The sequence below is a fragment of the Candidatus Planktophila vernalis genome (genome assembly GCF_002288185.1).
GTDB lineage: Bacteria > Actinomycetota > Actinomycetes > Nanopelagicales > Nanopelagicaceae > Planktophila > Planktophila vernalis.
Map to the genome: position 1 here is coordinate 57,056 of NZ_CP016776.1, position 458,439 is coordinate 515,494.

Here is a 458,439-nt window from a genome sequence, read left to right on the forward strand (position 1 = left end):
CTAGTAAATGAAGTGCGACATCAGGATTTTCGCGAAGCCAAGGAAGAAGCTTTGCTTGTCCAAGACTTAAAAGTTTTGCATCGGTAACTGCAGTTGCAGTTGATGTGCGTGGGCCTGGATCAAAGAGGCTGAGTTCGCCAAACATTTCGCCAGGTCCAAGAATTGATAGAAGATTTTCACGTCCATCACCACTTGAAGTTCCAAGCTTGAGCTTTCCTTCAACAATTACGTATAGGTGATCACCATCTGCGCCTTCGGCAAATAATACGCTTCCCTTGGATATCTTCACTAAATCCATCTGTGCGCGAAGAGAAGCCGAAGCGGCTTCATCAAGGGCGGTAAAGAGCGGTGCTCTGTGTACGGCATCTAAATCTATGGTCACGGGTAGTACTTTAGCCTCATGCCCGCAGATAGCGAAACCCGAAAAGAGGCTCGGGCTGTGTATCGTATTTTGAGCAAGACATACCCAGAGATCCGCTGTGAACTAGATTTTAAGAATCCACTGGAGTTAATAGTTGCTACCGTCTTGAGCGCACAGTGCACAGATAAGAGAGTTAACACCATTACCCCGGCTCTGTTTAAGAAGTATAAAACTGCAAAAGCATATGCAGGAGCAGATATTCATCAACTCGAAGAACTGGTGTTTCAAACTGGTTTTTATCGTGCAAAGGCCCGTCATATAAAGGGAATTGGTATCAAATTACTCGAGGATTTCAATGGAGAAGTTCCCAGCACTCTTGAAGAGTTAATTACTCTGCCAGGAGTTGGTCGCAAAACTGCAAACGTTGTTTTAGGTCATGCTTTTGATATTCCTGGAATCACAGTTGACACACATTTTGGTCGCTTATCTCGTCGCTTTGGTTGGACTAAAGAGATGGATCCAGTAAAGGTAGAACGCATAGTTGGTGAGTTAATTCCTCAAAAGGAATGGACAAACTTGTCACAGCGAATGATTTGGCATGGTCGACGTATCTGCCATTCACGCAAGCCTGCTTGCGGTGCATGCCCCGTTGCAAAGATGTGCCCAAGTGTTGGTATTGGTGAAATGGATGTTGCCAAGGCAAAGTTGTTAGTTAAGACGGATAAGGACTTTCGATGAAGAGAGTAGCTATTGCAGTTGCAGTGTTACTGCTTGCTGGATGCTCTTCTCCTTCAGAAAAAGTTGCCGGTCAAGTTGTTTCCTGTGAAAGTATTTTAAGTAGCACAACAGAAAACTCACTGGTTCTTAATTGTTTAGATGGTGGTGCTGGTGCCTCAATAGATTCAATCAAGGGTCCAGCAATTATTAATGTGTGGGGATCATGGTGTGGTCCATGTGAAGAGGAGATGCCTATATTGCGATCTTTCTATGAAAAAGCTCAAGGTAAAGTCTTGTTAATAGGTGTTGATGTTGAAGAGGCTTCAATTGAAGATGGCCGTGAGTTTGTAGAAAACAATGGAATTACTTGGCCCAATCTTTTTGATGCAGATGGCAAATCCCGTGCTTACTTTGGAATGGGAGTTCCGGTTACATGGTTTATTGCACCCGATGGAAGCGTGGCCTATAAACATATTGGTGTGCTGAAAAATGAAATTGAATTGATTTCACTTACATCTAAGCACTTAGGCGTGAAGCTTTAATCCTCAGATTTTGCGCTCTGTAAGCCCTCTGAAATCAACTTCATAACATTTGGATCAGCCAATGTTGTGGCATCTCCTACTACTCGGTTTTCAGCGACATCTTTGAGAAGTCTGCGCATGATTTTGCCACTTCGAGTCTTGGGAAGCTCATTCACAATCAAAATCTGACGAGGCTTAGCAATTGCACCAATTTCCTTAGTAACGTGATTACGTAGCGCTTTATTGAGTTCTTCTCCATCGGCATGTTCAATGCCTCCACGCAATATCACGAACGCAACAATTCCTTGGCCCGTCATTGCATCTGCAGCGCCAACAACGGCAGCTTCTGCAACTGCTTCATGCGAAACGAGTGCAGACTCAACTTCAGTAGTTGAAATGCGGTGACCGGAAACATTCATAACATCATCGACTCGGCCTAATAGCCAGATAGCACCGTCATTATCAAGCTTTGCACCGTCACCGGCAAAGTAAATTCCTTCAAAGCGAGACCAATACGTCTCTTTATATCGTTCATTCTCACCCCAAATACCGCGCAGCATTGATGGCCAGGGTTGATCAAGAATTAAGTAACCACCATGTCCTTTACCAACTGGCACTGCATTGTCATCGACTACTTTGGCACTTATTCCAGGAAGGGCAGTCATTGCTGAACCTGGTTTAGTTGCAGTTACTCCAGGCAATGGTGAAATCATGATTGCACCAGTTTCAGTTTGCCACCATGTGTCAACAATTGGACAACGGTTTCCACCAATAACTTCTCGGTACCACATCCACGCTTCAGGATTAATTGGTTCACCAACAGAGCCCAGTAAGCGAAGTGATGAAAGATCATGTGCTTGAGGAAATTCATCGCCCCACTTCATCCATGTGCGAATAAGAGTTGGTGCTGTATACAAAATAGTGACGCCATATTTAGCGATTAATTCAAAGATTCGTCCTTTGTGCGGAGTATCTGGAGTTCCTTCATACATCACTTGTGTTGCACCGTTAATTAGTGGCCCATAAACAATGTATGAATGACCAGTTACCCAGCCAACATCTGCTGTGCACCAATAAACATCGGTTTCAGGTTTAATGTCGAAAACCATTTTGTGGGTGTATGCCACCTGCGTTAGGTAGCCGCCGGTAGTGTGAAAAATACCTTTTGGCTTAGCCGTGGTGCCTGATGTATACAAAATGAAGAGCGGGTGCTCAGAATCAAAGCTTTCTGCCACATGTTCACTTGATTGGCGGCCAACAATTTCATGCCACCAAACATCGCGCTCAGTCCAAGCAGTTTCTTGCTTTGTGCGTTGCACAACTAAAACCTTTTCAACATTATGTTTACCTTTGAGCGCCTCATCAACTGCAGGCTTTAATGCAAAAGCTGCACCTTTTCTAAATCCACCATCGGCAGTAATAACAATTTTTGCATCTGCATCTTGAATACGTGACAACAGCGCATCTGCAGAAAAACCGCCAAAGACAACAGAGTGCGGTGCACCCATGCGTGCACAAGCCAACATTGCAACTGCGGCCTCTGGAATCATTGGCATATAAATTGCGACGCGATCTCCAGCTTTAACTCCAAGTTCAATCAATGCATTAGCTGTTTTCTTAACGTCAGTTAATAACTCGGCATAAGTGATTGTGCGTGTGTCTCCAGGTTCGCCTTCAAAATGAAAAGCAACACGGCTTCCGCGACCTTCACTCACATGTCGGTCAAGTGCATTCACTGAGGCGTTTAATTTTCCACCGATAAACCATTTGGCATACGGTGGTTGCCAATCCAAAGTTTTATTCCAAGGCGTATCCCACTGCAATGACTTTGCTTGTTCATCCCAAAAAGCTAGACGATCTTTTTCAGCACGAGCATAAAGATCAGGCTGCGCATTTGCAGCTGCAGCAAACTGGGCACTTGCAGGAAATGTGCGATCTTCGCTCAATAAGTTTTCTAAGGACTCATGGTCTTGGCTCATAAATAGAGAGATTACCTTTCATAGCCAGTTATCAACAGAGTTTTGGTTGGGGTAGTTCTCACAGTTTTGGGGCATCGAGAATGCCAAACACGAAAGGAGGTCTCACACATGGGAATAACGTCTATCTTCTTGTTGATATTTAAGTTCTTCGGCAATGCCACATTGGTCTCAGCCCTGTTCCGTTTTGCGGGCTCGGTCTTTAAGACCTACATCTAGGTAGGTCAATGAACTAAGCCCCTGGTCCACCCGAGCCAGGGGCTTTTTCGCGCCTCTTTTGTGGGATTCGGGCCAAAGTGAGAGGATTGGCCGTAAGCCTCTAGACGGTTCAAAGATGCACTCGCTTATAGGGATTACACCAAGTAACTAGGAGTCATCGTGCCAATTGCAACCCCAGAAATTTATGCGGATATGTTGGATCGCGCCAAGAAAGGCGCTTTTGCATACCCAGCAATTAACGTTTCATCATCACAAACACTCATCGCTGCTATTCGTGGTTTCGCCGAAGCAGAATCAGATGGAATCATTCAATTTTCGTGGGGCGGGGCTGAATACGCTTCAGGTTCAACAGTTAAGAACATGGTTGATGGCGCAGTTGCTCTTGCTGAGTTCGCACATGTTGTTGCAAAGAACTACAAAGTAAACATTGGTATTCACACAGATCACTGCCCAGCAGAAAAGCTTGATGGCTTCATGCGTCCACTTCTAGCATTTGGTGCAGATCGTCTTAAGTCAGGCAAGGCTCCACTGTTTAACTCGCACATGTGGGATGGCTCTGCAGTTGATATGAAAGAAAACATGCGCATCGCAAAGGAAATGTTGACGATGTCTGTTGCTGCAAAGACAATTCTTGAAATTGAAATCGGTGTTGTTGGCGGAGAAGAAGATGGCATTGAAGCAAAACATGATGCCAAGCTCTACTCAACTCCTGAAGATGCACTACTAACAGTTGAAACTCTTGGAACGGATGTAAATGCACGCTACTTAGTAGCTGCAACATTTGGAAATGTTCACGGCGTATACAAGCCAGGAAACGTTGTTTTGCAACCAAAGATCTTGGCAACACTGCAAGAGGCAGTATCAAAGAAACTAGGTCTTGCCGCTGGAAGTAAGCCAATGGACTTGGTTTTCCACGGTGGTTCTGGCTCACTACTTTCAGAGATCCGCGAATCCCTTGATTACGGCGTTATTAAGATGAATGTTGATACAGATACCCAATACGCCTTTACTCGCCCAGTTGTTGATCACATGCTCAAGAACTACGACGGTGTGTTAAAGATTGACGGCGAAGTTGGTAACAAGAAGGCTTATGACCCACGTGCGTGGGGTAAGGCTGCTGAAGCTGGCATGGCCGCTCGTGTTGCACATGCGTGTGAAGATCTACGTTCGACCGGAACTTCATCACTTAAGTAATTACCCTACGTAATCGGAGAGGCTTTACCAATGCCAGCACTTGTTTTGCTTGGAGCTCAATGGGGCGACGAAGGCAAGGGTAAAGCTACCGATTTACTGGGAGATCGCGTTGATTATGTTGTTCGCTATCAAGGCGGAAACAACGCAGGTCACACAGTTGTAATTGGCGATCAAAAGTATGCACTTCACTTATTACCTTCAGGAATCCTTTCACCGAATGTAATTCCAGTAATTGGTAACGGTGTAGTTATTGATCCAGGTGTTCTACTTCAAGAAATCGCTGGATTAACTGAGCGCGGTATTGATTGCAGCAAGTTGTTAATTTCAACTAATGCGCACTTGATTACTCCTTATCACCGCACCATCGATAAAGTTTCAGAGCGCTTCTTAGGTAAATCAAAGATTGGAACAACTGGTCGCGGAATTGGTCCGGCTTATGCCGACAAGATCAACCGCATTGGAATTCGCGTTCAAGATCTCTTTGATCCATCCATCTTGCGTCAAAAGATTGAAAGTGCGTTGCGCGATAAGAACCAAGTTCTGATTAAGGTTTTCAACCGCAAGAACATTGAAGTAGATGAAGTTCTTGAAGAGTATTTGGCATATGCCGAGATTCTTCGCCCATATGTTGCCGATACTGTTTTGATTCTCAATGAGGCGTTAAAGGCTGGAAAGCGCGTGCTTTTAGAGGGTTCCCAGGGCACCTTGCTAGATGTTGATCATGGTACTTATCCATTCGTAACATCAAGTAATCCAACAGCTGGCGGTGCATGTACTGGCTCTGGAATTGGACCAACAAAGATTGATCGCGTCATTGGAATCATTAAGGCCTACACAACCCGCGTTGGTAGCGGGCCTTTCCCAACTGAGCTCTTTGATGAAGATGGAGAAGCACTGCGACGCATCGGAGGCGAAGTTGGTGTTACTACTGGCCGTGCACGTCGTTGCGGTTGGTTTGATGCACCGATTGCTCGTTATGCAGTGCGCGTTAATGGTTTAACAGATTTCTTCTTAACCAAGTTAGATGTGTTAACTGGTTGGGAAAAGATTCCAGTGTGCGTGGCTTATGAAATTGATGGAAAGCGCGTGGAAGAACTTCCAGCATCCCAAACTGATTTCCACCATGCAAAGCCAATTTACGAATACATGCCAGGTTGGAGTGAAGACATTACTGGTGCTCGCAAACTCAGTGATCTTCCACAAGCTGCGCAAAACTACGTTGCATTCTTGGAGAAAATCTCGGGAGCACCGATGAGTGCCATCGGAGTAGGACCCGGGCGCGATGAAACAATTGTCGTAAAGGATTTCATCTAAGAAATGAAAATCCTCCTAGTCGGAAGCGGCGGTCGTGAACACGCCTTAGGACTAGGACTACACGCAGATCCAGAGTGCACAGAACTACATGCTGCACCAGGTAATCCAGGGATTGCACAGTTTGCAACATGTCATCCATTAGTAATAAGTGATAACCAAGCGATTCTAGATTTGGCACAAAAACTTGATGTCGAATTAGTAGTTATTGGCCCTGAAGTTCCTTTAGTAAACGGTGCTGCAGACCTATTGCGGGCCGCTGGAATATCAGTCTTTGGCCCATCTAAAGCTGCAGCTCAGTTAGAAGGCTCTAAAAACTTTGCAAAAGAGGTGATGGCAGATGCTGGTGTGCCAACTGCCCATAGTTTTACTTGCACAAATCAAGCCGAGATTGAAAAAGCACTCGATACATTTGGTGCGCCATATGTAGTTAAAGATGATGGCTTAGCTGCAGGTAAAGGCGTTGTTGTTACAAGAGATCGCCAAGAAGCCTTAGATCACGCATTATCTTGCAAGCGAGTGGTTATTGAAGAGTTCTTAGATGGTCCAGAAGTTTCACTCTTTGGAATAAGCGATGGCAAAACAGTTATTCCAATGCAACCAGCGCAAGATTTTAAACGCGCACTCAATGGTGATCAGGGACCAAATACTGGGGGAATGGGTGCTTACTCACCACTTCCTTGGGCGCCATCAGACATTATTGAAGATACATACATAAAAGTTCTAGCTCCGATGATTGCTGAAATGGCAGCACGTGGCACACCATTTGTTGGTTTGCTCTATGCAGGTCTTGCATTAACAGATCACGGAACACGAGTGATTGAATTCAATGCGCGCTTTGGAGATCCAGAAACTCAAGTGTTAATTCCCCTTTTGAAAACTCCATTGGCACAACTTCTCTATAAAGCGGCAACGAGAAATCTAGAGGGCGTTACTTTGCAGTGGAGTGATGAATCTGCCGTGACTGTTGTATTAGCAAGCGGTGGATATCCAACATCTCCTGCAGTAGGTGGCGTAATTGGAGAGTTCCCAACGATTGAAAAGGTTTCAATTTTTCATGCAGGCACAACTGATAGTGAAAAAGGCTTAGTTTCATCAGGTGGTCGAGTTCTCACTGTTACCGGCACGGGCAGTGACTTAACTGAAGCTCGCGATCGTGCTTACCGGGCAATCAGCCACATCTCACTTGATGGATCCTTCTATCGCACCGATATCGCGCTCAATGCGTCGGTGGCAGAGAAGGGCAATTAAATGAAGGATAATTCGGGCGTGAGCCTTCTCGCTAATCGATATGCATCAGCTGCGATGCGTGAAATCTTCGCACCTGAAGCAAAAATCATCGCTGAAAGAAAGCTCTGGATCGCAGTAATGCGTGCTCAATCAACGTTGGGTCATGCAATATCCAAGGATGTAATTACAGATTACGAGAAGGTAATTACACAGGTGGATTTAGCTTCTATTGATGCGCGTGAAAAGAAGACGCGTCACGATGTGAAAGCCCGCATTGAAGAGTTCAATGCGCTAGCTGGCCATGAAGCAATCCATGCAGGTATGACAAGCCGAGATTTAACTGAAAACATTGAAGCGCTACAAATCCGCAATGGTCTTGATGTTGTTCATGACAAAGTTGTCACTGTGCTTGCACGATTAGCAGAGCGCGCAACGCAGTATGCAGACCAACCAGTTGCAGGACGTTCACATAATGTTCCAGCACAGATCACAACTCTTGGAAAAAGATTTGCTTCAGCTGCAGAAGAATTACTTTTTGCTTATGAGCGCTTAACTGCTTTGCAAGATCGTTACCCAATGCGTGGCATAAAGGGTCCAGTTGGAACTGCCCAAGATTCAATTGACTTACTGGGATCAACAGATGCTCATGCAAAATTAGAAAGCACAATTGCAAAAGAGCTGGGCTTTAACCGTGTTCTAGATTCAACCGGTCAGATCTATCCTCGCTCCTTTGATTATGATGTTGTAACAACACTTGTTCAGCTCGCTTCATCACCTTCATCTCTTGCCACATCAATTCGTTTGATGGCAGGCGCCGAACTTGTCACTGAAGGTTTCAAGGCCGGCCAAGTTGGAAGCAGCGCAATGCCACACAAGATGAACACACGCTCGTGTGAGCGAGTAAATGGTTTAGCCGTTGTGCTTCGCGGATATGCATCAATGGTCAGTGAACTAGCTGGGGATCAATGGAATGAAGGCGATGTTTCTTGTTCTGTAGTTCGCCGTGTGGCAATGCCTGATGCTTTCTATGCAATTGATGGCCTTCTAGAAACCATGCTCACAGTTCTAGATGAGTTCGGAGCATTCCCAGCCGTTATTGCTGCTGAATTAGAGCGTTATCTGCCTTTCTTGGCCACAACAAAGATTTTGATGGCAGCAGTTAAGGCCGGTGTTGGCCGCGAAGTTGCCCATGAAGTTATTAAAGAACATGCAGTTAAAGCAGCACTGGGAATGCGTGAAGGTAAGAAGAACTCGCTCCTTGATGATTTAGCTGCAGATAATCGCTTGCCACTTGATCGTGCGGCTTTGGATGTATTGATTAGTACCCCACTTGAATTTACTGGCGAAGCTCGCCAACAAGTTGCTCGAGTTGTTAGTCGCATTGGCGCGATTACTTCCGCGCACCCTGCCGCAGTGCAGTACAAGCCCGGCTCTATTAGGTGAGCGGCTTCGGCTTAGCTGGTCCACCGCCAGCGCCTTCAATACCTGGGTGGACACATCTGCGCACCGGAAAAGTACGTGACCTCTACACAAATGATTTAGGAGATATCTTACTTGTTGCATCTGATCGCATCTCTGCTTATGACTGGGTAATGCCGACAGAGATTCCAGGTAAGGGCGCAGTACTCACGCAACTATCTCTATTTTGGTTTGATCTACTAGAAGACATAATTCCTAACCATATTGTTTCAACTGATGTTCCAGAAATTGTGGAAGATCGCGCAATTATTGTTCAACCACTAGAAATGTTTGCAATTGAATGTGTTGCACGTGGGTATTTAACTGGAAGTGGCTGGAGTGAATACAAGGAAAATAGTGCGGTATGTGGAAATGTTCTACCGGCAGGATTACTAGATGGATCAGAGCTTCCTAACAGCATTTTCACACCAGCAACAAAGGCAGAGATTGGTGATCACGACATAAACATTGATTTTGAGGCGGCATCAAAGATTGTTGGTGCAAAGGATGCAGCCGAGCTGCGCGATTTAACTTTAAAGCTCTATGACACTGCAGCAGATTTTGCCAAGAGCCGAGGCATTATTTTGGCTGATACTAAATTCGAATTTGGACGAAATTCAGATGGGGCAATTGTCTTGGGCGATGAGGCTCTAACCCCTGATTCATCTAGGTTTTGGGATCAATCCATATGGGTGCCAGGTGGCACACAGCCCTCATTTGATAAGCAGTTTTTACGTGACTACCTCGTAGCCAGCGGATGGGATAGAAATAGCCCACCACCCGAGCTACCAGTAGAGATCGTAGAAAAAACTGCAGAGCGTTATGAAGAAGCTTTTTATCGTTTAACTGGCAGCAAGTTCTAACTAAGGGAGAATATGACAATGGCAAAGATTGTGGTTGATGTGATGTTGAAGCCAGAGATTCTTGACCCACAAGGTAACGCGGTTGCATCTGCCCTACCTCGTCTTGGATTCTCCTTTGCTAAATCAGTGCGCCAAGGAAAGCGATTTGAAATTGAAGTTGAAGGCGAGCCAACGGCTGCTCAGTTAGCTGAAGTTGAAAAAGCTGCTGAAGTTCTACTTTCTAATCCAGTGATTGAAAACTATGTTGTGAGAGTTGAAAAGTAATGCGCGTTGGAGTCATAACTTTTCCGGGCACACTCGATGATCGAGATGCTGCACGGGCTGTTGTTGCCGGAGGATCAGAGGCAGTTTCACTCTGGCATGCAGATGCCGATTTAAAGAACGTGGATGCAGTTATTTTGCCGGGTGGATTTTCATACGGTGACTATCTGCGCTGCGGTGCTATTTCTCGCTTTGCACCAGTAATGCAATTAGTAATTGAAGCTGCAGGTAAAGGAATGCCAGTTCTTGGTATCTGTAATGGTTTTCAAGTTCTTTGTGAATCACATTTGCTTCCAGGTGCGCTTACACGCAACTCAGACCTCCATTTCCTTTGCAGAGATCAAGAGATAGAAATAGTAAACAATTCAACACCTTGGACTTCTTCTTATAAGGCTGGCGAGAAGATTGTTATTCCACTTAAAAACGGTGAGGGATCATTCCAATGTGATGATAAAACCCTTGCTGAACTAGAAGGTGAAGGAAGAGTCATTGCCAGGTATGTGGGTCAAAACCCTAACGGGTCAAGGAATTTGATCGCAGGAATCACTAATGCACGCGGAAACGTTGTGGGGCTTATGCCTCACCCAGAGCATGCAATTGACGAGTTAACTGGGCCGTCTGCTCTAGGTCTTGGTTTCTTCACTTCAATCCTTAATGCGATGGTGAAGTAATGGCTCTAGATACTGTTGTCATTGCACAATCAACTCCAGATACAGTCCAACCATTTGCTGAACTGGGGTTGAAACCTGATGAGTATGCACGTATCAAAGAAATCTTAGGTCGTCGCCCAACATCATCTGAATTGGCCATGTATTCCGTGATGTGGTCAGAACACTGTTCTTATAAATCATCAAAAGTACATTTGAAGCAGTTTGGAGAAAAAGCACCAAAGTCTGATGCATTGTTAGTTGGTATTGGTGAAAATGCTGGCGTTGTTGATGTTGGTCAAGGTTATGCAGTTACTTTCAAAATTGAATCACACAACCACCCTTCATTTATCGAGCCGTATCAAGGTGCAGCAACTGGCGTTGGCGGAATTGTGAGAGATATTTTGACAATGGGTGCACGACCAATTGCAGTGATGGATCCTTTGCGATTTGGTCCAGCAGATGCTGCGGATACTCGCAGAGTTCTGCCGGGCATCGTTGCCGGTGTTGGTGGATACGGAAACTGCTTAGGGCTACCAAATATTGGTGGTGAAGTTGTCTTTGATGAGACTTATATTGGTAATCCGTTAGTTAACGCCTTATGTGTTGGCGTGATGAAACACAGCGATATTAAGTTAGCGAAAGCTGCTGGTGCTGGAAATCTTGTTGTTCTCTATGGCGCTAAGACTGGCGGAGATGGAATTGGTGGAGTTTCAGTTTTAGCTTCTGAAACCTTTGGCGCTGGTGGTTCTACTAAGCGCCCAAGTGTTCAAGTGGGCGATCCATTTGTTGAAAAGGTTTTAATTGAATGTTCTCTTGAAATCTTTGCAGAAGACTTAGTGCTTGGCATCCAAGACCTTGGCGGGGCAGGCTTATCGTGTGCAACGAGTGAATTAGCCTCAGGTGGCAGTGGGGGTATGAAAGTAGCCCTGGACAAGGTTCCTTTGCGCGATCCATCCCTTTCTCCTGAAGAGATTTTGATGTCAGAGTCACAAGAGCGCATGTGTGCCATCGTTGAACCCAGCAAGATCAATCGATTCTTAGAAATCTGTAAGAAGTGGGATGTCACAGTTACTGTTATTGGTGAAGTAACTGATGGGGATAGATTAGAAATCACGTGGAATGGTGAAGTAATTGTCAATGTTCCACCACGCACGGTCGCTCATGAGGGTCCGGTTTATAACCGCCCTCTTGCACAGCCTGCATACATCGATCAAGTGAATTCACAAAAAGTAAATGTTCCTATGCCAAGTGGCGCAGCTGAAATCAAAGCTGCAGTTCTCAAACTTGCAGGAGCGCCAAACTTGGCAGATAAATCCTGGGTTACCGCCCAATACGATAAATATGTTCAAGGAAATACTATTCAAGCCCAACCCGATGATTCAGGAATGGTTCGACTTGATGAGAGCACGCATTTAGGCGTTGCAATTTCAACGGATGCAAATGCGAATTGGTCATATTTAAATCCTTATCAAGGAGCAAAGCTTGCGTTAGCCGAGGCTGCGCGAAATATTGCAACAGCTGGTGCTAGACCACTTGCAGTTACTAACTGTCTTAACTTTGGATCTCCCGAAGATCCAGGAGTGATGTGGCAGTTTGCTGAATCCGTTCGCGGTTTAGCCGATGGCTGTTTAGAGATGGGTTTGCCTGTTACGGGCGGCAATGTTTCTTTCTACAACCAGACCGGCGCAGTTGCTATCTTGCCAACACCAGTCATTGGTGTTTTGGGAGTAATTCAAGATGTTCGCAAGCGAACACCGATGAGTTATAAGACAAGCGGCCTGGAACTATTCTTGCTGGGAGAGACAAAAGAAGATCTAGCGGGAAGTGAATGGGCTTTCTTGCATGGTCAGCGAGTTGGCCAGTCACCAGATGCTGATTTAGCCCGTGAAATGCGCCTTATTGAGCTGCTTCTAGAGGGGAATGCTTTCTTTAGCGCTGCTCATGATTTGAGCCAAGGCGGACTATCGGCCGGATTAACTGAAATGGTTTTGCGCCATAGCGTTGGTGCCACTATTTCTCTTTCAAATCCAGCCGTTGATCTCTTGAGTGAAACTCCAGGACGAGTAATCGTGGCGATAGAGACAAGTAAAGTTTCGCAGTTGCAGGCCCTTGCTACCAAGTACTCGATAGCAATTTCAAAGCTGGGAACTACTGGTGGGGATTCACTGACGATTAATGACTCTGTCATTTCATTAGATGAACTTCGCACAGAACACACTTCGACATTCCCACGGTTGTTTGGATAGAAGATATGCGCGATCAAGAGGTCCTAGAAGAAGTTAAGAGCACACTTGCGCTGTTGACTGCCAAGGCCCCCGGTCGTGCAATTGAAGTTCGAGTTCCACCATATGCCGCCGTGCAATGTGGTGATGGACCAACTCACACCCGTGGAACTCCAGCAAATGTTATTGAGATGAACGCCCCAACGTGGTTGGCGTTAGCAAAAGGTGAAATCAATTGGGCCGATGCGCTAATTAATGGCGACATTATCGCTTCAGGAGTCCGTGCAGATCTTTCAGAGTACTTACCACTTAGGATTCAATCATGAGACGCCCAGATGGATTACTCAATCACAACGTCTTGGGAGAAGACAAAGGCCCACAAGATGCCTGTGGAGTTTTTGGTGTGTGGGCACCGGGTGAAGAAGTTGCAAAGCTAACTTTCTATGGTCTCTATGCCTTGCAACACCGCGGAACCGAATCTGCTGGAATTGCAACAAGTGATGGAAGCAGAATTCTTGTCTATAAAGATATGGGATTAGTATCTCAAGTCTTTACTGAAAGTGATCTAGCTACTCTTCCTGGAGATTTAGCAATTGGTCACTGCCGATACAGCACCACTGGATCAAGTACTTGGGTCAATGCCCAGCCAACGCTGCGCCCAACTAAGTACGGCACACTGGCTTTAGCCCACAACGGCAACCTGACTAATACCGGCGATTTAGCTGAATTAGTACAAAAGCTTGAGCCAAGCAATGGCCGTGAGCGCGGAGCCACGACAGATACTGAAATTATGACTGCGCTCATCTCACTGCAAAATGAGAAAAATGTTGAAGCAAGTGCGATGTCAGTTTTGCCACAACTAGAAGGTGCTTTTTCTTTAGTGTTTATGGATGAGCACACGCTATATGCAGCCCGTGATCGCCACGGTGTTCGCCCATTAGTACTAGGTAAATTAGAAAATGGTTGGGTAGTTGCATCTGAGTCTGCAGCCTTAGACATTGTTGGCGCAGCTTTTGTTCGGGAGATTGAACCAGGAGAATTTGTAGCAATTAATGCAACTGGCGTTCGTTCAGAGCGCTGGGCGCCTGCAGAACCTAAGGGTTGTTTATTTGAATACGTTTATCTAGCTCGACCTGACACAACAATTGCAGGACAGGGAATTCATGCAACGCGCGTTCGCATTGGTGAGCGCTTAGCAAAAGAAGCACCCGTGGAGGCAGATCTTGTCATTCCAGTTCCTGAATCAGGAACACCTGCAGCAATTGGATATGCAAAAGGTTCAGGAATTCCTTTTGGAATGGGATTAGTAAAGAACTCATACGTCGGGCGTACATTTATCCAACCTTCACAAACCATTCGCCAATTAGGTATTCGTTTGAAGCTCAACCCACTGCGTGAAATTATTGAAGGCAAGCGCATTGTGGTTGTCGATGACTCTATTGTGCGCGGAAATACCCAACGGGCAATTGTTCGCATGCTGCGCGAAGCCGGAGCACGTGAGATTCACGTTCGAATCTCTTCACCACCAGTTAAATGGCCATGCTTCTATGGAATTGATTTTGCTACTCGCGCTGAACTAGTGGCGAGTGGTTTAGAAGTTGAAGAGATTAGACGCTCTATCGGTGCAGATTCTCTGGGCTATGTCTCACTTGAAGGTCTCATTGAATCCACCCAGGTGGAGGAAAATAAGCTATGCGGGGCATGCTTTACGGGCCAATACCCAATCCGTATTCCTGCCGATATGTCTGAAGGCAAGATGCGCCTTGAAATCACAGAAGTACATGGCCATTAAATGAGTACATACAAAGATGCTGGCGTTGATATCGATGCAGGAGATCGCGCCGTTGAATTGATGAAGGCATCAATTGCCAAAGCTTCACGCCCAGAAGTAATGGGCGGTATCGGTGGCTTTGCCGGTTTATTTGATGCAAGTGCGCTCAAGAATATGAAAAAGCCATTGCTTGCTACTTCAACTGATGGTGTGGGAACGAAGACTGAAATTGCACGCGCAATTGGTAAATACGACACCATTGGTGAAGATTTAGTAGCGATGGTTGTTGATGACTTAGTTGTGTGCGGAGCAGAACCATTATTTATGACTGATTACATCGCAGTTGGAAAAGTTATCCCAGAGCGCATTGCTGAGATTGTTTCTGGAATTGCACGTGGTTGTGAAAAAGCAGGCACAGCATTAATTGGGGGAGAGACTGCTGAACACCCAGGGCTACTTGCTGATGATGAGTTTGATGTTGCCGGTGCTGCAACAGGAGTTGTTGATGCAGATCTACAACTTGGCGCACACCTTGTTCAAAAAGGTGATGTGTTAATTGCAATGCCATCAAGTGGTTTCCATGCTAATGGCTTTTCATTAGTGCGACACATTATTAAAACTGCCAAGCTCTCACTTGATGCCCACGTCAGTGAGTATGGCAAAACATCTGGGGAGGTCTTTTTAACACCCACTGAAATCTATGCTTTAGATTGCTTAGCTTTGATTAGATCTATGCAAGGAAAGCTGCGCGGATTTTCACATATTACTGGTGGTGGAATTGCAGAAAATACTGCTCGCGTTATTCCAGAACACTTGAGTGCAATTTATGATCGCTCGACATGGTCGATTCCAGTTGAGATGGAGTACTTATCTAAAGTTGGCGGCGTGCCCCAGGCAGACATGGAACGAACATGGAACTGCGGCATCGGAATGAGCGCGATAGTTTCGCCTGATTCAGCCGATTTAGCCCTTCGATCCCTGGCTGCCCGGGGAATGAAAGCATGGGTCGCAGGCGTTGTAGAGGAGCGGGAGCCCTCCCAAGCACGCTCAACTTTGGAAGGCACCTACAGAGCGCGATAACCTACGCCTCTGACGAACACGTACTTAGTTAAGGAGCTCGCATATGGGTCGCGGCCGAGCCAAAGCAAAACAAACCAAAGTTGCACGTGATTTGAAATATAACTCACAAGATATGGATTTAGATCGTCTTGCGAAAGAACTTCATGGCGACGTTGAACCTTCACGTAATCGGGATGACGATGATCCCTTTGCTGAAGGCAATTACATTCCACGTGCGTGAGACCTACACCGTACGTAGCATCCCTGAGAGTTTACGAACCTCTTTCTGCATTTGAACCTGCCGACCGTTTGCGTTGGCAGTCAATTGATATCAGTGAACAGAGTTATGTAAACGAAGAAGCCTTTGCTCTGCATCGCACCGTAGTTCCAGAACCACCTGCTGGTCGCCCCGATGGTGTTCATATTTTAGATATTGAAGGCGAACGCTATGTTGCACCGTGGTCAACTGCAACACGTTGCTGGGCAGCACTAGATAACTTTAAAGATTCACTACCAAGTAGTGTCGTTCCATATTTTGTTTCACCTGCAATGGAAGATGTCATTACAGCAGGTGTTGATTTGTTAGACGATAAAGTGCCACATATTTTAAATGAGACGTGGGTCATTCCACCACGTTGGTTCCTACTGTTTATGCCAGAAGAGCGAACTCGTGGTGAGAATAAGGATGGGCTTTTCACAATTGCACGTGCAACTATTGCAAATGCAAAAGCTCGTGCAGAAGTTGCACACACCACCGTTGTTAATGCTTTTGGTGAAGGTCCTGTAGAACAAGATCTAGAAAACTTACTGGCTTGGTTAGAAATGTTTCACCCAAAGTCATATGTTGAATTAGATTACGGCGGTCTTGCACAGTATTTAAATAAAGCGCTGCGAGATAACAATGAAGATGGATTACTCTCGGACACATCTATTGAAGATGTCTTGCAATCTCTCTCTGGTCTTGCTGCAGCAGATGGTTCATTAGCTGGTCAGGGATATGAGCGTTTGATGTCACGCTGGCGCAGGGTTCAAGCCCTTGAATCAGCCAATTAATTCATCTTTGACGTATTGCATCCCAACGACTTAATCGGAATACTTCACCACAATACGGAGCAATTCGGACATACTCACTAGCTCTTAAGGAGATCACAATGGCACGTTTGCCTGATGCTGAAGTTCTCCTGACTCCCAAAGAGGTCGCAGCCCGTTTCCACGTTAATCCAAAGACTGTGACTAGATGGGCAAAGGCCGGCAAGCTAACTGCAATCCGCACCCTTGGTGGGCATCGTCGATACCGTGAATCTGAAGTTCTTGAGCGTCTGCGTGAGTACAAAGAGAGTTCAAGTTAACTAGTAAGGTTGTCTCATGAGCGAAAAGAATGATGACATGAAAGCAAGAATGCTTGCTGCCCTTGAAGCTAAGAAAAACAAACCAGGTGCACCAGGTACTCAGACACATGCTGAAACTGGATCAAAGATTCGCGGCGGACAACGCAGTGGAGGAGCTCCACAGGTACAGCGCAAAGCCGGTCCGTCAGGTTCTGGCTCTGCTGGCTAAGTGTCAGATCAACTCTTAATTGAAATTAGAGTTCGTCCAAATTCTTCACGAAACAAAGTTGGTGGAATCGCTGGCGACCCTCCACGATTAGTTGTTGCAGTCCAAGCACCTGCAGTTGATGGCAAAGCAAATGATGCAGTCGTAAAAGAGTTAGCGAAAGCTTTTGATTGTCGCGCTCGCGATTTCACCATTGTTTATGGCGAATTAGGTCGCGACAAACGTTTACTTATTACCGGTGATGTTGCAGCTCTAGAAAAGAAGTATCTAGAACTACAGCAGACCGCGACGCTTCAACAGCGGCTCGATCTTTGAATCACGCCCGCGGAAATTGCGGAACATCTGCATTGAATCAATAGATCCACCACGTCCAAGCAAAGTGTTTCTAAAGTGCTCACCGTTCTTGCGTTGTAATCCACCGTTTTCTTTAAACCAATCAACAGTGTCAGCATCTAGTACTTCTGACCAGATGTAGCCGTAGTAGCCAGCAGAGTATCCGCCAGCAAAGATGTGTGAGAAATAGGTAGAGCGGTAACGAGTTGGAACCGGGGCAAAATCAAGTCCATAGTCCTTAATTGCTTGGGCTTCAAAGGCCTCTACATCAGTAACTTTTGCTGCCTCTTCACTATCTAATGAGTGCCAGGCAAGATCCAAAATAGCTGCAGCTAAGTAACTTGTTGTTGCATGCCCTTCGTTAAAAGTTGATGCAGCATCAAGGTTATCAATCCACTCTTGTGGCAATTTCTCACCAGTTTCAAAGTGACGGGCGTAGTTCTCAACAACTTCAGGCCATAAAATCCACATCTCATTAACTTGAGAAGGGAATTCAACAAAGTCACGCTGAACACTTGTTCCTGAAACACGTGGGTACTTAACTTGTGAGAGAAGACCATGCAAAGCATGACCGAATTCATGGAACAGGGTTGTTGTTTCAGAGAAAGTCAGCAATGTTGGTTTTCCAGCTGGAGGCTTTGGGATATTGAGGTTGTTAACCACCACAGGAAGTTGATTGCACAGGAAATTCTGATCAACCAAAGTATTCATCCAAGCACCACCACGCTTTGAATCACGTGTGTAGAAATCACCTATGAAGAGTCCTAGCTTTGAGCCGTCTTCATTGAATACTTCAAAAGCACGGGCCTCTGGGTGATAAGTAACTAAATCAGGACGCTCTTTAAAAGTGATACCAAAGAGTTTGTTTGCAGCAAAGAAGATTCCATTGGCAAGCACTGATTCAAGTTCAAAGTAAGGACGCATCTTGCTGGTATCAATATTGTATTTTTCAAGGCGAACTTGTTCTGTATAAAAGCCCCAGTCCCAACTTTCAATCTCAGTGCCTGCAGATTTTTTGAGGTCTTGTGCTTCTGCCTGTGCATTTCGCACAGCAGCAGGCGCGATCTTTCGGAGCATGGCATGGACGTTGTCTGGATGCTCTGCAGTTTGCACGGCGATTACATGCTCAGCATGTGTATTTTTACCAAACAACTTGGCACGCTCTGCACGTAGCTTTACTACTTTTAGAATGACCGGCTTGTTGTCATTTTCGTTAGCACGATTACCTTTTAGAAGAGAATCTTGCATAATTTTCTTGCGAAGAGCCCTGTTAGTTAGAGAATCCAGGACAGGGTTTCCAGAGAAATTCACCATTCCGATAAGCCACTTACCTTCATGACCGCGATCTTTTGCGGCAGCTGCAGCTGATGCGATTTCATTCTCACTCAAACCATCTAGCTCATCGATTGTGTCAACTAAAACAGCCAAGTCATTTGTGTCAGCTAAAACATTTTTAGAGAACTGTGTTTCTAGCTTTGAGAGTTCTTCATTGAGCTCTTTTAGGCGATCGCGTTGAGATTCGGATAGGTGAGCACCGGCGTGGATGAGATCTTTGTAGTAGCGCTCAAGTAGCCAAGCATCTTCAGTGTTTAGGCCGATAGATTCACGGTTGTCATATAGTGATTTGATGCGGGCATAGAGAGCAGGATTTAGATTGATTGCATCCTGATGAGCGGCAAGCTTGGGTGCCATCTCTTCTTCAATTTTATCCATTGCATCGTTGGTATCACTCGATGACTTGTTAAAGAAAACTAAAAGTGTGCGCATTAGCATCTGGCCACTTTTTTCCAAAGCAACAATCGTGTTTTCAAAAGTCGCAGCACCTGGTGTGTCCAGGATTGCCTGAACTTCTGCTAATTGTTGTGTGCAGCCTTCATAGAAAGCAGGGAGGTAGTGCTCTTCTTTTATAAGTGCAAAAGGTGGCAGCTCAAAATCTAGGTCACTTCTTTGGGCAAATGGGTTCGCGATTGTCATGGCGCAAACCCTATCGAGAATTTCTAGTTAACGAGGACGGCGGCGACGCTGACTTGAGTTCGGACGAGGGCGCTTATTGCCACCACTGCGTACTGACTTTTCAACGATTGGCTGGATGTATGGAACACCAGAAGGCTCCTGTGCACCAGTGATCTTCATTAACTCAGTACTCAAAGGGGTGACACCAACAAATTTTGGAGTAACGCCAGCACGTGAAGTAAGTCCACCAATTGATTTCTGCTGCTTGGTTGTAGCAATTGTTACAACAGTTCCAGCTTCACCAGCACGGGCTGTTCGGCCTGCGCGGTGTAGATAATCCTTGTGATCTGTAGGTGCATCAACGTGTACAACAAGTGAGATTCCATCAACGTGGATACCACGTGCAGCAACATCTGTTGCTACAAGTGCTGCATTAGCTGAATCCTTGAACAGTGCAAGTGTGCGAGTACGAACGGCTTGTGACTTACCACCGTGCAAAGCACCAACTGCAACACCTGCATGGGCAAGTTTGTCAGCTAAGCGATCAGCGCCGCGTTGAGTCTTAACGAACATAATCGTTTTACCGTTACGAGCAGCGATTTGGCTTGTGATGTCATCTTTATCGCCTGGGTTCATAACAAGAACAAAGTGCTCCATAGTTGAAACAGATGCACGGTCATTTTGAAGTGAGTGAGTCTTTGGGTTCTTCAAGTACTGACGAACCAATGAATCAACACCACGATCAAGAGTTGCTGAGAACAACAGACGCTGCCCATCGAGCTTTGCTTGATCCAAGATTTCCTTTACAACTGGCAAGAAGCCCATGTCAGCCATTTGATCAGCTTCATCTAGAACAGTGATCTGTAGGTGATCGAGTTGAACTTCACCCTTATTAAGAAGATCAATTAAACGTCCAGGAGTTGCAACTAAGATTGCTGTGCCACGGCGCATTGCAGTGATCTGCTTTGCATATGACATTCCACCGGCAACAACAACTGATTCATGACCAATTGAGCGAGCAAGTGGCATTAATACTTCATGAATTTGCTGAGCAAGCTCACGTGTTGGTGTTAATACCAAAGCAAGTGGCTTGTGTGGCTTTGCAACCTTGCCGTTGAGGTTATTAAGAAGTGCTAAACCAAAAGCAAGAGTCTTACCTGAACCAGTTTGTCCACGGCCCAAGATGTCATGGCCAGCTAGTGCATCTGGCAATGTTGCAATCTGAATTGGGAATGGATGCATGATTCCCTGCTTTGCAAGGGCATTTACCAAAGGTGCTGCAATTCCAAGATCACTGAAAGTCGTTGTGATTTCAGTGAGTGGAGTTGCATCAACCAAGTTGGCATCAGCTAAATTTGTTGAGATGTAGTTATCGTCAGCGCCAAAGTCGATGGCAGCATTGGTGTGAGTCTTTGATGAGTGCTTGAAATCATCACGAGCATAAGCAGGTGAATCATTACGGCGATCACGAACTGGACGCTCTGTACGGAAGTTAGCTGCGCGAGTATCGGGTGCTTCGCTGCGCTTCTTTGGACGTGTTGGATCAAACTTTTCTACCTTACGTGGAACAAAGTTTGGACGACCATCATCATTACGTGAAACCTTTGCTTTGGCTGCATCACGGCGATTGGTTGGGCGAGTATCTGAAGTCTTGTATTCGCTCTTTTTGAACGCTGGCTTCTTGTATTCAGACTTCTTATTTTCTGGCTTAACAAACTCTTTTTTCTTATCAAAGGCACGCTTAGTGCGATCATCGCGCTGTGCTACAAACTTCTTAGCGCGACTTTCTGGGCGCTGTGATTGTTCAATGCGTGCTGCGCGCTCTTCTGGAGCCTCAATTGGACGTGGCTTTGAGGCAGTCTTTTCTTGGAAGCGCTTTGCACGAAGCTTTGAGCGATCAGTTAAACGTTCTTGCTTCTTTGATTGTGATGATGAATCAACATCTGAATAGCGACGAGTTGAAGCAGGCTTACCTGTTTTAGAAGTAGTTGCAGCGCTTTTACGTGCATTCTTTTGTGCAGTTGTATGACGAGCTTTTGGATCAGCTGCTTTAAATGCAGCTTTCTTCGCTCGCTTAGGCTTACCAACTGATGCTGCGCGACGGGCTTTTCCGGGCGCTGAAGTACGAGGTGTTAATGACATAGAAATACATACCAATCGAGACGACAAGCGCGTCTCGGGTGTGATCGGCGCTCAATGGCCGTCAGGGTGGTGATAAGACTCGCATGTAGTGCTGCGTGTGCAGCACTTGGGGGAAGTTCTTTGATGCGGTTGCATCAACGGGTTAATTCTACCGTGGATTATTCCTTCTCTTTACCATCGGCTAAAGCAGCCGCTATCAATGCTTATGCCATCATTACCGGGTGCATTCACACTCGGCTACTCAAAAAAACAGTTCAAGTTGGATCGGCGTGTATATCGCTTTGGGCATTGTTTGGGGATGCTCATTTATCTTCATCAAATTGGGTCTTGAGTTCCTAACCCCTATCGGCGTGGCTTTTGGCCGTGTTTCCCTAGGCGCACTCACCTTGGTTTTTTGGGCTCGCTATAAGGGAATTGAGCTTCCTAAAGATAAGAAGTTGTGGCTGCACCTATGGGTTGTGGCGTTGTTATTAAATGTAATTCCAGGATTCCTCTTTGCTTTTGCTGAAACAAAAGTCACTTCTATTTTGGCTGGAATTATCAATGCCGTCACACCATTAATGACTTTGCTAGCAATCATGATTGCATTTCGTGAAGAAAAACCTAAGAACTACCAAGTTGTAGGTCTACTACTCGGTTTTGTTGGCGTTCTAACGGTTCTTGGTGCCTGGAATGGCTTAGGTGCCAACCCAATCATTGCCGTCGTTGCTCTTCTCTTTGCAGTTACTTGCTATGGAGTTTCATTTCCTTATTCACGCAAATATGTTTTGCCACACAAATTACAACCTGAAGCAATCGCAGCGGCACAAGTTTCTGCAGGTGCTCTCACGCTACTTCCCTTCTATCTCATTGATGGAATTGCAAAAAATGAATATCGTCCTGGCCCGGTCTTAGCAATGATTGCACTAGGAGTCTTTGGAAGCGGTTTTGCCTATATCTGGAACTTTAGAATTATGGAAGCAGCAGGTAGTGCTATTGCAAGCACTGTTACTTATGTGACGCCGGTAGTTGCCGTAATCGTTGGAATTATCTTCCTAGGTGAATCTATTGTTTGGAACGAACCAGTCGGAGCTTTGATTGTTTTACTCGGCGCAGCTATTGGCCAGCAGCGAATCAAATTGTTTAGATAACAAATCCCACGGGTAGTTCAAGACGATTTGCAGCTAAAAGGGCTGTGTTTGTAAGAATTGATTTAGTTGGTCCATCGGCAACAATGATGCCGCCATTTAAAATAACTGAGCGAGCACAAATCTCATGAGCATATGGAAGATCATGGGTAACCATGACAATCGTGATGTCGAGTGAGCGCAAAATATCCGCTAATTCACGCCGGCTAGCTGGATCAAGATTTGATGATGGCTCATCTAAAACAAGGATTTCTGGCTTCATGGCAAGCACGGTTGCTACTGCAACTCTGCGTCGTTGCCCAAATGAAAGGTGATGCGGTGGTCGATCGCGAAATTCGAGCATTCCAACGAGCTCTAGCGCTTCATTAACTACTGCATTGAGTTCATCTGCCCGCAGCCCCATGTTGTAAGGACCAAATGCAACATCCTCTGCAACTGTTGGCATGAACAGCTGGTCATCAGGATCTTGAAAAACGATTCCAACTTTCGAACGAATCTCTTTGATTGACTCTTTGTTCTTAGAATCAACTAACTGTCCCGCAACATGAATTGAGCCATGAGATGTTGGGTGGATGCCATTCATATGCATTACAAGAGTTGTTTTACCAGCACCATTTGGCCCAAGAAGTGCAACACGTTCTCCCTTTTGGATGGAGAGGTTTACACCGAAAAGAGCTTGATTGCCATCAGGATATGCAAAGGCGAGCTCTTTGATTTCTAGGCTAGGCGTGTTCATTACATTTTTCCAATCAGTAATTGAGCGATAAAAATAGTTGCAGCAACAATCGGATACATCATTGCTTTGAGCCAGACTGTGGCTTTATGTTCAATCTGCTCTTCATGGGGCAAAACCCCTTCATATCCACGAGACAACATAGAAAGGTGAACTCTTTCTCCTCGCTCATAAGAGCGAATGAATAATGCACTAGCAGCTGTTGCCAAGACTTTCCAGTGCTTAACTCCGGTTGCTTCAAAACCACGTGACTCGCGCGCAACCTTCATGCGCTCCATTTCATCGTTTACAACATTTACATAGCGCAACATGAAAGAAGCGATCTGCACCATTAGAACCGGTAGTCGCAAGCGCTCAAGGCCCCGAAGAATTTCTCGGGCTGTTGTTGATGTAGACAAAATAATTGCAGTCATAACACCGAGAGTTCCCTTAGCAACGATTCCAGAGCCGGCAATTAAACCTTCGCGATATAGATCAAAAGGACCGACTTGAATCTTTTCTCCCGTCCCAAAAAATGGCATCAGTATTGCGAAGAAGATAAAGGGAATTTCAATCAATGCGCGCTTAAAAAGAAGAGGAAAAGGAATTTTTGCAATAAAGACCACTGTTAGTAGCCACAGGAAGTAGGCGATGAATGCCCCCCATTGAGTAATGGGGGTAGAGACAACGATCAAAATAAATGCAATAGCAGCAATGATTTTAAGGTGAGATGGAAGGGAGTGAACTAAAGAGTGGCGATGTAGGTAGAGCCGCTCACCCACATCATGACCGTGGTGATGGCTCTCCTGCTCGACTCTAATTTCTATCCTTTTTTTGGTTTACGCGCAAGCAACCTAAATCCAAAACCAGCAACAATTGCAGTTCCTACTACACCGATAACGCCAGCAACTCCCACGGATGCGCGCTCATTTTCAATTCCCTTAACTCCGTAATCTGCCAGAGTTCCCTTTGAATTTGTGTGCTCTTTAGCTGTTTGAATAAAGCCAATGTCCTCGGCGACTTTTTCTAAGCCATCAGGAGAAGATGAGGCATAAAAAGATATAACGCCTGCAAGAAAAAGAGAAACGACTAATCCAGAGAGATAAAATTTTCTATTAGTTAGCACTTCGGATCTCCAACTTCTGAACACTGTTCTTCCATCCATAAACCAAATCACTTCTACTTGCTAAGACCGCACTCACTGTTAAGCCGGTAATAAAAGCTTCGCCAATACCAATCAAGATGTGTGTTCCAACCATTGCACCTAATACAGTGGATACCGAAAAAGTTGCAGTCGCGCCCATTGCATATTGGATTGTGAATCCAACGGCTGCTGCTGGAACTGATAACAATCCACCAATTGCTGCAGCTAAAGAGATTGAAGATTTATTCTTTGGCAAAATCTTGCGCAGCACTAGGAAGATTCCATAGCCAGCCCACACACCAATTACTCCCATGTTAAAAACATTTAATCCAATTGCAGTTAATCCGCCGTCAGCAAATAAGAACCCCTGCATGATCAGTACAACAGCTAATGCCAATGTTGCAGCCCACGGCCCCACCAAAACGGCGGCAAGTGCGCCTCCGAGTAAGTGACCACTTGTTCCTGCAGCAACAGGGAAGTTGAGCATTTGAACAGCGAAGATAAAGACTGCGGTTAATCCGGCTAGAGGCGCGGTTTTTTCATCAAGTTGGGTGCGAGCGCCTTTGAGCGCAGTTGCAACTCCTGCGGCAGCTAAGCCTGCAAAGATTGCTGAAGTTTGGACATCAATAAAGCCATCAGGGATATGCATGCTTAGATCTTAACCTAGATGCAAACCATTCGCATCTGGAAAACAGCTATCCGGCTCTGTCCAAGCCTGCCCTTCTAGCTCAGCCCAGAGGGCCATCTATTTGAAACGAGTTTAAGGTTGGCGGATGCGCCTTGCCTTGGTTTCTCTCTTAGTCCTAGGGCTGATGGCACCGGTTTCTGCGCCGGCGCAAGAATGCAACTGGCAAGCCGGTTGGGTAAAGGCTGAGAATGCAAAGGCCGGAAACAAAAACTGGGATTCAGATGTCGTGATGCGCTTTAGCGCAGATTTCACTCGGCGCAAAGAAGTCAAACGGGTTGAAGGTTATTTCGATCAGGCAAGCATTGGTTGTGGCCAGAGTGCATCCTTGAAAATTATGGGTGCTAGATCAGTAGAAGTCTCGCTCTATCGCATTGGATATTACAAAGGAGCTGGCGCTCGCTTAATCACAACAATTAAAAATGCAAAGCAAATTACAGCAACGCAATCAACCCCACCGGGTCAGTATCTAGTCAAATTAAAATCTTTAGGTTACCGATCTACATTTGTCCCACTTGTTATTACAGGACAAGTGCCAAGTGATGTGACTTTTGTTTCTTCAGTTCTCACGTGGCAGGCATATAACCAGTGGGGTGGAGAGTCGCTCTATAAAGGTGCTGATGGACAGAGAGAAACCAGAGCCATTTCGGTTTCACTTGATCGTCCCTATGACGGTGATGGCTCTGGGCAATTTAGATATATGGAGCAACCTCTTGTTCAGTTGATGGAACAACTCAACTTAGATATCAATTACCTAACGGATATTGATTTAGATAAAACACCTGAGATTAACTCTGCCTCAATTGTGCTGGGTGGACATAGCGAGTATTGGACTCAGGCGATGCGCGATGTGGTTGAGAGAGAAATCTATGAGGGCACGAACTTATTAGTCTTTGGTGGCAATACGGCGTATGCAAAAACATTTCTAATTGACCGAACAATGAATGAGAGAATTCCTTATCGTGACATTAATCAACCGGAATCTTTGTTTATGGGATCACAGTTTTTTGCAGTTGGAATTAAAAAAGATTTAGAAGTGCAGGGCGCACAAAGTTGGCCATTTGATACTCTCGGTAAAGCCGGCAAAATTAAGGGAATTTACGGCTACGAAGCCGATACGGCGATGGGAACGAGCGGTCCTGGCGTTGAAGTCTTGGCACGATCAACTATTAGCCCCACAGAGAAGGGCTTTGTTGCGATGAGCACCTACTACGCAGCACCTAGCGGGGCAGGAGTGTTAAACCTGGGCACTAATGCCTGGGTGTGCGCAATGGCCAATCGCTGCCCGTGGGGCCACAGCTTTGATGCAAAGACTGTGCAACAAATTCGAAAAGTAACCACAGCAATTATTGAGCAAGCCGGGCGAGAAAAGATTGGGAATTGGCGTGTGCCACAGATCGATATTCCCACTCGTCCCTAAGAGTTAGCGTATAGAGTCACACTCGTGAGTGAAGATGACGACATGGAAGAACTCATCACCGAGGAAATGCTTTGGGATCGTATTCCTGAAGTAGATGGCGAAGAACGTGCCAGCACATATTATGAATTAAGTGCTCGAATTTATGCACGTGGACAATACGACGAAGCATTAGCGTTAGCTGAAACTGCGCGCGATATTTACTCAACACTTGGAGACAGTGCGCCAAGTGAAGGCTTAGCTCAGGCATATTCTGCAATTGGTTATAACTTAAATCAATTAAAGCGTATGGATGAAGCTGCAACTGCAATGAGTAAAGCAGTTGAAATTTTGCGCGAGAACAAGTCACCGATTGCACTAGAACTTGCTTGCACATTAGGTGAGTGGTGGTACACCTCAAAGCAGTATGACAAAGTTGTTGAAACAATGAATGAGTGCGCCCAAGAGCATTTAGTAGATGGAAATGAAATTGGTGCAGCAAACGATCTACACCTCATAGGTTGCGCTGAGCGTGAACTGAAAAACTATGAAAGATCTATTGACGCATTTAAAGAGGCCCGCGCGCTATTTAAGCGCAATAAAGAAGTCATTCATGTTGCTCGCTGTGATCAAAAAATCGCATCATGCTTAATTGAATTAGGTGAGGGTGAATTAGCCCTTGAAACTGCCCGTAAAGCAGTTGATGTCTTTGAAACTGGGCATGATCATCGTCGTGAGACTTTTGCTCAATTTGAATACGGCAAAGCACAGATTTTGCTCGAGAAATTCGATGACGCATTAGCCACTTTGGAGCAGGTGCTCTCAGTGGTGAGTGAAGATGAGCCTAAAGACTTTGAATTTATCGTTGATGTTGAGACAAGAATTGCAAAGATTATTCGCATGCAGGGCCGTACTGATGAGGCCGATGAGATTGAACGTCGCCTGAAGTCAGTGCAGGAGACGCTAGATGAAGAGCCGCAGGCTTGATTGAGCATCTAAAAACCCTGTCTGAAATCCGTATAACGATGGTTTGTATGGGAAATATCTGTCGCTCACCTATGGCTGCAGCTGTTCTATCAAATCGCACAGCACAGTGGAGCTCACCCGAGATCATTGTTGATAGTTCTGGAACAAGTGCTTGGCATATCGGTCAAGGCGCACACCCAACTTCGCAAAAAACCTGGGAGAGAGCTGGATACAAATACTCCCACTCTGCGCGCCAATTTAAGTCAAGTGATTTCTTTGAATCAGATTTAATTTTGGTGATGGATTCAAATAACTATAAGAAGGTAATTGAACTTGCACCAGATAATGACTCTCGGAGCAAAGTTTTCTATTTACGTTGCTTTGATCCAGCTCTATCGGCAATTGATCCTGCGTCAGCGCAATTCAATGAATTAGAAGTTCCAGATCCGTATGACCAATCCAGTGAAGTCTATGAAGAGACGCTCGTTATGATCGAGCGCGCCGTAGATGGATTGTTGCAAGAACTATCGCACTAATAAGTGCTGTAACGCCCAGTGATACATAGCAATTGCTCCGGCAGCAGATGCGTTCATTGATCTTGTTGAGCCATATTGGTTAATTTCATAAAGCACTTCACAGATGGCTATTCCTTCATCTGACATTCCTGCACCTTCTTGCCCAAACAAAAGGACGCATTTTTCAGGAAGCTGCGCGGATTCAAGTTGTTTAGAACCAGGAACGTTATCTATCCCAATAATTGGTAACTCATTTTCTTTACACCACACTGCAAAATCTTCAACAGTTGGGTGATGGTGCACAGTTAAATACCTATCTGTGACCATTGCGCCGCGCTTGTTCCAGTCGCGCTTTCCAACGATATGAACACCAGAGACGTTGAATGCATTTGCTGTTCTCACAACTGAACCAATATTCAAATCGTGTTGCCAATTTTCAATAGCAATTTGCAGTTTATGTCGCTTAGAATCTAAATCTGCAACTATGGCTTCAACAGTCCAATACCTGTAGTGATCTAAAACATTTCTGCGATCACCATTGAGTAATAACTCAGGATCAAACTGTGGACCTTCTGGCCATGGTTTTTCATGAGGCCCAACACCGACTACTGGGAAAAATTCACCTGGGCCAATTGAGGCTGGGGTAGTTGGATTAGACATGTATGCACTCTAAACTGAATGCATGTCACCTATCAATATGGTCCTTGTCGCCTCAATTGGCACTAATAGATAGATGCGTGCTCCTAGATTCATAGTTCTACTTGCACTAGCTATGGTTGTTGCCGCAGCGCCTGCAAGTGCCGTGCTATCCCCAGCTTCGATTCCAGCGGCTTTTGAAGAACTCTTAAGTAAGCCGTCTCTTTCCAATCCGGCGATGGTTTTGATTGATGGCACAAGCGGTGAAGTAATTTATGAAAAAAACTCATATTCACAACGCAAACCAGCATCAGTTATGAAAATCTTTTCCGGAGCCGTTGCAATTAAATATTTGGATATGCAATCACGCTTTACTACCAATGTTTTCTTGGGTTTAGAAGAAAAAACTTTGGTAATTCAGGGGAGTAATGACCCTTGGATTAGTTTGAGCCATAGCGTTGCAAATAAAATGGACCGCACCTCCTTACCTTATTTAGCATTCAATACGCTAACTGCCGTCAAAAAGAGTAATAAGGGTTCGCTCAAAGGGATGACAATTTTGTATTCAAATCTATATTCTCAAGATGTCTCAAACCTGAAAGCATTTTGGGCAAAACGTGGTTTTAAACCAGTCATGAAAGCAGTGACTAATGATGAGACCTTACTTAATGCAAATGAGTTCATAGTCGGGGACCAGTCCCCAGAGGTATCCAAAATTTTGGATTACATGATGTTATGGAGTGACAATAATTTGGCTGAGAGATTGGCTCGATTAGCTTCACGGGCCGCGGGAAATTCTTTTAATGACAAAGGTATAGCTGAAGAATTTGAGGCCTTACTAGTTGAATATGGAATCGACTCAAGCAAATTAGTAACTAAAGATGCCAGTGGGTTGTCTAAAGAAAACCGGGTAACTGCGACCATGATGGGTCAACTTCTCTATCAACTGCGCAAAGATCCAAAGTACGCACCTCTCTATGATTCACTTCCCATTGGAGGAATTTCTGGGACTCTACGTTCGCGTTTTCTCACTACAGCGCCAAATGCGGTGGGGTTAGTTCGAGCGAAGACCGGGACATTAAATGGGACTGTGACCTTGGCGGGATATGTTGAGTCAACCGATCGCGAATACATCTTTGTCACTTTGGCTGATGACATCTCTCGTGGAAATGCTGCTAGCGATAAGGCACGAGCAGCCATTGACAGAATATTAGGAAGAATTGCTGCTCCGAATATTCCTGCAGAGATTTCTGCTGTGCCAGCTACACCTTAATTATTTATTATCAAAAATCTTTATTGCGCCACCATAGCAAGCAACCCATGTGCGCGAGGTTGGTGAGTCATAGGTAATACCAATTGGTTCATTACACACTTTTATATTTTGTAAGACTTTCATATCGCTTGTGCGCACTTTTGACATAGTGTCACTTACAAAATTGACTACAAAGAGCGCGGTGCCATCGCTAGAAATGGCAAGGCTTCGCGCAGCTTTTCCAGTTTTCACGCTCTTACCGGCTTTGTTATTAATTAGATCCCACGAAGCAACTTTACCCGATAAATTCATCGTCACGTACATCATTGCGTTATCTGGAGATAAAACAATTGCACGGGGATTACTACCAATTGGAATATAGGAGACAGAGAAATCTTCTAAGTTAATTACATGAATTCGGCTGCCACCCATTTCGGCAACGTAAGCAAACTTGGAATCATTGCTCACTGCAACACCCCGCGGATATCGCCCGATTTTGATCGTCTTAACAACTTTTTGTGAGGCTACGGATATGACGTTGAGGTCATAAGAACACCAGTTCGAAACAAGCACAAACTTGTTATCAGGAGTTGTTTCAACAACTTTAGGGACTGAACCAACTGGATAAACATTATCTATTTCGTAGCTAGCTAGATTAATTCGGTAAAGAAAGCTTGAGTCATATTTAGATGCAGGTGAGCAAGTGTCGTGGCCTTCACGGTTAAAACCTTTGCCATACATCGCGTAGTTGGTTACATATAAATACTTGCCATCAGGTGAATAAGCGCCCTCTACAGGTGACCCTTTATAAATTGATGTGTACTTGGAATACCCATATTGAGAGAGTTGAACAGAGTCTGGCACCGTCTTAACAAGCTCAAAAGTATTTGCGTCATAAATCGTGACGCTGTGTCTATACATCATGTTATGGGCACTTACTAGGCCGCTGCCGGATGATCGAACCGACTTAGGTGAGATATCACCTGTAATAGTCTTAACAAGTATCATCTTGGTATCAGCAGAAACAACCTCACTTTGTGCTGGTGTTGCAATGACACATAGTGAAGTTATCAATAGAACTGCTAAAAAGCTGCGGCGCATTCGCTAACTGTAATGGTAATCACTTAGTCGTCATCGCCTTCATCTCCACTACCCAGAGGCTCACTTGCGAGTGGATTAGTAACCCCAGGAGGAGTTGCTGAGGCTGAGAAGAAACTGGGAAGAATGCACGAGGTTGCTGAGTTAATCTAAGGCAGTGAGCACAGTTATGCGGGGCTACCTCGATCTAATGAAGCTTCGAGTGGTTGAACTGCTCCTAGTCTCTACTTTACCCGCCATGATTTTGGCTGCCAAAGGCCTTCCATCATTTTCACTGGTTGCAGCCACAATTATTGCTGGAACGTTTGCTGCTGGAAGTGCAAATGCTTTTAATATGGTTATTGAAAGCGATATCGACAAATTAATGGAGCGTACTTCAAAGCGACCAATTGTCACCGGTGTCATCACAAAAACAAATGCAGCGATATTCGCAACCATAATCGGAGTTATTTCATTATTGATGTTTTGGTTTCTCACAACTTCACTCGCAACATTATTAGCATTTATCGCAATAGTTTTCTATGTTGTTGTTTACACAATGGCACTGAAGCAGAGAACCTCACAGAATATTGTTTGGGGCGGAGCGGCAGGATGTATGCCTGTTCTTATTGGTTGGGCTGCTGTTACAAACTCACTCTCAATGACTGCACTTGCATTCTTTATGGTTATCTTTTTTTGGACGCCGCCACACTTTTGGGCGCTAGCAATTAAATACAAAGATGATTATTCAGCCGCTGGTATTCCAATGCTTCCTGTTGTTGCAACCAAGGCTCGAGTCCATAAAGAGATGTGGTTCCACACAATCATGATGATTGCTAGTTCGATCTGGCTAATTATTTCTGCCGATCTTTCATTATGGTCAATGGTTGTCACGATCTTGTTAGGTCTTGTTTTTGCCCGTGAATTAATTGCATTAAAAGAAGGATCTGAAAACTACACAAAGACTGCTGCCAAGATATTTCAGTGGTCGATCACTTACTTAAGTTTGCTATCAGTGGTCCTTGTGGCTGCTCAGCTCACCGTTTGAGCATATGTGGAAAATGTGGCTCCTAATCTCAATTTTAGGCTCGTTGATAAAGTATTAACAAGTAATTAACTGTGCCTTGATTGATATGGCAGGATTGCACCCATGTCCAATACGGCAATCTCAGTTACAGACCTAAGCAAGAAATATGGAGATCAAGTGGCGGTTTCCCATGCCACATTCGAAGTTCCCCTTGGAACTATCTGCGGCTTTGTCGGGCCTAATGGCTCAGGTAAAACAACGACGATGCGGATGCTCTTAGGGCTCATTACTCCAACAGGTGGCACCGGTGAAATCTTGGGTGAATCAATTAAGCATCCAGAGAAGTATTTGCCCCGAGTTGGAGCAATGATTGAAGGACCTGCCTTCTATCCGGCGTTAAGTGGAAAAGAAAATTTAAATGTTTTAGCCACCCTCGGCGGATTCTCAACAGATCGTGTCCAAGGATTGTTAGAACAAGTTGGTTTGGGTGATCGCGGGAAATCTAAATTTAAGACATATTCACTTGGAATGAAACAGCGTTTAGGTATTGCGGCAGCATTGTTGCCCAATCCAAAGTTGTTGATGCTAGATGAACCAACAAACGGATTAGATCCAGAAGGAATCCAAGAAGTACGCGCGCTACTTCGCTCTCTAGCTAATGATGGAACATCCGTATTCGTTTCTTCTCACTTGCTTTCAGAGCTTGAATTGATAAGTGATTACCTAGTCATGCTTCGCAAGGGTGAAGTTGTTTTCACTGGGAAAATGAGTGATTTAATGCTGAGCCAACAGCCAGTGATTATCGCTAAAGGTGAAAATGAGAATGACTTAACTTTGTTATTAGCAATTGCGCAGCAAGCAGGACACCATGCAACTATTCGAGATGGAGCCGTTCATGTTCAGGGTCCGGCTGATTGGGCTATTGAGTTTAATCGCGCAGCCTTTAATGCTGGAATTACTCTTTCTCAGCTCACACCACAGTTACCAAACCTTGAAGAAACTTTCTTTGAAATGACAGGTGACAAATAATGTGGAATGTAGCTTTTGCAGAACTACGCAAACTCCGTCGCCCTACTTTGTTTTTTGGCACCATGGGAGCAGTTGTATTCTTCAGCGCACTCTTTTCATCACTCTTATTTCTACTCATTGATTCACCACAGGGAAACTCTGATCGTGGACGCACAGTTGGTCGCGAAGTACTAGGTCTTGCAACAGGTGGGGTTCAGGGATTTAGCAATGTGGGTGGATTTTTAGGAATCATCGCCCTCTGTGTCTTTGCCGCGCAAACTGCTCAGGAATATACCTATGGAACTCTACGTAATTTATTAGTTCGACAACCTGGACGTCTGCGCATATTGCTTGGCAAATTCGTTGCGATGAAGTTGTTTGCATTGCTCATGATTGTTTTATCAGCCATTGTGAGTATCGGTGCTTCTGTGATTTTGGCCCCAGGGGCCGAAGTTTCAACTGATCTTTGGTTTGGCGCAGATGGTCGCCATGCAATCTTTACAACCTTTATAAACGTCACAATTTCAGTCATTGGCTTTGGAACCATTGGAATGGTGCTTGGTTTGCTACTTCGCTCACCTATCAGTGCGATTTCATTTGGTGTTTTATGGTTACTGATCGTTGAAAACCTATTGATCGCAGTTAAAAACTCTTGGGAAAAGTGGCTACCAGGTGCACAGCTCAATGCAATCGCAACTGGCGGAGGCCCAACTGGACGTTCAGAGGGAATCGAATTTTCACAGGCACTTCTAGTTGGTGGAATCTATGTTGCTATTGGGGCAACGGTTGCATCATTCCTATTTGTGCGCCGTGATGTAGCTAATTAGAGACACCAGCACCTAAACACACGGTTTTCTAAAGAACACCATTTATTATTAAGGCCTTCCCCCGGAGGTCTTAACTTGAAAAAATACCGAGCGATTTCACTCGCTCTTGCCCTTGGTCTGACGCTCACAACAGCGCCGGCTTTGGCAAAGACCCCCAAACCAACATTGGCTGAAATTGAAGCTGCAAAAAAAGTTGAAGCTGCAAAGAAAAAAGCTGCTGATGCCCAGGCGGCAAAATTGGCTAAAGCCAATCAAAGTCTTAGAACTCTAACTGCGAAAGCAAATGCAGCTACTGCTCTTTATGTGAAAGCTCAAAGAGAGTTGGCGGTGGCCGTAGCAGCTGCGCGCGCTGCAGCTCAATATGCAGCAGAAACTGCCGCCTCAGTTTCAGAAGCGCATCAAGTTATTGGACGGCTTGCAACAAATGCTTACATTATGGGTGGAAGCATGACCGACATTGAACCGTTACTTAGTTCCAATGGACCACAGGATTTAATAGATCAATTAAGCACACTCAGTAACTTAGGAACTAAGAATTCAATTGCACTCGATCGCTTTAAAGCCGCAGAAGTAATTGCGCGAGCCGCGAAAAAGGCAGCAGATGAAGCAAAGGCTGTGCAGGAAACTGCAACCGAAAAGGTGGAAGCTGCAAAGAAAGTTGCAGATGATGCAAAAGCTGAACAGGCAAAAGAAGTTGCAAAATTACAAAAGGTGCAAGATGCTTTAATGAAAGAGTTGATGAGTGCTAGAAAAGTTAGAACAACTCTAGAACAGCAGAGACAGTTGGCTTTGCTTGAAGAATCTCAAGCTAATCAAGCGACACAAACTGTTGGGCAAAAGAATGTGTGGCCAAATATTGGCTTCAAGGGGCGTTCGACAATTAGAACTACACAAGCAGAGCGAGATAAAGCTGTGGCATTTGCTAAGACTCAAGTTCTTGCGCGAAAGCCATATGTTTGGGGCTCTGAGGGGCCAAATACTTTTGACTGCTCTGGTTTGGTTTATGCCGCATATAAATATGCAGGACTCGGATGGCCTAACTGGGATCGCCTGAACTCTGCGTTGTATTCGGGCTATACAAAGCATGTTTCACTCAATGAGTTGGTGCCAGGAGATCTTCTGTTCTATTCCTACAAGGGAACAATTTCAACGATTCACCACATCACCATTTACGCTGGAAACGGCATGATGTGGGAGGCCAACTCCAAGGGCAAGGGCCTTTTGTACTCAAATATCTACAGCATTAAGGGCTTAATGCCATTTGGTGGTCGGGTCTAGTCTTAAGGCATGAGTTCACAGCTGCCAGCTATTCGCAGTGCAGTTCGCCTCTTCCTAGAGAAAATGGAAGCCGGTGATCGCACTGTTGTTGCTGTATCAGGTGGTGCAGATTCATTAGCTCTTGCTTATGCACTTTCTATGGAAGTCAAGAAGCTAGCGATTCAACTCTCTGCAGTAACAATAGATCACCAACTTCAAAGTAATTCTGGTGAACAAGCAAACCAAGTTGTTGTCCAAATGAAAGAACTTGGCATTGAGTGCAACGTTGTGAAAGTTAATGTTGAAATTACAGATGGTTTAGAAGCATCTGCGCGCAAGGCGCGATATGTTGCATTAGATGAGTTGCAGGCCGATGCAGTTTTCTTGGGTCACACTCACAACGATCAGGCTGAGAGTGTGTTGCTAGGACTTGCACGAGGCTCGGGTACACGATCACTTTCAGGTATGGCAGAGGTAAATGGAAAATACATCAGACCTTTTCTTGCTATTACTCGTGAGCAAACCGAAAGCGCTTGCAGTGAAATTGGTTTAACTCCATGGAATGATCCACACAACAACGATTCACAATTTGCCAGAGTGCGAGTGCGCACGCAGGCACTTCCAGTTTTAGAAGAAACAATTGGTCCAGGAATTTCAGATGCATTAGTTCGTAGCTCGCACTTACTCAGAGATGATGCAGATGCACTTGATCAATGGGCAGAAGAAGAGATTGTTGGATCAGATCTCCATGATTTAGATTGTTCCTACTTACAGGGCCTACCTAGAGCCATCCGATCTCGAATTATCCGCCGAGCCATCTATGACACTGGCGCCCCAGCAGGATCTCTCACAGCTGAGCATGTGGGCGCAGTTGAGGCCCTGATTTGTGCGTGGAATGGCCAAGGTCCCGCTCATTTACCCGGCGGTGTGAAGGTTGAGCGTTTTTCGGGCAGACTTTCGCTCTCACGCCACCAACCATAGGGAGCACCGTGGATTTAGCAGCAATCTCAGGCGATATCGAACGCGTCATCGTCACCGAAGAAGCTTTGCAAGCACGCATTAAAGAACTTGCTGCACAGGTTGATAAAGATTACGAAGGCAAAGACCTTCTACTTGTCGGCGTATTAAAAGGTGCAGTAATGGCTGTTGCCGATCTTTCACGTGCACTTCAACGTCACGTTGAAATGGATTGGATGGCAGTTTCTTCATATGGCTCTGGAACCAAATCAAGTGGAGTCGTTCGAATCTTGAAGGATTTAGATCGCGACATCACTGGCCGCAATGTTTTAATTGTTGAAGACATTGTTGATTCAGGCTTAACGCTTTCTTGGCTTAAATCAAATCTTGAATCACGTGGTGTAGGAAGCGTTGAAATTCTTTCAATCTTGAGAAAACCAGAAGCCGCAAAGGTCCATGTAGATGTTAAATATGTGGGATTTGAAATTCCACCTGATTTCGTAATCGGTTACGGACTAGATTTTGATGAGAAATATCGCAACCTTCCATTTATTGCTGTGCTTGCCAAGCATATGTATTCATAAGAATTCATTCCCCACGAAACGAGACTATTAAGTTATGACTGACGCTAAGAAATCAAAGAAGAAGAGCCCTGTAAAAAAGAGCTTTTCGGGCAAAGCACCGTCTAAGAAGCCAACAACTCGTTCTGGCCGTATTCTTCGTGGACCATTGTTTTGGATTCTTGTCGCAATACTTGGTGTTTCAGTCTTTGGTCAGATCAGTGCTGCAGGAAATCGCTATACACAAATCGAAACTTCACAAGCACTTGATGCAATTGCACGCTCTTCAGTGGAGTCAGCAGTCATTGTTGATAAAGATCAAAAGATTCGCTTGATACTTAAGCCAAGTTCTCCAATTAACGGTGCAACAAAGGTAGAAGCCTCATATGTGGCTCGCCAAGAACCCACGATTATCGATGCTTTAACGGGGAATCCACCTACAAAAGGCTGGAATGTAAAGGTCCCATCACAGTCATTATTAGTTTCATTCTTGATGTCAATCGTTCCTTTCTTACTTATCGGATTCCTGTTCTTCTGGATGATGAGCCAGGCTCAAGGTGGAAATAAGGTATTCCAATTTGGAAGATCGAGAGCAAAACTTCAAAGTAACGATGTTCCAAAAACAACATTTAAAGATGTAGCTGGCGCTGAAGAAGCTATTGCTGAACTTGATGAGATCAAGGATTTTCTGGCTAACCCAGATAAGTACGGCGCGCTAGGTGCGAAAATTCCAAAGGGTGTTCTGCTCTTTGGTCCTCCAGGAACAGGAAAGACTCTTCTTGCTCGCGCAGTTGCCGGTGAAGCAAATGTTCCTTTCTATTCAATCTCAGGTTCTGATTTCGTAGAAATGTTTGTTGGTGTTGGAGCCGCACGTGTTCGCGATCTATTTAATCAAGCCAAAGAGAATGCACCTGCAATTGTCTTTGTAGATGAAATCGATGCCGTTGGTCGCCAGCGTGGTGCAGGCATGGGTGGCGGTCATGATGAGCGCGAACAAACTCTTAACCAGTTACTAGTTGAGATGGATGGCTTTGAAGAAAATACTAAAGTTATTTTGATTGCCGCAACTAACCGACCAGATGTTTTGGATCCAGCTCTGCTTCGTCCAGGACGCTTTGATCGCCAAATTGCTGTTGATCGCCCAGATCTTAAAGGACGTGAAGCAATTCTTGCTGTGCACGCGAAGGGCAAACCATTAAGTGATGATGTCAAGCTTTTGGATTACGCACGTCGTACACCAGGATTTACAGGAGCAGATCTAGCTAACGTTCTAAACGAAGCCGCTTTGCTCACAGCGCGTGAAGAGAAGAAGTTAATTACTAACAAAGAACTTGATGAGTCAATTGACCGCGTTATGGCTGGACCGCAGCGTAAATCAAGGATTATGAGTGATTCTGAGCGCCGAGTAACGGCTTATCACGAGGCAGGCCATGCACTTGTCGCACATGCCTTGCCACATACTGATCCAGTTCACAAAATTACAATCATGCCTCGCGGTCGCGCACTTGGTTACACCATGGTGCTACCTGATGAAGATAAGTACTCAACCACTCGCAATGAACTATTAGACCAATTGGCATATTCATTAGGTGGTCGCGCAGCAGAAGAATTGATTTTCCATGATCCATCAACTGGTGCATCAAATGATATTGAAAAGGCAACTGCGCTTGCCCGTAACATGGTCACTCAATATGGAATGACTGAAGCAATTGGTGCAATCAAACTTGGTGGTGGAAGTACTGAGCCGTTCATGGGTCGTGACTACGGACATCAACGTGACTATTCAGAAAACATTGCAGCTGTTGTTGACCGCGAAGTTCGCACACTTATTGAAAATGCTCATCAAGAAGCATTTGATATCTTGGTTGCAAATCGAAAGATTCTTGATGAGATGGTCTTAGAACTACTTGAAAAGGAAACTCTCAACAAGGACGATATTGCCGTTATCTTTAAAAAGGTTCGTGCAGTCACACCACGTCCAGCCTGGACTGGTTCACCTACTCGAATTCCTTCAACACAACCTCCGGTTGATGTTCCCGAAAGAATTGTTGAAGAAGTAACTGAAACAAAGAAGCCAACACGTCGAAAGAAGTCTGCAAGTGACGATAAGTAAAGTCTCAGTGACCGATGGTCGCGCTTCAGGTCCTTATGACCAAGCGCGCGCAGAAAAAGCTGTGCGCGAACTACTTCTTGCTTTGGGTGAAGATCCAGATCGTGAAGGCCTAAAAGAAACTCCTGCGCGCGTAGCAAGGGCGATGAAAGAAAACTTTGAAGGCCTATGGCAATCACCAGAAGATGTTTTAACTACAACTTTTGATATTGGCCATGAAGAGCTAGTAATTGTGCGCGATATTGAGGTCTTTTCACACTGTGAGCACCACCTAACGCCTTTCCATGGTGTTGCACATGTTGGTTACATCCCAAGTGGGAAAATCACTGGGCTTTCCAAGATTGCCCGTTTAGTAGATATGTATTCACGCAGACCACAAGTGCAAGAGCGTCTGACTACTCAGATTGCTGATGCAATGGTTGAAATCTTGAACCCACTGGGTGTAATTGTGATTATTGATTGCGAGCATTTGTGTATGTCAATGCGCGGAGTTAAGAAGTCCAATGCACGCACAACAACAAGTGCTGTGCGCGGAGTATTACAAAACACGGCAACTCGTGCTGAAGCGATTAGCTTAATTACAACTCGGTAAACACCATGATTGTCATGGGCATTTTAAATGTCACACCAGATTCTTTTGCTGACGGCGGACGTCATAATGATTTAGAAGCAGCAGTAAATCGTGGACACGAAATGTTGGCTGAGGGCGTTGACATCATTGATATCGGTGGTGAATCAACTAAGCCAGGTGTTGATCGCGTGTCAGAGGAAGAAGAACTCGCTCGAGTAATCCCAGTAATAAAAGAGTTAGCAAAAGTTGGTGCACGAATTAGCATCGACACAATGCGAGCAAGTACGGCAAGAGCTGCAATTGAAGCTGGCGCTCAAATCATTAATGATGTCAGCGGTGGATTAGCCGATCCGGATATGTTGCCAACAGCAGCGAAATTAGGCGTGCCATACATAGCGATGCATTGGCGCGGGCACTCTAAAGATATGAATTCACGGGCAGTGTATGGCGATGTAGTTAGAGATGTTATTTCAGAGATGCAGGAGAGAGTCAGTGCAGCTTTAGATGCTGGAATTACTAAAGAGAATTTGATTATTGATCCAGGCATAGGCTTTGCCAAAGATGCCCATCACAACTGGGAAATCATTGATTCCATTGATGAATTCGTGGCCCTTGGCTATCCGGTGCTAATCGGGGCATCGCGTAAGCGCTTTCTTGGTGGAGACAATCCCGATGAGCGCGAAGCAGCAACTATCGAGCTAACTAAACGCCTATCCACATCAGGCATCTGGGGAGTTAGAGTTCACTCTGTGAAACCTCACAAGGAAGTTCTTAACTCATGAGTGATCAGATATTTCTAACTGGTATTGCAGGTTTTGGATATCACGGCCTCTTTGATCATGAGCGCCAAAATGGTCAGGATTTCTTTGTTGATATCGCATTGACGGTGGATTTAACCTCTGCCTCTAAAAGCGATGAAATTAGTGACACCGTGAATTATGCAGAGATTACGAACTTAGTTGTAGCTCACATAACCACTCAACCAGTTAACTTGATTGAGAAATTAGCTGGTCGCATTGCAGATCACATTCTTAAAGACCACACTAAAGTTTTAGAAGCTACGGTTACTGTTCATAAGCCACAAGCCCCAGTAGATGCAGTGCTTAAAGATATTGCCGTGCAGGTTACACGTAAGCGATGAAGGCAGTTATTGCACTCGGTGCAAATATTGGAAATCCAAAAGAAAATCTAGATATCGCTGTTGCTCTATTGAAAGAGGCAACTAATTTTCAAAGCCTCTCTTCTTATTACTCCACAGCACCGGTGGGTGGGCCAGAGCAGCCTGACTATCTCAATGCCGTGTGTATTGTTGAAAGTGAATTACCAGCAACAGATTTGCTTTCACTTTTGCATGGTATTGAAAAATCTATGGGGCGAGAGAGAATTGAACACTGGGGACCAAGAACTATTGATTTAGATCTTATTCAATACGGTTCACTATTAAGTAAAAGTGAAGAGCTAGAACTTCCACATCCACGGGCGCATGAGCGTCGCTTTGTTTTAGAGCCTTGGTTTGAAATAGAACCCGATGCCATCCTGCTTACACATGGGAAAATAAGCCAGCTTTTGGAACAATTGCCTAAGTAAGCGTAAACTTTTCACATCTTGCCCGGTACCTGAAAGGACTGGAGCCACACGATGACTGTATTAGTGCCAACTATGGGCGCCTTGCATAAAGGCCACCAAGCGTTGATTAAGCGTGCTCGCAGCATGAGCAAAGAAGTTGTTGTGAGTATTTTTGTTAACCCACTTCAATTTGAAAATACAGATGATCTTAGAAATTATCCACGAAGTCCTGAAAGAGATATCCAGTTAGCAACTTTGGCTGGTGCTACAGAAGTGTGGATGCCTGAGTATGAAGAGATTTATCCAGCTGAGATTAAGAAGTTAAGTGCAGGCCCATTAGGTGCGCTCTATGAGGGCCAATCTCGTCCTGATCACTTTGATGGTGTTGTAACAGTTGTTAATCGCTTATTTGAAATTGTTAAACCAGAATCAGCAGTCTTTGGAGAAAAAGACTTTCAGCAATTAGCAATCATTAAAGCCATGAAGAGTAAAGTGGAGATTATTGGAGTGCCAACCGTTCGCGAATTTGATGGCCTTGCCCTTTCTTCTCGCAATGTTCGCTTGAGTGAACAAGGACGAGTAAGTGCAAATGTCATTCAAAGAGCTTTAGCTGCAGCCCATTTGGCACCAAGTGTTGTCATTGCTCAAGAGATCATTGATTCAACACTTGCTACTGAGACTGGATTTAAAAAGGACTATGCAGCAATTATCGATGAAGATTCATTTGAAATAGCAAGGGATGAAACACGTAATAAACGGGCAATTATCGCGGGCTGGATAGATGGAGTTCGATTGATTGACAACATGAAAATGGGAGAGGGGCGTTAAGTGTTACTAACAATTGATGTGGGTAATACCAATACCGTACTGGGAGTTTTCAAAGGGGATGAATTAGTGCGCTCATGGCGCGTTAAAACAGATCCACGCAGCACAGCTGATGAACTCTGGTTGCAATACCGCTCACTTGTGGATGGCTATGAAATTACTGGCTTATCAGTGTGTTCAACTGTTCCAGCTACTTTGCGAGAACTACGCTCCATGATTGATGATTATTTCTCAGACATCAGAGTGACAATTGTTGAACCTGGAATCAAAACAGGTGTGCCACTTCTAGTTGATAACCCAAAAGAGATTGGCGCTGACAGAATTGTTAATACATTAGCTGCACACACCCTTTTTGGTGGTCCAGCAATTGTGGTTGATTTTGGTACTTCTACTAATTTGGATGTTGTTTCACCTAAAGGTGAATTCCTAGGAGGTGCACTTGCCCCAGGAATTGAGATCTCTGTTGATGCCCTAGCTGCTCGCGCTGCTCAACTTCGTAAAGTTGAATTAGTTCGCCCAAAGAATGTAATTGGTAAGAACACAGTTGAAGCTCTTCAATCCGGAACAATCTTTGGATTTGCCGGACAAGTAGATGGATTAGTCGATCGTATTTCAGCTGAACTTCTTGAAAGCTATTCACAAGCGCCAACAGTCATCGCCACAGGTGGCTTAGCCCCGCTGATAATTGGTGTTTCTGAAACTATCGACCATCATGAGCCAGATTTAACGCTCATTGGCCTTCGTTTGATTCACGAACGAAATGCCTAACTCGGTAGACTTCGCCTCATTATGAGCACAGAGAACGCACCTATTGAAGAGGATCTGCCAGAGCAGCTTCGCATCCGCCGTGAAAAGCGTGCATCGCTACTAGAGGGTGGAATTGAGCCATATCCAGTCTCTGTGCCAAGAACTAAAACTTTAAAAGAAGTTCGTGAAAAGTATTCAGCCCTTGAAATCGATGTTGCAACGGGTGATATCGAATCCTTAACGGGTCGCATTATCTTCAAGCGCGACACAGGAAAGCTTTGTTTTGCAACCCTTCGCGAAGGCGATGGAACTGAACTACAAGCAATGTTTTCACTGGACAAAATTGGTCAAGAATCAATTGACTCCTGGAAATCAGATATTGATTTAGGTGACATTGTTTCTGTTACTGGTGAAATCATTACATCAAAGCGCGGGGAACTTTCTATTCTTGCTAACTCATGGAAGTTAGCTTCTAAATCTCTTCGCCCACTTCCAAATGATCACAAGCCAATGTCTGAAGAGACTCGTGTTCGCATGCGTTATGTGGATTTGATTGTTCGCCCTGAAGCTCGCAGTAATGCACGTTTGCGTCCGCAGGTCATGCGCTCACTTCGCGAAACTTTCCATGACCAAAACTTCATTGAGGTAGAAACACCGATGCTGCAGGTTATGCATGGTGGGGCTGCTGCTCGACCATTTAAATCTTTCTCTAACGCCTATGACATGGATCTTTACCTACGTATTGCTCCAGAGCTCTTTCTTAAGCGCTGTGTTGTTGGTGGGATAGAGCGCGTATTTGAAATTAACCGAAATTTCCGCAATGAAGGTGCTGACTCTTCTCACTCACCAGAGTTTGCAATGATCGAGAGCTATCAGGCATATGGTGATTGGCGCAGCATTGCTGACTTAACTCGTGAACTTGTTCAAAACGCTGCAATGGCAGTTGCTGGTTCACACGTTGTTACCCACCATGATGGTCGCCAAGCAGATCTAGGTGGAAAGTGGCGCGAAATATCCTTATACGACGCTATCTCTGAAGGCGTTGGCCAGAGCGTTACCGCGCTTACCCCTATTGCCGAACTAAAAACAATTGCCACAAAGCTAGGAATGAAGATTGATCCAAAGTGGATAACAGGCAAGTTAGCTGAAGAAATATTTGAGCACGTTGCTAAAGATCAGTTGATTGCACCTACTTTTGTGATGGGTTTCCCAGTTGATACTTCTCCACTGGTTCGTGCACATCGTGATATTCCTGGTGTAGCTGAAAAATGGGATCTCTATGTTGATGGTTTTGAATTAGCAACTGGTTACTCAGAGTTAATTGATCCAGTTATTCAGAGAGATCGCTTAGTTGAGCAGGCAACACTTGGTGCTAAGGGAGATCTTGAAGCAATGCAAGTAGATGAAGATTTCTTGCGCGCTATGGAGTTTGGAATGCCACCTATGGGTGGAATGGGAATGGGCGTTGATCGTTTGTTAATGGCACTAACTGGACTTGGAATTCGCGAGACTATTTTGTTCCCATTAGTAAAGCCTGAGGTTGAGTAAGAATGGTTCTTGTTCGCCCTGCAAAAACTAATGACGTGAAAGCTATTCGCGCACTTGTTGATTCCTATGCAGCCCCTGGGCAAATGCTCTCTAAGGAAACAGTTACATTGTATGAAAGCGTTCAAGAATTTATCGTTGCTGAAGTAGATGGTGTAGTTGTTGGTTGCGGAGCACTTCACATTCTTTGGGAAGATCTTGCAGAAGTTCGCACCATGGCTGTTAAGAAAGAGCTCAATCGCCAAGGTGTTGGTCATAAAATTTTGGAAGCGATTATTAAACGTGCTGGTGAAGTAGGCGTAGAAAAGCTTTTCTGCCTAACTTTCCAAACTGAGTTCTTTGGGGCCCATGGCTTTGAAGTCATTGAGGGAACCCCGGTTAACCCAACGGTCTATGCCGAGCTTCTGCGCTCCTATGACGCCGGTGTGGCTGAGTTCTTAGATCTTGAATCAGTGAAGCCAAATACCCTGGGCAACACCCGAATGCTCAAGAAACTGGCCTAGATATAGCCTCATCCGGGCATAAATGACCCAGTTATTGGGTTGTAAAAGACAGTAGCAATCCACCTCGCGAGCGTAAGCCTGTAGGTATTAGGCTAAAGATAAGAGACAAAGGAAGAGAGCCCCGCCCATGTTTGAGCGCTTTACAGATCGAGCCCGCCGAGTTGTTGTGCTGGCTCAAGAAGAAGCACGCATGCTCAATCACAACTACATCGGCACAGAGCACATCTTGCTCGGACTCATCCATGAAGGCGAAGGCGTTGCTGCAAAGGGCCTTGAGTCATTAGGTATTTCACTTGAAGGCGTTCGCGCGCAAGTAGAAGAAATCATTGGTCAAGGTCAGCAAGCACCAAGTGGTCATATTCCTTTCACACCTCGTGCAAAGAAAGTTCTAGAGCTTTCACTTCGTGAAGCTTTGCAACTTGGACACAACTACATTGGCACAGAACATATCTTGCTTGGTCTTATTCGCGAAGGTGAAGGCGTTGCCGCCCAGGTTCTCGTAAAGCTTGGCGCAGATTTGAATCGTGTTCGCCAACAAGTTATTCAATTACTTTCTGGTTACCAAGGAAAAGAAGCTGTACAAACTGGTGGACCTGCAGAGGGCACACCATCAACATCATTAGTTCTTGATCAATTCGGTCGCAACCTCACACAAGCTGCCCGTGAAGGAAAGCTTGATCCAGTTATTGGTCGCGAAAATGAAATCGAACGTGTGATGCAAGTTCTTTCACGTCGCACAAAAAATAACCCAGTACTAATCGGTGAACCAGGTGTTGGTAAGACTGCAGTTGTTGAAGGTCTTGCACAAGCAATCTATAAGAACGATGTTCCAGAGACTTTGAAAGATAAGCAGCTCTACTCTCTCGATCTTGGTGCACTTGTCGCCGGTAGCCGCTACCGCGGTGATTTCGAAGAGCGCTTGAAGAAAGTACTAAAAGAGATTAAAACTCGTGGAGACATCATTCTTTTCATCGATGAAATCCACACACTTGTAGGCGCTGGAGCTGCAGAAGGTGCAATTGATGCTGCCAGCATCTTGAAGCCAATGCTTGCTCGCGGTGAATTACAGACAATCGGTGCAACAACACTTGATGAGTATCGCAAGCATGTTGAAAAGGATGCAGCCCTTGAGCGCCGCTTCCAACCAATTCAAGTAAAAGAGCCATCAGTTGCTCACACCATTGAAATCTTGAAGGGTCTTCGCGATCGCTACGAAACTCACCACCGCGTTTCAATTACAGATGGTGCGCTAGCTGCGGCAGCAAACCTTGCTGATCGTTATGTTTCAGACCGTTTCTTGCCGGATAAAGCAATCGATTTAATCGATGAAGCAGGTTCACGTCTTCGCATTAAGCGTATGACCGCTCCAGCTGAACTGCGTGAATTTGATGACAAAATCGCAAGTGCACGCAAGGAAAAAGAGTCTGCAATTGATGGTCAAGATTTTGAATTAGCAGCATCTCTTCGCGATAAGGAAAAAACCCTCATCACTGAAAAGCATGAAGCTGAAAAGAATTGGAAAGCAACTGACCTAGATAAGGTAACTGAAGTTGATGAAGAACTCATTGCTCAGGTGCTTTCAATCTCAACCGGTATTCCAGTCTTTAAACTTACAGAAGAAGAAACTGCACGACTTCTTCGCATGGAAGATGAACTACACAACCGTGTGATTGGACAAGACCAAGCTATTAAGGCGCTATCACAAGCCATTCGCCGCACACGCGCAGGTCTAAAGGATCCACGCCGTCCAGGTGGATCATTTATCTTCGCCGGTCCTTCAGGTGTTGGTAAGACTGAACTCTCTCGCACACTTGCATCATTCTTATTTGGTGATCAAGATGCATTGATTCAACTTGATATGTCTGAATACTCAGAGCGTCACACCGCATCTCGTTTGTTCGGTGCACCTCCAGGATATGTTGGATATGACGAGGGTGGACAGTTAACTGAAAAGGTTCGCCGTCGCCCATTCTCTGTTGTTCTTTTCGATGAAATCGAAAAAGCACACCCAGATATCTTTAACTCACTTCTTCAGGTTCTTGAAGATGGTCGCTTAACAGATGCGCAAGGTCGCACCGTTGACTTCAAAAACACTGTCATCATCATGACTACAAACCTTGGAACACGCGATATTTCAAAGAGCTTGGGCCTTGGTTTTGCTAACAGCGATGATGACCAAACAAACTATGAGCGCATGAAGGGCAAGGTAAGTGATGAACTTAAGTCTCACTTCCGTCCTGAGTTCCTCAACCGTATTGATGATGTCATCGTCTTCCACCAGTTGACTAAGGATCAGATTATTCAAATCGTTGATTTGATGATTAAGAACCTTGATGATCGTCTGCAAGCAAAGGACATGGGAATTGAATTAACTCCTGCAGCTAAGGATCTTCTTGCTGCACGTGGTTATGACCCACTTCTTGGTGCACGTCCACTTCGTCGCACAATTCAACGTGAAATCGAAGATGCTCTTTCAGAGCGCATCTTGTTCGGTGAACTCAAGGCCGGGGAAATCATCGTTGTTGATGTTGAGGGAGTAGATGCAGAAGCAGTCTTCACATTTAAGGGTGCTACTAAGGCGCAAATGCCTGATTCACCTGAAGATCTTGCTGAAGCACCAACTGCTTAGTAACTAAATGACTAAGAGGCAAGAGTTCACGGTTTTAAAAACCTATCCAGGGTTTGAACTCCGTGAATATAAGCCCTGTGTAATTGCCGAAGTCAAAAGTTCTGCTAATTACTCCGATGCTGGAAGTTCTGCTTTTGGTTCACTCTTTGGTTACATCTCTAAAGGCAATAAAGCTGAGCAGGCAATAGCTATGACTGCCCCTGTGATTACTGCGAAAAGAAACGACAATCTCACTGAGGATCAATGGTTTGTCTCATTTGTGATGCCAGCAGGAAGCACGCTTGCCGATATGCCTCTCCCAATTAATTCTAAAGTTGTCTTGCGCGAACTTGCTGCAGAGATGTGTGTTGTTGCTTCATTTCGTGGCAAAGCAACTTCTGCCTTATCTGCGCAGAAAATCGCTGCACTTCGTGCTGCTGCCGAAAAGCAAAACGTGGCACTTTCTGCCGAGACTAGAGTCGCTCGCTTTGATCCACCCTTTAAACCTAGTTTCCTTCAGTACAACGAGATTGTTATTCCAACTATTTAAGCGTTACCAGCAAAATTCTTTAATGAATCTCCACTAAGTCTAAATACCGTCCATTCATCCATAGCCACTGCGCCTATGGATTTGTAGAGCTCAATTGATGGTTCGTTCCAATCTAGAACCCACCACTGGAATCTTTCATACTCGCGTTCAACACAAATCTTTGCAAGAGTTTTTAGAAAACCCATTCCTAAACCTTTACCGCGATGGGCAGGATCAACATAGAGATCTTCTAAATACAGACCTGGCTTTCCAAGCCATGTTGAGTAATTCAAGAACCAAATTGCAATACCAATTACTTCACCATCAACTTCGGCAACATGGCAGAAAGCGCTTGGCTTGTCACCAAAGATTGTTTCTTCAATTTGTTGCAACGTTGCCTTTGCCTCCAGTGGGGCTTTTTCATACTCAGCTAAATCTTTAATGAGTTGCAGGATGCGTGGAGCATCTTGCTTTATAGCAACGCGGATCATGCGGGCAGTCTATATCGCTTGCGGGGGATAGCTTCTATAAGTAAATCAGCCTGCAGAGTTTTAAGGGCTTTCTCTACTTGTGACTCATCTGGCCAGAGTTTTTTGATTGCGTTCTCAGTTAACGATTCATTCTCACGCAGAGCTTGAACGATTGTGCCACGGCACTTTCTATCGGTGCCATGCCAGTCTTGAGATTTACGCACTAGATCAGTTTTTGGATAACCATTCTTGCGCCAATTACATTGGCCAATAACTGGGCACTGCTCACAGATAGGGTTTTTAGATGTGCAGACGAGTGCACCAAGTTCCATTGTTGCAGCAGCCCATATGTGAGCATTCTTTGGAGGTTGAAGAGCAAGGCGCGAAGCTCTCTCTCTAGTTGTTGGTGCAGGCTTTGGATGTTCATTTCCATCAACGATGCGGGTTAACAACCGTCTGATGTTCACATCCATCACAAGAGTTTGTTTTTCAAAAGCAAAAGCACCAATTGCAGCCGCGGTGTATTCACCGATGCCAGGAAGTGTCTGCAGAATGGCAGGATCTTCTGGTACTTCATTATTAAAATCTTCGGCAATGATTTGTGCTGCAGCATGTAGTCGAAGAGCGCGACGTGGATAGCCAAGACGCCCCCACGCTGTAATAACTTCGGCCGGTGATGCCTTAGCTAAATCTTTTGGTGTTGGCCAGCGCTTCATCCATTCATCCCATTTAGGAAGAACACGATTGACTGGAGTTTGTTGCAACATGTATTCACTGACCATGACACCCCAAGGCGTGGTGTTTCGCCAAGGCAGATTGCGTTTGTTTTTCTTAAACCAGGAAACTATCGGTTTTTCTAACTGGTTCATTCGCCAGTGATTTTTACCCGTTTGAGTGCTTGATCAAGACGTGAAACTTCAACAATCTCCATACCTGCAATCTTTGTCTCTGAACCCGTAGGAACTAACGCTCGCTTGAAACCTAGACGAAATGCTTCCTGCAGACGGCGATCAACGCCGCTCACCTTACGAATTTCACCAGCTAGACCAACTTCACCGATTGCAACTAAATCAGAGGGAAGAGCTAAACCTTTAGCTGCAGATGCAACGGCTAAGGCCAACGCTAAATCAGCGGCCGGCTCTGACATTTTCATGCCACCAACTGTTGCTGCATAAACATCACGGCCACCCACTCGCACTCCTGCGCGAAGTTCTAGAACAGCTAAAGTCATTGATGTGCGGGCAGAATCAAGGCCAGAGACAACACGACGTGCATTTCCAAAATCATTCTCACGTCCCTGGCTAACAAGGGCTTGAATCTCTGCAAGTAATGGGCGGCGACCTTCAAGAGTTACAGTCACACACGTTCCAGGAACTGGTTCTGCATGGCGGGATGTAAAGAGTCCAGTTGGGTCAAGCACGGATTCAATTCCTGAATCACTTAAATCAAAACAACCGACTTCATCAGATGCACCGAAGCGGTTTTTTATTGCACGAATAAGGCGAAGGCGTGAGTGACGCTCTCCTTCAAACTGCAAAACAACATCAACGATGTGTTCAAGAAGTCTAGGACCTGCGATAGAGCCATCTTTTGTTACATGGCCAACTAGAAGCAAAGTAATGTCGCGATCTTTACAGATTCGAATAAGTGCTCCTGCAACTTCGCGTACTTGTGTCACACCACCAGGTGAACCATCTGCTGTGCTGCTACCTATTGTTTGTACTGAGTCAATAATGAGTAACTGCGGTTTAACGGCGTCAATGTGAGCAATGACTGCGCCAAGATCTGTCTCTGATGCTAGAAATAACTGTGGATCAATTGCTTTAATGCGCTCTGCACGTAGTCGAACTTGTGATGCTGATTCTTCACCGCTGACATAGAGGGCAGGAATTCCTTTAGCTGCAGTTTGCGCCGCAACTGAGAGAAGTAGTGTTGATTTACCAACTCCAGGTTCACCTGCTAACAAGATTGCAGCACCTGGAACTAATCCGCCACCAAGTACGCGATCGAGCTCTGATACGCCCGTAGGACGTGCATGTGCTGCAGATAGATCAACATCTCCAATAGGAGTTGCTTTACTTGTGACATTTCCAGGAACAAGTGAGAGTTTCTTAGGCGCAGCTAACTCTTCAACTGAGCCCCATGCTTGGCATTCACCGCAGCGGCCAACCCATTTTTGCGAGCTCCAACCGCATTCACTACAGCGGAATGGATCTTTCTCAACTTTGGCCATGGGTAGAGCCTAGAACGAAGGACTGACTATTTCTTCTGGGCAGCAAGTGTTGCTGGATGTTGGATAACAAAGAGGGGAAGTGAACGGGACTGAGCATCCTTAATACCTGCAATTCGGATGTCACACAGGCGTGCCAGCTCGGCGTAAGCCTCTTCACCCATAAGTTTTTGGAGTTCATACTTATTGGAGATATACACCGGCTCGGTTCCTATGTGTGCATCAGGATTACTTGTGCAGTACCAATCGAAATCTTCTCCGCCATCGCCCCATGCAAGGCGCTCGTATTCACCGATAACAGTAATTGAATATTCGCGCTCGCCGACTTCGCGAGTTTCAAAACTACGACGCAATGGCAACTGCCAGCAAACATCTGGCTTGGTATCTACAAAGTGTTTCTTTTCCTTGATTGCTAAGTGGTGCAATACGCAACCAAAGGAACCAGTGAAACCTTCTGCTTCATATCCTTTGCGGTTTAAGAAAATACATCCATCTTCAACGCGACGGGTTTTGCGATCGCCATCTTCATCTTTTTCAGAAATACGTAAAGCTCCACCAGGCTTCTTTGGACGAGCCTCTGAATAAAACTGCCACATATCTGGAGTTAAGTAAGCGGCTGCTTTATCTGTGCGCTTCTCATCATCTTCATCTGTATACATCGCACCTTCAGTGCAGCAACCACTAAATGGTTGGCTCTTAAATACTCCTTGGCAACCATCGCCATAAATACAGGTCCAATATGAGGTCAACCATGTGAGGTCGCACTTGAAGATTTCTTCTTCGTCATTGGGGTCGCTAAATTCAACCCAATCACGCGCAAACCCAGGTTTTAATTCAGACATAGTCGCAGAGCCTACAGGCATAAAGGTAGGCTTGTTACATGAATCAAGTTGGAGTAATCGGGGCAGGAGTAATGGGCGAAGCCCTTATCGCTGCGCTGATTTCTTATGGCACTGCGCCAGGTTCCATCACTATCTCTGAAAAGCGCAAAGACCGCGCCGATGAACTACGCACGCGCTATGGAATCAAGGTTGAAGATGTTGCAACCAATGTTTCAAAAGCTGATGCGCTCCTTCTTGTCGTTAAGCCACAAGATATGGCTACAGTCCTTGATGAAATCAAGGGATCAATCAATAAATCAGCCGTAGTCATAACATTTGCAGCAGGCAAGAAGATCTCATTTATCGAACAGGGACTTGGAACGGGTAATCCAGTTGTTCGCGTAATGCCAAATACCCCAACTTTGGTTGGCGCGGGAATGGCTGCAATCTCACTTGGAGCAGGCGTAAGTGCAGATCAATCTAAATTTGTCTCAGGCTTTCTAGCTGCAACTGGCAAAGTGATTGAAGTAAGTGAAGATCTACAAGATGCTGTCACTGCAACAAGTGGCTCAGGCCCTGCCTATTTCTTTAGATTCGTCGAAGCGATGGTTGATGGCGCTAAAGCCCTTGGTTTATCTGATGCTGATGCAACAACTCTTACGGTGCAAACAATTGTTGGCGCAGCTAAATTGCTCGATGAATCAGGAAAGAGTGCAACAACACTTCGCGAAAATGTCACAAGCCCAAATGGAACAACTGCTGCAGCACTGGCCTCTTTTGAATCACACCAACTGGGAGATGTTGTTGCCCAAGCTATGAAAGCCGCGCGCGATCGCTCGCAGGAATTAGCGTGAAACGCTTACTTTCACTCGTTGTAATTTCCACTCTTTTCTTCACACCACTAGCGAACGCGGCACCTAAAAAACCTCTTGTTAAGTCGCTGAAATTACTCACAACAATTGCATCCGTTGATGAGTTTTCTGGAGTGGTTGCTTCAGGGCGAACCATCATTGTTTATGGCAACAAAGGCGATAAGTCATTTGCTAAAGCCCTAGATATAGCTGGAAAAGAGCTCTGGACTGTGGAGCTGGATAAAGCTTCACCATCAGTAGTAACAGCGGCGGCAGTTGATAGCACTGGAGTTATTTGGCTTGCAGGTTCGACTTCTTTGGCGCGAGCAACGCCCGCACCTTCTCCTACAGTGACTGCACTTAATCCAGATAAAACCATTCCTGTTGCCGATATTTTTAGCGCTGACTTGGATGCTTATTCACTGTGGTCACTTAATCCAACTACTCAATTACTCACTCAGTACATATTGCAGTTAAGTGCACCGATTTTGATTAATTCCGTAGCGGTAGATAAAAATGGAATCACTGCCGTTGGAAGTTCAGGCACCATTATTACTTCAGATTTAGCAGGAAAAATTGCTAAGCCCATTAACGTTGGCACAGAAGCAACTGTTTTCGAGTCAGTTATTAAGCATGCCGATGGATCTATAACGGTAGTTGGATCAAGTAGTGAAACTTTAGGCGGTAAAAAACTTGTAGGAAAAGTTGATGGAGTGATTATCAAGTTTTCAAAAGTGGGCAAAGTTGTTTCAGTGGTGCGAAGTAGCGCACCTAATGCTTCAAGAAACTGGTTAAGTGCAACTAATTCCCTTTTACTTGGCGGGGAAGTAATTACTGGGCCAAAGGTTGAAAGCGCAATCACCAAGTTTTCAAGTACCTATGTTCCATCGTGGACATATAGGTTTGCTTCATCAGGTAAGACATTTACTGCAGGATCAACGTTTGTATTTTTTCAATCAAAAGGTGCCATTACACAGCTAGCTAATTGGGCACCTAAGAGCGCGCAAGCCTTAGTTCTAGCCTTTGATGCCAAAGGTGTCATTACCGCCGCTCACAGCGCCCCAGCCGAGCAAAAAGAAGTACTAGGACTCTACCTTTCCAAGGATTTGGGTCCTTTGTGTATCACTTCAAGCGCAGAAACCGTTTCGATTTTTACCCTCAACTAGAGGTAACCTAATTCCCTAAGCAATAACGATCTAGAGATGAGAGCGTGACATATGGGTTCCGTAATTAAAAAGCGACGCAAGCGCATGGCGAAGAAGAAGCATAAGAAACTTCTCAAGAAGACTCGCATTCAGCGCCGTAACGCTAAATAGTAATTACGGTTTTAGTAAGGCCAGCTTTCCATTAACCGTGGCAAGCACATACTTAATTTTGTTAACGATCACCCAGGTGCTCTGAGTAGGTTCAGAGCCTTGGGTGCTTCTAATTAAGCTGATTGCAGATTGGCCAAGATCTTTCTTGGTTGTATCAACTGAACACAGACGCTCTTGGCAGTTAAACAAAATTGTTTTTCCATCGGTAGATAAGTACTCACCTGGTATTCCAAAGTTCTCAGTAGTTATCTTTGAAATCTCAAGTGGCTTGCTCAGCATCGCCCAGCGCAGTTGGTTGGGCTTTGGGAATGTGGCTGCTGAGGTTGCAAGCCAGGTAATCAATACATCCCCGTTTACCTTAGACATTGCAACGTCATAACCAAAAACCGATGCTTCATCAGTTGCGATATCAAGAGTTTGATAGCTCCAAGTGTTTGCATCACTTCCGGTTCGAGTTGCCACACGAATTGCCCCAGAAGTTATCTCTTTCTTTTGATTCATTGTTACTACAGAATCATAAGCAACGTAAGTTTTAACTCCATCAAAGATTGCTTGGAGGTGGAAACCCACATCACCAGTTGTGCGACCGTCAGTTTTGCGATCCCCATCAACCATTTCATAAGTCCAGCCTGGTGCTTTGGTTTTTACTGCTCCCAACAAGACGCCTTGGCTTTCATCACGATAGAAAACTTGAATAGCTGAAGCTGTTGCGACACAAGCATTTGAAACGCTCACATCACTTGATGTGCGAACACGATTGGAATCCAAATAATCATTAACTGATGGCCCATCACCATCCACCACATTAAATGTAAAGCTCTTGCCGTTATAGGCGGCATAGCGCAGATCTTTATCTGTTGAGTCACTATAGAAAAGGTGCAATGTCTGCTTCTTACCACTTCCATTAACACACATGGAAATTTCTCCTGATATTGGATGTGTAGTTCGACCGCTTGTTCCACCAGCGCCATCCACAGTGAGCTTCTTCCAAACTTTGCCATCGTATGTGGCAAGTTTTAAATCACCGCTCTTTGTGTCGGTGTATGCAACAGTTGGTTGGCCATTGAATACCGTGCTCGATACCGATTTACCATCAGCAGTTGAATCTAGGACTGAGCTTCTCCAGCCCGCTTGTGGAGTTACGCTCTTGCTTGTTGCTGGCGCAGAAAGACCTAAAGAGTTCTTTGCAACAACAGAAAATGTGTAGGAAGTACCATTCTTTAATCCAGTAATTACAACTGGGCTAGAAAGAGATTTCTTCTCAACTCCAGTTTTTAGGTTCTTAACAATGTATTCACTTACTTGGGCAGTACGGATATTTACTGGCGGATCAAATGAAACAAGCACAGAAGTATCACCGATAAATGCTTGAACGTTACGTGGTGATTCAGGCAAACCAGTAGCAATACCGGCTGGAGGTTTATTGCGCATATCTTCCATCATCGCCAACAACAATGGCCCTGGTTCTTTAAAGATCTCACCTGGATCTAAATTAGGAGTCATTACCGAATCCAAACCAGTTTTAGAAAATGTTGCCTCATCTAAGTGACTAGTTGATGATCCAGATTGATAACGAGAAGGTGTGTAGAGCTTTGGCTTCACACCGTTATTGGCTTTAATTCCAAGAGGTCCTGACCAAACAAGTGAGGATGTAAGGGCTCTACCAAGTTCAAGTGATGGTGAAGGTAAATCGGCTAGGCGTCGACCATCTTCAGTTTGTGCATAGGCATCAAATGGAGTTGGTTGATCCAAGCTGGCAATTCCATAGAAAGCGTCATAAGCATCATTAGATAAAAAACCCAAGCCGTGTGCGATTTCGTGCAAGAAAACTGATTCTAAGTCGTATTCATTATTGCTGGGCATTCCATCCCCACGAGTATTCCAAGCCGCACTTGAGTTAACTTGAATAATCATTTCTGGGTTAGCTTTATCTAAATCTTTACCAGCAAGAGCATTTGCTAATGCCGAGGTATACCAAAGAGATGGATCAGGTGCACCAGAAAAACCTGAGTAAAAACTTCCTGGTCGCGCACTCCCCAGAATTCCCCAAGAACTTGAGCGACCCCATGAAGCATCAATTTTGATTGTCACGGTAGATGCAAAATTAGCTGCCCAGACATCAACGGCTGCTTGTACTTCTTCTTTTGCCCAATCTGGGAAATTGTTGTATTTAACTTCAATTTTAGATTTTGCTTGCAGATTCTTAGCAGGAGCTCGCTGCTCAGGTTTTGCAAGTGTTGCAGTGCCCGCATAGATATGACCCCATTGAGTTGCTGGGATAACTTTATAGAGAGCTTCTGCAGATGGCGCAGAAAAAATCGAAGCAAGAAGGACAAGGGCAACAACGCTGACCCGCGCCTTTTTCAAGAGGATTTTTCGCACAGGGGCACACTATCAAGGTGAGATGATTGCTTCATAGCCCGAGGGTTGGATTAAGCATTCTCTAAGGAAACTGACAGGAAAGGCGAGGGCAATGACAGTAATAACCGTATTCGGTAGACATAGTTGTCATTTGTGTGAGGTTGCAGTAGAAGTTCTTGAAGGTATGCAAACCGAACTTAATTTTGAAATAGAAAAGATTTATATTGAGGGAAACACTGAATTAGAAAAACTCTATAGTGAACAAGTTCCTGTAATTCATATCGATGGAATTCACCATGATTTCTTTAGAGTTGATCCTGAACGGTTTAAATCTTCCCTTGAAAAACATCGTCAGCGTCAATAATTTTGTAAGAGTAACCCTGCTCGGCTAAAAAGCGTTGGCGGTTCTGTGCAAAGTCTTGATCAATAGTGTCTCTGGAAACTACAGAATAAAACGTTGCTGTTCGCCCATCTGATTTAGGTCGCAAGATGCGTCCCAAACGCTGTGCTTCTTCCTGGCGACTTCCAAAAGCACCGCTGACTTGAATAGCAATAGTTGCATCAGGCAAGTCAATTGAAAAGTTCGCGACCTTTGAAACAACAAGAGTTGTTAGTTCGCCAGTTCTAAATTTATTGAACAGGATTTCGCGTTCCTTAACAGGAGTTTCACCTTTAATCACTGGCACGCCTAGAACTTCAGAGAGCTCATCTAGTTGATCAATATATTGTCCAATAACCAATATCTGCTCGCCTTGATGTTTCTTAACTAGTGCCTCAACGACATCGCGCTTTGTGCGAGTGGTTGCGCAATAGCGATAGCGATTTTCAACTTCAGCAGTTGCATAGGTCAAGCGCTCGGTTTCAGTCAGGTTCACTCTTACTTCAATGCACTCAGCAGGTGCGATATATCCCTGGGATTCAATTTCTTTCCAAGGAACATCAAAGCGCTTAGGACCAATGAGTGAGAAAACTTCACCTTCCATTCCATCTTCGCGCACCAATGTGGCAGTTAAACCTAAGCGGCGGCGAGACTGGATATCTGCAGTAAAGCGAAAGATTGGTGCAGGTAGTAGGTGAACTTCATCGTAAATAATCAAACCCCAGTCATATGAATCAAAGAGATCCAGGTGGGCATAAACGCCGTTCTTTTTCTTTGTCATCACTTGGTATGTAGCAATAGTTACAGGGCGAATCTCTTTCTTAGCACCTGAATATTCACCAATTTCATCTTCATTTAAAGTTGTGCGCTTCAATAGCTCTTCACGCCACTGTCTTGCAGCCACAGTGTTTGTAACCAAAATTAAGGTTGTGGCCTTGGCATGTGCCATAGCTGCAGCGCCAACGATTGTCTTTCCGGCACCGCACGGCAAAACAACCACACCAGAGCCGCCATGCCAAAAACCTTCAGCGGCTAACTCTTGATATGGACGAATCTTCCAATCCTCTTGCTTGAGTGCAATCTCATGTGCTTGTCCATCAACGTAACCGGCAAAGTCTTCTGCGGGCCAACCAAGGCGAAGTAGTGATTGTTTAATCTGTCCGCGCTGACTTGGCAACACTGCAATAGTTTCTTTATCAATGCGAGCACCTAGCAACGGTTGAATCTTCTTAGCGCGAATTACTTCTTCCAAAACCGCTGAATCAGTTGTTACAAGAATTAATCCGTGGACTGGATCTGCTTCAAGGCGCAGGCGTCCGTAGCGAGACATCGTTTCTGCAACGTCAATCAAAATTGAATGTGGAACTGCATAGCGCGAATACTTAATTAAAGTATCAATTACTTGCTCAGCATCATGGCCTGCAGCACGTGCATTCCATAAACCAAGTGGAGTTAGGCGGTAGGTATGAATATGTTCAGGGGAGCGCTCTAATTCAGCGAAAGGTGCAATTGCACGTCGGCACTCTGTAGAAAGCGGGTGATCGATATCTAACAGCAGCGTTTTATCGCTTTGGACGATTAACGGGCCATCAGTCATCTAATAGATCCTTAATCAAGGCATTAAGTAACTTGCTTCTAATCTCAAGAGTGCTGATATCAACCCATTCATGGGCAGCATGGGCACCATCACCGATTGCGCCTAAGCCATCTAGAACTTGAGCACCGGCAGCTGCTGCAAAGTTGCCATCGCTAGCACCGCCAACGGAGGCGTGGCCAAGATGAGGCATTCCTAACTCTTTAGCAACTTTTTCTGCACGCTCATAGAGGGCCATAGTTGAAGAAGTCTCAAGTGGTGGTCGGTTAAATCCACCAGTGATTTCATAACGCGCATCGGCATTAACAGCCTTTAGATTTCTAATAGCTGCATCTACGCGCTTTAGATCATCCATTGAATATGAGCGGATATCTATATCTAGAACAGCTAAATCTGGAACAGTGTTTGTTGAGTTTCCAGCGCGCAACATTGTTGGAACAACGGTGGTTCCATGCTCTTTATTTTCAAGAGCTGCAACAGCGATAATTGCATGGGCCATCTCAACTGTGGAGTTGATTCCCTTTTCTGGTTCAAGGCCAGCATGTGATGCTTTGCCGTGAATCTTTATTTGATACATCGCCGTGCCCTTGCGGCCAGTCTTAACCATTCCGTTAAGTGATGCCTCTAAAACTAAAACTGCTTTAGCTTTCGCTGAAATCTCTTTGATGAATTCTCTACTTGTTGCACTACCAGTTTCTTCATCTGTAGTTGCAACTAATGCTGCAGAACCAGTGATGCCCTTCATTGCATAGAGGGCTTGAATAAATCCTGCCTTCATATCGAAAATTCCAGGACCAGTTGCTTTGTTTCCTTCTACTTTCCACAGTGGAGTAAAAGAGCCTTTTGGCCAAACTGTATCTAAGTGAGCCAACACAACTACGTCAGGATTTTCTGCGCCCCACCAAAAAACTGGACGACCGTTCACGTCACGGATTTGTGCAGGTGTTCCTAGAATTGTTGTTGCAAGTTCACTTGCTAATCGCACTACGTCTTGGCATGCCGCTAGATCTTCAGTTGGTGATTCCAACTTCACTAGAGCTTCAAGGGCGGCCAACATGGGTTAATCCTATAGTGGCGCAACGCCGGTGATGCGGGGGATTCTGAAGGATTGGACTTCACCGGTTGCGTGATCGCGAGCAATTAAGGCACCTGCGCTTACACGTATTGGATCAATGATGCGGTGAGTAACCGCGCCATTGTTATCGGCATATCCAATAGAAAGTGATTTTTCCTCCAGGATGTATTTATTCACTAAATCCATAGTTTCATTTGCTGTGGTGCGAGGCAGGGCACCCAAAGCTTCATTGGCAGCTTGACGTAAATGAGTTTGCTTGTGAGTTGATTTTTCACCTGTTCGGATTGCTCGAATTGCTGCATTCAAATTCTCTTCGGTTGGTATTTCAATTTCACCAATTACTCGAGGAGGTCGAGGTTTAGTCAGTGCACGATTTGATCGTGGACCAGTAAGCATAATTCCTGTTGCTGATTCACCTGCAGGTAGATAACCAGCCTCACGCAGAATTCGCATTGTGTCTGTTGCATCATGATCACAGATGACAACTTCAGGTGCAATGCGGCGCAGTTCAAGAATCTCTAATCTTTTATCATTCATAATCTGAGAAATAAGAGCAGTGTCTTCGCAGCGAATGAAGGCCGAAGTATTTCCAACACGTAACTTGCCATGTTTTTTAGAAACATCGGCAATGAGATATTCCAAGGGTTGTGGCATGGGAGTCTTTGAGGTTTTAGTTAAGAAGACCTTAATCTCATCACCAGTTTTGCCATGATCAAGTGCGCGGCGAATCGTTGCTTCGCTAAAGCGATAAACCGTTGCACCTCCACGGCTTTCAATGTCGGCCATCATGGCAAGTTGCTGTGAAATTTCATGTTCTAGTGGACCGGGTGCAATTGCAGTGTTATCGCTTTGAATCAAAATATGGTCAACAGTTTTAGGTAGGTCTTCATTAATGATTGCTAAATCTTCACCGCCCAAAAACTCAATACCGTATTTAGAGATTGCACCTTGCCCAGTAATTCCAAGCCATTCAGCCTCTCGCAGAGTCCAACTAGCTAGCTCTTCTTGCAGGGAAGAGTTGCGGCGCACAGGAGCACGCCAAGCAATGACTTCATTAAAGGATGCAAGCTCTGGTGCAATTCCCTGATTCTCATTGAGAATGGCCAGAGTTAATGCACGCACTTTCGATGCATTTACTCGGTCTAGCTCAGGACCAAGGGCTGCAACGTTTTTAGATTCAGCACGGCCAACTAATCCGCTAACGCGCGAAGTAATAAGCCATTGGGAGGCAAGAACTTGCCAACGATCTGCTGGAGTTTGCATCAACCAGATATCAAATTTATTACTTGGCATTATTCGATCTTGTGCATCAAAACTAATAAGTGAAGCAAGATAAGCAAGCTCAGTGATGAAGGCTGTGCAGGATTCATCTACACCTAAGTGAGTAGAAAGAATCTTTAAATCACGAACCCCTAACCCACCTGCACGGAGTGCATCTGAAGGTTCATCTGCCCAGAAATTAAGAAGTTCCTCTACCCAACGCAAAACCGTGGAGATATTCGCAATGGCTGCAAGGTTGACTTGTTGTTCATTGCGCTTAGCACCGGCTAGCTTTGGTTGAACAATAAAGTTCTCTTTATGAACTTTGCCACCACGTAGATGTATTGCTACCTCGCGAGGCAAGATAACTGTTCGCTGATCAAGTGGAACAAGGAATTTTTGTTCTAACAACCACGCAACTCCTGGACCAGGATTCTTAATATCTCCAACACTTCCGCGCGGAGGTCCCCAAATTAATCTTTCTAAGACTTTTTTGGACTCTGGTGGGGCTTTTTCAACTTCAGCTACTTTAATTTTTGCAACTGATGCAGGTCCAAGACCGGCAGGCTCGTTACCAATGACATCGCGCAGTTGTGAAGGTAAACGCATTCCATCATCAGATGGATAGATCAGACCAATAGAAATCAAGTGATCTAACGCTGAGGATGCAGCTTTATCTGTTATCGCAACAATACTTTTTAATGAAAAAGGCTCATTAAGTGCAGCAGCAGCTTCTAATACCTGGAACTGCCACTGATTCAGTGAATCAATTGCACGAGCCAAACTAGGAGCAGAGCATGCACGAACGGCAAGGGATGCGATGTCAGGAGGAACAGGAGTTATTAGATCGGGGCGAGCAGAAAATAGATTGAGGAAGGCAGCATCATCGACACTACGTAAGTAGTCGGAGAAGGAGCGCATTTCCATAACTTGCCTACATTACTGGCATTTAGCGTTTAGGGGTTAATCAACGTCGCTTTCTGCGCGGGGTCAACCATGTTCCAAGGGCTGCAAGTCGCACAACAACAGGAGAGACGATCTTGCCTAAATAACGGGCACGGCGGAAATCATGGATTGGCCAACCTTCTGCCATTGCGCGCAAGGACAAGATTGCATCTGGATTAATCGCTGATGGGTGTCCCACGCATTGCAGTAATGGAAAGTCATTGTGGCTATCTGAATATGAATAACACTGGCTTAGATCTAAATTCTTTTTCTGTGCAAGTTCACGAACTGCAACTGCTTTTTCTTTTCCATGCAAGAGAAGTCCCAGCATTGCACCGGTGTATTTGCCATCTTTAGTTTCAGCTTTACTGCCAAGTGCTCCAGTAAAACCTAATCGCTTAGCCATGAGCACTGCCATATCTTCTGGCGCTGCAGTAACTAACCAAACTTCTTCACCTGCTGCTAAATGTTTTTGAGCAATATCAATTGTTCCTTGCCAAAGAGCAGGTGAGACATATTGATCATAAATCTCTTGAGCAATCTCTAATATGTCTTCAACACTGTGGCCACCAATAAAATCTGTAGCAGCATCTTGAAAGCGTTGAATCTCTTCTCTATTTTCTTTACCTGTTAGACGAAATCTAAGGTTGGCCAAAACGAAGCGCGAAATATCCTTCTTTGTGAAATAACCACGCTGATACATGCCCTTACCCAGGAAGTAGAGGGTTGAGCCACGAATCAGGGTGTTATCTACATCAAAAAAGGCTGCCCGCTGAGCTGTGAGTGCCATGTCACTACCTTAACGAACTTGCATCAATTGGGACGCTTTATGCTTTACCAATGAGTTCAACAGTCCATGTCGTCCGCCACGGTGAAGTAGAAAATCCCAACAAGATTCTCTATGGCCGCCAACCTGGTTGGGGTCTTTCTGCCCGCGGGCAAGAAATGGCACAAACATTGGGTGATTGGTCTCGAACTATTGATCTAGGCGCTCTCCATGTTTCCCCACTGCAACGAGCACAAGAAACTGCTGCTCCAATTGCTGCCGCACATAAGATTGCAATTACTACGGATGAGCGTTTAATTGAAGCTGCAAATGTTTTTGAAGGAAAACCTTTTGGCGTGGGAGATGGTGTTTTGAAGCATCCATCTTCATGGCGTCACTTATGGAATCCATGGAAACCATCATGGGGTGAACCCTATGATCAACAAATCAACCGAATGCTGGCTGCAGTATTTGCTGCCCGAGATGCAGCTAATGGCAAAGATGCAATCGTTGTTTCACATCAACTTCCAATTTGGATTCTAAGAAGTGCAATCGAGAATCGACGATTGCTCCATGATCCTCGCCGTCGTGAGTGTTCATTAGCTTCAGTTACTAGCGTTCATTTTGATGATGAAGGTTTTATCTCAGGTCTTACCTACTCTGAACCAGCACGTCATTTGTTGCCAAAGAAGAATTGATGAAATCTGGAATTAAGGCCGTAGCTCTTATAGCTACTGCGCTTTTGCTCACTTCTTGTGGAGGTGGTGGAACTTCTAGTTCGCAAGAATCCTTTGTTTCTGGAAATGGTTCTGTAACTTTTATTAAGCCAGAGAAAAGAATTGAAGCACCGGCTTTGTCTGGAATGACTTTATCTGGGACCAACTACACGTATTCAGTAGGCAAGGTCGCTGTGGTAAATGTCTGGGCTTCTTGGTGTTCACCATGCAGAGCAGAGGCTCCAACTCTTGCAGCACTTGCCAATAAATATAGCGATGTTGCATTTATAGGAATTTTGACGCGTGATAACCCTGCAACTGCTGAAGCATTCCAGAGACGTTTTTCACTTCCATATCCCACACTTATTGATGATTCACTATTAATTGGCTTTAAAGGATCACTTCCAGCAAATGCCATCCCTTCAACAGTACTTATTGATAAGTCTGGCAAAGTCGCGGCTCGCATATCTGGCGTAGTAACTGTTGCCTCTCTTTCAGATTTGATTGAGCGGGTGAGCGGGGAATGAAAGATTTCTTTGTAGAGCAAATCATGAGTGGCTTCCTCATTACAGCACTGCCTGTGGCATTTATCGCTGGTGTGATTTCTTTTCTATCTCCATGTATTTTGCCTCTTGTTCCTGGCTACTTATCATTTGCCGCAGGGTTTTCTGCAAGTCGTGGCAAAGTATTTCTGGGTTCAATTTTGTTCGTCCTCGGTTTTAGCATTGTATTTGTCTCATTTGGTGCAATCTTTGGTGGGCTCGGAAATCAATTAGTTGCTAACGAGGGATTAATCTCAATAGTTCTGGGTGTAATTACGATATTTCTCGGTTTTGTTTTTCTAGGAAAATTTCCATTTGCTCCAACATTTCGCCCCAGAATGAAAACAACAGGTGGCTTAATTGGTGCACCGATTTTAGGTTTTCTCTTTGGCGTGGGATGGACACCTTGTATTGGTCCAGCGTTAGCAGCGGTTCAAACATTAGCTTTTCAAGAATCAAGTGCGCTGCGTGGAGCGTTATTGTCTGTGGGTTATTGCTTTGGTTTAGGCCTTCCGTTTATAGCATCGGGTGTGTTCTTGGATCGCTCAGAGAAGTTGCGCAAGTATCTAGTCAAGCGCGGAGACTTGATTACAAAAATTGGTGGTGTTTTTTTAATTGCTCTGGGTCTATTACAAGTTACGGGCTTATGGGGTCAAATAATGAACTCACTGCGCTCTCTTATTTCAGATTTCATTCCGGTGGTTTAAATGAGCAAAGAGATAGAAGTCCCAGAGCTCGGTAGCGTTGGTTTATTGCGCTATGGCTGGCGCCAATTAACAAGTATGCGCACAGCGCTCATTTTGTTGTTATTACTTGGTGTTGCATCTATTCCTGGATCACTAGTTCCTCAGCGCACACAGAATCCCATTCAAGTAGGCGAATACTTCAAGAATTCACCAGAGCTATCTAAATGGATGGATCGTCTTTCACTCTTTGATGTCTATGGATCACCATGGTTTAGCGCGATCTATATCTTGCTTTTCATCTCACTTATCGGCTGTGTTCTACCTAGAACATTCGAGCATTTTCACGCAGCACGTGCGCTCCCGCCGGTCACACCAAAGAACCTTGATCGCATGGAGCATTTCTCCTCTTGGAGTTCACAAGGCGATGAATTGGACAAAGCCCGGGCTTGGTTTAAATCAAAGCGATTTAGAGTTCTAGAAAAAGATGGCTCTATTTCTGCTGAAAAAGGATTTATGCGAGAGACAGGAAATCTCTTTTTCCACTTGGCTCTCATTCTAGTTTTACTAGGAATCTCCTTTAGTTCTCTATTTGGTATGCGAGGAATGGCAATTGTAAATGTGGGTGAGCGCTTCGTGAACACCACAACTAGTTACGATTCTTTGAGCTTCGGCAAGTTGTTTAATGAGAATAATCTTCCTGATTTTGCACTCACTGTTGATAAATTTACTGCCAAATATAACGTGGTAACGAGTGCACCTGAGGACTACACCCTCGATATTACTTTTGCTAAGCAAGATTTGAATAAAACAGAGAAGCGCACAATAAAAGTAAACTCACCATTGAAATTAGGTAATACCAGCATTTACTTACAGGCAAATGGTTATTCACCAGTTGTGACTGTGAGGGATTCAAAGGGCAATGTTGCAATGCAAGGTCCAGTGCCGTTCTTGCCACAGGATGGAAACCTACGATCTATCGGTGCTATTAAGGTTCCAGATGCAGATCCGCAGATCGGTTTTGTGGGTTCATTTGTGCCAACATATTCGCGCAGTGGCGCAGATGGTGCAGTGAGTGTTTTTCCTGAAGCTCTAGATCCACGGCTTTTGTTAGCAGCATGGTTGGGTGATTTAGGTCTCGATAGTGGAGTTCCACAATCTGTGTATCGCATTGACACATCAAAGATGAATCAAGTTGGTCTTAAGTCATTAAAGCCAGGTGAGACTTTTACATACCCACAAGGTTCTTTAACCTTCGAGGGATATCTGCAGTGGGTCAATATTGAGATAGTCAATGATCCTGGGAAGAACTATGCCCTCCTCGGCAGTATTGTTGCCATCCTGGGCTTGCTTGCATCACTGTTTACAAGACGCCGCCGAATCTGGATTCGTGTTGGTAAGTCTGTAGAAGTTGCAGGTTTAGCTAAAAATGCAGCACCAGGTTTAGAGAATGAAATGGCGGAATTTGTAGCGATGTTAAAGGGAGAGAAATAGATGTCACGCACTTGGGCTTATCTCTCTAACTACCTTGTGTATTCATCAATGGCCGTTTACACCCTTTCATTTTTTGCACATGCGATTGAAACAGCGTGGGCTGTTCGAGTAACGACCGAAGATTCAAAGAAGAACATGGATTACAAGCGCACGGAGAAAGTTGCTCGTATTGCAACTGCGATGATGATTTTAGGATTCGTTTTGCTCTTTGCTGGTGTTGTTGCTCGCGGAGTCTCTGCTGGTCGTGTTCCTTGGGGCAACATGTATGAGTTCTCAATTACAGGTGCTCTTGCATTTTCTGGTGCATACCTTGTCGCACTGCGTAAATATGATCTGCGTTGGTTGGGATTATTAGTCTCAATCGCAGTATTACTTACTCTTGGAACTGCTGTTGCAGTTCTCTATCGCCCAAGTGCACCCCTAGTGCCTGCACTTAAGTCAACATGGTTAGTTATTCACGTATCTGCAGCGATTATCTCCGGTGGTGTTTTCTTACTGGCAAATGCGATTGCCGCTGCATATCTGTATTTAGATGCAATGGAGTCTCGCGGAGAAAGAACAGCTTGGGCAAAACGTTTGCCATCACTTGAAGTTCTAGATCAACTCTCATATCGCTTAGTTGCATTTGTATTTCCACTATGGACATTTGCAGTTATTGCAGGTGCTATTTGGGCAGAAAGTGCTTGGGGCCGCTATTGGGGCTGGGATCCAAAAGAGACGTGGGCATTTATTACCTGGGTGGCATATGCGGCATATCTGCATGCACGTGTAACTGTTGGCTGGCGAGGACGAAAAGCTGCGTGGTTGTGCTTGTTTGCAGGTTCAACATTCCTATTTAACTATGTATACATAAACATCTGGGGCACAGGAAAGCACACCTACTCAGGTTTATAGAGGTTAAAGCTTCCTCAAGAAATCTGGATCATCATCTGGCGGCAAGATACGACGCTTAGGTTTGCGTCCACCACTCTTGCGATTTCTTCCAGCAATCAAATAAGCAATTGGGCCAATAGCAAGTGCCTGTGGACCAATCAAAATAATTACGAGTAACCAACCCCATTTTGGCAAAGTCTTAATCTCTGACTCATCTTTACGTGCACAATCTATTAACGCATAGATAGTGATTCCAAAGACTAGAAAAAGAAGAATGAATCTGCCCATGGGATTATTGTATCGCTAGAGCGAGTGCAAAGAGCGCCCCAAAAAACATCTGAAGTTTGCCGGTCTTGCCCAGCAACGGAATGAGGTTAGGCCCACTTGCACCGGACAAAACTGCGCGCGATAGTGAGATTGTTAATGGAAGAACGGCCAGAGTCAGTAAAGAGCTAGGAACCAAAGTTGCAAGTGCGCTTATATGTGCGATGGCTAGCAATGCCACAAAACCTTTGCGAGCTTTTGAATCACCTAGTCTTACGGCAAGAGTTCGCTTTCCGACTAACTCATCTTGAGCACGATCACGTAAATTGTTAACTGCCAAGATCGCACAAGACAGAGCGCCCATAGGTATGGCACACAAAACACTCAGGGCGGTGACACGACCAGTTTGTGCATAGAACGTACCAACTGTTGCAGTCAAACCGAAAAAGACAAATACTGAAACTTCACCCAAACCGCTATAGCCATATGGATTCTTTCCGCCGGTGTAACCCCATGCTGCAGCAATAGCTGCAATACCCACAACTATTAACCATGGTGAACTAAGTAGCGATAGCCAGATTCCGGCGATAGAGGCGATACCAAAAGATATGAATGCTGCCCGTTTTACTTGCGCAGCTGTTGCTAAACCACTTGCAACTAAACGTGTTGGCCCAATGCGATTGTCATCGCTTCCCTTAACGCCATCTGAATAATCGTTGGCATAGTTAACGCCGATCTGAAGCCAAACTCCCACCTTTAGAGCAAGAGCTGCTCGAAACCAGTTCCAATCACTACCTGCTAGAGCAGTTGCAACAAATACTGGTGCGATTGCTGCGGGCAGTGTGCGCGGGCGCGCACCGAGAATCCATTTATTCATGTCCCACCATTTTCGCAAGGGCTATGCGATCGACTTTGCCGATACCGAGCAAGGGTAACTGTTCTAAGTGATGAATTCCTTTTGGCTTTGATGCAGCCCCTAACGCTGCCTCTAAATAATGCGCAATTTCACTCTCACCGATTTCACCAACGACAGCTAGGTGCAAAGCATGTCCCCACTGAATGTCATTGACTGCAAAGGCAGCAAATTCAATCTCTGGATAACGAATTGAAAGCGTTGCTTCTATGGCAGTGAGTGAGACATTCTCTCCACCTGAAATGATTACATCATCGGCTCGTCCCAAGATATGAAGCTTGCCATTTATGATTTCACCAAGATCATTTGTAACAAACCATCCATCGCTAAGAATATAGAGCTCTGGAGCGTTCAGGTAAGTCTCTGACATTACCGAACCACGGATTTGAACTAAAGATTTTTCATTGAGGCAATATTCAACACCTTCAATTGCTTGACCGTTATAAATACAGCCACCAGAAGTTTCAGTCATTCCGTAGGTTTCAACAACATTGATTCCAGCATCTTTCGCTTGCTGGCTAAGAGCTGGTGATATTGCTGCGCCTCCCACTAATACTGCTTGTGCACTTTGTAGATGGCGCAGTAAACGCTCATCACTATTGAGAGCTCTAAATAACTGTGTCGGAACAATTGACGTGAAATCAACTTTTGGATATTTACCTTGGTGTTCACGCAAATCAATAGGAAGTGTTCCAAGTTCCATTGATCGAATAATTACATTAACCGCGGCAATATGTGTTAACGGTAAGAACAAAGACCACTGCTGGCCAGACTTTGCTTCTAAGAACTTATTTGATGCCCGCGCAGATGCAAGTAATGCCGAAGCTGTGAAAGCAACCTCTTTACTCATTCCAGTAGTGCCACTAGTGCCAATAACTAATGCGATACGTGAAGGGGCGCTAGTTGATCGAACTTCGCCAAGACCTAAGGCTGGGCCAGTACCAGCCAGGGCTGCTGTGATTTCTCCCGCTAAATCAGGGATTGCGCACGCAGGGCTGACCCGGTGAATATCTCGTTGTGACGTCATCTCCATTGCACCCGTAGGGTATCCCTTGTAAAGACAATGGAGGAAATGTGAGCAAGCCCTTTAAGCGTGATTTTGGTAGCCGTGAGATACCTCATTGGATAACTGCGCCCGGCGGTGAAGAGTTCGTTGATATTAAATATCAAATGGGTGATGGCATTGCCAAGATCACAATTAATCGACCTCAAGTTCGTAATGCATTTCGTCCTCAAACAATTATTGAATTAATTGAAGCTTTTCATTTAGCGCGAGATAACGAAGAAGTTGGCGTCATTATCTTTACTGGCGAAGGTACTGAAGCTTTTTGTTCAGGTGGCGATATAAATGTGCGCGGTGACGACGGATATCTTGGCGATGACAAATTAGCTAAAAAGGGTATTGGCCGTCTTAATGTTTTAGATTTACAGGTACAAATCCGTCGCACACCAAAACCAGTTGTTGCAATGGTTGCAGGCTGGGCAGTTGGCGGGGGACATGTATTACATGTTGTCTGTGATTTAACAGTTGCTGCAGATAATGCAAAGTTTGGCCAAACGGGTCCAATGGTTGGTTCATTTGATGGCGGATATGGTGCAGGTCTACTTGCAGCACATGTTGGTCAAAAGAAAGCCCGTGAAATTTGGTTTATGACTCGCCAATACAACGCCCAAGAAGCCCTCGATATGGGACTTGTAAACACTGTTGTTCCAATCGCAGAGCTAGAAGCAGAAACTGTTTCTTGGTGTCGCGAGATGCTACGTAACTCTCCACTTGCACTGCGCTTACTTAAAGCAAGTTTAAATGCAGCAGATGATGGATTAGCCGGTGTTCAGCAGTTAGCAGGGGATGCAACCTTGTTGTTCTATATGACTGAAGAAGGTCAAGAAGGACGCGATGCATATATGGAAAAACGAGATCCTGATTTCGGGAAATTTCCAAAGCGCCCTTAAGCGATGCTTGATTTGATTCTCGACTCTTTAAGAGTCATTAGCCTTCCCATGAAGACCAATTTTCGTGGAATCAATCACCGTGAAGTTGCTTTCTTTGAAGGCCCACAAGGTTGGGCAGAGTTTTCACCTTTTCTTGAATACTCAGATGAAGAATCTTCACGCTGGTTAGCCTGTGCAATAGAGGCTGCAACACAGCCAAGACCAAAGCTTTTTCGCACATCGGTTACGGTTAATGGAACAATTCCTGCCACCAACGACAAAAAAGTCGTGGATGATCTAGTCGCCTCCTATCCAGGTGTAAAAACCTACAAAGTTAAGGTTGGCGATAACCTCAGCGAAGATATTGTCCGATTGGCAAGAATTCGTTCACTTGGTCGCAAAGTAAATATTCGTATCGACGTCAACGGCCTTTGGAGCGTTGAGCAAGCGCTTACCAATCTCTATGCCTTCTACGAAAATGTTGGACCATTTGAATATGTTGAACAACCCTGTGCAACTCTGGATGAATTAAGGGAACTCAAGAGCAAGATCCGTATTCCGCTGAAAATCGCAGTGGATGAGGTAATCCGAAAGTCAGCAGATCCATTTTCGCTGGAGTTACAAGGCGCGGCCGATATTGTGATGCTAAAAGTTCAACCTCTAGGTGGAATAAGAAATGCACATGCCTTAGCAGCTCACCACAAATTACCTGTCGTTGTTTCAAGCGCCCTTGAAAGTGCCGTGGGAATTAATTACGGACTAATTTTGGCCGCCTCCTTTGAAGAGATGAGTTATGACTGCGGCCTTGGCACAGGCTCACTGCTAGCAAAGAACGTTGCAGAGATTCCAATTGTTGATGGAAAAATGCAGATTCAGCGCTTTGAGCCCAACTTTGATGGGTTGGAAGTGTCGGCTGAGCGCTTTGATTGGTGGAAGAATCGAATCATGAGAACAGCGGCGCTACTGGGATGAACAACTCAACCAGCCTTGCGCGCGTGATGGTTCGCCAGATTATTGAAGCGGGAATCACTGACGTAGTTGTTTCTCCAGGTTCTCGAAATGCCCCACTCTCACTTGCATTCTTTGCTGCATCAAAGCGTGGATTAATTAAGTTGCACATGCGAATTGATGAACGCACAGCAGCTTTCTTTGCATTAGGAATCATTAAAGCAACTGGTCGCCCGGTTCCAATTGTTTGCACAAGTGGAACGGCAGTTGCTAATTACCATCCAGCAGTACTAGAGGCCAGCCACACCAATGCTCCGCTATTAGTTTTAACTGCTGATCGCCCTGCCATCTTGCGCAAAACTGGTGCAAATCAAACGACCGAACAAGCAAGAATTTATGGAAAAGCAGTTCGCTACTTTGCAGATATCGACGGACCAGTATTTCCGATGGATCTGCCTTTTGATAGTTTGCGAAATGGTCCAGTGCATTTAAACGTTCAATTCGATGAACCGATGCTTCCAGATGATTCTGATCAGTGGCTAGATGAAATTAAAGTCTCTGCCAAGGCTTTCGAAACTAGAACTAAGCCAACAACTCTCAAGAGTGATGCCAACAGAGGTGTTCTGGTTATTGGTCATGATCGAGGCGGATTAAGCGTTGAGAGCGTTAGAAAGTTTGCTAGAGAATTAGGTTGGCCGATCATTGCCGAAGATCCACTCACATTTGCCGATGCAGTAGCTCATGCCGCTATCTTCTTAACATCAGCTCAAATTCGCGCAGCGTTGATTCCACAAACAGTAATTGTGATAGGTCGCACGACTTTGTCGCGCTCAATTAATACCTTCTTAAAACTTGCGCCCACTCAGATTGTTATCGATCCACGCATGGCCACTGTAGATAGTGACAGGCATGCAGATAAGCGCTTTATGCAGATTCCAGAGCTCAACACAAAAAAAGCATCACCTGAGTGGAGTGAGCAGTGGGAGAAATATGCAGATCGCGCTGCCAAGAGTATTGACGCGCTAACTGGATTTAGCGAAGCTGTGATTTCCAGAGAAGTAGCAGCTAATTTGCCTGAGGGTTCCACCCTCTTTGTTTCATCATCTAGACCCATTAGAGACTTAGAAGGTTTTGCAGCTCCACGTAGTGGTGTGACAACACACGCAAACCGTGGACTAGCAGGCATCGATGGCAATATCTCAACTGCACTAGGAATTGCTTCAGCAAGCAAGCAAACTTTTGCAGTACTGGGTGATTTATCTTTCTTGCATGATTTGACTGGATTAATTCATCGTGAAGATATCAATTGCTGCTTCATTGTGATTAACAACGATGGAGGCGGCATTTTTTCTACTTTGCCACAGCGCGGTGTGGATGGCTTTGAAAGCGTCTTTGGCACACCACATGGCCTTGACCCAGCTGCAATTGCCGGCGCAATGGGGATTAGCGCATCAACAATTTCATCTACTGATGAGCTGAAGAAGGTATTGAAATCAGCAGTTAAAGGAATTTCAATTGTTGTGGCAAATGTTGCATCCAGAGACGAGAATGCAGATTCACTTAAAGCTATCTATGAATCGATGAACTCTATTTAAAGCAAGGCGCTTCGCATTGGAATGAACTTTGCTTCACTTTCAGCTAACTCTTTTACCGGATCTGATCCAACAACAATGCCGCACCCAGCAAAGATTCGAATTGAATCACCTTTAATCTGACCACAACGAAGAGCAATACCTAATTCACCATCTCCTGCAGCATCAATCCAACCAACAGGGCCTGCATAGCGGCCACGAGAGATTGCTTCAATTTCATTAATAAGGGCGGCAGCTTTATCTCTAGGAGTTCCACAGACCGCAGCCGATGGATGAAGTTGTTCCAAGATTGTGAATGCATCAACATGGGCCAAAGTTTCAGCAAGAGCCCCAGTCACATCAGTTGCAAGGTGCATGACGTTTGCTAAGTGCAAAACAAAAGGAGATTCTGGAACGTTGATGGATGTGCAGAAAGGCTCAATGGCATCTGCAACCGAGCGCACTGCATATTCATGTTCTTCTAAATCCTTTGATGAACGCGCAAGTGATGCAGCAAGTGCTAAATCTCGCTCATCATCACCGGTCTTGCTAATAGTTCCGGCCAAGACTCGGGATGTGACCATGCTCTTTGTTAAACGCAAAAGAAGTTCAGGCGTTGCTCCTACTAATCCAGCAACTGAGAAATTCCAAGTGGAAGGGTATTCAGCAGCCAAGGTCTTTAAAATAGAGCGTGCATCGATTGCACTCTCTGAAGTTCCAACAACATCGCGAGCCAATACAACTTTGTCCAATCCATTATTGTGAATACGATCAACTGCGGTTTTCACACCTGATTTCCAGGCTTCATCACTACTTTCACTCACTTCCCAGGTCACAGAAGTCTTAGGCAAATCTGCTCTTTCTGAATTAAGAATTGGTTGTGGATCAGAGCCAACCCAGGTAATCCATGATTTATCGCCCTTTTTACCCACTATTACTTTAGGAATAACAAGGACAGAGACATCATCGGGTGAGAAAGAAAATGAAGAGAACAGAACTGGTCCGGTGCCGTTTCCGTGAACGGTATTAGTAACTGCAAATGTCTCTAACTGCTTCTGCCACCAGTGTCTGGCATCGGCAAATCTATGTGGCCCGCTAACAGTTGTTGTCGCATGAACACCCCAACCAACTAAACCTTCACCGCCTCGCACCCACGCAGTTGGTGCTGAATCTGGAAGCAAATCCAATAAGGGTAGATGATCGCCAAGGCGGGTGGTTGTAACAGGAATGAGGGAAGTCATAAGTGAAGTTCTACTTAATTGTGCTTTCGATTTACTATCCGCCAAATAATTGGAAGTGAGGTTCCGGCAATTGCAATCTTTAGTACTTCACCAACTATAAATGGAGTTAATCCTGCATTTATTGTCCAACTCCAACTTTGGCTAGTGAACTGATGGAGCCAGAGCAAACCGAATGTAAATGTTGTTAGTGTTCCAAGTAGCATTGAAGGCAGAGCTGTTGCAAACTTTTGATCTAAACGCTTCTGTGCAAGTAAACCTAAAAGAAATGTTGAAACAAGCATTCCCACTAAATAGCCACCAGTTGCCCCAACGACTTTTTCAATTCCATAACTTTGTCCAGCAAATACTGGAGCACCAGCTATTCCTGCTAAGAGGTATATGGCAAAGGTTGTAAAGCCAAGTGATGCGCCATAGGTGGTTCCAACTAAGAGAACACCAAGAGTTTGCCCAGTAACCGGAACAGGTGAACCTGGAACTGGAATCGCAATTTGGGCGAGGGCAGCTAAGAAAAACACGCCCCCAACAATTAACACCGCATTGCTCAGAGCACTTGCTCGAGGCAGCACGATTGTTCGAAGGGATGTGGCTGGAAATGACATATTCGAGTCCTCTCGTGTTGGCTGAGTTGTGGATGAGCCTACTTCAAGGGAGAATACGGCTATGTCGCGCGCTAATTTGAGCAAAGATCCTGATGAAGTAGCAGCGATGTTTGATGGCGTGGCCAAGCGCTATGACCTGGTCAATGATTTACTCAGTTTGGGTCGCACCAAGGCCTGGCGCAAAGCTGCAACGAAGATAATCGCCCCAAAGGCAGGAATGCAGATTCTCGATTTAGCCGCTGGCCCGGGCTCATCCTCTGAACCCCTCCATAAAGCAGGGGCAACGGTCTTTGCTACAGATTTCTCTGAGGGAATGCTGGCCGTGGGCCGCAAAAGCCGCCCTTATCTGAACTTCTCAAAGGCAGATGCCCTCAATCTGCCCTTTGAAGCCAATCGCTTTGATGTTGTGACCATCTCCTATGGCCTTCGAAACACTGTGGATTACCCCAAGGCGCTCGCAGAAGCCCTTCGAGTCACCAAACCAGGCGGTCGCATGGTCGTGGTCGAGTTCAGCCATCCCACCTGGCGCCCCTTTCGCACCATCTATACCGAGTATTTGATGAAGGCCCTGCCAGCCATTGCCCGCAAGACCTCCTCTAACCCAGATGCCTATGTCTATTTGGCTGAATCCATTAGGGCATGGCCGGATCAAAAGGGTTTGGCTGCAGCCATGGAAAAGGCGGGGTGGGGCAAGGTGAGCTGGAAAAACCTTACAGGCGGGGTTGTTGCAGTTCACAGCGGGATAAAGGGCTAGCGGTCATTGGCATTAGCCAATGAACTCTAAGATTTCATCCGTGCCAGCTACATCAAATCCATACGTGCCAATTTTGGTACTAGGGGCTATTGGCTTTGGTTTTGCGGTCTTTTCAATAGTTGCAGGCGCTCTGACAGGTCCAAAGCGCTACAACCGTGCGAAGTTAGATGCTTATGAGTGTGGAATTGAACCTTCACCACAAGCTGCTGAAGGTGGACGTTTTCCAGTTAAGTATTTTTTAACGGCAATGCTTTTCATTATCTTTGATATTGAAATTGTTTTCCTTTACCCATGGGCAGTCTCATTTGATGCACTTGGACTATTTGGCTTAATCGAAATGGCTATCTTCATTGGAACAGTCTTTGTTGCATATGCATATGTGTGGCGACGCGGTGGATTGGAATGGGATTAAAAAATGGGTCTTGAAGAGAAAATCCCAAGCGGTTTTGTTCTAACCACTGTTGAAAAGCTAGCCGGCTACATGCGCAAGAACTCATTGTGGCCAGCAACATTTGGTCTTGCTTGCTGTGCTATTGAAATGATGGCAGTGGGTTCAGCAGCTAAATACGATATTTCACGTTTTGGTATGGAAGTTTTCCGTGCATCCCCACGTCAAGCAGATTTAATGATTGTTGCTGGACGTGTTTCAAACAAGATGGCCCCAGTGCTTCGCCAGATTTATGATCAAATGGCAGCGCCAAAGTGGGTAATTGCAATGGGTGCTTGTGCATCTTCAGGTGGAATGTTTAACAACTACGCAATTGTGCAAGGTGTTGATCACGTAGTTCCAGTTGATATCTATCTTCCAGGTTGCCCACCACGTCCTGAGATGTTGCTTGATGCAATCTTGAAACTACATTCAAAGATTTATGATGAAAAATTAGGCTCAAATCGCGCACAAATCATCAAGGAAGTTGAACTTGCTGCAATGAATGCAAAGCCAACTATTGAGATGAAGGGCCTGTTGGCTTAAATGAGTGAACAAGGAATGTTTGGTGCTCAGGGCACCGGCGACACATCAGGATATGGCGGGCTAGCCCGCACAGCTGCTTCTACAGGCTCATCCGAGCGTCCTTATGGCAGTTATTTTGATGAAGTTGCTGATGATTTAGAGCGCGCATATCCAATGTTTTCAGATGCAATTGAACGCGTAGTTGTTGATCGCGGTGAATTAACTTTGCATGTGAAGCGTGAAAAACTGGTGGAAGTTTCTAAGATTTTGCGTGATTCATTAAAGTTTGAAATGTGCATGGGTGTCTCTGGAGTTAACTATCCAGCAGATGCAGGACGTGAATTACACGCCGTTTATCCATTGCTGTCACTAACAAATAATCGACGCATTCGCCTTGAAGTATCAGTGCCTGATGCAGATGCTCACATTCCATCAGTTGTTGAAGTGTGGGCAGGAAATAACTGGCATGAGCGCGAGACTTTTGACATGTTTGGAATCATCTTTGATGGCCACCCAGGTCTTACTCGTATTTTGATGCCAGATGATTGGCAAGGACATCCACAACGTAAAGATTATGCACTCGGTGGAATTCCAGTTGAGTACAAGGGCGCAACAACTCCTCCTCCTAATGAGAGAAGGAGCTACAAGTGACAACTTTTGATCCATATGCACCGTCTCGAGATACCACTGAAGGAACTGTTTATTCAGTAACTGGTGGCGATTGGGATTCACTCGTTCAAGAGATTGGTTCAACTAAAGAAGAGCGCGTTGTTGTGAACATGGGTCCACAGCACCCATCTACTCACGGAGTTCTGCGTTTAGTTCTAGAGCTAGAGGGCGAAACAGTTACTGAAGCTCGTGCTGGAATTGGCTACCTACACACAGGTATTGAAAAGAACATGGAATACCGCAGCTGGACTCAGGGCACGACTTTCGTAACGCGTATGGATTATTTAGCTCCACTATTTAATGAAACTGCTTACTGCTTAGCTGTTGAAAAGCTTTTGGGAATTACACAGGATGTTCCAGAGCGCGCCAGCGTTATTCGCGTGATGATGATGGAGCTCAACCGAATCTCTTCTCATATGGTTGCACTTGGCACAGGAGCCCTTGAATTAGGCGCTATTTCACCTATGTTCTTTGCCTTCCGTGAGCGCGAAACTGTTCTAGATATCTTTGAAATGATTTCTGGTCTTCGCATGAATATGGCTTATGTGCGCCCAGGTGGAGTTCAGCAAGATCTTCCAGCAGGTGCGATTCCAAAGATTCGCGATGCTGTAAAGCTGATGCGCAAGAACTTTAAAGACAACACAACGTTGCTCGTTGGTAATTCAATTTGGATGAAGCGCACACAAGGCATTGGTTACCTAGATCTTGCCGGTTGCACCACTCTTGGAATCACAGGCCCGGTTCTTCGTTCAACTGGATTGCCTTGGGATCTACGCAAGGTGCAACCGTATTGTGGTTATGAGGATTACAACTTTGATGTGATCACTGCAGATACTTGCGATGTTTATGGACGTTTCTTAATTCGCATGAATGAACTTGAGCAGTCACTTCGCATTATTGAGCAAGCACTTGATAAGTTGGAAAAACTAGAAGGTGCACCTGTCATGGTTGCTGATAAGAAGATCGCTTGGCCAGCACAGTTGGCAATGGGCGGTGATGGACTGGGTAACTCTCTCAATCACATCCGCGAAATCATGGGAACATCAATGGAGTCATTGATTCACCACTTCAAGTTAGTTACAGAAGGTTTCCATGTTCCTGCAGGCCAGGTCTATGTGGCAATTGAATCTCCACGAGGTGAGCTTGGTGCCCAGGTTGTCTCTGACGGTGGAACTAAGCCTTATCGCATGCACTTTCGCGAACCATCTTTTAATAACTTGCAAGCAACTTCTGCGATGAGTGAAGGTGGCATGGTTGCCGACATCATTGGCGCTGTTGCCTCTATCGATCCAGTTATGGGAGGCGTTGACCGCTAATGGCATTCTCACAAGAAGATCTAGCAATCATGGAAACGATTATTAAGCGTTATCCACGTCCTCGTTCTGCAATCATGCCGTTGCTCCACTTTGTTCAATCACGTGCGGGCTATGTGACTAATGAGGGAATTGAAATCATTGCCCAGCAGCTAGAGCTTGCAGCTGCTGAAGTCACTGCTGTGTCTACGTTTTATACCCAATATAAGCCAACGCCAGTGGGCGAATACCACGTGGGTGTGTGCACAAATACTTTGTGCGCCATCATGGGTGGGGATGAAATCATGGGTGCGCTTAAAGATCACCTTGGAATTGAAAACGATGGTGTTACAGCAGATGGCAAAGTTTCACTTGAGCATATTGAGTGCAATGCTGCATGTGATTACGCACCAGTTGTTATGGCTAATTGGGAGTTCTATGACAACCAGACTGTTCAATCTGCAAAAGATTTAGTTGATTCAATGCGTGCTGGAAATCCAAAGCCTCCAACACGTGGACCAAATACTTTGGTTACATGGAAGCAAGCATCAGAAGTTCTTGCAGGATTAAATGATGGAAGAGCAAATGAAGGTGTTCAAGCCGGCGGACCAACACTTCTTGGTTTGAAAATTGCAAAGGGAGAAACTAAGTAAATGACTAAGTTAACTCCAGTTCTTTCTGCCCATTGGGATGAAAAAGATTCATTCACAATTGAAGGCTATAAGCGTCACGGTGGTTACACCGCATCAGCTAAAGCACTTGCAATGGATCCAGATGCAATTATTCAACTTGTAAAAGACTCTGGGCTACGCGGTCGTGGCGGAGCAGGTTTCCCAACAGGCATGAAGTGGGGATTTATTCCACAGGGTGATAACAGAGAGCATTACTTAGTTGTTAATGCTGATGAATCAGAGCCAGGAACATGCAAAGACACACCGCTATTGATGGCAAACCCACATGTTCTTATTGAAGGCTGCATCATCGCCTGCCATGCAATTCGTGCAAAGCATGCATTTATCTATATTCGAGGCGAAGTAACACATGTTGTTCGTCGAGTGAATCAAGCAATCGAAGATGCTTACAAAGCAGGATTACTTGGAAATGGCATTGATGTTGTTTTACATATCGGTGCTGGTGCATATATCTGCGGTGAAGAAACCGCACTCCTTGATTCACTAGAAGGCTTCCGTGGACAACCACGTTTGCGCCCACCATTTCCAGCTATTGCAGGCCTTTATGCCCGCCCAACAGTTGTAAATAACGTTGAATCCATTGCTTCAGTTCCAGCAATTATTGCTAATGGCGCTGAGTGGTATCAGAGCATGGGAACTGAGAAGAGCAAAGGCGCAACGCTTTATTCACTCTCAGGCCACGTGAATAACCCTGGACAGTTTGAAGCACCACTTGGAATTACTCTTCGCGAGATTCTTGAACTATCAGGTGGAATTCGCACTGGTCACACATTGAAGTTCTGGACACCTGGTGGATCTTCAACTCCACTATTTACAGCTGAGCATCTAGATGTTCCATTGGATTACGAAGGTGTGTCAGCTGCCGGTTCAATGCTTGGAACTAAGGCTCTACAAATCTTTGATGAAACAACATGTGTTGTTCGCGCAGTATTGCGATGGACTGAGTTCTATAAGCATGAGTCATGCGGTAAGTGCACACCTTGTCGTGAGGGCACATGGTGGTTAGTACAACTTCTACGCGATCTTGAAGCAGGTAAAGGTACTGAAGCAGATCTTGCTAAGTTGCTCGATCTTTGCGACAACATCATGGGCCGCTCATTTTGTGCTCTAGGTGATGGTGCAACAAGTCCAATCACATCATCTATTAAGTATTTCCGCGATGAATACATCGCTCACATCACTCATGGTGGATGTCCATTTGATCCAGTTGCATCAACTCTCTTTGCAGGGGCAGGTGCATAAATGACTACTGAAGTTGTAGACATGATCACTGTCGTTGTTGATGGATTTGAAGTGAGCGTTCCTAAGGGAACATTAGTAATTCGCGCCGCAGAACAACTTGGAATTCAGATTCCACGTTTTTGTGATCACCCACTTCTCGATCCAGTTGGTGCATGTCGCCAATGTTTGGTCGATATTGAAATTAATGGCCGTGCTTTTCCAAAGCCACAGGCTTCTTGCACGATTCCAGTTGAGCCAGGAATGATTGTTAAAACTCAACTCACTTCACCAGTTGCTGAAAAGGCACAGCGCGGTGTTATGGAGCTACTACTTATTAACCACCCACTTGATTGCCCAGTGTGTGACAAGGGTGGCGAGTGCCCACTGCAAAACCAGGCAATGAGCAATGGCCAGGGTGAAACTCGCTTTGAAGGCGTGAAGCGCACATTCCAAAAGCCAATCAACATCTCTTCTCAAGTTTTACTTGATCGCGAGCGTTGTGTTCTCTGTGCTCGTTGCACACGTTTTTCTGAGCAGATCGCATCTGACCCATTTATTACATTGAATGAACGTGGTGCTTTGCAACAAGTTGGTATCTATGAAAACAAACCTTTCGAATCTTATTTCTCAGGTAACACAGTTCAAATCTGTCCGGTGGGAGCACTTACTGGTGCTGCATACCGATTCCGTGCACGTCCCTTTGATTTAGTTTCAACACCATCTGCTTGTGAGCACTGTGCATCTGGTTGCGATATGCGCACAGATGTTCGCCGTGGAAAGACTTTGCGTCGCCTTGCTGGTGATGATTCAACTGTGAATGAAGAGTGGAACTGCGATAAGGGACGTTGGGCATTTAAATATGTCACTTCAGTTGATCGTCTCACAACTCCAATGGTTCGAAATGCATCTGGAGAATTAGTTGCAGCATCGTGGCCAGAGGCTTTAGCTGCAGCAGCAAAGGGATTGAAAGCTTCAAAGGCTGCAGTTCTTGTTGGTGGTCGTGCAACGTATGAAGATGCATATGGCTATAGCAAGTTTGCACGTGTTGCACTTGGCACAAACGATATTGATTTCCGTTCACGTCTTTCATCAAATGAAGAGCGTGAATTCCTTGCAGCACGCGTAGTTGGTTCAACTACAACGTATTTGGATATCGATCGCGCAGATCACGTTCTACTCGTTGGCTTTGAGCCAGAAGAAGAATCACCGATTGTTTTCTTGCGTTTGAATAAGCAAGTACGAAAGCGCGCGCTCAAGGTCACAGCAATTGCAACCAAGCTTTCAATTGGAGTGGAAAAACTCAAGGGTGAGTTTGTAAAGGTTGCTCCAGGGGCTGAAGCTGCTGCTATTGCCTCACAATCACTTACTTCAAAATCAGTGATTTTGGTGGGGGAGCGAGCTGCTGAAAGTGCTGGAGTATTAAGCGCAGTTGCAGCTCTTGCGGATTCAAGCAGTGCCAAGATTGCATGGATTCCACGTCGTGCTGGAGAGCGCGGTGCACTTGAAGCTGGTGCGATCGGAAACGTATTGCCAGGTGGACGCCCAGTTACTGATGCATCAGGACGTGTTGATATAGCAGCGGTGTGGGGAACGGATTCATTACCAAGTGCAGAAGGTAAGAGCACGCAAGAGATTTATGCAGCAGTTAATGCTGGTGAAATCGGTGCATTAGTTGTTGGCGGCGTTGATCCACTTGATGGTGAAAATAGCCAAAGCGCACTTGCAGCACTTGATAAGGCTTTTGTAGTTTCTCTAGAAATTGCTAGCAGCGCGGTTACACAACATGCAGATATTGTATTGCCAGTTGCTGCAGTTACTGAAAAGAGCGGTTCATTTTTGAACTGGGAAGGCCGACCACGTTCATTTGATGCTGCAGTGCAAGATTCACTTAATCGCAGCGATCTTCGTATTCTTTCCATGATTGCCCAAGAGATGGGTACATCAATAAATCTTGGAACTGTTACAGCCGCTATTAAGGAAATTGCTTCCCTTGGTAAGTGGGAGGGTGCTCGCGTATCAATGAGCAAAGTTTCTGCAGCTGCGCAGCCAGCAGTGTCTGGAGATCAATTCATTCTCACATCATGGCGCCGCTTGCTCGATCTTGGAACTTTGCAACAAGGTGAAGAACACCTTGCAGGAACAGCCAGAAAAACTGTTGCAGTTATTTCACCTACGCGCGCTGGCGCTCTTGGCGTGGTCGATGGCGACAAACTTAAGATTTCAACTTCTCTAGGTTCAGTAACTTTGAGGGCACTTGTTGAAGATATTCATGACGATGCTATCTGGGCACCACGTAATTCACGTGGTTCTCAATTACTAGTAAATCTAGGCGTTGCACATGGCGCAGTAGTGAGTGTGGTGAAGGTATGACAACAGCAGAGCTCATTGCCGCAGATTCAGGGACAACCATTCTCATAAAGGCACTCCTTGTCTTTATTTTCTGTGTTGTTCTCACACTTATGTCGGTATGGGGAGAGCGTCGCCTTGTTGGTCGCATGCAAGAGCGTCCAGGCCCAAACCGTGTTGGTCCATTTGGTTTAATTCAAGCTTTAGCTGATGGCGTGAAGTTAGCGCTCAAAGAGGATTTGATTCCAGCGGCCGCAGACAAGATTGTCTTCGTTCTTGCACCAATTATTAGTGCAACAACATGCTTTATGTCTTTTGCTGTCATTCCTATTACTGGTGAAGTTTCACTCTTTGGCAAGACCACTGCGATGCAATTAACTGATCTTCCAGTCGGGGTTTTGTATGTATTAGCAATTGCATCAGTGGGTGTCTATGGAATTGTGTTGGCTGGTTGGTCATCTGGTTCTACATATCCACTCCTTGGCGGATTGCGCTCAAGTGCCCAAGTGATTTCTTATGAAGTTGCAATGGGACTTTCTCTCGTTGCTGTCTTTATTTATGCAGGTTCAATGTCAACTTCTGACATCGTGGCTGCGCAATCAACGTGGTGGTATGGCGTTGTGCTGTTCCCATCATTTGCAATCTATGCAATCTCAATGGTGGGTGAAACTAACCGTGCACCATTCGATTTAGCTGAAGCAGAAGGTGAATTAGTTGGTGGTTTCCACACTGAGTATTCATCACTTAAGTTCGCACTCTTCTTCTTGGCTGAGTATGTAAACATCATCGCAGTTTCAGCTCTTGCCACAACTCTCTTCCTTGGCGGGTATCACGCACCTCCAGGACTTGGCTTTACTGAAGCCTGGTTAGGCGGATGGTTTACCGGCATCTGGTTCTTCTCAAAGGTGCTTGTTTTCTTCTTCGTATTCGTTTGGCTACGCGGCACACTCCCACGCCTTCGCTATGACCAATTTATGCAGTTTGGTTGGAAGATCTTGATTCCAGTATCAATTCTCTGGATCTTGGTTGTTGCAACCCTTCGCACACTCTCACTTGAAGGTGCTCCACGCATTGTTGTCATTGGCTTTGCAAGCTTTGTAGTTCTTCTAGTTATGGCTGCAAACATCGGCTTTGAAAATGCTAAGAAGAAAAAGCTGGAATCACTTGAGGTTGAAGTCAGTGAGCCATCTTTTGCTGTTCCAACTGTTCCAATGAATGTTTCAAACATCAATGTGTCACAAAGTAGCAAGGGAGGCGATCATGTCTGAGCAACTCGAACCGCTAAAGAAGAGTGAGATTTCAGTTAACGATATCGCCTACACAAAGATGGAAACAGGTGAATCAGTAGGACTACTTGGACACCTGAAAGGTTTCTGGATTCCATTTTCTAAGATTTTTAAGAAGACTCTTACAGTTGAATACCCAGAAGTAAAAGCACCAACAGCTGAGCGCTTCCATGGTCGTCACCAACTTAACCGTCACCCAGATGGTTTAGAAAAATGTATTGGTTGCGAACTTTGTGCTTGGGCATGTCCAGCAGATGCAATTTATGTTGAAGGTGCAAATAACACTCCAGAGAATCAAATGTCTCCAGGAGAGCGCTACGGCAAGGTTTATCAAATTAACTATCTGCGTTGTGTGTTCTGCGGACTGTGTATTGAAGCTTGCCCAACACGTGCTTTAACTATGACAAATGAATATGAATTAGCTGATGAATCACGTGAAAAGTTAATCTTTGAAAAGGAAGATTTATTGGCACCACTTCGCCAGGGAATGTTGATGCCTCCGCATCCAATGTATCCAGATATGGATGACAGCAATTACTACAAGGGTGATGTGAAGCAATCACACCCATCTCAGGATGTGAAGTAGATGGTTGATTTAGCTATTTCAGTGGGTCAAACACAGACTCCAGAAGCTGTTTTGTTCTGGGTTCTTGCCCCATTGACTGTTGCTGCAGCGTTAGGGATGTTGCTTGTTAAGAAAGCTGTGCACTCTGCAATTTTGATGGCATCTGTCATGGTCAACTTGGCAGTTTTCTATATTGCTCAAGATGCACTCTTCCTTGGAATCGTGCAGATTGTTGTTTATACCGGCGCAGTAATGATGCTCTTCCTCTTTATTCTTATGCTTGTCGGTGTTGATTCATCTGATTCACTCACTGAAACAATCCCAGGTCTTCGACCAATTGCGATAGTTGCAGCGGTTGGCTTTGGTGGCTTGATGGTTTCCTTAATTGGTCGTGCAACTCTTGGTCGAAACGCAATTGGATTAGAGGCAGCCAATTCACTGGGAAATGTTCAAGGCATCGCACAGCTTCTATTTTCAAGATATGTCTGGCCATTTGAAGTTGTTTCAGCGCTTTTGATCACTGCAGCGCTGGGTGCAATGGTTCTTGCACATCACCAAAGTATTCAAGTGCGACCAACTCAGCGCCAACTTTCAACCCAACGCTTCCGCGGGAAATCACTTGCTAACGCTGCAGGTCTTCCAGCGCCAGGTGTGTTTGCTCGTCACAACGCTGTAGATGTTCCAGCTCTTTTGCCAGATGGCACGCCAGCTGCGAACTCAATTAACGCCACTTTGCAAGCACGTGGAGACATGTTGACTTCAGGAACCTTTGAACTCGGCAAGGTCGACACCAGTAAGGGAGAGGAGAAGTAAATGGATGCAGCTAACTATCTCTATCTATCCGCACTTCTCTTCACTATTGGAGCTGTTGGAGTGGTTGTTCGACGCAATGCAATCGTTGTTTTCATGTGTGTTGAACTCATGCTCAACGCTGCAAACCTAGCTTTTGTGACTTTTTCCAGAATCAACGGAGATCTCAACGGACAAGTAGTGGCCTTCTTTACGATGGTTGTTGCCGCATGTGAGGTTGTAGTTGGTCTTGCAATTATCGTGACGATTTATCGCTCACGCCGTTCAGCATCAGTTGATGATGCTAGTTTGTTGAAGCGATAGCCATGACGACTTCAAACAGCCTCGTTTATTTAATTGCACTGCCATTACTTGGCGCAACCATTCTTTTACTTGCAGGTCGACGTGCTGATAAGTGGGGCCACATTCTCGGAACTCTTATGCCGGCATCATCATTTGCTGTTGGTCTCTACCAACTCTCATTGATGCTCGGCCGATCTACAGAAGAGCGCCCAGTGGGTCAAAAGCTATTTGAGTGGATCTCGGTTGGAAGTTTTAAGGTTGATGCGGGATTACTCCTCGATCAACTTTCAATCTGCTTCGTGCTACTCATTACCGGCGTTGGAACGTTAATCCACATTTATTCAATTTCTTATATGTCACACGATAAAGATCGCAGACGCTTCTTTGCATATCTGAACCTCTTTATTGCAGCGATGCTCTTGTTGGTGCTCGGTGATAGCTACCTCAACCTTTATGTTGGTTGGGAAGGCGTGGGTCTTGCTTCTTATCTATTGATTGGCTTCTGGAATCAAAAGCCTGCTTATGCAACTGCATCAAAGAAGGCATTTGTTATGAACCGTGTTGGTGACATGGGGCTCTCTTTTGCAATCATGATTGCCTTTGCAACAGTAGGAACTGTTTCATTTGCGGGAATCAAAGAGCAGGTCGATCAGACATCAACTGGGGCACTGACTGCCATTGGAATTATGTTGCTAGTTGCAGCAGCTGGTAAATCAGCTCAATTCCCATTACAGGCATGGCTCGGCGATGCGATGGCTGGCCCAACCCCTGTTTCAGCACTTATTCACGCAGCGACAATGGTTACAGCAGGCGTTTATCTCATTACTCGCTCCAACTTCATTTTCGATGCTGCGCCAACTGCCCAACTACTAGTTGTCATTGTTGGTGCGATTACATTGTTATTTGGTGCACTCATTGGTACTGCAAAAGATGACATCAAGAAAGCACTCGCTGCTTCAACAATGTCTCAAATTGGATACATGACTCTTGCAGCTGGATTAGGTCCAGTTGGTTATGCATTCGCAATCATGCATTTGCTAACACACGGCTTCTTTAAAGCTGGAATGTTCCTTGGTGCAGGTTCAGTGATGCATGGAATGAATGATCAAGTAAATATGCGCAGGTACGGCGCACTTCGAAAGTTCATGCCAATTACATTTGTGACATTTGGACTTGGGTATTTAGCAATCCTTGGTGTGCCACCATTTGCAGGTTTCTATTCCAAGGACATGATTATTGAAACCGCATTTAACGCCGGTGGTATTAAGGGATTTCTTCTAGGCTCAATTACATTGTTAGGTGCAGGAATTACTGCCTTCTACATGACTCGCGTCATGATTCTTACTTTCACCGGAACAAAGCGCTGGGATGAGGATGCTCATCCTCATGAATCCCCATGGTTGATGTGGCTACCAATGGCAATTCTTGCAATTGGTTCAGTCTCATCTGGATTCTTGCTATCTCGTGGTGATGCACTCGTTAACTGGCTACATCCACTCTTTGATCATCATGAAGAGCACGAGCATCACCTGCTCGAACCAATTGTTGTTTCAGCACTTGCCTTAACAATGGTTGCCATTGGTGTTGCGATTGCATTCTTTAAGTATTCACGCCAAGAAGTTGCTGCGATCGCGCCAGAAAATGTCTCAGTATTAACAAAGATTGCGCGCCAAGATCTCATGCAGGATCGCTTCAATGAGGCCGTCTTTATGCGCCCAGGTGCGCAGTTAACGCAGGCTTTGGTTAAAACAGATGAAGCGGTTATCGATGGTGCAGTGCGCGGAGTGGGCCAATTGGCGATGAACTCAGGTTCAGCTCTACGCGGGGTGCAAAGCGGATTTGTTCGTAGTTATGCAGCGCTGATCTTTGTTGGCGCGGCCCTTTTGATTGGTGCGATTTGGGTGGTGGTTCAATAATGAATTCATTAACGTTATTGATGTTATTACCAATCATTGGCTCAATTGCCGTAGCAGCTACACCTAAGACAAAAGAGGTTTTGAGTAAGCAAGTTGCACTTGCAACCACTGTAATTGTTGCAGGAGCAACTATTGCAATGGCTATGAACTTCCAGCGCGATAACGTGGATCTTCAGTTTGTCGAGAAGTATTCATGGATTCCAACTTTTGGTATTAACTTTGCTGTTGGTATTGATGGTTTAGCCCTTGTCTTGATTTTGATGTCAACAATTTTGGCACCAATTGTTGTGTTGTCAGGTTGGAATGAAGCTCACGGTGGCCGTTGGTCCGTTAAGACGTTCTACATTCTCATCCTTGTTCTTGAAACAATGATGATTGGTGTCTTTGCAGCAACTGATGTCTTCTTGTTCTACGTCATCTTTGAAGCGATGTTGATTCCGGTTTACTTCCTTATTGGTGGTTACGGAACTGGTGAGCGCTCAGCGGCTGCAGTTAAGTTCTTGATTTACAGCCTCTTCGGTGGATTACTGATGTTGGCATCAATCATCGCGCTCTATGTGATGTCAGGTGCTCAAGGCGGACATACTTTTGATCTGCAAGCACTTTCACAACTTGAAATGAGTTCGACTACGCAGAACTTCCTATTCCTAGGCTTCTTTATCGCCTTTGCAATTAAGGCACCTCTGTGGCCACTTCACACCTGGCTGCCAGATGCTGCTGCTTCTGCAACCCCTGGAACATCAGTGTTACTGCTAGGTGTTCTAGATAAAGTCGGAACTTTCGGAATGATTCGCTACTGCCTAACTTTGTTCCCAGAGGCAAGTAAGACTTTCACACCATTGATTATGGTTCTTGCAGTGATTTCAATTGTTTATGGCGCAATCCTTGCAATTGGTCAAAAGGATCTAAAGCGCTTAATTGCATTTACATCTATTTCACACTTTGGTTTCATCACCATGGGTATCTTTGCAATGACTTCACAGGGCCATAGCGGGGCTACTTTGTATATGTTTAATCACGGCTTCTCAACGGCAGCGTTGTTCATCGTTGGTGGTTGGATGATTGCGCGTCGTGGTTCTTCAACGATTGCAGACTTTGGCGGACTACAGCGCGTCACACCAGTGATGGCTTGGTCCTTCTTCTTAGCTGGAATGTCTTCACTTGCGTTGCCAGGCTTGTCTAGTTTCGTGAGTGAGTTCTTAGTTCTTGTTGGAACATTTACTCGATATCCAGTGCATGCAGTGATTGCAACATTTGGAATTGTTCTAGCTGCGCTCTATATCTTGATTCCAGTTCAAAAAGCTCTGCACGGTCCAACAACTCCGGGTAATGAGGGATTAAGTGATCTCAATATTCGTGAGAAGGTTGCAATTGCACCAGTGATGGCAATCATCATTGCACTTGGTTTCTATCCTTCGCCGTTATTAAATGTAATCAATCCAGCTTCAGCGCATGTGATTGCTCAAATGGGCTTCACTGATCCAGCTCCAACGAATGGTGATAAATAATGGAATTCAGCTCACCAGTTCTTAACTACACACTTCTCTCACCTATGCTTATTGTGCTGGGCGGAGCAATCATTGGCGTGCTAGTTGAAGCCTTTATGTCTAAGGCGCTACGCCCAATCACACAATTATCAGTGACTTTAGGCTCCTTAGTTTTGGCACTGGTGCAGGTCTGGCGAATTCGCAACGAACAATCACTCTCTACAGCAATGGGCTCTGTGGTGATAGATGGTCCTGCGGTTTTGATGCAGGCTTCAATTCTTATTATTTCTCTCATCTCTGTTTTGTTAATCGCAGATGCCCAGCAATTCACTGCATTAGCTGCAGCACTTCCAGGTTCAGAAGAAGAGCGTCATGCGATGCAAAGCGGTAATCAAGTAACTGAGGTCTATCCACTTACCCTCTTTGCGGTTGCGGGAATGATGTTGTTCCCGGTTTCAAGTGATCTCATTACATTGTTTGTGGCACTCGAAGTGCTCTCATTGCCGCTGTATTTAATGGCAGGCCTTTCTCGTCGTCGCCGTTTAGCATCACAGGAAGCAGCACTTAAGTACTTCCTACTGGGTGCTTTTTCATCAGCATTCTTCCTATTTGGTGCAGCTTTCCTCTATGGATACTCATCATCAATTACCTTTACCGGAATCCGCAACGCCGTTGTCGGAGGCGGTGGAAACGATGTCTTCCTACTTATTGGAATCGCATTTATATCTGTTGGTCTGCTCTTTAAAGTGGGAGCAGTTCCATTCCATGCCTGGTCACCAGATGTTTACCAAGGCGCACCAACACCAGTAACTGCATTTATGGCAGCTGCTACAAAGGTTGCAGCCTTTGGTGCGATGCTTCGTATTTACTACACCGTCTTTGCTAATGCCCAATGGTCATGGTCACCAATGCTCACAATCATTGCAATCATCACTATGGTCTTTGGTTCACTTGTTGCCATCGCACAGCGCGATGTGAAGCGCATGTTGGCTTACTCTTCTATTGCTCATGCTGGCTTCTTGTTAACAGGTGTTATTGCCTTGAATAAGGCTGGCCTTGAGGCATCACTGTTTTATCTCTTTGCTTATGGCATCACAACAGTTGGTGCATTTGCCATCGTGACTTTGGTTCGCGATTCTGCCGGTGAAGTAACCGATCTCAACCGTTGGAAAGGTTTAGGAAAGCGCTCACCTTGGGTTGCTATTGCTTTTGCTACATTCCTGCTTTCCTTTGCTGGAATTCCACTTACTAGCGGATTTATTGGAAAGTTTTCAATCTTCTCTGCAGCATATGAAAGTGGCGCAACTAGTGTTGTTATCGCCGGTGTGCTCTCGAGTGCAATCGCAGCCTTCTTCTATGTCCGCGTTATTGTTTTGATGTTCTTCACTGATCCAATCGAAGATGGAACAAGCGTTGAAATTCCATCATCACTGACATCAATTGCGGTTATCTTCTCGATGATCGTGACGATTGCCTTGGGTGTCTTCCCAGCGCCAATTCTTGACTTCATCTCAAACCTCGCAACCTTCATTCGCTAATGTCATCATTTGGCATTCCCAACGTTGCTCCAGAGTTGGAAGCAACGCTTATTCGACAGATGGCCGAAGTTGAAAGCCTGCTTCTCAGCCACACACGCAGCGAGTACCCATTTGTTGATGAAACTGCACACCACCTTGTTGCCGCTGGCGGTAAGCGTTTGCGCCCACTGCTCACATTGTTAACTGCTCAGTTTGGTGATTCAACACGTCAAGGAGTTATTGCAGCTGCAGTTGCCTGCGAAATTACACACCTTGCAACTCTTTATCACGATGATGTTATGGATGAGGCACCACTTCGTCGCGGAGTGGAAAGTGCAAATATGCGATGGGGAAACACCATTGCGATTTTGACGGGCGATTTTCTCTTTGCAAAGTCCTCTGATTTATTAGCCGACCTTGGCCCAGAAGCAGTGCGCTTACAGGCTCGCACATTCGAGCGCTTGGTAATTGGCCAGATTATGGAAACTCAGGGACCAAACCCAGGACAAGATCCACTTGAGCATTACTTAAAAGTTGTGGCGGATAAAACAGGATCACTTATTTCAGCTTCTGCTAGATACGGTGGAATGATTTCTGGAGCACCTGCAGAAATCACAGATACAGTAACAAAATTTGGAGAAAAGATTGGTGTTGCATTCCAGTTAGCCGATGATGTTATCGATATTGCTAGTGAATCAAATCAATCAGGAAAGACCCCGGGTACGGATCTGCGAGAAGGTGTCCCAACACTTGTCACTCTCAATGTTATGAAATCAACTGATTCATCTGATCGTGAATTGCAGCAGCTTTTATCGGCACCTATTGAAGATGAAGATACTGTGCAGCAGGTGCTGAGCTCACTGCGTAGTCACAAAGCTTTGGGTGAATCGCGTGAACAGTTATATCAGATTGCAAAAGAAGCTAGAACCGCTCTGGGCCCACTACCTGTGTGTGATGCAACAGGTGCGCTGATGTCACTTTGTGACGCTGTTATCGACCGCTCTGCTTGATCGCACTAAATCTGTTCCTAAAGTAATCAGCGCAACCCAGATAATGAGAAAACCTGCCCAACGTGCAGGTGGCATATCTTCATGAAGCACCCACACGCCAATAGAGAACTGCAAGGTCGGTGTGATGTATTGCAAAAGCCCAATAGTTGAAAGCGGTAGGCGAGTAGTTGAACCATTAAAGAGAAGCAGCGGAATAGCAGTTATTGCACCAGCACTAATGAGGAGAAATGTTAAGCCTGGGGTGTTACCAAACTGTCCTGTGCCCTGATTGCCTAAGTAGATGAGGTATGCAGCATAAGGAATAAATGAAATGCCAGTTTCAATCGCAAGACCTTCAAGTGCCCCAAGACCCAACTGCTTCTTGATAAGGCCATAACTACCCCATGAAATAGCTAGCGCAAGTGCAATCCAAGGAAGACGGCCGTAGTCGATAGTGAGAACTAAAACGCCAAGGGATGCAATACCAACTGCTACCCATTGCAAGACGCGCATCTTCTCTTTTAACAACAAGACACCAAAAGCAATAATGATTAATGGGTTGATGTAATAGCCAAGGGATGCCTCAACTACGTGGCCATTATTAGTTGCCCAGATATAGACCAGCCAGTTAACAGAGATTAAAAATGAGGCCGCAAAGAGTTTGAGTGCTACTTGGGGGCGCTTGAGAGTTGTGACAGTAGATTTAAGCGCTTTAGTAATTGCCAAGATGATGATGCAGAAAACCAAAGTCCACACTGCGCGGTGGGAGACAATCTCTAGCGCATCGGCTGGTTCAAGCAGCGGCCAATATAGGGGAAACAAACCCCACAGCCCGTATGCGCTTAAGCCAAAGACAAGGCCTAACTTATTTTTACTCAATTATCTAAAGTTCGTAAATTGAACTGCGAAATCCCAGCCACCATCTTTGATCATGGCCATAGTTGCTTGAAGATCATCACGACTCTTTGACGTTACACGTAGTTCATCACCTTGAATCTGAGTCTTAACTGATTTAGGGCCTTCATCGCGAACAAGCTTTGCAATCTTTTTGGCGTTCTCAGTTGAAATACCTTCTTTTAGAGGTGCTGCAATTTTGTAGATTTTGCCGCTCAGTTGTGGTGCTCCTGCATCTAGGTGCTTGAGTGAAACTCCACGCTTAATCATCTTGTCTTTGACAACATCGAGTGCTGCTTTTGCGCGCTCTTCAGTATCGGCTTCAATCAAAACCTTTTCGCCCTCTAGTTCAATTTTTGAACCAGTGTTTTTGAAATCAAAGCGAGTATCAATCTCGCGAATAGCCTGGTTAATAGCGTTATCGAGCTCCATACGGTCGATCTTGGAGGTAACGTCAAAGCTTGCATCTGCTGCCATGGTGAGGACTCCTTCACTGGCTTAAAAGGCGGTTTGTGCGACTACGAGGCTAAGGTATCCTTTCCCTTCGCACTATCCATAATTGCCGCAGTACTTGTTCGACCTTGGCGGGTTGCCCGAGCGGCCAATGGGAGGGGACTGTAAATCCCCCGGCTCTGCCTTCGAAGGTTCAAATCCTTCACCCGCCACCAGTAAGAGCTTATGAAAATGAGCGCAGTTGTTTAGCCCTACTTCGCAGAAGATCTTGCGCGTGCAGCGCGTGATAAAAACAGGGCAAAGACAAGGGCTAACACAATTCCAGTATTAACGCCCATTTCAATAAGTGCGCGGTTGAAGTATTCAGTTGTCTTTTCTTTCTCCATAGTCAAAGAAGCACCAACTGTCAGAATATGTCGAACCGCTGCGATAACACCAATAATCAAGAAGTTATCTAGTTGGAAAATTCCGTCAGTAAATCGCACAATCACTGTGCGCATGATTTCTAGAATAATGACCACGAACAAAATGTCGTTGATTCCTTGGATCATTCCAACTGGAAAGAATGGTCGAGTTTCGATCAGGCGCTGCAAGGTATAGCCGGCAGCCAAGATAGAAACTACAAAAAGAAGTATTCCAAGAAAGCCGTGCAAGATATCTTCCAGCTTGTCGATGAAAGTTACAGGGATGAGTGACTCATCTCCTGTTAGCAAACCTTTAACTGACTTGTACTTCATCGTCTCCGCCCTCCGTTGGAATAATCAAGGGTAAATCCAGGCTAGCAATCCTGCAATATGTAGAGCTCAATGGACCCAAGTGCGATCCCCAGGCTTGGCCTGCTACCTCTAGTGGCTGTAAGCGGGGCGCGTTCTTGCAAACAAATCGCGTGTAGACAACGCCGAACTGCCTTATTAGCCTTCTCTTGTATCCACCGACTTTGAGGAGTTATCCGTGAAAAAACGTTTTGGAATTTTTGCAGCAGTTGTAATTGCAGCTGCGCTAACACTTACAGGCTGTTCTTCATCTGATTCTGCAACATCTGAAAGCGCATCATGTGCCAAGGCAGATCTTGCAACAGTTACTGAAGGCAAGCTAACAATCGCAACTGGTGAGCCTGCTTACTACCCATGGATTATTGATGATGCACCACAGACTGGAAACGGCTTTGAAGGTGCAGTTGCATACGCAGTTGCTAAGCAACTCGGATTTGATGCAGCAGATGTCACATGGGTTCGTACAACATTTGATTCAGCTGTAACACCAGGAGAAAAGAACTTTGACTTCAACTTGCAGCAATTCTCAATTACAGAAGAGCGCAAGACTGCAGTTGATTTCTCATCTCCTTACTACACAGCTCCACAAGCAATCGTTTCCTTCAAGGGAAGCAAGATTGATGGAAAGACCACTCTTGCTGAACTCAAGGATGCAAAGCTAGGTGCAGCAGTTGGCACAACATCACTTGATGCAATCGAAAACCAGATTGGTTCAAAGCCACAGGTATTTAACGATAACGCTGCAGGTGTTTCAGCACTTAAGAACAAGCAGATTGATGGCTTAGTAGTAGATCTACCAACAGCCTTCTATCTATCAGGTGTTGAAGTTCCAAACGGAATCATCGTTGGTCAGTTGCCTTCAACTGGTTCAGGAGATCAATTTGGTCTCTTGCTAACCAAGGGCAGTGCATTAACTTCTTGCGTTTCAGGCGCAGTTGATGCAATCACTGCTGATGGCACATTGGCAGCCATTACAGATAAGTGGCTTGCAACAGAGGCTGGCGCGCCAGCTTTGAAGCCATAAGCGTAATAAAGAAGTAAACACGGTAGTTTGGCGACCATGTCAGAGCGAGTTAACTCTGCTTGGTCGCCAAGCTCACGTGAGATTCAAAGACGTGGTGAACGAAAGCGAATAAGTAGACGGCAAGGAATTATTGCCGCAGTTTCAACCACAGTAGTTCTGGGCTCGTTGTTCACCGTTCTTGTTACATCCCCAGGCTGGGAAATAGTTAAAAAAACCTTCTTTGATATTGATTATGGCCGCGAGGTTTTCCCAACAGTTATTGCGGGATTATGGATCAACTTACAGCTGACCTTCATCGGGGGAGCAGCCATTGGCATCATTGCCCTAGGACTTGCACTCCTGCGAACTACTAAATCTCCAGCCCTGACTCCCTTTAGATTTCTAGCAACTGCATACGTTGATATTTTCCGCGGGGCACCGCTTATCTTGATTATCTTGCTGGTGGGTTTTGGTGTGCCAGCACTACGGCTCAAGGGAATATCTAGCAATGTAATTTTCTTGGGCACCGTTGCAGTTGTTCTCACATACTCTGCATACGTCGCCGAAGTTATCCGAAGTGGAATTCTCTCCATTCACCCAAGCCAGCGGGCTGCTGCACGCTCATTAGGTTTAACTTCAGGACAGACCATGCGTTATGTGGTCTTGCCACAGGCAATTAGACGTGTTGTTCCACCACTTCTTAATGACTTTGTTTCACTGCTTAAAGACACAGGTTTAGTTTCAATTCTGGGTGTAACAGATGCAGTTCGTGCAGCGCAGATTAATGCCTCTCGAACCTTTAATTACACACCTTATGTAGTTGCCGCAGTTTTGTTCTTGCTCATCACAATTCCAATGACCCGCTACACAGATCGCGCCATTAGGCAGCGCACCAATGCTCAAAGTTCAGAGGGTGCTATCTAATGGCTAACGTCCTAGAACTGAGCAAGATTCGTAAATCCTTTGGCACAGAGCTCGTTTTAAATGATCTATCACTTTCGGTTCCAGAACACACTGCCACGGTCTTAATCGGCGCTTCAGGTTCAGGTAAATCAACCTTGCTTCGCTGCATTAACCTGCTTGAATCAATTGATGATGGGCAGATATTTCTTGATGGTGAAGAGATTTCAGATCCACTCATCAACGTTGATGAAGTGCGGCGCAAACTAGGAATGGTTTTCCAATCCTTTAATCTCTTTCCACATAAAACAGTTCTTGAAAACATCACACTTGCCCCGATAAAGGTGCAAGGAAAGAACAAGGATGAGGCAACTACCGCAGCCCTTGCTCTCCTTAAGCGCTTTGACTTAGCAGATAAGGCCGATCAATATCCAGATCGCTTAAGTGGAGGGCAGCAACAGCGAGTCGCAATCATTCGCTCACTTGCACTTAACCCACGTCTGTTATTACTCGATGAAATTACATCTGCTCTTGATCCAGTTTTGGTTAATGAGGTATTGAGTATTGTGCGTGATTTAAAGTCCGATGGAATGACCATGGTGCTGGCAACACATGAGATGGGCTTTGCAACACAAGTAGCAGATGAAGTCTGTTTCTTGGAGTCTGGAAACATTTTGGAGCGAGGTTCGGCCCAAGATGTTTTGCATGCGCCAAAGAACCCAAAGACTCAAGAGTTCTTAAAGCGCGTGCATCAAGCTGGAAGGCTGTAGGGTTTTAGTAATGAGTGCATTTAATGAGCGAATGGCGCCCCTGCGAGAGCTAATGAAGCAAAAAGGGCTTGAGTCAATAGTTCTACGGCGCAATCCCAATCTGGCTTGGGCAATAGCAGGACGGGCTCATGTCCCAACAACTATTGATGCAGCGTGTTTTGATCTCATCATTACTCAGGACTCTGCCACTGCAATAACTAATGTCGTTGAGGCTCCGCGTTTGAAAGCAGAAGAGCTTCCAATTGAAGTAACAGTAAAGACGATTAAGTGGTCAGAAGGTCGCGACCCACAACTTCCTACTGGTGCAAAAGTTGGAAGCGATCAACCTGGCGCAGATTGCATTGATTTGGGAACTGAGATTGAGATTATTCGAGCATCACTTATTGAGTCAGATGTAGTGCGCTATAAAGAGATTTGTTCAGATGCAGCGATTGCTTTAGGAAATGCAATGAAGCAGGTTGCAAACAGTGATCGCGAAATAGATGTTGCTGGATTGATTACACATGCACTATGGCAAGCAGATCTTGAGATTGCTTTCTTAGGAGTTGCTGGTCAAGAGCGTGTGCATAAATTTAGACACCCATTGCCAACGGATGCCGTAGTTGGGAATCGAGTATCTGCATCCATTTGCGCAAAGCGCAAAGGATTAATTGCCTCCGTTACTCGCATTGTTAGTTTTGAAGCTATCTCAGATGCGATGGCAAAAGACTATGAAGCAATCTATAAAGTCGAAGCAGCGATGCTAGATGCAACAGTTGTGGGCAAGCCCTTTTCAGATCCCGTTAATGCAGCAATTGCTGCTTATCCAGCCAATGGTTTTGATGGCGATGAATGGACTAAGCATCACCAGGGCGGTCCAACTGGATTTTTGCCTCGTGATTGGCCAGCTAATACGGGCAGTGCGCGTTTGATTGCCAATAATCAGCCGATCGCATGGAATCCAACAGGTAAAGGCTTTAAGGCCGAAGACACCATTCTTGCTACGAACTCAGGCGTGAAAATCCTCTCGATGGACCCTGATTGGCCCTCTTTTGAGGTCAATGGTCGGACCAGACCATTTTTGCTCACCCCTTAAAAATCATCACAGTCCTATAACAAGGCGCAAAACTGCGATTCTGGCATTGACTCGCACACACTCCAGTGGCACGCTCTGCCAAGAGGTCTTACCACTGGAGGTTTAATGAGCACCGTTGCTCTCGTCGCACTCGCGCGCCCAACCTTTGACCTGGCATGTGCTCAAGCAAATTTCGATAGCGCACGAGCATTACTCACCGAGCTTGGTGCCACTGTGGTCGGGCCATCTGAGTTAGTGATGACAGTGGATGATGTTGCAGCAGTTCAACTTCCACACGCTGACCTACATATCTTGTTCATGGCCTCATTCTCAGATGCATCTCCTGCCGTTGAACTGCTTGGAAAAGTTAAAGGCCCTGTTCTTGGTTGGTCCATGCGCGAACCTGGCGCCGTTGGGGATCGCCTTAAATTGAATTCAATGTGTGGCGTGAACCTTGCAGCTCATGCATTAATGAACGCCGGACAATCTATTCGCCACATTCATGGCAATGCTGATGAACCACAAGTACGCGCTGCAATTAAAGATGCGCTCGCAGGAAAACTTCCTGAAGCATCAGCACCAAAAACCGTCACTGGTAAGTTTGGATCAGAGGCAGATGCACAAAAAGCTTTGGATTGGCTGCGTGGTAAAAAGATTGGCGCAGTTGGGGATGCACCTATTGGTTTCACACCATGCATTTATGATGCAAAGCAGATATTTTCAACATTTGGTTTAGATATTCGTCAAATCACGATTGATGATGCCTTTGGCAGAATTTCAGAAGTAAAGCAAGAAGCTCGCGAACTTGCCTATGCCAACGCTGTTGCTGCTCAGCCATCATTAGCTACAGTTAATGTGGAAGAAGCAAAGAAGGTTTATGGCGTAGAAGTCGCACTCGATGAGTGGTGCAAAGAAGAAGTTTTGGACGCAATCGCAATTCGCTGCTGGCCAGAGTTTCCAACTGATTTAGGTGCCTGTATTTGTTCATCCCTGGGTCGACTTTCAGATCGTGGAACTGTCACCACATGTGAGCGCGATGTTTTAGGCGCAGTAACAATGATGGTCTGTGAATCACTGGGCTCAGATGAAAACTACTTGGTAGATATCGTTGATCTTGATGCATCACAAGGTTTAGTTCGTTTATGGCACTGTGGTTCAGCTGCAACAAAACTTGCAGCAGATCCAGTAAATGCCACCCAATCAACCCACTGCAATCGCAAATTAGGCGTTGCAGGTAATTTTCCGCTCAAGACCGGAGCAGTAACACTGTTTCGTATTGATCGGGATGTGGATCCGAGCAACCGCACGGGTCTACGCATGGTTGTGAGCCGAGGGGAATCAATCCCTGCTCCCAATCACTTCCAAGGCAATACAGCAACTGTTATCACTGAACCTGATGCAGCTGCTTTAGTGAATGGAATCGTCACTGGCGGATATCCGCACCACTTGGTCATTTCATGGATCGATGTGCGACCAGGTATTCGTCAACTGGCAAAAAAGTTAGGGATACCCCTCACAGAATGGTAAACAACAAACTAACCCTCGGAAAGCAAGGATAAAAATGAAAACTAAAGGACTAAGTACCTTTGCTTCACTCCGTGCTGGTGTAGTTGCATTAGTTGCTACGGCACTTGTAATTACTCCACTTGCGGTTGCACACGCTGCTGATGCTCCAACTTTCGGCAAGGCATGTACAACAGAAGGTGTAAGCACAGGACAAAAGACAACTTCACTCATTTGCGCTGAAGGCTCAAGTGGAAAGCTAACTTGGCAGCGTGTGCGCCTTGGATCTTCAAAGGCAGCCCCAGTTGCATCTCTTACGCCACCAAAGGGAACTATTGAGTTCCATCACTGGCGTGGAGAAGACAAGGCAGTTCTACAGAGCATCATCGATAAGTTCGAAGCTAAACATCCAGGTACTAAGGTCAACCAGGTAATCATGACTTCTGGTGACTACGGTAACTTGGCGCTAACTAAGATCAGCGCAAATCCAAAGGCTGCTGCCTTTGTAACAATGCGCGGTGGACAGTTCGATAACTTCATGAAGGCTGGACTGTTGAAGGATCTAACTTCTCAGCGTTATGCTCAGCAGAACTTCATCCAAAGTGCTCTTACACCAGGAACTGTTGATGGAAAGATCTACGGTCTTCCATACCAGTCACTATTTAACAACCCAATTTACAATGCAGAACTATTTACCAAGAATGGTTGGAAAGTTCCAACAACTTGGACACAGACTCTTGCATTCTGTAAGACAGCTAAAGCAGCGGGATATATCCCATTTGCATGGCCAGGTGCTACCCGCGGTAACGCAGGTCAAATCCTCAATTCATTCATGATGAACTCTGCTCCATATGCAACAGTTTTGAAGAATGCAACTGACATCGATAAGGGTCGTGCCGACCTGACAATCGATTGGTTCACAAATATTGCTAAGCAGTACAAGCAAATGGCTGATGCCGGTTGCTTCCCAGCCAATGCAACTGGATACACCGACACTGTCGCTCCAGCTGACTTTGCTGCTGGTAAGGCTGCTATTTATCCAACTGGAACATTTGGAATGAGCTCAGTAACAAAGCTCAATCCAGATATGAAGGGAAAGATGAAGATTATGGGTCTCATCACTACAGATGCGAAGCCATACTATGAAGGAATCACAAACAACACCTTCATTCTTAGTGTGAATGCGAAGGCATCATCAACAGATCAGAAGATTGCCAATGCATTCATTTCATTCTTGGCTACTGCTCCAATTGCTCAGGAATACGCAGTTGGAACTTCACAGCACGTTTCAGTAATCAACGTTGATTACACAGCCAACGTTGATCTGTTAAATACATCAGACATCATGGGTAAGAAGCTTCTTCTAGCACCACGCTTCTTGTTCCTAAACCAAGGTGTAGTACGTGACAAGCTTGAAGATGCTTTGATTGCAATTGTCGGTGGTGCAGATATCACCAAGACACTCGCAGACACATCAAAGATCATTAAGCAAGGCTTGGGTGCTTAATTAACACACTAGTTGATAACCAGACCAGCCCCACCGCTCCAGGCGGTGGGGCTGGCTCTGGCCACCCAAAAAAGAAGAAAGCAAAATTCTTCGACTCAAAAGTTTTAATCTTGATGGCATTACCCGCTTTTGCGATTTATTCCTTTTTGTATTTATACCCATCGATTTCTAATCTTTGGAATTCCACAAAACGATGGGATGGAGTTTTACCTCCAGAATTTATAGGTGCACGAAACTTCACATATTTGGCAACTAATGATGATCTTTTCCTAAAAGTTGTCGCCAATAACTTTAAATTTGCTTTTGTAGTTGTCGTTCTACAAACTTCCTTTTCTCTTTTGTTCGCAACATTTTTACTCAAGAATACGAAAACCACAATATTTCTTCGCGTTGTATATTTCTTTCCAACGATTCTTTCATCGGTATCTGTCGGCTTAATTTGGTTGTTTTTGTACAACCCTAATTACGGCCTAATTAACGCAACAGCAAAATCGATTGGAATAATGAATGAGCCAGGCATAAATTGGTTGGGAGACGGTCGATACGCCCTTTATGCAATCGCTATTACCCAAGTATGGTTCCACACCGGACAGATGGTTGTTATCTATGTTGCTGGTTTACAGCAAATTCCAGCTGAGCTTTATGAAGCCGCGGAGGTAGATGGCGCTTCTCGTTGGCAACAATTTAAGAACATTACGTGGCCTATGGCATTACCGACAACGGCAGTTGTTGTTGCATACACAACCATTCAAAGCTTTAGAGCATTTGATTTGGTCTATGCAATGACTCAGGGTGGACCAAACAATGCCTCAGATGTGCTCGTAACCTTGATCTACAATACGGCTTTTGCCAGTTATAAATTTGGTTACGCATCTGCCCAATCTGTCTTACTTGTGGTCACGGTTCTTTTGATTACTTGGCTTCAAAGACGCACTCTACGAGTGAATTATGGGGATAAATAATGCTGTACAAATCGACTAAGAATTTCCTGTTAACAGCATTTGCATTTATCGTTCTCATTCCATGCTCGATTGTTGTTTTAGGTACATTCAAAACTGATGCTGAAATCTACTCAACTCCTTTGGCACTTCCAAAAAACTGGACACTAGATAATTTCCGAACTCTCTTTGATTCTGGTGGTTTAATCACTCCATTTAAAAACAGTGTTATCGTCGCTGTTTTTTCTGTTTTCATCACCTTAATTTTGGCAAGCATGGCGGCTTATGCAATCGCAAGATCAATAACAATTTCAGGAAAAGTTCTCTTCTTCCTCTTTACACTTGGACTAGCTATTCCAGGGCAGGTAAATATCATCCCAATTTATGTACTTTTCGTAAAACTCAACCTCAATAATTCACTCACTGGTTTGGTGCTGGTCAACATTGCACTCACCCTTCCGATTTCAATTTTTATTCTAAGTGCTTTCTTTAAGGATTTATCCCGCGAAATGTTTGAGGCAGCAAGCATTGACGGGGCGGGTCATTGGCGAATTTTCCGTTCAATTGCACTTCCTCTTTGTCGCCCAGCAATGGGTGCAACGGGTATCTTCCTCTTTGTTATTTGTTGGAATGACTTGCTGTATCCATTAATGCTTATTAGCGAATTGAGTAAAAAGACACTTCCTTTGATTTTGATTGATTACAGAGGTGAGTACTTCTCAAGCTTTAGTATGTTGTTTACAGCGATTTTTGTGGCATCTATTCCAATGGTCGTGATGTACTTGTTCTTCCAGAAGTCATTTATAGCTGGCATAACTGCTGGTGCGGTGAAAGGTTAAAATGAGCGCAATAACACCATTAGCCCCGCAGCGTGCAGCCCGAATTGCTACCCAACTTGTAGAACTCATTGATCTTCAAAAATTAAATCCTGGTGACCGACTGCCTCCTGAGCGACAATTAGCTGACTTACTAGAGGTTAGCCGCCCAAGTTTGCGTGAAGCGTTACATATTTTGCAGGCGCAAGGGCTTGTGCAGATAAAGCATGGTCAAGGCACTTTTGTTCAAGAGCCAATTGTTGCGCAAGAGCTTCGTGCTTCAATGATGACTAAAACGCATGGACTAAATGAGCTTTTTGATGCACGTGAAGTTCTTGAAGTCCCAGCCTCTAAGTGGGCCGCTGAAAAAGCCACAAAAGAAGATATTCGATTACTTCGCACTACGCTAAACCAAATTGATACCGTGACAGCTTCCCACCCAATAGATTTTGATCAACTTCAGCTCTTAGATGCAAAATTCCATCTAACTATTGTCGGAGTAGCTGGCAATAGATTCATTAATCAAACCCTCAATGTTTTACAAGACGTAATGAGAATGTCTATGGAGACGACTCTTCGTTTACCTGGCCGTTCTGAAATCTCTCGAAGTGAGCACAGTGAAATATTGACGGCAATTGAAAATGGTGATGGAGAACTTGCCTCAAAATTAACCTTAAAGCACATTACTGGGGCTCGGAAAACTGCAGTTGCAGATGCTAAAGCGAAAGAAAATAATTGAGCACTGTTCAAGCCGTTTGTGTTGGTGTAATAACAATAGACACTGTTGCATTAGTAGATAAATATCCAAGTGAAGATGAAAGAGTCATAGCACGTGACATTACACGTGGCGGCGGTGGCCCTGCTGCAGTTGCTGCAGTTGCGCTAAGCCGTCAAGGAATCAAAACTGCAATCATTGGAACCATCGGGGATGATGCTGATGGGAAAGAAGTACTTCGAATTTTTGAAAAAGAAGGCGTCGACACCACAGGTATTTCTATTGGATCCTCACCGACTGCGGGAAGCGTAATTGTTTCTTCATTAGAAAGAAGTTCACGCGCTATAAATACACGTCAACCCGTAAACCAAGCACCTATAAATTCAGCTGCAAAAAATTTGGCATCTAATGCACAATGGGTACACGTAGACCATGTTGGAATAAATCGCTTGGCAGAGTTGGGCATATCCAGGGGCAGTGGCCCACTCATCTCATTTGATGCTGGATATGGTGTTGAAGATTTTGATCCTAAAATTGTGGATTTATTTGTGCCCACTGATCGGCAAATGGCACTTCGATACCCAGGTGTTGATTTAGCAGTTGCGTTGGAAAACGATTCCTTAAAGGGTGGGAATACCGTTGTTGCAACGCAAGGATCCGCAGGTAGTTCAGGATATTCATCTGAAACTGGATTAGTCACTTCATCTGGTTTTAAGGTAGAAGTAAAAAGCACTTTGGGTGCAGGGGATGTATTTCATGGCTCTTTAGTCGCTCAAATCATCCATGGGTTTTCTCTTCAAGAAGCGCTGCATCGAGCAAATGCAGTTGCAGCTCTTTCATGTCGTGGTTTAGACGGCCAATCAATGATTCCAACAACATCTGAACTCAATGCATTTCTGGAGGCAAACAAATGAGGGCACCACTAACTAAATTGGCAAGACCATCTGGCGCACTTGCAATGGTTGCAGTTGATCAGCGTGAGGCGTTACGCGGAATGTTTGCAGTCCACCAATCCACTCCAGTGCCAGATTCTCAACTCACGCAGTTTAAAGTAGATGTTGCACGAGAGTTGTCTCCTTTTGCATCGGCATTATTGGTGGATCAAGAATTCGGCATAGATGAAATTATCAAGCAGAAAGCTCTTAAGGGCAGTTGTGGACTAATCGCTGCAGCAGATCTATTAGTCGGACCTGCAGGCGGCGCAGCAACAGATACTGCAATTGATCCAGATGTAGATCCAATTCGTATGCGTGATATCGGAAGTGTGGGATTAAAGTTTTTGATTTTATGGCGAAATGACGAATCACCAGATTCACGCGCAAAACTTGTTGAAGACTTTAATGAGCTATGCAAGATTTCTGGATTACCCTCAATTATTGAGATTATTGTGAAACCACCAACTGATACCTCAAGAACCTTTAATCGTGAAGAAGAATTGATTATTGCGGCAAGAGAGGCTGCGAGTTGGAAACCAGATCTTTATAAGGCTGAAGTTCCATTCCACGGTGAAGGCGATTTGAATCTAATTACTAAAAATGCTGAAAGAATTTCTGAAGCAATCGGATCACCCTGGGTTGTGCTTTCAAATGGAGTGAAGCAACCGTTCTTTAATAATGCTGTCAAAGCCTGCGCAATGGGTGGTGCTAGTGGTTTTCTTGCAGGACGGGCAGTATGGGCGGACATTGTTGGTGCAGCAGATATTCCAAAGGCCTTGCGTGAAGTTTCAATTCCTCGCCTCGAGCAATTAGCTGAAATTGTGGATACCCATGCAAAGCCTTGGGCTAGCTGGTAGCTAATTTACTTTCGCAATGAGGGAAATCATGGCGCTAACAGCCTCTAATGGCTTTGAGGGGGAGACTCTTTTTACATTTCCATCTTCATTTAAGCGCCAATCGCTCTTTCCGTCTTCACTAATTTGAACAGATCCGATTTCCGAGAAATCAAAAAATTCTGGCTCTAGCATCGCTAATACGGCGATTGGATCATGAGGTGTCGTCCAATCTTGATGACGTGGCTGAATCCAATTCAGGATTTCAGTGTGCAAAATTGGGCCGAGTTTCCCAGAGTTTTTAATCTGTTCTATTTCATCCTTCTTAATTATCGTTTTTTGTGAGGAGGGTAAATCCAAAATTGTTATGGAAATTTCTGACTCAAGAACAATCTTTGCTGCATCAACATCGCATTTAAAGTTGTGCTCAATCTTCTCCTTGGTGAAATCACCTCCCATTATCCAAAGGTGTTTAACATTTTTTGCAAAGTTTGGTGCTTGCATAATTGCAGTGGCGATATTTGAAAGAGGGCCAATAGCTATTACTTCAATTTCTCCTGGATTTTGATTTACTGCTTCAACGAGAAATTCAACCGCTTTTCTATCTTCAAGTGCGTACTGATTCAAATTTGAGAAGGCTTTTCCTTCAGATCCTGTACTCCATACCTTGCGACCAGATAAAGGTGTTTCGACTCCGGCGAAGACTGGAATTGATTTATTGGCGATGTGGCACAAATGATGGGCTATTCGTGCTCTTAGTTTGGTGTCACCATAAACAGTAGTTATACCGAGTAAGTTCACTGATTCAGAACCCAACACCGTTGCTAGAGCTAAAGCATCATCTACATCGCTACCGATATCAGTATCGAGAATGATTGTGTGCATTAACCCCACAGCTCTTTAATTTCAACAACTCTGCCCTCTTTTATGCTCTTATGAGCAGCAAGGCCTGTAACCACGCTTGTTACACCATCTTTAAGCGTTACTTCCGCTGGAGTTGAGTTCAAAATCGCATCACGGAACTTAGTGTGTTCAATATAAGAAGCACCGTAGTGGTGGCCCATGTATTTCACATCATAGTTATGAACAATCTTCTGCTCACTCCCGCTTCCACGACTAGCTCCTTGCTTCCAACCAGAGAGCTTTCCAATAGTTTCACGACGTGAAGCGCGGACAACTTGAGAAGGTAAGAAGGATTCAATCTTTCCTTCATCGCCAACTATTGTGAGGATCTCTTTATCAAATGAGCCTTCGCCAAACATACAAAGATCTAACATTCCGCGAGCACCGTTTGCATACTCAAGAACTACATAGGCGTTATCCAACATATCTGCTTGCTTACCATCGTACTTTTCATCCAAATGGTTAACGCTCTGGCCACCGGAAGCAAAAATTCGAACAGGTTGTTCGCCGACAACAAGGTCCATCAAATTGAAGTAGTGACAACATTTTTCAACCAAAGTTCCGCCAGTGCGTTCGGCAAAACGATTCCAGTTATCCACTTTTGGATAGAACGGTTCGCGGTGCTCTCGAATGGTTACTTGGTGAATTTTTCCGGCTTCACCTTCTTTTGCACGGGCAATAGCTTCAGCAACTGGGGGCATGAAACGGTATTCAAGACCCATCCATGTCATTGCACTTCGCTTCTCATCCCAGGCCAAAATAGATTTCAAATCTTCAACTGTTGTTGCAAGAGGCTTTTCGACAAAGACAGCAATGTCACTTGCAAGGCAATCCTTAAGTACGGCTGCATGTGTGTCATTGGGCGTTGCAACGATGATTGCATCGACTAGACCAGAATCGATCAGGGCTCGGTGATCGCTGAATACTTTGGCACCCGGGGCCATAGCAAGGGCGGCCTCTTGAGATGGCTTATGGGGATCGCTGATAGCGCTAACTACCGCCCCGCCCATGACCTTGATGTTCTCAATATGCTCACGGCCCATGCTGCCTGCACCGATAATTCCGTACCGAAGCTCGCTTTTCATGGCAACAGGTTAGACCACTTCAAGATATTTGGGCAGGGGGCTAGACGGAACACGCTCAACTGTCCTAGACTCCCGCAAGAGGTCAGACCACTACCCAATTAAAGCGATGAGAGGCGTGTGTAGATATGGCAATAACACCACCGCAGTTCCTGCTTCACCATGATGGCGACAACGTTGCTGTTGCGATGACAGATCTGCAACCTGGAACCCTTCAAGGGCGTTCGGTAAAGGAAGGAACTGAGAGCACCGCGGTGTTAAATCACGCGATTCCTCTCGGACACAAATTTGCGCTCGCAGATCTTGCTGAGGGTGACTCAATTATTAAGTACGGCATCAAGGTCGGACTTGCATCAGCTGCCATTAAAAAGGGCGATTACATTCACACACACAACATGAGGAGTTATCGATGGGAAGCAAGCCGCGCTTAACTGGATACCGCCGCGAAAACGGCACTATGGGTATCCGCAATCACGTCATTATTTTGCCTCTCGATGACCTTTCAAATGCAGCTGCAGAAGCTGTAGCAAAAGTTATTCCAGGCACACTAGCTCTACCTCACGCATTTGGTCGTCTGCAGTTTGGTGAAGATCTTCAGTTAACTTTTGACACACTTATTGGAACTGGCGTTAACGCAAACGTTGCAGCAGTCGTTGTTATTGGTATTGAGCCAAAATGGACACAACGTGTTGCAGATGGAATTGCGAAGACTGGAAAGCCAGTTGCAGCATTTTCAATTGAAGGCAAGGGTGATCTACAAGTTATTCAAGAAGCTAGCCGCGTTGCAGCAATGTTCTTACAAGATGCATCTGGTCTTGTTCGCACTGAAGCTGAAATGGGCGACATGATCATGTCAATCAAGTGCGGAGAGTCAGACACAACTTCTGGTCTTGGCTCTTGCCCAACAACATCTGAGGCAGTTGACCGTTGGGTTGAAGCTGGTGGAACTGTTTTCTTTGGAGAAACATCAGAGCTAACTGGTGGCGAGCACCTCATTGCAGAGCGTTGCATTGATGCTGCTACACGTGACCTCTTCCAGCTCACATATGACAACTACATCAAGGTTATTGAAGCAACCGGTGCAAACCTTCTTGGCTCACAGCCAACACAAGGAAATATTGCTGGTGGCCTTACTACTATTGAAGAGAAGGCACTTGGAAACATTGCAAAAACTGGCTCTGTGCCAGTTGTGGGTGTTCTCAAGCCCGCCGAAATGCCAAGTGCATCAAAGCCTGGTTTGTACTTCATGGATTCATCATCTGCTGCAGCAGAGTGCGTAACTCTGATGGCTGCAGGTGGCGCTGTAATCCACTTGTTCCCAACAGGACAAGGAAACGTTATTGGTAACCCAATCGTTCCGGTATTGAAGTTAACTGCAAATATCAAGACTGCAAAGTCAATGTCTGAGCACATCGATCTTGATGTTTCTGGAGTCCTTCGCTACGAATACGACATGACTAAGGCTGGCGACATGATGATGGATGTCATTTATGACACTGTTAATGGTCGTCTATGCAAGGCTGAAGTTATGGGCCACCGCGAATTCACATTCACAAAGTTGTATATCTCTGCATAATGATTCTCATCTCTGAAGATGTATGGGGAACTCCCTTCCAAAAGCTGGAAGGGAGTTTTCCCATTATTCGAAATGATGATTTGTGGAATGACCCTGAAAAACTCAAAGCTTCTCTTAAAGATGCAACAGCACTAGTAGTTCGTAATCGCACAAAGGTAACTGCTGAAATCATCGCAGCTGCTCCAAAACTAAAGGTGATTGCTAGAGCAGGTGTTGGATTAGACAATATTGATATTAAAGCTGCAGATGCTGCAGGTGTAGTTGTGGTTGCAGGACTTGGTGCAAACGCTGTTAGCGTCGGCGAGTTAACTCTTGGCTTAGCACTTGCATTACTTCGAAACATTCCAGGTCATGATGTTGCAACTCGTGATGGGGGTTGGGTGCGAACACCTGGCCGTGAACTCTCAGGTCTGACATGGGGTTTATTGGGTTGCGGTGCTACAGGAGTTGCAACAGCAAAACTGATTCAAGGTTTTAACTGCAACGTTCTTGGATATGACCCATATGCAAAAAACCTTGCTGGAATTGAATTAACTACTTTTGAAGATGTGTTAAAGCGCAGCGATGTAGTCAGTATTCATATGCCTTCAACACCTGAGACAAATGGAACAATCAACGCTCAGACCATTGGATTGATGAAGTCCGATGCAATCATCGTAAATGTTGGTCGTGGGGAAGTTATTAATGAAGCAGATCTCATCGCTGCCTTAAAAGCAAAAACTATTGCTGGGGCAGCACTTGATGTTCGTGCCCAAGAGCCACCTAGTAAAGGTGAAATGGAAGCTATTTCTAACTTGATCCTGACTCCACACGTGGCTGGCATTACCAAGGAAAGTCAGCTTCGAATCAATCAGATTTTGACCTCTAACATTGAATTAGTTCTAAACTCAAAGCCAGCTACACATGCTGTTGGTGCATTAAAGGAAAGTAGTAACTAATGCCTACGTTAAACGTTGGTTCTGCAATTGCTACGGCTACATCTTTATTGGAAGCAGCTGGCGTTCCCAAAGAAGAAGCAGTAACAACTGCTCGTTGTATTGTTGCAAGTGATCGATGGGGAATTGGCAGCCATGGATTGATGCGCCTTCCTTTTTATCTCTCTCGTTTACAAGCAGGTGGAATCAATCCAAAGGCAGAGTTAAAGATTGTTACAGATTTGCCAAGCTTGGTTGTCTTTGATGGTGATGATGGATTGGGCCATTGGCAGTTACAAAAAGCATCTGAAATTGCATCTGAGCGCGCAATGGTCAATGGAATAGCTGCCGTTGGTGTTGGGCGTTCTAATCACTGCGGTGCTCTAGGTATTTATGTCTGGCCAATGATTAACCGTGGTCTAGTTGGTATTGCATTTAGTACAGGTCCTGCAGTTATGCCACCGTGGGGTGGTAATCAACCATTGCTTTCAACTTCTCCCATTGCTGCCGGTATTCCAACCAATCCACCCACTGTTGTTGATTTAGCAACGAGTGCAGTTGCTCGCGGAAAGATTCAGGCAAAAGCACAAGCAGGTGCAGAACTTGAACCTGGGTGGGCTTTTACAAAAGATGGTGCGCCAACAACAGATGCCAAGGAAGCCTTAGCTGGAATGCTTGCACCTTTAGGTGGCGTTAAAGGTTATGCGATTGCAGTTCTTGTTGAATCGTTAACTGGAATGTTGATTGGGCCAACTTTGGCTAAGAATATTCCTGACATGTTTGCAGCTAGCCAGGATGCACTACCTCAACAGATTTCACATTTTGTCATTGCAATTGATGCTTCAAAGTTATCTGTCGATGGAAGCAACGATAGAACTAAAGAGTTTGCTCAAGAAGTTAATGCGGCCGGAGGCCGGCTTCCAGGTTCTAATCGTGTGAACCCTGAGAATCTCAATAACGGTGATGAAATAACAATTACTGATCAAGTCTCAGAGCAGTTGAGTACCTGGTCCACAAAGCTCGGGATCTAAATGACTAAAACACTTCCAGGCCTTGGCTTAATTGCAGCGGTAGTTGCTGTTGCATTTCAGATAAATAGTTTTCAACCTGCAATCAGCCCCTTAGCACTTTGTGTTGGATTTGGATTCCTGATTGCAAATTTTGCTACATGGCCCACCTTTGCCGCAGCTGGTACGGCATTATCCAGCAAGAAATTAATGCGCATTGGTGTTGCACTCCTAGGTGCCCAAGTCAGTGTTGTTTCACTCAAGGCCATTGGCATAGAAGGTGTCATCACGGTTATTTTGGTAGTTAGCATCACAATTTTTGGAATCTTAGGACTTTCTAAATTATTCAAAATGAGTGGGGATTTAGGTCTGCTTATTGGTGTTGGATTCGGTGTTTGTGGTGCAACTGCTGTTGCAGCAATTCGACCTCAAACTCGTGCGACCGAAGAAGAAACCTCTTATGCAATTGCCCTAATTTCATTGTGTGGAACTCTCTCAATTTTTGTTTTGCCATTCCTTGGAAACTTAATGGGATTAAGTGATGAAACATTTGGTGCCTGGGCTGGTGCTGCAGTACATGATGTTGGTCAAGTTATTGCAACAGCCTCTGTTTGGAGTGATGATGCAGTTAAGTCTGCAATCGTCATAAAGCTCTCACGTGTGTGTTTACTTGCACCAATTGTTTTGATTCTTACACTTCGTCATCGCAAATATCTAAAGGCTCAAGGTCAAAGCGCTCAAGAGTCAGCGAAAGTCCCACTTATTCCATTTTTCGTTTTAGGTTTCATTGCAGTAGCAATCATTCAAAATGTTTTTGAGATTCCAACAGGAATTCATGATGCAATCGTGCTCACTAGCAAGCTCTTACTCGGTGCTGGATTAGTTGCACTTGGTACAGGAGTGCGTTGGAGGGCAATTCGCGCGATCGGTGCACGCCCAATGGTTATGGGCCTGATTGCTTGGGCGTTGGTGGCTGGTGTTGCCCTGGTTGCTGTTCGTGTTACAGGGCTATAAGGTGTAAATATGTGTTCAAAAGTGATGTGTAATATGTGCCAAAAGCCAACCTGGTCAGGTTGTGGCCAACACATTGAGCAGGCTTTGGCTGGGGTGGCCAAAAAAGATCGCTGTCAGGGCCATCAAAATGACCCAAAAGAGCCTGGCTTGTTCTCACGTCTCTTTAGCACCAAAAAGTAGCCAAAAAACGGCAATTTACGCGTAAATGTAATCAATTCGTTACCTCTTAGGCCTATCTGTTCAATGGTATGACCTCTAGGTTGAGCGTGTTACCAGGCCTTGACCCCTTCAAAACCTGATGACCTTTCGAAAGGCTCAACTCTAGAGAAAAGGAAAACAATGTCAGATGTAAACAATGGCATTTCCCGTCGTTCAGTACTTAAGGGTGCTGCAATCGGTGGAGCTGGACTAGTTGCTGGTGGATCACTTCTTGCTGGTTGTGGAAAGAAGCAAGTCACTGGAGATGTTCACTTCACAATTCGTGGAAATCTAAGTGATGCTGGTGCAAAGATTGCGATCGCAGCAAACGATGCTTACACAGCAAAGACTGGCAACAAAGTTATTTCACAGGCAGTTAACTCAGATGACTTCCAGAATAACTTCGTTCAGATTTTGCAAGGAACACCAGATGATGCATTTGGTTGGATGGCCGGATGGCGCACCAATGCACGTGCTGATGCTGGACTACTAGCTGATGTTTCAGAGCAGGTAAAGGCTCTTGGAAGTTCACTTTCAGCTGCTGCAATCCAAGGTGCAACAAATCCTTCAGATGGCAAGCAGTACATCATTCCTACTACTTACTACCCATGGGGACTCCACTACCGTAAGTCAACAATGCAGGAATTGGGTCTTAACCCAGAGAGCATTGCAACATGGGATGACCTAATTAAATTGTGTGAAGCTACACAGAAGAAGGGTCTAGTTGGTTACGCACTTGGCGACAAGGGCGGCTGGGAAGCAATGGGAACATTCGATATTCTCAACATGCGTCTTAACGGATACCAATTCCACATTGACTTGCTTAACGGCAAAGAGCAGTGGACAGATGCCAAGGTTGTAGAAGTCTTCAACCACATGGGCGAATTGATTCCATTCATGAACAAGAACGTTCTTGATATCTCATGGGATGGCATGCGCGATCTTCTACTACAGAAGAAGTGCGGCGCCATGATGATGGGTTCATGGTTTGCTAACGACTTCCTAGCGAAGTCACAAGAAGACTATGACGATCTATGGATCGTTCCATTCCCAGAAATCAATCCAGAGCACGGTATTGACTCAATCGATGCACCACTTGACGGTATTTCAGTTGCCGCAAATGGTAAGAACGTCGAAGGCGGAGCAGACCTTGCAGGATTCTTGGGATCAAAGGAAGGTATTGATGCAGCAGTTGCCGCTGGAGATACAAGTATCTACATCAGCAGCGACTTCGATACATCTACATACGATGCATTCAACAAGCAGAAGCTTGCAGTTCTTGGCGCAGCTAAGAACATCGGCTTCTTCCTTGACCGCGATACTCGCGGTGACTTTGCAGGTCCAGTTGTTGGTCCAGCAATTCAGAGCTTCCTTAAGAATCCAAAAGATCTCACAAAGATTCTTGAAAGCACTCAAGCACAATGGGATGCACTTCCTGCACTTTAATTCGTTAAAATTAACGAATTAGACTAGGGTTAAGAAATGAAAACGGCGGCTGCGAACAAGAAAGTTCGCAGCCGCCGTTCTCTTTCCCGTAACGATCGTTTTACTCTCAGTACATTCGTAGGTATCCCTACTTTATTGCAGGTAGTTTTCTTATGGGGACCCACACTCATCACAGTTGTTCTCTCTTTTACTTACTGGAACGGCATTAATGTCGGTGACATTAAATGGGCCGGTTTTGCAAACTATAAAAACATATTTTTCGGTTCTCCAGTTTTCTATGATGCGCTAAAGAACAACGTCGTCTGGTTACTGTGGTTCACATTCATTGCAACACCACTTGGTATTTTGTTGGCTTACCAATTTGATCGCAAAATTAAGGGTCACCAGATTTATGAAACTATTTTCTATATCCCTGTAGTTCTCTCCCTAGCTATTATCGGAATTATCTGGAACTTCATGCTCCAGCCTGGTGGCTTTGTGCAAGGTGTGATGGGTAGAGATATTGGAAACGCTATTTCTATCTGGGGTAACTACGACATTAATAGCTATGTGATTATGGCTTTGGCCTCCTGGCGCCATATTGGTTACATCATGTTGCTTTATTTAGCTGGCTTAAAGGCCTTTGATTCATCACTTCGGGAAGCATCTGCAATCGATGGTGCGACAGAGTGGCAGACCTTTAGAAAAATCATTTTTCCTACGATGCGCCCAGTTAATGTGATCATCTTGGTAATCACAATTATCGATTCCCTGCGTGCTTTTGACCTTGTTTACATTATTTATGGCACATCAACGGCCTGGCCATTGCTCAATATTTTGGCTTTCCAGAACTTTGCCGGACAGGGTATTTCAATGAAGGGTGCGGCGTATTCAGTTATTGCCCTTGTGCTCTGCGTTGTGCCAATCCTTGTTTATCTGCGCAATGTCTTTAAGGAGGACCTCCAGTGAGTGCAACCATCGTCCAAAATAAAGAGTACAAGAATAAGCAAAAGGTTAAAGATAACTTCATCTCTGCCATTATCGGCTTCTTCGCTTTTGTCTGGATTTTTCCAATCCTTTGGACACTCTGGACTTCACTTCGTCCTTATAACGACATTATTTCCTACGGTGTTTTCTCTTGGCCACGCCATTTAAACCTAGATAACTATTTCCAAGCTTTTCGAGTTATGGGTCTAACGAAATACTTCTTGAATACTCTCTATGTGATGGTACCTAGCGTTATTTTGATCTTATTCTTAGGCTCACTCATTGCCTTCGTAGTATCACGCTACTCATTTAGATTTAATCTCACTCTTCTACTTTTCTTTACTGCTGGCAATATGTTGCCAACTATTGCAACATATATTCCAGTTTTCTGGCTATACATCAAGATCGGTGATTTTTTCGGAAACCGTTCATTGCTCTATAACAACTATTTTGGCATCATTCTTATCCACGTAGCATTCCAAGTTGGTTTTGCTACCTTCGTTCTCTCTTCATATATGAAGACTGTTCCAAAGGAAATTTCAGAGTCCGCAATTCTCGATGGCTGTTCAGTCTTTAGGCACTATTGGAACGTTATGTTGCCGTTGCTTCGCCCACCTCTAGCAGCCCTTGGTGTGTTAATGAGTTGCTGGATTTATAACGACTTCTTTTGGGCGCTGATTTTGATGTCTGAGGATTCCAAGCGTCCAGTGACTTCTGCTCTGCGACAGCTGCAGGGACAGTATGTAACAGACTTTAATTTGCTTGCCGCAGGCGCCAGCATTGTTGCTGCGCCAACGATTATCTTGTTCCTTGTTTTACGTAAGCAGTTTGTTTCAGGCTTAACTCTAGGCGCAACTAAGGGATAAAAAAATGAAGGCAATACAAATCACCGCATTTGGCGGTCCAGAATCCATGCACTTAGTTGATCTAGCCGAACCAGTTCCTGGTCCTGGCCAAGAGGTAATAGAAGTAACCTCAATCGGAATTAACTATGCCGATACACACCAAACTGAAAACTCTTATCTATCTCCACAAAAACTTCCACTAGTTCCAGGTATTGAAGTTGTTGGTATTGCTAATGGCCGTCGTGTGCTCGCACCTGTTGATGGTGGGGGATATGCACAAAAAGCATTAGCCCACTCAGCTGCAATGATTGAGATTCCAAATGGAGTAAGTGATGAACAAGCGTTATGTATGTTGGTGCAAGGTTCAACCGCTTGGCACATCTTAAAAACTGTTGGCCACCTACAAAAAGGTGAAAGCGTAGTTATCCATGCTGCAGCTGGTGGCGTTGGAACTATTGCAATTCAATTGGCAAAGATGTGGGGAGCAAAAGTAATTGCAGTTGCCTCAAGTGAGAGCAAACGAGCACTTGCTAAATCACTTGGTGCTGACGTTGTTATTGATGCAGATCAAGACAAACTTAAAGATGCGATTCTTGAGGCCAATGGCGGAAAGCCGGTTAACTTAGTTCTTGAGATGGTTGGCGGTAAAACTTTTGATGTCAGCCTTGATGTGTTGGCACCATTTGGTCGCTTAGTTACTTTCGGAATGGCTTCACGAACTGCGCCAACACCGATTCATCCAGGTGTGTTAATGGGTGGAACAAAGACCGTAGTGGGATTTTGGTTGGCGCATTGCTTTGGTAAGAAAGAACTTCTTAACGATGTAATTACTGAACTATTTTCATTAGTAATTGAAGGAAAATTAAAGCCAGTAATCGGTGCAACATTTGGCTTAAGTCAGGCCACTGCTGCTCACCAAGCAATGTTGGCCCGCGAAACAACTGGCAAAATCACGCTAAATCCAGCCCTATAAGTAGGTCATTTTTCCAAAGTAGTTAATTGCCTGTACGCTCAGCATTCGATCTGCCCCCCTAGCTCAGTTGGTAGAGCGTTTCCATGGTAAGGAAAAGGTCACCGGTCCGATTCCGGTGGGGGGCTCGAAAGAGTTCTTCACAAGAAGAAGATCTGTTGTAAACGCACAACCCTTGGCGGGGTAGCTCAGCTTGGTAGAGCAAGCGGCTCATAATCGCTGTGTCGTGGGTTCAAATCCCGCCTCCGCTACTAGTTCCACACGCGTGAATTTCGCGCATCGAGAAGGCTCGGGTAACCTGAGCCCCTCGATAACCAATGAAGGAGTAAGACCATGGCAAGCAAGAGCGCGGACGTACGTCCAAAGATCACCATGGCATGCGTTGATTGCAAAGAGCGCAACTACATTACAAAGAAGAACCGCCGCAACGATCCAGACCGCATGGAACTTAAGAAGTTCTGTCCACGTTGCAAGTCTTCAACTCTTCACCGCGAAACTCGCTAATGATCAATCCCGATTCGGTCGGGCGCACCTTCAAGGGTGTGGAAGAAGTTACGGTCACACAATCACAAATTGATGCCTTTGCTGACGTTATTGGCGAAACAGATACAAGCGTTGCACCGCCAACTTTTTCTATTCGCATTTCTCTCTCCCAATATGAATCAATCCTGACTCAACCTGAAATCGGCGTTGACTGGACACGGTTAGTTCATGGAGATCAAAAATTTGAAATCTTCCGCCCCATAGTTGCAGGCGATGTCTTCACATGTTCTGCAACGATTGAAACGCTCAGAGTTGCAGCTGGAAATGAAATTGTCTCTGTGCGATCTGATCTACATAACGGCTCTGAACTAGTGGTTACTTCCTGGTCAACGTTGGTGGTGCGCGGATGATTGAAGTTGGAATGACACTGCCAGAAAAGGTTTTCTATATTGATCGCGCTTTGCTTAAGGCATATGCAGATGCAAGTGGAGATCAAAACCCAATCCACCAAAATGAAGAATTTGCGCTCTCTGTTGGCCTTCCTAATGTTATTTCTCATGGCATGCTCACCATGGCCCTTGCTGGGAAATATGTAACAGAGTGGGCAGGTGGAAGCGCCAATGTGCGTGAGTTCTCAGCTCGCTTTATTAAGCCAGTGATAGTTCCAGCGGGAGAAAAGGTTGATTTAACTGTTGTTGCAACGGTTACTGAAGTTGATGGCAACACAGTCAAACTAGATATCACTGCAACTTCTGCCGGGGTAAAAGTCCTAGGAATGGCAAAGGCCGTAGTAGTTAAATGAGCATTCCAGATTCAGTAACCCAGTTAGCCCAAGCGCGCATGGATGCGCGTGCTGCTAAAGATTTTAAATTAGCTGATAAATATCGTGAAGATCTCATGCATGCAGGTTATGAAGTTGTAGATGTTGCTGGTGGCTATGAATTAAAGCCAAAGAAGCCATACATCACGCTGGCTTATCCACGAGATATTCGCCCAATAGATCTTGAAAATGATGTCACAGTGGGAATCATCGTTGATGGCTTTACAGATGATGCCCTTGAAACTGTGAGAACCGTAAAAGCCAATAGCAATTGCGCAGTTGCAATTATCGCAATCGGTGATGCTGGGGCGCTATTTGAAGAGATGGATAAGCGCACATATTTAATTTCAGTCGCACCTGGTGCTAGCTGGGCAGATTGTGCAAATGTGTTTCTAGAAAAAGTAGCAAGCAAATACGTCGTCGTTATGGATCCCTCCACTCAATTCACCGGTGATGCAATAACACCAGTAGTTGATGAGTTAGCAAAGGGGCAATATGTTGCTGTGGGTTGGCATGGGGGATTAGTTAACTTAGAAGATCAGTGGCGAAGTGTTGACGATAAGGGTGTTGGAGAAGTAGATGTTCTCTTTTCATACTTCATGGCATTTAATCGCGAAGCGATGACACAAGTGGGTGGTTTTAATCCACGTGCTGTTTATTACAGAAATGCCGATATTGAATTCTCACTAAAAATCAGACAAGCCGGTGGCAAACTCTTGCAGATGGATCTACCTCTTACTCAAGGTCGCCATCATGGTTATCACGATGCAGATCCTGATTATCGTGATGCCCAATCAAAGAAGACCTTTGACCGCATCCTGGAGAAGTACAGAGGCAAAGAAGCGATTTTGTCTCCTCGTCGGTAGCCTTAACCCATGACCGATCTATCCAAATACACGAGCTTTCACGTGGGTGGCCCGGCGCAGAAAATTCTTCAAGTATCAACGCAAGAAGAAATCATTGCTGCAATTGAAGAAGCAGGGGATTCACCTATTTTGATCTTAGGTGGAGGAACAAATGTTTTAGTTTCAGATTCAGGCTTTGAAGGCACAGTAATTAGAATTTCAAATAACTCGGTGCAAGCAGAAGTTGATGCATGCAGTGGTGCGACTCTAACCATTGGTGCAGGCGAGGACTGGGATGAGTTAGTTGCAACCACCATTGATCGCGGTTTTGCAGGGCTAGAGACTTTAAGTGGAATTCCAGGAACTGTTGGCGCTGCGCCAATTCAAAACATTGGTGCCTATGGCCATGAAGTCAGTGAGTTCATTACACGCGTGCGTACATATGATCGTGAAAAGAAAGAGATTCGAACCTTTACAAATAGCGAATGTGAATTCTCTTATCGCAGTTCTCACTTTAAATCTCACCCAGGTCGCTACGTTGTTTTGGAAGTTCAATTCCAAATACGACGTGGTGAAATGAGTGATCCCATTACTTATGCCGAACTTTCTAAAAAACTTGGTATCGATATGGGAGATAAGGCATCTGTAGTTGATGTAAGAAAGGCAGTGTTAGAACTTCGCGGAGCTAAAGGCATGCTCATTACTGCGAACGATAAAGACTCCTGGTCAGCAGGCTCTTTTTTTACTAACCCAATTATTTCCCAGCAAGCAGCCGATGGACTTCCAAATGCTGCACCTAAGTGGCCACTAACAGATGGCCGCGTGAAGATTTCAGCTGCATGGCTCATTGAAAACTCTGGAATACACAAAGGCGATGAAGTGGGCGGTGCAAGAATTTCAACTAAGCACGTACTTGCCCTGACTAATGCAGGAACTGCCACAGCTTCAGATATTGCAACGCTTGCGCGCAAAGCACGCGATCAAGTACAGAATACTTTTGGAATTACGTTAGAAGCTGAAGTAAATCTGATTGGTATTGAGATTTAACCTTCAGTTATTAGCTTCTTGATACGCCCGATTCCTTCAACAATGTCAGCATCACTTGTTGCATAGGAAAAACGCAGGTATCCAGAGGGGCCAAAAGCCTCACCAGGTACTGCTGCAACTTCTACTTCTTCCAGAATAAGCGTGGCTAACTCTGCTGAAGTTGTTGGAGTTTTTCCACGAATAGTTTTGCCAAGCACACCCTTTACTGATGGATATACATAGAAAGCACCTTGTGGTGTTGGGCAGACAAAGCCTGGGATCTCATTGATTAAATCAACAATTAACTTGCGGCGACGATCAAATGCCACACCCATTTCATGAACTGCATCTAAGTTGCCAGTCAACGCTGCAATTGCTGCGCGCTGTGAAACGTTAGAAACATTTGACGTCATGTGTGATTGAAGGTTAGTTGCAGCCTTGATGACATCTTTTGGACCAATCATCCAGCCCACGCGCCAGCCAGTCATTGCATAGGTCTTTGCAACACCGTTAATAATGATGCAAGTATCAGCAAGAGCTGGAACTAGAACTGGAAGAGATGGAGCTGTAGCACCGTCATAGAGCAAGTGCTCATAGATTTCATCGCTGATAATCCAGATATTGTTTTTTACTGCCCATTCACCAATAGCTTTAACTTGCTCAACTGAATACACAGAACCAGTCGGGTTAGATGGAGAACAGAAAAGTAGCGCCTTTGTCTTTGGCGTGCGAGCAGCTTCAAGTTGTTCAACTGAAACTAAATAGTTTTGGGTTTCATCGGCAAAGATTTCAACAGCTTTTCCGCCAGCTAATTTGATGCACTCTGGATATGTTGTCCAGAAAGGGGAAGGAAGTAGTACTTCATCACCTGCATCAATAATCGTGGCAAATGCTTGATACACCGACTGCTTGCCACCATTAGTCACGAGCACTTGATCTGCAGTAATTACATAGTTGGAATCACGCTTTGTCTTTGCAACAATCGCATCACGAAGCTCTGGTAGACCTGGTGTTGGTGTGTAGCGATGGTTAGCAACAACTTGTGTTGCAGCAGCAGCTGCTTCAACAACGTATGCAGGTGTTGGAAAATCTGGCTCACCTGCACCAAAACCAATTACTGGTCGCCCGGCAGCTTTGAGCGCTTTAGCCTTGGCATCAACGGCCAAAGTGGCAGATTCAGCGATGGCAGCGATACGCGATGAGATACGTGGAGTCATGGCCCTAAGTCTGCCGTATCTTCAGGCGCGAGTTAGACCTGGGAGGCCTCTTGCCCCTACACTTCGACGCTCACGAGGGTTTGCTTTTCCCTATGGTTTTGCCATGCTCTCGCGAAGGGCAGTAGCTCAATTGGCTAGAGTTGCCGTCTCCAAAGCGGCCGGTTGGGGGTTCGAGTCCCTCCTGCCCTGCACAGTGTTTTACCTGAAGTACTAAACGAAAGGAACGACGATGAGCGAGTCACACGAACAAGTTGCCGAGAAGCTCGGTCTATTTGCGCGCGTCGGTCTTTTCTACCGCCAAGTTGTTAACGAACTCACCAAAGTTGTTTGGCCAACACGTAATCAGTTAACCACCTACACAGCCGTGGTTATGGTTTTCGTAACTTTCGTTATTGCTGTCGTTTCATTGCTTGATCTTGTTCTTACAAAGATCGTCTTCTGGGTATTTGGATAAAGGAAGAACATGAGCGAAGAGATCAAAGCAGACGCCTTCGAGGCTGCGCTGGCAGCATCAGCTAGCGAGATTGCAACGCCTGTCGTTGAGGTAGTTGAAGAAATCGTTGCTGAAGTAGTTTCATCAACTGAGCCTGAATTGGCATTGGCATCTGATGAAGATGGCGATATCGAGTCAGATGAGAATGACCCAAATGCAGAATTCCGTCGCACACTTCGCACAGCGTTGGGCGATTGGTATGTAGTCCACTCTTATGCGGGCTATGAGAAGAAAGTAAAGGGCAACCTTCAAACCCGTATTCAGTCACTTAATATGGAAGATTACATTTTCCAGATTGAAGTTCCTGAAGAAGAAGTGAAGGAATTAAAGAACGGTCAGTTCAAGATGGTTAAGCGCAACATCTACCCTGGCTATGTTTTAGTTCGCATGGATCTCACCGACGAGTCATGGTCAGCAGTTCGTAACACTCCTGGTGTTACAGGCTTTGTTGGCAATGCACATCACCCAAGCCCATTGAGCATGGATGAAGTTGAGAAGATTCTTGCACCACGTCCAGTTAAGAAGTCTGACAAGGTAGATATTCGCCTTATCGACTTTGAAGTTGGCGAATCAGTCACAGTTATGGATGGTCCTTTTGCAACCCTTCCAGCATCGATCTCAGAGATCATGCCAGAGCAGGCAAAACTCAAGGTTCTTGTCTCTATCTTCGGACGTGAAACCCCTGTTGAACTTTCATTTGCCCAAGTACAAAAGATTTAATTTCAAGAACTACTAGAAAACAAAAAGAGGAAAAGAAATGGCACCAAAGAAGAAGGTAACCGGATTCATTAAGTTGCAGATCCAGGCTGGCGCAGCAACACCTGCTCCACCAGTAGGTCCTGCACTCGGTCAGCATGGTGTCAACATCATGGAGTTCGTCAAGGCATACAACGCTGCGACTGAAGCTCAAAAGGGCCAGATCATTCCTGTAGAGATCACTGTCTACGAGGATCGCTCATTCACTTTCATCACTAAGACACCTCCAGCATCACGTTTGATCTTGAAGGCTGCTGGCGTTGAAAAGGGATCTGCAGTTCCACACAAGACCAAGGTTGCAAACATCACCATGGCTCAAGTTGCTGAAATCGCAAAGCTTAAGATGTCAGATCTAAACGCAAACGACATCGACGCAGCTTCAAAGATCATTGCTGGAACAGCGAGATCAATGGGAATCACAACTAACGGATAAATAAAGAATTCTTCTTCTCAGAGTGAGAAGAAAATGTGGGAGAACCGCGCTGGTTCGCTAACCACAACCCAAGAAAGAATGAGGATGAAATGAAGCGCTCAAAGAAATATAACGAGGCTGCAGCAAAGGTAATCAAGGATCACCTTTACACACCACTCGAGGCAGTAACACTTGCCAAAGAAACATCAACAGTTAAGTACAACGCTTCTGTAGAAGTTGCTTTAGTACTTGGCGTTGACCCAAAGAAGGCCGATCAAGCGATCCGCTCAACTGTTAACTTGCCACACGGAACAGGTAAGACTGCTCGCGTTTTGGTTTTTGCTAACGGAGAAAAAGCAGATGCAGCTCGCGCAGCTGGCGCAGATATCGTCGGTGGCGATGAATTGATCGAAGAAGTTTCAAAGGGTCGTCTTGATTACGACGCAGTTGTTTCAACACCAGATCTCATGGGTAAGGTCGGTCGCCTTGGAAAGGTTCTTGGACCACGCGGCTTAATGCCAAACCCAAAGACAGGCACAGTGACAACTGATGTTGCTAAGGCTGTTGAAGATATCAAGGGCGGAAAGATTGAGTTCCGCGTTGATAAGAACTCAAACCTTCACTTCCTTATCGGCAAGGTTTCATTTACTGCCGATCAGCTAGCTGAGAACTACGCAGCAGCGATGGAAGAAGTTATGCGTGCTAAGCCAAACTCTTCAAAGGGTCGCTATGTGCAAAAGGCAGTTGTTTCAACAACTATGGGACCTGGAATCGCAGTAGATCCAAACCTAGTTCGTGAGCCAGTAGCCAACTAAGAATTTGACGGGGGTAGGCCAGCCGGCCTACCCTCTACCCATAACCAAAGACCGCAGGTCTAGATCAACCGCAAGGAAGATCTAAATAAATGAGGAAATCTCAGCCCGCGTAGGTGTTCATGTTAATCCGTGGCGCTTACGCGTTACGGATTTTTTTATTTCCTGTGATCACTAAGTACCAGGAAAGGTGAACCGAATGGCTCGCCCAGATAAAGCATCAGCAGTTGCAGAGCTAACGGAAGACTTCCGTACAGCCACAGCCACTGTCCTTACTGAATATCGCGGACTATCTGTGACTTCAATGAAGGAACTTCGCCGTGCACTTGGTGAAAAGACCAAGTACTCAGTAGTTAAGAACACTCTTACAAAGATTGCAGCAAAGGATGCCGGAGTTGATCTTTCACCAGATCTTCTCGTTGGTCCTTCAGCTGTTGCCTTCATTAAGGGAGACCCAATCGATGCGGCTAAGAGCCTGCGCGATTTCGCAAAAGAGAATCCATTCCTTGTAATCAAGGGTGGAGTCTACGAAGGCAAAGCAGTAACCAAAGAAGAGATCATGCAGCTCGCTAACCTCGAGTCTCGTGAAGTTCTATTGGCAAAGCTTGCTGGTGCGATGAAGGGATCGCTTGCTAAGGCTGCTCGTATTTTCGATGCATTGCGTATCAAGCTTGAAGCAGAACAAGGTGCACCTGCACCAGTAGCAGCAGCTGCACCAGTAGCTGAGGCAGTAGTAGAAGCACCAGCTGCAGAAGCTGTTGCACCAGAAGTTGTGGCTGAAGTTGCTGAAGTTCCAGCAGCAGAAGCAACTGAAGCATCCACAGAAACAGAAGAGAAGGAATAACGAATATGACAAAGCTCAACACACAAGACCTATTGGCACAATTCAAGGAAATGACATTGGTCGAGCTCTCTGAGTTCGTTAAGTCATTTGAAACTGAATTCGATGTAACAGCAGCAGCTCCAGTAGCAGCAGCAGGCGGCGGCGCAGCAGCAGGCGGCGGCGATGCAGCAGCAGCACAAGATGACTTCACAGTTATCTTGGAAAATGCTGGTTCAGCAAAGATTGCAGTGATCAAGGAAGTTCGCGGATTAAATTCAAGCCTTGGCTTGAAGGAAGCGAAGGATCTTGTAGATGCAACTCCAGCGACTCTCCTAGAGAAGGTCAACAAGGAGACAGCAGAAAAGGCAAAGGCAGCCCTAGAGGCAGCTGGCGCAACTGTCACAATCAAGTAATTCGTCAGAGATTGCCCCGCTTGGCATCACGCCAGGCGGGGCTTTTTCTATTCCCAGCCCCTTATTCACATTTTTTGGACAATTGACTGACAAATCCCCCTCTTGGGGGGTATAAGCCCTGGGTTGGACAGGGTTGGGGGGTGCGCGATACCCTGCACCTTCGCACAAAATTCAAATGGTCAGGGCATATAGCGGCTGAGACCTAATAGTTGTGCGTCCCCGCTTTACTGTCTGGAAGGACATATCTTGGCCGCGAATAAAAAATCATCAGTAGCCCCACGCCGAATCTCTTTCGCAAAAATCCGTGAACCTCTCGAAGTTCCTAACTTATTAGCGTTGCAAGTTGAAAGCGTTGACTGGTTATTGGGCAACGATGCATGGCGCTCACGTATTGCTGCAGCCGATTCAATGAATCGCGGAGAAATCCCAACAACTTCTGGCTTGGAAGAAATCTTTGAAGAGATTTCACCAATCGAAGATTTCCAGGGATCAATGTCACTCTCATTCCGCGATCACCGTTTCGAGCCACCTAAGTACTCAATTGGTGAGTGCAAAGAGCGCGACATGACATATTCACAACCATTATTCGTAACAGCAGAGTTTACAAACAACATCACTGGTGAAATTAAGTCACAGACAGTTTTCATGGGCGACTTCCCAGTTATGACTCCACGCGGAACTTTCGTTATTAACGGAACAGAGCGCGTTGTTGTTTCACAGCTAGTTCGCTCACCTGGTGTTTACTTCGAGCGCACAATTGAAAAAGCTTCTGATAAGGATGTTTTCACAGCTAAGGTAATTCCTAGCCGTGGTGCATGGCTTGAGTTTGAAGTTGATAAGAAAGATTTGGTTGGTGTTCGCATCGACCGCAAGCGTAAGCAGTCTGTAACTGTCTTCTTGAAGGCACTTGGTTGGACTGAAGAACAGATTCTTGAAGAGTTCGGTGATTTCGAATCAATGCGTGCAACTCTTGAAAAAGATACTGTTAAAACACAGGATGAGGCGCTGCTAGATATCTACCGCAAGCTACGTCCAGGTGAACCACCAACTAAGGAAGCTGCACAGAACTTAATTGAAAACCTTTACTTCAACCCAAAGCGCTACGACTTGGCCAAGGTCGGTCGCTTTAAGGTTAATAAGAAGCTAGGTCTTGATCTAGAACTGAAGGCATCACTACTTACTATTTCTGACATCGTTGCAACGCTGCGCTACCTAGTAGCCCTGCACCGCGGAGATGTATTGATGGAGTACGGCCGCGAAGTTCGCGTTGAAAAGGACGATATCGATCACTTCGGTAACCGTCGCCTACGTACCGTTGGTGAACTTATTCAAAACCAGGTTCGCATCGGTCTTTCACGTATGGAACGTGTTGTTCGTGAACGTATGACTACGCAAGATGTTGAAGCGATTACGCCACAGACGTTGATCAACATCCGTCCAGTAGTTGCATCAATTAAGGAGTTCTTCGGAACTTCTCAGTTGTCACAGTTCATGGACCAAACAAATCCATTGTCAGGACTTACACACAAGCGCCGTCTTTCAGCACTTGGACCTGGTGGTCTTTCACGAGATCGCGCAGGCTTTGAAGTTCGTGACGTTCACCCATCTCACTACGGACGTATGTGCCCAATTGAAACTCCTGAAGGACCAAACATCGGTCTTATCGGTTCACTTGCAACATATGGTCGCGTAACTGCATTTGGATTTATCGAAACTCCTTATCGCAAAGTTTCAAAGGGTCGCGTAACCGATCAAGTTGATTACTTAACTGCTGATGAAGAAGACGAGCACATTATTGCTCAGGCAAATGCACCATTAACTGAAGACTCTCACTTTGCTGAAGCACGCGTACTTGTACGTCGTCGTGGTGGCGAAGTTGAATACATCCCAGCTGATGAAGTTGATTACATGGATGTTTCTCCACGTCAGATGGTGTCTGTTGCAACAGCGATGATTCCATTCCTTGAGCACGATGATGCTAACCGTGCGTTGATGGGTTCTAACATGATGCGCCAGTCAGTTCCGCTGATGCGCGCTGAAGCACCACTTATCGGTACAGGCATGGAGTTCCGTGCAGCCGTTGATGCTGGTGATGTTGTAACTGCAACTAAGGCTGGCGTTGTTACTGAAGTATCTGCTGAAGAAGTAAAGGTCATGGCAGATGACTCCACATACCAAACATATTCACTTCACAAGTTCACACGTTCCAACCAAGGAACTTCATATAACCAGAAGGTTATTGTCTCTGAAGGTCAGCGCGTTGAAGTTGGCTCAGTAATTGCTGATGGTCCATGTACCGAACTTGGTGAAATGGCTCTTGGTAAGAACTTGCTCGTGGCATTTATGTCATGGGAAGGTCACAACTATGAAGATGCGATTATCTTGTCGCAGCGCCTAGTTCAAGACGATGTTTTGACATCAATTCACATCGAGGAATACGAAGTAGATGCACGCGACACCAAGCTTGGTGCCGAAGAAATCACTCGCGATATTCCTAACGTTTCAGAGGAAGTTCTAGCTGATCTAGATGAGCGCGGAATCATCCGTGTTGGCGCTGATGTTGTACCTGGCGATATCTTGGTTGGAAAGGTAACTCCTAAGGGAGAAACTGAACTAACTCCTGAAGAGCGTTTGCTCCGTGCAATCTTTGGTGAGAAGGCTCGTGAAGTTCGCGATACATCTCTTAAGGTTCCACACGGTGAATCAGGAAAAGTTATTGGCGTAAAGATCTTCGAATCTGAAGAAGGCTTTGAGTTAGCAGCTGGCGTTAACCAATTGGTTCGCGTTTATGTTGCACAAAAGCGCAAGATTCAAGATGGTGACAAGCTTGCTGGTCGCCACGGTAACAAGGGTGTTATTTCTAAGATTCTTCCAGTTGAAGATATGCCATTCCTTGAAGATGGAACTCCAGTAGATGTTGTCCTTAACCCACTCGGTGTACCTGGTCGTATGAACGTTGGTCAGGTTCTTGAAATGCACTTAGGTTGGGTTGCAAAAACTGGTTGGGATCTATCTGGTGTCGATGAAGCGTGGCAGAAGCACATGCGCGCAATCGGTGCTGAAAAGGGAGAACCAGGAACTAAGTTTGCAACACCGGTATTTGATGGTGCGCTAGAAGATGAAATCTCTGGTCTTCTTTCAGCAACATTGCCTAACCGCGATGGCAATCAATTAATTGGTCGTTCAGGAAAGGCCCGTTTATTTGATGGCCGTTCTGGCGAGCCATACCCAACACCAATTTCAGTTGGATACATGTACATCTTGAAGCTGCACCACTTGGTGGACGACAAGATTCACGCACGTTCAACTGGTCCATACTCAATGATCACGCAACAGCCACTGGGTGGAAAAGCTCAGTTCGGTGGTCAGCGATTTGGTGAGATGGAAGTGTGGGCACTTGAAGCTTATGGTGCTGCTTACACACTTCAAGAACTTCTCACAATTAAATCTGACGACGTTCTAGGACGCGTAAAGGTTTACGAAGCAATTGTTAAGGGCGAAAACATTCCTGAACCAGGCATCCCTGAATCATTCAAGGTGCTTATTAAGGAAATGCAGTCCCTATGTCTCAATGTTGAAGTGCTTTCTTCAGAAGGTGTCGCAATTGAAATGCGCGATACAGATGAAGAAGTATTCCGTGCCGCCGAAGAGCTAGGTATCAACTTGTCACGAGTTGAGCCAAGCAGCGTAGAAGAAGTGTGAGAGGGATAAAACCATGTTAGACGTTAACTTCTTTGATGAACTACGTATCGGCCTTGCATCGGCTGAGAATATTCGCGAATGGTCTTTTGGCGAAGTAAAAAAGCCAGAGACAATTAACTACCGCACACTTAAGCCTGAAAAGGACGGCCTATTCGACGAGAAGATCTTCGGACCAACTCGTGACTGGGAATGTTATTGCGGTAAGTACAAGCGCGTTCGATTTAAGGGAATCATCTGCGAGCGATGCGGTGTTGAAGTAACACGTGCAAAGGTTCGTCGCGAACGTATGGGTCACATCGAGCTAGCAGCTCCTGTTACTCACATCTGGTACTTCAAGGGTGTTCCATCACGCCTTGGCTACCTACTTGATCTTGCTCCAAAGGATCTAGAAAAGGTTATTTACTTCGCTGCTTACATGATCACAGTTGTTGACACAGAAGCGCGTGAAGAAGATATGCCACAACTTGAAAAGAAGTTGGCTAATGATCGCAAGAAGATCGAAACACGTCGCGATAACGATCTAGATGTTCGTACCAAGAAGCTTGAATCAGATCTAGCAGAGCTTGAAGCTGAAGATGCTAAGTCAGATGTGAAGCGTAAGGTCCGCGAATCTGCAGAGCGTGAACTTAAGTCAATCCGTGATCGTTCAGAGCGCGAGCTTGATCGCCTTGAAAGTGTATGGACTCGCTTTAAGAACTTGAAGGTTCAAGATCTTGAGGGTGATGAAAACCTTTACCGCGAAATGCGCGATCGTTATGGAATGTATTTCAAGGGAGATATGGGTGCTGCTGCAATTAAGCATCGCCTAGAGACTTTTGATCTTGAGACTGAGCACAAGATGCTTACCGACCTTTCAGAAAATGGAAAAGGTGCAAAGAAGACTCGTGCAATCAAGCGCTTGAAGGTTGTTAACGCATTCCTTACAACAAGCAACAAGCCAGCATCAATGGTTCTTGATTGCGTTCCAGTTATTCCACCTGATCTACGTCCAATGGTTCAACTCGATGGTGGTCGCTTTGCGACTTCAGATCTCAACGATCTATACCGCCGCGTTATCAACCGTAACAACCGTTTGAAGCGTCTAGCTGATCTTGGTGCACCAGAGATTATCGTTAACAACGAAAAGCGTATGTTGCAGGAAGCTGTAGATGCCTTGTTTGATAACGGTCGTCGTGGTCGTCCAGTTACAGGTCCAGGTAACCGTGCACTGAAATCACTTTCAGACATGCTCAAGGGTAAGCAGGGACGTTTCCGTCAGAACTTGCTCGGAAAGCGCGTTGATTACTCAGGTCGTTCAGTAATTGTTGTTGGTCCACAGTTGAAGCTGCACCAGTGCGGTCTTCCAAAGCAGATGGCACTTGAACTCTTCAAGCCATTCGTAATGAAGCGACTTGTTGACCTTAACCACGCGCAGAACATTAAATCTGCAAAGCGCATGGTTGAACGTGCTCGTCCAGTTGTGTGGGATGTTCTTGAAGAAGTTATTGCAGAGCATCCAGTACTTCTCAACCGCGCACCTACCCTTCACCGTTTGGGTATTCAAGCTTTCGAACCACAGTTGGTAGAAGGTAAGGCAATTCAGATTCATCCACTCGTTTGTACAGCTTTTAACGCTGACTTCGACGGTGACCAGATGGCAGTTCACTTGCCGCTATCTGCTGAAGCACAGGCTGAAGCTCGTATCTTGATGTTGTCTTCAAACAACATCTTGTCACCAGCTAACGGTCGCCCAATTACTTCACCAACACAGGACATGGTTCTTGGTCTTTATTACTTGACCATGGTTCGCGATGGTGAACTAGGAGAAGGTCGTGCATTTAGCTCGATTGCAGAAGCAATCATGGCTCATGATCAACATTCAGTTTCATTGCAGGCAAAGATCAAGATCCGTCTTGGTAACTCAACTGAAACTATTGAAACAACAATTGGTCGCGCTTTGTTTAACGAAGCGCTCCCAGCTGATTTCCCATATGTAGACATCGATGTAACTAAGAAGCAACTTGGTGGCATTGTTGATCGCCTTGCTGAGTTCTATCCAAAGGTTGTTGTTGCACAAACGCTTGATGCGTTGAAGGCACTTGGCTTCCACTGGGCAACTCGCGCAGGAGCAACTATTGGTATTGAAGATGTTGTTACACCTCCACGCAAGAAGGAAATCCTTGAGAGCTATGAAACACAGGCTGACAAGGTTCAATCTCAATATGAAAAGGGACTCATCACTGATGACGAGCGTCGTCAGGAATTGATCGAGATCTGGACAAAGGCAACAGCTGAAGTGGGTAAAGAGATGGAAGAAAACTTCCCTCGCGTTAACCCAGTTTGGATGATGGTCTTCTCTGGTGCTCGTGGAAATATGATGCAGATCCGTCAGATTGCAGGTATGCGCGGACTCGTAGCAAATCCAAAGGGTGAAATTATTCCTCGCCCAATTAAATCTAACTTCCGTGAAGGTCTTTCTGTACTTGAGTACTTCATTTCTACTCACGGTGCACGTAAGGGTCTTGCAGATACAGCGCTTCGTACCGCTGACTCTGGTTACCTAACACGTCGTCTTTGCGACGTTGCTCAGGATGTCATCATCCGTGAAGAAGATTGCGGTACTGATCGCGGTCTTGTTCTACAGATTGGTGTTCGTCAAGAATCTGGCGGCCTAGTTAAGTTTGATCACGTTGAAACTTCAGTATTTGGTCGCACATTGGCCGATGATGTTGAAGTTGATGGCAAGGTCATCCTGCCTGCTGGCACAGATCTTGGAGATCGCAACATTGATGAACTCGTTGCAGCTGGAGTAGATGAAGTAAAGATTCGCTCAGTTCTAACTTGCGATAGCAAGGTCGGACAGTGCGCAGCTTGCTACGGTCGCTCACTTGCAGCAGGACAACGTGTTGCAGTTGGTGAAGCAGTTGGAATCATTGCAGCACAGTCAATCGGTGAGCCTGGTACACAGCTAACAATGCGTACCTTCCACACTGGTGGTGTTGCCGGTGATGACATCACTCACGGTCTTCCACGTATCGTCGAGCTCTTCGAAGCACGTACGCCTAAGGGTGTTGCTCCAATCGCTGAAACAGCAGGTGTTGTTTCATTCCGTGAGGATGTAAAGGGCAAGAAGATTGTCGTAACTCCAGATGATGGTGGCGAAGAAGTTGCTTACCCAATTACTCGTCGTCAGAAGCTACTTGTAGAAGAAGGTTCACGCGTTGAAGTTGGCCAGAAGATGGTCGTTGGCGCAATTGATCCAAAACAGGTACTTCGTATTCTTGGACCACGTGCAACTCAAGTTCACTTGGTAAATGAAATTCAATCTGTTTATCGCTCACAGGGCGTAGGCATTCACGATAAGCACATCGAAGTAATCGTTCGCCAAATGCTAAAGCGCATCACAGTGCTTGAAGCAGGAGATGCCGATCTACTTCCAGGTGAGCTCGTTGAGCGCGGTCGCTTTGAGACTGAAAACCGTCGCGTAGTTACGACTGGTGGAAAGGCAGCCTCAGGTCGCCCAGAACTTATGGGTATCACTAAGGCATCACTTGCAACTGAATCATGGTTGTCAGCTGCTTCATTCCAGGAAACAACTCGCGTTCTAACCGATGCTGCCCTTTCAGAGAAGAGTGATCCATTGCTCGGACTGAAGGAGAACGTCATCATCGGTAAGTTGATTCCAGCAGGTACTGGTCTTGCTCGTTACCGCAACATTCGTGTTGAGCCAACAGAGGAAGCCAAAGCCGCTGTTTATGCAGCTTATGATGAATATGACTTCACACCATTTGACCAACAGGGTTCAGGTGAAGCAGTACGTCTTGATGAGGTAGAAATTCCTCGTTAAAGAATAATTAAATGAAAAGGGCTCCCTTCGGGGAGCCTTTTTTATTACACTCACATAATGAGCAACGATGAGAAATTCCATGTGCAGCGCCACTCTGATCGAGAAGTTCACGATCGCTTGAATGTCAACGCACTTCTTGATTCCCAATACGTTGCACACGTTGGCTTCATTGATCCAGATATCAACGCACCTTTTGTTGTACCCATGGGTTTTGCTAGAGATGAAAACCGGATTCTGATTCATGGTTCAACAGGCTCTCGCATCATGAGGGCAATTGCAAAGGGAATAGATCTCTGTGTGACAGTCACTCAACTCAATGCAATCGTTGTTGCGCGCTCTGCATTTAACTCATCTATGAACTATGAATCAGTAATGATCTTTGGAAAAGCACGAGTGCTAAAGAAAGATGAAAAAGATGTTGCACTTGAGCGCATAACAACAAAGTTAGTTCCTGGATTGTGGGAATACGGCCGCACGATGACTAAGAAAGAATCTGCAGCAACAATGATTGTTGAACTGAGCTTGGAAAAGATTTCAGCTAAGGCGCGAAGTGGTGATCCATCCGATGATGAAGAGGATCTAGACCTTCACTTGTGGGCAGGAATCATTCCGCTAAAAACTGTTCAAGAGAGTGCAATTACTGCCAAAAATGCCGCTGGGATTGCCGTCCCGCCACATATTAAGTAGTTATTTGTGCAGGTTAGCCAATCGATCAAGGATTGGTGGGTGTGAATAATGCACCGCAACATAAACCGGGTGTGGGTTTAAGTTAGAAAGTGATTCACGAGAGAGCTTCTTAAGGGCGTTATACATATGCTCGCGAGCACCTGGATATGTGTCAATTGAATACTGGTCTGCTTGATATTCATTGCGGCGTGAGAATGAGTTATTAATCAAGCCCAGCAGCGTTGAAACAGGGCTAAAGAGTAAGAAGAAGGCCAGCATAGATAGATGAAAACTTGGAGTATCTGAGCCAAGGGCCTTGGAAAGATTTGGATTACCGAGTAGCCAACCCATAAGAGAGAAGATAATGAGGGTTTGCAGATTACTAAAAGCAAACATGGTGTAAACATGCTTGCGCTTGTAGTGGCCTACTTCGTGAGCAAGTACAGCAACTGTTTCCTGGGTTGAGAGTTTTTCAATCAAAGTGTCGTAGAGACCAATGATTTTAACTTTGCCCATTCCAGAAAAGAATGCATTCAACTTAGTAGAGCGCTTAGAAGCATCCATCTCATAGAGCTTAGAAAGTGGGAAGCCTTGCTTCTGGCAATAATCCTCAACCGCAGTGCGCAGTTCACCTTCAGGAAGTGGCTTTAACTTATTAAACATTGGAAGGAAAATGCGTGTGCCAAAGATAAACATGAATAGGGAGAAGGCAGCAAAGAGCGCCCAGGCGATAATCCAGAACTGGCTTTGTAGTTCTTGATAGATCCAGGCAACTGCATAGAGAAGGACTAATCCAAGTGCTAGAGAAATAAGCAGTTGCTTTATTGCATCTTGGAAAAACAGCTTCTTGGTTGATTTATTGAATCCAAATTTTTCTTCAATCACAAAAGTTGAGTAGTAGCCTGCAGGAAGATTCGCAATTGTTGAAATAAGGATCAAAATCGCAATGAAAACCACGGTAATGAGCAGATTGTTGTTCAAACGATCGCGCAGCTGAGCATCGAGCCAAGAAAAGCCGCCCAAAATGATGGCGGCCAGAATGGTCACGGTGCTAATCAGGGTCGTGAGCATTTCAAAGCGGTATTTGGCCGTGCCATAGGCCATGGATTTGGCGTATTCCTCGGGGTTGAAGATTTCAGCGCCCTCAGCGCTGATGGGCTGGTTCTTTGAGCGCTCATTGAGGTAGTTGATGACCATCCCGGCGCTGAAATCAATTAGGACAAATAGGACAATTCCCAGGAGGAGTAGATCTGATGTGCTCATAGGCGTGATTATGGGGGATTTTGCCTCGACACGCCCGGATGTGAAAAAGTAGGCCTTTGCCCACAATCTAGGGGATTAAAGGAGTAAAAGGGCGATTTGCCTCGCATGAGCCCGCTGGGTTACCCTTCGCGTCTGCTCTTTTTTAGAGCTTTATTGCTTGTGCTGTGAATAAGTTGAAAAACTTTTTACATCATCTATGCGAAGCGGGTGCAACACACCCGACCGCGTGGGTCGGCAATTGAGCGTGAATAAAGATCAGTAACGAAGTTACGAATGGAGATGAAGTGCCAACAATTCAACAGCTAGTTCGTCGTGGTCGTGCAGAAAAGATCACGAAGACAAGCACACCTGCACTTAAGGGTTCACCACAACGACGCGGTGTTTGCACACGCGTTTATACAACAACCCCTAAGAAACCAAACTCTGCACTTCGCAAAGTTGCACGTGTTCGCCTTACTAGTGGCATGGAAGTCACTGCATACATTCCTGGTGAAGGTCATAACTTACAAGAGCACTCCATTGTTCTTGTTCGTGGTGGTCGTGTAAAAGATCTACCAGGTGTTCGTTACAAGATCATTCGCGGATCACTAGATACACAAGGTGTTAAGAACCGTAAGCAATCACGTTCTCGTTACGGTACTAAGAGAGAGAAGAAGGCTAGCTAATGCCACGTAAAGGTCCGGTAGTTAAGTCTCCAGTTGTTTCAGATCCTGTTTACAACTCACCAGTTGTTACTGCGCTCATTAACCGTGTATTACTAAACGGTAAGCGTTCAACCGCTGAGTCAATTGTTTACGATGCTCTAGAAGGTTGCCGCAAGAAGACTGAAGTAGATCCACTCATTACTTTGAAGCGCGCACTAGATAACATCAAGCCAGCCGTTGAAGTACGTTCACGCCGCGTTGGTGGAGCTACATACCAGGTACCTGTTGAAGTTAAAGCAGGCCGTTCAACAACTTTGGCACTTCGCTGGTTAATTGACTACTCACGTTCACGTCGTGAAAAGTCAATGGCAGAGCGCCTAACTAATGAATTAATCGATGCAAGCAATGGCCTTGGTGCTGCTGTAAAGCGTCGCGAAGACACTCACAAGATGGCTGAAGCCAACAAGGCTTTTGCTCATTACCGCTGGTAAGTACTAACTAACCCGAAGAATTTAGAAACGACGAGAAGAGGAATATAAGTGTCAGCAGTAGAGAACATCGATCTAGCTACGGTTCGCAATATCGGAATCATGGCTCACATCGACGCGGGCAAAACCACTACTACTGAGCGCATCCTTTTCTACACAGGAATTAACTACAAGATCGGTGAAGTGCACGAAGGTGCTGCAACGATGGACTGGATGGAGCAGGAGCAAGAGCGCGGTATCACTATTACTTCTGCTGCAACTACTTGTATGTGGGATAAGCATCTGATCAACATTATTGATACACCAGGTCACGTGGACTTCACAGTTGAAGTAGAGCGTTCACTTCGTGTTCTAGATGGTGCAGTTGCAGTATTCGATGGCGTTGCAGGTGTTGAGCCACAATCAGAGACAGTATGGCGTCAAGCAGATCGTTATTCAGTTCCTCGTATTTGTTTTATTAACAAGCTAGACCGCACAGGTGCTTCATTTGATAAGTGCGTAGGCATGATCAAGGATCGCCTCAATGCAGTTGCATTAGTTCTACAACTTCCAATCGGTAACGAATCAGATTTCCTTGGAGTAGTTGACCTCATTGCAATGAAGGCGCTGACATGGCGCGGAGAAACACAAAAGGGCGAAGATTACGCAATCGAAGAGATTCCAGCTGACATGGCTGATAAGTGCAAGCAAGCTCGTCACGACATGATCGAAACTCTTGCTGAAAATGATGATGTTGTTATGGAGAAGTACCTAGAAGGTGCTGAACTCTCAGATGTTGAAATCATTGCTGGTATCCGCCGTGCAACTCTTGCAGCAAAGCTCACACCAGTACTAACTGGTTCAGCTTTCAAGAACAAGGGTGTTCAGCCAATGCTTGATGCAGTAGTTCGCTACCTGCCAAGCCCACTAGATGTTGAATCAATCGTCGGTACAGATATGAACAATGCTGAAGTTGAGGTAATCCGTCACCCTGAGAACAAGGAGCCATTTGCCGCTCTTGCTTTCAAGATCATGACTGACCCACACCTAGGAAAGCTCACATTCATCCGCGTTTATTCAGGTGTTCTACAAACTGGCTCAACAATCCTTAACTCAAATAAGGATCGCAAAGAGCGCATCGGAAAGATCTACCAGATGCACGCCAACAAGCGCGAAGAGCGTGACAACGTTGGTGCAGGAATGATCGTTGCTGTTATGGGTCTTAAGGACACAACAACAGGTGAAACTCTCTGTGATCCAGCTAAGCCAGTAATCCTTGAGTCAATGGATTTCCCAGCTCCAGTTATCTCTGTTGCTATTGAGCCAAAGACAAAGGGTGACCAAGAAAAACTTGGCGTTGCTATTCAGCGTCTTTCTGAAGAAGATCCAACTTTCCACGTTAATACTGACGAAGAAACAGGCCAGACAATCATCGCGGGTATGGGTGAACTTCACCTTGAAATCCTTGTTGACCGTATGCGCCGTGAGTTCAAGGTTGAAGCAAATGTTGGTAAGCCACAAGTTGCTTACCGCGAAACATTGCGCAAGGCCGTTGCTCGTCACGATTACACACACAAGAAGCAGACTGGTGGTTCTGGACAGTTTGCAAAGATTCAAATTGCTGTTGAGCCACTTCCAACTGGTGAAGTTGAAGGCGGATATGAATTCGTAAATAAAGTCACTGGAGGCCGCGTTCCACGCGAGTACATCCCTTCAGTTGATGCAGGTTGTAAGGAAGGTATGGCTGCTGGTCCACTAGCTGGCTACCCAATTACAGATGTACGAGTAACTCTTCTTGATGGTGCGTATCACGATGTTGACTCATCGGAGCTCGCTTTCAAGATTGCTGGTCTAGCAGCGTTTAAGGAAGCAGCAAAACTTGCTGATCCTGCGATTCTAGAACCAGTGATGAGAGTCGAAGTTGTTACCCCTGAAGACTTCATGGGTGATGTCATCGGCGATCTCAACAGTCGTCGTGGCCAAATCCAGGCCATGGATGAGCGGTCAGGTGCCCGCGTTGTTAGGGCGCTAGTTCCATTGTCAGAGATGTTCGGCTATGTCGGAGATCTTCGCTCTAGAACTCAAGGTCGCGCGAGCTATTCAATGGAATTCGATTCGTATGCCGAAGTACCTGGCAACGTAGCGAAGGAAATCATTGCAAAAGTTCGTGGCGAATAACCCTAATAAAAAGCACAACCCCTAATAACTAAGCACTAGAAAACGAAAGAGGAAACGAAATGGCAAAAGCCAAGTTTGAGCGCACAAAGCCGCACGTAAACATCGGCACCATCGGTCACATTGACCACGGTAAGACAACTCTTACTGCGGCAATTTCCAAGGTGTTGCATGACAAGTATCCAACTCTTAACGCAGCAACAGCTTTCTCTGATATCGATAAGGCACCAGAAGAGCGTCAACGCGGAATTACAATCTCTATCGCTCACATTGAGTACCAGACAGAGAAGCGTCACTACGCACACGTTGACTGCCCAGGCCACGCTGACTACATCAAGAACATGATCACTGGAGCTGCACAGATGGACGGAGCAATCCTCGTCGTAGCAGCTACTGATGGTCCAATGCCACAGACAAAGGAGCACGTTCTCCTTGCTCGTCAGGTAGGCGTTCCATCAATCGTTGTTGCACTTAATAAGTCAGACATGGTTGATGACGAAGAAATTCTTGAACTCGTTGAAATGGAAGTTCGTGAACTTCTATCTAAGTACGAGTTCCCAGGAGATGACACTCCAATCGTTCGCATCTCTGCACTTAAGGCTCTCGAAGGAGACGCTGCATGGGGCGAGAAGATCATCGAACTCATGGATGCAGTAGATGCATTTATTCCACAGCCAGCACGTGAAGTTGATAAGCCATTCCTTATGCCAGTTGAAGACGTTTTCACAATTACAGGTCGTGGAACAGTTATCACTGGTCGTATTGAGCGCGGCATCGTTAAGGTCAACGAAGAAGTTGAAATCGTTGGCATCCGCGAGCTCGCACAGAAGACAACAGTTACAGGCGTTGAAATGTTCCGTAAGTTGCTCGACGAAGGTCAAGCAGGCGAGAACGTTGGACTACTTCTTCGTGGTCTAAAGCGTGAAGACGTTGAGCGTGGACAGGTTGTTTGCAAGCCAGGATCAATCACACCTCACACAGAGTTTGATGCATCTGCATACATCCTTTCAAAGGATGAAGGCGGACGTCACACACCATTCTTCAACAACTACCGTCCACAGTTCTACTTCCGTACAACTGACGTGACTGGTGTTGTAACTCTTCCAGCAGGAACCGAAATGGTTATGCCTGGCGATAACACTGAAATGTCAGTAACACTGATTCAGCCAATCGCAATGGAAGAAGGACTTCGCTTCGCAATCCGTGAAGGTGGCCGCACAGTAGGTGCTGGTCGCGTTACAAAGATTAAGAAGTAAATAGCAGCAAAGAATTAAATGTTTGAGCCCGGCGGTGTAAAAGCCGCCGGGTGAAAAACAAAAGCTTGATAACTACATTTAAACGAAGTATTAATACGAAGGAGAACGACATGGCGGGACAAAAGATCCGCATTCGACTCAAGGCCTACGACCATGAGGTGATTGACTCTTCAGCGAAGAAAATCGTTGAAACAGTTGAGCGCACTGGTGCAACGGTCGCGGGTCCAGTGCCGCTACCAACAGAGAAGAACACTTACTGTGTTATTCGCTCTCCTCACAAATATAAGGACAGCCGCGAACACTTCGAGATGCGCACACACAAGCGCTTAATCGACATCATCGACCCAACACCTAAGACTGTTGATTCATTGATGCGTCTTGATTTGCCTGCAGGCGTCGACATCGAGATTAAGCTCTAAGGAAAGGACGACAGTAAATGACATATACAACTCAAGGCGCTGGCTCGTCCATCAAGGGCGTCCTCGGTAAGAAACTTGGAATGACACAGGTTTTTGATGCTAACAACAAGATGGTTCCTGTAACCGTTGTTGAAGCTGGTCCATGCGTAGTTACACAGATTCGTACACCTGAGAAAGATGGTTACTCAGCTGTTCAAATCGCATACGGTGCAATCGACCCAAAGAAGATTACAAAGCCACTTGCTGGCCACTTCGCTAAAGCTGGCGTGACACCACGTCGCTCTGTTGCAGAACTTCGCACACTTGATACAACTTCTTATTCAGTTGGACAAGAACTAGGTGCCACAGTATTTGCAGCTGGTGAATTAGTTGATGCAACTGGAACAAGCACAGGTAAGGGAACTGCTGGTGTTATGAAGCGCCACGGTTTCGGTGGTCTTGGTTCATCTCACGGTGTTGATCGTAAGCACCGTATGCCAGGTTCAATCGGTGCATGTTCAACACCAGGTCGCGTTTTCAAGGGAATGCGTATGGCAGGAGTTATGGGTGGCGTTCGCATTACAACTCAAAACCTTGTTGTGCACTCTGTTGATGCAGACCGCAACCTACTTCTTATTAAGGGATCAGTTCCTGGTCCTGACGGACAACTAGTTTTCATTCGCTCTGCTGCAAAGCATGCGATCTTTGAAACTGCAAAGGCTGGTGCATAATCATGGCGCTTACTCTTGAAGTAAAAAACACCGAAGGTAAGAAGGTTGGATCTGTAGATCTACCAGCTGAGATCTTCGATGCACAGACAAACGTTCCGCTGATTCACCAAGTCGTAACAGCGCAATTAGCTGCTGCACGTCAAGGTACTCAAAAGGCTAAGAACCGTGGTGAAACATCTGGTTCAGGTAAGAAGCCTTTCAAGCAGAAGGGAACCGGACGCGCGCGTCAGGGTTCAATTCGTGCACCGTTGCAACGCGGTGGTGGTGCAGCACATGCTGTTCGCCCACGTTCATATTTCCAACGCACACCAAAGAAAATGATTGCTGCAGCTTTGCGCGGAGTTCTCTCTGATCGCCAACGCAATGATCGTATTCACGTGCTGGATTCAATCTCTTCAGCTCCTTCAACAAAGGCAGCTATTGCAGCAGTTCGTCAGTTCTCAGAGCGCAAGAATCTTCTTGTAGTTGTCTCTCGTACTGAAGATCTTGCATGGCGTTCACTTCGTAACGCAGATGACCTACATCTTCTTGTTCCAGATCAGTTGAACGCCTATGACATCCTAAAAAGCGATGACATCGTCTTCTCTGAAAGTGCGATCAAGGATTTCCTAGCTGGCCCACGTAAGGTGGCAAAGGCTGTTGCACGTGAGAGCGAGGTCAACGCATGAAAGATTACCGCGATGTACTAGTAGCACCTGTTGTCTCTGAAAAGAGCTACGGCCTGCTTGATGAAAACAAGTACACATTTATTGTTTCACCAGATGCTAATAAGACAGAGATCAAGATCGCTGTTGAAAAAGTCTTTGGTGTAAAGGTGCTTAGCGTTAACACCATGAACCGTCAGGGTAAGAACAAGAAGACCCGTTTCGGTGATGGAAAGCGTAAAGACACAAAGCGCGCAATTGTGCAGGTAGCAGCTGGCGACCGTATCGACATCTTCGGGGGACCGGTTTCCTAAGGGAAAGCGGACTTCTAAGAGAAAAGGATCATCATGGCACTTCGTAAATTAAAGCCAACGACCCCGGGTCAACGCGGCGCAAGCGTTCCAGATTTCGCTGAAATCACACGCTCTACTCCAGAAAAATCTTTGGTACGTCCAATCCACTCAAAGGGTGGTCGTAACAATGCAGGTCGCATCACTGTTCGTCACCAAGGTGGCGGTCACAAGCGTGCGTATCGTTTGATTGACTTTGTCCGTAACGATAAAGATGGTGTGCCAGCAAAGGTCGCTCACATTGAGTACGACCCAAACCGCACAGCACGTATCGCTCTACTGCACTATGCAGATGGAGAAAAGCGTTACATCATCGCTCCTAATAAATTAGAGCAGGGTGCAACAGTTGAAAACGGTCCAAAGGCAGATATCAAGCCAGGAAATAACCTGCCACTTCGCAATATTCCAGTAGGTACAACAGTTCACGCAATTGAACTTCGTCCAGGTGGAGGAGCAAAGATTGCTCGTTCAGCTGGTGCATCAGTTCAGCTTGTTGCTAAAGAAGGTGCAACTGCGCAGCTACGTATGCCATCTGGTGAAATTCGTAACGTGGATGTTCGTTGCCGCGCAACTGTTGGTGAAGTTGGAAACGCAGAACAAGGAAACATTAACTACGGAAAAGCAGGCCGTATGCGCTGGAAGGGCAAGCGCCCATCAGTTCGCGGTGTTGTTATGAACCCAGTAGATCACCCACACGGTGGTGGTGAAGGTAAAACTTCTGGTGGACGTCACCCAGTGACTCCATGGGGTAAGCCTGAAGGCCGCACTCGTAAGAAGAAAGCATCAGATTCAATGATCGTCCGTCGTCGCAAGTCGAATAAGAAGCGGTAGGTAGGAGCCCTCATGCCAAGAAGTCTCAAGAAGGGTCCATTCGTTGATGGACATCTACAAAAGAAGGTAGATGCACAAAACGATGCCAACACAAAGAACGTGATCAAGACCTGGTCACGTCGCTCAATGATCATTCCTTCAATGATTGGTCACACCATTGCAGTCCATGACGGACGCAAGCACATTCCTGTTTTCATTACTGACGCGATGGTCGGACACAAGCTTGGTGAGTTCTCACCAACTCGTACATTCCGCGGTCACGTTAAGGGCGACGATCGGAGAGCAACACGTGCCTAATACAACTAATAATCCTTTGATTGCTCGCGCAATTTTGCGCGACATTCGCCACACACCACAGAAGGCTCGTCGCGTTGTCGACTTGGTCCGTGGAATGCGCGCAGATGAAGCTCTCTCAGTTTTGAAGTTTGCTCCACAATCAGCTGGTTCTGATGTGTTCACACTTCTTAACTCTGCAGTTGCTAATGCAAAAGCGCAGAACCCAGCTATTCGTGATGCTTCAGAACTTTGGGTTGTTGAAGCTCTCGTTGATGAGGGTCGCACAATGAAGCGTTTTCGCCCACGTGCACAAGGTCGCGGTTTCCGTATCTTGAAGCGTTCATCACACATCTCAGTTGCAGTTAGCGATGTAAAAGCCGCTAGCAAGACTATGAACAAGAAGGGAGCGACCAAGTAATGGGTCAAAAAGTAAACCCACACGGCTTCCGTCTCGGCATTACAACTGAATTTAAGTCACGTTGGTATGCAGACAAGTTGTACAAGGATTACGTCAAGGAAGATGTCGAAATCCGTCGCTTGATGCAGAAGGGTATGGAGCGCGCTGGTGTATCTCGAATTGAAATCGAGCGCACACGCGATCGCGTCCGTATCGATCTACACACTGCTCGTCCAGGAATTGTTATTGGCCGTCGTGGTCAAGAAGCAGACATCCTTCGTCAGCGTCTAGAGAAGCTAACAGGCAAGCAAGTTCAGCTCAACATTCTTGAAGTTAAGAACCCAGAAATCGACGCACAACTTGTTGCACAGGGAATTGCCGAGCAGCTTGCTGCACGTGTTTCTTTCCGTCGCGCAATGAAGAAGTCAATGCAGACCGCAATGAAGTCTGGCGCACAGGGCATTCGTGTTCAGTGCGGTGGTCGTCTAGGTGGCGCTGAAATGTCACGTTCTGAGTTCTATCGCGAAGGTCGCGTTCCATTGCACACACTTCGTGCCGATATTGATTATGGCTTCTATGAGGCACATACAACATTCGGTCGCTTGGGTGTAAAGGTATGGATCTACAAGGGCGAAATTATTGGTTCACGTGCAGATCGTGCAGCAACTGCTCTTGCAGAAGCACGCGCACCAAAGCCAGAGCGTCGCGGACCACGTAATCCACGTGCACCTCGCGGTGAAGTAACTGTTTCTCATACTGCACCAACTGCGGAAGGAGCTGGGAACTAATGTTAATTCCACGTCGCGTTAAGCACCGTAAGCAGCACCACCCATCCCGTAGCGGAGCAGCAAAGGGCGGAACAGCAGTTGCATTCGGCGATTTTGGTTTGCAAGCTCTAGAGCCTGCTTACGTAACAAACCGTCAGATTGAATCTGCACGTATCGCAATGACTCGTTACATCAAGCGTGGTGGAAAGGTTTGGATCAATATTTATCCAGATCGTCCACTAACAAAGAAGCCTGCTGAAACTCGTATGGGTTCTGGTAAAGGCTCACCTGAATGGTGGATTGCAAACGTAAAGCCAGGGCGCGTTATGTTTGAAATCTCTGGTGTGACAGAAGCAATTGCAAATGAAGCAATGCGTCTTGCGATGCACAAGCTTCCAATGAAGTGTCGAGTAGTAAAGCGTGAGGAGGCATAAGTGGCTATTACAACTAATGAAGAGCTACGCCAATTGTCAGCTGAAGAGTTAACAGGCAAGGTGCGCGAGTTGAAGGAAGAACTATTCAACCTTCGATTCCAAGCAGCTACTGGTCAACTTGAAAGCCACGGTCGCTTAAGCGCAGTGCGCAAAGAGATCGCACGTGTTTACACAATCGTTCGTGAACGCGAACTAGGAATCGGAGGAGCTGCGTAATGACTACATCACCTGCAGACCGCAGCGACCGTAAGGTCCGTGAAGGAATTGTTGTGAGCGACAAGATGGATAAGACCATCACTGTTGAGGTATCAAATCGTGTGAAGCACGGTATGTACTCAAAGGTTATGTCTCGCTCTAGCAAGCTAAAAGCACATGACGAGCAGAACACTGCCGGCATGGGCGATCGTGTACTCATCATGGAAACTCGTCCACTCTCAGCAACAAAGCGCTGGCGTTTGGTCGAGATTCTCGAGAAGGCAAAGTAAGGGTGAAGGTGGATAACTAATGATTCAACAAGAATCGCGCCTACGCGTTGCGGATAACACAGGAGCTAAAGAGCTTCTCTGTATTCGTGTGCTCGGTGGATCCAAGCGCCGTTATGCCGGTATCGGAGACATCATCGTCTGTTCTGTTAAGGATGCAATTCCTGGCGGACAAGTTAAGAAGGGTGAAGTCGTTAAGGCTGTCATCGTTCGTACAGTTAAAGAACGTCGTCGTCCAGACGGTTCTTACATCAAGTTTGATGAAAATGCCGCAGTGATCTTGAAGGCTGATGGCGAACCGCGTGGAACTCGTATCTTCGGACCGGTTGCACGCGAACTTCGCGATAAGAAGTACATGAAGATCATCTCGCTAGCACCGGAGGTGTTATAAACATGGCCAAGATTAAGAAAGATGACACTGTTTTGGTTATCGCCGGAAAAGATCGCGGTGTAACTGGAAAAGTTCTATCTGTCGATGGAAACCGCATCCTTGTTGAAGGTGTTAACCGCCAAAAGCGTCACACCAAAGAATCAACTGGAGATCGCGGCGTCAAAGTTGGCGGAATCATCACTGTTGAAGCATCAATTCATATTTCAAATGTCATGGTCACTGATGGCGATGGCAAGGCAACTCGTCTTGGCGTTCGCAAGGATGACGAAGGCAAGAATGTTCGCGTTTCACGTCGCACCGGAAAGGACATCTAATGTCAACAGCGTTAGACGTACGTCTTAAGGCTAAGTACAAGAGCGAAATCGCTCCAGCACTTAAGGCCGAATTCGGATTAAAGAACGTGATGCAGATTCCAAACCTGACCAAGATTGTGGTCAACATGGGTGTGGGCGATGCAGCTCGCGATTCAAAGCTTATTGAAGGTGCAATCCGCGACCTAGCAACTATCACTGGCCAAAAGCCACAAGTTACTAAGTCACGTAAATCAATTGCGCAGTTCAAGCTTCGTGAGAATCAGCCAATCGGTGCGCACGTAACAATGCGCGGAGATCGTATGTGGGAGTTCGCAGATCGTTTGCTTTCAATCTCACTTCCACGTATCCGCGACTTCCGTGGTCTTTCACCAAAGCAGTTTGATGGAAAAGGAAACTACACATTCGGTCTAACCGAGCAGGTTGTATTCCCAGAAATCGAACAGGACAAGATCGATCGTCCACGCGGTATGGATATCACCATTGTTACTACAGCTAAGAACGATGAAGAAGGTCGCGCACTACTTAAGGCGCTCGGCTTTCCATTCAAGGAGGCATAAGAGATGGCAAAGACATCACTGAAAGTTAAAGCAGCTCGCAAGCCAAAGTTCAAGGTTCGCGGCTATACCCGTTGCCAGCGTTGTGGTCGCCCACACTCTGTCTACCAAAAGTTTGGAATTTGTCGCGTGTGCTTCCGTGAAATGGCGCACCGTGGTGAACTTCCTGGCATCACCAAGGCATCTTGGTAATCCGTTCTATCCAATAACTACAACGAAATAGGTCCGCTAAGGAAACCAGTTCGAGAAAGGCCACGAGGCCACGTATGACAATGACAGATCCGATCGCAGACATGTTGACTCGTCTGCGCAATGCGAACTCTGCCTACCATGATTCGGTTTCAATGCCGTCATCATCGGTTAAGGCGAGAATTGCAGCGATCCTTCAAGCTGAGGGATATATCGCTTCACATCGCATTGAAGATGCAGAAAATGGAGTGGGCAAAAACCTCATTCTTGAACTTAAGTTTGGTGCAAACCGTGAGCGTTCAATCGCTGGTCTGCGTCGAGTAAGCAAGCCAGGGCTTCGCGTTTACGCAAAGTCAACAGCTCTACCAAAAGTACTTGGTGGACTTGGCGTTGCAATCATTTCAACTTCATCTGGATTGCTTACTGATAAGCAAGCCAATAAGCAGGGCGTAGGCGGAGAAGTTCTCGCCTATGTATGGTGATCGATAAATGTCACGTATTGGTCGCATGCCTATCACCGTCCCAAGCGGCGTTGAAGTAACAATCGCTGGACAGAACGTTGCAGTTAAGGGACCTAAGGGTTCACTTGCACTCAACGTTGCTGAGCCAATTCAAGTTTCACATGCAGAAGGTGTAATCACAGTTGCACGTCCAAACGAAGAGCGCATCACTCGTTCTCTTCACGGCCTATCTCGCACACTTGTTGCGAACATGGTTGAAGGCGTAACAAATGGCTACACACTTACAATCGAAATCGTTGGTGTTGGTTACCGCGTTGCTGAAAAGGGTAAGAACCTAGAGTTCCAACTTGGTTACAGCCACAACATCGATTTCCCAGCACCTGAAGGAATCACCTTCAAGGTTGAGTCACCAACTAAGTTCCATATCTCTGGAATTGATAAGCAGTTGGTTGGCGAAGTTGCTGCCAAGGTTAAGAAGCTTCGTAAGGCTGATCCTTATAAAGGTAAGGGCTTACGTCTGGCCGGGGAAATCGTTCGCCGCAAGCAAGGAAAGACGGGTAAGAAGTAATGGCTATTGGTGTAAAGGTCCGCAAAGGTTCGGCTACAAATGCCCGTGCCCGTCGTGCTTTCCGTGTTCGCAAGAAAGTTTCTGGAACAGCGCAACGTCCACGCTTAGTCGTTTCACGATCATCACGTCACTTGTTCGTGCAGGTTATTAACGATGAACTAGGTAAGACAATTGCCTACGCTTCAACAATGGAAGCAAATTTCCGTACAGATAAAGCAGACAAGAGTGCAAAGGCAAAGGCAATTGGTGCGTTGATCGCATCACGTGCAAAAGATGCTGGCGTTTCAACTGTCGTCTTTGACCGTGCTGGTAATAAGTATCACGGTCGCATTGCAGCAGTTGCTGACAGTGCGCGCGAGAATGGATTGGAGTTCTAATGGCTGAGACAACTACTCAAGCTCCTGCAGCAGCAGGTAACGAGCGTGGTAATTCAGGCAAAGGTCGCGGTGAACGCCGCGAACGCCGCGATGATCGCGAAAAAGAAAAGAACCCATTCATGGAGCGCGTTGTGTTCATCAACCGCGTATCTAAAGTTGTTAAGGGTGGACGTCGTTTCTCATTCACTGCTCTAGTTGTTGTCGGTGACGGCAATGGTCAGGTCGGTATTGGTTACGGAAAGTCTAAGGAAGTTCCAGCAGCGATTGCTAAGGCAGTAGAAGAAGCAAAGAAATCTTTCTTCACTGTTCCACGCGTTCAAGGAACTGTTCCTCACCCAGTACAAGGTGAAACAGCAGCTGGCGTAGTTCTACTTCGCCCAGCTAGCCCAGGTACCGGAGTTATTGCCGGTGGCCCAGTGCGTGCAGTACTTGAGTGCGCAGGCATCACAGATGTATTGACCAAGTCTCTTGGATCTAACAATGCAATCAACATGGTTCACGCAACCGTTGCTGCATTGAAGATGCTTGAAAGCCCAGCACAAATTGCTGCGCGTCGTGGTCGTCCACTAGAAGATGTTGCACCTGCAGCAATTATCCGCGCATTACAGACAACGGTAGGTGCATAATGCCTCGCTTAAAAGTAACTCAGATTCGTTCGAAGGTTGGCAATAAGCCAGAGCTTCGCGACACACTTCGTTCATTGGGCTTAAAGCGCATCAACGATGTTGTTGTTAAAGAAGATCGTCCAGAAATTCGAGGAATGGTTCACGCCGTTCGTCACATGATTACAGTTGAGGAGGTTGAATAAAGATGACGCTAAAACTTCATCATCTACGTCCAGCTCCTGGTGCTAAGAAAGCTAAGACTCGTAAGGGTCGCGGTGAAGCATCAAAGGGTAAGACGGCCGGTCGTGGTGGCAAGGGAACTCGTGCTCGTAACACAGTTCGCGCAGGTTTCGAAGGTGGTCAGCTACCTCTCGTAATGCGTTTGCCAAAGCTACGTGGTTTCAAGAACCCAGCTCGCATCGAATACCAGGCAGTCAATGTTTCAACTATTAACGCGCTTTTCCCTAAGGGTGGAGACGTAACAGTTGCAGACTTGATCGCTAAAGGTGCAGTTCGCGACAGCCTTCCAGTTAAGGTTCTCGGCAATGGCGAAATCGATGTCAAGGTGACAGTGACCGCACATGCATTTTCATCATCAGCAGTCGACAAGATCACTGCTGCTGGCGGAAAGACCAACGTTCTTTAATTACTAGTTCGACCAAAGATTTATAAGGGAAGAGGAGAAGATCAATGCTTTCAGCATTTGCTATGGCCTTCAGGACACCAGATCTACGTAAGAAGATCTTCTTCACTCTTTCTATTATGGCGCTGTTCCGTTTTGGTTCAGTAGTTCCAACACCAGGTGTTTCATATACAAACGTTCAAGAATGTTTGAAGACTGTTGAAACTGGTGGACTCTTTGGTCTTATTAACCTATTTAGCGGTGGTGCGCTTATTCAGCTCTCTGTATTCGCACTTGGCATCATGCCTTATATCACCAGCTCAATTATTGTTCAGCTTTTAACAGTTGTTATTCCTCGCTTTGAAGCACTTAAGCAAGAAGGACAATCAGGAACTGCAAAGCTGACTCAGTACACACGTTATTTAACAATCGGTCTTGCAATCTTGCAGTCAACAGGTTTGATTGCAGTTGCTCGTACACCAGGACGTCTACTTGCAGGTTGCGACCTACCAATCATTCCTGACACTTCATGGCAACGTATTGTCACCATGATCTTCGTTATGACTGCAGGAACATCTGTAATCATGTGGTTGGGTGAATTAATCACTGATCGTGGTGTTGGTAACGGTATGTCAATCTTGATCTTCACATCAATTGCTGCCTCATTCCCAAGCCAGTTGTGGTCAATTAGATTACAAAAGGGTTTGTTTGCCTTCATCTTCGTAATGGTTGTTGGTGTCATGGTTGTTGCAGCGGTGGTCTTCGTTGAGCAAGCTCAGCGGCGTATTCCAGTCCAATATGCCAAGCGCATGGTTGGACGCCAGGCATACGGTGGAACAAGCACATACATCCCAATCAAGGTTAACCAGGCTGGTGTTATCCCAGTAATTTTCGCTTCATCACTTCTCTATATTCCTTCGCTGATTGTGAACTTCACAAATAGCCAGGCAGCATGGGCAGTATGGGTAAGCCGTAACTTTGTTACAGGAGATCACCCAATTTATGTTGCAACATATGCAGCACTCATTATTTTCTTTACATACTTCTATGTTGCAATCACATTTAACCCAGATGAGGTTGCAGATAACATGAAGAAGTACGGCGGATTTATCCCTGGTATTCGTGCAGGCCGACCAACTTCTGAATATCTACAATATGTTCTCTCTCGCATTACAGCCCCAGGTTCTTTGTATCTAGCTCTTGTCGCCGTTATTCCAATCGGTGCCTTGGTTCTCTTTGGTGCAACACAGAACTTCCCATTTGGTGGAACAGCGATCTTGATCGTTGTGGGTGTTGGTCTTGATACTGCAAAGCAGATCGAGTCACAGTTGCAGCAGCGTTCATATGAGGGATTCCTTAAGTAATGCGTCTTGTCCTGGTAGGTCCACCAGGCGCTGGAAAAGGAACACAAGCACAATTCCTTGCAGCGCATTATTCAATTCCACATATTTCCACCGGTGACATTTTCCGCGCCAATTTAAAGGCAGGAACACCTCTAGGTCTTCAAGCTAAAGGCTTCATGGACAAGGGCGAGTTAGTACCAGATTCAGTAACAAATGAAATGGTGAAAGATCGCCTCACTCATGATGATGTCGCAAATGGATTCTTGTTTGATGGTTTTCCACGAAATGTTGCACAAGCTGAAGTCTTGCGCGCAATCTTGGCCGAGAAGAAGACACCACTGCATGCAGTTCTAGAGTTTTCATTAGCAAATGAAGAGATTGTTGCCAGATTATCTTCACGTCGCACATGTAAAGAGTGTGGACAGCCATCAGTTGGACACGATAAATGTCCACAATGCGGTGGAGATGTTTACCAGCGCGAGGATGACAAGGCCGAAGTTATTGCCCGTCGTTTAGAGGTTTATCAAGAGCAAACTGCACCAATCGTTTCTTTCTATCGCAATGAGGGCCTACTTATTACTGTTGGCGCACTCGGAAGCGTTGAAGACATAACAGCACATGCAATTTCGGCGCTAAGCCGCGTTTCAGAATAAACTAGTAAACATGGCAATTCAGATTAAAAACATTGAGCAATTAAAGCTCATGCGCCGTGCCGGATTAGTTGTGGCTGAGATTCACCAACTCATTCGTGATGCAGTTAAGCCAGGTATGACAACAAGTGCGTTGGATGCAATCTCTGAAGCTCATATAAAACGTAGTAAGGCGACATCTAATTTCAAGGGCTATCACGGCTTCCCAGCCACAATCTGTGTTTCAGTAAATGAAGAGATTGTTCACGGAATCCCTGGGTCAAGAATTATTAATGATGGTGACATAGTTTCAATTGACTGTGGAGCAATCGTCGACGGCTGGCATGGAGATGCTGCTTTTACAATCGGAGTTGGAACAGTAAATCCAGAAGATCAAAAGTTGATGGATGTATGTGAAGCATCAATGTGGCGGGGGATTGCCGCAGGAAAACATGGAGCCAAGCTTTCTGACATTGGTTATGCAATTGAGCAATACATTAATTCTCAAGGTAAATATGGAATCTTGCAAGAATATGGTGGTCACGGAATTGGTACTGAAATGCACCAGGAACCACACGTATTAAATTTTGGTCGCGCAGGACAAGGACCAGAGATAGTTGCTGGTTTAGCTCTTGCAATTGAACCAATGATTACCCGCGGATCTGCACGAACTAAAGTGTTAAAAGATGATTGGACTGTTGTCTCAACTGATTCATCTAGAGGTGCTCACTTCGAACACTCTTATGTCATCTGCCCTGATGGCAAGCCCTTTGTGCTCACAGCCATTGATGGCGGTCAGAGTGACCTAGAACACCTAGGAATTGAGATATCTAGCCTGCTCATGTAAATAATTAATCGTTTTGTTACATACAAACGCTTAACAATTGTGCGGATTCATACTACTTTCTACTCAACCTTCACCCTCGAGGGTAGAAATTATGGAGATCTCATCGATGAGAAAGAATTCTTTTATTCGTTTCGCTGTTGCGGCAACTGCAGTTGCTGTTTTAGCAGGAACGGCGTTTCCAGCAAATGCTGCAGTCAAGCCGGCTAATAAAGCAACAATCGGTGATGACTGCACTAAAGCATCTACTGGCAAAAAAGCTCCAGGCCGTGGAGTTGATGGAACAGATCTAACTTGTATGGTTGTGCCAACTGGTTCATACAAGGGTGATAACAAGTGGTGGTACGCAGATGTTAAGCCACTAAAAAATATTGACTGGACAATCCCTGCTAACCCAGGTGGATATTCACTCACAGCAGATGCAATCACAAACTCTCTTAAAGCAGAAGGTCTTCTAACTGCAACAACATCTGTTTATAAGCCAGGTGCTGGTGGAGCTGTTGGTCTTGCTGCATTCCAGGAAATCAAGGGCAAGCCAGAAGCAGGAATTATCACTGGTATTGCAATGACTGGTGGACTTTATTCAAACAAGTCAACACTTAATCTTTTAGCTTCAACACCAATTGCAAAGATCTTGCGCGAGTATGAAGGAATCGTTGTTCCAGCTTCCTCTAAGTACCGCACATTGAAGCAATTGATGGATGACCTTGTTGCAAAGCCAAATGCGGTTGCTATCGCAGGTGGTAACAAGGGTGGAGTAGATCACCAAACTATTGGTCTACTTGCACAAAAGGCTGGCGTGGATCCAACTAAGTTGAACTACGTTGTTTACTCAGGTGGACCAGAAGTAATCACTTCACTCCTAAGTAATGCAACACAGGTTGGTATTTCTGGTGCACTTGACTTCGCACCATATGTTGCATCAGGAAAGATGCGCTATCTCGGAGTTTCATCAGCCAAGACAATCTCTGGTATCAAGGCTAAGACTTTCGTTTCACAGGGTTACGACCTTGTATACGGAAACTGGCGCGGAATCATGGCCCCAGCTGATCTTTCAAAGGCTGATTACCTCAACTTCATTAAGGTAATTGACATCATGCACATTTCACCAGCATGGAAAGCTGAACTCACAAAGAACAAGTGGGACAACGAGTTCGTAGCAGGAACTGCTTTCAAGTCATTCCTTGAGAAGCACATTCCTGAAATCAATGCAGTTATGAAGGGCCTTGGAATCTAATTGATTCTAAAGATCTCTAAGCAGGCTAAGGGGGAGCTGGTATTTGCCAGCTCTCTCTTCCTGCTTGGGATATTTGTTGCTTGGGATACATCACGGATGGATGTCCCACAGGGTTCATCAATTGTTAGCCCTCAAACTTTTCCATACATGGTTGCAGCTTTCACTTCATTAGTCGGGTTCAGTTTGATTATGCAAGTTTTGCGGGGTCGACTTGGAACACCTGAAGGCGATCAGCCAGGTGATCCATTTCTTGGAGCCAACTTTAAAACGATGGCAATAATTGCCACCGCTATTGCTCTCCATGTGATTCTGCTTGAAATTGCTGGCTATGTAATTGCAGCAACAGTCTGTTTCTTTGGAGTTGCCTATGGATTTGGCTCAAGAAAATACCTGAAAGATTTAGGAATTAGTCTTGCTTTTGCATTAGTTGTTTATTTCTCATTCACAATAGGCCTAAATATCAACCTTCCTTCAGGCTTCTTCGAAGGAGTGTTCGGAAATGGGTAATAGCTTTGCAATGTTGATGGATGGTTTCCAAACCGCCTTCACCCCAACAAATTTGATGTTTGGACTTCTAGGAACATTCCTTGGAACTCTTGTTGGAGTATTGCCTGGAATTGGACCTGCTCTAGCAATTGGTTTACTGCTTCCTGTTTGTTTAACAGTTAATCCCACTTCAGCGCTCATTATGTTTGCCGCAATTTTCTATGGTGCTATGTATGGCGGATCAACTACATCTATTTTGCTCAATACTCCGGGTGAAAGTGGCTCGGTGATTACGGCCCTTGAAGGCAACAAAATGGCCAAAGCCGGCCGTGCTGGTGCTGCATTAGCAACTGCTGCTATTGGATCATTCGTAGCTGGAACAATTGCCACACTGTTATTGGCTTTTGGCGCTCCCTGGATGGCCGATGTTGCACTCACTATCCAGCCCGCAGGTTATTTATCTCTAATTATTTTGGCTTTTGCAACAGTTGGAACTCTGCTTGGTTCATCAAGAATTCGTGGCTTAGTCGCACTCTCTGTGGGATTAGTTATTGGTCTTATCGGTGCTGATCTTCAATCTGGTGCACTGCGATTAACTTTTGGCAATATGAATGCCATTGATGGAATTGAAACAGTTACAGTCATTGTGGCAATTTTTGCATTAGGTGAAGCGCTCTATCTTGCAAGCCGTCACACATTAGTGCGCACTGAAGTCCTTGAGATGAAAGGCAAAGCCTGGATGACGCGAGAAGATTTCCGTCGCTCATGGAAACCATGGCTACGTGGAACTGCAATTGGTTTCCCACTGGGAGTTATTCCAGCGGGTGGCTCTGAAGTACCAACATTTTTAAGTTATGGCGTTGAAAAATCTTTGTCTAAAAACAAAGATGAGTTTGGTAAAGGTGCAATTGAAGGCGTTGCTGGCCCAGAGGCTGCAAATAATGCAAATGCTGCAGGCGTGTTAGTTCCAATGCTTGCTCTAGGTTTACCAACTTCTGCAACCGCAGCCGTTGTTTTAGTTGCTTTCCAGTCCTTTAATATTCAACCAGGACCAATGCTTTTCCAGACTAGTCCGGAAATTGTCTGGGGATTAATCGCCTCGCTGTTTATCGGTAACGCCTTGCTATTAGTACTTAACCTGCCTTTAATTCGCTTTTGGGTGCTGTTACTTAAGATTCCAACACATTACTTATATGCAGGAATTACTACCTTTGCCTTACTGGGTGCCTACGCCCTTAATAACTCCACATTTGATCTGCAAGTGGCATTGGCTGTGGGATTTATTGGCTATTTGTTCCGCAGATTTGGTGTGCCAGTTACGCCTTTGATTATCGGTGTGATTTTGGGGCCATTAGCTGAACTGCAATTCAAGCGCGCACTTCAAATTAGCCAGGGGGATTGGAATATCTTGATTGCTGGCGGATTCCCAAAGATCATCTACGGCATTTTATTGCTGGTGATTATTGGGCCTCTAGTGTGGAACTTTAAGAAAAAATTCGCAGTTAATAAGTAAATGAGTTCAGACAAGCTCTTGCCCTGGGCTAAGCCTTTACTTATTTCATCCACCCTCACTCAAGCAACTATCTACGTTCTGCGTCCGATGATTACTTATCGAGCGTTAGAGCTTGATGCCAACGCTGCACAGATTGGTTTGATTGCATCGGTTTATGCTCTTTTCCCAGTTTTACTCGCACTCCAATTTGGTAAGTGGGTAGGGCGAATGGGTGAAGCTAAGTTTATTATCTATGGAACGTTAGCGATGCTGGTAACTTCTGCAGGACTTATGGGTGCTAATTCAATTCTCTGGCTATCAATTGCCGCAGCGTGTGCAGGTACTGCACACTTAGCGTGCATGGTGGGTGGACAGTCCATGGTGGCACTTCGTGCACCGCGCGAGAGCTATGACAAATACTTTGGTTTCTATACTTTCAGTGCATCTGTTGGACACATGCTTGGCCCGATAGTTGCAGCAGTTGTTGCTGGATCAAATGGAAATCTTCCTAAATCAACATCCAACGCCTTCTTACTTGGAGTTGTATTAACAATTCTTGCGCTCTTTCCTGTCATTAGGTGGAGAAATGAGCGACCAACAGTTGTTGCACAGCAAAACTCTGAAGGAACATATAAGACCGCTTTAAACCTGGTAAAGCGCCCAGGAATCCTTGCAGCTATCTATATCTCTCTTGCAATCTCATCTGCTGCCGATGTTTTAGTAGTTTTCTTGCCGCTATTTGGTGCTGAAAATAACTTCTCGCCTTATGCAGTGGGTGCGATTCTGGCTATTCGTGCAGGCACGACAATGCTTTCAAGGCTCTTTCTTGGAAAATTGAGTGAGCGATTTACAACATTCCAGCTGCTCTGGTGGAGCACGGTGATCTCAGTTATTTCATGTGCTGCAATGGCATTTGCACACACACCACTCACACTTGGTTTAATTGTTTTTGTTGCAGGCTTTTCACTTGGTATCGGACAACCTTTAACGATGTCATTAGTTTCGCAAAAGACTCAAAGTGAAGAACGAGCATTAGCTGTCTCGGCCCGTTTGATGGGAAATCGATTAGGACAGTTTTTAGTACCGGCCGCAGCCGGTATTGCAGCAGCAGCTTCTGGGGCAGGGGCGGTCTTTATTGGCCTCGCAGTGCTTTTGGGTAGCTCGCTTTTCAGCGTGAAAAAAGAGTAGATGTGGCCTGAGTTACACCCATGTAATTCATTTGGGCCGATTTCCCTTATCTGAGCCCGCCCTCTAAACTACGACTTCGCTTGTTTCACGCTCAAAACAGAAATGTGGTTACAGCTTGGCTAGTAAAGATGGTGCAATCGAAATGGAAGGCACTGTTGCTGAAGCTTTACCTAATGCAATGTTTCGCGTGGAGCTAACAAATGGACATAAAGTCCTCGCTCACATAAGCGGCAAGATGCGAAAGAACTACATTCGCATTCTTCCTGCCGATCGTGTGATCGTGGAAATGAGTCCGTATGACCTTACAAAAGGTCGAATTATTTATCGTTACAAGTAACGAAGGAGCACAACGACATGAAGGTTAATCCAAGCGTTAAGAAGATTTGCGATAAGTGCAAAGTCATTCGCCGCAAGGGTCGCGTCATGGTCATTTGTGAAAACCTTCGTCACAAGCAACGTCAAGGATAAATAAGCACTAACAAACTCGTAATACGACTTTTAGGAAACTAAAAGACCTCTGGACTGGTAGGCCAGAGAACAGTATTGCGGAGGACCTCCAGATATAGATAGGTAGATACATGGCACGTCTTGTCGGTGTCGATCTCCCGCGCGAAAAGCGCTTGGAAGTCGCACTCACTTATATTTTTGGAATGGGTCTTACCCGTTCTCAAAAAACATTAGCAGCAACTGGGATTAGCCCAGACATTCGCGTGAAGGACCTGCAAGAAGCAGATCTAGCAAAGCTACGTGAATACATCGAAGCAAACTTCAAAATCGAAGGTGACCTTCGTCGTGAAATTTCCGGCGACATTCGTCGCAAGGTTGAAATCCAGAGCTACCAAGGCATTCGTCACCGTAAGGGACTACCTGTTCGTGGTCAGCGCACACATACAAATGCGCGCACACGTAAGGGTCCTCGTAAGGCAATTGCAGGTAAGAAGAAGGTGACTAAGTAATGGCCGCAGCTAAAACTAAGACTGCCCCAGCAACTAAGGGCAAAGTTAAAATTCGTAAGAAGGAAAAGAAGAATGTTGCTGTTGGTAAAGCGTTCATTAAGAGCACTTTCAACAACACAATCATTTCTATTACTGATCCAACCGGCGCTGTTATCTCTTGGTCATCATCTGGCCAGGTTGGTTACAAGGGCTCACGTAAGTCAACTCCTTTCGCAGCACAGCTTGCAGCAGAAGCCGCAGCTCGTCGCGCACAGGAGCATGGCCTAAAGAAGGTAGATGTCTTCGTTAAGGGACCTGGTTCCGGACGCGAAACTGCAATCCGTTCATTGCAAGCAGCTGGTTTGGAAGTTGGTGCCATCTCTGATGTAACACCTGCTCCACACAACGGTTGCCGTCCATGTAAACCACGTCGAGTTTAAGGAAGGAAGAGAATAAATGGCTCGTTATACCGGAGCAGACTGCAAGCGTTGCCGTCGCGAAAAAGTAAAGCTCTTCCTTAAGGGCGCAAAGTGCGATGGACCAAAGTGTCCTATCGAATCACGTCCATATCCACCAGGACAACATGGCCGTGGCCGTGCAAAAGAATCTGAATACCTCATGCAGATGCGCGAAAAGCAAAAGTGCGCACGTATTTACGGTGTTCTAGAAAAGCAGTTCCGTGGTTATTACGAAGAAGCTAACCGCAAGCAGGGCAAGACTGGTGAAAACCTTCTTGTCATTCTTGAAACTCGTCTAGATAACGTTGTATTCCGTGCAGGCTTTGCAAAGAGCCGCGACATGGCACGTCAGCTAGTACGTCACGGTCACTTCTTAGTTAATGGCAAGAAGGTAAACATTCCTTCATTCCGTGTCTCTGCGATGGACATCATTGATGTTCTTCCAAAGTCATTGGATCTCACACCATTCATCGTGGCTAGCGCTGAACTTGGCGAGAAGGCAGTTCCTGCATGGATGGAGGTTGTTGGTTCTCAGATGAGAATCATCATTCACTCAGTTCCTGCACGTGCCGTCATCGACACCCAGGTTCAAGAGCAGCTCATCGTTGAACTTTATTCTAAGTAATTTTTAAAAGCCCAGAGCTACCAAGCAAAGGGCATGCACGCAGTACCAGTACGACCAAAGTGGAAATCAAATAGAGGATTTCCCCGAATGAAGAGGAGCAGCAGTGCTAATTGCACAACGTCCCACCCTCAGTGAAGAAGTAATTTCCGAGAATCGCTCACGGTTCATCATTGAACCGCTGGAGCCAGGCTTCGGTTACACACTAGGCAACAGCATGCGCCGTACATTGCTTTCATCTATTCCAGGTGCAGCAGTGACAAGCATCCGCGTTGCCGGTGCACTTCATGAGTTCACCACTCTTGAAGGCGTAAAAGAAGATCTCACCGATATCGTTTTGAATATCAAGAACTTGGTATTTTCATCAGATAGCGATGAACCAGCCGTTGTTTACATCCGCAAGTCAGGTGCCGGTCCAGTAACTGGTGCTGATATTGCTGTTCCTTCTGGCGTTGAAGTTCATAACCCATCACTTCACTTAGCAACACTTAACGGCAAGGGATCTCTTGAAATCGAACTTACTGTTGAGCGTGGTCGTGGATATGTAACTGCAGTCCAGAACAAGCAAGCTGGAGCTGAAATCGGTCGCATTCCTGTTGACTCAATCTATTCACCAGTTTTGAAGGTTACATACAAGGTAGAAGCAACTCGCGTTGAACAGCGCACAGACTTCGATCGCCTTGTTGTAGATGTAGAAACTAAGTCATCAATGAAGCCACGCGATGCAGTTGCATCAGCTGGTCGCACATTGGTTGAACTATTTGGTCTAGCACGCGAACTTAACCTTGAAGCTGAAGGCATTGAGATGGGGCCATCTGTTATGGATGCCGCACTTGCTGCAGATCTTGCTCTTCCAATCGAAGATCTTGATTTAACAGTTCGTTCATACAACTGCTTGAAGCGCGAAGGCATTCACACAGTTGGTGAGTTGGTTGGTCGTTCAGAGGCTGATCTACTTGATATCCGTAACTTTGGTTCAAAATCTATCGATGAGGTCAAGGCAAAGCTTGTCTCAATGGGAATGTCTCTCAAGGACAGCCCAGCTGGATTTGATCCAACGAAGCACCAAAACTACAACGCAGCAGTTGACGATGACTTCGTCGATGCAGATCAGGCCTAGGAGAAAAAGAAATGCCAAAACCAAGTAAAGGTCCTCGTTTGGGTTCAGGCCCATCACACGAACGCTTACTCCTACGCACTCTTGCAGAGCAGTTGTTCGAGCATGGCAAGATCACAACAACCGAGGCAAAGGCTAAGCGCCTGCGTCCATTAGCTGAAAAGTTAATTACTTTCGCTAAGAAAGGTGATCTTCCTGCACGTCGCCAAGTTATGGCACAGATTTCAAATAAGAGCGTTGTACACACTCTTTTCACTGTAATCGGTCCACGCTTTGCTGCACGTAATGGTGGATACACACGCATTACTAAGGTCGGTCCTCGCAAGGGTGACAACGCACCTATGGCAGTAATTGAAGTATTAACTGAGAAAGATAACTAAGTCTAAAACCTTAGAAATAGATTCTCATGACGGAACCCACTCTCTACCCAGAGAGTGGGTTTCTTCGTTTAAGGATTGATTTATCGTACGACGGGACTAATTACTCAGGCTGGGCTAAACAACCTGATCGCCGTACAGTGCAAGAAGAGTTCGAGAACGCACTTTCAACTATTTTGCAAAGCCCGGTAGAGACAATTGTGGCTGGCAGAACTGATGCTGGAGTTCATGCAATCGGGCAAGTTATTCATGTTGATGTTGCAGAGTCCACAAGCCTTGATGACTTAGCTTTTAAGTTAAATCGTATGTTGGATGAAGATATTCGGATTAATAATGTGGCAGTCGTGAAGGGGGCTTTTCATGCCCGCTTTTCAGCCACCCGTAGGTATTACACATACAAGATTATGGATGGCAATAAAGCCGTTCCACCTATTAATCGCTTTGATATCACGCCCTGGTATCGCACACTAGATGTTGATCTACTCAATGCCGCCAGTGCTCTATTGGTGGGGGAACATGATTTTGCGGCTTACTGCAAATTCCGTGAAGGCAGCACAACCATTCGAAATCTTGTGCGCTTTGATTGGGTTCGAAATAGTGAAGGAATATTGGTCGCTGAACTAGCTGCTGATTCATTTTGTTATTCCATGGTGAGAAATCTTGTGGGAGCAGCTGTTTGTGTTGCTGAGGGGCGCTTTGGGCCCGATTGGATTCAAGCGACTTTGGAGAATAAAGAGCGGATCTCAGATTCCCTTGTTTTCCCATCCCGGGGCCTGACTTTGCGCCAGGTGGACTACTCAGAATGAGGCCATTTTGACCCATTCGCGCTGCACGGGTACCCTAATCCTCTGCCCTTAAACGGGCTTGGCAGTAATCAACGAGTGAGAAGGTAGGCAAAAGCGTGCGTACATACAGTCCAAAAGCTGGTGATGCAGTCCGTAAGTGGCACATCATCGATGCACAAGATGTGGTCTTGGGCCGTCTTGCAACACATGCTGCCGTTCTACTTCGTGGAAAGCACAAGCCAACTTTTGCACCACACATGGACATGGGTGACTTCGTCATCGTTATCAATGCAGAAAAGATTGCACTCTCTGGTAACAAGTCAAAGCAGAAGTGGGCTCACCATCACTCAGGTTTCCCAGGCGGTTTAACTTCAACTGTGTACGGCGAACTTCTTGAGAAGCACCCAACTCGCGCAGTTGAAAAGGCGATTAAGGGAATGATTCCTAAGAACCGTCTTGGTAAGGATATTGCTTCAAAGCTAAAGGTTTATGCGGGACCAAATCACCCACATGCAGCACAAGCACCAACACCATATGTATTCGATCAAGTTTCACAAATCGTGAAGTAAGGGATGACAATGTCAGAGAACACAACAGCTTTCGATCTCGATGAGGCCGAAGTTCCTACTTCATACTCTTCTTCAACTCCAGCACCAGCAACTAACCGCCCAGCTATCAAGGCTCCAGGTCGCGGAACAGGTCGTCGTAAAGAGGCAGTTGCACGTGTTCGCTTAGTTCCAGGAAGCGGCAAGTGGGTTGTTAATGGAAAGACTCTTGAAAACTATTTCCCAAATAAAGTTCACCAACAATTAGTGTCAGAACCATTCCGCACAGTTGGTGCAGAGAATTCATACGATGTCTTCGCCCGTATCAATGGTGGCGGAGTTTCTGGTCAAGCTGGTGCACTACGTCTAGGCGTTGCACGTTCACTTAACCAGATTGATGAAGAAGCAAACCGTCCAGCACTCAAAAAAGCTGGATTCCTTTCACGTGATGCACGTGTTATCGAGCGCAAGAAGTACGGTCTGAAGAAGGCACGTAAGCGTTCTCAATACAGCAAGCGTTAATTCACTTTTTCTAGCAAAGGAGTTCCAATGGCGCTCTTTGGTACTGATGGAATTCGTGGCTTAGCCAATCGTGATTTAACTGCAGAACTTGCCTTAGATGTCTCTGTTGCAGCTGCTCATATATTGGTAGAAAGCTCATCAAATAAGGACCATCGCCCAACGGCAATTGTGGGTCAAGATTCACGTGCTTCAGGGGAGTTCTTAGAAGCAGCTGTTGTTGCTGGTTTAACAAGTGCTGGAATCAATGTTTATCGCGTTGGCGTATTACCCACACCTGCAATTGCACATCTTGTTGCTGAATCAAAAGCAGACCTGGGTGTGATGATCAGTGCCTCACATAATCCAATGCCAGATAATGGAATTAAGTTATTTGCTCGCGGTGGTGGCAAGTTAGATGATGCTATTGAAGCTCGTATTGAAGCGCGCATGGGTGAAGATTGGGAACGTCCAACAGGTAAAAATGTGGGCCGTGCAATCAATGATGACAGCGCTACTGAGCGATATCTCAAGCATTTACTCTCATCAGTTGAAACACCCCTTAAAGGTTTGAAGATTGTCGTGGATTGTGCAAACGGTGCATCATCCTTTGTTGCACCTGAGGCATATCGCAGAGCAGGCGCTGAAGTGGTTGCCATCTTTAATCAGCCAGATGGTTGGAACATTAATGAGGATTGTGGTTCTACCCACCTTCACCAACTACGTGCTGCAGTTCTTAAAGAAGGTGCCGATGTTGGTATCGCCCATGATGGTGATGCTGATCGTTGCTTAGCAATTGATGCAGCTGGAAATGAAATTGATGGCGATCATATTCTGACTTTGTTAGCTCGCGGCTTTAAGGCTCGCGGCAAGTTAAAGAGCAACACAGTTGTTGGCACAGTGATGAGCAATCTTGGTTTCATGCATGCGATGAAAGATGCTGGAATTGATGTCGTTACAACTCCGGTTGGAGATCGCTACGTTCTTGAAAACATGATTGCTAATGATTATTCATTGGGCGGGGAACAATCGGGCCATGTCATCATGCGTGATCTTGCAAATACAGGAGACGGAGTATTGACTGCGTTGCAACTGTTGCAAGAGGTAGTTCGCACGGGTAAAACCTTGCAGGAGCTAGCAGCAACTATGGTGCGCTTTCCGCAAGTATTAATCAATGTTAAAGATGTTAAGAAAGATAAGTTGGCAGATTCTGCAGCAATAACAGCAGCAGTTAAATCTGCTGAAGCACGTTTGGCTGATAGTGGTCGCGTGTTATTGCGAGCCTCTGGCACAGAGCCATTGGTAAGAGTCATGGTGGAAGCTGCCAGTGATAGCCTTGCTCATGAAGTTGCAAGAGGACTTGCAGATATCGTCAAAAGCGAACTGGGGTAAGAATCTATGTGCGGAATTGTGGGTTACAGCGGGCCACAATCTGCAGCAACGCCTCTAATCGAAGGTTTACGCCGCCTTGAATACCGCGGCTATGACTCAGCAGGAATTGCACTTGGAACACAGGGCAAACTCTTTATTGAAAAGAAAGCTGGAAAGCTTTCAAATCTTGAAGGATCTTTAGATTCATCTCTTCCAGTAGTTCACTCTGGAATTGGTCACACACGCTGGGCAACACACGGCGGACCAACTGATGGCAATGCCCATCCTCATGTTGATAACGAAGGCAAGTTAGCTGTTATCCATAATGGAATTATTGAGAACTATTCAGAACTTCGAAAAGAGTTAGAGGCTCGCGGACATAAGTTTTCTTCAGAAACTGATACTGAGTCAGTTGCACATCTTCTCAGTGACCTGCGCAAAAAACACAATGGAGATTTATCTGCTGCAATGCGTGAAGCAGTTAAAGCCTTGCGAGGCTCATTTACGCTCCTTGCAATTCATGGGGATGCACCAGAGGTTGTAGTTGGTGTTCGCAGAAACTCACCTTTAGTTGTTGGTTTGGGTAATGGCGAGAACTTCATGGCCTCTGATGTTGCAGCCTTTATCGATTACACCAAGTGCGCAATTGAACTTGGCCAAGATGAAGTAGTCACAATGACTCCAACGTCAGTGAAAATTACTGATCTAGATGGCAAAGCAGTTGCACCAAAGGAGTATCAAATTACTTGGGATGCAAGTGCTGCCCAAAAGGGTGGTTTTACGCACTTCATGCTCAAGGAAATCTTTGAACAACCAAAGGCAGTTGCAGATACTTTGATTGGCCGTTTGAGCGATAACAAGCAGATTGTTCTAGATGAGCTGCGCATGAGCGCTGATGAGATCCGAGCGCTAAAGAAGATTACTGTCATCGCTTGTGGAACTGCCTATCACGCAGGTCTAGTTGCAAAGTATGCAATTGAAAAGTGGGCAAAGATTCCAGTAGATGTTGAGATTGCCAGTGAATTTAGATATCGCGATCCGATTATTGATGCAGGAACATTAGTCATCGCTATTTCACAATCAGGTGAAACGATGGATACTTTGATGGCTGTTCGCCATGCAAAAGCTGCTGGTGGTCGAGTATTAGCAATTTGTAATACAAACTCTTCAACAATTCCACGTGAATCAGACGCAGTTCTTTATACGCACGCTGGTCCTGAAATCGCAGTTGCTTCTACAAAGGCATTGCTGACGCAGATGGTGGCCGTTTACTTAATTGGACTTCACTTAGCCCAAGTAAATGGAGCGCTTAAAGATGCTGAAGTAGAGAGTTTGTATAAAGAGCTTTTGGAACTTCCAGGAAAGATTGAACAGATTCTTGAGACCGTAGAGCCATTGCGTGCACTGACTCGCAGCTTTGCTGAAAATAACATTGTTTTGTTTTTAGGTAGAAATATTGGATACCCAGTTGCACTCGAAGGTGCGTTGAAGCTCAAAGAGCTTGCTTACATTCACGCCGAGGGATTTGCTGGGGGAGAGCTCAAGCATGGTCCGATTGCTCTCATTGATAAAGGAACACCAGTAATTGCAATCTTGCCTGCAGGACATGAACACGCACTTGATGAAAAGATGCTCAGTAATATCCAAGAGGTCAAAGCTCGTGGTGCTCGTGTCATTGTTATCGCTGAAGAAGGCGCACATGTTGAGGGCGCAGAGCACATAATTCGCATTCCAGTAGTCCCAGCTCTATTCCAGCCAGTATTAGCAACAGTGCCTTTGCAAGTCTTTGCATATGAGATGGCTGTTGCACGAGGCAATGATGTTGACCAACCTAGAAACTTGGCAAAATCAGTTACAGTTGAATAAATGCAAACAGAAACTCAACTTCGCAGAAAGCAGATGGATCGCGCATTGCGCTGGTCTTTACTGCTATTCACTGGCTTTCTCTTAGTTACACAGCAAGTACTCACCTTTGGTCCATTAGTCGAATACGACAAGAAGATTAATAGTGATCCCAAACCACAGTTTGAAGGTCTTGCTGGATTTCTACTTCGCAGGTTAGATGATTTAGGACTTCGTGGATTGACTGCAACTGTTTTAATCCTGGCGGCTTCATTTATTGCTTATAAGTTTAAAACCTGGCGGCCACTCAATTTAGCTTTTCTCTCATTGATACTACTGAATTTAGTTGTTGGAACATTTAAGTTATTCCTAGGAAGAACAAAGCCGCGCGATGGATTCGATTTATTACATGCCGGTGGAATGTCGTATCCAAGTGGGCATGCATCAAATGCTGTCTTATCGTGGGGAATATTGGCTTACTTGATTTATAGATATGCGAAAGTTGATCGATATCAAGGCCGCCTTGCAAGTGCTGGAGTTGCGGCAATTTCATTAACTGTTTGCGTTGTTTCACTTATTCGCCATACCCACTGGTTCACTGATTTATTAGGGGGCCTATTTGTCGGAAGCGCTTTGCTAGTGGCAGTCATTGCCGTAGATCGCTACGTTCCCTCAAAGAGCCAACTGCACTAGACTTCACGACATGATTGATGGAATCGGCATTGATGTCGTTGATATCGAGCGATTTAAATCCTCATTAGAACGCACGCCTGGATTACTTGAAAAACTCTTTACAAGCAATGAACGAACTAAGCCCATCCACTCACTCGCTGCCCGCTTTGCAGCAAAAGAAGCTCTTGCTAAGGCTTTGAGTGCTGGCAAAGGCTTGAGCTGGCATGAGGCTGAAGTGGTTAATTTAGAGAATGGAAAGCCAGTCTTTCTCTTTCGCGGTGAAATCGCTGATTTAGTTGATGGAGCTGATGTCCACCTTTCTCTTTCTCATGATGCCGGTATCGCATCAGCCATGGTGATTGTGGAGCGCACGTAATGCAACATCGCGCTGAAGCTCGTATTGACCTATTCGCTCTTGCTTCAAATATTTCAATTCTAAAAGCTACATCTCAAGTGGATCTCTTGGCAGTTGTTAAAGCCGATGCATATGGACATGGGTTAGTTGAAATCGGCTTAGCTGCTGAGAAAAGTGGTGCTGACTGGTTAGGAGTGGCCTTACTAGAAGAGGCAATCTCACTTCGCGCCCATGGTGTGCGCATTCCTATATTGGCTTGGTTGGTTCCACCAGGATCAGATTTCGATTCGGCTGCAAAACATGACATCGATGTTGCAGTGGCATCCCTTGGGACCTTAAAGGAAATTTCTCAACTACCGAATAAACCACGCATTCATATTGAAGTCGACACAGGAATGACACGTGGTGGTTTTCTAGATGAGTGGGACGAACTACTCAAAGCAGACTTTTCTAAAGTAGAAGTTGTGGGAATTTTCTCGCACTTTGCACGAGCCGATGAAGCGGGTCAACAACAAAACCTTGATCAACTCACAGAATTTAAGAAAAAGATTGAGCAGCTAAAGGCGGTTGGGATCAATCCACTCATCAAACATCTATCTAACTCAGCGGCTACTTTGTTAGATAGTGATTCCACCTTTGACATGGTGCGCACAGGTATTGCGATGTATGGGTTGAGCCCAGATGTTAAAGCTATGGGGGATAGTAAGAAATTGGGTTTAAAGCCAGTCATGCAACTTCGAGCTAAATTACATTTAGTAAAAAAAGTTCCTGCGGGTTCTCCAGTTGGATATGGTGCTACTGCAGTCACAGAAAAAGAGACAAAAATTGGCGTGGTTGCAATGGGTTATGCCGATGGAATTCCACGTATTGCACAAGGTGCAGGCGTATTTATTGACGGCAAGAGATCTCCAATAATTGGGCGAGTTTCTATGGATCAATTTGTAGTTGATTTAGGGGTGAGCTCTACCGCCAATTCAGGTGATTGGGTGGTTGTTTTTGGCGATGGTTCTCACGGTGAATACACCGCCGATGATTGGGGTAACGCTTCGTTATCAATTAATTATGAAATCGTGACAAGAATTGGTCCCCGAGTGCCTAGAATATACGCACCTCATGTCTACTAATAATGCAGCGCTGCGTGTCGAAGGTGTCAACGTCTCCTTCGGTGGACTTCGCGCTCTCAATGATGTCTATTTAGAGATTGGTAAGAACGAGGTTGTTGGATTAATTGGTCCCAATGGCGCCGGCAAGACAACTTTATTTAATGCACTCTGTGGTTTAGTAAAGCCAGATTCTGGAAAGTTATTCTTAGATGGAAAAGACCATGATTTCCCACGTACTTCGAATTTAGTTGATTTGGGTATCTCTCGAACATTGCAAGGTGTTGGACTATTTGGAGATTTGACTGTTCTTGAAAATGTGATGGTTGGTGCGCACCACCTTGCAAATTCAGGATTACTTTCTGCAGCGTTAGGGCGCAGCGGCAAAGATGAAAAAGAGATTCGCACAAAATCATTTAGTGCGCTAGAGCGTGTGTATGCAGGTGGCTTAGCTAATCGACGCGCCGATACATTGTCATATCCTGATACAAAGCGCGTTGCAATTGCCCGTGCACTAGTAAGTGAACCAAAGATTTTGATGTTGGATGAACCTGCCGGTGGCTTAGGTTCACAAGATATTGAATGGATGAACCTTTTAATTCGAAATTTAAGTGCCTCTATGTCAGTACTACTCATCGAACACCACATGGATGTTGTTATGTCGGTGTGTAGCAAGCTATATGTTCTTAACTTTGGTGAAGTTATTGCCAGTGGAAACGCTGAGACAGTGCGCCGTGATCCAGCAGTGATGGCTGCCTATCTGGGAACAGGTGCTAAATGAGCCTGAATGTTTCCAACTTAACTGTTCACCATGGTGCGATATGCGCAGTGAGCCAGGTTTCAATAGCTGTGCCAACGGGCAAACTAGCGGCAATTATTGGGGCTAATGGAGCGGGCAAAACCACTTTGCTGCGCACTCTCTCTGGCCTTAAAACACCAACCAATGGCTCCATTATGTGGAAGGGTGAAAAGATTGCTGGGATTAAACCGGAAACTTTAGTTCGCCGAGGTATTTCACATGTCTCTGAAGGCAAATCTGTTATCCCAGAGTTAACAGTTCGTGAGAACTTAGAGCTAGGTGCGATTTGGCGCCGCAATGCTAAAGAGTCAAAAGAATCTATTGATCAGGTTGTTTCAATTTTTCCTCGTTTAGGTGAGCGCTTACAACAGCGTGCCGATACTTTATCTGGCGGTGAACGACAGATGCTTGCCATCGGTCGTGCAATTATGTCTAAGCCACAGTTGCTTCTCTTAGATGAACCATCCCTGGGTCTTGCACCGCTCGTTATTGAGCAGATCTTCCAAACAATTCGTGACTTAACAACCTCAATGAATTTAACGGTTTTGTTAGTAGAACAAAACGCAATGGGTGCATTAAAGATTGCAGACCTTGGAATTGTTCTCAATCTTGGAAAAGTTGTTGCAATGAACCATGCTCAAGTGCTGATTGATGATCCTGCCGTGCGCGCGGCATATTTGGGGTATTGATGCAAAAAATATTAGAGACCTTTCTTATAGGACTATCGACCGGTTCTATTTATGCCCTCATGTCAATTGCTCTCGTACTGGTCTGGAGATCGACCCGTGTAGTCAATTTTGCACAAGCAGGCCAGGCGATGCTCTCCACATATATAGGTTTTGAGATAGCTACCCGAACTGAAATATTCTGGCTTGGCTTATTATTTGCAATCGCTGCCGGTGCTCTATTGGGAGCTGGCGTGGATTATTTCTTCATGCGAGTTTTATTCAAGCACGCTGTTTCAGGCCCTGCTGCTGTAGTTGCTCCAGTAATTGCCACGCTGGGCTTACTCGGATTAGTTAGAAGCATTGTGGGATTGGTCTGGGGCGGAGAGTTCAAATCAATTAAAGCGCCAGCATCCACAGATGGTTTCACCATAGGCGAAACGACAATCCCATTCTCGCCCTTAAATCTTTTGATCATCGTGACGGTTTTCATTATTCTCATTGCTCTAGCGATCATATTTCAACGCACGAATCTGGGCCTATCTTTGCGTGCATCTGCTTATGCACCAGAGATTGCGCAGTTAGCTGGTATTAGAACTGCGCGAACAAGGACTATTGGTTGGGCAATTGCTGGAGGAGTTGGTGGAGTCGCTGGAATGTTAAATACTGCTTCTAACTTCCTTTCACCTTATTCGCTAGATCTATTACTAGTCTTTGGATTTATTGCAGCGGTTATTGGCGGACTTGAAAGTATGGTCGGCTCTGTTGTTGGAGCCTTAATTCTTGGAATTGCTCTGACTTTTATTTTGAACTACGTCGGTACGTCTTTGGTCTTTATTGGTGGATTCGTAGTTCTCATCGTGGTGCTACTTGTTAAGCCAGATGGAATAATGGCGAAAGGCAGGGCGCGCCGTGCGTAAGAAATTAGCTCTCTTCATTCTCCTTGGTTGGATCTTGCTTTTAATCGGTGATCGCGTAGATGAACTTCGTGTTTACCAAGGAGCGCAGATTGCGATGTATGCGATTGCTCTCTCATCAATAGTTTTACTCACTGGTTACTCTGGCCAAGTTTCACTTGGCAATGGCGCGATGATGGCTGTTGGTGGTTATTCCGCTGCACTGACTCTTAATAACCTAGGCAGTCCAGTTTGGTTTGCATTTGTGATGGCAGTTGTTGTCTCAGCTCTCTTTGGTGCTTTCCTTGGTTTAGCAGCTGCCCGATTATCCGGACCATATCTGGCGGGAACTACGTTGGCTCTAGCTGTGGGTCTTCCAGAAATTGCCAATCAATTTAATTTTCTTGGAGGAGTGCCTGGGCTTCTCTTTGATGTTGGTTTTCCTCCGGAAAGGTTTGGCGAAGAGTTCACTCAATACAAGTGGTTCTTCTGGATCGCAACCTTTATAGCCCTGCTCTCTTTGTTTATCACTTCCAATATCCTTCAATCGCGCTACGGAAGAACTTGGCGCGCGATCCGCAGTAACTCTTTAGCCGCCGAACTATCGGGGGTTCATGCAGGGCGGATGAAGATTCTGGCCTTCACCATCAGCTCAGCTATTGCAGGACTTGCTGGAGCGGTGATGGCGATGACGATAAGTCTGGTCGCCCCAGGTGCCTACACACTCGCTCTCTCATTTGCACTGGTTACCGGGGCGGTGCTCGCGGGTGTTTCTAGTCTGCCGGGTGTGGTCTTTGGAGCGTTGATCCTGGTTGCAATTCCTGAGGTCGCAGATGTTCTGGCCACCAGATGGGGGGGTGATGAGAACTTAAACAACTATCTCCCAGGTCTGATTGTGAGCGTTTTACTCATCCTTTCAGTGATTTTTACCCCCAATGGTCCAGGCGAGAAGCTCAAAAGCCGACACCATAAAAAAGCGTGAGTGCCTTAAATTACTAGTGGGTAACTAGTAGATTACGAGAAGTTTAACAACCCTCGATGGAAGGAAAACAATGATCAGAAAGACTCGTGCAAAGGGGACCTGGCTTGCAGCCACGGTGCTCGCAGTTGGCAGCCTATTTGCAACAGCGCTCCCAGCACACGCAGAGACAGGAGTGAGCAGCAGCGAGATCAAGCTCGGTATCACTCTTCCTCTTACTGGAGCAGCATCGCCAGGCTATAACAAGATCGGCAATGCTATGAACGCCTACTTCAAGTATGTCAATGACAACGGTGGAGTCTATGGCCGCAAGATCACGCTCATCCAAAAAAATGATGAGTACTCTCCTCAATTGTCGATTGCTAAGACAAATGAATTAATTTTAAAGGATAAAGTTTTTGCACTAGTCGGCCCACTTGGAACTGCAAACTACACATCAGTACATAAGTCTGTAGGCATTGCCAAGCGCGGCGTTCCAAGTCTTTTCCTCAACACTGGATTTAGTGGATTTGCAAATAAGAAAACCTATCCAACCTCTTTCATGGTTCTTCCTTCCTACGCAATGGAAGCAAAGATCATCGCGAAATTCCTCAAAGAGAATCATGCTGGAAAGAAACTCGGCATTGTTTATCAGAACGATGAATTCGGAATTGATGGAATGGGCGCATTTAAGGCAGCTGGTACCAAATTTGATGTAAGCGTGGCTTACACATCTGGTACTCAGAGCGCAGCAACTGCACAGACCTGGGTCTCCCAGCTTGCAGCAGGTGGAGCTCAAGTAGTTGTCTTCTTTGGCGTAACTTCAGCAACAGCTCCGCTACTTGCAGTAGCTGCAGCAGCTAAGTACGCACCACAGTGGATCCTTGGATCAGTTGGTGCAGACCCATTAACTCTTCGAGCACTTGGTGTTCCTCTAGCAGTTCTCAATGGCGCACAGACTCCAGCTGGTAATCCATCACCAAATGACACTAGCGATGAGTACGTCAAGCAGTTCCAAGAGGTCAATACCAAGTACAACACTGGTACTGCATTTGATGACTATGTACTTCAAGGTATGAACATCGCCCTCATGACTGTTCAAGGTCTACGGGCTGCAGGTTCAAGCCCAACCCGTAAGAAATTGATAAGCGCTATGGAAGCCAAGGGTTCAACCTTTGCATCTGTTGCCTACTCTCCTCTCGGGTTTTCAAAGACCAGCAACGTTGGTCATACCGGTTACTACATGGCAGTTATGGATGCCAACGGAGATAGAAAGCCATTCGGTGGAAAAGTAACTCTTTACACCACTGATAGTGGCTCTGGTCCAGTTGTGGTATCCACCTTCAAACGTCCTGCAATGCCAGCGAGAGGATTACCAAGTAACTCATGAGAAACTTTAAATTCAAGCGTTCCTTAACGCTCATAGCAGTTACATCACTGCTCTCAATTACCATCGTCTCAATTCCAACGGTCGCACAAGCAGCTCCTGCTTGTGATGGCAAGAGTCCAGTTCAGACATGTGGTGGTGCGACATCTGATGGTGCACCGTACGCAATGATGGTTCCTGCAAACTTCAACGGAACTGTCTATCTCTATTCACATGGATATCGTCCAAACGTTCCAGTTCCTGCTGGAATTCCTGGATACGGTGGATACACAGTTACCAATACGCCTCAACCTGGTCCAAACGAAACTGTAATTGGTGCGCTTTTGGCTAAGGGATATGGCGTTGTCGGTTCAGGATTTGCACGCCAAGGTTGGAATGCAGATTCAGCTATCAAAACCAACGTTGAACTTGTAGGACTGTTCAAGAAGCAGTTTACAAAGACCACAAAAGTTGTTGCATGGGGTGAATCACTTGGTGGTTTCATTACTCAAGCGCTCGCAGAGAAGCATTCAGATCTCTTCAGTGCTGCAGCACCACTATGTATGGCTAGCGATGTGACTCCGCTTATGACAATGGCAGGAGATGCCCTCTGGGGATTGAAGACTTTCTTTGATCCAACAATTAAGGGCGGTAATTACTCAGCTGGAACTGCAGGTTATGCCGAGGCGATGGGCGACCTAGTAAAGGTCTTCACAGTTATCGGAACATTGCAGGCAGCTTTTGCAGCCAACCCAAGCACTCCAGCTTGGCCAGCAACATCAAAGGTTCCAGATGCAATCAAGGGAATTCCTTCACGAAGCGCACTTGTAATGGTTGCGTTGATGTCTGGAATTCCAATGCAATCTGCACACTTTGATTCAACTTCAGCACCTGCTGGTTTGCCGGCTTCAAACACGCTGTCGTTCCAGGTTGCAATTAACCCTGCGTTCGCAGCTCTTGAGAACGTAGCAAACGCTGCAGCACTTGCAGTTCTTGCAACGCATGATCTTGAGCTACAAGCTGGTGGTGCAATATTTGATAACACCGCTACTGACTATGCAGCACGTATTGCAGAAGAACAATTCATCTGGGCTTCAGCACTTTCTGGTAACTCAGGAACAGGTGGACTTCTCAGTGTTCTTGCTGCATCACCACGCGCTAAGGCAAGTCCAGCTGCAGTGGCGAAGTTGAAGACACTTGGTTCCCATTCTGGAAAGGTTGATATTCCAACCATTCTCTTAACGGGCACTGCTGATCCAATAACTACTGCTGGAAACCAACAGTCAGTTGTTGATAAGTATGCAACGTATTGGGCAGACAAGTGGGTAGCTGCAAGAAAGGCAGGAGATCGCAAGCGTCCTGCTAACAACCAGCTCGTCCTCTGGAACTTCCCAAGTGCGAAGTACAGCAAGTACACAGCTGCTGGAGCACCAGATACATCTGTTCCAGCTGCATCTGGTACTAACCACTGTAACTTCACCACATCTCAGTACATGGCAGTAGCAGAACTACTTGCTTATGCTGCTGATAATGGTAAGAACCTCTCAGGAGGTCCAATGCTCACCAAGATTCGTAAGGCAGGAAATATGACTTACGATCGTGGCTATAGCGCTCCACAGTTGAAGTACTACGGAGGATAATCTCCAGTAATACATCGAGGGTAGTAAACGGGGGCTTCGGGAAACCGAGGCCCCCGTTTCCTTTACTCTTAAGCGGTGAAGATTGAGGTAGCAAGCACAGAGCAGATGCTTATTCTCGGCATCTCTCTTTCTGCGCAACTCAAAGCTGGCGACCTAATACTCATTAATGGCCCCCTCGGTGCAGGAAAGACAGTGTTAGCCCAAGGTATTGGCAAAGGTTTAGGAATAGATGACATCACATCTCCTACATTTGTAATCTCTAGAACACATAAAGCAGTCATTCCCATGATTCACGTGGATGCATACCGCTTAATTGATACCGAGAACCCCAATCTTTATTTGGATGATCTGGATTTAGACACAGAAAACTCAGTCACAGTTGTTGAGTGGGGCGGAGCAGAATCTGCACGTTTGAGTGAAGATCGCCTAGAGATAAGCATTGATAGAACAAATGAGATTCGCCAAGTTGAGATTAAAGCCATTGGTGCTCGCTGGGATGGCTTTGCGCTATGACAATTACTCTAGCTATTGATACCTCCACTTCTCGCACATCAGTTGCGATTATTGAAGATGGATCAATACTGTGGAGTGGGCACAGAGATGGTGCAACAGAACATGGTCCAGCTCTTCCCTCACTGGTTCAAGAAGGCATCAAAGGTTTTGCTATCGATGAAGTTGTAGTTGGGATGGGGCCTGGGCCATTTACAGGATTGCGTGTGGGAATCGCTTTTGCACAAAGCTTTGCATTAGCGCGAGGGATTTTGGTTCGTGGAGTGTGCTCACTCGATGCCATCGCAGCACAGGTTGATGAAAAAGACTTTATTGTCACTGTCGATGCCAGACGCAAAGAGGTTTATTGGGCTCGATATAAAGATGGAGTTCGTGTTGGCGAACCAGCTGTGAGTTTTCCAGCAGATGTTTCAGGTGCCCCTATTCATCCTGATCTTTATCCTGATATGAAAGCGCTAGTTGCACTTACCGGCAACATTATTGAACCGATGTATTTGCGCAGACCTGATGCAGTGGCAACGGCGGATCGAAAATGATTACTTATCGCGACGCTAACTCCTTTGACATCCCTGTTCTAGTGTCTTTAGATAAAGAGTTGTTTCCATATTCGCCTTGGTCTGCGGGGCAATATCGCGAAGAGATCTCTGCCCCCACGCGCCTCTTTGTTGTTGCACTTGATGATGCAAGCAGAGTTATTGGCTATGCAGGGGTTTTTGCACCAGGGGGCACTGAAGCTGATGTTTTAACCGTGGGCGTTATCCCGCAGCATCGTGGGCAAGGAATTGCTCGAGCATTAATGGCGAGCATTACCAAGTGGGCGCTAGACCAAGGCTCAATTGCCATGATGCTAGAAGTTAAAACCGACAATGTTGAAGCGATATCTTTGTATGAATCCCTTGGTTATGCAAAGCTAAATGTTCGAAAAGATTACTTTGGTAGCGGCTTTGATGCATTAGTGATGCGCAAGGAGCTGCCATGAGCGAGCCATTAGTTCTGGGTATTGAAACTTCATGTGATGAAACAGCGGTTGGAATTGTTCGTGGTCGCACATTGCTGGCAAATGTCATTGCATCTAGCGTTGAAGAACATGCACGTTTTGGGGGAGTAGTTCCTGAGATTGCTAGCAGAGCCCACTTAGAGGCAATGCAGCCAACGATTAAAAAAGCCCTAGCTGATGCAAAGGTTTCACTTAACGACATTGATGCAATTGCAGTCACAGCTGGTCCTGGTTTAGTAGGTGCGTTGCTGGTTGGTGTGGGATCTGCCGCAGGTCTTGCTATTGGTTTAGATAAACCAATTTATGCAGTTAATCATTTAGCGGCCCACGTTAGTGTTGATTACTTAACACATGCCCAAGAGATTGAACCAACGATTGCATTACTAGTAAGTGGTGGTCACTCTTCAATTTTGCAGGTCGATGACATTACATCGTCGGTTGTGAAGTTAGGTCAGACTATTGATGATGCTGCAGGTGAGGCTTTTGACAAAATAGCTAGAGTAATGAAATTAGGTTTTCCAGGAGGACCTGCTATTGATGCAATTGCTAAAGAGGGCAACGCCACCGCAATTGATTTCCCACGTGGTTTAACAACTTCCAATGATTGGCAAACTCGTCCCTATGACTTTTCTTTCTCAGGTTTAAAGACTGCTGTTGCCAGATACTTAGAGAGCGTTCCAGATTATGTTCGCTCCGATGTTGCAGCTTCTTTCCAAGAATCTATTGTTGATGTCTTGATGCTAAAGGCGCTGGCGGCCTGCAAGGAGAGCGGGATAGATTCATTGGTTATTGCTGGAGGCGTTGCCGCTAACTCCAGATTAAGGGCGGTGGCGGCTTTGCGCTGTGAAAAGGCCGGTATTCAGCTTCGGATCCCAGCCCCAGGCCTTTGCACCGATAACGGAGCGATGGTGGCCAGCCTGGGCGCTCTCATGGCAGCAGCTGGGCGTGAGCCTAGCCCTGTGGCATTTGATGCCGATTCCAGCCTGCCAGTAACAGTTGTGAGCCTGTCCTAGCCGATTTGCCGTCTGGAATAGCCCCGTCTAACCTTGCGTTAGCACTCACGGGTCCACACTGCTAACCGGGCCCGCACGAGGAAATCTGAACTAAAAGGAGTTAGGCACATGGCCATTAAGCCACTAGAAGATCGCATCGTAATCAAGACAAACGAAGCTGAAACAACAACAGCATCTGGTCTTGTTATCCCAGATACAGCAAAAGAAAAGCCACAAGAGGGCACTGTTATTGCAGTTGGTCCAGGTCGCTTTGACGATGGTGTTCGCGTTCCAATGGATGTCAAAGTTGGCGATGTAGTTCTTTATAGCAAGTACGGCGGAACTGAAATCAAGCACGGTGGAGATGACCTCTTGGTTCTTTCAGCACGCGACATTCTCGCTGTAATCGAGAAGTAAATGGGAAAATCCCTTCAATTCGACGAGCAAGCACGTCGAGCAATGGAACGTGGCGTCAACATTCTTGCTGACACCGTAAAAGTAACTCTTGGACCTAAGGGTCGCAACGTAGTAATCGCTAAGTCATACGGTGCTCCAATTATCACCAACGACGGCGTGACTATCGCAAAAGAGATCGAACTTTCAGATCCTGCTGAAAACATGGGTGCACAGCTAGTTAAGGAAGTAGCAACTAAGACTAATGATGTTGCTGGTGACGGAACTACAACTGCAACTGTTCTAGCTCAAGCAATGGTTAAAGAAGGATTACGTAACCTTGCAGCTGGCGCACAGCCAATGGATATTAAGCAAGGCATCGAAGCTGCAGTTGCTGCAGTTTCAGAAAACCTTCGCAAGCAAGCTACTCCAGTAAGTGGAAAAGCACAGATTGCAGATGTTGCAACTATCTCTGCTCAAGATCGTGCCATCGGTGATTTAATCGCTGAGGCAATGGATCGTGTGGGTAAAGATGGCGTTATTACTGTGGAAGAGGCATCTACTACTGGTCTAGACCTAGAGTTCACAGAAGGTATGCAGTTCGATAAGGGCTACATTTCCCCATATTTCGTAACAGATCAAGATCGTATGGAATCAATTCTTGAAGATGCATACGTACTTATCTCAGCTGGAAAGATCTCTGCTTTAGCAGAACTACTTCCAATCCTTGAGAAAGTATCTGCCACATCAAAGCCACTTTTGATCATCGCTGATGACATCGAAGGTGAGGCTCTCTCAACGCTAGTTGTTAACCGCATGCGTGGAGTGTTTACTTCCGTAGCAGTTAAAGCTCCTGGCTTTGGTGATCGCCGCAAGGCAATGTTGCAAGACATCGCAACGCTAACTGGCGGACAAGTTATCTCTGCTGAAATTGGTATGAAGCTAGATGCTGCAACTTTAGAAGATCTCGGTCGCGCACGTCGCATCGTGGTTTCAAAAGATGCAACAACAATTGTTGAAGGTGCTGGAGACAAGGGCGCAGTTGCTGCCCGTGTTGGCGAGCTTCGCAAAGAGATTGAAAACTCAGATTCTTCTTGGGATAAAGAGAAGCTACAAGAGCGTGTTGCAAAGCTTGCTGGTGGCGTTTGCGTCATCAAGGTTGGAGCACACACTGAAGTAGAGCTCAATGAAAAGAAGCACCGTCTTGAGGATGCAATCTCAGCTACTCGCGCAGCAGTTGAAGAAGGAATCGTTGTTGGTGGAGGCGCAGCACTTGTGCATGCAGCCGATGCCTTAGAAGGCGATCTTGGATTTACTGGCGATAAGGCAGTCGGCGTGCGTTTAGTGCGCAAGGCTTGCGATGAGCCACTTCGTTGGATTGCAGAGAATGCAGGACTTGAAGGCTACGTAGTAGTTGCAAAGGTTCGTGCAATGAAGCCTAATGAAGGTTTCAATGCTGCAACTGATATCTATGGCGATCTTGCAAAAGATGGCGTCATCGATCCAGTGAAGGTAACTCGTTCAGCTCTAGCTAACGCTGCATCAATTGCAGCAATGTTCATTACAACTGAAGCAGTTGTATTCGAAAAGCCAGCAGAGCAAGCAGCAGCTGAAGCTGCAGGCGGACATGGACACTCACATGGCCCAGGTGGACACAGCCACTAAGAAAAGAACTCAGTAGAAAAGCCCCGCAGAAAAATCTGCGGGGCTTTTCTTTTTCAACTCAGGAGGAGAGTTAAAACTTATGATGCATGTGAAACATCTGGAGTAACGTCTTTACCTAAAATTGCTAAGCGATCATCTTCTGAAAGACCGCCCCAAATTCCATATGGCTCTTGCACAGCAAGTGCGTGTGCTCGGCATGCAGCAATTACTGGACATGCAGCACATATTGCTTTTGCAGTGTTTTCACGATTGCGTCGGCGCGGACCACGTTCTCCATCAGGATGAAAAAACATCTCACTTGGAAGCTCGCGGCATGAACCTTCGTACTGCCATTCCCATTCATCAGCCACGGGACGGGGTAAACGCGAGATTTCAGCCATGGCGATACTCTACAACCGCGCCATAGGTTGTTCAAGCCCCAACGCTCCAGAAGTTGTTCATGGGCGTGTTTCAACTGGTGAGTTGGCCCACTTCAGGCCACGATTGGCCCGTGTCAACTAAAGAAGAGCTTCTGACTGTGGCAGCCGTAGCCCGGCGCATCGGTGTAGCCCCTGCCACCCTTCGTACCTGGGATCGCCGTTATGGCCTTGGACCTTCTGCTCATGAAAGTGGCGAGCACCGACGATACTGCCCAGCCGATTTAGCTCGCCTGACATTAATGCGCAGATTAATTACTAGCGGTGTTTCACCCTGTGACGCTGCCGCACAAGCAAAGAGCCACAAAGGCACAGTTAACCTTGAAACAATAGTTACTGATTATGTTGTTCGCGAAGAGTTAGTTGCAGCCCTCCACAAAGCGGCAAAGGGGCTGGATAAGAAATTTATTGAGGCGGCTTTGCGCAAGGATTTAGCGCAATACGGTGTTGAACAATCCTGGTCTGAAGTCATAGTTCCTCTTTTACTCATTGTGGGCAATGAGTGGGAGGCAAGTGGCGATGGCATTGAAGTCGAGCACTTGCTGACCGAGGTACTTAAAGGGATTTTGCGAGAGCATGTTGAGGACATCAGAAAGCCTGTGAATGCTCACCCAGTTCTACTTGCATCCGTTGGAGAAGAACTGCACTCACTTGCACTGCATGCACTTGCTGCTGCACTTGCAGAACGCAAAATCGAAACCTATTTTCTTGGAGCTAGAACTCCACTTGAAGCTTTGTCAGCAATGATTACGCGCTCTGCTCCACCTGCTGTGTTTTTGTGGGCGCAGCTTTCCAAAAATGCTGACCCAAAGTTTTTCAATGACATCCCAGCTATCAGGCCAATGCCCAGAATGGTTCTGGGTGGACCTGGGTGGAGCCATATTGATTGCAAAGATGTCTCGGTGGTTCACGATATTTCCGATGCCGTGGCAGAGATTGAACGTGCCGTAGGGCTCTAGGGGCATCAGATCGATAGAGGGCGATAAAAGCAGTGATTTTGTGGCCTATCTCGCGCTTTAGTGGCAGTTTTTTAGTTTAAGCCAGCCCCGCATGGCTATAGGCTTTACCTAATAACCGCCCAGAAGGAGTTCGCCAGTGTCGGCACAGGATTTTGGTGCAAATGATTGGCTCGTCGATGAAATGTACGAGCACTATCTGCAGGATCCTTCTTCCGTAGACCCTGCGTGGGTTGAGTACTTTAAAAACAATAAACCAGGTTCTCCTGCGACAGCTTCATCAACTCCAGTTTCTAAAGGTGTTCCACCAGTGCCCAAAGCTGCACAAAAAGCTGCAGCACCACAACCAGAACCTGCAGCACCAGTTCCGCACGTTCAACCAATCGTTCGCGAGAGTGCAGCACCACAACCAAAGCCTGCAGATCCAGTTGTTAAGCCAGCTCCAGTTTTAAGCACACCAAGTGCGTCAACTCTTGAAGTAATCCGCGGAGTTTCTGCCCGCGTTGTTCAAAGCATGGAAGCTTCACTTTCAGTTCCGACTGCAACGTCAGTGCGCGCAGTTCCTGCCAAGTTAATGATTGATAACCGCATTGTGATTAACAATCACATGAAACGCGCTCGCGGTGGAAAAGTTTCATTCACACACATCATCGCTTATGCAATGATCAAGGCAGTTCGTGCAATGCCAGAGATGAATGCATTCTTTGGTGAATTAGATGGCAAGCCAGCTATTGGCAAACCTGAACACATCAACCTTGGCGTTGCAATTGATTTAGCTAAACCTGATGGATCACGCCAGCTCTTGGTTCCTTCAGTCAAGGGTTGTGAGTCTTTAGATTTCGCGCAGTTCCGTAGTGCGTATGAAGCAGTAGTTAAAAAGGCACGCGATGGTTCTTTAACTGTTGAAGATTTTGCTGGCACAACAATGTCTATTACTAATCCAGGAACAATTGGAACAGTTCACTCAGTGCCACGTCTTGTTCAAGGACAGGGTTTGATTCTGGGTGTTGGAGCGCTGGATTACCCAGCTGAATTTGCGGGCTCTAGTGAAGAGACATTGGCCCGTCTTGCCATTAGTAAGGTCGTTACTCTCACCAGTACTTACGATCACCGCATTATTCAAGGCGCAACTTCAGGTGATTTCCTGCGCAGAATGCATGAATACATTCTGGGAGCAGATGGTTTCTATGATGAAATCTTTGCAGCCCTGCATATCCCATATGAGCCAATTCGCTGGGCAGCAGATAAAGAGTTTGTCCATGATGAAGAGATTGATAAGACAGCTCGCATTCAGCAGTTAATTCAGGCATATCGCACCAATGGCCACTTAATGGCAGATTTTGATCCTCTTGAATATGTCCAGCGCAACCATCCAGATTTAGATGTTCAAAACCATGGATTAACTTTGTGGGATCTAGATCGTGAGTTTGCTACTGGTGGATTTGGTGGCCAGAAGTTCATGTTGCTTCGTAAGATTCTTGGAATCTTGCGTGACTCATACTGTCGCACAGTAGGTGTTGAGTACATGTATATCGATGACCCAGCAGAGCGCAAATGGATTCAAGAGCGCGTTGAAGTTGGCGTGCAGGTATTACCGCGTGAAGAACAACTTCGAATTCTCTATAAGCTCAATAGCGCCGAAGCATTTGAAAACTTCTTACAGACCAAGTTTGTTGGACAAAAGCGTTTCTCACTAGAAGGTGGCGAATCGGTAATTCCACTACTAGATGCTGTCATTTCATCTGCGGCAGAGATAAAGCTTGATGAAGTCTGTATTGGAATGCCACACCGTGGACGCCTTAACGTATTGGCAAATATTGCTGGAAAATCTGCAGGACAAATCTTCCAAGAGTTCCAAGGTCACTACGCAGAAAATCAAGTTCAAGGTTCTGGCGACGTTAAGTACCACTTGGGTACTGAAGGTGTTTTTACCGCGCACTCTGGTGCAACAACAAAGATTTATCTAGCAGCAAACCCTTCACACTTGGAAGCGGTAAACCCAGTCCTAGAGGGCATTGTTCGCGCTAAGCAAGATCGAATCAATGTTAAACATGCTTATTCAGTGCTTCCAATCTTGCTTCACGGAGATGCCGCTTTTGCTGGACAAGGCGTTAACGCAGAAGTTCTTCAGATGTCTCAATTAGCCGGCTATCGCACAGGTGGAACTATCCATATTGTTATTAATAATCAGGTTGGTTTCACTACTTCACCAAGTTCAGCACGATCTTCACGTTATTCCACTGATTTTGCCAAGATTATCCAGGCCCCTGTTTTCCACGTGAATGGTGATGATCCAGAGGCATGTGTTCGCATTGCTCGTTTAGCGTTTGAATATCGTCAAGAATTTAATAAAGATGTTGTTATTGACATGGTTTGCTACCGCCGTCGTGGTCACAATGAAGGTGACGAGCCAAGCTTTACTCAGCCGTTGATGTATAAACTCATTGATGCAAAGCGCTCTACACGCCACCTTTATACCGAAGCACTTATTGGCCGTGGTGACATAACAGTTGAAGAGGCAGAAGAAGTAGCACGCGATTACCAAACTCAACTAGAAGCTGTCTTTGCTGCAGTTAATAACTTGAGTGCGCAAACTGATCCAAACTTCAAGGCACCGGTTGCACCGGATGCAAACACAATTGTTACTTCAATTCCAGAGCAGCTTGCGCGCGAAATTGCTGCAACTCAAATCGCAACTCCAGAGGGCTTTAGTATTCATCCAAAACTTTCACCACAGTTGGCTAAGCGCGTTGAATCACTTAACGATGCATCAATTGATTGGTCGACAGGAGAGATGTTGGCATTTGGTTCACTTCTTAAAGAAGGACGACCAATTCGCCTTGCTGGTCAAGATGCACGACGTGGAACTTTCTCTAACCGTCACGCAGTAATTGTTGATAAAGAAAACGGTAATGAGTGGACACCGCTTCGCGCCTTAATCTCTGATGAAAATCACTTCTTTGTTGTTGACTCACTGCTCAGCGAATATGCAGCCATGGGATTTGAATATGGATATAGCGTTGAGCGCGAAGAAGCCCTTGTTTTATGGGAAGGCCAATTCGGAGATTTTGCTAACGGCGCACAAACAATTATTGATGAGTTCATTTCATCAGCTCTTCAAAAGTGGGGTGAGCGCTCTTCCGTAGTTCTTCTCTTGCCTCATGGTTATGAAGGGCAAGGACCAGATCACTCATCAGGACGTATTGAGCGCTATCTACAACTATGCGCAGAACAAAACATGACTGTGGCTCAGCCATCATCACCTGCTTCTTACTTCCACTTACTGCGCTGGCACGCAAAGAACCCTGCTCGCCGCCCAATGATTGTCTTCACACCTAAATCAATGTTGCGCCTAAAGGCTGCAGCATCTGCGTTGAGTGATTTCACTTCAGGACACTTCCAGCCAGTTATTGCTGATGATTCAGTCAGTAACGCCTCTCGCGTGATTTTCTGTTCTGGCAAGGTTTATCACGACCTAGTTGCAGAGCGCACAAAGCTTGGTGAAAGTTCAACTGCAATTGTTCGTGTTGAACTTTTGTATCCACTTCCAATTGATGAAATGGTTGCAGAAGCAAATAAGCATCCAAATGCTAACTTGTTGTGGGTGCAAGATGAACCTGCAAATCAAGGTCCATGGTCACATATTGCACTTCGTACTTCAGAACAACATGGTGGTCATGGATTTGGTTCTCGTATCTTGCGTCGTATTTCTCGCAGAGCAACAGCTTCACCTGCAACTGGAAATCATCACTTGCATGAAGATGAGCAAAAAGCATTAATGCTCGAAGCTTTTACTCGCTAAGCGATTTTCTTTCCTCGCTTGTAGCGAAAGAGAACCACACCAACAATCTCTTCGGCTGCTATCCAACCCCATGTTCGTGAATCAGTGCTCTCGTTAGCATCGCCCTCAACCCAAAACTTGCCGCTATGAAACTTCTGAACTCGTTTAACTAAAAAGATTCCAGGTCTTTCTTCGCGTTCTATTACAACGACCTTGCCGAGAATGGATTTTCCAACTGCCTCTAAAGCCGCCGCTCCATCTATCCAACTGACAAAGAGCCAATCCCCATCTCGGTATGCGGGAAGCATGGAGCCACACGAGACCTTGACTGTGCCAAATTTGCTCATGGGCGGTAGTCTCGCACTTGTAGTTCCTTCAGTCGATGCGAACTGCGTGCCAGTGGCACGAATTTATAAATGAGGAGAGAACATGTTTGCACCAAAGACAACTGTCTACGCACACTGCGATCTTCCATGTGGTGTTTACGATCCAGCCCAAGCAAAGATTGAGGCTCTATCTGTAAAGGCATGCATGGAGAAATATGCAGCAAATCCTGATGCGGATTTCCGCTCACGTTCTGTTGCAATCAAAGAAGAGCGCTCACACCAAGTCAAAGAACACCTATGGGTTCTATGGACTGACTATTTCAAGGCTCCACACTTTGAGGCATACCCACAACTGCACTCACTATTTAATGATGCAACAAAGCTTGCAGGTGCTGCAGGAACAAAGGGAACTCAAGATGTTGCAGTTGCAGACAAGTTGATCGCAAAGATTGATGAAATAGCAGAGATTTTCTGGGCAACTAAAAAAGCTTAAGAAATTAAAGATTGCGCGGCGGTGCGGGCGAGGAATGAAACTCGCTCCACCGCCGATCTTTTTATCATGGCAGCTGCAACTTGGCGCTCACCTTCATAAACTTCACATTCAAAAGTTAACTCTCGGTTTTCAATCTCAATACAGCGCGAAACTGCACGCAGTTCAGCGCCGATAGATGATGGGCTCAAAGTAATCATTTCAAAACTAATGGGAATTGTTGTTTCTTCTGGCTCTAAATGCTCATCCATAGAAATGATTGCTGCATGCTCCATGAGTGAAATTAACTGTGATTGAGAAACGATTGGTAAATCACCAATTCCCATTGCAACAGATGTGTCACCAGCCCGCACAGTCATGACCGTTAAACCAACGGCTCCGATGACTTCCTCAGCAGGTTTCATGATTAATAACTTACCTGCTTAAGCCTTAAGTAGTGGGATTATCGCCTTCATTGATGTATCGAATTTCTTCGGTGTGTTCGATCGTAACTTCACGGTGTTCGACTTGGCCGAACTCATCAATCTCGATGGAAATCTCCGTCATGCTGAACTGTGTGACAACTTCGGTAAATGCCCCAGCTGCTTGGCCATGAATTTGGTTGAAGATGGCGTTATGAAGTTCTTGCGGTGCTTCTTCATTACATGTTCGCTGCAGGACTTGTTGAACTAGAGAGTGCATCGCTCGCTCGTGGGCAAGCTCTGCTTCACAGGCAGGGCACTGGGCAACGTGAACTTCAATGACCTGCATCTGTGGTGGCTCAATATTGCCTTCAATAAGTAGCACGAAGGAGTTAAGAACTTGGCTACAAGGCGTTACAAATGAGAAACTCATGATTCTGCCCCCTCATCAGGGTCAGATTTCTTAGCCGAAGGCTTGGCTTTAACGTTGTAACCAAGTTCCTTTGCATACTCTGTTAACCGCTCACGTAGCTGTTTTCTTCCCCGGTGAAGTCTGGACATCACTGTTCCAGCTGGCACACCGACAATCTCAGCAATCTCCTTATAAGAAAAGCCTTCAACGTCAGCCAAATAGACGGCAATGCGAAACTCTTCAGGGATTTCTTGTAGAGCTCGTTTGATGTCGCTATCGGGCAGATTTTCAAGTGCTTCTACTTCTGCTGATTTTCCTTGATCACTAGTGTGTGATGCCGCATCTGCTAACTGCCAATCTTCGATTTCACCAGAAGATAGTTGAGGGCGGCGCTGGTCTTTGCGATAGGTGTTAATAAAAGTAGTTGTTAAAACGCGATAGAGCCAGGCTTTTAAATTAGTTCCAGGTTCAAATTGGTGGAATGAAGCAAAGGCTTTTAGGTAAGTGTCTTGAACTAAATCTTTAGCATCATCAGGATTTCTTGTATAGCGCAACGCTGCGGCATAGAGCTGGTTTGTAAATGCAAGGGCATCTCGCTCAAAGCGGGCAGCACGCTCCGCTGAGCTCTCTTTAACTAAATCTGTCGATGTCATTGCTAGCAAAGATTATCGCTAAAACAGGGTCTCTGGCTCACCCAATTCAATTGCCTCAATGAGCTGGGCTCCATTGTTTGCAACTGAGTTAACCTGCGATGAAACGGGGTGGGCCTTGACTATTGATTCGGGGGATTGGACCTGCATTAAGTTTCGTAATCCTTCAATCTCTTTATTCTCAGGATCAAGCCAAGTTTCCCAACGATCTCGCGGCATAAAGACTGGCATTCTGCTGTGAATCGTTGCAAGTTCACCTTGTGCCTCTTGAGTAATAATAGATGCGCTCTCAATTACTTCACCGTTAGGTGCGCGCCAACTACTCCAAATTCCTGCGATTGAGAGCTGTGCACCATCGCGAGAAGAAATATAGAAAGCTTGCTTTGGCTTGTATTGCCCTAACGCAGTTGCCCATTCGTAATAACCCTGGGCTGGAACTAAACATCTGCGTTGTTTAAATGCATCTCTGAAGGTTGGTTTTTCATGAACACTTTCACTGCGTGCATTAATGGCCCGAGATTGTGATGTTTTTGCTTCTGCGACATCACTTAACCATGGAGCGATTAATCCCCAGGAAACTATGGCCAAATCTTTCTTGGTTTCACTTTCTTCTTTAATGGGGGAGCGAACAATATAAATGGGATTCGTTGGGGCGATATTCCAATTCACTGGAATGGATTGGCCAGGAGCGCTGCCCGTGACTTCAAATTGCTCCATGAGTTCGCGCATATCTGCACTTTGCGCATAACGACCACACATGTGCAAAGGATATGCGTAAAACGAGAGTGTTGTTAGCCGCGATAGACTTAGGCGATGATGAATAACAACGCACACTGGCCCGCGCTCTTTCGCGGCGCACAACCAGTAGAGGCCTTCGTTGTCATTCCCGGATCTAAATCTGTAACTAACCGTGCATTGATATTGGCAGCCCAAGCTGATTCCCCATCCATTCTTCGCCGCCCACTTGTTTCTCGCGATAGCGAATTGATGGTTGCGGGCTTGCGTGCACTGGGGGTTGGGATTGAAGAAAAGAACGTAACAACCAATGGCGTAGAAGAACTTCAGTGGGTTATCACACCGGCTCCACTTCGCGGCGGCGTGAAAATTGATGTTGGAAATGCTGGAACAGTGATGCGCTTTCTTCCTCCACTTGCAGCCCTTGCAACTGGTGATGTTGCATTCGATGGTGATCCACGTTCTTATGAGCGCCCACTGGGGCCTGTAATTAAAGCTTTAGAGGAATTAGGGATTTCAATTGAGCATGATGGTCGATACAGCTTGCCCTTGAAATTACATGGAACTGGCAAGATTCCAGGAGGTGCTCTAACAATTGATGCAAGTGCATCTAGCCAGTTCTTATCAGCACTTCTATTGGTTGCACCAAGTTTTGAAAATGGCATTGTTGCAACACATAAAGGTGGTCAACTTCCATCTATGCCGCACATTGAAATGACTGTTGATATGTTGCGCAGCTTTGGAGCAGATGTAGAAGTTGATAAAGCAGCGCAATCATGGAGTGTTAAGGCTGGAAAACTTCATGGTCAAGAGTTAGTTATTGAACCTGATCTATCAAATGCTGCACCATTTTTATCTCTTGCCATGGTTTGCGGTGGAAGTGTCACTATTGCCGATTGGCCTAAGACCACTACTCAGCCTGGGGATCAACTGCGTTCAATCTTCACGCAAATGGGTGCAAAAGTTTTAATGGATGAGCGCGGATTAACCTTAAGTGGAACTGGTGTGATTCATGGAATTGATATTGATTTACATGATGTTGGCGAACTAACTCCATCTATTGCAGCAGTTGCAGCCCTTGCCGATTCACCGTCACATTTGCGCGGCATTGCACACCTTCGCCTGCATGAAACTGATCGCCTTGCTGCTCTCACACGCGAAATAAATGCTCTAGGTGGAGATGTAGTTGAGGAAGAAAGTGCGCTTCACATAACTCCAGCTCCATTACATGGCGGTGTATTCCACACATATGACGACCACCGCCTAGCGACGGCAGGTGCTGTTCTTGGTTTAGTTGTTCCAGGTATTGAAGTGGAAAACATTGCAACCACTCGCAAGACTCTGCCTGATTTTCCAGGGCTATGGAGTTCTCTTCTTGTTTAGCCAGAAAAGATCATCATGAGCCCACGCGAATACGATGAATCAGATGCGCGCGTAAGGCCTGCGCGCAGCACACGTCCACGAAGTAAAGATCGTCCTAGCCACTCCACTGCTATTTCAGCACTTGTCACTGGAGTTGATCGCGGGCGACAAACATGTGTTACTGATGAAGGCGTCATTATCACTGCAATGCGTGCAAGAGAACTTGGACCTAAATCTGTTGTGGTGGGCGATCGAGTTTCTATTGTTGGTGATGTTACCGGCGATGAAGGAAGTTTGGCTCGCATCGTTTCAGTCAATGAGCGCAGAAACTCACTGAGCAGAACTGTTGATGATGCTGCTCAAGTTGAGCGCACAATTGTTGCCAACGTAGATCAACTTGTCATTGTTGTTGCAGCCCTTAATCCTGAACCACGACGTGGTCTCATTGACCGTTTTCTTGTTTCAGCCTTTACCGAAGGTATTACGCCAAAGTTAGTAGTCACTAAAACAGATTTGGGAGTTGTTCCAGAGTTTCTAGCTGAGTATGCAAAGTTAGATGTTGAAATCCTGCACACTGCAATTAAGAGTGATTCTCGTGAGAAAGATTTAGAAGCGTTACACCAGATGCTTTCAGGCAAAATCTCTGTACTCGTTGGTCATTCAGGTGTTGGTAAATCAACACTTATTAACGCACTTGTTCCAGATGCAGATCGCTTAACTGGTGATGTGAATGAGGCAACGGGTCGTGGTCGACACACATCATCTAGCGCAGTTGCACTTGCACTAGACACACACGATGGATGGATTATTGATACACCAGGAATTAGAGCATTCGGACTCTCGCATATCGATGTCAGTCGAATTGTTGATGCCTTCACAGATCTCTCTCTTGTAGCTGCAACATGTTTGTCGAATTGCTCACACGCTGAAAGCTCTTGCAAACTTGATGCATGGGCTGCGCCTAACGGGGTAGTTGACCCTGAGAGAGCAGCCAGATTAAGCAGCCTTCGTTCGTTGTTATCGGTCAAGGACCAAGCAGTATTTGTGCCAGAGGATTAGTATTCAATCTGTAGATAAGGCGCATGAGTTGATTGAGAGAAGAATAGAAAATGAGCGAAAGTAAGTACGCCGAAGATTTAGCTTTGGCACACCTACTGGCCGATATTGCAGATGCAATCTCACTCGATCGCTATCAATCTTTAGATTTAGTAATTACTACCAAGCCAGATAACACACCAGTTACTGATGCTGATCGCGCTGTAGAAACGGCAATCAGAGAAGCACTTGCAACGCACCGCCCTAATGATGGACTGCTGGGAGAAGAGTTTGGGAGTGATATCACAGGTGCCAAGCGTTATTGGGTCATAGATCCCATTGATGGAACTAAAAACTTTATGCGCGGAGTTCCAACTTGGGCAACTCTTATTGCACTTGTCGAAGTTGCAGAAGATGGCACACAAGAAGTTGTAGTTGGAATTGCTAGTTCTCCAGCATTGGCGCGACGTTGGTATGCATCATGTTGTGAGGGTGCATATGTCACCTTTAATGGCCAGAGTAGAAAATTAGCAGTCTCACAAGTTGCATCTATAACTGATGCATCAGTTGCATATTCAGATTTTGTTGGTTTTGGTACACGCTTAAAGGCTTTTAACTCAATTCTTTCTACTGCTTGGCGCACTCGGGGAATGGGCGATTTTTGGTCACACATGTTGGTTGCAGAAGGCGCAGTAGATATCGCCATTGAACCAACTCTTGCTGTGTGGGACATGGCTGCCCTAGACATCATTGTTCGCGAAGCCGGAGGAGTGTTTACAAATACTTCAGGTAAACACGGTCCATTTGGTGGCAGTGGGGTTTCAACAAACAAGGCAGTCCATGAAGTTTTAATCAAAGCGTTGAATGCATAATCGATAATGGCAACTGAAACGATCCTAGAACCCACAACCCTTGCTATTGAGGGAATGACCTGTTCATCCTGCGTGAATGCAGTTGAAAAAGCGCTCAATAACATGGATGGCGTTCGAGCAACCATTAACTTTGCAACAGAGACCGCACACATTTTGGCACCTGCGGATATGGATGTTAAAGAATTAATCAAAACAGTTGAAAAAGCAGGATATAAAGCCAGTCTTTTGCAAGATGCCCAGGCAGTAACGTTGCATAGTAAGAAATCAGCACGCGCCTTATTCTTTGCTTTTATTTTTTCAGTTCCTGCCGTAGCTCTCTCGATGGTTATGAGTTGGCACCATGCAATCGATATGTGGATTCATGATCAGTTAGATCTCTTTGGACTTCCACATCCACTCTATTCAGCCACAGCATGGCTGGTAATTGCACTCAGTGCACCTGTTGTTTTACTTGTTGCTTGGCCAATCCACCGTGCTGCGCTCCGAAATCTCAAGCATCCAACTATGGACAACCTCATTTCGATGGGTTCAATTGCAGCATTCACATGGTCGATTTATGCGAATGCAACTGGTGAGGGCGATGTTTATACCGAAGTTGCTGCCGGTGTTATTTTCTTTGTCATCCTTGGACGTTTCTTAGAAACAAGAGCCAAGGCACGTGCGGGTGCGGCCCTTTCATCTCTCTTAGCTCTAGGTAGTAAAGAGGTAACGATTGTTCGTGGGGGATTCCCACTTATAGTTCCAATCGAACAGCTACAAATCGGTGATGAATTTGAAGTTAGACCAGGAGATCGTGTTGCAACTGATGGCATTGTTGTTAGCGGGCAGAGCACAGTTGATAACTCAATGCTCACAGGTGAATCAAAACCTGTAGATGTCGGTCCTGGATCTCAAGTAATTGGCGCATCTGTTAATCACAACGGTCGATTAATTGTGCGGGCCACACGAGTAGGCAGTGATACTGAACTTGCCCGCATCACTGCAATGGTGATTAGTGCACAAGGAACCAAAGCTCCCATTCAGCGCTTAGCAGATCGAATTAGTGCAGTCTTTGTTCCGATTGTTACGGTTCTTTCAATTGGAACATTTGCTGCTTGGTATTTGAGCGGCTATAGCCTCACACAATCTATTTCTGTGGCGATCACCGTGCTTGTAATCGCTTGTCCATGTGCTCTGGGACTTGCAACACCTGTTGCATTACTTGTTGCATCAGGACGCGGTGCACAACGTGGAATAGTCCTGCGTGAACCACGAGTTCTAGAAGTTGCACGTAAAGTGGACACAGTTGTCTTTGATAAGACTGGAACACTCACAGAGGGTGTTATGAATGTGCAGAACGCAACTATCTCTGCCGCCGCCGGCGCAGTACTAGGTTCATCCTTTGCGTCCCTTATTAATGAAGCAACGATTCTTTCTTCAGCAAATGCGATTGAATCAGCAAATTCCCACCCAGTTGCTCTGGCCATTTCTCGCTACGCACTCAGTGCTGGTGCAAAGAACCATGCGGTAACAGACTTCTCTGTTACACCGGGATCTGGAGCTGCGGGCCGTGTAAATCTTGGAACTCAATCACCTGTGGTTTTGATCGGTTCACCAGCAGCTGTTGCGCACAGCTGCACAGATTTTCACCCAGAAATTAAGGCAGCTGTCACAGCTGGGCAAAATGCTGGCTTAACAGTTTCAGTTTTGGCATGGGATGGCGTTGCATTAGCTGTCTTTGCTGTTGGCGATCAATTAAAGAGCGATGCAGCAGAGACAATTACTAATCTCAAATCAATGGGAATCACACCATGGCTTGTCACGGGAGATAGCGCAGAAGTTGCTGCCGCAGTTGCTTTAACTGTGGGTATTGATAGCGAGCACGTTATTTCTGCAGCTATGCCAGAGACCAAATTAGTTATTGTTGAGAAGTTAAAGGCCCAAGGACATTGTGTTCTTATGATTGGCGATGGAATCAATGATGCTGCAGCCTTAACCGCTGCTGATTTATCTATGGCCATGGGAACAGGCACTGACACAGCGATTTCTTCTGCTGACATCACCTTGATGAACTCAGGTTTGGGAAGTGTAATTTCAGCGCTCAAGCTTTCACAAAAAACCTTAAAGATCATCCGTTTGAATATGGGTTGGGCGTTGATCTATAACGTTATTGGCTTGCCCATTGCAGCCCTTGGCTACTTGCAACCTATTTATGCCGCAGGGGCAATGGCGCTTTCCTCACTCTTTGTGGTTACTAACTCACTTCGAATCAAATAAAAAATCTCGCCAGTGGATGTTCCACCAGCGAGATCTTTCATACTGTTGTGCGTAGTAGCGGGGGCAGGATTTGAACCTACGACCTCTGGGTTATGAGCCCAGCGAGCTACCGAGCTGCTCCACCCCGCGTCGGTGAAGCAATCTTATGTGCATCAATAGATAAAGACCAAATCCATGCAATTACTCGCATGAATCTGGCCTTTATCTTTGTAATTACTTTTCTTTTACTGCATCACTATTTGTTCTGTGCATTGATTGCTGCATCAAGAGCGGACTTCAATCGCTTTTGTGCTTTGTCATAGGCTGCAAAATCTCCCTTTGCTAGTGCTGCAAGGCCATCTGCATATGCTTGCTTTGCACTGGCTAGTGAGTTTGCAAGTGAAGAGTTTGTGCTCGTCTGGCCAGTGGTGCCACTAGAAGAGCCACCTGCCACAGTTCCGGAGTTACCACCGAACACTTGATCAAGTGCACCCTTTAGTGTGTCGTCATAACCAATTTGATCTCCGAAGGATACGAGAACTTTCTGAAGCAATGGATATGCAGCTGTGTTTGAAGTCGCTCTGACATAAACAGGCTGCACATACAACAGACCACCACCAACTGGAAGTGTGAGCAGATTTCCTAATACAACATCAGAGCCACCACGACGTAGAAGTGACAATGAGTTTGCAACTTCAGGTTTTGCTTCAAAGTTTGAGGCCACCTGTGATGGACCTGCAATATTGGTGTTACGTGGCAATTGCAGCACGGATATCTTTCCGTAATCAGGACCTGGATCTGAGTTAACAACTGCAAACGCTGAAAGGTTTTCGCGACCACCACGTGGAACAAAAGGAGTAGTCAATGAGAAGACAGGCTTCTTTGTACCTGGCATTTGAAGTGTTAAGTAATAAGGAGGTTGCGCAGATGCGTTAGCTCCAAATGTTGATGGGTCACGAGGTACGCGCCAGAAATCCTGACCACCGTAGAAAGCTTCCGCTGTCTTAACATGATACGAACTAAGGATTTCACGTTGAACACGGAAGAGATCCTCTGGGTAGCGAATGTGTTCTAGTAGCTGAGCAGAGATCTCACTCTTTGGCTTAATAGTGTTTGGGAAAGCCTTTGCCCACGTCTTTAGAACTGGATCCTTCTCATTCCACTCGTACAAAGTCACAGTACCGTTGTAGGCATCAACTGTTGCTTTAACTGAGTTACGGATGTAATTAACAGTTCGATTGCGCTGAGCACCGATGGTTGCAGAGCCTTGAATATCTGCAATTACATTTGAAAGAACACTCTGGCGTGAATAAGGGTAACCAGCACTTGTTGTAAAGCCATCAATAATCCACATGATTTTTCCATCAACAAGAGCTGGGTATGGATCTCCATCAAGGGTCAACCAAGGAGCGACTTTTGCAACACGGTCACGAGGATTACGTTCAAAGAGAATCTTTGAATCCTTATTGATGAGATTTGAAAGAAGAATTCTCTGCTCCTGGTACTTCAAAGCGAAGATAACTTTATTGATTAATGAACCAACTGGGACTCCACCAGTACCTGTGTAGGTGTAGTTACGCTGTCCGTTAGGTGATGTGTCATCTGGATAGTCAAACTCAACTGGCGTATCGGTCTTTACGCCTCCAATGATTGAGTAATTTGGAACGTTCTCGCCAAAGTACACCCGAGGTTCAAATTTTCCTAACGCTCCGGTAGGAGGAAGGTTTCCGACTGCAAACTTTGGCTTTCCATCTATATCTCGATCATTTCCGTATGCTGCAACTAGTCCAAAACCATGTGTGTATACAAGGTGATCGTTAATCCAGTTACGTGATGGGTTTCCTTCAATATTCAACTCGCGGACGGCAAGAACAACATCGCGCTTTACGCCATCTACGGTGTAGCGATCGACATCCAGCGACTCTGGGAAGCTGTAGTACGGACGAATCTGCTGAAGTTGTCTAAAGGTCGCAGACAAGACATTTGGATCCATTAAGCGAATATTGGCAATGGTTGCCGCATCATCTGCAAGCTGACCGGTGTTTGTCGCAACCGTTGCCTGGTAATCACTAATGGAAACATCATCCAAGCCATATGCGCTGCGGGTTGCATCGATATTGCGCTGAATAAATGGAGCCTCCTTTGAAGACTCACTTGGCTTTACCTGGAACTGTTGGATTGCACCTGGATAAATTCCTGCAATCAAGACTGAAGAAACTACAAGGAGTGCGGTTCCTGCAGCTGGTAGTACCCAAGAGCGACGAATGATATTTGCGAAAAACAGCAGCGCACAGACAACTGCTATCGCAGCAAGAATCGCCTTAGCTGGAAGAGTGGCGTTGACATCGGTATATGTAAGGCCCGTGATCAACTTACTTTCTTTAAGTGCTAATTGATAGCGATCGAACCAGTAGGCAACTGCCTTCATCAAGACAACGCCACCTAGAAGAACTGATAGCTGAACGCGTGCAGCAACTGTTGTGCGGTCTTCTTGAACCTGCAGGCGGATTCCGCCATAGAGATAATGAACAACTGCTGCTGCAATAATTGCAAGAATTAATGTAGATATCGCCCAAGCGATTAATGTTTGGTAGAACGGCAATTTAAATGCAAAGAAAGAGATATCCATATTGAACTGTGCATCTTTCACACCAAAACTAGTTGAGTTCTTAAACAACAACCATGATTCCCACATCGCTGATCCTGAAGTACCAGCAAAGTAGAATAGTCCCACAGCAAGTGCAAGAACAACCCAGCGCTTAATTGGTTCGATTTGTGCACGATAGCGCTCGAGATTATCTGCTTCGATGCTCAATGGAACATAAAGTGGACGTCGCTTATAAGCGATGATGATGTTAAGCAAAATAATTGATGAAGTAAGCAATCCTGCGACTACAAAGAGAAAAATCTTGGTCGTTAGAACTGTTGTCCAGACAGAAGTGAAATCAACTGATTTAAACCATAACCAATCAGCATAGAAACCACTGAGTGAGAGCAGAACTCCTGAGAGAACAACCAAAATTACGATTGTTAGCGTGAGGGGACTGCGGCGACCTTTGAAATTGAACTGTGGAGTTGCATTACTTGTCATGGCCATACGCTAGCGCAAGAGGGCGCAAGCTTCATTCTCACCCTTTATAGGGCGGCCATGGCCTCGGCCAGGGTGGCAACTGTCACAACCTTGATTCCAGGGGGAATATTTGCGATATCTCCACTGTTGCCAGCAGGGGCTAGAAAGAGTGTGGCACCAGCTTTATGTGCTGCCAGAATTTTCTCGTTAATCCCACCAATGGGACCGACTTTTCCATCAGTTGTAATTGTTCCCGTTCCTGCGATGTGGCGTCCTTGCAGTAAATCCTTCTGAGTTAACAATTCGATAACGCCAATTGCAAAGATCATGCCGCCACTTGGCCCACCGGTTTTCTTCACATCAAATGTGATGTTCTTTATCTGCAAATCATCGGCAGGAACGCCATATTCAGGGTGCAATCGCAAAAAGGAGAGTGCGGCGGTTTTAGCATTATCTTGTGAGTTAACCATGTCAGCTTTGGCTTTTTTGTCTTCACTCTTTTGGGTCGTGCCAGGTGGATATATTGCAGATCGAGGATAAACGGCCTCATCAGCTTTGATCCATGAATAAAGAATTTCTGGTCCGATTATCCAAGAGTTTGGATTAGTTACCCTGATTGACATTAAATCAATACGTCCATTTGCTGGATATGACTTTTGATCTTTAATAGTTATTAATTTTTCAAATATATTTTGTGCTTGACCTGGCAAAATAATGACATAAGGCAATGGGGCAATAAGTGCTAACGAGGCAAAGATCGTAAGAATAATTAAGGCTATTCGAGGCAGTGGTGAAAAGCGCACAGTCTGAAAGAGTTCTTTTTAGGATTTCTTCAGAAAAGGATTATCGTCAAAAGAATCATCAGCAGCATCTGGCTTAATGATTTGAGTTTTGCTATTTCCGCCAGCTGAACTTGGAGCTGTTGATGGTTGGACTGCATCTGCTGCAACATCACGGGCCTGTGAATCGCGCAGTGACTCTTGAAAGCGCTGAAACTGGCCAACAGAGCGCTGGGTTTCTTGCTGGAACTTTCCTTCAAACTTTGTAACCCATAAAACATAGAGCAAGGCCCCACTCAGAGCTACAGCTGGGACTACCCACCAGATGAGTGCAAGAAAGGCGCTAGACATGGGGTCAGCCTATCGTCAGAAGGCGGGTGGCGCTAAAGATGCCCATTTGTTTGCGCCCTCACAAATAACTCTGTGAGTTTGGGAAGAAATCAGATGGCTATCTGGTTACAGCACTGGGAGGATTTACACATGTCGCCATTTGGTTTTACACCTGATAATTCAGATGACCCTGAAAAAAATAAGGATGGCGAGTCAGTTGATTTTGCAGCCATGATGGCGCAAATGCAACAACAGATCCAACAACAGTTTTCAGCCCTTGGAATGAGTGCACCAGGATTTTCTGCAACGACTGAGGCTCTTCCCAAAAACATTGTCCGAGATACTGCAAAGAAGTTTGTCACTGCAAAGGGCTCTGCCCCTATTGGCGCTAATGATGTGGCAAAGATTGAAGAAGCTTTTGCAATTGCCGAGCTATGGCTCAATGAAGCAACTTTCTTTTCTCAAACAACTGCAACCGGAAATCCTGCGATGGCCAGAACCGATTGGGTCGACACAACACTCAATGGCTGGCAGACATCTGTTGAGCCATTAGCAACGGGATTAGCTGCAGCGATTTCAGAGTTACTTAACAATGCCAATGGAGAGGCAGGCCAAAGCGAGGCTGAAAATGCCATGCAGATTCCCGTAGGGATGATTGCCACGCTGCTGCGCTCATTTATTGGCTCATTAATCGCAACACAGCTGGGCCAATCAATTGGTGGTTTAGCAGCGTCAGTTACTGGCACGCATGATGTGGGATTGCCATTAGTAGAGCCTGTTTATCCTGCACTTGTTCCACAAAATATTGATGAGTGGGGACAAGATCTCAACATTCCTATGGATGAAGTTCGCATCTTTCATGCTCTTCGTGAAAGCGCCGTTGCGCGGTTATTTGCTCATAACCCTTGGTTGATTTCTTATATTCGCACAGCAATTTCAGATTATGGAAAAGGAATTCGCATAGATATCGATGCTATTCAGCGCCAAGCACAAGAAGTCTTTGATAACGCATCTGAAGAAGGTAAAGAGTTTGATCCAACTAATCCTGAGAGTTTTAACATTGCACTTAATGAAGGAATTTTCACACCGGAGGAAACTCCAGCTCAACGCGCAGCGCTAACTAAATTAGAAACTGTTCTTGCTCTCATCGATGGCTGGAGTGAAGACGTTGTCACACTTGCTGCAGGAGAGCGACTTCCTAATCTTGTTGCTTTGCAAGAAACTTTGCGCCGCCGCAGAGCAACTTCAGCTCCTGCTCAACAGTTATTTGCAACGATGTTTGGTTTACAGGTCTCGCCAAAGCTGGCTCGAGAGGCTGCAACGTTTTGGAAAGCAGTGCGTGAGGTCAAAGATCTAGAAGGTAGAGATCGTATTTGGAGTGGAATCCTGCCAACTTCAGATGATCTATTAACGCCGCAAAGTTACTTAGTCAGTGTTGAAATTCCTGATGATTTATCGGGCCTATAAAAGCCACAGATAGAAAAGCGAACTCCCCGGCCGCTCATTCTGTATCAGCCTTCCCCTTGCTGATATAGAACAGTTATCCGAGGAGTTCGTAGTCGTAACGTAAATGTATTTGGCCCGAGAATCAACTGAGAACGCCTTTGACACAACCTGTTTTTCTCGTGTAATGGAGATTTATTTTTCCTGGCAATTCTAAAAATCTCTCAACACGTGGTTGAGGTTTCCAATCCATTTCTGGGTTGGGAGATACCGTGCTCTCTATGGATACCCCAGCATTCGAAGAGCTAGGAAGTGAGAACACACTTCCTGGAATCAACGAAGGCGAGATCATTGTTATTAGATCCACCCGGCGAAAGAAAAACATCTCTGCCTATCGCCAAGGTGGACGAATTGTGGTCTCTATCCCGGCCAGAATGAGTAAAGCCGATGAACGGGCGATGGTTCCAGAGATGGTGGCCAAGATTCGGGCCCAAGAAGCGGCCATTACGATGAGTGAAGAGGCTTTAGCCTCACGGATAGACGAGCTTTTGACCCAACTGGTCCCAGAAATCTCTCTGCGGCCAGCATCGGTGGTGTGGCGAGGCATGCGCGAGCGCTGGGGCTCGTGCACGGGGGTGGATCGAAGCATCCGCATCTCTGATCGACTCAAAGGCGCTCCCGACTACGCCCTGGACTATGTCCTCTTTCATGAAGCTATCCATCTTGAGTATTTTGATCATGGGGCAGAGTTCAAGGAGTTATTGGCTAGATTCCCAAAGGCCGAGATCGCCAGCGCCTATCTAGATGGATATGAGGCAGCTGAAACTGCGCTCGCAGCCCCTGAGGCGCTCAAAAAGCTCCTGGCTAAGGGGTGAAAAAACTCCTCCACAAACGCGCCTACTTAGGCTCAATTGAGCGTGTCGAGGGGTATCGTCTCACTTAACAGAACGCTCGCCCCGCACGGGGAGCAACCCCCTAGGGATTGCAAGCGTCGGACGGAGGACAAGAAAATGACAGTAGAGACATACAAAGGTGACGCTTACTGCGTTAAGTGCAAAGAGAAGCGTGATTTCGAGGGAACCGTAAAGGTCTCTGACTCTGGTCGTCGCATGGCACAGGGCATCTGCCCAGTGTGTGGCACCAAGGTCAATCGCATCCTTGGCAAAGCACAGTAATTAAATTTCGCTCACACGTTGTGAGCGTCTAGCGTTAAAAGAGACCCCCATCGTCCTTGGTGATTGTGGGGGTTTCTTCATGCCGTCACAGTGATTCAACTAGTAATGATTCATCTCACAGAGTAATTATTTATGGGGATGCTCCACAGGTTTTGAAAATGTGAAAACGCAAACCCTTGGCGATAGCAACTCTTGCCTTATGACCACATCAACCACCGCAGCCCCAATTTTCCCCCGCTTAAAAAACGGGGTCTTTATCAGCACAATGAGTTCAACACAGGAAAGCTCTATCACCATGGCTACCTCATCTCATGGAGTTGCCATAAACCACTCCGGAGCTAGATCAATTATTGAACAGTTCACCGGAATTCTTAACTGTGATGAAATCTCTCAAAAACTTGGTATTTCGATTACGACAATCCAATCCATTATTGATCAATTATTAGCAGCAAACTTTCTTGATACACAGAGAAAAACAATAAAGCTCAATAATAGATTTCAATCAACAATTCAATCCCGAGCAGCTCACACACAAGACCAAAGCAATGATGCCGCCTTTAGTCAATTACAAAAACGTCTTGCACCAGAGTTAAGCCAAGCAACATGGCTTCAAGGTGTCAGAGATGGTGGCGTGGATGTCATGACTGCGCGTCAGAACTTTGGAGTTGAGATTATCGGCAACTCACGAACAGCAACTTTACTTTTCTCAATTCTTTTAGCAAGTGGTGTGACAAACACACGAATTTCTCTCTCTGCTTCATACAAGCATCCAACCGTGGTGGATAGTGATTTAGGCTCAGGATCATTGCGAACAACGGACTTAGGGCTTAACTACAAAAATCGGATTGAAGAACTTGCCCGCGAATGGTCACTCTTTCCTGTGGCATCAAGTTTTGCTCTTGCTCAACGAGGAGCACCAAAACCAGTTCTTCCAGAAAAGAACTTACGCATCATTTGTGGAAGCTTTGATTCACAGTATGTAGAGCACCTTTTACGCGATGGTCACGATCACTTCTTTGTTGGCAGAGCCCCTGGCCATGTTGCAACTGTTGGGCCCTTTGTTCAACCTGGCAGCACTCCATGCCGACGCTGTCTCTCACTCATCGAAGCCGATCGCATAGGTGTTGCTGAACTTTCGATTCCACTTGGCACAAGTGATGAGCTTCCTATTGCAGTTGCCCACCAAGTTGCAGCGTTAGCAGCTCACGCAGCTCTGAAATTTATAGATACAGGCAAAAGTGAACTCCAAGCTGCCCAGCTGATTGTGGACTTTCTAGATGCTCTCAATCCCCAGTTACAGCACTTTCCGCAACATCCAGAGTGTGAATGTTTGTGGACAAGTCCAGACGTACTTATCTAGTCAGTTGCAGTTGTGCACAGCCAAAATAGATAGAAATTTTAGAAATCAACGTTAGAACAATAGTGAGCTTCACTTGAATTTCACACACTACTCAGCGGAAAAGAGAAACAGATGAATACAGTAATGAAATCAATGGTTGATGCAGAGCTAGTTCTGCGCGAATACCTTATTAAGAGCCATAAGAACTTCTATACACGGTTAAAAGATGAAAAAGGAGATGTTCCTGGATGGGTGTTAGTCGTCCTAATGACCACTGGGCTGGTCACTGCAATCTGGACTATTGCTGCACCACGCTTAACAGCGATTCTAAAAAACTCACTTGATGCCATGAATGGGATTCGATAACAGTGAATGCACGAGCTATCCATCAAAACTTCCTGAGTAAACTTCGACAGGATCGTGGCAATGTTGAAAGCTCACTTGTTCTCATTCCTCTTATCTTTCTCTTTCTCATTGCAGTTGAACTCGTAGTTGCAACTAATCTTCGCAACAGCGATTTTTCTTTGGCTCAAAGTGATGCCTCAAGAAGAGCAATCAGTGGAGTGCTCACTAGTTCAGATCAGGTCATTGAATTGAACTCTCCTGATTCATTTACCCATATGAAGCTTTTAATTACTCGCAGGCGGCATTCATTACCTCAGTTAGTTCCGGGTTTAGTTGCACTCCTTGGCGGCAATGCAGTTGTTGACGTTAATGGAGCGGCGGTAATGGAAAACCTCAATTGATTTCAAAATTACGGGATGAAAGCGGAAGCGCCATTGTTGAGTTTGTTGCACTGGCTATTCCACTTTTTATTCCAATATTCATTTATCTCAATAGCTTTGCCTCCGTGAGCGCAAACGAAGCCATTGTTCGGGTGATGGCACGGGAGGGCGTTCGTGCATATGCTGCAAGTGATAGCGATCATTCTGGCCGTGTGGTTTCTGAACAAGCAATCCTTCTGATTGCACAAAATTTGGGTCTTACATCAAAGGAAATCAACACAATAGATGTGAATTACGAATGCTCACGATTGCCTTGTTTATCAGCTAATAGTCGGATTCGATTAACTATTTCTTATATTGACTCCAAATCACACCGCACCATTGAGGCCTCTGCACAAGAAAACATCAGTCCATGGAAGTGAAATGGCTATCAAAGTTAAGAGATGAGCGAGGTTCGTTAAGTATTGTGATTATTGGATTATTCGTTATAACAGTTGCAAGCTTGATGATAATGACCGATGTTGCAACTGTGATGGTTGCAAAGCGCTCTCTCACCCAAGCCACAGAAGCGGCTGCTATGCGCGGGGTTCACACATTAGATCGTGCTTCGTATTACACAGGTAAAGGCACAATGGCAACAACTCCTCTCGCGCTCATTAACAAGCGTGAGCATCCCGCAATTCCAATTGACTGCAATCAAGCGGTTATCGATGTGATGTTGGAACTTCACAATTGGAGCACGGATGATTCTTCAATGAAGCGGCAAGAACTACAGGGGATTGTGTTGACAGATTTCGAATGTGATGGAACTTCAGTTGAGATATCTACCTATGCCACTGTGAAATTTCCATTCACCGTGCCATTTACTTCCCAAAGCTCAGCTAGTTTGTCTGCCAATGCCGCTAGTACAAATCAAGTGCAAGAGGGGTTCTATATATTTGGAGTCCGCCTACATTGACCACCATTGCGGCACCGGTTATTCACTAACTCGCTCTCCGCTATCCTTGCACTATGGCAGCGCGCGAATATCAATTAGAGATCAATGAAATTGACGCGACCCTTGTTTCAATTGAAAAGGTTTTAGACCTTCCTAAACTTCGCAAACAAGCAGCAGTGCTTGAGGAAGAAGCTGGAGTACCCAATTTGTGGGATGACCCAGAGAGTGCGCAAAAGATTACGAGTCGTCTATCACGCGTGCAATCAGAGATTGCCAAGCTATCTGGTCTTCGCCAGCGCGTTGAAGATCTACCAATTCTCTTTGAGTTAGCGGCTAGTGAACCAGATGGTTCTGGAGTTCACGATGCTGAAAAAGAGTTAGATGCGCTTAAGAAATCCATTGGTGAGTTAGAAGTTCAAACTCTTCTCAACGGTGAATACGATGACCGTGATGCACTCATAACTATTCGTTCAGAGGCCGGTGGTGTTGAGGCCGCAGACTGGGCCGAAATGATTATGCGTATGTATTTACGCTACTGCGAACGTCATAACTTTAAAGTTGATGTCCTAGAAACTTCTTATGCTGAAGAAGCGGGCATTAAGTCAACTACCTTTAGAGTCAGCGCTGCATATGCCTATGGAACTTTATCTGTGGAGCAAGGCACTCACCGATTAGTTCGCATTTCACCTTTTGATAGTCAAAGCCGTCGCCACACTTCATTTGCTGGTGTTGAAGTTGTGCCGGTGGTTGATCAAAGTGATCATGTTGAAATTGATGAAAAAGAAGTACGTGTGGATGTTTATCGTTCATCTGGCCCAGGCGGCCAAGGTGTTAACACCACTGACTCAGCAGTTCGATTAACACACATTCCAACAGGCATAGTTGTTTCTTGCCAAAATGAGCGGTCCCAAATTCAAAATAAGGCAACGGCCATGGCGGTTTTGCAATCGAAGTTATTGGAACGCCGACGCCAAGAAGAACAGGCAAAAATTAACGCCCTCAAAGGCGATAACTCTGGTTCATGGGGAAATCAAATGCGATCATATGTTTTAGCGCCATATCAAATGGTGAAGGATTTGCGCACTGATTATGAAACTGGAAACACCTCTGCGGTTCTCAACGGTGAAATCGATGAATTTATCGAGGCCGGCATTAGGTGGCGCAGAAGTTCGTAATTTCCTTGTCTAAAGCATAAATCACATTTTTTTCACAGGCTCACATGCGCGTTACATACCCGTATTTGGCTCGCTTTTCCATAAACTATGCATCAGGCCGAGAGCGGATTCCCCGATATCCGCGCCGCAGACGCAATGGGAGATTTAAATGATTCGCTTTGAGAACGTCACAAAGGTCTACCCAGGACAAGAACGTCCAGCCCTTGATTCAGTAAATCTTGAAATTGTTAAAGGTGAGTTTGTTTTCCTTGTGGGACTTTCGGGTTCTGGTAAATCTACTTTTTTGCGATTGATTTTGCGTGAAGAGCGCCCCACAGCTGGAGTAATCCATGTCGCCGGAAAAGATTTAGGAACCCTTGCAACACACAAAGTCCCTGAGCTTCGCCGCCAAGTTGGAACAGTTTTCCAAGATTTTCGTCTGCTTCCAAATAAGACAATTACTGAGAACGTGGCATTTGCTCTGCATGTTCTTGGTTATTCCCAAAAAGAGATTAACCGTGAAGTTCCTGAAGTCCTAGAGCTTGTCGGTCTTGAAGACAAGGGTGATCGTTTGCCTTCAGAAATCTCTGGTGGTGAACAACAGCGCGTGGCTATTGCACGTGCCTATGTCAGCCGCCCCCCAATTTTAATTGCCGATGAACCAACTGGAAACTTAGATCCAGCAACATCTGTTGGAATTATGAAACTTCTTGATCGCATCAACCGTGAAGGAACAACTGTTTTAATGGCAACTCACGATGCAGGAATTGTGGATCAGATGCGAAAGCGCGTTATTGAACTTGATTTAGGCCACGTCATCCGCGACCAAGTTCGCGGTGTCTATGGATACACGGGATAAGGGGCACAACATGCGCGCACGGTTTCTACTAAGCGAAGTTGGTATTGGCCTACGTCGAAATATGACGATGACTTTTGCCGTGATAGTCACAACAGCTATTTCACTCTCATTGCTTGGAATTGGTTTGCTTTCAAATGCACAAGTCGGAGCGATGAAGGATTATTGGTATGACAAGATTGAAGTATCGGTTTTCTTGTGTGGTTCACTTTCTGAATCTCCATCATGTTCAGGTGGTGTGGTTACATCAGAACAACGCCTGCAAATCCAGCAAGATCTTCAGTCAATGCCGGCAGTGGATAGTGTCTTTTATGAATCTCAATCAGAGGCATTTAATCGTTTCCAGGAGCGCTTCAAGGATTCAGCAATTGCAGCGAATGTGACTGCTGATCAACTACCTGAGTCATTTAGAGTGAAATTAAAAGATCCAACACAGTTTGCAGTCATTGTTAGCGCATTCTCGGGTCGCCCCGGGGTGGATGTAGTCCAAGATCAGCGCAGTATTTTGGATAAGTTCTTTAAGTTATTGGGAGTGCTAAGAAATGGTGCGCTACTTGTCGGTCTGGCTTCAGTACTAACAGCTGCATTGTTGATTAGTAATACTCTGCGAATTGCAGCATTTAACCGCCGGCGTGAAACTGGTGTGATGAAACTTGTTGGTGCATCCTCTTGGTCAATCCAACTGCCGTTCCTGCTTGAAGGAATCATTTCGGCAATCGTGGGTTGGGGACTTGCAACCGGATTACTCGCAGCCCTCAAGAGCGTTATAGATTCCAAAGTCGCCCCACTTTTGTCCTTTACCAATTTCTTTGGTTGGGGAGAAGTCTGGGTCGCTTCAGCGTATTTGCTGGCAACAGGCCTATTTGTTTCAACCGTTGCATCAGTAGTCACGCTACGCCGCTACTTAAAGGTCTAAAGCTTTCGCATCTAGTGAGAGAATTGCCCCTGTAATCCTTTGACGCAAACAAATAGGAAAGGGCGGTGATTCGGTTATGGTTAAAGAAATTGGCCGCAAAGTCATTGCCCAAAACAAGAAGGCACGCCACGATTATTCGATCGAGGATGTTTTTGAATGTGGAATGGTTTTAACAGGCACAGAAGTTAAATCACTACGACTCGGTCGAGCATCGCTCATCGATGGATTTGCCATGATCAATGATGGTGAACTCTGGCTCAGTGGTGTTCATATCCCTGAATACACCGAGGGCACATGGACCAATCACACCCCGCGTCGTGATCGCAAACTTCTTGTTCACAAAAACGAACTCAACAAGTTGATTGGAAAGCTTAAGGATTCAGGCACCACGCTCGTTCCTCTTTCCCTATATTTCAAAGATGGAAAAGCAAAGATTGAAATCGCAGTTGCGCGTGGTAAAAAAGCTCACGATAAGCGCGAAGCCCTTAAAGCTCGCGAGGCTGATCGTGAAGTAGCACGCGTGGTTTCTAGAGGTTCTTCAGGAAAGAGCGGACGCGCATCTAAGCGTTACGAAGACTAGTTTTTTCATCGATTTTGGCTTGTCCGTTTTATGTCTTACACTTAATCCACCGCCGCCTAGTTCGCCCAATTTTTGGGTGCGATTTAGCGACGGTAAGTAATGAGAATTACTTTGACAATTACATAGCGATGAAAGATATACGTTTCTTTTCTTTCAAGTTTTAAACTTGGGGGTGAACGGTCTCGACTTTGGATGTTGAGGCAGGGGAAGCGGGCCGAGGAAGCCGGAATGATCTCGTAAACCAATAATCCGTGCAAAAAATAACTGCTGACACTAATCAGCAAGCTTTCGAACTCGCTGCATAAGCATTTCGAAGCCGTTAGCCCAGGTGCCGCTCTCGACCTGGGGTCTAGCGTCGCTAGAGGGCTTTTCACTTCGTTGGTGTTGCAAACAACGAGGGAGAACATTTTTGCAACTGAGTTCGTCGAAGAGTCGTGTGGAGAAACTTCGGGACTGAGAAAGCGATAATCACACTACGCCCGTAGAAGCCCTGTTTTTGCACCGAAGGACCCGGGTTCGATTCCCGGCACCTCCACCATGTTTATTTAATGCTGGCCCTCTGGGCCATGTCCATCTTTTCCATTACTGCGCCCACCAAGTTTCCATTTAGAAACAGGGCCATGTTCTGGTCTATTTCTACTTTTAATTCCAAGCCGATTGAGCAATCTAAACTCTGGGAAATATTCATTTCTAGTTGCGATGTAACACGTGCAAAGAGAAGTGATTCCAAATAGTCGCGGTGCTATAGGAAGTCCTGGAATTAAAAGCCATTGAGCGCCAACTAATGTGCCTAAGGTGATAAACATCCCATGAAAAATTCGCTTGATTATTAAAGTGACTAGTGAGTGTGTCTTAATCTTGGCAATTAGTATTGCTGTTGGCCCACAGAAAATTGCAAGGAAGAAGAGAATCGCAACAATTATTGCCAGACTTTCCATTTAGAGCCCCTGCCAATCCTCTCGTGTGGCTGCATACAGCGCCATATCTATCTGCGTTCCATCTTCTTTACGAGACTTCTTTCGCATGATGCCTTCTAGGGTATACCCAGATTTCTCCAATAGTCTACGAGAAGCGATGTTTTCAACATTTACAACAGCTTCAATACGCTCAAAGCCAATGCTCTCAAAACCAAACTGCGTTAGTAACTTTGTTGCACTCGATCCAATTCCTTTGCCACGCATTGGTGCGCAAAGCCAATAACCTATTTCTCCAACATGCTCTCGCAAATCCATGCTGTGAAAGGAAAATGCACCAGCAAATTTGGCATCTTCGCCATTGCCGTATTCAAGTGCTAATTGCAGCTCAGTTTGATTTGCAAAAGCGTTTGGTGATCTCTCACGAACATAAAACTCAGCATTTGCCATTGAATAGTTAGAGGGGATGCGTGTAAAGATCGGAATAAGAGGATCTTGAGCGCCTTCAAATATTGCAGGTATGTCAGATTCTTGTGGAGCACGCAATGTGATGAGGCCGTGCGTGAGCGTCGGAACTTCTGTGGGCCACCAAATCATTCGTGAAGTATGACAGGTGGGGCTTATCAATCAACCCTGCTGTAGATCCCTGGGTGCTCCGTGCACATCTAAAACATCGGTTGGCTTTGTATCTGCGCCTAATTTTGCTCCTGCACCACTTCGATTCAGAGGCTTCTTTGCATCCTCTTTATAGTTTGCAGGAATTGATCCGAGTAATCCTTTTTGGAAATCTTCAAAAGCTTGGAGAACCTCGCGCTTTGTATTCATCACGAATGGTCCCATCCAAGCAACAGGCTCCTTAATCGGCGCTCCGCCCAAAATGAATAGCTCCATCTCTGGAGAGCGAGATTCCTGATTATTTGCCGCGCGAACAACAATTGTGTCACCATCACCAAAAACTGTTAATTGACCTGTGTGAACTGGGCGTTCTTCATCGCCAACAAAACCATGTCCTGCCATTGTGTATACAAGTGCGTTGTAATCACGGCGCCATGGCAAACGAAGCTCGGCACCTGCTGCAATAGTTGCGTGAATTAAAGTAATTGGAGTTTGCGTTGTTCCTGGACCTGCATGTCCATCTACTTCACCTGCAATAACGCGTATCAGTGATCCACCATCGCTAGATGAGAGCAATGCAACATCTTTTGCGCGAACATCTTGATAAGCAGGCGGTGACCATTTTTTAGCTGCAGGCAGATTTACCCAGAGTTGGAAACCATGAAACAAGCCACCACTCATCACTAAACTTTCTGGGGGAGTTTCAATATGCAGGATTCCAGCACCTGCAGTCATCCACTGTGTGTCACCATCAGAAATTCTTCCTCCACCACCGTTGTTATCTTGGTGGTCGAAAATTCCATCAATAATGTAAGTAACCGTTTCAAAACCACGGTGTGGATGCCAAGGAGTTCCCTTTGGCTCACCTGGTGCGTATTCCACTTCACCCATTTGATCCAAGTGAATAAATGGATCGAGTTCAGCTAGATCAACTCCGGCAAATGCTCGTCTAACAGGAAAACCTTCGCCCTCAAAACCTTGAGGCGCAGTTGTGATGCTCTTTACTGTGCGGGCACGTGCATTAGGTACTTCACTAACACGCGGCAAAACAGTTATATCGCTAACGCTTACAGCAGGCATCTCAACTCTCCTTTGCTAAAACTAAGGTTAGTTAAACATTCAACCACTTGCAACTTGAAGTTAAAGTGCCTTAAGTGCTGAGACGACCTTGGTCAGTGAGGCTTTAGCATCACCGAATAAAAGCATCGTCTTTGGATCATAAAGCAGCTCATTCTCAATTCCAGCAAAGCCAGGACGCATTGAGCGCTTTAGGAAGATGATGTTTGCTGCTTGATTAACTTCCAAAATAGGCATTCCATAAATTGGGCAGCCTGGAGAAGTTTGAGCAGCTGGATTAACAACATCGTTTGCACCAATAACAATTGCCACATCAGTTTGACCAAATGTTGGGTTCACTTCATCCATCTCAGCAAGTTGTTCATATGGAACATTTGCTTCTGCAAGCAATACATTCATATGTCCAGGCATACGACCAGCTACTGGGTGAATTCCATATGCAACATCGATTCCCTTAGCGATCATCATGTCTGCAAGTTCGCGAACGGTGTGCTGAGCCTGTGCAACAGCTAAACCAAATCCAGGCACGATTACTACACGGCGTGCATAGTTAAGCAAGATAGCAACGTCATCAGGTGAACCTGAACGCACTGGACGCTCTTCCCCTGAGCCAGTTGCATCTTGCGGCTTTGCAGTAAATGCACCAAAGAGAGTTCCAAACAATGAACGTCCCATTGCTTCTGCCATTAAGCGAGTCAGGATTGTTCCTGATGCACCAACTAATGTTCCAGCAATGATGAGTAGAACTGAATCTAAAACATAACCACTTGCTGCCACAGTTAAACCAGTGAAAGCGTTCAAGAGAGAGATAACGATTGGAACATCTGCGCCACCCACAGGGAGCACGAAGAGAACTCCGAATAGAAGTGAGAGTCCAGCAAGAATCAAAAGAGGCGTGGTTCCAAGGGCTGTAACAACCCAGCCTCCCACGCCAATAACGCTAGCCAAGGTGGCCGCAATGATGAATCTTCCTGCTGGGAAAATTACTGGGCGAGTAGTCATTAACTCTTGAAGTTTTAAGAAAGTAATAATCGAACCGCTGAATGAAACACAGCCAACGATTACCGTAAATACGGTGAAGATAACTTCAGCAGTTGTTGCTTCAGTACCTAAGTGGAGGTATTCAACAATTGCTACTAAAGCAGCAGCGCCACCACCCACACCATTAAACAAAGCCACAAGTTGTGGCATCTGAGTCATTTGCACTTTACGTGCAGCTGGAACACCCACCGCAAGACCAATCAGCATCGCGCCGAGAATCCACCCTAAGTTATTAAGTGGAAGTGATGAACCAGGATTGGCGTAGAAGAAGACAACTAATGTTGCAAGCGTTGCACCGAAAGCTCCAATTAAGTTTCCACGGCGTGCAGTCTTTGGATGAGACAAACCTTTTAGAGCCAGGATGAATGCAACACCGGCAGCTAAACCTATGAGGTCATATACCGTGCGGCTCATTTTTTGTTTCCTTTGAACATTTCAAGCATTCGATCGGTAACGACGAAACCACCCACCATATTGATAGTTGCCAAAATGATTGCTGCCACTGATAGACCTAGTTCAAGGTTGGTTGAACTGTGATCGGCAACAATGATTGCGCCCACCAAGATAACTCCGTGGATAGCGTTAGCACCTGACATGAGGGGAGTGTGTAGGGTTGAAGAGACTTTAGAAACAACTTCAAAACCTACGAAGACCGCTAAAACGAAGATTGAAACAATTGCCATCGGTTCCATTTATTTGTCTCCTCTTCGTGATCCAGCATGTGTTAGCGCCGAGCCATTAATGATTTCATCCTCAAAATTAAGATTAAAAGCAACTGCTTCGCCCTCTTTTGCCGCCGTAGTCATGAGAGTTAACAAATTAACTACGTTGCGTGAATAAAGGAATGAAGCGTGGAATGGAAGATGGCTTGGAACATCTTTGCCGCCCCAGATTTTTACACCTCCAGAAGTTATGACAATTTCTCCAGGTTTTGATCCTTCAACGTTTCCACCAGTTTCAGCTGCTAAGTCAACGATTACTGTTCCAGGTCCCATTGAGTCAACCATTGCTTGAGTCATTAAACGCGGTGCTTGGCGACCAGGTACTGCTGCAGTTGTAATAACAATGTGTGATTTGGCGATGTAAGGAGTTAGAAGGTCACGTTGCTTTGCTGCGCGATCTTCAGTCATCTCGCGCGCATAACCACCTGAACCTTCAAGTGACTCAAGTTCTAATTCAATAAATGTTGCACCCATTGATCGAACTTCATCTGCAGATGCTGGGCGCACATCGTAAGCCGAAACAACTGCGCCAAGTCGACGAGCAGTTGCAATTGCTTGTAGTCCTGCAACTCCTGCGCCAAGAACAAGTACTTGTGCAGGTGTAACTGTTCCTGCAGCAGTCATTAGCATTGGGAAAAATCGTGGTGATAGTTCTGCGCCAACAAGAACTGCGCGATACCCGGCACATAGTGCTTGAGAAGTAAGAGCATCCATTGATTGTGCGCGCGAAATTCGAGGAACTAGTTCTAATGAAAATGCAGTTACTCCTGCAGATGCTGCAGCATCGATTGAGTCAACTGCAGTAACTGGAGAGAGGAATGAAATGGTGATCGCACCCTTTTTTAACTTGCCCATTTGAGCTGGAGTTAATGGTTGCACTGAAAGAACCGCATCAGCAGTGCTGAGCACTTCTCCATCAGAAATCGTTGCACCAGCAGCTTTATATTCAGCATCTACAGCCTGTGAATGGACTCCAGCACCGGATTCGATGACAACGTCAAAGCCAAGTCGAGTTAACTTGTTAATGACATCGGGGACAAGCGCCACGCGCTTCTCACCATCTTTTATTTCTTTCGGGACGACTACACGCATGAGCAGAATGCTAGTGCTAGTTGCCTTTCAAGTCACCCTTTGTGAGGTGGAAAAGCAGCGATTGAATCGTGGTGCGGCGATGATATGCCTCACGCCAAATCACAGAACGTGGACCATCGATGACAGATGCGGCAACCTCTTCACCGCGGTGAGCAGGTAAACAATGCATGAATATTGAGTCTTTGTTTGTCAGCGAAAATAAATTCTCCGTTACGGCAAAGGGTGAGAGTGCTAGCACCTTCTCATCGCGTTCACTTTCAGAATCTCCCATTGACATCCACACATCGGTATATAAAACCGATGCATCTTTCGACGCAGCTTCTGGATCATGGCTTACTTCAACTTTTCCACCGCTCTTTGCTGCAAGATTTTTTGCAATCTCAACAACTTTGGCATTTGGCGCCCACTTACCACTTGGTGTTGCAGCAACAACATGCGCTCCCATGATTGCACCCATGATCAACCACGCATGTGACATATTGTTTCCATCACCAAGATAAACAAATTTGCGACCGTCAATGTCTTTTCCAAAGTTTTCGCGAATCGTTAACCAATCTGCAAGTAACTGGGTTGGATGATCATCATCAGTCAGGGCATTGATGACAGGAATGGATGCATGCGCGCCTAACTCCTCTACATCTGCCTGAGCAAATGTGCGAATGATTAGTGCGCTGCAGTAACCGCTAATAATTTTTGCTGTGTCCGCAATAGTTTCCCCGCGACCCAACTGCAATTCATCTCCACGAATAAAGATTGGTGTGCCGCCCAGGTGGGCAACGGCTGTTTCAGAAGAGAGTCGAGTACGGGTTGAAGGCTTAGTCATATAAATGGCAACGCTCTTGTTTGCTAAAGCGCTTTTCGAGCGAAGCGGATCTTCGGCAAATGCCGCAGCGGTTTCCAGCAAAAGCTCAACATCATCGCGGCTGAGATCTTGTGTGCGCAGTAAGTCCTTCATTTGTGAATTCTACTAGGTAGTTTTGCCATCGCCAAAGGTATTCTTATCCACCTCATGGGCCTCTTTGGAAAGCGTGGAATTGAGACGGATTCTGACACCGATCTCTTAACTAGACCTGACCTTGAAGAAGACGATGGTGGTCATGATCGATTTGCTCATTATGTGAAGAAGGAAAAAATCACAGAATCTGCTGTGACTGGAAAAGCTGTAAGAGCCCTTTGTGGCAAAAAATGGATTCCCTCTCGTGCTCCAGAGAAATACCCAATCTGCCCAAGATGCAAAGAGATTTATGCAGGGTTAAAACCCGAACCAGAAGATAAGTGATGATGAGGCGTAATTCCTACATTGCACTTGCACTACTGATGATCATTTCATTATCACCACCAGCACTAGCGGCCGATAATCAACCTCGCAAGATTGTTTCTGGCTGGATTCCGTATTACTCCACTAAGACGGTAATGCCCTTTATTAAGAAATTACCAACGCTTCCGACTCCTGCCGCTAACTCGCCAGTCACTTGCGAAGCTAATGAGTATTCAGCTGAAGACATGGCTTTACTCAATTCTTCATATCTATTTACAAATAAAGATTTAATGAAAGAAGTAATGCCATTTTGGTATTCCCTAAAAACGCCCACTCTCATTAGAGATGATTATTCAACTGCTAATCCATCGTGGCCTATCGCCAACACAATCTGTTTAATGCGCAAAAGTGGATTAAAATTGATTCCCACAATTACTGACGGTACGGATAAATTAGTTTTATCAGGTTACTTGGCTAAGCCTGAAGTTCGAACAACTATCGTAAAAACGATAGTGGATCTTGTGAACAAGTATTCATTTGATGGGATTGACCTAGATTTTGAAGGCTTTGCTTTTGTGGATGGGAATACAACGTGGCCTAGAACAGCACCTAACTGGGTCTTGTTTGTAAAAGAACTCAGTGTTGCTTTGCGCGCTCAGCAGAAACTTCTGTCAATATCAGCTCCTTATGCATTCAATCCAGCTGAAAAACAAAAGGGTTACTACGTTTATTCATGGGCTCAGATTGCATCAAGCATTGATCGTTTGAGAATCATGACTTATGACTACTCAGTAGCTAAACCAGGGCCAATTGGTCCAATTAGCTGGACTGAGAAAACACTTCAATACGCAATTTCAATTATGCCTGCATCTAAAGTTTTTATTGGGCTTCCTGGTTATGGTCGAGATTGGATAACCAGTGTTGCTGGAACATGCCCTGCTACTGCGCCACCTGGATTAAAAGCTGGAGCGAAAGCTGCAACATTTAGAATGAATTATGCAGCTGCAAAAGCAGCCATTGATCAGGCAGTGCCGGTTTTTGATGTTAAAAGCAGTGAAGCCACATATTCATACCAACAGACATTTAATGGATTAACTGCAAAAGGTGCAGCAACTGCGTGCACAGTTAATCGAACTGTTTGGTATCAAAATGATCGAAGCTACTTAGAGCGGATGAATCTAGTTGCGAAGTATCGTTTAGGTGGGGCGGCATTGTGGACACTTGGTATGGAAGATGTAGCTGCTACAACAGCAATGAGAAATGTTGCTCTTGCAATTGCTCCAGATACCGTTTTAAGCACACTCACTGTCGAACAAGTAAATAGCAAAGGTACTTTCTATGGGGGAGTCTTCACCTTGAAAAGCACTCTCACACTTAAAGACAAGTCACCAGTGGCCGGAATACCTGTGAGCCTTGAAATAAAGCGAGCTAATGAAAATTCATGGACTCCTATTGCAGAACTCATAAGTGGCGCGGATGGAAGCGTCAGTGTTCCTATAACTATTGGAGCTAACGCCTCATTCAGGTTTAGTACCCAAGGAACTTGGGAGCGCGCAGAATCATTGAGTAATGAAGGCAAAGTCGTCCTTCTTTCACGAATAGTTCTAGAACGCCCAACTTCTGTGAAGTCTGGCAAGGAATTTATTGTGAAAGGAACTTTGCTCCCAGTCTTGGCGGGACAAGTTGTTGTGCTTCAGAAGTTTGTGTCAGGTAAATGGCAAAATATAGGTACTGCAACAACCACTGGAGCTAATGGAGAATTCCAAGTTAGCTTGATAGAAGCCAAGAAAGGAGTTATTAAATTGCGAGTCCAAATCACAACAAAAGATGAACAAGTTCTAACTCCAGAATTCGCAGTGGTGGTTCGTTAACTATGGTTAAAGTCGATGAGAAAATCGAAGAAGCCATAAAAGAGATTTTCAGCGGAGATAAACCCTGGGTAACAATTGTTTGGGATGATCCTGTTAATTTGATGACCTATGTGACTTATGTATTAATGGAACTCTTTGGTTACAGCAGAGAAAAAGCCCATGAGCTTATGATGAAAGTCCATACGGAGGGCAAGGCTGTTGTTTCAACGGGAAGTCGTGAAGAAATGGAACACGATGTTGCTCGTTTACATGAATACGGACTCTGGGCAACATTGCAGCGAGGTGATCAGGCGATATGACAGATCACGATACAGATGAACAACATGGCTTCCATCGCCACGGCGATAATGCCTTCGTCGCAGAATTTTCTGAATCAGAGCGTGAAGTTCTCATTAATTTGGTTGAACAAATCCTTGAACTACTTGGTGAGCGCACTGATAATCACGTAGATGACCCACTTGCTGCGATGGTTGGAATTACAACACATGATTCACCTCCAGAAGATGAAGTTTTGCTTCGACTCTTACCAAATGCATATGCCGACCAAGTTGATGCAGCAGAGTTTCGCCGATACACAGAATCAACTTTAAGAGGAAAAAAGTATGCACACTCAATGTCAATGCGAATTACTTTAAAGAGTTCAGTGGATGGAATCATTGAAGTAGATCACGATGGCGCTAATGACTGGTTGGGTGCGATGAATGACATTCGTTTGGCACTTGGCGTTCGTTTAAAGGTTGAACAAAATAGCCATGAAGAGTTAGAACTCTTGGCACCAGATGATCCAATGCGCGGGGTCTACGCTGTTTATAGTTGGTTAGGTTGGCTGCAAGAATCCTTGATTGTTGCGCTTATGGATGAAGCTATTTAGTTTTCACATCACGCTCACGGTAGGCTTGGCCTGTGAGTAATGCACCCATTGGAATCTTCGATTCAGGAGTAGGTGGGCTTACCGTTGCCAGAGCAATTCTAGATCAACTTCCTAACGAATCAACAATCTATATCGGCGATACAGCGCGAGGTCCGTATGGTCCACGCCCATTGGCTGAAGTTCGTGAATTTGCATTAGAAACTTTGGATTTCTTAGTAGAGCAAGGCGTGAAAGCAATTGTGATTGCATGTAACACAGCTAGTGCTGCAATGCTTCGCGATGCTCGCGAGCGATACAAAGTTCCAGTCATTGAAGTTATTCAACCTGCAGTCAGACGTGCAGTAGCTGCTACTCGAAGCGGTCATATCGGAGTTATTGGAACTCGCGCCACAGTTGATTCCAAGGCTTACCTAGATGCTTTTGCTGCTGCTCCTCAATTGCAGATTACTTCTATTCCTTGTCCTCTCTTTGTGGAATTTGTTGAGCGTGGTGAAACTTCTGGCCCTGAAATTACTAAAATTGCCCGTGATTACTTAGCTCCTGTAATGGAGGCAAAAGTAGATACATTAGTTTTGGGCTGCACGCACTATCCACTATTAACAGGTGTCATCTCATACGTTATGGGCGAAGGCGTCACATTAGTTTCAAGTGCTGAAGAAACGGCAAAAGATCTTTATCGCACATTAGTTGAAAACAATTTACTTCGCGATGCACGTGGTGGTGCCCCAACACACAAATTCTTAGCAACTGGCGATGCCAAAGCTTTTGAAAGCTTAGCTCGACGTTTTCTAGGTCCAGAAGTAACCCGCGTCGAACACCAAGATCTATAAAACATAGGAGCAGCACATGGCACGCAATGACGGACGACAAGTTAATGACCTGCGAGAAATTAAGTTCACTCGTGGATGGCTTGACCATGCCGAAGGATCTGTTCTTGTTGAGTTCGGCAAGACCCGTGTTCTCTGTGTTGCATCATTTTCACCAGGTGTTCCACGTTGGTTAAAAGATTCTGGAAATGGATGGGTTACATCTGAATATGCGATGTTGCCTCGTGCCACTCATACACGCTCTGACCGTGAGAGCGTAAAAGGCAAGTTAGGCGGACGCACGCAAGAGATTTCACGTTTAGTTGGCCGCTCACTTCGTGCAATTGTGAATATGAAGGAACTTGGCGAAAACACAATTGTTATCGACTGCGACGTATTGCAAGCAGATGGTGGAACTCGTACTGCAGCTATCACTGGTGCCTATGTTGCGCTAGCAGATGCAATTACTTGGGCTAAAGCACAAGGTCACATCAAAGCAACAGCAAATCCTTTGAGTGATTCAGTGGCGGCAGTAAGTGTTGGAATCATTGATGGAGTTCCAATGTTGGATCTTTGCTATGAAGAAGATGTGCGCGCTGAAACAGATATGAATGTTGTTGTTGCTGGGGATGGCCGATTTATTGAGGTGCAAGGCACCGCAGAGGGTGCTCCATTTGATCGTGCACTACTTAATCAACTTCTAGATTTAGCTGTTGAGGGTTGTGCAACTTTGAGCAAGCTGCAAAAAGAAGTTCTCTCAAAATAGTGCAACAAAGATTAGTTCTTGCCACGCGCAATAAAGGAAAGCTTGTTGAGTTCCGTAGAATTCTGGATTCTCTAGCACCAGGTGAAATCAACCTGGTAGGTGTTGATGAATTTCCTGACTTAGTTGACGTGGAAGAGACAGGTTCCACTTTTGAAGAAAACGCTTTACTAAAAGCCAGATACACCGCAAACGCAACTGGATTGCCGGCGATTTCAGATGATTCTGGATTATGTGTTGATTTCCTCAATGGTGATCCAGGTATTTATTCAGCTAGATGGGCAGGTACTCACGGAGATGATCAAGCTAATCTAGAAAAGCTTCTCAGCGAATTAAAAGATGTCAGCGATGACAAACGCACTGCACATTTCACTTGCGTTGCAGCGCTAGCAATGCCTGATGGTCGCACCCATGTTGAAGAGGGCCTTTTTCACGGCCAGATCTTGCATGCACCAGTTGGCCAGGAAGGATTTGGTTATGACCCCATTTTCCAACCCCTGGGGATGAGTATTTCGAGCGCACAAATGAGCCCGCAAGAAAAGGATGCCGTCAGTCATCGCGGAAAAGCTTTGCGCCTAATTGCGCCTCATGTCATACAAATGCTGAGGAGCCTGGGGTAACCTTGTCCTATAGACGCGCGTTTTTGACGTGCGCACCACTATCCAAGGAGTACTCGTGGCCGTAAAGAAGAAGAGCGCAGCAAAGAAGAAGGTTGCAAAAAAGGCACCTGCTAGAAAAGCTGTAGCAAAGAAGTCAGCTGCAAAGAAATCTGTAGCTAAGAAAAAGACAACCGCAAAGCGCGCAGTAAAAAAGAGCGTTGCTAAGAAAACTGCGAAGAAGGCACCAGCTAAGAAAGCTGCTGCAAAAAAGGTTGCCAAGAAGAAGACAGCTGCAAAGCGTCCAGTAAAGAAGAGTGCAAAGAAAGCTGCTGCACCAAGAGTTACTGTCACATCTTCTCGTCCAGTAGCAGCACCGGTTGCACCAGTTAAAGCGGTTGCACCTGCAAAGCCAACTGCTGCACCAAAGCAAGGTGCTTCAGGACGTGTTGTATTTGCTGTAGTAGTAGGAATTGTTTTGCTTGCAATGATCGTTTGGTCAAAGTCAGGCACAGATACTGATGATGGCGCAGCGCCTGCACCTTCTATGTCGCAATCAGTTGAAGCATCAGAGTCAGCTACACCAGAAGAGACAACAGCTGCAGTTGGAACAATTGAAGCTCCATCTAAGTTTGTTGCACTCAAGAGTGCAGATGGCTTAAATCTTCGCTGGGTAGCACCAATGGCCACAGAGGGTTTGACCGGCTATAACGTTGAGATCCGCGCAAATGGAACTGGTGATTGGACAACAATCGCAACTGTTCCAGCAGATCAACTAACTCAAGCTGTAACAAAGAGCGGTGATGCTGGGTGGACTCAGTTCCGTGTGTCTTCTGTTTACTCAGATGGACAAACAGCGCCTGCAACAGTCTTTGGAATTCCAGGTGAGTTCAAGTAAAAAGTAATTAGTAAAAGACCCTCGCTAATCAGCGGGGGTTTTTTATTTCTCTGAAATTAATTATCTATAGCGTTGCAGTGATTGCATCCACATATGCGCGCACACCAGCAGGAACTAAGTGCACACCATCAGGTGCGAAGTATTCGGGATGGCCCATAGAGATGCTGGCCCAATCAACAACTGTTGCGCCATATAAAGCGGCATATTGAGCAATGAGGGCATTGTTCTCATCTCGCCATCCTCTTGGCACAGCAGTGTTAACAACGATAATTCGTGGCTGATTCTTCACTTCTTCAAACACGGCCATTACTTGATCGGAAGTCAACTTATTGTTATTTCCCATATTAAAGATGACTGTTGAATCTACCGCGTTAGCTTTATCAGCTTTCATCACTTCAATGAGTTCGGTTGCTTGACGACCAACACGAGCATTAATAATTGCAATAGGGCTGCGCGCATCTAATTCATAGTGAATTCCTAAAATCACAGAATCACCAGTAACCCATAAGCCACCTGGTTGAGTTCCAGTGGGTTCACTTGGTTGAACTGGTTGTTCAAGCTGCTGCTTAACAATGGCCATTTCTTTATCACTTTGCGAAATAGCGTTTGCACTGATGTATGAGGTGCCAAGTATTAAGAGAAGCACTGACGCAACAACAGTGCTCTTTTGACGTCGTTGCACGTTCTTGGTGCGATATTTCATTCCTTTAAACCAATACTCAACTAGTCCACTTCGAACGGGGAGTTCGACTAAGCGAAGTGAAATGTCTGCAAGTGCAAAAACAACCAAAATGCGCAATGCATAAAGAGCCCAAGTCGATCCTTCAAGATCTACTGCTGGGCGAGTAACTTGAAAGACAACCCAGTGCCATAAGTAGATTGCGTAAGAGCGCTCACCAATCCACACAGCGACTCTGCTACTTAGAATCGGTGCAAATCGAGAAGCAGGGTGGACGATGCTAGTAAGGATTGCACAACCAAAAATTCCAGCAAGCGGGAAAGCTAATTTATAAAGTGTTGGATCACTTTCATTGACCAATAAAAAGACTCCAAGTAATCCAACAAAACCGATGACACCAATGCCATCAATGAAATCTTGTGCTCGTCTATTGACCTTCTCTTGAAGATTCTGTGGGACCCAACTCACTGCAAGGGCAGCACCTAGAAATAATCCAATGCTGTGAGTATCTGTACCAAAGTAAACATGGCTTACTTGTGAGGTGTTGGCAGCATCAACTTCATATGAGACGAGTAATAGCGCAATACCTGAAAAGGCAGCGATTATGAGTGCTGCACCAGGGATTTTTGCCTTTCCGAATTGGCGAAGAACGAGAAGCAAAATAAGTGGCCAAATTAAATAGAACTGAGCTTCTACACCAAGTGACCAGGTGTGCTGCAGCAAGGGCGGCCGCGAAATGGTGTCGAAATAGTCGGTCTGTCTAAAAACTAACCACCAGTTCATTCCCCCAAGGAGTGCAAAGGGACTATCGCTAATAAACCGGCGCATCGTTTCTGGTGCCCAAATGCTGATGTAAATAATCGTCACAAAGATCATAAATACAAGTGGTGGAAACAATCTGCGAATACGTGCTTTATAGAAAGCGCGTAGGTCTAAACCACCACTGCGCTGGATTGAATCTAAAAGCAGGCGTGTGATTACGTAACCAGAGATCACAAAGAAGAGGTCAACGCCAAGGAATCCACCTGGAATCCAGGTAAAGCCCAAGTGATAAAGCATTACAGCAATTACAGCAACGGCACGCAACCCATCAATGGCAGGGATATAACGGATACCGCGGGGAGTAGACATGACTAATTACTTACGCGATGCAGATTTCTTTGCAGCTGCTTTCTTGGCGGTTTTCTTGACAGGCTTTTTTGCCGCTTTCTTAGGAGCAGCAATGGCTGGCTTAGTGCGCTGACTAGCAACACGGATTGGACCAGGATTAATGACTGTGTCATCAGAGTTAAGATTTTCAAGAACATTGCGCTGTAGATCAGCCAGACGAGTGAATGCACTCTCAAGGCGTGCTCGGGATTGATGAATTGCAGATTCAGCAGCATCTAGTGATTGAGTTTGAATCTTATAGAGACGCTCTGCTTCAGTAATAACACTTGAGAGCCATTGGCGGTAATTAGAAACTTCGACAGTTGCTTCACTCACGATGCGCTCACCTTCACGGCGTGCTGCAGTTGCAAGGGCAGATGCTTCACGTCGCTTGCTTTCAATCAGTGACTCAGCTTCAACTTCAGCTTCAGCTATCTTGTCTGATGCCTCTGATTCTGCGGCTTGGATGTATTTGCGACCGCGTGACTCTGCGCCACTTAAGATTGTGCGAGCTTTTGCGTCGGCTGCTTCAATCTCTTCTTTTGTTGTGCGATTAGTTTCAGCAATCAATCGAGTCGCAATAGATTGCGCCTTGCTCTCACGGGCTTGGGCTGACTTAATCATTGACATTGCTGTCTCTGTTGCAAGAATTTCAAACTCTTCTTTACTCAAGCCAGTTATGTCACGACGTGATTTAAGATCAGCTAACTGTGATTCAAGTTCGCGAATTCGGTCGACGGATGAAGGCGCTTGTTCTTCTTCGCCCTTAAATCCGACCCAGTTAAGGAAGGAGTTTTTCTCAGCCATTGTCGTACCTCGCAACTCGTTGATAAGAGAGCCTTAGGTTAGAGCAAGGCCTTACTTACTGTAAATCGCCACTGAAATCGCAATGTATTGCGAGATCCAGGCTGCCAGGACGAATATATGGAAGAGCTCATGGAAGCCAAAGTACTTCGCATCTCGCCCTGGGCGCTTGAGGGCATAGAAGATTGCACCGATTGAGTAGAAAAGGCCTCCGATGAGAACAGGGAGTATTACCCATAAACCACCCTCTCGGTAGAGCGCTGGCGTATAAACCACGGCCACCCATCCGAGCAATAAATAGTTTGCAACGTATAACCATCTAGGTGCATTGAGCCAAAAGATTCGAAGGCCCACACCAATTGCTGCGCCAATCCAAACGACTAGGAGCAAGATATTTCGGCTACGACCTTCAAGTAGTGCAACTGCAAAAGGGGTATAGGAACCGGCAATGAGCAAATTGATATTTGCGTGATCCCACCTACGCCATATTTTTTTCTTTGCAGGCGTCCAAGGAACGCGGTGATAAATGGCCGAGACACTAAACAACATAATTGCTGTGATGGAATAAATAGCAACTGCAAATTTGAGTGAAGAGTTACTGAGAATGAAAAGCACCAGTGAGGCGATAATGACTGCAGGGGTTGCACCTAGGTGAAACCAGCCACGTAATTTAGGTGGGACCACAGGAAGCTGTGTCATGTATGCAGGGTACTGCTTGTTTCTATCTCCTGTATCGACAAATAGTCGCCGCGCTGATAAGAATCTCCTATGACATTTAGATCTCCTATATTCGAACTCAGCCACACATACATCGATGATGAAGCAGCCTTGAGCCCAATGGGTTGCACCTATCTTGGCAATGGACTTAACCAAGACAAGCTTGATGACTTCTCAATCGCAGGTGCGGCAGTTTCAGCAGACTTAACTCGCAAGACCCTTAAGAAACTTCTCGAGCTCAAGCCAATTGATGAAATTGATCGAATTGCACAGACTGTTATGCAAGAGCGTCTTGAATCATCCCTTGCTCTGCACGATAGCCAAGAGTCTTTTGTCTTATGGAACGTTCTGACATCCCCACCTTCAAATGTGCGTTCAATTTTTGAACTTATGCCAAAGAGCACCGATAAAGACTTCGACAACATCGCTAAGCGCTTAGCTGCAGTAGATGGGGCATATAGGTCATGGACTGGTGCGATCATGGAGGTCGCTAAGGGTGGAAAGACAACTGCCCAGCGCCAAGTTCGCGGAGTTATTGAACAACTGTCTAACTATGCAAATGGTGGATTTAGCGCAATGTGTAAAAACTTTGATGCTGCAGGTAAATATCCAGCAATTCATGAGAATGCAAAGCTTGCTGAGAAAGCGGCAGCAGAGACTGCTGAGTTTTTAAAGAATCAGTATCTCCCTATTGCAAACCCAGAAGATGCAGTTGGAGCAGATCGTTATGCGGTGTGGGCACGTTATTTCACAGGTGCAAAGCTAGATCTTCGTGCAACCTATGAGTGGGGAATGGCTGATCTAAAAGCAATTAATGCACGTATGTGGGAGATTGCCGAACAAATTAAGCCAGGAGCTAAAACACTTCGTGAAGTGGCAGATCACCTTGATAAGGATCCAAAGTATGTAATCAAGGGTAAAGAAAATGTAGTTAAGTTCTTGCAAGATTTCACAGATGCAGCAATTGCTCGCATGGACGGTGAATATTTTGAAATTGATGATCGCATCAAGATTTGTGAAGCCCGTCTTGCACCAGAAGGAAGTGCATCTGCGCCGTATTACAATCCGCCTTCTGAAGATTTATCTCGCCCAGGCACAACTTGGATTCCAATGCTTGGAAAAGATGAAGCCAGTAGCTGGCATTTAGTCTCAACGTGGTATCACGAAGCTGTTCCTGGACATCACTTGCAATGCGCAACTGTTGCAATTGAAAAAGAGCGTCTGTCTCGTTTCCAAATCAATGGTGCATGGATTAGTGGTTACGGTGAAGGCTGGGCCTTGTATGCAGAGCGCTTCATGAATGAGCTAGGCGCTTTTGATGAACCTGGAATTGAAATGGGCTACCTATCGGCGCAAGCTCTGCGTGCTGCACGTATTGTTGTAGATATCGGAATGCACCTTGGATACACCGACTTTGATGGCACGGTGTGGAACGCCGAGTCATCTCGCAAGCTGCTCAATGAGCAGGCACTTCTCGATGAGGACCACTCACGCAGTGAAACTGATCGTTACCTGGGTTGGCCTGGCCAAGCTATCTCCTACAAGGTAGGAGAGCGGGTTTGGATGAAGGCACGTGAAGATGCCAAGGCCCGTCTTGGATCGGCCTTCTCCCTCAAGAAATTTCACACCTATGCCCTCAAAATCGGTCCAATGGGCCTTGACCCATTTGCCATTGAATTGGCTAGATGGGATGGGAAATAGGGTTGATTTGAGGCCGTGGCACGCTCAAAAATCTGAAATATCTGTGAAATATCTGCGATTTCACCCTTCCATTTTCCTTCAATCCACGCATAATTGGACTTACTAAGCGCAGTGAGGCGCCTCGAGGTCCTCAATGCTCTGGCACTAGATGCCATCAGACATCTAGGTAACTTAAACCTCCCGGAGGCATATTTAAATGCAACTAGACAGCAACCAATGGAACCTGGTCTATAACGTATTCTCGTTTGGACTTGTTTCAATGCTCGCATGCACCATTTACACGCTTGTTTCACAACAGCGCGTATTGGCTAAGTACCGTAACGCTCTAGTGATGTCATCAATGGTTACATTCATCGCTGGATACCACTACCTTCGCATTTTTGATTCATTCAAGCATGCATCAGAAGGTGGAAAAGTACTTCTAGATGGATCTCAGAATTCATTCAACGAGGCATACCGCTACGTTGACTGGCTACTCACAGTGCCACTACTTCTAGTTGAAGTAATTGCGGTACTTGCACTAGCTAAGGAAGTTTCACGTTCCCTCATCACGCGCTTGGTCCCAGCATCTGCTGCGATGATCGCGCTTGGATACCCAGGTGAAATTTCAAGCGATCAGAACACACAGGTTATGTACGGTGTTCTATCAACACTTCCATTCATCTACATCCTTTACGTTCTATTCGTAGAACTAGGTAAGTCACTTGAGCGTCAACCAGCAGGAGTTGCAGAGACCGTAGGTCGTTTGCGTCTTCTATTGATCGCTACATGGGGCGTTTACCCAATTGCCTACATCTTCAACATCGTTGGAGATGCGTCATCGTCATCATTCGTAACTGTTCAAGTAGGTTACACAATTGCTGACGTTCTAGCTAAGTGCGTATTCGGTCTTACAATTCTCAAGATCGCACGCATGAAGTCAATGGCTGAAGGCATGAAGGACGATCACTAATTAAATAGATTGACGATGGGGTGGCGAGAAATCGCCACCCCATTTCTATTGTCAGGGGGAATAGCAATGAAAAGTAGCCTTATTAATAACTACAGAATGGGCGGATACCTGCTCATCGCAATCGGCCTCATTAACTTGAGATACCAAACTGGGGACAACGGAGTAGTTGGACGTAGTTTGACCATCGTTATTCCTGGTGCAATTTTGCTTGCATGTACCTGGATTCCGACGTTAGCTAAAAAATTGGAAACAAAAGCAGTTCAAGCTTTTTCAATAGTTATTGGGCTTGCCCTTATTGTTTACGCTGTAATTAACTAGCTAGGTGCTTGCAAAACTCCCATAAAGGGAGAAGAGTCGCTGGCATGAGCGAAAACAGTGAATGGTCTTTTGAAACCCAACAAATCCATGCAGGTCAAAACCCAGATTCAGATACGGGATCTCGATCACTCCCGATTTATCAAACAACTGCTTATCAATTCCGAGACACACAGCACGCTGCCAATCTCTTTGGAATAGCAGAAGCTGGAAATGTTTACACCCGCATCAACAACCCAACTCAAGACGCAGTTGAGAAGCGAATTGCAACCCTTGAAGGTGGTGTGGCCGCACTTCTAGTTTCATCAGGTATGGCAGCAACAACTCTTGCGATTATGAACGTTGCTCAAGCTGGCGACCATGTGGTTTCTAGTTCCAATGTTTATGGTGGAACTTTCAACCTCTTCAACTACACCCTTCCAAAATTTGGTATTGAAGTCACATTTGTTAATGACACAGGCAACATGGATGCATGGCGGGCGGCAGTTAAGCCCAACACCAAAGCATTTTTCGGAGAAGGTATTTCAAATCCACTAGGCACGGTGCTAGACCTTGCAGGTATTGCCGCAGTTGCCCATGAGGCTGGTGTGCCATGGATAGTTGATAACACCATTGCAACGCCTTATGTAACCCGCCCATTTGATCATGGCGTTGACATCATCGTGCACTCAGCAACTAAGTTCCTATCGGGGCATGGAAATGCAATGGTTGGAGCCATCGTGGACTCTGGAAACTTTGATTTTGCAAAGAATCCCAAGAAGTTCCCTGGATTTAATGAACCTGATCCAAGTTATAACAACATGATCTATGCAAAAACCTTAGGAGTTGGTGGTGACTTTGGCGCAAACCTTGCCTACATTTTCAAAGCTCGCCTACAACTACTTCGCGACTTTGGTTCTTCAGTCTCACCATTTAACGCTTGGCTACTTGCTCAAGGTTTAGAAACGCTCAATCTTCGTATGGATCGACATCTACTCAATGCGCAGGCGTTAGCAGAATGGCTAGAAAAGCAGCCTGAAGTCGCGCATGTGAGTTATGCAGGTCTTCCTTCATCACCTTGGTATGCAACGGCTAAGAAATATGCACCTAAAGGTGCAGGTGCTGTCTTTGCATTTGAACTAAAGGGTGGAGCAACGGCTGGGCGCAAATTTGTTGAAGGATTGAAACTATTTAGCCACGTTGCAAACATTGGCGATGTTCGCTCTCTAGTGATTCATCCTGCGTCAACAACGCATGCTCAACTCAGTCCAGAGGAGCAGTTAAAAGCTGGAATAACTCCAGGAATGGTCCGCTTGAGCATTGGCCTAGAAAATATCGAAGATATTAAAAACGATGTTAAGTTGGGCTTTGCTGCCGTTAAAAACGCTTAATCTATTTTCTAAAAGATAGATCAGCTTTTTTCATCTCTGCAACAAGGACTCTAATTGCATTTGGTCCCATGCCATGGAGCTCTTTTAACGCAGCAAGTGATGTCTTGCGCAGATCACTGACACTGAATAAACCATCATCTATTAGGGCGCGACGTGCTGGAGCGGGCAAACCAATGGCAACCCAATTGCCATCTAGTTCTGCGTATTGATCAATGCTTGCTTCAGATGTCGGATTTACAGAATTATTCTGTGCTTTTTCGGCACGGCGCTCGGCGGCAGCTTTTTTGGCTTGAGATGCCAACATCTTGGTTCGAGCAGCAGATTGCTTGGCCATGAGAGAAGTTTACTTTCTTATCTTTATTACACCTATGTGCGGGAGAAGGGACTTGAACCCTCACGTCCGAAGACACAGGTTCCTAAGACCTGCGTGTCTGCCATTTCACCACTCCCGCTAACCCAGATGAAAAACTTTGCAGCTATTCATATGGATAGGGGACAAGATTAGAGGTAAGTTAGCGATGTACCAAAACGAGCGCATAAGAAAGGCTTTTTTCCATGTCACTAACACCTACTCCTGCAGATAAGTTCACTTTTGGTCTCTGGACCGTTGGCTGGCAGGCACGTGACCCTTTCGGAGATCCAACAAGAGGGGCGCTTGACCCAGTTCGCACAGTCAATGAGCTTGCCGCACGCGGTGCCTATGGAGTCACTTTCCATGATGATGACTTGATTCCATTTGGTAGCGATGAAGGTGCACGACGCACTCATATTGATCGTTTTAAGAAGGCATTAGCCGATACTGGAATGAAAGTTCCAATGGCCACGACAAACCTGTTCTCGCACCCAGTCTTTAAAGATGGTGCCTTTACATCAAATGATAAAGACATCCGCCGCTATGCAATTCGTAAAGTAATGAAGAACATTGAACTTGCAGTTGAGCTAGGTGCCAAGACCTATGTGTGCTGGGGTGGACGCGAAGGTGCTGAATCAGATGGCGCTAAAGATGGCTATGTTGCACTTGATCGCTTCCGTGAAGCTTTCAATACTTTAGGTGAGTTCGTTACCGATAATGGCTATGACATTAAATTTGCAATTGAACCAAAACCAAATGAGCCAAGAGGCGATATCTTCTTGCCAACTATTGGTCATGCTCTAGCTTTCATCTACACATTAGATCGTCCAGAGTTAGTTGGGCTTAACCCTGAAGTTGGTCACGAACAAATGGCAGGACTTAATTTTGTTCACGGAATTGCACAAGCTCTGTGGCAAAAGAAGTTGTATCACATCGACCTTAATGGCCAACATGGTCCGAAGTATGATCAGGACTTAGTTTTTGGTCATGGAGATTTGAAATCTGCATTCTTCCTAGTTGATTTACTTGAGCGCTATAAGTACGACGGACCAAAGCACTTTGACTACAAGCCAGCGCGCACAGAAGATGACAAGGGTGTGTGGGAATCAGCATCTGCAAACATGCGCACTTACTTAGCTCTTAAAGAGCGTGCAGCGGCATTTCGCGCTGATCCTCGTGTTATTGAAGCAATGAAGGCTTCTAATATCCCAGGATTAAATGAATCAACCCTTGGCGCTGGTGAAACATGGAGAGATCTTGCTAAAGATTCATTCGATGTCGAAGCAGCCGGAGCACGCGGATATGGCTATGAACTAGTTGATCAACTAGCACTCGAGCATTTAATGGGTGTTAAAGCCTAAAAGGGCTTCAACTAACAGCTGCGCCGCGGCGAGAAATCGCATCAACGCCCGCTGAAATCAGCAATACAAGTCCAGTAACAATGAACTTGATTCCAGCTGCATATCCCAAAAGACCCATGCCGTTATCAATAACAGCAACTACTAGGCCTCCAAGAATGGCATCGCGCATCTTTCCCTTACCGCCAAAGAGTGAAGTTCCACCGATAACAGCAGCGCCAACAGCATAGAGAAGTGTTGAGCTTCCACCAGTTGTTGGTGAGACAGAGTTTTGACGAGAAGCAAAGATCATTCCAGCGATGGCTGCTAGTCCAGAGCAGATCATGAATGCTGTGATTCGAACTCGCTTAACGTTAATGCCAGCACGTCGGGCAGCTTCTGCATTGCCACCGACTGCATAGATGTGGCGTCCAAAAGCTGTGCGACCAAGAACAAAAGTTCCAATAACTAGAAGCAAGAGAATTACTGGCACGACGTAGGGAATTCCCTTAAGGCTTACAAGATCTGGATTATTGCTTCGCTCTAAGTTCAAAGCAAAAACTGCAACACCAGTAATTCCAAGTAAACCTGCGGTCTTTATCACCCAGAGTTTAATGAGTTCAGATTTTAAGCCAGCCTTGCGGCGAGCATAAATACTGTTCAACCCCATGAGCACGTAAGCAACTGCAACAATTATGAAAAAGACCCAACTATAAAGAGGAGAAAGATTTGAGTTTTCTACCGCCAAAATAGTCTTATCTTCAACGCGGATAGTTCCACCCTCTCCTGCAAGCAAAAGAAGGATCCCCTGGAAAGCAAGGAATGCGGCCAAAGTAACCACGAAAGATGGAATTCCAAGTCGTGCAACTAAAGTTCCAAGTCCAAAACCAAGGATTACTCCGACGACTATTGATGCAAAGAGAGCTGCATACCAAGGCACATCGTGATTGGTAATCAAGATAACTAGAACTGCGCCAGTCACACCTGCTGTGAAGCCTGCAGAGAGATCGATTTCCCCAAGAAGTAGAACAAAAACTAAGCCCATGGCAATAACGATTACCGCAGCAGCTTGAGTTAGTAGGTTGGCAAAGTTACCTGGCGTTAAAAACACGCTCGACATTGAGCCAAAGACAATACAAAGAACAACTAGGCCAAGAACTGCTGGAAGTGAGCCAATATCGCCTGCTTTAACGCGGGCCCAGTAATCACCGATAGCACCCTTAATCGTTGCATCTTCTTGTTCAACAACAACGTTCATCACTTTGCTCCCTTGTTCGCAGCTGGTGCTTGGACGCCGGCAGATTTTCCTGTCGTGATTAATTCAATAACTTGGCGGGGGATTACTTCATTCTTATCAACTTGGGCAGCCATGTTTCCCAGATATAGGGCGGCGATGTTATCGGCCACTTCAAACACATCGTTAAGGTTGTGGCTAATCAAAACAACAGCCAGACCATTATCTGCAAGTCGGCGAACAAGGTTGAGTACTTGTTCAGTTTGTGCAACACCAAGGGCTGCTGTTGGTTCATCCAAAATAACTACTTTGCTATTCCACAGAACTGCACGAGCAATTGCGACTGTCTGGCGTTGACCGCCTGAGAGTGAGGAGACAGTCTGGCGAATGGATTTAACTGTACGAACACTCAAGCCATCTAGAGTCTTTCGGGCGAGTGCTTCCATTGAAGTTTCATTTAATACTGGACCGCGCTTTTGCTCGCGTCCTAAAAACATATTGTGGACAATATCTAAGTTATCGCATAGAGCTAGATCTTGATACACAATTTCAATTCCAAGACCGGTTGCATCGCGTGGACCATGAATATCTACTTTGTTGCCTTCAAAGAGAAAGTCTCCGGTCTCAGGTGTGTAGATACCGGCGATACATTTAATAAGAGTGCTTTTACCAGCGCCGTTATCACCAACTAGGGCAGTTACTTTGCCTGCAGCGATATCGAAGTTAACATCTTTAAGGACATGTACAGGTCCAAAAGATTTATTGACACCGCGTAATGAAAGTATCGGTGAGCTCATGTCTCTAACCACTTTTCTTTAGATTCTGCTTACGTGCGATGAAAATATCCTATAAAAGAAGTTGCGGCTCAGGGAATGAACCCCGAGCCGCAACCTACTTTCTATTGCCTAGCTTGGTCGGAAATTAGATTCCGTTAGCTGTGCAGAGGTCTTCGATATCAGCACACACTGCTTCGCGTGTCTGGAAGCCATCAGCAATAACGTCCTTGACGTTTGCCTTTGTGATTCCAACTGGTACCAATAGAACTGATGGGACATCAATTGTTCCGTTGTTTACAGAACCTGTTGCTGTTGTTGCTTCTTCTCCACGTAGCAATGCGATTGCTAGTGCAGCTGCACCTTCAGCTTCAGCCTTGATTGCCTTGTATACAGTGTTTGACATATCTCCTGTGAGGACTGCACGCAATCCGTCAACAGTTGCATCTTGTCCAGATACACAGACCTTGCCGTTTAGCTTGTTCTTCTTAAGAACAGCAATCGCTGCAAGTCCAAGACCTTCGTTAGCTGAAACAACTGCATCAAGCTTTCCGCCAGCCTTTGAAAGCTGCTGTTCGAAAATTACTCCACCCTTTGCGTTATCCCAGTCTGGAACAGCCTGGTCATCAACAAGTGTGTATGCCTTTGAATCGATTGATGGACGAAGAACTGAATCGTATCCAGCCTTGAATAGTGTTGCGTTGTTATCTGTTGGTGAACCGTTGAGGTAAACGATACGAGCAGATGACTTTCCTGCTGCATCTAGACATGCCTTGATGCCTTCACCTTGTAGACGACCAACTGCCTCATTATCAAATGAAACGTAGTATGAAGCTGAACCATTAAGTGTTAGACGGTCGTAGTCGATTGTCTTAACACCCTGTGCTGCAGCCTTGTCCTGAACAGCCTTAGCTGAATCTGAATCTAGGTTTACAAGGATAAGAACCTTTGCACCAGCTGTAAGCATCTGATCTGCAATAGTTGCAAACTGTGCCTTGTCGCCGTTTGCGTTCTGAATGTCAACCTTTACTCCTGCTGCATCAAATGCTGCTTGTAGGAATCCGCGGTCAGCAGTTTCCCAGCGGTTTGATGATGCTGCATCAGGAAGAATTACACCAACAAAACCATCTGCGGATTCGTCAGCACTTGAGCAACCTGTTAGTGCGATAGCTACTGCAGCAAAAACTGCAGTAATCGCGAGGCGGCGCTTTTTCATATATGAAACACCTTTCGAAAGGGATCGCACCCCTGGGCGAATCTTTTTCCACCCGGATGAGAAAGGAGCGATAGTGAAGCAAACGCTAGTGGGGATGCCCGAGTTCGTCACTCTATTTTTGGGAAAATATCACCCCATCACCTAACGATTTGATAACGCTCAACTGAGCGCACGATAGCCTTAGGCGGTGTCCACACAGGTAGAGCAGTTAGAGGCGGCGATAAAAGCCGCCCTTGAGCGAGCGTTCAAAGCTGGCTCACTATCTGGACAAATCCCGGAGGCCATCAAATTAGAGCGGCCCAAAGATCGCGACCACGGCGACTATGCAACTTCTATTGCACTTCAACTAGCAAAGCCTGCGGGCAAAAACCCCCGTGATGTTGCACAGATTATCTGTGACCTGTTGGCTGGCACAGAAGGAATCTCAAAAGTAGATATTGCTGGCCCAGGATTTATCAACATCACTCTTAATCGTGCTGATCAAGCCGAGTTAGTTGCAACGATTCTTAAGGCAACTAAGGATTACGGAAAGGGCAGTGCGCTCGCGGGTGTGCGGATCAATCTTGAATTCATTAGTGCTAATCCAACTGGCCCACTTCACTTAGGTCACACACGTTGGGCAGCAGTAGGAGATTCATTAGGCCGAGTATTAAGTGCTGCCGGGGCAGATGTGAAGCGCGAGTTTTATATTAATGATCGCGGAAACCAGATGGATTTATTTGGAGCATCAGTTGAAGCAGCGGCTTTAGGTAATCCCATTCCAGAAAATGGTTATCAAGGTGCATACATTGCAGATTTAGCTAAAGAGGTTGTTGCAAGAAATGCCTCCATTACATCTTTGCCAGAAGGGAAGCGCCATCCAGCATTTCGTGAAGCTGCTTATGCCCTGCAGTTAAAAGATCAACAGAGAGTATTAGACACATTTGGTACACATTTTGATGTCTGGTTTTCAGAGCGCTCACTACATGATCAAGGCGCAGTTGAACACGGCCTAGAAAAGCTTCGCAAACAAGGCCATGTCTTTGAAGAAGAAGGAGCTATTTGGCTGCGCACAACTGACTTTGGCGATGATAAAGATCGTGTGTTAACTAAATCTGATGGCTCACTTACTTACTTCTCATCAGACACCGCTTATTACATCAATAAGCGCGAGCGGGGCTTTGATATCTGCATCTACATGCTGGGCGCAGATCACCATGGATATGTAGGTCGCTTAAAAGCTATTGCAGCTTGTGCTGGTGATGATCCTGAATACAACATCCATGTACTTATCGGACAGTTGGTAAAGATTATGGAAGGCGGGGAAGAGGTAAAACTCTCTAAGCGCGCCGGCACGATTATTACCTTAGAAGAGCTAGTGGAAAAAGTCGGCGTTGATGCTGCCCGCTACACATTGATTCGATACCCAGTAGACACACCTATGGTGATGGATATCGATATCTTGAAGCGCAACACCAATGAGAATCCGGTCTACTACGTTCAATACGCCCATGCTCGCATCGCTGCTGTATTGAGAAATGCCGATGAATTGAAGATTCCTGTGGACCTTGCCGCTTTTGATTCATCGCAGTTGGTTCATGATCGTGAAAATCAATTATTAGGAGCACTAGCTGAATTTCCTCGCGTGGTGCAAAGTGCGGCTGAACTACGCCAACCTCACCGTGTTGCTCGCTACCTTGAAGAGTTAGCTGGTACGTATCACGGTTTCTATGCCGACTGTCGTGTTCTGCCAATGGGTGAAGAAAACCCATCTCCATTACACACTGCCCGTCTATTACTCTGTGCTTCTACGAAGCAAGTTATTAAAAATGGTTTGGATTTATTGGGCGTTAGTGCACCGGAGAGGATGTAGGTATGTGGTCCTCTCACGTTAAGACTGGCGCAGAGTTAACAATCTCATCCATTCCAGCTACTGCCTTAGCCAAAGAATTTGGCACACCAGCATTCATCATGGATGAGGCCGATTTTAGAGAACGCGCAAGTGCATGGAATACGGCTCTTGCTTACGCTTTTGGAAGCAATACTGGAACTGTTTATTACGCAGCTAAAGCCTTTATATGCGTTGAAGTTGCCCGTTGGATTAAAGATATTGGTATCGGCATTGATGTCTGCACAGGTGGGGAGTTAGCAGTAGCTCTTAAGGGTGGAATTGATCCTGCAAAGATTGAAGTACATGGAAACAATAAATCTCTAGCTGAAATTGAAAAGGCTGTATCAGTCGGCGTTGGAACAATCGTTATCGATTCACTCTATGAAATAGAGCGTGTTGCCGCTGCTGCCACTAAGCATGGCGTTGTTCAAAAAGTCTTGCTTCGTTTAACCCCTGGAATTGAAGCCCACACCCATGAATCAATTGCCACAGCCCATGAAGATGTGAAGTTTGGTTTTTCAATTGCAAGTGGTGCTGCATGGAGTGCAATTGCCCAAGTTCGCACACATGCATCCCTAGAATTGCGCGGCTTCCATGCCCATATTGGTTCGCAGATTTTTGAAAATGATTCCTTTGAAATCAGCGCTCAGCGTCTTATTGAACTTCTAGCTAAGTACCGTGATGAATATTCGACCGAACTTCCTGAACTGGATTTAGGCGGGGGATATGGGATTGCTTATTTGCCTGGAGAGAACTCTTTAGATCCAGCATCAACGATGAAAGATTTAGCGAAAGTTGTTACTGCACAGTGCGCAGCCCACAAACTTGCTATCCCACGTATTTCAATTGAACCAGGCCGAGCAATTGTTGGTCCAACAATGTTCACACTCTATGAAGTTGGAACAGTTAAAGATGTCACGTTAGAAAACGGTGCAATTCGCCGCTATGTCTCTGTTGATGGTGGCATGAGCGATAATTTGCGCCCAGCTTTATACGATGCTCAATACTTTGCAGCGCTAGCTAATCGCACCAGCAGCGCCCCTAAGGTTTCTTCACGCATCGTCGGTAAGCACTGTGAAACGGGCGATATTGTGATTCGGGAAATTGATTTAGAAAATGACATTGTTCCTGGAGATTTATTGGCCACCCCAGCAACGGGTGCATATGGGCGCAGTATGGCAACTAATTACAATCACGTGCCACGGCCACCAGTAGTTGCAGTAAAAGATGGAAAAGCCCGCGTGATTCTGCGCCGTGAGACTGAAGCTGATCTGTTAGGGCTAGATATTTAACGCCGTTACAGGCATCTGTGAAAGAATAGCCCGCATGAGTGCAGAGCTAAAGACAATATCTATTGGAATGCTCGGCTGCGGTGTTGTCGGCAGCCAAGTTGCTCGCCTGCTCCAATCTGATGAGCAAGAGCTCTCTGAACGCTCAGGTGCGCTACTTGTCCTTAAAAAGATTGGTGTGCGTAGCAACGCTGCCCGCGAAGGTATTAATCCTTCAATGATTACTACAGATTTGAATTCAATTGTTAATGATCCAGAGATCAACATTGTTATTGAAGTAATGGGTGGCATTGAGCCAGCCCGCACATTAATCCTAGAAGCGATCAAGAATAAGAAATCTGTGATTACTGCAAATAAAGCTTTGCTTGCAACACATGGGCATGAGCTCTTCAATGCAGCCGATGCGGCAAAGGTAGATCTTTACTATGAAGCAGCGGTCGCAGGTGCGATTCCAATTATTCGCTCAATGCGTGAATCACTTGCTGGTGATCAAATTACTCGCGTGATGGGAATTGTTAACGGAACAACTAACTACATTCTCACAAAGATGCATGAAGAGGGCCGCGCCTTTAACGATGTATTAAAAGAGGCACAATCACTTGGTTATGCCGAAGCAGACCCCACTGCAGATATTGAAGGACACGATGCTGCAGCTAAAGCTGCCTTACTAGCTAGCCTTGCTTTCCACAGCACTGTGACAATTGATGAGGTTTATTGCGAAGGTATTACAGGAATTTCTATCGATGATGTTAATGCTGCCAAGGCAATGGGCTCAGTGATCAAACTACTTGCCATTGCAGAACTCACTGTTAAGGACGAGATCTCAGTGCGCGTGCACCCAGTGATGCTTCCTAATTCTCATCCATTGGCATCAGTTCGAAATGCTTTCAACGCCGTCTATGTTGAGTCAGAGGCAGCAGGACAACTCATGTTCTATGGCCGCGGGGCGGGCGGTGCACCAACTGCATCTGCAATCTTGGGTGACTTAGTTGCTGTTACACGCCACCGTGCATATTCAACTGTTGGCTATGGAGAATCTGACTATGCCGACCTTGATATCGCACCGGTTGGAGATGTGAAATCACAGTTCTTTGTTCGCTTGCATGTGGCTGATAAGTCAGGTGTTTTGGCGGCAATTGCACAGGTATTTGCTAGCGAGAAAATCTCTATCCAAACTGTGCGCCAAGCAGGACTAGGTAGTGATGCTGAACTAGTCGTTGTCACACATGCTGCAACTGAATCATCTCTTAAGGGCTGCATCAAGAAGTTAACTGACATGGACATTGTCAGCAAAGTTGAATCTGTAATCCGTGTTGAAGGAGTAGTTGCCTAAATGGGAATCTTTGGAAACAAGATGAGTGGAGCCCATCAATGGCGCGGAGTTATTGAGGAATACCGCCATCGCTTACCTGTGAGTGCAAAAACTCCTATTGTTTCTTTGCGTGAAGGTGGCACACCACTTATTTATGCATGCAACCTTTCAGAATTACTGGGCAACAACGTATGGATCAAATACGAGGGTTTAAACCCAACCGGTTCATTTAAAGATCGCGGAATGACAATGGCTATTTCAAAGGCAGCAGAAGATGGTGCCAAAGCTGTTATCTGTGCATCAACTGGAAATACATCTGCTTCAGCTGCGGCCTATGCCGTTAAAGCTGGCATGGTTCCAGCGGTTTTGATTCCTAAAGGAAAGATTGCAATGGGCAAGTTAGCTCAAGCAGTTATCCACGACTCAACAATTTTGCAGGTCAATGGCAACTTTGATGATTGCTTAACTCTTGCTCGCGAACTATCTGAGAACTATCCAGTTGCACTTGTTAACTCAGTTAATCCTTATCGCATTGAAGGACAAAAGACGGCCGCCTTTGAAGTTGTGGACATGTTGGGAAAGGCTCCTGATATTCACGCACTTCCTGTTGGCAATGCTGGAAACATCACTGCTTATTGGAAGGGTTATAAGGAGTATTACAAGGATTCCATGTCATCACAGTTGCCACAGATGTATGGTTTTCAAGCTGCCGGTGCTGCTCCGATTGTTAAGGGCAAGATCGTTAAGAACCCAGACACCATTGCAACAGCTATTCGCATTGGTAATCCTGCTTCTTGGGCCCAAGCCGTTGAAGCTCGTGATGTTTCAGGCGGTGTGATTGATTCAGTCACAGATAAAGAGATTTTGTCTGCCTACCGTCTAATTGCAGCTAAAGAGGGAATCTTCGTTGAGCCTTCATCTGCTGCTGGTTTAGCAGGACTTATTAAGTATAAAAAGGCTGGAAAGCTACCTAAAGATAAGACAATCGTAATTACTGTTACTGGCCATGGCTTGAAAGATATTCCTTATGCACTTGAATCTGCAAAAAAGCCAGTTGTTGTTCCAGTCAATGTTAAGGCTGCAGCAAAAGCCTTGGGTCTTTCTTAAGAGTTCATCATGAAGCCAACATTTAAAGCACAACCCATGCAGGTGCAAGTGCCTGCAACGAGTGCAAACTTAGGACCTGGCTTTGATTGCCTTGGTTTAGCTCTGAGCATGTTTGATCGCTATATCGCTCAAGTTCAAGATGAACCAGGCGTTGATGTTGATGTCACTGGTGAAGGCGCTGATGATGTTGCAAGAAATGAAAAGAATTTAGTCATTAAGGCGATGTATAAAGGTTTTGAATTCCTTGGTGGTAAGCCTCGCGGTATTGCACTTCGCCAACTCAATGTCATTCCACATGGTCGTGGCCTTGGATCATCTGCCAGTGCAATTGTTGGTGGTTTATCCCTTGCTCGTGCATTAGTTCTAGGTGGCAATGAGCGAATGTCAGATGAGGCGATGTTAGTTCTTGCCAATGAAATGGAAGGGCACCCTGATAACGTTGCAACAGCAATTTATGGTGGTGCAAATATTGCTTGGCAGGATATGCAACGCGGTGCAATGGTTGCCCAATCGGTTCACATTGAAGTTGATGCCAGAATTGGTGCACTTGCCTTTATCCCAGCAACTTCAGTTGCAACATCAAAGGCCCGCAAGATGCTTCCAGAGTCAATTGCGCATCGTGATGCGGTTCGAAACTCATCAAATGCAGCGCTATTAGTGCATGCATTAGCCCAGCGCCCAGATCTGCTTCACACTGCCACACAAGATTTCTTGCATCAGTCATATCGCAAAGAGGCCATGCCACAATCTTTTGCCCTGCTGACAAAGCTTCGCAATGCCGGTGTTGCTGCATTTATTTCAGGTGCTGGACCAACTGTTTTGGTTCTTCACACTGGTGGCCCAAGTGAGGCTGAAGAACTACGCAGAGCTGCAGGAGATAAATTCACTGCAACTGAACTTGGTATCTCTCGCTCAGGTGCCAGCGTAGTTTCTGCATAATTCTGGAGATTTTGCCTATTAGCGCCCCCGGGTGCTAACCTTAGGACATCTGAACGGTCCTTCTCTAGCGGCCAGCAACACATCAGGTAAATCTAAAAAAACATCCACGGCTTAACGGGATATATCTAAAACCTGTTGACCTATATAGAAAAGAAACACATGACAACAGAAATTGAACCTGTACGTTCGAATAGTCCTGAGCTTTCTGCAATGACCCTGCCTAAGTTAAAGACAGTTGCAACACAACTAGGTGTAGATGGCGCAGCAAAGATGAAGAAGGACGATCTTGTAGAGGCGATCGCTGATTTACAGGCTAAGAACCGCGAAGCTGCAAAAGCTGAACGCGAAGCCCGCCGCGAAGCCCGCAATAAGAGCAAGAAGGAAGCCAAGAGCTCTAACAACTCTGCTTCAAATGAAGATTCAGATGATGATGGCGAAGATTCACCACCACAGAGCAACACCGAACGCGGAAACCGCAACGAGCGCTTTGATCGCAATGACCGCCATGCGCGTGGACGTGATCGCAACCGTGATCGCAACCGTGACCGTGGACCACGCGAAGAACGTGAACCAGTAATTGGTGAAGACGACGTCTTGGTACCAGTAGGTGGCTTACTCGATATTCTCGATAGCTATGCATTTATTCGCACAGCTGGTTACCTTCCAGGACCTAACGATGTCTATGTTTCATTGCAGCAAGTGCGCAAAAACGGACTCCGCAAGGGCGATGTTGTAACTGGCCAGGTTCGCCAACCTCGTGAGGGTGAAACTAAGCAGAAGTTCAACGCACTTATTACTCTTGAAACAGTTAATGGAATGACTCCGGAAGAAGCGCGCAATCGCGTTGAATTCGGCAAGTTGACTCCTCTTTATCCTCAGGAGCGCTTGCGCCTTGAGACTGAGCCAAATGTATTGACCACCCGTGTTATCGATTTGATTGCACCCATTGGTAAAGGTCAGCGCGGACTTATTGTTTCGCCTCCTAAGGCTGGTAAGACAATGGTTTTGCAGTCAATTGCTAACGCAATCACAACAAATAACCCAGAGTGTCACTTGATGGTTGTTCTAGTTGATGAGCGTCCAGAAGAAGTTACAGATATGCAGCGCTCAGTTAAGGGTGAAGTTATTGCTTCAACTTTCGACCGCCCAGCAGATGACCACACAACAATTGCAGAACTTGCAATCGAGCGCGCAAAGCGTCTTGTTGAACTAGGTCACGATGTAGTTGTTCTTCTTGACTCAATCACTCGTTTGGGCCGTGCATACAACATCGCAGCCCCAGCATCAGGTCGAATTCTCTCTGGTGGTGTTGATTCAGCAGCTCTCTATCCACCTAAGAAGTTCTTTGGTGCTGCTCGTAATATTGAAGATGGCGGATCACTCACGATTCTTGCAACAGCACTTGTTGACACAGGTTCTCGTATGGATGAAGTTATTTTCGAAGAGTTCAAGGGAACTGGAAACATGGAGCTCATCCTTGATCGTAAGATGGCTGATAAGCGCATCTTCCCTGCGGTTAACGTTGTTGCATCTGGAACACGTAAGGAAGAAATCCTTATGGGTTCAGAAGAACTCAATATTGTTTGGAAACTCCGTCGTGTTCTTCACGCACTTGAGCCACAAGCAGCACTTGAACTTCTTCTTGAGAAGATGAAGGGCACTAAGTCCAACGTCGAATTCTTGATGCAAATCCAGAAGACAACGTCAGGTCCTGACGACTCAAAGTAAGCGTAAATTTCGTAAATCGCGGGCCATCGCCTACGATTTAGCCCTGTTAACCAAGCCGTTTGGTTCACCCGTGAGGGACCCAAACATTAAAGAAGGAACAACCATGAAGCCAGAGATCCACCCAGAGTACAAAGAGACCCAAGTGACGTGTGGTTGCGGTGAGAAGTTTGTTACCCGCTCAACTGTTGCAAGCGGTTCAATCTATGTTGAAGTCTGTTCTGTATGCCACCCGTTCTACACCGGCAAGCAGCGCATCCTTGATACTGGTGGTCGTGTAGCTAAGTTCGAAGAGCGCTTCGGTAAAAAAGAAGCTAAGTAGCTTTCTAAAGAAACCGCATCGCAGCCTTAACGGTTGCGGTCGCGGTTTTTTTATTTCCCAAAAGATGATTTCCAACTAGAAAAGATAAGGAGAAGCCAATGACTAGTGATCGCTTTGCATCCGCCCATGAAATGGTGCGCGAATACGCAGAACTTGAAGCAAAGATGGCTGATCCTTCCATCCATGAAGATCAAAACAACGCTCGCAAACTTGGACGCCGTTATGCCCAACTTGGTCCAGTCGTTGCAGGCTTTAAAGCGTGGAAATCTGCAGAAGATGATTTAGCGGCAGGTAAAGAGTTAGCGGCAGTGGATGCTGATTTTGCTTCTGAGATTCCAGCGCTAGAGGCAACGTGCGCGGCAGCTGCTGAAAAGCTAGAGGAGCTTTTATTGCCACGTGATCCTAATGATGATCGTGATGTGATTTTGGAAGTGAAAGCTGGTGCTGGCGGAGATGAGTCAGCAATCTTTGCTGGTGATTTACTGCGCATGTATATGCGTTATGCAGAAAAGCACAATTGGAAAGTAGAAGTTATTGATGCCACTGAAAGCGAAATGGGTGGCTATAAAGATATTTCTGTTGCCGTTAAATCAAAGGGAACGGCAGCACCTGGAGAATCTCCTTATGCACGTTTGAAATTTGAAGGTGGAGTTCACCGCGTGCAGCGCGTGCCAGAGACTGAAAGTGCTGGACGTATCCACACTTCTGCTGCCGGTGTATTGATTTTGCCTGAAGCAGAAGAAGTAGATGTTGAGCTCAATATGAACGATGTGCGCGTGGATGTTTATCGCTCATCAGGTCCTGGCGGACAATCTGTTAATACAACTGACTCTGCTGTGCGATTAACTCACGTTCCAACGGGAATTGTGGTCTCTTGTCAGAATGAAAAGAGCCAACTACAAAATAAAGAATCAGCGCTTCGAATTTTACGTGCCCGTCTTTTAGCCGATGCCCAAGAAAAGGCTGAAGCTGCAGCATCTGCTGAGCGAAAGAGCCAAGTGCGCACAGTTGATCGCTCAGAGCGCATCCGCACTTACAACTACCCAGAAAATAGAATCAGTGATCACCGTGTGAACTACAAAGCTAATAACTTAGATGCGGTTATGAATGGCGATTTGGACGACATGATTCAAGCTCTATTGGATGCAGATAAAGCTGCACGTTTGGCAAGCACGAACTAAGTACATGGAGATTAAGAGCCTGCTTCGTGTTGCTAAAGCACAGTTAGCAGAATCAGGCATAAGTGAAGTAGATGCTGAACACTTGCTTGCCCATGTTCTTGGTTTATCGCGAATGGATCTCCATAACTCAGTTTTAATCGAATCTACTCTTGCCACCATAAGTGATCTGGATGTGATTGAAGAGCAATTTTTCACTCTCCTTGATCGCAGACTTAATCACGAACCATTGCAATATCTCACTGGTGTTGCACCATTTCGTTACCTGGAAATTGAAGTGGGATCTGGAGTTTTGGTGCCACGTCCTGAATCTGAATTACTAGTTGAAGCTGTCTTGCAACACATCGCTAACTTGCCAGCACCTGTCAGTGTTATTGATTTGGGTGCAGGATCTGGGGCGCTCTCACTGGCAATTGCAACTGAAGCACCATCTTCTCGAGTAATTGCAGTGGAGAAATCACCAGAGGCGCTAGTTTGGCTCAAGAAAAACGTCTCAGTTATTGCCGAAAACGTTCGAGTTGTTGAAGGCGATGTTGCTGATGTTTTGCCAGGTGTTAAGTGCGATGTTGTCATTGCTAATCCACCATACATTCCAGATTCACAGACCTTGCCACGAGATGTGGCCGGCTTTGAGCCTCATATCGCCCTTTTTGGCGGGCCAACTGGAATGGAACTTCCACGCATCTTTATTCAAGCTGCCGCCAGATTGTTAAAACCTGCAGGGGTATTGGTTATCGAACATACAGAAGAGCAGGCAATTGCAATTGCAGGGGAGTTAGCCGTAGATTTCGAAGATATTGCACTCCATGATGACCTAGTGGGTCGTCCCCGTTGGACTAGTGCGGTGAGGAGGTAATCATGGGCAAAGAAGTAGATCTTAAAAAAGGCGAACTGAGCCGTCACGTTAACAAAGCGTTAAAGGCAATCTCTGATGGTTACATCATCGCAATTCCCCTTGAACACACCTATGCATTTGCTTGTGATGCTTTCAAACATGATTCAGTTCGTGCGATGAATGTTTTGCATGGTTCACCTTTGTTTACATCAGCTCAAGTTTTAGTTGGTAGTTCAAAAACTGCACAAGGTGTTGTTCGTGAGATTACTCCAGATATCTCAGCGCTCATGAAGAAGTTTTGGCCAGGTCTCCTTTCGCTTAACTTGAAACCACAATTAGGTTTGAGCTGGGATCTAGGCGATGCCAACCAACTTGACCGAATCAGCATCAGAGTTCCAAAGAGTAAATTTGCTAAAGCGCTACTTGCAAAGAGTGGGCCATTGGCTGTCACAAGTGGTTCAAGAATAGGAATGCCCGCACCAAAAGAGCTCAGCGATATTTTTGTTCTGCACTCTGATCTTGCCTTCCAGTTCAACAGCGGAAAACTGCGCCAAGGAGCATCAACCACGGTTGTAGAAGCCGATGCTGAAGGTGTCCGAGTGTTGCGTGAAGGAGCCATTTCGCTGGCTGAGATACAGTCAATATCACCGAGCGCGCGCCTTATTTAGGCTCTCACGATAAGGTTGGGGCTATGTCTACTTACTATGGCCCAGATTTCGACGCATTAAGCAAGCAAGATCCAGAGATTGCTGCTGTTCTGCTCTCTGAGATGACACGTCAGCAAAAGAACTTGCAGTTAATTGCTTCGGAGAACTTCACCTCTCGCGCAGTGCTGGCAGCCATAGGTTCAACTCTTTCTAATAAATACGCCGAAGGTTATCCAGGCAAGCGTTACTACGGTGGATGCGAAGAAGTAGATAAAGCAGAAAACTTAGCAATCGAGCGCGCTAAATCTCTTTTTGGTGCAGACCATGCAAACGTTCAACCGCACTCTGGTGCAAGTGCCAACATCGCCATTTACCAAGCATTTACTAAGCCAGGAGATACCGTCATGGCGATGTCTTTGGCACATGGTGGTCACTTAACGCATGGATCTCCTGTTAACTTTTCAGGCAAATGGTTCAACATTGAGTCATACGGTGTGCGCAGCGATAACGAGTTAATTGATTATGACGAGCTGCGAGATAAGGCAATTGCAACAAAGCCAAAGATGATTTGTTCTGGTGCAACTGCTTATCCATCACTTATTGATTTTGAGAAGGTTCGTGCAATTTGTGATGAAGTAGGAGCAATCATGTGGGTAGATGCTGCTCACTTCATTGGTCTCGTTGCAGGAAAAGCCATTCCCTCCCCAGTTCCTTATGCTGATGTTGTTTCTTTCACTACACATAAAGTTTTACGTGGACCACGCGGTGGAATGATTTTGGCAAAAGCTGAGCACGCAGCTGCAATTGATAAATCAATCTTCCCTGGGATGCAGGGTGGACCGATTATGTCTGCAGTGGCTGGTAAAGCTGTTGCTTTGGCAGAGTGTGCGACTCCTGCATATCAAAAGTATGCCAAGGATGTAATTGTTAATGCCCAGGCCTTAGCTAAGGCCCTTGAAGCAGAAGGCATGCGAGCAGTATCTGGCGGTACTCAAACTCACTTAGCGCTAATGGATATTCGAAGCACAGGAGTAACTGGAAAAGTTGCTGATGAGCGTTGCGGAGCAGCTGGAATTGTTATGAATAAGAACTCAATTCCAAATGATCCAGAAAAGCCAGGAATTACAAGCGGTATTCGTGTTGGCACACCATCAACGACTACCCAAGGAATGGGCGTTGAAGAGATGAAGCAGATTGCAACTTTGATTGCGCGCGCAATTGCTACCGATGATGCCTCAGCACATTCTGCGATTAAGAGCGAAGTTCATGCTCTGACATCACGCTTTCCTATCTACCAGGGGTAACAAGAGCGCATGCGCGAGTACTTAGTAACGCTGCTGATATCAGCAGCTCTGTGTTATCTGATTACTCCGCTTGTTCGCACCCAAGCAATTCGTTTTGGGGCAGTAGCTGGAATTCGTGGAAGAGATATTCACACAACTCCCACTGCACGCTGGGGCGGGGTTGCGATGTGGCTGGCAATGGCAATCACCTTCATGATTGTTAATCACTTACCTCTTGTTGGTAAGTCTTTTGGCCATGAAGCCCAAGGTATTTTTCTAGCTTCAACTGCGATAGTTCTATTAGGAATGGCCGATGATCGCTTTCAATTGGATGCGCTCACAAAGTTAACTGGGCAAGTCTTTGCTGCAGGAATTTTGTTGATGTATGGAATTCAGATTCTGTGGCTACCAATTAACGGTGTAATAACTTTGCCTCCAAGTATTGGCCAGTTAGTCACAGTTCTTATTGTTTTAGTCATTATCAATGCCGTGAACTTTATTGATGGCATGGATGGGTTAGCTGCAGGCATTGTTGCAATCTCTGGAATCGCCTTTTTTGCCTTTGCCTATCTCTTAGCTGTTGATTACGGCTTTAGTCGCGCAGGTGCTCCATCGCTCACAACTGCTGTATTAGTAGGGCTGTGTATTGGTTTCTTGCCACATAATGCCCACCCAGCAAGAATCTTTATGGGGGATAGCGGATCTATGTTGCTTGGATTATTACTAGCATCTGCTGCAATTACTTTAACTGGCCAAGTTGATCCCAATGCAATCTCAGCTGAATCACGGGGACCAACATTGCTCCCTCTGCTACTTCCTTTTGCAGTTCTTGCAATTCCACTGGTTGATTTGTTGCTGGCAGTTGCACGGCGCGTTAAAGCAGGTAAATCTCCCTTTGCACCTGATAACGAGCACTTGCATCACCGTTTACTTAGTGCCGGTAATTCTCAACTTAAGACTGCATTCATTTTGTATATGTGGACTGCAACGATTGCATTTCCTGTGACTGTGCTTGCCTTTGAACCATGGTGGGTTGCTCTGATCACTGCCGTAGTTTTGGTTGCAATAACGCTTTTGGTTTCCAAGAAGAGTAAAAAGGTTTTAGTGTGAGTAGTAACGAATCAAAGCTGCTGCGCGCTGCCTTCATTCCCACTTTCTTGACGAGTGGATTTGCAATCTTGATTTCAACTTTTGTTAAAGGTTTCCCAGGTTTTCTTGGCGCAGTCCTTGCGCAATTTGTTGTCATTATCTTTTTTATCATCCATATTGCAGTTTCAAGAATGACAAGAAACCTTGACCCGATATCAACTATGGCGATGGCCCTGTTTTCTTACTTTGCTAAGTTGTTTGCCTTGGGTCTTTTGCTCTGGGCGATTGCCAAATACACAGATCGTTCAACAATTGATCGAACCACCTTTGGAATCACCGCCGTTGCGCTCACGGTGGCCTGGTTATGGGGCGAGATTGCCAGTTTCATGAAATTGCGCCTACATTTGCCTCTCCCCGGATCGAAGGAGTAGCTCATGTCACGTGGCGAAGAAAATGCAATGTGGTCGATCTTTGGCTACCTACTTTCAGGTCTACTTTTTTGGGGCGGTATCGGTTATGGCTTAGATAAGTGGTTAGGCACCGCCTACCTCACACTTATCGGCCTCCTGGTCGGAATTAGCGGGGCGATCTACCTGGTCTGGCTGCGTTTCGGCCGGCAGTGAGCCGTCCCACCTTTTCAAGGCAGTTTTCGATTTCTCAACTGAGCCTGACCTCGCATAGGGTTACACCCGTCTTACCTTCCCCGTAGTACCCCGTAACGAATGATTCCAAGAGGAGTAAGCGTGCGCGATTTATTGCGTTCAAGCGCAGAAGGTGGCGGATTTGTCCCACCTAGCAGCGGCGACTTTGAGCTTCCTCCAATTTTCGGTGACAACGTTTACACAACAAAACCAATTGCTCTGGTTTTTCTCTCAGTAATTTTGATTTCAGTATTCTTCATAATCTCTTCACGCAAAGCTGCAGTGCTTCCTTCGAAGCTGCAATTTGCCGGTGAATCTGTCTACACCTTCGTTAGAAATGATCTAGCCAAGGATGTTATTGGACATGACTTCCTGCGCTTTGTTCCTTACTTATTTTCACTTTTCACTTTTATTTTAGTCAACAACCTCTTTGGAATTATTCCGCTTTTGCAATTCCCAACGATGTCACGTGTTTCTTTCCCATATGTTTTAGCGGCCACTGTGTATCTGGTTTTCCACTACGTGGGTATTCGCAAGCAAGGTGCGATCAAATACTTTAAAGACATCATGTTCATGCCTGGAGTTCCAAAGGCTGCATACATTCTTATTACACCTCTTGAAATTCTCACATTCTTCTTGGTGCGTCCATTGACGCTCTCACTTCGTTTGTTTGCAAATATGTTTGCGGGCCACTTGTTGTTGCTCGTGTTTATCTTGGGTGGAGAACATCTACTCCAAGGAGTTATTGGTTTGAAGTTGATCAGCCCATTTGCCTTTGCAATCGGTATTGTGTTGACCTTCTTTGAATTCATGGTCCAATGCTTGCAGGCGTATATCTTTACTCTGCTAGCAGCTCTATACATCGCCGGCGCCCTTGCCGACGAGCACTAATAGGAAATAAGGAGAAATAAATGGAAGGCACACTCAACCTCGTTGGTTTTGGCCTCGCAGCAATCGGTCCCGGAATCGCAACCGGACTTATCTTCGCCGCATACATCAACGGCGTTGCACGTCAGCCAGAAGCACGTAGCGTCCTACAGCCAATCGCGTTCCTCGGATTCGCCCTTGCTGAAGCTCTCGCTCTCTTCGGTCTCGTTCTCGCATTCGTTCTCTAATCGAAGCATTTAACTAAAAGGACAACTGATGCAATTTGTTGATTTAGCTGCGGAAGGCAAGATCAATCCGCTGATTCCACACACTGCTGAACTCATAGTGGGTGCAATCGCGTTTACTCTTCTCTTCCTAACGCTACGTAAATTTGTGGTGCCAATGTTTGAAAAGGCATACACAGATCGCACCAATGCAATTCAAGGTGGCATGGAACGTGCTGAGAAGGCGCAGCTAGAAGCACAGCGCGCACTTGTTCAGTACAACGAACAGCTATCAAAGGCACGTGAAGAAGCGCAGACTCTGCGCGAAGAAGCACGCGTCCAAGGGGCAGCCATCATTGAAGATCTTCGTGCCAAGGCACAAGATGAAGCAGCACGCATCACAGCAACTGCTCACGCTTCAATCGAAGCAGAACGTCAACAGGCAATTGCTTCACTTCGCAATGAAGTGGGAACTTTGGCTGTTGAACTTGCTTCAAAGATTGTTGGAGAAGCCCTAGATGATCAAGCACGTCAATCACGTGTTGTTGATCGTTTCCTAGAAGATCTAGAAAAGAGTAAGTAAATAATGAGAGCTCACCTCGGAGGCAGTAGTCGTCAGTCACTTGTGACTGCACGCACATCACTTGATGCTGCCGTTAAAGGCGTGGATGCAAATGCTGCATCTGCCTTGAGTGCTGAGCTTTTCTTTGTTGCCGATGTGCTCGATAAAAATATCGCAGTGCGCCGTGCATTAACTGACTCATCACGCGATGCGTCATCAAAGAACGCATTTATCGCTGAACTCTTTGGAAGCAAAGTTGGGGCAGCTGGCACAACAATCCTGAAAGAGATTTCAGCGATGCGTTGGTCAGGTGCAAAAGATCTTGTGCAGGTTATAGAACAGCTAGCAATTGAGGCAGAAGCATCAGCTGCCAATATCGCAGGCGAACTAGACCGTGTAGAAGATGAGATTTTTACGGCTTCACGTGCAATCGCTGGCTCATCCGAGCTACGCAGAGCACTGAACTCAGATGCGAAAGAGGCTAAAGCAGTATTGGTTAGCCAGATTCTCAAGGGCGCATCTAGTTCAACAGTGAAGTTAGTGTCAGAGCTTGTTAACTCTTGGCGTGGACGTAGCGTGGAATCAGCATTTGCTGACTATGCACATTCACTAGCAGCTCGTCGCAATCACGTAATCGCACTTGTTCGAGTTGCATCACCAATGAGCAGTGCTCAGGTTGAGCGTTTATCTGCAGCGTTAAACAAGCAAGTAGGACAACCAGTTCGTGTGAACATCGAAATTGATTCACATGTTCTTGGTGGGGTTTCAGTTCGTTTCGCAGATGAGTTAGTAGATGGAACAGTTTCAAATCGTTTGGCTGGGGCCGCACGCGCTCTAGTCGGAAGCAAATAAAGGGAGAAACAAAATGGCAGACCTAAAGATCAATCCGGCAGAAGTTCAGGCCGCCTTAGCGAATTTCGTTAAGTCATATGATCCAGGCGTTGCAGCTCGTGACGAAGTGGGAACTGTTAGCCAAGCAGGCGATGGCATCGCACGTGTTGAGGGTCTGCCTTCAACAATGGCGAACGAGCTATTGCAGTTTGAAAACGGAACACTCGGTCTTGCACTCAACCTCGACGTCCGTGAAATCGGTGTTGTTATCTTGGGTGGATACGAAGGAATTGAAGAAGGAACATCAGTACGTCGTACTGGTGAAATTCTCTCTGTTCCAGTTGGTGATGGCTTCTTGGGTCGCGTTGTTGATCCACTTGGTCGCCCAATTGATGGCAAGGGTGAAATCAAACCTGATGCTCGCCGTGCTCTAGAACTACAGGCTCCCTCTGTAGTTCAGCGCCAGCCAGTTAAGGAACCTCTTGCAACAGGTATTAAGGCAATCGATGCAATGACAGCTATAGGCCGCGGACAGCGCCAGTTGATCATTGGTGATCGCCAGACAGGTAAGACTGCTGTTGCAGTTGACACAATTATTAACCAGAAAGAAAACTGGAAATCTGGAGATAAGAAGAAGCAAGTTAAGTGTATTTATGTTGCTATCGGACAAAAGGGTTCAACAATTGCAGCTGTTAAGGGCGCACTTGAAGAAGCTGGCGCAATGGAATACACGACAATCGTTGCATCTCCTGCATCAGATCCAGCAGGTTTCAAGTACTTAGCTCCTTACACAGGTTCTGCAATTGGTCAGCACTGGATGTATAACGGCGAGCACGTACTTATCGTTTTTGATGATTTATCAAAGCAAGCTGAGGCATATCGTTCAGTGTCCTTGTTGCTACGTCGTCCACCAGGCCGCGAAGCCTACCCAGGCGATGTTTTCTACTTGCACTCACGCCTACTAGAGCGTTGTGCAAAGCTTTCCGATGAACTCGGTGGCGGTTCAATGACTGGTCTACCAATTATTGAAACAAAGGGAAATGACGTTTCAGCTTTCATTCCTACAAACGTAATTTCAATTACTGACGGACAGTGCTTCCTTGAAACAGATCTCTTTAACGCAGGCGTTCGCCCAGCGATTAACGTAGGTATCTCTGTTTCTCGCGTGGGTGGTTCTGCCCAGACTAAGGCGATGAAGAAGATCGCAGGCCGTTTGCGTCTTGACCTTGCACAGTTCCGTGAGCTTGAAGCTTTCGCTGCATTTGGTTCAGATCTAGATGCTGCATCAAAGGCTCAACTAGAGCGTGGTGCGCGCATGGTTGAACTGCTTAAGCAGGGTCAGTACTCACCTTATTCACTTGAAAATCAGATTGTTTCAATCTGGGCAGGAACATCAGGTGCACTTGATTCAGTTCCGGTTGCAGATATCCGCCGCTTTGAGGCAGAACTACTTGATTTCATTGGCCGCGAACGCAAGGAAATCTTCACAGTTATCGCTGAAACAAAGCAGCTTGAAGATGACACTGTCGCCAAGATGCAATCAGCAGTTGATGATTTCAAGAAGATTTTCAAATCATCTGCTTCACAAGCCGTTAATGAAGCTGCAGCTGATGCCCTTGATGGCGAAGGCGTTGAGCAGATCACTAAGCACGTTCCTCCGGCGGTGAAGAAGTAACTCATGGGTGCCCAACTCCGCATTTATCGCAGACGCATGCGATCCGTTAAAGCGACTAAAAAGATTACGAAAGCTATGGAGTTAATCTCTGCTTCCCGTATCGTTAAAGCGCAACAACGAGTCTCTGCGTCTACTCCTTATGCAAATGAGTTGACCCGCGCAGTATCTGCAGTTGCCACTTACTCTTCAACAAATCACCCATTGACGACTCAATCTGAGCGCCCAATCCGTGCTGCAGTTCTGATTATTTCTGCAGACCGCGGTATGGCCGGCGCTTATTCAAACAACGCAATTAAAGAAGGGGAGCAGTTAGCTGCCCTTTTGAAAACTCGTGGTTTAGAAGTTAAGTCATATCTCGTTGGTCGCAAAGCAGTGAACTACTACCGCTTCCGTAACCGCGAAATCTCAGGTTCATGGACTGGTTTTTCAGATAATCCAACCTATGAGCACGCTAAGGAAGTTGCTGGTGCTCTCATCGCTGCTTTCATCGCAGATGCTCAAGTGGATGTTGCAGGTGTGGATGAGATTCACATCGTATTTACTGAGTTCAAATCAATGCTTACACAAAATGCAATGGCAAAGCGCATGCTGCCTCTAGAAGTTGTAGAGAGTGATGCACCAGTTACATCCAGCTTGCTACCTATGTATGAATTCGAACCTAATGCGAGCGTGGTGCTAGATGCACTTCTACCTCGTTACATTGAGGCTCGAGTATTTAACGCGATGTTGCAATCAGCTGCTTCTGAGCATGCTGCTCGACGTCGTGCAATGAAGTCAGCGACTGACAACGCTGATGAGCTAATCAAGTCGCTTACACGACTTGCGAACGCAGCCCGTCAGGCTGAAATTACCCAAGAGATCAGTGAAATTGTTGGCGGCGCAGACGCGTTGGCCTCAGCTAGTGCAGGGAGTGAATGATGTCGGCATCAACAGGTAAAGGTCGCGTAGCTCGCGTTATTGGACCGGTCGTGGATATTGAATTCCCCGCCGACTCAATGCCAGCGATTTTCAACGCGCTACACGTAGAGGTAACCATGTCAGGTACAACGCGTACCTTGACGATGGAAGTTGCCCAGCACATTGGTGACAACCTCGTGCGCGCGATCTCTATGCAACCAACAGATGGAATGATCCGTGGAACAGAGGTGAGCGACACAGGTTCAGCGATCTCAGTACCTGTTGGCGATGTAACCAAGGGCCACGTGTTCAACACACTTGGTGAGTCAATGGACGTTCCAACCTCTTCACTCGACATTAAAGAGCGTTGGCCAATCCACCGTAATGCACCAGCATTCGATCAGTTGGAATCAAAGACTGAGATGTTTGAAACCGGAATTAAAGTTATCGATCTTCTAACACCGTATGTAAAGGGTGGAAAGATTGGTCTATTCGGTGGTGCAGGTGTAGGAAAGACAGTTTTGATTCAGGAAATGATTTATCGCGTAGCTGAAAACTTCGGTGGTGTGTCTGTATTCGCCGGTGTTGGTGAGCGTACTCGTGAAGGTAACGACTTGTTCCTTGAAATGACTGAGACCGGTGTTATTAACAAGACCGCGTTAGTGTTCGGTCAGATGGATGAACCACCTGGAACGCGTCTTCGCGTTGCACTTTCAGCGCTAACAATGGCTGAATATTTCCGCGATGTTCAAAAGCAGGATGTGCTTCTATTCATCGATAACATCTTCCGCTTTACACAAGCTGGTTCTGAAGTATCAACGCTGCTTGGCCGTATGCCATCTGCTGTGGGATACCAGCCAACATTGGCCGATGAAATGGGTCAATTGCAGGAGCGCATTACTTCTACGCGTGGTCACTCAATTACATCTATGCAGGCAATTTACGTTCCTGCAGATGACATTACTGACCCAGCTCCACACACTACTTTCGCCCACTTAGATGCAACAACAGTGTTGTCTCGTCCGATTTCAGAGCTTGGTATCTACCCAGCTGTTGATCCACTTGACTCAACTTCACGCATCTTGGATCCGCGCTATATCGGTGAGCACCACTTCCGTGTTGCTAACCGCATTAAGCAGATCTTGCAACGCTACAAGGATCTCCAAGACATCATTGCGATTCTTGGTATCGATGAACTTTCAGAAGAAGATCGTATTTTGGTTGGTCGCGCTCGTCGCATCCAGCGCTTCTTGTCACAAAACACTTTCGTGGCAAAGGTCTTCACAGGCCTTGATGGTTCATTCGTTCCGCTAGTCGACACAATCGCAGCATTCGAAGCACTTGCAGATGGAAAGTATGACCATATTCCAGAACAAGCATTCTTCATGTGTGGTGGTCTTGATGACGTAGAGCGTAAGGCTGCCGAACTAGCAGCAAGTATCGGAAAGTAATTAAACAATGACACTTAAAGTCGAACTCGTATCTCCATCAGAGCGCGTCTGGTCTGGCGAAGCATCATTTGTTTCTGCCCGAACAGTCGAAGGTGATCTCGGTATTTTGACCGATCACGCACCGCTCTTTGGAGTACTTGTCGATGGTGCGGTTAGCATTAAAGGAACAGATGGGACCACCACGCAGTTCACTGTAAGTGGTGGTTTCCTATCTGTTGCTAATAACCGAGTTTCTATTCTTACAGAGACGGTTAACAAGTAGTTTATTTGAGGTAATGCTCGGTTTCGATTACACGAACCGTCTTAGATTTTCCTCGCATCACAATTGACTGGCTCACAGCGCCAAAGCTGGTGTATCGAATCCCTTTAATTAGCTCTCCATCGGTGATGCCTGTTGCAGCCAAGAAAACATCATCAGAATTGACTAAATCACGCGTTGAAAGAATTGGCCCTGAGCTTTTGCCATCAATATGGAGTTGTCCTTGAATGGCACCACCCAAGCAGATCATTGCAGCGGCGGTTATTACGCCTTCCGGAGTTCCACCAATGCCCATAAGTAGATCTATTCCAGTATTAGGACGTGCAGTTTCAATTGCTGCGGCAACGTCACCATCTTGAATTAATCGAATTCTGGCACCGCATTCACGAATCTCTTTAACAAGTTGGTCATGACGAGGGCGATTAAGAACAACGACAGTGATGTCACTAATCGATAAATTCTTTGCCTTAGCAACTGCAGCGATGTTAACTGCCGTTGGAGCTTGTATATCGATTACTGCGGCACTTTCTGGTCCTGTAACAATCTTGTTCATGTAGAAGGAAGTCTTTGGGTCATACATCGAGCCACGTGGTGCAAGAGCAATAACTGAGATTGCGCCATTCATACCATTTGCAGTCAGGGATGTTCCATCGATTGGATCAACTGCCACATCACACGCTGGCCCTTCTTGGTTTCCAACGCTTTCACCGTTGTGCAACATTGGGGCGTTATCTTTTTCGCCTTCACCAATGACTACAACGCCAGCCATATCAACTGTGTTGATCATCTTTCGCATTGCTTCCACTGCGGCTTTATCTGCTAAATCTTTTTGACCACGGCCCACCCATGGGGCGGCAGCAAGTGCTGCAGTTTCTGTTACACGGATGAGTTCAAGAGCTAAGTTGCGATCTGGAATGGCCATTATTCGCGAGTAACTTTCGCACCCAAGCTTTGCAGCTGCTCGGCAAAATTTGGATAACCGCGATCAACATGGAAAGCCTGATCAATAGTTGATTCACCATCACTTACTAGTGCGGCCAGAATTAAGCCTGCACCAGCACGAATATCGTGAGCTTCAACTGGAGCACCTGAAAGCTCAGGAACGCCTTCGATTGAAGCGTGATGACCATCCACTGAAATCTGAGCACCGAGTCGGCTGAGCTCATTGACGAACATAAAGCGTGATTCAAAGACGTTTTCAGTCACTAATGAGTGACCATCTGCAATGGAGTTAAGGGCAATAACCATAGGCAATAAGTCTGTTGGAAAACCTGGGTAGGGAAGTGTTGCAACATCAATTGCTTGAGGGCGAACATCCATGCGCACGCGGATTCCATCGGCAGTTGTTGTAACAATTGCGCCAGCTGATGCCAGTTTCTCTAGTGGTAATTCAAGATGTTCGGCGCGTGCTCCGTGAATAGTGATGTCACCGCGTGTCATTGCAGCAGCAAAAGCCCATGTTCCAGTGATGATGCGATCTGGAATCGTTGCATGTGTAGTTGGTTTCAACTCATTCACACCAGTAATGGTGATTGTTGGAGAGCCTAATCCTTGAATGTTTGCACCCATGGAGATTAAGAACTCACCTAGATCCACTAAATCTGGTTCACGAGCTGCGTTATCAATAGTTGTTACACCTTTAGCTAAAACAGCTGCCGTCATAATGTTTTCGGTGGCACCAACGCTTGGAAAATCTAAATCAATAACTGCGCCAGTTAATCCATGAGGTGCTTCGGCGACGACATAACCATGTTCAATATGGGCCTTAGCTCCTAGAGCTTCAAGTCCTTTAATGTGAAAATCTAATCCACGAGATCCAATTGCATCTCCGCCGGGCAGTGCAACTTCTGCTTCACCAACACGGGCAACTAAAGGTCCAAGTACGTTAATTGATGCACGCATTTTGCGCACCAAGTCATAATCGGCGCGATGTCCTGGTGTTTGTGGAACATCAATACTTACTTGAGATTGGCTGCGGATGACTGTGCAGCCAAGACGCGTTAAAAGATCGGCCATGATGTCCACATCAGCGATATCTGGCACATTAGTGATGGTGGTTTTGCCAGTAGCTAGTAATGAGGCAGCCATGAGTTTTAGAACTGAGTTCTTAGCCCCAGAGATTGTGACCTCACCACGCAGTGGAGAGCCGCCAAATACGCGGAAACGGTCGTGAGATGCCATAGCCGCAGTCTACTTATAGGCTACGGGCATGGTTAATTTAACGCGCATTTACACCAAGACAGGCGATGACGGCACAACCTCACTGGGGGACATGAGTCGAACATCTAAAAACGATCCACGCCTTGAGGCCTATGCAACCGTTGACGAAGGCAACTCTTCAATCGGAGTTGTTCTAGCAACTGATGAATTATCTGATGAAGTGCGCGCATTATTAGTGCGAATTCAAAACGATCTCTTTGATGTTGGCGCAGACCTTTGCACGCCGGTTGTTGATTCACCCGCCTTTGAACCGCTGCGTGTTCTTGAATCACAAGTTGTTTATTTAGAAGAGCAGATTGATAAGTTCAATTCAGAGCTTGAATCATTGCGCTCTTTTGTTTTACCTTCAGGAACACCTGCAGCTGCCCACCTTCATGTTGCTCGCACAGTAGTTCGTCGCGCAGAGCGCCGCACATGGGCAGCAATCCACGCTTTTGGTGGAGGTGTTAATCCATTAACAGCTAAGTACTTAAACCGTTGCTCAGATCTTCTCTTTGTTTTGGCACGTTATGCAAACAAGGAAATTGGTGACCAACTGTGGGTTCCAGGAGCTAACCGTTAGTTTGTAGCTGATTTATAAGTAGTACTTGGAATTTTCTCTGTAGCTGGATTTTTGTGACAGATTGCTGAAATATTTGTCACTACATGTCGCAATTCCAGAGGTTCCTGACTGATTATCAATATTGTTGTTATCTGTTTGCTCGTAGTTTTGCCTGCAAGTGTGCGAATACTTCCAAAAGTTTTCAATGTCTTATCAGTAGCTGAGGTTTCTCCAACTAACTTTGAATTCACTTCCCACCACGTGCAGCCATCCAGAGAGGCCACTTGCACCGCCCCACATGAATACTTTTCACAGATTGCAACACCATCAACCTTTTGGGCTAACTGCGCGGTCAAAATCTTGCTATTTGATGCTGTTCCCACTAACTCTTTTGCATTTGGGATCTTTGCATAGACATCACCATTTGCTTTAAATCCGCTCGGTGGCCATTTAGGTTTTGGTGAGGGTGTGATTGTTACTTTCTTGCGTGGTTTCTTTTTAACAACAGCCTTTTTTGTAGCTTTTGCAGTTGCCTTTGGTGAGACGGTGGGTTTAGCAGTTGCCTTTGCAGTGGTTTTGGCTGTCGGGCTAGGCGTAGCTTTCGTCGTTGCAGCATGTGTTGGCACCATCGCTAATGCCAGCATTAATGTGATTACGACGCCTAAAATGCGCTTAATCGCGATCCCACTTAAATTTGCGGACTGAGAAAAAGATTCCAATCACAAGCCAGAGAACAAGGATTTGAAACGTTCTACCTGTTTCCCAAGACTTTGCTACTTCTTGGGCAGCAAATGAATCAGGCAAAAACACTGAGCGCATACCTTGGGTGAGCCACTTGAGGGGAAATATTGCAGCAAGTTGTTGCATCCACGTTGGTAGTTGAGTGAAGACAAAGAATACGCCACTAAAGAACTGCAAAATGATGACGATGGGTGAAACAACTGCGGAGGCACCGCGGCCACTCTTTGGAACAATTGAAAATGCGATACCCAGCGCCGTGGAACAAGCACTGCCAAGTAAAACTAACCAGGTGAAGGTAAGCCACTTACTTAACTCTGTTGGCATTTCAACACCAAAAAATAGAAGGCCAAATCCAAAGAGAAGTGCGATTTGGATAATCATGCTTACGGCAATCAAAATCGCTTTACCAATGAAATAGCTTGAGGCTGGCATTGGTGTGCCACGCAGGCGCTTTAAGCCGCCAACATCGCGCTCCATAGGAATAGTGATCGCTAATGCTTGGAAACCAGTATTAACAAGGCCAGAGGCGATCATTCCCGCTACAAAATACTGGGAGAAAGTCACACCAGGGGCAATAGTGTCTTTAAAGACAGAGCCAAATATCGCTAACAAGATAACTGGGAACAAAAGCGTAAAGACAACTGACTCACGTTGGCGGGCAAACTGCCTAATCTCAAGTCCACCGCGGCGAATACCTAGAGTAAAGGCGCTGGGAATCTTATTCATCTCTACCCCCAATCATCGTTAGGTAGATATCTTCAAGTGAAGGTCTTATGACTGCCAGCTCTGGAATCTCTCCACCAAAATGCGCACTAAGGCGAGCAACAACTGCAGTTGGATTATCTGTTGCCTCTGTTTTTATCTGGCTGCCATCACGCCAAGTCACAACTGCTTGAGCAGTAGCACGTCCACCTAATTCAGCAGGCGTAGATACTTCAACGATCAAGCCATTGTTAATAACTGCCACACGATCAGCTAAAGCTTCAGCTTCATCTAAATAGTGAGTGGTGAGCAGAATTGTTGTTCCAGTCCCGCGCAATTGCTCGATAAGTGCCCAAAATGCTCTACGTGCTTCAGGATCAAAGCCTGTTGTTGGTTCATCCAGAAAAAGGAGCTCAGGGCTTCCGATAATTCCAAGAGCGACATCTAAACGTCGGCGCTGACCACCAGAGAGATTGCGAATAAGTGCGCCAGATTTATCTTCCAATCCAACAGCGTTCATTACTTCATCAATATTGCGAGGCTTTGAGTAATACCCACTGAAATGTTTCACTGTTTCAATCACTGTTAAATCACCAGCATCGGCTGCAGATTGCAAAACTATTCCAATGCGATCACGCCATTGGCGCGCTGCATATCCCTGAGTTTGAGGATCAAACCCCAGAATGGAAATCTCTCCTGCATCACGGCCTCTAAAGCCTTCTAAGATTTCAACGGTCGTGGTTTTACCCGCACCATTGGGGCCAAGCAAAGCAAAGATTTCACCCGCTGGAATTGATAGATCAACTCCACGCACTGCATGCACCTGGCCGTAGCTCTTTTTGAGACCTTTGACCTCGATTACATTCACGTTCAGATACTACACCTGCAATTGATGTGAGAAAATATGGGCATGAGTCCGCGCAGAAATTACCCCAAAAACAAGCGGCCTAAAAGTGATGAGCGTGACATTTCCACCTCAAGTCAAACTATTGAGGAACATCATGAGGGAATGTACATAGTTCGCAAATTAACTGGATCTAGTTCTAACAAGCCATATCGCTGTCCAGGATGCGATCAGGTAATTCCAATGGCCACACCGCACACTGTTGCCTGGTTAGAAGATGATGAAGAAAGTAGGCGTCATTGGCACAACGCTTGTTGGGCAAAGAAAGATAAGCGACGTCCTAATACTGAACGAACACGTAACGCACCGCGCTATTAACCGAAGCGTCCCTTTAACCAACGAGTCAAGGTAATAACTAACTTCTCTTCTTTAGCTTTGCGCTTAAAACTTAAAAGATTAAGTGGAACATTAAAGCGAGTGCGAACTACTGTGCGGGCATAGGTGTATTCGAGTAAGCCTTCAGGTCCATGGACACGTCCATAACCACTGTCTTTCACGCCACCAAATGGCACAGAAGCAACGGCAGCAAATGAAAACGTTGAGTTAATGGCAACCATTCCACATGCCAACTCGGCAGCAATCTTTTTGCCTTGACGTTTAGACCAAACATTGGCACCTAAGCCATAGCTAGATGCATTAGAGAGATCAATGGCCTCGCGCATACTCTTCACACGATTGATAATTATTGTTGGTCCGAAAGTTTCTTCTCGCATTGCCGCTGAATCCTCGGGCACATCTAACAAGATAACTGGCTGAACAAATGGTGGCTTAACAGATTCTGGACCACCATAGGCACACCTTCCACCATCTTTGATTGCACTCTTAATGTGGGATTGAATAACTTTGATTTGAGAAGGCATCGTTGCAGGTCCATAGTTTCCATCACCTGGTGCACCTGCATGAATTGTTTCAGCTAATTGGACCGCTAGTTCTACAAACTTATCGGCCACTCTTTCATCAACATACACACGCTCTGCACCAATACATGATTGCCCAGCATTAGCCATGGCAGACCAGATAGTTGCATCAACTGCCCGCTCAAGATTGGCATCAACGGCAACGATTACTGGGTCTTTTCCGCCGCACTCCAAAACAACAGGAGTCATAGTTGTTGCACATTGTGCTGCAACGATTTTTGCCGTTCTAGTTGATCCAGTAAATGAGATTTTATCGACGCCGCTTGTGCACAGTGCACCGCCAGTTTCACCTAGTCCTGTAATAGTTGTTAGAACATCAGCAAAGGGTGCAACTTCATTAAAGGTTTCCTCTAACCACATTCCAACACCAGGTGTGTATTCACTGGGCTTAAAGACAACGGTGTTTCCAGCAGCTAATGCATAGGTGATGGAGCCAACTGGTGTGAACATGGGGTAGTTCCATGGACCAATGACACCGACAACTCCAAGAGGAGAGCGCTGCACTGTTGCTGACATATTCGACAAAAGTAAGCCTGGTGCACGATAAGCAGTGCGCATAATCTCTTCTGCATGGCGCGCGGCCCAGCCGATGTGGCCCACAGCAATGCTTACTTCCAACTTCGCATCTCCAACAGGCTTTCCAGTTTCAAGTGAAATCAATGCTGCAATCTGATCAATTCGATTGATAATCACATTAGACCAAGAAAGAAGAACTTTCTTTCGAGCAGAGAATCCAAGTTTTTGCCACTGTGCTGAGGCAGTTCGTGCATGAGCAACAATTTCACTTACTTGCTTGGCACTCATTATTGGATATGTTCCAGCAACCTCACCGGTTGCAGGATTATGAGAATCAAATGATGGAGTGCGCTTAGTAGCCATGGTTGGAAGCCTAGTGGGGTGAAGATAAGATTTGAAGTATGGCCGAGATAATCAGACCCAGCACAGTGTTGCCGGCCCTTCGCACACCGTTTCATGTTCTTACTAGTGATGGCGTGGATTTAATCGGAGAAGTCGCATCACCCTTAGGTCAATCAAAAGGGGCGATTTTAACTCTGCATCCACTGCCAACTGCAGGGGGAATGATGGATAGTCACGTTTATAAGAAAGCAGCAAACCGCCTACCTGCTATGGCCGGGATAAGCGTTGTTCGCTTCAACACACGTGGAACATCATCTGAGGCTGGAACAAGCTCTGGTGCATTTGATAACGGTGGAGCAGAAGGCCTAGATGTTCAGGCAATGATTAATTATTGCTTCGATGTTTTAGCGTTAGAAAACCTTTGGATTGTTGGTTGGTCATTTGGAACAGATCTAGCTTTGCGCCATGCCAAAGATCCACGCCATCAAGGCTTGATTCTTCTTAGCCCACCGCTTCGCACAACAACTAATGAAGAGCTTTTTTATTGGAATAGTGATCCACGACCAATAACTGCCATTGTGCCAGAACACGATGATTACCTGAAACCAGATGCTGCTAGAGAGCGCTTTGCAATCGTGCCTAAGTTAAGAATTATTCCAGTAGATGATGCCAAGCATCTGTGGGTAGGCGAACCTTCAGTTCACCGCGTGCTATCTGAAATCAACACCATTGTTACTGGTGATACAAGCCCACTACCTCTTGAGTATTAAGAGTTATTAGCGCGAGGGATTACGACTTCATCCAAAATCAGAATGATCGAAGCTGCAACAGGTACGGCAAGTAATCCGCCGACAAGTCCCAAGAGTGATGAACCAATCAAGGCAGAGATAATTGTTACTGCTCCAGGAACGGCCAAAGTTCTTTTCATAATGCGTGGTGTTACAACATAGTTTTCAATTTGCACATAAACCACGTATGCAACAAAAGCGATTACACCAATGGCAATTGATTGAGTGAGTGCGATTATTGTGACAATACCAGAGCCTAAGAAATGTCCTACTAATGGAATCAATCCACAGACAAAAACAATCATTCCAATTGCTATTGGTGAAGGAAGACCTAGTACTAGTGAGAGCACGAAAACAAAGACAGAAGCCATAGCTGCAATAACTATTTGGCTACCCACAAATGAACCCACACGAGCAATGATGGCGTTAGTGAGGTGACCTACTCGTGCCCGGCGACTAGCTGGAACTAATGAAAGTCCAAGGTTAACGGCCTGAGGTAGAGAAGTGATGAAATAGAGAGTCAGAACCAGGATTGTGAGGAAAGTGAAAAATCCTGAAAGAACTGATTTACCAACACCTATAACTCCACCGAACGCTGAAATTAACAATGTTCCATCTGAAGTTACTGAGGTCAGTTTGCTTTGCAGGGTATCGATAATTCCATATTGATCATTGAGCTGATTAATCGTTGCATTATTTGTTAAATCAGCTAAGAGAGTAGGTGCCTTATTGATGAGTTGGGTTCCCTGAGAAATTACAGGAGGGGCAACAACGAGGGCAAAAAAGACTACAAATGCAATAACTGAGGTGAAGATGATTGTTACTGCAGTAACACGTGACATATTGCGACGGCGCAGAGCTTCAACTGCTGGATTAAGACCCATTGCTAAGAACAGCGCAATCAGGATCAAAATAAATATTTGAGAGACGCTAGCAAGTGCGCGCATTAACACGATTGCTGTTAGTGCACCTAACGTTGCAACAAATCCAAAGTAATACGGATGGGATCTATTGATTGGAACACCTGCAACTCCGTAATCTGCAGGAGATTGTGCAGGTTTGGCTGCTCGCTTGGTAACCTTCTTAATTCGCTCTTTAATTGCCATAGGTGCATTGTAAAGATAGTTATCTCACTTGTATGAGACGTGGTGTTCATCTTCCCGTCACATTTTTAGGGGAGAATGAGCCCTATGGCCCTACGGATAACAGGATTAGGCGAGGAGATCGCAGCTGTTACTGGCCTGCCGTGGCAACAGAGTTTGGAAGAGTGGCCAGAGGATCCCGCGCTGGCAGAAAAGCGCGGTATTTCACGCCACGTGGTCCGCTTAGTTCGAGCGACCACTGATGCAGATGCACCGGTCTATGCCGTCAAAGAAACAGTGTCAGAGTTCGCCAACCGCGAATACAAGGTCTTGCGCGAACTCACATCCCTGAATGCACCCTGCGTTGAGCAGATTGCAGTTGTTGAAGGTAGAACAAATTCTGCCGGGGAGGAACTTCCCTGCGCGATAGTCACTCGTTTCTTGCCATATTCATTGCCATATCGAGTTCTGCTCTCTGGCTCAGTCACTGCCCATGACATAAATACAATGGCAAATGCTCTTGCACTTCTTCTTGTTCGTTTACACCTTTTAGGTTTTTGGTGGGGCGATTGCTCACTATCGAATACTTTATTTCGCCGAGATGCTGAAGGCTTTGCTGCCTATCTGGTAGATGCTGAAACGGGAGAGTTTCAAAAAACACTTAGTGATGGTCAGAGAGAACATGATTTAGATATTGCAATGTTTAACGTTGCGGCTGAGTTAGAAGACTTGCGTTTATCTGGAGTTCTATATCCAGGTATGGATCCAGTGCGTGCGGCCGAAGCTGTCATTCGTCGCTACCGCAGAATTTGGTCTGCCCTTAAAGAGCGACAGCTACTTGACCCTAAAGATCGACATGCAGTGGAGCGCGCTATGCGACAGTTACATGATTTAGGTTTTGCTGTGGAAGAAGTATCAATCACCATCGATGGTGACACACAGCTTCTATCTTTCCAGCCTCGTTTAGTTGCAGCTGGTTATCACACACAACGTTTGCGTGAGTTAATGGGAATTGAAACTGAAGAGCTACAAGCCAAACGCTTACTTGCATCTTTTGATCGCTATCGTGCCCGTCACGAAAACACGGCTATGACAGTAACTGAGATGGCTAAGGTGTGGTTTCTAGAAGTCTTTGAGCCAACCATCAACCGAATTCCTGAGCAGATGCGTGGTCGCGTTGAGCGGGCTCAGATGTTCCATGAAATCCTTGAAAACCGCTGGTATTTAAGTGAACAAAAGGGCACTGATGTGGGTTTGGAGTTCGCTGCCGATAACTACGTTGAAGAGATTTTGCCCCATCGGCGTGATTCTGGCGTTGACCTCATCGCCCAGTAGGATTACAACGTGAGCAACCCACCTAATTTTGCACAAGCAGTTGATCTGAGCTCATTAGGTAAACCAAAGAGCGCCCCAGCAGGACCGACTCCAGGAGTTGAAGTTACTGCTGCAAACTTAACATCAGAGTTTTTACCTCTATCAAAAACACGTCCAGTCATTTTGTTCTGCTGGTCACCGCGCAGCCCTGAATCAGTTGAAATGTTGAATGTGATGGGTCTGCTAGAAACTAGTTACAAGGGTGCTTGGAGTTTGGGACGAGTTGATATCGATGCGCAGCCTCAAGTCGCACAGGCTCTGCAAACTCAGAAGATTCCTTATGCAGTTGCACTCATTAATGAACAGATTGTTCCTTTATTTGAACAGGCATATCCAGAGGCACAGATTCGTTTGGTTCTAGATAAGGTTTTAACTTTAGCTTCCGAACAAGGTGTTGGTGATGCACCAGTTGAAATCATCGAACCCGAAGAGGAGGAGGCAGTTACAGCTCTTGAAGCTGGTGACTTTGCTACTGCAGAGGTTGCCTATAAGAAACTACTAGCTAGAAAGCCAGCAGATTCTTTTGCAAAGCTAGGTCTGGCGCAAACTCAATTGCTGATTCGTACGGACGGTTTGGTATTGGATGCAGTAATCAAAGAAGCCACAGATAATCCCACGGATTTGTCCTTGCAGTTAAAGGCAGCTGATATGGAGATAGTAAATGGTGGAGTTGAAGCAGCCTTCACTCGTCTCTTGCATGCAGTCAAAGAAAGTGCGGGGGATGATCGCAATAAAGCCAAAGATCATCTACTTTCACTCTTTGCCTTAGTTGATCCAGCAGATCCACGCTTAACTGCAGCTCGCAGCGCGCTAGCGAACGCCCTCTTCTAATATGCGCACAGTTACCCCTAAAAAAGAGCTTAATTACCTAAGAATTCTCTTCTTCACATTTGGTCTTGGAATCATGTCCTGGATTCCACGCTTTCCAGAAGTTAAAGAGGCGTTAAAGCTAACTAATGGTGGCTTTGGTTCATTGATCAGTACTGGCGCTTTAGGTTCACTTATCTCACTACTGACTGTGGGATACGTAGTTCACAAGATTGGTGTTAAGAGAGTCCTATATGTCGCCTCATTCTTCCTTATGGCAACATTGATAATTCTTACCACTGTTGATTCATCTCTGATATTTTTCTTTGCAAATATCGCATTTGGTGCTGCAATATCTGCTTTTCATATCTCAATCAATGCTCAAGGCTTTAACTACCAAGATCGCACAGGAAAATTTATTATTACTCAGATGAGCGGAGTATGGGGCGCTGGTGCATTACTCACAGCTTTGATATCAGGATTTCTCGTTGACCGAGTCTCACTGCATCTTCACGTGGGAGTTTTAACTGTAGTTATATTCCTCATTCAAACCGTAGTGATCAAATCTCTTGCACCAGAGCTCCTAAAGGCTAATCAAGATATAGATGTTGATTACAAAATCAAAGAACTGTTTTCAGGCTTCTCTTTTGATCGAATGGTTTCATTTGGCCTCATCTGTGCGATTTTTCTAGAGTTCGCGCTTGGTGACTGGGCTGCTATTTACACCAAGGAAGAAATTGGAATTAAGAGTGGCTTCAACACGCTGCCATATATTCTCTTCACAGTGTGGATGATTTTTGGAAGATTCACCGTTCACTACTTAGTGCCACGATTTTCATTAGAGCGTTTAGCAGTCCATGCATCGCTGTTGGCTGGCTCTTCTTTCCTTGGGAGTGTCTTTTTAGCAAGATCGGTCTTTGCTAATAATCAAGATATGGCGTTTCTAGTTATTTGCATCGGCTTCTCACTTGCTGGTCTTGGAAGTTCATTCCTTGGACCGACGTTTATGGCTGCGGCAAATACCCGCTCAAAGCACCCTGCTAGCGTGGTTATTGGCCATATCGGCGTCGCAAATATTGTTTTGGCTTTCATTTTGAAGTGGATTGTTGCTTGGACTGCTCAAGCTACTTCGCTAACAATCGGCTTAATCATTCCAGCGGTTCTTTTGCTAACAGTTCCTTTTTTCGCAAAAGCACTTAAGAGCGTTTAAACCAAATAGTTGCAAGCGGTGGAATTCGCACCTGTGCAACTAGTTGCGCCCCATCATTGACTGCCACAGGTTCATTTGTAATTCCGCTGCCGCCATATGCTAAATCATCAGTGTTGAGAACTTCGGTCCATGTTCCAGTAGTTGGAAATGGCAAGGAGTAGTTCTCGTGTGGCATAGGGGAGAAGTTTGTGATTGCAACTAAGGGAGTTCCTTGATCATCCCAACGAGCAAAAGCAACGACGTTTGCCGCGCCGTCATTTCCAACGAGCCACGTGAAGCCTTCAGGAGATGTGTCTTTTTCCCAAAGTGATGGAAGCTTTTTATAGAGAGCGTTTATTTCAGCAACACACTTTTGAACACCTTGGTGTTCTCCGTACTCAGTTAAATACCATTGCAGTCCGGCGCTTTCATTCCACTCATCATTTTGGGCAAATTCACTGCCCATAAACAAGAGCTTCTTACCTGGATGCGCCCACATAAATCCATACAGAGCACGCAGTGTTGCAGTCTTTTGCCAGCGATCTCCAGGGAACTTGTTTACTAACTGGCCTTTGCCATGGACTACTTCATCATGGGAGAGCGGCAGCATGAAGTTCTCACTCCAGGCATAGAGAATTGAGAAAGTTACTTCATTGTGGTGATAAACGCGGTGAATAGGATCATGTTGTAGATACTGCAAAACATCATGCATCCAACCCATGTTCCACTTAAAGCCAAAGCCTAGACCGCCAGATGAAGTGTCACGAGTGACGCCAGACCATGCAGTTGATTCCTCGGCAATCATCATGATGCCTGGGTGGGTTTTATAGGCAGTGGAAGTAGCTTCTTGGAGCAGTTGAACTGCCTCTAAATTCTCACGGCCACCATTGATGTTTGGCACCCATTCGCCTTCTTTGCGTGAGTAATCCAAATAAAGCATGGAAGCAACAGCATCAACACGTAATCCATCAATGTGATACTCGGTTAACCAATAGAGCGCACTTGCAACTAAAAAGTTACGGACTTCATTTCGCCCAAAGTTAAAAATAAGCGTGCCCCAGTCAGGGTGTTCACCTAAACGTGGATCTGCATGCTCATAAAGGGCAGTGCCATCAAATTTAGCCAGAGCCCATTCATCTTTTGGAAAGTGTGCAGGAACCCAATCGAGAATGACTCCAATGCCAGCAGCATGCAATGCATCTACTAAGAATTTGAAATCATCAGGAGAACCAAAGCGAGAGGTTGGTGCAAAAAATGAGGTTACTTGGTATCCCCAAGATGGACCATACGGGTGTTCTGTGACAGGCAAGAACTCAACATGAGTAAAGCCTTGAGCGCGCACATAGTCAACTAATTCGATTGCAAGTTCGCGATATGAAAGACCTAACTTCCATGACCCTAAGTGCACTTCATAGACTGAAACAGGGGAGCGCCAGGATTCAAACTTTGTGCGCTTTGTTATCCAATCTGAATCACTCCATACATAGGTAGATTCTTCAACAACCGATGCAGTCAGTGGAGGAATTTCTGTAGCGCGCGACATTGAATCGGCGTGATCTACCCAGCGTCCATCGATGCCACAAATTGCAAACTTATATCTAGTTCCAACTCCGATATCTGGAATAAAGATTTCCCAGATGCCAGAGGAACCAATACGGACCATGTGGTGTGTGTTTTTATCCCAGAAATTATGATCACCAATGAGTGAAACTGCTTGTGCATTAGGTGCCCATACTGAAAAAGCAGTGCCTAGAAGCTCATTTGAATCATCTCGGCGGACATGTGCTCCTAATGCTTTCCACAGCTGCTCATGGCGGCCTTCAGCGATGAGATACAGATCAAGCTCACCTAAAGTTGAATGTGGATTAAGAAAGGATGCAGGCTGAATAAGGTGGGTCGAATCTCTCTTAGTAAATCTGGAAAAGATTCCCATTTCTTAAAGCTTCACTTGGCATATGTGGGCAACTTTGCCGACGGGGCGTGTGGGATCGAGTTGAATGAATTGGTGCTCAGACCAATCAAAGCTCTTGCCATCAAGGAGATCTTTCACCGCAAATGTGCCTTCAAGACCTAGCGCGTTCATATCCCAATGAACGATGGTGCCCTGAGCAAAGGAAGGATCCAGGTTTACGACAACCAAAACAAGATTCTTACCTTCGCGCTTTGAGTAAGCAATGATGGCTTCAGATTCAGTGTTGTGAAAAACTAAGTTACGCAGTTGGTGCAGAGCTGGATTAGCTTTACGGATTGCATTGAGTTGAGTGATAAATGGTGCCAGAGTTAGACCCTTCTTAGTTGCACCATCCCAATCGCGGACTTTGATTTCATACTTCTCTGAATCTAAATACTCTTCGCCACCTTCTTTAAATGGTCGGTGTTCGTAAATTTCATACCCTGCATACATTCCCCACGAAGGCGTGAGAGTTGAAGCTAGAACAGCGCGCAGTGCAAACATTGCTGGATTGCCACTTTGTAAATGAAAAGGATTGATATCTGGAGTGTTGACCCAAAAATTAGGACGAAAGAATGCAGAAGTTTGTTGGGCAACTTCACGGCCGTATTCAGTGAGCTCTGACTTGCTGGTGCGCCAGGTGAAATATGTGTAGGACTGGTGAAAGCCTGCTTTACCAAGTGCATGCATCATTGCTGGCGCAGTAAAAGCTTCAGCTAAAAAGATTACTTCTGGGCTTTCTCTGCGCACGATATCGAGCAAGTCCTGCCAGAAGTGGACTGGCTTAGTGTGTGGATTATCAACACGGAAGATCTTTACACCCTTTGAAACCCACAAGCGGATGATGCGTAGAACTTCATCCCTAACGCCTTCATAGTCATCATCAAAGTTAATGGGGTAGATATCTTGATACTTCTTGGGTGGATTTTCAGCATAAGCAATAGTTCCATCGGCACGCTTGTTAAACCATTGAGGATTACTTTTCACCCACGGATGATCTGGCGAAGTTTGAAGTGCTAGATCTAATGCAATCTCTAAGCCAGCCTTCTTTGCAGCTGCAACAAAGTTTTCGAAATCTTTCATCGTTCCAAGCTCTGGATTAATCGCATCATGGCCACCATCTGAATTACCGATAGCCCATGGCACACCAGGATCATTAGGACCAGCAGTTAAAGAGTTATTAGGTCCCTTGCGATGGGCAACACCGATGGGATGGATAGGGGGAAGATATAAAACATCAAAGCCCATGGATGCAACTGCAGGCAATCTCTTTGTTGCACTTACAAATGTTCCAGAAGTAATTGTTCCATCAGCGTTTTTCACTGCGCCTTCACTGCGTGGAAAGAACTCATACCAAGCACCAGAAAGCGCGCGCTCACGATCAGCACGGATTGGGTATTTTTCAGTTGATCCATAGACCGTGCGATATTGGGATGTGCTATCTGCCTCAACGACGAAAAAGTAATCACCTTGCGCAGGGATAGTAATTGAACCTTCATAACGATTAGTTCCAGGCCAGGTTTCTTTCATATCTGCGCGAGATACCACTTTGCCTTTTGAATCATGCAAAGCAACTTGGGCACCTAGCTTTTCATGGCCCTCAATAACAGCTGTCGCACTGACTTGAATAGTCTCGCCAGCTGCTGCTTTAACAGGTAGAAATTCTCCTCCGAAGTAAACAGCGGGGGAGATATCGCTTATTGCAATTCTTGAGATCAACCTGAACCTTCGGTATTGCCAGCATCTGCAGCTGAGACATCATGGATACGATACTTTTCCATCGCCTTGGTGACAATGCTTGCTTTGATATCACCTTGATTACTTAATTGCTGCAACACAGCCACTGCGATTGATTCTGCATCAACTTTAAAGTGACGGCGCAAAGCACCACGTGTGTCTGATAATCCAAAGCCATCAGTTCCAAGTGAGTAGAAAGGTGCATCAACCCATGGTGCAACTTGATCTTGCACAGAGCGCATGTAATCACTCACCGCAATAACTGGACCCTTGTGACCAGCTAGCTTCTGTGAAATATATGCACGCTTCTTATCATTTGGATTAAGAAGATTATGGCGATCTGTTTCAAGACCATCACGGCGAAGTTCATTCCATGAAGTTACAGACCAGACAGATGCTTTAACGCCCCAGTCATCGGCAAGTAGTTGCTGGGCCTTGAGCGCCCAGTTCACACCAACACCTGATGCCAAGATCTGCGCTGATTTCTTGCGTGATTTAGCTGCAGGAGAGTAAAGATAAATACCTTTAAGCAGGCCTTCGACATCTAGGTTTTCAGGCTCAGCTGGGTGAACATATGGCTCGTTATAAACAGTGACGTAGTAATAAACGTTTTCACTGTTCTCACCATACATACGGCGCAAACCATCTTTAACAATATGTCCAAGTTCAAAAGCAAAGGCTGGGTCATAAGAAACCACAGCTGGGTTAGTTGAAGCAAGAAGGTGTGAATGACCATCTTCATGCTGCAAACCTTCTCCGTTAAGTGTGGTGCGACCAGCAGTTGCACCAATTACAAAGCCACGTACTAATTGATCAGCTGCAGCCCAGAAAGCATCTCCTGTGCGCTGGAAACCAAACATTGAGTAGAAGATGTAGATAGGAATCATTGGTTCATCGTGTGTGGAATAAGAAGAGCCCACTGCAGTAAAGGATGCAACAGAACCAGCTTCGTTAATTCCTTCGTGAAGGATCACACCGGTAGTTGATTCCTTGTATGACAACATCAATTCACGGTCAACGGCTGCATATTGCTGGCCATTAGGTGAGTAAATCTTTAACGTTGGGAACAATGAGTCCATACCAAATGTGCGAGCCTCATCCGGAATGATTGGAACAATACGTGCACCAAGTCCTGGATCTTTCACTAAATCTTTGAGCATGCGAACAAATGCCATCGTTGTTGCAATTTCTTGATGACCAGAACCGCGCTTGACTGACTCATAGACAGAATCATCAGGCTGAGTCAGTGGACGTGAAATTGCTCGGCGGCGAGGGATAGATCCACCAAGGGCTGCGCGACGCTCAGCTAGATACAAAGCTTCAGGTGAATCTGGTGCTGGCTTTAAGTACGGAGGTAAGTACTTATCTAACTTCTCATCTGGAATATCTAGATACAAGGTGTCACGGAAGCGCTTAATATCTTCAAGTGACATCTTTTTCATCTGGTGCGTGGAGTTACGACCTTCAAAGCTTGATCCAAGAGTCCAGCCCTTAATTGTCTTAGCCAAAATAACTGTTGGGCGACCATTGTCTTGAGTTGCTGCGGTGTATGCAGCAAATAACTTCTTATAGTCATGTCCACCACGCTTTAAGCCCCAGATTTTTTCATCAGACCAATCTGCAACCATTGCTGCAGTGCGAGGATCGCGACCAAAGAAGTTCTCACGAACATAGGCACCAGATTCAGCTTTAAAGGTCTGGTAATCGCCATCGAGAGTCTTATTCATCAAGTTAACAAGTGCGCCTTCGCGATCTTGTGCCAAGAGTGGATCCCACTCGCGGCCCCAAACAACCTTAATAACATTCCAACCAGCCCCACCGAAGATTGATTCAAGCTCTTGAATGATTTTGCCATTTCCACGAACCGGACCATCAAGGCGTTGCAAATTACAGTTCACAACAAAAGTTAAGTTGTCGAGTTTTTCACGTGTTGCTAAACCAATCGCACCTAAAGTGTCGACTTCATCTACTTCACCATCTCCAAGGAATGCCCAGACGCGTTGATCACTTGTGTCTTTGATTCCACGGTTGTGGAGATAACGATTAAAGCGTGCTTGATAAATAGCGTTGATTGGTCCGATACCCATTGACACTGTTGGGAACTGCCAAAAATCTGGCATCAAACGTGGGTGAGGATAAGAAGAAAGTCCACCAGCTGGATGTGAGAGTTCTTGGCGGAATCCATCTAACTGATCTTCAGTTAAACGACCTTCAAGATATGCACGTGCATACATTCCAGGACTTGCATGTCCTTGGAAAAAGATTTGATCTCCGCCACCTGGGTGATCTTGTCCGCGGAAGAAGTGGTTAAAACCAACTTCATAGAGCGCAGCAGAAGATGCATAGGTTGAGATGTGTCCACCAACGCCAACTCCTGGACGCTGTGCACGGTGCACCATCATCGCTGCATTCCAACGATTCATCGCACGGATATTGCGCTCGATACCTTCATCACCAGGAAAAGCTGGTTCATTTTCAGGTGAAATTGTGTTCATGTAGTCAGTAGTGCGAAGGTCAGAGACACCTATTTTTTTCTCATGAGCACGCTTTAAAAGACTCAACATTAAATAGCGAGCGCGTACTGGACCTGCATTTGCTAGAGCGGCATCAAAGGATGCATGCCATTCGGCCGTCTCTGAAGGGTCGGTATCAACCAACTGGTCGATAATCTGATCGGGCGCCTCAAAGGTTTCGCTCATGGTGCCTATTCTTGCGTGAACTGACCAGTAAGTCGAAATGGACCAGCCATATCTCTTGTGCAAGGGGCATTCATTGTGTGGAATTAGCCTGTGCCAGCGCGTATGGGGTTCAAGGAGGGTGACCTAGTTCTAGAGGTCGGCCGTTCTGCTGGCTGCGATGAAAGCCTGAGAAAACAAGTCAGCGCAATTACTAAAACAGAGTTCGTAGATAGTGATGCACAAGAAGTCGTAGATGGCGTAATTATCTGGTGGCGCGATGGTGATGGCGATCTAGTTGATGAATTAATGGACGCACTTACTTATTTAAGTGAAACGGGACCTATCTGGGTATTAACTCCCAAAGTCGGCCGTGATGGCCATGTTGAGCCAAGTGATATTCAAGATGCAGCGCCAACGGCAGGCTTAAGTCAGACATCATCTTTTTCAATTGCAGCTGATTGGAGTGCTACTCGTCTGGTGGCACGTAAAGCGGGTAAACGGTAGATTTGCCGCTATGACTCTAACAATTGGCCAAGCCGCTCCAGATTTTGAAGTTCTCAATCAACATGGTGAGATGATTTCACTTTCATCTTTCAAGGGTGAGAAGAATGTAGTTCTGCTTTTCTATCCCTTTGCATTCTCAGGAATCTGCACCGGTGAGCTCTGTGCACTGCGTGATGATCTAGCAGCATTCCAAAACGATAACGTGCAACTGCTAGCAATCTCATGTGATCCTATGTATGCACAGCGTGCATTTGCTGAAGCTGAAGGATATAAATTCCCAGTGCTTGCAGATTTCTGGCCACATGGCGCAGTTGCTAAGGCATACGGAGTATTTGAAGAATCACGTGGTTGCTCAACTCGTGGCACATTCGTCATTGATAAAGCTGGCATCTTGCGCTGGCAGGTAGTCAATGGTCTTGGCGATGCTCGCAATATCGCTGATTACAAGGCGGCAATTGCTGCGCTCTAAGCGCGGGATTTAGCGATTTAACTAGGGTGAAGTAAGATTCACCAGTACTCATAGCAGTACAAAGGGTGCTTAGCTCAGTGGTAGAGCGTCTCGTTTACACCGAGAATGTCGGGGGTTCGAAACCCTCAGCGCCCACCAGATATTTACGAAGGGGTTGATTGCAGCAAATGAAAGCCAGCCCAAGTGATCAACGTCAGATTATTGATGTGGCAGCTTTTGACCAGAAAACCACTGCGCTCAACCACACCGCTTCAACTCTTCCTGAAATTGCAGAGCTAGTAACAACCACTACAAAATCTCATAATGCCCGCGATCTTCGCATTGGCGCTGAGACTGAACTCAATGATGTTAAACGTGAACTCTTGCGCGCAGAAGCAGATGTTGAACAGATAGTTACGCGCATTACCCGTGATGAAGCCCGACTATCTGGGGGATCAGCATCACCCAAGGAGCTTGAACAACTTCAACATGAAGTGGGGACCCTTAACGCACGCCGTGCTGAACTTGAAGAAGTAGAGCTAGAGATCATGATGCGCGTGGATGAAATCAAAGCTCGCATCACAGATCTGCAAAACCAAGAAGCTGATTTCACCGCGCAGATCAATGATCTCAATATCCGCAAAGAAAATGCGCTCGCAAAGATTAATGGCGAACTAGAAAGTATTGCTAAAGAGCGCAGTGAGACTCTGGCATCTGTTTCTAGCGAATTTGTAGCTTTGTATGAAAAAATTAGAGCTTCTAATAATGGAACAGGTGCGGCTGCACTAGTTGCTGGTGCGTGTACAGGCTGTCACCTTTCCATCAATACTGTGGAGCTCAAGCGAATTGCTGAATTAGCCGATGATGAAGTGGTGCGCTGTGAAGAGTGCCGCTGCATCTTGGTGCGCGGAGCGTAATAAATGGCACGTCATTTTTCATTAACTGCAGATGGTGGTTCACGCGGCAATCCTGGTCCAGCTGGTTATGGATCAGTCATTACTGAAAACGGCAAAATCATTGCAGAGCTCTATGACTTCATAGGAATTGCAACAAATAACGTTGCTGAGTACTGCGGACTCATTGCTGGTTTAACTGCCATTAATGCATTGGATCCGCAAGCAACAGTCGACGTGAAGATGGATAGCAAATTAGTAGTAGAACAGATGTCTGGGCGCTGGCAGATTAAGCATGCAGACATGCGAAAACTAGCCAGTGATGCCCGAAATGCTCACACTGCATCGCTAGTTAAATACACCTGGATTCCACGTGATGAAAACTCACATGCAGATCGCCTGGCAAATAAGGCTTTGGATGAGCAAAGTGGTGGGGGAGAGATCATCTCTGTGCGCCAGAACTACTTAACTGAGCGCTTACTTAACCCGGAAGAATCAACAACTATTTTTCTAGTCAGACATGGTGAGACTGTTTTAACTCCCATGAAGAAGTTTTCTGGAGATGGTCCTTTAAATCCAGAGCTGACCGATATTGGTTTAGGTCAAGCAGAGAAAGTTGCTGCTGCGATAGCTAAATTTAATCCAGAGGTAATCATTGCTTCACCTCTCAAGCGAACAACTCAAACGGCTGAAGCTATTTCTAAAGTAACAGGTCTTCCTATCGTTTTTGAAGATGCATGGGTTGAGTGCTCATTTGGAATTTGGGATGGCATGTCTATAGAGGAAGTAAAAGAGCGCTACCCAGCTGATTACAACTCATGGGTATGTTCAACTTCTTTTGCACCGCCAGAGGGTGAGTCCTATGACTCTGTTGCACAGCGCGTGGATGCAGCGCTTTCACAGATTGCAGCTGAATATCCAGGACAGCGTGTAGTAGTTGTTACACATAATGGAACGATTAAATCTGCAGCTAAAGTTGTTGTTGGCGCACCAGCTGAATCAATCTTTCATATTGATATTTCACCATGTTCAATCACCACAGTCTCTATCTGGCCAAGTGATGGATTGCGGGCCCTTAGAACTCTTAATGAGCAGGCTCATTTACGCTAGTCAACACTGAATTGTAAGAGTCAAAGCTCAAGAAATATAGGCGAACTCACACCAATAAAACCATTTCAAGTAGAATTCATTTATGAAAGTTCTAACAGTCAACATCACCAGCGTTGTGCATGAAGGTGAATGGACTGGCAGTGAAGGCAAAACTGGAATTGATAAGCGTCCAGCGCTAGGACCAGTTCATTTTGCTAACGAAGAAGTCACAGGTGATGTTGTCGTAGATCGCAATCACCATGGGGGATATGACCAAGCGGTCTATGCCTATGCAAGAGAAGATGCTGATTGGTGGGAAAAAGAGCTCGGTCAATCAATTGCAAACGGCCGCTTTGGTGAAAACTTAACGACTTCAGGAATTGATGTTAATGGTGCACTTGTGGGAGAGCGTTGGAAGATTGGCACAACAATTCTTGAAGTCTCACAACCTCGAATTCCATGTCGTGTTTTTGCTGGATTTTGGCAACGACCAACATTGATTAAAGAATTCATGGCCTCAGGAAAACCTGGAACATACCTACGCATTATTCAAGAAGGCCACATAAGCGCAGGGGATAAAATTGAAGTTATTTCCAAACCACATCATCACATCTCCATTGCAGATCTTTATGCTGCAAAAAATGGAGAGCGCTCTAAAGTTGAAGAGATTGCGGCAGTTAAAGAACTATCCGGCAAATACCAAGAATGGGCGCAAAGCCTGCGCAATTAACTTAGAGGCCTGCAGCGTGACCTTCACAACGAGGATCTGAACCAAAGGCATAGGTTGCATTAGGCAACACCTGCATTAACTGCACAGATGAACCATGTCCCCAAGCAGCAAGTTCTTTCACATCGTGGCCCTTGGCTCGAAGTTCATCGAGAACTGCAGTTGGCACTCGATTTTCAATCTCAAGCACACCACTTCCAGTTTCCTCCAAAGAGCTTTGCCCAGGAGCGTTGAGATGTTGCCATCTAGGTGCCTCAGTTGCCTCTTGCACATTCATCTTCAGATCAACTACGTTGATGATTAACTGCAGATTGGTCTGCACCTGAATATTTGCACCAGGTGTTCCTCCCACTAAATGCAAAGTTCCATCAGCATTAACTGCAGTAAAGGCATTGAGGGTGTGTGCTGGGCGCTTTCCTGGCTCAATAATGTTGGGAGAGGCTGGATCTAATGAGAATCCAGTTAAGCGATTATTTAAAATGATTCCAGTTCCAGGTATGACCCATGAACTACCAAAGCCATGGAAAACAGATTGAATCCAGGAGACTGCGTTGCCATCCTTATCTGCAACTAAAAAGTAGGTGGTGTCACTGCCTTCACTGACGGGGGCAATATCTGTGGCTGCTTTGTCCGTAGATATCTGGGCGCATCTCTTATCAATGTTTTCTTTCGACAAAATCTTTGCAACATTGACCTCAATAAATTCAGGATCACCCAGAATCGCGTTGCGATCAGCAAAACCAGCCTTCTTAGATTCCACTCCGATATGAATACGCTCTGCTTCACTCATCCTTGCCACATCAAAGCGCTCATTAATAAGCAGCTCCTCCATCAAGATCATTCCTTGTGTGGGAGGTGGCTGACCATAAATTGTCAGATCACGATACTTAATTGATAGTGGATCTAGAACTCTGGTGGTGTGTGCCTTTAGATCTTGGGCATTAAACCAACCATCAGAGCCGCTAATGAGTTGCTGAGCTATTCGCCCTTCATAAAATGCACTACGACCACCTGCTTCAATCTCTCGCAGTGATTGCGCTAAATCTTTTTGAATAACTAATTCGCCCACCTGGACGTTCACGTCAATGCCCATATCTTTAAAGAGGGAAGTATGAGGAGTTGTAGCTAAGTGATTAGCAATTCTGCGAACAAAGCCGGTATTTGCTGGAAAACCATTGTCTGCATAATCAATGGCTTGTTCTAGCAAAGTGGCTATTGGTAACTTGCCATAGCGCTCATGAGCTTCAAACCAGGTTGAAACTAAACCTGGAACAGTTCCTGATTTATATCCATGCAAAGGAATCTCTGTCCCATAAGCAGCGGCAGTTGCAGCGTGTGGTGCTTCACCACTGCCGTTAAATGCAAGGTTTGTCTTTGTGCTTGCATGGTGAGTAACTAAAAAAGCATCTCCACCTAAATGCGATGCACCTGGCTCCACAACACAGATCACTGCACTCAGTGCAATGGCGGCATCAATAAAGGATCCACCCTGTTTTAATATTGCAATCGCAGCGCTCACGGCCAATGGCTGGCTTGCAGCAGCTCCGCCATTTTTGGCATAAACAACGCTTCGGCCCGTTTGCATCCGTGAACTGTGGCCTATTTTTAAAGGGATTACAAGAACACCAATAATGCAAGTATCCTTAAGGCTGAAGAGTCGCCCGGATCACCGCGTTACGAAAGTACCGAGGAAAGTCCGGACTCCAAAGAGCAAAGTGGTGGGTAACGCCCACCCGGAGCAATCCGCGGGATTAGTGCAACAGAAAGCAAACCGCCAACGAAAGTTGGTAAGGGTGAAACGGCGGTGTAAGAGACCACCAGTAATTGCAGCAATGCAGTTAGCTATGTAAACCCCACTTGGAGCAAGACCATGCAGTTGGCGCTTGAGAGCTGCTCGCTCGAGTCAACGGGTAGGTTGCTTGAATCTGTAAGTAATTACAGATCTAGATGGATGGTGATCCCTCGCAAGAGGACAGGATCCGGCTTATAGGGCGACTCTTCTCTTACTGCATTTCACCTGAAATAATCGAGCCACTGAAAAGAAAGTGAGGAAAACTTTGGAAGATAAGGCAACGATCCTCGATTCGGGGAATAGATGGCTAGTAGGGGCTCAGATTGTTATCAATGCTCCTGCATCTGAAATCTTTGCAATTGTTTCTAATCCCAAAATGCATCCACAGATTGATGGGTCCAAGATGGTGAAGGGCGGTATTACTGGTCCCGATCACCTCAAAATGGGAGATACTTTTTATATGCGCATGAGTATCGGAATTCCTTATGTGATGCGCAATAAAGTTGTCGAGTACAAGCACAATGAAGTGATTGGCTGGAGACCCCTTGCTCGCAATATCTGGAGATATGAACTTAAGCCCATTAGCGCTAATTCAACTCTGGTAACTCAATGGATGGATGGACGTAATGCGCCCAAATTACTCATGAAACGCGAGATTCGATGGGCAGCTAAGGCAATCGCTAAGACGCTGGTTAATCTAAAGAAGATCGTTGAGCGTCACTGACTCTTCTTTTTCAAATTAATTTGGTCATACACATGTTGTCTTCGCTTAGGACATAGTCGCCAAAGGCATCGCAACTGTTGTATCCCAGAGACTTATAGAGTTCACGTGCCGGTTTGAAAGCCTCATTCGTTCCTGTTTCAAGGCTCATTCGTTCAATACCGCTACTTCTTGCAAAATCTTCTATATGAGCAACCATCGCTTTTCCAACACCTGATCCTCTGGATTTAGCCAAGGTGTGCATAGATTTAAGCTCTGCATGATGTGCATCTAGTTTTCTAATGGCACCTACGCCGACAAGCTCTCCATCAATACGAGCACCGAACACCGTGATATCTGGCGAAAACAACTTGGAGGCATCCAGCGCATATACATGCTCGATAGGGGTGGAGGAAGTACAAAAAAGCCAGTGCGCTTGAAGTATCTGCGCCAATTCATCAGTCAGTGATTCTTCAATCGTGATGACTAGCTCCACGTGCAAGATTCTAATGACTCAAAGGGAAGTTGCAAGAGTTGCAGTGCTGATTGCGAGCATCACGATGGCAGGCAGGATTCCCTTAAAGTAATCTTTTACGCGAAGGTGAGCACCAACTGCAAGGACGAAGTAGATCGACAACCCGACTGCGGCAGCGATCCCGATTTCTTTGATAGCAAAACCGACGATCAATCCGACAGCTGCCAACAATTTGATCAAGCCGAGAATGTTGCAGAGGTTGGGTGGACAGCCAACTGTTTCAGCGGCTTTCATAACGCTCGGTAGCTTGAGAAAGTCTCCGATTGCCGATGCTGTACAAAGAACCGCAAGGACGATGCTGAGGATCGAGTGGGCTGAATTCATCGCTCCAAATTATACTGCCACTTGATCCCGCTTATAGGGCGACTCTTCTTCTTTACATGTGCACGGAGACTGATTCTCCGCTCATTTGTTTATGCAAAAGTGGTTATCATTGGCGATGATCACTCCTTGAAAGGTACAAAAGCACATGCTTATTTACAGTTCAATCGTTGAGAAATTGGTACGTAAAACATTTCTTGCCGTCCAAAATCACAATTATGAAGAAGTGTTAAAGGGTGTGTCCTCTACCAACCTCACCCATCGTTTTGCAGGTCCTAACTCACTGGGTGGCATCCGACATGACAAAGAAGCTATGAGTCGATGGTTCAAACGAGTAGGGACTGTGCTGCCAAATCTTAAGTTTGAGGTAACAAGTGTTTTAGTTCAAGGAGGGCCATGGAACACAACAGTTATTGCCCGATGGGTAGCAACCTGCAATCTTGAAAATGGAGAACCTTACGTAAATCCTGGAATCCATGTAATCAAACTGCGCTGGGGCAAGGCATATGACTTCGATGTTTATGAAGATACTTTTGCGGTTACAGCAGGGCTAGAGAAACAAGCAAAGTCGGGAATTGCAGAAGCTAGTGCTCCCCAAATTGTGAGCTAATTTAAACTTTTCCGGCTTATAGGGCGACTCTTCTTCCTCCGATTATGATGCCACTATGACTATTGGACTTGAACGCCTTCTGGCACACATGGCATGGGCAAATCAGAAAACTATTGCCCACCTGCAAACACTTCCCGAAGCCTCCCTTGGTTCTTTTGCAACCAACCCTGAATGGCATGCTGCAGAGATTATTTATCACATTGTTGATTCAGCTGATCACTATGCATTTCGAATCAGCGGGATACCGGCACTTACTAAACCAGGGGAGCCTTGCATTGATGATGTGAAAGTGTTTGCAGACCTCACGCGACTTAAAGAGCAAGCAGCGATTGTGGACAAAGCCTTACTTGAATGCGTGAAGTTAGAGGATATTCAGATTGAGTTTAAGAACTATGAAGACAAAATGGTGAAAAGGTGGCGCTCAACCATCCTTTCACAAGCAATACATCACGCCACTGAGCATCGAGCTCAGTTGGCATCTGCCCTAGAAGCAAAAGGATTTAAGCCAGTGGATCTAGATGAGTTAGATCTGTGGGCTTTTGAGATTGAGACTTCAAGCTCCTAATTCGACCCGCCTTTCCTAGATGTTGCATTAATGCTACATAGCATATATGCTACAACTATGAGTCGCAATCCTGAAGAACCGGTCTATAACCGTATTGAAGAAGCACGTGCCGCCTTGGGCCTATCTAGGCAAGATCTAGCCGATAAAGCTGGCGTGCACTACCAAACCATTGGCTACCTAGAACGTGAGGAATACAGCCCCTCACTTGTTCTAGCTATCCGAATTGCTAAATCACTTAACCAAGAGGTTTCAGAGCTGTTTTCACTGACCCCCTTTAAGAAAGGAAAGTAAAGATGTCGAAGAAAAACAAGATTTATTGGTTTGAGGGCGTAACTGAAAAAGGTGTGAAATCTTTACTAACTGATGAGAACTCAAAATACAGATGGTTGCGGTCTCAGAAAAATCGAAGAATTCTTGTCGTTTTAATGGCCCTAGGATTTGCTCTTGTTGCGGCAGGAAGTTATTGGCCAACTTTAAAAACCAATTTAAATCTATCTGACGGAACCGCGGTCGTGGTCTATAGCGTCTCAGCTATATTTGTCATTTTGACTGTCCTTCTAGGTTATCTACTTCTACGTATAAGTGTTCGAGGAATAGCCGATGCACCTAATGAGCTTCTAGATGAACGTCAGATCAAAATTCGTGACACGTCATTTAGATATGCGTATTACGCGCTGGGGTATTTAATCGTGGCACTCTTGATTCTGATGATTTATGCGCCAGAATTGAAATTGTTCGAGCCTGAAGGCAATGATGGAAGTTACCTGATCATTTCCATGCTTTTCGCTTGTTCCTCATTGCCTTCGATGGTCTTGGCCTGGCGAGAGCGAGATATCTAATCAAAACACAACGTGATACTGCTCCAGATGTATTAAGAGGCTTTGCGCTTCTTGGGATCTTGGTCGTAAACATCCAATTTATGGGATTGAACAGCGACCAAGGGGCTCGTGGAGAGTGGACTCAAGGATTTGCCAATGGTGCTGCAACCCTTCTTATCGCAGCTCTCTTTACTGGAAAGTTCTATCTACTTTTTTCATTTCTCTTTGGCTACAGCTCAAGTTATGTAATCAGAAACGATAGAGCCAACAGGCCTCGTTGGATTAAACGTTGCATTGTTCTCATAGTTTTTGGAGCACTTCACTTTACATTTCTTTGGCATGGGGACATCATCTTTCTTTACGGGCTTTTTGGCTTACTACTTACCTTTTTCTTCTTTAGGGCAGAGAAAACACTCAAGATTTGGTTCCGAATCATATTTTCTACTTCTACTATTTTTATCGTCCTCATTGGTGCATTGACCTTTATCTCTGAGTTCTTATTGGAGGAGGATCTTGGTACGAGCACAGTATCGACTCTTGATGAGATTCTTCAGGGTGGAACTTTCCTGGAGTCAATACCCGCACGGTTAGAAGTCTGGCTACTTAGCATTTCTGCAGGGATATTTCTTCAAGGTGGTTTGGCATTTGCAGCCTTCTTGCTTGGCGTGCGATTGGCACGCTCCAGTTTCCTATCGTCACCTCTAGATAAAGCTGCAAATTTAAAATTAATGAAAAAAGGTTTATTTCTTGGATTACCAATTCAAATTATTGCTGCAGTGATTCTTCTACGAAATGAGCAAGCGGCTGAGCCTTCCGAAAGCATCTACCTCATCTCACTTTTTGTCTCTTTTGTGACAGCTCCACTGCTTTCAATGTTTTATGTAGGACTAATTCGTAAGTTGGTCGAGGAGCGACCACGCCTAGTTTTATGGATGAAGCCAGCCGGAAAGATGTCATTGACTATCTATATTTCGCAATCAGTAATCACTTCGCTGATCTTTGGCCCTTGGGGTTTGGGTTTATTCCAAGATTTGCAAACCTGGCAGGTATTTATCCTTGCATTTGGAATTTGGCTACTTCTTTCTTACTTTGCAGCACAGTGGCTAAAGAGGTTCGAACAGGGACCTCTCGAAAAATTAGTCAGCTCACTCACTAGAAATCGATAGGAGCATCAATAAATGGCATGGTTAGCAGTTATCACGGCAGGAGTGCTTGAAGTGGGTTTCGCGACGATGCTTAAGCTCTCAAACAATTTTACGAAAACTTGGCCAAGTATTGGGTTCTTGATTTTTGCTTCGGGCAGCTTTTCTTTACTCGCATGGTCCCTAAAGGTATTACCGATAGGAACGGCTTACGCCGTTTGGACGGGTATCGGCGCTGCTGGAACTGCAATCTTGGGAATGATCTTCTTCAAAGATCCAGTGTCCATAGCGCGAATCACAGCAATCGCATTCATTATCACGGGAGTAATTCTCCTGAATTTTTCAAGTACTAACCATTAAATTTGGAAAATGCTCGCTGAAGGAGCTTTTCTCCTTTCTAGTAAGGTAATCTGCCCACTATGGCCTGGTTCCTACTTTCAATTGCAATTGTTGCTGAGATAGCTGGAACGCTATTTCTGAAAGCTAGCGACGGGCTGAGCAAACTTTGGCCATCAATTGGTGTGGCAGTTGGTTATGTAATCGCCTTCTCACTCATGGCTATTTCCCTTAAGAAACTCGAAGTGGGTATTACCTATGCCATCTGGTCTGGGGTGGGAATTATGGGAGCTGCCATTGGTGGGGCAATTTTCTTTGATCAGCAACTTTCCAGATTAAACATTATTGGTATGGCAATCATCATTGTTGGCGTAGTAGTAATGAACCTAGGCGGAGTTGGTCACTGAGCCCAAATAGCATCATGGACGTATTGAGCTAAACCCTTTACACGCCCGTCGTAGTACTCCTTAAATCGTGGGTCTTCTACATACATCACTGCCAAGTTCTTTTGCATCTCAACTGAGCAGTCATAAAACCATTTCGTAATTGCGGCCCGATGAGCAATGACAGCCTCTTGAGTCTTGGGGGAGTCAATGGCAAGGCTGTTGCCGAAGGCATAAACAAATAACTCAGTTGCAGCTTCTTGATCTACTTTTGCTGCAGCAAAGTCTTCCTTTGAGTATTTAGAGGTTTTGGACGTTGATTGGCGATAGGCATCAGTATCGCCCCACCGTGCTTGAACTTCTTCCTCATACAGACTCATGAGTAAATCCTACTCAATCAAGGCCATATACCTGAGCTGCTACTTAATAATCTATAATCATGCAATGAAATTTCTAGTCTCAGTCATTGATAGCCAGACACGTTCGCCCCACACACCGCAAGAGATTAAAGCTATTGATGATTTCAATGACAAGCTCTCTGCCCACGGCCAGCGCATCTTTGCTGGCGGTTTAGATTCACCTGCTTCTGCAATAGTTTTTGATAATCGTAATGGCGCAAACAAAAGTAGCGAAGGACCATTTATTTCATCCGATGAGTTCTTTAGTGGCTTTTGGATCATTGAAGCAGAGTCAATGGAGATTGCTAAGGAACTTGCTGCAGAAGGCTCTAGGAGTTGTAATAGAAAAGTGGAGCTACGCCCATTACTGGGTTGATTTCTATTTCTTACTCACAATCCAGCGCTTAAACTCACCACTGCTAAATTCATAGATATCTACAGGACCTCTGCCATAGATGGCAGTGAAATCTTTTCCACCGCTGTAGCGCATTGATCCCAACAAAATTACATAGGGAATTCCTGTGCCAGGAGCTCTTATTCCTCTAAGAACTTCTTTGCTCCAAGGATTCTGGGCGCTAGTCACGCAAACAAGAGAATCGACATCAGCGGTTGGATTTGAGTGCAATCCACCGAGTTTTTCCCAAGCAGAGAGTTGTAAAACTAACTCCGTTTGCGTCTTGTGCACCTTAGCCATGTGCTTATTTTATCAATGATTAAGCCTCGGATGTCGGGTAGTTAGGTATCTCAATCACAATCAGCTTTCCAAGATAGGCTTAAGTAATGTCGATGCCAGCTATGACCAATCGTGAAGCGATTCGAGTCGGGCTACCTATCTTCATCACAGCAATCAATATGCGGGCTGGATTAACGATTATGAGCCCGCTCTATCCCATTCTTAAAGAGCAGTACAACCTGAGCTCTTTCCAACTCTCCTTTTTAACTTCTCTTTCAGTTCTTTGTTTTGCAGGAAGTGCTTTCTTGATGCCACTTGTGGGCAAGATTGGCGGAACCAACAAAGTAATTGCCTGGACTTTGTCGGTCTTATCAGTTGCCATTTTCCTTAGAACTGTTGGTAATGTGCCCATGCTATTTATCTCATCTATAACAGTGGGCATTGCCATTGCTGTTCTTAACTTCTCTTTGCCCGTGTGGGTGAAGGAGAACGCCCCTGATCACTCAGGGCTCTTAACTGGAATTTATATAACAATCATGGGCACATTTGCCGCTCTCTCTGTGGCAGTAGCTGTGCCACTTGCGCAGGCAAGTGCATGGGGCTGGCGCTTATCGATGATGCCTTGGTTAGTCATTGGTGTGATTTCATCTGGCTGGTGGTTACTGAAGATTTCAAAATCTAAGGAATCTGGGCACATGGAAGTGAGCTCAAAGTTTCATAAGGCTCTTTTTAGAAAATCAGGCGCGTGGAGCATTTCAATCTTCTTTGGTCTGCAATCCATGCTTTTCTATGGCACAGCAACATGGCTACCAACAATCTTGGTTTCTAAGGGTTACACCCTTAGCCATGCTGGTTTAGTTGTCTCTATTACTGGTTTTCTCGGCTCTGCTATTGGCATTGCAGCCCCGCACTATGCATCCAAATTAAAGAACATGCGCATGTTCTTATTCTGGATGGGCATCATGGTTGCACTTAGTTTTGCTGCGCTGATATTTGATAGTGGTTGGCGATTAATTATCTGGCTACTTATCTCTAATGTCGGACTCTCAGTCACTTTTCCTCTCTCTCTTTTACTCACAGTTACACGCAGTATTGATGCAGGGGAGACTCGATCACTTTCCATCATGGCTCAATCCATTGGTTATCTCATGGCCGCCTTTGCTCCTGGAATCGTTGGAGCAATCTTTGATTCAACCTTGAGTTGGAGCGCAGCATTGCTCGTGCCCGTTGCACTTGGAATTGCCCTTGCTGTGGTTGGCTACTATGCAGGAAAAGCCGAAAAGATAGAGATATAAGGGTTATAGAAAGCTTGGCCAGTTACCATTGAGCATTAACTGCGGGATGAAAAGGTGTTCACTTTGTTTGAATCAATAGTTCTGGGGATCGTTCAAGGTCTGACAGAGTTTCTACCTATTTCATCTAGTGCCCACCAGCGAATTGTTGGAGAGTTCTTTAGCAATGCTCAAGATCCAGGTGCCCGCTTCACAGCAATTACCCAAATTGGCACAGAGCTAGCCGTTCTCATCTTCTTTAGAAATGACATCAAAAACATTCTTCTAGCTTGGTTTAATCAAGCTGTAATGCGCAAGGATTTAACGTCAGATCAAAAGCCATTAGCTCGCATGGGCTGGCTTATTATCATTGGTAGTTTGCCGATAGGCATTCTGGGTTATTTTGGTAGAGACATCATTACTAATGATTTCCGCTCACTTTGGCTCATTGCTTCAACCTTGATTATCTTCGGTGTGATTCTTGGTTTAGCCGATCACTATGGAAAGAAAGAGAAAGGCTTGAGTGAACTCAACGTTAAACACGGCATTCTTTACGGACTAGCCCAATCACTTGCTCTGATCCCAGGTGTTTCTCGTTCTGGTGCAACGATTGCGATGGGCCGCTACCTCGGTTACACCCGCGAAGCTGCGCTGCGCTATTCATTCCTCTTAGCTCTGCCAGCAGTCTTTGGCAGTGGCTTCTATCAACTCAAAGATGCTTTTGGTTCAGATGCTTCTAATGTTTTCACCCTGCCACAGACCTTTATTGCAACCGCAATTGCCTTTGTTGTTGGCTACGCCGTTATTGCCTGGCTACTCAAGTTTGTAACAACTAAGTCCTTTATGCCATTCATCATCTATAGAATTGCACTTGGAACTACAGTGTTAGTCCTGCTCGGCACAGGTGTCATTAATCCTTAAGCTATGAGCAAAAGGGGAGAGATTAACTTCCTGGGCTCACCGTAGACATATTGAAATCTTTAATAACTAGTGGTGGAACTGCCATATTAGACATATCGCCAGCCCATTCACGTGGTTGAGTCCATTCAGATGCACCAGCATGTGCGATGCGAGAGAGGGCTGAAACCGGTGAATCATTCCATCGGAAGTTATTGGTTGCACCAACTACTTCGCCGCCCTTAACGTGATAAACACCGTCACGAGTTAAGCCAGTAAGAAGTAGTGAGTTGGGATCAACCATGCGGATATACCAGAAGGTTGTAAGAAGAAGTCCGTTATCAACTTTCTTCACTAGGTCTTCCAGTGTTCCACTTGCTCCATCAACGCTCATGACAAGGTTCTCGCCAATTGGTGTGAAATCAAGGTTAGTCAGCTTTGCCGTTGCACGTGTTTGAACGAGAGATTGCAAAACACCATCTTTGAGCCAATCAACGCGCTTAATTGGTTGACCATTATCAAAGACAGATGAGAATGGTGAGCTCACAGCGGTTGCCACAAAGTTAGATGCTGGAAGTTGCTTGAAATCAGGATCGGTAAAGAACTGGAGTGAAACATTTGAAAGCTTCTCACCGATGCGAGTTCCGCCGCCCTTTTTAGAAAACACAGATTGACCTTCATGGGCATCACGAGCAGTTGATACCCACATCATGTAGGTGAAGAGATCTGCAACAGAACCTGAAGGCAAGATGGTGTCATAGCGACCTGCTGGAAGATCTACTTTTGTGCCCTGCCAGGTTAAGCGCTGGCGAATCTGTGCATCGATATTTGCAACAGAGACATCTTTAAAGTCACGAGTTTCAACACCAGCCCAAGTGGAGCGAGAGCGATCATGAGACTTTCCAGTCATCTCTACGCGACCAACTGGTGAATCCTTGCGCAAACGCAACCCACCCTTTGATCCAACCCAGGTTGTTTCATTGGTGTGTTCTGAATATCCAAAGAGTTCGATTTTATCTGCCACTGAGCGAGAGAACATGTCTCCTAACGCTGGAGCAAAAGTTGAAAATACTTCTGGTCCTGTTGGAACGTGAGCGCCTGACCAATCACCTATAGATACGTTTGTAGCAAGTGGTGCGTAGTCATCGGCTGGACCTGATGCCTTTGCTGCAGCAATTGCTTCTTCTAGAAGCTTTGGAACATCTGCAAGTGAGACATCTGTGCGTGTTACACCACCAGATGCCATGCCACCATCAACGGCCACAAATGCAACAACAGTAACGCTGCGCTCTTGGATAACACCATTAGTAGTTAATGTGCTGCCAGCCCAACGTAGGTTGGCTTGAGTTTTATCGCGCACAACAACAATGCAGTCATCGCAAGTTGCAGCCGATGTGATCTTTTCAATTAGATCTTGAGCAGAAATCATTTTCCAGCCTCCGCAACAGTATTGAGAATGTTTACTTTGTCGAAGATTGCCGCTGGGCAACCATGACTTACCGCTGCAATCTGACCTGGTTGGGCTTTACCGCAGTTAAAGGCACCGCCTAGAACATAAGTTGAAGGTCCACCAACAACCTTCATGGAGCCCCAGAAATCAGTCGTCGTTGCTTGGTAGGCAACATCTTTGAGTTGACCAACGATTTTGCCGTTCTTAACACGGTGGAACTGTTGACCAGTGAATTGGAAGTTATAGCGCTGCATATCAATAGACCAGGATTTATCACCCTTAATGATGATTCCATCTTCCATTGAAGCAACCATCTCGTCATAGGTTGGACCTGTTGGATTTGGTTGCAAAGAAACATTTGGCATGCGCTGAATTGGCACGTGAGCTGGAGAATCTGCAAAGGCGCAGCCATTGCTGCGATCGCGGTTAACGCGGGCAGCGATGCGGCGATCTAACTGATAGCCAACAAGAACTCCATCTTTAATGATGTCCCAGCGCTGGGCAGCAACACCTTCATCATCAAAGCCCACTGTGCTCAGGCCATGAGGTGTGGCGCGATCACCAGTGACATTCATCAGCTTTGAGCCATATTGGAGCGTATTTAACTTATCTGGTGTGGCAAAAGATGTTCCTGCATAGTTAGCTTCATAACCAATTGCTCGATCTAGTTCAGTTGCATGGCCAATTGACTCGTGAATTGTTAACCAAAGATTCGATGGATGAACTAATACGTCATAGCGACCAGGTTCAACTGAAGGAGCTGCAACTTTCTCGGCCAAAAGTGAAGGAAGTTCTGCAATCTCATCATCCCATTTCCAATGGGAGTTGCCCATCCACTCCCAGCCAAAGCCGGCAGGCTGTGCCAAGGTGCGCATGGATTCAAAGCCATGATCGCCAATAGAGATTGCTTCAATCTGAGTTTGAATGCGAACACGTTGCTGTGTGGTGCTGGTGCCATATGAATCGGCGTAGTGCTTTTGTTCTTTAACAAACATAGTATGAGCAGATGTGTGATTAACGTTTGCACTCTTGAGCAAGCGATTACTTAAATCTGCTAGGCGATCCTTCTTATCTGAATCAGAGACAGAGAAAGGATCGATTTCATAATCAGATACCCAGGTTTGGTTTGCATACACAGGCTCTGTCACAAGTGAAACCAACTCTGTTGAGAGTGGCTTTGATGTCTTAGCCATGGCAACTGCAGTTAATGCCAGCTTCTTGGCAACATCGACAGAGATTTCAGGAGATGAAGCAAAGCCCCACGCTCCATTGACGATAACTCGAACACCTAAACCGGCATTGGTCTCATCACTTTGTGTCTCAGGACGAGCATCACGCAGCGAGAGCAAACCATTGCGCGTGCGCTCAATGCGCACATCAACATGGGATGCACCGGCATCTTTTGCGGTGCTAATCGCGGCATCACTAACGGCTGCTAGTGGAAGGGCTAGGAAATCTGCATCAACGTTTTTATTCACCCCCGAACCTTATGATGAATAAGGTAGTTATGCATAGGTGGTGCTTCATAAGAGATTGATTTGCAGTCAGGTAGGATTGCCTTTACGATTAACTTGTTTAAGGGGAGTACCTCACTACAGCTACCTCGTCAATACGGTGTAAAAACCCGGGGCGCTGGCCGTTCACACGGTTAGGGAGACCTTGACCATGTTTTATCCATGGCTATCAAGGGAGAATTTTGTGCAGGTTTCAACACTCGTCTGGTCAATAACCGTAGGGCTAATTCTTGCTTTAATTTTAGTGGATCTATTCACCGCATCCCGAAAAGCCCATGATGTTAAGTTCAAAGAGGCTGTAGCAACAACATTGTTCTATGTCAGCATTTCAATTGGCTTTGGCCTTTGGGTCTGGTCCTACTTTGGTTCAACCTACGGAACTGAATTCTTCGCCGCCTACTTAGTCGAGTACTCACTTTCTATTGATAACTTGTTTATCTTCGTCATTATTTTGGCTCAGTTTGCTGTACCAAGCATTCATCACCAAAAAGTTCTACTCATTGGTGTGCTGCTCGCCCTTGTCTTAAGAGCCATCTTCATCTCCATCGGAGCAGTTGCAATATCTGCCTTCTCCTTTACCTTTGCAATATTTGGCGCAATCCTGATTTGGACAGGAATTGGACTGTTTAAGCATTGGGATGAAGATCCAGAACCAAATGATAATTTCTTGGTTCGTACTCTTAGAAAACGTATGTCTATGGTCAATGAGTACCATGGCTCAAAACTCTTTATAAAGGTCAGTGGTAAGCGCTTTGCAACACCAATGTTCTTGGTCATCATTGCAATTGGGTCAACAGACCTACTCTTTGCCCTGGATTCAATCCCAGCAACATTTGGTGTTACCTCTCAAACCTTCCTAGTTTTCACAGCTAACGCATTTGCACTCCTTGGTCTACGAGCCCTCTATTTCCTCATAAAGGGCCTGCTCGATAAGTTGATTTACCTCTCCCTAGGACTTTCGTTCATTTTGATTTTCATTGGAATTAAGCTCATGCTCACTTACGCCCATGAAATCTTTGATAGTGTTCCAAAGATTCCTACTCCAGTAAGTCTTGCTGTGATTGCGACAATTTTGTTAATTGCAACAATTGCTAGCTTGATTAAGAGTAAGCAGAGCCCTGAGATGAAGGCCCATCCTGGGCGTATTACTGATCACAAAGAAGAGGACAGTAAGTGAAGAAGAACTGGTTGCTCTTGCCCAAGGGCTTGAGAAAGATCATTGCTTTTTCTGTTGGCTCATTTTTGGTTCTAGCCGGCTTGGTTTTAATTGTTCTTCCAGGTCCTTTCACAATGCCCTTAGTAATTGCTGGATTTTTTGTTCTAGCCGTTGAGTTTGCTTGGGCCGAAAGGTTATTAGCAAAGGCTAAAGGTCATGCAAGCAAGATTGTGCCTAAGAAATACAAGAAGTAAGTAGGGCATAATTGCCACATGCCTCACTCCATCACATGCGTTGAATTAGACGCTGATGAATGGGCGCGGCTGCGAGATATTCGCTTAAGAGCTCTTCTTGATAGCCCACATGCATTTGGTGGTACTTATGAGAAAGAAAACCTGCTTGATGAACAACAATGGCGGTTAGATTTTGCAAAGCAAACTCACATCGTTGCTTCAGTAGATGGTGTTGATGCTGCCATGATGTTTGTGGAAAATCTTCAAGGTGATTTTGGTGCCACATGCTGGGTTGGTGGATGTTGGAGTGATCCTGATTTTCGAGGGATGGGCCTGATGCGCGCCATGTTTGAATTCTTAGATAAGCAAGCAGATTCGCGAAATTGGTCAGTACAAGGCCTTGGTGTGTGGACAGATAACAATGCAGCGATCGCGGCTTATGAAAAATTAGGTTTTATTGAAATGGGTGGACCCCAAGCGAGCACGCGTCAGCCCGGAAAGTTTTATCAGCGAATGATTAGAAAAACAGTTTCAGCTTAAATCTCTGAGACTTGATATTTAGCTTTTGCTAACCATGCTGGGTTTATCTCAACACCCCAGCCTGGGCCCTGTGGAATCTGTACTTTTCCACCTTCAATTGCAAAAGGATTTCCTAGAAAGAGATCTTTTTGCCATGGGTAATATTCAAAGCCCTCAATTGAAAACTCTAGATATTTTCCTGGGTTAGGAATTGCTCCAAGAAGGTGCATTGTGCAGATAGTTACCAAAGAGAGGTTGGCACTATGAGGAGTAATCGGCATTCCTGCCTTCTTTGCCATCTCAACAACTTTTAACGTTCTCCAGATTCCACCCATATACATAATGTCTGGCTGCAAAACATCCACAGCACGCATATCAATCATTCTCTGCCAGGTGACTAGATCCCAATCTTGCTCACCACCAGTTACATCAATATTTAGTGCATCAGTTACTTGCTTGGTTTCTTCGAGCTCCCAGTACTTGCAAGGCTCTTCAAAGTGACCAATGCCTTCTGCCTCTAAAAGCGCACCAACTTCAATTGCGCGCTTAGGAGAAAATCCACTATTGCCATCTACTAACTTTGAGATTCCATCACCAAGTGCGCGAGAGACCACAGGAACAACTTCTTCTGTGCGCCCAGGCCACTCATCAATATCATTTCCACACTCTGCGCCAACGCGCCACTTAAATGCATCAAATCCAAACTCATCACGTAGCTTTACTAAGCGCTCTGCTTCATCCTTTGGTGTGATGTCACGGCGCATTGAAGATGCGTAGGTGCGAAGCTTCTTGGCAGTGCCACCCAATAGTTCAACAACAGGTTTGCCTTCAACCTTGCCACGCAAATCCCATAACGCGGTGTCTAAACCAGCATTGGCCCGAGCGCGGTAGCTTCCTGGAAATTTATGTTCACGGGCTTCAACTAAAGTAACTAGTGCTCCAATATCTGATGCATCTTTACCTAATACCCATGGTGCTACTTGGCGATGAAAAACCTGGGCAGTGATATCTGAGTGATAGTTAGAGGTTTGTCCCCAACCGATGTGACCATCAGATGTTGTTACCTTAACAAAGCAGACAAACTCATCAGTGAAAGTCTCTAGCTTTGTAATTGATCCAAAGATCATCCAGCTGCCTTCACAAAGACTGGCATATCTAGAAGTGAAACAGAGACAGTTGCACCTGCACCGATGCCAGCAGCATCAGAGCTTGGAAGCTGGGCTGTGACTTTAGTTCCATCATTCATAGTGATATTCAAGCGGCATGATGCTCCAAGAAAGCTTGCCGCAGCAACAGTTGCATTGCCTGACTTGCTGGCAACAACATCAACGCTCTCTGGTCGCACGAGTGCGATACCAGTTCCAGAAGTTACAGAGCCTGGCAGAGTTTTAACTACGCTTCCTAGAACTTCAATTGAGCCGCCAGAGACCTTGCCAGAGATTGGATTGGTTAGACCAACGAACTCAGCAACAAAGGAAGTCTTTGGGCGGTCATAGAGCTCTGATGGGGCAGCGATTTGTTCTAGCTGACCATTGCGCATAACTCCCACGCGATCAGCAATGCTGAGCGCTTCTTCTTGATCGTGGGTAACAAAGAGGGTTGTGGTTCCAAGTTCTATTTGAATACGGCGGATTTCTTCACGCAACTGCGTGCGAACCTTGGCATCAAGTGCTGACAGCGGCTCATCTAGCAGTAGTACCTTTGGTGAAATCGCAAGTGCGCGGGCCAGCGCAATGCGCTGTTGCTGTCCACCAGAGAGCTGATATGGATAGTGATTTGCGTGGGTTGATAGACCAACTAACTCTAAAAGTTCAGCTGAGCGTTCTTTACGCTTTTGGCTTGAAACCTTATGTGTGCGTAGTTTTAAACCATACTCAACATTTTCGCGCGCAGTCATATGTGGAAAGAGTGAATAGGCCTGGAAAACCATTCCCATTCCACGCTTACTAGCACTCTGGAAAGTTACATCTTTGCCATCAACTAGGAGCTGACCACGATCTAACTCTTGCAAGCCAGCAAGGGCTCGCAGCGCAGTTGTCTTGCCACAACCTGAAGGGCCTAATAGTGCGACGAGTTCACCTTGTGCGATGTCCAAACTCAGACCATCAAGTGCCTTGACCTTTCCAAAGTACTTGGCAAGGTCAACTAGTTGTACATATGTTGATGAGCTCAACGTATGGCTCCTTCTCTATTAGGCGACGTCAACATCAAGAACAGCCCCTTGACGTTTTTTATTTGGGATGAGCAGCAGAAGTACGAGAACGAATAGCAATGAGGCAACAGAGACCGCAACTGCAACTTGTCCATCTGTACGTCCGATTTGAGCGATAACTACTTGGAAAGTCTTGAAATTTAGAATGTTTGAAATCGTAAATTCACCCAGCACAAGGGCGATGGCGATGAATGAACCATTGATGATTCCAGTTTTAATCGTTGGCATGATGATTCCGAAGATCACTCGCGAAATTCCGGCACCTAAGGTCGTTGCAGCTTCAGCCAAGGTGTGAATATCAACGGCATCAAGGGCTGCTGAGAGTGAGCGATATGTGTAAGGGAGAATAAGCATGGAATACACACCAGCCAGAGTGATAGGGGATTCACTCAGATTGATAGAAATCCAACGGTATAGCGGCGCAATTCCTACAACGATAACGATGGCAGGAATGGCTAGAGGAATGAGACAAAGAAGTTCAAATGGGCGGCGAAGTAGAGGTAACTTCAACTGCACCCAAATCGCTGTTGGTACAACTAAGAAGAGGATGATCGCCATGACGATAAGTGCGGTGATGAGTGAGCGTGTCACAGCCTCAAAGAGAGCCTCTTGAGTTCCGATGACTTTCCAAGCTCGCAATGAGCGACCAGCATTTTCAAAACCATACGGCTTAGTTGAAAAATCCAACATCGCATAGAGAGGGACTAAAAGATAAAAACCGACAACTGTAATGATTGACCAGCGCCAGATTTTCACACCCATTTTCTGCTTCATCGACGTTGCTCCCACTTACTCACGTTGCGACGAAGTAGTGCATACAAAGTCATTGCAATGATGACGACTATGACCATAAAGAGTGATAAAACCTTTGCTTCAGCAGGATTTGATCCACCAGTCTCACTGGTTAGCGCTGTGGCGATCTGAAGAGGAGTGAGGAAATCTGCGAGGTTAATCAAGATACTTGCAGTGGCATAGGCTGAAAAAGAGTTAACGAAGAGAAGAAGGGCTGCTCCTGCAAAAGAAGGGGTCAGAATTGGGATTCCAACGCGAATCCAGTACTCGTAGTACTTACCGCCAAGAGCATCAGAGGCTTCACGCCACTGGGGTTGTAAGTTTTCTAGAGTAGGCAGAAATACCAGAACCATCAAAGGAATCTGGAAAAAGGTATAGAGAACGGCCAAACCATTCATGCTGTAAAGCCAGCTGGCATCGGCAAGAAAAGAAGTTGGTAAGAACTGTGTAGCAAAAGTTAAGACTAAGCCGTTAAAGCCAAAGGTTGCTAGAAAAGCAAAGACAAGCATGACGCCACCGAACTGGGCCAACACGCTGCTGAGTGCTACTGAAACCTTGTAGAAGACTCCACCTTGCTTACCTGTTGCGATTGCCCAAGCAAAGAGGCCACCCAAAATCGCACCGATAATCGCTGTCTTTATGGAGATTTCAAGCGAGTTACCAAAGGCGCCTCTAGCAATAGGAGAGTTAAAAACTGCCTTAATTTCAGCCGTACTTGTAACGCCGTAATTATCTTTGAACGCTCCCGACATAACATTCCATGTTGGGTAAAGAAGGAAGACACCTGAAAAAAGTAGAAAAGGGAGTGCGCCTAAATATGCACTCTTACTGCGCCAATACCGAGAACCGGTCCTGCCAGTGGCAGAACCGGTTCTCTTGTATTGAAGCTGTGTCAATGAATTGACGTTTCTACTTAGTTAGTTCCTACAGCTGCAGGCCATGCAGTCTTTAGGTATGCACGAGCAGCAGCGGTCTGAGCAGGTGTTGCTGCTTCTGCAACAATCTTGCTCTTACCAATTGATGCCTTGGCAGCAGCAGTTGCGCGGTTGGTCTTTAGTAGGTGCACCCAAAGAGTTGGAGTTGCTCCACCTTGTGCCCAAACATCAGCACCGATTTCACCAAGTGTGTATTCCATCCATAGACGAGCACATGCTGGATGTGGTGCCCATGCTGAAATTGCGCTGTTGTACGTAGAACCTACTGAAGCAGGTGTGAACATCTTCCAGACTTTACCAATTTTCGCAAACTCCTTAACAACGCCTGCCTGTAGGTAGCCGTTATCGATCACAACTGGTGTTTGACCAGATGCAATTGTTGCCTGTGTTGGGTTTACGTTGATGAAGTTACCTGCATCTTTTAACTTCTTGAAGAATGCAACACCCTTTGAAACATCGTCAAATGTTCCGCCAAGTGCCTTATTAATCATGTAGATACCATTCATCGCAGCTGATGAACCTAGTGGATCTCCGTTAAGAGCAATCTTGCCCTTGAACTTTGGATCTAGTAGATCATCGAGCTTTGTAATTGTTCCAAGAGTTCCGCTGTATCCAATAGTCATTGTTCCTGTGTAGTTAGGTGTGATTTGACCAGTTGGATCAACTGTCTTTGCACCTGTGAGATTGTTCCAAGTTCTAACCTTGTATGGAGCATAAGTTCCTGTGTTGAGATACTTCACGGCAACAGCTAGACCAAGATCGAAAACATCTGGTGAGCGCTTTGTGCCCTTGTTTGTTACAGCTGCATCAATTTCTTCTTGAGATGAACCTTCTGGGTTTGCCTCATCGATTTTGACTCCGTAACGCTTCTTGAAGCCATCAATCATGTCGCCGTAGTTTGCCCAGTAAAGAGGCAAAGCGATTACGTTGAGTTGTCCTTCTTTACGGCACTCAGCTTCAAGACCAGCGAGACCGCCAGCTTGACCAGCACTTGTTACCTTAGAGAAGTCACGAGCTGCATTAGCTGGTGAGCTTTGAATCACTGGGATCGCTAGTGCAACAACAAGTGCTGCAGCTACTGATCCGCTAGTTAGTTTTGAAAACTTCACTGCGTTCCTCCTAGTTGTAAGTGGTATGTGTTTTGTCATACATCCTTACCTCTTGCACTACACGTGTTGAGGGCAAGCGGTCTGGAATTTTGTACTTACGTAAAACGAATTAGTCGAAGACCAATACGTTTCGCGCCCCCTCCCCAGCCCTTAAACGATCAAAGGCTGAGTTAAGACCCTCTAAACCTATCCGCTCAGATATGAGCTCGTCTAGGAATAGTTCGCCATTTAGATAACTTTTTACTAACGCTGGTACATCTTTTCTCAGGTTTGCTGAGCCAAAGTAGCAGCCCTTAATCGACTGTTCATTGACAAAAGGGCCGGCATCAAGGGTGATGGTGGCGCCATTTTTCATTAGGCCCACCAAAATCAGGGTTCCATCCACTCCGACGGTGCCCCAAGCCTGCTGAATGGTGCTCTCACGACCGAGTGCTTCAAAGGCATAGTCAACGCCGCCACAGATTTCCTTCACCATCGCCACTGGATCACTAGTTGCTCCATTGATGACGTGAGTAGCTCCCACCTTTTTAGCTAAATCTAGTTTTTCCTGTGTTACATCAACGGCAATAATTGTCGTTGCACCGGCCATGCGAGCACCCTGCACAATATTTAATCCAACGCCTCCGCAACCAAAGATTGCAACAGTTGAACCTGGCTTAACTTTGGCAGTATTTATCACTGCGCCATAGCCAGTGAGCACTGCGCAGCTAATAAGGGCTGCGCGATCAAGTGGCATCTCCTTAGGAATAACAACTGCGCCAGAAACCGGCACAACAACATATTCGGCAAAAGAGGCAACAGTTAAAAAGTGATTGAGCTTTTCACCATTTTGTGAAAGGCGTGATGTGCCATCAAATAGTCCGCCAACTGACATGGCATTACCTGCAGTTGAACAATAGTTGGGACGCCCACTCTTGCAATACTCACATGTTCCACAGCTAGGAACGATGGACATAATCACGTGATCGCCAGCAACAACTCCAGTTACATCAGGACCAACTTCGACTACAACACCAGCTGCTTCATGGCCGATAACTGCAGGAAATGGAACAAGTTTGCGCTTTCCATCGACAGCGTTTAAATCACTTGCGCACAATCCACTTGCCGCAACCTTTACAAGGAGTTCACCAGATTTTGGCTTATCAAGTTCTACTTCACGAACTTCAAATTTTGAACCAATGCCATCTAGAACTGCTGCCTTCATTTTCACTCTCAAACCCCTTAGAAATATAGCCTTTCGCCAATAGGCCAAAGACTAGTCCCCGCCTATATGCCAATGCCACAGATTGCGCTAACCTAAATCTCACAGTTCACGCAAATGTAAGGAGCGGTTCACATGGTGCAACGGATTCAATCTGTTGAGCGTGCGCTCGCCATGCTTGATATTTTGGCTAAATCACCACGGCCCCAAACAATTCCAGAGCTTGCTAAAACTATGGAGATTAATCGCGCAACTGCGTGGCGCTTGATAAACACTTTGCTTGAATTTGAATTAGTTGAAAAAGATGATGAATCAGGGCGATTCACAGTTGGGAGCGGCGCATTTAAGTTAGCTGCTTCAACGCAAACAAATCTCATGAGTCGAAAAGCACGGCCAGTACTAGAGCGAATCTCAGCTCTTTTTGGGGCGAGTGCATTTCTTGAAATCGCGGCTCGTGGTGAACTAATCGTTCTTGATCAAATACGAATGGATTTACCAGAAGAAGTTGATTTAGCAGGAATGCACATACCACTCAATTGCGGATCAGTGGGCAAACTTTATTTAGCATCACTATCAGATGCCTTACTTGAAAAGTATTTAGCATCTCCCTTAGCAGCACTTACTGATTACACAATCACAGATCCCAATGAACTTCGAACTGAAGTTTTGCAAGCCCGTATTTCTGGAGTTGCATACAACTATAAAGAGCACACCGAGCAATGGTGTGGAATTTCAGCATCTATCCGTGCCCGTGATGGAAGATTTATTGCTTATCTCAATGTAACTTTGCCAACACAAACAACTACTCGGGAGCAATTGATATCGCTTACGCCTGAGTTAATTGCAGCAGCTCAAGAGATCACTGCTCTTATTGCCTAAGTTAGGCCATCGCCTCATATGCAGGCAGAGTCAGAAACTCTAAGTAGTCATCATTAACTGAGGTCTCGATAAACATCTTTTGAGCTTGCGTGTAGTCAGTTGATTGGGGCAGTTTTGAAACCTCTTCATCGGCCAACTGCTTCACATAGCTAGCGCTGACTAGCTCACCGTTCACTAGCCTGACTTCGTTATGAATCCATTGCCAGATCTGTGAGCGTGAAATCTCAGCTGTGGCTGCATCTTCCATCAGGTTAAAGATTGCAACAGCGCCAGAGCCAGCCAACCAACGCTCAAGATATTGAATTGCAACACTGATGTTATTGCGAAGTCCTGCCTCAGTGACGGTGCCAGGTGTGGCTTTGATATCAAGTAATTGGGCTGCCGAAACTGAAATCTCTGACTTTGTCTTTTCCTTTTGATTAGGACGATCACCTAGAACCTTCGTGAACTGCTCTCTACACAGTTCCACCATTCCTGGATGGGCAACCCACGAGCCATCAAAGCCATCATTTGCCTCGCGCGTTTTATCTGCAGCCACCTTCTCAAATGCAGTTGCATTTATTGCTGGGTCAGAACTTGGTATGAATGCTGCCATTCCACCAATTGCATGTGCGCCTCTGGAGTGACAGGTTTTCACAAGTAGTTCGGTATATGCACGCATAAAGGGCGCAGTCATTGCAACGCTATTTCTATCTGGCAATACAAAATCAGCACCGCGCAAGCGATAGTTTTTAATGACACTAAAGAGGTAGTCCCAGCGTCCTGCATTTAATCCTGCTGCGTGATCTTTAAGTTCAAAGAGAATTTCTTCCATCTCAAAAGCTGCAGGCAAAGTTTCAATCAGAGCTGTTGCTCTAATGGTGCCGCGTGCAATGTTTAAGAAATCTTGCGCAATATTGAATGCTTCATTCCACATACGAGCTTCAAGGTGGGACTCCATTTTGGCAAGATAGAAATAGGGACCATGTCCACGAGCAATCTGTAATTTGGCACAAGCGATCATGTATAAAGCAAAATCAGCGAATGAGCCTGATGTTATTTCACCGTCAACAAGAATGTGTTTTTCCGGCAAGTGAAAGCCACGGGGGCGAACAACAATTGTTGCCAATTCACTATCGGGGCGTAGTTCATATCTCTTGCCAGTTTCATTAGTGAAATCAATTGTACGAGTAATTGCATCCAACAAATTGAGTTGACCATTTATAACATTTTCCCAAAGAGGGGTATTTGAATCCTCTAAATCTGCTAACCAGACCTTTGCCCCAGAGTTAAGGGCGTTAATCGTCATTTTTCGCTCAGTAGGACCAGTGATCTCTACGCGGCGATCATTTAAACCCGGCGCTGCCGGTGCAACCTCCCAGCCTTTATCCTCACGAATAGCTTTGGTTTGGGCCAGGAAATCAAAGTCTTTACCATCTGCAATCTGCTGCATGCGCACTTTGCGTGTAGCTAAGAGTTCTAGGCGGCGCGGATTGAGTGTGCGGTGCAGCAGTGCAATGAGGTCGAGTGCTTGCTGAGTCAGAATCTCTTCTGAGCGTGGAACTACATTGCCAGTTATTTCAACGCCAGGCATTTAATTCAGATCAACCCACGTTGTTTTTAACGCACTGTATGCATCTAGTGCATGCAATGACTTGTCTCTTCCATTACCTGAGGCACCAAAGCCTCCGAATGGAGTTATCACATCGAGCATGTCGAAAGTGTTAACCCAAACAGTTCCAGCACGTAGCTTGCGTGCAAACTTATGTGCGCGGGCAACATTATTAGTCCACACCGATGCAGCTAATCCGTATTCAGTTCCATTTGCTAATTGCAAAGCTTCAGCTTCATCTTTTGCATCAATTGCAACTAGCACTGGACCAAAGATTTCCTCTTGGGCAAGACGTGAGTCAGGCTTGACGTTATCAATTAATGTTGGCTTGATAAGCAGATCTTTTCCGGAAGTCTTTTGACCGCCAAAGATTAGCTTTTCACCATCTTGGCCAATGAGATCAAGGTAGGCGTTAACGCGATCGCGTTGTAGTTCAGAGACAAGTCCAGCCATTTGCGTAGTTGGATCAAATTGATTTCCAACAACAAAGCTTTCAAGGAACTTATGTAGATGTGCAAAGAGCTCTTCTTTTACGCCTTTTTCAACAATGATTCGAGATCCTGCATTACAAGTCTGACCTGCGTTGTAATAGATAGCCCAAGCAATAGTTGATGCAGCAGTTTCTAAGTCGGTGCAGTCATTGAGAACAACTTGAGGGCTCTTTCCACCAAGTTCAAGTGAAACCTGTTTCATATTTGATTCAGCGGCGTATTGCATCATCTTTCGACCAGTAGGTCCGCTTCCTGTGAATGCAATCTTTGCAACATCCATGTGGCGGGCAAGTGCCTGACCAGCCTCTGATCCAAGACCTGGAACCACATTAAAGACACCTGCAGGCAATCCTGCAGCGATTGCTAGTTCAGCCATCTTGAGGGCACTCAATGAAGAGTTTTCTGCAGGTTTAACAACAATGCTGTTACCCATAGCCAAGGCAGGTCCTAATTTCCAACTTGTAATCATCATTGGATAGTTCCAAGGAACAACTGCGCCAATAACACCTAGGGGTTCGCGTGTAACCATGGCAAGTGCGTTGCGTGGTGCCGGTGCAATTTCATCGTATGTCTTATCAATTGTTTCGCCATACCACTGGATCACTCGAGCAGAGTTAGGTGCATCCACACTGAGTGCATCTGCAATGGGACGGCCTGTGTCGATTGCTTCAAGTAAAGCTAATTCTTCTCGGTGCTCATTGAGAAGTTGTGCCCAGCGCAACATAATCGCCTTTTTATCGCGTGGATTCATCTCACTCCACACACCGGAGTCATATGCCTTTTTAGCTGATGCAACTGCTCGATTGATATCTTCGGTATCACCAGATGCAACGTTACAAATTAAATGTCCATCGCTAGGAGAGAAGTTTTCAAAGGTTTTACCACTGGCTGCATCAACGAATTTTCCATCGATGAAAATCTGCGATTGTGGTTTGAGATCAAGTGCGCGTTTTTGCCAAGTTTGAGTATCAGACATGTCGCTGATGTTATCGGCTCAAGGTGAACAAATCATGGCCATACCCGTTGCACATAGTGCAACACAGGCTTAATTCTTGACGGTTCGATAGGTTATGAGAGAAGGGTCTGTGGCATAAGCGATGCGCACACCAGCTGCCTTGGTTGTTGCCAGACCTTCAAGAATCTGTGCAGTTAAAACTTCACCTGGTGCAACTACTGCAACACCTGGGGGATAGGGGGCGATTAAGTCAGCTGAAATGCGCCCAACACAATCTTTGGCTGCAACCATTTCGGTATCTGCAAAGTAAGCATCGCGCATTGAGATTGCAACTGTTGGCACTACTGACCAGCTCAGCGATGTTGCCGTTGGGCGAGGTGAAGATTGGAGAGATTTGAGAATTGAGACTAGAACATCGGCTAAGTGATCAAACTCCTGGGTTGAATCAGCCAGAGTTGCAATGAAAACAACAGTGTCACTATCTGCCATCTCAACGCGGATGCCCTGTGCTTGTAATTTCTTCTCAATCTCAACTCCAGAAGAACCTAATTGGTTAGCTCGCAGAACAATTTTGGCTGGATCAAAGCGGCCCAGGGCAAAATCACTAGGGTTTAAAAAGATGGGCAAATCGAAATTTGTTTGGACAGAGCTCTTAAAAGCATTTACGTTACTGACTAATTGTGAGATTAATGCATCTCCGCGAGTTTGAAGTAGGGCACGACAGCCATCAATAGATGCAAGCGGTGCACCGGCGGGTGAAGTGGTGTGAGTAGTTTCAAAACTTTGTTCAATACGATCAAGGTTAAGCAACTTGCCTTGGGCAAGAAGTAACGCTGAGGCGCTGTATCCAGGAAGTGCTTTGTGAACACTAGTAATGAGTGCATCAGCACCCAACTGCAAGCAATGCTGAGGCGTTAATGGTGAGAAACCAAAGTGGCCACCCCATGCAGCATCCACGATGACTGGAATTGAATGAGAATGTGCACTTTTAACAAGTGCTGACAGATCAGACAAAGTGCCTAGATAACCTGGTTCAGTTAATAGCAGCGCAATTGGTTTTTGATTAATGACTTTTTCAAACTCAGTTACTGAAATACCGATTGGCACACCAGTTGCTGCATCAATCTCAGGTGATAACCAGATGGGTTCTAGTCCTGCTAAAACAAGTGCGCTAAGAATTGAACGGTGCGCTGTGCGCGAGAGTGCAACTTTGTCTCCTGGTTTTCCTAGCGCCAAAATCATTGCTTGATTGGCATGTGTTGATCCACCAGTTGAAAAGCGAGCAAAGTCGGCCTTCCATAATGTGGCAGCTAACGCTTCAGCTTTCTTTAATGTCTGGTTGGTTAGTTTGATCTCATCGAGGCCGCCGTATAAAGGTGTGTCACCATCAACAACCACCCCTAAGCCAGCATCTAGGCGTGAGGCCCTTTGCTTGTGACCTGGGATTGTGAAAGGTGTGCGCTTGGTTTCAAAGTAAGAGAGGTAGGCATCTAGAAGCGGTGCCGAATCTCTCAGTGAACTCATAGCACCAAGGGTAACTACTAGGTCCCCTGATCGGAAATAAGGCCTTAGACTTTTCCCATGACCACACTTACTAATCTGACTCAAGAACGTCGTTTGGTTACCGCTATTCCGGGACCAAAATCTACTGAGGCGCTTAAGCGCCGCACGGAAGCGACTTCTGGCGGATTGGGTATGGCAATTCCAGTTGTGATTGAACGTGCAAGTGATGCAATCTTGCTCGATATCGATGGCAACCAGATTATTGATTTAGGTTCAGGAATTGGCGTTACAAACGTTGGTAATGCTGCGCAACGAGTCGTTGATCGCGTAATCGAACAGGTGCAAGCATTCACACACACCTGTTTCACCGTTGCTCCTTATATGAACTACATCGAAGTATGCGAAAAGCTCAATGCAATGACTCCTGGTTCACATAAGAAGAAATCACTCCTTGTTAACTCAGGTGCTGAAGCAGTTGAAAACGCCGTAAAGATTGCGCGCCACTACACAAAGCGTCCAGCAATTGTTGTTTTCGAACACAGCTATCACGGCCGTACTAATTTAACTATGGCGCTGACTGCAAAGAACATGCCATACAAAGAGGGCTTTGGTCCTTTTGCTCCTGAGATTTATCGCGTGCCAATGCCTTATTCATTTCATTGGGTGGGCGATCAAGCAACGATTACTGAAGATGCTATCGACATGGTCACACACAAAATTGATAAAGAAATCGGAGCACATAACGTTGCTGCGATTTTGATTGAACCAATTCAAGGAGAAGGTGGATTTATCGTTCCACCTAAGGGCTTCCTCCCTGCGCTGGCAAAATATTCAAAGGACAACGGAATCGTCTTTATTGCAGATGAAGTTCAGACTGGCTTTGCCCGCACAGGACACATGTTTGCAGTTGAAGAAGAAGGCGTTGTCCCTGACATGGTTGTAACAGCTAAGGGAATTGCTGGTGGACTTCCACTTGCAGCAGTAACTGGGCGCGCAGAAGTGATGGATTCAGTGCATGCTTCAGGTTTAGGTGGAACATATGGCGGAAACCCAATTGCCTGTGCTGCAGCCCTTGGTGCAATGGAGACAATAGAAGAAGAAAACCTTGTTGCCCGCGCCAAGCACATCGGTGAAATTCTAGGTTCTTCACTTCGCGAACTTGCTAAGAAGTATCCAGTTATTGGTGAAGTACGTGGACGCGGTGCTATGCAGGCTATTGAATTAGTAGAGCCAGGAACTAAGAATCCCAACACTGCTGCAATGGGCGTAGTTGTTAAGTACTGCCAGAGTCAGGGCGTGCTAGTTCTTACTGCTGGTACTTATTCAAACGTTGTGCGCTTCTTGCCACCACTTGTGATTACAGATGAGCTACTCAAGGATGCCCTGAGTGTTCTTGATGATGCTTTCGCTTCTCTCTAATTCTCTAACTTGTAACCAAGACCACGGATGGTCTGAATCAAGACAGGGTTAGCAGGATCTGCTTCAATCTTTGAACGCAAACGCTTAATGTGAACATCCAGGGTCTTGGTATCACCAAAGTAATCTCCGCCCCACACACGATCAATGAGCTGTGAACGCGTTAAAACACGGCCAGCGTTTCGCATCAAAAACTCTAGTAATTCAAACTCTTTGAGTGGAAGACCAACAAGTGAGCCATTAATTGTTGCTTGATGACGCGCAGTGTCTAATTTAATGGGGCCAACTGAAACAACATCTAGATCACCATGCTCTTCACTGTCTGGAATCCCGCGGCGCAGCACAGCTTTGATGCGAGCAATCAATTCGCGTGATGAATAAGGCTTAGTCACATAATCATCTGCACCAAGTTCAAGACCAACAACCTTGTCTATTTCTGCATCCTTTGCAGTCAACATAATGATTGGAACTTGTGAAGTTGTGCGAATTGTTCGACACACATCAACACCAGAAACTTCTGGAATCATGAGGTCAAGAAGAATTAAGTCCGCACCTCCTTTTGCAAAGAGATTGAGTGCAGCCCGGCCATCTTCGGCAACACTGACTTCAAAACCTTCTTTTCCAAGCAAAAAAGCTAGAGCTTCAGAAAATGATGATTCATCTTCAACGATAAGTATCTTTGTCATTGGACGCTCTCCATAGGTGATTCATAGATGGGTAGTCGGATTGAAAAAGTACTTCCGACGTTTTCGACGCTCCATACCTTTACTTCACCGCCATGCTTTGCTGCAACGTGCTTAACGATTGAAAGTCCTAAGCCAGTCCCACCAGTCTGGCGGGAACGTGCTGGGTCAACGCGATAGAAACGCTCAAAGATTCGGTCTTGCTCTGACTCTGATATCCCAATTCCTTGATCTGTAACGGAAATGTCAATGATTCCAGATTCACTAGCAGTTGTGACCGAAACTTTGGTGTTTTCAGGTGAATAGTTGATGGCATTTTCAATTAAATTATGGAGGGCCATAATCAACTGGTCGCGATCACCTAGAACTACTGCGTCGCTCTTTTCTAGATAACTTACGGTGATGTTGCGACTTTCAGCACTTATTTGGCATTGATCAATAGCTTCTCTGATCACATAAGCGATGCTAACTCCCTGAGCAAGCTGTAATGGGTCAGAATCTTGAACGCGAGACAGATTAATAATTTCCTGAACTAAATCAGTTAAGCGCTTTGCCTCAGATTGCATGCGGGTGGCGAATTTAACAACTGAGGCTGGATCATCTTTTGAACCAAGAACTGCTTCACTTAGTAGAGAAAGCGCACCGATCGGAGTCTTCAACTCATGGGAGATATTTGCAACAAAGTCTCGTCGAACATCATGAACGCGCTGTGCTTCACTTTCATCGCTAATGAGAACTAAAACCAAATCATCTCTTGTTAAAGGAAGAACTTTCACAGTCAACTCGTGCTTGCCCTCTCCAATAGGGCCGCGGGGAATTTCAATCGTTCCAACTTGCTGACTATGTGTTCGACGAACCACACGAACTGTTGCAAGTAATTCAGAGCTTTGAATCCGCCCATCTTTTAGAATTCCAAGAGTTTCCACACCGGCGGTAATAAACAAAGGAATCTCACCCGGGGCTAGAATCATGGAATCCCCATCTAGGAGATCCAGGGTTTCTAGCAGCATTTCCGGCAAGGCTCTAGGTCCTGGGGCCTCTAAATCCCGGCGCAAGAACTTCATAGCCCTCACTCTATAGGCTCAAATCGCCAGTTTACCTTCCGTTCACCTAACAAATGGACTCTATTCATCACCTCCACATAGGTTTAGCGCCATGGCCCTCATTAGATCTGTATTCCAAGATGAACTAGATAACGTATCGCAGTCTCTGGTCGACCTTACTGCGATGGTTTCCGCGTCAATGACCAAAGCAACAACTGCGATCCTTTCATGTGACTTAAAACTTGCTGAAGAAGTGATTGCAACTGATGTAAAGATTGATGATTATCAACACGAAACAGATTCACGCATCATTGACATTATTGCAAGACAACAACCGGTTGCATCAGATTTGCGTGCTTTAGTAACAGCACTACGTATGGGTTCAGATTTAGAACGAATGGGCGACTTAGCTCACCACGTTGCCAAGGTTGCTCGTCTGCGCCATCCAAATGCAGCAGTGCCACCAGAGCTAGTTTCAATTATTCAAGCTATGGGAGTTGCAGCAGTTGCAATCACCGAAAAAACTGGTGTTGTTATTGCCACACGCGATACTCAAATGGCACTTGAAATCGAGCGCGATGATGATGTGATGGATGACCTGCACCGCAAGTTAATCGCAGTGCTAATCGAGCCAACATGGAAGCATGGAATCGAAACTGCAATTGATTTAACTCTGCTGGGCCGCTACTACGAGCGCTATGCAGATCACGCAGTATCGATTGCTCGCAGAGTTTATTTCCTTGTAACAGGAGAGTACGCCTCCTAATTTGCTTGGCCCATCCGTTGCCTAAGCACTAAAGGAACAAGGCCCGTACCCAGATAAATCTACCTCTGCAGCGGTGCCAACCTTTGCCGTTCTTTTCTTTAGGGCTATATTCTTCTTATGCAGATTAATCTTGATAAGAAGTCGGGCCTACTACTTGCGATCATTGCTGGGCTTCTAGTTATTGTGATTGTTTTGTTGGTAGATAAAGTTGAAGATGATGATCATTTTGTAGAGAGCCATTTAGCCCAGTTAGAGATTGGAAACTAATGTCATCGATTGCCGAGATTGCCGCAGCCTATGAGAAGGCAACGAGTGAGTTTTTAGCTATTGCTCACAATGTCCCAGAATCAAAGTTAGATGTGTGCGTGGGGGAGGATTGGAGTTCACGCCAAGTAATTCACCACTGCGCCGATAGTGAGGCACAGTCTTTTGCGCGTCTTAAGCGCTTAGTTGCAGAACCAGGTTCTGCCATTCAAGGTTATGACGAAGGATTGTGGGCAAAGAATCCAACTCTTGGTTACACAGATATGCCTGTGCAGACTTCTATAGATGTTTTCAAAGCTGTACGTGCAGGATCACTTGAAATCATTAAACGTCTTGAGCCAGAGCAGCTAAAGAACTTTTGTATTCACTCAGAGCGTGGGGAGTTCTCACTTGAGCAATGGCTCACCGCCTACACCCGCCATGCCATTGAGCATGCAGATCAAATAACTAAGAACTTAGCGCTCTAGATTTAGCCAACGGGAAATCCCCCTCTTATCTCACCCCTGTGGGGGTGATTTTGTCTTGTCTTTAGCACCGCCCGGTATCACCCTTGTCCTATGAGCCCTCTGAACATCACCTCCTCTGGGGTGAGCCTTGCGCGCTCGCAGCCACCTGCTCTCTCAGCCAACTTCTTATCTCGCAAACATCTCTTTAATCTCTTTGAGAGCAGCGTTCCTGGCGCAACTTTAGTAGTCGCCCCAGCTGGGTTTGGAAAAACAACCTTAGTTACTGAATGGGTGAAAGAAAATGATCGCGCAACTTTTTGGTACACCGTTGATGCCAACGACACCATTCAAGATTTTCAAGCACATGTTATTGCAGCAATAACTGCGCACTTTCCTAATTTCTTTGCAAACGTTGATCAATTAGAACACTTTGAACCAGGTGAATCCATTCAATTGTTAGCCGCTGCAGTCGGCCAATTAGATGGTGAGTATAACTTTGTTATCGATGGTGGGCGCGCAGACAATTACGATATTGCACCGTATGCACAGCTGATTGCAGATTGCGTTCCTGATAATTGCCACTTGGTAATTGTTCGCAGAAATACACCGATGACATCTTTGGCAAGGTATGCAGCATTAGGAAATTTAAGTGTCATTACAACTGAAGAACTAAAGTTTTCAAAAGAAGAAGTTGAATTGGTAGCAGCAATTAATGGCGTGGATTTAAGTGAGAATGGAAATGCCAAAGAATTAGCATTGTGTGAAGGTTGGCCATCAGCGGTGCAGTTGATGTGTCGCAATATTTCAAAAGGTAATTCTCATACAACTTTTTCAAAGGCAATTGCAGCCAATGTTAATCCTCTTGGAGTACTTGCAATTGAAAGCTATAACACTTTTTCGCAGGCAACCCGGGAGAAACTTCGCAAATTAGCGATTATCGAAGAGTTTGACCTAGAGATAGCCTCAGTGATTTTAGGTAAGGATCATTCAGAGGAACTCCTCAACCGAATAGCCATAGATGGGCTATTTGTGACAGCGTCAACAACAATGAATCGCACTTATCGCTTTAACCCAATTATCTATGAGGCTTTAAGTCAAATTCCTCATGAGAATTGGGCTGAGATGAAAGTAGTGCAGCAAAAATTAGCCGAGCTCTTTACACAGCGGGGGGACCACACAAAGGCCTTGCACTTTGCCCACGAGTCTGGAAATGAAGAACAGTTTGCACAAACTTTTAGATCCAGTGTGCGCCAGATGGCTGCCATTGGTCGAGGAGATTTGCTTATTAAATGGGCACATTTTGCCGGTGATTCATCTGCTCAGGGTGAGATGATGAAGAAAGCAATTCGAGTTGTTGGCCATCTTGTGAGTTCGGAGTTTCAAAGCGCTGAGGCTCTTGCATCAGAGCTGGAATACATCGCTGGACTCTCCCCAGATGGAAAATTCCTCTATCGTCTAAGTGCGATGGTTAAAGCCAATATCTATTTCGCACGAGGAGATTTTGAGCGAACCACGCAGTCTCTAGATATTGCAATCTCCAAACTTGAAACAGATGATGCTTTAGATTCATCTGATTTGCTCGCACTCCTCAGACTTCGAGCACGTCAAGCATTTCTCTATGATGATTTTGCGGTGTTAGCAGAGGCTTATTCACAAGCAAAATCATTGCCCGGAGGTGGCGAGCCTCAGTTAAATTCATATCAACTTGCTTGCATACAATCCATGGTCCTTTATTCAGAGGGCCAATATTTCCAAGCGGCAGAGATCTCACAAATTGCAATATCTCAAGCCAAAGAATCTGGTTTTGTTGGAATTAATGGACCGTTAGATGCGATGTTGGTCTTGGCTCGTGCCCAGCTAGAAGCATCTGATTTAGATAACTGCCTAGAGACACTTAATGCATTGATGAGTGAAGCATCCGGTTGGGAAATATGGCCCTGGTATCTCATGGCCGAAGGAACTCTCACTCGCATCCAAATAAGCCAAGGTGCGATCTCCACCGGATCTGAAGCAATAGCCAAACAGCGTGCATTCTTATCAAAACTTCACACGCCAAATCAATTGAGTTGGATGATTGATATGAGTGAAGTTTTCTTGCGCCTTGCCACAAAGGATTGGCCACGGGCAGATGAGCTTGTTAAGCGAATGCCAAAAATTGAATTAGTGCGCCAAATTGAAGGAAATATTCAATTCGCCAAGGACCCAAAAAAGCTTGTCTCACTTATTGATGCACTGCCAGAGAGAACAGTGCGAGAGAAGATCAATAAGTGGTTATCAGAGGTGAGCATCAACTTAGATCATGAAAATGTTGCACTTAAATCTCTTAACAAAGCCCTAGCTCTTGGTGCTGAAAATGGTTATCACGAGTATTTCATCCGACAGAGTGGAATGTATTCACTCATCGTTAAAGCAGCAGCAGCCAAGCCAACTATCTATATGGAAGGGTTAGTTCAAGCCATGACTGAACGTCTTCACACCATCAATACAGACTCTGGCGAGTTAGAAGAAAAGCTAACTCAACGTGAACTAGAAATTCTTAAGCACCTGACTACAGGTAATCCAATTTCTGCAATTGCTAAGACTCTACATATTTCACAAAACACCATGAAGACACATCTGCGCAACACCTATCGAAAGTTAGAAGCAGATGGTCGCCATAGCGCTGTCGAAAAGGCTAAAAAGCTCCTACTTATTTAGTTTCGCGCACTAGGCTGGCGCGCATGAAATCTCTGGGGCCGGCCTTTAACCGCATGTGGGGCGCCAGCCTTACCTCGAATTTAGCCGACGGGGTTCTAATCGCGGCTGCCCCACTTCTTGCAGTCACACTTACTAAAAACCCTGTTCTGATCTCAGCAATTAGCGCGTTGGTCATGCTGCCATGGCTCCTATTTGCCATTCCTATTGGGGCAATTGTTGATCGCGTTGATCGCAGATTCCTATTAGCCGGAGCTAATGCCGCCAGATTTGTGATTGCTGCTCTCATTGCGCTCTCCATTGCAACGGATACGATCACAATTTACATATTACTTCTAGCAACTTTTCTGATTGGAATCTGTGAAGTAACAGCAGATATCACTTCGCAGTCTCTGATTCCACAGATTCTGGATAAGAGTGAGTATGAAAAAGGCAATTCCAGATTTCAGATCTCAGAAACTGTAGTTCAAGGATTTATCGGAACTCCGCTCAGTGGCCTTCTCTATGCTGTAGCTATTTATCTGCCCTTTGTCATCAACAGCATAGGATTTTTAGTTGCTGCAGCCTTAGCTGCATCTATCCCAGTTAAGTTCTTGCAAGATATACGCATTGAAGAAAGCGCTGAGAAGAAACCAGATTTTGTAGAGGATATGAGATTTGGAATTCAATACCTCTATAACAACAAGCCATTACTCAGACTCGTTGTGACAACTGCCAGTATTGGTGTGTGTTACTCCATGTCCACATCCACCATCATTTTGTTTATCTTAAATGAGTTAAATCTCAAACCTGCGTTCTTTGGGCTGGCTTTAACTATTCAAGGATCTGGAGCAATTATTGGGGCGCTATTGGCGCCCAAGCTCTCTACTAAATTTGGTCGCAGCAGAGTGATGGCTATATGCATTTTTCTGAGTTCTCTTCTCATTCTTCTACAAGGTTTATCACCCAATATTTACGTCTATATTGCTCTAGCTTTCATTGCCTCTTTCACAATAACCAACTGGAATATTCTTCTCATGGCCACCTATCAAAGCGTTATTCCGGGACATCTCTTTGGACGCATACATGGAACTAGGCGCACATTAGTGTGGGGATTGATGCCCTTTGGATCTCTGCTAGGTGGATTCATTGCTAAAGGTGGACTACGCCTTCCTCTTTTAATTGGAGGGGCAATTGCAACTGTGATTGCACTTCTTTCACTTAAGTTTCTGCTCCATGTTGGTGAAAGCACAGCAAAAGAGGCGCTAAACAATGAGTAAAAAGCTCGGCTCTTCATATTGGAAACTCTGGACTGCAACGGCTATTTCTAACCTTGGTGATGGTGTTTCTATGGTTGCCTATCCATGGCTGGCATCGGCTGTTACGCGCTCACCTATTTTGATTGCCGCTGCAGGCTTTGCATCACGTTTGCCGTGGTTGATTTTCACATTACACGCGGGCGTTCTAACTGATCGCTTTGATCGCAGGAAACTAATTGTGGCAATGGATTTCATGCGGGGTCTATTGACTGTTTTTGTGGGGCTTGTAGTTTTCTTCAATAAAGATTCATTTCCAGCACTTGATGAATTAACTACCATTACAAACTTAGAGACTAACTGGCCGATTTACTTCACCTTACTCATTACCGCCTTTCTCTTTGGTTTAGCGGAAGTTTTGCGAGATAACAGCGCCCAGACATTGATGCCATCGGTCGTTGATAAAGAAAACCTGGAGAAAGCCAACGGGCGCATGTGGTCGGCGGAGTCGTTAACCAATAGCTTTATTGGGCCACCTCTAGGCTCACTATTGATAGGTATTGCAATCTTTATTCCATTTTTCTTTGACGCAGTCTCATTCTTTTTCGCAGTTGCACTTATTGCCTCACTTAAAGGCACCTTCAAACCAGTGGCGGACGACAAACCACGAGAGAAGATAAATTTCAAAGCAGAGATTAAAGAAGGTTATGTGTGGTTGTGGGCCCATCCATTACTTCGCCCCATGGCAATAATTTTGGGATCAATGAATGGTCTGGGAACTATGGTGGGTGCAACCTTTATTTTGTTTGCACAAGAGGTATTGGAAACATCAGTATTTACTTTTGCACTCCTTGGCACAGCGGGCGCTGTGGGTGGAACGGTTGGGGGATTACTTGCTCCAAAAATCTCTGCAAAGCTTGGAAGTGGCCGCTCACTTGCAATGACCCTTGCTGCAGCACCTATTGGCTCATTGATAATTGCTTTAACAACAACGTGGCAAGTGGTGTGGGTTGTCGTTGTCTTTGAAACTTTTTTTGCAATTTTGTGGAACACGATCACTGTTTCACTTCGCCAAAGCATCATTCCCACTCATTTGCTAGGTCGAGTAAATAGCGTTTATAGATTCTTTGCCTGGGGTTCAATTCCCATTGGGATGTTTGTAGGGGGAGGCTTAGTCAGTGCACTAACCCTTGTGCTCTCGCGTGAAAACGCTTTGCGCGCTCCCTATTTATTTGGGGTGGTTCTGGGTCTGCTGTTGTGGGCCTTGGCTGCCCCCCGACTGACTACTGCCAAAATCGAGGCAGCCCGCAAGGCCGGCTAAAAATCACCCCTTGCCCTGAGCCCGATACCCTCTTTATTACGAACATCGTTACAAATCCCACGCTCAGGCAAGCCATCGCTCTGTTGCGCTAATACGCCCAATTCGGGCAGACTCACTCCACCAAAAGCGCCTATGGGGCAGGTCGACTCTCCACAGACGCTTTTACTTATCCCTCGAGGAGGATCTATGAAGTTCACACGTAGCGCAAAGTTTGCGCTTGCAGCTGCAGCATCAGCGGCGTTGGCAGTTTCACTGCTTACACCAGCTCAAGCTGCAACTCGTTCAACAGTTATCTTGCATGAGACAAACTCAATTACAGGTTTGAATTGCAGCCTTTCAGCTACAAACTCAACAACTTGTTCTGCAGTTTCATACCTACAAGGTGCTGGCTTTAACTATTACAACAATAAGAAGGAACTTGTTAAGAACACAGTTTTCGGTTCATACAAGGTTGTAAAGAACACAGCAACAGATTTCCGTACACAATGGACTGTTAACCCAGGCCGTGTATGGTCAGATGGAACTCCAATTACTGGAGAAGATCTGCTTCTGTCACACGTCTTAAGCAGCGATGCTTATTCAAAGGCAGCAGGCCTAGGAGATCCAACAGATAAGAAGACTCCTCCTGCATTTAATGGTCTTGGATACTCAGGCGTTTATGCAAACAACATCGTTGGAGAGCCAGTTCTCTCTGCAGACAAGATGACTGTAACTCTTCAGTTCAAGAAGAAGATTGCTAACTGGGATCTTTACGGCCCAGGACCAGCTGCAGTACACACTCTTGTATTGATGGCTGAAGGCAAGGACAAGCTTGGAACTGTTGCTGAGAATGAAGCAGCTCGTGATCGCTTCGTTAAGGCATTCAAGGACAAGGACACAGCTCTTCTGAAGAAGATGGGTGATATTTGGTCTAAGGACTACACCATCACAACTGTTGACTCAAAGACAAACCCATTGCTTCTTGTAGGTAACGGTGGATTCCAGATTGATAGCGCAGTTGCAAAGACATCTGTAACACTTAAGAAGAACCCTAAGTACAACTCAGGACCAGCTCTAAGCGGTTCAGTAGATACAGTTGTATTCAAGTTCATCGGTGATGGAACAGCTGCTGCACAGGCACTTGCAAACGGAGAGCTTGATGTTTACGCAGGTCAGGCAACTGCTGACGGTGTAGCAAAGCTCAAGGCAATCAAGAACGTAAACGTTGTTGGTAAAGACGAAGTTGCTTACGAGCACTGGGATCTTCACTACGACACAGTCCCAGATGAGGCTCCATACACAGGTTTGTTCTCTGTAAAGGATGGCGCTAAGTCAAAGGCACTACGTCAGGCATTCTTGCTTGCACTACCTCGCGATGAAATCATGCAAAAGCTGATTGCACCTATCAACGGTGTGTCAACGCCAATTCAGTCAACATGGCTTGCGCCAGGTTCTGCTGCATACGACAAGCTCATTGCTGCTAACGGTTCTTCTTTCTACTCACGTGGAACTCAAGAATCTCGTAACAAGTCTGCACTTGCATTGGTTCAGAAGTACTATCCAAATGCATTGAAGAGCCCACTAAAGGTTCGCGTTCTTGTTCCAGGTAACAACCCACGTCGTGCTTCTGAATTTGCTCTTGCAAAGGCAAACATGGCAAAGGTTGGTTTTGATCTAGTTGGTGACGTACGTACTGACTGGCCATCAAAGCTTGGTAACTCAGATTACGATGCTTACTTCTTCGCATGGGTTGCATCATCTGTAACTCAGCGTCAGTCAGCTGAAATCTTTGACACTAATGGTGGAAACAACATCCTTGGTTACAGCAACAAGGCTGTCGATGCAATCATCGCAACTCTTGATGCTCCAATGTCAGAGTCACTTCTTCTAGCTAAGTACATTCAGATCGAGCGTCTAACTAACGCTGACGCAATCACAATTGGTGTGTTCATTCACCCAGGTGTTGTTGCAGTTAACAAGGATCTAAAGAATGTAAAGCCAGGCCCACTATCTCCAACAATCGTTTGGAACTACTGGGAGTGGTCATACTAAGGATTAATACCCTTAGTTAGCTTTACCTATTTACGTCCATTGGACGCCCGGAGATCTCTCTCCGGGCGTCCTTTGGCTGTATAGTCAGGCAATAATTTGAAACTCTGTGACTTGTGAGGGGAAAACTAGAACTATGGTGGCCTTTGTTCTAAGACGGCTCGGCGTCCTAGGTGTCATTCTCTTCGGATCAAGTTTTATTCTCTATAACATTGCCGCTATTTCAGGTGACCCAACAGCAGATCTGCGACTTAGCACTGATCCCAACCGTGATTTTTTAATCGCAGCACTGACTCGCGAACTTCAACTAGATGTCCCACCGCCGCTGCGTTATTTCTTATGGCTCAAGGGAGTTCTTGGAATATTTGTTGGAAATCCTAACTTTGGAATGGGCAGAGATGGATCAGCAGTTGTTGACTCTCTAGCCCTAGCTATCCCAGTCACTTTGCGCCTTGTAGCAGCTGCAACAATCTTTGCAGCAGTGCTCGGAATCATGATCGGAATCGTTACAGCCCTTCGCCAGTACAGCCGCTTTGATTACTCAATGACATTTGTAGCTTTTCTTCTTTTCTCACTTCCAGTTTTTTGGGTTGCAGTTCTCTTGAAGGAGTACCTAGCGATCTCATTTAATAATTTCTTACGAGAACCTCAGATTCCAATAGGTTGGATCATCGGCATAGGACTGGTGAGCGGATTATTCTGGGCTTCGGTTATCGGTGGAACACGTAGAACTTTTTGGCTTGCCTATGCTGCTGCCTTTGCTATCTCAAGCAGCCTCGTAGCAATCTTTGGAGCAACAGGTTGGTTGCTCAACCCTTCTCTAGGTCCAATAGTAATTTTGGCACTTTCAATTGGAATTGCTTTTGGTGTTACACAACTTTCAGTGGGTCTGATCAATAAAGCCGCATTGCGAGCTTCGCTCACTATGGCCGGTCTTTCAGTTGTTGCTTTCTATCCAGCTAACTGGGTTTTCGATAACTATCCAGGCGCTCTGAGCATCTTCCTGATGGTGTGTGTATTAATCACAACAGCAGTCTTTGTTGGCCTGGCATTTTCTAAAGTTGATCGAGCTCCAATTGTTCGAACTTCAATCATCACTGCAGTTCTATCAGCTAGCTTGGTGCTCGTAGATAAGTTTATGCAGACCTGGAAGCCATATATGGAAACAGATGCAATTAACTATCGCCCTGTTCCAACTGTGGGACAACGAAATGACTTGCTAGATACAAGTGATTACTGGATTTCAAGTTTAGATATCGTCACACACCTGTTCTTGCCAACATTAGCGCTGACTCTGATTGGTTTTGCTGGATACATCAGATTTGCACGTGGAACTCTGCTTGAAGTACTTAATCAGGATTACATTCGTACTGCCCGCGCTAAAGGTCTTTCAGAGCGCACAGTGATCATGCGCCATGCTTTCCGAAACACAATGATTCCTATCGCAACTATTTTGGTTGCTGACTTTGCCGGCGTCATTGGCGGGGCATTTATTACTGAGAGCGTCTTTGCTTGGTCTGGAATGGGAACCCTTGCTCTTCAAGGAATTCGCGGACAAGATCTCAATCTCTTGATGGGCGTTTTCTTCATTACGGCAACCCTTGCAGTTCTGGCTAACTTTGTCGCAGATTTGTTGTACTCAGCCTTAGACCCACGTATTCGAGTAGGAAGTGGTGCGTAAATCATGGCGCGTAAATCAAAGGCCAGCGTTGAGTCGACAGAAGTTCTTTCTGGTGAAAACGCAATTCAAAATAAAGAAATTGAAGGATTAAGCCAGGGACAAATTGTTCGCAAGCGTTTTTTCCGCCACCGTGCAGCAGTTATCTCACTATTCACAATTATTACAATTGTCTTGATGGCATTTACTGCATTGGACTTTAGATTATTTGGTATCTGGCGCATTCCTGGCTGGTGGAAGTGGACTCCTGAGGATCTGCCAGAGCTACGCTTTGGTGATTGTCCAAATGACACTGTCGGTTGTCCAACTATTTCATTGCTGCCAAAGTTTTTAGGTGGACAGGGAATTGGACTTGGAACCCATCCATTTGGTCAAGATGACATTGGGCGCGATTTCTTTGCTCTCGTCATGAAGGGCACACAACGCTCGCTCTCGGTAATGTTTATTATCGGTGGAATGGCTGCAACCCTTGGAATCATTGTTGGATCAATCTCTGGTTTCTATCGCGGTCGCATCGATGCGATTTTGATGCGCTTTGTTGACTTCATGATCACTATCCCAGTAATCATTATCGGCTCTGTTATCGGATACCGTTATGGAAACCTAGGAGCAACATTCCTAGCTTTCTTACTTGGTTTATTTGCTTGGACTGGTCTTTCACGCCTTGTGCGCGGAGAGTTTCTTTCACTGCGTGAGCGAGAGTTTGTCGATGCAGCCCGTGTTGCAGGAGCGACAAATAAGCGCATTATCTTTAAGCACATTCTGCCTAACGCAATTGGCGTCATTATCGTTTCGGTCACGCTCTTGCTCTCAGGTGCAATTTTGCTTGAAACTGCGCTGAGTTATATTGGCTTTGGTGTGGTTCCACCAGATGTTTCATTGGGACTTCTAATTAGCCAGTATCAGGACTCATTCACAACACGCCCATGGCTGTTCTGGTATCCAGGTCTGTTCATCATTTCTATTGCATTGAGCATTAACTTTATTGGTGATGGTCTGCGTGATGCCTTTGATCCACGTCAGCGCCGCCGTATCTCTAAAAAAGAGCGCCAGGATTCAGCGACAGCTAGAAAGTTGGCACAGGCCAATGATTAATTCTCTAGATAAAACTAGCTGCTGCCCCGAACAGGATCAGTGCTGCCAAGATAAAGAGGCCTCTGTTATCGCTAATGATTTCAAACTCACTAGCACTAACTCCAGTGAAGTTCTTTCTTCGAATGTTGGCCATGTAAGCACAGACACCAGAGTCACTTTTAAGCGAGTCACCCACACGTCTGGGAGCATCAGCTCCGGGAAGAAGATCAGTCTTGTGCATTCTTCTACTGTGACGACCACTCGGCGCGGGAGCGGCCCAGGCGTAGTGAGTCCGCTCGTTAACGTGGATGGACATGCTGTATTTGGTTTCGATCTCCTCAACCAGATCCCACGTAGCGGTGATCTCTTTGGTTGGGTTAACAATCTTGATACCTTCATCAAAGAGCAGAACGTAGGGCTTAAGGAAGAGCAAGTAAGAACCGTAAGCGCCAGCGCCACAGATACCAATCGTCACCAGGGTATCTCCGCCGTAGAAGAAGCTTTGAAGAATAAATCCAACAAAGAAGGCAATCAGAACCCAACCACTTGCGATTGCACTACCGGGTCTGAACTTCTCACTATTTGTCATTGTGCAAGTTTCTCACAGATGGGGTCAACCAAATGAGTAAGCCAGTCTTAGAGATCAAGGATTTTAATGTTGATTTCTGGGTAGATGGAGTTTGGTATCCAGCTGTTATTGGAATGAACCTCACACTCGAGCCAGGAAAAGTAACTGCCATTGTGGGTGAATCTGGTTCTGGTAAATCAACTACAGCCCTTGGTTTGATGTCACTTCTGGCTTCAAATGCCCGCATGTCTGGATCTGTGAAGGTTAAAGATCAAGAGATGCTCAACGCTAAAGCTGTGACTCTTCGCAGATTCCGCGGAAAAGAAGTTGCCTATATTTTCCAAGAGCCAATGACTGCTCTAAACCCTATCTACACAATCGGTTTCCAGATTATGGAAACTCTTCGTAATCACTTTGATATGGGTCCAAAAGAGGCACATGCTCGCGCCGTTGAATTAATTACCATGGTTGATATTCCAGATCCAGAGAAATCAATCGATAAGTACCCTCACCAACTCTCAGGTGGACAGCGCCAGCGCGCCATGATCGCTCAAGCACTTGCTTGCGACCCAGGACTTCTAGTTGCAGATGAGCCAACAACAGCGCTGGATGTAACAGTTCAAGCTGAAATCCTTGATTTAATGCGTGGACTTAAAGACAAGCTGAACTCAGCGATTCTTCTGATCACTCACGACATGGGTGTTGTGGCAGATATGGCCGATCACATCCTTGTTATGAAGGATGGAATCACTGTTGAATCTGGAACAGCTGATCAGATCTTTAATAAGCCAACACATCCTTACACCCAGCAATTACTTGGAGCTGTTCCAAAACTTGGTTCTACAAAAAAGCGCGAACTTCCTTATAAGGAGAGTGCTAAGCCAGCACCAGTTTTGAAGTTAGAAAATGTCACTATCGAATATCCAAAGCGTGGGCGCATCCCAGCATTTGTGGCTGTTAAGAACTTTAACCTTGAGATTTACCCAGGTGAAATCGTTGGCCTGGTGGGTGAATCAGGTTCAGGAAAGACAACTGTGGGCCGTGCATCTATTGGTTTGCTTCCAATCAAGGAAGGATCACTTGAGATTGTTGGCAAGGACATTAGCCATGCAACTCAAAAGGAGCTTTTCACAATTCGTCGTCACACCGGAATTGTTTTCCAAGATCCTGCCTCATCCCTTAACCCACGTTTGCCCATCGGTGAATCAATTGGTGAGCCTTTGTTCTTAGCCGGTTTAGCTAAGGGTGCTGATTTGGCACACAAAGTTGAAGAGCTACTTGATCAAGTTGAATTGCCACGTAGCTATCGCAACCGCTACCCACATGAGCTCTCAGGTGGACAGCGCCAGCGCGTTGGTATTGCCCGCGCACTTGCTCTGACTCCAGATCTACTTATTGCAGATGAGCCAACATCGGCCCTAGATGTTTCTGTTCAGGCACGATTCCTTGACCTGCTGCAGGAACTACAAGGCAAGTTGAACTTTGCTTGTCTCTTCATTAGCCATGACTTAGCTGTCGTTGACATCCTTTCTCACCGCATTGCAGTGATGCAAGATGGATTGCTAGTTGAAGTGGGCGATCGTGATCAGATTTTGAAGAATCCTAAAAATGATTACACCCGCCGCTTGATTTCAGCTGTTCCTGTCCCAGATCCAAAGGAACAACGCATCCGTCGTGAGGCCCGTTTAGCTGCTAAGAAGTAGGTCCTTGTGGATCTAGAACTTCTGGTTTATTCACTCGACCTAGTTTCCACCTTTGCTTTTGCATTAGTAGGTGCTCGCGTTGCTGCCAATAAAGGCCTTGATTACGGCGGCATTCTTTTGATCGCTGCCATTGCAGCCATCTCTGGTGGAACTTTGCGCAATATTTTTATAGGACAACGCCCACCGTGGATTCAATACCCGTGGTTATTTCTACCCATTATTGCTGCGGTGGTAATAACAATTGCAATTGGAAAGAAACAAGAAGTGGGGCGCTTCGCTCTCTCCTTGGACACATTGGGCTTGGCCGTGGCAACAGTCTCTAGTGCCCAGTTTGCACTCACCAATGACGCACCAGTTTTAGCTGCCCTAGTTTTGGCGATCGTTGGCGCAGTTTCTGGAGGATTGTTTCGAGATATTTTGTGCCAAGTTCAGCCAGTACTACTGCACCGCGAAACAGTGGGCACGAGCGCTTTTGCTGGGGCTATTTTCTATATCGCCATGGCTTCCTTTGGTATCAATGAAGGTGTTACTGCCTTGGTTTCAGGCCTTGCTGTTGTGGCAGTTCGCGAAATTTCCATCAAATTCAATTGGAACCTGCCTAAAGTTATTTCCCGCTAGTTCTAGTCGTTGGCCTGGCCACTGCGGTGCTTATAGCGGCCTAAGAAATCATGCTTCATCTCGGTGAAATTGCCATCCAGGAGTGCTTGTCGCATCTGATCAACTAAGCGCACGATAAAGCGCTCATTATGGATTGTGGCAAGGGTTGCAGCGATGATTTCTTTACCGCGGAATACATGGTGCATATAAGCCCGTGTGTAGTGCGTACACGTGTAACAGTCACATTCATCGTCAATGGCCGTGAAATCGCGCTTGTAGGCGCTATTAGACAGGTTAAAACGCCCTTCCATCGTGTACACAGCACTCGTACGTGCAATTCTGGAGGCTAAGACGCAATCAAATGTATCAATGCCGTTTTCAACCCCCACAAAGAGATCTTCTGGTGCGCCAATACCCAATAAGTGTTTTGGTTTGTTTTCCGGCAGCATCTGATTGACCCAAGAAACGATTGTTCCCAGTGAATCTTTATCTAGCGCCCCACCAATACCAAAGCCATCAAAGGACTGTCCGGATGATTCAAGGCCACCCAAATCCCCGGCAGCTTTCTTACGAAGGTCTTCATATTGAGCCCCTTGGATTACCCCGAAAAGGGCCTGATAGGGCTTGGTAGTTCGCTCATCGGTTAATCGCTTGTGTTCATCTAAACAACGAACGGCCCAGGCCAGAGTTCTATCCATCGCTAACTCTTGATAGCGACGGGTGTTATGCAAAGTCGTGCACTCATCAAAGGCAAAGATGATGTCGGCGCCGATTTCATGTTGGACCTTCATGGAAACTTCAGGGGTGAATCGATGCATCGAGCCATCTATGTGGGATTTAAAAGTCACGCCCTCATCATCCACATGGGCCAGGCGCTCTTTGTTATCTGCAATCACATCATCTCGGCGAAATGTTTGGGCATCCATCGCTAATACTTTTTTAAATCCCACACCTAGGGATAAAACTTGAAAGCCCCCAGAGTCAGTAATAGTTGGGCCAGGCCAGTTCATAAATTGGGCAAGACCGCCGGCTTCATCTAAGACATCAGAGCCGGGTTGTAGATAGAGGTGGTAGGCATTTGCTAAAAGTGCTTGGGCTCCAAGATCTGCCATTGCCTCTGGAAGAACAGCTTTAACTGTTGCCTTAGTTCCCACTGGGATAAAAGCCGGGGTTTGGATCGCACCGTGGGGAGTGGTGATTGTTCCAACGCGGGCCATAGAACCTTCTTGGCTAGATTTAATCTCAAAGGAGAAACCCGTACTCACTGGCTCACCTTCCTAGAAATTAAAAGTAGTTGAAGCTTCAACTGTTAGCGTAGACTGATAACTATGGCAGACCAAAACGCTACCGCACCCCAGTGGCTCAATACTGCCGAAATGAAGGCCTGGCGGCGTTACATCATCGCTAGCCGTCGCCTCATTGAGGCGCTAGATAGTGATTTAGATAGCCATGATTTATCAATGCCTGATTATGAAATTTTGGCCCAACTCAGTGATGCCCCTGATCGCAGAATGCGAATGAGTGAACTCGCAGACATCGCCTTGCTATCGCGCTCGCGTTTATCGCATCGAATGAAAGTGATGGAAAAGGCTGGCTGGGTAAAGCGCGAGGCTTGCCCATCAGATAAACGTGGCTACTTTGCAGTGATGACTGCCAAGGGCTGGAAAGCGATTGTGGCCGCGGCCCCAGATCATGTGGAGAGTGTGCGCACCAGATTTGTTGATCATTTATCAAAGGCTGACTTAGAAGTTATATCAACGATATTTGCTCGAGTGGAGGAGTCACTTCGCAAAGATGGAAGTAATGATTAAATAATAAAATTGCATAAAAAAACCCGCCACATAAAGTGGCGGGTTTTTTTAATTGCTAATTACTTAGCAGCTGCCTTCTTGCGACGGCGCTTCTTTGGAGCAGCTGGAGCAGCTGCCTTCTTCTTACGACGCTTTGGAGCAGCCTTCTTAGCTGCTGCCTTCTTACGACGCTTTGGAGCAGCCTTCTTAGCTGCTGCCTTCTTGCGGCGCTTCTTTGGAGCAGCCTTCTTAGCTGCTGCCTTCTTGCGGCGCTTCTTTGGAGCAGCCTTCTTAGCTGCTGCCTTCTTACGACGCTTTGGAGCAGCCTTCTTAGCTGCTGCCTTCTTACGGCGCTTCTTTGGAGCAGCTGCTGCTGCTGCCTTCTTGCGGCGCTTCTTTGGAGCTGCTGGAGCAGCTGCCTTCTTACGGCGCTTCTTTGGTGCTGCTTTCTTTGCTGCGGCCACGTACTTCTCCTATCGGAATGGTTCGGATCCGTCACCCAAACCTTTTCGTGGATAAGCGTGACATCATTTAGGTAAAAATGCCAACATTTTGTGAGATTTATTTAGGTGCGTGTCGCAAATTCTTTTTAATTATTTTTTATGCATTTGCGGAAAATTTCACTAAATAATTTATTTGAAATCGAAAAAAATAGAAAAAATATTAAAAATTACGTATTTTCCCCAAAATCACGATATCTCTCCCTCGCCTTGAGGGTTTGAGCGTGATTTTTCACTTTCAGCGGCCTTTTCGAGGGCATTTTTGTCGGTTTTTATGTCGAATTTTCGCAAAATTGGGAAAAAACCGGCCAGTACGGCAACGAAAATGATGCAGATAATTCCGCCAGCAGTGACGGAAAAAGTTAAGGAAAATGCCGCCGCCATGCCAGCTGCGCGCATTTGTCCAGCCAATGGTCCAAGTGAATATGACAATAATTCGATTCCAGCAAGGCGTCCACGCAAATTATCGGGAATTGTTTGATTCCACATCGCTGATCTAAACAGGGCACTGACCATGTCTGATGCTCCGGCCAATGCTAGGAAAAGCAGTACCAGGGCTAGGTAATTTGTGGCACCGGCCAAGGCGATAGCTGCGCCCCAACCAATGGCTGCCCAAATAATTGCGCGGCCATAGAAGCGAACGCTCTTAGTCCACCCACTTGTTAGGACAATTGCAACTGAACCAACGGTGCCTGCGGCATAGAGCAAACCAAGTGCCCATGGCGCTCCTAACTGATCTGCCCAAAAAGGAATCAGAGCTGTCGGCATTGCAAAAAACATTGCAGCAAGATCAATCAGATAAGTTCCCAACAAATCCTTGCGGGCAAAGGAGTATCTGATTCCCTCCATAAGCCCTGCCAGGGATGGCTTTTCAGCCTCATGTGAGGCAGGGATACTGCTCATCATGGATAGCAAAATGAGTGAGATAACAAAGGTTGCAATGTCTGCGGCATATCCCACGGCTACTGAATACGTTGAAATTAAAACGCCTCCAATTGCTGGCCCAACGATGACTCCTGCCTGCCATCGAAGACTCATCAACGCAGAAGCTGCTGCCATGTCTTCATGATCGACAAGTCGGGGCAGGGCTGCTGTCATCGCCGGTTGTCGAAGGCCACTGACGGCTGCAAATAAACCTGCAACTATGTAGATCAAAATAATGCTGGGGGAGGAACGCAGGGAGTTGATCAGCAGAATTCCAGTGAAAAATAGGGATAGGAATTCGGTAATCCAGATGAGTTTTTTGCGATCAATTGCATCGGCCAGAACTCCGCCATAGAGGCCAAAAACAACGAGTGGAACTATTTCAACCAGTCCACTTATCGCCACAGCCACATAGGAGTTAGTGAGCTCTTTAATCTGAAAAGGGACGGCAACATAGGTGATCATCGAGCCGAAGTATGAGATCAGACCCGATGCCCAAAGGTTGCGAAAGTCGGCTGATTTACGCAGTGGAGATAGGTCTATCGCGTATTTAGCCATGAGGCTGAGATTAGTTGAAAGTGTGTTCTGCTGCTGGAAATTGACCAGCTTTAACATCTGCAGCAAATTCACTGGCCGCAGCCAACATCTCAGAGCGCATATTTCTATAGGCCTTAGCCAACTTAGGTGGATTCTTTGTAATACCCATCATGTCTGTCCAGACCAAAACCTGGGCATCGCAATCAACCCCAGCCCCAATCCCAATCGTTGGGATTTTCAAGGCTGCAGTAATTTTCGCCGCTAATTCAGCTGGCACTAACTCTAAGACAATGGCAAAAGCGCCAGCTTTTTCAAGGGCAAGTGCTGCTTGCACAATTGCCTCACCATCGGTGCGACCTTGGACTCGATAACCACTCAATAAATGCACGGCTTGTGGTGTTAAACCAACATGGCCCATGACTGGAATTCCAGAGGCCACTAGTTTTTCAACGGTTGCAATTTGTGGTCCTTCAATTTTCACGCCCATTGCCCCAGCCTCTTTGAAAAAGCGAGTGGACGTTGCAAGTGCTTGTTCTGGTGAGGACTCATAGGAACCAAAGGGCAGATCGGCAAGGACTAAAGCGCGCTTAGAAGCTCTCACAACTGCGCGGGTCAATGGAATTAGCTCATCGACTGTTACAGGAATTGTGTTGCTCTCACCGAGAAAATTGTTTCCAGCGCTATCGCCGACAAGTAAGACTGGGATGCCGGCCTCATCAAATATCTCGGCAGTCATCTGCTCATAGGAAGTGAGCATCGCCCATTTTTCACCGCGGCTCTTAGCCGCAGCCAAATCGGCAATTGTTACGCGTCTATGCAGCGCGCCACCATAAAGGCTTTCCATTTACTGTCCTCTCCTCGAGGCTGCGATAGGCAGTCCCCGGGTACAGGCACAAGGGTACCCCCGTTACACTTGAAAAATGAAGTTGCGCGTGGCGCTAGCCCAAATCAACCCAACGGTTGGTGACCTTGCGGGCAATGCCGAGCTCATCGCGCAAACAGTAAAAAAGGCCCAAGAACAAAGCGCCAATCTGATCGTATTTCCAGAAATGATTGTGACTGGATATCCAGTTGAGGATTTAGCGCTTCGTCCATCTTTTCAAGCAGCCAGCATCAAAGCTATTGAAGAGATCGCTGCTTCAATCACAGGTGATGTGGTGGCAGTTGTTGGCTACCTGGATAAAGGCCCTAAAAACTGCGTTGCAGTTATTCATGATGGAAAAATCAAGGCCAGATATGTAAAGCGCCATCTGCCTAATTACGGCGTCTTTGATGAGTTTAGAAACTTTGTAGCAGGAGATGAATCCCTTGTTGTTCGAATCCATGGGGTAGATGTCGCCGTGGCAATCTGTGAGGATATTTGGCATTCACTGGATTCGATTAGCGCAAGAACTCCAGGTTTATTAGTCGTTCCCAACGGCTCACCCTTTGAGAGAAACAAAGATGATGTTCGACTAGCTCTTGTGCAAAAGCGGGCCAAGGAAATTGGTGCACCCGTTGCATACGTCAACATGACAGGTGGCCAGGATGATTTAGTCTTTGATGGCGACACAATTGTTGTCGGCAAAGATGCAAGCCTGCTTGCAAGAACTGCCCAGTTTGATGATGAGTTAATAGTCATTGACATAGATTGCATCGAAGGATCCTCAAAGCCAGATGTTGTTATCTCACAAGAGCCTGCAGTGCATTCAGATTCACTCAATTCTTCAATTGCAACGCCTCTTTCAGATGAGGCAGAGATGTGGGCGGGCCTTGTTATGGGGCTTCGCGATTACGTTGGCAAGAATGGCTTTAAATCTGTAGTCCTTGGTTTATCTGGTGGCATTGATTCAGCCTTAGTTGCTGCCATTGCAATTGATGCATTAGGTGCAAAGCGCGTTAATGGTGTTGCAATGCCAAGTAAGTATTCCTCTAGCCACTCAGTTGAAGATGCGCAGGCGCTAGCAGATGCCACAGGCATTCACTTCAGGATTACTCCTATTGCCCCCATGGTTGATGCCTATATGGGCAATATGGTCCTTAAGGGTTTGGCTGAGGAGAATCTGCAGGCCAGAGTTCGCGGCACAACGTTGATGGGTATTTCAAATCAAGAAGGACATCTAGTTTTAGCAACTGGAAATAAGAGCGAACTAGCTGTTGGTTACTCAACTCTTTATGGTGATGCCGTGGGTGGATTTGCGCCGATCAAAGATATTTATAAAACAGATGTGTGGGCGCTGGCAACATGGCGAAATGCTCAGGCAGTTGCTGCAGGGCAAACCGCTCCTATTCCACAGCGCTCCATTACTAAAGAGCCAAGTGCAGAACTTCGCCCAGATCAAAAGGATTCAGATTCATTGCCTGACTATGCACTTCTCGATCAGGTCCTGCGGGCCTACGTTGATGAAGATCATGGATATGAGGCCTTACTTGCAGATGGCTTTGATCCTGAGCTAGTGCGCCGAGTTATTTCATTGGTTGATAAGGCTGAATTTAAGCGCCGCCAATATCCACCTGGCACCAAGGTTTCAGGCCGCGCATTTGGTAAAGATCGTCGTTTGCCAATGACTTCACGCTGGAATGAGAAGTAGTTTTTGCAAGTTACTTGCAACTCGCACTATTAATCTTTCTCAGTAGAATTAATCTATGAAATCAATCATCAACTGGTTATTCACGCGAAATCGCGTGGTTGATTTCTGCCTCTCTACATCCTGCAGCTGCTGATTTTTAGCTCGCTTTGCCTGCAGTTTTAAACATCTATTTCAATTTATCTAGGGAGAATTATGAAGCTTTATAACAGCATCACAGAAATCTTTGGAAACACACCACTACTTCGCATCAACAAGATCACTGATGGCGCGGCAGGAAATGTTTATGCCAAGTTGGAGTTCTATAACCCAACATCCTCTGTTAAAGATCGCCTCGGTGTTGCAATGATCGATGCAGCCGAAGCAAGTGGTGAGCTAAAGCCTGGCGGAACAATTGTTGAGGCAACATCTGGAAACACTGGAATTGCAGTTGCCATGGTTGCTGCAGCTCGTGGATATAAGGCAATCATGACAATGCCTGAATCGGTTTCAAAAGAGCGTCGCAAGCTCATTCGTGCATACGGGGCAGAATTAGTACTAACCCCTGCTGCTGAGGGTATGAAGGGCGCAGTTGCTGCTGCAGAAAAGCTTGCAGAATCTGGCGCTGTCTTGGTTCGCCAGTTTGAAAATCAAGCAGGACCAGAGATTCACTACAAAACAACGGGTGCTGAGATTTGGCGCGACCTTGATGGAAAAGTTGACGCCTTTGTTTCAGGAATTGGTACGGGCGGAACAATTACTGGCACGGGCCGTTACTTAAAAGAGAAAAACCCTGCAATCAAAGTCTTTGGTGTTGAGCCAGCTGCATCTCCAATTCTCAATGGTGGAGAGCCAGGACCACACCCAATTCAGGGAATTGGAGCTAACTTCATTCCTAATGTTTTGGATCGAACTGTCTATGACGAGGTCTTAGATGCAACTGCAGCGGATGCAATTAAATATGCACGCCGTGCTGGAGCAGAAGAAGGATTCCTTGCTGGAATTTCATCAGGTGCAACGCTGTGGGCAGCATCAGAGATTGCTAAGCGACCAGAGTTTGCAGGCAAGAACATTGTTGTTATCTGTGCTTCAAATGGTGAGCGCTATCTATCAACAGTTCTATACGAGGACTTGGTTGACTAATTAATGGCAATTCTAAAGCACATCATTGAAGACCTTGATAACGCGATCAGCCATGATCCGGCTGCGCGAAATCGTTTAGAGGTCGCTTTGGCATACCCAGGTGTGCACGCGGTTTGGGGACATCGAATTTCGCATGTGCTGTGGAAGAGAAAGTTAAAACTTCTTGCCCGCATTCACTCAAATGCCGTGCGCTTCACGACAGGAATTGAGATTCATCCGGCAGCAGTTATTGGGCGCAGATTCTTTATTGATCACGGTATGGGTGTAGTTATTGGCGCAACATCAATTGTTGGCGATGATGTCATGCTCTATCACGATGTAACTCTGGGAGCTCGTGGCATTGAAGATGGAAAGCGTCATCCAACAATTGGAAACAATGTAATTATCGGTGCAGGTGCCCGAGTGCTTGGAAATGTCACCATCGGTGAGGGATCTCGTATCAGTGCCAACGCTGTCATTACCAAGGATTTAGCCCCAAAAACTGACCTGGATCACGCTGACTTCTTTGTTATATAAGGGGAGTTAACATAGCCGTAATCTGCATTTGTAAGAATGCTGCCCATGAGCACCGAGATCAGCAAGCAAGAAGAGTTCGTTCTTCGCACCCTTGAAGAGCGCAATATTCGCTTTGTGCGTTTGTGGTTTACAGATGTTTTGGGCTTTCTAAAATCTGTAGCTATCGCACCAGCAGAGTTAGAAAATGCTTTTGCTGAAGGAATTGGCTTTGATGGTTCTGCAATTGAAGGCTTTGCACGTGTAACTGAGTCAGATATGTTGGCAAAACCAGATCCTGCAACTTTTTCTATTTTGCCTTGGCGCACTGAAGCTCCAGGTGCTGCTCGAATGTTCTGCGACATCGTGATGCCAGATGGCACACCTTCTCCTGCAGATCCACGCAATGTGTTGCGACGTACTTTAGAAAAAGCAGCAACCATGGGTTACACCTGTTACACCCACCCAGAAATTGAATTCTTCTTATTTAAGGAAAAGCCAGAGGCTGGCAAAGCACCTATCCCAGTTGATCAAGGTGGATATTTCGATCACACACCAGCAGTTGTTGGCCATGACTTCCGTCGCCAAGCAATTACATTGCTTGAGGCTATGGGAATTTCAGTTGAGTTCTCACATCATGAAGGTGCACCTGGACAGCAGGAAATTGATTTACGTTATGCAGATGCGCTAAGTACTGCAGATAACATCATGACTTTTCGCCATGTGATTAAAGAAGTAGCAATGGATCAAGGCTTCCACGCATCCTTTATGCCAAAGCCATTTACTGACCACCCAGGCAGTGGAATGCACACCCACGTTTCACTGTTTAAAGGTGAAGAAAACGCTTTCTATGATTCAAGCGCCGAATTAAATCTTTCAGCTGTTGGTCGCTCATTTATTGCAGGTCTTCTCAAGCACGCACCAGAGATCACTGCAATTACTAATCAGTGGGTTAACTCCTATAAGCGCTTGCATGGCGGGGGAGAGGCACCAGCATTTGTTAACTGGGGTCCAAGTGATCGTGGTGCATTGGTGCGCGTGCCTATGTATAAGCCAAAGAAAGAAAACTCAACACGTATTGAATTTAGATCACCTGATACTGCTTGTAATCCATATCTTGCATATGCAGTGATGTTGGCAGCAGGGCTAAAGGGCGTTGAAGAAGGCTATGTATTAAGCGATTCGAAGGATCCAATTTCATTGCCATCAAATCTCAATGAAGCCATTGCAGAGATGGAAAAGAGTGAATTAGTGCGCCAAACTTTGGGCGAGCATGTGTTTGAATATGTATTGCGCAATAAGCGCGCTGAATGGCAGGACTATCGCCGCCAGGTCAGCGCCTATGAACTAGATCGTTATTTGCCAGTTCTTTAGCCTGCGCGTTACCCTCTACCCATGAACACACGCAGTCTCCTCCTTAGCTGCCGTGGCGGGGTCAAATAACCGAACCCCTCGCTGCGGGGTTTGTCGTATCGGTTAAAAGACAAATTCCGCAAACATATAAGGAGCAATAGAAATGAATTTTCCCAAGCAAGTACCTTCACCGATGCCAGTGCATCGCTATGAACCTTTTCATCCTATAGATCTTGCCGATCGCACCTGGCCAGATAAAAAGATAACTAAAGCACCTCAGTGGTGTTCTGTGGATCTACGAGATGGCAACCAGGCACTTATCGATCCCATGGATACACCCCGCAAGTTAGCGATGTTTAAATTGTTAGTAGCCATGGGTTACAAAGAAATTGAAGTTGGTTTTCCTAGTGCTAGCCAGACAGATTTTGATTTCGTTCGAAAGATTATTGAAGAGAATCTGATTCCAGATGATGTTGTTATTCAGGTTTTGACTCAGGCACGTGAGGCGTTAATTGTTCGCACCTTTGAGGCAATCAAGGGTTCAAAGCAGGCAATCGTTCACCTATATAACTCAACTTCTACTTTGCAGCGACGAGTTGTCTTTGGTCTTGATAAAGATGGCATCAAGAAGATTGCAACTGATGCTGCCAAGATCTGTTTAGATCTGGTTAAAACGGTTCCTGAAACTAAGGTCTCTTTTGAGTACTCACCTGAGTCCTATACAGGCACAGAGTTAGAGTTTGCAGTTGAGGTGTGTAACGCCGTTAATGATGTGTGGAAGCCAACCCCACAGTGGAAAACCATCATGAACTTGCCAGCAACAGTTGAAATGGCAACACCAAATGTTTATGCCGACTCAATTGAATGGATGTGTCGTAACTTAAATAATCGCGACAGCGTGATTGTCTCCCTTCACCCACACAATGATCGCGGCACAGGAGTTGCAGCAGCAGAGCTTGGCTATCTAGCAGGGGCTGATCGCATTGAAGGAACTTTGTTTGGCAACGGTGAGCGCACAGGAAATGTTTGCCTTGTGACTCTTGGAATCAACCTAGTTACACATGGCATTGACCCACATATCGATTTCTCAAACATTGAGGAAGTGCGTCGCACAGTGGAATACGCCAACCAACTACGCGTTCCTGAACGCCATCCTTATGGCGGAGACCTTGTATTCACAGCGTTTTCAGGTTCACACCAAGATGCAATTAAAAAAGGCTTTGATCACATGGCAGTTGATGCAAAGGCTGCTGGCAAAGAAGTCCGTGATCACACCTGGGCTATTCCTTACTTGCCCATTGATCCATTAGATATTGGTCGCAGCTATGAAGCTGTTATTCGTGTGAACTCACAATCAGGTAAGGGCGGAGTTGCCTATCTGATGAAGAACGAGCATCACCTTGATCTGCCACGCAGATTGCAGATTGAATTCTCTAAAAATGTACAAGCTAAGACCGATGCCGAAGGCGGAGAAATTAGCGCCGATGATTTGTGGAACATATTTGAAGATGAATATCTGCCAACAGAAAGCGCACCATGGGGACGCTTTCGTCTTAAGGGCTTAAGTCAAACATCAGTGCTAGGTGAAGATGTTCACTTAAATGTTTCACTCACAGATCGTGGCGTGGTCCAAGAACTTAAAGGTCAAGGAAATGGACCGATTGCAGCGTTTTGTAATATCTTGCAGAACTACGGAGTCGATGTTCGCGTTCTAGATTATTACGAGCATGCCCTCTCAGCAGGTGGCGATGCATCTGCTGCGGCATATTTGGAATGTTCAATCGGTGGTGAAACCTTCTGGGGTGTTGGAATCGATCCAAACACCACCACGGCCTCCCTTAAGGCAGTCGTGTCTGCCATAAATCGCGCAATTCGCTAACCAACGCACTACCTTTGCCCGTATGAGTTTGTACCGGGATGAGGCAATCGTCCTTCGCACGCAAAAACTCGGTGAGGCCGATCGCATCATCACGATGCTGACAAAAGATCATGGGCGAATCCGCGGCGTTGCCAAAGGTGTTAGACGCACTATGTCTAAATTTGGTGCACGGCTTGAACCAGGTAGCCACGTTGATATCCAACTCCATGTGGGAAAAACCTTTGACACCATCACACAGGTTGAAGCGTTAATGAATTACGGAGAAGCACTCACCCAGGATTATCAGCGCTGGACAGTTGCTTCAGCGATATTGGAAGCTGCTGAGCGCTTTTCACCTAATGAGCAAGAACCTGCGCTCCAAGAGTTTCAATTAGTAGTTGGTGGAATGAAAGCGTTAGCTGAAAACAGATATGAGCCTCTGCTCATTCTTGATGCATTCCTGCTGCGCTCTTTAGCAGTTGCTGGTTATGCACCATCAATGACAATTTGTTCGCGGTGTGAAAAACCTGGCCCCCACAGATATTTCTCATTAGTCGGAGGAGGATCAGTGTGTAATGACTGCCGACCATCTGCATGTGCAACCCCAGCGATGGAAACCTTGCAGTTAATGGGCGCACTTATTAGCAGTGATTGGGAGAGTGCCACTGCAAGTGAAGGAAAACATCGCCGCGAGGCTAGTGGATTAATTGCTGCCTATTTACAATGGCACCTTGAGCGCGGTTTAAGGAGTTTGCCAATGGTGGAGCGAGTATGACAATTCATATTCCATATCACGTTGCCGTTGTTATGGATGGCAATGGGCGCTGGGCAAAACAAAGAGGACTACCGCGCACAGCAGGACATGAAGCAGGGGAGGCCGCACTTTTTGATGTGGTGCAGGGCGCAATTGAATTTGGCGTTAAAGAGTTAAGTGCTTATGCATTCTCAACTGAAAACTGGCGCAGATCACCGGATGAAGTGCGCTTTCTTATGGGCTTTAATCGCGATGTATTAAAGCGCCGCCGTGATCAGATGAATGAGATGGGTGTTCGCATTCGCTGGGTGGGCCGCTCTAAGCGCTTGTGGAGCAGTGTTATTAATGAGCTGGAAGAGGCTGAAGAGTTAACTGCCAAGAACAAAACTCTCACTCTTAACATGTGTGTGAACTATGGCGGGCGAGCCGAGATTGTTGATGCTGCTGCTGAGTTAGCACGCGATGTGAAGAGGGGCAAAGTAAAGGCCGATTCAATTACTGACAAAGTCTTTGCTAAGTATTTAGATTCACCCAAAATGAGTGATGTGGACCTGTTTTTGCGCTCATCAGGTGAGCAGCGCACGAGTAATTTCTTGCCGTGGCAAAGTGTTTATGCCGAGCTAGTTTTTATGGATGTGTTGTGGCCAGATGTAACACGCAAAACATTATGGAAAGCTATTGAAGAGTATTCACAGCGCGATCGTAGATTTGGTAAGGCTTAAGCAGCTGGAAGATCGGTTGGGGTTGGGGCGGTCAAGTGCGCTTGGCACATTGCGCAGCGAGCGTTATCTAGTAAATACATCTCAATTTCATAGGTGTCTGGGCTAAATGATGCCGTGATCTCCAACAGATGTGAGCCGCATGCAGGACATGCACACGTTGGAATACCTCTGTAGTCGCCCATGATTTAACACTTTGAACAGATTCCGAAGATCTCGGCTGTGTGTCCAACCTCGCGGAATCCAAACTCTTCAGCCATTGTCTTGGCCCACTTTTCAATTGCTCCGCCTTCGATTTCAACGGTGTCACCACAGCTTTTGCATACTAAGTGATGATGATGAGTATCACCGCAAAGACGATAAATAGCTTCGCCATCTTCACGGCGCAGAAGATCAACAATTTTGTCATCAACGAGTGATTGCAATGCCCTATATACCGTTGTTAAACCGATGCCATCGCCTTCACGGCGCAAAATTTGATGCAGCTCTTGAGCGCTGGCAAAGCCACCAGTTCGCTCAAGAACTGCAATCAATTTGAGATCAGATTTATTCATTGTCTGAGTGCTGGTGCCCATCTTCTTCAGAATGACCTTCTTCAGAATGACCTTCTTCAGAATGACCTTCTTCAGAATGACCTTCTTCATGGCTGTGCTCATCCTCTTGGTGAATTTCTTGTCCACTTCCATGAGCATGTGCATCACCTGAATGTAGGTATGCAACCAGCGCCCACATAATCAAGACTCCCGAAATCGTTGCAACCATAGTCAATCGTGATGAATGACGTGAATGTGCTTCAGGCAAGATGTGAGATGTAGCAAGATAGATGACGATTCCAGAGAAAGCAGCAAGATATAGCGCGATCAAATTGTTGCTCAAGACCAAGGTGCTTCCTAGCGCTGCACCTGAAACACGAGCTAGTGCATCAACACCGAGCAAGCCGACGCTCTTCTTTCCCCATAAGCCGGATTTGATCATGAAGGAAACGGTGTTAAGGCCATCGCTAAATGCGTGAACAAGTAATGCAATAAAGACCGCAAGACCTAAATCAGAGCTAACTTTAAATGCGACACCTAGCGCTAAACCATCAAGAAAAACATGGCCACCCATTGCGATTGCGCCAAAGGCACCAGTGAAGTTATGTGAGTGCTTGTGGTCATGACTGTAATCAGATTCAGCGGGTTCATGTGAACCAAAGATTCGCTCGTAGAAATGCAGAAGTAAGAAACCACCGATCAATGCAATTGAAACAGTTGGGGCATGAAGAAATTCCCCAGTTCCTAACTTAAAGACTTCTGGAAGAAGATCAAAAGCAACAAGACCTAGAAGTAGACCGGCTGATAAACCGAGGACTAGGTGGAGGCGATCCTTTGCCTTTAGGGCTAATGCCCCTCCAGCAAAGGTGGATATGGCGGTAAGGGCTGCGAGGATGATGGCTATGTTCATGACTGGACAGTATCACAAAATGGAAATGATTATCATTTCCAAATCTGAGCCGATACGCTCAACCCATGCTCGCAATCGCCAGATTTAACGTTGCCCTAGGCAATGCCGCCCACTTTGAGGCAGAACTCTCCGTTGCGCTGGAGGCGCTCTCGCAATGTGCTGGCTTTGTAAAAGGTGAAATTGGCCAGAATCTAGATGAAAGCTCACTTTGGACACTGGTGACCCATTGGGAAAATGTGGGTTCTTATCGCAGAGCTCTGAGCAATAACAACGTGAAGATGAATGCGATCCCACTTCTTGCACAGGCAATTGACGAGCCCGGTGCATATGAAAAGCCTTACTCAGAGTAAAATTCATCCACGGAAGTAACACCAGTTGCTTTTCGCCGACAGCCAGCCGGACGGAGATTATTGTGGCAACGGATCGTTTAGAAAATATCGTTGGATTATCAAAGCGTCGAGGATTTGTTTTTCCATCCTCTGAAATTTATGGCGGACTTCGTGCATCATGGGACTACGGCCCATTAGGTGTTGAGCTAAAAAATAACGTCAAGCGCCAGTGGTGGAAATCTATGGTTACAGGCCGCGAAGATGTTGTCGGTCTCGACTCATGTGTAATTTTGGCAAAAGAAGTCTGGGAAGCATCCGGACACGTTGCAACATTTAGTGATCCTCTTACAGAGTGCACCGCATGCCATAAGCGTTACCGCGCCGATCACCTAGAAGAGGCATATGAAGCTAAGCACAAAAAAGCGCCGTCATCACTAGCCGATATTAACTGCCCAGCTTGTGGCAACAAGGGTCAGTTCACTGAACCAAAACAATTTAGCGGAATGCTCAAAACTTATCTGGGACCAGTTGAAGATGAATCAGGGCTAGCGTTTTTGCGTCCAGAAACTGCTCAAGGAATCTTTATTAACTTTGATCAAGTAATGACGACCTCTCGCAAGAAGCCACCATTTGGTATTGGTCAGATTGGTAAGTCTTTCCGCAATGAAATCACTCCAGGAAACTTTATTTTCCGCACACGTGAGTTTGAGCAGATGGAGATGGAGTTCTTCGTAGTTCCAGGAACGGATGAAGAATGGCACCAATACTGGATTGATACGCGCATGGCTTGGTATACCGGTCTTGGCATTAATCCTGATCGCCTTCGTATTTATGATCATCCAAAAGAGAAGTTGTCGCACTATTCAAAGCGCACTGCAGATATTGAATACAAATTTGAGTTTGCTGGAACTGAGTGGGGCGAGCTAGAAGGTATTGCCAACCGCACAGATTTTGATCTCAAAGCTCACTCTGCAGCATCTGGAAAAGACTTGTCCTACTTTGATCAAGAAAAGGGAGAACGTTGGACTCCTTATGTCATTGAGCCTGCAGCTGGTGTTGATCGCTGCACGCTGACTTTCTTGATGGATGCATTCACTGAAGATGAAGCACCTAATAGCAAGGGCGAAATGGAAAAGCGTGCAGTCCTAAAACTTGATCATCGCTTAGCACCAATTAAGGTTGCCGTTCTTCCTCTTTCACGTAACGCTGATTTATCACCTAAGGCCAGAGATTTAGCTGCGCAGCTTCGTAAGAACTGGGCAATTGATTTCGATGACTCAGGAGCTATTGGTCGCCGTTATCGCCGTCAAGATGAAATCGGTACGCCGTACTGCATCACTATTGACTTTGAAACTTTAGAAGATCATGCAGTGACAATTCGCGATCGCGACACAATGGCGCAAGAACGTATCGCCCTTGATCAGGTTGAAGCTTGGTTGGCACCGCGATTACTAGGCTGCTAAAACCCCTTCTCCTGCCACTAGCAAGTGGTGATCATTTAATTGATCCACCCGTTGTGCTTGCTCCAATGGCAGGAATCACCAACGCACCTTTTCGCACGCTCTGTCGTGAACAAGGTGCTGGTCTATTCGTTTCCGAGATGGTTACAGCTCGCGCTCTCATAGAGCGCCGCCCAGAAACCATGCGCATGATTGTTCCTGGTAAAGATGAGTGGCCGAGATCTGTGCAGCTCTATAGCGTTGATCCAACGACTATGCGCGCTGCTGTGACAATGATGGGTAAAGAGAATTTAGCTGATCACATTGATATGAACTTTGGTTGCCCAGTTCCGAAAGTAACAAGAAAGGGCGGGGGAGCAGCCCTTCCCTATAAGCGCAAACTTTTTTCAAATATCGTCCAAGCAGCAGTTGAAGCAGCAAAACCTTTTGGGATTCCAGTAACGGTAAAAATGCGAATAGGCATTGATACCGATCACCACACGTATTTAGAAGCTGCGCAATCTGCTGCAGATTTAGGTGTCTCATGGGTTGCACTACATGCGCGCACAGCAGCACAAATGTATGAAGGCAAAGCCGATTGGTCGGCAATTGCACAGTTAGTTGAGCACTTAAAGCCAAGCGGAGTACCTGTTTTAGGCAATGGTGACATCTGGTCTGGAAATGATGCCGTAGAGATGGTCAAGCAAACAGGGTGTGCAGGAGTTGTAGTTGGTCGCGGTTGCTTGGGCAGACCGTGGTTGTTTGCAGATTTAGTGAGTGCACTAGAAGGTGGCGAAAAAGAAAGTCTTCCAAATCTGCATCACGTGCGCGAAGTAATGTTTAGACATGCGAACTTGATTGTTGAGTATTTAGAGTCTGAAGATCGCGGAATGCGCGATATGCGAAAGCACATGGCCTGGTATTTAAAGGGCTTTAGAGTTGCCCGCGAAATTCGCCATGATTTAGGAATGGTTTCTTCGCTAGCGGAGATGCGTGCTCTGCTAGATCAATTAGAAGATCAGCCATATCCAGTGGAAGTGGGCGATAAACCACGTGGTCGCACAAGTCACGGCCGCCCACCAACTCTGCCTGATGGTTGGTTAGATGATCCTGATGAACTAGTTCATGTTGAACTAGAGGATGCATTTTCGGGCGGATAGATGTTTCTCTTTAGATGGATTCGTCGCACAATCACAGTTATCGTTCTCATTGCTTTGATTGCACCTGGCTATGCAGTTTCTCAAGTATGGCGTGCAGCAAATAATCCAATTGTGCGCCAAGGCGATGTCATTGTTGTTTTGGGCACAGCGCAATTAAATGGACGACCAGGTGAAGCGTTAGAAGCTAGGTTGAAAGAAGCAAAGAGAATATTTGATTTAGGGTACGCGCCAACAATAATTACTGTGGGCGCTGGTGCACCAGGTGATCGCACGACTGAAGCTGCCTCAGGAAAGTATTGGCTTCGCACGCATGGCATACCTTCAAAGAAAATTACTGCAATTGAAGAAGGCCGAGATACTTTAACGAGCACGAAAGCATATGCAGCGGTAATGAAAAAGAGATATGTCAGCGATGTCATCATCGTTACTGATCCTTATCACTGCAAACGTGCAATGACGATGGCAAATGATCAGGGTGTAGTGAGTACATGCTCGCCTGTTCAAGATGGTCCAAATACGATTTCTGCCTCAAGTTATAAGTATTTATTGCGCGAAGCTGGGGCCTATTTGGTGCATATAACTGTGGGTCGACGAGGCATCCAAGTTAGCGATCATTTACCCGGTGCTGACATCCTCACTAAGGTTATGCCGTGAGCTATAGCCAGCATGATCAAGAGAGATTTCTTGATGAACCAGCAAAGCGCGCTGGGCGAACAGAGTTCATGCGCGATCGCGCACGTGTTATTCATTCAGCTGCCCTTCGCCGATTAGCTGCAAAGACTCAAGTGGCAGTTCCTTGGGAAAATGACTTTCAACGCACACGTTTATCGCACTCGTTAGAGTGCGCACAAATTGGCCGCGAACTTGGTGAATCACTGGGTGCTGATCCAGATCTACAAGACACAGCATGTCTTGCCCATGATTTAGGTCATCCACCTTTTGGTCATAACGGTGAAGAAGCACTCGCTGATATTGCTTCAGATTTTGGTGGCTTTGAAGGAAATGCGCAAAGCTTTCGTTTGTTGGTGCGCCTTGAAGCAAAGACCGTTGATAGTGATGGCAAGAGTATTGGTTTGAACTTAACCAGAGCATCACTAGATGGCGCTACGAAGTATCCATGGCCACGTTCGCAAAATCCTCGCAAGTTTGGTGTTTATGACGATGATGTTGAAGTATTTAACTGGATGCGAACCGGTGCCCCCGTTGATAAGAAATGTATTGAAGCTCAGATCATGGATTGGTCAGATGATTGCGCTTACTCCGTGCACGATCTAGAGGATGCGATTTTTGCTAATCAAGTATCTGTTAAGAATTTTGAAACTGACTTTGAAGATCTCTATGTAGTAATGGTCCGTGACTATGGAAGTGATGCATCTGAGCAAGAAGCAGTAGATGCCCACAAGCGTTTATCGGCGTTATCTGCTTGGCCACATTATTACGATGGAACACATCGCTCTCTTGCACGGTTAAAAGATTCAACAAGCCAGCTTATTGGTCGCTTCGTTCTCGCTGCAGAGTTGGAAACACGCAAAATTCATGGTGATGGTCCACTTTCTCGCTATAGCGCAGACCTTGAAATCCCACGTGAACAAAAAGTTGAAGTAGATTTCTTAAAGGCCATTGCAGGGCACTACTTAATCAATGCTGCGCACTCACAGGATCGTTATGCCAAGCAGCAGGTAATCATCAGCGAACTCGTTGAAATGCTACGTGCTCGTGCACCGCAGGAACTTGATTCCTTCTTCCTTAAAAGCTGGAATGAAGCAGGCGATGAAATAGCTCGTATGCGCGTGATTATCGATCAAGTAGCAGCCTTAACTGACCCTGGCGCATATGCCCTTCATGCCACTTTGTTAGCTTCTCGTTAAGATAGACCTATGAGCGGTCGTATTAAGGATGAAGATGTTGCATACATCCGTGATCGCGCACCTATTGATGAAATCGTAGGGGAATACGTTCAATTAAAAAGCGCCGGTGGAGGACAAAAGAAAGGTCTTTGTCCTTTCCATGATGAGAAATCTCCTTCATTTCACGTAACACCAAGCAAAGGTTATTTTCACTGCTTCGGTTGCCAGACCGGCGGAGATGTCATCGCATTCTTGATGAAGATAGATCATTTAACATTTACTGAAACTATTGAACGCCTTGCAGATCGCATGGGTTACACATTGCGCTATGACGAAGGCGGACCATCCACTCCCGCTTTTTCTGCCGGTGCCCGCTCACGTCTTATTGCAGCAAATACAGAGGCTGCGCGTTTTTATCAAGAACAACTCAATACTTCTCCTGATGCTGCCCACGGTAGAGATTTACTAACCAAGCGCGGTTTTGATAAAGATGCATGTATGAAATTCGGTGTGGGATTTGCACCAGATGAATGGGATGCACTGACTAAGCATTTACGCGCACAGGGTTACAGCATCGATGAACTTGAAACTGCTGGACTTTCAAAGATGGGACAGCGCGGACCAATCGATAGATTCCGCAATCGTCTAACCTGGCCAATCAGAGATATCTCTGGAGATGTAGTTGGTTTTGGTTGTCGAAAACTTGCAAGTGATGAAGAAGATCAAGGTCCGAAATACCTCAATACTCCAGAGACACCGGTCTATAAAAAGAGCCAAGTTCTCTATGGTTTAGATGCAGCTAAAAAAGAGATCGCAAAGAAGCGCCAGGCCGTCATAGTTGAGGGATATACCGATGTGATGGCTGCTCAATTAGCAGGAATCACAACTGCAGTTGCTACATGTGGCACGGCCTTTGGCGCAGACCACATCCGTATCTTGCGCAGATTGCTGATGGATGATGATTCATTTAGAGGCGAAGTTATCTTTACATTCGATGGCGATGCTGCCGGTCAAAAGGCTGCCCTTCGTGCATTTAGTGAAGATCAAAAGTTTGTGACCCAAACATTTGTCGCAGTTGAGCCAGATGGTTTAGATCCATGCGATCTACGCCAACAAAAAGGTGATTTAGCTTTGCGTGATTTAATCGCTCGCAGAGTTCCGCTCTTTGAATTTGCAATCCGCGCTGAACTTGCTCATCACAAATTAGATAGTGCTGAGGGCCGAGTTAATGCACTTAATGCTGCAGCACCTCTTGTTGCACAGATTCGTGATAAATCACTTCGCCCTGAATACACCCGCTTGCTTGCAGGATGGCTTGGCACAGAAGTTGAGATAGTTTCAAAGGCAGTTGCTCAAGGTATGAAGAGCCAGCCTAAGGTGAGTGAAAGTATTGAGCCAACAACTGATGAAAACAGTAATTGGCGACCAGATCCCAATGAAGCTCGTTTGATACTAGAGCGTGAAGTTCTAAAAGCGAGATTGCAAGAGGGATCACTTTTCACTGGAACTCTGTGGAGTGATATTGAACCAGGTGCATTCACGCATCCTGCCTATAAAGAACTGCGCAAGACCATAGATGAGACCCCTACACTTTCTGCAGAAACCATTAGTGATGAGCGCATTAAGACTTTGTTTACCGAGCTAACAGTTGAACCCATTCGCGCCGATGGAAAGCCAAGCGCTGCATACGTCGAGAGCATCGTTGCTCGCTTGCGTGAGGTTGCAATATCTCGCTCCATCGCAGAACTTAAATCATCACTCCAACGACTCAATCCCGTTGAAAATGAAATTGAATACAACGCAGCTTTTGCGCAATTAGTAGCCCTAGAAAACGCCCGTAGAAATCTGCATGATTTGGCGCTCGGGGGCCTTTAAAAACCCCTCAATTTCAGCCAAGGCCTGTGCGTGCGCTAGAGTTTGCGCTCTATTGATCCCTGATAGCTCAACGGCAGAGCAGTCGACTGTTAATCGACAGGTTCTTGGTTCGAATCCAAGTCAGGGAGCTTTTCTACTCAGCCTTTTTTCAGACTCACCTTTACTATGTATCTCATGAGCATGATTAAAAGCTATGTGCGCACGGCCAGTTCCTCATGGCGCAATCAAGCACCTGCTTTTAGAGTCATGCGCCTCTGGCTTGGAATCACATGGATATATGCGGGTTGGGATAAGGCAAGTGATTCAGGTTTTCTCACTCCAGGATCTGATACTTACATAGGAACACAACTATCTGGATTTTCAACCCAGTCCCCAGTGGGCTTTGCATTTGAAAAGCTGATTGAACATGCCAGCTTTGTGGGTGGATTTGTGATCCTCTCTGAGTTTGCAATCGGACTTGCCACACTTCTCTGGGTTGCACCGCGTTTGGCCGCATTCGGTGGATTTTTGATGTCGCTAGGTTTGTGGCTTGCTGATACTTTTAATGTCTCTCCCTACTTCTTGGCAAGCAATACGGCATATGCAGTCTTATGGTTGTCCTATTTGTTACTCTTAATTGGAAATGGCAAACGAAAGGTTTTAACAATGTCATTAGAGCGTCGCAGCGTGTTACGTGTTGGTATTACAGGAGCACTAGCTGTTGCATTTGCAGGAGCGGGCAAGTTCTTTGCTAAAGCTGCGCCTGCAACAAGTGATGTGGCAGCTGGCAAAGGTACAAAGATTATTAAACTTGCATCCATCAAAGTTGGCGGCGTTCACAATTTTGTCGCCGGAAATGGCGCACCATCAGTCCTGTTTAGAACTAAAAAAGGTGTGTTTGCATATTCTGCAATTTGTACACACCAAGGCTGCACGGTCAGTTATTCAGCTTCCAGCAAGACATTAAAGTGCCCATGTCATCAAGCTGAGTTTGATCCCAACAAATCAGGACAAGTTGTGAATGGCCCTGCAGAAACTCCACTTGGCAAAGTCAAGGTTGCGGTTAAAGGCGCTTGGGTAATTCTCGCTTAAAATAATCAGCCGATACTCAGGAAACATTAAGAGAGAATTTATACCCTTGTCACACATGAAAAACTACGGAAAAAAGGGAAGATTATGAAGTCGACCATTGTAAAAGTTGGTGTTGGATTTCTATTGGGTACAACTGCCATTGGTGGGGTTGCAACCGCAGCTAATTCTGACCCAATCGGAGTTAAGGCTTGCGTTGACAAGAAGACACAAGTTATGTACTTGGCTGCTAATGACACATGCATCTCATCACGTACTTTGGTCTCGCTCGGCGCTTCTTCAATTGATGTCAAGTCGATTGCTGCGCTAGTTACGCCTTCAGTTGTTTCAATAAAAGTCACTGCACCGACTGGTTCAGGCTCTGGCTCAGGGTCAATCTATAAAACTAGTTCAACTTCTTCATACATCATCACCAACAACCATGTGGTTGACTCGGCGGCGGTCAGTGGTTCAATACTTGTCGAATTCATTAACGGTGACACAATTGCAGCAACTATTGTTGGGCGCGATTCTAATTATGATTTAGCTGTTCTCAAGGTTGAAAAAGGTAATCTTCCAACAATAAAGATCGGTAACTCTTCTAACATTAGTGTTGGAGATCCGGTTGTGGCAATTGGTTCACCGCTTGGCCTTGCGAGCACGGTAACTAGCGGAATCATTTCAGCTAAGAATCGTCCAGTAACAACTGGCACCTCAGGAGCTGAGTCATATGTGAATGCGATTCAAACAGATGCTGCAATTAACCCAGGTAATTCTGGGGGAGCACTTCTTGACTCTGCTGGTCGAATCATTGGAGTTAACTCAGCAATCGCAACGCTATCTAGCGGGGGAGTTTCTGGAAGCATCGGTCTTGGATTCTCAATTCCTATTAATGAGGCTAAGCGCGTAATTGATGAGTTAATTGCTACTGGTAAATCAACGCGACCAGTTTTGGGAATCTTCTTCGACACTACCTATACAGGTGTTGGAGCCAAGATTTCTAGGTTAAGTCCGGGCGACCCAGCAGAAAAGGCTGGCATCCCTGCTGGTTCAATCATCAAATCTATTGATGGCGTGAAAATCGCTGATCAGGTGGGAGCAATAGTTCGAATTCGTTCCTATGCACCCGGAGCCACTGTCACGGTAGTAGTTGAACTTCCAAGCGGGATGACACAGAGCTTCAAGGTTGTTCTTGGTTCTGCGCCATCTAATTAAAGCCAGTATCGAAAAATTTCGTAACGCAGACGCAATAGGGTCAGGGTATTCTCTACCCATGGCCCTATTTCGTCTCAGCATCTCTCTTCCAGATCGCCCAGGTTCACTTGGATTACTGGCATCTGCAATCGGTGCTGCCGGCGGAGATATTCGCGGATTAGTCGTCCTTAAATCTGAAGATGGACGCGGTTATGACGACATTACTGTTGCTGTTCCCGGAAGTGATCCCACAGATTTACTCAATGTTTTAGGTGCAATTGGCGGAGTAGAAGTAGTTTCAATTACCCCCGTTGAATAACCTCTGCGCCTTGGCTTGGAAGTGAAGTAAAAAAGCGTGGTGCTTTAAATCGCTTATCAGCAAAAGCCTTTTCAACAGCTGCAATGGTTTGTGTTGTGTGTGAAGCGTTAATAAGTGCAATTGCACTTCCACCAAATCCACCGCCGACCATGCGTGCACCTAGTGCTCCTGCAGCTAAGGATGCATCCACAGCGCAGTTAAGTTCTGGACATGAGACGTTGTAATCATCGCGAAGTGAAGCATGAGATTGATTGAGTAACAGCCCAAGAGATGCGAAGTCTTTCTTCTCAAGAACTTCTACGGCATCCATCACGCGCTTCATCTCAGTGACTGCATGACGAGCTCTCATAAACTCAGTTTCGGTAAGCATGCCACGTGAGGAAGCTAGTTGATTCAGTGAGAGCTCGCGCAAAGAGGGGATACCCAACTTAGCGACAACAGATTCACAGGATGCACGGCGCTCGGCATAACCACCATCGGTGAGGGAGTGGTGGGCTTGTGTGTCAATAATGAGGAGTTCAAGGCCACTAGATGCAACATCAAATGCAATATGTCTGGTTGATAGATCACGACAATCTAAGAGCAGAGCTGAACCAGAGTGAGCCATGAGTGAGACAGATTGATCCATGATTCCGCATGGCACACCAACGTACTCATTTTCAGCTCTCTGAGTTAAGCGCGCTAAATCTTCCAGAGAATTTCCTAGAGAAAAAAGATGATTGAGCGCAGTTGCAACACAACACTCAAGGGCAGCAGATGAGGATAGGCCTGCACCTAAGGGAACGTGTCCATCAATCATGATGTCTATGCCGCTTGTAATTCCAAGTGACCAGATAACACCGAATGGATAGCGCTCCCATTCACCTTTTAATCCAGGCTTAATTGCATCCAGGTTTTGTTCTACAACTTTGTTTCTGCGCTGCATGGAGGTGATGCGCACTTTGCGATCATTTCGCACACGAATAGCTGCAAAAGTCCTATCTTTAATGGCAAAGGGGAGGACAAAACCATCGCTGTAGTCGATGTGTTCTCCGATTAAGTTAACACGGCCTGGAGCTGCAGCGATGATGTCTGGAGCAGCGCCAAATGCCTGCACAAATCTCTTATCAATATCTGGCATCAGAGGCCTAACTAAAAGCTGCCAAAGTATCGGCAACCATGTCTTCAATTCCTCTTGTTGGAACCCATCCAAGCTTTGATTTTGCTTTATTGATATCTGCAATTAGAACTGCAGGGTCTCCGGCGCGACGAGGTGAATCAATTGTTGGGATCTGATGCCCTGCAGCCTTTGATGCCGCGGCTACAACTTCTCGCACTGAATACCCATCACCGCTACCTAGGTTATAGATCTCATGCACACCAGCCGTGAGGGTTTCTAAAGCTTTAATGTGAGCATCAATTAAATCAACTACGTGCACATAGTCACGCACACACGTTCCATCAGCTGTTGGCCAATCGGTGCCAAAAATCTTTACTGGATTTTCCTCAGTGCTTCTTAGAACATTTGGAATCAAATGAGTTTCTGGATTGTGGCGCTCAGCCAACCAACCACGCTTTGATTTAAGGGCACCTGCAACATTGAAATAGCGAAGTGATGCTGCAGCAATTCCTCTTGCAGCCGATTCTGCTGTAATCATCTGATCTATGGCTAATTTTGTAGCACCATAGGGATTCGTAGGTTTAGTGGGTGCGCTTTCCAAAATAGGTACTTGTTCAGGTTCGCCATAAGTGGCAGCAGATGAAGAAAAGACCAACTTCTTAACGCCACTTTTGTGCATCTCATCGAGCAGATTTCGCGTTCCATCAACATTTACCTGATGATAAAGATCAGGTTTTTCAACAGATTCGCCAACAAGTGATTTACCTGCAAAGTGCATGACCGCATCAACACCAACAAGTGCTTGTGCTAAATCTCCGGAGTTCAAAAGTGAGCCTTGAATAAAACTCACACCCGCTGGCGCTGTGTCGGCATGACCCGTACTGCAATCATCCAGAATCGAAATTTCATAACCTTGCTCGAGCAATATATCTACGGCCGTGGAGCCGATATATCCCGTGCCGCCTGTTACTAAAACCCGCATTACAAAACTACTTCGCGCAACTGCGCCGCTGATTGCTCTGGTCGCATATCCATGATGAATGCACCCATTGCAGATTCAGATCCAGCTAAGTACTTCAACTTTCCAGGAGCGCGTCGCACGCTCGTGATTTGCCAGTGCAAGCGCAAGACATCGCGGCCAACACGGACAGGTGCTTGGTGCCAAGCGGCGATATAGGCCATATCAATTCCAAAGACACCATCGAGGCGTTTCATTACTTCAAGTGCGATGGGAGCAAATGCATCGCGGTCTTGATCTGTGAGGCCAGTTAAGTCTGCAACAGGATTAAGCGGTGCAACATGAATTTCAAATGGATAACGCGCGGCATAAGGAACAAATGCAATCCAACGATCATTGCGGGCGATGATGCGCTCTTCATCGCGAATCTCACGGGCAACTACTTCATCAAATAAAACTTTTCCAGTGGAAGTTTTGTATTTATTGGCTGCCGCTAACATCTTTTCAACACGAGGTGGAATATATGAATAGGCATAAATCTGACCATGCGGGTGAGTCAGCGTTACGCCAATCTCTTCTCCGCGGTTTTCAAATGGTGCAATGTGCTCGATAAAGCTCTCTTGGGAGAGTTCGGCGGTGCGATCAATCCATGCCTCAAGTAGAACGCGCACGCGCGCAGGCGTTAGATCTTTAAATGCATTTCCATGTTCTGCTGTAAAACAAATTACTTCACACTTACCAGCAGCACTTCCCAAATCTGTATCTGGACCAACTTGATCAGGTAAGGCCCAATCACCAGTTGGAGGGCGAAGTGAAGGAGAGCGGTTATCAAAGACAACTACTTCAAAATCAGATTCAGGAATCTCAGTTAAAAGCTCTCCTGTTGTTGGACAGAGGGGGCAGAGTTCTTTGGGAGGTAAAAAGATTCGACCTTGGCGATGTGATGCCATGGCAATCCACTCATTCACCAAGGGATCGAGTCGAAGTTCACCTATTGCTGGTTGTTTTTCTACAGGACGGGCATCTTTGGCGCTCCGGTTTTGACCAGAAGTGTCGTAATAGCGAATGGTGCGGCCATCGGCCATCAGGCGATCATTTCGAAGGATGCCAGCGCTTAGTTTTTTACTCTGCTCCATAGTGTCGTTACTCTACAGTTGTGACTAAGCAAACTGCACTTCTGAGCGCTCCAACTTCCTCGTTGCTCATTGAGGTTGTTAATGGAGCCTTAGTAATTCGCCATTGGGGAGCCCCAATTCTTGGGCAAAACCATGACATCGCGCTAGCTAGTCGAGTATCGATTGCAAATAGTTCTTGGGATGAACCACAGCTGCCAGGTTTGATGCGCGAGAGCGCACGTGGTTTCTTAGGACGTCCATCTCTGTCCGGACACCGCAATGGAAAAGCTTGGTCAACTAAATTTGAAGTTACTGATTTTCATCATCAAGGTAATCACTGCGCAGTAACCCTTCGAGACTTTCATGCAGAGCTAGAGGTAATAGTCACTTTTGATTTAGATGCTTTTGGAGTACTTATTCAGAAAGCCACAGTTAAAAACATTGGAAACTCTGATTATGTTCTCAATGAATTCATCCACTGGTTGCCTTTGCCACGAGAGGCAACACAGAATTTAGATTTTGCAGGACGTTGGTCAAATGAGCGTCAACCACAATGTCGCGATATTCAAATTGGAACCTGGGTGCGTGAATCTCGTGAGGGACGAAGCGGGCATAATTTCTCTATTGCAGATATCGCATTAACTGCACAAACTTCTTTCCAATCTGGTTCTGCTTGGGCAACATCGATTGCTTGGAGTGGTAATTCTCATTATTTGGTTGAACGTGGTTTTGATGGTCAGCAATCTATTGGTGCCGGCGAACTCTTGCTTGCAGGTGAAGTAATTCTTAAGGGTAATGAATCTTATGAAGCACCAGCTTTGTTTGCTGTTTATTCAAGCCAAGGATTAGATGGTGTTAGTGCGGCTTTCCATTCACATCTTCGTGCACGTGAAATTCATCCTAAGCGTCCACGTCCACTGACTTTAAACATGTGGGAAGCGCTCTACTTTGATCACAATGAATCAAAGATTAGAGAGCTCGTTGATGTTGCTGCCGAAGTTGGGGTTGAGCGCGTTGTTCTAGATGATGGGTGGTTTCACTCCCGCCGCAATGATCGCTCAGGCTTGGGTGATTGGGTTGTTGATCCAGCTGTCTGGCCAAATGGATTAACCCCAGTAGTTGAATACATCAATAGCAAAGGTATTGAGTTTGGTCTTTGGTTTGAAGGCGAAATGGTTAACCCGGACTCTGATTTATATCGTGCTCATCCTGAATGGATCCTGCATGAAGGAGATCGAACCCCACCGCTATGGCGCCACCAACTTGTTCTAGATCTTGGGCATGAAGAGGCATACAAGCATGTTCTGGAACAAACATCTTCACTATTGGCTGCTCACAATATTGTTTACATCAAGTGGGATCACAACCGTGTATTAGTTGATGCTGGGCATTTAGGTGTTGCGGGTGTTCGCCGCCAAACACAGGCTATTTATCGTTTGTTTGCTGAGTTAAAAAAGCGTCATCCAGGACTTGAAATTGAATCGTGCGCATCAGGCGGAGCCCGTATTGATTTAGGTGTTATTGATTATGTGGATCGCTTCTGGACAAGTGATAACAATGATGCCCTCGAGCGCCAAACTATTCAGCGCTGGACATCACAAGTTATTCCGCCAGAAATGCTGGGAACACACATTGGCCCAACCCATGGACACCAAACTGGTCGCACATTAGAACTCTCTATGCGCGCAATAACTGCGCTCTTTGGACATGCTGGTATTGAATGGAACATTACGCAAGCAACTGCCGAAGAACGGGCAAATCTTGCTACGTGGGCCAAGTACTACAAAGACAATCGCGCCCTATTACACAGTGGAAAATCTGTTCGCATTGATTATCCAGATGAGCATGGATACCTCTACGGTGTTATATCTGCCGATACTAAGAAATCTATATTCGCCTATGTTCAGTTAACACCTACTGTGACAATTCACCCAGCATCACTTAAGTTTGCCGGTTTGGATGCAGCTGCCAATTATTTAGTTAAAGCCGTTTATCCAGCAGGCAAACCACGATTTATGTTAATCACTCCACCGCAGTGGATGGATGGCATCACCATGTCAGGTTCAGCCCTTGCCACTATTGGAGTGAGTGCACCGATTCTTGCACCGGCCAATGCCGTGCTGATCGAAATTACTAAGCTCTAATCAACCCAGTTCAGAGTTCGCTCAACTGCTTTCTTCCAATTCTTATAGCCAGCTTCGCGCACATCTAATGTTGAAGTGGGTGACCAGCGGCGTGATTGTTGCCATTGCTTCTTAACTTCATCTTGTGAACTCCAGAAGCCAACAGCTAAACCAGCAGCATATGCAGCACCTAAGGCAGTGGTCTCACCAATAAGTGGGCGAGTGATATCAATTCCCATAATGTCAGCCTGCATCTGCATGCACAGTGAGTTAGCGGTGATGCCACCATCAACGCGCATTTCGCGCATTGGAACTCCACTGTCAGCCACCATTGCATCCATAACATCGCGAGTTTGATAACAAATTGCTTCAAGGGCAGCGCGGGCAAGATGGGCTTTAGTTGCTGCACGTGTTAAACCAACGATTGCACCGCGTGCATCACTGCGCCAATACGGTGCAAAGAGTCCTGAGAATGCGGGTACGAAATAGACTCCAGCAGTATCTGTCACAGAGGATGCAAGATTTTCAGTTTCAGCAGCGTTAGTAATAATCCCTAATTGATCACGTAACCATTGAATGGCAGAACCAGTCACAGCAACTGAGCCTTCTAGAGCGTAATGAGCGGGTTGATCACCTAACTTGAAACAGACTGTTGTGAGCAAACCATTTTTAGATCGGACGATCTCCGTGCCAGTATTGAGGAGCGCAAAGTTTCCAGTGCCATATGTAGTTTTAGATTCACCGCGTTCAAAGCAGACTTGCCCAACCATTGCAGCTTGCTGGTCTCCTAAGATTCCAGCGATTGGGATAGAAGTTCCAAATGGACCGTGAGGATCGGTGGATGCATACACTTCTGAGGAAGATTTGATCACTGGAAGTGAACTGCGAGAGACTCCAAAGATATCTAGAAGCTCTTGATCCCAATCAAGGGTTTCAAGGTTCATTAATAATGTGCGACTGGCGTTAGTCACATCAGTTTGATGTACACCGCCACGTACTCCACCTGAAAGATTCCACAATAACCATGAATCAATAGTTCCCATTCGAGCATTTTCATTTTTTGCAGCGGGAACATTGCTCAGAAACCAGTTCATCTTGCTACCGGCAAAATAAGGAGCAATCGTTAATCCAGTCTTGAAACGAACCTTCTCTTTTTGGGAATCAGTTAAAGAGGAGAGAAAATCGGTGGTGCGAGTGTCTTGCCAGACAATTGCATTGGATAAAGGTTGCCCAGTGCTCACATCCCAAACAACTGTGGTTTCACGTTGATTAGTGATTCCAATAGCTGCTAAATCTGAACCTAAAATGTCGGCCTGCTTGAGGGCCCCAGCGATGACTTCTTGCACGCGTTGCCAAATTTCAGCTGCATCATGCTCAACCCAGCCGGGGTGAGGCATTATTTGGCGATGTTCAAGTTGGTGTTGGCCAATAACTTTGCCCGAGTGGTCAAAGATCATGAAACGAGTACTTGAGGTTCCTTGATCCAAACTGCCGATATAAGTCACGAAGTGAAAACCTTTCATAATTAAGTTAGGCTTACTCTACTCAGATGCAATGGAGAATCAACGCTTATGTTCCTATCACAGCTAAGCCCCCAGCAGCGTGATAGCGCCATTTCAGAATTATCGAGTGAATCTTTTGACATATTAGTTATTGGCGGGGGTGTCACAGGCGTTGGAGCGGCACTTGATGCAGCATCACGTGGTTTAAAAGTTGCTCTGATTGAATCCCAAGATTTAGCGTCTGGAACTTCAAGTCGTTCCAGCAAACTCATTCACGGTGGATTGCGATACCTAGAACAATATGACTTTAAATTAGTACGAGAAGCACTCCATGAGCGCGAACTAATGGTTTCTTCTCTCTCGCCACATCTAGTTAAGCCAGTCGGATTCTTATTTCCGCTGACCGAAAAATTCAAAGAGCGAACTTACGTTGGTGCGGGCCTTGCACTCTATGACGCACTTCGTGGTTTCCAACGTGCCCTACCTTGGCACAAACATATTGGTCAAAAGCAGATTAATGAGATTGCACCATCTCTGCGCCCAGATTTGATTACTGGAGCTATTAAGTATTTTGATGCACAGGTAGATGACGCGCGACACACGATGACAATTGCACGCACTGCAGCTCGACATGGGGCAGTGATTGCAACACGCGTGAGTGCAGTCTCGCTCTTGCGAGAAGGTAAGCGCGTTGTTGGAGTAAAAGCGAAAGATTTAGAGTCTGGAAAAACTATAAACATCAGTGCAACAGCAACAGTGATGTGTGCTGGTGTGTGGAGTGATGAACTGCATGCAAAGTTTGAATTAAAGCCAGGTTATAACGTGGCAATGAGTAAGGGCGTGCATATCGTATTGCCAGGCTCGGCAATTAAATCTAACGCTGGAATTATTCTCAAGACTCCAATTTCAGTCTTATTCTTAATTCCATGGGGAGATAAGTGGATTGTTGGAACAACCGATACTCCATACACGGGAGATAGAGCAGAGCCTTTGGCTAGTCGTGAAGATGTTCAATACATTTTGGATCAAGCCAATCGCGTGTTATCTCCTAAATTAGATGTTTCTCAAATTATTGGTGTTTATGCAGGCTTGCGACCACTGGTAGCAAATAACAAAGACTCTGCAACGACCAAACTCTCACGCGAACACACAGTTGATCGACCAGCTGCTGGATTTGTGAGCATTGCCGGTGGTAAATACACCACTTATCGAGTGATGGCTAAAGATGCCATTGATCGCGCAGTCATTGAACTACGTGCGATTAAGCCAGAGTCAGTAACAGACAAACTGCCACTAGTTGGTGCTGATGGTTACTTTGCATTAGTCCAGCAGGTCGAGCGCTTAAGTGAAAGCAGTGGTCTTGATACCGACACAATTACTCACTTGCTCAATCGCTATGGATCCATGATTAGTGAAGTTCTTGAACTAATTGAGGCAAATCCAAAGCTCGCAGCAAAAGTTGATAAAGATCTTCTCTACATCAAGGCAGAAATTGAATATGCAGCAAGCTATGAAGGTGCAAGAACAGTTGATGATGTTATTTCGCGCCGCACACGGATTGCCTTTGAAGCCAGCGATCACGGCGTGCACTTAGCAGATGAGATTGCCGCGATTATTGCCCCAGTACTTGGTTGGAGTGCAAAAGAGCGAAAAGCATCAGTTACCGCATATGAAGAACTAGTAGATCGCGAGCTTGAGGCGTTAGATCAACTTCTAGAAGAGCATGAAAGAGTTAGTTCTTAATCTGCTTTGAACAACCATCAACTGAAGGCTTCTTAGTTGGCTTCTTAGTTGGCTCAGCTGTTGGTGACGGAGTTGGACCTTGAACCACTGTGAAAGTTACTGCTTGAGAGCTTTGTGCATGTGTTTGTGACACATCTGTATAAACAACATTTCCACTATATGTGCCGGCAGGAACACCCTTAATTGCCAATGTCCACTCACCACTGGTGGCACGCAGAACTGTTTGAACTGGACTTGTCTTTGGCACAGTTGCAGCGTCGAAGACAAGTTTAATTGCACCAGTCACAACAGGTGATGAATCAGGACGTGTGACCGTTGCTTTAAATGTGACTGACTTATTGGTTGTACTGGCGGATTGGGCGTTAACAATTAATTGAGTTGGCTCATTATTTGGCATCAAATCAACTAATGCAGGCGCCCAACTTCCTTTAGAAAGATTGAGGAAATCTGAGGCACTGCCTCTAAAAATATTGAGATCAAGTCGAGTGCCAGGCACACCGTATTTAGGTGCAATTCCACAGGATGTGTATTGCCAGATAGTCCATTGTGAATCACAGTTAGCGCCAGTCCATGAGTGCACATAGCAACCACCAGCTTTAATTCCAGGTTGATTAATCGGGTTAAACGGATCAATTGCATATTGGGCTAGCCACAGTGGGTATTGAGCCAACTTCGCACTCTTATTCATTGAACTCTCTAGAAAGTTTGAATAGGAGTAGAGAATTGGCGTTCTTCCTGTTTTCTCTTTAAGTAGTCCTAAGAATGTTTCTGCCCATAAAGTAACTGCAGCCCGGCTGGCATATTTCTGGCAGGCACCTGAAGAGGAGACTCGAACACATTTATTCTCAAGATCTAGTGCGTAAGGGAGATCTTTTTCAGTGTAACCACCGATAGCAGCTAATCTCCATAATACTTTTTGAGCTTGGGCAGTTGCATCACGGATGATTCCTGCTGAATCACTGACATCAGGCAAAATCGCATAGTGATAAAAACCTGTATAGAGACCTGCAGCTTGGGCTGCTGCGTGATCCATAATGAGGTACTTAAGTGCAAGTGCATCTGCTTCATCTCTAGTATCTGAGGCTTTAATCATGACGAAGCGAAGTCCAGATGCATAGGCAACTGAAAAATCAATTGGCTTGTCGTTGGGATGTTGCCATCTACTCACATCTGCTCCGTGGATGCGACCACCAGGACCGAAAGATTCAACAACTAAGGCAGGATCAGTGGTTGAAATCTGGGGAGGCTTTTTAATGGTGATTGTTCTAATAGGGGAGTTGGAAACTTTGCCTCCAACATTTACTTGAGCGCGATACTTGATTGGAATATCAAATGCAGTTGCAACAGCAACAATCTTCCACGTTCCTGCTTTGGTGGTCTTAGTTACAAAACGCGTGGTCTTCCATTCACCTGATGAGTTACCCTGAATTTTTACGCTCAAACCAGATCGAGCCGGCTTGATGGTTCCGTAGAAGGTAACTACTGATTCAGTTGCCGATGGAGTTTGTCGCAAGGAAAGTGTGAGAGAGCTAGAAGCGGCCTGAACCTGTGGCACATTCAAGGCTAGTAGAGTCAGCGCAATTGCTGTAATTGTTGCGCGGATTTTCATCGCTCACTTATTTCAACATCAATAGCCAAGACAGATTTTATTGTTTGAATGAGTATCGCTTGTTGCTTCAGTCGAGTCTGTAAGAATTCATGGGAACTAGAAAGCTTACGGGCATCTGAAAAATCCAAGGTAAGAACCTTGCCATCAAAATCTGCCAAGCGGGCGTCAAAGAAGGAAAGCCATGAGACTCGGTCTACTTCCAATACCGCATCGAGGACTTCATTCCATCGATTGCGTATTTCTTGCAGTTCCATAGGCGCAAACTTTACCTATTAACACTGTTCTATTAGTGGTGTGGCGCGCCTAACCAGCGGTAATACTCACCAACAAGTTGCACCCTCATATTCATATTGGCATCTGGTTGCACATGCAATTCTTGTGCAACTCGTGAAATTACTTGTTCCACAGACTTTTCACTGACATATCGTGTACGCCCAATCTGGGCATTTGTCATTCCATCAGCGACCAATCGAAGTACCTCTGCTTGTGTATCAGTTAGATGGGCCATTAATGCCAAAACGCCTTTCTCTTGAAATGAAGCATTTCCATTTATCCAAGCGACCTTATGTTTTTCAATCGCTGCAGCCTTTGATTCATTAATTGCAGTGCATAGAACAGTGAAGTCAACAATAGATTTCTTAATGAGAATCTTGGTTCCAGCAGGCACGTCTTCATTAGATTCACCGATAAAGCGCAGATCAGGACAGGTGTTAAGAATTACAATTCCTATGTTGTGATTTTCTTTGCGCATGTTCACTGCGATTTTCACTGAAGATATTCCTGCAAGGTTCATATCCAGCAAAATGACATCTGGTTGCAAACGTCGAAGCAAGTTTAGACCCATACTCTCACTCTTAGCTTCTCCGATCACATCAATATCATGAAGACGTAGTGTTGCCACCAAAGTAGACATCACAAATGCGTCATCGACTATGACCAGTACTCGTTCGTTCATGTCTACAAGGTTAACGTTGAAGTAGACAATTACTCCTTGAATAGGAAATTACTTAATCAATTGAGAGATGGCCCCAGAGATATGAGAAACAATCACTTCAGCAGAAATAGGGCCACCCCTAGATGCGCTCTTTGCTGCTTGAGCATGGATGTATGCACCAGTTGCAGCAACGTGGGCTAAACGATTGATGTCGTTAAGTATTTCAACAGTATTGGTGGCAACCAAAGCGCCAATGATTCCTGCCAATACATCACCACTTCCAGCTGTTGCCAGCCAAGGTGTTGCAACAGGAAGTTCTATGAGTAAGTCATCATTTGCAACGTACGTGATTGATCCTTTAAGCAGAACAGTTACACCTAGAGTTTGGGCAGCCACAACCACCCATTTTTTTGGATTTCCTTCAATCGCCTCTGCCGTAACTGGCACTCCTCGCGCAGTCAGCAAGGCTGAGAGCTCTCCACTATGTGGTGTGATCAAAGTTGGTTGCTCTAAAGACCCAGCCAAATACAGCGCTCCAGCATCTAGAACTGTTGGAACGTTTTGCTTGTGCGCTAAAACAAACCAACGGTGGCGAAGCCATGTGGTGATATCTGAATACTTCTTTGCGGGAATTCCAGAACCGATAAGCCACGCTGTGACTTTTCCAGGTTGCACCACACAAGAAGGTGTTGCGTGCAAAACTAAATGTGCCAAACCTGAAGAACTATGAAAGCGAATCATTCCAATTCCTGTTGCAGCAGCTGCAGAAGTTGTTAGAACCGCAGCACCTGGATATTGGGCAGAACCAGTGATTACACCGAGAACTCCTCGACTGTATTTGTGGTCAAGATCAGAAGGGGTGATAACGCATTTGGCTGCATCACGAGCGGTCCACTTCTTAATAGTTCTGGTCATGAACTCAGCCTATCGCTCATAATTTGCGAGCCTGTACCGCTACATCCATACTAAGCACAATTGAAGGCAACAAACAGGGGGAATCATGGACGCAAAGTGCCCAGTAGCACACGGTGCAAACACTCAATCGAGTGAGTCAAATACACATTTGTGGCCTAAGGCGTTGAAGTTAGACATCCTCCACCAGCATGATCGCAAGACCAATCCACTCGGTGAGGATTTTGATTACCGTAAAGAAGTTAAGACTTTAGATTTTGCTTCAGTGAAAAAGGATCTGCATCAATTCATGACTCAAACACAAGAGTGGTGGCCAGCAGATTGGGGCCACTACGGCGGATTAATGATTCGTATGGCCTGGCACTCAGCTGGTACATATCGAGTTGCCGATGGACGCGGTGGTGCTGGCACAGGAAGTTTTAGATTTGCTCCACTAAATTCATGGCCAGATAACGGCAATCTAGATAAAGCACGTCGCTTGCTATGGCCTATTAAGCAAAAGTATGGAAACAAACTGAGCTGGGCAGATTTATTTATTCTTGCAGGAACAATTGCCTATGAAAGCATGGGCTTGAAAACTTTCGGTTTTGCTTTTGGACGAGAAGATGTTTGGCATCCAGAAAAAGACATCTATTGGGGATCAGAACCAGATTTGATGATGCCAAGTGATGAGCGCTATGCAGACACAACAGATGCCAGCTCTTTGGAAAACCCTCTGGCTGCAGTTCAGATGGGATTGATTTATGTTAACCCTGAAGGAATCAATGGAGTTTCTAATCCAGCGCTAACCGCCCAACATATTCGCGAAACATTTGCGCGCATGGCGATGAATGATGAAGAGACCGTTGCATTAACTGCAGGCGGACACACAGTCGGTAAAGCCCACGGTAATGGCGATGCATCTCTATTAGGTCCAGCACCAGAGGCTGCAGATATTTTTGAGCAAGGTTTGGGATGGAATAACCACACAAAGCGTGGAGTTGGTCGAAACACTGTAACAAGTGGCATTGAAGGTGCTTGGACATCTGAGCCAACTAAGTGGGATGCCGGTTACTTCGAAATGTTGTTTAAGCATGAATGGGCACTTGTGAAGTCTCCGGCAGGAGCACAGCAGTGGGAGCCAACAAATATTGTTGAAGCAGATAAGCCAGTAGATGTTGAGGATTCATCAATTCGCTATAACCCAATGATGACTGATGCAGATATGGCAATGATTAAGGATCCGATCTACCTTGAGATTTCAAAGAAGTACCATGAAAATCCGGCGCTCCTTGATGATGCATTTGCGCGTGCTTGGTTTAAATTAACCCACCGCGACATGGGTCCAAAGATTCGCTACATCGGACCTGATGTTCCAGCCGAAGAGTTGATTTGGCAGGATCCGATTCCTGCAGGCACATCTTCTTATGATGTTGGCGCGCTCAAGGCAAAAATTGAGGCAGCAGGATTATCTGTTTCAGAGTTAGTTTCAACTGCTTGGGATAGTGCGCGAACATTTCGCGGCTCAGACCTTCGCGGCGGTGCAAATGGATCTCGCATTCGTTTAGAGCCAGCTCGTAATTGGGAAGGCAATGAGTCTGCTCGATTAAACAAAGTACTTGCTGCTCTAGAGCCAATTGCAAAAGAATCTGGTGCAAGCATCGCAGATGTGATTGTTTTGGCTGGAAACATTGGAGTAGAAAAGGCTGCAGCTGCTGCAGGTGTGAAGGTTTCAGTTCCATTCACACCAGGTCGCGGAGATGCAACGCAGGCACAAACCGATGTTGCCAGTTACGGTGTTCTTGAACCCATTCATGATGGATTCCGCAATTGGGTGAAGAAAGATTACGCAGTATCACCTGAAGAACTGCTTCTAGATAAGTCCCAACTTCTTGGACTAACCGCTCCTGAAATGACAGTCTTGATTGGTGGAATGCGCGTGCTTGGTACAAACCATGCCGGCACATCCCACGGAGTCTTTACAAAAAATGTTGGCGCACTTTCAACAGATTTCTTTGTCAATCTCACTGACATGAAGTACGTGTGGGAGCCAGTAGGGGAGAACCTCTATAACATTCGCGATCGAAAGAGTGGAAGCGTTGATTGGACGGCTACTCGCGTAGATCTAGTCTTTGGTTCTAACTCAATTCTTCGTTCATACGCTGAGGTCTATGCTCAAAACGATAACAAGGAAAAGTTTGTTAAAGACTTTGTTGCTGCGTGGACCAAGGTGATGAACGCTGATCGCTTTGACCTGCACAGTTAATTCTCAGAGTAGTTAAGTCGGCTTGATTAGAGCTCGAATACGACAACACCTTGGGCCTTCACAAGAAGGGATTGCCCGTATTTCACGGTGTGAAAAATGGGGCTAGGGCTTGAAATATCTGTAAGGTCACACACGCTTGAAAGGGATAAATAAGTTCCTACTTGTTATCATTGGGCGTGGCGAAAAAAAGTAAAATCTTGACGAAAGCAGTCGGTACTGCACTCATTCTCCTAACTCTAGTGAGCACAGCAGTTGTTGTTTCGAAAGCATGCCATGCTGAGCAAAATTCTGTGGCAGTGGCAGCCGTCACCCATGTTTCACATGGTGATCATCCTCATTCACCTATCGCCACTCAAGGTTTAGGTAGTGGTAATTTATTTACGAAAATCTGTGCGGGGATTTTCTATTTAATTTTACTTTTTGGCGGCAGGTTTCTTTTAAGAATCTTCTACCAGTCTTATCACGACAAGTTCATTCTCTTAAAATCTCACTTGATGACATATAGACCGCTAACGAGCCTTAACCTGACCTTATCTTTACCTGAATTGGGCATTCACCGAATCTAAATCAATCTCGCTTCTGTCCAAGAACTGCGAGAAAGGTTTTTCATGCCCGTTTTTGTTATCGTTTTTGCTCTACTACTTGGAATTACACCAAGTAGTAGTTGGGCTGCCCCTTCCTTAGCAAATGCACAACGTGAAGTGGATAGATTAAGAACTCTGGCTGCCGAGAAATTTGAGGCGGCGAATGAAGCAACAATTCGGATCAAGCAGCTAGAAAAGCAGACGGCTATTCTTGAGAATAAAGAATCGACCTTGCGGAAAGAGTTAAATCTAGCTGGATTGACCCTTTCACGTATTGCCGTCTCCAAATTCACTGACTCTGGAATGGGAGAAGGATTAGATCTCCTTTTTTCTTCAGACCCATCTAGGTACCTTTCAGATGTAGGCGTTTTAGATATGGTCTCTAGGAACTATGCAAAACAACTCCGAGAATTTGCTGTTAAAAAGCAAAACGTGGAAGCAACTCAGTTAGTTGTAGCTGATAAAACAACTCTGTTGCGCATTGAAAGATCCAGACTTAATCGTCAAGTAAGTGCGGCAAAGGAAGATTTGGCACTGGCTCAAAAGATCTTGAACAATCTAAAAAAAGAGGATAGAGAGAGATTGGCAAGGGAAGAGGCAGATAGGGAAAATCGAATTCTCAGTGACTCTAAAAAATATGCACAAAGTTATAAGGGAGATAACACAAGAGGTTCAATTGCATTGAAATATGCCCTTGCCCAAGTCGGAGATGTGTATGTGTGGGCTGCGGCAGGACCAACGCGTTGGGATTGTTCAGGATTGACTATGCGCTCTTTTCAAAAGGCAGGTGTATCACTTCCGCATTCATCTCGAATTCAAATTAAATATGGAAAAAATATTTCAGCTTCATCATTAAAGCCAGGTGACTTACTGTTTTTTGGTAAGCCGATTAGCCATGTCTCCATCTATATGGGTGGGGGAAAAATGGTTCAGGCCCCACGTCCAGGTAAAAGAGTAGAAGTTGTGAATTTCACAAAAGTATTTGGAAAGAAGCCATTTGTTGGAGCTCGCAGATTATGATGAAAATAAAGATATTAGTTATTCAAATTATTTTGATTTCCCTGAGCGTGATTGTGCTCCCGGCACCAGGTAATGCAACGAGTCATAAACCGACACTTGCTCAAATTGAAGCTGCCAAGAAGTTAGAAGCTGCAAAGAAAAAAGTTGCAGCTGATGCGCTCAAGCGGTTGGAGAAGGCGCGTGGAAATTTGCGTGCTCTGACGACTATCGCAAAGGCTGCAGAAGCAAAGTATGTTGCAGCACGAAATGAATTGGCACGGGCCACAGCTAAATCCGTAGCCGCTACCAAAATCTATGAAGAAGCTGTTGCATCTGTTGCATTTACACATCGTGAGATTGGCAAGTTAGCCGTGCATGCATATAGGTCAGGGGGGAGTTTAAGTGATCTTGAAGTACTGCTGGATTCTCGCGGTCCCCAAGAACTTATCGATCGGATGTCTACGCTAGATAATCTGGGGGCAACCAATAAAACAACGCTCTCACGATTTAAGTCAGCTGAGGAGATTGCTCAAAAAGCAAAAGTAGTTGCCGTTGCCGCTCAGGAGGAACAGAGAGTAGTCACAATTCGAGTGGCTGATGCAAAGAAGGAAGCAGCTGATGCTCGGGCAGAGCAACAGAAAGAGGTAGATAAGCTTCAGGCAGTTCAAGACAAACTACAGCGCGATTTAGCTTCAGCAAAGAAAGTTCGCATTACTTTAGAGCAGCGCCGACAACTTGCAATTCTGGAAGAGACTCGAGCAAATGAGGCAACAAAGGTCACGGGCCAGGCAAAAATTTGGCGCACTGGGGGACCAACAGGAGTGAGTAGTTCACGAACATCTCAAGCTCAACGGCTCAAAGCAGTTGAATTTGCAAAAAGGCAGGTGCTTGCAAAGAAGCCTTATGTCTGGGGAGATGAAGGACCAAATACATTCGATTGCTCAGGTCTTGTTTATGCCGCATATAAATATGCCGGTTTAGGTTGGCCCATTTGGGACCGCTTGAACTCAGGTTTGTATTACACATATACAAAGCAGATTCCATTGTCGGAAATGGAACCAGGAGATCTTCTCTTTTATTCATACAAGGGCACGATTAGTACTATCCACCACATCAGCATCTATGCCGGTGAGGGCATGATGTGGGAAGCTCGTTCAACAAAGAGTGGACTTCGATTCTCAAATATTTATAGTGTTGATGGCTTGATGCCTTATGCAGGGAGGGTGTGAGAGTGAAAAGAATTACTTTTGTTCTGCTTGCTTTTTTAATCGCTAGTGTCCACAGCGCTTCGGCAGCTGGAGAAAACATTGGTTCCCTCTCACACATTCATAGTGTCAGGGCCTTGGGAAATCAGATAATTCTTGGCACGCACGAAGGATTATTTGAATACCTCAATGAAAAGAGTGTGAAGAGAATTAGTCCAGAACGCTTTGACGTTATGGGGCTTGCAATTTCAGCAAAGGGCTTTTACGCAAGTGGACATCCTGGGGCTGGTTCAAAGCTTAAAGATCCAGTTGGACTTATATTTTCTTCCGATAGTGGGCAAAGTTGGAAGAGTTTAGCTCTGACTGGGATTGTTGATTTTCACATTCTTGAAACGAACGGTAAGGAATTTTACGGTGCTGACTCAGGCTCTGGCCAACTAATGTATTCCAGTAATAGCGGTAAAAGTTGGGCAAAACGTGGCCTGAATCCATTTACAGACATCGCCCCTGATCCAAAAATAAGAGCCTCTGTCTTGGGAGTTAAGGATGGCAAGGTTTTCCGTTCCCTTAATGCATTCAAGAGTTCCTCAGTGATAAAAACAACATTTGAAGTTGATTCGATTGACTGGATTGAGGGAAGCTTGATTGCATCATCGGGCAAGGTTCTTTATGAATCAACTAACGCTGGTACTAGTTGGAAAAAACTCATTACGCTTCCCGCACCTATCGGCACCATTACTCAGTCATCATCGATGATAGCTGTGGTCATGAATGGTGTGATCTATTCAGCAAGTAGAAGTAATCTTGAGTTTATCAAGCATCAAAAAAAGTAAATTGTTTCCGAGAGGCTGCCTTACTTCTACCGATCTTCAATTGTATTGAGGCCGAACGTCAGTGGGGCGGGTCGGGCTCGAACCGACGACGACAGAATTATGAGTTCTGGGCTCTAACCAACTGAGCTACCGCCCCTAAAACTTCTTTGAGTGCATGCGTATGTTACGGGGCTAAATCTATAGTGGCAAAGATAAGGTCAGACATATGAATCTGCGCCGTATTTCCACGCTCCTTGCCCTTGTGATGTTGCTTCCACTCAGTAGCGCGAATGCTGCACCAATTTACGTTTTTCCAGTGGCAGGCTGTGAAGTCAACTATGCCAGGGCTCATCATGATTATGCAGCTACAGATATTTTGGCCAAAGCTGGGTGCAAGTTTGTGGCACCCATTAATGGTGTGGTCGATGAAGTAAATCGAACAGATAGTTGGAGTGGAAAAACTAACTTAGGTATTGATCGTGGGGGACTCTACGTTTCAATCATTGGTGAAGACGGTGTTCGCTATTACGGATCTCACTTGCGAACAATCCCAGCAAGTATTCAGCCCGGAGTTGTTGTCAAAGCTGGACGGTTGTTGGGCGGCATTGGATCAACGGGTAGTGCCCGTGGAACTGCGCCACATTTACATTTTGGAATATCGTGGCCAACCCCACCTCAAACATGGTGGGTGCGTCGCGGAGAAGTATTGCCGTGGAAATATTTAGATGCGTGGAAGGCTGGAAAAGATTTATCTCCAGTAAAAGAAGTTAATGCACGTAAGTTAAAAGTTGGAGAGATTCCACCTGTACCAAAAAAATAACCCCCACTGTTTCCAGTGAGGGTTATTTGTAAAGCGGTTTTAATTAGGCAGGATTAACTGCATCAGCCTGAGGACCCTTTGGACCCTGTACGACCTCAAATGAAACTGCCTGACCCTCTTCAAGGGACTTGTAACCGTTTCCTTGGATAGCTGAGTAGTGAACGAATACATCTTGTCCGCCACCATCAACTGCAATGAAACCGAAACCCTTTTCAGAGTTGAACCACTTAACTGTGCCTGTTGCCATGTTTTTACTTTTCCTTCGATATGTGGGTGTTCCGAGAAATCCTCGGATCACGGTCTTCCTCTTGCGCCAGCGATACCGAATATGTGTTACATGAAACGGGTACTGATTAAGCGTCCGACTGAGGTGAACTCTACCGCCTACTGAGCCGTATGCCTAAAGTGGGGCTGGACAGTTTGAGCGTGCACGGTGTTCAATTAAGGCACTAGTGAGAGCAAATGCAGCTGGGGAAGGTCGCATTTGGCGCCCTTGCTAGGAGATCATCATGCAACGTCTTGTCACGCCTTCTGCCCAATTATCGGTGCGGGGCTTACTTACTATTCACTCAGCACCCTCTGCGCTGCGCCGTCATATTGATTGGGCGATTCAAAACATCGTTGGCGCAGACGCACAAGTGAACTGGCAACCGCAAAGCTTGATGGTCGGCACATTTAAAACAAAATGCCAATGGAGAGGTTGCGGCGGATCTGCGGCAGAGATTGCCAGCACTTTGCGAAGTTGGCACTACTTAAACTTTGAAGTTCTTGAGGAAAATGAGAACGGTGGCGAACTCTTTCGCTTTACACCAGAGCTTGGACTTCACAGAGCAGTCACAGATTTAAGTGGGGCTGTGCTTCTCAATGAGTTCGCAATAAATAATGTGATGCAAAAGGCTTTCGATGAAGATTCAATACGACAAGGTCTTTTGCAGGCTATGGGAACTGCCTGGGATGTAGAGCTAGAAAGATTTCGGAGTGCTGGCATGGGCGAACCTGCGCGCTTGCATGCAATCTAATCAGTTAGGATAAAGACATGAGCCAACTAAATGAATCCCCAATTATTACCGTAGAGCGCCGCAAGGCAATAACAATCATTGTGTCAGCAGTAATCATTGCGCTCGCACTCGGTGTTGGATTAACTCAAGTTGGAACCGGCTTTGCAACGCGTGCTGGTAATGGAATCACTGTTACAGGATCAGCCAAGACAAGTGCTGTTGCAGATAATGCAGTCTGGACTCTCTCTGTCAGTCTTTCATCTCCAACAGTTGGTGCGGCTGTGAAGAAAGTAGATTCAGATGTTGCAGCCCTGTCTTCCTATTTAACGCAAGGCGGCATTGCAGCAGATGCCCTCACTCTTGGCGCAGTTTCTACTTATGCCAATGAGGAGTATGTCAATGGAAATTCAACAGGTCGTATTCTTTCCTACCGTGCTTCTCGCGATGTGACGGTTCGAACAAAGGATGTGCAATTAGTTTCAAAGTTGAGTCAAGGAATTGGCACTTTGCTTGAAACTGGAATTAACGTGAATAACTATGGACCTCAGTACTACATCTCAAACTTGCCCGAGCTTCGCCCAGAGTTAATGAGTGAAGCGATGAAGGATGCAAAGCTTCGCGCAGAATCACTGACTAAAGCTGTGGGTGGATCACTTGGTTCATTGGCAAACGTCAAAGCAGGCCCAATTCAAATCACAACCCCAGATTCAACAATGACTGCAGATTATGGTGCCTACGACACAAGCACTATCAATAAGACTGTTAGCGCAACTGTTTCTGTAACTTTTAATACAAACTAAAGCGGGATATTGCCGTGAGCACCACGGCGGTGAGGTGCCTGGGCAATAACTTTTGCTAATGCACTTCGTGTTTTTGCTGGCTCAATAATCTCATCCACTGCGCCAATTTCAACGGCGCGTGTAACACCACCAGAAATCTTTTCGTGCTCTGCCGCCAGCTCTAACTCCATTGCTTCACGTTGTTCTGCGGGCAAGCCGGCCAAAATACGGCGATGCAACACTCGAACCGCTGCAACTGCGCCCATCACTGATACTTCAGCGTTAGGCCAAGCAAATACACGTGTGGCACCTAGAGCTTTTGAATTCATTGCAACATAGGCACCGCCATATGCACGGCGTGTAATCAATGTGACTCGAGGGACAACGGCTTCGCCAAATGCATGCAATAGCTTTGCACCGCGTCGAACCGCACCTTCCCACTCTTGTCCGGCGCCCGGTAAGAATCCTTGGACATCTGCAATAACAATGAGTGGAATACCAAATGCATCACAAGTGCGAACAAAGCGCGCCGCCTTTTCACCAGCTGCAGCATCAAGTGCGCCAGCAATGTGTGCTGGGTTGCTTGCCAACACACCAACTGTTGCACCACCTAATCGACCAAGAACTGTTGTCATGTTGGGTGCCCACATGGATAGAAGCTCAATGTGTTCTGCATCGGTGTCTAGGATCGCTTCAACTAAGGGATGCACTTCATATGTGCGCACTTTTGATTGCGGGACAAAGGCTGCAAGATCAATGTCATTAACTTCTGCGTTCATAAACCCTTGATTTGCAAAAAGATCGGTCAACGTGCGGATGTCAGTAATTGCTTCATCTTCATCTGTAGCGATGATGTGTGCAAGGCCGCTATTTTTACGATGCGCCTCTGGTCCACCCAAGAGGGCCATATCTGTATCTTCACCCGTAACGCTCTTAACAACATCAGGGCCAGTTACAAAGATTCTTCCTTCAGGAGATAAAACAACAATGTCAGTAAGTGCTGGTCCATATGCACCGCCACCGGCTGTTGGTCCAAGAACAAGTGATAACTGAGGGATGCGTCCACTTGCAGAGATCATTGATTGGAAAACTTCTCCGAAGGCATCAAGGGATGCAACACCATCACTTAATCGCGCACCACCTGAGTGCCAGATACCAATGATGGGAACTTGAGCACCCATCGCAGCCTTATATGCCGTAACAATTACTTTTGAGCCTTCTACTCCTAGCGCTCCACTTTTAATTGTGGCATCGGATGCAAAGACAACAACTTTATTTCCTTTGATATCACCCGTAACGGCAACCATTCCGCAATCGGTGCGGGGGATAAGGAATTCAAACTTTCCGCCATCGAGTAAGCGAGCGATGCGGCTTTCTGGATCGCGTGGGTCTAACTGCTGCGTTGGCACTTATATGCTCTTAAATACCAATACGACGTTGTGGCCACCGAAACCAAAAGAGTCATTAAGAGCTGCGATGTCACCGGCTGGTAGTGCTCGGGGCTTATCGCGAACAACGTCAACAGTGACGGCTGGATCTAAATCATCGATATTAATTGTTGGGGGAGCAAGGCGATCTTGCAAAGTCTTAACAATAAAGACAGATTCAATGGCACCTGCGCCACCGAGCAAGTGCCCGGTCATAGATTTAGTTGCAGAAACTGCAACATGATCTGCATCTGCTCCAAGTGCTGCGCGCAAAGCATTTGCTTCGGCAACATCGCCGGCTGGTGTGGAAGTGGCGTGGGCATTTAAGTGAACGATGTCTTTGGTCGTTAAACCTGAATCACGAAGCGCAAACTTCACTGCTCTCTGCACGCCAGCTCCATCTGGATCTGGGGCTGCGATGTGATAACCGTCAGAGGTTAAGCCTTGTCCTGCGATTTCACAGTAAATCTTGGCACCACGTGCCACTGCATGTTCATACTCTTCGAGAACTAAAATTCCGCCACCTTCGCCCAAAACAAAGCCATCTCGATTTAAATCATAAGGACGAGATGCTCGCTGCGGTTCATCATTTCTAGTTGATAGGGCTTTCATCGCAGCAAAACCTGACATTGGCATTGCGTGGATTGCCGCTTCAACTCCGCCGCTGACAACAATGTCTGCGCGATCATTTCTAATCATCTCTAGTGCATAACCAATGGCTTCAGCACCTGATGCACAGGCACTTACTGGGGTGTGAACACCAGCACGGGCTTGTAGTTCAAGACCAACATTTGCTGCAGGACCATTTGGCATCAACATAGGAACGGTGTGTGGGCTAACTAGACGTGCACCCTTTTCACGCAAAATGTCATATTGATCAAGCAGTGTTGTTACACCGCCAATACCTGAAGCGATTACAACACCAAGGCGCTCTTTATCTACATCAGGTGAGCCTGCATCTTTCCACGCTTCACGCGATGCAATCATTGCAAATTGTTCTGATCTATCTAAGCGCCGAAGTTCAACACGCTCCATCTGCTCAGATGGTTCAACTGCTACTCGAGCTGCAAAGTGCACTGGAAGAGTTTGCGCCCATTCCTCAGTCAAGTTTCGAACACCGCTAGTGCCAGCAAGTAGGGCTGACCAAGAAGTTGTTACATCCCCACCAATAGGAGTTGTGGCACCAAGTCCGGTGACGACAACGCGGCGACGAGACATGAAAGGTGAGTTCTTACTACTTACTTAGCTGCGTTGACGATGAAATTAACTGCATCGCCAACTGTGACGAGATCAGTTACAGCCTCATCAGGAATCTTTACGCCAAAGCGCTCTTCTGCAGCAACTACAACTTCAACCATGCTCAGTGAATCTACTTCTAGATCCTCAGTGAAGTTCTTATCAAGCTCAATTGATGCAGCTGGAATACCGGCTACTTCTTCTACGATCTCTTTAAGTCCTGCTAGTACATCTGCTGGTGCAAGTGCCATGTGATGTGTTCCTTTTCTTGAGCTAATAGTTCAATGGATCAACAGGTGGTAATTCTCTATGAAAGGAGTGCTTACTTACGAGTATTGACAGGCGTAAGTGTCATAAATCTCAGGGTGCAGGCGGTAGCTGCACGACCTGCCCCGCATAAACCAGGCCAGCCCCATAGCCAATGAGCAACGCTAATTTGCCGTGCATCTCGGGATGCTTTTCAAGCAGGATATCCATTGCAAGGGGAATTGATGCTGCAGAAGTATTTCCATTCACACGAATGTCATCAGCAACTAAAACTGAATCTGGCAACTTCATTTCCTTCACCATTGTTTCAATGATGCGAATATTTGCTTGGTGCGGGATGAATACATCAAGATCATTAACGCCTAACCCTGCAGACTCCAAAGCCTTGAGACCGACTTTGCTCATGGAGTACACAGCCCAACGAAAAACAGTTTGACCTTGCTGTGAAATATTTGGCCACCCTAATTGTGCAACGCCTTTATCTGGAGAGTTTCTAAATTCGGTATAAGCAGGATTGAGCAAAATAGCATCGCGTGAGTCTGCATCTGAACCCCAAATTGTCGGACCAATTTTTGCTTCTGCGCTTTGTCCAACGACAACTGCACCTGCACCATCGGCAAAGATAAATGCAGTTGCGCGATCATCTGGGTCAGTAAAGTCAGAGAGCTTTTCAACGCCAACGACTAAGACGTTTTTCGAAGTTCCACCGCGCACCAAATCACTGGCCATGCCAACGCCATAACAAAAGCCAGCACATGCTGCACTGATATCAAAAGCTGCAGCTTTTGGATTACCGAGTTCATTGATGAGTTCAGTGGCAGCACTAGGTGCCTGGTAGGGATAAGAAATAGTAGAAAGAATCAAAGTGTCGATATCGGCCATAGTGAGGTTGGCTCGCTTAAGTGCACTCTCACATGCAGCCTTGGCCATTGTGATGACAGTTTCATCAGGACCTGCAAAGCGGCGTGATTCGATACCCGTGCGCTGTTGAATCCATTCATCACTTGATTCAATACGGTCAACAATTTCAGAGTTAGGAACTAAACGCTTAGGGCGATAGGAACCGACAGAGAGAATGGCACTGTTAGTCGTTGGTGATGTCTTGATAATCATGCGTGCCTTCCTGCGAATTCCTTAGCAGCAGATAGGTCATCTGCACTCTTAAGGGCGAATGTTTCGATCTCCGGAGCACCGCGCTTGAGTAAGCCAACCAGAGTTCCGGCCGGTGGCAATTCAATGACACCCGTAACTCCTAAGTTTTTAAGTGTTTGCATACATAAGTCCCAGCGCACTGGATTAGCAATCTGATTAACGATACGTGTGAGCACCTCGCTGCCATCGCTCACCACTTCACCATCTTTATTAGAAATGACTGAGATTGTCGTTGGGGCAGTTTGAATGGTTGTTGCAAGTGTTCGCAAAGGCTCAACGGCAGGTTCCATAAAACTTGTGTGAAATGCACCAGCAACTGCTAACGCGCGAACACGAGCCCCTTCGGGAGGATTCTCAGATAGTGCGGCAAGTGCTGCTAAATCTCCGGCTGCAACTATTTGTCCGCCACCATTATCGTTTGCAGCTACAAGTTTAAGTTCTTCTAATTTTTTTAAAACAACTTCGCGATCTCCGCCCAATACCGCAGACATTCCTGCGGGGGAGAGCGCTGCAGCCTTTGCCATCTCTATTCCACGTGCTCGCACTAAACGCAATGCATCTTCATCGCAGATTGCACCGCTTATTGCCGCTGCTGCAAGTTCACCAACTGAGTGACCTGATGTGTAGGCAAAATTCTTGATTCCAAGTGCGTGAGCGCCTAATAGTGATGCAGCCACGATGAGTGGCTGGGCATTGGCAGTGTCTTTAATTTCATCAGCATCTGCTTTTGTACCAAGTCCAATTAAATCCAAATCAATTCGCATTGACCATCGAGATAGAAGTTCATGAAACACGGGATTTGTCACCCAAGAATTAAACATTCCTGGAGTTTGGGAACCCTGTCCCGGAGCAATAATTGCTAACACGTTTATTACTTTACTCGAATGGGTTGCTTACTACCTAGTACGAGTAACTAACCAGACTTGAGCACTGTGTTGAGCAACAGTGATTTTTGCTTGCGGAGCTGCAATTGCAGGCTCATAGGTTGCAACATCTTTGGCAGCATCAAAGATGCATCGGAAAGCTTCGCCCCAGGTTTGATCAGGCAAAGTGAAAATGGTTTCAGCATTAGATGAATTCATGAGAAGCAACAGACCTCGGTTTGGATCTGCTTCAACAAAAACAGTGATGCTGCGCTTTTCTTCATCCTGCCAGTGATCATCACCCATTTCATGACCACCTAAAGAAAACCAGGCAATATCTTTTCGCTTTGTTCCTTCATCAATGATTCCAGTAAAGAACTCTGAAGTCACATCGGCTAGATAGGTTGCACGAATCTTTGCTAACTCTTGGACAGCAGCCAAAATATCTTTACCTTGTTCACTCAACTCCCAAGGCAATGCCCAGCCACCACCCAGAGTTGCTTCACTTTCATCTTGAAAATCTATTGGTAATGAGTAGCCGTTGTTTGAACCATTTTGTGTGCGACTCACTTCATCGCCCATATTGAGCATCGGAACACCAGATGAGAGCATCAGAGTTGCAAGCATCGATTTCTTGAGCCAATGCCTAATTGTGTTCACACCTAGATCATCTGTTTCACCTTCAATGCCAACGTTCCACGATCTATTGGAGTCACTTCCATCGACATTGTTTTCTAAGTTAGCTTCATTGTGTTTAGCGTTATAGCTGACCATGTCATGCAGGGTGAAGCCATCATGGGCTGCAATGAAGTTAATAGATGAAGTTGGGCCGCGGTAATAGAAAATCGAGCTAGAACCACTGATGCTGTTAGCGATATCAGCTACGCCTTCACCATAACCACGCTCTAGATCACCAAGCCAGAACTGGCGCACTGAATCGCGATAAGCATCATTCCATTCTCGCCAAGGATGCGGGAAGTCACCGAGTGAGTAGCGGGAGATATCCCAAGGCTCTGCAATCATCTTAAGGTTTCGCAGAACTGAGTCAGATTCAATGGCAGACATGAGAGATGAATTAAAGGCGCTATTGCTTGTGTATAGGGCTGTGGCTAAATCAAAGCGGAATCCATCAACGCCAATTACTTCTACCCACCAGCGCAGTGAATCAACAATTTGTCGAACAGAGTGGGGATTGCTTGCCGCAAAAGTATTTCCGCAACCGGTGACATCTATGTAATTTCCATTGGCATCTTGACGATAGTAAGCCTTGTTATCAATTCCTTTGTAAGAAAGAGTTGGTCCGCCCACTCCACCTTCAGCGGTGTGGTTATAAACAACATCTAAAATCACTTCAATGCCCGCGTTGTGGAGTTGATCGACTGCAACTTGGAGTTCTGAGATGGGATCACTAGTTGATGCGTAGTTAGCATTAGGAGCACTAAAAGCTAAAGAGTTATAGCCCCAATAATTCTTCCTACCTCGTGCATAGATGCCAGGCTCAGTAACCGATGCTGCTATTGGTAATAGCTCTAGTGCAGTTGTTCCAATTGATTTTAAATGTGCAATTGTTGAAGGATGACCGAGAGCTTTATACGTGCCCCGCTCATTTTCTGGGATTTCTAAGTTCTTAGCCGTAAGGCCTTGCACGTGTGCTTCATAAATTATTGTCTTTGCCCATGGCACAAGTGGGCGATTGATCTCGCGAGCGCTGTGATCAGTAACAACGCTATAAGGAACCTTTCCTGCACTATCGCGATCATCGCGAATAGTTATATCGCCATTTCCCACACCATCGGTTGCAACATGGCCATAGATTTCAGGGACGTAATGAAGTTGCCCATCAAGTGAGTGCGTATAGGGATCAATCAAAAGTTTAGAAGCGTTGAAGCGAACTCCATGTTCTGGTTGCCATGGTCCATAGACGCGGTAGCCATAGCGCTGACCTGGGCGCACGCCTGCTAAGTACCCGTGCCAGATTGGTCCGTTGCGATGTGACATTGCAAAACGGGTTTCTACTAACTTGCCATTGACCTCGTTAAATAGGCAAAGCTCCACGGCATCGGCGGCGTTGGACCAGATGGCAAAGTTAGTTCCGCCATCAGTGACGGTGGCACCAAGGGTTCGGGGATCAGCTGCAAGCACGGCGCAATACTGCCGTGAAATAGCAGAATTTGTCTTATGACACCCGCTCTTCAAAAACTTCGAGTAAGCCTGCTTCTCGGTGATTTACAAATTCAGGGAAATAAATCACAGCATTGGCATGAGCATTTGGTCGAAATAGCCTTCGAATGTGTTCACAAATTATTAAATAGAGAGCTGCAGGGAGTAAGTCAACGGAACGTTTCAAGAACCAGGGGGTTCCATTTTTGAGCATCCACTTAATTGATTCGGCTTTTGGCTTCTTAGCAATGGGGTCAAGGTGAATCGGATCAATATCCCATCGCTTACTCAAGATTTCACGAAAATGCTGGGCCAGCAACTGATGCCCAAACTTCGATGGATGCATGCGATCAATGTGCCAAACTTTTCTCTCATAAATACCTTCGAGCTCACGGGTCCTTAAGATCTCTGTCCCAAACTCTGCAGCAATTGCTTGAGTGACTTGATTGACGGCATTAATGCGGCGGCGCAGCACAGTTCCTAATGTTTTTGGCATTGGCACAATCAAGGTGGGATCATGTAATTGCAAAAGTAGAACTTCGGAGCCAAGATCCTTGAGTTGTTTAATTGTGCTACGCAGATTTTGATGTAAGCGCTCAGGGGAGAATCCATTTCGCAGTGCATCATTTCCGCCAACGATTACCGCTGTGATTGAGGGCGAATGCAAAATTGCTTTAGGAAGTTGATCATTGAGAATCTCATCTGATTTAGCACCTGGACGTGAAAAATTTACATAAACCAGGGGATCTTTGAAATTTTTAGCTAGGTAGTAACTCCAACCACGAGAATTGCCATTCTTATCGGTGTCGCCGACGCCAGATGCGGCGCTATCTCCCAATACTGCGAAGGTTGCGACGCGCTCCATTTATGCTGCCCGCAACCTTCTTTTAACTTCTTGGCTATCACCATGAAGTTTGAGCATCAAAGACAGCGTGGCACTCCATGGGAAATTCTCTGCTTGGTGAAAACAGCGCTGAGGCAGCTTGGGATCATGGCGCATTTCAAGCACGCGCTCAATCGCGTTCGCAAATTCATGTCCAGTATTGCCCGCAATGGCTCCGACTGGTTCAGAAGTGTTAATAAGAAGGAATTCACCCACTGCACTTGTATTAGATGCAACCACAGGTGTCCCGGCAGCCAGTGATTCAAGGGCCGCTAAACAGAAAGTCTCAATTGGACCAGGTGCTAGTGAAACATCTGCCGTTGCCAGAATTTCAGCAAGGCGTTCGCGATCTGCAATATAGCCAAGGAAGGTAACCGGCAGGTTCTTACTCTTCTCGCGCAAATCCACATACATTGGGCCAATGCCAACGTATATCAAGCGGGCATTAATGCCGCGTTCTAACAAGACCTTAAGTGCTTCGATAGAGCGTGCTGGATGTTTTTCCCGGGACATGCGGCCGCAGTGAACTAGTAGAACGTCTGCACCTTGCAATAAATCTTTACGGAATTCCTCGTTGCGCAGATATGGTGAGAACTTGTCTAGATCAACACCTAATGGAACTCTCACAAGATTCGTAGTTTTAATCTCTTCAAACTCTTTTGACGCAAACTCAGTTGTGGTAATAACATGCTTAAAGCGCGAAGACAGTCTGCGGTTATGCCAATCGACGATGCGCTTAAGGGAGAAGGGGAAGTAGTTCTTTGCTAACCCACTCAATGTTTCATGGCTAAAAACTACCGCTGCGATATTTCGCTGCCCTGCCCAAGCCCCAATTTTGGAGAGAGTGAAACGATCAGAAATCTCTAATACATCTGGCTTGAGTGTGATCAGAAGTTTCTTAACATCGCGATTATTGCGAATGATGCGATAACCACCGCTAAAAGGGATCTCAATGGAGGGCATCGTAATCTTGGTGCCACTAGTTGACTCTTCACAGTAGAAGCCTGTTCCAGGAACAATGTAGGTAAAAGAATGACCTCTTGCAACGTATCCGGTGCCTAATTGATGAAGCGTCGTTTTTATTCCACCTGACTTTGGGCCATAGAAATTGGCGATGTGAACTATTTTCATGCGACATTCTCCTTCAGTCTCTGATCAGAGAGTTGGATTAATTCCCGGTAGTGATTCATGAGCTGCGAATTAACGAGGTCCCAAGAGTTATCAATTACTGATGCACGTGTGCGCTCGCGCAAGATTGCTGGCTCATGCTTGTTTAAAAGATTGTTAACGTTCTGGTTAAGGGCAACCGAATCTGCAGTGTTAATGAGATAACCGGTCCAGCCATGCTTGACCAGATCTAATGGACCACCAGAGTTGGGAGCAATGACTGGGACACCTGAGGCAAGAGCTTCTTGAATTGATTGGCAGAAAGTTTCATGTGCACCTGTGTGAACAAAAATGTCTAGTGATGCGTAGTAACGCGCTAAATCTTCGCCACTTTGATAACCAACAAAGCGAGCATTAGGAAGGTGCTTTTCCAAGCGTGAGCGTGCTGGTCCGTCACCAACGATTACTAACTGAACATCATCTCTAACATCTAAGACTTTAAGATCATCTATTCGTTTTTCATTTGCAAGGCGGCCAACATAACCAATAATTTTGCGATCTGGTCGCGAACCTAGAAGTTCACATCGCAAATCAATATCACGCTTATCTGGAGAAAACTTGACTGCGTTAACGCCGCGTTGCCACAAGTGCACGTTTTTAACTCCACTTTGTTCTAAGTCTTTGCAAGACCAAGTTGAAGGAGCCAATGTGCGATCACTAGACGAATGAATCTTTGCAACCCATTTCTTCAATGAATTATGTGCGACAGTTAATCCATAATGACGGGCAAATCCTGCTACGTCGGTTTGATAGATTGATAAAGTCGGAATATTGAGATTCTGTGCAATTTTTGTTGCGTATTTGCCAAGAAAGATTGGCGAAGCTAAGTGAATAACATCTGGTGCAAAGCCATCAATTAAAGGCTCTAGCGCCCGTTGCGGAAAGCCAAGTGGAATCAAGCCTTTCATTTCAAGGCTTGGAACACGTTTGATTCGAAAGCCGGAATATTCGCGAGGAGCGTCAATACTCTCGGGTGCAATGACTAGGGCTTCATGGCCCTGACTCTTAAGGTGTTCTAGAACCCTCAAAACAGAGTTAGTCACACCGTTGATCTGAGGTAGGAATGACTCAGTGACGATTGCAATTCGCATCTTCTGACTCATGACGATTAGGGTCGGTTGCCCCGAAAGACTCAAGTAGTCCTTGAGGTTACGTGTCGGCAAATCATGCGTGAAATCTGAGAATCAGTTCGCCTTTCGGGTTACTGGCCAGTAACCTTGGCCACATGAAGATCGCAGTCTGCATCAAACAGGTCCCGGATTCATGGGCTGAGAAGAAGATGGTTGGTGGCTTACTCGATCGCGCCAACGTCGATGCAGTTCTCAATGACTTAGATGAATATGCCGTTGAAGAAGCTCTTCGAATTGCAGAGGCACATGGTGGCAATGAAGAAGGTGGCGCTAATACAGTCACAGTTATTTCAATGGGACCAGAGCGTGCAACTGAAGCTGTGCGAAAGGCCCTATCTATGGGTGCAAATGATGCGATTTTGATTAGTGATGCCGTTCTAGTTGGAGCAGATGCAGTTGTTACCGCTGAAGTTTTAGCCAATGTCATCTTCAAAGGTGAGTATGACTTGGTTATCTGCGGAACTGAGTCAACGGATGCTCGTATGAGCGTTGTGCCAGCGATGATAAGTGAGAAGCTGGGATGTGCTCAGTTAACTTTTGCCTCCAAAGTTACAGTAGATCCAAGCGCAAAGAATGTCTCGATTACACGAGTTACTGAAGCTGGCGTCGATGAAGTCCATGGAGAATTTCCTTGCGTAATCAGCGTTGTGGAAAAGATTAATGAACCCCGCTACCCATCCTTTAAGGGCATTATGGCCGCGAAGAAAAAAACAATTGATATTCGTGACTTTGCTAGCACAGGTGCTGAGTTCACAAAGTCATGGTCTGCAGTAATTGATGCAGCTCCTCGTCCACCGCGTGCCACTGGTGTTGTTGTTACAGATGATGGATCTGCTGGGCAAAAACTTGTTGATTTCTTGAGTGAGAAGAAGTTGATATGAGCACTGTGTTAATTCTCGCTGATTTTGCCGGCGAAAAGGCCACCAAAGCAACAGTTGAAATATCAACTGCTGGCGCAGTAATTGGTGAAGTAACCGCCCTTGTTTTAGCACCTGTTGGAAAGGGTGCAGCCTATGCAGCCTCCATTACTCAGGGACCTGTTACAAAAGTATTAGTGATTGAATCAGATGATTTTACAAAGCATGGTGTTGCAGCTTGTGCAGATGCGCTCGCACATGTCATCGGGCAAACCACGCCATCGGCAGTTCTAGTTGTATCAAACGCATTTGGCAAAGAAGTTGCTGGACGCGTGGCAATGAAGCTAAAGATTGGCATTATTACTGATGCTGTAGATATTGCGTCAGATTGCACTGCAACTCAATTAGTTTTCGGTGGATCTACAACTGTGCACTCAAAGGTTAATGAAGGCGCAGCGATAATTACAGTGCGCCCAAATACCATCACGGCAAACTTTGCCGCGGCTACGCCTTCAATTGAAAACATAACTGCGCCAATCTCTGATTCTTCTAAGAAAGCAACAATTACTTCCTCGCAACCTCCAGTTAAGGGTGGTCGTCCAGAGTTAACTGAAGCCAACATTGTTGTTTCAGGTGGTCGTGGAACAAATGGAGATTTTGCATCGGTGGAAGCATTTGCAGATTCATTAGGCGCAGCAGTTGGCGCATCACGCGCAGCAACTGATGCCGGTTGGTATCCACATTCTCACCAAGTTGGTCAGACTGGAAAAACTGTGAGCCCACAGCTCTATGTTGCGTGCGGTATCTCAGGGGCGATTCAGCACCGTGCAGGTATGCAAACAAGCAAGAACATCGTGGTGGTTAACAAAGATCCAGAAGCCCCACTCTTTGAATTAGCTGATTTTGGTGTTGTGGGAGATCTCTTTGCCGTGCTGCCTCCTGCCACTGAAGGCGTTAAAGCCCGCAAAGCCTAAGATTGGACCTATGTCCTCTATCTACCTAGACCATGCGGCAACAACGCCCATGGTTGAAGAAGCTTTAATTGCGATGACTGCGCAATTAGCACGCTTAGGTAATCCTTCAAGTCTGCACACACATGGACGTGCAACCAGAAAAACTCTAGAAGATGCCCGTGAAGTAATTGCAAAAGAAGTGGGTTGTTTGCCAAGTGAAGTTATTTTCACCGCATCAGGGACTGAAGCAAATAACACGGCACTTAAAGGTTTGTATTGGCAGGGCCGGGATAAAGGTAAGCATGTTGTGGTTATTAGTTCCATCGAACACCATGCAATTTTAGATCCAGCACATTGGTTAGAAGTTCACGAGGGTGCCGAAGTAATTCAAATTCCCGTCACCCATGATGGAGTTGTTGATCTTGAATTTCTCACTCACATAGTTGCCACTCGGGGAAATGAGATTGCAGTAATCAGTGTGATGCATGCAAACAATGAAACTGGAGTAATTCAGCCGATTCGCAAAGTTGTTGACATTGCTGGAGAGATTCCAGTTCACACAGATGCCGCGCAAAGCTTTAAGAAAGTACCTCTTTCATTTGCTGAGCTTGGTGTTTTTGCAATGTCATTGAGCGCCCATAAAACCGGTGGACCTCTTGGAATTGGCGCGCTCATTTTGCGCCGAGCAGTTGAAATCCCAGCCTTACTCCATGGTGGGGGACAAGAGCGAGAAATTAGAAGTGGAACTTTGAATGCACCAGCAATTGTTGCCTTCGCTGCAGCGGCTCAAAGTAAGTATTACGATTCTGCGAAAATAAGTGCGTTAAGAGACTCTTTCATTGCAGGTATTACTTCTGCTCTGCCTGAAGTTATTGTCAACGGATTAAAAGCTGATCGTTTACCTGGAATCGTCAATGTTACTTTTCCTGGAACACAAAGTGACTCTTTACTTCTGCTCATGGATGCACAAAACATCTCCTGCTCAACGGGGTCGGCATGCAGCGCTGGGGTTCATGAAGCTAGCCATGTGCTCCTTGCTATGGGACACAACGAAGTAAGCGCACAATCTTCATTACGCTTTTCATTTGGGGCGACAAGCACAAGCGCAGACGTGGATTTCGCAGTGTCAGTACTGCCTGATGTAATTACTCGTGGAAGGGCGGCAAATCTTTCATGAAGTTAATTGCAGCAATGAGTGGTGGTGTTGATTCAGCGGTGGCTGCTGCCCGCGCAGTTGAAGCTGGCCATGATGTTATTGGTGTGCACTTAGCGCTCTCTTCTAATCCACAAAAGTATCGTTCAGGCGCACGAGGCTGTTGCACCATTGAAGATTCACATGATGCTCGCCGAGCAGCAGATGTCATCGGTATTCCTTTTTATATTTGGGATATGGCAGAAGAGTTTCATGATGGTGTTGTTGAAGATTTCTTAGCTGAATATGCAGCTGGTAGAACACCTAATCCATGTCTGCGTTGTAATGAAAAGATTAAATTTGCTGCTGTTCTAGACCGTGCCCGCGCTATGGGCTTTGATGGTGTTGTCACAGGTCACTATGCAAGAACTCAGATATCTGATTCTGGGAAAACACTTCACCGAGCAGTTGATCATTCGAAAGATCAATCCTATGTTTTATCGGTTTTAACTGTTGAACAAATTGAAGGTGCAATTTTTCCATTAGGGGATACAACCAAGGTTGATATTCGCAAAGAGGCAGAGGCGCGTGGATTAGCTGTTGCACAAAAGCCAGATAGTCACGATATTTGCTTTGTTCCATCCGGTGATAACGCAGGATGGTTGCGCGATCGATTGGGAAGTGAAGTAGGTCCAATCGTGGATCAAGATGGTGTGAAAATCGGTGAGCACAAGGGTGCTTACACATACACAATTGGTCAACGTAAAGGTTTAGGACTAACTGTTCCAACTGCAGATGGTTCTCCACGATTTGTTTTAAAGATTGAACCAGTGAGCAACACTGTTGTAGTTGGTGCTCGTGAAGATTTAGCGGTGTCAACAATGCGTGGAGAAAGAGCGGTGTGGTGTGGTCCTGCAGTTACAGACAAACCGCAGCGTGGCTTTGTTCAAGTACGTGCGCATGGTGCAGCTCTACCTTGTTCATACTTCTTTGATGGAACCCTGCTAACCGCTCATCTAGATGAACCTCTCTTAGGGCTAGCAACTGGCCAAGCAATGGTTCTTTATGATGGTGATCGCGTCGTAGGTTCAGCCACAATTTGTGAGACTGAGTAATGAGTAATCAAGCTCGCCACCGCATGAGTGAGCTCATGGGACAAATTCGTGATCATCAATTTAAATACTACGTTCTAGATGCACCAACAGTTACTGATGCAGAATTTGATGCCTTACTAAAAGAATTAACTGCGATAGAAGCAAAGCACCCAGAACTTCGTGAGGCAGATTCACCAACCCAGCACGTGGGTGGAGGGTTTGCTACTCAATTTGAGCAACGTGATCACATTGAAAAGATGATGAGCTTAGATAACGTCTTTGACACTGAAGAGCTTTCATCTTGGTTTGATCGCGTTGAGAAGGAAGTTCCTAAACCTTTCTACTTATGCGAACTCAAAGTCGATGGCTTGGCAATCAACTTGACCTATGAAAAAGGTCAATTAGTGCGCGGACTCACTCGTGGCAATGGTGTTACAGGTGAAGATGTGACACTGAACGTTAAGACAATTAAGAACCTTCCTCATGCTCTCAAGGGTGATAAAACTCCAGATTTGATTGAAGTTCGCGGCGAAGTCTTTTTTCCTATTGCAGCCTTCAATGAGCTCAATGAATCGCTAGAGGAATCTGGTAAAGCTCTCTTTGCTAATCCACGCAATGGTGCAGCTGGATCTTTGCGACAGAAAGATCCACGAGTTACTGCATCGCGCCCACTCTCTGTAGTTGTTCATGGCGTGGGAGCGAAAGAGGGTATTTCATTTGAGTCACAAAGTGATGCCTATGAAGTGTTAGCTTCACTTGGGTTGCCAACAAGTGATCGCTTTAAGGTGTGTAAGAGCCGCGCTGAAGTTGAGAAATTTGTTAAATATTATGAAGAACATCGCCATGATGTTGAGCATGAAATCGATGGCGTAGTTATAAAGGTCGATTCAATGAGTGAGCAGGCCCAGTTGGGCTTTACTTCACGTGCACCTAAGTGGGCAATCGCATTTAAATATCCACCGGAAGAAGTAACTACAAAACTTCTAGATATCAAGGTGAGTATTGGTCGCACGGGTCGTGTAACACCATTTGCTTTTATGGAACCAGTCAAAGTTGCGGGCTCAACAGTTACTAATGCAACCCTTCATAATGCTGAAGAAATTGTTCGCAAAGGCGTCTTAATTGGAGATGTTGTTGTTATTCGCAAAGCTGGCGATGTTATTCCAGAAGTTTTAGGACCAGTCATTGAGCGTCGCACAGGCAATGAGCGCGCTTTTGTTATGCCAACAAAGTGTCCAGAGTGCGGATCAAAGCTTCGAGCAATGTCTGAAGCTGATGTTGATATTCGCTGCCCCAATACACAAAGTTGCCCAGCTCAACTACGTGAGCGCATTTACTACATTGGTTCACGTGCTGCTCTAGATATTGACGTTCTGGGCTATGAAGCTGCAGTGGCATTACTTGAATCTAAAATAATTATGGATGAGTCAGATCTCTTTGCCTTAAATGAGGAGAAATTGGCAAAGAGTGAGTTCTTTATGAAAAAAGATGGAACAGCTGGCGCAAATGTTGCAAAGCTTCTTGGCGCACTAGAGCAAGCCAAGAAGCAACCGTTGTGGAGAACATTAGTTGCACTATCAATTCGACATGTTGGCCCAACAGCGGCGCAAGCATTAGCGACTAACTTTGCATCAATTGCAAAGATTTCTACATCATCGGCAGAGGAGTTAGCTGCAGTTGATGGTGTCGGATCAACAATTGCGCAGTCAATAGTTGAGTGGTTTGCAGTTGATTGGCACCGTGAAATTATTCGAAAGTGGGATGCTGCTGGGGTAACAGTTGTGCAACAAGAAGTTGCTGCCTTGCCACAGACACTTGCTGGCTTAACTTTTGTTGTCACTGGTGGATTGGAATCTTTCACTCGCGATGGCATCTCCGAAACCATCACAGGCCACGGTGGCAAAGCTGCTAGCGCTGTATCTAAGAAGACCGACTATGTATTGGTGGGCACTGACCCAGGATCAAAGTTAGCTAAAGCACAAGAACTTGGCGTGCCAGTCATCGACGAGGCTCGATTTAAGCAATTACTTAATGGGTTGGCATAGTAGGATTTCAACCATGATGAACTTAGCAAACGAGGCCGTGCGCGAACTCCCAATGCCCCCTTACGCATTTGGCATTATTGGTTTTGCCGTTCTCTCGCTTCTTCTGTATTTAACTCTCCGCCTAGACCGGGACTAATTTGTCCCGCGTTGGAATTTACGGCGGAACCTTTGACCCCATTCACCGTGGTCATCTGCACGTAATTACCCAACTATTTAAAAAAGATCTCATTGATCAATTACTTCTAATCCCTGCAGGCAATCCGCTACTTCGCAGTGCCGAGCCAAGTGCATCTGCTGAGCAACGTCGCACGATGTGTGAGTTAGCCGTTTCAACTTTGCCAGAAGAAATCAAGAACAAAGTGCAGGTCAATCCCATTGAGATATTGCGTCAAGGTCCAAGCTATGCCATTGATACCGTTGAGGCCGTTAGTCAAACATTTCCAGATGATCAGATCTACTTAATTGTAGGAGCCGATGCTTTTTCAAAGATGGATCAATGGCATAGGGCCCAAGAGTTAGAAAAAATGGTCTCAATCATCTGCATCAATCGCCCAGGTTATCCAGCAACTGGGATTGATATTGAGGCCCTTGATACTGCGGCAACATCGATTCGCCAGGGAATGAGCGCTGATGTGCCGGAAATTGTGGCGGGATTTATAAGAGAGAATGGGCTCTATGACAATCAGTAGCAAAACCCGCGAGATAACCCAAGTAGCTGCCCATGCCATTATCGAAAAGATTGGCACGGATTTAATCGCTATTGATTTATCAGATCAATTAGTTTTAAGTGAAGTTTTTTTGATTGCAACAGGCCAGAATTCAGCACAAGTTGATTCAATTGCAGATGAAGTAGAACGCAAGCTTCAAGCAATAGGAGAGAAGCCAGCACGCCGTGAAAAAGGCGCTGAATGGATTCTGCTTGATTACTCAGATTTAGTTGTGCATATTCAAAGTGTTGAACTTCGCAAGTACTACATGCTTGATCGTCTTTGGAATGATTGCCCAACGATTGAACTAGATGCTGTGAAGGAAGCCGCATTAAATGGTAGGTAATCGAATTGTTATTTGGCGCCATGGACAAACAGACTGGAACAAGATAAACCGTTTTCAAGGCCATTCTGATATTCCACTCAATGAAGTTGGAAAAGTACAAGTAACTCGAGCAGCCCAAGTTTTAGCGGGCATGAATCCAACGCAAATTATTTCAAGTGATTTAGGTCGAGCGAAAGAAACCGCACAATCTCTCGCAGATTTAACTGGCTTGGGTTTTTCTTCACATGAATCACTACGTGAAACTAATGGTGGTTTGTGGGAAGGTAAAACTGGTTCACAAAATCGTGCCGAAGATTTCCATAACTTTATTCGCTGGATTGATGGCGACGATAGTCCAGCTGGCACAACAGGGGAGCGACGCAGTGAAGTTGCATCTCGAGCAGTTGGTGAAATCCTAAAAGCTTTAGAAGGAAAAACTGAACAACTCTTAGTTGTTGCAACACATGGTGGAACAGCCAGATGCGTTCTAGGTGAATTACTTCAACTTCCACTTTCGCATTGGGGAGTTTTGGGTGGACTTTCAAATGCATCATGGTCGGTCCTTCAAAGAAATCCCCGTCAGTGGAATTTAGTCGAACACAACGCTGGATCTATTCCAGAACCTGTTTATGGCGAAGAAAGTGGAGCAACTTTCGTTTAAAACCACCGCACATGTATGCGGTAAGGTCTGCACTTGAAGTAAATGGGGCTATAGCGCAGCTGGTAGCGCACCTGCATGGCATGCAGGGGGTCAGGGGTTCAAATCCCCTTAGCTCCACGTATGAATAACAACGTGAATGACGAGCGCGAGCACGCGGCATATGACTTTGCCTACGTGCAGGAAAAATGGCTGCCCATTTGGGATCAAGTTCAGCCATTTAAATCTGGTCGCCCGGATGACAAACGTGAAAAGAAATATGTCTTGGATATGTTTCCTTATCCATCAGGTGATCTTCACATGGGTCATGCCGAGGCATATGCATTAGGTGATGTGATTGCCCGTTACTGGGTGCAAAAGGGATTTAACGTTATGCACCCAATTGCTTGGGATGCTTTTGGTTTACCTGCTGAAAACGCTGCAATCAAACGTAATTCTGATCCACGCATCTGGACCTATGAAAACATTGCTGTGCAAAAAGCATCGATGCGACGATTTGCATGTTCATTTGACTGGGACCGAGTCTTTAATACGTGCGATCCTGAATACTATAAATGGAATCAATGGTTATTTTTAAAGCTGCACGAGCGCGGACTTGCTTATCGAAAAGATTCAGCAGTGAACTGGTGTCCTGGTTGCCAAACTGTTTTAGCTAATGAGCAAGTAGTTGCAGGACTTTGTGAGCGTTGTGATTCAGCCGTAACGAAGAAGAAGTTGAATCAGTGGTATTTCAAGATCACTGATTACGCCGATCGTTTACTAGATGACATGGCTCAACTTGAGGGCAAGTGGCCTGAAAAAGTCTTAATGATGCAGCGCAACTGGATTGGTCGTTCAACTGGTGCCAATGTTTCCTTTGTAATTGAAGGCCGCACGGCACCTGTAACCATCTACACAACCCGTCCAGATACTTTATATGGCGCGACTTTCATGGTTGTTGCTGCCGATAGTGAACTTGCTGCAGAGTTAGTGGTTGGTACAGGAATCGAAACAGAGTTCAATGCTTATCTTGAAAAAATCAAGGCTGATAGCGATATTGATCGTCTAGCAACAGATCGTCCTAAGAGTGGAGTTTTCCTAAATCGCTATGCGATTAACCCTGTAAATGGAGCAAAGCTACCTATCTGGGCAAGTGATTATGTTCTAGCTGATTACGGCACCGGTGCCATCATGGCTGTTCCAGCTCACGATCAGCGAGATTTAGATTTTGCTAAAGCATTTAAATTGCCTGTAGTTGTAGTTGTTGAAACTGGGGAAGAAGATCCCAATACAAGTGGTGTTGCAACAACGGGAGATGGAAAATTAGTTAACTCAGGCGCACTCAATGGTCTTAATAAGGCCGATGCAATCGCTGCTATTAACAGCCAATTAGAAAAAGATGGTCTTGGAAAATCTGCCCGTAACTACCGTTTGCGCGATTGGTTAGTCTCTCGTCAGCGCTACTGGGGAACTCCAATTCCAATTATTCACTGCCCATCATGTGGTGAAGTTCCTGTTCCTGCAGATCAACTTCCACTTACTTTGCCTGATGCAAAAGGTTTAGATTTAAAGCCAAAGGGAACATCACCACTGGGTGCTGCAACTGATTGGGTCAATGTTGCATGTCCTAAGTGTGGGGCTGCATCAAAGAGAGATACTGACACGATGGATACCTTCGTGGATTCATCCTGGTATTACTTACGTTATCCATCATCTACTGTGCACGATGAACCATTTTCAAAGAAAGATATTGAAACGTGGTTGCCAGTTGATCAATATGTTGGCGGCGTAACACATGCGATTTTGCACCTTCTCTACAGCCGCTTCTTTACTAAAGTATTAAGCGACATGGGCATGGTTAATTTCAATGAACCATTTACCCGCCTGCTCAACCAAGGAATGGTTGTCATGGATGGCTCTGCGATGTCAAAGAGCCGTGGCAACCTTGTTGCACTCTCTGATGAACTTGAAAAGCATGGCGTTGATGCAATTCGCTTGTCTATGGTTTTTGCTGGTCCACCAGAAGATGACGTTGACTGGTCTGATGTTTCACCATCGGGTTCAGTTAAATTCTTAACTCGTGCTTGGCGTTTATCTGGAGATGTAACAAGTGCTCCAGGGGCAGATTTTTCCAAGGGAGATGTCTCTCTGCGTAAAGCAACACACAAGGCATTAAATGATGCAGGATTTGCAGTTGAGTCATTCCGATTCAACGTCGCAGTCGCCCGCGTTATGGAGCTAGTAAATGCAACGCGTAAAGCGATTGACTCTGGTTGCGGAGGCTCTGATCCTGCAGTTCGCGAAGCTGTTGAAGCAATTGCAATCATGATTTCACTTGTTGCACCGTTTACAGCAGAAGAGATGTGGGAGCGATTGGGACATAAGCCTGCTGTGGCACTTGCAGGCTGGCCAGCGGTGGATCCAAAACTTCTTGTGGCAGATTCAGTGGAAGCCGTTATTCAAATTAATGGCAAGATTAAAGAGCGCATTGATGTCTCACCAACGATTACAGATGCAGAACTTGAGGCGTTAGCCCTTGCACACCCAACGATTGTTGCCGAACTAGGCACAAACGCACCGAAAAAGGTCATTGCGCGCGCGCCAAAACTAGTTAATATCGTCGCTTAATACTCGCGCGAGTAGTTCCACAATATGAAAGGCACTGTCAATGAAGACAATTCTAGATGCCATCGGTAATACGCCATTAATTAATATTGAAGGCATTTGGGTCAAGATGGAGTATTTGAATCCATCTGGTTCTATTAAAGCGCGAATGGCTAAATACATGATTGAACGTGCGGAAGAAGAAGGCTTATTAAAGCCTGGTGACACAATTGTTGAAGCAAGTAGCGGTAATACTGGAAATGCAATGAGCATGATTGCAGCAGTTAAGGGCTACAAAATGTTAGTAATCATGCCCGATGGGATGAGTCCAGAGCGCACAGCAATCTCTGAAGCATTTGGCGCAGAAGTTCACACCATGGGAGATTTCCATGTTAACGACGCGCTAGAAGAAGCACGTCGGCGCGGAGCAATGCCAGGTTTTTTTGCACCACAACAATTTGATAATGAATGGAACGTGGAAGAGAACCGTCAGTGGCTAGGTCAAGAGATTTTGCAACAAATGCCAGTTTTACCAGATCTACTCGTCAGTGGAGTTGGAACAGGCGGAACAGTTATTGGCGTGGGACAAGCCTTCAAAGCTGCAAATCCAAAGTGCAAGGTGATTGCGCTAGAGCCGTCTGAATCATGCACAATTTTGTGTGGAGAAGTCTCAAAGCATTTAATTGAAGGAATCGCTGATGGCTTTATTCCAGGCATTGTTACCCGCCATCATCATGAATTAGATGGAGTTATTGATGTGGGCTCAGAAGAGTCAATTGCTGAGATGCGCCGTTTGGCAAGAGTGCATGGCATTTTCGTAGGCCCATCTTCAGGAGCACACATGATTGCAGCAAAGAGATTGAAGGAGCAGTACGGTGTTGAAAACGTCGTTACTTTCTTCTGTGATGAGGGCGAGAAGTACATCAACGACTACTGGCTTAAGAAGTAAATATCCACACCCTTTAGCTTCACGTAAGCCTGTTTTGTCATCGCCCTGAACTATTGGGGCATGGAATATTTCTCACAGATATTTGAAAAACTAGCCACCTGGTGGTTTGACCTCAACTTCACCTCCATTCAAAAACGAGCTCTACTTGTCATTTCGGCGGTAGTCGTTGTTATCTCGGTATTCATTGTCATTAGAGGAAATATGGATGAGGTAACTGCGCCTCCTGTAGTAGTCGAGCAAGTCCAAGCTCCACAGATATTTGTAGATGTGACTGGCGCAGTTAATACACCAGGTGTTTACACACTCACTGCAAGCTCTCGCGTAATCGATGCAATCAAAGCCGCTGGAGGATCAGCTGCTGGAGCAGACCTGAGCACAATTAATTTGGCACGAGTGTTGGCAGATGGTGAGCAGATTTACGTTGATGCTGCAGTTACAAATAGCAAAGGCGTTCGAATCAGTGCAACAAAGCGCAGCGGTCCAATAAGTATTAACCGGGCAACAGTAAGTGATTTTGATTCACTCGACGGGATTGGTCCTGTCATTGCACGGCGCATAGTTGAGTATAGAAAAACACACGGTCCGTTTATGACAATTGAAGATCTGCAAAAGGTGAGCGGAATCGGTGAGGCAAAATTCGCACAAATCAAAAGCAAAATTCGCATTTAACCGATTACAGAGCAGTTGCTCTGGGCGGTGCAATCTGGGCAGGTGCGTTATTTCAAAGTGCGTGTGCCCCGTGGCAAATCTCATGTGCGGCATTAGCGTTGGGCGCACTTTCTTTGCTGAGTCGAAAAGCGCGCTTTAGCGTCATCATCTGTGCACTTCTTCTAGGTTCAACAGTGATGTCTATCCGCCAGGCATCATTGGCCAATAGCCAAATAACTAGATTCTTTATGCAGAGTGCAACGCTCACAGCTGAAGTTGTTACGGATCCCAGCAAAACCAGCACCGGTAAATATTCATTTATTGCACGTGCAATCTTGGTCAATAACAGTTCAATTCATTACAAATTGCGAGTACCGATACGAGTGATGACATCACATCGAAGTGTGACAAAACTCTTGCCTGGGCAAAGATTTAGCGCCCAAGGGCGAATCGTTTCAAGCAAAGAGGCGCGAGTTGCTGCCTTAGTTGTAATAAAGGATGACATCCACATTCTTACACCGCCTTCGCGTTGGGCAAGTGCGTTGGGTGCAATTCGCTTAGGTCTGCGCTCACTTTCTGGTGATGGAAATGCAGGTGCACTCATACCTGGCATGGTTCTGGGGGATACGTCCAAACAAAGCGCGCAGTTCAAAGATTCAATGAAGCGCTCTGGCTTAACGCACTTAGTTGCAGTCAGTGGTGCCAATTTTGCACTCGTTTCAGCTTTTGTCTTATGGCTCATGCAGTTTCTATTCTCGAAAATGAAATTCCGCCTCTCTGCAACGGCTATCTCTCTGATTGCATTCATTGCACTGGTGCGACCATCGCCATCTGTACTACGTGCTGCTGCTATGGCAGCTGTTTTACTCATTGCACAAGGCACTAAACGTGGACGCGATTCACTTCCTGCTCTGGGTTTTGCAATGGCAGCTGTTGTCATAGTTGATCCATGGCAAGCGCGTGATGCAGGTTTTGCTCTCTCTGTCTTAGCAACCGCAGGGCTTCTTCTTTTTGCACCTGTTCTGATTGAAAAACTCTCATCCCACATGCCAGTTAAGTTGGCCCAAGCTCTTTCTCCACCAATTGCAGCAACAGTTTTCTGCTCACCCATCATCGTTGCACTCTCTGGCTATTTAGCCCCAATGAGCATTATTGCTAATTTATTAGCGGCTCCCTTTGTTGCCCCCATCACGATTGTTGGCTTTATTGCCGCTCTTTTTTCACCTTTTGCCTCATTCATCTCCTCAGTATTGATTTGGTTTATTCGCTTTCCTGCAGGGGCAATTGCACTCATTGCACAGTGGGCATCTAGCTTTCCAGTTCTCACGCTACAAACAGGAAAAATTGGATTTCTCATAGTTGCTAGCTTCACTCTGCTGGCTTGGTTGTTTAAGAAATGGTTTAAATACATCGTGATCTTCACCTTGATAATTCTCATTTCCATCACGTGGCTGCAACGTTGGCCAGGAGGGGATTGGCAGGTGGCTAACTGTGATATTGGTCAGGGTGATTCGATGGTAATTAATTTAGGCAATCATCAGGGGATAGTTATAGATGTTGGACCAGATCCTGTTGCAGAAGATCGTTGTTTGAAAGCACTTGGAATAAAGGAGATTCCGCTTCTTATTCTCTCCCACTTTCATGCAGATCACGTTGCGGGATTACCGGGGGCGTTAAACAAGCGCACTGTTGGACAAGTTTGGGTCAGTGTTAATTCAGCGCCACTTGTTGAAAGTGCAATGGCGGGATCAGCATTAGCAGGAGTTGAGATGATTAAGGCGGTGCGTGGGATGGGTGCAAGGGTTGGTGCCTTAAGTATCAATGTCCTTTGGCCAACTTTGAGTGCAACTAGTTTTGAAGAAATGCCTGGGGATGGTTCACAAATAAACAACTCCAGTATTGCCACACTAATAACAAGTGATGCTTTTTCAATCTTTGCAGGTGGGGATATTGAGCCACCGGTTCAAGAAATTCTGGTTAAAGATGTTGGCCCCGTTGATATTTATAAAGTCTCTCATCATGGTTCTAGATACCAGGACGTAGCTTTTATGAGCGCTTTGCACCCACGTATTTCCATAATTTCAGTGGGGGCAGGCAATACTTATGGCCACCCAGCAGTGCAAACCCTGGAGGCGCTGGCTAGACTCGGCTCAGAGGTTTTACGTACAGATATAAATGGTGCGATTGCAGTTCAAGTGCGAAATCATCAATTCACGGTGCGAAAAGCCAAGGGACGTTTTAATCTCATTAGATGGGGGTAGATACATAATGAATTCCTTCTACCTCATCCTGGGATCAGAGGCTGCTCTTGCCGATAGAGCACTCACTAAGCTCACTGCTCAACTTAAAGATGAGAAATGTGAGATTTCAACTCTCTTTGCAGCAGATGCAATCGTTGGTGATATCGCCGATGCACTTGCGCCATCACTATTTTCAGAGCGCCGTGGATTAATCATCCGTGATCTACAGGATTTGCCTGAAGATTCCAAAGATGAAGTGACAAGATACTTAGATTCTCCAGATCCAACAATGACTGTTGTTTTTGTTCATAAAGGTGGCGTTAAAGGCAAAGCATTATTAGATGCGATTAAAAAGTTAAAGCCAGAGATAATTGCTTGTGAGCCAATTAAGAAAGAAGCTGAGAAGGAAGAGTTTGTTCGAAACCTTTTTCTTGATTTAAAGCGAAAGGCTACTCCAGGTGCAATCACTGCATTAGTTGGGGCGTTAGGAAATGATCTGCGAGAGCTTCAATCAGCAATTGGACAGATTGCAGCAGATGCACCAGCTGGAACTATTGATGAAGTCATGATTGATAAGTTTCATCAAGGCAGAGTGGAAACAACAGGTTTTGATGTTGCCGATGCAACGTTGGATGGTAATTTGCCAGCAGCACTGATCGCACTTCGAAGCGCACTAGAAACTGGAACTGATCCAGTAATGATTACAAGTGCTATTGCTTCATCACTTCGCTCACTTGCAAAAGTTTCAGGTGCTAATCGCGGCGTGAAATCTTTTGAACTAGCTGGGCAATTAGGTATGGCACCATGGCAAATTGATAAGGCCCGCAGACAGTTAAATCGATGGACACCAGCTCAAATCGCTGATGCCGTTGGGGCCATCGCCCTGGCAGATGCCCAAGTAAAAGGTGCGGCTAGTGATCCGATTTACGCCCTAGAAAAGGCCTTGACCCGAATCGCCCAAAAGGGCTAGAAATCGCAATTTGACCCTGGCCTAGAGGTTCCGTACCCTTAGCGTCTGCCCGAAGGAACCTTTGGTTCTTGCCATGGGCTAAAAATGAACTGGAGTTACACGTGTACGCAATCGTTAAAGCTGGCGGCCATCAGGAGAAAGTGGCAGTTGGAGACACAGTCACTGTCGATCGCATCGACGCTGCTGTTGGCGCAACTGTTTCATTTCCTGCAGTGCTCCTAGTAGATGGTGCATCTGTTACTTCAGATCCAAAGCTTCTCTCTGGCGTTAAGGTCACAGGCGAAGTACTTGAGGAGACTAAGGGCCCAAAGATCGATATTTTGCGTTACAAGAACAAGACAGGTCACCGTCGTCGTCAGGGATTTCGCGCTAAGCAGACTCTCGTAAAAATTACCGCCATCAACGGCGCGAAGTAAAGGATAAATAAATGGCAAGTAAGAAGGGTGTCTCCTCGACACGAAACGGTCGCGATTCCAATGCGCAATACCTCGGTATCAAGCGCTTTGGCGGACAAGAAGTGAATGCAGGCGAGATCCTAGTTCGCCAGCGCGGAACACATTTTCACCCAGGCAAGAACGTTGGACGCGGTAAGGACGACACACTGTTTGCATTAGCAGCTGGTGCAGTTGAATACGGTCGCGCTCGCGGACGTCGCGTAGTGAATGTTGTGGTTCCGGTAGCTCTATAAAAGGTTTCTCTAAAAAGGGCGAGCCGTAATCACACGGCTCGCTTTTTTATTTTCTGCAGTGAAGGGAGTTAATGACATGACAACATTTGTTGATCGTGTGACTCTCTATGCCTCTGCCGGAAAAGGTGGAGATGGTTGTGTCTCTGTTAAACGTGAAAAATTCAAGCCACTAGGTGGACCAGATGGCGGTAATGGTGGACGCGGCGGCGATGTAATTCTCGTAGTTGATCCAAGTGTTACAACTCTGCTTGATTTCCATCATTCACCACACCGCAAAGCAACGTCAGGTCATCAAGGTTATGGCGATCGCAAAGATGGTCATCAAGGTGAAGATTTAATCCTTGGCGTTCCAAACGGCACAGTTATCTTTGATGCTGCAGGTGAACAGATTGCCGACCTTGTTGGAACCGGCACAACTTTTATTGCAGCCCAAGGTGGTTTTGGTGGCCTTGGAAACATGGCTCTATCTTCATCAAAGCGACGCGCACCAGGTTTTGCATTATTGGGTGAACCAGGTGAAGAGCGCACACTTTTCCTTGAACTTAAATCAGTTGCAGACATCGCACTTGTTGGTTATCCAAGTGCAGGAAAATCATCTCTTATTGCAGCTATTTCTGCAGCACGCCCAAAGATTGCTGACTATCCATTCACAACTCTTGCGCCAAATCTAGGTGTTGTTCAAGCCGGTGAAACACGATTTACCGTTGCCGATGTTCCAGGCTTAATTCCAGGTGCAAGCCAAGGAAAAGGTTTAGGCCTTGAATTCCTACGCCATGTTGAGCGCTGCGTTGCACTCGTGCATGTATTGGACTGTGGAACTCTAGAAACAGATCGCAATCCAGTGCAAGATCTTGAAATCATTGAAAATGAATTAGCGCTATACGGTGGTCTAGAAGATCGTGTGCGAATCATCGCGCTCAATAAAACAGATATTCCTGATGGAAAAGCCATGGCAGATATGGTTGAAGGCGAATTGCGCGAGCGAGGCTATGAGGTCTATCAAGTCTCTGCTGCATCACGTGCAGGCTTACAAGAATTGACTTATGCAATGGCACGTTTGATTCAAAAGGATCGTGCTGCCACTGCAGCCCTTGAAGTTCGCACACGCATTATCTTGCGCCCAGTTGCAGTTGATGACTCTGGCTTTGAAGTTAAAGCCAATGCTGATGGTTCATTTAATGTTCGAGGCAAGAAGGTTGAGCGCTGGGTGCGCCAAACAAACTTTAAGAACGCAGAAGCCATTGGTTATCTAGCTGATCGTTTAGCGCAATTAGGTGTTGAGAAGGATCTCTTTAAAAAGGGCGCAGTTGCTGGAAGTGAAGTTCGAATTGGCGATGGCCTCACTCAAGTTGTTTTTGATTGGGAGCCAACAATTGAAGCCGGAGCAGAGCAGTTAGCTGGTCACTTGCATCGCCGTGGAGAAGATTCACGCCTTGAATCAACATGGCAGCAAACCGAGCGTGTTGATGATGTTCTTAGCGATGATGAGATTGCAAAGCAGTGGGAATACAACATCGAAGACCCACATTCACCTAAGATTTCAGCAGTTGAAGTTAATGAATCAGAGGATGGAGATGACAAGTGAGCCGAGAGCAGATTACTTCTGCAAAGCGCATCGTCATCAAGATTGGCTCATCCTCTCTCACCGGTAAAGCCGGTTCTGCGCTAGATGCTGATGCGGTCAATAAACTTGTTGATCTTGTTGCTGCATGCAAAGCACGCGGATCTGAAGTAGTCGTAGTTTCCTCTGGTGCTATCGCTGCTGGCCTTGCTCCATTGGGATTAAGTACGCGTCCTAAGGATTTAGCAACTCAGCAAGCTGCAGCATCAGTTGGCCAAGGCCTTTTGATTGCTCAATACACCCAAAGTTTTAATCGCCATTCAATTACTGCATCACAGGTATTGCTCACTACTGAAGATGTTGTGCGCCGCTCTCATTACCAAAACGCCCAGCGCACCCTTTATCGCTTGCTGCAACTAGGAGTCGTTCCAATTATTAATGAGAATGACACAGTTGGCACTGGCGAAATTCGCTTTGGCGATAATGATCGACTTGCTGCGTTAGTAGCACTTTTGATTAGTGCAGATTTATTGGTTCTAGTCTCTGACATTGACGCTCTTTACGATGCCCCACCAACACAGGCTGGTGCTAAGCGTATTCACGAAGTTACATCTGTTGCAGATATTGAAAATGAGACTCTAGGTGGTGCAGGATCTTCCGGAGTTGGCAGTGGGGGAATGGTTACTAAGGTTGAAGCTGCGCGCATTGCAACTTCTGCTGGTATCCCAATGCTGCTGACATCGCTAGAAGATGCTGATAAAACTTTGGCTGGTCAAGATTTTGGTACTCACTTTCACGCACACGCAAGCAAGACAACATCACGCCTACTATGGTTGGCGCATGCAACCAAACCACACGGTAAGTTAGTTTTAGATGCTGGCGCTGTGAAAGCAATTTTAGAGCGTGGTGTTTCATTGCTTCCTGCTGGTGTAACTGCAGTTGAAGGTGAATTTATTGCTGGCGATGCAATCGAATTAGTAGGACCAGATGGTGTTGTGATTGCGCGTGGTTTAGTTGCCTTTGATTCAGAAGATCTACCAAAGATGCTTGGCCGCTCTACAAAGGAACTTGCTGCAGAAATGGGCGCTGAATATGAGCGCGAGCTAGTTCATCGAGATGATTTAGTGCTGCTCTAAATAAGTTTAAAGCTTTTGCAGCAGACTTACCTCTTGCTTTTTTTGTGAGAAAGCCAATAACCTAGCGCGCATTAATCACCCTTGAGAAAGAGTCGACATGAATCCTGTAAAAATCGCTGATTATGGTCTATCTGAAGAGTTCGGCTATTTGCCACATTATGACCCAGCGCAACGACTCTCTCCTGGAAATGAGGAATGGGATCAGTTTGCTTTAGAAATCCCTAAGCTTTTGATGGGAAATGATTTCCGTAAGCGGGTGCAAGCTCTTCCAGATTTCAATGTTGCTGCGCTAAAAACACAGGCAGACAAATCACGGGCAATGATGATTTTAAGTTATATCGGCCAGTCTTATCAGTGGAGTGATAATTCTCCGGCAACAACTTTTCCAAAAAAGCTAGCCTTACCTTGGCATGAAGTTGGACTTTTAGTTGGCCGGCCTCCGATACTTTCTTATCAAAGTTATGCCTCTGATAACTGGAGACGCCTTGATCCCAGCGGTCCTATCGAGTGCGGAAATATCGCACTACTCCAATGCTTCCTTGGTGGTCAGGATGAAGAGTGGTTCATTTTGATTCATATTGATATTGAGAAGAAAGCTGGAAAGGCACTCAAGGCAATTGAACTGGCCCAAGCAAGTGTTGTGGATAATGATTCTGATTCACTTGAAAAAGCTTTGATTCAATTAAGGGATGCACTTCAATCGATGTATGACGTTTTGTGTCGGATGCCAGAGCGCTGTGATCCATATGTTTATTTCCACCGAGTTCGCCCATATATTTTTGGTTGGAGAAATAATCCCTCACTTCCTAACGGCGTTGTATATGAGGGGGTGGATGCTTATGGTTCTAAGGGTCAAGTTTTTCGTGGTGAGACTGGCGCACAAAGTGCGATCATTCCGGCTATGGATGCAATCCTTGGAATCACCCATGAGAAGGATGAACTCCGAGATTACTTAATGGAGATGCGCGGTTACATGCCTCCGATGCATGTGAAGTTCATTGAGGCCGTAGAAGCTGGCCCTTCTGTCCGAAATATGGTCACATCACTTGCCAATACAAAGTTGAAAACTATCTTTAATGAATGCGTCAGTATTGTTGGAGACTTTAGGGCTAAACATTTGGAATATGCAGGCACATATATCCATGCGCAAGCACAAGCCACTCCTGGAAATCCATCTGCAGTGGGGACCGGGGGAACACCATTCATGGTCTATCTACGCAAGCACAGGGACGAGTCTAAGCAACAACTCATTAGTTAACTGAGTAGCTGTCAGAATTATTCAATGCGAATAATGCCTGGCTCCCGATAGGCTTTGCGTCATGAGCGCAACGAAACTGGTCAATGGCCTGGCAGATACCGCACGCCTTGCTGCGCGTACATTGCACGCTGCAACTGGCGCTGAACGAAGTGCAGCCCTTAATGCAATTGCCGATGCTGTCCTAGCTCGTAGTTCTGAAATCCTTGCGGCCAACGAAGAAGATATGGTGCGCGCCAGAGCGGCAAAAATTAATGATTCTTTACTTGATCGGCTTTTGCTTACACCTGCCAGAATTGAAGGAATCGCAAAGAGTGCACGAGAAGTAAGTAACTTGCCCGATCCACTTGGAATCACACTGCGGCACTCGACTTTGCCTAACGGAATCGATTTACAGCAAATCACAGTGCCATTTGGCGTTATTGGAATGGTTTATGAAGCTCGGCCAAATGTCACTATTGATGCAGCTGCAATCTTGTTAATGTCGGGTAACGCAGCACTATTACGCGGTTCTTCAAGTGCTGCCTCTAGTAACCAGATTTTGGTTACTGTCATTCGAGATGCACTTAAGACGACGAAGATTTCCCCAGAAGTTGTGCAACTGGTTCCTTCTGGAGATCGTGACACTGTTACAGCTTTGCTTAACGCCCGCGGAAAAGTTGATCTTGTCATTCCACGTGGGAGTGCATCTCTGATTCGCGCCGTTGTTGATGAATCGCGCGTGCCAACAATTGAAACAGGTGCTGGCGTTTGCCATGTCTATGTTGATGAGTTTGCAGATCTGTCTAAGGCTGTGCCTATCATTATTAACTCAAAAACCCAGCGCCCAAGTGTCTGTAATGCTGCCGAGACATTGTTAATACATGAATCTCTTGCTAAAGATTTTGCACCAATTGCCTTAAAAGCACTTCATGATGCAGGTGTAGTGCTTCATGGAGATGCGCGCACACTTGCATTGGCTGGATCAATTCCAATTACATTAGCGAATGAAGAAAATTTCTGCACGGAGTATGGAACTCTAGAGATGAACGTAGCAATCGTTGATTCTGTTGACGATGCCAGCGCTCACATAGCCAAGTACGGAACTAAGCACACTGAAGCGATTCTTACTGAAAATAAAGCGAATGCTCAGAGATTTATTGCACTCAGTGATTGCGCCGCAGTCATGGTGAATACATCCACCCGATTTACAGATGGTGGCCAAATGGGATTTGGTGCAGAAATTGGAATTTCAAATCAAAAACTCCATGCCCGTGGGCCTATGGGTCTTGAAGCTATGACAACTACTACCTGGATTGTTACTGGAGACGGGCAAATTCGCAGTTAAGCGCGAAATTAATTAGACTGACCCCATGACCAGCCTTTCCCGCGATGATGTAGCAAAGCTTGCTGGTCTTGCTCGCATTGAAATGAGCGATGAAGAGCTAGTTTCACTCTCTAATGAATTTACTGTCATCTTGGATGCAGTTGCTCGTGTTCAAGAAGTTGCTGGTGCTGATGTTGTTGCAACGTCGCACCCATTGCCACTTCGTAACGTTTTTCGCCCCGACGTAGTGATTCCCTCACTTTCTCCAGCTGATGCACTCTCTGGTGCACCTGCTCAAGAAGAACAGCGCTTTCGCGTTCCTCAGATTTTGGGTGAAGAATGATTCGCAACTCAGCCTCAGAAATGGCTAGCAAGTTAGCTAGTGGAGAAGTTACTTCAGTTGCACTCACGCAAGCACACCTAGATCAGATCTCTGCAGTTGATAAAGACGTTCATGCTTTCTTACATGTCGATACGCAAGGCGCACTTGCTCAAGCTGCAGCCGTTGATGCAAAGCGTAAAAGTGGAGAGAAGCTCTCACCTTTAGCTGGAGTCCCACTTGCTCTTAAAGATGTGATGACGCAAAAAGGAATTCCAACAACGTGCGGCTCCAAGATTCTTGAAGGCTGGCGCCCACCATATGACTCAACTGTTGTAACAAATTTAAAGAAGAATGACATTATTATTTTAGGTAAGACAAATATGGATGAATTTGCAATGGGTTCATCCACCGAAAACTCAGCTTACGGTCCAACGCATAATCCTTGGGATTTAACTCGCATCCCTGGCGGTTCAGGTGGCGGATCAGCTGCAGCGTTGGCTGCATTTGAAGCACCACTTGCTATTGGAACAGATACTGGTGGATCTATTCGCCAACCTGCAGCCGTAACCGGAACAGTGGGAGTCAAGCCAACGTATGGCGGCGTCTCTAGATATGGCCTTGTTGCTTTCTCTTCATCCCTTGATCAAGCAGGACCATGTGCTCGTACGGTCCTAGATGCTGCCCTGTTGCATGAAGCTATTGCAGGCCATGATCCAAAAGATTCAACTTCCATTAACGCTCCTGTTCCTGCAGTTGTTGCAGCGGCTAAGTCAGGAAATGTTAAGGGAATGAAAATTGGTGTTGTTAAGGAACTTAACGGTGATGGCTACCAAAAGGGTGTGCGCACTCGTTTTGAAGAATCACTTGAATTACTTGCAGCTGCTGGTGCTGAAATCGTTGAAGTATCTGCGCCTAACTTTGAATATGCCCTTGCTGCCTATTACTTAATCGCACCATCTGAGTGTTCATCTAACCTAGCTCGCTTTGATGCAATGCGTTATGGCCTTCGCGTGGGTGATAACGATGGCGCATCTGCTGAATCAGTTATGAATTTAACCCGCGAGGTTGGTTTTGGTCGTGAAGTAAAGCGCCGCATAATTCTTGGAACATACGCTCTTTCATCCGGTTACTACGATGCTTATTACGGCAGTGCGCAGAAAGTTCGCACGCTTATTACTCAAGACTTTAACAAGGCATTTGAAAAGGCAGATGTTTTGGTTTCACCAACATGCCCAACAACAGCCTTTAAAATCGGTGAAAAGGCTAATGACCCCCTAGCTATGTATCTCAATGACATTGCAACAATTCCTGTAAACATGGCTGGTATTGGCGGAATGTCATTGCCTTCAGGTGTTGCAGAAGAAGACGGACTACCAGTTGGCTTCCAGATCATGTCGCCAGTTATGAAAGATGATCGTATGTATTCAGTAGGCGCAGCCCTTGAAGCAGCTTTGCTTTCAAAATGGGGAGCACCATTGCTTTCAACAATTCCAGCGTTAGCAGGTAGCAAATGAGCCTGACATATGATGATGTTGTAGCAAAGTATGAACCAGTACTGGGCCTTGAAGTTCACGTCGAACTCAATACAAACTCAAAGATGTTTTGTGGCTGTTCTACTATTTTCGGAGCTGAACCAAATACACAAACGTGCCCCGTTTGTTTAGCTCTGCCAGGTGCTCTGCCAACTGTTAATGAGAAGGCGATTGAATCAACGATCAAAATAGGTCTGGCTCTGAACTGCTCCATTGCGCCCTTTAGTCGCTTTGCTCGTAAAAACTATTTCTATCCAGATATGCCAAAGAACTTCCAGATTTCACAGTATGACGAGCCAATCTGCGTTAACGGCTATGTTGATGTTGAAATTGAAACTGATGAAGGTCCAAAGGTGTTCCGCATCGAAGTAGAGCGCGTTCACATGGAAGAAGACACTGGAAAGTCTTTACACGTGGGTGGTGCTACTGGTCGCATTCATGGCGCAGAGTATTCACTTCTTGATTACAACCGTGCAGGAATCCCATTGGTTGAAATTGTGACCAAGATTGTTCCTGGCACAGGAAAATATGCCCCTGAGGTTGCAAAGGCATACGTTGCAGAGTTGCGTGACATCTTGCGCTCACTGGGTGTGAGTGATGTGAAGATGGAGCAGGGATCACTTCGCTGCGATGCAAACGTTTCATTGCGCTTAATTGGCTCTGATGTTCTTGGAACTCGCTCTGAGACTAAAAACGTTAACTCACTTCGCTCTGTTGAGCGCGCAATTCGTGGCGAAATGATTCGCCATGCTGAACGTCTCAATAATGGAGAGCGCGTTGTACAAGAGACTCGTCACTTCCAAGAAGACACCGGTTTAACTCGCTCTGGTCGCTCGAAAGAACAGGCAGAGGATTACCGTTATTTCCCAGAACCAGATTTAGTTCCAGTGGCACCAGATGCTGCATGGATTGAACAACTTCGTGCAGCTTTGCCTGAGCGACCATCCATCCATCGCAAACGTTTGCAAGAACAATGGGCAGTTCCCGATAAAGAAATGTCAGCGATGATTAACGCCGATGTATTAGATGTTGTTGAAGCAACTGTGGCACTGGGCGCTGAGCCTGCTAAAGCACGCAGCTGGTGGTTAGGTGAGATTTCTCGAATTGCTAATGAAAAAGATGTTGCAATTAAGGATCTACCTATTTCAGCTACAGATGTGGCTGAGATTGTGGCCCTTGTTAATACTGGAGATTTAACAGATAAGTTAGCTCGCCAAGTTGTTGAAGGCGTTATTGCCGGAGAAGGAAAGCCAACAGCGGTTATTGCTGCGCGCGGAATTAAAGTTGTTAACGATGATTCCGCATTGATGGCTGCAATCGAGCGGGCATGTGCTGGTCAACCTGAGACTGCGCAAAAGGTTCGCGATGGCCATTTACCAGCAGCTGGTGCATTAATTGGAATGGTTATGAAAGATACAAAGGGTCAAGCAGATGCAGCTAAAGTTCGTGCGCTTTTGTTAGCTCATCTTGGACAATCAGAAGGCTAGACTGAGCACATGCCAAACATGAAGCCACGCTCAGGTGTTGTTACTGACGGATTAGAGCGCGCCCCTGCACGTGGAATGTTACGTGCAGTTGGTATGGGTGATGCTGATTGGGTTAAACCACAAATTGGTATTGCATCTTCATGGAATGAAATTACTCCCTGCAACTTATCTTTAGATCGCCTAGCAAAAGCGTCAAAGCAAGGAGTCCTAGAAGCAGGTGGATTCCCCATGCAATTTGGAACCATCTCAGTATCTGATGGAATTTCAATGGGCCACGAAGGAATGCACTTTTCACTAGTTTCTCGTGAAGTTATTGCAGACTCTGTTGAAGCAGTTATGCAGGCAGAGCGTTTAGATGGAATGGTTACTTTTGCTGGTTGCGATAAATCTCTTCCAGGAATGATGATGGCAGCAGCTCGTATCGATGTTGCAAGTGTTTTTGTTTATGCAGGTTCAACTCTGCCAGGTCAAGTTGATGGTAAAGATGTAACAATCATTGATGCCTTTGAAGCTGTTGGAGCATGTGCACGTGGATTAATCACCCAGGAGCGTGTGGATCAAATTGAACGTGCAATCTGTCCTGGTGAGGGTGCTTGTGGCGGAATGTATACAGCAAACACCATGGCAAGTATTGGTGAAGCCATTGGGCTTTCACTTCCTGGTTCAGCTGCGCCTCCAGCTGTAGATCGCCGCCGAGATACTTATGCAATTGCATCAGGTGCTGCGGTGGTTGAACTCATTCGTCAAGGAATCACCACACGCGATATTTTGACAAAGCAAGCATTTGAAAATGCGATCACAATATTGATGGCTTTAGGTGGTTCTACTAACGCGGTTCTTCACTTACTAGCAATTGCATATGAAGCCGAAGTAGATCTTGAGCTTAATGATTTCCACCGTATTGGATCCAAGGTTCCATTGCTGGGTGATCTCAAGCCTTTTGGCCGCTTTGTTATGAGTGATGTTGATAAAGTCGGTGGAATTCCAGTTGTGTTAAAGGGATTACTTGATGCAGGCCTTCTTCATGGTGATGTTCTAACTGTCACAGGCAAAACAATGGCTGAGAATCTGAAAGATATTGCGCCGCCAGATCCAGATGGTCAGATTTTGCGTGCTATTTCATCTCCAATATCTACTGATATTGGAATTACTATTTTGGGTGGAACCCTTGCCAGCGATGGTGCAGTCTGTAAAACAGCGGGAATTGGCATAGAAACTTTTGAAGGACCTGCGCGAGTGTTCGAGCGTGAACAAGCTGCAATGGATGCACTTGAAAATGGAACGATTCAAGCCGGTGATGTTGTTGTGATTCGCTATGAGGGTCCAAAGGGTGGACCAGGTATGCGCGAGATGTTAATGATTACTGGTGCAATCAAAGGTGCAGGTCTTGGTAAATCAACTCTGCTTTTAACAGATGGTCGCTTTTCTGGTGGATCAACTGGTTTGTGCGTCGGTCACGTTGCACCTGAAGCCGTTGATGGGGGACCGATTGCATTTATTAAGGATGGCGATTTAGTGCGCATTGACATCACTAAGCGAACACTGGATTTGCTAGTGGACCCTAAGGAGCTTGAGGCTAGAAAAGTTGGCTGGAAGCCTTTGGGTCACAAATACTCCCGCGGGGTCTTGGCTAAGTATTCAAAGCTGGTCGGATCTGCATCCAAAGGCGCGGTCTGCGAGTAAAGCTGGCTCAAATTGTGAGATGTGCATCTCATGCCTTGACTCTTATGCGTAATTCATTGGACAATATCTCCATGAGTACAACATTTGTGGTGGTGATTTAGCAGCGCGTGATCTAACGATGATCATGCGCCGCCCTCAGTTATCTGAGGGTTTTTTCGTTTAACCACTTTAAATGCAAGGCAACGAAGGGAGAAGAACAATGAGTCAAATGACTGGGGCCAGTTCACTTGTGGCATCACTTGAAGCTGCAGGCGTTGACGTCATGTTTGGAATCCCAGGCGGTGCGATCCTGCCAGCCTATGACCCAATTTTTTCTAGCTCCATCCGCCACATTCTTGTTCGCCACGAACAAGGTGCAGGACATGCTGCAACTGGTTATGCCCAAGTAACTGGTCGCGTTGGTGTGTGTATTGCTACATCAGGTCCTGGTGCAACAAATCTTGTAACACCTTTGGCCGATGCTGCAATGGATTCAGTTCCAGTTGTTGCAATTACAGGCCAGGTGCCTTCAGTTGCAATTGGTACAGATGCTTTCCAAGAAGCCGATATTCGCGGCATCACAATGCCATTTGCAAAACACAATTATTTGATTACCAACCCAGCCGATATCCCACGCGCGATCGCCGAGGCCTTCCATATTGCAAGCACAGGCCGTCCCGGCCCAGTTCTTGTGGATATTGCAAAAGATGCACTTCAAGCTATGACAGATTTCAAATTTCCAACATCTGTTAATTTGGCTGGATATAAACCAAAGTCGGTCCCAGACAATCAGTCGATTCTGGATGCGGCTGCGTTAATCACCCAATCGAGTAAGCCAGTCTTTTATGTTGGTGGCGGAGTAATCAAGGCAAATGCATCACGTGAATTGTTAGAACTTGCACAATTACTTGGTGCACCTGTTGTTACAACTCTTATGGCACGTGGCGCATTCCCAGATAGTCACCCGCTCAACCTTGGAATGCCTGGAATGCATGGAACGGTTGCTGCAGTTACAGCCCTACAAAAAGCAGATCTGCTTATCACTTTAGGTGCACGCTTTGATGACCGTGTTACAGGCAAGCTTTCAACATTTGCAGTTAATGCCAAGGTTATTCACGCAGATATCGATCCTGCTGAAATTGGTAAGAATCGCTTTGCTGATGTTGCCGTATTGGGTGATCTCAAAAACACTATCTCTGCGCTGATTCCAGCACTTAAATCAGCTCTTGCAAAGAATCAGCCTGATTTAACTCCATGGTTACACCAGATGAATTCACTTCAAGCTGCATATCCCTTGGGTTATGACAAACCAAATGATGGGACATTGTCTCCACAGTATGTAATTGAACGACTTGGAAAAATCTCAGGTCCTGATGCAATTTTTGCTGCAGGTGTTGGCCAACATCAGATGTGGGCTTCCCAGTTTGTTTCTTATGAAAATCCACGCACCTGGCTTAACTCTGGTGGCTTAGGAACTATGGGATATGCAGTTCCTGCGGCAATGGGTGCAAAAGTTGGAGCACCGGACACAACTGTGTGGGCAATCGATGGTGATGGTTGTTTCCAGATGACTAATCAAGAGCTCGTCACGTGTGCACTCAATAACATTCCAATCAAGGTTGCAATCATTAATAACGAATCTCTTGGCATGGTTCGCCAGTGGCAGACCCTGTTCTATGAAGGTCGATACTCAAACACAAACCTTGAATCTAAGCGCGTTCCTAACTTCCCAATGCTTGCAGAAGCTATGGGTTGCGTTGGTTTGAGTTGTGAGCGTGAAGAAGATGTTGATGCAACGATTGAAAAGGCAATGGGGATTAATGATCAACCCGTTGTTATTGATTTCCGAGTGCATCGCGATGCAATGGTGTGGCCAATGGTTGCAGCTGGTGCATCAAATGATGACATTAAGATCGCGCGCGAAACCGCGCCTGACTGGGATTCACAGGAGCTATAAAAATGGCCCAACACACACTCGAAGTTTTAGTAGAGAACTCACCTGGCGTATTGGCCCGCGTTGCTGGCCTCTTTTCTCGCCGTGCTTACAACATTGAACGCTTATCAGTTGGTCCAACTGCTGACTCATCCATCTCACAGATGGACATAGTGGTTAATTTGGAAGGCCATGCGCTCGAGCAAGTAATTGCTCAGCTAGATAAGTTAATCAATGTCATTTCTATTAAGGAAATAGTTCCAAATAAGGCAGCACCAGCAGTTCACGACACTCAACCCGATTACCAGAACTAAAGGAGAAATACCGTGGCAGCAACGATGTATCACGAAGAGGATGCCGATCTATCCATCATCCAGGGTCGCAAGGTCGCGATCATCGGTTACGGCTCTCAAGGACATGCGCACGCACTTAACTTGCGCGATAGCGGTGTTGATGTCCGCGTTGGACTAAAAGAAGGTTCAGCATCACGCGCTAAGGCAGAAGCTGAAGGTTTGCGTGTTGTTTCAGTAGCTGATGCAGTTAAGGAAGCAACAGTCATCATGATTTTGGCTCCTGACCATGTTCAGCGCCATATCTACACAGAATCAATTTTGCCTAACCTAAAAGATGGCGATGCTTTGTTCTTCGGGCATGGTTTCAATATTCGCTTTGGCTACATCAAGCCAACTGCATCAGTAGATGTTTGCATGGTTGCACCAAAGGGCCCAGGTCACTTAGTGCGTCGTGAGTATGCAGCAGGACGTGGAGTTCCAGTAATCGTTGCAGTTGAACAAGATTCAACTGGTAGCGCATGGCCGCTAACACTTTCATATGCAAAAGCAATTGGTGGACTTCGCGCTGGTGGAATCTTGACCACATTCACAGAAGAGACTGAAACAGATCTCTTTGGTGAGCAGTCAGTTCTTTGCGGTGGTGCTTCACAACTAGTTATGTATGGATTTGAAACACTTACTGAAGCTGGATACCAGCCTGAGGTTGCTTACTTTGAGTGCTTGCACGAACTTAAGCTCATCGTTGATTTAATGTATGAGGGTGGAATTGCAAAGCAACGCTGGTCAGTCTCTGACACAGCAGAGTTTGGTGATTATGTCTCTGGCCCACGTGTTATTGATCCACATGTTAAGGAGAATATGAAGGCAGTTCTTGCAGACATCCAAAGTGGTGCATTTGCTAAGCGCTTCATTGATGACCAAGAAGCTGGTGCTCCTGAATTTAAGTCACTTCGTGCAAAGGGTGAGACTCACCCAATCGAGGCTGTTGGCCGTGAACTTCGCAAGATGTTCTCATGGATGAAGCAGTCAAAGGGCGATGACTATAAAGAGGGAAGCGCGGCGCGTGGCTAAAGTTTTTGAATTAGCCGTGATTGCTGGCGACGGAATTGGCCCTGAGGTTGTTAACGAGGGTCTAAAAGTTCTCGACGTTGTGGCAAAGAAGTATGACGTGACGTTCAAGCGCACTTCATATGACTTAGGTGCTGGGTATTGGCACCGTACAGGCGAAGTTCTTCCACAAGCTATTTTGGATGAGATTGCAACCAAGGATGTAATTTTGCTTGGCGCAGTTGGAGATCCAACTGTTCCAAGTGGAGTCCTTGAGCGCGGTCTTCTTCTTAAGCTTCGTTTTGCATTTGATCACTACATTAATTTGCGCCCTGCACGTTTAATGCCTGGTGTTACCGGACCATTAGCAACTAAGGCTCCAATTGATTTTGTAGTTGTGCGCGAAGGAACCGAAGGTCCATATGTTGGTGCAGGGGGAGTCCTTGCAGAAGGCACTGATGCAGAGATTGCAACTGAAGAAAGTTTGAATACTCGCCGCGGTGCAGAGCGTGTTATCCGTGATGCATTCGAGCGTGCTTCAAAACGTGAACGCAAGAAGCTGACTTTGGTTCACAAGAACAACGTATTAACCCGTGCTGGCGGTCTGTGGACGCGTACATTTAATGAAGTTGCTAAGGAATACCCAACTGTTACCACTGATTACTTACATGTTGATGCAGCTTCAATGTTCTTTGTGACTAACCCAGAGCGCTTTGATGTTGTTGTGACAGATAACCTTTTCGGAGACATCTTGACTGACATTGCAGCTGCAATCTGTGGTGGCATTGGATTAGCTGCTTCAGGAAATATCAACCCAACTGGAAAATTCCCATCAATGTTTGAACCAGTACATGGTTCAGCCCCAGATATTGCTGGAAAGAATATTGCAGATCCAACAGCCACAGTTATGTCAGTTGCGATGATGCTCGATCACTTGGGGTATAGCGATGCTGCACGTGATGTTGAGCGTGCAGTTGCTGCTGATTTACTAGCTCGAGGCGATAAGAAGCGAAGCACAAGTGAAGTGGGAGATGCGCTAGTCGCAGCGCTATAAGCCATGAAAGTCACACTCAATCCAAATGCAAAAGATGCAGCAACTCGTGATGCACTTGTTGCTGAAGGTGGTTTCGGTAAGTACTACACCGATCACATGGTTGTGTGTGAGTGGACTGAAAAAGATGGCTGGGCAGAACCAGAGTTAAAGCCTTATGGTCCACTTTCTTTAGATCCAGCGACAGCAGTATTTCACTACGGTCAGGAAATCTTTGAAGGTATGAAGGCTTATCGCCAACCTGATGGTTCAATCTCACTCTTTCGCCCTGATGCAAATGCAAAGCGTTTTGCTAACTCTGCAAAACGTTTAGCTCTACCTGAAATGCCAGAGGCGTTATTTCTAGAAACAGTTGAAACTTTAGTTAAGCAAGATGCAGGTTGGGTGCCAAACAAAATTGGTGAATCTCTCTATATCCGTCCATTTATGATTGCAACAGAGGTTGGTTTGGGTGTTCGTCCAACTAACAAAGCCACATACATTCTTATTGCAACACCTGCCGGAGCCTACTTTGATCCATCAAAGGCTGTTTCTGTGTGGATTTCAACTGAATATGTGCGAGCAGCGCAAGGTGGAACAGGTGAGGCAAAGTGCGGAGGAAACTATGCAGCCTCACTCGTTGCACAAAAAGCTGCTGCGAAAGAGGGTTGCGACCAAGTTGTGTGGATTGATGCAAAAGAGCGCAAGTGGGTTGAAGAGATGGGTGGCATGAACCTTTACTTTGTTAAGGGCAAAGGCGCAGATGCAACTGTCATCACTCCAAAGTTAACTGGAACATTGCTTCCAGGGATTACCCGTGATTCGATTCTCTCTGTTGCTAAGGACCTTGGCTATAAAACTGAAGAAGTAATGCTGAGCATCGATGATTGGCGCGATGGCGTTTCATCCGGTGAAATCACTGAAATCTTTGCGTGTGGAACAGCTGCAGTTGTTTCACCGGTTGGTACTGCTAAATCAAATATGGGTACATGGGTGACTGGCGATGGCCAACCTGGTGTGATTACTATGCAAATTCGCAATCACTTACTTGCCATTCAACATGGAACAACCTCTGATACACACGGCTGGGTTCGTAAGGTCTGCTAATGCCAGTCTCTGATGCATTTCATATTTATGACACCACTCTGCGCGATGGTGCGCAGCAAGAGGGATTAAATCTCTCGGTTCATGACAAGTTGGCAATCGCGCGTCATCTTGATGATCTTGGTGTTGGATTTATTGAAGGTGGATGGCCAGGGGCAAACCCAAAGGACACTGAGTTTTTTGCGCGAGCTAAAAAGGAATTAGTACTAAAGAATGCAACCTTTGTTGCATTTGGTGCCACACGTCGTCCAAACGTTAAAGCCGCCGATGATGTATTACTTGGTGCCCTGCGTGATTCAGGTGCTCCAGCAGTTACTTTGGTTGCAAAGGCTTTTGATCGCCACGTTGATTTAGCACTCAAAACTTCTCTTGATGAAAACCTAGAGATGATCCGTGACTCAGTGAGTCACTTAATTGCTGAAGGACAACGTGTATTTCTTGATGCTGAGCACTTCTTTGATGGCTATCGCAGTAACCGTGCATACGCGCTAGAAGTTGTACGCGTTGCAGCTGAAGCAGGGGCAGACGTCATTGCCTTGTGCGACACAAACGGCGGAATGTTGCCAGATGAGCTTTCACAAGTAGTCCATGATGTTTTAACTGCTAGCTCTGCTCGCCTTGGTATTCATTGCCACAACGACACAGGATGCGCAGTTGCTAACTCAATGGCTGCAGTTGCAGCAGGTGCGACGCACGTTCAAGGAACTCTTAATGGTTATGGTGAGCGCACCGGTAACGCTGATCTAGTAACAATTATTGCAAACCTAGAGTTGAAGAAGCATCAATTGGTATTACCTAAGGATTCACTGCGCGAAGCATTTAGAATCTCACATGCCGTAGCTGAAGTTACAAACGTCTCTTCTAGTGCGCGTCAGCCATATGTGGGAGTTTCAGCATTTGCTCACAAGGCAGGTCTGCACGCCAGCGCTATTAAGGTTGATCCATCCCTTTACCAACATGAAGATCCAGCATCTGTTGGAAACGATATGCGTATGTTGGTCTCTGACATGGCTGGGCGTGCATCTATTGAATTAAAGTCCCAAGAACTCGGTGTTGATCTTGGTGGAGATAAAGAACTTATCGGCCGTATCGTTGATCGCGTTAAGGAGATGGAATCTCGCGGATTCACTTTTGAAGCTGCTGATGCCTCATTTGAACTTCTAGTTCATGAAGAGATGATCGGCAAGCGTCCATCTTTCTTTACCATCGACCATTGGCTAACAACTGTTGAGCGCTCTGAAGATCAAAGCATTCTTACAAAGGCTGAAGTTAAAGTAACGGCTATGGGTAAGCAGATTTCATGTTCTGGCTCTGGTAACGGTCCCGTAAATGCATTTGATAACGCTTTGCGTACAGGATTGAAAGCTCTGTATCCAGAGTTAGAAGTTCTAGAGCTCACTGATTACAAGGTGCGCATCCTTGAGGGTCGTCTGGGTACGGGCGCAGTTACACGCGTATTAGTTGAAACGAGCGATGGCAAGGGCGAATGGAACACCGTTGGTGTGCATGAAAACGTTATTGCAGCTTCTGCAATGGCACTTGAGGACGCGGTTACCTTCGGCCTTATGCGTCAGGGACGCAAACCCGAGTAAAGTTGACGCGTGAGCGAAGATTTTGAAAAGTTACTAACTACTTTTCAACGCCATTTAGAAGTTGAACGAAACCTCTCAGTTCACACAGTCCGTGCATATATGGGGGACTTAACCTCATTTCTAGAACATCTAGAAAAAAGTAGCCTTACAGATATCTCACAGTTGCAGCTTGTTCACTTACGCTCATGGCTAGCTAATCAACAAGTCAAAGGTGCATCGCGCACAACTATTTCACGCAGAGCAGTCTCAGTGCGCTTGTTTACGAAGTGGGCGCTAAAGAACAAATACTTAACCAGTGATGTGGGTGCACCCCTTGCAACACCTAAGGGTCATCGCACATTGCCTGAAGTTTTAGGTATTGATGATGCAAAAACAGCCATGGATTCAATGGCAACACGGGCAGCAGAAGATGAGACTCCTATGACGTTGCGCGATGTCGCTATGGTGGAAATGCTTTATGCAACAGGTGCTCGCGTGGCAGAACTATGTGGTTTAGATCTAGGCGATATTGATTACAACCGCCAGACCATTCAAGTGCTCGGAAAGGGAAACAAGGAACGTGTTATTCCACTGGGCAATCCTGCGATGCGCGCACTTAAGAAGTGGCTAGATGATGGACGCCAAGAGTTACTGAATGAGAAATCTGAAAAAGCTGTTTTTCTTGGGGCCCGTGGAAAGCGAATAGATCAACGTGCAGTTAGAACCGTTGTGTATGAAGCACTCTCTGCAATTGAAGGAATAGAGCGGATGGGACCACATGCTCTTCGCCACTCTGCAGCAACGCATCTATTAGAAGGTGGTGCTGACTTGCGGACAGTGCAAGAGATTTTGGGCCATGCATCGTTGGCCACAACTCAGATTTATACACATGTATCAACTGAACGTTTACAAAAAGCTTTCAAACAGGCACATCCACGGGCATGAGTAAATCAATTGTTGTTATTCCAACATATAACGAAGTTGAGAGCATCGGCTCACTACTCGATGAGTTAGCAACACTTGATGTTGATGTTCTAGTTATAGATGATGGCTCACCTGATGGCACTGCACAAATCTGTAAAGCACATGGCATTGAAGTAGTTGAACGTAGCGGTAAGCAAGGCTTGGGCAGTGCTTATCGTGCGGGATTTCAGATTGCACTTGATCGTGGTTACGAAAACATTATTGAAATGGATGCCGATGGCTCTCACCAAGTAAGTGATTTAGTGGCGATGATGCAGTGGATTGGTTCGGCTGATTTATTGATTGGTTCGCGCTGGGTGGCAGATGGACAGATTAAAAATTGGAGCAAGTCTCGTGAGCTGCTTTCAAAAGCTGCTAATAGATATGCAAATACTCTGTTATCCCTTGGGGTGGCCGATACAACTGCGGGCTTTAGAATCTATTCAGCTTCACTATTAAAGAAAATGGATATCCAAACTATTGCTAGTGAGGGATATTGCTTTCAGATTGAGATGACTCGTAGGGCACTTGCTAGAGGTGGATCAATTGCTGAAGTGCCTATTACTTTTATCGAGCGCGAACATGGGGTCAGCAAGATGAGCTTTGCAATTGCCTTGGAGGCCGTGGTTCGCATCACTGCCTGGGGGCTTTTACGCATAGTGGGACGGTAATTAGCACGCTCACGGCTCAGGTAAGATTTGCCTCGCACCAGTTGAAGTAATTCAGTTGGTGACATCTCAGCACTGCCTCACTTTTAGTGGGTGAATCATCTCGGTCCGTTAAATCGGTAGATGACTTTCAGTGCGACGGGCCCAACAAATTGTTAGGCCAAAACCGAGCGGGTTTTTTATTGTGCTGCGCACGTAAATAAACCTAAGAAGGAGTATGCCGTCATGGCAGTAGTAACAATGCGAGAACTTCTCGACAGCGGAGTCCACTTCGGACACCAGACTCGTCGATGGAACCCAAAGATGAAGCGCTTTATTTTCACAGAGCGCAATGGCATCTACATCATCGATATCCAGCAATCATTAGCGCTAATCGACAATGCATATGAGTTCGTTAAGGACACAGTTGCAAAGGGCGGTCACGTTTTGTTCGTTGGAACAAAGAAGCAAGCACAGGAACCAATCCTTGAGCAAGCAGCACGCGTTGGTATGCCAACAGTGACTGAGCGCTGGTTAGGTGGAATGCTTACAAACTTCCCAACTGTCTACAAGCGTATTCAGCGTCTGAAGGAGCTAGAAGCTCTAGAAGAAAAGAACGATTTACTTCTAACAAAGAAGGAACTTCTTGTTCTTCGCCGTGAACGCGAAAAACTATTTAAGAACCTCAACGGCATCCGTAACATGACTAAGTTGCCTTCAGCGATTTGGGTTGTTGATACCAAGAAGGAGCACCTAGCTGTGCAGGAAGCCAAGAAGCTTGGTATTCCAGTTATCGCTATCTTGGACACAAACTGTGATCCAGATGAAGTTGATTACAAGATTCCTGGTAACGACGATGCAATCCGTTCAATCGGACTACTAACTCGCGTTATCACTGATGCAATCGCTGCTGGTCTTGCTGCACGTTCAGCACAGGCCAAGAGTGAGGTTAAGGATGAAGCCCCTGCAGTTGCAGCTGGTGAGCCTTTAGCTGATTGGGAAAAAGAAATTGCTGGAACAACTGAAGTTTCACCAGAAGCAATCACTGTCACAGAAGGAGCTTAATTAAATGGCTGCATATACAGCGCAAGACGTTAAGAATCTTCGTGAAGCAACAGCTGCTGGAATGCTTGATTGCAAGAAGGCTTTGGATGAAGCAGAAGGCGATTACAACAAGGCGATTGACATCATTCGCGTTAAAGGACTCAAGGGAGTCACAAAGCGTGAAGGTCGTTTAACTTCAAACGGTGCAGTTGTTGCAAAGGTTGAAGGAAATCTTGGTGTGATGCTTGAGCTCAACTGCGAAACAGATTTCGTGGCTAAGGGTGAGCGTTTCGTTGCACTAGCTGATGAGCTCCTTGCTCACCTACAAAATGCACAATCGGATTCACTAGAAGCATTCCTAACAACAACAATGTCTAGCGGCAAGACCGTTCAGGCAACTGTTGATGAGGCAAATGCAACTCTTGGCGAGAAGATTGAAGTTCGCCGCATTGCAGTGTTGAAGGATTCTCCAGTTGGAATCTACTTGCACCGCACAAGCCCAGATTTGCCACCACAAGTTGGCGTTCTAGTTCAATTGACTAAGGATGCAGCTGAAGTCGGTAAAGATATTGCTCAGCACATCGCAGCCTTTGCACCACAGTTTGTAAATCGCGAAGATGTTCCTGCTGAACTAATCGAAAACGAACGTCGTATCGCAGAAGAGACTGCACGCGAAGAAGGAAAGCCAGAAGCTTCCCTCATCAAGATCATTGAAGGTCGCGTAACAGGCTTCGTCAAGGAAGTTTCTTTGATTGAGCAATCTTTTGCTAAAGATGCGAAGAAGACTGTGAAGCAGATCCTCGATGAGGCAGGAACAGCCGTTAAGGCGTTCAATCGCTTCCGCGTGGGTCAATAAGTTCAAAGGCGACATCGCTTAGAATTTAGATATTCCAACTAGAAGTTAAAGGAGCACTCATGCCCGGTACAAGAGGAACGTATCGGCGGGTGCTCCTTAAACTTTCTGGTGAAGTTTTTGGTGGAGAAAAAGGCATCGGTGTTGATCCTGATGTCGTGCAAGATATTGCTAAACAAATCGCAGATGTAGCCCGTAGTGGCGTCCAAGTTGCCATTGTTGTTGGCGGCGGTAACTATTTCCGTGGCGCAGAGCTTTCTCAGCGCGGTATGGATCGCTCACGCGCTGACTACATGGGAATGCTCGGAACAGTGATGAACTGCTTAGCGCTACAAGATTTCCTAGAAAAAGAAGGCGTGCAAACTCGAGTTCAGACTGCAATCACTATGGGTCAAGTGGCAGAGCCTTACATTCCACTTCGCGCTATTCGCCACCTTGAAAAGGGTCGCGTTGTAATTTTTGGCGCAGGCGCTGGAATGCCATTCTTCACAACAGATACAGTTTCAGCCCAACGCGCACTTGAAATTGGAGCAGAAGCTCTGCTTCTTGCCAAGAGCGGTGTTGATGGTGTTTATAGCGCAGATCCAAAGAAGGATAAGAGCGCAACTAAATACGATTCAATTTCTTATAACGAAGTTTTAAGCAAATCTCTGGCTGTGGCTGATGCTGCAGCTTTTGCTCTGTGTCGTGAAAATAAGCTGCCTATCGTTATCTTTGACTTAATGAAGAATGGCAATATCGCACGCGCAGTACGCGGTGAAACGATTGGAACGTTAGTTTCTTAGTTCAAATTTTTTGGGGCTAGGGCAGAAATTGCCGATAGAATCAATAATGATGTAATACCAAGGGAGATGTCATGGCAGATGTAGCAAGCGCCCTCAAGGACGCTGAGACGAAGATGAGCAAAGCAGTTGAGGTTGCAAAGGATGATTTTGCTTCAATTCGAACTGGCCGTGCACACCCATCAATGTTTAATAAAATCATGGTCGATTACTACGGCACCTACACGGCGCTCTCTCAACTAGCCTCTATTCAAGTTCCTGAAGCCCGCATGGCCACAATTGCGCCATTTGATAAGGGCTCAATGGCAAGTATTGAAAAAGCGATTCGTGAATCAGATTTAGGTGTTAATCCTGGAAATGACGGCGTTGTTATTCGAGTTAATTTCCCACAATTAACCGAGGAGCGCCGCAAGGAATACATCAAGGTTGCAAAAGGCAAAGCTGAAGACTCAAAGGTCTCCATGCGAAACATCCGTCGCGCGGCAAAAGAGGCGATGGAGAAGATGGAAAAAGATGGTGAGATTGGAAAGGATGATTTAGCACGCGGTGAAAAAGAGCTTGAGAAAATCACCTCTGATCATGTTGCGAAAATCGATGAACTCTTGAAGCACAAGGAGGTCGAACTCCTAGAAGTTTAAGGAGTTTGTCACCGATGTCTGATTTTCAATCGATAAACGAGGCTATTAATAAGAAGGCCGGGCGAAAGCTGGGACCTTCGATTGTCGTCTCGCTATCCTTAATTGCTTTGGTGTGGTTTGCTCTTGTTTACCGCCGTGAGGTTTTTGCTGTTGTTGTAGCAATCGCGGTTCTTCTTGGCATTCGCGAAATTGTTCGAGCCTTTAACGTGCGCGGAATTTATATCTCAGTTGTTTCACTTGCTGCAGGAGCCGTGGCTCTTACATATGCAACCTGGAACGGTGGGGCAGCAGGTTTAGCTATTGCCACAGCTATCGCTATTCCGCTTTTGCTAATTCAACTTTTAACTAAGGGCCCAGAGGGCTTTGTGCAAAGCGCGACTGCAACTACGTTTTCACTTCTCTATCTGCCATTTCTAGCTGGCTTCCTTATTCTTCTTGCTAAGCCAAGTACGGGCCTAGAGCGCGTTATGACTTTTGTTGTATTGGTTGGATGTAACGACACATTTGGTTACATCGTGGGAGTTCTATTTGGAAAGCACCCACTCGTTCCAGCCATCAGCCCAAAAAAGAGCTGGGAAGGCTTAATTGGCTCTCTCGTCTTCACAGTCATTGGTGGATCACTGGCATTTAAATACATCATGGAGATGCAATGGTGGATAGGTGCCATCGTTGGATTAATGATTGTTTTCACCGCCACTTGCGGTGATCTCATTGAAAGTGCGATGAAGCGCGACCTTCACCTTAAAGATATGGGAACTCTGCTTCCAGGCCATGGTGGAATTTTGGATCGTCTTGATTCAGTATTGATTTCAGCCCCAGCGCTATGGCTTGCACTAGAGCTAGTGAAGCGCTGGTTATGAGCGTTCCTGAGATTAAATTGGTTTTTGATGAACCAGTTCAGCGCAAGAAAACCCCCAAGCATTTAGCTGACTATTCACCCGAAGAGCGCCGCGAACTAGCAAAATCTCTAGGTCTTCCAGCTTTTCGTGCCAACCAAGTTGCCACCCATTACTTCACGCATTTATCTAATGATCCAGAGAACTGGACAGATATTCCTGCTGAGATGCGCAAGACAATCGCAGAACAATTCACTCCTAAACTCATTGAACTTGTGCGCTCAGTTGAGTGCGATGGAGGAATGACACGTAAAGATCTGTGGAAACTCCATGATGGTGTTTTGGTGGAGTCAGTTCTAATGCGTTACACCGATCGCGTAACAGTGTGTATTTCATCCCAAGCAGGATGTGGAATGAACTGCCCATTTTGTGCAACTGGCCAAGCTGGACTCACTCGAAACTTAAGTGCTGGTGAAATCACAGAACAAATCGTTGCAGCAGCAAGAGCATGTGCAAATGGTGAATTACCTGGGGGAGAAGCCCGTCTTTCAAATATCGTCTTTATGGGTATGGGTGAACCATTAGCTAATTACAACGCAGTTACACGAACACTGCGAAACATTACAGATCCAAACCCTGACGGCCTCGGAATTAGTGCGCGCTCAGTGGTGGTTTCAACTGTTGGACTTGTTAATGGAATTGAAAAACTCACTGAGGAAGGACTCTCAGTTACTTTGGCCGTTTCACTTCACACACCAGATGATGAACTTCGAGACACTTTGGTTCCAATCAACTCTAGGTGGAAAATCAAGGAAGTTTTGGCTGCAGCAGATGCATATGAAAAGAAGACGGGCCGTCGTTATTCAATTGAATATGCCTTGATTCGAGACATCAACGACCAATCATGGAGATCGGATTTGCTTGGCAGGTTACTGAAAAACCGTAATGCTCACGTTAATTTAATTCCCCTCAATCCCACTCCAGGTTCCAAGTGGACTGCGTCCCGCCGTGAAGATGAAGCTGAGTTTGTCCGCATCTTGGAAAGTTACGGGGTTCCAGTCACTGTGCGAGATACCAGAGGTCGAGAAATTGATGGGGCCTGTGGTCAGTTAGCTGCTGCAGAAAAAGGTAACAGTCCTACTGGTTAGGTAAGGATGGAATTGGTAGGCTCAATTCCATGGAAAAGTTAACTAACTTCATTAATGGCAAGGCCGTCGATTCAACATCCGGAGAAACCTCACCACTTATTAACCCATCAACTGGCAAAGAGTATGCCCGTGCACCTAAATCTAATGCCGCCGATGTTGATTTAGCATTTAAAGCTGCAAGTGATGCATTCCCAGGTTGGCGCGATTCCACTCCATCGCAGCGTCAAAAAGCTTTACTGAAAATCGCAGATGCTATTGAATCTCGCGCAGATGAAATTATTGCAATTGAGACGACAAATACAGGTAAGCCAATCTCTTTAACTACTTCTGAAGAAGTACCACCGATGGTTGATCAGATCCGATTCTTTGCGGGAGCTGCACGAAACCTTGAAGGAAAATCTGCTGGTGAATACATGCCAGGTATGACTTCAATGATTCGCCGCGAACCTGTGGGAGTGATTGGACAAGTAACACCGTGGAACTATCCAATGATGATGGCAGTGTGGAAGTGGGCTCCGGCAATTGCTGCAGGTAACACGGTTGTGTTAAAGCCAAGTGATACAACACCCGCATCAACTGTGTGGATGGCCAATGTGATGTCAGAGTATTTACCATCAGGTGTTTTCAATGTTGTTTGCGGTGAACGTGAAACTGGACGCATGGTCGTGGAACACAAGCGCCCTGACATGGTTTCAATCACTGGTTCAGTCGGTGCTGGAATTCAAGTTGCACAATCTGCAGCTACTCAACTCAAGCGAGTGCACCTTGAACTCGGTGGTAAAGCACCTGTAGTTGTCTTTGCTGATGCAGATTTAGCCGCTGCAGCTGAAGGCATTGCAATTGCTGGCTATTTCAACGCCGGCCAGGACTGCACAGCTGCCACACGAGTGATTGTTGAAGCCAGTGTTTATGATGAATTTGTTGCTCTTTTAACCGAGCAAGCTAAGGGGATTGCCATTGGTTCCCCATCTGAAGATGTTTTCTTGGGGCCAGTTAATAATGCAAACCAGTTAGCCCGTGTTAGCGCCTTCTTTGATCGCCTGCCTTCTCACGCAAAGGTGATGACCGGTGGAAAGGCTCTGGATAAGCCAGGCTTCTTCTTCCCAGCAACTGTTGTTGCCGACCTGAAGCAAGATGACGAGATGATCCAGAGTGAAATCTTTGGCCCAGTCATTACTGTTCAAAAATTTAGCGATGAAGCAGATGCAATCTCAAAGGCCAACGGGGTTGAGTATGGCTTGGCCTCTAGCGTCTGGACCAAGGACCATGGCCGTGCGATGAGAATGGCTAAGGCCTTTGACTTTGGTTGTGTCTGGATCAATACCCATATCCCTGTGGTTGCTGAGATGCCGCACGGCGGATTCAAGCGCTCAGGCTATGGCAAGGATCTTTCTGCCTATGGATTTGAAGATTACACACGAATCAAGCACGTCATGACCAACCTTGGGGCGTAGTATTTCGCCCAAGAACCCTAATCACTAAGGAGTAAAGCAATGGCAAAAGAGCGGTCACTTTCACCTGAGGCACGTTCAATACTTGGAACTCAGATTTCACGTCGTGCTGTTTTAGCAGGAGCAGGTGGTGTTGGTGCAGCAGGTTTATTAGCTGCATGCGGTGGCGGAGATGGTGCGTCTGCAGAAAACACTGTGCGCTGGGGTAACTGGCCTTTGTATTTAGATTTTGATGAAGAATCAAAGACATATCCAACTCTTGTTAAGTTCTCAGAGCAAACAGGAATTGAAGCAAAGTACTTTGAAGATTACAACGATAATGATGAGTTCTATGGAAAAGTTCAAGCGCAGTTAAAGCTTGGAGAAGATATTGGGTATGACGTAGTCACACCAACTGACTGGATGGCAGCTCGCTGGATTCGCTTGGGATACACACAAAAGTTTGATGCTGCAAACATTCCAAACAAGGTAAACATTCTTGATTCACTTGCTTCACCTTCATATGACCCTAACCGTGAATCAACTCTTACATGGCAAGGCATCATGGGTGGATTCGGTTGGAACGTTGAAAAGAATCCAAAGGGAATTCGCACACTTGATGATCTATTTGCGCCACAGAACAAGGGAAAGATCGTTGTTCTTTCTGAAATGCGCGACACAATCGGTGTGATTTTGCTTGGCCAAGGTGTTGATATCACTAAGGTAACTGAAGATGAGTATATGAATGCCGTTGATTTCATGGCTAAGAAGATCTCTGATGGATGGATTCGTGGCGTTAAGGGTAATGAATACGCTGAAGACCTCACATCAGGTGATGCAACCGCTGTTATCGGCTGGTCTGGAGATATGTTCATTCTTGCCTCAGAGAATGAAGGAAAGTTTGACTTCGCAATTCCAGAGTCAGGCGGAACTATCTCAGGTGATAACTTGATTATTCCTTCGACTGCATCTGCTACTGGTAAAGCAAATGGCGAGAAGATGATTAATTACTACTACGAGCCAGCTGTAGCGGCAGAAGTTGCTGCTTATGTGAACTATGTGTGTCCAGTAAAGGGTGCACAAGCTGAGATGGAAAAGATTGCTCCAGAACTTGCAACAAGTGAGTACATCTTCCCAACAGAAAAGACAGCATCTCGTCTCAATGTTTTCCGTTCTCTCACACCAGATGAAGAGACAAAGTGGGCTGAAGCTTTCCAGCAAGCTCAAGGAAACTAGTGTCGAAAGATCCAATTACTGCAAGGGGAGATCTTCGTCTAACTCGTATTACGAAGTCATATGGTGACTTCACTGCGGTAGATGATTTAACTCTTACGATTCCAAAAGGATCTTTCTTTGCATTGCTTGGCCCTTCAGGTTGTGGCAAAACCACAACGCTTCGCATGGTCGCAGGTCTTGAAGAGCCAACAGTTGGAAGTATTCATTTGGGTGATACGGACATTACAACCACGCGTCCGTATCAACGCCCGATTAATACTGTTTTTCAAAACTATGCGCTATTTCCTCATCTCACCATCTTTGAAAACATCGCTTTCGGTCTTCGCCGTCGGGGAATCAAAGATGTTAAGGAACAGGTCGATAAAGTCCTCAACCTTGTTGAGCTCCCACATTTAGCTGAGCGCAAGCCAACTCAACTATCAGGTGGTCAACAACAGCGCATTGCACTTGCTCGCGCAATTGTTAACCGCCCAGCCCTTTTGCTTCTTGATGAACCGTTAGGTGCACTTGATCTCAAGCTACGTCGTCAGATGCAGATCGAACTCAAGTGGATTCAGCGTGAAGTTGGCTTAACTTTCGTTCACGTAACACACGATCAAGAAGAAGCTATGACTATGGCAGACACGATTGCAGTTATGAATGAAGGAAAGATTGAGCAGATGGGATCGCCAGCTGATCTCTATGACAATCCTGAAACCGCATTTGTTGCTAACTTCCTCGGTCAATCTAATTTAATTAAGGGCAAAATCGATGGAAATGATGGCGACAATTTAGTAGTTGATCTTTATGGCCAAAAGATTTCCATGCCAAAAAAGCGCAGCCACGCAGTTGATAGTTCACTCTATGCAGGAATTCGCCCAGAGAAGTTTAGAATTTCTCGCCTAGGAACGCCTGTTAAGGGAAACACTTTAACTGGTGGACACATCGAAGATGTTTCCTACATTGGCGTGAGCACGCAATATGTGGTGGCAATGCCTTGGGGCCAGGAAGTTATGGTCTTTGAGCAAAACGATGATGGTGTTGCACCATTTGATAAGGGCGATGAAGTTAATATCTCATGGGAACCAAGCTTCACTTTTGGTCTGCGCGGAGATGAAGATATCGAAGCGGGTACAGAAGTTAATCCTGAGGAATTAGAGGAGGAATAACGTGTCCTTTCCGAAGGTACGTGTTCCTTACCTGCTTCTTCTCCCAGGTTTTGTTTTCCTCTTTACTTTCTTTATTCTGCCAATCATTAATCTTGCACAGACATCTACACAGACACCAGTAGCTGGTGGCGATACAGGTGAATACGAACAAACCCTTGCCTTTGGTAACTACATTCAAGCATTTGTAGAGAACAAGGAACAGTTTGGCCGATCATTTATGTACGCAAGCTTGGCCACGATTTTTGCTCTAGCCATTGCTTATCCGCTTGCCTATGCAATCGCCTTTAAAGCAGGAAAGTTTAAAAACATTCTTCTTGTATTAGTTGTTGCACCTTTCTTTACCTCTTTCCTGCTACGAACCGTCGCTTGGAAGCAGATTCTTGGTGAAGAAGGTTTCGTTGTTCCAGGACTTCGCAGCCTGAACATCATTGGGGAGCAGACAACGCTGACTTCGACCTCTATTGCAGTCGTTGCTGGTATGACCTATAACTTCTTACCTTTTATGACTCTGCCGTTGTATGCATCACTAGAGCGCATTGATCCTCGCACAATTGAAGCGGCGGGGGATCTCTATGCCAATGGAATAACAGCTTTTCGCAGGGTTACTGTTCCGCTTTCTATGCCAGGTGTGGTTGCTGGGACTTTACTTACATTTATTCCAGCTGCAGGTGACTACGTCAACGCTGCAATTTTGGGAAGTCCTAATACAAAGATGATTGGTAACGTGATTGAGTCACGCTATTTCAAGATTGTTGATTATCCAACGGCAGCTGCCCTTTCCTTCACTCTGATGGTAGCGATCTTGATTCTTGTTACTTTATATATTCGCAAAGCAGGAACGGAGGAGTTGGTATGAGCCAGAAGATTAAAGATGCCTCCATCCCAACCATTCCCGTTAAGGCTCGATTCTCTCGCTGGTTTGGGCGCAACTTGCTGCGTATCTATATGATCTTTGGTTTCACCTACCTCTTTATTCCAGTTGCTTACACATTTGCCTTCTCATTTAATGACTCAGGTAAGAGTAATTTAATCTGGAAGGGTTTCACCTTAGATAACTGGAAAAATCCTTGCGGGGCGCCTGAGGTTTGTAACGCTCTTGGAAACTCAATCAAGATTGGCTTACTCGCCACTATTTTTTCAACAATTCTAGGCACAATGATTGCCTTTGCAATTGGACGATATAAGTTCAAGGGCCGCTCAAGTTCAAACTTACTTATCTTTTTACCTATGGCAACACCTGAAATCGTTCTCGGTGCTTCACTACTTTCATTGTTCTTGGTATTCAAAATTAACCCAGGATTCTGGCCAACAGTTATTGCACACGTAGTGTTTTGTGTTTCCTTCGTAGTGGTAACCGTAAAGGCCCGTATTGCATCTCTGGATCCACGACTTGAACAAGCTGCAATGGATCTCTACGCCAATGAACTTGAAACATTCCGTAAAGTGACTTTGCCATTAGTAGCACCTGGAATTGCAGGGGCTGCCTTACTAGCCTTTAGCCTTTCTTTTGATGACTTTATTATTACTAATTTCAACTCTGGAACTCTCATAACTTTCCCTAAGTTTGTCTATGTTTCTGCCGCACGCGGAATCCCAGCACAAGCTAACGTGATTGGTTCTGCGATGTTTTTCCTAGCTTTAGCGATAGTTATTGCGGGGCAACTAGTAAAAAGAAAGAAAAACCGCTAACCTTTAGCCAGTCCACAACGAACTACAGGTTGTTTAAGAAAATCTGCGTTGTGGGGTTAGGTTCCGGAGGACCCGGGCCAACTACGAGTAGTGATTGAAGGGGTGATTCCGGTCAAGGCCGGATAGCGCGATGGCAACCATCGACCCTTACGTTCTCAAGCATCTTTCACATATGCAGCCAGCTTTGTATTGGCTGGATGAAGATCCCCTTGAACCACAACCAAATCCAACATTAATTGGTGATGTCACTACTGATTTATGTGTGGTGGGTGCTGGCTATACCGGTTTGTGGACGGCTTTAATTGCAAAAGAACAAAACCCAGAGCGCGAAGTAATCATTGTTGAACAACGTGAAACTGGCGCGGGTGCATCTGGGCGAAATGGTGGGTTCTGTAGCTACTCATTGACCCATGGCTTTATGAATGGATACAGCAGATTTAAAGATGAGATGGCAGTAATTGAACGTTTGGGCCGTGAGAATTTAGATTTAATTGAAGAGACAATCAAGCGATATGGGATTGACTGCCAATTTGAGTGGACCGGTGAGCTACGAATTGCCAATGAAGAGTGGCAGATCGAAGGTTTAGTCGATGAAGCTAATTTGAGAAACTCTTTTGGCGATAACGTTGAAGTTTTAGCACAAGAAGAAATACAAGCACGTGTTAACTCACCGTTATCTAAAGCGGCGCTATGGGATCCAGATGGGACTGCGTTAGTAGATCCGGCGAGATTAGTGTGGGGATTAGAGCGAGCTTGTTTGAAGCTAGGTGTGAAGATTTTCGAAAACACCCACGTTGAATGGTTAGAGCGCACAAGTGATGGAATGATTGTTCATACTCCATATGGAACTGTCTATGCCCAAAAGGTTGCACTTGCTACTAACGTTTTTAAGTCACTAGTAAAGCGTGCGCATAAATATGTTGTGCCGGTATATGACTTTCAGTTAGTTACAGAACCATTGACTAAAGAACAGATGAAATCAATTGGCTGGAAAGGCCGTGAGGGTCTATCAGAGGCAGGAAACCAATTCCATTACTATCGCTTAACCAAAGATAATGAGATTTTGTGGGGCGGCTATGACGCCATATATAACTTCCGCGGCAAGGTGCGCCAAGAGTATGAAACTGATGCTGAAACGTACGCGCACTTAGCGCAGGCGTTCTTAGAAACTTTCCCGCAGCTCAAGGGAATTAAGTTCACACATGGTTGGGGCGGAGCAATTGATACATGTTCACGGTTCTCACCATTTTGGGGTAAAGCCTATGGTGGGCGAGTGGCATATGTATTGGGCTACACCGGACTTGGTGTTGGCTCGACTCGATTTGGCGCACAAGTGATGTTAGATCTTCTGGATAAGGTTGATAACGAACGCACTCGTTTAAAGATGGTTCGCAAGAAGCCGCTGCCATTCCCTCCAGAGCCTTTGAAGTTTATATTTATCCGAATTACGCAGTGGTCAATCAATAGGGCTGATCAAAATCAAGGTAAGCGTAATTTATGGCTGAAATTACTCGATGCTTTGGGCTTGGGCTTTGATTCTTAAGCTTTACCTCTATTCTTAAGCCATGACCAATCACGGCAATATGTATGGCCCCGATTTCACATTTCTAGGAATCGAGCGCTGTGATTTAGATATTCCTTCCTCATATGCTGATGCAGATGTAGTAATCGTTGGCGCACCCATTGATAGTGGAACTTCACATCGTTCAGGTGCCAAGTTTGGTCCACAAGCAATTCGTGGTGGAGATTATCTGCCTCATGATGCTGAGCGTCCACATTTAGCTTTGCGCATCGATGCATTAAAGGAAATGAAAGTTGTCGATGCAGGAGATTTGTTAATGCCAGGTAGTGACTTGGTTGCATCGCTAGAAGTTTTAGCACAAGCCACAGAAAAGATTTCACGTGCTGGTGCTATACCAATCATTCTTGGTGGAGATCACTCAATTGCATCTGCAGATGTTGCAGGAATTGCACGCCACCGCGGTATGGGCAAGATTTCAATGATTCACTTTGATGCACATGCTGATACTGGTGAAGATCAGTGGGGTGCTTTAGTTGGTCATGGCACGCCTATGCGTCGCTTAATTGATACAGGAACAGTGCGTGGAGATCGCTTCTTACAGTTAGGTTTGCGCGGCTATTGGCCAGATGCAAAGACTTTGGATTGGATGCGCGATCAAAGAATGCGCTCCTATGAAATGACAGAGATTCACCACCGCGGACTCAATACAGTTCTAGATGAATCCTTCGCAATTCTTACAAATGAGTGCGATGGAGTTTTCTTATCTGTAGACATTGACGTTGTCGATCCAGGCATGGCACCGGGAACTGGAACTCCAGAACCTGGCGGAATGACTAGCCGTGAGCTTCTTGAGTCGGTGCGCAGAATCTGTCTTGAACTACCAATTGTTGGAATTGATGTTGTTGAAGTAGCACCAGCATTTGATAGCGCCGATATAACTGCAATTTTGGCTAACCGTGTTGTCCTAGAGGCCCTGAGTGCAATTGCAAAGCGCCGTTCAGGAACTAAGTACTCTCCAACTCAAAATCTTCTGGACCGATAAATGCGTGATGTAGTTATTTTGGGCTCCACGGGCTCAATTGGTGTTCAGGCCCTTGAAGTTATCGCAAGCAATCCTTCTCTCTTTAGAGTTGTGGGTATTTCATCTGCAGGAAGCAACCCAGAATTAGTCATTGCACAGGCTAAGCAGTTCAAAGTCTCGCATGTTGGCGTAGTAAATAATGCAGATCTGGTGCGCACAGCATTGCCTGGAGTTACTGTCATAGACGGTGCTAATGCATCAACAGAGATTGCAGCAATTAACTGCGATGTTGTGGTCAATGGCATAACAGGATCTATTGGGCTTGGACCAACACTTGCAGCTTTAGATGCCGGCAATACCTTGGCACTTGCCAATAAGGAGTCATTGGTTGCAGGCGGAGATCTAGTAATGAGTAGGGCTAGGGAACACCAGATAATCCCTGTTGACTCAGAACACAGTGCGATTTTTCAGTCAGCATTGGCTGGCAAGAAATCTGAGATTAAGAAGATTGTATTAACTGCAAGCGGGGGAGCTTTTAGAGATCGCTCAAACCTAGATAGAATTACAGTCGAAGATGCACTTAAGCACCCAACGTGGTCAATGGGGGCAGTTGTAACTATCAATTCAGCGACTCTTGTCAATAAAGGTCTTGAAATCATTGAGGCACATTACTTATTTGGTTTGCCGTACTCTGATATTGAAGCTGTTATTCACCCACAGTCGGTCGTCCACTCCCTTGTTGAATTCAATGATGGCTCAACGATTGCTCAAGCCAGTCCGCCTAATATGAAAGGCGCAATTGCCTATGCAATGAACTGGCCAGATAGATTAAACAAATCAACTGCGCCAATAGATTGGTCAATCCCACACACTTGGTCATTTGCACCTATTAACGCCAAACAATTTCCAAGCATTGATCTAGCTCGCCATTGTGGTGAAGTAGGTGGGGGATTACCTGCGATATTTAACGCTGCTAATGAAGCGGCAGTGGCTGCATTTATCTCCAAAAAGCTTGAATTCAAATCAATAGTTGGAGTTATAGCTGGAGTTGTTGCAGATCTAGAGAAAGATTCACCGAAAACTCTCAGAGATTTATCCGATGTCAGTGCCCTAGAAGATGATGCTCGCACCCGTGCACAAGCACATCTACTACGATTGGCCCCATAATGCAGATCATCGGAATCCTTGGCTTTGTTGTCGCTTTACTCGTCTCAGTGATGATTCACGAGTTTGGCCATTACTTAACTGCCAAGCGTTACGGCATGAAAGTCAGTGAATTCTTTTTAGGTTTTGGAACACGGATTTGGTCAACCAAACGTGGTGAAACCGAGTTCGGTCTTAAAGCTATTCCTGCAGGTGGATATTGCAAGATTGAAGGTATGACACCAGGTGATGTAATGCCTGAAGGTGAAGAGTCACGTGCTTTCTATACTGCTAAATCCTCACAAAAGTTAATTGTCCTTGGTGCTGGCTCATTTCTCCATTTTGTTCTTGGCTACATTCTTCTCTTTGTTTTATTCGCAGGTATTGGTACTAATCAGTTATTGCCCACTATTAATGAAGTAGTCAAAGGATCAGCGGCTCAATCTGCTGGAATTCTGGCTGGAGATGAAGTTCTAGCAATTAATGGCAAGCAAGTTCAAAACTGGTATTCAGATGTTCAGATCATTCGTAACTCTAATGGCGCACCTCTCACTCTCTTGATTAAGCGTGGTGGGGAAGAGCTCACAATAACTGCCTCAGCAAAACTGGAAACTATTGAAGGTTCTGAGCGCTATGTGCTTGGAATCATTAATGACGTTGGACTTAAGCGCTCTGATCTAGGCACCTCATTTAAAAATTCAGCGATTGTTACTAAAGATTTCTTAGTGCAAAGCGTTAAATCACTCATTAATCTTCCTTCAAAGATCCCTGCCTTATGGGGACAAACTGTGAGCGGAGAAACTCGTGATCCCAATGGCTTAGTTGGTGTTGTCGGTGTTGCCCGAGTTTCAGGACAAGCAGTAGGTAGCGATGCATTAACGGCAGCAGAGCGCTTATCAACATTTATTTTGATTATTGCTAGCTTAAATATCTTCGTTGGTTTGTTTAATCTATTGCCGATATTGCCACTCGATGGTGGACATATGGCTGTTGCTATTGCTGATGAGCTTCGCGCATTTATAGCGCGCCTTCGCGGTCGAGCACGCCCAGCCGCAATTGATGTGACTTTGCTGACCCCAGTAACCATGGTGGTCTTCGTGATTCTGGCTGCCCTTACGGTTCTGCTCCTAATTGCAGACATCGTTAATCCAGTCATACTTAATCTTTAGCACAACCCGCATTCTTACGGCACAATAGCGCCATGGTTGATCTAGGAATCCCAAGTGCACCACCTGCCACATTAAGCCCGCGCCGAAAGACGCGTCAGATGATGGTGGGTAAAGTTGGCGTTGGAAGTGATTTTCCGGTCAGCGTGCAATCAATGTGTACAACTCTTACAGCAGATGTGAATGCAACTCTGCAGCAGATTGCAGAGTTAACAGCTTCTGGATGCCAGATTGTTCGTGTTGCAGTTCCAAGTCAAGATGATGCTGATGCATTGGCTCAAATTGCTAAGAAATCACAGATTCCAGTTATTGCAGATATTCACTTTCAGCCTAAATATATTTTCGCTGCCATTGATGCAGGATGTGCTGCGGTGCGTGTTAATCCCGGCAACATCAAGCAATTTGATGACAAAGTAAAGGAAGTTGCTAAAGCTGCGGGAGATGCAGGAATTCCAATTCGTATTGGCGTTAACGCAGGTTCATTAGATCCACGCCTTCTAGCAAAGTATGGCAAGGCAACACCTGAAGCTTTAGCCGAGTCAGCTCTGTGGGAAGCATCATTATTTGAAGAACATGGTTTTTCAGATATTAAAATCTCAGTAAAACACCATGACCCAGTAATTATGGTCAATGCATATCGAATTCTTGCTGCTAAGTGTGATTATCCATTGCACCTTGGAGTGACTGAGGCAGGACCTCTTTTCCAGGGAACAATCAAGTCAGCAACTGCCTTTGGAATTTTGTTAGCAGAGGGAATCGGCGACACTATTCGTGTTTCTCTTTCAGCGCCTCCAGTTGAAGAAGTTAAAGTTGGAATCTCAATTCTTGAATCACTCAACTTACGTCAACGTAAATTAGAGATTGTCTCTTGTCCTTCATGCGGACGTGCACAAGTTGATGTGTATACATTGGCTGAAAAAGTGCAGGCAGGGTTGCAAGGAATGACAGTTCCACTTCGCGTTGCTGTTATGGGCTGCGTTGTTAATGGTCCAGGCGAGGCACGTGAAGCAGATCTTGGTGTTGCATCAGGAAACGGCAAGGGCCAGATATTTGTTAAGGGTCAAGTAATTAAGACCGTACCTGAAGCCCAAATTGTTGAAACTCTAATTGAAGAAGCTATGAGATTAGCCGAAGAAATGGAAGCCGCTGGCGTTGCTTCAGGGCAACCATCTGTTGATGTTCGATAGGCTCACTCCATGCTAAAAATGTCTACGCTCTTTTTGCGTACGCTGCGCGATGACCCAGCAGATGCTGAAGTTGCTAGCCATCGTTTATTAGTAAGAGCGGGATACATTCGCAGAATTGCAGCTGGAATTTACTCATGGCTGCCTCTTGGAGTTATCACTCTTCGCAACGTTGAAAACGTTATTCGCCAAGAGATGGATCAAGCAGGTTTTCAAGAGGTTCACTTCCCAGCACTTTTGCCACGCGAGGCATATGAAGCAACCAATCGTTGGGAAGAGTACGGTCCATCCCTGTTTCGCCTTCAAGATCGCCGTGGCGCAGATTATTTATTAGGACCAACACACGAAGAGATGTTTACTTTGATGGTTAAGGGTGAATATTCATCCTATAAAGATCTTCCACTTTCTATCTATCAAATTCAAACGAAGTATCGCGATGAAGCGCGTCCACGCAGTGGAATCATCCGCGGGCGTGAGTTTGTGATGAAGGATTCATATTCATTTGATATTGATGATGCAGGCTTAGAGGTCTCCTATCAAAAGCACCGTGATGCCTATGTCAGTTGCTTTAATCGCTTAGGAATGAAATACAACATTGTTAAGGCAGTCTCTGGTGCTATGGGCGGTTCTAAATCAGAAGAGTTCTTAGCTCCATGTTCAACTGGTGAAGACACATATGTGCTTTGTCCTAAGTGTGGTTTTGCTGCAAATGTTGAAGCGATGGTTACTAAAGTTCCAGCCGGTGATGCATCAGCTACACCTGCACTTGAGGTCTTGAACACACCAAATACACCAACTATTGATTCACTCGTTGATCTGATGAATGAGAAATTTGGTGGGGGATACACAGCCGCTGACACTTTGAAAAACATTATGTTGATGGCAGATGGCACACCAATCGCTGTTTTGGTTCCAGGTGATCGTGAAGTTGATTTGAAGCGCCTGCAGGAAAACCTAGGCGGCGTTCATGAACTTCGCGTATTTGAAGAAGCGGACTTTGCTAAACATCCCTCACTTGTTAAGGGATATATCGGACCACAAGATGCCGCTAAATCTGGAATTAAGGTTCTAGCCGATCCACGCGTAGCACCAGGAACTGCATGGATCAGTGGAGCAAATAAGAAGGATCACCACGCCCGCTATGTTGTTAATGGTCGTGACTTCACTCCAGATGCATACGTTGAAGCAGCTGAAGTTCGAGCCGGTGATAGCTGTCCTGAATGCAATACTGAAATCATTATTGATCGCGCAATTGAAATTGGTCATATTTTCCAACTTGGTCGCAAGTATGCAGAGGCCCTGAGCCTTACGGTCTTAGATCAAAACGGTAAATCTCAAGTGGTAACTATGGGTTCTTATGGAATCGGTGTTTCACGCGCAGTTGCCGCAATTGCTGAGCAGACTAGCGATGAAATTGGACTTAACTGGCCAGCAGAAATCGCTCCAGCCAAGGTGCACATTGTTGCAACAGGTAAAGAAGATCTTCCATTTGATACAGCCCTAGATATTGGCCAAAAGCTTGAAGCATCAGGAATTACTGTCATGCTCGATGATCGACGTGATGCAAGTGCTGGCGTGAAGTTTAAAGATGCCGAATTGATTGGTAATCCAATTATTGTGGTTGTTGGTAAAGCCCTAGCTGAGGGCAAAGTCGAAGTTCGCGTCCGCAAGAGCGGGGATAAGAGTGAAGTTTTACTTGCTGATGCAGTATCAACAATTGCCAAGTTGCTAGCCTAGAAAAGTGTTTGCTGACTTAACGCTTGCTACGGTTCTATTTCTAATATCTGCATCGTTTTTCGCTGGATTTGTTGATTCAATCGCAGGTGGCGGGGGATTAATTCAACTTCCAGCTCTTTTAATCGGTTTGCCTAAAACAGATACAGTCACAGTTCTTGGCACCAATAAGCTGGGATCAGTTTTTGGGACAACAACGGCAGCAGCTCTCTATCGCAGGCAGATAAAGCCAGATATTAAAGTTCTTGCAGCGATGGCGATACCAGCATTTATTGGATCTGCAATTGGGGCATCTCTGGCCTCACGTATTCCTACACAATCTATGCGCCCGATTGTTCTGGTGCTACTTATCGTTGTTGCGATTTATACATGGTTGAAGCCAGATTTAGGAAAAATTGAGTTGCTACGCCATGCATCAAAGCGTCGAATCCAGATATCAGTAGCTGCCGGATTAGTTATCGGTTTCTATGATGGAATCTTTGGGCCAGGCACGGGCTCATTCCTGATGTTGATTATGGTTGCATCCCTTGGGTATGCCTTCATCACTGCATCGGCAATTGCAAAAGTTGTTAATGTTTCAACAAATGTTGGAGCAATTATGATTTTCGGTTTAAATGGAGCCATTATTTGGAAGCTCGGATTGATGTTAGGCGCTGCCAATGTTGCTGGGGCAATCATCGGTTCACGCCTTGCTATTCGAGGTGGGTCAGTGCTGGTGCGCAAGGTTTTCCTCATAGTTACCGTGGCTTTAATCATAAAAGTAGGAATTGATACTTTCTCATCTTTCTAGTTACAATTGCTCTTACAACTTAATAAGAAAGCAGAAATACTCATGGCGCTCAAGGATTCATTGACTGAACTTCTCACCCCAGCTGTTGAAAACGCGGGATTTTTCTTAGAAGAAGTTCAAATACAAAAAGCCGGTAACCACAGCACTGTTATTTGTGTTGTTGATGGATTAAAGCCGCTCAACATGGATGAAGTTACTTCAGTTTCGCGCGTGATCTCAGAGCTTTTAGATAATGAACCCGCATTGGGTGATAACCCTTTCACACTAGAAGTCACATCTCCTGGTGTTGATCGCCCACTTACTTTGCCCCGCCACTGGACTAAGAACCTCACTCGATTAATCAAGATGACTCTCAACGATGGAACAGTAGTCACTGCCAGACTCGGTGAATTTAACGATACTCATGCCCAGTTAGTTGAAAACATTAAAGGACGCATGAAAAACCATGAGATTGCCTTTGCAGATATCAAGCGCGCTGTGGTTGAAATTGAATTTAACCGAAAGGATGACAACTAATGCATGTTGAGATGTCAGCCTTAGTAGAACTCACTAATGAAAAAGGCATTCCCTTGGAGCAGTTGATTCAAGCAATTGAGGTAGGCGTTCTTACCGCTTATAACCAGACCGATGAAGCTAAGCGTCATGCTCATGCTGTTTTAGATCGTGAGTCAGGTGAAATTCAAATATTGATTCCTCAGTTCAATGAGATTGGCGAGAAAATCGGTGATGAGCAAGATATGCCTGAGGGTTTCTCACGCGTTGCCACATCAACAGCCAGACAAGTAATCAAGATGAAGATGCGTGAAACCAATGATGCATCAATCGTTGCAGAGTTCACTGCCAATGTCGGTGATGTTATCTCTGGTGTTGTTCACCAAGGCCGTGATCCAAAAATGATTCTTGTGAACCTAGGTCGATTTGAAGGACGCATCCCGCCACAAGAACAAGTACCAGGTGAGGTATATAACCACGGTGATCGCATTAAATGTTTTGTTGTTGAAGTAAAACAGGGATTAAAAGGCCCTGAGATCATGTTATCTCGCAGCCACCCAGCACTTGTGAAGCAGTTGTTTGCTCTAGAAGTTCCAGAGATTAATGATCGTATTGTTGAAATCATGGCAGTTGCACGCGAAGCAGGACATCGCACCAAGATTGCAGTTCGCTCACACCGAGCAGGAGTTAGTCCTAAGGGTTCACTCATCGGACCAATGGGTGCTCGTGCTCGCGCAGTGATGGATGAATTACATGGCGAGAAAATTGATATTGTGGATTGGTCAGAAGATCCTGCAACATTTGTTGGGCATTCACTTGCGCCAGCAAAAGTTGCATCCGTTCAAATCACAGACCTAGCCGGGCGCTCTGCCAAGGTGGTTGTGCCTGATTACCAACTCTCACTTGCCATCGGAAAAGACGGGCAAAATGCACGCTTAGCGGCCCGCTTAACTGGCTGGCGAATCGATATTCACCCAGACAATCCGATTGAGGCTTAAGGCCATTATGTATTCAGGCCTTGGGTTCGATACCATGGGGCATTGCTTTAACCGAAGAAATGGATAAGAAAGATATGAAACTCAAATGAGCTCGTTAGAACTATGAGGTCGTACAACTAGGGCTTGCATGTGAAGTTTCATGCGGGCCAAGACAGGGGAAAAAGTGTCAAAGGTCCGCGTACACGAGTTAGCAAAGCAACTCGGTATGGAGAGCAAGGTTGTCCTTGCAAAGCTCCAAGAAATGGGCGAATTCGTCCGGTCAGCATCATCGACAGTAGAAGCGCCAGTTGTGCGCAAGCTCATCGAGATGTATCCCGATGCAAAACCTGCAGAGGAAAAAAAGCCTGTCAAAAAGGCTGCAGCCAAAAAGGCCGCGGCAAAACCTAAGAGTGAAGTAAGTGCTGAACAAGCTGCGGAGTTAGCGGCAGAGCTAGGCGTTGATATCAACGCACTTAAGGCACAACAAGAGCGCGTTGAAGCAGCAAAGGCAGAATCTGCAAAGACACATGCTGCAGAAGCAATCGCTGAAGAAAAATCAGAGCTTCCAAAACCTGCACCACGTCCAGGTAATAATCCATTTTCAACTGGTAGCGCAGTTCCTCGACCACCACGCCCAGGAAATAATCCATTTTCAACTGGTGGAACAACACCACGCCCACCACAACGACCAGGCGGTGCACCGCAACGTCCTGGAATGTCAGGACCACGTCCAGGTTCAGTTCGTCCAGGATTTGCTGCGCGTCCACCAGGATCTCGTCCACCAGCAGGTGCAGGTTTTCCTCCACGCACTGGAGCGCCAACAACTGGTGCACCAGCATCTCCATATAAATCAAATGCAGGTGGAGCACCAGCAGGTGGTCCACAACGTCCAGGTGGCGGTCGCCCACCACAACGTGGCGGTGCAGGCGGAGCATTTGGAAAGAATGCAAGCAAGAAGTCAGGACGTAAATCTAAATCTAGAAAAGCATTGCGCGATGAATTCGACAATATGCAGGCACCACAACTTGGTGGAGCAGTTGTTCCACACGGTGATGGTAAGACTCCTATTCGTATGCGTCGCGGTGCTTCATTGGCAGATTTTGCAGACAAGATCAATGCAGATCCAGCAGCGTTAGTTGCAGCACTCTTTCACTTAGGTGAGATGGTTACAGCAACTCAATCTGTTGATGCTGATACTTTCGAAATTCTTGGCGTTCAACTTGGTTATGACATTCAAATTGTTAGCCCAGAAGATGAAGACCGTGAGCTTCTACAAGGCTTTGATATTGATTTAACTGATGAGCTCAGTGATATTGATCCAGATACATTGGTTGCACGCCCACCAGTAGTAACGGTTATGGGTCACGTTGACCACGGTAAGACTTCACTTTTGGATGCAATCCGTAAGAGTGAAGTTATGAAATCTGAAGCGGGTGGAATTACTCAGCACATTGGTGCATACCAAATTCACCATGACCATAACGGCATTAACCGCGCAATTACCTTTATTGATACACCAGGTCACGAGGCTTTCACAGCTATGCGTGCTCGCGGTGCCAAGGTAACTGACATTGCAGTGCTTGTTGTGGCTGCAGATGATGGAATCATGCCTCAGACAATTGAAGCCTTAAACCACGCTCAAGCAGCAGATGTTCCAATCGTTGTGGCAGTTAACAAGATGGATAAAGAGGGTGCGAACCCAGATAAGGTCCGTCAGCAGTTAACTGAGTACAACTTGATCGCAGAAGAGTACGGCGGAGAAACAATCTTCGTGAACGTCTCTGCTAAATCAGGAGAAGGCGTTCAAGATTTGATCGAATCAATTCTTCTTACAGCCGATGCAGCTATTGATCTACGCGCTGTTGCAGATGATTCTGCTCGTGGTGTGGCAATTGAAGCTCACCTTGATCGTGGTCGTGGCCCAGTTACAACTGTGCTCGTGCAACGTGGAACGCTACGTATTGGAGATCCAATTGTTGCCGGTGGTGCATTTGGTCGCGTTCGTGCGATGTTGGATGAGAATGGTGATTCAGTAGAAATCGCTGGTCCATCACGTCCAGTTCAGGTTCTTGGTTTCACATCTGTTCCAAGTGCTGGAGATACATTCTTAGTTGCCGATGAAGATCGCACCGCTCGTCAGATCGCTGAAAAGCGTCAAGCTGCAGAGCGCAATGCCCAACTTGCTAAGGCACGCAAGAAGGTCTCACTTGAAGACTTTATGGAGCAATCTAAGATCACTACTCTTAATTTGATTCTTAAGGGTGACGTGAGTGGATCTGTAGAAGCTCTAGAAGAGGCATTAATGCAGCTAGATGTTGGCGCAGAAGTTGATCTTCGCGTTATTCACCGTGGTGTTGGTGCAATTACTAAGAGCGATATCACGTTGGCATCTGCTTCAACTGCAGTAGTGATTGGCTTTAACGTTAAGCCAGAGCCACAGACTGCAATCTTTGCTGATCAAGAAGGCGTTGAAGTTCGCTTCTACTCAGTCATCTATCAAGCAATTGAAGAGATTGAGCTCTCACTTAAGGGTCTGCTCAAGCCAATCTATGAAGAAGTTATCACTGGTAACGCTGAAGTTCGTGAGATCTTCAAATCTTCTAAGGCTGGAAACATCGCAGGTTCACTTGTTAAGGATGGAGTCATCCGTCGTAATGCAAAGGCACGCATTTTGCGTGGTGAAACCCTCATTCTTGATAACCTCACAATCGATTCACTCAAGCGCTTTAAAGATGATGCGAATGAAGTCAAGGAAGGCTTCGAATGCGGAATTGGTCTTGGCAATATGAAGGATCTTCAAATTGGCGACACCATTCAAGTCTTTGAGATGCGCGAGAAAAAGCGGGTATAACAATGGCAGCATCACACCGCAGCCAAAAGGTTGCAGACCGAATCAAAGTGATTGTGGCGCAGTTGCTTGAGACAAAGATTAAAGATCCACGTCTTGGCTTCGTCACAGTTACTGATGCACGCGTAACTGGAGATCTCCAACAGGCCTCTGTTTTCTACACAGTCCTTGGCGATATCGACCAACGCGCTGCAACAACTGCAGCTCTAGAGAGTGCTAATGGCGCGATCAGATCAGCGTTGGGGCGTGAATTAGGTTTGCGCATTACGCCGACACTTGCCTTCTTTGAAGATGGTTTACCAGAGAGTGCTAAAGCACTTGATTCATTGCTTTCAAAAGTACATGAATTAGATGCTGAGGTAGCTGCACTTCGTGCGAATGCAACATATGCCGGGGGAGAAGATCCATATAAAGCTCCTCGTGTAATTGACGAGGATTAATCATCGAGCACGGATTTCTGGTTGTAGATAAAGAACCAGGTATGACAAGCCACGATGTTGTGGCTATCGCTCGGCGCGCACTTGGTACACGCAAGGTTGGCCATGCCGGAACTCTTGATCCAATGGCCACGGGTATTTTGGTTTTAGGTTTTAACAACGGCACGCGCTTGCTTCAATACATCACAAATGGCGACAAGACCTATGAAGCAACTGTTGTTTTAGGTGCTGCAACAGTTACAGATGATGTTGAAGGTGAAGTCATTTCACGCGCGGATGTCTCAGCAATCACTGATGCGCAAATAGAAGCAGAGATGGCAAAGATGCGTGGAACCATCATGCAACGCCCAAGTTCAGTATCGGCCGTGAAAGTTGATGGTGAACGAGCATATGATCGCGTGCGAGCAGGAGAAAGCGTTGAACTTGCTGCCCGCGAAGTAACAATCTCTCAATTAGATATCAAAGATGTGCGCCGAATTGAAAGTGCGATTGAAGTTGATATTGAAGTGACTTGTTCTGCCGGAACATTTATCCGCGCCATTGCTCGAGACTGTGGAAATGCACTTGCAGTAGGCGGACACTTGAATTCGCTGCGTCGCACACGTGTTGCTGGCTTTGGTTTAGATAAATCCATCTCTCTTACAGCACTTAAGGCTGGGGAGTTTTCAACCCTTGGATTAGTAGATGTCGCACGAACAACATTTAGCGCGCGTGAGCTGGCACTTGATGAAGTCAATGAACTTTCCTTTGGTCGCCCGCTCAGTGCTAACCCAGATGAAGCTATCTATGCAGCAATTTCTGGTCAAGATCTCATTGCACTGCTGTGTAACAAGGATGGTTTAGCTAAACCCATCGCCGTATTCGCGGCAGCTAACTAGGTCTGAGAGAATAAGGCCATGAGCGTTGTAGTCATTGGAGTCTTCGATGGTGTCCATAGGGGCCATCAAGAAGTACTCAACCAAGCAAAAAAGATTGCTGGTGATGAAAAGATTATTGCGCTGACCTTTGATCCACACCCAACAACTGTTTTTGCACCTGATCGTGCTCCAACTTTGCTCACCATTTTAACTGATCGGATAGAGCTTCTGAAGATTCACAACGCCGATCAAGTTGCCGTTATGAAGTTCACGCCGGAGTTTGCCGCCATGACACCTGAGGATTTTGTGAATAAAGTTTTAGTAGACCAGCTTGGCGCAACAAAGGTTGTCGTGGGTAAGAACTTTACCTATGGATCAAAGGCTGCTGGAAATGTTGATTCACTCAAAGCGCATTCCCAGTTTGAAACAATCGTTCTAGATCTCGAACCTTCTGAGGGAGAAGTTGTTTCATCCACTCGGATTCGCAAGTTGATTGTTGAAGGAAATGTTGAACTTGCACGCACACTTTTAACCAGGCCACATCGTTTAGATGGCATTGTGGTTCATGGCGAAAAGCGTGGTCGGGAAATTGGTTATCCAACTGCAAATCTGGGAGATCTTGAAAATCAAACAATTCCAGCTGATGGTGTGTATGCAGGATGGTTAACTGTTGGCATTGATAGATGGCCTGCTGCTATTTCAATTGGAACTAATCCAACATTTGATGGAGTTCGAGGCCGGCAAGTTGAGGCATATGCAATTGATCAAGTTGGTTTAGAGCTCTACTCACTGCGGGCAACAATTGAATTTGGTTGGCGATTGCGTGAAACTTTAAAATTTGATGGACTTGAGCCATTACTTGAGCAGATGGCTAAAGACTGTGCCAAAGCCCGTGAATTAACCGAGCTTTAGGCTCAGGATTTCACCTTATTCGCCCCCGCTGGTAATCTTGCCCAGTCCAACGAGAAAGCGAGCTTTCGTGAGGCAAACCGAAAGCCCTCGTGATCAGAAACCAAGGAGTACTAAAGAATGGCACTAACACCAGAAGTAACAAAGCAAATTGTCGCGCAGTTCGGATCTACTCCTACTGACACGGGAAGTCCTGAAGCTCAGGTCGCTTTGCTATCTAAGCGTATTGAAGAAATCACATTACATTTAAAGACCAATCCACATGATCACCACAACCGTCGTGGTCTGTTGTTGCTAGTTGGTCGTCGTCGTCGCATTCTTCAATATCTTGCTAAGACAGATATCAACCGTTACCGCGTGATTATCGAGAAGCTCGGTATTCGCCGCTAATTAATTAATACCTACACCACTTCAAGGCAAATGGTCCTCGGTAGTGGTTTCCGCACAAAATAATGTGCGTGAACTTCGATCGAAGATTCATTTCTCCTTTAAGTGGGTAGTAACCACGATGTGACTTGCAATGAGTCGCGTCCATAGTAATAAAGGAGGACCCATGGAGGGTCAAGAGGTTCAGTCAGCCGTTGCAGTTATTGATAACGGAAAATTTGGAAAACGAGAGATTCGTTTTGAAACAGGTCGCCTAGCGCGCCAAGCAGCAGGAGCAGCAGCAGTTTACTTAGATGATCAAACAATGATCTTCTCAGCAACAACTGCATCAAAGACTCCTAAAGATCAATTTGATTTCTTTCCTTTAACAGTTGATGTTGAAGAAAAGATGTATGCAGTTGGTCGAATTCCAGGATCGTTCTTCCGTCGTGAAGGTCGTCCATCAGAGGATGCAATTCTTACCTGTCGTTTAATCGACCGTCCACTGCGTCCATCATTTGTTAAGGGACTTCGTAATGAAGTTCAAATCGTTGTGACAGTAATGGCACTTGATCCAGACCACATGTATGACGTGATCGCGATTAACGCTGCTTCAATGTCAACACAACTTGCAGGTTTGCCTTTCTCTGGCCCAATCGGTGGCGTTCGCGTTGCCTTGATTGATGGACAGTGGGTTGCATTCCCTAACCACTCACAGGTTGCTAACGCAGTCTTTGACATGGTTGTTGCTGGTCGCATTAGCGATGGCGATGTTGCAATCATGATGGTTGAAGCAGAAGCCACAGAGCGCACAATTGAACTCATCAAGGGCGGCGCACCAACTCCTACTGAAGAAGTTGTTGCACAAGGTCTAGATGCTGCAAAGCCATTTATCAAGATTCTCTGTGAAGCACAGTCAAAGCTTGCAAAGGTGGCTGCAAAGCCAACTGCTGAGTTCCCTGTGTTCCTTGATTACCAAGATGATGTATTTGCAGCTGTTGAAAAGGCAGCAAGTGCAGATCTTGCAAAGGCACTAACAATTTCTGGTAAGCAAGAGCGCGAAACAAAGATTGATGAGATTTCTGCATCAACGAAGGAATCAGTTTCTGCTGCCTTTGAAGGCCGTGAGAAGGAACTTCCTGCAGCGTTTCGCTCATTAACCAAGAAGCTTGTTCGTCAGCGCGTTTTGCGTGACAAGATTCGTATCGATGGACGTGGATTGCGCGATATCCGTGCACTATCTGCAGAGGTTGAAGTAATTCCTCGTGTTCACGGTTCAGCAATCTTTGAACGTGGAGAGACACAGATTCTTGGAATCACGACTCTTAACATGCTCAAGATGGAACAACAGCTAGATACGTTGAATCCTGAAAACCATAAGCGTTATATGCACAATTACAACTTCCCACCATATTCAACTGGTGAAACAGGTCGAGTTGGTACACCTAAGCGTCGCGAAATCGGCCACGGTGCACTTGCAGAGCGTGCTTTGATTCCAGTACTTCCAACACGCGAAGAGTTCCCTTACGCAATCCGTCAGGTCTCTGAAGCTCTTGGTTCAAATGGATCAACCTCTATGGGATCTGTGTGTGCATCAACTCTTGCGCTCTATAACGCAGGAGTTCCACTACGTGCACCAGTTGCAGGTATTGCAATGGGTCTTATCTCTGACACTGTCGATGGCAAGGTCGAGTACGTAGCACTCACTGACATTCTTGGTGCAGAAGATGCATTTGGCGATATGGACTTTAAAGTCGCTGGAACAAAGGACTTCGTTACAGCTTTGCAGCTAGATACAAAGCTTGATGGAATTCCTGCTTCAGTTCTTGCTGGTGCACTGCACCAAGCTAAGGAAGCACGTCTTGCAATTTTAGATGTGATGAATGAAGCAATTGATGGCCCAGATGAGATGAGCCCATTTGCTCCACGCATTATCTCTGTGAAGATTCCAGTTGATCAGATCGGCGCAGTAATCGGGCCTAAGGGCAAGATTATTAACCAGATCCAAGATGAAACTGGCGCAGATATTTCAATTGAAGATGACGGCACAATTTATATCGGCGCAGTTGATGGTCCATCAGCTGAAGCTGCACGTGCTCAAATCAATGCAATTGCTAACCCACAGATGCCAGAAGTTGGAGAGCGCTACCTCGGTACCGTTGTAAAGCTTGCAGCATTTGGTGCCTTCATCTCATTGATGCCAGGTAAAGATGGCTTGCTCCACGTATCTCAGATTCGCAAGATGCATGGTGGAAAGCGCATTGAGAACTTGGAAGAAGTCATGAAGGTTGGCGACAAGATTCAGGTTGAAATCGGCGAGATTGATCCAAAGGGCAAGTTGTCTTTGGTTCCAGTTCTTGAAGATGGAACAACTGGTTCTGCTGAATAAATGAGCGTACGTCGTTCAGTTTTACCTAGCGGTCTGCGCATCGTTACTGAAGAAGTTTCTTCGGTGCGCAGTGCCGCAATTGGTATCTGGGTAAATGTTGGATCACGTGATGAATCCCCGGCAACTGCTGGGGCTTCTCACTTTCTAGAGCATTTACTCTTCAAAGGAACTGCTCGACGCAGCGCACTTGAAATCTCATCTTCGATTGAATCAGTCGGTGGTGAAATGAATGCATTTACATCAAAGGAATACACCTGCTTCTATGCACGTGTGATTGATACCGATTTGCCTATGGCAATCGATGTGATTTCAGATTTAATTACATCCTCTGTTGTTTCAGCCCTTGATGTTGATGCTGAGCGCAAAGTTGTTTTAGAAGAAATCGCAATGCGCGATGATGATCCAAGTGATTTGGTCCATGATCTCTATGCCGAGACTTACTATGGTGACACTCCACTGGGGCGTCCAATTCTTGGCACTGTTGCATCAATTAAGGGCATGTCTCGCAGTACAGTCAATAACTACTACAAGAAGCGTTATTTGCCCCAAGATCTTGTTGTGGCAGTTGCTGGAAACATCAAGCACAAAAAAGTTGTTGCCATGGTTGAAGCAGCCCTTTCAGTCGATGGTTTCCTAGATGTAATGGGCGCACCAGTTCTTCGCTCAAATGCACAAGACAAGAAAGTAAAACAACAGAGCGTTGGATTGATTTCTCGCAAAACTGAGCAAGCACACATGTTTTATGGCATGGAAGGCGTTGCCCGCCATGATGATCGTCGCTTTGCAATGGGAGTTTTAGCTTCAGCACTTGGTGGAGGAATGTCATCTCGTTTGTTCCAAGAGATTCGTGAAAAGCGTGGTCTTGCATACTCTGTCTATGCCTATGCCCAGCAATATGCAGGTAGTGGTCAGATTGGTTTTTATGCAGGATGTAATCCAACAAAGGCGATAGAAGTTGTGGAGATCATCCGCGAAGTCCTCGCCGATGTGGTCGATAATGGAATGACACATGAAGAGATTGAACGCGCTAAGGGTGCAGTTCGTGGCTCACTGGTTTTGAGCCAAGAGGACTCAGGCTCGCGCATGTTTAGAATTGGGAAAAATGAGATTGTTTATGGCCAAGTTACGGGCTTTGACGATATTTTGAAATCTATTTCACGCGTAAATGAGCAGGACATACGGGAAATTGCTAGCGCCTTTTTGACCAAAACGCCTACGCTTGCACTTGTGGGTCCGTTTAAGAATACGTCGAAATTTGAAAAGGTGTTGAAGTGATTAACGTCGCAGTCCTTGGTGCAAAGGGGCGCATGGGTTCAGAGGTCGTAAAGGCCGTTGAATCTGCCGAAGGCTTAAGCCTTGTCGCCGCCTTGGATCTTGGCGATTCACTTGATCAACTCAAGGATTCTGGTGCAAAAGTAGTTGTTGATTTCACTACTCCAGATAGCGTCATGGCAAACCTTGAATTTCTTATTAATAATGGAATAAACGTTGTTGTGGGCACAACCGGCTTTGATGAAGCAAAGCTCACAAAAGTTAAAGGATGGCTAGCTGCAAACCCATCTGTTGGAGTTCTTATTGCACCTAACTTTGCAATTGGCGCAGTGTTAATGATGGAATTTGCTGAAAAAGCAGCGCGTTACTTCGAGTCAGCTGAAATTATTGAATTACATCACCCACTTAAGGTTGATGCGCCAAGTGGCACGGCATCTCGCACAGCAGAGCTCATGAGCAAGGCCCGCAAAGATGCAGGTCTAGGGCCGCAACCTGATGCAACTACAACTTCGCTCGATGGTGCTCGTGGTTCAAAAGTGGGAGATATTCCAGTGCACTCCGTGCGCGCACGTGGATTAGTTGCACACCAGGAAGTCATTCTTGGGGGATTGGGCGAAACTTTAACGATTCGTCACGATTCACTTGATCGTGCAGGATTTATGCCGGGAGTAATCCTTGGTATTAGAAATGTAGTTTCACATCCAGGCCTGACACATGGCCTAGATAAGTTCATGTAAAGGGAGACACACATGTCAAAAGATCAAATCACGATGTATAGCGCTGACTGGTGCGGAGATTGCCGTCGCTCAAAGCGTTTATTTGAAGAGTTAAATGTTGAATACACACTTATCGATGTTGATGCTGATCTAAGTGCAGCAGAGAAAGTTAAAGAGATTAACGGTGGAGCGCAGTCAATTCCTGTGATTGTTTTCTCTGACGGCACTCACTTAACTGAGCCTTCAGATAATGACTTGAAGGCAAAGCTTCAAGCTCTCAAAATTATCTAAAACCAGTTATAGATTGCAGCCGATGTGAAGGCTGCGCTTAGTACTACAACTGGAAACGGTGCTTTAAGAATAAGGGCTATAACTGCAGCCGACACGCCTGCTAATCGATGATCAATCATGAGTTGTGATTTTTCGGTGAAGGTTTGAACGGCAACCAAAGCACTCAAGAGTGCAATAGGAATAAGAGCATTAATGGATTGAACTTTAGGGTGTGCAAAAATTCGCTCTGGAACGTTATGGCCAGCGTATTTAAGAGCAAAAGCAATAACACTTGTGCCTATCGTTGCAATCCAAAATGAGTTCATTTGCGCAGCCCTACCGCTACGGCAATAAATGCAGTTGCAATGATTGGCAACCCTGCCGGCAAAATCGGTGTCATCGCAAGAGCAAAAACAACACAGCCAACGGCGAGGAAGCGATCACGATTAGTTTTTAAGCGTGGCCACACAAGTCCTAAGAATGCCGCTGGAACTGCTGAATCAAGACCCCAAGCACGGATATCTCCCATGGCTTGTGCGCCAAGAGCACCTGCAACTGTAAATAGATTCCAAAAGATAAACACACCAAAACCGGTGAGCCAAAAACCTTGGCGCATGGCACTTTCCCCGCGCACTTCTTGACCAAGTGCTACTGCTGTTGATTCATCAATAGTGATTTGAGCAGCAACGATTCTCTTAAAACCTTTTACCTTTAATCGAGGCGCCATGATCACGCCATACACACCATTTCGAATTCCAAGTAGAGAAGCAGTAGCAATTCCACTTATTGCTCCGCCGCCAGCACCGAGAACTCCGATGACAGCAAACTGAGATGCACCAGAAAATGTTAGAAGTGACAGCAAGCACGTTTGCAGAACTGAAAAGCCATTTGCAACCGCAGCTGCTCCAAAAGCGGTTCCATAGGCCCCAACTGTGATGGAAACGCTCAGAGAATCGCGCAATGTGGTCGATTCAATTCTGGACACGCAGACATTCTGCCCTAGATATCCAAAGGCTCAAACCCGGCCCCTTATAAGGTGAGCCCATGCCTGAGGAAATCATATTTAGAGACGATGTAACCGTTGAATTAGTAAAAGCCAGTGCAAGTGATGCCGATGTAATCTGGGCAGCACGTGTTTCAACTGCTGGTGAACAGTCAATGGATGAGATTGGTGAAGACCCAGCTCGCTCTGCTGGATTGATCAACTATCTTGCACGTGAGCGCCATGGATCACCGTTTGAACATACCTCTATGACTTTCTTCATCTCTGCACCAATATTTGTATTTCGTGAATTCATGCGCCACCGCATCGCTTCATACAATGAAGAAAGTGGTCGTTACCGCGAATTGAAACCTGTTTTCTATGTTCCATCAAAAGAGCGAAAGCTTGTGCAAGTTGGTAAGACTGGTTCCTACACATTTGAAGATGGAACCAAAGAACAGTTTGAAATTACAACTAACTCAATGAAGGCTGCCTACGTTGTTGCCTATGATAGTTATCAGAAAATGTTAGAAGCTGGAGTTGCACGCGAAGTTGCACGTGCTGTATTGCCTGTGGCGACATATTCATCCATGTATGTTTCTATGAATGCCCGTGCACTCATGAACTTTTTATCCCTTCGCACATCCCGCGAAGGCTCGCACTTTCCAAGCTACCCTCAACGCGAAATTGAGATGGTGGCCGAGAAAATGGAAGCCGAATTCGCAAAATTAATGCCGCTTACATACGGGGCCTTCGAAAAGTCTGGTCGCATCGCCCCATAAAACGGGTAGAGTTGCCCGCATGAGTACGCCAGCGCCATTCGGCCGCATGTTGACGGCAATGGTCACGCCATTTAAAAAAGATGGCTCCATTGATTGGGATGGCGTTGAAAAGATCGCTGATCATCTAGTTAAAACCGGTCATGATGGCATTGTCGTCAATGGCACAACCGGTGAAGCCCCTACGACTAAATCCTCTGAAAAAGAAGAGATAATTAAAGTTGTTAAGCGTGTAGTTGGAGCGAACATCAAGGTTGTTTCTGGTGCTGGCGATAATGAAACTGATTATTCAATCAATCAAGCCAAGCGCAGCGAAGCAGCTGGCGCGGATGGAATTTTGGTAGTTACTCCTTATTACAACAAGCCACCACAAGCAGGTATCAAAGCTCACTTCCTGGCAATGGCAAATGCAACCGGTCTGCCAATGATGCTCTATGACATTCCTGGTCGCACAGGAGTAGAGATTGAATCAGACACGATCGTTGAACTCTTTGAACACCCTTCAATTGTTGCGCTCAAGGATGCTAAAGGAAACGTTGCCGCAACCTCTTGGGTAATAAAGCGCTGCGGAATCCCTGTGTATTCAGGTGATGACATTCTCAATTTGCCACTTCTATCAGTGGGCGCAGTTGGCTTTGTTTCAGTGTGTGGTCACACAGTTGGATCACAACTCAAAGAGATGCTCAATGCTTGGTTTGCAGGCAATCCTGCTCGCTCACTAGAGATTCATCAGCAATTGCTACCAGTCTTTACTGGAACATTCCGCACACAAGGTGCCATCATGACAAAAGCCGCACTGACATTAATGGGTCTACCTGGTGGATATACCCGTCTTCCTCTAGTCGATGCAACAGATGCGCAAATTGCGCAGTTGCGTGACGACCTACGCGCAGGTGGCGTAGTACTTAAATAATGAATCATCCTCACCCAGATCTCGGATTACCCTCACCTTTAGTAAAAGGGGGATTGCGCATTGTCGCCTTAGGCGGCTTAGGTGAAATTGGTCGCAACATGACCGTCTTTGAAACTAAAGGAAAACTACTCATTGTTGACTGCGGTGTTTTATTTCCTGAAGATACGCAGCCAGGAATCGATTTAATTCTTCCTGATTTCTCATATATCCGTGATCGTTTAGATGACGTTGTTGGAGTCTTTTTAACGCATGGCCACGAAGACCACATTGGCGCAGTTCCTTATCTACTGCGCGAACGTGGAGATATTGCTATTTATGGATCAGCACTTACTTTGGCCCTAGTCACAGCAAAGCTAAAGGAGCACAGAATTTCTCCACTCACACGCGAAGTTCGCGAAGGTGGACATGAAGATGTTGGACCATTTGAACTTGAATTTGTTGCCGTTAACCACTCAATTCCAGATGCATTAGCAGTTGTGATTAATACTGATGCTGGCCGAGTTCTTGCAACAGGTGATTTTAAGATGGATCAGTTACCACTTGATGGTCGTATTACAGATCTTCGAACCTTTGCCCGTTTGGGTGAAGAAGGCGTTGATCTATTTATGGTGGATTCAACTAATGCTGACATTCCAGGCTTTACTCCTTCAGAGCGCGAAATTATGCCCGCACTTAATCGCGTTATCGGTTCGACTAAGCGCCGGGTAATTGTTGCCTCATTTTCATCCCATGTGCACCGCGTTCAACAAGTAATTGATACAGCTTTAATTCACAATAGAAAAGTTATCTTCATTGGGCGCTCCATGGTTCGCAATATGAAGATTGCCCAAGATATGGGTTACCTAACAGTTCCACCTGGAATCGTTATGGATGCAAAGGATTTAGATTCCTTTGATGACAATGTGGTTTTGATTTGCACAGGTTCACAAGGTGAACCGATGGCAGCGCTATCGCGTATGGCAAATGGTGATCACCAGATTCGAGTCGGCGAAGGCGATACAGTTATTTTGGCTTCATCACTCATTCCTGGAAATGAAAACTCAGTCTTTAGAGTTATCAATGAACTCACTCGCTTTGGTGCAAAAGTAGTCCATAAAGCAAATGCCATGGTCCATGTTTCAGGTCATGCGGCTGCAGGTGAACTTCTTTACTGCTACAACATCGTGAAGCCTCGATTTGTAATGCCAATCCACGGCGAATGGCGGCATATGAAGGCAAATGCTGAACTTGCAATTCAATCTGGAGTCCCGCGATCAAATGCGTTGATTATTGAAAATGGCGTTGTGGTCGATTTAATTGACCATGAAGCACAAGTTGTTGGTTCAGTCCCATGTGGATTTGTTTATGTTGATGGTCAGAGTATTGGTGACATCACAGAGACATCACTGAAAGATCGTCGAATTCTTGGTGAAGAAGGTTTCATTTCAGTCATTGTGGTGATTGATTCACAAAGTGGAAAGATCGTTGCTGGACCTGATATCCATGCACGTGGATTCAATGAAGATATGGCGCTCTTTGATGATGTGAAGTTAAAGATCGAAAAAGCATTGGCTTCAGCAGTTGCCGAAGGAATTAATGGAACGCATCAGCTTTCACAGATTGTGAGAAAAACCGTTGGTGGCTGGGTAGGGGGAGAACATCGCCGAAAGCCGATGATTGTCCCTGTTGTTATTGAAGTTTAAGAACGGCGCGCCTAGGCGCTAAGAAATTACTCTTCCTTTACGATGAGGAGTGTGGCTAAGAAGAAATCTAAATCCAAAAGCGGCGCAGTAGGTGGCGCGCTCGGAAGAGGCCTAACTGCAATCTGGCGATTTATTGCAAAAATTCTTGGTAATTCAGTTCGCTTTATCGCCCGCGGTGCCCGTGATTTAGATCCAGCACATCAGCGTGATGGCATCGCATTTCTCATTCTCATTCTTGCTCTCGTTGCTACAGCGGGCACGTGGTTCCATGCTGACAATATTGTTGGCCGTGCGGTCTATGCATTTGTTTATGGTGGCTTTGGACGCATCGGTTTTATCACACCACTTGTCTTAATTTATTTTGCCTTCAAACTATTTAGAACTCCTGAAGATAAGGCAGCTATCGGGCGAGTTGTAGTTGGCACTTTAACGTTATTGCTCTCGTCAACTGGCATTTCACATTTACTCAATGGCTCTACCGGCACAGGTGCCACCGCAATGCGCGAAGGTGGTGGCTGGATTGGTTACGCAGTAACCACCCCGTTGGTGTCACTGATGACTTCGGTACTTACTTATCCAGTGTTAATCATTGTTTTCATCTTTGGATTACTAGTCGTTACTGCCACACCAGTTTCACAAGTTCTAGATCGCTTTACCTCTAGTGCTAGTTGGTTATGGGCCAAGCGTCCTGAAAGACCAATCAAGGTTGAAGATTTTGAAATCACTGACACTCCACCTTTTGAATCCCCGATTGTTGCTGCCTGGAATGAACCGGTAGAAGAAGATGAAGAAGAGTTGGATGAAGAGAGCTTTGATGAAGAGTTCACTGTTCCTATCCCTATCTCTCCTGTCATAACTCCAGAAACAGTTACCAAGCGTCCAGAACAACTCTTGCTCACCCCTGATTCAACATATGAATTGCCACCTGCCGATCTGTTGCGCACAGGACCTGCTGCAAAAGCCAAGAGCAAAGTAAATGATTTAGTTGTAGCAGCGCTGACTGAAGTATTTGCTCAATTTGAAATTGATGCCCAAGTAACAGGCTTTATGCGTGGACCGACCGTTACACGCTATGAAGTTGAGCTGGGAAATGCCGTCAAAGTCGAGCGCATTACCGCCCTTGCTAAGAACATTTCTTATGCTGTTGCAAGTAGTGATGTGCGAATCCTTTCTCCTATTCCAGGCAAATCTGCTGTGGGAATTGAAATTCCAAATACTGACCGCGAAATCGTGGCTCTAGGCGATGTTTTACGCTCATCTGTTGCAGGCCAAGATCACCATCCCATGTTGGTTGCACTCGGAAAAGATGTTGAAGGCAACTTTGTCTGTGCAAATCTTGCAAAAATGCCTCACCTTTTGGTTGCTGGTGCAACAGGTGCTGGTAAATCTTCAATGATTAACGCAATGATTACTTCGATTTTGGTGCGTGCAACACCGGATGAAGTTCGCTTAGTGCTAATTGATCCTAAGCGTGTTGAGCTAACTGCCTATGAAGGTATTCCGCATTTAATTACACCAATTATTACTAATCCAAAAAAGGCATCAGATGCACTGACCTGGGTAGTGCGTGAGATGGATTTGCGATACGAAGATCTTTCTACTTTTGGATTTAGACATATAGATGATTTCAACAAGGCAGTTCGAGCTGGCAAGGTAATTGTGCCTCCCGGAAGTGATCGCACAGTTGAGCCTTATCCATACCTACTTGTCATCATTGATGAGCTTGCAGATTTAATGATTGTGGCTGCAAAGGAAGTGGAAGAATCTGTTGTTCGTATTACCCAGCTCGCACGATCTGCTGGTATTCACTTAGTACTTGCAACACAGCGTCCCTCTGTGGATGTTGTTACCGGTTTGATTAAGGCAAACGTACCTTCCAGACTCTCGTTTGCAACAAGTTCTTTAGCCGATAGCCGCGTTATTTTAGATAGCCCAGGTGCTGAAAAACTTGTTGGCCAAGGAGATGCTCTCTTTATTCCTATGGGAGCTAGCCGAGCAGTTCGTATCCAAGGTGCCTATGTGTCAGAGCGCGAAATTGAAGCGGTCACAACACATGTAAAGAAGCAGTTAAAACCGCGCTATCGCGACGATGTCACAGCAGTGCAATCGCATCCAAAGATGGTTGATAAAGAAATTGGCGATGATTTAGATATTTTGCTGCAAGCAGTTGAATTAGTTGTTGGAACACAGTTTGGTTCAACATCAATGTTGCAAAGAAAACTTCGTGTTGGATTTGCTAAGGCTGGACGCCTGATGGATCTGATGGAGTCCCGTGGAATTGTTGGACCATCTGAAGGTTCCAAGGCCAGAACAGTTTTGGTCAAGCCAGATGAACTTGATTCGGTTATTGCAACATTGCGGGATTACTAGCGCAACCATTCCAAGGGGTTAACCCACATTTCACCCCCTGTTCTCACACTCCTCTATAGCCACAAGGGATGCTCCAGTTCTAGACTTGGACACTCATCGGCAGAAGTAATTTCCCTTAAGGACAAACAACGATGTCACTAGGATCTTTGATTGCTAAGGCGCGTAAAGACGCGGGCCTTTCACTTGAAGATTTGGCTGCCAAAACCAATATTCGCATAAGCGTTTTGAGTGAGATAGAAAAAGATAACTTTGAACATTGTGGCGGTGAAACTTATGCCCGTGGCCATGTTCGGAATATCGCCTCAATATTGAAGGCTGATCAAAAAGAGTTTATTCGTCTCTATGAAGAAGAGCAGGGTGGTGAAACCCGCTCAATCAAAGATTTGCTTGTTGAAAATAGCGTTATGCGTTTACCAGCCGAAGCTCACAAAGTCTCATGGAAAGTTCTTGTGATGATTTCTGTGGTGTCATTATTTGCTGTTGGTATAGCACAAGTAGTAATTTCAAACGTCAATACAAATGAAGTTATTAGTGCTACTCCATCTGCAAGTTCATCACCAACTGCAGATGAAACTGCAGCTCAATCACCATCTGCAGAACCGTCGGCTGAAAATACTTTTTCAAGTGGCACTGGAGTTGAAGTAGTCATTAATGCGGCCCGTGCTAAGTCATGGCTCTTTGTCTCTGATGATGCTGGAAGAGTTCTCTTTAGTGGTCAGATTTCACGCGGCTCAGCTAAGACATTTTCCTCAGATTCACAACTCAATCTCAAAGTTGGAAATGCTGGGGGAGTAGATCTGAAAGTAAATGGCAAGAAAGTTCCATCGATAGGCGTTGATGGTGAGGTAGTTAGCGTGTCGTATGGAGTCGATTCATAACACGCTAAGATTTGCCAAATGAAGCGCACCGTAGCAGTCGTCACTTTAGGGTGCTCACGAAATGAAGTTGATTCAGAAGAGCTGGCTGGTCGTTTAGCAGCCGATGGTTGGACCCTGGTTGATGATGTTGAATCAGCTGAAGTTGCACTAGTTAATACATGTGGATTTATTGAGTCAGCTAAAAAGGATTCAATTGACACTCTGCTTGAGGCAAACTCACTCAAAGGTCATGGGCAGACGCGTGCAGTTGTAGCAGTGGGATGTATGGCTGAGCGTTATGGAAATGAATTAGCCGAAGCACTTCCAGATACTGATGCAATATTGAGCTTTGATGACTATCAAGATATCTCTGCACGGTTGCAGTCAATCGTTGCAGGTAATTCACACACGCCTCATATTCCACGTGATCGTCGCGCTCTCTTGCCTATTGCTCCTGCTGATCGCGCCGAAACTCGTGAAAACTCTGAATTTTCCCGCAAACGTTTAGGGGATGCGCCTTGGGCGCCACTTAAAATTGCATCGGGCTGTGATCGTCGCTGTTCATTCTGTGCGATTCCATACTTTAGAGGCTCATTTATTTCACGCCGCCCCCACGAAGTCTTGGATGAGGCACGTTGGTTAGTTGCCAACGGTGTGACAGAACTCTTCTTAGTCAGTGAAAATACAACTTCGTATGGAAAAGATTTAGGCGATCTGCAGTTAATGGAAAAGATGCTGCCTGAGATTGCTGCTATTGAAGGAGTTGAACGGGTTCGCCTTTCCTACTTACAGCCTGCAGAGATGCGACCAACGCTGATTCAGGCCATGATTGCAACACCAAAGACTGTTCCTTATTTTGATTTATCTTTCCAGCATTCATCGCCGACAGTTCTGCGCCGCATGCGCCGCTTTGGCGATAATGAAAAGTTTCTCCATTTAATCAATCAGATCCGAGTCTTATCTCCAGAGGCTGGAATTCGCTCAAACTTCATTGTTGGCTTTCCAGGTGAGACACAAGAGGATTTTGACGAGTTAGCTAGATTCATTACTGAAGCCAAGTTAGATGCTGTTGGCATCTTTGGTTATTCTGATGAAGATAACACCGAAGCGCTAAAGATTGATGGCAAAATTGATGAAGCAGTGATTGCTCAGCGCGTGGAGACACTTTCTTCCTTGGCCGATGAAATGGTTTCTTTGCGCGCACAGGCTCGTATCGGTGAAACTATTCGTGTTTTGATCGAAGATGCCGAACTACAAGAAGGACGAGCAGCTCATCAAGGTCCAGAAGTTGATGGAAGTACTACTTTTATCGGGACAGATTTTACAGTGGGGCAGTATGTTGATGCTGTGGTGATTGATTCAATGGGTGCTGATTTGGTGGCAAAGCCTCTATGAAGTTGCCAGGATTTGTGACTCCCAACTTTATAACCGTTATGCGATTACTGCTGGTGCCAGTGGGTGCCTATACACTTTTTAAAAATGGTGGCAATGATCCAACGTGGCAATACATTTCTTGGTGTGTGTTTTTCATCCTTGGAATGAGCGACATTCTGGATGGCAATTTGGCACGAAGTCGAAACACCATTACAGAGTTTGGAAAGTTTCTAGATCCAGTCGCAGACAAGGTCATGATTGGTACGGCCATGATTTCCCTTTCAATTCTTGGGCGGATGCCATGGTGGATCACGATTGTTATCTTGGCTCGCGAAATAGGAATTACGGTTTTTCGTTTGATGACTATCAATCGAGGAGTCATTGCCGCCAACAAGGGTGGCAAGATCAAGGCCACCATGCAAAACTTTGGAGTGGGCTTCTATGTCTTGCCTTTGAGCCCATCGCTCTACTGGTTTCGTGATGGATTTATGTATATAGCAGTGGCTCTGACTATCGTTACTGGTGCTTACTATGTAAAATCAGCGTTCACTAAGAGTTAGGGACACACTCACATGGCACTGCCTGCCGAGATCATCAGCCTTGCGGCGCAAGTAGTTGATGATTTACGTGCTCGTGGTGAAACTCTTAGTACCGCTGAATCCTTAACTGCAGGAGCAGTTAGCTCTGCCATTGTCACAATCGCTGGTGCTTCTGATGTTTTCGTGGGTAGCACGACTGCTTATCGTGATGAAATAAAGATTTCACATTTAGGTGTTGATCCAGCAATCATCACCGAGCACACGTCGGTCAGTGAAGAAGTTGCAATAGCAATGGCGCAAGGTGCGCTCAAATCATTTGGAACAACATGGGCCATTGGCACAACAGGAGTTGCTGGACCTAACCCATTAGATGGCCATCCAGTGGGCATGGTGTGGGTAGCAATTGCGGGGCCGGTATGTCAGAGCATCGAATTATCCTTATCTGGTGAGCGAGAATCTGTGCGAAACGCAGCTACAGCAAGCGCCATTGCCACCTTTGCGCGTATCCTTAGACACCGAGCGTAAAAAAGGAGGTGGGCCCGTGGTTCTAGTTCGTCAAGCAGTTGGTCTCACACTTCGCGCTGCCCGCACATCACAAAATCGCACATTGCGCGATGTTGCACGTGATGCCCGTGTCTCACTGGGTTACTTATCAGAAGTAGAACGTGGACAAAAAGAAGCATCATCTGAACTTCTAAACGCAATTTGTGTTGCACTAGGTCTTTCTCTTTCTGGTGTTTTCAATGATGTAGCACTTGAGTTAAAGAGCCGCGAGAGCGTCACTCTTACTGTCGTCGATGCCGCTTAATAAATACGCACCACAAGCTGCAACACATCGCCGCACACAAAGTGCAATCCTTGAAGGTGCTAAGAATTTAATTGCAACTGTTGGCTTGGCCAAAATGTCTATGATTGAAATCGCCGACACATCACAGATTTCTCGTGCAACTCTCTATAACCACTACCGAGATAAAGAATCAGTACTTGCCGCCCTCTGTGATTCAGAGATTCGCAGGTTAGTAAGCATCGCTCAGAGTGCACCCAATCCCACTGATGCCTTAGAAGTTTTATCAATTCAAATCTCATCAGATGGCGCTCTTGCCAACATGCGAATTTGCGATCCAGCACCTTTAACTCAGGTAATGGCAGCGACGGCGCATCCGCTATGGCTGCAGTTCAATGACGCACTTGCCATGATTCTTGGTTCACAGATTTTGGCCGACCTAGCCACACGTTGGTTAATTGGCCAAGCGATTCAGCCGCTGACCCCAGAGGATTCAAGACTTCAAGCAGAGTTTCTTATTGCCCGTGCGAATATCTGATCTACGTGAGCGTTTAGCGCTTTCATTTGGTGAGCATTCACACTTTCCCACCGATATAGCAATCTCAGAACTTGGTAGCAAAACCGTTAATGAAGCCCTTGCTGCTGGCCTTGAGGCAGATGAGATTTGGAAAGCGGTATGTAGGGCGCATCCTAAAGAGACAGAAAAACATAAGTACTAACTATGAGCCTTGTAACAACCCTGACGCAGACAAATCAAAACCACCCACCCTTAGTTTTAATTCACGGGCTGGGATCGGCTGCAACGGCATTTAAGCCCATCATCCCTGCGCTCTCACAGCGCTTTCGCGTGATTACTGTGGATCTGCCAGGACATGGTCAAAGTCCCTATATCAAGGGACAAGCTATGGACCCTAAGTCTCTGGGCCGTGCAATTTTTGAAACAGTAGAGCGCGAGTATGGAGTTAAAGAGTTTCATGTTGCAGGTAATTCATTAGGTGGCTGGGTTGCACTTGAGATGGCTGCAGATCAACCCCAACGCATTAAAACTCTCACAGGACTAGCACCTGCCGGGCTGTGGTTAAAGCCAGCATCTGGACGAGCACCTAGTGAAGCATGGTCCTATTACATGGCCAAAGTATTACGGCCTGTTATTAGAGCTGGATTACATGTCATTGCATTGCGCAAGATTGGCTATGCAAACGTGAGTCCTAAATGGAAAGAGTTCAGTTATGAAATCTGTTATGACTCAGCATATGCAATGGGACATGCGACGGGATACTTTCAAGCTTGGGATGGAATGTTAGGAAGACGTTTTGAAGCACATATTCCAGAGAGCGTTCCTCTAACAATCCTGTTTGGCGATACTGATAACACTTTGCCATATCCACATTCACAGGAGCGCTCGCTAGCACCAGCGCATGCCTCATGGATTATTATTGATAATTGTGGGCATGCACCGATGTGGGATTATCCGGAACTGATGGTGAAAATCATCAGCCAAACTAGTGGGCAATAACCTCTAGCACCCAAGGCTCATTTGCTGTAGCACCAAAGAGTTCGCATTCAAATTCAGATGAAACAATCTCTGCCAATTCTTGGGGATTTGTGGGAATGGTTTTGGAGAGCAGCAGTAGTCGTGTTACTTCACCGCGAGTCTTTTTAGACATATGAGTAATCACCTTTTTCACGCCATCAACTTTGCTGAACACTTTAATCTCCACGCATTTGTGCGCCGGGGGAGACCAAACGCTTTGATAGGTCGAAGAGCGACAGTCGATAACTAAATCAGTTTCAATGACATCTAATACTTGAGTGATGGGCCCTCGCATGTGAGCTGCATCGATCTTTTCTTTATAGGGCTCAATGGGATCAAGGCATTTGAGGCTTCCGTATTTAGCCGAGATGATTGCAATTGATTTCTGGGCACGATTTTGTGCAGCTTTAGTCAGCGTTGCCCAGCCCAGGCCCTGATAGAGAACGCCTGTATAGACGGTGATGGCTGGACCTGGCTCTGTCGCCTTTTTCTCACTAGGGGGAAGCAAGATGAGCATGGGGGTAAGTATGGGGCTGCACAGCGCTGGCGACACGCTCATATCTGTCAGTGCCGCCTGCTACCTTTCGAACAGATGTTCGGATACTCTATCCGAGTACAACCAGAGCGGTTCTAACCTCCGCCCACAGCTCTTCCCCCGAGCGCTGCGGTCCGTCGTTAGGTCTCCGTACCTTCTGGGCCAGGACCAAACGTCATACGACGTTCTATCGAAAGGAAAGTAAGTGGCTACTGAAAAAGGCAATAAAGCTAACGAAGCTGCACAAGAAAAAGCTACAAGCGAACGCCAAAAAGCGCTCGATACAGCCCTAGCCCAGATCGAACGTCAATTTGGAAAAGGCTCAGTAATGAAGATGTCGGATCGTCAAAACCAGATTGTTGAAGTAATTCCAACTGGTTCAATCGCACTTGATATCGCTCTTGGTATTGGTGGATTGCCTCGCGGTCGCATCGTTGAAATCTACGGACCAGAATCTTCAGGTAAGACAACTCTTACATTGCATGCAATCGCTAACGCACAAGCTGCGGGCGGTATCTGTGCATTCATCGATGCTGAGCACGCTTTCGATGCAGAGTATGCAAAGAAGCTCGGTGTTGATATTGACGCGCTCCTAGTTTCACAACCAGACACAGGTGAACAAGCGTTAGAAATTATGGACATGCTAATTCGTTCAGGTGCACTTGATCTCGTAGTCGTTGACTCCGTTGCAGCACTTGTTCCACGTGCTGAAATTGAAGGCGAAATGGGAGATTCTCATATGGGTCTTCAAGCACGTCTGATGTCACAAGCTCTACGTAAAATTACTGGTGCTCTTCACCAATCAAAGACAACTGCAATCTTCATTAACCAGTTGCGTGAAAAGATCGGTGTCTTCTTCGGTTCACCTGAAACAACTACTGGTGGTAAAGCACTCAAGTTCTATGCATCAGTTCGTTTGGATATCCGTCGTATTGAAACCCTTAAAGATGGCCAGGACGCAGTCGGTAACCGTACTCGCGTTAAGGTTGTTAAGAACAAGATGGCTCCACCATTTAAGCAAGCAGAGTTCGACATCATTTACGGCACAGGTATTTCACGTGAAGGCTCTTTGATTGATCTTGGAGCAGAAGTTGGAATCGTGAAGAAGTCTGGCGCTTGGTATACATATGAAGCTGATCAGTTGGGTCAAGGCAAGGAAAATGCACGCACATTCCTTATCGATAACCCAGATCTAGCTAATGAGATTGAAGCCAAGATTCGCGCTCACTTTGTGCCAATCGAAGTAGATGCAGATCTGATCGCAGCTATCGATGAAGCCACCGCTGAGGTTGATTTCTAATTAGCCTGCAATTTGCAAAGGTTGACCAAGAGGCTGACCCTTACTCAATCGCATATGCCATTGCACAAAATGCTTTGGTTGCGCGGGCCAAGAGTAAGGGTGAGCTCTTGGCTCACCTTAAAAAGCGAGGCGTTGAGGATGATGTTGCCAATGCAACCATTTATAAGTTAACCGAAAACGGTTTAATCAATGATGCTGAGTTTGCGAAAGCATGGACTCAATCTCGTCACAACGCCAAAAAACTCTCAAAGCGCATCATTGCAGGAGAGCTGCGCACCAGGGGAGTAGATCAAAGCACTATCGATGAGGCCCTAGATGAGATTGATGATGAATCTGAATACCGAACAGCTTTTTCTTTGGCAATGAAAAAGTACTCAACAATGTCTCGGATGGAACCAGAAGTTCAGATTCGTAGAATTCAATCCTTATTACAACGCAAAGGTTTTGGCTTTGGTGTTATCGGCCGTGTTATTCGCGAGCTAGATATTCACTCAGGCGAGCAGCTGTAGCAACTACGGCTGCGGCATGAACGCGGCCAGGCTGTCGGCCTAAACGCTCAATTGGTCCACTGATACTCACCGCTGCAATAACTTTTCCATTAGGACCGCGAACTGGGGCAGAAACAGAAGTAACTCCAGCTTCGCGCTCTCCAACAGATTGCGCCCAACCGCGACGACGATCTGCAGCAAGTTGTGCGGCAGTAAATCTGGCGTTTGCAACACCGCGATGAATCTTTTCGCTATCTTCCCAAGCCAGCAAAATCTGCGCAGCAGAACCTGCCTGCATTGTTAACGCTGCGCCAACAGGAACAGAGTCACGAAGTCCTGATAAGCGCTCTGCAACTGCCACACAAATTCTTTGATCACCTTGTCGCTTATAGAGCTGGGCGCTCTCACCTGTTGCATCACGCAGCGCTGCCAACGCTGGGGCAGCAGCGGCAAGTAAACGATCTTCTCCTGCAGCTGCGCCAAGTTCACTTGCGCGTGGGCCTAATACAAAGCGACCAGAGAGGTCGCGGGCGACGTAGCGATGAAATTCAAGGGCCACAGCTAAGCGGTGGGCTGTTGGACGAGCTATTCCTGTGGCAGCGACGAGCTCTGCTAATGAATGCGGGCCAGCTTCTAAGGTGTTTAAAATCGCTGCGGCTTTATCTAATACGCCAACTCCGCTATTCTTTCTGCTCATAGGGTGATATTAACATCCCACTATGTGATATGGCAAATGAAGGAGTAAGGACAAGCAGATGGGTAAAACGCTAGCTGAAAAGATTTGGGCCGAACACATTGTTCGCGCCGCCGATGGTGAACCAGATCTTTTGTATATCGATCTTCATCTCATCCATGAAGTAACTAGCCCACAGGCCTTTGATGGTCTGCGCCTTGCTGGACGCACAGTGCGCCGCCCTGAACTGACTATTGCAACTGAGGATCACAACGTTCCAACGCTTAACATTGATAAGCCAATTGCAGATCCTGTTTCAAAGCTGCAAGTGGACACACTTCGCGCTAACTGCGCCGAATTCGGCGTTCGCATTCACTCACTAGGCGATAAAGACCAGGGAGTTGTTCACGTAGTTGGTCCACAGCTGGGATTAACGCAGCCGGGCATGACAATTGTTTGCGGAGATTCACACACATCTACCCACGGCGCATTTGGCGCTTTAGCTTTTGGTATTGGAACCTCTGAAGTTGAACACGTTTTGGCAACACAGACTTTGCCGCTAGCTCGTCCAAAGACGATGGCGATAAATGTTGAGGGACGCCTAAAGACTGGTGTTACATCAAAGGATATTATCTTGGCAATCATTGCAAAGATCGGTACTGGCGGAGGCCAGGGCTATGTCATTGAATACCGTGGCTCTGCAATCCGTGCGCTGTCTATGGAATCTCGTATGACGGTGTGTAATATGTCTATTGAAGCTGGTGCTCGCGCAGGTCTGATTGCACCTGATCAAACAACATTTGATTACATTAAGGGAAAGCCCCATGCACCTGAGGATTTTGATGCTGCGGTGAAATACTGGAGCACGCTTTATACAGATAGCGATGCAAAATTTGATGTTGAAGTAAATCTCAATGCCGATGACCTAGAACCATTTGTTACATGGGGAACTAACCCAGGCCAGGGTGCATCGCTGAGTTCTAATGTTCCAAACCCAGCAGATATCGCAGATCCAGAAGCACGTGGGGCAGCAGAGCGCGCACTTGTTTATATGGGTCTAGAGGCTGGCACACCACTTAAAAAGATAGCCATTGACACTGTTTTCTTGGGCTCTTGCACCAATGGGCGAATTGAAGATCTACGAGCAGCTGCTGAAGTTGTGAAGGGTAAGAAGATTGCCTCAACACTTCGCATGTTGGTGGTTCCTGGTTCTGCCCGTGTGCGACTGGAAGCTGAAGCAGAAGGATTGGATAAAGTCTTTCTTGATGCAGGAGCTGAATGGCGAAACGCTGGTTGCTCCATGTGTTTGGGTATGAATCCAGATCAGCTAGCTGTGGGAGAGCGCTCTGCCTCAACATCAAATAGAAACTTTGAAGGCCGCCAAGGTAAGGGCGGACGTACACACCTTGTAAGCCCACTAGTAGCGGCAGCAACTGCCCTGCGTGGAACTCTCTCTTCACCTGCGGATCTGTAAGGAGCAAAACCATGGAAAAATTCATTAAGCACACCGGCACCGCAGTTCCACTGCGCCGTAGCAATGTTGATACAGATCAAATTATTCCGGCTGTCTATTTAAAGCGCGTAACACGTAGCGGCTTTGAAGATGGCTTGTTTTCTGCTTGGCGCAATGATCCGCAGTTTGTTTTGAACAAGGCCGAATACAAGGCTGGCACAATTCTTGTGGCAGGCGTTGATTTTGGAACTGGTTCCTCCCGTGAACACGCAGTGTGGGCGCTGCAGAACTATGGCTTTAAAGCTGTTATCTCTAGCCGCTTTGCTGACATCTTTCGCGGTAACTCACTCAAAGGTGGCCTGCTCACTGTCATCATCGATCAAAGCGATGTAGAGGCGCTCTGGGCGGCAATTGAGGCTAATCCAGCCACTTCTGTCAGCGTTGACCTTGAAACTCGCACAGTGAGCTATAACAACGTTGTTTTGCCTTTTGCAATCGATGACTACACCCGCTGGCGCTTAATGGAGGGTCTAGATGACATTGGCTTGACTGTTAAAAACGCTGATTCCATTGACTCTTTTGAGAAATCTCGAACAACTCTGAAGCCAGCAACGCTTCCAATTCGCGGATAATCACCGAAAAACAAGCGTAAATCAATGAGATTTACGTAGGGGTGAGCGTGGTCATGCAAAACTCTCAACGTTGAATTGAGGGTTTTCTACGCATAAAAACTGCGATTTTTTGATATTTCATTGAAAAATTAATTCGCGACACACCTGCATGAATAGCGTAATCACCCTATGTATGCGCGTAAGTTTACTAACACGTTAAGCAATTGCTTAACATTTACGCGTAATAAGGGGATTTCAATGAATAAGGCCCAATTCATTGCGGCGTTGGCACCACATTTCAACGACAGCAAGAAGGAAGCAGCACACGCTGTAGATATCGTTTTTGACACTATCGTTCGCAACCTTTCAAAGGGTGAAGACGTAATGATCAACGATTTCGGTAAGTTCAAGAAGGTTGATCGCAAGGCTCGCATGGGACGTAACCCATTCACTGGCGAAACAATCAAGATCAAGGCTTCAAAGAAGGCTCGCTTCTTGCCTGCAAAGGGTTTGAAGGATGTCATCTCAGGTGAGCGCAAGCTAGGACCTGCTCCAAAGCCAGAACCAAAGCCAGTTGCTAAGGCAAAGCCAGTTGCAAAGAAGGCTGCTAAGAAGAAGCCAGCAGCTAAGAAGAAGGTTGCAGCTAAGAAGAAGGTTGCCAAGAAGGCTCCTGCAAAGCGCAAGCCAGCAAAGAAGGCTAAGAAGAAGTAATTCGCTTAGTTATTAGTTAACGGGGTCGGCTCACGCCGGCCCCGTTTTCTTATGCTTATTCGTTAGTATTGCCCACATGGCGGATTACAAGGTTTCATATGCACCGCCAAAGGGAAAGCCACACGGGACAAATTTTACATTCAAGATCGGAACCAAAGTAGTTATTCCACTTCTCAATCTTGTGGGAAAGAAAGTGTGGCGCGGGGGAGAAAATATCCCCAAGAGCGGAAAGACAATTGTTGCCAGTAATCACCTTTCATATCTAGATGTTTTGTTTCTTACTCATTTTTTGTTTAGAAACGGACGCGCTCCTCGCTACATCGGCAAAGAAGGCGTTTTTAAAGTCCCTGTTATTGGAAAAATCATCCTTGCTGCAGGAATGGTTCCAGTGGCCCGTGAAAGTAAGGATGCTTCTAAAGCCCTTGATCATGCGCTGCGATTATTAGAAATTGGGCACTGTGTTGGCGTTTATCCTGAGGGCACGCTCACCCGCGATCCCAACGGTTGGCCCATGGTTGCAAAAACTGGGCTAGCACGTTTAGCCATAACTACTCGCACGCCAATTATTCCAATTGCCCAATGGGGTTCACAGATTGTCATGCCCACATATGAAAAGAAGTTGAAGATCTTTCCGCGCACGCACATAAAGATATTAGCTGGTGAGCCGGTTGATTTATCACCCTGGTATGGCAAGGAAAATGATCCAGCGGCATTGATTGAAGCCACAGCATTTGTAATGAGAGCAATTACTGATTTGCTGGAAGAGCTTCGTGGTGAAAAACGCCCCGTCGAAATCTTTGATCCACATACTTCTACTCTTCCTCGAACCGGAAACTTTAAAAAGAAGCGATGAGCAAAGTAACTGTTCTAGGTGCTGGTGCTTGGGGCAGCACAATGGCCCAGGTTTTATCTGATGCTGGTAATCACGTCCTTGTGTGGGGGCGCAATCAAGAGATTGTTAATGAAATCAATACCAGCCACACCAACCGAAAGTACCTCGATGAGAATGTATTGCCACTTGGATTAAGTGCTACAACGAATTTGAGTGAAGCTTTTGAATATTCAAATATCTATGTTTTGGCTGTGCCGGCACAGACTTTGCGCGAAAACCTTAAGAGCTGGAAACCTCTAGTTGATTCAGATGCTACCTATATCAGCACGCTCAAAGGCATTGAAGTCAGCACTCTTTCTCGCATGACAGAGATTGTTCATGAAGAAATGAATACGGAAAATGTTGCGCTCATTACCGGCCCCAATCTTGCAACAGAGCTCATTTTGCGCCAGCCGGCAGGTGCTGTTGCTGCAGCACCTACGAAGATTCTGGCTGAAAAAACTCTGAAGTTATTTGCAACTCCTTACTACCGCGTTTACACATCGACCGATGTTTTGGGTTGCGAATTAGCCGGTGCCATCAAATCTGTTATTGCACTAGCCGTCGGAATTTCAATTGGTATGGGTTTTGGCGAAAACACACAGGCGATGCTCATTACTAGAGGCTTAAATGAAGTTGCACGGCTGTGCGCTGCCCACGGCGCAGATCCGCTCAGTGCTGCCGGATTAGCTGGCATGGGCGATCTTGTGGCTAGTTGCGGTTCACCACTATCTCGCAATCGCACCTTTGGCGAAGTGTTGGGACGCTCAGGATCTATGGCTGTTGCGCGTGAACATGTGGCAAAGACCGTGGAGGGCGTAGCCTCCTCCAATGCAGTTCTTGAGATTGCTCACCGAGTAGGAGTCGAAGTGCCAGTTATTGAAGCGGTGGCCGATGTTGTTGCGGGCACGATTTCACCTTCTGATGCCCTTGATCGATTAATGGAAATTACAACGCGTGCAGAAAACTTCATTCGATGAGTAAATTAAATGTCGCCGTTATTTGTGGTGGAATCAGTAGTGAACATGAGATCTCTTGCGTTTCGGCTGGGGGAGTTCTTAAAGGATTAGATTCAAGTAAATACAACGCAATCCTTATTGGAATTACAAAAACGGGCAATTGGGTTTTATTGCCTAATGATTACCCACTTGAAATTGTTGGTGGAAAGCTCCCTACGGTTGATGAAAGTGCGCCGGCAGTTGTGGCTGATGTTCATGGTTTTTCGGTTGCGGGCAAAGCGTTACAGATCGATGTTGTCTTTCCTGTATTGCACGGGCCTTATGGTGAAGATGGAACGATTCAAGGCCTGCTCGAAATTGCAAACCTTGCCTATGTTGGTAGTGGAGTTTTAGCATCAGCAGTTGCGATGGATAAGTCTTTTGCCAAGCCAATCTTTGCTGCAGCTGACATGAAGGTTGCTGATGGAATTGTTGTAACGAGCAAAGACAAGCAAGTATCAATTGATGACTTGGCATACCCAGTCTTTGTTAAGCCTGCTCGCGGAGGTTCAAGTCGCGGCACACACAAAGTTAAATCTGTTGATGCGCTAAATACTGCGCTCAAAGATGCATTTCTATATGACCACAAAGTAATGATTGAGCAGGCACTAGTGGGCCGGGAGATTGAGTGCGCAGTACTTGAATCTAATGGCGTGGCAAAGGCATCAGTAGTTGGTGAGATTGTTATTGATAGCAAGTTTGAGTTTTATGATTTTGAAGCCAAGTACTTAGATGGTGCAACCACTGTAAAGATTCCTGCTGATATTCCAGCAGCTGCAGCTGAGGAAATTCGTGTAAAGGCAGTGCAGGCATTTAAGGCGTTGGGATGCAGCGGACTTGCTCGGTGTGATTTCTTCTATACCGATAAGGGCGAAATCATAATTAATGAGATAAACACGATGCCAGGCTTCACGGGAACATCTATGTATCCAAAACTCTGGGCTGCCACTGGAGTTGATTACACGAGCCTAATTACAGCTTTGATTGAGACCGCTTTACTTCGCACAAATGGAGTTTTAGGAAACTAGTTCAATAATCTTTGCTGCGGGGTTTTGCGCAGGATCTGAGTCTAAAACTAAGAACGCGGCCCTTTTCCCAACTTCTAAATCACCATACTCATTCTCACGAAAGAGTTGGTAGGCAGCGTTTTTTGTATAGAAGGTGAGTGATTCATCCATGGTGAGCGCTTCTTCAATTACCCAAGCTTGGGTAACACCATCGGCCGGGTTTGAGCGAGTAACTGGCACACCAATAGCTTGCATCGGCACATGACTTGTAACAGGCCAATCACTTCCAAAGGCAATCATGGCACCAGCATTTAGCATTGAGCGAAGTCGGTACTGCTGGTTGTTTCGCTCATTGCCAATACGCGGTGCTATGAGTTCTTTGTTCATGGGATCTAAGTAGCACCAGAGCGGTTGAATATTTGCGATGACGCCAAGTTGAGCAAAGCGAGGCAGATCTTCATCGCGAATTAATTGAGCATGAACGATTACTGGGCGCCGATCCCATGTGGGATTGATGCCTTGCATTGCTTCCAGCGCATCTAATGCCTGCTTCACAGCAGCATCTCCTATGGCATGTAAATGAACTTGGTACTGCAAAGCGTCGTATGCAACAAGGGCATTGAGTAGTTCTTCATCGCTCCAGATAGCAATTCCATGCGAGGTTGGGTCATCCACATATGGCTGCATTAAATGGGCAGTTCCAGCAGATAAGGCACCATCGAGTAAAAACTTGATGCTATTGGCTTGTAGTTGTGATGAATTATCAAGCTCTAAACACTGCTCACGAATCTCATTGAAATCATCAATGTCGCCAGACCAAGTGGTGGGAGTTGCAAGCAATGAAAGATTGAAAGCAATTGTTAACTCTTTAGTTTGCGCAGCAGCGATATATGCCCGCGCCATATCTTTCTCACACCATGAATCAATAGCAGCGATTACACCGACTTTTCTGTATTCCTTGCAGGCATATTTGATTGCAGCAATATCACTTTCAAGGGTGTTGGCAGGGGCGTGATCTAGAACTAAGGCCATAGCAGATGGCTCACGCAAGGTTCCTTTTGCACTTCCATCGCTATTGCGCGCGATAGTTCCACCCTGGGGATCCTTGGTTGCACTAGTGATTCCAGCTAATTCAAGTGCTTTGGAATTAACCCAGATGGTGTGGTGATCAACGGCGTGTAATACAACTGGGCGATCGCTGACAACTTCATCCAGCCACTTTGCATCAAAGTCTCCGCCTTCAACAATGGCAGCCTCATAAGCACCGCCAATAATCCAGGTTATGGAGGGGTTTGCATCTGCGAAAGCTTTCACTTGGGTTTTGATCTCTTCAATACTGGTGATGCCATTAATTTTTGGCCCTGCAGCTTCGCGTCCTGCAAAAATTGGATGTGCATGGCCTTCCAGAAATGCAGGGATGACAAAGGCATCATCTAAATCAATTGTTGTCTCTGCCGGGAAATTCTTAACATCTTCACCCACGGCAAGAATGAGGGAATCTTTAACTAGTAAGTCGTGAAAGATTTCTTTGCCAGAAGACCAAAAGCGCGCGTTTGTATAAAGCGTGCTCATATGAGAAAGATTTTTATTGGTAAGTAACTGGGCAGGTCAGTGTGCGAGTAATGCCTGCAACACCTTGGACCTTAGAGAGAATTAAACGACCGAAATCTTCCATGCTGGGTGCTTCTGCACGCATGATGACATCGTAAGGACCGGTGACGCCTTCGGCCAGACTTACACCAGCGATAGCTGAAACAGCCTTTGCTACGGATGACGCTTTGCCGACCTCGGTTTGAATCAAAATGTAGGCCTGTACTGACATAAGAGTTTCCTTTCGTTGGTGGGTACAGGCTACTTCAGAGATATGGCAACTGGCTAGTCGATTACTCTTCTCACTATGACCTTGAATGAAGCCCAGATAATCGGCGCACTTGCCGAGATTTTTGGCAGTAACCATCGAGGCGTTCAGGTTGGAATCGGCGATGACGCTGCAGTTGTTGCTACAGGTGAACACACGGTTATTACAACCGACATGGCAGTTGAGGGAACGCACTTTAATTGCCAGTGGTCAGGAGCTTTTGAGATCGGTCGAAAGATAACGGCTGCAAACCTTGCAGATATCTATGCCATGGGTGCTACTCCTACATATCTCGTTGTAGCGGTTACTTTGAGCGGTGAAGAGACCATGGAGTGGATATCTGAACTGGCGCAAGGAATAAAACATGAGGCTAGTTCCTGTGGGGCAGTTGTGGTGGGCGGAGATTTAGCGCGCGGGGCAATAAAAGTAATCTCAATGAGCGCACTCGGTGAAGTCGAAAAGGCGGTTACGCGTTCTGGTGCACAAGTGGGGGATTCAATCTATTTGTCATCACTTCCAGGTTGGTCGGCAGCTGGTCTTGCAAGTATTGAGAAAAGTGAGTTAAGTGATTTAGAGAGCTATGCGGTGGAAGAGTTCTGCTCTCCAACTCTTGATTATTCAATGGCTGTTGCCTTTGCAAATAAAGGTGCTCATGCGATGTGTGATGTGAGTGATGCGTTAGTTATCCAAGCCGAGCAGTTAGCTCAAGCATCTGGTGTGCAGTTAGTTTTTGATGCCGAAGCCTTTAAGACAAGTGAAGAGTTTGCACAGTTATCTGAATTAGCAGAAGCTAGCGGAGTAGATGTCTGGCAATGGATTTTTGCAGGAGGAGAAGATCATGTCTTCCTGGCCACAGGAAAAGATCTACCTGGGCTATGCGTGGGTGTGGTTAAAGAAGGTAGCGGGGTACTTGGTTTGGAAATGAAAAAAGCGCCAGATACCTGGCGCCATTTCAGTTAAGCAAAATTAGTTAGCGTGTAACTTTTCCAGCCTTAAGGCATGAAGTACAGACGTTTTGGCGCTTTGTGTTTCCGTTAACCAAGGTACGGATGCGCTGAATATTTGGATTCCAGCGGCGACGTGTCTTTACCTGAGAGTGTGAAACGTTATTGCCAAAGCTGGGCCCTTTGCCACAGATATCGCATGTTGATGCCACAGCGGTACTCCTCTTATATGTGAACGTAAGTAAGTCCTTAACGGACAAGGCGAAAGGGTATCGCGAACGTGGGGGCTGACGCCAATCAAGGGGAAATCACGCTTTATTGCCTGCCCTTGAGCCTGAAACGCTCCACGGCTTGTGAGGCACAGTAGGAGAGAATGCCACCATGGCAGATCTTGAAAGCAAACTCTCCTCAGTTATTGGAGATCGCACTGCCAAAGTTCTCACCGATACTTTCGATATAAAAACAGTTGGCGATTTGATGCGCCACTACCCACGCAGGTATTTAGTACGAGGAGAACTCTCAGATATTTCAGAGTTAGCAGAGGGTGATGAAGTAACAATCCTGGCTGAAGTACTCAGTTCAACAAATAGACCGCTACGCGGGCGCAAGGGGAGTATTTTCGAAGTAGTCGTTACAGATGGCACGGACAAACTCTCGCTCACTTTCTTTAATCAAGCCTGGCGGGAAAAAGAGTTAAAGGCAGGTCGCCAAGGTTTATTTGCAGGCAAGGTAGGCCTCTTTAATGGCAAGAAGCAGTTGGCCCATCCTGATTACGAAATGATTCCAGATGGCAATGATGTTGATGCTGCAGCGAGTTCTTTTGCAGGAAAGTATCTGCCTGTTTATCCAGCTAGCGCGAAGATGCCATCGTGGAAGATCTCTAAGTGTGTTGAGATGGCAATTGATTCACTCGATGAAGTGGAAGATTTTCTGCCCGAACACATACGTAGCAGCTTTGGCTATCCCACCTTGCACCAGGGATTAGTGCAGCTGC

The 458,439-nt window shown here is 45.8% G+C and carries 476 protein-coding genes, 10 tRNA genes, 2 other RNA genes and 1 pseudogene (2 of these 489 only partly in view); 371 read left to right on the forward strand and 118 right to left on the reverse strand.

Going from position 1 to position 458,439, the window contains the following annotated elements; all coding sequences use genetic code 11:
- Positions 1-382, reverse strand: partial view of a Crp/Fnr family transcriptional regulator gene (locus A7sIIA15_RS00315; RefSeq protein ID WP_029636255.1) — the 5' portion only. 302 nt of this gene lie to the left of the window's left edge; only the first 382 of its 684 coding nucleotides appear in the window; it begins with the start codon at positions 380-382; its stop codon lies beyond the left edge, outside the window.
- Positions 383-400: 18 nt separating this feature from the next.
- Here A7sIIA15_RS00315 and nth point away from each other — a divergent pair, with 18 nt between their 5' ends.
- On the forward strand, positions 401-1,099 hold the full coding sequence (nth, locus tag A7sIIA15_RS00320; protein ID WP_095685287.1) for an endonuclease III: 699 nt from the start codon (positions 401-403) through the stop codon (positions 1,097-1,099).
- Positions 1,096-1,620 (forward strand): TlpA disulfide reductase family protein, encoded by a 525-nt coding sequence (locus tag A7sIIA15_RS00325; protein ID WP_095685288.1) that lies wholly within the window; start codon positions 1,096-1,098, stop codon positions 1,618-1,620. Before nth ends, A7sIIA15_RS00325 begins: the two co-directional genes overlap by 4 nt.
- On the opposite strand, the gene acs is transcribed toward A7sIIA15_RS00325, so the two are convergent.
- Entirely contained in the window at positions 1,617-3,578 is a 1,962-nt protein-coding gene (gene acs, locus A7sIIA15_RS00330; protein ID WP_095685289.1) for an acetate--CoA ligase, read from the reverse strand. The two genes, A7sIIA15_RS00325 and acs, sit on opposite strands and share 4 nt — an antisense overlap.
- Positions 3,579-3,953: 375 nt before the next feature.
- On the opposite strand from acs, the gene fbaA reads away from it, so the two are divergent.
- The 16 genes from fbaA to A7sIIA15_RS00410 all read left to right on the forward strand — a co-directional run bounded on the left by fbaA (position 3,954) and on the right by A7sIIA15_RS00410 (position 17,682).
- Entirely contained in the window at positions 3,954-4,988 is a 1,035-nt protein-coding gene (fbaA, locus tag A7sIIA15_RS00335) for a class II fructose-bisphosphate aldolase (RefSeq protein ID WP_095685290.1), read from the forward strand.
- A gap of 30 nt (positions 4,989-5,018) precedes the next feature.
- Positions 5,019-6,302: an adenylosuccinate synthase gene (locus A7sIIA15_RS00340; RefSeq protein ID WP_095685291.1), complete on the forward strand. Its 1,284-nt coding sequence runs from the start codon at positions 5,019-5,021 to the stop codon at positions 6,300-6,302.
- A 3-nt stretch (positions 6,303-6,305) separates the two neighbouring features.
- A complete protein-coding gene (gene purD / locus A7sIIA15_RS00345) occupies positions 6,306-7,550 on the forward strand; it encodes a phosphoribosylamine--glycine ligase (RefSeq protein ID WP_095685292.1) in 1,245 nt (414 codons plus the stop codon).
- Positions 7,551-8,972, forward strand: a complete 1,422-nt coding sequence (gene purB / locus A7sIIA15_RS00350; RefSeq protein ID WP_095685293.1) for an adenylosuccinate lyase — start codon at positions 7,551-7,553, stop codon at positions 8,970-8,972. It begins immediately after the preceding gene.
- Positions 8,969-9,850, forward strand: a complete 882-nt coding sequence (locus A7sIIA15_RS00355) for a phosphoribosylaminoimidazolesuccinocarboxamide synthase (RefSeq protein ID WP_095685294.1) — start codon at positions 8,969-8,971, stop codon at positions 9,848-9,850. The genes purB and A7sIIA15_RS00355 overlap by 4 nt, the downstream gene beginning before the upstream one ends.
- Before the next feature lie 18 nt (positions 9,851-9,868).
- The gene (gene purS / locus A7sIIA15_RS00360) at positions 9,869-10,114 is read left to right on the forward strand and encodes a phosphoribosylformylglycinamidine synthase subunit PurS (protein ID WP_095686414.1); all 246 of its coding nucleotides are present in this window, start codon (positions 9,869-9,871) and stop codon (positions 10,112-10,114) included.
- Positions 10,114-10,782 (forward strand): phosphoribosylformylglycinamidine synthase subunit PurQ, encoded by a 669-nt coding sequence (gene purQ / locus A7sIIA15_RS00365; RefSeq protein ID WP_095685295.1) that lies wholly within the window; start codon positions 10,114-10,116, stop codon positions 10,780-10,782. Before purS ends, purQ begins: the two co-directional genes overlap by 1 nt.
- On the forward strand, positions 10,782-13,007 hold the full coding sequence (gene purL / locus A7sIIA15_RS00370; protein WP_095685296.1) for a phosphoribosylformylglycinamidine synthase subunit PurL: 2,226 nt from the start codon (positions 10,782-10,784) through the stop codon (positions 13,005-13,007). The genes purQ and purL overlap by 1 nt, the downstream gene beginning before the upstream one ends.
- 5 nt (positions 13,008-13,012) lie before the next feature.
- A complete protein-coding gene (locus A7sIIA15_RS00375; protein ID WP_095685297.1) occupies positions 13,013-13,309 on the forward strand; it encodes a sterol carrier family protein in 297 nt (98 codons plus the stop codon).
- Positions 13,306-14,775 (forward strand): amidophosphoribosyltransferase, encoded by a 1,470-nt coding sequence (purF, locus tag A7sIIA15_RS00380; RefSeq protein WP_095685298.1) that lies wholly within the window; start codon positions 13,306-13,308, stop codon positions 14,773-14,775. Before A7sIIA15_RS00375 ends, purF begins: the two co-directional genes overlap by 4 nt.
- Positions 14,776-15,834 carry a phosphoribosylformylglycinamidine cyclo-ligase gene (purM, locus tag A7sIIA15_RS00385; protein ID WP_095685299.1) on the forward strand — a complete coding sequence of 353 codons (1,059 nt, stop codon included), beginning with the start codon at positions 14,776-14,778 and terminating at the stop codon, positions 15,832-15,834. It begins immediately after the preceding gene.
- Positions 15,835-15,877: 43 nt separating this feature from the next.
- A complete protein-coding gene (locus A7sIIA15_RS00390) occupies positions 15,878-16,054 on the forward strand; it encodes a DUF3073 domain-containing protein (RefSeq protein WP_018225810.1) in 177 nt (58 codons plus the stop codon).
- The gene (locus A7sIIA15_RS00395) at positions 16,051-16,866 is read left to right on the forward strand and encodes a DUF8083 family protein (protein WP_095685300.1); all 816 of its coding nucleotides are present in this window, start codon (positions 16,051-16,053) and stop codon (positions 16,864-16,866) included. Before A7sIIA15_RS00390 ends, A7sIIA15_RS00395 begins: the two co-directional genes overlap by 4 nt.
- Before the next feature lie 98 nt (positions 16,867-16,964).
- A complete protein-coding gene (locus A7sIIA15_RS00400; RefSeq protein WP_018225812.1) occupies positions 16,965-17,162 on the forward strand; it encodes a BldC family transcriptional regulator in 198 nt (65 codons plus the stop codon).
- A gap of 16 nt (positions 17,163-17,178) precedes the next feature.
- Positions 17,179-17,370 carry a DUF5302 family protein gene (locus A7sIIA15_RS00405; RefSeq protein WP_018225813.1) on the forward strand — a complete coding sequence of 64 codons (192 nt, stop codon included), beginning with the start codon at positions 17,179-17,181 and terminating at the stop codon, positions 17,368-17,370.
- On the forward strand, positions 17,371-17,682 hold the full coding sequence (locus tag A7sIIA15_RS00410) for a DUF167 domain-containing protein (RefSeq protein ID WP_095685301.1): 312 nt from the start codon (positions 17,371-17,373) through the stop codon (positions 17,680-17,682).
- Here the strand turns inward: A7sIIA15_RS00410 and A7sIIA15_RS00415 are convergent.
- Positions 17,641-19,674, reverse strand: a complete 2,034-nt coding sequence (locus tag A7sIIA15_RS00415; protein ID WP_095685302.1) for a M3 family metallopeptidase — start codon at positions 19,672-19,674, stop codon at positions 17,641-17,643. The two genes, A7sIIA15_RS00410 and A7sIIA15_RS00415, sit on opposite strands and share 42 nt — an antisense overlap.
- 27 nt (positions 19,675-19,701) lie before the next feature.
- The gene (locus A7sIIA15_RS07055; RefSeq protein WP_190279142.1) at positions 19,702-21,795 is read right to left on the reverse strand and encodes a DEAD/DEAH box helicase; all 2,094 of its coding nucleotides are present in this window, start codon (positions 21,793-21,795) and stop codon (positions 19,702-19,704) included.
- 269 nt (positions 21,796-22,064) lie between these two features.
- Here A7sIIA15_RS07055 and A7sIIA15_RS00425 point away from each other — a divergent pair, with 269 nt between their 5' ends.
- Positions 22,065-22,925, forward strand: a complete 861-nt coding sequence (locus A7sIIA15_RS00425) for a DMT family transporter (RefSeq protein ID WP_223298259.1) — start codon at positions 22,065-22,067, stop codon at positions 22,923-22,925.
- Here the strand turns inward: A7sIIA15_RS00425 and A7sIIA15_RS00430 are convergent.
- The 4 genes from A7sIIA15_RS00430 to A7sIIA15_RS00445 are packed head-to-tail and all read right to left on the reverse strand — an operon-like array spanning position 22,918 to position 25,427.
- On the reverse strand, positions 22,918-23,658 hold the full coding sequence (locus A7sIIA15_RS00430; RefSeq protein WP_095685303.1) for an energy-coupling factor ABC transporter ATP-binding protein: 741 nt from the start codon (positions 23,656-23,658) through the stop codon (positions 22,918-22,920). The two genes, A7sIIA15_RS00425 and A7sIIA15_RS00430, sit on opposite strands and share 8 nt — an antisense overlap.
- On the reverse strand, positions 23,658-24,416 hold the full coding sequence (gene cbiQ / locus A7sIIA15_RS00435; RefSeq protein WP_095685304.1) for a cobalt ECF transporter T component CbiQ: 759 nt from the start codon (positions 24,414-24,416) through the stop codon (positions 23,658-23,660). Before cbiQ ends, A7sIIA15_RS00430 begins: the two co-directional genes overlap by 1 nt.
- Positions 24,417-24,457: 41 nt before the next feature.
- Entirely contained in the window at positions 24,458-24,760 is a 303-nt protein-coding gene (locus A7sIIA15_RS00440; RefSeq protein ID WP_223298260.1) for a PDGLE domain-containing protein, read from the reverse strand.
- Positions 24,750-25,427, reverse strand: coding sequence for an energy-coupling factor ABC transporter permease (locus tag A7sIIA15_RS00445; protein WP_095685306.1), 678 nt, complete (start codon positions 25,425-25,427; stop codon positions 24,750-24,752). Before A7sIIA15_RS00445 ends, A7sIIA15_RS00440 begins: the two co-directional genes overlap by 11 nt.
- Before the next feature lie 124 nt (positions 25,428-25,551).
- Here A7sIIA15_RS00445 and A7sIIA15_RS00450 point away from each other — a divergent pair, with 124 nt between their 5' ends.
- Genes A7sIIA15_RS00450 through A7sIIA15_RS00460 form a run of 3 tightly spaced genes read left to right on the forward strand, consistent with a single transcriptional unit; the run spans position 25,552 to position 28,361 of the window.
- Positions 25,552-26,883 carry a N,N-dimethylformamidase beta subunit family domain-containing protein gene (locus tag A7sIIA15_RS00450; RefSeq protein ID WP_095685307.1) on the forward strand — a complete coding sequence of 444 codons (1,332 nt, stop codon included), beginning with the start codon at positions 25,552-25,554 and terminating at the stop codon, positions 26,881-26,883.
- A 42-nt stretch (positions 26,884-26,925) separates the two neighbouring features.
- Complete coding sequence (locus A7sIIA15_RS00455) at positions 26,926-27,846, forward strand: tetratricopeptide repeat protein (RefSeq protein WP_095657740.1); 921 nt, start codon at positions 26,926-26,928, stop codon at positions 27,844-27,846.
- The gene (locus A7sIIA15_RS00460; RefSeq protein WP_150123716.1) at positions 27,843-28,361 is read left to right on the forward strand and encodes a low molecular weight protein-tyrosine-phosphatase; all 519 of its coding nucleotides are present in this window, start codon (positions 27,843-27,845) and stop codon (positions 28,359-28,361) included. The genes A7sIIA15_RS00455 and A7sIIA15_RS00460 overlap by 4 nt, the downstream gene beginning before the upstream one ends.
- Here the strand turns inward: A7sIIA15_RS00460 and A7sIIA15_RS00465 are convergent.
- Positions 28,350-29,000: a TrmH family RNA methyltransferase gene (locus A7sIIA15_RS00465; protein ID WP_095685309.1), complete on the reverse strand. Its 651-nt coding sequence runs from the start codon at positions 28,998-29,000 to the stop codon at positions 28,350-28,352. The genes A7sIIA15_RS00460 and A7sIIA15_RS00465 overlap by 12 nt on opposite strands.
- A 73-nt stretch (positions 29,001-29,073) precedes the next feature.
- Here A7sIIA15_RS00465 and A7sIIA15_RS00470 point away from each other — a divergent pair, with 73 nt between their 5' ends.
- Positions 29,074-30,249, forward strand: a complete 1,176-nt coding sequence (locus A7sIIA15_RS00470; protein ID WP_095685310.1) for a D-alanyl-D-alanine carboxypeptidase/D-alanyl-D-alanine-endopeptidase — start codon at positions 29,074-29,076, stop codon at positions 30,247-30,249.
- Here the strand turns inward: A7sIIA15_RS00470 and A7sIIA15_RS00475 are convergent, their stop codons facing one another.
- Positions 30,250-31,329: a YncE family protein gene (locus A7sIIA15_RS00475; RefSeq protein WP_095685311.1), complete on the reverse strand. Its 1,080-nt coding sequence runs from the start codon at positions 31,327-31,329 to the stop codon at positions 30,250-30,252. It abuts the gene before it with no gap.
- A 154-nt stretch (positions 31,330-31,483) separates the two neighbouring features.
- Here A7sIIA15_RS00475 and A7sIIA15_RS00480 point away from each other — a divergent pair, with 154 nt between their 5' ends.
- From A7sIIA15_RS00480 to A7sIIA15_RS00560, 17 genes are all read left to right on the forward strand, one after another.
- A complete protein-coding gene (locus A7sIIA15_RS00480; RefSeq protein ID WP_223298262.1) occupies positions 31,484-32,353 on the forward strand; it encodes a heme o synthase in 870 nt (289 codons plus the stop codon).
- 102 nt (positions 32,354-32,455) lie between these two features.
- A complete protein-coding gene (locus A7sIIA15_RS00485) occupies positions 32,456-33,361 on the forward strand; it encodes an ABC transporter ATP-binding protein (protein WP_095685313.1) in 906 nt (301 codons plus the stop codon).
- Positions 33,361-34,167 (forward strand): ABC-2 family transporter permease, encoded by an 807-nt coding sequence (locus A7sIIA15_RS00490; protein WP_095685314.1) that lies wholly within the window; start codon positions 33,361-33,363, stop codon positions 34,165-34,167. The genes A7sIIA15_RS00485 and A7sIIA15_RS00490 overlap by 1 nt, the downstream gene beginning before the upstream one ends.
- Before the next feature lie 75 nt (positions 34,168-34,242).
- Entirely contained in the window at positions 34,243-35,445 is a 1,203-nt protein-coding gene (locus A7sIIA15_RS00495; protein WP_095685315.1) for a C40 family peptidase, read from the forward strand.
- A gap of 9 nt (positions 35,446-35,454) precedes the next feature.
- Positions 35,455-36,405 carry a tRNA lysidine(34) synthetase TilS gene (gene tilS / locus A7sIIA15_RS00500; protein ID WP_095685316.1) on the forward strand — a complete coding sequence of 317 codons (951 nt, stop codon included), beginning with the start codon at positions 35,455-35,457 and terminating at the stop codon, positions 36,403-36,405.
- Between the two features lie 8 nt (positions 36,406-36,413).
- Complete coding sequence (gene hpt, locus A7sIIA15_RS00505; RefSeq protein ID WP_095657726.1) at positions 36,414-36,965, forward strand: hypoxanthine phosphoribosyltransferase; 552 nt, start codon at positions 36,414-36,416, stop codon at positions 36,963-36,965.
- Between the two features lie 34 nt (positions 36,966-36,999).
- Positions 37,000-39,054, forward strand: coding sequence for an ATP-dependent zinc metalloprotease FtsH (gene ftsH / locus A7sIIA15_RS00510; RefSeq protein WP_095685317.1), 2,055 nt, complete (start codon positions 37,000-37,002; stop codon positions 39,052-39,054).
- 7 nt (positions 39,055-39,061) lie between these two features.
- Positions 39,062-39,643: a GTP cyclohydrolase I FolE gene (gene folE, locus A7sIIA15_RS00515; RefSeq protein ID WP_095685318.1), complete on the forward strand. Its 582-nt coding sequence runs from the start codon at positions 39,062-39,064 to the stop codon at positions 39,641-39,643.
- A 5-nt stretch (positions 39,644-39,648) separates the two neighbouring features.
- Positions 39,649-40,404 (forward strand): dihydropteroate synthase, encoded by a 756-nt coding sequence (folP, locus tag A7sIIA15_RS00520; protein WP_095685319.1) that lies wholly within the window; start codon positions 39,649-39,651, stop codon positions 40,402-40,404.
- The gene (gene folB, locus A7sIIA15_RS00525; RefSeq protein WP_095685320.1) at positions 40,401-40,763 is read left to right on the forward strand and encodes a dihydroneopterin aldolase; all 363 of its coding nucleotides are present in this window, start codon (positions 40,401-40,403) and stop codon (positions 40,761-40,763) included. The genes folP and folB overlap by 4 nt, the downstream gene beginning before the upstream one ends.
- Entirely contained in the window at positions 40,760-41,209 is a 450-nt protein-coding gene (gene folK / locus A7sIIA15_RS00530; RefSeq protein WP_095685321.1) for a 2-amino-4-hydroxy-6-hydroxymethyldihydropteridine diphosphokinase, read from the forward strand. Before folB ends, folK begins: the two co-directional genes overlap by 4 nt.
- Before the next feature lie 51 nt (positions 41,210-41,260).
- Positions 41,261-42,016, forward strand: coding sequence for a pantoate--beta-alanine ligase (panC, locus tag A7sIIA15_RS00535; protein WP_095685322.1), 756 nt, complete (start codon positions 41,261-41,263; stop codon positions 42,014-42,016).
- On the forward strand, positions 42,017-42,781 hold the full coding sequence (locus A7sIIA15_RS00540) for a type III pantothenate kinase (protein WP_095685323.1): 765 nt from the start codon (positions 42,017-42,019) through the stop codon (positions 42,779-42,781).
- Between the two features lie 21 nt (positions 42,782-42,802).
- Positions 42,803-44,308 (forward strand): lysine--tRNA ligase, encoded by a 1,506-nt coding sequence (lysS, locus tag A7sIIA15_RS00545; protein WP_095685324.1) that lies wholly within the window; start codon positions 42,803-42,805, stop codon positions 44,306-44,308.
- Positions 44,309-44,310: 2 nt separating this feature from the next.
- Positions 44,311-44,808: an amino-acid N-acetyltransferase gene (locus A7sIIA15_RS00550; RefSeq protein WP_095685325.1), complete on the forward strand. Its 498-nt coding sequence runs from the start codon at positions 44,311-44,313 to the stop codon at positions 44,806-44,808.
- Positions 44,809-44,935: 127 nt separating this feature from the next.
- Positions 44,936-47,437: an ATP-dependent Clp protease ATP-binding subunit gene (locus tag A7sIIA15_RS00555; RefSeq protein ID WP_095657716.1), complete on the forward strand. Its 2,502-nt coding sequence runs from the start codon at positions 44,936-44,938 to the stop codon at positions 47,435-47,437.
- 7 nt (positions 47,438-47,444) lie between these two features.
- Positions 47,445-47,966: an SOUL family heme-binding protein gene (locus A7sIIA15_RS00560; protein ID WP_095685326.1), complete on the forward strand. Its 522-nt coding sequence runs from the start codon at positions 47,445-47,447 to the stop codon at positions 47,964-47,966.
- On the opposite strand, the gene A7sIIA15_RS00565 is transcribed toward A7sIIA15_RS00560, so the two are convergent.
- Genes A7sIIA15_RS00565 through A7sIIA15_RS00580 form a run of 4 tightly spaced genes read right to left on the reverse strand, consistent with a single transcriptional unit; the run spans position 47,963 to position 51,487 of the window.
- Positions 47,963-48,436, reverse strand: coding sequence for a GNAT family N-acetyltransferase (locus A7sIIA15_RS00565; protein WP_095685327.1), 474 nt, complete (start codon positions 48,434-48,436; stop codon positions 47,963-47,965). The genes A7sIIA15_RS00560 and A7sIIA15_RS00565 overlap by 4 nt on opposite strands.
- Positions 48,433-49,284, reverse strand: coding sequence for an HhH-GPD family protein (locus tag A7sIIA15_RS00570; protein WP_095685328.1), 852 nt, complete (start codon positions 49,282-49,284; stop codon positions 48,433-48,435). Before A7sIIA15_RS00570 ends, A7sIIA15_RS00565 begins: the two co-directional genes overlap by 4 nt.
- Positions 49,281-50,648, reverse strand: coding sequence for a DNA repair protein RadA (radA, locus tag A7sIIA15_RS00575; RefSeq protein WP_095657712.1), 1,368 nt, complete (start codon positions 50,646-50,648; stop codon positions 49,281-49,283). The genes A7sIIA15_RS00570 and radA overlap by 4 nt, the downstream gene beginning before the upstream one ends.
- Before the next feature lie 26 nt (positions 50,649-50,674).
- Complete coding sequence (locus A7sIIA15_RS00580) at positions 50,675-51,487, reverse strand: DUF3109 family protein (protein WP_095685329.1); 813 nt, start codon at positions 51,485-51,487, stop codon at positions 50,675-50,677.
- Positions 51,488-51,525: 38 nt separating this feature from the next.
- On the opposite strand from A7sIIA15_RS00580, the gene proC reads away from it, so the two are divergent.
- Genes proC through A7sIIA15_RS00595 form a run of 3 tightly spaced genes read left to right on the forward strand, consistent with a single transcriptional unit; the run spans position 51,526 to position 53,633 of the window.
- Positions 51,526-52,320, forward strand: coding sequence for a pyrroline-5-carboxylate reductase (gene proC, locus A7sIIA15_RS00585; protein WP_095685330.1), 795 nt, complete (start codon positions 51,526-51,528; stop codon positions 52,318-52,320).
- Positions 52,317-53,483: a hypothetical protein gene (locus A7sIIA15_RS00590; protein ID WP_095685331.1), complete on the forward strand. Its 1,167-nt coding sequence runs from the start codon at positions 52,317-52,319 to the stop codon at positions 53,481-53,483. The genes proC and A7sIIA15_RS00590 overlap by 4 nt, the downstream gene beginning before the upstream one ends.
- Before the next feature lie 51 nt (positions 53,484-53,534).
- Positions 53,535-53,633, forward strand: a complete 99-nt coding sequence (locus A7sIIA15_RS00595; protein ID WP_009612566.1) for a 30S ribosomal protein bS22 — start codon at positions 53,535-53,537, stop codon at positions 53,631-53,633.
- A gap of 3 nt (positions 53,634-53,636) precedes the next feature.
- Here A7sIIA15_RS00595 and A7sIIA15_RS00600 read toward each other — a convergent pair whose 3' ends face one another.
- Positions 53,637-56,015, reverse strand: coding sequence for a fibronectin type III domain-containing protein (locus tag A7sIIA15_RS00600; RefSeq protein ID WP_095685332.1), 2,379 nt, complete (start codon positions 56,013-56,015; stop codon positions 53,637-53,639).
- A gap of 91 nt (positions 56,016-56,106) precedes the next feature.
- Between A7sIIA15_RS00600 and A7sIIA15_RS00605 the strand changes: the two genes are divergently transcribed.
- The gene (locus A7sIIA15_RS00605) at positions 56,107-56,358 is read left to right on the forward strand and encodes a glutaredoxin family protein (protein ID WP_095685333.1); all 252 of its coding nucleotides are present in this window, start codon (positions 56,107-56,109) and stop codon (positions 56,356-56,358) included.
- Here the strand turns inward: A7sIIA15_RS00605 and A7sIIA15_RS00610 are convergent.
- Genes A7sIIA15_RS00610 through A7sIIA15_RS00625 form a run of 4 tightly spaced genes read right to left on the reverse strand, consistent with a single transcriptional unit; the run spans position 56,321 to position 62,037 of the window.
- Positions 56,321-57,970: a DNA repair helicase XPB gene (locus A7sIIA15_RS00610; RefSeq protein WP_095685334.1), complete on the reverse strand. Its 1,650-nt coding sequence runs from the start codon at positions 57,968-57,970 to the stop codon at positions 56,321-56,323. The two genes, A7sIIA15_RS00605 and A7sIIA15_RS00610, sit on opposite strands and share 38 nt — an antisense overlap.
- On the reverse strand, positions 57,963-59,024 hold the full coding sequence (locus A7sIIA15_RS00615) for a M20/M25/M40 family metallo-hydrolase (protein WP_095685335.1): 1,062 nt from the start codon (positions 59,022-59,024) through the stop codon (positions 57,963-57,965). Before A7sIIA15_RS00615 ends, A7sIIA15_RS00610 begins: the two co-directional genes overlap by 8 nt.
- Positions 59,025-59,033: 9 nt before the next feature.
- Positions 59,034-61,229, reverse strand: a complete 2,196-nt coding sequence (locus tag A7sIIA15_RS00620; RefSeq protein ID WP_095685336.1) for a helicase-associated domain-containing protein — start codon at positions 61,227-61,229, stop codon at positions 59,034-59,036.
- A gap of 40 nt (positions 61,230-61,269) precedes the next feature.
- Positions 61,270-62,037: an HAD family hydrolase gene (locus tag A7sIIA15_RS00625; RefSeq protein ID WP_095685337.1), complete on the reverse strand. Its 768-nt coding sequence runs from the start codon at positions 62,035-62,037 to the stop codon at positions 61,270-61,272.
- Between the two features lie 50 nt (positions 62,038-62,087).
- Between A7sIIA15_RS00625 and A7sIIA15_RS00630 the strand changes: the two genes are divergently transcribed.
- Genes A7sIIA15_RS00630 through ccsB form a run of 5 tightly spaced genes read left to right on the forward strand, consistent with a single transcriptional unit; the run spans position 62,088 to position 66,342 of the window.
- Positions 62,088-62,711, forward strand: a complete 624-nt coding sequence (locus A7sIIA15_RS00630; RefSeq protein ID WP_095686417.1) for a histidine phosphatase family protein — start codon at positions 62,088-62,090, stop codon at positions 62,709-62,711.
- The gene (locus A7sIIA15_RS00635; RefSeq protein ID WP_095685338.1) at positions 62,711-63,256 is read left to right on the forward strand and encodes a TlpA family protein disulfide reductase; all 546 of its coding nucleotides are present in this window, start codon (positions 62,711-62,713) and stop codon (positions 63,254-63,256) included. The genes A7sIIA15_RS00630 and A7sIIA15_RS00635 overlap by 1 nt, the downstream gene beginning before the upstream one ends.
- The gene (locus A7sIIA15_RS00640; protein WP_095685339.1) at positions 63,253-63,978 is read left to right on the forward strand and encodes a cytochrome c biogenesis CcdA family protein; all 726 of its coding nucleotides are present in this window, start codon (positions 63,253-63,255) and stop codon (positions 63,976-63,978) included. The genes A7sIIA15_RS00635 and A7sIIA15_RS00640 overlap by 4 nt, the downstream gene beginning before the upstream one ends.
- Positions 63,979-65,448: a cytochrome c biogenesis protein ResB gene (gene resB, locus A7sIIA15_RS00645; RefSeq protein ID WP_095685340.1), complete on the forward strand. Its 1,470-nt coding sequence runs from the start codon at positions 63,979-63,981 to the stop codon at positions 65,446-65,448.
- A complete protein-coding gene (gene ccsB / locus A7sIIA15_RS00650) occupies positions 65,449-66,342 on the forward strand; it encodes a c-type cytochrome biogenesis protein CcsB (RefSeq protein ID WP_095685341.1) in 894 nt (297 codons plus the stop codon).
- 3 nt (positions 66,343-66,345) lie between these two features.
- On the opposite strand, the gene A7sIIA15_RS00655 is transcribed toward ccsB, so the two are convergent.
- Genes A7sIIA15_RS00655 through A7sIIA15_RS00665 form a run of 3 tightly spaced genes read right to left on the reverse strand, consistent with a single transcriptional unit; the run spans position 66,346 to position 68,531 of the window.
- Complete coding sequence (locus A7sIIA15_RS00655; RefSeq protein WP_095685342.1) at positions 66,346-66,609, reverse strand: PLD nuclease N-terminal domain-containing protein; 264 nt, start codon at positions 66,607-66,609, stop codon at positions 66,346-66,348.
- Positions 66,610-66,613: 4 nt separating this feature from the next.
- Positions 66,614-67,462 (reverse strand): 1,4-dihydroxy-2-naphthoate polyprenyltransferase, encoded by an 849-nt coding sequence (locus A7sIIA15_RS00660; RefSeq protein ID WP_095685343.1) that lies wholly within the window; start codon positions 67,460-67,462, stop codon positions 66,614-66,616.
- Positions 67,455-68,531, reverse strand: a complete 1,077-nt coding sequence (locus A7sIIA15_RS00665) for an AMP-binding protein (RefSeq protein ID WP_095685344.1) — start codon at positions 68,529-68,531, stop codon at positions 67,455-67,457. The genes A7sIIA15_RS00660 and A7sIIA15_RS00665 overlap by 8 nt, the downstream gene beginning before the upstream one ends.
- Positions 68,532-68,611: 80 nt before the next feature.
- Between A7sIIA15_RS00665 and menB the strand changes: the two genes are divergently transcribed.
- The 3 genes from menB to menD are packed head-to-tail and all read left to right on the forward strand — an operon-like array spanning position 68,612 to position 71,973.
- On the forward strand, positions 68,612-69,451 hold the full coding sequence (gene menB, locus A7sIIA15_RS00670; protein ID WP_420021907.1) for a 1,4-dihydroxy-2-naphthoyl-CoA synthase: 840 nt from the start codon (positions 68,612-68,614) through the stop codon (positions 69,449-69,451).
- Positions 69,452-69,454: 3 nt separating this feature from the next.
- Complete coding sequence (locus A7sIIA15_RS00675) at positions 69,455-70,402, forward strand: o-succinylbenzoate synthase (RefSeq protein ID WP_095685346.1); 948 nt, start codon at positions 69,455-69,457, stop codon at positions 70,400-70,402.
- On the forward strand, positions 70,399-71,973 hold the full coding sequence (gene menD / locus A7sIIA15_RS00680; RefSeq protein WP_095685347.1) for a 2-succinyl-5-enolpyruvyl-6-hydroxy-3-cyclohexene-1-carboxylic-acid synthase: 1,575 nt from the start codon (positions 70,399-70,401) through the stop codon (positions 71,971-71,973). The genes A7sIIA15_RS00675 and menD overlap by 4 nt, the downstream gene beginning before the upstream one ends.
- Here the strand turns inward: menD and A7sIIA15_RS00685 are convergent.
- Entirely contained in the window at positions 71,970-73,190 is a 1,221-nt protein-coding gene (locus A7sIIA15_RS00685; RefSeq protein ID WP_095685348.1) for an isochorismate synthase, read from the reverse strand. The genes menD and A7sIIA15_RS00685 overlap by 4 nt on opposite strands.
- Before the next feature lie 14 nt (positions 73,191-73,204).
- Positions 73,205-73,789: a biotin transporter BioY gene (locus tag A7sIIA15_RS00690; protein WP_095685349.1), complete on the reverse strand. Its 585-nt coding sequence runs from the start codon at positions 73,787-73,789 to the stop codon at positions 73,205-73,207.
- A 61-nt stretch (positions 73,790-73,850) separates the two neighbouring features.
- Here A7sIIA15_RS00690 and A7sIIA15_RS00695 point away from each other — a divergent pair, with 61 nt between their 5' ends.
- Genes A7sIIA15_RS00695 through A7sIIA15_RS00770 form a run of 16 tightly spaced genes read left to right on the forward strand, consistent with a single transcriptional unit; the run spans position 73,851 to position 90,588 of the window.
- The gene (locus tag A7sIIA15_RS00695) at positions 73,851-74,543 is read left to right on the forward strand and encodes a demethylmenaquinone methyltransferase (protein ID WP_095685350.1); all 693 of its coding nucleotides are present in this window, start codon (positions 73,851-73,853) and stop codon (positions 74,541-74,543) included.
- Positions 74,544-74,562: 19 nt separating this feature from the next.
- Positions 74,563-74,955: an NADH-quinone oxidoreductase subunit A gene (locus tag A7sIIA15_RS00700; RefSeq protein ID WP_095657689.1), complete on the forward strand. Its 393-nt coding sequence runs from the start codon at positions 74,563-74,565 to the stop codon at positions 74,953-74,955.
- 3 nt (positions 74,956-74,958) lie between these two features.
- Entirely contained in the window at positions 74,959-75,516 is a 558-nt protein-coding gene (locus A7sIIA15_RS00705; RefSeq protein WP_095657688.1) for a NuoB/complex I 20 kDa subunit family protein, read from the forward strand.
- The gene (locus A7sIIA15_RS00710; protein ID WP_095685351.1) at positions 75,517-76,146 is read left to right on the forward strand and encodes an NADH-quinone oxidoreductase subunit C; all 630 of its coding nucleotides are present in this window, start codon (positions 75,517-75,519) and stop codon (positions 76,144-76,146) included.
- Complete coding sequence (locus A7sIIA15_RS00715; RefSeq protein ID WP_095685352.1) at positions 76,143-77,480, forward strand: NADH-quinone oxidoreductase subunit D; 1,338 nt, start codon at positions 76,143-76,145, stop codon at positions 77,478-77,480. Before A7sIIA15_RS00710 ends, A7sIIA15_RS00715 begins: the two co-directional genes overlap by 4 nt.
- Positions 77,480-78,109 (forward strand): NADH-quinone oxidoreductase subunit NuoE, encoded by a 630-nt coding sequence (nuoE, locus tag A7sIIA15_RS00720; RefSeq protein WP_095685353.1) that lies wholly within the window; start codon positions 77,480-77,482, stop codon positions 78,107-78,109. The genes A7sIIA15_RS00715 and nuoE overlap by 1 nt, the downstream gene beginning before the upstream one ends.
- A complete protein-coding gene (gene nuoF / locus A7sIIA15_RS00725) occupies positions 78,110-79,390 on the forward strand; it encodes an NADH-quinone oxidoreductase subunit NuoF (protein WP_095657684.1) in 1,281 nt (426 codons plus the stop codon).
- Positions 79,391-81,739, forward strand: coding sequence for an NADH-quinone oxidoreductase subunit G (locus A7sIIA15_RS00730; protein WP_095685354.1), 2,349 nt, complete (start codon positions 79,391-79,393; stop codon positions 81,737-81,739).
- A complete protein-coding gene (gene nuoH / locus A7sIIA15_RS00735; RefSeq protein ID WP_095685355.1) occupies positions 81,736-82,983 on the forward strand; it encodes an NADH-quinone oxidoreductase subunit NuoH in 1,248 nt (415 codons plus the stop codon). The genes A7sIIA15_RS00730 and nuoH overlap by 4 nt, the downstream gene beginning before the upstream one ends.
- A complete protein-coding gene (nuoI, locus tag A7sIIA15_RS00740) occupies positions 82,976-83,587 on the forward strand; it encodes an NADH-quinone oxidoreductase subunit NuoI (RefSeq protein ID WP_095685356.1) in 612 nt (203 codons plus the stop codon). Before nuoH ends, nuoI begins: the two co-directional genes overlap by 8 nt.
- Positions 83,588-84,379 (forward strand): NADH-quinone oxidoreductase subunit J, encoded by a 792-nt coding sequence (locus tag A7sIIA15_RS00745; protein WP_095685357.1) that lies wholly within the window; start codon positions 83,588-83,590, stop codon positions 84,377-84,379. It abuts the gene before it with no gap.
- Positions 84,380-84,679, forward strand: coding sequence for an NADH-quinone oxidoreductase subunit NuoK (nuoK, locus tag A7sIIA15_RS00750; protein ID WP_029635628.1), 300 nt, complete (start codon positions 84,380-84,382; stop codon positions 84,677-84,679). It begins immediately after the preceding gene.
- A 2-nt stretch (positions 84,680-84,681) separates the two neighbouring features.
- Positions 84,682-86,574: an NADH-quinone oxidoreductase subunit L gene (gene nuoL / locus A7sIIA15_RS00755; RefSeq protein WP_095685358.1), complete on the forward strand. Its 1,893-nt coding sequence runs from the start codon at positions 84,682-84,684 to the stop codon at positions 86,572-86,574.
- A complete protein-coding gene (locus tag A7sIIA15_RS00760; protein WP_095685359.1) occupies positions 86,574-88,082 on the forward strand; it encodes an NADH-quinone oxidoreductase subunit M in 1,509 nt (502 codons plus the stop codon). The genes nuoL and A7sIIA15_RS00760 overlap by 1 nt, the downstream gene beginning before the upstream one ends.
- Positions 88,082-89,599 carry an NADH-quinone oxidoreductase subunit NuoN gene (gene nuoN, locus A7sIIA15_RS00765; protein ID WP_095685360.1) on the forward strand — a complete coding sequence of 506 codons (1,518 nt, stop codon included), beginning with the start codon at positions 88,082-88,084 and terminating at the stop codon, positions 89,597-89,599. The genes A7sIIA15_RS00760 and nuoN overlap by 1 nt, the downstream gene beginning before the upstream one ends.
- Positions 89,599-90,588, forward strand: a complete 990-nt coding sequence (locus A7sIIA15_RS00770) for a polyprenyl synthetase family protein (RefSeq protein ID WP_095685361.1) — start codon at positions 89,599-89,601, stop codon at positions 90,586-90,588. Before nuoN ends, A7sIIA15_RS00770 begins: the two co-directional genes overlap by 1 nt.
- Here the strand turns inward: A7sIIA15_RS00770 and rarD are convergent.
- Both rarD and A7sIIA15_RS00780 read right to left on the reverse strand, forming a co-directional pair.
- Positions 90,553-91,446 (reverse strand): EamA family transporter RarD, encoded by an 894-nt coding sequence (gene rarD / locus A7sIIA15_RS00775; RefSeq protein WP_095685362.1) that lies wholly within the window; start codon positions 91,444-91,446, stop codon positions 90,553-90,555. The two genes, A7sIIA15_RS00770 and rarD, sit on opposite strands and share 36 nt — an antisense overlap.
- On the reverse strand, positions 91,447-91,938 hold the full coding sequence (locus A7sIIA15_RS00780; protein WP_095685363.1) for a YajQ family cyclic di-GMP-binding protein: 492 nt from the start codon (positions 91,936-91,938) through the stop codon (positions 91,447-91,449).
- Positions 91,939-92,044: 106 nt separating this feature from the next.
- Here A7sIIA15_RS00780 and A7sIIA15_RS00785 point away from each other — a divergent pair.
- Positions 92,045-92,129 (forward strand) — tRNA-Tyr (locus tag A7sIIA15_RS00785).
- A gap of 36 nt (positions 92,130-92,165) precedes the next feature.
- Here the strand turns inward: A7sIIA15_RS00785 and A7sIIA15_RS00790 are convergent.
- The gene (locus A7sIIA15_RS00790; protein ID WP_095685364.1) at positions 92,166-92,651 is read right to left on the reverse strand and encodes a phosphate-starvation-inducible PsiE family protein; all 486 of its coding nucleotides are present in this window, start codon (positions 92,649-92,651) and stop codon (positions 92,166-92,168) included.
- A 214-nt stretch (positions 92,652-92,865) separates the two neighbouring features.
- On the opposite strand from A7sIIA15_RS00790, the gene A7sIIA15_RS00795 reads away from it, so the two are divergent.
- The 11 genes from A7sIIA15_RS00795 to A7sIIA15_RS00845 all read left to right on the forward strand — a co-directional run bounded on the left by A7sIIA15_RS00795 (position 92,866) and on the right by A7sIIA15_RS00845 (position 103,684).
- Positions 92,866-93,711, forward strand: a complete 846-nt coding sequence (locus A7sIIA15_RS00795; protein WP_095685365.1) for an ABC transporter substrate-binding protein — start codon at positions 92,866-92,868, stop codon at positions 93,709-93,711.
- Positions 93,712-93,747: 36 nt separating this feature from the next.
- The gene (locus A7sIIA15_RS00800) at positions 93,748-94,614 is read left to right on the forward strand and encodes an amino acid ABC transporter permease (RefSeq protein WP_095685366.1); all 867 of its coding nucleotides are present in this window, start codon (positions 93,748-93,750) and stop codon (positions 94,612-94,614) included.
- The gene (locus A7sIIA15_RS00805) at positions 94,614-95,360 is read left to right on the forward strand and encodes an amino acid ABC transporter ATP-binding protein (RefSeq protein ID WP_095685367.1); all 747 of its coding nucleotides are present in this window, start codon (positions 94,614-94,616) and stop codon (positions 95,358-95,360) included. Before A7sIIA15_RS00800 ends, A7sIIA15_RS00805 begins: the two co-directional genes overlap by 1 nt.
- Positions 95,361-95,370: 10 nt before the next feature.
- On the forward strand, positions 95,371-96,435 hold the full coding sequence (locus tag A7sIIA15_RS00810; RefSeq protein ID WP_095685368.1) for a M24 family metallopeptidase: 1,065 nt from the start codon (positions 95,371-95,373) through the stop codon (positions 96,433-96,435).
- Positions 96,436-96,540: 105 nt separating this feature from the next.
- Positions 96,541-97,941, forward strand: a complete 1,401-nt coding sequence (locus A7sIIA15_RS00815; RefSeq protein ID WP_095685369.1) for a hypothetical protein — start codon at positions 96,541-96,543, stop codon at positions 97,939-97,941.
- A 34-nt stretch (positions 97,942-97,975) separates the two neighbouring features.
- Positions 97,976-99,424: an ABC transporter substrate-binding protein gene (locus A7sIIA15_RS00820; RefSeq protein WP_095685370.1), complete on the forward strand. Its 1,449-nt coding sequence runs from the start codon at positions 97,976-97,978 to the stop codon at positions 99,422-99,424.
- 113 nt (positions 99,425-99,537) lie between these two features.
- Complete coding sequence (locus tag A7sIIA15_RS00825) at positions 99,538-100,386, forward strand: carbohydrate ABC transporter permease (protein WP_095685371.1); 849 nt, start codon at positions 99,538-99,540, stop codon at positions 100,384-100,386.
- A 68-nt stretch (positions 100,387-100,454) separates the two neighbouring features.
- Positions 100,455-101,201 (forward strand): carbohydrate ABC transporter permease, encoded by a 747-nt coding sequence (locus A7sIIA15_RS00830; protein WP_420021908.1) that lies wholly within the window; start codon positions 100,455-100,457, stop codon positions 101,199-101,201.
- A 1-nt stretch (position 101,202) separates the two neighbouring features.
- Positions 101,203-101,916 carry a FadR/GntR family transcriptional regulator gene (locus tag A7sIIA15_RS00835; RefSeq protein WP_095685373.1) on the forward strand — a complete coding sequence of 238 codons (714 nt, stop codon included), beginning with the start codon at positions 101,203-101,205 and terminating at the stop codon, positions 101,914-101,916.
- Entirely contained in the window at positions 101,913-102,806 is an 894-nt protein-coding gene (locus A7sIIA15_RS00840) for a carbohydrate kinase family protein (RefSeq protein ID WP_095685374.1), read from the forward strand. Before A7sIIA15_RS00835 ends, A7sIIA15_RS00840 begins: the two co-directional genes overlap by 4 nt.
- Positions 102,803-103,684, forward strand: a complete 882-nt coding sequence (locus tag A7sIIA15_RS00845) for a hypothetical protein (RefSeq protein ID WP_095685375.1) — start codon at positions 102,803-102,805, stop codon at positions 103,682-103,684. Before A7sIIA15_RS00840 ends, A7sIIA15_RS00845 begins: the two co-directional genes overlap by 4 nt.
- On the opposite strand, the gene A7sIIA15_RS00850 is transcribed toward A7sIIA15_RS00845, so the two are convergent.
- Entirely contained in the window at positions 103,685-104,545 is an 861-nt protein-coding gene (locus tag A7sIIA15_RS00850) for a nucleoside hydrolase (RefSeq protein WP_095685376.1), read from the reverse strand.
- Positions 104,545-105,648, reverse strand: coding sequence for a Gfo/Idh/MocA family protein (locus A7sIIA15_RS00855; protein ID WP_095685377.1), 1,104 nt, complete (start codon positions 105,646-105,648; stop codon positions 104,545-104,547). The genes A7sIIA15_RS00850 and A7sIIA15_RS00855 overlap by 1 nt, the downstream gene beginning before the upstream one ends.
- Before the next feature lie 125 nt (positions 105,649-105,773).
- Between A7sIIA15_RS00855 and A7sIIA15_RS00860 the strand changes: the two genes are divergently transcribed.
- The 16 genes from A7sIIA15_RS00860 to A7sIIA15_RS00935 all read left to right on the forward strand — a co-directional run bounded on the left by A7sIIA15_RS00860 (position 105,774) and on the right by A7sIIA15_RS00935 (position 117,776).
- On the forward strand, positions 105,774-106,076 hold the full coding sequence (locus A7sIIA15_RS00860; protein WP_018225907.1) for a UxaA family hydrolase: 303 nt from the start codon (positions 105,774-105,776) through the stop codon (positions 106,074-106,076).
- Complete coding sequence (locus tag A7sIIA15_RS00865) at positions 106,055-107,221, forward strand: UxaA family hydrolase (protein WP_095685378.1); 1,167 nt, start codon at positions 106,055-106,057, stop codon at positions 107,219-107,221. The genes A7sIIA15_RS00860 and A7sIIA15_RS00865 overlap by 22 nt, the downstream gene beginning before the upstream one ends.
- The gene (locus A7sIIA15_RS00870) at positions 107,221-108,159 is read left to right on the forward strand and encodes an NAD(P)-dependent oxidoreductase (protein ID WP_095685379.1); all 939 of its coding nucleotides are present in this window, start codon (positions 107,221-107,223) and stop codon (positions 108,157-108,159) included. Before A7sIIA15_RS00865 ends, A7sIIA15_RS00870 begins: the two co-directional genes overlap by 1 nt.
- Positions 108,159-109,166: an Ldh family oxidoreductase gene (locus A7sIIA15_RS00875; protein ID WP_095685380.1), complete on the forward strand. Its 1,008-nt coding sequence runs from the start codon at positions 108,159-108,161 to the stop codon at positions 109,164-109,166. The genes A7sIIA15_RS00870 and A7sIIA15_RS00875 overlap by 1 nt, the downstream gene beginning before the upstream one ends.
- Positions 109,167-110,156, forward strand: coding sequence for a YeiH family protein (locus tag A7sIIA15_RS00880; RefSeq protein WP_095685381.1), 990 nt, complete (start codon positions 109,167-109,169; stop codon positions 110,154-110,156).
- A gap of 339 nt (positions 110,157-110,495) precedes the next feature.
- Positions 110,496-111,800: an ABC transporter substrate-binding protein gene (locus tag A7sIIA15_RS00885; protein WP_095685382.1), complete on the forward strand. Its 1,305-nt coding sequence runs from the start codon at positions 110,496-110,498 to the stop codon at positions 111,798-111,800.
- 36 nt (positions 111,801-111,836) lie between these two features.
- Positions 111,837-112,748 (forward strand): carbohydrate ABC transporter permease, encoded by a 912-nt coding sequence (locus A7sIIA15_RS00890; protein ID WP_095685383.1) that lies wholly within the window; start codon positions 111,837-111,839, stop codon positions 112,746-112,748.
- Positions 112,745-113,632 (forward strand): carbohydrate ABC transporter permease, encoded by an 888-nt coding sequence (locus A7sIIA15_RS00895; protein ID WP_095685384.1) that lies wholly within the window; start codon positions 112,745-112,747, stop codon positions 113,630-113,632. The genes A7sIIA15_RS00890 and A7sIIA15_RS00895 overlap by 4 nt, the downstream gene beginning before the upstream one ends.
- 4 nt (positions 113,633-113,636) lie before the next feature.
- Positions 113,637-114,584 carry a quinone oxidoreductase family protein gene (locus tag A7sIIA15_RS00900; protein WP_095685385.1) on the forward strand — a complete coding sequence of 316 codons (948 nt, stop codon included), beginning with the start codon at positions 113,637-113,639 and terminating at the stop codon, positions 114,582-114,584.
- Between the two features lie 52 nt (positions 114,585-114,636).
- A tRNA-Thr gene (locus A7sIIA15_RS00905) sits at positions 114,637-114,709 on the forward strand.
- Between the two features lie 49 nt (positions 114,710-114,758).
- Positions 114,759-114,832, forward strand: a tRNA-Met gene (locus A7sIIA15_RS00910).
- An 82-nt stretch (positions 114,833-114,914) separates the two neighbouring features.
- Positions 114,915-115,085, forward strand: a complete 171-nt coding sequence (gene rpmG / locus A7sIIA15_RS00915; protein WP_017955317.1) for a 50S ribosomal protein L33 — start codon at positions 114,915-114,917, stop codon at positions 115,083-115,085.
- The gene (locus A7sIIA15_RS00920; protein ID WP_095685386.1) at positions 115,085-115,474 is read left to right on the forward strand and encodes an FAS1-like dehydratase domain-containing protein; all 390 of its coding nucleotides are present in this window, start codon (positions 115,085-115,087) and stop codon (positions 115,472-115,474) included. Before rpmG ends, A7sIIA15_RS00920 begins: the two co-directional genes overlap by 1 nt.
- Positions 115,471-115,866: a MaoC/PaaZ C-terminal domain-containing protein gene (locus A7sIIA15_RS00925; protein WP_095685387.1), complete on the forward strand. Its 396-nt coding sequence runs from the start codon at positions 115,471-115,473 to the stop codon at positions 115,864-115,866. The genes A7sIIA15_RS00920 and A7sIIA15_RS00925 overlap by 4 nt, the downstream gene beginning before the upstream one ends.
- Positions 115,863-116,750, forward strand: a complete 888-nt coding sequence (locus A7sIIA15_RS00930; protein WP_095685388.1) for a glycosyltransferase family 2 protein — start codon at positions 115,863-115,865, stop codon at positions 116,748-116,750. The genes A7sIIA15_RS00925 and A7sIIA15_RS00930 overlap by 4 nt, the downstream gene beginning before the upstream one ends.
- Before the next feature lie 9 nt (positions 116,751-116,759).
- Complete coding sequence (locus A7sIIA15_RS00935; RefSeq protein ID WP_095685389.1) at positions 116,760-117,776, forward strand: UDP-N-acetylmuramate dehydrogenase; 1,017 nt, start codon at positions 116,760-116,762, stop codon at positions 117,774-117,776.
- Here the strand turns inward: A7sIIA15_RS00935 and A7sIIA15_RS00940 are convergent.
- Positions 117,773-118,972, reverse strand: a complete 1,200-nt coding sequence (locus A7sIIA15_RS00940; protein WP_095685390.1) for a pyridoxal phosphate-dependent aminotransferase — start codon at positions 118,970-118,972, stop codon at positions 117,773-117,775. The two genes, A7sIIA15_RS00935 and A7sIIA15_RS00940, sit on opposite strands and share 4 nt — an antisense overlap.
- 115 nt (positions 118,973-119,087) lie before the next feature.
- Between A7sIIA15_RS00940 and A7sIIA15_RS00945 the strand changes: the two genes are divergently transcribed.
- The 10 genes from A7sIIA15_RS00945 (at position 119,088) to A7sIIA15_RS00990 (ending at position 130,896) form a co-directional block, all read left to right on the forward strand.
- Positions 119,088-119,161: transfer RNA gene (locus tag A7sIIA15_RS00945), tRNA-Trp, on the forward strand.
- A gap of 40 nt (positions 119,162-119,201) precedes the next feature.
- A complete protein-coding gene (gene secE, locus A7sIIA15_RS00950; protein ID WP_095685391.1) occupies positions 119,202-119,426 on the forward strand; it encodes a preprotein translocase subunit SecE in 225 nt (74 codons plus the stop codon).
- A gap of 9 nt (positions 119,427-119,435) precedes the next feature.
- A complete protein-coding gene (gene nusG / locus A7sIIA15_RS00955) occupies positions 119,436-120,185 on the forward strand; it encodes a transcription termination/antitermination protein NusG (RefSeq protein ID WP_095657618.1) in 750 nt (249 codons plus the stop codon).
- A gap of 37 nt (positions 120,186-120,222) precedes the next feature.
- Complete coding sequence (gene rplK, locus A7sIIA15_RS00960) at positions 120,223-120,654, forward strand: 50S ribosomal protein L11 (protein WP_095657617.1); 432 nt, start codon at positions 120,223-120,225, stop codon at positions 120,652-120,654.
- An 89-nt stretch (positions 120,655-120,743) separates the two neighbouring features.
- Complete coding sequence (gene rplA / locus A7sIIA15_RS00965; protein WP_018207372.1) at positions 120,744-121,448, forward strand: 50S ribosomal protein L1; 705 nt, start codon at positions 120,744-120,746, stop codon at positions 121,446-121,448.
- A gap of 196 nt (positions 121,449-121,644) precedes the next feature.
- Positions 121,645-122,289: a 50S ribosomal protein L10 gene (rplJ, locus tag A7sIIA15_RS00970; protein ID WP_095685392.1), complete on the forward strand. Its 645-nt coding sequence runs from the start codon at positions 121,645-121,647 to the stop codon at positions 122,287-122,289.
- A gap of 5 nt (positions 122,290-122,294) precedes the next feature.
- Positions 122,295-122,681 (forward strand): 50S ribosomal protein L7/L12, encoded by a 387-nt coding sequence (gene rplL, locus A7sIIA15_RS00975; RefSeq protein WP_095685393.1) that lies wholly within the window; start codon positions 122,295-122,297, stop codon positions 122,679-122,681.
- A 231-nt stretch (positions 122,682-122,912) separates the two neighbouring features.
- Positions 122,913-126,383 (forward strand): DNA-directed RNA polymerase subunit beta, encoded by a 3,471-nt coding sequence (gene rpoB / locus A7sIIA15_RS00980; protein WP_190279155.1) that lies wholly within the window; start codon positions 122,913-122,915, stop codon positions 126,381-126,383.
- Positions 126,384-126,396: 13 nt separating this feature from the next.
- Positions 126,397-130,209, forward strand: coding sequence for a DNA-directed RNA polymerase subunit beta' (locus tag A7sIIA15_RS00985; protein WP_095685395.1), 3,813 nt, complete (start codon positions 126,397-126,399; stop codon positions 130,207-130,209).
- Between the two features lie 57 nt (positions 130,210-130,266).
- Positions 130,267-130,896, forward strand: coding sequence for a pyridoxamine 5'-phosphate oxidase family protein (locus tag A7sIIA15_RS00990; RefSeq protein ID WP_095685396.1), 630 nt, complete (start codon positions 130,267-130,269; stop codon positions 130,894-130,896).
- Here the strand turns inward: A7sIIA15_RS00990 and A7sIIA15_RS00995 are convergent, their stop codons facing one another.
- Positions 130,897-132,138, reverse strand: coding sequence for a M48 family metallopeptidase (locus tag A7sIIA15_RS00995; RefSeq protein WP_095685397.1), 1,242 nt, complete (start codon positions 132,136-132,138; stop codon positions 130,897-130,899).
- 284 nt (positions 132,139-132,422) lie between these two features.
- Between A7sIIA15_RS00995 and rpsL the strand changes: the two genes are divergently transcribed.
- The 59 genes from rpsL to groL all read left to right on the forward strand — a co-directional run bounded on the left by rpsL (position 132,423) and on the right by groL (position 174,848).
- Complete coding sequence (rpsL, locus tag A7sIIA15_RS01000; protein WP_095657609.1) at positions 132,423-132,803, forward strand: 30S ribosomal protein S12; 381 nt, start codon at positions 132,423-132,425, stop codon at positions 132,801-132,803.
- Positions 132,803-133,273 carry a 30S ribosomal protein S7 gene (gene rpsG / locus A7sIIA15_RS01005; protein ID WP_018207202.1) on the forward strand — a complete coding sequence of 157 codons (471 nt, stop codon included), beginning with the start codon at positions 132,803-132,805 and terminating at the stop codon, positions 133,271-133,273. Before rpsL ends, rpsG begins: the two co-directional genes overlap by 1 nt.
- 99 nt (positions 133,274-133,372) lie before the next feature.
- Positions 133,373-135,427 carry an elongation factor G gene (fusA, locus tag A7sIIA15_RS01010; RefSeq protein ID WP_236855954.1) on the forward strand — a complete coding sequence of 685 codons (2,055 nt, stop codon included), beginning with the start codon at positions 133,373-133,375 and terminating at the stop codon, positions 135,425-135,427.
- Positions 135,428-135,486: 59 nt separating this feature from the next.
- A complete protein-coding gene (tuf, locus tag A7sIIA15_RS01015; protein WP_095685399.1) occupies positions 135,487-136,680 on the forward strand; it encodes an elongation factor Tu in 1,194 nt (397 codons plus the stop codon).
- A gap of 110 nt (positions 136,681-136,790) precedes the next feature.
- On the forward strand, positions 136,791-137,099 hold the full coding sequence (gene rpsJ, locus A7sIIA15_RS01020) for a 30S ribosomal protein S10 (protein WP_017955300.1): 309 nt from the start codon (positions 136,791-136,793) through the stop codon (positions 137,097-137,099).
- A gap of 17 nt (positions 137,100-137,116) precedes the next feature.
- Positions 137,117-137,809 (forward strand): 50S ribosomal protein L3, encoded by a 693-nt coding sequence (gene rplC / locus A7sIIA15_RS01025; protein WP_095685400.1) that lies wholly within the window; start codon positions 137,117-137,119, stop codon positions 137,807-137,809.
- A gap of 2 nt (positions 137,810-137,811) precedes the next feature.
- Entirely contained in the window at positions 137,812-138,477 is a 666-nt protein-coding gene (gene rplD / locus A7sIIA15_RS01030; protein WP_095685401.1) for a 50S ribosomal protein L4, read from the forward strand.
- Positions 138,474-138,767 (forward strand): 50S ribosomal protein L23, encoded by a 294-nt coding sequence (gene rplW / locus A7sIIA15_RS01035; protein WP_018207207.1) that lies wholly within the window; start codon positions 138,474-138,476, stop codon positions 138,765-138,767. Before rplD ends, rplW begins: the two co-directional genes overlap by 4 nt.
- A 33-nt stretch (positions 138,768-138,800) precedes the next feature.
- Positions 138,801-139,634, forward strand: coding sequence for a 50S ribosomal protein L2 (gene rplB / locus A7sIIA15_RS01040; RefSeq protein WP_095657604.1), 834 nt, complete (start codon positions 138,801-138,803; stop codon positions 139,632-139,634).
- A gap of 12 nt (positions 139,635-139,646) precedes the next feature.
- Positions 139,647-139,931 carry a 30S ribosomal protein S19 gene (gene rpsS, locus A7sIIA15_RS01045; protein ID WP_095685402.1) on the forward strand — a complete coding sequence of 95 codons (285 nt, stop codon included), beginning with the start codon at positions 139,647-139,649 and terminating at the stop codon, positions 139,929-139,931.
- Entirely contained in the window at positions 139,924-140,328 is a 405-nt protein-coding gene (rplV, locus tag A7sIIA15_RS01050) for a 50S ribosomal protein L22 (protein ID WP_018207210.1), read from the forward strand. The genes rpsS and rplV overlap by 8 nt, the downstream gene beginning before the upstream one ends.
- Positions 140,328-141,095, forward strand: coding sequence for a 30S ribosomal protein S3 (gene rpsC / locus A7sIIA15_RS01055; protein ID WP_095657602.1), 768 nt, complete (start codon positions 140,328-140,330; stop codon positions 141,093-141,095). Before rplV ends, rpsC begins: the two co-directional genes overlap by 1 nt.
- Entirely contained in the window at positions 141,095-141,508 is a 414-nt protein-coding gene (gene rplP / locus A7sIIA15_RS01060) for a 50S ribosomal protein L16 (protein WP_095657601.1), read from the forward strand. The genes rpsC and rplP overlap by 1 nt, the downstream gene beginning before the upstream one ends.
- Positions 141,509-141,724, forward strand: coding sequence for a 50S ribosomal protein L29 (rpmC, locus tag A7sIIA15_RS01065; protein WP_095657600.1), 216 nt, complete (start codon positions 141,509-141,511; stop codon positions 141,722-141,724).
- Positions 141,724-141,993 (forward strand): 30S ribosomal protein S17, encoded by a 270-nt coding sequence (gene rpsQ / locus A7sIIA15_RS01070; RefSeq protein WP_095657599.1) that lies wholly within the window; start codon positions 141,724-141,726, stop codon positions 141,991-141,993. The genes rpmC and rpsQ overlap by 1 nt, the downstream gene beginning before the upstream one ends.
- 19 nt (positions 141,994-142,012) lie before the next feature.
- On the forward strand, positions 142,013-142,381 hold the full coding sequence (gene rplN, locus A7sIIA15_RS01075) for a 50S ribosomal protein L14 (RefSeq protein ID WP_018207215.1): 369 nt from the start codon (positions 142,013-142,015) through the stop codon (positions 142,379-142,381).
- Positions 142,382-142,383: 2 nt separating this feature from the next.
- On the forward strand, positions 142,384-142,695 hold the full coding sequence (rplX, locus tag A7sIIA15_RS01080; protein WP_095685403.1) for a 50S ribosomal protein L24: 312 nt from the start codon (positions 142,384-142,386) through the stop codon (positions 142,693-142,695).
- The gene (gene rplE, locus A7sIIA15_RS01085) at positions 142,695-143,252 is read left to right on the forward strand and encodes a 50S ribosomal protein L5 (RefSeq protein ID WP_095657597.1); all 558 of its coding nucleotides are present in this window, start codon (positions 142,695-142,697) and stop codon (positions 143,250-143,252) included. Before rplX ends, rplE begins: the two co-directional genes overlap by 1 nt.
- Positions 143,253-143,255: 3 nt before the next feature.
- Entirely contained in the window at positions 143,256-143,441 is a 186-nt protein-coding gene (locus tag A7sIIA15_RS01090; protein ID WP_095526894.1) for a type Z 30S ribosomal protein S14, read from the forward strand.
- A gap of 74 nt (positions 143,442-143,515) precedes the next feature.
- Positions 143,516-143,920 (forward strand): 30S ribosomal protein S8, encoded by a 405-nt coding sequence (gene rpsH, locus A7sIIA15_RS01095; RefSeq protein WP_095657596.1) that lies wholly within the window; start codon positions 143,516-143,518, stop codon positions 143,918-143,920.
- Positions 143,921-143,927: 7 nt separating this feature from the next.
- Positions 143,928-144,467, forward strand: coding sequence for a 50S ribosomal protein L6 (gene rplF / locus A7sIIA15_RS01100; RefSeq protein WP_095685404.1), 540 nt, complete (start codon positions 143,928-143,930; stop codon positions 144,465-144,467).
- Positions 144,467-144,844, forward strand: coding sequence for a 50S ribosomal protein L18 (gene rplR / locus A7sIIA15_RS01105; protein WP_018224905.1), 378 nt, complete (start codon positions 144,467-144,469; stop codon positions 144,842-144,844). The genes rplF and rplR overlap by 1 nt, the downstream gene beginning before the upstream one ends.
- On the forward strand, positions 144,844-145,470 hold the full coding sequence (rpsE, locus tag A7sIIA15_RS01110; RefSeq protein ID WP_095657594.1) for a 30S ribosomal protein S5: 627 nt from the start codon (positions 144,844-144,846) through the stop codon (positions 145,468-145,470). Before rplR ends, rpsE begins: the two co-directional genes overlap by 1 nt.
- Positions 145,470-145,652 carry a 50S ribosomal protein L30 gene (rpmD, locus tag A7sIIA15_RS01115; protein WP_018207223.1) on the forward strand — a complete coding sequence of 61 codons (183 nt, stop codon included), beginning with the start codon at positions 145,470-145,472 and terminating at the stop codon, positions 145,650-145,652. Before rpsE ends, rpmD begins: the two co-directional genes overlap by 1 nt.
- Before the next feature lie 2 nt (positions 145,653-145,654).
- Positions 145,655-146,095, forward strand: coding sequence for a 50S ribosomal protein L15 (gene rplO, locus A7sIIA15_RS01120; RefSeq protein WP_018207224.1), 441 nt, complete (start codon positions 145,655-145,657; stop codon positions 146,093-146,095).
- Between the two features lie 44 nt (positions 146,096-146,139).
- Complete coding sequence (secY, locus tag A7sIIA15_RS01125) at positions 146,140-147,435, forward strand: preprotein translocase subunit SecY (protein WP_095685405.1); 1,296 nt, start codon at positions 146,140-146,142, stop codon at positions 147,433-147,435.
- Positions 147,435-148,067 carry an adenylate kinase gene (locus A7sIIA15_RS01130; protein WP_095685406.1) on the forward strand — a complete coding sequence of 211 codons (633 nt, stop codon included), beginning with the start codon at positions 147,435-147,437 and terminating at the stop codon, positions 148,065-148,067. Before secY ends, A7sIIA15_RS01130 begins: the two co-directional genes overlap by 1 nt.
- 10 nt (positions 148,068-148,077) lie before the next feature.
- A complete protein-coding gene (gene map / locus A7sIIA15_RS01135; protein ID WP_095685407.1) occupies positions 148,078-148,890 on the forward strand; it encodes a type I methionyl aminopeptidase in 813 nt (270 codons plus the stop codon).
- Positions 148,891-148,981: 91 nt separating this feature from the next.
- A complete protein-coding gene (locus A7sIIA15_RS01140; RefSeq protein WP_095685408.1) occupies positions 148,982-150,124 on the forward strand; it encodes a Bug family tripartite tricarboxylate transporter substrate binding protein in 1,143 nt (380 codons plus the stop codon).
- A complete protein-coding gene (locus A7sIIA15_RS01145; RefSeq protein ID WP_095685409.1) occupies positions 150,125-150,631 on the forward strand; it encodes a tripartite tricarboxylate transporter TctB family protein in 507 nt (168 codons plus the stop codon).
- Complete coding sequence (locus tag A7sIIA15_RS01150) at positions 150,624-152,123, forward strand: tripartite tricarboxylate transporter permease (protein ID WP_095685410.1); 1,500 nt, start codon at positions 150,624-150,626, stop codon at positions 152,121-152,123. Before A7sIIA15_RS01145 ends, A7sIIA15_RS01150 begins: the two co-directional genes overlap by 8 nt.
- On the forward strand, positions 152,124-153,290 hold the full coding sequence (locus tag A7sIIA15_RS01155; protein ID WP_095685411.1) for an MFS transporter: 1,167 nt from the start codon (positions 152,124-152,126) through the stop codon (positions 153,288-153,290).
- A gap of 115 nt (positions 153,291-153,405) precedes the next feature.
- Positions 153,406-153,627: a translation initiation factor IF-1 gene (gene infA / locus A7sIIA15_RS01160; RefSeq protein ID WP_018207233.1), complete on the forward strand. Its 222-nt coding sequence runs from the start codon at positions 153,406-153,408 to the stop codon at positions 153,625-153,627.
- A gap of 17 nt (positions 153,628-153,644) precedes the next feature.
- Positions 153,645-153,758 carry a 50S ribosomal protein L36 gene (rpmJ, locus tag A7sIIA15_RS01165; protein ID WP_017955275.1) on the forward strand — a complete coding sequence of 38 codons (114 nt, stop codon included), beginning with the start codon at positions 153,645-153,647 and terminating at the stop codon, positions 153,756-153,758.
- A 110-nt stretch (positions 153,759-153,868) separates the two neighbouring features.
- Positions 153,869-154,246 (forward strand): 30S ribosomal protein S13, encoded by a 378-nt coding sequence (gene rpsM / locus A7sIIA15_RS01170; protein ID WP_018224910.1) that lies wholly within the window; start codon positions 153,869-153,871, stop codon positions 154,244-154,246.
- Positions 154,246-154,665, forward strand: coding sequence for a 30S ribosomal protein S11 (gene rpsK, locus A7sIIA15_RS01175; protein ID WP_095685412.1), 420 nt, complete (start codon positions 154,246-154,248; stop codon positions 154,663-154,665). The genes rpsM and rpsK overlap by 1 nt, the downstream gene beginning before the upstream one ends.
- Before the next feature lie 16 nt (positions 154,666-154,681).
- Positions 154,682-155,308 (forward strand): 30S ribosomal protein S4, encoded by a 627-nt coding sequence (rpsD, locus tag A7sIIA15_RS01180; RefSeq protein ID WP_018224912.1) that lies wholly within the window; start codon positions 154,682-154,684, stop codon positions 155,306-155,308.
- A gap of 103 nt (positions 155,309-155,411) precedes the next feature.
- Positions 155,412-156,425 carry a DNA-directed RNA polymerase subunit alpha gene (locus tag A7sIIA15_RS01185; protein WP_018224913.1) on the forward strand — a complete coding sequence of 338 codons (1,014 nt, stop codon included), beginning with the start codon at positions 155,412-155,414 and terminating at the stop codon, positions 156,423-156,425.
- Positions 156,426-156,436: 11 nt separating this feature from the next.
- Positions 156,437-156,802, forward strand: a complete 366-nt coding sequence (gene rplQ, locus A7sIIA15_RS01190) for a 50S ribosomal protein L17 (protein WP_095657586.1) — start codon at positions 156,437-156,439, stop codon at positions 156,800-156,802.
- Between the two features lie 26 nt (positions 156,803-156,828).
- Positions 156,829-157,605 (forward strand): tRNA pseudouridine(38-40) synthase TruA, encoded by a 777-nt coding sequence (gene truA, locus A7sIIA15_RS01195; RefSeq protein WP_095685413.1) that lies wholly within the window; start codon positions 156,829-156,831, stop codon positions 157,603-157,605.
- 95 nt (positions 157,606-157,700) lie between these two features.
- Positions 157,701-158,153 (forward strand): 50S ribosomal protein L13, encoded by a 453-nt coding sequence (rplM, locus tag A7sIIA15_RS01200; RefSeq protein ID WP_095685414.1) that lies wholly within the window; start codon positions 157,701-157,703, stop codon positions 158,151-158,153.
- 9 nt (positions 158,154-158,162) lie between these two features.
- A complete protein-coding gene (rpsI, locus tag A7sIIA15_RS01205) occupies positions 158,163-158,651 on the forward strand; it encodes a 30S ribosomal protein S9 (protein WP_018224917.1) in 489 nt (162 codons plus the stop codon).
- Between the two features lie 27 nt (positions 158,652-158,678).
- Positions 158,679-160,019, forward strand: a complete 1,341-nt coding sequence (gene glmM / locus A7sIIA15_RS01210) for a phosphoglucosamine mutase (protein ID WP_095685415.1) — start codon at positions 158,679-158,681, stop codon at positions 160,017-160,019.
- Positions 160,020-160,025: 6 nt separating this feature from the next.
- Positions 160,026-161,864 carry a glutamine--fructose-6-phosphate transaminase (isomerizing) gene (gene glmS, locus A7sIIA15_RS01215; protein WP_095685416.1) on the forward strand — a complete coding sequence of 613 codons (1,839 nt, stop codon included), beginning with the start codon at positions 160,026-160,028 and terminating at the stop codon, positions 161,862-161,864.
- Positions 161,865-162,533: a phosphatase PAP2 family protein gene (locus A7sIIA15_RS01220; RefSeq protein ID WP_095685417.1), complete on the forward strand. Its 669-nt coding sequence runs from the start codon at positions 161,865-161,867 to the stop codon at positions 162,531-162,533.
- 10 nt (positions 162,534-162,543) lie between these two features.
- Positions 162,544-162,888 (forward strand): holo-ACP synthase, encoded by a 345-nt coding sequence (locus A7sIIA15_RS01225; RefSeq protein WP_095685418.1) that lies wholly within the window; start codon positions 162,544-162,546, stop codon positions 162,886-162,888.
- Complete coding sequence (alr, locus tag A7sIIA15_RS01230; protein WP_095685419.1) at positions 162,888-163,991, forward strand: alanine racemase; 1,104 nt, start codon at positions 162,888-162,890, stop codon at positions 163,989-163,991. The genes A7sIIA15_RS01225 and alr overlap by 1 nt, the downstream gene beginning before the upstream one ends.
- The gene (locus A7sIIA15_RS01235) at positions 163,981-164,748 is read left to right on the forward strand and encodes an ABC transporter ATP-binding protein (RefSeq protein ID WP_095685420.1); all 768 of its coding nucleotides are present in this window, start codon (positions 163,981-163,983) and stop codon (positions 164,746-164,748) included. The genes alr and A7sIIA15_RS01235 overlap by 11 nt, the downstream gene beginning before the upstream one ends.
- Positions 164,745-165,455, forward strand: coding sequence for an ABC transporter ATP-binding protein (locus tag A7sIIA15_RS01240; RefSeq protein WP_095685421.1), 711 nt, complete (start codon positions 164,745-164,747; stop codon positions 165,453-165,455). Before A7sIIA15_RS01235 ends, A7sIIA15_RS01240 begins: the two co-directional genes overlap by 4 nt.
- On the forward strand, positions 165,455-166,351 hold the full coding sequence (locus A7sIIA15_RS01245; RefSeq protein ID WP_095685422.1) for a branched-chain amino acid ABC transporter permease: 897 nt from the start codon (positions 165,455-165,457) through the stop codon (positions 166,349-166,351). Before A7sIIA15_RS01240 ends, A7sIIA15_RS01245 begins: the two co-directional genes overlap by 1 nt.
- Positions 166,344-167,309 carry a branched-chain amino acid ABC transporter permease gene (locus tag A7sIIA15_RS01250; RefSeq protein ID WP_095685423.1) on the forward strand — a complete coding sequence of 322 codons (966 nt, stop codon included), beginning with the start codon at positions 166,344-166,346 and terminating at the stop codon, positions 167,307-167,309. The genes A7sIIA15_RS01245 and A7sIIA15_RS01250 overlap by 8 nt, the downstream gene beginning before the upstream one ends.
- A 70-nt stretch (positions 167,310-167,379) precedes the next feature.
- Entirely contained in the window at positions 167,380-168,675 is a 1,296-nt protein-coding gene (locus A7sIIA15_RS01255) for an ABC transporter substrate-binding protein (RefSeq protein ID WP_095685424.1), read from the forward strand.
- The gene (locus A7sIIA15_RS01260) at positions 168,672-170,291 is read left to right on the forward strand and encodes an alpha/beta hydrolase family protein (protein WP_095685425.1); all 1,620 of its coding nucleotides are present in this window, start codon (positions 168,672-168,674) and stop codon (positions 170,289-170,291) included. The genes A7sIIA15_RS01255 and A7sIIA15_RS01260 overlap by 4 nt, the downstream gene beginning before the upstream one ends.
- A gap of 75 nt (positions 170,292-170,366) precedes the next feature.
- The gene (tsaE, locus tag A7sIIA15_RS01265) at positions 170,367-170,804 is read left to right on the forward strand and encodes a tRNA (adenosine(37)-N6)-threonylcarbamoyltransferase complex ATPase subunit type 1 TsaE (protein WP_223298264.1); all 438 of its coding nucleotides are present in this window, start codon (positions 170,367-170,369) and stop codon (positions 170,802-170,804) included.
- On the forward strand, positions 170,801-171,337 hold the full coding sequence (gene tsaB / locus A7sIIA15_RS01270) for a tRNA (adenosine(37)-N6)-threonylcarbamoyltransferase complex dimerization subunit type 1 TsaB (RefSeq protein WP_095685426.1): 537 nt from the start codon (positions 170,801-170,803) through the stop codon (positions 171,335-171,337). The genes tsaE and tsaB overlap by 4 nt, the downstream gene beginning before the upstream one ends.
- Complete coding sequence (gene rimI, locus A7sIIA15_RS01275) at positions 171,334-171,780, forward strand: ribosomal protein S18-alanine N-acetyltransferase (protein WP_095685427.1); 447 nt, start codon at positions 171,334-171,336, stop codon at positions 171,778-171,780. Before tsaB ends, rimI begins: the two co-directional genes overlap by 4 nt.
- Positions 171,777-172,811: a tRNA (adenosine(37)-N6)-threonylcarbamoyltransferase complex transferase subunit TsaD gene (gene tsaD / locus A7sIIA15_RS01280; RefSeq protein ID WP_095685428.1), complete on the forward strand. Its 1,035-nt coding sequence runs from the start codon at positions 171,777-171,779 to the stop codon at positions 172,809-172,811. The genes rimI and tsaD overlap by 4 nt, the downstream gene beginning before the upstream one ends.
- Before the next feature lie 108 nt (positions 172,812-172,919).
- Positions 172,920-173,207, forward strand: a complete 288-nt coding sequence (gene groES, locus A7sIIA15_RS01285; protein ID WP_095685429.1) for a co-chaperone GroES — start codon at positions 172,920-172,922, stop codon at positions 173,205-173,207.
- Positions 173,208-174,848, forward strand: a complete 1,641-nt coding sequence (gene groL, locus A7sIIA15_RS01290) for a chaperonin GroEL (protein ID WP_095685430.1) — start codon at positions 173,208-173,210, stop codon at positions 174,846-174,848.
- A 77-nt stretch (positions 174,849-174,925) separates the two neighbouring features.
- On the opposite strand, the gene A7sIIA15_RS01295 is transcribed toward groL, so the two are convergent.
- Positions 174,926-175,228, reverse strand: a complete 303-nt coding sequence (locus A7sIIA15_RS01295) for a WhiB family transcriptional regulator (RefSeq protein ID WP_095685431.1) — start codon at positions 175,226-175,228, stop codon at positions 174,926-174,928.
- Positions 175,229-175,338: 110 nt separating this feature from the next.
- Between A7sIIA15_RS01295 and A7sIIA15_RS01300 the strand changes: the two genes are divergently transcribed.
- Both A7sIIA15_RS01300 and A7sIIA15_RS01305 read left to right on the forward strand, forming a co-directional pair.
- The gene (locus tag A7sIIA15_RS01300; RefSeq protein ID WP_095685432.1) at positions 175,339-176,223 is read left to right on the forward strand and encodes a MerR family transcriptional regulator; all 885 of its coding nucleotides are present in this window, start codon (positions 175,339-175,341) and stop codon (positions 176,221-176,223) included.
- A 136-nt stretch (positions 176,224-176,359) separates the two neighbouring features.
- Positions 176,360-180,022 carry a multifunctional oxoglutarate decarboxylase/oxoglutarate dehydrogenase thiamine pyrophosphate-binding subunit/dihydrolipoyllysine-residue succinyltransferase subunit gene (locus A7sIIA15_RS01305; RefSeq protein ID WP_095685433.1) on the forward strand — a complete coding sequence of 1,221 codons (3,663 nt, stop codon included), beginning with the start codon at positions 176,360-176,362 and terminating at the stop codon, positions 180,020-180,022.
- Here the strand turns inward: A7sIIA15_RS01305 and A7sIIA15_RS01310 are convergent.
- Complete coding sequence (locus A7sIIA15_RS01310) at positions 180,019-180,348, reverse strand: S26 family signal peptidase (protein WP_095685434.1); 330 nt, start codon at positions 180,346-180,348, stop codon at positions 180,019-180,021. The genes A7sIIA15_RS01305 and A7sIIA15_RS01310 overlap by 4 nt on opposite strands.
- An 82-nt stretch (positions 180,349-180,430) precedes the next feature.
- Between A7sIIA15_RS01310 and sodN the strand changes: the two genes are divergently transcribed.
- Complete coding sequence (sodN, locus tag A7sIIA15_RS01315; RefSeq protein ID WP_029168497.1) at positions 180,431-180,820, forward strand: superoxide dismutase, Ni; 390 nt, start codon at positions 180,431-180,433, stop codon at positions 180,818-180,820.
- Here the strand turns inward: sodN and A7sIIA15_RS01320 are convergent.
- From A7sIIA15_RS01320 to A7sIIA15_RS01335, 4 genes are read right to left on the reverse strand one after another with little or no spacing between them, the layout of a single operon-like run.
- Positions 180,817-181,221, reverse strand: a complete 405-nt coding sequence (locus A7sIIA15_RS01320) for a thioesterase family protein (RefSeq protein WP_095685435.1) — start codon at positions 181,219-181,221, stop codon at positions 180,817-180,819. The two genes, sodN and A7sIIA15_RS01320, sit on opposite strands and share 4 nt — an antisense overlap.
- A gap of 25 nt (positions 181,222-181,246) precedes the next feature.
- Positions 181,247-181,651 (reverse strand): anti-sigma factor family protein, encoded by a 405-nt coding sequence (locus A7sIIA15_RS01325; RefSeq protein ID WP_095685436.1) that lies wholly within the window; start codon positions 181,649-181,651, stop codon positions 181,247-181,249.
- Positions 181,648-182,283, reverse strand: a complete 636-nt coding sequence (locus tag A7sIIA15_RS01330) for a sigma-70 family RNA polymerase sigma factor (RefSeq protein ID WP_095685437.1) — start codon at positions 182,281-182,283, stop codon at positions 181,648-181,650. The genes A7sIIA15_RS01325 and A7sIIA15_RS01330 overlap by 4 nt, the downstream gene beginning before the upstream one ends.
- A gap of 18 nt (positions 182,284-182,301) precedes the next feature.
- A complete protein-coding gene (locus A7sIIA15_RS01335; RefSeq protein ID WP_095685438.1) occupies positions 182,302-183,039 on the reverse strand; it encodes an SOS response-associated peptidase in 738 nt (245 codons plus the stop codon).
- Between the two features lie 57 nt (positions 183,040-183,096).
- On the opposite strand from A7sIIA15_RS01335, the gene aroA reads away from it, so the two are divergent.
- The 4 genes from aroA to A7sIIA15_RS01355 are packed head-to-tail and all read left to right on the forward strand — an operon-like array spanning position 183,097 to position 188,540.
- Positions 183,097-184,398 carry a 3-phosphoshikimate 1-carboxyvinyltransferase gene (gene aroA, locus A7sIIA15_RS01340; protein ID WP_095685439.1) on the forward strand — a complete coding sequence of 434 codons (1,302 nt, stop codon included), beginning with the start codon at positions 183,097-183,099 and terminating at the stop codon, positions 184,396-184,398.
- 15 nt (positions 184,399-184,413) lie between these two features.
- Entirely contained in the window at positions 184,414-185,436 is a 1,023-nt protein-coding gene (gene rsgA, locus A7sIIA15_RS01345) for a ribosome small subunit-dependent GTPase A (protein ID WP_095685440.1), read from the forward strand.
- 50 nt (positions 185,437-185,486) lie between these two features.
- Entirely contained in the window at positions 185,487-186,284 is a 798-nt protein-coding gene (locus A7sIIA15_RS01350; RefSeq protein ID WP_095685441.1) for an inositol monophosphatase family protein, read from the forward strand.
- Between the two features lie 6 nt (positions 186,285-186,290).
- Positions 186,291-188,540: a heavy metal translocating P-type ATPase gene (locus A7sIIA15_RS01355; RefSeq protein ID WP_095685442.1), complete on the forward strand. Its 2,250-nt coding sequence runs from the start codon at positions 186,291-186,293 to the stop codon at positions 188,538-188,540.
- 55 nt (positions 188,541-188,595) lie between these two features.
- Here the strand turns inward: A7sIIA15_RS01355 and A7sIIA15_RS01360 are convergent.
- The 4 genes from A7sIIA15_RS01360 to A7sIIA15_RS01375 all read right to left on the reverse strand — a co-directional run bounded on the left by A7sIIA15_RS01360 (position 188,596) and on the right by A7sIIA15_RS01375 (position 192,719).
- Positions 188,596-188,669 (reverse strand) — tRNA-Met (locus A7sIIA15_RS01360).
- A gap of 106 nt (positions 188,670-188,775) precedes the next feature.
- Positions 188,776-191,616 (reverse strand): UPF0182 family membrane protein, encoded by a 2,841-nt coding sequence (locus A7sIIA15_RS01365; protein ID WP_095685443.1) that lies wholly within the window; start codon positions 191,614-191,616, stop codon positions 188,776-188,778.
- Between the two features lie 38 nt (positions 191,617-191,654).
- Complete coding sequence (locus A7sIIA15_RS01370) at positions 191,655-192,392, reverse strand: S16 family serine protease (protein ID WP_095685444.1); 738 nt, start codon at positions 192,390-192,392, stop codon at positions 191,655-191,657.
- Between the two features lie 18 nt (positions 192,393-192,410).
- On the reverse strand, positions 192,411-192,719 hold the full coding sequence (locus A7sIIA15_RS01375) for a hypothetical protein (protein WP_095685445.1): 309 nt from the start codon (positions 192,717-192,719) through the stop codon (positions 192,411-192,413).
- 93 nt (positions 192,720-192,812) lie between these two features.
- Between A7sIIA15_RS01375 and A7sIIA15_RS01380 the strand changes: the two genes are divergently transcribed.
- The 13 genes from A7sIIA15_RS01380 (at position 192,813) to ssrA (ending at position 202,361) form a co-directional block, all read left to right on the forward strand.
- Entirely contained in the window at positions 192,813-194,165 is a 1,353-nt protein-coding gene (locus A7sIIA15_RS01380) for a zinc-dependent metalloprotease (protein WP_223298267.1), read from the forward strand.
- 257 nt (positions 194,166-194,422) lie between these two features.
- Entirely contained in the window at positions 194,423-195,016 is a 594-nt protein-coding gene (locus A7sIIA15_RS01385) for a M48 metallopeptidase family protein (protein ID WP_095685447.1), read from the forward strand.
- A gap of 135 nt (positions 195,017-195,151) precedes the next feature.
- A complete protein-coding gene (locus A7sIIA15_RS07060) occupies positions 195,152-195,316 on the forward strand; it encodes a DUF5679 domain-containing protein (RefSeq protein ID WP_018224953.1) in 165 nt (54 codons plus the stop codon).
- A gap of 295 nt (positions 195,317-195,611) precedes the next feature.
- Positions 195,612-196,676 carry a hypothetical protein gene (locus A7sIIA15_RS01395; RefSeq protein ID WP_095685448.1) on the forward strand — a complete coding sequence of 355 codons (1,065 nt, stop codon included), beginning with the start codon at positions 195,612-195,614 and terminating at the stop codon, positions 196,674-196,676.
- A 111-nt stretch (positions 196,677-196,787) separates the two neighbouring features.
- Positions 196,788-197,021, forward strand: a complete 234-nt coding sequence (locus A7sIIA15_RS01400) for a hypothetical protein (protein ID WP_190279163.1) — start codon at positions 196,788-196,790, stop codon at positions 197,019-197,021.
- Between the two features lie 2 nt (positions 197,022-197,023).
- Positions 197,024-197,401 (forward strand): TadE/TadG family type IV pilus assembly protein, encoded by a 378-nt coding sequence (locus tag A7sIIA15_RS01405; protein WP_095685449.1) that lies wholly within the window; start codon positions 197,024-197,026, stop codon positions 197,399-197,401.
- Positions 197,398-197,802 carry a TadE/TadG family type IV pilus assembly protein gene (locus A7sIIA15_RS01410; RefSeq protein WP_095685450.1) on the forward strand — a complete coding sequence of 135 codons (405 nt, stop codon included), beginning with the start codon at positions 197,398-197,400 and terminating at the stop codon, positions 197,800-197,802. The genes A7sIIA15_RS01405 and A7sIIA15_RS01410 overlap by 4 nt, the downstream gene beginning before the upstream one ends.
- Positions 197,793-198,338 (forward strand): hypothetical protein, encoded by a 546-nt coding sequence (locus A7sIIA15_RS01415; protein ID WP_095685451.1) that lies wholly within the window; start codon positions 197,793-197,795, stop codon positions 198,336-198,338. The genes A7sIIA15_RS01410 and A7sIIA15_RS01415 overlap by 10 nt, the downstream gene beginning before the upstream one ends.
- Positions 198,339-198,391: 53 nt before the next feature.
- Positions 198,392-199,492 (forward strand): peptide chain release factor 2, encoded by a 1,101-nt coding sequence (prfB, locus tag A7sIIA15_RS01420; RefSeq protein ID WP_095685452.1) that lies wholly within the window; start codon positions 198,392-198,394, stop codon positions 199,490-199,492.
- A gap of 148 nt (positions 199,493-199,640) precedes the next feature.
- Positions 199,641-200,330: a cell division ATP-binding protein FtsE gene (gene ftsE, locus A7sIIA15_RS01425; protein WP_095685453.1), complete on the forward strand. Its 690-nt coding sequence runs from the start codon at positions 199,641-199,643 to the stop codon at positions 200,328-200,330.
- A gap of 10 nt (positions 200,331-200,340) precedes the next feature.
- The gene (ftsX, locus tag A7sIIA15_RS01430) at positions 200,341-201,243 is read left to right on the forward strand and encodes a permease-like cell division protein FtsX (RefSeq protein WP_095685454.1); all 903 of its coding nucleotides are present in this window, start codon (positions 200,341-200,343) and stop codon (positions 201,241-201,243) included.
- 76 nt (positions 201,244-201,319) lie between these two features.
- Positions 201,320-201,823 carry an SsrA-binding protein SmpB gene (gene smpB / locus A7sIIA15_RS01435; RefSeq protein WP_095685455.1) on the forward strand — a complete coding sequence of 168 codons (504 nt, stop codon included), beginning with the start codon at positions 201,320-201,322 and terminating at the stop codon, positions 201,821-201,823.
- Between the two features lie 168 nt (positions 201,824-201,991).
- Positions 201,992-202,361: a transfer-messenger RNA gene (ssrA, locus tag A7sIIA15_RS01440) on the forward strand.
- A 7-nt stretch (positions 202,362-202,368) separates the two neighbouring features.
- Here ssrA and A7sIIA15_RS01445 read toward each other — a convergent pair.
- From A7sIIA15_RS01445 to argF, 7 genes are read right to left on the reverse strand one after another with little or no spacing between them, the layout of a single operon-like run.
- Positions 202,369-202,761: a hypothetical protein gene (locus A7sIIA15_RS01445; RefSeq protein ID WP_095685456.1), complete on the reverse strand. Its 393-nt coding sequence runs from the start codon at positions 202,759-202,761 to the stop codon at positions 202,369-202,371.
- Positions 202,762-203,334, reverse strand: a complete 573-nt coding sequence (locus A7sIIA15_RS01450) for a GNAT family N-acetyltransferase (RefSeq protein ID WP_095685457.1) — start codon at positions 203,332-203,334, stop codon at positions 202,762-202,764.
- A gap of 30 nt (positions 203,335-203,364) precedes the next feature.
- Positions 203,365-204,432 (reverse strand): pirin family protein, encoded by a 1,068-nt coding sequence (locus A7sIIA15_RS01455; protein WP_095685458.1) that lies wholly within the window; start codon positions 204,430-204,432, stop codon positions 203,365-203,367.
- A gap of 60 nt (positions 204,433-204,492) precedes the next feature.
- Positions 204,493-205,884, reverse strand: a complete 1,392-nt coding sequence (locus tag A7sIIA15_RS01460; RefSeq protein ID WP_095685459.1) for an NAD(P)(+) transhydrogenase (Re/Si-specific) subunit beta — start codon at positions 205,882-205,884, stop codon at positions 204,493-204,495.
- Positions 205,881-206,162, reverse strand: coding sequence for an NAD(P) transhydrogenase subunit alpha part 2 (locus A7sIIA15_RS01465; protein ID WP_095685460.1), 282 nt, complete (start codon positions 206,160-206,162; stop codon positions 205,881-205,883). The genes A7sIIA15_RS01460 and A7sIIA15_RS01465 overlap by 4 nt, the downstream gene beginning before the upstream one ends.
- Entirely contained in the window at positions 206,163-207,284 is a 1,122-nt protein-coding gene (locus tag A7sIIA15_RS01470; protein WP_095685461.1) for a Re/Si-specific NAD(P)(+) transhydrogenase subunit alpha, read from the reverse strand.
- A 16-nt stretch (positions 207,285-207,300) separates the two neighbouring features.
- Positions 207,301-208,239 (reverse strand): ornithine carbamoyltransferase, encoded by a 939-nt coding sequence (argF, locus tag A7sIIA15_RS01475; RefSeq protein ID WP_095685462.1) that lies wholly within the window; start codon positions 208,237-208,239, stop codon positions 207,301-207,303.
- Positions 208,240-208,293: 54 nt separating this feature from the next.
- Here argF and A7sIIA15_RS01480 point away from each other — a divergent pair, with 54 nt between their 5' ends.
- The 8 genes from A7sIIA15_RS01480 to A7sIIA15_RS01515 are packed head-to-tail and all read left to right on the forward strand — an operon-like array spanning position 208,294 to position 214,347.
- Positions 208,294-208,563: a DUF3039 domain-containing protein gene (locus A7sIIA15_RS01480; RefSeq protein ID WP_095685463.1), complete on the forward strand. Its 270-nt coding sequence runs from the start codon at positions 208,294-208,296 to the stop codon at positions 208,561-208,563.
- A gap of 38 nt (positions 208,564-208,601) precedes the next feature.
- Positions 208,602-210,413, forward strand: coding sequence for a glycosyl hydrolase family 18 protein (locus tag A7sIIA15_RS01485; protein ID WP_223298268.1), 1,812 nt, complete (start codon positions 208,602-208,604; stop codon positions 210,411-210,413).
- Between the two features lie 2 nt (positions 210,414-210,415).
- On the forward strand, positions 210,416-210,712 hold the full coding sequence (clpS, locus tag A7sIIA15_RS01490) for an ATP-dependent Clp protease adapter ClpS (RefSeq protein ID WP_095685465.1): 297 nt from the start codon (positions 210,416-210,418) through the stop codon (positions 210,710-210,712).
- The gene (locus tag A7sIIA15_RS01495; protein ID WP_095685466.1) at positions 210,709-211,284 is read left to right on the forward strand and encodes a DUF2017 domain-containing protein; all 576 of its coding nucleotides are present in this window, start codon (positions 210,709-210,711) and stop codon (positions 211,282-211,284) included. The genes clpS and A7sIIA15_RS01495 overlap by 4 nt, the downstream gene beginning before the upstream one ends.
- 32 nt (positions 211,285-211,316) lie before the next feature.
- Entirely contained in the window at positions 211,317-212,114 is a 798-nt protein-coding gene (gene murI / locus A7sIIA15_RS01500; RefSeq protein WP_095685467.1) for a glutamate racemase, read from the forward strand.
- 16 nt (positions 212,115-212,130) lie between these two features.
- On the forward strand, positions 212,131-212,856 hold the full coding sequence (gene rph, locus A7sIIA15_RS01505) for a ribonuclease PH (RefSeq protein WP_095685468.1): 726 nt from the start codon (positions 212,131-212,133) through the stop codon (positions 212,854-212,856).
- Positions 212,856-213,473: an XTP/dITP diphosphatase gene (locus A7sIIA15_RS01510; RefSeq protein WP_095685469.1), complete on the forward strand. Its 618-nt coding sequence runs from the start codon at positions 212,856-212,858 to the stop codon at positions 213,471-213,473. The genes rph and A7sIIA15_RS01510 overlap by 1 nt, the downstream gene beginning before the upstream one ends.
- Positions 213,474-213,528: 55 nt before the next feature.
- Positions 213,529-214,347, forward strand: a complete 819-nt coding sequence (locus tag A7sIIA15_RS01515; protein WP_095685470.1) for a fibronectin type III domain-containing protein — start codon at positions 213,529-213,531, stop codon at positions 214,345-214,347.
- 64 nt (positions 214,348-214,411) lie between these two features.
- Here A7sIIA15_RS01515 and A7sIIA15_RS01520 read toward each other — a convergent pair whose 3' ends face one another.
- Genes A7sIIA15_RS01520 through trhA form a run of 3 tightly spaced genes read right to left on the reverse strand, consistent with a single transcriptional unit; the run spans position 214,412 to position 217,678 of the window.
- A complete protein-coding gene (locus A7sIIA15_RS01520; RefSeq protein WP_095685471.1) occupies positions 214,412-216,157 on the reverse strand; it encodes an acyltransferase family protein in 1,746 nt (581 codons plus the stop codon).
- A 6-nt stretch (positions 216,158-216,163) separates the two neighbouring features.
- On the reverse strand, positions 216,164-216,982 hold the full coding sequence (locus A7sIIA15_RS01525; protein WP_095685472.1) for a hypothetical protein: 819 nt from the start codon (positions 216,980-216,982) through the stop codon (positions 216,164-216,166).
- A 51-nt stretch (positions 216,983-217,033) separates the two neighbouring features.
- Positions 217,034-217,678 (reverse strand): PAQR family membrane homeostasis protein TrhA, encoded by a 645-nt coding sequence (gene trhA, locus A7sIIA15_RS01530; RefSeq protein ID WP_095685473.1) that lies wholly within the window; start codon positions 217,676-217,678, stop codon positions 217,034-217,036.
- Positions 217,679-217,747: 69 nt separating this feature from the next.
- Here trhA and A7sIIA15_RS01535 point away from each other — a divergent pair, with 69 nt between their 5' ends.
- The 4 genes from A7sIIA15_RS01535 to A7sIIA15_RS01550 all read left to right on the forward strand — a co-directional run bounded on the left by A7sIIA15_RS01535 (position 217,748) and on the right by A7sIIA15_RS01550 (position 222,034).
- Complete coding sequence (locus A7sIIA15_RS01535) at positions 217,748-219,397, forward strand: DUF885 domain-containing protein (protein WP_095685474.1); 1,650 nt, start codon at positions 217,748-217,750, stop codon at positions 219,395-219,397.
- A 196-nt stretch (positions 219,398-219,593) separates the two neighbouring features.
- Positions 219,594-220,349: a bacteriorhodopsin-like gene (locus tag A7sIIA15_RS01540; RefSeq protein WP_095685475.1), complete on the forward strand. Its 756-nt coding sequence runs from the start codon at positions 219,594-219,596 to the stop codon at positions 220,347-220,349.
- A 66-nt stretch (positions 220,350-220,415) separates the two neighbouring features.
- Complete coding sequence (locus A7sIIA15_RS01545) at positions 220,416-220,667, forward strand: hypothetical protein (protein WP_095686420.1); 252 nt, start codon at positions 220,416-220,418, stop codon at positions 220,665-220,667.
- Between the two features lie 44 nt (positions 220,668-220,711).
- Positions 220,712-222,034, forward strand: a complete 1,323-nt coding sequence (locus A7sIIA15_RS01550; protein WP_095685476.1) for a bifunctional o-acetylhomoserine/o-acetylserine sulfhydrylase — start codon at positions 220,712-220,714, stop codon at positions 222,032-222,034.
- A 1-nt stretch (position 222,035) separates the two neighbouring features.
- On the opposite strand, the gene A7sIIA15_RS01555 is transcribed toward A7sIIA15_RS01550, so the two are convergent.
- Both A7sIIA15_RS01555 and A7sIIA15_RS01560 read right to left on the reverse strand, forming a co-directional pair.
- Positions 222,036-222,368 (reverse strand): helix-hairpin-helix domain-containing protein, encoded by a 333-nt coding sequence (locus A7sIIA15_RS01555; RefSeq protein ID WP_095685477.1) that lies wholly within the window; start codon positions 222,366-222,368, stop codon positions 222,036-222,038.
- A gap of 37 nt (positions 222,369-222,405) precedes the next feature.
- Positions 222,406-222,486 (reverse strand) — tRNA-Leu (locus A7sIIA15_RS01560).
- A 103-nt stretch (positions 222,487-222,589) separates the two neighbouring features.
- Here A7sIIA15_RS01560 and xylA point away from each other — a divergent pair.
- The gene (gene xylA, locus A7sIIA15_RS01565; protein WP_095685478.1) at positions 222,590-223,747 is read left to right on the forward strand and encodes a xylose isomerase; all 1,158 of its coding nucleotides are present in this window, start codon (positions 222,590-222,592) and stop codon (positions 223,745-223,747) included.
- A gap of 7 nt (positions 223,748-223,754) precedes the next feature.
- On the opposite strand, the gene A7sIIA15_RS01570 is transcribed toward xylA, so the two are convergent.
- The 3 genes from A7sIIA15_RS01570 to A7sIIA15_RS01580 form a co-directional block, all read right to left on the reverse strand.
- On the reverse strand, positions 223,755-224,981 hold the full coding sequence (locus tag A7sIIA15_RS01570) for a sugar ABC transporter permease (protein ID WP_095685479.1): 1,227 nt from the start codon (positions 224,979-224,981) through the stop codon (positions 223,755-223,757).
- Complete coding sequence (locus tag A7sIIA15_RS01575) at positions 224,981-225,754, reverse strand: ATP-binding cassette domain-containing protein (protein WP_018225001.1); 774 nt, start codon at positions 225,752-225,754, stop codon at positions 224,981-224,983. The genes A7sIIA15_RS01570 and A7sIIA15_RS01575 overlap by 1 nt, the downstream gene beginning before the upstream one ends.
- A 124-nt stretch (positions 225,755-225,878) precedes the next feature.
- The gene (locus A7sIIA15_RS01580; RefSeq protein WP_095685480.1) at positions 225,879-226,946 is read right to left on the reverse strand and encodes a sugar ABC transporter substrate-binding protein; all 1,068 of its coding nucleotides are present in this window, start codon (positions 226,944-226,946) and stop codon (positions 225,879-225,881) included.
- A gap of 187 nt (positions 226,947-227,133) precedes the next feature.
- On the opposite strand from A7sIIA15_RS01580, the gene argS reads away from it, so the two are divergent.
- The 22 genes from argS to A7sIIA15_RS01690 all read left to right on the forward strand — a co-directional run bounded on the left by argS (position 227,134) and on the right by A7sIIA15_RS01690 (position 247,952).
- The gene (gene argS, locus A7sIIA15_RS01585) at positions 227,134-228,798 is read left to right on the forward strand and encodes an arginine--tRNA ligase (RefSeq protein ID WP_095685481.1); all 1,665 of its coding nucleotides are present in this window, start codon (positions 227,134-227,136) and stop codon (positions 228,796-228,798) included.
- A 2-nt stretch (positions 228,799-228,800) separates the two neighbouring features.
- Positions 228,801-230,108 (forward strand): diaminopimelate decarboxylase, encoded by a 1,308-nt coding sequence (gene lysA / locus A7sIIA15_RS01590; protein ID WP_095685482.1) that lies wholly within the window; start codon positions 228,801-228,803, stop codon positions 230,106-230,108.
- A 34-nt stretch (positions 230,109-230,142) separates the two neighbouring features.
- Positions 230,143-231,438 carry a homoserine dehydrogenase gene (locus tag A7sIIA15_RS01595; protein WP_095685483.1) on the forward strand — a complete coding sequence of 432 codons (1,296 nt, stop codon included), beginning with the start codon at positions 230,143-230,145 and terminating at the stop codon, positions 231,436-231,438.
- On the forward strand, positions 231,439-232,524 hold the full coding sequence (thrC, locus tag A7sIIA15_RS01600) for a threonine synthase (RefSeq protein WP_095685484.1): 1,086 nt from the start codon (positions 231,439-231,441) through the stop codon (positions 232,522-232,524).
- 9 nt (positions 232,525-232,533) lie between these two features.
- Positions 232,534-233,463, forward strand: coding sequence for a homoserine kinase (gene thrB, locus A7sIIA15_RS01605; protein WP_095685485.1), 930 nt, complete (start codon positions 232,534-232,536; stop codon positions 233,461-233,463).
- Positions 233,464-233,622: 159 nt separating this feature from the next.
- Positions 233,623-235,191: a transcription termination factor Rho gene (rho, locus tag A7sIIA15_RS01610; RefSeq protein ID WP_095685486.1), complete on the forward strand. Its 1,569-nt coding sequence runs from the start codon at positions 233,623-233,625 to the stop codon at positions 235,189-235,191.
- Positions 235,192-235,294: 103 nt separating this feature from the next.
- Positions 235,295-235,510: a 50S ribosomal protein L31 gene (gene rpmE / locus A7sIIA15_RS01615; RefSeq protein ID WP_018206779.1), complete on the forward strand. Its 216-nt coding sequence runs from the start codon at positions 235,295-235,297 to the stop codon at positions 235,508-235,510.
- Between the two features lie 98 nt (positions 235,511-235,608).
- A complete protein-coding gene (prfA, locus tag A7sIIA15_RS01620) occupies positions 235,609-236,691 on the forward strand; it encodes a peptide chain release factor 1 (RefSeq protein ID WP_095685487.1) in 1,083 nt (360 codons plus the stop codon).
- 4 nt (positions 236,692-236,695) lie between these two features.
- On the forward strand, positions 236,696-237,544 hold the full coding sequence (gene prmC / locus A7sIIA15_RS01625; protein WP_095686421.1) for a peptide chain release factor N(5)-glutamine methyltransferase: 849 nt from the start codon (positions 236,696-236,698) through the stop codon (positions 237,542-237,544).
- 2 nt (positions 237,545-237,546) lie between these two features.
- On the forward strand, positions 237,547-238,191 hold the full coding sequence (locus tag A7sIIA15_RS01630; protein ID WP_095685488.1) for an L-threonylcarbamoyladenylate synthase: 645 nt from the start codon (positions 237,547-237,549) through the stop codon (positions 238,189-238,191).
- Positions 238,192-238,214: 23 nt separating this feature from the next.
- On the forward strand, positions 238,215-239,474 hold the full coding sequence (locus A7sIIA15_RS01635) for a serine hydroxymethyltransferase (protein WP_095685489.1): 1,260 nt from the start codon (positions 238,215-238,217) through the stop codon (positions 239,472-239,474).
- Between the two features lie 9 nt (positions 239,475-239,483).
- The gene (locus A7sIIA15_RS01640; protein ID WP_095685490.1) at positions 239,484-240,563 is read left to right on the forward strand and encodes an MraY family glycosyltransferase; all 1,080 of its coding nucleotides are present in this window, start codon (positions 239,484-239,486) and stop codon (positions 240,561-240,563) included.
- Positions 240,560-240,973, forward strand: a complete 414-nt coding sequence (locus tag A7sIIA15_RS01645) for a Cg1360 family ATP-synthase-associated protein (protein WP_095685491.1) — start codon at positions 240,560-240,562, stop codon at positions 240,971-240,973. Before A7sIIA15_RS01640 ends, A7sIIA15_RS01645 begins: the two co-directional genes overlap by 4 nt.
- Positions 240,974-240,976: 3 nt before the next feature.
- The gene (locus A7sIIA15_RS01650; protein WP_095685492.1) at positions 240,977-241,165 is read left to right on the forward strand and encodes an AtpZ/AtpI family protein; all 189 of its coding nucleotides are present in this window, start codon (positions 240,977-240,979) and stop codon (positions 241,163-241,165) included.
- A gap of 99 nt (positions 241,166-241,264) precedes the next feature.
- Entirely contained in the window at positions 241,265-242,074 is an 810-nt protein-coding gene (atpB, locus tag A7sIIA15_RS01655; protein ID WP_095685493.1) for a F0F1 ATP synthase subunit A, read from the forward strand.
- Between the two features lie 20 nt (positions 242,075-242,094).
- On the forward strand, positions 242,095-242,298 hold the full coding sequence (gene atpE / locus A7sIIA15_RS01660; RefSeq protein WP_018206788.1) for an ATP synthase F0 subunit C: 204 nt from the start codon (positions 242,095-242,097) through the stop codon (positions 242,296-242,298).
- Between the two features lie 28 nt (positions 242,299-242,326).
- Positions 242,327-242,857, forward strand: a complete 531-nt coding sequence (locus tag A7sIIA15_RS01665) for a F0F1 ATP synthase subunit B (protein ID WP_095685494.1) — start codon at positions 242,327-242,329, stop codon at positions 242,855-242,857.
- 3 nt (positions 242,858-242,860) lie between these two features.
- Positions 242,861-243,688: a F0F1 ATP synthase subunit delta gene (locus tag A7sIIA15_RS01670; protein ID WP_095685495.1), complete on the forward strand. Its 828-nt coding sequence runs from the start codon at positions 242,861-242,863 to the stop codon at positions 243,686-243,688.
- Positions 243,689-243,701: 13 nt separating this feature from the next.
- The gene (gene atpA, locus A7sIIA15_RS01675) at positions 243,702-245,342 is read left to right on the forward strand and encodes a F0F1 ATP synthase subunit alpha (RefSeq protein WP_095685496.1); all 1,641 of its coding nucleotides are present in this window, start codon (positions 243,702-243,704) and stop codon (positions 245,340-245,342) included.
- Between the two features lie 3 nt (positions 245,343-245,345).
- The gene (locus A7sIIA15_RS01680; protein ID WP_095685497.1) at positions 245,346-246,260 is read left to right on the forward strand and encodes a F0F1 ATP synthase subunit gamma; all 915 of its coding nucleotides are present in this window, start codon (positions 245,346-245,348) and stop codon (positions 246,258-246,260) included.
- Positions 246,260-247,690 (forward strand): F0F1 ATP synthase subunit beta, encoded by a 1,431-nt coding sequence (atpD, locus tag A7sIIA15_RS01685; RefSeq protein ID WP_018206793.1) that lies wholly within the window; start codon positions 246,260-246,262, stop codon positions 247,688-247,690. Before A7sIIA15_RS01680 ends, atpD begins: the two co-directional genes overlap by 1 nt.
- Positions 247,691-247,697: 7 nt before the next feature.
- The gene (locus A7sIIA15_RS01690; protein ID WP_095685498.1) at positions 247,698-247,952 is read left to right on the forward strand and encodes a F0F1 ATP synthase subunit epsilon; all 255 of its coding nucleotides are present in this window, start codon (positions 247,698-247,700) and stop codon (positions 247,950-247,952) included.
- 1 nt (position 247,953) lies between these two features.
- On the opposite strand, the gene glpX is transcribed toward A7sIIA15_RS01690, so the two are convergent.
- The gene (glpX, locus tag A7sIIA15_RS01695) at positions 247,954-248,871 is read right to left on the reverse strand and encodes a class II fructose-bisphosphatase (protein WP_095685499.1); all 918 of its coding nucleotides are present in this window, start codon (positions 248,869-248,871) and stop codon (positions 247,954-247,956) included.
- Positions 248,871-250,130 (reverse strand): UDP-N-acetylglucosamine 1-carboxyvinyltransferase, encoded by a 1,260-nt coding sequence (gene murA, locus A7sIIA15_RS01700; RefSeq protein WP_095685500.1) that lies wholly within the window; start codon positions 250,128-250,130, stop codon positions 248,871-248,873. The genes glpX and murA overlap by 1 nt, the downstream gene beginning before the upstream one ends.
- Positions 250,131-250,158: 28 nt before the next feature.
- Here murA and A7sIIA15_RS01705 point away from each other — a divergent pair, with 28 nt between their 5' ends.
- On the forward strand, positions 250,159-250,731 hold the full coding sequence (locus A7sIIA15_RS01705) for a cob(I)yrinic acid a,c-diamide adenosyltransferase (RefSeq protein ID WP_095685501.1): 573 nt from the start codon (positions 250,159-250,161) through the stop codon (positions 250,729-250,731).
- Here A7sIIA15_RS01705 and A7sIIA15_RS01710 read toward each other — a convergent pair.
- The 3 genes from A7sIIA15_RS01710 to A7sIIA15_RS01720 are packed head-to-tail and all read right to left on the reverse strand — an operon-like array spanning position 250,728 to position 253,021.
- A complete protein-coding gene (locus tag A7sIIA15_RS01710; RefSeq protein WP_223298271.1) occupies positions 250,728-251,354 on the reverse strand; it encodes a hypothetical protein in 627 nt (208 codons plus the stop codon). The two genes, A7sIIA15_RS01705 and A7sIIA15_RS01710, sit on opposite strands and share 4 nt — an antisense overlap.
- A gap of 28 nt (positions 251,355-251,382) precedes the next feature.
- Positions 251,383-252,177, reverse strand: coding sequence for an ABC transporter permease (locus tag A7sIIA15_RS01715; RefSeq protein WP_095685502.1), 795 nt, complete (start codon positions 252,175-252,177; stop codon positions 251,383-251,385).
- Positions 252,170-253,021, reverse strand: a complete 852-nt coding sequence (locus A7sIIA15_RS01720; protein WP_190279143.1) for an ABC transporter ATP-binding protein — start codon at positions 253,019-253,021, stop codon at positions 252,170-252,172. The genes A7sIIA15_RS01715 and A7sIIA15_RS01720 overlap by 8 nt, the downstream gene beginning before the upstream one ends.
- 141 nt (positions 253,022-253,162) lie before the next feature.
- On the opposite strand from A7sIIA15_RS01720, the gene A7sIIA15_RS01725 reads away from it, so the two are divergent.
- The gene (locus tag A7sIIA15_RS01725) at positions 253,163-253,375 is read left to right on the forward strand and encodes a hypothetical protein (protein WP_223298272.1); all 213 of its coding nucleotides are present in this window, start codon (positions 253,163-253,165) and stop codon (positions 253,373-253,375) included.
- On the opposite strand, the gene A7sIIA15_RS01730 is transcribed toward A7sIIA15_RS01725, so the two are convergent.
- Positions 253,372-254,853, reverse strand: a complete 1,482-nt coding sequence (locus A7sIIA15_RS01730; protein ID WP_095685504.1) for an aldehyde dehydrogenase family protein — start codon at positions 254,851-254,853, stop codon at positions 253,372-253,374. The genes A7sIIA15_RS01725 and A7sIIA15_RS01730 overlap by 4 nt on opposite strands.
- A 38-nt stretch (positions 254,854-254,891) precedes the next feature.
- Here A7sIIA15_RS01730 and A7sIIA15_RS01735 point away from each other — a divergent pair, with 38 nt between their 5' ends.
- The gene (locus A7sIIA15_RS01735) at positions 254,892-255,602 is read left to right on the forward strand and encodes an alpha/beta hydrolase (protein ID WP_095685505.1); all 711 of its coding nucleotides are present in this window, start codon (positions 254,892-254,894) and stop codon (positions 255,600-255,602) included.
- Here the strand turns inward: A7sIIA15_RS01735 and A7sIIA15_RS01740 are convergent.
- Positions 255,599-256,726: an AI-2E family transporter gene (locus A7sIIA15_RS01740; RefSeq protein WP_095685506.1), complete on the reverse strand. Its 1,128-nt coding sequence runs from the start codon at positions 256,724-256,726 to the stop codon at positions 255,599-255,601. The two genes, A7sIIA15_RS01735 and A7sIIA15_RS01740, sit on opposite strands and share 4 nt — an antisense overlap.
- A gap of 84 nt (positions 256,727-256,810) precedes the next feature.
- On the opposite strand from A7sIIA15_RS01740, the gene A7sIIA15_RS01745 reads away from it, so the two are divergent.
- The 3 genes from A7sIIA15_RS01745 to A7sIIA15_RS01755 are packed head-to-tail and all read left to right on the forward strand — an operon-like array spanning position 256,811 to position 260,093.
- On the forward strand, positions 256,811-258,037 hold the full coding sequence (locus tag A7sIIA15_RS01745) for a DUF4032 domain-containing protein (RefSeq protein WP_095685507.1): 1,227 nt from the start codon (positions 256,811-256,813) through the stop codon (positions 258,035-258,037).
- A gap of 9 nt (positions 258,038-258,046) precedes the next feature.
- Complete coding sequence (locus tag A7sIIA15_RS01750) at positions 258,047-258,907, forward strand: tetratricopeptide repeat protein (protein WP_095685508.1); 861 nt, start codon at positions 258,047-258,049, stop codon at positions 258,905-258,907.
- 1 nt (position 258,908) lies between these two features.
- A complete protein-coding gene (locus A7sIIA15_RS01755; protein ID WP_095685509.1) occupies positions 258,909-260,093 on the forward strand; it encodes an MFS transporter in 1,185 nt (394 codons plus the stop codon).
- Here the strand turns inward: A7sIIA15_RS01755 and glgB are convergent.
- From glgB to aceE, 3 genes are read right to left on the reverse strand one after another with little or no spacing between them, the layout of a single operon-like run.
- Positions 260,080-262,005: a 1,4-alpha-glucan branching protein GlgB gene (gene glgB, locus A7sIIA15_RS01760; RefSeq protein WP_095685510.1), complete on the reverse strand. Its 1,926-nt coding sequence runs from the start codon at positions 262,003-262,005 to the stop codon at positions 260,080-260,082. The genes A7sIIA15_RS01755 and glgB overlap by 14 nt on opposite strands.
- A 3-nt stretch (positions 262,006-262,008) precedes the next feature.
- On the reverse strand, positions 262,009-263,742 hold the full coding sequence (locus A7sIIA15_RS01765) for an alpha-1,4-glucan--maltose-1-phosphate maltosyltransferase (RefSeq protein WP_095685511.1): 1,734 nt from the start codon (positions 263,740-263,742) through the stop codon (positions 262,009-262,011).
- Positions 263,739-266,459: a pyruvate dehydrogenase (acetyl-transferring), homodimeric type gene (gene aceE, locus A7sIIA15_RS01770; protein WP_095685512.1), complete on the reverse strand. Its 2,721-nt coding sequence runs from the start codon at positions 266,457-266,459 to the stop codon at positions 263,739-263,741. The genes A7sIIA15_RS01765 and aceE overlap by 4 nt, the downstream gene beginning before the upstream one ends.
- 102 nt (positions 266,460-266,561) lie before the next feature.
- Here aceE and A7sIIA15_RS01775 point away from each other — a divergent pair, with 102 nt between their 5' ends.
- From A7sIIA15_RS01775 to A7sIIA15_RS01800, 6 genes are all read left to right on the forward strand, one after another.
- The gene (locus tag A7sIIA15_RS01775; protein WP_095685513.1) at positions 266,562-266,942 is read left to right on the forward strand and encodes a DUF3052 domain-containing protein; all 381 of its coding nucleotides are present in this window, start codon (positions 266,562-266,564) and stop codon (positions 266,940-266,942) included.
- Between the two features lie 10 nt (positions 266,943-266,952).
- Positions 266,953-267,411 (forward strand): peroxiredoxin, encoded by a 459-nt coding sequence (locus tag A7sIIA15_RS01780; RefSeq protein ID WP_095685514.1) that lies wholly within the window; start codon positions 266,953-266,955, stop codon positions 267,409-267,411.
- Positions 267,412-267,474: 63 nt separating this feature from the next.
- A tRNA-Val gene (locus A7sIIA15_RS01785) sits at positions 267,475-267,549 on the forward strand.
- A gap of 29 nt (positions 267,550-267,578) precedes the next feature.
- A complete protein-coding gene (locus tag A7sIIA15_RS01790) occupies positions 267,579-268,307 on the forward strand; it encodes a zinc ribbon domain-containing protein (protein WP_095685515.1) in 729 nt (242 codons plus the stop codon).
- 3 nt (positions 268,308-268,310) lie between these two features.
- Complete coding sequence (locus tag A7sIIA15_RS01795) at positions 268,311-269,393, forward strand: bifunctional RNase H/acid phosphatase (protein ID WP_095685516.1); 1,083 nt, start codon at positions 268,311-268,313, stop codon at positions 269,391-269,393.
- An 82-nt stretch (positions 269,394-269,475) separates the two neighbouring features.
- Complete coding sequence (locus tag A7sIIA15_RS01800) at positions 269,476-270,102, forward strand: MOSC domain-containing protein (protein WP_095685517.1); 627 nt, start codon at positions 269,476-269,478, stop codon at positions 270,100-270,102.
- Between the two features lies 1 nt (position 270,103).
- Here the strand turns inward: A7sIIA15_RS01800 and A7sIIA15_RS01805 are convergent, their stop codons facing one another.
- Complete coding sequence (locus tag A7sIIA15_RS01805; protein ID WP_095685518.1) at positions 270,104-271,684, reverse strand: gamma-glutamyltransferase family protein; 1,581 nt, start codon at positions 271,682-271,684, stop codon at positions 270,104-270,106.
- 68 nt (positions 271,685-271,752) lie between these two features.
- Between A7sIIA15_RS01805 and rnpB the strand changes: the two genes are divergently transcribed.
- Together rnpB and A7sIIA15_RS01815 are read left to right on the forward strand one after the other, a co-directional pair.
- An RNA gene (gene rnpB, locus A7sIIA15_RS01810) (RNase P RNA component class A) lies at positions 271,753-272,102 on the forward strand.
- A gap of 42 nt (positions 272,103-272,144) precedes the next feature.
- Entirely contained in the window at positions 272,145-272,615 is a 471-nt protein-coding gene (locus A7sIIA15_RS01815) for an SRPBCC family protein (protein ID WP_223298273.1), read from the forward strand.
- A gap of 10 nt (positions 272,616-272,625) precedes the next feature.
- Here A7sIIA15_RS01815 and A7sIIA15_RS01820 read toward each other — a convergent pair whose 3' ends face one another.
- Together A7sIIA15_RS01820 and A7sIIA15_RS01825 are read right to left on the reverse strand one after the other, a co-directional pair.
- The gene (locus A7sIIA15_RS01820; protein WP_190279144.1) at positions 272,626-273,087 is read right to left on the reverse strand and encodes a GNAT family N-acetyltransferase; all 462 of its coding nucleotides are present in this window, start codon (positions 273,085-273,087) and stop codon (positions 272,626-272,628) included.
- Positions 273,088-273,105: 18 nt separating this feature from the next.
- Positions 273,106-273,450, reverse strand: a complete 345-nt coding sequence (locus A7sIIA15_RS01825) for a DoxX family protein (RefSeq protein WP_095685521.1) — start codon at positions 273,448-273,450, stop codon at positions 273,106-273,108.
- A 145-nt stretch (positions 273,451-273,595) separates the two neighbouring features.
- Between A7sIIA15_RS01825 and A7sIIA15_RS01830 the strand changes: the two genes are divergently transcribed.
- The 7 genes from A7sIIA15_RS01830 to A7sIIA15_RS01860 all read left to right on the forward strand — a co-directional run bounded on the left by A7sIIA15_RS01830 (position 273,596) and on the right by A7sIIA15_RS01860 (position 277,325).
- Positions 273,596-274,057 carry a nuclear transport factor 2 family protein gene (locus A7sIIA15_RS01830; protein WP_095672094.1) on the forward strand — a complete coding sequence of 154 codons (462 nt, stop codon included), beginning with the start codon at positions 273,596-273,598 and terminating at the stop codon, positions 274,055-274,057.
- Between the two features lie 55 nt (positions 274,058-274,112).
- Positions 274,113-274,622 (forward strand): DinB family protein, encoded by a 510-nt coding sequence (locus A7sIIA15_RS01835; protein WP_095685522.1) that lies wholly within the window; start codon positions 274,113-274,115, stop codon positions 274,620-274,622.
- Positions 274,623-274,679: 57 nt separating this feature from the next.
- Entirely contained in the window at positions 274,680-274,913 is a 234-nt protein-coding gene (locus A7sIIA15_RS01840) for a helix-turn-helix transcriptional regulator (RefSeq protein ID WP_095685523.1), read from the forward strand.
- 2 nt (positions 274,914-274,915) lie between these two features.
- The gene (locus tag A7sIIA15_RS01845; RefSeq protein ID WP_095685524.1) at positions 274,916-275,461 is read left to right on the forward strand and encodes a hypothetical protein; all 546 of its coding nucleotides are present in this window, start codon (positions 274,916-274,918) and stop codon (positions 275,459-275,461) included.
- Positions 275,462-275,541: 80 nt separating this feature from the next.
- Positions 275,542-276,606 carry a DUF418 domain-containing protein gene (locus A7sIIA15_RS01850; protein WP_223298274.1) on the forward strand — a complete coding sequence of 355 codons (1,065 nt, stop codon included), beginning with the start codon at positions 275,542-275,544 and terminating at the stop codon, positions 276,604-276,606.
- 12 nt (positions 276,607-276,618) lie between these two features.
- Complete coding sequence (locus A7sIIA15_RS01855) at positions 276,619-276,942, forward strand: DMT family transporter (protein ID WP_095685525.1); 324 nt, start codon at positions 276,619-276,621, stop codon at positions 276,940-276,942.
- A gap of 59 nt (positions 276,943-277,001) precedes the next feature.
- Positions 277,002-277,325, forward strand: a complete 324-nt coding sequence (locus A7sIIA15_RS01860; RefSeq protein WP_095685526.1) for a DMT family transporter — start codon at positions 277,002-277,004, stop codon at positions 277,323-277,325.
- Here A7sIIA15_RS01860 and A7sIIA15_RS01865 read toward each other — a convergent pair.
- A complete protein-coding gene (locus A7sIIA15_RS01865; protein WP_095685527.1) occupies positions 277,319-277,681 on the reverse strand; it encodes a TipAS antibiotic-recognition domain-containing protein in 363 nt (120 codons plus the stop codon). The two genes, A7sIIA15_RS01860 and A7sIIA15_RS01865, sit on opposite strands and share 7 nt — an antisense overlap.
- A gap of 64 nt (positions 277,682-277,745) precedes the next feature.
- Between A7sIIA15_RS01865 and A7sIIA15_RS01870 the strand changes: the two genes are divergently transcribed.
- Positions 277,746-278,075, forward strand: coding sequence for a YciI family protein (locus A7sIIA15_RS01870; RefSeq protein ID WP_095685528.1), 330 nt, complete (start codon positions 277,746-277,748; stop codon positions 278,073-278,075).
- 3 nt (positions 278,076-278,078) lie between these two features.
- Here A7sIIA15_RS01870 and A7sIIA15_RS01875 read toward each other — a convergent pair whose 3' ends face one another.
- Complete coding sequence (locus A7sIIA15_RS01875; protein ID WP_095685529.1) at positions 278,079-278,393, reverse strand: hypothetical protein; 315 nt, start codon at positions 278,391-278,393, stop codon at positions 278,079-278,081.
- An 86-nt stretch (positions 278,394-278,479) separates the two neighbouring features.
- Between A7sIIA15_RS01875 and A7sIIA15_RS01880 the strand changes: the two genes are divergently transcribed.
- Complete coding sequence (locus A7sIIA15_RS01880; protein WP_095685530.1) at positions 278,480-279,667, forward strand: MFS transporter; 1,188 nt, start codon at positions 278,480-278,482, stop codon at positions 279,665-279,667.
- Positions 279,668-279,730: 63 nt separating this feature from the next.
- Complete coding sequence (locus A7sIIA15_RS01885) at positions 279,731-280,564, forward strand: undecaprenyl-diphosphate phosphatase (protein ID WP_095686424.1); 834 nt, start codon at positions 279,731-279,733, stop codon at positions 280,562-280,564.
- Between the two features lie 22 nt (positions 280,565-280,586).
- On the opposite strand, the gene A7sIIA15_RS01890 is transcribed toward A7sIIA15_RS01885, so the two are convergent.
- Both A7sIIA15_RS01890 and A7sIIA15_RS01895 read right to left on the reverse strand, forming a co-directional pair.
- Positions 280,587-281,969, reverse strand: coding sequence for a metallopeptidase TldD-related protein (locus A7sIIA15_RS01890; RefSeq protein WP_095685531.1), 1,383 nt, complete (start codon positions 281,967-281,969; stop codon positions 280,587-280,589).
- On the reverse strand, positions 281,966-283,468 hold the full coding sequence (locus A7sIIA15_RS01895) for a TldD/PmbA family protein (RefSeq protein ID WP_095685532.1): 1,503 nt from the start codon (positions 283,466-283,468) through the stop codon (positions 281,966-281,968). The genes A7sIIA15_RS01890 and A7sIIA15_RS01895 overlap by 4 nt, the downstream gene beginning before the upstream one ends.
- A 220-nt stretch (positions 283,469-283,688) precedes the next feature.
- Here A7sIIA15_RS01895 and A7sIIA15_RS01900 point away from each other — a divergent pair, with 220 nt between their 5' ends.
- From A7sIIA15_RS01900 to A7sIIA15_RS01910, 3 genes are read left to right on the forward strand one after another with little or no spacing between them, the layout of a single operon-like run.
- Positions 283,689-284,681: a TerC family protein gene (locus A7sIIA15_RS01900; protein WP_095685533.1), complete on the forward strand. Its 993-nt coding sequence runs from the start codon at positions 283,689-283,691 to the stop codon at positions 284,679-284,681.
- Positions 284,678-284,914, forward strand: coding sequence for a PGPGW domain-containing protein (locus A7sIIA15_RS01905; RefSeq protein WP_095685534.1), 237 nt, complete (start codon positions 284,678-284,680; stop codon positions 284,912-284,914). Before A7sIIA15_RS01900 ends, A7sIIA15_RS01905 begins: the two co-directional genes overlap by 4 nt.
- Before the next feature lie 18 nt (positions 284,915-284,932).
- Positions 284,933-285,433 (forward strand): GNAT family N-acetyltransferase, encoded by a 501-nt coding sequence (locus A7sIIA15_RS01910; protein WP_095685535.1) that lies wholly within the window; start codon positions 284,933-284,935, stop codon positions 285,431-285,433.
- Here A7sIIA15_RS01910 and A7sIIA15_RS01915 read toward each other — a convergent pair.
- The 6 genes from A7sIIA15_RS01915 to A7sIIA15_RS01940 all read right to left on the reverse strand — a co-directional run bounded on the left by A7sIIA15_RS01915 (position 285,430) and on the right by A7sIIA15_RS01940 (position 291,664).
- Positions 285,430-286,539: a mandelate racemase/muconate lactonizing enzyme family protein gene (locus A7sIIA15_RS01915; RefSeq protein WP_095685536.1), complete on the reverse strand. Its 1,110-nt coding sequence runs from the start codon at positions 286,537-286,539 to the stop codon at positions 285,430-285,432. The two genes, A7sIIA15_RS01910 and A7sIIA15_RS01915, sit on opposite strands and share 4 nt — an antisense overlap.
- Positions 286,536-287,585 (reverse strand): ABC transporter ATP-binding protein, encoded by a 1,050-nt coding sequence (locus tag A7sIIA15_RS01920; protein ID WP_095685537.1) that lies wholly within the window; start codon positions 287,583-287,585, stop codon positions 286,536-286,538. The genes A7sIIA15_RS01915 and A7sIIA15_RS01920 overlap by 4 nt, the downstream gene beginning before the upstream one ends.
- An 18-nt stretch (positions 287,586-287,603) precedes the next feature.
- Positions 287,604-288,413, reverse strand: coding sequence for an ABC transporter permease (locus A7sIIA15_RS01925; protein ID WP_223298277.1), 810 nt, complete (start codon positions 288,411-288,413; stop codon positions 287,604-287,606).
- The gene (locus A7sIIA15_RS01930) at positions 288,395-289,168 is read right to left on the reverse strand and encodes an ABC transporter permease (protein WP_095685539.1); all 774 of its coding nucleotides are present in this window, start codon (positions 289,166-289,168) and stop codon (positions 288,395-288,397) included. The genes A7sIIA15_RS01925 and A7sIIA15_RS01930 overlap by 19 nt, the downstream gene beginning before the upstream one ends.
- A gap of 161 nt (positions 289,169-289,329) precedes the next feature.
- The gene (locus A7sIIA15_RS01935; protein ID WP_095685540.1) at positions 289,330-290,460 is read right to left on the reverse strand and encodes an ABC transporter substrate-binding protein; all 1,131 of its coding nucleotides are present in this window, start codon (positions 290,458-290,460) and stop codon (positions 289,330-289,332) included.
- A 109-nt stretch (positions 290,461-290,569) separates the two neighbouring features.
- Entirely contained in the window at positions 290,570-291,664 is a 1,095-nt protein-coding gene (locus tag A7sIIA15_RS01940; RefSeq protein ID WP_095685541.1) for a zinc-binding dehydrogenase, read from the reverse strand.
- A 132-nt stretch (positions 291,665-291,796) separates the two neighbouring features.
- On the opposite strand from A7sIIA15_RS01940, the gene A7sIIA15_RS01945 reads away from it, so the two are divergent.
- Positions 291,797-292,540: an IclR family transcriptional regulator gene (locus tag A7sIIA15_RS01945; protein ID WP_095685542.1), complete on the forward strand. Its 744-nt coding sequence runs from the start codon at positions 291,797-291,799 to the stop codon at positions 292,538-292,540.
- 1 nt (position 292,541) lies between these two features.
- On the opposite strand, the gene aceB is transcribed toward A7sIIA15_RS01945, so the two are convergent.
- The 3 genes from aceB to A7sIIA15_RS01960 form a co-directional block, all read right to left on the reverse strand.
- Complete coding sequence (aceB, locus tag A7sIIA15_RS01950; RefSeq protein WP_095685543.1) at positions 292,542-294,113, reverse strand: malate synthase A; 1,572 nt, start codon at positions 294,111-294,113, stop codon at positions 292,542-292,544.
- A complete protein-coding gene (locus A7sIIA15_RS01955) occupies positions 294,114-295,598 on the reverse strand; it encodes an aldehyde dehydrogenase (RefSeq protein WP_095685544.1) in 1,485 nt (494 codons plus the stop codon). It lies immediately after the preceding gene.
- A gap of 69 nt (positions 295,599-295,667) precedes the next feature.
- Entirely contained in the window at positions 295,668-297,101 is a 1,434-nt protein-coding gene (locus A7sIIA15_RS01960) for an aminotransferase class I/II-fold pyridoxal phosphate-dependent enzyme (RefSeq protein ID WP_095685545.1), read from the reverse strand.
- 57 nt (positions 297,102-297,158) lie between these two features.
- Between A7sIIA15_RS01960 and gabT the strand changes: the two genes are divergently transcribed.
- On the forward strand, positions 297,159-298,499 hold the full coding sequence (gene gabT / locus A7sIIA15_RS01965) for a 4-aminobutyrate--2-oxoglutarate transaminase (RefSeq protein ID WP_095685546.1): 1,341 nt from the start codon (positions 297,159-297,161) through the stop codon (positions 298,497-298,499).
- Here gabT and A7sIIA15_RS01970 read toward each other — a convergent pair.
- A complete protein-coding gene (locus A7sIIA15_RS01970) occupies positions 298,496-299,182 on the reverse strand; it encodes a winged helix-turn-helix domain-containing protein (protein WP_095685547.1) in 687 nt (228 codons plus the stop codon). The genes gabT and A7sIIA15_RS01970 overlap by 4 nt on opposite strands.
- The gene (locus A7sIIA15_RS01975) at positions 299,179-300,243 is read right to left on the reverse strand and encodes a sensor histidine kinase (RefSeq protein WP_095685548.1); all 1,065 of its coding nucleotides are present in this window, start codon (positions 300,241-300,243) and stop codon (positions 299,179-299,181) included. The genes A7sIIA15_RS01970 and A7sIIA15_RS01975 overlap by 4 nt, the downstream gene beginning before the upstream one ends.
- Positions 300,244-300,334: 91 nt before the next feature.
- Between A7sIIA15_RS01975 and phoU the strand changes: the two genes are divergently transcribed.
- From phoU to A7sIIA15_RS02015, 9 genes are all read left to right on the forward strand, one after another.
- On the forward strand, positions 300,335-300,988 hold the full coding sequence (phoU, locus tag A7sIIA15_RS01980) for a phosphate signaling complex protein PhoU (RefSeq protein ID WP_095685549.1): 654 nt from the start codon (positions 300,335-300,337) through the stop codon (positions 300,986-300,988).
- 117 nt (positions 300,989-301,105) lie between these two features.
- Positions 301,106-301,255 (forward strand): hypothetical protein, encoded by a 150-nt coding sequence (locus tag A7sIIA15_RS07065; protein ID WP_190279145.1) that lies wholly within the window; start codon positions 301,106-301,108, stop codon positions 301,253-301,255.
- Positions 301,255-301,719, forward strand: a complete 465-nt coding sequence (locus A7sIIA15_RS01985) for a DinB family protein (RefSeq protein WP_095685550.1) — start codon at positions 301,255-301,257, stop codon at positions 301,717-301,719. Before A7sIIA15_RS07065 ends, A7sIIA15_RS01985 begins: the two co-directional genes overlap by 1 nt.
- A 90-nt stretch (positions 301,720-301,809) precedes the next feature.
- On the forward strand, positions 301,810-304,395 hold the full coding sequence (locus A7sIIA15_RS01990) for a LuxR C-terminal-related transcriptional regulator (RefSeq protein ID WP_095685551.1): 2,586 nt from the start codon (positions 301,810-301,812) through the stop codon (positions 304,393-304,395).
- Between the two features lie 23 nt (positions 304,396-304,418).
- Positions 304,419-305,651 (forward strand): MFS transporter, encoded by a 1,233-nt coding sequence (locus tag A7sIIA15_RS01995; RefSeq protein ID WP_095685552.1) that lies wholly within the window; start codon positions 304,419-304,421, stop codon positions 305,649-305,651.
- A complete protein-coding gene (locus tag A7sIIA15_RS02000) occupies positions 305,644-306,948 on the forward strand; it encodes an MFS transporter (protein ID WP_095685553.1) in 1,305 nt (434 codons plus the stop codon). Before A7sIIA15_RS01995 ends, A7sIIA15_RS02000 begins: the two co-directional genes overlap by 8 nt.
- A 186-nt stretch (positions 306,949-307,134) precedes the next feature.
- Positions 307,135-308,979 carry an ABC transporter substrate-binding protein gene (locus tag A7sIIA15_RS02005; protein ID WP_095685554.1) on the forward strand — a complete coding sequence of 615 codons (1,845 nt, stop codon included), beginning with the start codon at positions 307,135-307,137 and terminating at the stop codon, positions 308,977-308,979.
- A 133-nt stretch (positions 308,980-309,112) separates the two neighbouring features.
- Positions 309,113-310,657 (forward strand): ABC transporter permease, encoded by a 1,545-nt coding sequence (locus A7sIIA15_RS02010; RefSeq protein WP_095685555.1) that lies wholly within the window; start codon positions 309,113-309,115, stop codon positions 310,655-310,657.
- Positions 310,658-310,660: 3 nt separating this feature from the next.
- Positions 310,661-311,749 carry an ABC transporter permease gene (locus tag A7sIIA15_RS02015; RefSeq protein ID WP_095685556.1) on the forward strand — a complete coding sequence of 363 codons (1,089 nt, stop codon included), beginning with the start codon at positions 310,661-310,663 and terminating at the stop codon, positions 311,747-311,749.
- A 4-nt stretch (positions 311,750-311,753) separates the two neighbouring features.
- Here A7sIIA15_RS02015 and A7sIIA15_RS02020 read toward each other — a convergent pair whose 3' ends face one another.
- Positions 311,754-312,317: a hypothetical protein gene (locus tag A7sIIA15_RS02020; RefSeq protein WP_095685557.1), complete on the reverse strand. Its 564-nt coding sequence runs from the start codon at positions 312,315-312,317 to the stop codon at positions 311,754-311,756.
- Positions 312,318-312,349: 32 nt separating this feature from the next.
- On the opposite strand from A7sIIA15_RS02020, the gene A7sIIA15_RS02025 reads away from it, so the two are divergent.
- Together A7sIIA15_RS02025 and A7sIIA15_RS02030 are read left to right on the forward strand one after the other, a co-directional pair.
- On the forward strand, positions 312,350-313,999 hold the full coding sequence (locus tag A7sIIA15_RS02025; RefSeq protein WP_095685558.1) for an ABC transporter ATP-binding protein: 1,650 nt from the start codon (positions 312,350-312,352) through the stop codon (positions 313,997-313,999).
- Positions 314,000-314,005: 6 nt separating this feature from the next.
- Positions 314,006-314,617, forward strand: a complete 612-nt coding sequence (locus A7sIIA15_RS02030; RefSeq protein ID WP_095685559.1) for a trimeric intracellular cation channel family protein — start codon at positions 314,006-314,008, stop codon at positions 314,615-314,617.
- 2 nt (positions 314,618-314,619) lie between these two features.
- Here the strand turns inward: A7sIIA15_RS02030 and tgt are convergent, their stop codons facing one another.
- Positions 314,620-315,861, reverse strand: coding sequence for a tRNA guanosine(34) transglycosylase Tgt (gene tgt, locus A7sIIA15_RS02035; protein WP_095685560.1), 1,242 nt, complete (start codon positions 315,859-315,861; stop codon positions 314,620-314,622).
- 63 nt (positions 315,862-315,924) lie between these two features.
- Here tgt and A7sIIA15_RS02040 point away from each other — a divergent pair, with 63 nt between their 5' ends.
- Positions 315,925-316,407, forward strand: coding sequence for a MarR family winged helix-turn-helix transcriptional regulator (locus tag A7sIIA15_RS02040; protein ID WP_095685561.1), 483 nt, complete (start codon positions 315,925-315,927; stop codon positions 316,405-316,407).
- Positions 316,408-316,466: 59 nt separating this feature from the next.
- On the opposite strand, the gene A7sIIA15_RS02045 is transcribed toward A7sIIA15_RS02040, so the two are convergent.
- From A7sIIA15_RS02045 to panB, 3 genes are all read right to left on the reverse strand, one after another.
- Positions 316,467-316,850, reverse strand: coding sequence for a hypothetical protein (locus A7sIIA15_RS02045; RefSeq protein ID WP_095685562.1), 384 nt, complete (start codon positions 316,848-316,850; stop codon positions 316,467-316,469).
- Between the two features lie 225 nt (positions 316,851-317,075).
- Positions 317,076-318,368, reverse strand: coding sequence for an MFS transporter (locus A7sIIA15_RS02050; RefSeq protein WP_095685563.1), 1,293 nt, complete (start codon positions 318,366-318,368; stop codon positions 317,076-317,078).
- Between the two features lie 10 nt (positions 318,369-318,378).
- The gene (panB, locus tag A7sIIA15_RS02055) at positions 318,379-319,191 is read right to left on the reverse strand and encodes a 3-methyl-2-oxobutanoate hydroxymethyltransferase (protein ID WP_095685564.1); all 813 of its coding nucleotides are present in this window, start codon (positions 319,189-319,191) and stop codon (positions 318,379-318,381) included.
- Between the two features lie 76 nt (positions 319,192-319,267).
- Here panB and A7sIIA15_RS02060 point away from each other — a divergent pair, with 76 nt between their 5' ends.
- From A7sIIA15_RS02060 to A7sIIA15_RS02090, 7 genes are all read left to right on the forward strand, one after another.
- Entirely contained in the window at positions 319,268-320,917 is a 1,650-nt protein-coding gene (locus A7sIIA15_RS02060; RefSeq protein WP_095685565.1) for an NAD+ synthase, read from the forward strand.
- A 192-nt stretch (positions 320,918-321,109) separates the two neighbouring features.
- On the forward strand, positions 321,110-322,036 hold the full coding sequence (gene cysK / locus A7sIIA15_RS02065) for a cysteine synthase A (RefSeq protein WP_095685566.1): 927 nt from the start codon (positions 321,110-321,112) through the stop codon (positions 322,034-322,036).
- Between the two features lie 3 nt (positions 322,037-322,039).
- A complete protein-coding gene (gene cysE / locus A7sIIA15_RS02070) occupies positions 322,040-322,552 on the forward strand; it encodes a serine O-acetyltransferase (RefSeq protein WP_095685567.1) in 513 nt (170 codons plus the stop codon).
- 57 nt (positions 322,553-322,609) lie between these two features.
- Positions 322,610-323,902: a glutamine synthetase family protein gene (locus A7sIIA15_RS02075; RefSeq protein ID WP_095686425.1), complete on the forward strand. Its 1,293-nt coding sequence runs from the start codon at positions 322,610-322,612 to the stop codon at positions 323,900-323,902.
- A 142-nt stretch (positions 323,903-324,044) separates the two neighbouring features.
- Positions 324,045-325,760, forward strand: a complete 1,716-nt coding sequence (gene leuA, locus A7sIIA15_RS02080; RefSeq protein WP_095685568.1) for a 2-isopropylmalate synthase — start codon at positions 324,045-324,047, stop codon at positions 325,758-325,760.
- Between the two features lie 22 nt (positions 325,761-325,782).
- On the forward strand, positions 325,783-326,514 hold the full coding sequence (gene recO, locus A7sIIA15_RS02085) for a DNA repair protein RecO (RefSeq protein WP_095685569.1): 732 nt from the start codon (positions 325,783-325,785) through the stop codon (positions 326,512-326,514).
- Positions 326,511-327,215, forward strand: coding sequence for an isoprenyl transferase (locus A7sIIA15_RS02090; RefSeq protein ID WP_095685570.1), 705 nt, complete (start codon positions 326,511-326,513; stop codon positions 327,213-327,215). The genes recO and A7sIIA15_RS02090 overlap by 4 nt, the downstream gene beginning before the upstream one ends.
- Here A7sIIA15_RS02090 and A7sIIA15_RS02095 read toward each other — a convergent pair.
- The 3 genes from A7sIIA15_RS02095 to A7sIIA15_RS02105 are packed head-to-tail and all read right to left on the reverse strand — an operon-like array spanning position 327,212 to position 328,655.
- Entirely contained in the window at positions 327,212-327,397 is a 186-nt protein-coding gene (locus tag A7sIIA15_RS02095; protein WP_095685571.1) for a hypothetical protein, read from the reverse strand. The genes A7sIIA15_RS02090 and A7sIIA15_RS02095 overlap by 4 nt on opposite strands.
- 3 nt (positions 327,398-327,400) lie before the next feature.
- Positions 327,401-327,766, reverse strand: a complete 366-nt coding sequence (locus tag A7sIIA15_RS02100) for a Fur family transcriptional regulator (RefSeq protein ID WP_095685572.1) — start codon at positions 327,764-327,766, stop codon at positions 327,401-327,403.
- Complete coding sequence (locus A7sIIA15_RS02105) at positions 327,759-328,655, reverse strand: ZIP family metal transporter (protein WP_095685573.1); 897 nt, start codon at positions 328,653-328,655, stop codon at positions 327,759-327,761. The genes A7sIIA15_RS02100 and A7sIIA15_RS02105 overlap by 8 nt, the downstream gene beginning before the upstream one ends.
- A 65-nt stretch (positions 328,656-328,720) precedes the next feature.
- Here A7sIIA15_RS02105 and A7sIIA15_RS02110 point away from each other — a divergent pair, with 65 nt between their 5' ends.
- The 10 genes from A7sIIA15_RS02110 to A7sIIA15_RS02155 all read left to right on the forward strand — a co-directional run bounded on the left by A7sIIA15_RS02110 (position 328,721) and on the right by A7sIIA15_RS02155 (position 337,865).
- Positions 328,721-329,005, forward strand: coding sequence for an antibiotic biosynthesis monooxygenase family protein (locus tag A7sIIA15_RS02110; RefSeq protein ID WP_095685574.1), 285 nt, complete (start codon positions 328,721-328,723; stop codon positions 329,003-329,005).
- Between the two features lie 62 nt (positions 329,006-329,067).
- On the forward strand, positions 329,068-330,447 hold the full coding sequence (locus tag A7sIIA15_RS02115; RefSeq protein ID WP_095685575.1) for a glycine--tRNA ligase: 1,380 nt from the start codon (positions 329,068-329,070) through the stop codon (positions 330,445-330,447).
- Positions 330,432-331,583: a tRNA dihydrouridine synthase DusB gene (dusB, locus tag A7sIIA15_RS02120; protein ID WP_095686426.1), complete on the forward strand. Its 1,152-nt coding sequence runs from the start codon at positions 330,432-330,434 to the stop codon at positions 331,581-331,583. The genes A7sIIA15_RS02115 and dusB overlap by 16 nt, the downstream gene beginning before the upstream one ends.
- Entirely contained in the window at positions 331,584-332,237 is a 654-nt protein-coding gene (locus A7sIIA15_RS02125; protein WP_095685576.1) for a YdcF family protein, read from the forward strand.
- Positions 332,234-333,451: a deoxyguanosinetriphosphate triphosphohydrolase gene (locus A7sIIA15_RS02130; protein WP_095685577.1), complete on the forward strand. Its 1,218-nt coding sequence runs from the start codon at positions 332,234-332,236 to the stop codon at positions 333,449-333,451. Before A7sIIA15_RS02125 ends, A7sIIA15_RS02130 begins: the two co-directional genes overlap by 4 nt.
- Positions 333,452-333,460: 9 nt before the next feature.
- A complete protein-coding gene (gene dnaG, locus A7sIIA15_RS02135; RefSeq protein WP_095685578.1) occupies positions 333,461-335,305 on the forward strand; it encodes a DNA primase in 1,845 nt (614 codons plus the stop codon).
- Positions 335,306-335,361: 56 nt separating this feature from the next.
- Positions 335,362-335,433: transfer RNA gene (locus tag A7sIIA15_RS02140), tRNA-Asn, on the forward strand.
- Between the two features lie 46 nt (positions 335,434-335,479).
- Positions 335,480-336,376: a Rieske 2Fe-2S domain-containing protein gene (locus A7sIIA15_RS02145; RefSeq protein ID WP_223298280.1), complete on the forward strand. Its 897-nt coding sequence runs from the start codon at positions 335,480-335,482 to the stop codon at positions 336,374-336,376.
- A gap of 84 nt (positions 336,377-336,460) precedes the next feature.
- Positions 336,461-337,567 carry a S1C family serine protease gene (locus A7sIIA15_RS02150; protein WP_095685580.1) on the forward strand — a complete coding sequence of 369 codons (1,107 nt, stop codon included), beginning with the start codon at positions 336,461-336,463 and terminating at the stop codon, positions 337,565-337,567.
- Positions 337,568-337,625: 58 nt separating this feature from the next.
- Positions 337,626-337,865, forward strand: a complete 240-nt coding sequence (locus A7sIIA15_RS02155; RefSeq protein WP_095685581.1) for an ACT domain-containing protein — start codon at positions 337,626-337,628, stop codon at positions 337,863-337,865.
- Here the strand turns inward: A7sIIA15_RS02155 and galK are convergent.
- The 3 genes from galK to galT are packed head-to-tail and all read right to left on the reverse strand — an operon-like array spanning position 337,849 to position 341,058.
- Positions 337,849-338,985, reverse strand: coding sequence for a galactokinase (gene galK, locus A7sIIA15_RS02160; RefSeq protein ID WP_095685582.1), 1,137 nt, complete (start codon positions 338,983-338,985; stop codon positions 337,849-337,851). The genes A7sIIA15_RS02155 and galK overlap by 17 nt on opposite strands.
- Positions 338,986-338,992: 7 nt before the next feature.
- Positions 338,993-339,946 (reverse strand): UDP-glucose 4-epimerase GalE, encoded by a 954-nt coding sequence (gene galE, locus A7sIIA15_RS02165; RefSeq protein ID WP_095685583.1) that lies wholly within the window; start codon positions 339,944-339,946, stop codon positions 338,993-338,995.
- Positions 339,946-341,058 carry a galactose-1-phosphate uridylyltransferase gene (gene galT / locus A7sIIA15_RS02170; RefSeq protein WP_095685584.1) on the reverse strand — a complete coding sequence of 371 codons (1,113 nt, stop codon included), beginning with the start codon at positions 341,056-341,058 and terminating at the stop codon, positions 339,946-339,948. Before galT ends, galE begins: the two co-directional genes overlap by 1 nt.
- Before the next feature lie 20 nt (positions 341,059-341,078).
- Between galT and A7sIIA15_RS02175 the strand changes: the two genes are divergently transcribed.
- Positions 341,079-343,181 (forward strand): alpha-galactosidase, encoded by a 2,103-nt coding sequence (locus A7sIIA15_RS02175; RefSeq protein ID WP_095685585.1) that lies wholly within the window; start codon positions 341,079-341,081, stop codon positions 343,179-343,181.
- Here A7sIIA15_RS02175 and glpK read toward each other — a convergent pair.
- Complete coding sequence (gene glpK, locus A7sIIA15_RS02180; RefSeq protein ID WP_223298281.1) at positions 343,178-344,665, reverse strand: glycerol kinase GlpK; 1,488 nt, start codon at positions 344,663-344,665, stop codon at positions 343,178-343,180. The two genes, A7sIIA15_RS02175 and glpK, sit on opposite strands and share 4 nt — an antisense overlap.
- Positions 344,666-344,731: 66 nt before the next feature.
- Here glpK and A7sIIA15_RS02185 point away from each other — a divergent pair, with 66 nt between their 5' ends.
- Positions 344,732-346,405, forward strand: a complete 1,674-nt coding sequence (locus A7sIIA15_RS02185; RefSeq protein WP_095685587.1) for a glycerol-3-phosphate dehydrogenase/oxidase — start codon at positions 344,732-344,734, stop codon at positions 346,403-346,405.
- On the opposite strand, the gene A7sIIA15_RS02190 is transcribed toward A7sIIA15_RS02185, so the two are convergent.
- The 4 genes from A7sIIA15_RS02190 to A7sIIA15_RS02205 are packed head-to-tail and all read right to left on the reverse strand — an operon-like array spanning position 346,395 to position 349,863.
- A complete protein-coding gene (locus A7sIIA15_RS02190) occupies positions 346,395-348,014 on the reverse strand; it encodes a GH25 family lysozyme (RefSeq protein WP_095685588.1) in 1,620 nt (539 codons plus the stop codon). The genes A7sIIA15_RS02185 and A7sIIA15_RS02190 overlap by 11 nt on opposite strands.
- A complete protein-coding gene (locus tag A7sIIA15_RS02195) occupies positions 348,011-348,268 on the reverse strand; it encodes a hypothetical protein (RefSeq protein WP_095685589.1) in 258 nt (85 codons plus the stop codon). Before A7sIIA15_RS02195 ends, A7sIIA15_RS02190 begins: the two co-directional genes overlap by 4 nt.
- A gap of 32 nt (positions 348,269-348,300) precedes the next feature.
- Positions 348,301-348,969 carry a response regulator transcription factor gene (locus A7sIIA15_RS02200; protein WP_095685590.1) on the reverse strand — a complete coding sequence of 223 codons (669 nt, stop codon included), beginning with the start codon at positions 348,967-348,969 and terminating at the stop codon, positions 348,301-348,303.
- Between the two features lie 48 nt (positions 348,970-349,017).
- Entirely contained in the window at positions 349,018-349,863 is an 846-nt protein-coding gene (locus A7sIIA15_RS02205; RefSeq protein ID WP_095685591.1) for an ADP-dependent NAD(P)H-hydrate dehydratase, read from the reverse strand.
- An 85-nt stretch (positions 349,864-349,948) separates the two neighbouring features.
- Between A7sIIA15_RS02205 and katG the strand changes: the two genes are divergently transcribed.
- The 5 genes from katG (at position 349,949) to A7sIIA15_RS02230 (ending at position 355,726) form a co-directional block, all read left to right on the forward strand.
- Positions 349,949-352,105, forward strand: coding sequence for a catalase/peroxidase HPI (gene katG / locus A7sIIA15_RS02210; protein WP_095685592.1), 2,157 nt, complete (start codon positions 349,949-349,951; stop codon positions 352,103-352,105).
- A gap of 239 nt (positions 352,106-352,344) precedes the next feature.
- Positions 352,345-352,671, forward strand: a complete 327-nt coding sequence (locus A7sIIA15_RS02215; protein WP_150123717.1) for a hypothetical protein — start codon at positions 352,345-352,347, stop codon at positions 352,669-352,671.
- 42 nt (positions 352,672-352,713) lie between these two features.
- The gene (locus A7sIIA15_RS02220) at positions 352,714-353,709 is read left to right on the forward strand and encodes a C40 family peptidase (RefSeq protein WP_095685594.1); all 996 of its coding nucleotides are present in this window, start codon (positions 352,714-352,716) and stop codon (positions 353,707-353,709) included.
- Positions 353,709-354,917 (forward strand): C40 family peptidase, encoded by a 1,209-nt coding sequence (locus A7sIIA15_RS02225; protein ID WP_095686427.1) that lies wholly within the window; start codon positions 353,709-353,711, stop codon positions 354,915-354,917. Before A7sIIA15_RS02220 ends, A7sIIA15_RS02225 begins: the two co-directional genes overlap by 1 nt.
- A gap of 113 nt (positions 354,918-355,030) precedes the next feature.
- Positions 355,031-355,726: a WD40/YVTN/BNR-like repeat-containing protein gene (locus A7sIIA15_RS02230; protein ID WP_150123718.1), complete on the forward strand. Its 696-nt coding sequence runs from the start codon at positions 355,031-355,033 to the stop codon at positions 355,724-355,726.
- 62 nt (positions 355,727-355,788) lie between these two features.
- Here the strand turns inward: A7sIIA15_RS02230 and A7sIIA15_RS02235 are convergent.
- Positions 355,789-355,862, reverse strand: a tRNA-Ile gene (locus A7sIIA15_RS02235).
- A 69-nt stretch (positions 355,863-355,931) separates the two neighbouring features.
- Here A7sIIA15_RS02235 and A7sIIA15_RS02240 point away from each other — a divergent pair.
- Positions 355,932-356,525 carry a M23 family metallopeptidase gene (locus A7sIIA15_RS02240; protein WP_095685596.1) on the forward strand — a complete coding sequence of 198 codons (594 nt, stop codon included), beginning with the start codon at positions 355,932-355,934 and terminating at the stop codon, positions 356,523-356,525.
- 43 nt (positions 356,526-356,568) lie between these two features.
- Here A7sIIA15_RS02240 and A7sIIA15_RS02245 read toward each other — a convergent pair whose 3' ends face one another.
- A complete protein-coding gene (locus A7sIIA15_RS02245; RefSeq protein WP_017956305.1) occupies positions 356,569-356,772 on the reverse strand; it encodes a cold-shock protein in 204 nt (67 codons plus the stop codon).
- A 262-nt stretch (positions 356,773-357,034) separates the two neighbouring features.
- Here A7sIIA15_RS02245 and A7sIIA15_RS02250 point away from each other — a divergent pair, with 262 nt between their 5' ends.
- Both A7sIIA15_RS02250 and A7sIIA15_RS02255 read left to right on the forward strand, forming a co-directional pair.
- The gene (locus tag A7sIIA15_RS02250; protein ID WP_095685597.1) at positions 357,035-357,544 is read left to right on the forward strand and encodes a DUF3145 family protein; all 510 of its coding nucleotides are present in this window, start codon (positions 357,035-357,037) and stop codon (positions 357,542-357,544) included.
- 17 nt (positions 357,545-357,561) lie between these two features.
- Positions 357,562-358,323, forward strand: a complete 762-nt coding sequence (locus A7sIIA15_RS02255; protein ID WP_095685598.1) for an SIMPL domain-containing protein — start codon at positions 357,562-357,564, stop codon at positions 358,321-358,323.
- On the opposite strand, the gene A7sIIA15_RS02260 is transcribed toward A7sIIA15_RS02255, so the two are convergent.
- The 9 genes from A7sIIA15_RS02260 to A7sIIA15_RS02300 all read right to left on the reverse strand — a co-directional run bounded on the left by A7sIIA15_RS02260 (position 358,320) and on the right by A7sIIA15_RS02300 (position 368,560).
- Complete coding sequence (locus A7sIIA15_RS02260; protein ID WP_095685599.1) at positions 358,320-359,711, reverse strand: acyl-CoA carboxylase subunit beta; 1,392 nt, start codon at positions 359,709-359,711, stop codon at positions 358,320-358,322. The genes A7sIIA15_RS02255 and A7sIIA15_RS02260 overlap by 4 nt on opposite strands.
- Entirely contained in the window at positions 359,712-360,947 is a 1,236-nt protein-coding gene (gene fabF / locus A7sIIA15_RS02265) for a beta-ketoacyl-ACP synthase II (RefSeq protein WP_095658708.1), read from the reverse strand.
- A 20-nt stretch (positions 360,948-360,967) separates the two neighbouring features.
- Positions 360,968-361,216 carry an acyl carrier protein gene (locus A7sIIA15_RS02270; protein ID WP_095658707.1) on the reverse strand — a complete coding sequence of 83 codons (249 nt, stop codon included), beginning with the start codon at positions 361,214-361,216 and terminating at the stop codon, positions 360,968-360,970.
- A 109-nt stretch (positions 361,217-361,325) separates the two neighbouring features.
- A complete protein-coding gene (locus A7sIIA15_RS02275; protein ID WP_095685600.1) occupies positions 361,326-362,345 on the reverse strand; it encodes a beta-ketoacyl-ACP synthase III in 1,020 nt (339 codons plus the stop codon).
- Positions 362,342-363,250 carry an ACP S-malonyltransferase gene (locus A7sIIA15_RS02280; RefSeq protein WP_095685601.1) on the reverse strand — a complete coding sequence of 303 codons (909 nt, stop codon included), beginning with the start codon at positions 363,248-363,250 and terminating at the stop codon, positions 362,342-362,344. Before A7sIIA15_RS02280 ends, A7sIIA15_RS02275 begins: the two co-directional genes overlap by 4 nt.
- Positions 363,251-363,280: 30 nt before the next feature.
- The gene (gene glgX, locus A7sIIA15_RS02285) at positions 363,281-365,389 is read right to left on the reverse strand and encodes a glycogen debranching protein GlgX (protein ID WP_095685602.1); all 2,109 of its coding nucleotides are present in this window, start codon (positions 365,387-365,389) and stop codon (positions 363,281-363,283) included.
- Between the two features lie 34 nt (positions 365,390-365,423).
- Entirely contained in the window at positions 365,424-366,272 is an 849-nt protein-coding gene (locus A7sIIA15_RS02290; protein ID WP_095685603.1) for an SGNH/GDSL hydrolase family protein, read from the reverse strand.
- A complete protein-coding gene (locus A7sIIA15_RS02295; RefSeq protein ID WP_095685604.1) occupies positions 366,273-367,421 on the reverse strand; it encodes a glycosyltransferase in 1,149 nt (382 codons plus the stop codon).
- A complete protein-coding gene (locus tag A7sIIA15_RS02300; RefSeq protein WP_223298282.1) occupies positions 367,418-368,560 on the reverse strand; it encodes a glycosyltransferase family 4 protein in 1,143 nt (380 codons plus the stop codon). Before A7sIIA15_RS02300 ends, A7sIIA15_RS02295 begins: the two co-directional genes overlap by 4 nt.
- Positions 368,561-368,682: 122 nt before the next feature.
- On the opposite strand from A7sIIA15_RS02300, the gene A7sIIA15_RS02305 reads away from it, so the two are divergent.
- The 61 genes and pseudogenes from A7sIIA15_RS02305 (at position 368,683) to A7sIIA15_RS02605 (ending at position 434,203) form a co-directional block, all read left to right on the forward strand.
- Positions 368,683-369,468, forward strand: coding sequence for an electron transfer flavoprotein subunit beta/FixA family protein (locus tag A7sIIA15_RS02305; protein WP_095685606.1), 786 nt, complete (start codon positions 368,683-368,685; stop codon positions 369,466-369,468).
- Positions 369,465-370,418, forward strand: coding sequence for an electron transfer flavoprotein subunit alpha/FixB family protein (locus tag A7sIIA15_RS02310; protein WP_095685607.1), 954 nt, complete (start codon positions 369,465-369,467; stop codon positions 370,416-370,418). The genes A7sIIA15_RS02305 and A7sIIA15_RS02310 overlap by 4 nt, the downstream gene beginning before the upstream one ends.
- Before the next feature lie 10 nt (positions 370,419-370,428).
- A complete protein-coding gene (locus A7sIIA15_RS02315) occupies positions 370,429-371,574 on the forward strand; it encodes a cysteine desulfurase family protein (RefSeq protein WP_095685608.1) in 1,146 nt (381 codons plus the stop codon).
- On the forward strand, positions 371,571-372,644 hold the full coding sequence (gene mnmA, locus A7sIIA15_RS02320; protein WP_095685609.1) for a tRNA 2-thiouridine(34) synthase MnmA: 1,074 nt from the start codon (positions 371,571-371,573) through the stop codon (positions 372,642-372,644). The genes A7sIIA15_RS02315 and mnmA overlap by 4 nt, the downstream gene beginning before the upstream one ends.
- A complete protein-coding gene (gene ligA / locus A7sIIA15_RS02325) occupies positions 372,644-374,668 on the forward strand; it encodes an NAD-dependent DNA ligase LigA (RefSeq protein ID WP_095685610.1) in 2,025 nt (674 codons plus the stop codon). Before mnmA ends, ligA begins: the two co-directional genes overlap by 1 nt.
- A gap of 137 nt (positions 374,669-374,805) precedes the next feature.
- Positions 374,806-375,357, forward strand: a complete 552-nt coding sequence (gene nadD / locus A7sIIA15_RS02330) for a nicotinate (nicotinamide) nucleotide adenylyltransferase (protein ID WP_095685611.1) — start codon at positions 374,806-374,808, stop codon at positions 375,355-375,357.
- Positions 375,344-375,721, forward strand: a complete 378-nt coding sequence (gene rsfS / locus A7sIIA15_RS02335; RefSeq protein WP_017955973.1) for a ribosome silencing factor — start codon at positions 375,344-375,346, stop codon at positions 375,719-375,721. The genes nadD and rsfS overlap by 14 nt, the downstream gene beginning before the upstream one ends.
- Positions 375,711-376,361 (forward strand): histidine phosphatase family protein, encoded by a 651-nt coding sequence (locus A7sIIA15_RS02340; RefSeq protein ID WP_095685612.1) that lies wholly within the window; start codon positions 375,711-375,713, stop codon positions 376,359-376,361. Before rsfS ends, A7sIIA15_RS02340 begins: the two co-directional genes overlap by 11 nt.
- A gap of 44 nt (positions 376,362-376,405) precedes the next feature.
- Positions 376,406-376,478: transfer RNA gene (locus A7sIIA15_RS02345), tRNA-Ala, on the forward strand.
- A gap of 3 nt (positions 376,479-376,481) precedes the next feature.
- Entirely contained in the window at positions 376,482-378,965 is a 2,484-nt protein-coding gene (leuS, locus tag A7sIIA15_RS02350) for a leucine--tRNA ligase (protein ID WP_095685613.1), read from the forward strand.
- Between the two features lie 40 nt (positions 378,966-379,005).
- Positions 379,006-379,890 carry a PLP-dependent cysteine synthase family protein gene (locus A7sIIA15_RS02355; RefSeq protein ID WP_095685614.1) on the forward strand — a complete coding sequence of 295 codons (885 nt, stop codon included), beginning with the start codon at positions 379,006-379,008 and terminating at the stop codon, positions 379,888-379,890.
- Positions 379,891-379,950: 60 nt separating this feature from the next.
- Entirely contained in the window at positions 379,951-380,559 is a 609-nt protein-coding gene (locus A7sIIA15_RS02360) for a ComEA family DNA-binding protein (RefSeq protein WP_095685615.1), read from the forward strand.
- A 113-nt stretch (positions 380,560-380,672) separates the two neighbouring features.
- The gene (locus A7sIIA15_RS02365) at positions 380,673-382,799 is read left to right on the forward strand and encodes a ComEC/Rec2 family competence protein (protein WP_223298283.1); all 2,127 of its coding nucleotides are present in this window, start codon (positions 380,673-380,675) and stop codon (positions 382,797-382,799) included.
- 7 nt (positions 382,800-382,806) lie between these two features.
- Positions 382,807-383,748 (forward strand): DNA polymerase III subunit delta, encoded by a 942-nt coding sequence (gene holA, locus A7sIIA15_RS02370; protein WP_095685617.1) that lies wholly within the window; start codon positions 382,807-382,809, stop codon positions 383,746-383,748.
- 101 nt (positions 383,749-383,849) lie between these two features.
- Complete coding sequence (gene rplU / locus A7sIIA15_RS02375; protein ID WP_018207039.1) at positions 383,850-384,164, forward strand: 50S ribosomal protein L21; 315 nt, start codon at positions 383,850-383,852, stop codon at positions 384,162-384,164.
- A gap of 11 nt (positions 384,165-384,175) precedes the next feature.
- Positions 384,176-384,436, forward strand: coding sequence for a 50S ribosomal protein L27 (gene rpmA, locus A7sIIA15_RS02380; RefSeq protein ID WP_017955989.1), 261 nt, complete (start codon positions 384,176-384,178; stop codon positions 384,434-384,436).
- Positions 384,437-384,512: 76 nt separating this feature from the next.
- Positions 384,513-386,021 (forward strand): GTPase ObgE, encoded by a 1,509-nt coding sequence (gene obgE, locus A7sIIA15_RS02385; RefSeq protein ID WP_095685618.1) that lies wholly within the window; start codon positions 384,513-384,515, stop codon positions 386,019-386,021.
- Positions 386,018-387,133 (forward strand): glutamate 5-kinase, encoded by a 1,116-nt coding sequence (gene proB / locus A7sIIA15_RS02390; RefSeq protein WP_095685619.1) that lies wholly within the window; start codon positions 386,018-386,020, stop codon positions 387,131-387,133. The genes obgE and proB overlap by 4 nt, the downstream gene beginning before the upstream one ends.
- Positions 387,134-387,230: 97 nt before the next feature.
- The gene (locus A7sIIA15_RS02395) at positions 387,231-388,391 is read left to right on the forward strand and encodes a PrnB family protein (protein WP_095685620.1); all 1,161 of its coding nucleotides are present in this window, start codon (positions 387,231-387,233) and stop codon (positions 388,389-388,391) included.
- 61 nt (positions 388,392-388,452) lie between these two features.
- Positions 388,453-389,715 (forward strand): glutamate-5-semialdehyde dehydrogenase, encoded by a 1,263-nt coding sequence (locus A7sIIA15_RS02400; protein ID WP_095685621.1) that lies wholly within the window; start codon positions 388,453-388,455, stop codon positions 389,713-389,715.
- A 25-nt stretch (positions 389,716-389,740) separates the two neighbouring features.
- Complete coding sequence (gene gatC / locus A7sIIA15_RS02405) at positions 389,741-390,037, forward strand: Asp-tRNA(Asn)/Glu-tRNA(Gln) amidotransferase subunit GatC (RefSeq protein WP_095685622.1); 297 nt, start codon at positions 389,741-389,743, stop codon at positions 390,035-390,037.
- A complete protein-coding gene (gene gatA / locus A7sIIA15_RS02410; protein ID WP_095685623.1) occupies positions 390,034-391,530 on the forward strand; it encodes an Asp-tRNA(Asn)/Glu-tRNA(Gln) amidotransferase subunit GatA in 1,497 nt (498 codons plus the stop codon). Before gatC ends, gatA begins: the two co-directional genes overlap by 4 nt.
- Positions 391,527-393,035, forward strand: coding sequence for an Asp-tRNA(Asn)/Glu-tRNA(Gln) amidotransferase subunit GatB (gene gatB / locus A7sIIA15_RS02415; protein WP_095685624.1), 1,509 nt, complete (start codon positions 391,527-391,529; stop codon positions 393,033-393,035). The genes gatA and gatB overlap by 4 nt, the downstream gene beginning before the upstream one ends.
- A gap of 9 nt (positions 393,036-393,044) precedes the next feature.
- Positions 393,045-394,718 carry a dihydroxy-acid dehydratase gene (gene ilvD / locus A7sIIA15_RS02420; RefSeq protein WP_095685625.1) on the forward strand — a complete coding sequence of 558 codons (1,674 nt, stop codon included), beginning with the start codon at positions 393,045-393,047 and terminating at the stop codon, positions 394,716-394,718.
- A gap of 199 nt (positions 394,719-394,917) precedes the next feature.
- On the forward strand, positions 394,918-396,654 hold the full coding sequence (locus tag A7sIIA15_RS02425; RefSeq protein WP_095685626.1) for an acetolactate synthase large subunit: 1,737 nt from the start codon (positions 394,918-394,920) through the stop codon (positions 396,652-396,654).
- A gap of 2 nt (positions 396,655-396,656) precedes the next feature.
- Positions 396,657-396,893: pseudogene (gene ilvN, locus A7sIIA15_RS02430) on the forward strand (acetolactate synthase small subunit); the annotation flags it as partial.
- A gap of 75 nt (positions 396,894-396,968) precedes the next feature.
- Positions 396,969-397,994, forward strand: a complete 1,026-nt coding sequence (gene ilvC / locus A7sIIA15_RS02435; protein ID WP_095686428.1) for a ketol-acid reductoisomerase — start codon at positions 396,969-396,971, stop codon at positions 397,992-397,994.
- On the forward strand, positions 397,960-399,024 hold the full coding sequence (locus A7sIIA15_RS02440; RefSeq protein ID WP_420021905.1) for a 3-isopropylmalate dehydrogenase: 1,065 nt from the start codon (positions 397,960-397,962) through the stop codon (positions 399,022-399,024). Before ilvC ends, A7sIIA15_RS02440 begins: the two co-directional genes overlap by 35 nt.
- A 3-nt stretch (positions 399,025-399,027) precedes the next feature.
- Positions 399,028-400,107, forward strand: a complete 1,080-nt coding sequence (locus tag A7sIIA15_RS02445) for a branched-chain amino acid aminotransferase (protein ID WP_095685629.1) — start codon at positions 399,028-399,030, stop codon at positions 400,105-400,107.
- Positions 400,107-401,696 (forward strand): citramalate synthase, encoded by a 1,590-nt coding sequence (cimA, locus tag A7sIIA15_RS02450; protein ID WP_095685630.1) that lies wholly within the window; start codon positions 400,107-400,109, stop codon positions 401,694-401,696. The genes A7sIIA15_RS02445 and cimA overlap by 1 nt, the downstream gene beginning before the upstream one ends.
- A 9-nt stretch (positions 401,697-401,705) precedes the next feature.
- Positions 401,706-402,620: a tyrosine recombinase XerC gene (locus tag A7sIIA15_RS02455; protein WP_095685631.1), complete on the forward strand. Its 915-nt coding sequence runs from the start codon at positions 401,706-401,708 to the stop codon at positions 402,618-402,620.
- The gene (locus A7sIIA15_RS02460) at positions 402,617-403,309 is read left to right on the forward strand and encodes a polyprenol monophosphomannose synthase (protein ID WP_095685632.1); all 693 of its coding nucleotides are present in this window, start codon (positions 402,617-402,619) and stop codon (positions 403,307-403,309) included. Before A7sIIA15_RS02455 ends, A7sIIA15_RS02460 begins: the two co-directional genes overlap by 4 nt.
- Positions 403,310-403,531: 222 nt before the next feature.
- Complete coding sequence (gene rpsB / locus A7sIIA15_RS02465) at positions 403,532-404,350, forward strand: 30S ribosomal protein S2 (protein ID WP_017956006.1); 819 nt, start codon at positions 403,532-403,534, stop codon at positions 404,348-404,350.
- A 4-nt stretch (positions 404,351-404,354) separates the two neighbouring features.
- The gene (gene tsf / locus A7sIIA15_RS02470) at positions 404,355-405,185 is read left to right on the forward strand and encodes a translation elongation factor Ts (RefSeq protein ID WP_095685633.1); all 831 of its coding nucleotides are present in this window, start codon (positions 404,355-404,357) and stop codon (positions 405,183-405,185) included.
- A gap of 59 nt (positions 405,186-405,244) precedes the next feature.
- Positions 405,245-405,967 (forward strand): UMP kinase, encoded by a 723-nt coding sequence (gene pyrH, locus A7sIIA15_RS02475; protein ID WP_095685634.1) that lies wholly within the window; start codon positions 405,245-405,247, stop codon positions 405,965-405,967.
- A gap of 71 nt (positions 405,968-406,038) precedes the next feature.
- Positions 406,039-406,602, forward strand: coding sequence for a ribosome recycling factor (gene frr / locus A7sIIA15_RS02480; RefSeq protein ID WP_095685635.1), 564 nt, complete (start codon positions 406,039-406,041; stop codon positions 406,600-406,602).
- A gap of 14 nt (positions 406,603-406,616) precedes the next feature.
- A complete protein-coding gene (locus A7sIIA15_RS02485) occupies positions 406,617-407,462 on the forward strand; it encodes a phosphatidate cytidylyltransferase (protein WP_095685636.1) in 846 nt (281 codons plus the stop codon).
- Positions 407,459-408,586, forward strand: coding sequence for a dual-specificity RNA methyltransferase RlmN (gene rlmN, locus A7sIIA15_RS02490; protein ID WP_095685637.1), 1,128 nt, complete (start codon positions 407,459-407,461; stop codon positions 408,584-408,586). Before A7sIIA15_RS02485 ends, rlmN begins: the two co-directional genes overlap by 4 nt.
- A 29-nt stretch (positions 408,587-408,615) precedes the next feature.
- A complete protein-coding gene (locus A7sIIA15_RS02495; RefSeq protein WP_095685638.1) occupies positions 408,616-410,040 on the forward strand; it encodes a gamma-aminobutyraldehyde dehydrogenase in 1,425 nt (474 codons plus the stop codon).
- 39 nt (positions 410,041-410,079) lie between these two features.
- Positions 410,080-411,252 carry an ABC transporter substrate-binding protein gene (locus tag A7sIIA15_RS02500; protein WP_095685639.1) on the forward strand — a complete coding sequence of 391 codons (1,173 nt, stop codon included), beginning with the start codon at positions 410,080-410,082 and terminating at the stop codon, positions 411,250-411,252.
- Complete coding sequence (locus A7sIIA15_RS02505; protein WP_095685640.1) at positions 411,252-412,400, forward strand: ABC transporter ATP-binding protein; 1,149 nt, start codon at positions 411,252-411,254, stop codon at positions 412,398-412,400. The genes A7sIIA15_RS02500 and A7sIIA15_RS02505 overlap by 1 nt, the downstream gene beginning before the upstream one ends.
- Position 412,401: 1 nt before the next feature.
- Entirely contained in the window at positions 412,402-413,256 is an 855-nt protein-coding gene (locus tag A7sIIA15_RS02510) for an ABC transporter permease (protein WP_095685641.1), read from the forward strand.
- The gene (locus A7sIIA15_RS02515) at positions 413,253-414,089 is read left to right on the forward strand and encodes an ABC transporter permease (protein WP_095685642.1); all 837 of its coding nucleotides are present in this window, start codon (positions 413,253-413,255) and stop codon (positions 414,087-414,089) included. Before A7sIIA15_RS02510 ends, A7sIIA15_RS02515 begins: the two co-directional genes overlap by 4 nt.
- A 130-nt stretch (positions 414,090-414,219) precedes the next feature.
- Positions 414,220-415,632, forward strand: coding sequence for an NAD(P)/FAD-dependent oxidoreductase (locus tag A7sIIA15_RS02520; protein ID WP_095685643.1), 1,413 nt, complete (start codon positions 414,220-414,222; stop codon positions 415,630-415,632).
- A gap of 22 nt (positions 415,633-415,654) precedes the next feature.
- Positions 415,655-416,653, forward strand: coding sequence for an agmatinase (gene speB, locus A7sIIA15_RS02525; protein WP_095685644.1), 999 nt, complete (start codon positions 415,655-415,657; stop codon positions 416,651-416,653).
- Positions 416,654-417,799: a 1-deoxy-D-xylulose-5-phosphate reductoisomerase gene (gene dxr / locus A7sIIA15_RS02530; protein WP_095685645.1), complete on the forward strand. Its 1,146-nt coding sequence runs from the start codon at positions 416,654-416,656 to the stop codon at positions 417,797-417,799.
- Positions 417,799-418,944 carry a M50 family metallopeptidase gene (locus tag A7sIIA15_RS02535; protein ID WP_095685646.1) on the forward strand — a complete coding sequence of 382 codons (1,146 nt, stop codon included), beginning with the start codon at positions 417,799-417,801 and terminating at the stop codon, positions 418,942-418,944. Before dxr ends, A7sIIA15_RS02535 begins: the two co-directional genes overlap by 1 nt.
- Positions 418,945-418,976: 32 nt before the next feature.
- Entirely contained in the window at positions 418,977-420,128 is a 1,152-nt protein-coding gene (ispG, locus tag A7sIIA15_RS02540) for a flavodoxin-dependent (E)-4-hydroxy-3-methylbut-2-enyl-diphosphate synthase (protein ID WP_095658660.1), read from the forward strand.
- A 9-nt stretch (positions 420,129-420,137) separates the two neighbouring features.
- Positions 420,138-421,862, forward strand: a complete 1,725-nt coding sequence (locus A7sIIA15_RS02545) for a proline--tRNA ligase (protein WP_095685647.1) — start codon at positions 420,138-420,140, stop codon at positions 421,860-421,862.
- A gap of 4 nt (positions 421,863-421,866) precedes the next feature.
- Positions 421,867-422,649, forward strand: coding sequence for a sulfite exporter TauE/SafE family protein (locus tag A7sIIA15_RS02550; protein WP_095685648.1), 783 nt, complete (start codon positions 421,867-421,869; stop codon positions 422,647-422,649).
- A 42-nt stretch (positions 422,650-422,691) separates the two neighbouring features.
- Entirely contained in the window at positions 422,692-423,165 is a 474-nt protein-coding gene (gene rimP, locus A7sIIA15_RS02555) for a ribosome maturation factor RimP (protein ID WP_095685649.1), read from the forward strand.
- The gene (nusA, locus tag A7sIIA15_RS02560; protein ID WP_095685650.1) at positions 423,165-424,139 is read left to right on the forward strand and encodes a transcription termination factor NusA; all 975 of its coding nucleotides are present in this window, start codon (positions 423,165-423,167) and stop codon (positions 424,137-424,139) included. The genes rimP and nusA overlap by 1 nt, the downstream gene beginning before the upstream one ends.
- Positions 424,140-424,302: 163 nt before the next feature.
- Positions 424,303-426,969: a translation initiation factor IF-2 gene (infB, locus tag A7sIIA15_RS02565; protein WP_095685651.1), complete on the forward strand. Its 2,667-nt coding sequence runs from the start codon at positions 424,303-424,305 to the stop codon at positions 426,967-426,969.
- 2 nt (positions 426,970-426,971) lie between these two features.
- Complete coding sequence (gene rbfA / locus A7sIIA15_RS02570) at positions 426,972-427,406, forward strand: 30S ribosome-binding factor RbfA (RefSeq protein ID WP_029635218.1); 435 nt, start codon at positions 426,972-426,974, stop codon at positions 427,404-427,406.
- A gap of 2 nt (positions 427,407-427,408) precedes the next feature.
- Positions 427,409-428,281 carry a tRNA pseudouridine(55) synthase TruB gene (truB, locus tag A7sIIA15_RS02575; protein ID WP_095685652.1) on the forward strand — a complete coding sequence of 291 codons (873 nt, stop codon included), beginning with the start codon at positions 427,409-427,411 and terminating at the stop codon, positions 428,279-428,281.
- A gap of 18 nt (positions 428,282-428,299) precedes the next feature.
- Positions 428,300-429,172, forward strand: a complete 873-nt coding sequence (locus tag A7sIIA15_RS02580) for a bifunctional riboflavin kinase/FAD synthetase (RefSeq protein ID WP_095685653.1) — start codon at positions 428,300-428,302, stop codon at positions 429,170-429,172.
- Between the two features lie 117 nt (positions 429,173-429,289).
- Positions 429,290-429,559: a 30S ribosomal protein S15 gene (rpsO, locus tag A7sIIA15_RS02585; RefSeq protein WP_018225193.1), complete on the forward strand. Its 270-nt coding sequence runs from the start codon at positions 429,290-429,292 to the stop codon at positions 429,557-429,559.
- Between the two features lie 163 nt (positions 429,560-429,722).
- Positions 429,723-431,924, forward strand: a complete 2,202-nt coding sequence (locus A7sIIA15_RS02590) for a polyribonucleotide nucleotidyltransferase (protein ID WP_095685654.1) — start codon at positions 429,723-429,725, stop codon at positions 431,922-431,924.
- Positions 431,925-433,199: a M16 family metallopeptidase gene (locus A7sIIA15_RS02595; protein WP_095685655.1), complete on the forward strand. Its 1,275-nt coding sequence runs from the start codon at positions 431,925-431,927 to the stop codon at positions 433,197-433,199. It begins immediately after the preceding gene.
- Positions 433,199-433,933, forward strand: a complete 735-nt coding sequence (gene dapB / locus A7sIIA15_RS02600) for a 4-hydroxy-tetrahydrodipicolinate reductase (RefSeq protein WP_190279158.1) — start codon at positions 433,199-433,201, stop codon at positions 433,931-433,933. Before A7sIIA15_RS02595 ends, dapB begins: the two co-directional genes overlap by 1 nt.
- Positions 433,934-433,945: 12 nt before the next feature.
- The gene (locus tag A7sIIA15_RS02605) at positions 433,946-434,203 is read left to right on the forward strand and encodes a glutaredoxin family protein (protein WP_095685656.1); all 258 of its coding nucleotides are present in this window, start codon (positions 433,946-433,948) and stop codon (positions 434,201-434,203) included.
- Here the strand turns inward: A7sIIA15_RS02605 and A7sIIA15_RS02610 are convergent.
- Together A7sIIA15_RS02610 and A7sIIA15_RS02615 are read right to left on the reverse strand one after the other, a co-directional pair.
- Positions 434,200-434,508 (reverse strand): AzlD domain-containing protein, encoded by a 309-nt coding sequence (locus tag A7sIIA15_RS02610; RefSeq protein WP_095685657.1) that lies wholly within the window; start codon positions 434,506-434,508, stop codon positions 434,200-434,202. The two genes, A7sIIA15_RS02605 and A7sIIA15_RS02610, sit on opposite strands and share 4 nt — an antisense overlap.
- Complete coding sequence (locus tag A7sIIA15_RS02615) at positions 434,505-435,167, reverse strand: AzlC family ABC transporter permease (RefSeq protein WP_095685658.1); 663 nt, start codon at positions 435,165-435,167, stop codon at positions 434,505-434,507. The genes A7sIIA15_RS02610 and A7sIIA15_RS02615 overlap by 4 nt, the downstream gene beginning before the upstream one ends.
- A 59-nt stretch (positions 435,168-435,226) precedes the next feature.
- Here A7sIIA15_RS02615 and thyX point away from each other — a divergent pair, with 59 nt between their 5' ends.
- The 12 genes from thyX (at position 435,227) to A7sIIA15_RS02675 (ending at position 445,978) form a co-directional block, all read left to right on the forward strand.
- Positions 435,227-435,946, forward strand: a complete 720-nt coding sequence (thyX, locus tag A7sIIA15_RS02620) for an FAD-dependent thymidylate synthase (RefSeq protein WP_095685659.1) — start codon at positions 435,227-435,229, stop codon at positions 435,944-435,946.
- A 19-nt stretch (positions 435,947-435,965) separates the two neighbouring features.
- The gene (gene dapA, locus A7sIIA15_RS02625; protein ID WP_095685660.1) at positions 435,966-436,856 is read left to right on the forward strand and encodes a 4-hydroxy-tetrahydrodipicolinate synthase; all 891 of its coding nucleotides are present in this window, start codon (positions 435,966-435,968) and stop codon (positions 436,854-436,856) included.
- Positions 436,856-438,538: a ribonuclease J gene (locus A7sIIA15_RS02630; RefSeq protein ID WP_095685661.1), complete on the forward strand. Its 1,683-nt coding sequence runs from the start codon at positions 436,856-436,858 to the stop codon at positions 438,536-438,538. The genes dapA and A7sIIA15_RS02630 overlap by 1 nt, the downstream gene beginning before the upstream one ends.
- A gap of 51 nt (positions 438,539-438,589) precedes the next feature.
- On the forward strand, positions 438,590-440,908 hold the full coding sequence (locus A7sIIA15_RS02635) for an FtsK/SpoIIIE family DNA translocase (RefSeq protein ID WP_095685662.1): 2,319 nt from the start codon (positions 438,590-438,592) through the stop codon (positions 440,906-440,908).
- A 131-nt stretch (positions 440,909-441,039) separates the two neighbouring features.
- Positions 441,040-441,786, forward strand: a complete 747-nt coding sequence (locus A7sIIA15_RS02640; RefSeq protein ID WP_095685663.1) for a helix-turn-helix domain-containing protein — start codon at positions 441,040-441,042, stop codon at positions 441,784-441,786.
- An 18-nt stretch (positions 441,787-441,804) separates the two neighbouring features.
- On the forward strand, positions 441,805-443,160 hold the full coding sequence (gene rimO, locus A7sIIA15_RS02645; RefSeq protein ID WP_095685664.1) for a 30S ribosomal protein S12 methylthiotransferase RimO: 1,356 nt from the start codon (positions 441,805-441,807) through the stop codon (positions 443,158-443,160).
- Positions 443,157-443,699 carry a CDP-diacylglycerol--glycerol-3-phosphate 3-phosphatidyltransferase gene (gene pgsA, locus A7sIIA15_RS02650; RefSeq protein ID WP_095685665.1) on the forward strand — a complete coding sequence of 181 codons (543 nt, stop codon included), beginning with the start codon at positions 443,157-443,159 and terminating at the stop codon, positions 443,697-443,699. The genes rimO and pgsA overlap by 4 nt, the downstream gene beginning before the upstream one ends.
- Positions 443,700-443,711: 12 nt before the next feature.
- Positions 443,712-444,203, forward strand: a complete 492-nt coding sequence (locus tag A7sIIA15_RS02655) for a CinA family protein (protein WP_095685666.1) — start codon at positions 443,712-443,714, stop codon at positions 444,201-444,203.
- A 16-nt stretch (positions 444,204-444,219) separates the two neighbouring features.
- Positions 444,220-444,486 carry a helix-turn-helix domain-containing protein gene (locus A7sIIA15_RS02660; RefSeq protein ID WP_095685667.1) on the forward strand — a complete coding sequence of 89 codons (267 nt, stop codon included), beginning with the start codon at positions 444,220-444,222 and terminating at the stop codon, positions 444,484-444,486.
- Positions 444,476-445,000, forward strand: coding sequence for a TetR/AcrR family transcriptional regulator (locus tag A7sIIA15_RS02665; protein WP_095685668.1), 525 nt, complete (start codon positions 444,476-444,478; stop codon positions 444,998-445,000). The genes A7sIIA15_RS02660 and A7sIIA15_RS02665 overlap by 11 nt, the downstream gene beginning before the upstream one ends.
- Positions 444,987-445,181 (forward strand): DUF3046 domain-containing protein, encoded by a 195-nt coding sequence (locus A7sIIA15_RS02670; RefSeq protein ID WP_017955959.1) that lies wholly within the window; start codon positions 444,987-444,989, stop codon positions 445,179-445,181. Before A7sIIA15_RS02665 ends, A7sIIA15_RS02670 begins: the two co-directional genes overlap by 14 nt.
- A gap of 2 nt (positions 445,182-445,183) precedes the next feature.
- Complete coding sequence (locus A7sIIA15_RS02675) at positions 445,184-445,978, forward strand: alpha/beta fold hydrolase (RefSeq protein WP_095685669.1); 795 nt, start codon at positions 445,184-445,186, stop codon at positions 445,976-445,978.
- Here the strand turns inward: A7sIIA15_RS02675 and yaaA are convergent.
- Positions 445,965-446,513, reverse strand: coding sequence for a peroxide stress protein YaaA (gene yaaA, locus A7sIIA15_RS02680; RefSeq protein ID WP_223298286.1), 549 nt, complete (start codon positions 446,511-446,513; stop codon positions 445,965-445,967). The two genes, A7sIIA15_RS02675 and yaaA, sit on opposite strands and share 14 nt — an antisense overlap.
- 223 nt (positions 446,514-446,736) lie before the next feature.
- Between yaaA and recA the strand changes: the two genes are divergently transcribed.
- Both recA and A7sIIA15_RS02690 read left to right on the forward strand, forming a co-directional pair.
- Positions 446,737-447,831 carry a recombinase RecA gene (gene recA / locus A7sIIA15_RS02685; protein ID WP_095685671.1) on the forward strand — a complete coding sequence of 365 codons (1,095 nt, stop codon included), beginning with the start codon at positions 446,737-446,739 and terminating at the stop codon, positions 447,829-447,831.
- Positions 447,832-447,890: 59 nt separating this feature from the next.
- Positions 447,891-448,340: a regulatory protein RecX gene (locus A7sIIA15_RS02690; RefSeq protein ID WP_420021909.1), complete on the forward strand. Its 450-nt coding sequence runs from the start codon at positions 447,891-447,893 to the stop codon at positions 448,338-448,340.
- On the opposite strand, the gene A7sIIA15_RS02695 is transcribed toward A7sIIA15_RS02690, so the two are convergent.
- Positions 448,300-449,016, reverse strand: a complete 717-nt coding sequence (locus A7sIIA15_RS02695) for an IclR family transcriptional regulator (RefSeq protein WP_095685672.1) — start codon at positions 449,014-449,016, stop codon at positions 448,300-448,302. The genes A7sIIA15_RS02690 and A7sIIA15_RS02695 overlap by 41 nt on opposite strands.
- Before the next feature lie 58 nt (positions 449,017-449,074).
- On the opposite strand from A7sIIA15_RS02695, the gene leuC reads away from it, so the two are divergent.
- From leuC to A7sIIA15_RS02725, 6 genes are all read left to right on the forward strand, one after another.
- The gene (gene leuC, locus A7sIIA15_RS02700; protein ID WP_095685673.1) at positions 449,075-450,466 is read left to right on the forward strand and encodes a 3-isopropylmalate dehydratase large subunit; all 1,392 of its coding nucleotides are present in this window, start codon (positions 449,075-449,077) and stop codon (positions 450,464-450,466) included.
- Positions 450,467-450,477: 11 nt separating this feature from the next.
- A complete protein-coding gene (gene leuD / locus A7sIIA15_RS02705; protein WP_095685674.1) occupies positions 450,478-451,077 on the forward strand; it encodes a 3-isopropylmalate dehydratase small subunit in 600 nt (199 codons plus the stop codon).
- 237 nt (positions 451,078-451,314) lie between these two features.
- Positions 451,315-451,767 (forward strand): HU family DNA-binding protein, encoded by a 453-nt coding sequence (locus A7sIIA15_RS07190; protein ID WP_017955950.1) that lies wholly within the window; start codon positions 451,315-451,317, stop codon positions 451,765-451,767.
- A gap of 76 nt (positions 451,768-451,843) precedes the next feature.
- Positions 451,844-452,620 (forward strand): lysophospholipid acyltransferase family protein, encoded by a 777-nt coding sequence (locus tag A7sIIA15_RS02715; RefSeq protein WP_095685675.1) that lies wholly within the window; start codon positions 451,844-451,846, stop codon positions 452,618-452,620.
- On the forward strand, positions 452,617-453,618 hold the full coding sequence (locus tag A7sIIA15_RS02720) for an NAD(P)H-dependent glycerol-3-phosphate dehydrogenase (protein WP_095685676.1): 1,002 nt from the start codon (positions 452,617-452,619) through the stop codon (positions 453,616-453,618). Before A7sIIA15_RS02715 ends, A7sIIA15_RS02720 begins: the two co-directional genes overlap by 4 nt.
- The gene (locus tag A7sIIA15_RS02725) at positions 453,615-454,664 is read left to right on the forward strand and encodes a D-alanine--D-alanine ligase family protein (RefSeq protein WP_095685677.1); all 1,050 of its coding nucleotides are present in this window, start codon (positions 453,615-453,617) and stop codon (positions 454,662-454,664) included. The genes A7sIIA15_RS02720 and A7sIIA15_RS02725 overlap by 4 nt, the downstream gene beginning before the upstream one ends.
- On the opposite strand, the gene A7sIIA15_RS02730 is transcribed toward A7sIIA15_RS02725, so the two are convergent.
- Both A7sIIA15_RS02730 and A7sIIA15_RS02735 read right to left on the reverse strand, forming a co-directional pair.
- Positions 454,653-456,215, reverse strand: a complete 1,563-nt coding sequence (locus A7sIIA15_RS02730) for an amidohydrolase (protein ID WP_095685678.1) — start codon at positions 456,213-456,215, stop codon at positions 454,653-454,655. The genes A7sIIA15_RS02725 and A7sIIA15_RS02730 overlap by 12 nt on opposite strands.
- A 13-nt stretch (positions 456,216-456,228) precedes the next feature.
- Positions 456,229-456,465 (reverse strand): Lrp/AsnC family transcriptional regulator, encoded by a 237-nt coding sequence (locus tag A7sIIA15_RS02735; RefSeq protein WP_095685679.1) that lies wholly within the window; start codon positions 456,463-456,465, stop codon positions 456,229-456,231.
- 75 nt (positions 456,466-456,540) lie between these two features.
- Here A7sIIA15_RS02735 and thiL point away from each other — a divergent pair, with 75 nt between their 5' ends.
- A complete protein-coding gene (gene thiL / locus A7sIIA15_RS02740) occupies positions 456,541-457,461 on the forward strand; it encodes a thiamine-phosphate kinase (RefSeq protein ID WP_095685680.1) in 921 nt (306 codons plus the stop codon).
- 10 nt (positions 457,462-457,471) lie between these two features.
- Here thiL and rpmB read toward each other — a convergent pair whose 3' ends face one another.
- Positions 457,472-457,657 carry a 50S ribosomal protein L28 gene (gene rpmB / locus A7sIIA15_RS02745; protein WP_018206740.1) on the reverse strand — a complete coding sequence of 62 codons (186 nt, stop codon included), beginning with the start codon at positions 457,655-457,657 and terminating at the stop codon, positions 457,472-457,474.
- A 169-nt stretch (positions 457,658-457,826) separates the two neighbouring features.
- Here rpmB and recG point away from each other — a divergent pair, with 169 nt between their 5' ends.
- Positions 457,827-458,439 carry the 5' portion of an ATP-dependent DNA helicase RecG gene (gene recG, locus A7sIIA15_RS02750; protein WP_095685681.1) on the forward strand. It continues 1,559 nt past the right edge of the window, so only the first 613 of its 2,172 coding nucleotides appear in the window; its start codon is at positions 457,827-457,829; its stop codon lies beyond the right edge, outside the window.

Excerpts from the sequence above, each read along its gene's own strand:
- nth (WP_095685287.1), top strand. The coding sequence starts at position 401 with ATGCCCGCAGATAGCGAAACCCGAAAAGAGGCTCGGGCTGTGTATCGT.
- A7sIIA15_RS00325 (WP_095685288.1), top strand. The coding sequence starts at position 1,096 with ATGAAGAGAGTAGCTATTGCAGTTGCAGTGTTACTGCTTGCTGGATGC.
- acs (WP_095685289.1), bottom strand. The coding sequence starts at position 3,578 with ATGAGCCAAGACCATGAGTCCTTAGAAAACTTATTGAGCGAAGATCGC.
- A7sIIA15_RS00340 (WP_095685291.1), top strand. The coding sequence starts at position 5,019 with ATGCCAGCACTTGTTTTGCTTGGAGCTCAATGGGGCGACGAAGGCAAG.
- purD (WP_095685292.1), top strand. The coding sequence starts at position 6,306 with ATGAAAATCCTCCTAGTCGGAAGCGGCGGTCGTGAACACGCCTTAGGA.
- purB (WP_095685293.1), top strand. The coding sequence starts at position 7,551 with ATGAAGGATAATTCGGGCGTGAGCCTTCTCGCTAATCGATATGCATCA.
- purS (WP_095686414.1), top strand. The coding sequence starts at position 9,869 with ATGGCAAAGATTGTGGTTGATGTGATGTTGAAGCCAGAGATTCTTGAC.
- purQ (WP_095685295.1), top strand. The coding sequence starts at position 10,114 with ATGCGCGTTGGAGTCATAACTTTTCCGGGCACACTCGATGATCGAGAT.
- purL (WP_095685296.1), top strand. The coding sequence starts at position 10,782 with ATGGCTCTAGATACTGTTGTCATTGCACAATCAACTCCAGATACAGTC.
- A7sIIA15_RS00375 (WP_095685297.1), top strand. The coding sequence starts at position 13,013 with ATGCGCGATCAAGAGGTCCTAGAAGAAGTTAAGAGCACACTTGCGCTG.
- purF (WP_095685298.1), top strand. The coding sequence starts at position 13,306 with ATGAGACGCCCAGATGGATTACTCAATCACAACGTCTTGGGAGAAGAC.
- purM (WP_095685299.1), top strand. The coding sequence starts at position 14,776 with ATGAGTACATACAAAGATGCTGGCGTTGATATCGATGCAGGAGATCGC.
- A7sIIA15_RS00390 (WP_018225810.1), top strand. The coding sequence starts at position 15,878 with ATGGGTCGCGGCCGAGCCAAAGCAAAACAAACCAAAGTTGCACGTGAT.
- A7sIIA15_RS00400 (WP_018225812.1), top strand. The coding sequence starts at position 16,965 with ATGGCACGTTTGCCTGATGCTGAAGTTCTCCTGACTCCCAAAGAGGTC.
- A7sIIA15_RS00405 (WP_018225813.1), top strand. The coding sequence starts at position 17,179 with ATGAGCGAAAAGAATGATGACATGAAAGCAAGAATGCTTGCTGCCCTT.
- A7sIIA15_RS00415 (WP_095685302.1), bottom strand. The coding sequence starts at position 19,674 with ATGACAATCGCGAACCCATTTGCCCAAAGAAGTGACCTAGATTTTGAG.
- A7sIIA15_RS07055 (WP_190279142.1), bottom strand. The coding sequence starts at position 21,795 with ATGTCATTAACACCTCGTACTTCAGCGCCCGGAAAAGCCCGTCGCGCA.
- A7sIIA15_RS00430 (WP_095685303.1), bottom strand. The coding sequence starts at position 23,658 with ATGAACACGCCTAGCCTAGAAATCAAAGAGCTCGCCTTTGCATATCCT.
- A7sIIA15_RS00445 (WP_095685306.1), bottom strand. The coding sequence starts at position 25,427 with ATGCATATCCCTGATGGCTTTATTGATGTCCAAACTTCAGCAATCTTT.
- A7sIIA15_RS00450 (WP_095685307.1), top strand. The coding sequence starts at position 25,552 with ATGCGCCTTGCCTTGGTTTCTCTCTTAGTCCTAGGGCTGATGGCACCG.
- A7sIIA15_RS00455 (WP_095657740.1), top strand. The coding sequence starts at position 26,926 with ATGGAAGAACTCATCACCGAGGAAATGCTTTGGGATCGTATTCCTGAA.
- A7sIIA15_RS00465 (WP_095685309.1), bottom strand. The coding sequence starts at position 29,000 with ATGTCTAATCCAACTACCCCAGCCTCAATTGGCCCAGGTGAATTTTTC.
- A7sIIA15_RS00470 (WP_095685310.1), top strand. The coding sequence starts at position 29,074 with ATGCGTGCTCCTAGATTCATAGTTCTACTTGCACTAGCTATGGTTGTT.
- A7sIIA15_RS00475 (WP_095685311.1), bottom strand. The coding sequence starts at position 31,329 with ATGCGCCGCAGCTTTTTAGCAGTTCTATTGATAACTTCACTATGTGTC.
- A7sIIA15_RS00485 (WP_095685313.1), top strand. The coding sequence starts at position 32,456 with ATGTCCAATACGGCAATCTCAGTTACAGACCTAAGCAAGAAATATGGA.
- A7sIIA15_RS00490 (WP_095685314.1), top strand. The coding sequence starts at position 33,361 with ATGTGGAATGTAGCTTTTGCAGAACTACGCAAACTCCGTCGCCCTACT.
- tilS (WP_095685316.1), top strand. The coding sequence starts at position 35,455 with ATGAGTTCACAGCTGCCAGCTATTCGCAGTGCAGTTCGCCTCTTCCTA.
- ftsH (WP_095685317.1), top strand. The coding sequence starts at position 37,000 with ATGACTGACGCTAAGAAATCAAAGAAGAAGAGCCCTGTAAAAAAGAGC.
- folP (WP_095685319.1), top strand. The coding sequence starts at position 39,649 with ATGATTGTCATGGGCATTTTAAATGTCACACCAGATTCTTTTGCTGAC.
- folB (WP_095685320.1), top strand. The coding sequence starts at position 40,401 with ATGAGTGATCAGATATTTCTAACTGGTATTGCAGGTTTTGGATATCAC.
- folK (WP_095685321.1), top strand. The coding sequence starts at position 40,760 with ATGAAGGCAGTTATTGCACTCGGTGCAAATATTGGAAATCCAAAAGAA.
- panC (WP_095685322.1), top strand. The coding sequence starts at position 41,261 with ATGACTGTATTAGTGCCAACTATGGGCGCCTTGCATAAAGGCCACCAA.
- lysS (WP_095685324.1), top strand. The coding sequence starts at position 42,803 with ATGAGCACAGAGAACGCACCTATTGAAGAGGATCTGCCAGAGCAGCTT.
- A7sIIA15_RS00550 (WP_095685325.1), top strand. The coding sequence starts at position 44,311 with ATGGTTCTTGTTCGCCCTGCAAAAACTAATGACGTGAAAGCTATTCGC.
- A7sIIA15_RS00555 (WP_095657716.1), top strand. The coding sequence starts at position 44,936 with ATGTTTGAGCGCTTTACAGATCGAGCCCGCCGAGTTGTTGTGCTGGCT.
- A7sIIA15_RS00560 (WP_095685326.1), top strand. The coding sequence starts at position 47,445 with ATGACTAAGAGGCAAGAGTTCACGGTTTTAAAAACCTATCCAGGGTTT.
- A7sIIA15_RS00565 (WP_095685327.1), bottom strand. The coding sequence starts at position 48,436 with ATGATCCGCGTTGCTATAAAGCAAGATGCTCCACGCATCCTGCAACTC.
- A7sIIA15_RS00570 (WP_095685328.1), bottom strand. The coding sequence starts at position 49,284 with ATGAACCAGTTAGAAAAACCGATAGTTTCCTGGTTTAAGAAAAACAAA.
- radA (WP_095657712.1), bottom strand. The coding sequence starts at position 50,648 with ATGGCCAAAGTTGAGAAAGATCCATTCCGCTGTAGTGAATGCGGTTGG.
- A7sIIA15_RS00580 (WP_095685329.1), bottom strand. The coding sequence starts at position 51,487 with ATGTCTGAATTAAAACCTGGGTTTGCGCGTGATTGGGTTGAATTTAGC.
- proC (WP_095685330.1), top strand. The coding sequence starts at position 51,526 with ATGAATCAAGTTGGAGTAATCGGGGCAGGAGTAATGGGCGAAGCCCTT.
- A7sIIA15_RS00595 (WP_009612566.1), top strand. The coding sequence starts at position 53,535 with ATGGGTTCCGTAATTAAAAAGCGACGCAAGCGCATGGCGAAGAAGAAG.
- A7sIIA15_RS00605 (WP_095685333.1), top strand. The coding sequence starts at position 56,107 with ATGACAGTAATAACCGTATTCGGTAGACATAGTTGTCATTTGTGTGAG.
- A7sIIA15_RS00610 (WP_095685334.1), bottom strand. The coding sequence starts at position 57,970 with ATGACTGATGGCCCGTTAATCGTCCAAAGCGATAAAACGCTGCTGTTA.
- A7sIIA15_RS00615 (WP_095685335.1), bottom strand. The coding sequence starts at position 59,024 with ATGTTGGCCGCCCTTGAAGCTCTAGTGAAGTTGGAATCACCAACTGAA.
- A7sIIA15_RS00620 (WP_095685336.1), bottom strand. The coding sequence starts at position 61,229 with ATGGAAATGCGCTCCTTCTCCGACTACTTACGTAGTGTCGATGATGCT.
- A7sIIA15_RS00625 (WP_095685337.1), bottom strand. The coding sequence starts at position 62,037 with ATGGCACTCACAGCTCAGCGGGCAGCCTTTTTTGATGTAGATAACACC.
- A7sIIA15_RS00630 (WP_095686417.1), top strand. The coding sequence starts at position 62,088 with ATGAGTTCAACAGTCCATGTCGTCCGCCACGGTGAAGTAGAAAATCCC.
- A7sIIA15_RS00635 (WP_095685338.1), top strand. The coding sequence starts at position 62,711 with ATGAAATCTGGAATTAAGGCCGTAGCTCTTATAGCTACTGCGCTTTTG.
- A7sIIA15_RS00640 (WP_095685339.1), top strand. The coding sequence starts at position 63,253 with ATGAAAGATTTCTTTGTAGAGCAAATCATGAGTGGCTTCCTCATTACA.
- resB (WP_095685340.1), top strand. The coding sequence starts at position 63,979 with ATGAGCAAAGAGATAGAAGTCCCAGAGCTCGGTAGCGTTGGTTTATTG.
- ccsB (WP_095685341.1), top strand. The coding sequence starts at position 65,449 with ATGTCACGCACTTGGGCTTATCTCTCTAACTACCTTGTGTATTCATCA.
- A7sIIA15_RS00655 (WP_095685342.1), bottom strand. The coding sequence starts at position 66,609 with ATGGGCAGATTCATTCTTCTTTTTCTAGTCTTTGGAATCACTATCTAT.
- A7sIIA15_RS00660 (WP_095685343.1), bottom strand. The coding sequence starts at position 67,462 with ATGAATAAATGGATTCTCGGTGCGCGCCCGCGCACACTGCCCGCAGCA.
- A7sIIA15_RS00665 (WP_095685344.1), bottom strand. The coding sequence starts at position 68,531 with ATGGAGATGACGTCACAACGAGATATTCACCGGGTCAGCCCTGCGTGC.
- A7sIIA15_RS00675 (WP_095685346.1), top strand. The coding sequence starts at position 69,455 with ATGCTTGATTTGATTCTCGACTCTTTAAGAGTCATTAGCCTTCCCATG.
- menD (WP_095685347.1), top strand. The coding sequence starts at position 70,399 with ATGAACAACTCAACCAGCCTTGCGCGCGTGATGGTTCGCCAGATTATT.
- A7sIIA15_RS00685 (WP_095685348.1), bottom strand. The coding sequence starts at position 73,190 with ATGACTTCCCTCATTCCTGTTACAACCACCCGCCTTGGCGATCATCTA.
- A7sIIA15_RS00690 (WP_095685349.1), bottom strand. The coding sequence starts at position 73,789 with ATGTCATTTCCAGCCACATCCCTTCGAACAATCGTGCTGCCTCGAGCA.
- A7sIIA15_RS00695 (WP_095685350.1), top strand. The coding sequence starts at position 73,851 with ATGTCGCGCGCTAATTTGAGCAAAGATCCTGATGAAGTAGCAGCGATG.
- A7sIIA15_RS00700 (WP_095657689.1), top strand. The coding sequence starts at position 74,563 with ATGAACTCTAAGATTTCATCCGTGCCAGCTACATCAAATCCATACGTG.
- A7sIIA15_RS00705 (WP_095657688.1), top strand. The coding sequence starts at position 74,959 with ATGGGTCTTGAAGAGAAAATCCCAAGCGGTTTTGTTCTAACCACTGTT.
- A7sIIA15_RS00710 (WP_095685351.1), top strand. The coding sequence starts at position 75,517 with ATGAGTGAACAAGGAATGTTTGGTGCTCAGGGCACCGGCGACACATCA.
- nuoE (WP_095685353.1), top strand. The coding sequence starts at position 77,480 with ATGGCATTCTCACAAGAAGATCTAGCAATCATGGAAACGATTATTAAG.
- nuoF (WP_095657684.1), top strand. The coding sequence starts at position 78,110 with ATGACTAAGTTAACTCCAGTTCTTTCTGCCCATTGGGATGAAAAAGAT.
- A7sIIA15_RS00730 (WP_095685354.1), top strand. The coding sequence starts at position 79,391 with ATGACTACTGAAGTTGTAGACATGATCACTGTCGTTGTTGATGGATTT.
- nuoH (WP_095685355.1), top strand. The coding sequence starts at position 81,736 with ATGACAACAGCAGAGCTCATTGCCGCAGATTCAGGGACAACCATTCTC.
- nuoI (WP_095685356.1), top strand. The coding sequence starts at position 82,976 with ATGTCTGAGCAACTCGAACCGCTAAAGAAGAGTGAGATTTCAGTTAAC.
- A7sIIA15_RS00745 (WP_095685357.1), top strand. The coding sequence starts at position 83,588 with ATGGTTGATTTAGCTATTTCAGTGGGTCAAACACAGACTCCAGAAGCT.
- nuoK (WP_029635628.1), top strand. The coding sequence starts at position 84,380 with ATGGATGCAGCTAACTATCTCTATCTATCCGCACTTCTCTTCACTATT.
- nuoL (WP_095685358.1), top strand. The coding sequence starts at position 84,682 with ATGACGACTTCAAACAGCCTCGTTTATTTAATTGCACTGCCATTACTT.
- A7sIIA15_RS00760 (WP_095685359.1), top strand. The coding sequence starts at position 86,574 with ATGAATTCATTAACGTTATTGATGTTATTACCAATCATTGGCTCAATT.
- nuoN (WP_095685360.1), top strand. The coding sequence starts at position 88,082 with ATGGAATTCAGCTCACCAGTTCTTAACTACACACTTCTCTCACCTATG.
- A7sIIA15_RS00770 (WP_095685361.1), top strand. The coding sequence starts at position 89,599 with ATGTCATCATTTGGCATTCCCAACGTTGCTCCAGAGTTGGAAGCAACG.
- A7sIIA15_RS00780 (WP_095685363.1), bottom strand. The coding sequence starts at position 91,938 with ATGGCAGCAGATGCAAGCTTTGACGTTACCTCCAAGATCGACCGTATG.
- A7sIIA15_RS00790 (WP_095685364.1), bottom strand. The coding sequence starts at position 92,651 with ATGAAGTACAAGTCAGTTAAAGGTTTGCTAACAGGAGATGAGTCACTC.
- A7sIIA15_RS00800 (WP_095685366.1), top strand. The coding sequence starts at position 93,748 with ATGTCAGAGCGAGTTAACTCTGCTTGGTCGCCAAGCTCACGTGAGATT.
- A7sIIA15_RS00805 (WP_095685367.1), top strand. The coding sequence starts at position 94,614 with ATGGCTAACGTCCTAGAACTGAGCAAGATTCGTAAATCCTTTGGCACA.
- A7sIIA15_RS00810 (WP_095685368.1), top strand. The coding sequence starts at position 95,371 with ATGAGTGCATTTAATGAGCGAATGGCGCCCCTGCGAGAGCTAATGAAG.
- A7sIIA15_RS00815 (WP_095685369.1), top strand. The coding sequence starts at position 96,541 with ATGAGCACCGTTGCTCTCGTCGCACTCGCGCGCCCAACCTTTGACCTG.
- A7sIIA15_RS00820 (WP_095685370.1), top strand. The coding sequence starts at position 97,976 with ATGAAAACTAAAGGACTAAGTACCTTTGCTTCACTCCGTGCTGGTGTA.
- A7sIIA15_RS00825 (WP_095685371.1), top strand. The coding sequence starts at position 99,538 with ATGGCATTACCCGCTTTTGCGATTTATTCCTTTTTGTATTTATACCCA.
- A7sIIA15_RS00835 (WP_095685373.1), top strand. The coding sequence starts at position 101,203 with ATGAGCGCAATAACACCATTAGCCCCGCAGCGTGCAGCCCGAATTGCT.
- A7sIIA15_RS00845 (WP_095685375.1), top strand. The coding sequence starts at position 102,803 with ATGAGGGCACCACTAACTAAATTGGCAAGACCATCTGGCGCACTTGCA.
- A7sIIA15_RS00850 (WP_095685376.1), bottom strand. The coding sequence starts at position 104,545 with ATGCACACAATCATTCTCGATACTGATATCGGTAGCGATGTAGATGAT.
- A7sIIA15_RS00855 (WP_095685377.1), bottom strand. The coding sequence starts at position 105,648 with ATGAAAAGCGAGCTTCGGTACGGAATTATCGGTGCAGGCAGCATGGGC.
- A7sIIA15_RS00860 (WP_018225907.1), top strand. The coding sequence starts at position 105,774 with ATGGCAATAACACCACCGCAGTTCCTGCTTCACCATGATGGCGACAAC.
- A7sIIA15_RS00865 (WP_095685378.1), top strand. The coding sequence starts at position 106,055 with ATGGGAAGCAAGCCGCGCTTAACTGGATACCGCCGCGAAAACGGCACT.
- A7sIIA15_RS00870 (WP_095685379.1), top strand. The coding sequence starts at position 107,221 with ATGATTCTCATCTCTGAAGATGTATGGGGAACTCCCTTCCAAAAGCTG.
- A7sIIA15_RS00875 (WP_095685380.1), top strand. The coding sequence starts at position 108,159 with ATGCCTACGTTAAACGTTGGTTCTGCAATTGCTACGGCTACATCTTTA.
- A7sIIA15_RS00880 (WP_095685381.1), top strand. The coding sequence starts at position 109,167 with ATGACTAAAACACTTCCAGGCCTTGGCTTAATTGCAGCGGTAGTTGCT.
- A7sIIA15_RS00885 (WP_095685382.1), top strand. The coding sequence starts at position 110,496 with ATGTCAGATGTAAACAATGGCATTTCCCGTCGTTCAGTACTTAAGGGT.
- A7sIIA15_RS00890 (WP_095685383.1), top strand. The coding sequence starts at position 111,837 with ATGAAAACGGCGGCTGCGAACAAGAAAGTTCGCAGCCGCCGTTCTCTT.
- A7sIIA15_RS00900 (WP_095685385.1), top strand. The coding sequence starts at position 113,637 with ATGAAGGCAATACAAATCACCGCATTTGGCGGTCCAGAATCCATGCAC.
- rpmG (WP_017955317.1), top strand. The coding sequence starts at position 114,915 with ATGGCAAGCAAGAGCGCGGACGTACGTCCAAAGATCACCATGGCATGC.
- A7sIIA15_RS00920 (WP_095685386.1), top strand. The coding sequence starts at position 115,085 with ATGATCAATCCCGATTCGGTCGGGCGCACCTTCAAGGGTGTGGAAGAA.
- A7sIIA15_RS00925 (WP_095685387.1), top strand. The coding sequence starts at position 115,471 with ATGATTGAAGTTGGAATGACACTGCCAGAAAAGGTTTTCTATATTGAT.
- A7sIIA15_RS00930 (WP_095685388.1), top strand. The coding sequence starts at position 115,863 with ATGAGCATTCCAGATTCAGTAACCCAGTTAGCCCAAGCGCGCATGGAT.
- A7sIIA15_RS00935 (WP_095685389.1), top strand. The coding sequence starts at position 116,760 with ATGACCGATCTATCCAAATACACGAGCTTTCACGTGGGTGGCCCGGCG.
- A7sIIA15_RS00940 (WP_095685390.1), bottom strand. The coding sequence starts at position 118,972 with ATGACTCCACGTATCTCATCGCGTATCGCTGCCATCGCTGAATCTGCC.
- secE (WP_095685391.1), top strand. The coding sequence starts at position 119,202 with ATGAGCGAGTCACACGAACAAGTTGCCGAGAAGCTCGGTCTATTTGCG.
- nusG (WP_095657618.1), top strand. The coding sequence starts at position 119,436 with ATGAGCGAAGAGATCAAAGCAGACGCCTTCGAGGCTGCGCTGGCAGCA.
- rplK (WP_095657617.1), top strand. The coding sequence starts at position 120,223 with ATGGCACCAAAGAAGAAGGTAACCGGATTCATTAAGTTGCAGATCCAG.
- rplA (WP_018207372.1), top strand. The coding sequence starts at position 120,744 with ATGAAGCGCTCAAAGAAATATAACGAGGCTGCAGCAAAGGTAATCAAG.
- rplJ (WP_095685392.1), top strand. The coding sequence starts at position 121,645 with ATGGCTCGCCCAGATAAAGCATCAGCAGTTGCAGAGCTAACGGAAGAC.
- rplL (WP_095685393.1), top strand. The coding sequence starts at position 122,295 with ATGACAAAGCTCAACACACAAGACCTATTGGCACAATTCAAGGAAATG.
- A7sIIA15_RS00985 (WP_095685395.1), top strand. The coding sequence starts at position 126,397 with ATGTTAGACGTTAACTTCTTTGATGAACTACGTATCGGCCTTGCATCG.
- A7sIIA15_RS00990 (WP_095685396.1), top strand. The coding sequence starts at position 130,267 with ATGAGCAACGATGAGAAATTCCATGTGCAGCGCCACTCTGATCGAGAA.
- A7sIIA15_RS00995 (WP_095685397.1), bottom strand. The coding sequence starts at position 132,138 with ATGAGCACATCAGATCTACTCCTCCTGGGAATTGTCCTATTTGTCCTA.
- rpsG (WP_018207202.1), top strand. The coding sequence starts at position 132,803 with ATGCCACGTAAAGGTCCGGTAGTTAAGTCTCCAGTTGTTTCAGATCCT.
- fusA (WP_236855954.1), top strand. The coding sequence starts at position 133,373 with ATGGCTCACATCGACGCGGGCAAAACCACTACTACTGAGCGCATCCTT.
- tuf (WP_095685399.1), top strand. The coding sequence starts at position 135,487 with ATGGCAAAAGCCAAGTTTGAGCGCACAAAGCCGCACGTAAACATCGGC.
- rpsJ (WP_017955300.1), top strand. The coding sequence starts at position 136,791 with ATGGCGGGACAAAAGATCCGCATTCGACTCAAGGCCTACGACCATGAG.
- rplC (WP_095685400.1), top strand. The coding sequence starts at position 137,117 with ATGACATATACAACTCAAGGCGCTGGCTCGTCCATCAAGGGCGTCCTC.
- rplD (WP_095685401.1), top strand. The coding sequence starts at position 137,812 with ATGGCGCTTACTCTTGAAGTAAAAAACACCGAAGGTAAGAAGGTTGGA.
- rplW (WP_018207207.1), top strand. The coding sequence starts at position 138,474 with ATGAAAGATTACCGCGATGTACTAGTAGCACCTGTTGTCTCTGAAAAG.
- rplB (WP_095657604.1), top strand. The coding sequence starts at position 138,801 with ATGGCACTTCGTAAATTAAAGCCAACGACCCCGGGTCAACGCGGCGCA.
- rpsS (WP_095685402.1), top strand. The coding sequence starts at position 139,647 with ATGCCAAGAAGTCTCAAGAAGGGTCCATTCGTTGATGGACATCTACAA.
- rpsC (WP_095657602.1), top strand. The coding sequence starts at position 140,328 with ATGGGTCAAAAAGTAAACCCACACGGCTTCCGTCTCGGCATTACAACT.
- rplP (WP_095657601.1), top strand. The coding sequence starts at position 141,095 with ATGTTAATTCCACGTCGCGTTAAGCACCGTAAGCAGCACCACCCATCC.
- rpsQ (WP_095657599.1), top strand. The coding sequence starts at position 141,724 with ATGACTACATCACCTGCAGACCGCAGCGACCGTAAGGTCCGTGAAGGA.
- rplN (WP_018207215.1), top strand. The coding sequence starts at position 142,013 with ATGATTCAACAAGAATCGCGCCTACGCGTTGCGGATAACACAGGAGCT.
- rplX (WP_095685403.1), top strand. The coding sequence starts at position 142,384 with ATGGCCAAGATTAAGAAAGATGACACTGTTTTGGTTATCGCCGGAAAA.
- rplE (WP_095657597.1), top strand. The coding sequence starts at position 142,695 with ATGTCAACAGCGTTAGACGTACGTCTTAAGGCTAAGTACAAGAGCGAA.
- A7sIIA15_RS01090 (WP_095526894.1), top strand. The coding sequence starts at position 143,256 with ATGGCAAAGACATCACTGAAAGTTAAAGCAGCTCGCAAGCCAAAGTTC.
- rpsH (WP_095657596.1), top strand. The coding sequence starts at position 143,516 with ATGACAATGACAGATCCGATCGCAGACATGTTGACTCGTCTGCGCAAT.
- rplF (WP_095685404.1), top strand. The coding sequence starts at position 143,928 with ATGTCACGTATTGGTCGCATGCCTATCACCGTCCCAAGCGGCGTTGAA.
- rplR (WP_018224905.1), top strand. The coding sequence starts at position 144,467 with ATGGCTATTGGTGTAAAGGTCCGCAAAGGTTCGGCTACAAATGCCCGT.
- rpsE (WP_095657594.1), top strand. The coding sequence starts at position 144,844 with ATGGCTGAGACAACTACTCAAGCTCCTGCAGCAGCAGGTAACGAGCGT.
- rpmD (WP_018207223.1), top strand. The coding sequence starts at position 145,470 with ATGCCTCGCTTAAAAGTAACTCAGATTCGTTCGAAGGTTGGCAATAAG.
- rplO (WP_018207224.1), top strand. The coding sequence starts at position 145,655 with ATGACGCTAAAACTTCATCATCTACGTCCAGCTCCTGGTGCTAAGAAA.
- secY (WP_095685405.1), top strand. The coding sequence starts at position 146,140 with ATGCTTTCAGCATTTGCTATGGCCTTCAGGACACCAGATCTACGTAAG.
- A7sIIA15_RS01130 (WP_095685406.1), top strand. The coding sequence starts at position 147,435 with ATGCGTCTTGTCCTGGTAGGTCCACCAGGCGCTGGAAAAGGAACACAA.
- map (WP_095685407.1), top strand. The coding sequence starts at position 148,078 with ATGGCAATTCAGATTAAAAACATTGAGCAATTAAAGCTCATGCGCCGT.
- A7sIIA15_RS01140 (WP_095685408.1), top strand. The coding sequence starts at position 148,982 with ATGGAGATCTCATCGATGAGAAAGAATTCTTTTATTCGTTTCGCTGTT.
- A7sIIA15_RS01150 (WP_095685410.1), top strand. The coding sequence starts at position 150,624 with ATGGGTAATAGCTTTGCAATGTTGATGGATGGTTTCCAAACCGCCTTC.
- A7sIIA15_RS01155 (WP_095685411.1), top strand. The coding sequence starts at position 152,124 with ATGAGTTCAGACAAGCTCTTGCCCTGGGCTAAGCCTTTACTTATTTCA.
- rpmJ (WP_017955275.1), top strand. The coding sequence starts at position 153,645 with ATGAAGGTTAATCCAAGCGTTAAGAAGATTTGCGATAAGTGCAAAGTC.
- rpsM (WP_018224910.1), top strand. The coding sequence starts at position 153,869 with ATGGCACGTCTTGTCGGTGTCGATCTCCCGCGCGAAAAGCGCTTGGAA.
- rpsK (WP_095685412.1), top strand. The coding sequence starts at position 154,246 with ATGGCCGCAGCTAAAACTAAGACTGCCCCAGCAACTAAGGGCAAAGTT.
- rpsD (WP_018224912.1), top strand. The coding sequence starts at position 154,682 with ATGGCTCGTTATACCGGAGCAGACTGCAAGCGTTGCCGTCGCGAAAAA.
- rplQ (WP_095657586.1), top strand. The coding sequence starts at position 156,437 with ATGCCAAAACCAAGTAAAGGTCCTCGTTTGGGTTCAGGCCCATCACAC.
- truA (WP_095685413.1), top strand. The coding sequence starts at position 156,829 with ATGACGGAACCCACTCTCTACCCAGAGAGTGGGTTTCTTCGTTTAAGG.
- rpsI (WP_018224917.1), top strand. The coding sequence starts at position 158,163 with ATGTCAGAGAACACAACAGCTTTCGATCTCGATGAGGCCGAAGTTCCT.
- glmM (WP_095685415.1), top strand. The coding sequence starts at position 158,679 with ATGGCGCTCTTTGGTACTGATGGAATTCGTGGCTTAGCCAATCGTGAT.
- glmS (WP_095685416.1), top strand. The coding sequence starts at position 160,026 with ATGTGCGGAATTGTGGGTTACAGCGGGCCACAATCTGCAGCAACGCCT.
- A7sIIA15_RS01220 (WP_095685417.1), top strand. The coding sequence starts at position 161,865 with ATGCAAACAGAAACTCAACTTCGCAGAAAGCAGATGGATCGCGCATTG.
- A7sIIA15_RS01225 (WP_095685418.1), top strand. The coding sequence starts at position 162,544 with ATGATTGATGGAATCGGCATTGATGTCGTTGATATCGAGCGATTTAAA.
- alr (WP_095685419.1), top strand. The coding sequence starts at position 162,888 with ATGCAACATCGCGCTGAAGCTCGTATTGACCTATTCGCTCTTGCTTCA.
- A7sIIA15_RS01235 (WP_095685420.1), top strand. The coding sequence starts at position 163,981 with ATGTCTACTAATAATGCAGCGCTGCGTGTCGAAGGTGTCAACGTCTCC.
- A7sIIA15_RS01240 (WP_095685421.1), top strand. The coding sequence starts at position 164,745 with ATGAGCCTGAATGTTTCCAACTTAACTGTTCACCATGGTGCGATATGC.
- A7sIIA15_RS01245 (WP_095685422.1), top strand. The coding sequence starts at position 165,455 with ATGCAAAAAATATTAGAGACCTTTCTTATAGGACTATCGACCGGTTCT.
- A7sIIA15_RS01255 (WP_095685424.1), top strand. The coding sequence starts at position 167,380 with ATGATCAGAAAGACTCGTGCAAAGGGGACCTGGCTTGCAGCCACGGTG.
- A7sIIA15_RS01260 (WP_095685425.1), top strand. The coding sequence starts at position 168,672 with ATGAGAAACTTTAAATTCAAGCGTTCCTTAACGCTCATAGCAGTTACA.
- tsaB (WP_095685426.1), top strand. The coding sequence starts at position 170,801 with ATGACAATTACTCTAGCTATTGATACCTCCACTTCTCGCACATCAGTT.
- rimI (WP_095685427.1), top strand. The coding sequence starts at position 171,334 with ATGATTACTTATCGCGACGCTAACTCCTTTGACATCCCTGTTCTAGTG.
- tsaD (WP_095685428.1), top strand. The coding sequence starts at position 171,777 with ATGAGCGAGCCATTAGTTCTGGGTATTGAAACTTCATGTGATGAAACA.
- groES (WP_095685429.1), top strand. The coding sequence starts at position 172,920 with ATGGCCATTAAGCCACTAGAAGATCGCATCGTAATCAAGACAAACGAA.
- groL (WP_095685430.1), top strand. The coding sequence starts at position 173,208 with ATGGGAAAATCCCTTCAATTCGACGAGCAAGCACGTCGAGCAATGGAA.
- A7sIIA15_RS01295 (WP_095685431.1), bottom strand. The coding sequence starts at position 175,228 with ATGGCTGAAATCTCGCGTTTACCCCGTCCCGTGGCTGATGAATGGGAA.
- A7sIIA15_RS01310 (WP_095685434.1), bottom strand. The coding sequence starts at position 180,348 with ATGAGCAAATTTGGCACAGTCAAGGTCTCGTGTGGCTCCATGCTTCCC.
- sodN (WP_029168497.1), top strand. The coding sequence starts at position 180,431 with ATGTTTGCACCAAAGACAACTGTCTACGCACACTGCGATCTTCCATGT.
- A7sIIA15_RS01320 (WP_095685435.1), bottom strand. The coding sequence starts at position 181,221 with ATGAAACCTGCTGAGGAAGTCATCGGAGCCGTTGGTTTAACGGTCATG.
- A7sIIA15_RS01325 (WP_095685436.1), bottom strand. The coding sequence starts at position 181,651 with ATGAGTTTCTCATTTGTAACGCCTTGTAGCCAAGTTCTTAACTCCTTC.
- A7sIIA15_RS01330 (WP_095685437.1), bottom strand. The coding sequence starts at position 182,283 with ATGACATCGACAGATTTAGTTAAAGAGAGCTCAGCGGAGCGTGCTGCC.
- A7sIIA15_RS01335 (WP_095685438.1), bottom strand. The coding sequence starts at position 183,039 with ATGTGTGGTCGTTATGCGCAAAGTGCAGATATGCGCGAACTCATGGAG.
- aroA (WP_095685439.1), top strand. The coding sequence starts at position 183,097 with ATGAATAACAACGCACACTGGCCCGCGCTCTTTCGCGGCGCACAACCA.
- rsgA (WP_095685440.1), top strand. The coding sequence starts at position 184,414 with ATGAGCCCACGCGAATACGATGAATCAGATGCGCGCGTAAGGCCTGCG.
- A7sIIA15_RS01350 (WP_095685441.1), top strand. The coding sequence starts at position 185,487 with ATGAGCGAAAGTAAGTACGCCGAAGATTTAGCTTTGGCACACCTACTG.
- A7sIIA15_RS01355 (WP_095685442.1), top strand. The coding sequence starts at position 186,291 with ATGGCAACTGAAACGATCCTAGAACCCACAACCCTTGCTATTGAGGGA.
- A7sIIA15_RS01365 (WP_095685443.1), bottom strand. The coding sequence starts at position 191,616 with ATGGCCATGACAAGTAATGCAACTCCACAGTTCAATTTCAAAGGTCGC.
- A7sIIA15_RS01375 (WP_095685445.1), bottom strand. The coding sequence starts at position 192,719 with ATGTCTAGCGCCTTTCTTGCACTCATCTGGTGGGTAGTCCCAGCTGTA.
- A7sIIA15_RS01380 (WP_223298267.1), top strand. The coding sequence starts at position 192,813 with ATGGCTATCTGGTTACAGCACTGGGAGGATTTACACATGTCGCCATTT.
- A7sIIA15_RS01385 (WP_095685447.1), top strand. The coding sequence starts at position 194,423 with ATGGATACCCCAGCATTCGAAGAGCTAGGAAGTGAGAACACACTTCCT.
- A7sIIA15_RS07060 (WP_018224953.1), top strand. The coding sequence starts at position 195,152 with ATGACAGTAGAGACATACAAAGGTGACGCTTACTGCGTTAAGTGCAAA.
- A7sIIA15_RS01395 (WP_095685448.1), top strand. The coding sequence starts at position 195,612 with ATGGCTACCTCATCTCATGGAGTTGCCATAAACCACTCCGGAGCTAGA.
- A7sIIA15_RS01400 (WP_190279163.1), top strand. The coding sequence starts at position 196,788 with ATGAATACAGTAATGAAATCAATGGTTGATGCAGAGCTAGTTCTGCGC.
- A7sIIA15_RS01415 (WP_095685451.1), top strand. The coding sequence starts at position 197,793 with ATGGAAGTGAAATGGCTATCAAAGTTAAGAGATGAGCGAGGTTCGTTA.
- prfB (WP_095685452.1), top strand. The coding sequence starts at position 198,392 with ATGGCAGCGCGCGAATATCAATTAGAGATCAATGAAATTGACGCGACC.
- ftsE (WP_095685453.1), top strand. The coding sequence starts at position 199,641 with ATGATTCGCTTTGAGAACGTCACAAAGGTCTACCCAGGACAAGAACGT.
- ftsX (WP_095685454.1), top strand. The coding sequence starts at position 200,341 with ATGCGCGCACGGTTTCTACTAAGCGAAGTTGGTATTGGCCTACGTCGA.
- smpB (WP_095685455.1), top strand. The coding sequence starts at position 201,320 with ATGGTTAAAGAAATTGGCCGCAAAGTCATTGCCCAAAACAAGAAGGCA.
- A7sIIA15_RS01445 (WP_095685456.1), bottom strand. The coding sequence starts at position 202,761 with ATGGAAAGTCTGGCAATAATTGTTGCGATTCTCTTCTTCCTTGCAATT.
- A7sIIA15_RS01450 (WP_095685457.1), bottom strand. The coding sequence starts at position 203,334 with ATGATTTGGTGGCCCACAGAAGTTCCGACGCTCACGCACGGCCTCATC.
- A7sIIA15_RS01455 (WP_095685458.1), bottom strand. The coding sequence starts at position 204,432 with ATGCCTGCTGTAAGCGTTAGCGATATAACTGTTTTGCCGCGTGTTAGT.
- A7sIIA15_RS01460 (WP_095685459.1), bottom strand. The coding sequence starts at position 205,884 with ATGAGCCGCACGGTATATGACCTCATAGGTTTAGCTGCCGGTGTTGCA.
- A7sIIA15_RS01465 (WP_095685460.1), bottom strand. The coding sequence starts at position 206,162 with ATGGAACCGATGGCAATTGTTTCAATCTTCGTTTTAGCGGTCTTCGTA.
- A7sIIA15_RS01470 (WP_095685461.1), bottom strand. The coding sequence starts at position 207,284 with ATGCGTGTAGTCGTCCCGAAAGAAATAAAAGATGGTGAGAAGCGCGTG.
- argF (WP_095685462.1), bottom strand. The coding sequence starts at position 208,239 with ATGAAGGACTTACTGCGCACACAAGATCTCAGCCGCGATGATGTTGAG.
- A7sIIA15_RS01480 (WP_095685463.1), top strand. The coding sequence starts at position 208,294 with ATGGGCCTCTTTGGAAAGCGTGGAATTGAGACGGATTCTGACACCGAT.
- A7sIIA15_RS01485 (WP_223298268.1), top strand. The coding sequence starts at position 208,602 with ATGATCATTTCATTATCACCACCAGCACTAGCGGCCGATAATCAACCT.
- clpS (WP_095685465.1), top strand. The coding sequence starts at position 210,416 with ATGGTTAAAGTCGATGAGAAAATCGAAGAAGCCATAAAAGAGATTTTC.
- A7sIIA15_RS01495 (WP_095685466.1), top strand. The coding sequence starts at position 210,709 with ATGACAGATCACGATACAGATGAACAACATGGCTTCCATCGCCACGGC.
- rph (WP_095685468.1), top strand. The coding sequence starts at position 212,131 with ATGGCACGCAATGACGGACGACAAGTTAATGACCTGCGAGAAATTAAG.
- A7sIIA15_RS01520 (WP_095685471.1), bottom strand. The coding sequence starts at position 216,157 with ATGTCTACTCCCCGCGGTATCCGTTATATCCCTGCCATTGATGGGTTG.
- A7sIIA15_RS01525 (WP_095685472.1), bottom strand. The coding sequence starts at position 216,982 with ATGGCTGAGAAAAACTCCTTCCTTAACTGGGTCGGATTTAAGGGCGAA.
- trhA (WP_095685473.1), bottom strand. The coding sequence starts at position 217,678 with ATGACACAGCTTCCTGTGGTCCCACCTAAATTACGTGGCTGGTTTCAC.
- A7sIIA15_RS01535 (WP_095685474.1), top strand. The coding sequence starts at position 217,748 with ATGACATTTAGATCTCCTATATTCGAACTCAGCCACACATACATCGAT.
- A7sIIA15_RS01540 (WP_095685475.1), top strand. The coding sequence starts at position 219,594 with ATGCAACTAGACAGCAACCAATGGAACCTGGTCTATAACGTATTCTCG.
- A7sIIA15_RS01545 (WP_095686420.1), top strand. The coding sequence starts at position 220,416 with ATGAAAAGTAGCCTTATTAATAACTACAGAATGGGCGGATACCTGCTC.
- A7sIIA15_RS01550 (WP_095685476.1), top strand. The coding sequence starts at position 220,712 with ATGAGCGAAAACAGTGAATGGTCTTTTGAAACCCAACAAATCCATGCA.
- A7sIIA15_RS01555 (WP_095685477.1), bottom strand. The coding sequence starts at position 222,368 with ATGGCCAAGCAATCTGCTGCTCGAACCAAGATGTTGGCATCTCAAGCC.
- xylA (WP_095685478.1), top strand. The coding sequence starts at position 222,590 with ATGTCACTAACACCTACTCCTGCAGATAAGTTCACTTTTGGTCTCTGG.
- A7sIIA15_RS01570 (WP_095685479.1), bottom strand. The coding sequence starts at position 224,981 with ATGAACGTTGTTGTTGAACAAGAAGATGCAACGATTAAGGGTGCTATC.
- A7sIIA15_RS01575 (WP_018225001.1), bottom strand. The coding sequence starts at position 225,754 with ATGAGCTCACCGATACTTTCATTACGCGGTGTCAATAAATCTTTTGGA.
- A7sIIA15_RS01580 (WP_095685480.1), bottom strand. The coding sequence starts at position 226,946 with ATGAAAAAGCGCCGCCTCGCGATTACTGCAGTTTTTGCTGCAGTAGCT.
- lysA (WP_095685482.1), top strand. The coding sequence starts at position 228,801 with ATGTGGTCCTCTCACGTTAAGACTGGCGCAGAGTTAACAATCTCATCC.
- A7sIIA15_RS01595 (WP_095685483.1), top strand. The coding sequence starts at position 230,143 with ATGAGTGCAGAGCTAAAGACAATATCTATTGGAATGCTCGGCTGCGGT.
- thrC (WP_095685484.1), top strand. The coding sequence starts at position 231,439 with ATGGGAATCTTTGGAAACAAGATGAGTGGAGCCCATCAATGGCGCGGA.
- thrB (WP_095685485.1), top strand. The coding sequence starts at position 232,534 with ATGAAGCCAACATTTAAAGCACAACCCATGCAGGTGCAAGTGCCTGCA.
- rho (WP_095685486.1), top strand. The coding sequence starts at position 233,623 with ATGACAACAGAAATTGAACCTGTACGTTCGAATAGTCCTGAGCTTTCT.
- rpmE (WP_018206779.1), top strand. The coding sequence starts at position 235,295 with ATGAAGCCAGAGATCCACCCAGAGTACAAAGAGACCCAAGTGACGTGT.
- prfA (WP_095685487.1), top strand. The coding sequence starts at position 235,609 with ATGACTAGTGATCGCTTTGCATCCGCCCATGAAATGGTGCGCGAATAC.
- prmC (WP_095686421.1), top strand. The coding sequence starts at position 236,696 with ATGGAGATTAAGAGCCTGCTTCGTGTTGCTAAAGCACAGTTAGCAGAA.
- A7sIIA15_RS01630 (WP_095685488.1), top strand. The coding sequence starts at position 237,547 with ATGGGCAAAGAAGTAGATCTTAAAAAAGGCGAACTGAGCCGTCACGTT.
- A7sIIA15_RS01635 (WP_095685489.1), top strand. The coding sequence starts at position 238,215 with ATGTCTACTTACTATGGCCCAGATTTCGACGCATTAAGCAAGCAAGAT.
- A7sIIA15_RS01640 (WP_095685490.1), top strand. The coding sequence starts at position 239,484 with ATGCGCGAGTACTTAGTAACGCTGCTGATATCAGCAGCTCTGTGTTAT.
- A7sIIA15_RS01650 (WP_095685492.1), top strand. The coding sequence starts at position 240,977 with ATGTCACGTGGCGAAGAAAATGCAATGTGGTCGATCTTTGGCTACCTA.
- atpB (WP_095685493.1), top strand. The coding sequence starts at position 241,265 with ATGATTCCAAGAGGAGTAAGCGTGCGCGATTTATTGCGTTCAAGCGCA.
- atpE (WP_018206788.1), top strand. The coding sequence starts at position 242,095 with ATGGAAGGCACACTCAACCTCGTTGGTTTTGGCCTCGCAGCAATCGGT.
- A7sIIA15_RS01665 (WP_095685494.1), top strand. The coding sequence starts at position 242,327 with ATGCAATTTGTTGATTTAGCTGCGGAAGGCAAGATCAATCCGCTGATT.
- A7sIIA15_RS01670 (WP_095685495.1), top strand. The coding sequence starts at position 242,861 with ATGAGAGCTCACCTCGGAGGCAGTAGTCGTCAGTCACTTGTGACTGCA.
- atpA (WP_095685496.1), top strand. The coding sequence starts at position 243,702 with ATGGCAGACCTAAAGATCAATCCGGCAGAAGTTCAGGCCGCCTTAGCG.
- A7sIIA15_RS01680 (WP_095685497.1), top strand. The coding sequence starts at position 245,346 with ATGGGTGCCCAACTCCGCATTTATCGCAGACGCATGCGATCCGTTAAA.
- atpD (WP_018206793.1), top strand. The coding sequence starts at position 246,260 with ATGTCGGCATCAACAGGTAAAGGTCGCGTAGCTCGCGTTATTGGACCG.
- A7sIIA15_RS01690 (WP_095685498.1), top strand. The coding sequence starts at position 247,698 with ATGACACTTAAAGTCGAACTCGTATCTCCATCAGAGCGCGTCTGGTCT.
- glpX (WP_095685499.1), bottom strand. The coding sequence starts at position 248,871 with ATGGCCATTCCAGATCGCAACTTAGCTCTTGAACTCATCCGTGTAACA.
- murA (WP_095685500.1), bottom strand. The coding sequence starts at position 250,130 with ATGGCATCTCACGACCGTTTCCGCGTATTTGGCGGCTCTCCACTGCGT.
- A7sIIA15_RS01705 (WP_095685501.1), top strand. The coding sequence starts at position 250,159 with ATGGTTAATTTAACGCGCATTTACACCAAGACAGGCGATGACGGCACA.
- A7sIIA15_RS01710 (WP_223298271.1), bottom strand. The coding sequence starts at position 251,354 with ATGCTGGCATTAGCGATGGTGCCAACACATGCTGCAACGACGAAAGCT.
- A7sIIA15_RS01715 (WP_095685502.1), bottom strand. The coding sequence starts at position 252,177 with ATGAATAAGATTCCCAGCGCCTTTACTCTAGGTATTCGCCGCGGTGGA.
- A7sIIA15_RS01725 (WP_223298272.1), top strand. The coding sequence starts at position 253,163 with ATGTACATAGTTCGCAAATTAACTGGATCTAGTTCTAACAAGCCATAT.
- A7sIIA15_RS01730 (WP_095685504.1), bottom strand. The coding sequence starts at position 254,853 with ATGGCTACTAAGCGCACTCCATCATTTGATTCTCATAATCCTGCAACC.
- A7sIIA15_RS01735 (WP_095685505.1), top strand. The coding sequence starts at position 254,892 with ATGGCCGAGATAATCAGACCCAGCACAGTGTTGCCGGCCCTTCGCACA.
- A7sIIA15_RS01740 (WP_095685506.1), bottom strand. The coding sequence starts at position 256,726 with ATGGCAATTAAAGAGCGAATTAAGAAGGTTACCAAGCGAGCAGCCAAA.
- A7sIIA15_RS01745 (WP_095685507.1), top strand. The coding sequence starts at position 256,811 with ATGGCCCTACGGATAACAGGATTAGGCGAGGAGATCGCAGCTGTTACT.
- A7sIIA15_RS01755 (WP_095685509.1), top strand. The coding sequence starts at position 258,909 with ATGCGCACAGTTACCCCTAAAAAAGAGCTTAATTACCTAAGAATTCTC.
- glgB (WP_095685510.1), bottom strand. The coding sequence starts at position 262,005 with ATGGGAATCTTTTCCAGATTTACTAAGAGAGATTCGACCCACCTTATT.
- aceE (WP_095685512.1), bottom strand. The coding sequence starts at position 266,459 with ATGAGCGAAACCTTTGAGGCGCCCGATCAGATTATCGACCAGTTGGTT.
- A7sIIA15_RS01775 (WP_095685513.1), top strand. The coding sequence starts at position 266,562 with ATGGGGTTCAAGGAGGGTGACCTAGTTCTAGAGGTCGGCCGTTCTGCT.
- A7sIIA15_RS01780 (WP_095685514.1), top strand. The coding sequence starts at position 266,953 with ATGACTCTAACAATTGGCCAAGCCGCTCCAGATTTTGAAGTTCTCAAT.
- A7sIIA15_RS01790 (WP_095685515.1), top strand. The coding sequence starts at position 267,579 with ATGAAAGCCAGCCCAAGTGATCAACGTCAGATTATTGATGTGGCAGCT.
- A7sIIA15_RS01795 (WP_095685516.1), top strand. The coding sequence starts at position 268,311 with ATGGCACGTCATTTTTCATTAACTGCAGATGGTGGTTCACGCGGCAAT.
- A7sIIA15_RS01800 (WP_095685517.1), top strand. The coding sequence starts at position 269,476 with ATGAAAGTTCTAACAGTCAACATCACCAGCGTTGTGCATGAAGGTGAA.
- A7sIIA15_RS01805 (WP_095685518.1), bottom strand. The coding sequence starts at position 271,684 with ATGCAAACGGGCCGAAGCGTTGTTTATGCCAAAAATGGCGGAGCTGCT.
- A7sIIA15_RS01825 (WP_095685521.1), bottom strand. The coding sequence starts at position 273,450 with ATGAATTCAGCCCACTCGATCCTCAGCATCGTCCTTGCGGTTCTTTGT.
- A7sIIA15_RS01830 (WP_095672094.1), top strand. The coding sequence starts at position 273,596 with ATGCTTATTTACAGTTCAATCGTTGAGAAATTGGTACGTAAAACATTT.
- A7sIIA15_RS01835 (WP_095685522.1), top strand. The coding sequence starts at position 274,113 with ATGACTATTGGACTTGAACGCCTTCTGGCACACATGGCATGGGCAAAT.
- A7sIIA15_RS01840 (WP_095685523.1), top strand. The coding sequence starts at position 274,680 with ATGAGTCGCAATCCTGAAGAACCGGTCTATAACCGTATTGAAGAAGCA.
- A7sIIA15_RS01845 (WP_095685524.1), top strand. The coding sequence starts at position 274,916 with ATGTCGAAGAAAAACAAGATTTATTGGTTTGAGGGCGTAACTGAAAAA.
- A7sIIA15_RS01850 (WP_223298274.1), top strand. The coding sequence starts at position 275,542 with ATGGGATTGAACAGCGACCAAGGGGCTCGTGGAGAGTGGACTCAAGGA.
- A7sIIA15_RS01855 (WP_095685525.1), top strand. The coding sequence starts at position 276,619 with ATGGCATGGTTAGCAGTTATCACGGCAGGAGTGCTTGAAGTGGGTTTC.
- A7sIIA15_RS01860 (WP_095685526.1), top strand. The coding sequence starts at position 277,002 with ATGGCCTGGTTCCTACTTTCAATTGCAATTGTTGCTGAGATAGCTGGA.
- A7sIIA15_RS01865 (WP_095685527.1), bottom strand. The coding sequence starts at position 277,681 with ATGAGTCTGTATGAGGAAGAAGTTCAAGCACGGTGGGGCGATACTGAT.
- A7sIIA15_RS01870 (WP_095685528.1), top strand. The coding sequence starts at position 277,746 with ATGAAATTTCTAGTCTCAGTCATTGATAGCCAGACACGTTCGCCCCAC.
- A7sIIA15_RS01875 (WP_095685529.1), bottom strand. The coding sequence starts at position 278,393 with ATGGCTAAGGTGCACAAGACGCAAACGGAGTTAGTTTTACAACTCTCT.
- A7sIIA15_RS01880 (WP_095685530.1), top strand. The coding sequence starts at position 278,480 with ATGTCGATGCCAGCTATGACCAATCGTGAAGCGATTCGAGTCGGGCTA.
- A7sIIA15_RS01890 (WP_095685531.1), bottom strand. The coding sequence starts at position 281,969 with ATGATTTCTGCTCAAGATCTAATTGAAAAGATCACATCGGCTGCAACT.
- A7sIIA15_RS01910 (WP_095685535.1), top strand. The coding sequence starts at position 284,933 with ATGCCTCACTCCATCACATGCGTTGAATTAGACGCTGATGAATGGGCG.
- A7sIIA15_RS01915 (WP_095685536.1), bottom strand. The coding sequence starts at position 286,539 with ATGATCTTTGGATCAATTACAAAGCTAGAGACTTTCACTGATGAGTTT.
- A7sIIA15_RS01930 (WP_095685539.1), bottom strand. The coding sequence starts at position 289,168 with ATGTCGGGAGCGTTCAAAGATAATTACGGCGTTACAAGTACGGCTGAA.
- A7sIIA15_RS01940 (WP_095685541.1), bottom strand. The coding sequence starts at position 291,664 with ATGAAGGCAGCAGTTCTAGATGGCATTGGTTCAAAATTTGAAGTTCGT.
- A7sIIA15_RS01945 (WP_095685542.1), top strand. The coding sequence starts at position 291,797 with ATGGTGCAACGGATTCAATCTGTTGAGCGTGCGCTCGCCATGCTTGAT.
- aceB (WP_095685543.1), bottom strand. The coding sequence starts at position 294,113 with ATGCCTGGCGTTGAAATAACTGGCAATGTAGTTCCACGCTCAGAAGAG.
- A7sIIA15_RS01955 (WP_095685544.1), bottom strand. The coding sequence starts at position 295,598 with ATGTCTGATACTCAAACTTGGCAAAAACGCGCACTTGATCTCAAACCA.
- A7sIIA15_RS01960 (WP_095685545.1), bottom strand. The coding sequence starts at position 297,101 with ATGAGTTCACTGAGAGATTCGGCACCGCTTCTAGATGCCTACCTCTCT.
- gabT (WP_095685546.1), top strand. The coding sequence starts at position 297,159 with ATGACCACACTTACTAATCTGACTCAAGAACGTCGTTTGGTTACCGCT.
- A7sIIA15_RS01970 (WP_095685547.1), bottom strand. The coding sequence starts at position 299,182 with ATGACAAAGATACTTATCGTTGAAGATGAATCATCATTTTCTGAAGCT.
- A7sIIA15_RS01975 (WP_095685548.1), bottom strand. The coding sequence starts at position 300,243 with ATGAAGTTCTTGCGCCGGGATTTAGAGGCCCCAGGACCTAGAGCCTTG.
- phoU (WP_095685549.1), top strand. The coding sequence starts at position 300,335 with ATGGCCCTCATTAGATCTGTATTCCAAGATGAACTAGATAACGTATCG.
- A7sIIA15_RS07065 (WP_190279145.1), top strand. The coding sequence starts at position 301,106 with ATGCAGATTAATCTTGATAAGAAGTCGGGCCTACTACTTGCGATCATT.
- A7sIIA15_RS01985 (WP_095685550.1), top strand. The coding sequence starts at position 301,255 with ATGTCATCGATTGCCGAGATTGCCGCAGCCTATGAGAAGGCAACGAGT.
- A7sIIA15_RS01990 (WP_095685551.1), top strand. The coding sequence starts at position 301,810 with ATGAGCCCTCTGAACATCACCTCCTCTGGGGTGAGCCTTGCGCGCTCG.
- A7sIIA15_RS01995 (WP_095685552.1), top strand. The coding sequence starts at position 304,419 with ATGAAATCTCTGGGGCCGGCCTTTAACCGCATGTGGGGCGCCAGCCTT.
- A7sIIA15_RS02000 (WP_095685553.1), top strand. The coding sequence starts at position 305,644 with ATGAGTAAAAAGCTCGGCTCTTCATATTGGAAACTCTGGACTGCAACG.
- A7sIIA15_RS02005 (WP_095685554.1), top strand. The coding sequence starts at position 307,135 with ATGAAGTTCACACGTAGCGCAAAGTTTGCGCTTGCAGCTGCAGCATCA.
- A7sIIA15_RS02010 (WP_095685555.1), top strand. The coding sequence starts at position 309,113 with ATGGTGGCCTTTGTTCTAAGACGGCTCGGCGTCCTAGGTGTCATTCTC.
- A7sIIA15_RS02015 (WP_095685556.1), top strand. The coding sequence starts at position 310,661 with ATGGCGCGTAAATCAAAGGCCAGCGTTGAGTCGACAGAAGTTCTTTCT.
- A7sIIA15_RS02020 (WP_095685557.1), bottom strand. The coding sequence starts at position 312,317 with ATGACAAATAGTGAGAAGTTCAGACCCGGTAGTGCAATCGCAAGTGGT.
- A7sIIA15_RS02025 (WP_095685558.1), top strand. The coding sequence starts at position 312,350 with ATGAGTAAGCCAGTCTTAGAGATCAAGGATTTTAATGTTGATTTCTGG.
- A7sIIA15_RS02040 (WP_095685561.1), top strand. The coding sequence starts at position 315,925 with ATGGCAGACCAAAACGCTACCGCACCCCAGTGGCTCAATACTGCCGAA.
- A7sIIA15_RS02050 (WP_095685563.1), bottom strand. The coding sequence starts at position 318,368 with ATGGCTAAATACGCGATAGACCTATCTCCACTGCGTAAATCAGCCGAC.
- panB (WP_095685564.1), bottom strand. The coding sequence starts at position 319,191 with ATGGAAAGCCTTTATGGTGGCGCGCTGCATAGACGCGTAACAATTGCC.
- A7sIIA15_RS02060 (WP_095685565.1), top strand. The coding sequence starts at position 319,268 with ATGAAGTTGCGCGTGGCGCTAGCCCAAATCAACCCAACGGTTGGTGAC.
- cysK (WP_095685566.1), top strand. The coding sequence starts at position 321,110 with ATGAAGCTTTATAACAGCATCACAGAAATCTTTGGAAACACACCACTA.
- cysE (WP_095685567.1), top strand. The coding sequence starts at position 322,040 with ATGGCAATTCTAAAGCACATCATTGAAGACCTTGATAACGCGATCAGC.
- leuA (WP_095685568.1), top strand. The coding sequence starts at position 324,045 with ATGAATTTTCCCAAGCAAGTACCTTCACCGATGCCAGTGCATCGCTAT.
- recO (WP_095685569.1), top strand. The coding sequence starts at position 325,783 with ATGAGTTTGTACCGGGATGAGGCAATCGTCCTTCGCACGCAAAAACTC.
- A7sIIA15_RS02090 (WP_095685570.1), top strand. The coding sequence starts at position 326,511 with ATGACAATTCATATTCCATATCACGTTGCCGTTGTTATGGATGGCAAT.
- A7sIIA15_RS02095 (WP_095685571.1), bottom strand. The coding sequence starts at position 327,397 with ATGGGCGACTACAGAGGTATTCCAACGTGTGCATGTCCTGCATGCGGC.
- A7sIIA15_RS02100 (WP_095685572.1), bottom strand. The coding sequence starts at position 327,766 with ATGAATAAATCTGATCTCAAATTGATTGCAGTTCTTGAGCGAACTGGT.
- A7sIIA15_RS02105 (WP_095685573.1), bottom strand. The coding sequence starts at position 328,655 with ATGAACATAGCCATCATCCTCGCAGCCCTTACCGCCATATCCACCTTT.
- A7sIIA15_RS02110 (WP_095685574.1), top strand. The coding sequence starts at position 328,721 with ATGCTCGCAATCGCCAGATTTAACGTTGCCCTAGGCAATGCCGCCCAC.
- A7sIIA15_RS02125 (WP_095685576.1), top strand. The coding sequence starts at position 331,584 with ATGTTTCTCTTTAGATGGATTCGTCGCACAATCACAGTTATCGTTCTC.
- dnaG (WP_095685578.1), top strand. The coding sequence starts at position 333,461 with ATGAGCGGTCGTATTAAGGATGAAGATGTTGCATACATCCGTGATCGC.
- A7sIIA15_RS02145 (WP_223298280.1), top strand. The coding sequence starts at position 335,480 with ATGAGCATGATTAAAAGCTATGTGCGCACGGCCAGTTCCTCATGGCGC.
- A7sIIA15_RS02150 (WP_095685580.1), top strand. The coding sequence starts at position 336,461 with ATGAAGTCGACCATTGTAAAAGTTGGTGTTGGATTTCTATTGGGTACA.
- A7sIIA15_RS02155 (WP_095685581.1), top strand. The coding sequence starts at position 337,626 with ATGGCCCTATTTCGTCTCAGCATCTCTCTTCCAGATCGCCCAGGTTCA.
- galK (WP_095685582.1), bottom strand. The coding sequence starts at position 338,985 with ATGCCAGATATTGATAAGAGATTTGTGCAGGCATTTGGCGCTGCTCCA.
- galE (WP_095685583.1), bottom strand. The coding sequence starts at position 339,946 with ATGCGGGTTTTAGTAACAGGCGGCACGGGATATATCGGCTCCACGGCC.
- galT (WP_095685584.1), bottom strand. The coding sequence starts at position 341,058 with ATGGAGCAGAGTAAAAAACTAAGCGCTGGCATCCTTCGAAATGATCGC.
- A7sIIA15_RS02185 (WP_095685587.1), top strand. The coding sequence starts at position 344,732 with ATGTTCCTATCACAGCTAAGCCCCCAGCAGCGTGATAGCGCCATTTCA.
- A7sIIA15_RS02190 (WP_095685588.1), bottom strand. The coding sequence starts at position 348,014 with ATGAAAATCCGCGCAACAATTACAGCAATTGCGCTGACTCTACTAGCC.
- A7sIIA15_RS02195 (WP_095685589.1), bottom strand. The coding sequence starts at position 348,268 with ATGGAACTGCAAGAAATACGCAATCGATGGAATGAAGTCCTCGATGCG.
- A7sIIA15_RS02200 (WP_095685590.1), bottom strand. The coding sequence starts at position 348,969 with ATGAACGAACGAGTACTGGTCATAGTCGATGACGCATTTGTGATGTCT.
- A7sIIA15_RS02205 (WP_095685591.1), bottom strand. The coding sequence starts at position 349,863 with ATGACCAGAACTATTAAGAAGTGGACCGCTCGTGATGCAGCCAAATGC.
- katG (WP_095685592.1), top strand. The coding sequence starts at position 349,949 with ATGGACGCAAAGTGCCCAGTAGCACACGGTGCAAACACTCAATCGAGT.
- A7sIIA15_RS02220 (WP_095685594.1), top strand. The coding sequence starts at position 352,714 with ATGCCCGTTTTTGTTATCGTTTTTGCTCTACTACTTGGAATTACACCA.
- A7sIIA15_RS02225 (WP_095686427.1), top strand. The coding sequence starts at position 353,709 with ATGAAAATAAAGATATTAGTTATTCAAATTATTTTGATTTCCCTGAGC.
- A7sIIA15_RS02240 (WP_095685596.1), top strand. The coding sequence starts at position 355,932 with ATGAATCTGCGCCGTATTTCCACGCTCCTTGCCCTTGTGATGTTGCTT.
- A7sIIA15_RS02245 (WP_017956305.1), bottom strand. The coding sequence starts at position 356,772 with ATGGCAACAGGCACAGTTAAGTGGTTCAACTCTGAAAAGGGTTTCGGT.
- A7sIIA15_RS02250 (WP_095685597.1), top strand. The coding sequence starts at position 357,035 with ATGCAACGTCTTGTCACGCCTTCTGCCCAATTATCGGTGCGGGGCTTA.
- A7sIIA15_RS02255 (WP_095685598.1), top strand. The coding sequence starts at position 357,562 with ATGAGCCAACTAAATGAATCCCCAATTATTACCGTAGAGCGCCGCAAG.
- fabF (WP_095658708.1), bottom strand. The coding sequence starts at position 360,947 with ATGTCTCGTCGCCGCGTTGTCGTCACCGGACTTGGTGCCACAACTCCT.
- A7sIIA15_RS02270 (WP_095658707.1), bottom strand. The coding sequence starts at position 361,216 with ATGGCACTTGCACCAGCAGATGTACTAGCAGGACTTAAAGAGATCGTA.
- A7sIIA15_RS02275 (WP_095685600.1), bottom strand. The coding sequence starts at position 362,345 with ATGATTATCAAGACATCACCAACGACTAACAGTGCCATTCTCTCTGTC.
- A7sIIA15_RS02290 (WP_095685603.1), bottom strand. The coding sequence starts at position 366,272 with ATGGAGCGCGTCGCAACCTTCGCAGTATTGGGAGATAGCGCCGCATCT.
- A7sIIA15_RS02295 (WP_095685604.1), bottom strand. The coding sequence starts at position 367,421 with ATGAAAATAGTTCACATCGCCAATTTCTATGGCCCAAAGTCAGGTGGA.
- A7sIIA15_RS02300 (WP_223298282.1), bottom strand. The coding sequence starts at position 368,560 with ATGAGTCAGAAGATGCGAATTGCAATCGTCACTGAGTCATTCCTACCT.
- A7sIIA15_RS02305 (WP_095685606.1), top strand. The coding sequence starts at position 368,683 with ATGAAGATCGCAGTCTGCATCAAACAGGTCCCGGATTCATGGGCTGAG.
- A7sIIA15_RS02310 (WP_095685607.1), top strand. The coding sequence starts at position 369,465 with ATGAGCACTGTGTTAATTCTCGCTGATTTTGCCGGCGAAAAGGCCACC.
- A7sIIA15_RS02315 (WP_095685608.1), top strand. The coding sequence starts at position 370,429 with ATGTCCTCTATCTACCTAGACCATGCGGCAACAACGCCCATGGTTGAA.
- mnmA (WP_095685609.1), top strand. The coding sequence starts at position 371,571 with ATGAAGTTAATTGCAGCAATGAGTGGTGGTGTTGATTCAGCGGTGGCT.
- ligA (WP_095685610.1), top strand. The coding sequence starts at position 372,644 with ATGAGTAATCAAGCTCGCCACCGCATGAGTGAGCTCATGGGACAAATT.
- rsfS (WP_017955973.1), top strand. The coding sequence starts at position 375,344 with ATGACAATCAGTAGCAAAACCCGCGAGATAACCCAAGTAGCTGCCCAT.
- A7sIIA15_RS02340 (WP_095685612.1), top strand. The coding sequence starts at position 375,711 with ATGGTAGGTAATCGAATTGTTATTTGGCGCCATGGACAAACAGACTGG.
- leuS (WP_095685613.1), top strand. The coding sequence starts at position 376,482 with ATGAATAACAACGTGAATGACGAGCGCGAGCACGCGGCATATGACTTT.
- A7sIIA15_RS02355 (WP_095685614.1), top strand. The coding sequence starts at position 379,006 with ATGAAGACAATTCTAGATGCCATCGGTAATACGCCATTAATTAATATT.
- A7sIIA15_RS02360 (WP_095685615.1), top strand. The coding sequence starts at position 379,951 with ATGGAATATTTCTCACAGATATTTGAAAAACTAGCCACCTGGTGGTTT.
- holA (WP_095685617.1), top strand. The coding sequence starts at position 382,807 with ATGAATTCCTTCTACCTCATCCTGGGATCAGAGGCTGCTCTTGCCGAT.
- rpmA (WP_017955989.1), top strand. The coding sequence starts at position 384,176 with ATGGCAAGTAAGAAGGGTGTCTCCTCGACACGAAACGGTCGCGATTCC.
- obgE (WP_095685618.1), top strand. The coding sequence starts at position 384,513 with ATGACAACATTTGTTGATCGTGTGACTCTCTATGCCTCTGCCGGAAAA.
- A7sIIA15_RS02395 (WP_095685620.1), top strand. The coding sequence starts at position 387,231 with ATGAATCCTGTAAAAATCGCTGATTATGGTCTATCTGAAGAGTTCGGC.
- A7sIIA15_RS02400 (WP_095685621.1), top strand. The coding sequence starts at position 388,453 with ATGAGCGCAACGAAACTGGTCAATGGCCTGGCAGATACCGCACGCCTT.
- gatC (WP_095685622.1), top strand. The coding sequence starts at position 389,741 with ATGACCAGCCTTTCCCGCGATGATGTAGCAAAGCTTGCTGGTCTTGCT.
- gatA (WP_095685623.1), top strand. The coding sequence starts at position 390,034 with ATGATTCGCAACTCAGCCTCAGAAATGGCTAGCAAGTTAGCTAGTGGA.
- gatB (WP_095685624.1), top strand. The coding sequence starts at position 391,527 with ATGAGCCTGACATATGATGATGTTGTAGCAAAGTATGAACCAGTACTG.
- ilvD (WP_095685625.1), top strand. The coding sequence starts at position 393,045 with ATGCCAAACATGAAGCCACGCTCAGGTGTTGTTACTGACGGATTAGAG.
- A7sIIA15_RS02425 (WP_095685626.1), top strand. The coding sequence starts at position 394,918 with ATGAGTCAAATGACTGGGGCCAGTTCACTTGTGGCATCACTTGAAGCT.
- ilvC (WP_095686428.1), top strand. The coding sequence starts at position 396,969 with ATGTATCACGAAGAGGATGCCGATCTATCCATCATCCAGGGTCGCAAG.
- A7sIIA15_RS02440 (WP_420021905.1), top strand. The coding sequence starts at position 397,960 with ATGACTATAAAGAGGGAAGCGCGGCGCGTGGCTAAAGTTTTTGAATTA.
- A7sIIA15_RS02445 (WP_095685629.1), top strand. The coding sequence starts at position 399,028 with ATGAAAGTCACACTCAATCCAAATGCAAAAGATGCAGCAACTCGTGAT.
- cimA (WP_095685630.1), top strand. The coding sequence starts at position 400,107 with ATGCCAGTCTCTGATGCATTTCATATTTATGACACCACTCTGCGCGAT.
- A7sIIA15_RS02460 (WP_095685632.1), top strand. The coding sequence starts at position 402,617 with ATGAGTAAATCAATTGTTGTTATTCCAACATATAACGAAGTTGAGAGC.
- rpsB (WP_017956006.1), top strand. The coding sequence starts at position 403,532 with ATGGCAGTAGTAACAATGCGAGAACTTCTCGACAGCGGAGTCCACTTC.
- tsf (WP_095685633.1), top strand. The coding sequence starts at position 404,355 with ATGGCTGCATATACAGCGCAAGACGTTAAGAATCTTCGTGAAGCAACA.
- pyrH (WP_095685634.1), top strand. The coding sequence starts at position 405,245 with ATGCCCGGTACAAGAGGAACGTATCGGCGGGTGCTCCTTAAACTTTCT.
- frr (WP_095685635.1), top strand. The coding sequence starts at position 406,039 with ATGGCAGATGTAGCAAGCGCCCTCAAGGACGCTGAGACGAAGATGAGC.
- A7sIIA15_RS02485 (WP_095685636.1), top strand. The coding sequence starts at position 406,617 with ATGTCTGATTTTCAATCGATAAACGAGGCTATTAATAAGAAGGCCGGG.
- rlmN (WP_095685637.1), top strand. The coding sequence starts at position 407,459 with ATGAGCGTTCCTGAGATTAAATTGGTTTTTGATGAACCAGTTCAGCGC.
- A7sIIA15_RS02495 (WP_095685638.1), top strand. The coding sequence starts at position 408,616 with ATGGAAAAGTTAACTAACTTCATTAATGGCAAGGCCGTCGATTCAACA.
- A7sIIA15_RS02500 (WP_095685639.1), top strand. The coding sequence starts at position 410,080 with ATGGCAAAAGAGCGGTCACTTTCACCTGAGGCACGTTCAATACTTGGA.
- A7sIIA15_RS02515 (WP_095685642.1), top strand. The coding sequence starts at position 413,253 with ATGAGCCAGAAGATTAAAGATGCCTCCATCCCAACCATTCCCGTTAAG.
- A7sIIA15_RS02520 (WP_095685643.1), top strand. The coding sequence starts at position 414,220 with ATGGCAACCATCGACCCTTACGTTCTCAAGCATCTTTCACATATGCAG.
- speB (WP_095685644.1), top strand. The coding sequence starts at position 415,655 with ATGACCAATCACGGCAATATGTATGGCCCCGATTTCACATTTCTAGGA.
- dxr (WP_095685645.1), top strand. The coding sequence starts at position 416,654 with ATGCGTGATGTAGTTATTTTGGGCTCCACGGGCTCAATTGGTGTTCAG.
- A7sIIA15_RS02535 (WP_095685646.1), top strand. The coding sequence starts at position 417,799 with ATGCAGATCATCGGAATCCTTGGCTTTGTTGTCGCTTTACTCGTCTCA.
- ispG (WP_095658660.1), top strand. The coding sequence starts at position 418,977 with ATGGTTGATCTAGGAATCCCAAGTGCACCACCTGCCACATTAAGCCCG.
- A7sIIA15_RS02545 (WP_095685647.1), top strand. The coding sequence starts at position 420,138 with ATGCTAAAAATGTCTACGCTCTTTTTGCGTACGCTGCGCGATGACCCA.
- rimP (WP_095685649.1), top strand. The coding sequence starts at position 422,692 with ATGGCGCTCAAGGATTCATTGACTGAACTTCTCACCCCAGCTGTTGAA.
- nusA (WP_095685650.1), top strand. The coding sequence starts at position 423,165 with ATGCATGTTGAGATGTCAGCCTTAGTAGAACTCACTAATGAAAAAGGC.
- rbfA (WP_029635218.1), top strand. The coding sequence starts at position 426,972 with ATGGCAGCATCACACCGCAGCCAAAAGGTTGCAGACCGAATCAAAGTG.
- A7sIIA15_RS02580 (WP_095685653.1), top strand. The coding sequence starts at position 428,300 with ATGAGCGTTGTAGTCATTGGAGTCTTCGATGGTGTCCATAGGGGCCAT.
- rpsO (WP_018225193.1), top strand. The coding sequence starts at position 429,290 with ATGGCACTAACACCAGAAGTAACAAAGCAAATTGTCGCGCAGTTCGGA.
- A7sIIA15_RS02590 (WP_095685654.1), top strand. The coding sequence starts at position 429,723 with ATGGAGGGTCAAGAGGTTCAGTCAGCCGTTGCAGTTATTGATAACGGA.
- A7sIIA15_RS02595 (WP_095685655.1), top strand. The coding sequence starts at position 431,925 with ATGAGCGTACGTCGTTCAGTTTTACCTAGCGGTCTGCGCATCGTTACT.
- A7sIIA15_RS02605 (WP_095685656.1), top strand. The coding sequence starts at position 433,946 with ATGTCAAAAGATCAAATCACGATGTATAGCGCTGACTGGTGCGGAGAT.
- A7sIIA15_RS02610 (WP_095685657.1), bottom strand. The coding sequence starts at position 434,508 with ATGAACTCATTTTGGATTGCAACGATAGGCACAAGTGTTATTGCTTTT.
- thyX (WP_095685659.1), top strand. The coding sequence starts at position 435,227 with ATGCCTGAGGAAATCATATTTAGAGACGATGTAACCGTTGAATTAGTA.
- dapA (WP_095685660.1), top strand. The coding sequence starts at position 435,966 with ATGAGTACGCCAGCGCCATTCGGCCGCATGTTGACGGCAATGGTCACG.
- A7sIIA15_RS02630 (WP_095685661.1), top strand. The coding sequence starts at position 436,856 with ATGAATCATCCTCACCCAGATCTCGGATTACCCTCACCTTTAGTAAAA.
- A7sIIA15_RS02640 (WP_095685663.1), top strand. The coding sequence starts at position 441,040 with ATGTCACTAGGATCTTTGATTGCTAAGGCGCGTAAAGACGCGGGCCTT.
- rimO (WP_095685664.1), top strand. The coding sequence starts at position 441,805 with ATGAAGCGCACCGTAGCAGTCGTCACTTTAGGGTGCTCACGAAATGAA.
- pgsA (WP_095685665.1), top strand. The coding sequence starts at position 443,157 with ATGAAGTTGCCAGGATTTGTGACTCCCAACTTTATAACCGTTATGCGA.
- A7sIIA15_RS02655 (WP_095685666.1), top strand. The coding sequence starts at position 443,712 with ATGGCACTGCCTGCCGAGATCATCAGCCTTGCGGCGCAAGTAGTTGAT.
- A7sIIA15_RS02665 (WP_095685668.1), top strand. The coding sequence starts at position 444,476 with ATGCCGCTTAATAAATACGCACCACAAGCTGCAACACATCGCCGCACA.
- A7sIIA15_RS02675 (WP_095685669.1), top strand. The coding sequence starts at position 445,184 with ATGAGCCTTGTAACAACCCTGACGCAGACAAATCAAAACCACCCACCC.
- yaaA (WP_223298286.1), bottom strand. The coding sequence starts at position 446,513 with ATGCTCATCTTGCTTCCCCCTAGTGAGAAAAAGGCGACAGAGCCAGGT.
- A7sIIA15_RS02695 (WP_095685672.1), bottom strand. The coding sequence starts at position 449,016 with ATGAGCAGAAAGAATAGCGGAGTTGGCGTATTAGATAAAGCCGCAGCG.
- leuC (WP_095685673.1), top strand. The coding sequence starts at position 449,075 with ATGGGTAAAACGCTAGCTGAAAAGATTTGGGCCGAACACATTGTTCGC.
- leuD (WP_095685674.1), top strand. The coding sequence starts at position 450,478 with ATGGAAAAATTCATTAAGCACACCGGCACCGCAGTTCCACTGCGCCGT.
- A7sIIA15_RS07190 (WP_017955950.1), top strand. The coding sequence starts at position 451,315 with ATGAATAAGGCCCAATTCATTGCGGCGTTGGCACCACATTTCAACGAC.
- A7sIIA15_RS02715 (WP_095685675.1), top strand. The coding sequence starts at position 451,844 with ATGGCGGATTACAAGGTTTCATATGCACCGCCAAAGGGAAAGCCACAC.
- A7sIIA15_RS02720 (WP_095685676.1), top strand. The coding sequence starts at position 452,617 with ATGAGCAAAGTAACTGTTCTAGGTGCTGGTGCTTGGGGCAGCACAATG.
- A7sIIA15_RS02725 (WP_095685677.1), top strand. The coding sequence starts at position 453,615 with ATGAGTAAATTAAATGTCGCCGTTATTTGTGGTGGAATCAGTAGTGAA.
- A7sIIA15_RS02730 (WP_095685678.1), bottom strand. The coding sequence starts at position 456,215 with ATGAGCACGCTTTATACAAACGCGCGCTTTTGGTCTTCTGGCAAAGAA.
- A7sIIA15_RS02735 (WP_095685679.1), bottom strand. The coding sequence starts at position 456,465 with ATGTCAGTACAGGCCTACATTTTGATTCAAACCGAGGTCGGCAAAGCG.
- thiL (WP_095685680.1), top strand. The coding sequence starts at position 456,541 with ATGACCTTGAATGAAGCCCAGATAATCGGCGCACTTGCCGAGATTTTT.